The sequence below is a fragment of the Ruegeria sp. HKCCA5763 genome (assembly GCF_013034545.1).
Lineage (GTDB): Bacteria > Pseudomonadota > Alphaproteobacteria > Rhodobacterales > Rhodobacteraceae > Ruegeria.
In genome coordinates, this window is the sequence record NZ_WQGF01000001.1 from 113,897 (window position 1) to 568,168 (window position 454,272).

Here is a 454,272-nt window from a genome sequence, read left to right on the forward strand (position 1 = left end):
TTACCGCCACATATCCCCGCATAAACTTCATCTCGATACCTCTGTTTTCATAATTTGGCCTCCGTGCGCGAAAACGCCGTGATGACCGATTGCAGGACTGGCGTTAGCAAACCTGCCATGAGGTTCACACCTTTTGGAGTGTCGATCAGGTCGTTCCGCACTTCGATCATGACATTTGGAAGACCGCGTTTGATCGCATGTTCCCGCAAGGTGTGCGTGACGCCATCGGTGGCCGAATAAGGTTGGTTAAGCGCAACGCTCAGCCCTGATCCTTGCGCCTGTTGCAGCATGATCTGGGCTGCCCGATCATCTTCATCATGTAAAATGCCCAGCTCCACCGTCCTTTTTTGTCCCTTGTAGACTGGCGTGAAGCTGTGGATCGTGATGACAACCGGTAGTTCATGTCTTGCGTCCAGTGTTGAAGACAACAGCTGTCGGAACGGTTCGTACACCTCGTGAAGCCGTTGGGCGCGCTGGGCCGCGGTCAGGTTTATATTGCCGGGGACTGAGAACACTTCGCTGAGGCACGGCATGGAATCTTCGCGTTCCGGTGGGCGATTGCAGTCATAGACAAGGCGACTGACGCGCGAATACACCAACGGTGCATCCAGCGCCCCCATCAGCTCAATCGATAGCTCCATCGCACCGATATCCCATGCGACATGCGACCGGGCCGCATCGTCATCCAGACCCAAATTCTGCAAAGCCGCAGGTATGAAGCGACTGGCATGTTCGCACACCAACACTGCAGGCGCGCGGCCCCGTGCATTCAGCACACGGGCTGCCGGGGCTTCGGCAGATTGCAGCAGGGATGACTCGGTTTCTTGTCGCATAGGTAGCATTTGTTACAGCAACTTCGTACCTGTCAAGAAAATTACTGTAGACAAAACTACAGGCAGGAATATTCTGTAACAAATTTAAAAATCGAGGGTGTCGATGGCCGCCGTTGTAAAGCTGGTCAAACAGCGGATTCAGGACGAATTGGACGATTTGACCCGATCAGAACGTCAGTTGGCGTCTGTCCTATTGCAGGACTATCCGATGGCAGGGCTGCAATCGATCACCAAGCTGGCGGCTGCGGCTCAGGTCTCGACGCCAACTGTTATTCGCATGGCCCGCAAGCTTGGGTTCGATGGGTTTCCGGACCTGCAGGATGCCCTGCGCGAAGAAGTGGCAGCGCAGATCAAGAAACCGATCTCGAAACGAGATGCCTGGGTTGTCGATGACGATGCCGAACACCCGACAACGCGCTTTGCGCAGGCCGTCTGGACAAACATGCGCCACACGCTGGAGCGTCTGGACAAAGAGATGTTCGACACCGTCGCCCAGCTATTGGCTGAAACGGACCGGCATCTTTATGTGGTGGGTGGCCGCATCACCCGATCCAACGCGGATTATCTGTTCAATCACATGCAGATCATCCGGCCCAACGTAACTATGCTGGGCAATTCAGCGAATGTCTGGCCGCAATACCTTTTGGACATGGATGCGTCCTCGGTCCTGGTGATCTTCGACATTCGGCGATACGAAGCGCATTTGGAGAAACTTGCGCAAGTTGCTTCAAGCCGGGGCGTAACGGTTGTTTTGTTTACGGACCAGTGGGGTTCACCAATCGGTAAGACCGCCAACTACACATTCCACGCCTTGGTCGAGGCTCCCTCGAGCTGGGATTCGACGATAGCACTGCAACTGATTTCCGAGACTCTGATTGCCGAAGTACAGGAAGCACGGTGGGAGGAAAGCAAAGAGCGGATCGAAGAACTGGAGCAGTTTTTTTCTTCGACACGAATATTCCGCAACCAGGATTGAAGGGGCGAATACGACGGGGCGCTGTGGTTCTAAAACTGAGGCGCAAAATTTGCGACTTCCTGCTTGACGCGCCCGGGTGCATGACTTAACCAACGCAAACCATTTGCGGGTATAGCTTAATGGTAAAGCCCCTGCCTTCCAAGCAGGCTATGTCGGTTCGATTCCGTCTACCCGCTCCAAGATCCCAACCTTTTCTGCGTCAAATGGCCCTTTCGGGGTGCTGATCCTTGTTGTCATGCTTGACCAAAAGGGCGGCTGAGGCCAAGAAAGCGGTCACTTCCTAGAGTTCAATCCATAAGGGCCCGACATGGCAAGACAAACCGCCAGTAAACCAGCGCCAGCCGCTGCACCCGGTGCCAGTGAAGAGCGGGCCCGCTCAAAGAAAATTGGGGTGCTGGCCTCGCTCTGGCCATTCATGAAGCCCTATAAGTTTTTGATGATTGGCGCGACATTGGCGTTGATTCTGACCGCAAGCATGACGCTGACTCTGCCACTGGCGGTTCGGCGCGTGATCGACAACTTTCGCATCCAGGACGGCGAGCTGCTGGATTGGTATTTTCTGGCCGCGTTGGGCATTGCCGCTGTTTTGGCCGTGGGCACCGGCATCCGATACGCGCTGGTCACGCGCTTGGGCGAACGCGTTGTCGCCGATATTCGCAAGGCCGTGTTCGATCGCGTGATCGCGATGAGCCCGGAATTCTATGAACGCATCATGACGGGTGAGGTGCTCAGCCGGATCACAACGGACACGACCCTGATTCAGTCGGTTCTTGGGTCCTCGGTGTCGATCGCGTTGCGTAACATGTTGATGTTTTTCGGCGGGCTGGTGCTGATGCTGCTGACCTCGGCCAAATTGACGGGTTTGGTTCTGTTATTGATCCCGATTGTCATTGTTCCGATATTGGTTTTGGGTCGCCGTCTGCGTGTGATCAGCCGCGAGAATCAGGATTGGATTGCAGCCTCGTCCGGAAACGCAGGTGAAGCTCTGGGCGCTGTTCAGACGGTGCAGGCCTTTACCCACGAACAGGAAAGCCGCAAGCAATTCGGAGAGATGACCGAAACCTCGTATGTGGTCTCGCTGCGCCGCATTCAAACCCGTGCGGTACTGACGGTAATTGTGATCTTTCTGGTCTTTTCGGGCATCGTCGGCGTCTTGTGGATGGGTGCAAATGATGTGCGCAACGGCGTGATGACCGAAGGCGTGCTGGTGCAGTTCGTGATCTATTCGGTCATTATGGCCGGCTCGGTCGCGGCCCTGTCCGAAATCTGGAGCGAACTTCAACGCGCTGCCGGGGCAACAGAGCGTCTGGTCGAACTTCTCAATGCGCAAGACACCGTGACCGATCCTGCCAAGCCCATGATCCTGCCCAAGGATGTTCAAGGTGAAATCCGCTTCGAAGATGTCAGCTTCTGTTATCCGTCGCGTCCCGACACCGTTGCGCTGGATCATCTTTCGCTTCAGGTCAATCCGGGTGAAACGGTTGCCTTTGTCGGACCTTCCGGCGCGGGCAAGACGACAGTCATTCAGTTGATCCAGCGGTTCTATGACCCCAATTCGGGCCGGGTCACGTTGGATGGCCACGACCTGAGAGAACTGGATCGGGCAGATTTCCGTACGCATATGGCTCTGGTTCCTCAGGACCCTGTGATCTTTGCTGCCTCGGCCCGTGAAAACATCCGCTTCGGGCGTCTAGATGCAACCGATGCCGAAGTTGAAGCCGCGGCCCGTGCCGCTGCCGCGCATGACTTTATCGCTGCCTTGCCGGAAGGGTATGACAGCTTTGTTGGCGAACGCGGCGTGATGCTGTCAGGCGGTCAGAAGCAGCGTATCGCCATTGCGCGGGCCATTCTGCGCGACGCGCCGGTTCTGTTGCTGGACGAGGCAACTTCGGCTCTGGATGCGGAAAGCGAACGCGCGGTACAGGGCGCGGTGGACCAGATGCGGGCCGGACGCACAACCCTGATCGTTGCACACCGCTTGGCAACTGTGAAGAAAGCCGACCGCATTGTTGTGCTGGAAGAAGGCCGTATCGTGGCGCAAGGCAGCCATGACGATCTGGTTTCTCAGGACGGGCTCTATGCGCGTCTGGCCCGGTTGCAATTCACCGACGGTGTCGCCGCGGAATAAGGGTGACGCACGGGCATTTCCCTTTCCGCCGTAGCGTCATTCTACATTTTACTCACTGTCACAGCTAAGCCCTCGCTTGCGCGGGCTCGTTTTTGATCCCATCTTGGAGGCGAACAACAAGCCTGCGCAAAATGCGGGAGAAAATAACGGGAGGAACCACATGGCCTTTGTGGGATTGGAAGACAAAACGCGCATGGAACAGGAAATGCCGTGGGAGGATCGGGATCTGCCCGTCACCTTCCATCAGCTCTTGTCGCGCACGGCAGAGAAGTTTCCCAACCACAATGCCATCAGTTTTCAACTGTTGTCGGGACCAACCGACAAAGCCGAGACCCTGACCTGGTCACAATTGCAGGACAAGGTTAATCAGGCTGCGAACCTCTTCCGTTCACTGGGTGTGGGCGAAAAAGATGTGGTGGCCTATGTGCTGCCCAACTGTAACGAGACGCTGATCACCATGATGGGCGGCGCGGTAGCCGGGATCGTGAACCCAATCAATCCGCTGCTTGAGCCGGAACAGATTGCGGCCATCCTGCGCGAGACCGGCGCCAAGGTTGTGGTGACGCTGAAGTCTTTCCCAAAAACGGATGTGGCCCAGAAAGTGGAGGAAGCGGTCCGCCACGCGCCCAAGGTCAGCACCATTCTGGAAATCGACCTGAACCGCTATCTGACACCGCCCAAGTCCTGGTTGGTACCTTTCCTGCGCCCCAAGATGGGTGACAGGGAAAAACTCGCCCATGCGAATTACAAGAACTTTAATAAAGAGTTGGTCAAACAGCCGACGACGCTGACATTTGAAGACAGCAAGGAAGACCGTGTTGCGTGCTATTTCCATACGGGCGGCACGACCGGCATGCCAAAAGTGGCGCAACACAAGTATTCTGGTCTCGTCTATAACGGCTGGCTGGGACATACGCTGCTGTTTGACGAAAACGACGTCATCATGTGCCCGTTGCCCATGTTCCACGTCTTTGCTGTCCACGTGATTATGATGGCGGCCGTGTCCTCGGGCGCGCATGTGATCTTCCCCACACCAGCCGGGTATCGCGGAGACGGCGTTTTCGACAACTTCTGGAAGCTGATCGAACGCTGGAAGGTGTCTTTCATTATCACTGTACCCACTGCCATCTCGGCCAAAATGCAGCGCCCGGTTGATGCCGATATCTCAAGCGTGAAGACAGCTTTCTCTGGCTCGGCCCCGCTGCCGGTTGAGTTGTTCCGTCGCTTTGAAGAAGCCACGGGTGTGAAGATCGTCGAAGGCTATGGCCTGACCGAGGCCACGTGCCTGGTGTCGTGTAACCCTGTGGATGGTGAAAAAAAGATCGGATCGATCGGTATTCCGTTCCCCTATACGGATGTGAAAATCCTGCAAAGCGGGCCGGAGGGACCGGTCGAATGCGATACCGATCAAATCGGAGAAATCTGTATCTCGAACCCGGGTGTCTATGCGGGCAACACCTATACCGAGGCCGATAAGAACGTAGATCTCTATTATTATGACAAATACCTGCGTACGGGTGATTTGGGACGGTTTGACGAAGACGGATACCTTTGGATCACAGGCCGCGCCAAGGATCTGATCATTCGCGGTGGCCATAACATTGACCCAGCCGAAATCGAAGAAGCGCTATTGGGCCATGACGCAGTCGCGTTTGCCGGCGCTATTGGCCAGCCCGACGCGCATTCCGGTGAAGTGCCATGTGCGTTTGTCGAACTGGTCGAAGGCGCCTCGGTCACGGAAAAAGAGCTGATGGATTACTGCAAGGTTCATGTGCATGAACGTGCGGCGCAGCCCAAGCATATGACCATTCTGGACGAATTGCCCAAAACTGCGGTTGGTAAGGTCTTTAAGCCCGATCTGCGTAAACAGGCTATCACACGTATCTATAATGGTGCGCTTGAGACAGCTGAGGTATCGGCGCGTGTTGTTTCGGTGATCGATGATAAAAAGCGTGGCCTTGTCGCGCAGCTTGACGCGAATGGATCTTCGGAAGACGATGTCTCGAAAGTGCTGGGCGCATATACCCAGCCGTGGGAGTGGTCTGAGTAAGCCGGAGGGACAATGGATTATGAACGCCTGATTGACGAGGAAACCTGGGCGTTCATACGTCGCACGGCTGAAAGCTATCCTGATGATGCGGTTGATCTTTCAATCGAAGATCAGCGCCGCGTCTATGACACCATGTGTCAGGATTTCCGCCAACCGCGACCTGTCGGGGTGGAAACACAGGATCTGACAGCCGATGGAGTTCCTGTCCGCATCTACACCGCTGGTCAGCCCACCCGATCCGTCGTTTATTTCCATGGCGGTGGATTTGTGTTGGGTGGGCTGGACAGCCACGATGACGTCTGCGCTGAACTTTGCGCGCAAACAGGGTATCGTGTGGTCGCAGTTGACTACAGGCTGTGCCCTGAACATGTGCACCCCGCGCAGTTCGATGATTGTTGGACAGCAGTGATCTGGGCAGCGCGTGAATATGGTGACCCGTTGATCTTGGCGGGTGACAGTGCCGGAGGAAACCTTGCCGCTGCGGTGTCCCATCACGCGCGGGGCCGATTGGACGGCATTTTGGGCCAAGTGCTGATTTTTCCCCTGCTTGGTGGGGACCGAACCAATGGCTCCTACCTGGAACACGCCCACGCCCCGTTGCTGACTTTGGACGATATAAAGTTCTATGAATCCGTCCGATACGCCGGGGATCAGCCCGAAGGTGACCCAACCTATTTACCTTTGCAGGACAGTGATTTTTCGAACCTGCCGCCCACAGTAGTGGTGACTGCAGATTGCGATCCGCTACGGGATGATGGGCCGAACTACTGCGAGAAGATAGCGGCGACAGGAGGTAAGGCCCATTGGATCAATGAGCCCGGCCTGGTTCATGGCTATTTGCGCGCTCGTACCTCGGTGAAACGCGCAGCAGAAAGCTTTGAGCGTATCTCGGTCGCTATCGAAGCGCTGGGGCAGGGGATCTGGTCTTACTACTAAGTCCTTTACCGCCTAAAAAGCGGATGAACGTTATCGCAAGAAAACTTCGCCCTTCATCGTTTCTGCGACGGGCGCGCCCATGCGATGCAGGATCGTGGGGGCCAACTGCAATTGGTCGATTATAGTATCTGCGTCGGGGCCGTCCGCGTTGCCGAAGTAATACAGCGCCGTTTCCTGCTGCAGCGGTCCTCGCCCACCGTGATGACCGCGTTCATCCTGACCGTGATCAGCGGTCACGATAACTTCGTAGCCCAGTTGCCGCCAACGGGGAATGAAGGGCGCCAGCATCTCGTCCGCGACAAAGCATGCGTGGTCCATTTCCTCGCAATCGTGGAAGAACCGGTGACCCATGCTGTCCAACGTGCAGGCGTGCAGGATGCCATAATCCAGCCCGAAGCGCAGGCAGAGATTCGTGAGGGTTCCGTACAGATCGACATCGGACGGTGTCATCTGATTGTCTTTGCCATAGCCGGTCATGGTGTGGAAACGACCGTGGTTGATGGTCTGGCTTTCGGGTTCGTCATATTCGATGTCACGGACATAGTCGAAGGGGTGGCGGTTGAAAAACTGCGACCAATAGCTGTGGGTGACCGCTCCGGTTACACCGCCGCCTTCGCGGACCTGGCTGAACACATCCTTGTGGCTCAGCCGAAAAACATTGCCGTTGCCGGTGCAGCCATGTTCCTGCGGTGTCACACCTGTATGGATCGATGCATAGCAGCTGGCCGAAGTAGAGGGCAGCACTGCGCGCAGCTTCCAAACCCGCGCGTCGCCGCTGTCGACCCAGCCTTCCAGATTGCCAAACAGGCGGCGAAAATTACGGTAGGGGACGCCGTCCAGAATGATGAGCAGAAGTTTGCGGTCCATGCCCGAGCCTTTCAGTAATTTCTTCAGCCGAGCCTAGGAGATTCGCGGCTCAAAACACGACTGTTCACGCCCCCAATAGCAAAATCCCGACACCTGTCATTGGACAAAGCGCCGGGATTTTCAGATTTCATGGAACTGTCACAAGCGTGGATCAGTTCCCCGCGCTCTCCATCTTGCGATGGGCGACAACCTCTTCCAGCCAGCCCAGATGCATTTCGGGCACGGAACTGAGCAAAAGGTCGGTATAGTCGTCGAATGGCGGGCTGAGCACCTGCGATTTTGGACCGTACCGCACAACTCGTCCCTGATACATCACCGCAATACTGTCGCTGATTGCACGGACAGTTGCCAGATCGTGGGTGATGAACAGATAGGCCACATTCTCGATCTTCTGCAGGTCTAGAAGCAGCTTGAGAATACCATCCGCCACAAGTGGGTCGAGCGCCGATGTCACCTCATCACAGATGATCATCTTGGGTTTCGCAGCCAGGGATCGCGCGATGCAAACACGCTGTTTCTGACCACCAGACAGCTCGGCCGGATATCGGTCGATGAACTTTTCGCCCAGTTCGATTTCATCCAGCAATTCGATGATCCGCTTGCGCTTTTCCGCTCCGCGCATGTTGAAGTAGAACTCCAGCGGGCGGCCAATGATTGTACCAACCGTCTGACGCGGGTTCATCGCCACGTCGGCCATCTGATAGATCATCTGCAATTCGCGCAGGTCTTCGCGGGTTCGGCCTTTGAGGTCCGACGAGAGCTTGCGCCCGGCAAAGGTAATCTCTCCTTCGCGCGGTGGCAGCAGGCCAGTGATCACGCGCGCCAGCGTGGACTTGCCCGAGCCAGACTCGCCGACAACAGCCAATGTCTGCCCCGGATGAAGCTCGACATTGACGTTGTGCAACACGTCGAAATTCAGGCCCTTATAACGCGCAGTGATCCCATCAACGCTGAGCACGGGGTCCGCCGTTGGCTGTTTCTCTTCATGCTCGATCGAGCGTACCGAGACCAAAGCTTGCGTATACTCTTCCTGCGGATTGTTGATGATCTGATCCGTGTTCCCGTATTCAACGGTATTGCCCATTTTCAGGACCATGATGTCGTCGCTCACTTGCGCCACAACCGCAAGGTCGTGGGTGATATACAGCGCGGCAACACCAGTGTCGGCAATGGCCTCTTTAATCGCCATCAACACGTCGATCTGGGTGGTCACGTCCAGCGCGGTGGTTGGTTCGTCGAACACCACCAGATCAGGTTCGGGACACAGCGCCAGCGCCGTCATGCAGCGCTGCAACTGACCCCCAGAGACCTGGTGCGGGTAACGATCGCCGATATTGTCCGGATCGGGCAGACCCAGCTTGGCGAACAGCTCACGCGCGCGACTTTCGGCTTCTTTGCGGCTGAACTTTTTCTGTTCAACCGCAGCCTCGACCACCTGATCCATGATTTTTTTGGCAGGGTTAAAGGACGCAGCAGCGGACTGAGACACGTAAGTCACCTCGCCCCCGCGCAGCTTGCGAATATCCCGATGTGAAGTTTTTAGAATATCGCGCCCGTTGACCCAAACCTCTCCGCCTGTGATCTTCACGCCACCCCGGCCATAGGCCATGGACGCTAGACCGATCGTGGATTTACCGGCCCCGGATTCACCGATCAGACCGAGCACCTTACCAGGTGCCAGGTCGAAGCTGACCCCATGGACAATCTCAATGTCATGGGGTTTTTCACCCGGTGGGTAGACGGTTGCGCCGATTTTGAGGTCGCGGACCTTGAGAAGTGGATCACTCATCCCCGGCCTCCTTTCAGTGATGTGGTTCGGTTCAAGACCCAGTCGGCCACAAGGTTGACCGAAATCGCCAGCGTCGCGATGGCAACGGCGGGCAACAAGGCGGCGGGAATGCCATACACGATGCCTTCCTTGTTCTCCTTCACGATGCCACCCCAGTCAGCCTCGGGCGGTTGTACACCAAGACCCAGGAAGGACAGGGTTGAGACGAAAAGTACGGCAAAGATGAAACGCAAGCCCATCTCGGCAACCAGCGGTGAAAGCGCGTTGGGCAGGATTTCCCGGAAGATGATCCAACCGTTTTTCTCGCCCCGAAGACGGGCGGCTTCGACATAATCCATGACTGTAATGTCGACAGCGACAGCACGGGCCAGACGATAGACCCGCGTCGAGTCCAACAAGCCCATAACGACGATCAAAATCGGAACTGTCACAGGCATCACCGACAGTACCACAAGGGCAAAGATCAAGGTCGGTATCGACATGATCAGATCGACAAAGCGCGACAGCACCTGGTCGACCCAGCCCCCCATCACAGCCGCAAAGAAGCCCAGGACCGAGCCGGTCACGAAGGACAGGATGGTCGCAGCCGTTGCGATGAAGATTGTCGTGCGACCGCCATAGATCATGCGGCTAAGCAGATCGCGACCGATATTGTCGGTGCCCAGCCAGAAGTTTGACTCGGTGAAACCTGCGGGAGCGATCCCAAGCATGATCTCGATCTTTGAGGGTTCCCATACATCGCCGACCACTTGGGCCATGCCGTAGGGGGCGATGAGCGGCGCGAACAGCGCCATGAGAAAGTAGAGGGCCGTCAGGAACAACCCGATCAGTGCGGAAATAGGGATGTTCTTCATTTCGGGTGCCTCAGACGCGGGTTGGCCAGGATCGAGACGATGTCCGCGACCATATTGAGGCCGATGTAGACGGCCGCGAAGATCAGACCACAGGCCTGCACCACCGGAACATCACGTTTCGCAACATGATCGACCAGGTATTGGCCCATTCCAGGGTAGACAAAGACCACCTCGATCACCACGACACCGACCACAAGATAGGCCAGATTCAGCATCACGACGTTTACGATCGGGGCGATGGCGTTCGGGAAGGCATGGCGTGCAATCACCTGAAACCCGGTCAGGCCTTTAAGCTCGGCGGTTTCGATATAAGCCGATTGCATGACGTTCAAAATCGCCGCACGGGTCATACGCATCATATGCGCCAAAACCACGAGCGTCAGAACCATTACGGGCAGGGCGATAGCCTGAAGCTTTTGCAAAAGGCTCATATGGTCACCAATCATTGCGACCGATGGGAACCAGCCCAGTTTTACCGCGATGAAATACATAAGCAGGTAGCCGATCAGGAATTCCGGGATCGAGATTGAGGCCAGTGTCACTGCCGAAATCAGCTTGTCAGGCCACCGGTCCTTATAGCGTACGGCAATCAGGCCCAACATGATGGCCAGAGGCACCGAAATGATCGCAGCCCAGAAGGCCAGAAAAAGGGTGTTCGACATCCGCTGTCCGATGCTTTCAGCAATGTCACGGCCGTTGGTCAAAGCGGTCCCCAGATCGCCTTGCAGGGCCCCAAACAGCCAGTCGAAATAGCGGGTGAGCGGCGGATCATTCAGCCCGAGCTCTTCACGAAGGTTGGCCAGCGACTCCGGCGTAGCGGATTGCCCCAGGATCGATTGTGCCACATCGCCGGGCAAAATCATTGTCCCTGCAAAAATCAGTGCTGACGCCGCGATAAGGAGAAGGGTACTCAGCGCAAGGCGCTGAGCAACCAGTATTATGATGGGATGCATTGACCTGGAACCTTAGGCTTTCCAGGTGAATTTCGACGCGTACCAATACATCATGGCGCCGTTCGGGTCAGGAACATATCCTTGGACTTCGTTGCTGACTGCGTCAATGAAGTCGTTGAACATTGGCAGGATCAGGCCGCCTTCGTCACGCACCATCATGCCCATTTTCGAGTAGATTTCCTTGCGCTTCGCGTCATCCAGTTCGCTGCGTGCCGCCAGCAGCATTTCGTCAAACTCGGGGCGCTTGAAGCGTGTGTCGTTCCAGTCAGCAGTTGACAGATACGCGGTCGCGTACATCTGATCCTGAACCGGGCGCCCGCTCCAGTACGACGCGCAGAATGGTTGCACATTCCAGACTTCGGACCAGTACCCGTCATTTGGTTCGCGTTTGACCTCCAAAGGAATCCCCGCAGCCTGTGCCGTTTGCTGGAACAATGCGGCTGCGTCCACGGCACCGGGGAAGGCTCCATCGGCCGTGCGAAGGATGATCGGTGAGCCGTCATGCCCGGATTTCTTGTAATGCTCAGCAGCTTTTGCTGGGTCGTACTCACGCTGCGGAATACTATCGTCAAACAGCGGATAGGCAGCGTTGATTGGCATGTCGTTGCCGATACCGCCATACCCGCGCAGGATTTTATCAACCATTTCCTCGCGGTTGATGGCATATTTCAATGCCAACCTCAGTTCGTTTGCATCAAATGGTGCAGTATCCACATGCATGATGAACACGTAGTGGCCCCGCCCCGAGACATTCTGAACCGACAGATTTGGCGCCCGGTCCAGCAGTTGGGCAATCTTGGGCTCAACCCGGTTGATGATGTCTACCTGACCTGACTGAAGTGCGGCGGTCCGGGCTGTTGCATCGTTCAGCGTGATTACTTCGACACTGTCGTAATGGGCAAAAGCGTCGCCGCCCCAGTAATTCGGATTGCGGACAAACTGCATACGCACGCCTGGCTCGTCGCTCTCCAGAACATAAGGTCCGGTGCCGACGGCCGAGTTCGGATCATCAAAGCCACCGTCTGGCTGGATTTTCAAGTGATAGTCGGCAAGCAAGTAGGGTAGATCGGCATTGCCGATTTCCATTGTGACTTCAAAGGTGTCCCCGTCGACCCGCATCGATTCAATGCCCTGCACGATACCTAGTGCACCAGACTGAGAATCTTCATTTGTGTGGCGCTCCATCGTGCGCATGATGTCTTCTGGGGTGACTGTTTTACCATTGGAGAATTCGATACCCTGTCGGACTTTGAAGCGCCAAGTCTTTGCATCCGCAGACCCTTCCCAGCTTTCGGCAACCAACCCTTCAAGTTCGCCCTTGCCATTTACTTCGACCAGCGTCTCGCCCCACTGCTGGCCACCAGCAATCGGAACATCGGACGACCACAACGCCGGATCCTGCGTATTTGTGCTTTCGCCCCCTTGAACGCCCATTTTGAAGGTTCCACCCTTCACTGGACCCGCCGCACGAGCGGCGTCGGCAAACATAGTGCTGGCCATGGCAGCCGAAACACCCAATGCAGCTGCTTTCCCCATGAATTCGCGGCGGGTCATTTTCCCTGCTGTGACCTGACCGGCCATATGTGTGATTTGTTCGTTCATTTAATCTTCTCCCTATTGAGTGGTATTAGCCCTTTTCGGACTTTTTATTGACGCTTGAGTCAACGTTGGCTTATTTCTGCTAGTCGGGCAAGGATATTTCGTGCCGATATCAAAAACGATCGTCTGCACATGGACGACACGAAGGGATGTCACGAACGCAGTGTCCGTGATCTGTCTAAAAGAAAACTGGCAATTTTTGATATTTCCAGACGCTTGTGGATCACAATGTGGGCAAGGCGTCTAATTACCCTCGTATTGCGACGACCAGATCCATGACGTTGGTCCCGGTTGGTCCGGTCGTCAGCAACGCGTCAACTTTGTCCAGAAACGATCCACTGTCAGCATTTTGAAGATAGGTTTCGGCCCCATCGGCCCAGGTGGTGCCGCAAACGATTCCTCCGGCTTCCTTTGTCGGGCCGTCGGTTCCATCCGTGCCGCCAACAACAATTGCCAGGCCAGACTGCCCCGAGATTTCTTTGGCCAAAGCAAGCGCCAGTGCCTGATTACGACCCCCACGACCGGGTTTTTCCGGCAGGACTACAGTTGGTTCACCGCCAAAGATCATAACGCCTTTGTCCATGCCGCGCAGCATTGGCCCCAGTTTCGCGGCGACTTGCAAATAGTCGTCATGCAGGGCCTCTTCATTTGCAAAAACCGCAAGGCCCGCCACATCCGCAGCCGTGGCCGCCGCATTCCGCGCATGGGCATTGGAAGCCACGATCTGCGTGGTGGCGGTAAAGGTGTAGTTGTCCGGCAACGCGCCGATGCCCGAGCCAATGATATTCAGATCATCCCCTGGCACATCGGAAATCGCCAGCACAGTGGCACGCGCGCCTTTGAAATGAGACAGCAATCCGCCGCCTTTGATACGAGACAGCTTGCGCCGCTCGGCGTTCATGGCGCGGATGTCCAAACCTTCCGACAGCAGCTTGCGATTCAACGCCTCAAGATCACCCAAAGATGTTCCTGGCAACAGATCCTCGGCCAATGAGGATGCCCCGCCCGAAACCAGCAACAGGACATGTGACCCGGGGTGCATCTGCTCCATCGCCAAGCGCAGCGCCCGCCCACCGGCAAGGCTGCGGTCGTCTGGCACCGGGTGCGAAGCTTCGATTACCTCGACCGCGTCTGGCAGGTCGCGGCCGTGATCGTCCTTGGTCACGACAAGCGTGGGGACCGAGCCAAATTGCGCCAGCGCTGCACGCGCCATCGCAGCCGCGGGTTTGCCGACGGCCAGTATCCGGTCCGGTTTGGGAACACCAGGCAGTGCGGCTTTGGTGGCGGTATATCCGTCAACCGCATCAACCCCGGCCTGCCAAAAATCTACCGCTTGTTTTGATATGTCCATCAGTTCTCGATCCAGATCGTGACAGGGCCGTCATTCACAAGTTCAACCGCCATGTCAGCCCCAAACTGTCCGGTTTCCACCGCAACGCCCTGTGCGCCAAGGTGAGCTGCAAATTCCTTGTACAGGTGCTCGCCCTGATCCGGTGGTGCTGCGTTTGAAAACCCTGGCCGGTTGCCGCTTGTTGTATCGGCGGCCAGCGTGAACTGGCTGATCACCAACGCTGATCCGCCAACATCCAGCAACGAGCGGTTCATTTTACCCGAGTCATCCTTGAAGATACGCAGTTTCGCGGCTTTTTCTGCAAGCTTTCTGGCCTGCATCTCATCATCGCCCTGCATTGCGCAAACAAGAATCATGAGGCCCGGCCCTGACGAACCTATGGCTGCGTCATCAACCGACACTTTGGCGTATGACACCCTCTGCAATACTGCGCGCACTCAGGTTACTCCCTTTAGATGACAAAACTGCCTGAGCGACCGTTTAACCGCGCCACTCCACAAAGTCACTTGGCTCGGCGCGATCTGTTCGAAAGTTATTTGCCGGATGATCCGGATCGGCAAAGCCAAACGAAATTGCGCAGAGGATCAGGCGATCCTCAGGGATTTGAAAATACCGATGCAGAAAGGGGCCGTAAGTGGCCAGGGCCGCTTGGGGGATTGTCGCCACACCCAGTGCCTGCGCGGCCAGCGTGAAGGCCGTGACAAAACCACCGCAATCCATCGCGCCATAGGGTCCAAGTTCTGCCGGACTTGATAGGATGGCGCAGTGTGGCGCGCCGAACAGGGAAAAGTTCTGCATCATCTGCTGCGCCGACCCGGCGCGATCCCCGCGTTCCACTCCAACAGCTTCGTAAAGCGCCCAGCCACAGGCGCGGCGGCGGTCTTGGTACACGCCAGAATAAGATGTTGGAAACGGAAGATCGGGAGCGGGCGTTCCGCTGACAGCCTCGTTTTGCATCGCTTCACGGAAAGTATCCGTTTCGTCTGCGCTGGTGATTGCCAACTGCCAGGGTTGCGCATTGCACCAGCTGGGAACGCGAGATGCGCTGGCGACGATCTGCTCGATCTGCGCGCGGGGGACAGGATCAGGCAGAAACGCCCGGCAGGAATGGCGGTCTCTCAGAAGGGTATTCAGTTCAGCAAACGACACAACAGGCTCATCCCTTTGTTTTCCGAACTGAACATGGCCGCGCTTCGTCGGATGCACAAGCCTGTCTGCAGGTCTGCCTATTGCCCGGTGGCCGCCAAATAGCCGACACCCGCAGCCAGCAGCAATCCCAGCACAACAGCGATGGTTATCTTGATGGCTGACCACGGGCGTTCGCCCTGAACCCGCCCGGTTCTGCCATTGACCACAAACCGATACGTCTGGCCGCGGTATTTGTAAGCGGCCATCCAAACCGGCAGCAGGATATGCTTGAACGTGACATCGCGCACGTCTGTATCGACCGCATGAATGCGCTGCCGGTCGCCGCCGATGTCAAAACGAACATCCCGCTCGATCACGCGTGCCATATGCGCGCGCGCTTCGACGTACCCTTCCCGCAGTTCAACGCTGTAGGCTTCAGCCCGGAAGCCTGCGAGGTATTCGGGCTGATAGGGCTCCAGCGCGGGCAGATCCCAGGGTTCCAACGCGTCGGTGTAGCTTTTGGGAAGCGACTTCGATGCCAACACCAGCACGTCGTCAAAAAACCGCGCGACGCGGCCGGACTTGGGGGTCCAGCGTACCTTTGGCACTTGTTGCTGAACCCGCTTGCCGTCTCGCATCACGGTGCGGGTTTCATAATAGACAGTACCGCGTTCGCCGCGATACGAAGACTTGGTGTCGGCATCGAAAGTCCAGTAAGGCACGTAAATGCCCTGCATCTTGCGCCCTTTGCGGGCATATTCCTTCAACCCGTTTGGTGCGAACCATAGTCGCCCCAACCAATCGCCCATCGCCTTGTGGGCTGATCGTTCGTCGAACGCAAAAGGCAATACGCCCTTTGGTTTGATATGCCGGTTGATCCCGGTATCTGTCACGACCGGCGTGGCACAGAACGGGCATTCGGCGGCATGGGTGTTTGGGTCAAACTCTACCTGCGCGGCACAGTTTGGGCACGACAGAACGCGGGTTTCCTCGATCTCGCTGTCCGGCAGGCGGTCAGCGATGGCGGCGTCAAAGTCCAGCTCTCGCAGACTTGCACCGCCCCACGGTCCGGCACTGATCGGCTCGGAATGTCCACAATGATCGCAGGTTAAGGTACCATCACCCGGATTGAACCGGTAGTCCGCGCCGCATTGGTCACAGGGGAAACGATGTTCTGCAATATCAGGAGCAGTGACGTGTGTCATGATTTACCCGGTGGTCACGATGAATATGAAAGAAGACCGTGTTTGTTCACGTCCCGGGCGGCGGCGGAGGCAAGATCGTGAACAACTGCGCCAGTTCCTGCACGTCGCCTGCCTTTTTCCAGCCGTCCTGTCCCGCAGTCCAGACATATGTGTCACGTGTCAGTTCGCCTTCGCTGGCCATGCGCCCCATCTTGGCTTTGGAAAACGGCCCGCTTGTCTGACCATCCACAGCGATATGCCACACATGCTCGACAGGTGGCGGAGGAGGCGGTGCCGCGTGTGCTGCCGCTTGCGGGGCAGCGGGGGCGGGCGATCCCCAAGGGCCGCTCGGCTGGCCCGCTGCCATGTTCGACATCTGATGCGCCATTGCCATCCCCATACCCATGCCAAGACCGGCGCCCATGCCACCGCCTTGACCCGGATTACTGGCCGCGGCCGTCATCGCCTCTGCTGCCGAATATTGAGTGAACTTGCCCAGATCGCCCGCCAAACCCATCGAAGTCCGCTTATCCAGAGCTGCCTCAACCGCCGGGGGCAGCGAGATGTTCTCGATGTAAAACTCCGGCATTTCCAGCCCATAGCTGTCCAAGACTGGTGAAACTTCGGCAGCGATCAGCTTGCCCAGATCGGCGGTGTTTGCGGCCATGTCCAGAACAGGAATGCCTGAGCCCGAGATGACGCGGCTGAACTCCTGTACGATGATATTGCGCACCTGGAAACTGATTTCGTCCATGGTGAATTCGCCATCTGTTCCGACGATTTCCACGAGGAACTTCGCGGGGTCCTTAACACGCACCGTGTAGGTGCCATAGGCGCGGATACGGGTTGGCCCGAACTCGGGATCGCGCAGCATGATGGGGTTCTTGGTGCCCCATTTCAGGTCGTTGAACCGAGTTGTGTTGACGAAATAGATCTCGGACTTGAACGGCGACTGAAAACCGTGATCCCAATGCTGAAGGGTGGTCATGATCGGCATGTTGTTGGTCTCAAGCATATAGAGACCCGGCGTGAATACGTCGGCCAATTGCCCTTCATGCACAAATACTGCTGCCTGACCTTCGCGCACGGTCAGTTTGGCACCGTACTTGATTTCGTGCCCTTCACGCTCAAACCGCCAGACCATCGTGTCACGGGTGTCATCCACCCAATGAATGACATCAATGAATTCTCCGGTCAGAAAATCAAAAATTCCCATTTGGGTTCTCCTGTCCTTGGGGTCAGAGCGGCTGCCCCATCAATTCACGCGCAATAATACGTACGACAGGGCGTGCTTCATCCACGCCCACACCGGGCTGCAATCGCTGGTCATACAGCATCGTCAGCAGTTTCTCGTCATGGCTGGTCAGCAATGCAAACTCATCATCATCGTTAAAAATCGAAGGCCGCGCCGCCGGGCTGTCATTGGACAGGCCAAGCCCCTGGGCGATTTCCTCGTGAATGCAGCTACGGCGCACCAGGTCCGTCAGTTCAGCGCGGATCAATGCAACCGCGCGCACATATTTGTAGGGCGACGCCTTGGTCGCAGACGCAAAGACCAGACAGTCGAAATTGGCGCGTGGGTTGGCGACCAGATCCAGCGAAGCCTGGCTGATATTCGGGATCAATTGCTTCAGGCGGGACGCGACATAGGCGCTGTCGTCCTTGCCTGCGAAAAAGACATGGAAATTGGCGTTTCGCGATACAACCGATATCGGGTGCTGGGTCAATCCGGCCAGACGACCCGCAAACACCCGAACCTGTTCCGCATCCTGTGTTCGTGTTTCGGGCAAAACCGAGGGGCCAAACTCGGTCTGGATACGAACGGGCCCCGACCAACGGCTCAGCTGCCCGTCCGTCTGGCGTGAACCAATCGAAACACTCTGCGTCGGATATTCGCTGTAGAACGCGATTGCTTCGAAATTCCGGGCCAAATCGTCCGCATCATAAGGCGTGTCCGGTCCGCCGCCGTCTGTACGCAACAGCCCCCGAACCAGAAGGTCACGTTCAACGCGCTGGTAAAACCGCGCCAGATCCTGACTGGCTGCCGAGGGTGGTACATACGCATTCGCCGCCGTCGGTGCGGGTTCCGGGCGAGGCTGCGGCGCAACAGTAGATGTAAGGGTTTCATCGCAATTGGCCAACGCCAAAACCGAAGTCACACCCAACGCAAGTTTCAGAGAATTGAAGTGCCGCACACCGATCCTGCCTTTAGCCGGGAACTGCAGTGCCGGCATTGTCACCAACACCGTCCTGGCGCGCTTTGGCAGAGGCCAAAGTGTCGCGTAGTTCGGCTTCCATCTTTTGCAGTTCAACTTCGGCCGCAGCGCGTTTGGCCTTGCCTTCATCTGCAATTGCAAGACTTTCGTTGATGGTCCCGATCAGGTCAGCATTGGCCTGCTTGACGGCTTCAATGTCGAACACGCCGCGCTCCATTTCCTCGCGGATCATCTTGTTGGATTCGCGAAGATTCGCCGCGTTCGAGGTCAGCAGTTCGTTTGTCAGATCGTTGGCGTCACGCACGGCGGCGGCAGCTTCGGCGCTGCGCTGGATGGTGACAGCTTGCGCCAGCTGGGTTTCCCACAGAGGAACTGTGTTGACCAGGGTCGAGTTGATCTTGGTCACCAGCGACTTGTCGTTTTCCTGTACCAAACGGATCGATGGCAGCGACTGCATCGTAACCTGGCGGGTCAGTTTCAGATCATGAACACGGCGTTCCAGATCGTCCCGTGCGGCGCGCATGTCGCGCAGCTCTTGCGCTTTCATGACCTGTTGATCTTCGGGCGCGGCCTCTACCTCGGCCTCTTTTTCCGGAATGTCGTGGCTGTCCAGTTCGGTCAGCTTTTCCTCGCCTGCAGCGATGTAAAGCGCCAGTTCGTCGTAGAAGTCCAACGTCTTTTCATACAGCAGATCAAGCGATTTGATGTCTTTCAGCAGGGTATGCTCATGGCCCAGAAGAACGTCGGTGATACGGTCGATCTGGCCCTGAACTTCTTCGTACTGAGCGGTGAATTTGGCAAAAGGCGCGGCCTTGCCCAGCAGTTTTTCCCACCAGCTGCGTTCGCGGCGCACGTCCAGTTCACTGACCGAGAAGCCACGGATCGTGGTGACGATATTGCGCAGGCTGTCTCCGGCGGGGCCCACATCCTTGTTGCGCACATCCGCCAGCATCGCCTGACTGATTTCCTGCAACTCGGCCTGTGCAGATGACCCAAAAGACACGATCGAGTTGGTATTGCCAATGTCGATTTCATCCATCCGCTTGCGGATTTCTGCACTGACGGGTTCGTCGGCGTCTTCCAGCGACACAACCTCGGCCTGCGGTTCAGGCAAGGCAACGGCGGTGACTTCCTGCACCAGAGTTTCAGCCTGAACTGCCTTGTTCTTGATCTCATCGGACATGGGTATGTTCCTCGCTCAGATAATGGCCGGTCAGTCCAACCGGACGCCTTCGCGCTGCAGTCTTTCGCGCAACACGTCAATTTCAACCGTCAGATCACTGCGGTCATCCAATAGCATTTTGCGCGTACGCGCGGCGAAATTCTGTTCCAGATCGTCCAGCAAAGCAGAGTAATCCGCAAGCGCCTGCGCATCGCGGGTTCGGGCGTAGACGTCCGCAAACTTGACGGTCGCGTCCCGTGCGCCCTGCAAATACACGGTCAGGTACTTTCTGGCACCGGCCAGATCGCGGGGGTCTTCTTCGACTGTGCGGAACAAGTCCCGCGCAGTGTCCTGAAACCGTTCGACGCGGGCTTCGACCCTGCGGTCACCCGCGCGTTTGATGGCGTCCGTCATCTCAGACAGATGTTTCTCGGCATCGTCGACGACGCGGGCCACGCGATCCTGCTGAAAGGTGTCGATCCCTTCCATGCCCTTATCCTTCATCGGATCAATGCCGAATGAGACCGAGTGCAAAACGGTAGCCGCCACTCCAAAAAGCACCGGGGCCAACAAGCTGGCTTGTGCCGCAGTTTCTGCATCCAGAAACTCGGTCCTGTATGTGGCTAGCCCTGCACCCAGGCCCGTTAGAATGCTGGCAAATATCTTGCGCGGAAAAGCAGGCCGTCGGGCGGTCTTTCGGGCGTTATACGCGGCTTCGGCCCGCAAACCTTCGCGCAGCAGGAACGCGGCAGCTGTCAGGATACCAGCTGCGATCAGACCGATGGTCATGCCGATCGCGCCATCGTTCAGCGACAAAAACACCAAAGGAATGGCCGGAAGAAACAGAAGATTGGCACGGGCACCAGCGGGCTCGACCCGTGCACCGTCAAACTGTCCACGTGGCACAGGTGTATCGTCTGAGGTATCGCCCTGCGGGCTGTACTTGCCGCCAAACCGCTTTGCCATGGACTACAGCCCCCCGAGCAGGCCGGTGCAGACACCAAGCAATAGCAGCAACAAAACAGCGTAGGCGAGTTTTTGCACTCCGCTTCCGGACATCACGCCCCCCAAACAGCACCATTCCCTGAAAATTTAGGGGATGCGCGGGCTTAGCGCTAGGGGGAAGGTTGACGAACCTGCATCACTTGCGAGGTTTCTTGCCGATCGGTGCCCGTTTTCTTTGCGGTCGCGCCGGGCGCTTGGGTGCAGCATCTGGTTTCGCGTCTGCGTCCAGCCCAAGTTGTTCACGCATCACTCGGCGACGCACCTCTTCCACTTCACCCTGTTTCAGATCGCCCAACTGGAACGGACCGTAAGACACGCGCAAAAGGCGGTTTACTGTGAACCCGATATCTTCCATCGCACGGCGGATTTCGCGGTTCTTGCCTTCCCGAAGGCCAATGGTCAGCCAGGCATTAGCCCCTTGCTGGCGGTCAAGTGTAACGGTCATCGGCTGAAACCGCTCTCCTTCGATCACCAGCCCTTTGCGCAGTGGCTCGAAATCTTCATCTTTCGGTCGGCCATTCACCCGCACGCGATATTTGCGCAGCCAACCGGTCGAGGGCAGTTCAAGCTTGCGCTTGATCCCGCCATCATTGGTCAGCAACAGCAAGCCTTCGGAGTTCAGGTCCAGTCGCCCGACGCTCATCACCCGTGGCATGTCTTCGGGTAGCTTGTCGAAAATCGTTTCGCGGCCTTTTTCGTCGCGCGTGGTTGTCACCAATCCCGCAGGCTTGTGATACAGCCACAGGCGCGAGGGTTCCGGTTCCGAGACGGGCTTGCCATCAACAACGATCTTGTCTTTTGCCGTGACGTTCAGGGCAGGGCTGTTGATGGTCTTGCCATTCACGGCCACACGACCTGCTTCGATCATGCGCTCAGCCTCACGCCGCGATGCGATGCCAGCACGGGCCAGGACTTTGGCGATCCGGTCGCCGGGAGGAGGGGTCTTGTTCATGTCAGGCCCATAACCCATCCGGCGCGCTTGCGAAAGGCAGGTTTCTGATGCAGTCAGGGGCATGGTGTTCAAATCGCATATGGAGCAAGCCCTGGCCGAGGCGCGCGCAGCAGCAGATCGCGGCGAGGTGCCCGTGGGGGCAGTTCTGGTTGGTCCAGACGGAAAGGTCGTGGCTGCGGCTGGGAACCGGACGCGCGAGTTGAATGATCCAACGGCCCATGCAGAAATCTTGGCTCTGCGCGAGGCCTGTGCAAAGGCGGGGTCTGAGCGGCTGCCAGAACATGATCTATACGTGACGCTGGAACCCTGTGCGATGTGCGCCGCGGCCTTGGCGGCCGCGCGCATCCGGCGAATCTACTACGGCGCGGCTGACCCCAAGTCGGGCGGAGTGGCCCACGGCGCGCGCGTGTTTTCGCACCCGCAGGCGCATCATGTGCCCGAAGTCTATGACGGGATCGCCAGTGAAGACGCAGCGGCGCTTTTGAAAGACTTCTTTGCATCCCGCCGCAAGGACGTGCCGGACTGAAGCCCAGCCTACAGTTTGATGGGCTGCATCACCTCTGGCTCGATCACATCGACACCCGGAAGCTCGTCGACCAGCACCTGTGCAGACTGTTCGAGGATCGGGAAGGTCTTGTAGTGGCACGGAATAACCGTCTTGAAATTGAAGTATCGCTTGGCGGCATAGGCGGTGGCCTTCATGTCCATGGTAAAATGCCCGCCAGCTGAAAGGATCCCGATATCGGGTTTGTAGTAATCCCCCATCCAATCCATGTCAGCCATGATGTCTGTGTCGCCGGAGGCATAGAGCATTTTTTCCTCAGCAGCGATCATAAAGCCGACCTCACTACCGCCGGTGCGCAAACCGTCGGGCGTTGAAAAGGTAGAACTATGAGAGGCCGGGACCATTGTCACCATGACCCCGTTCAGGTTGACTGTGCCGCCCTTGTTGAAGCCTATCGTTTCTATTCCTTCGGCTTCGCTCCAATACCCCATCAGGTCATATTGCCCGACAACGGGGATTTTCAGATGTTTGGCCAGGGGCAGTACATCAGCCACATGATCAAAATGTGTATGAGTCAGAAGGATATGAGTCGCACCGTCCAGCGCGGCATCGTGCTGATCTTCGGGCAAGACCGGATTGCCGGTCAGCCAGGGATCGATCAATAGAACCTGCCCCTGCGTTTCAATGCGAAAACTGCCATGTCCCAGCCAAACAATATTCATTCCCAATTTCCTCCCAAATGGTGTCTTGGCAGTAGCCTAGCATCGGCTATGTAAAATTCCATGGACTGGATTCGAGAAATTGATGGCTATTGTGAACGTTTGTCACCGGAGTATTGGGCCGAGCCAATCAATGCGATTACAAACGCCGCCTTTCTGATTTCTGCTTGGCTTATGGGGCGGCGGGTGCGCAATCAGGACATGCCGCTGGCCATGATTCTGGTCGCGCTTTTGGCGATGATCGGAATCGGCAGCTATCTGTTTCACACGCATGCGCAGGCCTGGGCAGCGTTGGCAGATATAGTGCCGATCCTTCTGTTCATTCTGGTCTATATCTTTGCAGTGAACAGGGACATCTGGCGGATGTCTTCGCCGTTCGCGCTTGGGGGAACAATGCTCTTTTTTCCCTATGCTGCCGCGACCGTTCCACTGTTTCAGCTTTTTCCAGGGCTCGGCGGATCGGCGGCCTATGCGCCGGTCCCGTTGTTGATTCTGATCTATGCGATCCTGTTGCGGGGCCGTGATCCAATCCTGGCCAAAGGGTTGGCAATCGGAGCGTTGATCTTGATCCTGTCGATCACGTTCCGCGCACTTGATTTGCCGGTTTGCGGGCACTGGCCACTGGGTACGCATTTCATGTGGCACATCCTGAACGCCATCATGCTGGGCTGGATGATCGAAGTATATCGCGCGGCCCTGATACGGGGCCGCTTTTCAGCAGGTCTTAAAGCCTGAGAGCCGGGCGGGGCGATCCCTTTTAACTATCCTCTAATCAAGGAGTATCAGCCCCCGTATTTAGGTCGGTCCTGACTCAATCCTGAAAGGCGGCGGCCAGATGGTCGGGCAGGTCGAACTCAGCCAAAACCCGCGCACGGCCGTCGGATGACATCTTACGGGCAGTCTTTTCAACGATGCTCTGGATTTTCTCAGCCGAGCGTTTTGCGGCAAAGGGTTGGAAATACCATTTCAGGAACACAAAGCAGATTACATCTTCCAGCGCCTGCACCTCTTCATCGCGCTTGATGCCTTGCTTGCGCAACATGCGTCCTGCGGCCTCGACCTGTTCAGCGTCATAACCTTCACGCGTCATCAAACCCATGACCACCTCGGCGTGGTGCACAGCCTGCGCCTTGCGCCAGGCCAGATAACCTGCGCGGCCTTCTGGGTATTCGCTGCGGGCGAGTTTCCACCTCTCTACATGTTGGCCACGCGCCGCAATCCGTAAGGCGTCAGAGGCGTTCGGAAACAAACGGTCCAGCTCGGCGGTCATGCGTTCGCCGTAAAGCTGCGCTTCGGGCCGGCCGTCGTCGAGGTTGGGGTCATGTGCATTGGCTGCATCGATTGCGTCCAGAACCGCTTGTTTTTGCGCGCTCATTTCTAGCTCCATTGGCTTAGCTGCGCCACGAGAGTCCCGCGGCCGTTTTGGTCGTGTCGCTCATGCTAACGGCTCGCCATGGGAGATGCATCCTCGAAAATGCAAAGGGCCGGGTCAGAGAGGGGAAATCTGACCCGGCCGAGACCTGCGCTTTATTTGGCAGGTTTAACCTGATCCTGTGTGACGGGTTCCGCGACGGGGGACGGGAAGGTCAACGTGCGTGTCAGGTTGCTTGTGTCGATACCCAAAGCCATGGCCGGTGCGGCCAAAAACGTGGCGGACAAGACTGCGGCTGTGATCAGGGATTTCATTTTGTTTCTCCGGTTTGCGTTGTGTCGCATAATTCAAAATGAACAGAATAGTTTAGTTTTCAAGGTCGAAAATGAACTAAACAGTTTACTTATTTGTATATCCCTCATTCAGTTTTGAATGGCAGGTGAAAGACCGGGAATTTGAAACTCTGACCTGCCCGTGGCGCAGCGGTCTTGCGACTGCCGCAACAGACGGGTAAACGCCCCATAACGTAGATGAGGGAAGCCGATGTCGATTGACCAAAGCACCGCCGCCAAAGTGGCCAAACTGGCCCGGATCAAGGTCGAGGATGACGCGCTGCCGGCGCTGGCATCCGAATTCAACACCATCCTGGGTTTCATCGAGCAACTGAACGAAGTGGATGTCGAAGGGGTCGAGCCGATGGTTTCGGTCACGCCGATGCGCCTTAAGCGCCGTCAGGACGAAGTGACTGATGGCAACCAGCAAGACAAGGTTCTGGCCAATGCCCCCGACGCGCGCGAAGGGTTCTTCGCAGTCCCCAAAGTGGTGGAGTAAGACATGAGCGATCTGAACAAACTGGGCCTGGCCGAGGCCCGCGACGCGCTGCGCAAAGGTGACGTAACCTCGGTCGAGCTGACCGAATCCTGTCTGAAGGCCATTGATGAGGCCGACGCGCTGAACGCTTTTGTCCATAAGACGCCCGAAATCGCGCTGGAGCGTGCCAAAGCAGCGGACCAGCGGATCAAGGGTGGCGATGCGCCGTCCATCTGCGGCCTGCCGATTGGTATCAAGGATCTGTTCTGCACCAAGGGCGTGCCGTCACAAGCCGCGTCGGGTATTCTTGAAGGCTTCAAGCCTGAATACGAATCTACCGTGTCGCAGCAATTGGCTGATGCTGGTGCGGTGATGCTGGGTAAGCTGAACATGGACGAATTCGCCATGGGCTCGTCCAACGAAACCTCTGTCTATGGCAATGCGGTCAGCCCGTGGCGCCGTGGCAATGATGATGCACAACTGACACCCGGTGGTTCGTCGGGCGGGTCAGCCTCTGCCGTTGCGGCAGATCTGTGTCTGGCCGCGACCGGCACCGACACGGGCGGTTCGATCCGCCAGCCTGCCGCGTTTGTGGGCATCACGGGTATCAAACCCACCTATGGCCGTTGTTCGCGCTGGGGCATCGTTGCGTTTGCATCCTCGCTGGATCAGGCAGGTCCGATGACCAAAGATGTGCGCGATGCGGCCATCATGCTTGAGGCGATGTGCGGACATGATCCCAAGGATTCCACCAGCGCCGAGTTGGCCGTGCCGAATTTCGAGGCGATGCTGACTGGCGATATCAAAGGAAAGAAGATCGGTATCCCCAAGGAATACCGCATGGACGGCATGCCGACCGAGATTGAAAAGCTCTGGGCCGAAGGGGCTGAGATGCTGAAAGCTGCTGGGGCCGAGATCGTCGATATCTCGCTGCCGCACACCAAATACGCACTGCCTGCGTATTATGTGATTGCCCCGGCCGAGGCGTCCTCGAACCTGGCCCGCTATGACGGTGTTCGCTATGGTCACCGCGCGCAGCTGGCACAGGGCGACGGCATCACCGAGATGTACGAAAAAACCCGCGCCGAAGGTTTCGGTCACGAGGTGCAGCGTCGTGTGATGGTCGGTACCTATGTGTTGTCGGCAGGTTTCTACGATGCTTACTACAACCGTGCGCGTCGCGTACGCACCCTGATCAAAAAGGACTTCGAGGATGTATTCGCCGCAGGCGTTGATGCCATCCTGACCCCGGCAACCCCCTCGGCGGCCTTTGGCCTGGGAGAAATGACCGAGGCGGATCCCGTTCAAATGTATTTGAACGACGTCTTTACAGTGACCGTGAACCTGGCCGGTTTGCCCGGTATTTCAGTGCCTGCAGGGCTCGACAAACAAGGTCTTCCGTTGGGTCTGCAGCTGATCGGACGCCCGTGGGAAGAGGGTGATCTGCTCAACACCGCCTATGCGCTGGAAAACGCGGTTGGTTTTGTGGCCAAGCCCGGGAAATGGTGGTAAGCCTCGGGCATCTAAAGCACGAGATACGGAGCCAAGTGATGCGCGTTTTGCTTTTGGTCCCCGCCCTGACACTGGCTGCGGCCTGTACGGATGTCGCGCCGCTGACCAGCACTGGGTTCAATACGCCCGAATACCAGGCACAGCGCGAGGCGCAGTTGGCTGGGCAAGGCGCAGCAGGCAACCCGCTGCTGGCTCCTGTCGATGTGTCCCAGCAGCCGCTGGGCGCGCCCGGTTCGGCAGGCTTCGCAACCGGTGAAAACGCTGATATTGCCAATCAGGCCGCTGCAGCCTTGGCCAGCACGTCAGGGCAGGGCTCTGGCGTTGTGCCTGCGGCACCAGCGTCAAACAACAGCGCAATTTCCGACGAGCAGGACTTTGCGGCGGTGTCCGAACGGCGCAGCATCGAATCCGACGCCGCGCGGATCGAGCAAAACCGCCAGACCTACGAAGTTGTGGCCCCGACCGCCGTGCCAGAGCGCAGCGCAAGCGGTCAGCCCAACATCGTACAATACGCCCTTAGCACCTCGAACCCGGTCGGTACGCAGCTCTACAGCCGCGCAGGCTTTAACCTGCAGGCAAAAGCTCAAAGGAACTGCGCGCAATTCCCATCCCCCGATCAGGCACAGATCGAGTTCCTGTCAAATGGCGGGCCACAGCGTGATCGCAAAGGGCTGGATCCCGACGGGGACGGCTACGCCTGCGGTTGGGACCCAAGCCCGTTCCGCAGTGCCGTCAACAACTGAACTCTCACCCATTTGGCACCCGTCGCCTAACTTCGGCGAACGCCGAGACGGTCTAACGCCGTCTTTGATCGTGATTCATTACACAGCCATGGGCAGCGCGCAGGCAGCTCTGGAGCGTCTCTGTGACCCGAAGGCCGAGGTTTCAGCCCATTACCTGATCGGCAATGATGGAACGCTTTGGCAGATGGTGCGCGAAGAGCACCGCGCGTGGCACGCCGGGGCAGGGGAGTGGGATGGCAAGGACGACATAAATTCGCGATCGATCGGGATCGAATTGGACAACACAGGATCACATCCCTTTTCCGAACCACAAATGACGACGCTCGAAGCCCTGCTGCCTCGGATTATCAAAAATTGGTCGATCACTGCATCGGGTGTGATCGGCCATTCCGACATGGCTCCGGGCCGCAAATCAGACCCCGGTCCACATTTTGATTGGCAACGGCTAGAGCGGCAAGCTTTGGCAAAGCCACGCGGTCCAGACATCGCGTCAGCCTCACCAAGTCCGGGGGAATTCCGCGCCGCCGCGCGACGGGCAGGTTTCACTGCCCCGGTGGATGATGTTGAACTATTGGCGGCAGTTCGGCTGCGATTTCGCCCCTGGGCAAGTGGCTCGCTTGAAACCGCGGATATGAAGGTGCTCGCCCCGCCGGACACAGTAACCTGATCCGCTCTTCATCTGGCTAAAAATACCTCGGGGTTGAATTGGCCATAGGCCAAGAAGGGGCTGGCCCCTTTGCCCGCTTTCCACTCTTGACGTCGCAGGGCGCAAAGCCTACCCATCCCCGGCGCGGAGGGCCGGATGGCCGCTGGGGTCGCAAGGCCCGAGAGGAAAGTCCGGACTCCACAAGACAACGGTGCCGGGTAACGCCCGGGCGGGGCAACCCGACGGAAAGCGCCACAGAAATCAGACCGCCACACGTGTGTGGTAAGGGTGAAACGGTGGGGTAAGAGCCCACCGCGCCACTGGCAACAGGGGCGGCACGGCAAGCCCCACCGGGAGCAATGCCAAATAGGGTCCCCGCGCGGGATGGTCGGCGTCTGCCGATACCACCGCTAAGCGCGTCTTGGCCGAGAGGGACCGGGTTGGCAGCTTGAGCCGCGCAGCAATGCACGGCCTAGAGGAATGGTCATCGAAGGGGGCAACCCTGGAACAAGATCCGGCTTACAGGCCCTCCGCGCGTATTCCTTTACCCTCCGGGCGGTGTGTACGCTCCGGTCAGCCTGGCCGCTTTTTCAGTAATTGAAACAAACTCGTCAGCTGTCCAGGCGCGGACCGTTTCGACATTTGTCACCGCACCCGACGCCGCAACAGCCATGCCTACGGCCACAGCGTCGGTTCCGTCGGGGGCTTCGCTGATCACAACAACGTCGTTGCCGCCCGTTGTCATGTAAAAAGACAACAGCCTGCCGCCGACTTTCTCGAGCAAGGTTTTTACTGGGCCGGTGCGGTTCTCGGGCTTCTGCAACATGCCTTTGACGCCAGCTTGCGAGTAAGATGCATAAGTAATGAAAATTGGCATTGAAACCTCCGTGTTGTGACAATCAATTGGGGCCATTGCATCGGCTGGCCCCAGGGGCCGATTGGTGTCAGCTGCCGCTAAGAAACGTGGAAGTGATCAACCAAACACCTGCGCCAATCAGCGCCACACCCGAGACCGGAACCAGCCAGCGGGCAGTGGGCAGCAATTTTTCAAGCGCCACATAAGCGGCGATCCCGGCGATCCAGTAGAGGTTCATGATACCGCCGACGAACAGAAGCAGCATCAGCGCCCAGCAGCATCCCAAGCAATAGGTTCCGTGCAGGCCGCCTGTTCTGAACGCCCCCAAAAGACCGGGATGGTTGTGGTCAGCCAAAAATCGGGCAGGGCTTTGGCAATGACGCAGACACGCGGTCTTCAATTCTGAAAACTGGTAGATGCCTGAGGCCAGCAGAACGGTCCCCGCAAAAATGCAGGATCGGATTGTCATCATCGGTCCGTCAGACAGGCCGATGAGTTCTAAACCCCATTGCAAAGCGGTAGCGGCAAGACTGAAAGCCCCCCACGCCACGAGATAGCCCGACAGAAAGCTTAGGCCGTAAGTCGCGGTGCGCTCTTTGTCTGGACCAACGCGTTTGAGCGCGGTGAACAAAAGCACTGCAGGGGCAGCGCTTGGGGTCATCATCGCGATCATCATGACCCACCACATGAGAAAGATCAGCAGGGCATAACCGGTGCTCCAAGGCGTGGCAGAGCCCATGGTCATGGGCTCACCTATCGGGCCAGCCATCCGCGTCATCTCGATTGCGGACATGTTCATCCCAACCCCGGCGACCGTGTACCATGCGGCACACAGAATGATCAGAAAAACACTGCTCAAAACGATCACAGTGTCCTGCCGCAACAGCCGCTCAACTGCCCCGGCTTGGCCTGACGATTTCTGCTTGGTCATGAGACATCCAAAGCTATGCGCCCAATACGCCGTGACCCGAGATGTTCAGATGTGCCAGGTGGGCATGGGTGGCATCTAAAGTCAGGCTGATCTCGCTGCCGGTGGTTTTTGCCGTGCCCGAGGCAGCCTCGGCGTGGCGGTACTCAAATCCGTTTGGCAATTGGATCGATGCCCGATGGGGCGCCCCAGAGACGATGTGGGGTATCGGGTTGACCTCGACGTCGAAAACACCGGTGACTTTTGCATATCCAGTGCGATCTTCCCGGCTCCAGTCCAGTTCGATCGGTACGAATAAGGTTTCATGCTTGGTCGGAGCCATCGCGCTGAAGACGTACCAGAACGTGGCCATTTCGTCGGTGTCTTCTCCGGTCATGATCGCCTGCAACGCGGCCCGCTGACCGGCTGAGGCGCTTTCATCAATGATCAGTTGCATCTGACCGTTGCCTTCATGAATCGGGCCTGGCCAATGATAAACACCTGCCGCCCGAAGGCCGCCCAGATCGGTGTCACCATAGTGGCCGCTATGGATGTCAAAGACCACAACCGCTTCGCAATTGCCATGAGACGGCAGAACGCTGAACTGGCAAGGACAGCCGAAGTTGCAATTGCAATTGGCCAGTTCCTCGGCCTGGATAACCCATTCTGTCATGATAGCCCCCCAAGAAAAGTCGCATTAAAGAACTCTGCTCAACACAGGCCGGTCCTGTTGATGCTGCCTCGGCTATGAGCCTGAATTCGGCTTCTTGGATGCGAGACCGTATCACGAATCCGTGATATGGACAAACTTGATGGCGGTTTAGTCGTGCATTTTAGGCTTTATCGCAGGCCTTAGTCGCGTTGGGGTTGAACACTGTATTCGTCACTACATTCAAATGTTAGATTTGAGGTGCAGTTTTTTGATCCGGGAGGTTGGTTATGAGCTTTATGAAAACGCTGGCGTCTGTGGCCATTGGGTTTGCTGCGGCCAAGGGTATGGACAAGTATCAGAAGATGGGCGGCATGGCGGGCTTGCAAGACATGATGCAGGGCTCTGGTGGAGGATTTGGCATGGACCAGCTGGGCAAAATGGCCGAGCAGTTTGGCTTGCCCGGGGGGGCAGCGGGACTTCAGGACATGATGGGCAAGATGGGACTTGGTGGCAGTGCCGCCGGAGCCGCCGGTTTGGGCGGCTTGTTGAACGCCATGCAAGGGGCTGCCAAAACCGCCAACCAGCAGGCCGGTGATATGATGGAAACGGTGTTCAGCGGCACACCTGCAGGCGCAGCGATGGAAGCACAAGCCAAACTGATGCTGCGCGCCATGATTCAGGCGGCCAAGGCAGATGGCGAGCTGGATGATCACGAAAAAGAAATCATTCTGGGTGAATTGGGCGACGACATCAGCGACGAGGAACGGGCGTTTGTACAAGAGCAGTTGAACGCACCGATTGATGTCATGGGATTGGCGGCTGATTCTGGCGCGCCGCTGAGAGCGCAGATTTACGCAACGTCTTTGGCGGCTATTCGTCTGGATAACGCGCGTGAAGCGTCATACCTGCGGCAATTGTCCACTGCGCTGGGTCTTTCAGACGCGGAACGGGACCAGATTCACACCTTTATGGGCGCACCAACTCTGCCGGACTAACGCCGAGTGGGATTCCTGTGACTGCATCGGCCGATTGGCCTTGACATAGACGGTGCAGCGCGTAAAAGCGCACGCTCATAGGAATTCAACCGAAAGGCCCCTGCCTTTTCGGACGCAGGAGACAACCATGGCGAAGCCGACGACAATCAAGATCCGCCTGAACTCGACCGCGGGCACGGGCCACTTCTACGTGACCAAGAAAAACGCGCGTACCATGACCGAGAAAATGACCATTCGTAAATACGATCCGGTCGTTCGCAAGCATGTCGAGTACAAGGAAGGCAAGATCAAGTAATCTGCCGTTCCACGTGGACATTTTTTAAAAGGGCTCTGTCAGGCAGAGCCCTTTTTCTATTCTGCATCGCCGTCTTCTGCTGAGTAGATTGGACCAGATCGATCTGGGTCCGTTGCAGAGGCGCATCAGCGCGTGATGCAATCGCATCGGCTGCGGCTTGCTTTTTTAGGCGACCTGCAAGTACGCTTCAGCAAACCGCCACAAAATGTTGAGCGCCATGAAAAAAATCTTGTTGTCCACAATCGCCGTCCTGACCCTAGCGGCTTGTGAAGATCCGTTTAACCGCGAAGGTGTCGGATTTACCGGAATCGATGGGGAGCCACGCACGATCTCCGATGTACCGGGCGCCGTTGCCTTTCTTCCAGATGCGACCAACGTGCCTGCAGAGCTGGCGAAACTTCCAACTGTAACGCTGCGGGTCGATGAGACCGACCCATCCAAAGTCGCGTCAGTGGCAATCGACAACGGTGGGCAGACGCCAAATACAGCTGTTCAGCTAGAGGGCAGCGACACAGACCTGTTCCTCAGTACAGTCAATGTCAACGGCACTTTGTTCGGCGTTTTGCGTACATCTACGAACAGCGTAAAAGTCGATAACTCGATAGGGGTCGGCTTTGCGGAAGAGACTGAACGATTCACCGGATGCCTTCCCTCTGGCAATGTATTCCGCAAAGGAACTTCCGAGCGGAGTTCAGGTTTCGCCGTTCCGCTGAACTGTAGCTGATCACGTTTCGACTCGACTAATAAAACCCCGCCGGTCCGGCGGGGTTTTTCGTTTTCTTGCGACCCGAAGTTGTTTGTTGAAGCAAAGAAAAGGGCCGGTGAAAACCGGCCCTGTAATCATTGTCTTTTCGCAGCTGTTATTCCTGTTGGCCCATGAACATGAGCAGGAACTGGAACATGTTCAGGAACGAGATGTACAAGCTCAGCGCGCCGTCAAAGGCCGCCTTGTCCAGCCACTCCTGGTCGCCATGCGCAGCATGTGCGACGTAGGTGTTCTTGATGTCCTGCGTGTAGAACGCGGTCAGACCAGCAAAAATCAGGATGCCGATGGCGGAAATAGCCAGCATCATGACGCCAGACTGCAGGAACAAGTTGATGATCATTGCAACCAGCAGACCGATCACACCCATCATCAGGAAGGTGCCCATACCGCTGAGGTTACGCTTCGTGGTGTAACCGTAAAGGCTGAGGCCGGCAAAGGCGATTGCAGTCACCAGGAAGGTCTGCGCAATCGAGTAGGGCGTGAAGACCATGAAGATCGAGCTCATGGATACGCCCATGACCGCTGCGAAGGCGAAGAAGCCCAGCTGTACGGTTGCGGCCGAGCCACGACGCATCAAAGCGCCCCAGCCAAAGAAGATGAAGGCCAGAGGGGCGAACATTACAACCCACTTTAGTGGCGACAGGAACAGCGCACCACCGAGGCTGGTTAGATATCGATCAGCGCCGATCTGTGCTACGGCATTGGACGGATCGCTGGTTACTGCCAGACCTGCAATCGCCCAGGCCGCCAGTGCTGTAATCAGCATGCCTACGGACATTGTGCCGTAGACTTTGTTCATGTGGGCGCGCAGGCCCTCGTCAATCTCGGCGGCGCGCGCGCCGGATACCGTCCGGATCGTGTCGAATTGTGCCATCAAAGGGTCTCCCTTGTCGAATATCTTAGTCGCCCCGAGAGTGCGGGGCGGTTTCCCAGTAAATATCGGCAACTAGAGGCTATGTTTCAAGAGATTCCGGATGAAAACCGACTAAAACACGCAACAAATTTGGCGACGGGAGATGAAACACCACCCATCGCCTTCAAAATATGAGTTTTGAAGTTATCTTTTCCAAAAATCAGGTGCGTCCCAGAAGAACCGGCGCGCCTCAGCAGAGGCTTCAGCGCGGGTCACTCCGATATCCTCAAGCGCGGCATCGTCCAGGTGCGCCAGAGCGCGGCGTTGCCGGGTCAGTTCGATTGCCTGAAAGATTCCCACCATCAGGGACCGGTTGGCTGGCTTGCAAGTCGTGTGAAGTGCAACTTGGGTCATGGTCTTTGTCCTTTCCTGGTTTCGCGATGCTTTTTGTTTTCAACATCAATTTCCTTGATAGATATGGATGCATGTGTCATATTTTCAAAACGAATATTTTTGATGTCATCCATAAGGAATCGTGAAGATGCGAAATCTGGACATTACGACCCTGCGATCCTTCGTGGCCGTTGCAGATCAGGGCGGTGTGACACGTGCTGCCGGATTTCTGCACCTGACCCAATCTGCCGTATCCATGCAATTGAAGCGTTTGGAAGAGCTTTTAGGTCTGGAGTTGTTGGATCGAAGCGGCCGTACCATTGCGTTGACTGCATCCGGCGAGCAGCTGCTGGCTTACGCCCGCCGAATGATTGCCCTGAATGATGAGGTGATCGGTCGTCTGACGGATCAAGCTTTTGAAGGCGAGGTTGTTCTCGGTGTGCCCCATGACATTGTCTATCCTGCGATCCCAAGGGTCTTGCAGCGGTTCAACGTAGATTTTCCACGCGTGCGCGTGCAATTGGTGTCATCGTATTCGCTGCAGCTGAAAGATATGTACAAGCGTGGTGAATGCGATTTGATCCTGACAACTGAACCATCTGCGGCTGAGGCGGCAGAGACAATAGCAGAGCTTCCTTTACGCTGGATTGGTGCGCCGGGTGGGTCTGCGTGGCGCAAACAACCGCTGCCGCTGGCACTTGGGCGTAGGTGCCTGTTCCGGCCACAGGTGATTTCGGCATTGGATGCGGCGGGAATTCCTTGGGAGCTGTCAGTTGAAACCGAAAATGACCGGACGATCGAAGCCACGGTCAGTGCTGACCTTGCAGTTAACGCCATGTTAGACGGAACCGAAGCTTCGCATCTCGAGCAAATCGATTCCGGTGGCGCGCTGCCTGATCTGCCAGCCCACATGATCAACCTTTATGGCGGCGAGCCAGGCAGGGGCGCAGTTGTTGAGGCGCTGGCGCAGCTAGTGCGCCAGAATTTTCGGATGCTTGGAAGCACCCCATTGCGTGCGGTCGCGGGGTAAACGCGATCAGGGCGTGATTACAATCTTGCCCGTCGACTTCCGCTCTTTGAGCAGTTGCATCCCCTGCGCGACGTCCTCAAGTTGCAGTGTATGGCTGATATGCGGCTTTATGCGCCCTTCTGCGTGCCACCGGAAAAGGGTTTCGAAGCTGTTGCGTACGGCCTCGGGGCGGAATTTTAAGTATCCGCCGATGTAAAAACCGATGACGGTCAGGTTCTTGACCAACAAGTGGTTTGCAGGGATTTGCGGCACCTCGCCCCCCGCGAAGCCAATTGGAAGCAAGCGGCCTTCGGGGTTGGTGGCACGAAACGCAGCTTTGAACACGTCGCCGCCGATGGCATCATAGACGACATCCGCGCCGCCCAGTGCTTTGACCCGCTCTCTCAGGTCTTCTGAGGCGTCGATCAGATGATCGGCCCCTGCGGCCTGGGCCACGGCAAGTTTGTCTTCGCCCCGCGCCTGCGCGATAACTGTCGCGCCCATGAGCTTGCCGATCTCGACTGCAGTCAAGCCAACGCCGCCCGCAGCGCCAGTCACTAAAAGTGTCTCGCCCGGTTGCAATCTCGCTCGATGATCCAGCGCCATGTGACTGGTGCCATAGGCGATCTGGATTGCGGCGGCCTCTTCAAAGCTAATGCAATCAGGCAATGGGATCGCGCGTTCGGCATCAAACACGCCGTATTCAGCCAACCCGTCCTGTCCGGAGTAGACCGCAATTCGATCGCCCGGTTTCAAACCCGACACGTCGGGCCCGATTTCATCCACAACGCCCGCGATTTCCATGCCCAGGGTAAAAGGGGCTGGGGGCGTGTCCTGATAAGTGCCTTTTTGCATCAGCAGGTCGGCGAAGTTCAGACCGCACGCCTTGATCGCAACCCGCACTTGACCCTTCGTTGGTGTTGGTACTTCAAGATCGCACAGCTCAGCCGGTACTCCGGTAGATTGAACGCTATAGGCCCGCATTTGTCCCCTCGCAATTTTGGGTCATAGGCACGCGTGAGGTGGCGAAAGTCAATTGGTTTGGTACATCAGAGGCAACGCGAAACCAGCAGGTTTCTTGCAACCAAGGCAACCGGGCACGTAGGGCGCAACGCAATACAACCACAACCCTTCAAAAAGGGGTATGACTCAACCGTCTTGAAAAAAATTCAAAAACCGGCATTATAAACGCCTAGTGCTGTTTAGGGGGGCGGCACAGTCCGTATTAGGGGTGCATTAAGGGGAACCCTCTAATTTTGCGATAGCGGACGTCGCGACCTCCAACGCAGATGTTTGTGTAGTATAGGAGAATACCAATGACTCATCACGTCGATGTCCATGTGGGCAAGCGCGTTCGGCATCGCCGCTGGCTGATTGGCATGACCCAACAGCAGTTGGCGCAGCAAGTTGGTATCAAGTTTCAGCAAATTCAAAAATATGAAACCGGAGCCAACCGAATCAGCGCTTCTCGCCTGTGGGATATTGCCGAGGCATTGGAAGTGCCGGTCAGCTTTTTCTTTGAAGGTTTGGAAGAAACCCAGAAAAGCGAATCGGACAAAAAATCCGTTCCTGCCGACCTGATGGGCGACAAGGAAGCATTGGATCTGGTGCGTTCATACTATGCGATTCCGGAAAATCAGCGTCGCCGTCTGTTCGAGTTGGCGCGAGTTCTCAGCGACGTCGCCTGAGTGACTTGACTTTGTTGGACATTGCTCGCACCTGTGAGCGATGCAACCAACGATCCAAAGCGACATCGAAATTGCCGAAGAAATGGCCGAAGCAGCACGTTCGGCCATTCTTCCGTTTTTTCGTCAAACAAATCTTGAAACGTCAAACAAGCTTACCGACGGGTTTGACCCTGTAACGGTGGCTGACCGCGCCGCCGAGCAAGCGATGCGAGAGGTTCTGTCCCGGCAGCGCCCAGAAGACGGTATTCTGGGCGAAGAGTTTGGTGCGCATAAAGGCTCCAGTGGCCGCACTTGGGTATTGGACCCTATCGATGGGACCCGCGGCTTTATCAGCGGAACGCCAACCTGGGGTGTTCTGATTGCGCTGAGCGATCACGATGGGCCATTTATGGGGGTCATCGATCAACCCTATATCGGAGAGCGTTTCATAGGATCGCCATCCGGCGCTCATTTGACCGGGCCTTTGGGCACCAGTAAAATGCAAACGCGCGATACCAGAACACTGGATCAGGCTACTTTGTTCACCACATTTCCCGAGGTCGGCACCTCAAAAGACCGGGCCGGGTTTCAGGCCGTATCCGAGCAGGTGCAACTAACGCGGTATGGAATGGATTGTTACGCCTATGCGCTTCTGGCCGCAGGACAGGCGGATCTGGTGATTGAGGCTGGCCTGAACTCTTACGACATTCAAGCACCTATCGCTGTAATTCAAGCGGCAGGGGGGATCGTGACAGATTGGCAAGGTGGCCCAGCGCATGATGGTGGTCGTGCCTTGGCTGCCGCGAACGCAGAGCTTCACGCCGCAGCCCTTGAGATACTGCGCCGATTCTGAACACTGTTGCCGCGCACACGAATGGCGGTTAAACCGTAAATAGCCGGTTCTTGAGCCCGTTTTCCGCCGGCCAACGCACTCCTTGCATGAAACGGGCAGATGCAGGAGAGCGATATGACCGAAATCCTACTCAAGAACGCTGACCTTATCCTGACGATGGACGACACCCGGCGGGAATTGTCTGGGGCTGACATTCTGATCCGCGAGGGGCAGATTGCCCAGATCGGGAAGGGCTTGCAGGCGCAGGGCGAAGTTCACGATGCCTCGGGCTGTCTGGTGACACCCGGTCTGGTGAACACCCATCACCACCTTTACCAAACCCTGACCCGTGCCGTTCCGGGCGGTCAGGATGCGTTGCTGTTTGGGTGGCTGCAAACGCTTTACCCGATCTGGGCAAGGTTCGGACCGGATGAGATGTTCACCTCTGCCCAGATTGGCTTGGCTGAACTGGCGCTTTCGGGCTGTACGCTCAGCTCCGATCACCTTTATCTCTACCCCAACGGCGCGCGGCTCGAAGACACGATTTCTGCTGCGTCCGAGCTGGGGATGCGGTTCCACCCAACGCGTGGCGCGATGAGCATCGGCGAGAGCGATGGTGGACTGCCGCCGGACAGCCTTGTTGAACAGGAAGCCGCCATTCTGGACGATATGATCCGGGTTGTTGACGCGTTTCATGACCCGTTAGAAGGGTCGATGTGCCGCGTTGGCCTTGCCCCGTGTTCGCCGTTCTCTGTCAGCCGTGAGCTGATGCGCGATGCAGCTTTGCTGGCGCGAGACAAAGGTGTGATGCTTCATACGCATTTGGCTGAAAATGATGAGGACATTGCTTATTCGCAGGCGCAGTTCGGGTGCCGCCCCGGTCAGTATGCCGAAGATTTAGGCTGGACCGGCCCCGATGTCTGGCACGCCCATTGTGTCAAACTGGATGGGGCCGAAATTGATCTGTTCTCGCGCACCAAAACAGGTGTGGCCCACTGCCCCTGTTCGAATTGCCGCCTTGGATCTGGCATCGCGCCAGTTCGGGCGATGCGTGACGCAGGCGTCAAGGTTGGTCTTGGCGCGGACGGCTCGGCCAGCAATGACAATGGCAACCTGATGTTGGAAGCGCGGCAGGCGATGCTGCTGCAGCGAGTGGCCAGCGGCGCAGACGCCATGTCGGCGCGAGAAGCGTTGGAGATCGCGACACGTGGCGGGGCTGATGTGCTGGGCCGCACCGATTGCGGCCGGCTTATGCCCGGTAAACGTGCGGATATCGCAGTGTGGGACACACGTTGCATCGAAAGCGCAGGCAGTTGGGATCCTGCAGCGTTGCTGTTGGCGGGGCCAATGACCGTGAAACATCTGTTTGTTGAAGGCCGTCAGATTGTGCGGGATGGGCATATCACTACGATTGATCTGCCCCGTGTGATCGAGCGTCAGAATGCGCTTGCGCGGGCGTTGCAGGCTTAAGCAGCCTGTTGCCCGCCGATCCAAACCTCGGCCACGGCCCGATCATCACCCATCATGATGGTCGGGAAGACTGCCTCCCACACATCGTTTGCATGGGCCTCGCGCTGGGCAATGGCTGGGGTCGAGGCGAGGTCGAGCACAACCAGATCCGCCTCCATCCCCGGTGCGACATTGCCGATGCAGTCATCCATGCGCAGGCTCCGCGCGGACCCGACGGTGCCCAGCCACAGCAATTGCGCCGGATGCAGCGGGCGGCCACGCAGTTGGCCGATTTCATAGGCTGCCGCCATTGTGCGCAGCATCGAGAAACTGGACCCGCCGCCTGTATCCGTGGCCAGACCGACGCGGTGGCCATCATGGATTAGCCCATTCATGTCAAACAGACCCGAACCGATGAAGGTGTTCGAAGTGGGGCAGTGGATCAGTGAGGCATCAACTTCGCGCAGCCGATCCCGCTCCCGGTCCTCCAGATGGATGACGTGTCCATAAAGACCGTTCTGGCCCAACAGACCGAACTTTTCGTAGGTATCAAGATAATCCCGCGCGTCGGGGAACAGGGATTGAACCCATTCGATTTCATCCGTTTGCTCGCTCAGATGGGTTTGCATCAGGCAATGTGGATGTTCGGCCCACAGCGCGCCCATCGCTTCCAGCTGTTCCGGGGTTGAGGTCGGCGAAAAGCGCGGGGTGATGGCATAGGACAGCCGGTCGATACGATGCCACTTTTCCAGCAGGGCTGCTGATTGATCGTAAGCAGTCTGCGCTGTGTCTCGCAGACCTTCGGGCGCATTGCGGTCCATGCATGTCTTGCCCGCCACCACCCGCTGCCCACGCTGCTGCGCTGCGGTAAAGAACGCATCCACACTTTCGGGGTGGATTGTGCAAAAGCTGCACATCGTAGTGGTGCCATGTGCGGTGGTCAGGTCCAGGTAACGATTGGCGATCTCGGTTGCATAGTCCGGATCGCCAAACTTCATCTCTTCCGGGAAGGTGTAGGTGTTCAGCCAGTCAATCAGCCGCTTCCCCCAACTGGCGATCATAGCCGTCTGGGGGTAATGCACATGCGGGTCAACAAACCCTGCCATGATCAGATGGTTGCCATGGTCCTTGGTGGCTGCATCGGGGTGAGCCTGCGTCAACGTATCGGCGGTGCCAACATCGGCGATGCGCCCGTCTTCGATCACAACCGCTTCGTGCAGTCGTGTGGCGTCGGTCGGCTCTCCTTCAAAAGGTGAACCTGTGAAACTCAGAACGCGCCCCTTCAAAAGCGTCTTTTGCGCCATTTGCCCTGTTCTCCACCTCATTTGAACCGCACATCAGCATAGGCGGACGAAAGAAGTGGGTAAATTGGCGCATTGTCATTGTTTTCCTGTAGCTGCTTCTTCTATTTAGGGGCCAATCGCCGAGACAAGGGGGCAGCGCATGACGACAGGCAGTGACGAAGCCGGACACGATCTGCCCCGGGACGAGGACGCCTATGCGCTGGACCCCAAGGTTGTGGCGGGAATCCTCTATGCGGTGGATATCGACGACCGCGACAAGCTGATTGAGCTGATGGAGCCGCTGCACGCGGCGGACATCGCGGACCTTCTTGAGCAGATCAACCCGTTTGACCGGTCCCGCCTGATCCGCCTGTATGACAAGGAATTTGACGGCGACATCCTGTCCGAACTGGATGAATCGGTCCGCGAAGAGGTGATATCGGTCCTGAACCCGGATGTTCTGGCTGAAGCCGTGCGCGAGATGGAAAGCGACGATGTCGTCGACCTGCTTGAGGACCTTGAGGAGCCTCAGCAGGAAACCATCCTGGATGCGCTGGAGGATTCCGAACGGATCGCCGCCGAACAGGCGCTGTCCTACCCTGAAAATTCGGCCGGCCGTCTCATGCAGCGCGAGGTCGTCATGGCGCCCGAGCATTGGACCGTCGGGCAAACGATTGATTTCATGCGCGCCAATGATGATCTGCCCGAGCAGTTTTATCACGTGGTGCTGGTCGATCCGCGCCTGAAGCCAGTGGCACAGGTGACTTTGGGTAAGCTGATGGCGACGCGGCGCGAAGTACCGCTAACCGATCTGGCGGAAGAAGAATTTCACATCATCCCCGTCGATCAGGACGAAGAAGACGTGGCGTATGCCTTCAACCAGTACCATCTGATCTCGTCACCGGTGGTGGATTCTGATGGTCGTCTGGTTGGTGTTATCACCATCGACGACGCAATGGTTGTTTTGGATGAGGAACACGAAGAAGACATCCTGCGCCTCGCTGGCGTGAGCGACGAAAGCTCCATTTCCGACAGTGTGGCGGCGACAAGCCGACGGCGGCTGCCTTGGTTGGCGGTGAACCTATGTACGGCGATCTGTGCTTCGCTGGTGATTTCACAGTTTGAGGCCGCGATTGATCAACTGGTCGCGCTGGCCATCCTGATGCCCATTGTCGCGTCAATGGGTGGTAACGCGGGCACACAATCGCTGACGGTGGCCGTACGTGCTCTGGCGACGCGAGACCTGACCAATGCAAACGTAATGCGTGTTATCCGGCGCGAATTGTTGGTCGGCATGCTCAACGGGCTATGCTTTGCCATCGTGTTGGGTACCGTGGGGATGTTGTGGTTTGACTCTCCGCTATTGGGTGTCGTGATCGGCTCTGCCTTGGTCGTGAACATGATCATCGCCGGGTTCGCGGGTACGGTAGTACCTGTCGTGCTGGACCGTTTGGGTGTTGACCCGGCGCTGGCGTCCGGAACCTTTGTGACAACCACAACGGATGTCATGGGGTTCTTCATCTTTCTTGGCCTTGCCAGCGTGGTGCTCTTGTGACCGATCTGACCGAAATCAAGGCCGCAGCCCGCAAAGCGGCCTTTGCCCGCCGCAAGGCTGCATTTGATACGCGTTTGCCCGGTGCGGCCGGACGGCTATCCGAGGTTCTGGCGGGGCACCGGGGCGTACCCATGTCAGGCTATATGCCGATCCGGACCGAGATCGACCCTCTGCCCGCGATGGCCGAGGCATCGGCTTACGGGCCGGTTGGCGTGCCGGTCATTCAGGCCGCTGGTCAACCTTTGAAATTCTCTCGCTGGACGCCCGAAGGTGTACTAAAAGATGGCCCGTTCGGAGCCAAAGTGCCCGAGGTGGATGACTATTTCGACCCCGAGATTCTGATCGTGCCGCTGGTCGCGTTTGATGCAAATGGTGGTCGGCTGGGCTATGGCGGCGGGTTCTATGACCGCACGCTGGAAGGTTTGCGCGCCAAGCGCCCGACGCTGGCCATCGGTTTTGCCTTTGATGCGCAGGAAACAGAGGGCCTGCCGTTGGAGCCAACAGACCAACCGTTGGATATGGTCATCACGGAAAGCCGGGTGCTGACCTTCTAGCTGTTATTGCTCGAAATGGCTGCGCAAGTAATCCCAGGCATCAATTTCGGTGCCGTCTGTCAGAATGCAGACACCAAAAACGCTGCCGTCTTCGTTTTTCCGAAGTTGATAAGTCCCGTCGTTTTCGATGCAAAATGTTGCTGCGGGGTTGGGCATGGAGGTTTTGGTGCCTTCGGCAACGGCAGCCGAAGCAAACAAGACGCTGGCCGTCAGTAAAACTAAAGATTTCACGAAGAATTCCTTCTATTTTCAAACGCTCTTCAAAAATATTGCCACAGGTGAATGTGAATTCAACCCTCAACTCTGCGGCAAATTTCATGCTTCCGCCTTGTTATTGCCCTGCACAGCCCCTACGACCCGGATCATGAGGATTTTGTTTCTTGGTGACGTCATGGGGCGCGCGGGCCGCGCCGCCGTTCAGCAGCACTTGCCGCGCCTGCGCGATGAATGGCGGCTGGATTTTGTTGTGGTCAACGGCGAAAACGCGTCGAACGGTATGGGCCTGAGCGGCGATCACGCCAAGCTGCTTCTGGATGCGGGTGCGGATTGCCTGACGCTGGGTGATCATGCCTTCGATCAGAAGGACATGTTGCAATATATCGAGAAAGAGCAGCGCATCGTGCGCCCGGTGAACTTTGCCAAAGGCGCACCGGGGCGGGGGCATCGGCTGTTCAATGCACCGGGTGGGCGCAAGGTTCTGGTCGCGCAGGTGCTTGGGCAGGTTTTCATGAAACGGCCCTTTGACGATCCGTTCTCGGCCATCGAACCGATCCTGAAGTCGCATCCTCGCGGGGGGCAGGCGCAAGCCATCATCGTGGACATGCATTGCGAGGCGACGTCCGAGAAAATGGCGATGGGCCATTATTGCGATAAACGTGCCAGCCTCGTTGTAGGAACGCACACTCATGTGCCGACCGCAGATTCTCAGATATTGCCGGGTGGTACAGGCTATCTGACAGATGCAGGCATGTGCGGAGACTACGACTCGGTCATCGGGATGGACAAGCAGGAACCGATGCGCCGCTTCATCACCGGTATGCCCAAGGCGAGGTTCACCCCTGCAAATGGTGAAGCAACGCTAAGCGGCGTTTTCGTGGAAACCGATGATCGCGACGGGCGGGCAAAATCTGTGCATATGGTGCGCGTCGGGGGGCGTTTGGAACAAGCTGGGCCTGAATAACAAACGTCAGGCTTGCTCTGCCGTGCGCAATGCGTGAAACTGCATGTCATCAGGCGCTTGGGCCCGGGTTCGGACAGAATACCACGAATGAATTTCCTTTCACTGACAGACACGGGCAGCGCAATTCTGGCGTTGCTTATCGTTGCGGGCATGTTCGTCATGTTCCTGCGCGAGGTTTATCCGACCGAGGTTGTGGCCATCGGAGGCGTCTCGCTGATGCTTGTTACGGGCATTCTGCCCTATCAAAGCGCGTTGGCGGTTTTGTCCAATCCCGCGCCTTGGACGATCGCAGCAATGTTCATCATCATGGGGGCCCTGGTGCGAACGGGGGCATTGGATTCGTTCACCTCAACCGCGCAGAAACAGGCTCAGGTCAACCCGCGCATCGCGATTGGGCTGCTCATGGCGTTTGTCGTTCTGGCCTCGGCTGTGGTGTCGAATACCCCGGTGGTTGTGGTCATGATCCCGGTCTTTGTACAAATTGCGCGAACCTTGAATGTGCCCGCGTCCAAGTTGCTGATTCCTTTGAGTTATGCGGCCATTCTGGGCGGCACGCTGACATTGATTGGCACATCGACCAACCTGCTGGTTGATGGTGTTGCGCGCGCTCAGGGGATGACACCCTTTACAATCTTCGAGGTCACGCCGCTGGGGATCGTCCTTGTGATCTACGGGATGATTTATTTGCGCTTCATCGCGCCCAAGCTTTTGCCCGAGCGTGACAGTATGGCGTCATTGCTCAGCGACCGGTCGAAGATGAAGTTCTTTACCGAAGCCGTCATTCCACCCGACAGCAACCTGATCGGGCGCGAAGTGACCGGTGTTCAATTGTTCAAACGACCCGGAGTCCGTCTGATCGACGTGGTTCGCGGGGATGAATCACTGCGGCGCAATCTGAAAGGCGTTGAGCTGAGGGTTGGCGACCGTGTGGTTTTACGGACCGAGATGACCGAGTTGTTGAGTTTGCAAAGCAACAAGGAACTCAAGCGTGTGGATCAGGTTTCTGCCGTTGAAACCAAGACGGTCGAAGTGCTGATCACACCCGGATGCCGCATGGTAGGGCGGACCTTGGGAATGCTGCGTCTGCGGCGGCGATATGGTGTCTATGTCTTGGCGGTTCACCGTCGCAACCAGAATATCGGTCGCCAACTTGACGATCTTGTGGTCCGTGTGGGTGACACGTTGCTGCTGGAAGGTGCGCCCGCCGACATACAACGGCTTGCGGCTGAAATGGATATGGTGGACGTCACCCAACCGTCGGCGCGCGCTTTCCGACGCAGCCATGCGCCCATTGCAATAGGCGCACTGATTGGGATTGTTGCGCTTGCTGCGCTGGGCATCGCACCGATCCTGCTGCTTTCGATTGTGGCGGTGGCAGTAGTCTTGGTTACCCGCTGTATCGATGCGGATGAGGCATTTTCCTTTGTCGAAGGTCGGCTATTGGCTTTGATATTTGCGATGCTCGCCATTGGCGCAGCATTGGACAGTTCTGGCGCCGTGTCGTTGATTGTCGAGGCTGTTGCGCCTGGGCTTAGCGCTTTGCCGCCCTTCCTGATCATCTGGGCGGTCTATCTGCTGACCTCTGTCCTGACTGAACTGGTCTCGAACAACGCTGTTGCTGTTGTTGTTACGCCAATCGCCATTGGTTTGGCACAGGCCGTGGGAATGGACCCGCGTCCGCTTGTGGTCGCGGTCATGGTGGCGGCTTCGGCCTCGTTTGCAACGCCGATTGGCTATCAGACGAATATGATGGTCTATGGCCCCGGAGGTTACCGGTTTACCGATTTCATGAAGGTGGGCATCCCGCTGAACTTGACAGTTGGGTTGCTGGCGTCGCTGCTGATCCCGTTGATCTGGCCCCTTTAGGATCGGCTTAGAATTGCCACCTGTTTCAGGAAGCCCTTGTAAACGTGCAAAGACACACGATCTTTTTGAAATGTGATTTGTAAAAGGGGATTTGCCATGCTGACGACCGGAAAAGCCATATTGGCAGGTGCAGTGTTTGCCGCCATGATCAGTAGTGTCGCGATGGCGGGCACGGTTGAAGGTACCGCGACGTATCGAGAGCGTATCGCCCTTCCGCCCAATGCAACCCTGTTTGTCGAACTTCAGGATATTTCGCTGGCCGATGCGCCAGCCGTGACACTTGCAGCGCAACGATATGCACTGACAGGTGTGCCTGCGAAGTTTGAACTGACCTATGATGACGCGTTGATTGAGGACGGGCACAGCTATGCTGTGCGTGCCACGGTCACGACGGGGCAAAGGCTGCTATTCACCACGGACACGGTTTATCCGGTCCTGACAAATGAAGCGGGGAACTCGGCTGACTTGTTGCTGGTCCAAGCCCAAAGTCAGGGAAGTGTGACGATTGAGAACACCGAATGGGTTGCCGCAACCCTGAATGGCGCGCCTCTTGAGACGGAAAAACGCCCAGAGCTGAGTTTTGGGCAAGGCGGGTCCTTTGGTGGCAGCGGCGGCTGTAACCGGTTCAGCGGTCAGGCCGAGATTTCAGGCAACCGGCTCACATTTCCCGACAACATGGCCGCAACCCTCATGGCTTGTCCGCCCGAGTTGGATGAAGTTGAGCGCGCCTTCCTCAAGACGATGCAAAGCGTCACGTCCTTTGCGATGGAAGGCGACGCGCTGGCTCTTCTGAACGGCGACGGAGAGCCGGTGATCAAGCTGGTCCGCAAATAAAGCAGAGGGGCCATCAGGCGACAGCCCTAGACCGCCCTGCGTTGCGCCCCGAAAATATGCAACCGCCCAAGAACGTACCCTCGAGCGCGTTGTAGCCGTGGTAGCCTCCACCGCCGAACCCGGCGACTTCGCCAGCGGCGAACAGGCCAGGCACCACATTTCCATCGCCTCCGATCATCTGGCTGTCCAGGTTGGTTTGCAACCCGCCCAACGTTTTACGCGTCAGAACGTGCAGCTTGACTGCGATCAGCGGGCCGTTGGCCGGATCGAGGAACTTATGCGGTTTTGCTGTGCGGATCAGCTTGTCGCCGCGATAGTTTCGGGCGGCCAGAATCGCCATCATCTGGGCGTCTTTTGAGAATGGATTGTCGACCTGCGAGTCGCGCGCTTCGATCTGCCCGCGCAAGTGCGCCTCGTCAATCAGCCCACCGCCCAGATGGTTCATCCCGTTGACCAGTTCGGTCAACGTGTTGGCGACGACGAAATCCTCGCCATGTTCTTTGAACGCTTCCACCGGTGCGGTTGCTTTGGAGCCTGACAGGATGCGCTGACGGATGACCTCTTTCCAACTGCCGGAGGTAAAGTCCGGGTTCTGTTCAGACCCGGATAGGGCGAATTCCTTCTTGATGACCTTTTGGGTCAGAACAAACCAGCTGTATTCGTATCCTGTTTTCAGGATTTCCTTCAGCGTCCCCAGCGTATCGAACCCCGGCAGGCAGGGCGGTTCCAGACGGTTTCCTTTGGCGTCGAACCACATAGAGCTGGGGCCGGGCAGAATGCGTATGCCATGGGCAGGCCAGATCGGATCCCAGTTGCGGACGCCTTCGGTGTAATGCCACATGCGGTCGCCGTTGATCACATGTCCGCCGGCTTTTTCGCTGATCGCGATCATGCGGCCATCGACATGAAAGGGCACGCCAGCCACCATGTCTTTTGGAGGTTCGCCCAGACGATCCTTGGGCCAGTTCTGCCGAACCATTTCAAAGTTGCCGCCAATACCACCCGAGGTAACGATGACCGACGGCGCATAGGCCTCGAACTCTCCCACTTCGTCCCGGTTGGTCTTTCCGCCACGTTGGGCGGTGTCGTTGGCCAAAACCTCGCCTGATACGCCTTTGGCCGTGCCGTTCTGCATGATGATATGGCTGACTTGATGGCGGAACTTCAGCTGGATCAGACCGGCGCTGGCATGTTCGCGGACCCGACGGATGAAATGCTCCAGAACGCCGGGGCCAGTGCCCCAAGTGATGTGAAAACGCGGAACAGAGTTGCCATGCCCGTTCGCATAGGATCCACCGCGTTCTGCCCAACCTACGACCGGAAACCAGCGCAAACCCATCTGATGCAACCAGGGGCGCATTTCACCAGCCGCAAACTCGACATAACTCTCGGCCCATTTGCGGGGCCAAGCGTCTTCCGCGCGGTCGAACTGTGCGCTGCCCATCCAGTCACGAAGGGCAAGCTCTTGGCTGTCGTGTATGCCCATCCGCCGTTGTTCCGGAGTGTCGACCATGAACAAACCGCCGAGGCTCCAGAACGCCTGACCACCCAGAAAGCTCTCGGGCTCCTGATCGACAATGATGACCTTTTTGCCCCGGTCGCCCAGTTCAGCTGCGGCGGCCAGTCCGGCTAGGCCTGCGCCGACGACAATCGCATCTGCTGTGTTCTTGGTCATGAACTGTCCTTTCAGCGTCGTCGAAACCAAACGAGGAACGGCAGCACGACGGCATACATCGTGATCCCGTAGACTGCGGACGGCAGGGCCAGAGGGCTAAATCCGCTCTCTGTGCCTGTGATTAGGGCCGCCAGTGTAATGCCCAGTGTCGAGTTCTGGATGCCAGTGTCAATTGATATGCTTTTACACTCGGCCCATGACAGATTTGCAGCACGTGCGATCCCCAGCCCGATAAGCAAAAGGGCCATGTTAAGCGAGATCAGACCGGTGCCCATGATGCCCAGGTTATCAATGAAAATCTGCCAGTTTCCAGCCAGGGCGGCCACGACAATCAATACAAACAAAACGGTTGCGAGCGTCGAAAGTCCGCCCTCGATGCGGTTTGCAAACCCGGTTGCAAACCTGCGAACTCCGACCCCAATGGCAACGGGAAGGGTTGTGATCAGAAACATGGCAATGGCCAGACCGCTGATCGACACATCAGGTGCGTTTTCCCCCATGAAATAGGTGATGGACCACGCGGCCAGAAAGGGCACTGTCAGGATTGACAAGATGCTGATCACCGCAGTCAGGCTGACGGAAAGCGCCACGTCACCCTTGGCCAGCTTGGTCAGTATGTTGCTGGTCACACCGCCCGGGCAAAAGCTGAGCAGCATGAAGCCAACTGCGATTTCAGGGGGCAGTCCAAACAGTGTGACGGTGAAGAACGCAGCAATGGGCAGAAGTACGACCTGACATACCGCACCAATTGCAAAAGGATATTTCCGGTTCAGCACACGCCGGAAATCCGCGATCTCTAGCCCGATGCCTAGGGACAGCATTATGGTGGCAAGCGAGATCGGCAGGCCGACATTGATGAGCAAATCCAAGAACAACTCCTCCCAAAGTCGTTTCGGATCAGCCTATGCGAGCATGAAAGGCGCAGGCAACCGCGCCGTTAGGTCACTTGTAGCGTTCGACGAAGCGGCGCAGGATTTCGCCGGGTTGGGTGACGTCTGCGGCGTTGCAGATGTCGATCAGGCGCTGGGCGTCTTCGGGCGGGAAATAGCCGTGATGTTTGTAGATGTTGATGCGCTGCTCAAAGTCTCTTGCATCCGCTTCGGGGTGAAACTGTGTGGCATAGACGTTCTGACCAAAGCGGATCATCTGAAACGGGCAGGGGTCTGAGGCAACAAGATGTACGCAGCCTTCGGGCAAAGCCTGAACAGCTTCTTTGTGGCCAACGAAGGCGTCGAACTCCAGGTTCAGCCCGGCTGTCAGTGGATCATTGGCACCATCGTCCGTCAGGCGGCAGGCTGACGGTCCGACCGGTTCGCCATAGCGGGCTTTGCTGACTTCACCGCCCAGATGTGCGGCCAGAACGCCCAAACCATAGCAGCAGCCCATGAAGGGGTGATCCTGCGCCGTGATCTGCGGCATGAGCCCCATGACCGCACCTTCGATCTTTGCATCCAGTTCAGATTTCGTCGCGGGATCATCGCTGACACAGCCGGGACCACCGCCAACGATGACACCTGCATAGTCTGTTACATCCAAACTTTCAGGCAGGTCCTCACAATCCAGCCGGATACGGTGGGTTTGCTCGGGCGCAAGGCCAGTCTTGTCCAGAATCGAAGCATATTCGGCGTCGGATGCATCCGTTTCCGGGCGCAGTTGCAGGATCAAAAAGCGTTTCATATGCTGCCTTTACCCGTCAAAGCGGCCAGAAGACAAGGATGGCAGGTATGGAAACCGCGATGATCAGCACCTCAAGCGGCAGACCCATGCGCCAGTAATCGCCGAATCGATAGCCTCCGGGGCCCAGAACCAGCGTATTGTTCTTGTGTCCAATTGGCGTGAGGAACGCGGCCGAGGCAGCTACCGCAACCGTCATCAGGAATGGGTCGGGTGAAACCTCGAGCGTGCGGGCCATTTGGATACCAACAGGGGCGGCGACAATGGCGGTGGCAGTGTTGTTCAGCACATCCGACAATGTCATGGTCACGATCATCAACACAGTCAGGATCGCCCAAGCGGGCAGACCATCGGTCAGTTGGATCAGCGCATTTGCAATGAGTTCAGTCCCGCCAGAGGTCTCCAAAGCACTGCCAAGTGGGATCATCGACCCCAGAAGGACAACCACCGGCCATTCGATGTGATTATAGATGTCGGCAATTGGCATGATCTTGGTCAGCACATAAGCGATGACAACCAGACCCAAAGCTATCGGCAGGTAGATCAACCCAATACTTGCGGCCAAAACGGCGGCAGCAAACAGGCCGATGGCCAGCCACGCTTTATCGTTTGCGGTAACATTCAGGCCGCGTCCGGCAAGGGGCAGGCAACCCAGCCACTCCGTCACATCCGCAGCGCGGTCGCGCGGGCAAAGCAGCAGCAGGATATCGCCGGGTTCCACCTCGGTTTTGCGAACCTGTTGGGTGATTTGTCGCCCCTGACGTGAGATGCCCATCAGCACTGTACTCTGCCGCCAGGCCAGTCCAAGACCCTGTGCGGTGCGCCCGGTGATGCGGGCGCTTTCCGGCACAACCACCTCGATGACTTCAAGCCCGTCGCCCTCAGCCGTCAGTAACTCCTGCCGTCGCGTGTCCGAAAAGTCGAGATTCAGCGCGGCGCGAAATTCGTCCAACGCCTCGGGTCGGGCCTCCAAAACCAGTGCGTCGCCTTCCTTCAGCGTGGCATGGGCGGATCGGCCATAACGCCTCTTGCCATCGCGGATCAGACCAATGATGGCGACATCAGATTTTTCAGCTGCCTCATAGAGCTCACTCACGCGTTTTCCGATATGGATCGAACCCGGCGGGATGGTTAGTTCGGCGATATACTCGGCCAGTGCTTCTGAGGTTTCAGTTTGCGGCCCGCGGTTAGGGATCAGACGCCAGCCGACCAGAGCGACAAAGGCAAGACCCGCAATTGCGGCTATCCCGCCCACGGGCGCAAAATCAAACATGTGAAACGGCTCGCCCAGCGTCTCGGCCCGGATCGACGCGATGATGATGTTCGGAGGGGTGCCGATCAGGGTCGCCATCCCCCCCAGAATGGTTGCAAAGCTCAGCGGCATCAGTGACAGACCCACAGACCGCCCGGCTTTGCGTGCGGTCTGGATGTCCACCGGCATAAGCAAAGCCAGCGCAGCCACGTTGTTCATGAAGGCAGATAAGACCGCGCCGATCCCGCCCATCAGGGCAATATGCGCGCCCAGCCCCCGTGAGGCATCGACCAAAGTGCGGGTAATCATGAAAACCGCCCCCGAACGGACCAGCCCGGCCGAGACGACCAGCACAAGTGCCACGATGATGGTGGCCGGGTGGCCGAACCCTGCAAAAGCGTTATCCACCGGGACAACGCCTAGAACAACGCCGATCATCAGCGCGGCAAAGGCCACAAGGTCGTATCGAAACCGACCCCAAAGCAACATTCCAAAGACTGTGATGAAAAGCGCAAAAAGAATGATCTGATCTGTTGTCATGCCGTCACCATACAAGCCAGTGGTACTGTCGCAAGCCGCTCTCTTGATCCTGCCCCCCGCAAACGTCTATATGAGCGCCGAACACGCAATCACGATGACGAGGACGCATTATGGCAGGCCACTCCAAATGGGCCAACATCCAGCACCGCAAGGGACGTCAGGACGCCGCGCGGTCCAAACTCTTTTCCAAGCTGTCGAAAGAGATCACCGTCGCTGCCAAGATGGGCGACCCTGATCCCGACAAGAACCCGCGCCTGCGTCTGGCCGTAAAAGAAGCCAAGTCGAACTCGGTCCCGAAGGACGTGATCGACCGCGCAATCAAGAAATCGGTCGCCGGTGAAGGCGACGATTATGAAGAAATCCGCTACGAGGGTTACGGCCCGAACGGTGTCGCGGTGATCGTCGAGACCATGACCGACAACCGTAACCGCACCGCCTCGACCGTGCGTTCGACCTTTTCCAAGAATGGCGGCAATCTGGGCGAGACGGGCTCGGTCGGGTTTATGTTCGACCGTAAGGGCGAGGTTGTCTATCAGGCGGATGCCGGCGATGCGGATACGATTTTCGAAGCCGCGATCGAGGCCGGGGCCGAGGATGTCGAAAGCTCGGAGGATGGTCACATCATCTGGTGCGCCGATACCGACCTGAACGATGTATCGAGCGCGCTGGAAGAAGCGTTGGGTGAATCGGAATCGACCAAGCTGGTATGGAAGCCCACCACCACGACCGAGCTGGGGCTGGAAGATATGCAAAAGCTGATGAAGCTGGTGGATGCGCTGGAAGACGATGACGACGTGCAACGCGTTACGACCAATTTCGAAGCCACTGACGAAGTGATGGCGCAGCTCTGAAAAAGCGCAAGATGCGGTTTGGAAACCCGGCCAACCTGGTCGGGTTTTTTCGTTTCCGGGCGATTTCCAATGGTTGTTGGCGGAATCCGCGGATGCGCTTAGGTTGGGCGGGTATTGATCTATGGAAAGATGCGACCGCAAGACCCATGACGCCCGAGACACCCGATGCTGCCAAACGCAATGTGCCTGTTCTGACTGGGCAGAGTATTATTTCTCAGGTTGCGTGGACCCTTGGCAGCCCATCGGTGGTATTGCCGTTTCTGGCGGTGTCTTTTGAGCTGCCAATGTTCGTGGCGGGTGCTTTGGTTTCGGTCCGGATGGTCGGCAGCATGATATCTGACTTCTTTCTGGCGCAATCCGTAGCGGCAAAATCTCAGAAGAAGCGGGCCATTGCCCTGACCGAAGCTGTTATCGGCGCTTGCCTGGTGACGGCCATGGCCGCCGCCGCGACCGGGATCGTTCCGCTGATTGCTGTGATCTTCGTTTCGGTTTTCTTTGTGATCGGCTTGGTGGACGAGGTCCAGAACCTCATGTTCACCGACCTGCTAGGCGATCATCTCCATTCACGCTCGCGCATGGTGATGCAATATTTGCAGCTTGGGGGTGGCGGCCTGTGTGCCATTGGCCTTGCTCTGCTAGTGCATCAGATCACCAAGGAAAACCCACCGTTTTCAAGACATTCCACCATGATCGGCGTGTCTGTTGCATTCTTTATGTTTTCGGGGCTTCTGATGTTGGCAATGACCGAGAACGCAGGCACTGCTGAACCGGCAAAGAAAGCTGAAACCAAACCAAAACTGTCATTTAGGGCCAATGTTCAGGGTATTCTGAGCATGTTCGAATTCCCTTGGTTTCGGCGCTTCATGATCATGCGTATGCCGTTGGTGGCGGTCACGCTCTCTGTTCCGTTCTTCGCGTTGATCGCGGCAGAGGCGCATCACAGTTCGGCACAAGGTCTGACTGCGATGATCGTGTCTTCTGCTTCAGGGTACCTTGTTTCGGGGCCATTATGGCAATTCGTGAACATGAAGTCCCATCGCGCTGTTATGATGGTTGGAACCTTGATGGTGGCTGCCACCGGAAGCGTCCTTTTGGCGTTCCACTTCTTGGGCATCGATCACGATGTGCATCTGCATGCCATCGCTTTGTTTGTTGTCACCGTGGCGGTGACGGGGATCAGCAGTGCACGCAAGCTGTATTTTCTGGATATCGCTCCCAAAGATCTGCGCGTGCAGGGGACGGCTGCGGTCAAATCTATTACTCGTTTGTCAGCTGTGCTTCTTTCGGCGGCCCTGGCCGCAGTGGCCCATATGCATGAGGTCGCATTGGCGGTCGCCTTCATTGTCGCCGCCAGCCTGGTGTCCTGCGTCACATGCTATCGAATGATGGAGCCTGTCCGGGAAGACGTATCCCAGCCGCAGGAGTAAAGCGCTTGTTCTCAAAAAAACGAAGAGATCTCGTTCAGGGGTTTCTTCAACTTTGCCACGGCTGGCACCGTGGCGGTTTCCGAAGGATGTCCCACTGCAATGATCATCGTCGGTTTCTCTGACGCGGGCCGGTCCAGCGCGTCGTTCAAAAACCGCATCGGGTTCGGGGTATGGGTCAAAGTGCTGAGACCGGCATGGTGCAGTGCAGCCAGCAAAAAGCCGGTGGCAATGTTCACGCTTTCCGGCACGTAGTAGTTCTTGTATCGCGTCCCATCTTCGAATTGTCCCCAGCGCTGGGCGAACACCACGAGCAGCCAGGGTGCAAAAGTCAGATTCTCTTTGACTGCGTTGGTGCCGATGGGCTCAAGCGCTTTGATCCACTCGTCGCCCGCGCCGCCCGCATAGAACCGGCGTTCTTCCTCTTCGGCCTCTTCGCGGATGCGTTGCTTCAGGTCAGGGGCGGAGATCGCAGCAAAGTGCCACGGTTGGTGATTGGCGCCAGAAGGCGCAGTGCCCGCTGTGCGCAAACACGTTTCGATTACAGAGCGGTCCACGGGGCGGGGGCTGAAATCCCGCACCGTATGGCGCTGGCGCATCTTGTCGTAGAACTGTTGTGCGGCACCTTGCATGTCCGCGTCGCTGATCTCGGATCGGTCCGGCAGGGGAATGGGATTATAGCTGAGGGCATCGCGTGAGAACATCGGTTCCTCCGAAACTGTGGTGTGCGATCAGTTCGCGCTGGGCGGTAACAGGACCTGCTTGGCGGCACGTCGAACGGCATGTGTAAGCGGTTTGAGGGCGGGTGCAAGTACGCGACCGACCTGCCAGTTGAGGGCAACATCCAGCGGAGCATTAGCGAGGAGGGGTTGCAACCGCCCGTCTTCCAAGGCGTCTTTGGAAAGGACTGCTGGGTTCATGCCCCATCCCAGACCGGCAATCGCGGCATCCACGAACCCGTTCGAGGACGGCAGGAAATGAAACGGCGGCGAAAGGTTAGGCGCGGCATATTGCGAAAGCCATGCCTTCTGCAGACTGTCCTTTTGGTTGAAAACCAGGCATGGCGCTTTGCCGAGCGTGCCCTCGTTAACACCATCCTTGAACCACGTTTCGATGAAGGCAGGGCTGGCTGTGGGCAGGTATCGCAGGACACCCAGCGGCGTCACATCACACCCTGTAACAGGACGCCCGCCTACTGTGACGGCGGCGCTGACCTCGCCGCGTTTCAACCACTCGGCCGAATGGTCCTGATCGTCGATGACAAGATCAAACAGCATATCGGGTACTTGCGCCATTACATCGATAAACCAAGTGGCCAGTACATCAGCAGGCACAGCAATGCGAACCCGCGCCGATACAGGATCCTGTTCCAAAGCCAGCTCACGGACCAATTGCGCCTCAAGCAGTCCAACATCCTCGGCATATCGGGCAATGCGCAGCCCTGCGGGTGTTCCGGTGCAAGGTGTACCCCGGCGGATCAGCGCCGCACCAACACGATCCTCCAGCGCCTTAATGCGCTGGGAAATTGCCGAAGGCGTGACAGCCAATTCCATGGCTGCGGCCTCAAAGCTGCCAAGCCGCAGAATGGTTGACAATGCGGAAAGTTGATTGGGGTCTAGCAACATTAGTTTTGCTTAATTCGGAATAGAATCTTTAATTTGATAGATTCCCCGATGGGGCTTAGTCAACGCTGCCAAAGCGCAGGAGGTTCCATGCCCACATCCACGATCGCCGGTTTTGCACTGGGTTTCAGCCTGATCCTCGCGATCGGTGCGCAAAACGCCTTTATTCTGCGGCAGGGGTTGCGGCGCGAGCATGTATTTGTTCTGTGCCTGACCTGCGCGATATCTGATGCGCTGCTGATCGGGGCAGGTGTCGCGGGATTTGGTACGCTCGCGCAGGCGGTGCCGTGGTTCGAAACCGTGATGCGTTATGGCGGGGCCGCGTTCCTAACTTGGTATGGGCTGCGCAGCTTGCATTCGGCATGGCGGGGCGGCGCGGTGATGGAGATTGGCAATGGCCAGCGCACCAGCCTGAAGGCCGCGTTGCTTACGGTACTCGCGTTCACCTGGCTGAATCCGCATGTCTATTTGGACACAGTGGTCTTGATCGGTTCAATCTCGGCGCAGTATGACGACCGTCTGGGGTTTGCGCTGGGCGCGATGACCTCCAGCTTTGTGTTCTTCTTCTCGCTTGGATACGGCGCGGGTATTTTGTCGCCTGTTTTTACGAGACCCCGGGCGTGGCAAGTACTGGATGCCGGAATTGGCGTCGTCATGCTGGGTATCGCACTGAAACTTGTTGTCATGTGAAGGGTTGTTCCTGGCTCGGTTTCGGTGTTCAACCTAGGCCATGACCTCACACACCGTTTCGTCCCGTCCTCTTGCAGGCATGTTCTGGATGTTTGCCGCCGGGCTGTCTTTTGTTGTAATGACAGCTTTGGTGAAGTCGCTGGGCACGACCATCAACCCGATTCAGGCTGCGTTCCTGCGATACGCCCTGGGCTTGGCGTTCCTTCTTCCGGCACTGCGGTCGATCATGGCGACCAAACTGACACCCCGGCTGTTGACCCTGTTCGGGGTGCGCGGGGTGGTTCATGCGGTTGCTGTTATGCTGTGGTTCTTTGCCATGACACAGATCCCCTTGGCAGAAGTCACGGCCATGAATTACATGACGCCCGTTTACGTGACTTTGGGCGCGGCCCTGTTTTTGGGGGAAAAGCTGGCCTTTCGGCGGATCGCGGCAATTCTTGTTGCTTTGGTTGGTGTGCTGATCATCTTGCGGCCCGGGTTTCGAGAGGTGTCAGCGGGCCATCTGGCTATGCTGGGGACGGCGCTGACACTGGGCGGTTCTTATTTGCTGGCAAAACTGTTGGTGCGGGATGTGCCACCTTCGGTCGTCGTGGCGCATTTGTCGATTTGGGTGACGCTTGCGCTGATCCCATTTGCTGTGGCCGTCTGGACGCAACCCAGCTTGCGCGATCTCGGGGTTCTGTTTCTGGTGGCCTGTTTTGCCACCGCCGGTCATTATTTCATGACGCTGGCCTTGCAGGCTGCACCTGTGGCCGTCACGCAGCCGATCACGTTTCTTCAACTCATCTGGGCCACATTGCTGGGCGCAGTCGTGTTCCATGAAAGCGTTGATATCTGGGTCGTCGCCGGAGGCACATTGATCCTGTGCGCCGTCAGCTTCATCTCATGGCGCGAAGCAGTCCTGAATCGTCGAGACTTGACGCCCCCGAGTATTGCTCCGAAGCTGTGATACCGGCACCATCGAGACCTTCATTGATTGACGAGTCAATAAAAAACTCCTAGTTTGGAGTCATAACGCCTGTTCAGGGGGTCATGATGCCAAAAGTTGGAATGGAGCCAATCCGCCGCGATGCTATTGTCCGCGCGACAATTGCCGAGCTGGGTGTGCAGAAATCCCTTGATGTTACAGTTAGCCAAATTGCGAAACGGGCAGGTATGTCCAGCGCGCTGGCGCATCATTATTTCGGCGGCAAGGATCAGATTTTTCTGGCGGCGATGCGTCAGATCCTTTCGGATTTCGGTGATGAGGCGCGGGCCAAACTGAAGGCATCTGCTCCGGAAGGCCGGGCGCAGGCGATCATTGAGGCGTGTTTCGCCCCCTCGTGTTTCACACCTGACGTGATCGCTGCGTGGATGACCTTCTATGTTCTGGCGCAAACCAATGATGATGCACTGCGCTTGTGGCAGATCTATCAGGCACGCATCCGTTCAAACCTGATCCACGCTTTGCGCGCCAGGATGCAGGACCCGGTTGAAGCTGCTGAAAACATGATTGCTCTTATTGACGGGTTGTACATCCGCGCGGCGCTCAGCGCGCCGGAAGAACCGCAACTGGCCGTGTCACACGCGAAACGCGTGCTCAACACTCTGCTCGAGGCTGAAAAATGACAAAACCGAACGTTCTGATCCTGATGGTGGATCAGCTGAACGGAACCCTCTTTCCCGACGGTCCCGCAGACTGGCTTCATGCCCCGAACTTGAAGAAGTTGGCCGAACGTTCGACCCGGTTTGCAAACGCATACACGGCGTCGCCGCTCTGCGCGCCGGGGCGGGCCAGCTTTATGTCCGGTCAATTGCCTTCGCGCACAGGCGTCTATGACAACGCAGCTGAGTTCCGCAGCGACATCCCCACTTACGCACACCATTTGCGCCGGGCCGGGTACTATACCTGCTTGTCTGGCAAGATGCATTTTGTCGGTCCTGATCAGATGCACGGGTTCGAAGATCGTCTGACCACCGACATCTATCCGGCCGATTTTGGCTGGACCCCGGATTATCGAAAACCGGGCGAGCGGATCGACTGGTGGTACCACAATATGGGTTCTGTCACCGGTGCGGGTGTGGCCGAGATATCAAACCAGATGGAGTATGACGACGAGGTTGCCTATAACGCCAAGGCCAAGCTCTATGATCTGGCGCGCGGTAAGGATAATCGTCCGTGGTGCGTGACCGTCAGCTTCACGCATCCCCACGATCCATACGTCGCCCGTCGCAAGTACTGGGACTTGTACGAGGATTGTGAGCATCTTCTGCCTGAGGTCGCTGATATCGGCTACGACAATCAGGATCCGCACGCCAAGCGGATCTTCGACGCCAATGACTGGCGTAGTTTTGACATCACCGAAGAAGACATCCGCAAATCCCGCCGCGCCTATTTTGCCAATATCTCCTATCTGGATGACAAGATCGGTGAGATCCTCGAAGTGCTGGAAACCACCCGGCAAGAGGCGATCATTCTCTTCGTCTCGGATCACGGCGATATGCTGGGCGAACGTGGCTTGTGGTTCAAAATGAACTTCTACGAAGGTTCAGCGCGTGTGCCGCTGATGATTTCATCCCCTGATCTGCCTGCCGGGCGGATTGACACTCCGGTGTCTACTATCGACATAACGCCAACCCTTGGGGCATTGGCAGGGGTCGATATGGATGAAATTGCACCGTGGACGGATGGTGAAAACCTAGTGCCTCTTGCGCAGGGGGGCGAGCGCACCGCGCCGGTAGCGATGGAATACGCGGCAGAGGCATCTTATGCGCCGCTGGTCTCGTTGCGCTATGGCAAGTGGAAATACAACCGCTGCGCGTTGGACCCTGATCAGTTGTTTGATCTTGAGGCTGACCCTCACGAAATGACCAATCTGGCAGACAGCCCCGAACATGCAGGTACGCTACAAACCTTGCGCGCAAAATCCGAAGCCTGCTGGGATCTGGATCGTTTTGACGCCGAAGTCCGAGCCAGCCAGGCAAGGCGCTGGGTCGTCTATGAGGCGCTGCGCCAGGGTGGATATTACCCGTGGGATTACCAGCCGCTGCAAAGAGCATCGGAACGCTACATGCGCAATCACATGGATCTGAACGTCGTCGAGGAAAACGCCCGCTTCCCGCGCGGCGAATAACCTCGTCATCTTTTCGAAAATACTCCCGCCGGAGGCATCCAGCCTTCTCGGCGGGGCAGGAGTTATGGAAATGGAAGCAGATTTTGTCATCGTTGGCGCCGGCTCTGCCGGATGCGCAATGGCATATCGTCTGAGCGAGGCAGGGGCCTCGGTTCTGGTGATCGAACATGGCGGCACCGATGCAGGGCCGTTCATCCAGATGCCAGCGGCGCTGAGCTATCCGATGAACATGTCGCGCTATGACTGGGGCTATCAATCCGAGCCTGAGCCGCACCTGAACAATCGCCGTCTGGCCTGTCCGCGCGGCAAGGTGATAGGCGGTTCGTCCTCGATCAATGGAATGGTTTATGTGCGCGGCCATGCGCGCGATTTCGACACCTGGGCCGAGATGGGTGCAGACGGGTGGTCCTATGCTGACGTACTGCCCTATTACAAGAGAATGGAAAGCTGGCATGATGGCGGCCATGGCGGGGATCCGTCGTGGCGCGGTACAGATGGCCCGCTGCATGTTTCGCGCGGTCCACGTGAAAACCCCCTGTTTAAGGCGTTTGTCGACGCGGGCCAGCAGGCCGGATACGAGGTCACGGGCGACTATAACGGCGAAAAGCAGGAAGGTTTTGGCCCGATGGAGCAGACCGTCTGGAAAGGACGGCGTTGGTCCGCAGCAAATGCCTATCTGAGACCTGCACTAAAACGCGAAAATTGCGATATCGTTCGGGGCCTTGCTTCCAAAGTCGTGATGGAAAACGGTCGCGCCACAGGGGTGGAATTGATCCGTGGCGGCAAGAAAGAGGTCATTAAGGCTCGGCGTGAAGTTGTTCTGGCATCGTCGTCGATCAACTCGCCCAAGCTGTTGATGTTGTCCGGAATCGGCCCGGCAGCGCATCTGGCTGACCATGGAATCTATATTGTGGCGGATCGTCCGGGGGTTGGCGCAAACCTGCAGGATCATCTGGAACTTTATATCCAACAAGCCTCTTTGCAGCCGATTACATTGTACAAACACTGGAACCTATTCAGTAAAGGTCTGATCGGTACGCAATGGCTGTTTACCAAGACGGGTTTGGGGGCGTCGAACCAGTTCGAAAGTGCAGCCTTTATCCGATCGAAACCTGGTGTTGAGTACCCTGACATTCAGTATCATTTCCTGCCCATGGCAGTGCGCTATGACGGGCAGGCAGCAGCGGAAGGCCACGGATTCCAGGCGCATGTCGGTCCGATGCGGTCTCCGTCGCGTGGATCTGTTACGCTGCGATCTGCTGAAGCTGCGGATGCGCCAGTCATAAAGTTCAATTACATGAGCCACGAAAAGGATTGGGAAGATTTCCGGACCTGTATCCGTTTAACGCGCGAAATCTTTGGTCAGGACGCGTTCAAACCCTATGCCGGCAAGGAAATCCAACCGGGCGCTTCTGTGCAATCAGACGAAGAACTGAACGGCTTTATCGCGGAACATGCGGAAAGCGCCTATCATCCTTGCGGTACCTGCCGAATGGGGCGAGCGGATGACAAAAACGCAGTGGTCGATCCCGAAGGACGCGTCATCGGTGTGGATGGGCTGCGTGTTGCGGACAGCTCGATCTTTCCTCAGATCACAAACGGCAATCTCAACGCACCGTCAATCATGGTGGGTGAGAAAGTGTCGGATTCCCTGTTGGGCAAAGACCCGTTGCCCAAAGCCAATGACCGGCCTTGGATCCACCCGAACTGGGCAACGGCACAGCGTTAACCTTTTGACATGCCCCCGCTTGAATACGCGTGATTTCAGGCGCATATCGGGGACATGTTAAGAATTTGTTTAGCTTTTGTTCTCTTTCTGCCATCTGTCGCGTTGGCCGCAGAACGATTTATGGGGCAGATTCACGTGATCGACGCCGATACATGGGGTGTGGGCGGAGTCCGGGTTCGGTTGCATGGCATTGATGCCCCCGAGATAGATCAATCCTGTCATGACACCGAAGGTTCTCGCTGGCCATGTGGTGCGTGGGTTACGCAGGTCGTTCGGCAGAGGTATCAGGGTAAAACAGCGACTTGTGTGCCATTGGACCGGGATCGCTATGGCCGGGTTGTCGCAAAATGCACGTCGGGTGGGCAGGATGCAGCAGATCAACTGGTGCGGCAGGGCCTAGCCTTTGCCTGCCTCAAATATTCCAGTGCCTACGCCAGCGTTGAGAGGGACGCAAAAAGCCGAAAATTGGGGCTTCATCAGCAGTATATTCAAGTGCCTTGGGTGCACAGGGCGGCGGGAAAGTCACGATCGACAGTGAGTTGTCGGATCAAAGGGAATATCTCTGCGAAAGGGGACCGAATTTTTCACGTACCGGGCCAAAATTTTTATGCCAAAACTGAGATTGATATGTCCAGGGGCGAACACTGGTTTTGTTCTGCCGCTGAGGCTCGCGCTGCGGGATGGCGCGCGTCTCAGCGATGAAATTTGCGTCAAATTGATCCGCGTCAAAGCGAGCGCCGCCGGACGCATCTACGACTCATTTGCAACAACTAATTATGGAGCGAACAGGTATGTCCCACACCCCGCATGAACTGGCAGAAGAGTTCCCGGACAAAGTAGAACTGATGAGCCAGCTCAAACAGTCGGACGCGCATTTTGCCCGGCTTGCTGATGAGTATCACGAAATCAATCGCGTGGTGCATCGGGCAGAAACCAATGTTGAACCGATGGAGGAATTGGCCGAAGTGGATTTGCGCAAGAAGCGGGCAGCGTTGAAAGACGAAATCTGGGCGATCTTGTCCAAAGCCTAAGCCAAAAGGCGGGGGCTCTGCTCCCGTCGCGGCCTTGGCCGCGATTCCCCCGAGGTATTTCTGGCCAGATGAAGATCAGGTGACTTCGTAGGGCAGAGTGCCGCGTAAATCGGTGTCGATGCTGAGGCGACGTTCCAGGGGCGGGACCGAGCGCTGGTGGCAGGTTTGCCGTTCGCAGATGCGGCAAGATATGCCAATCGGTTCGTAAGAACTGGCATTGTTGATATCGAGGTTGTCGGCGTAGACAAGCGCCGGAGCATGCCGAACCTCGCACCCCAAGGCAATCGCATAGCGCCGGACAGGCGCGCCGAATGACCCGCCGGATTTCGATACATCTCGCGCAAGCGAAATATAGCGAACTCCATCTGGCGTTTCCGCCAATTGCCGAAGAAAATGCCCTGGTGTTTCAAAGGCCCGATGCACGTTCCACAAGGGGCATGCGCCGCCAAATCGCGCGAATTGAAGACGGGTGGCCGAGTGCCGCTTGGTGATCGTGCCAGCCTGATCCACGCGAACGAAAAAGAATGGGATACCTTTTGCTCCGGGGCGTTGTAGCGTCGATAGCCGATGGGCAATCTGTTCGATCGAAGCGCCAAATCGATTGCTCAGCAGTTCCAGATCGTGGCGCTCCTCTTGCGCGGCGGTCAGGAAGGTCGAATAAGGCATCAAAGACGCGCCGGCGAAATAGTTGGCCAGTCCAATCTTTGCAATTGACCGGGCCTCTTCGCTTTGAAACTTTGCAAAATCCAACGTTGCTTCCAGCAGCTTGTCCTGGCTGATCAAAGCAACTTGTAACAGCAATTGAAACACTTGGGTTTGCGGAGCAGCGCGCGAGGACAGGCGGAGAATCTTGCTTTCAGAATCGTATCTGCGCAGGGGGTCCATGTCTGAAAAAACGACCTGAATACCGCGTTCTGAAAGGCTGTTCAGGGCGGCCTGCCGAATCCCACCGGGCCCGTCTGCCCGGTTGGAAAACAATTCTGCTGCCCTGTCCACGGCGTCGATATAGTTGTCGCAATAATGAAAGAAATCCCGCACCTCTTCCCACGGGCTGGCCTGAATGCGGGCATCTTCCCGACCCAGTGCTTCGTCCAGTGAGGCCAGGCGCTCGTGAGTTTGGCGGTAGGTTTTGTGTAATTCGATGAATGCGCGGGCCAAAGCGGGGGCGTTCGAGGCGGTCAGGCGCAAATCGGCCAGCGGAGGTTGAATGTCGGCAAACACCGGGTCGGCCAATGCCTCGCGCATGTCGGAGACAAGGCGTTCGCTATCGCCTGTGCTGAGTTCGGTCACGTCCATGCCGAATTCTTGTGCCAGAGCCAAAACAACCGTTGTTGAAATCGGTCTGTTGTTGTTCTCCATTTGATTGGCGTACGGGAGGGACACGCCGAGCTTGTTCGCAAACTCCTTCTGGGTGAGGTTAAGTCGTTGTCTTATCTCACGAAGTTTCGCCCCGGCGTATAGTCTTTTCATCGTCATATCGTCTCTCCTCGGGACACTTCGGGGTCACATATGTCACATCGGGACACATTGTGTCACTCCTGCGATCTGAGTGTATTTCTCGGTCAATCAAAAAATAGCCAAGAGAAGCTTTGTGCATCAGAAATCTGATACAGTTTATGCGGATACTTCCACCCCAAGTGCTTACAGCAGTTTCGTAATCTAGTTTTTCCCGCAAGCTCAATGCAGACGTCTAACGTCAATACTCAGGAGTGGGATCTCACTTTTTCTTAGGACAGGGTAGCAAGTTCGCGAGGTCACGTTTTGCTTGCCGCCTGCATTTTCCTTAAAAATTTCTCGGAACTCTAAAAGTGCTGCGGCCGAGGATTCTGAGTATACCCATTCAGACAACAGTAAACTTTCGGCCATCAAGCCGTTTGAATAGAGAATGAAATGCCCATCCAACAAGATATGATAGTAGTCGACACTATCTATTTCTCGGTCAACTGTTACACCTTGTCGTCCAACGAGGAATTTTGCTGGCAGCAGCACACTATTAGTTCCAAAAAGTAACTCGTATTCTGGTTTCTGAAGGCAAATTCTATGTTGAGGTGACAACTTCAAGCTGCGGAGAGGTGTGTTTCGTCCAAGGCTGCTTGGTGAGAAAATTATGGGTCTGAGGTGATCTAGTTCTGGTCTCCCAAAAACAACTTTTGCGTGACCAACCCAAAGGACGGGTTTTGTGCCATCGTTTGTGCATATCATCTGTCCGGGCTTTAGATCTTCAACTGGTATTGGACCGTCAATTGTTTCTATCAACGTTCCTTTTCCAAAGCATGGGGGGGGCAAAGGCACTAAACCGTTTGGAGGATCTGTGGGATCCGGACCGGTGTTCCAAGGCGGACCGTCGACGTACGTCGGACCATCTCCCGGGGCATAAGTTCCATCGCCCGGGTTGATAGGTATCCCATCCCCGGGGCCACCGATTAGATCGAAGTCGCTGTCTTTTCCCCATCCCACTGCGTCGACGGGGTTTCCGCTGCTGTCAGCGAGCACAATCGCGTCCCTTTGGCCGGAAGGCGAATTCAAAGGTCCGAGAACTTGCCTATAATAAATAAAGCCGTCGTCAGGTTGGGCAACATAGGGCATATCCGTCGCAACTGGTTCTAACCCGACGAGGCCAGAGCCGTTGCCAGACTGTTGGTACTCTCCAATAAAAAAGCCACTTACGTCTTCTGCTGGGAGAGCGCGGATGAAGACCTCACCAGTATTGGTGTTTACGGAGTAAATCTCTGCCATATTGGCAAAACTTTAGTTAGTTTTGCAGTGACATCAAGGTTTTTGATATATTGTTATGTGAATGTTCTGGCATACCGCCCTCTTTTGAGTGCGTTCCTATTGAGGCTACGTGTAATGGCCCCCAATCCTGCAAGAATTGCAATATCGGTGTGACACATCTATTTGAAATCCTTGCGATTCAGAGGGTAGCAAGTTTCTATGGTTTTACTTCCATGGGTGACGCTTTGATGCCCACTAATACTATCGATATCGTAACTCTTTAAGGTAAGTGGATTAGAAGGATGTTTTTGTTTTCCATCTGGTTCAGGTAAGGCAAGGAAACACCCAGCTTGGCTGCGAATTCCCGCTGGGTCAGGGTCAGTCGTGTGCGCATCTCGCGCAGCTTTGCACCCGCATAGAGTTTTTGAGTCGCCATTGAGGGCCTTTGCAAGTTTTCTAAAATCGAAGTCTAACTTTGCAAACCTATCCATGCAAGCTGTCAGAGCCCCAATTGCCGTTCGCGTCGGATGACGGCCGCTATGGCGCAAATGGCCAGCAGGGCGGTTGTCAACATCAACCACAGCAACGGCATTGCGCCGGTTTCGTGGGTCAGCAATGCGCCTGCCAGTGCGCTGAGTCCCGCACCACCGCCCAACATGATAGCACCACTCAGACCCGACGCGGTCGCCGCCAGATGTGGGCGAACAGATAGGGCGCCCGATGTTGCATTGGGAATAACCATGCCGTTGCCCACACCTACAAAGGTCATAAGTCCAAAAAAACTGAGTGCCGTACCGCTACCTGCCAGAAAAAGCAGGGCTGACAGCGCGACGCCGAAGGCGTTCAACAGGCTGCCCCAAAGCACCATGCGATTGACACCAATCCGTACGGAGTATCGCCCGCTGATGAAGTTCCCCGCAAAATATCCGACGGCCGGCGCGCCAAAATAGATACCGACCTGAGCAGCGCTCAACCCAAATAATTCCGTTCCGATGAACGGAGCGCCGCCCAGATAGGCAAAGAAGGCCCCTGACGAGAAGGCGCAGGCCAGTGAATACCCCCAGAAGCGGGGTGAGGTTAGCAACTCGGGGTATTCTTTGAATTGCTGTACGAGCGATTTCCCGCTTTTCGCTGCAGTTTCGCCGAAATCCGTGAATGTAAGGAACAAGGTTAAAGTGCCGATGGCAAATGGCAGCCAGAAATTGGCCTTCCAGCCGAGCGTCTCTTCCAGAATGCCGCCTATGGCAGGGCCGATCATGGGGACCACAGCCATACCCATGGTCACATACCCGATCATCGACGCAGCCTGATCCTGATCGTACATGTCGCGTACTGCGGCGCGGCTGAGTACCATACCCACCACCACAACCGCCTGGCACATCCTGAAAACCAGAAAGATCTCGGCATTGGGCGCGTAAATGCATCCCAGGGTCGCCAGTAGGAACAGCGCAAGACCCCAAAGCAGAACGGGTCTGCGACCTGCCTTGTCAGCGAGCGGTCCGATCACAATTTGCAGAATGGCGTTAATCAGCAGGTACAAAGCAATCGATAGCTGCATAACCTTGTAATCGGTTTCGAAATACAGCGCCATGTTGGGCAGGCTTGGCAGGAAAAGGTTCATGCTCAGGGCGGACAAGCCCGAAAGCAAGACAAGCGTTGCCAATGTAGGTGGTGTGCGCGGCACGGCGCCAGAGCTGAACTGCATGGTTCACATGTATAGCCACGGATTTTCGGAATGCCAGTCGTTGCCAAAAATCAATGCGATACTTAGCTAATTTGCAGTTATCCATATTGGTATTGCTAGTGTTTTGCAAATTTGCGGAAAAGGTCTTTGGTTGAGCAAGTCGAGCGGGTAGTGTCGCGCCAAATTTAATAGGGGATACTCGTCATGAAAGACATCCTTTCTGAGTTGGAAGACCGCCGCGGCAACGCACGACTGGGCGGTGGGCAGAGACGGATCGATGCCCAACATTCACGTGGCAAGTTGACGGCGCGAGAGCGGATCGAGTTATTGCTGGATGAAGGCAGTTTTGAAGAATTCGATATGTTCGTCAGCCATCGCTGCACAGAATTTGGGATGGAAAACCAAAAGCCTGCAGGTGACGGGGTTGTCACCGGCTGGGGCACGATCAATGGTCGTATGGTCTATGTGTTCAGTCAGGATTTCACCGTCTTTGGTGGATCGCTTTCGGAAACCCACGCACAGAAGATTTGCAAGATCATGGATATGGCGGTGCAGAATGGAGCACCTATCATCGGGATCAACGACTCGGGTGGGGCGCGAATCCAGGAAGGCGTTGCCTCGCTGGCAGGGTATGCCGAAGTGTTCCAGCGCAATATCACGGCGTCCGGCGTCGTTCCGCAGATCAGCGTAATCATGGGCCCCTGCGCCGGTGGCGCGGTTTACAGCCCGGCGATGACCGACTTTATCTTCATGGTCAAAGATTCGTCTTACATGTTTGTGACCGGTCCCGACGTGGTCAAAACTGTCACCAACGAGGTCGTGACGGCCGAAGAACTGGGTGGTGCATCGACACATACCAAGAAGTCTTCGGTTGCGGATGCGGCGTTTGAGAACGATGTCGAGGCTTTGGCAGAAGTCCGTCGACTGGTGGATTTCCTACCTCTAAACAATCGCGAGAAGCCCCCGGTCCGCCCCTTCTTTGACGAGCCTGGCCGGCTTGAGCCGTCGCTGGACACGCTTGTTCCTGACAATCCCAACACGCCCTACGACATGAAGGAGCTCATTACCAAGATTGCGGATGAGGGCGACTTTTACGAAATCCAAGAAGACTTTGCCAAAAACATCATCACCGGCTTTATCCGTCTAGAGGGTCAGACCGTTGGGGTCGTTGCCAACCAGCCGATGGTATTGGCGGGATGTCTAGACATTGACAGCTCGCGCAAGGCGGCGCGCTTTGTGCGTTTCTGCGATTGTTTTGAAATCCCGATCCTGACCTTTGTGGATGTTCCGGGCTTCCTGCCGGGCACCCAGCAGGAATATAGCGGTGTGATCAAACATGGCGCGAAGCTGCTTTATGCCTATGGCGAGGCGACAGTGCCCAAAGTGACCGTGATCACGCGAAAAGCCTATGGCGGTGCATATGTGGTTATGGCGTCCAAGCACCTGCGCGGTGATTTCAACTATGCTTGGCCTACAGCCGAGATCGCTGTGATGGGTGCAAAAGGCGCAACTGAAATCATCCACCGTGCTGACCTCGGGGATGCGGAAAAGACAGCACAGCACGTCGCGGATTACGAAGATCGGTTTGCGAATCCCTTTGTTGCGGCCGAGCGCGGCTTTGTCGATGAGGTGATCATGCCTCAATCGACCCGCCGCCGCGTGTCCCGGGCATTTGCCAGTCTGCGAGGTAAGCAGCTGAAGAACCCTTGGAAAAAGCATGACAATATCCCGCTTTGATCAATCCGGGGCAGCGCAGCCTGCCCTGGTGTTCCTTCACGCCGTCCGGCTGAAGTTTGGGCGAATATTGCCCAAAATTGAGGCGGAATTGACAAGAATCGGCAAATAGTTGAATGATCCGACCCGTTAGACATAGATCAGCGCAGTTCAAAAGCACTGCGCGCGCGATCCCGGAAGGAGGAGCTTGCCCTTGGCGAGTCCGGGGTCGCGCCATTTGTCTGATGTTCAGTGCGCTCTGTTCTCCGGGTCTTGCTCAATCAGATGCGCCGTTGCCGGTACCCTCGGGCCAACCTGTGCATTTGGATGACGTTCTGCTTGATAACAATCCGGGCGAGTTGTGGGTGCGCTTTCGTTTCATTGCGCCAAGGATCGGCGGGACGGTAGGGCGGATCACTTATGATGTGGCGTCCAAGGATATGGAGCACTTGTGCCAAATTCTGGCGGTTCCCTATGTGGCGGAACATGAGCTGCAGCCTGCGCGGGTTGTCATTTCGTTGTCGGACAGACCGCTGGAATTTGGCGATGTCGCCCCGGACGCGACGCAATTTTTTGAAGCCTACCGGCTGGAGCAGTCCCGGTGTATCTGGGAGGGGCTTTGATCATGAACTTTTCCCGTCATGAAGTCAGAGCATCTCAGACCAACGGTGCGGCTTTGGAGGTGCGCAACATGATTCCATCCCTTTTCGGGCATGATTTGTCCTTGTCTGTACGTGTTAAGCCGGGGGTGCTGACATGTTGAAGCATCGTGGCTTCCCCGGTCGCCTGACCGGTACGGATTTTCAGTTCACCATTCGTCGCGCCAATCCAAAAGGTGTGACGCCTCTGACCCGTCGGGAACGGTTTCGCGATCGCAGGCCTGCTGACAAGCGCGCAGATACCGCGTTCATGGAAGCGCTTTGGGTTCATTTCGGTGATCAGCCGTTCGAACGGGGCAACCTGGATGCAGGTCGCCTGAGCTGGTTGTTCGGGCGCGAGGTGGTTCCTGCAGAGGATCCGTTTGATCCGGCCAGTTATGATGCACTTTTGGTCATTGATGTGGATGCGGCTCGCGCATCCTTTCCTGATGTCATCGACGAGTTGGGCTGATTTTGACATTGGCTACCGCATATCAGAGAGCCGAACCCGGTGTTGCGGCGATCCTGCCCAAAGCCGGGCAGGATCTATGTGCGGTGTCAGAAGTTCAGCTGAGCGGCAAGCTGAACGCGATTGCCATCAAAGGTACGGCCGGTGGACGCGTCGTTCCGCTCACCATAGATGTACTCGGCGCTGAGGGTCAGATTGTCGGTCGCCTTGTAGAACGCGTTGACGTGGATCGTTTCCAGCTCGGTGAAGGACAATGTGCCGGTCGAGGTGGGAAGGTCATAATCTTCGCGACCATATGCAATGCCGACATTCCACTTCGGACTCAGGTCTTGTCTGAACTCGATAGTGTAGCCGTCAACATCATTCGCCTGACCTCCGACAATCGCATCTCCAATGCCGACGAGGTATGGGCCAAGGGCCTCACCCGTTACATAGTTGACCTGGAACAGCCCGCCTTGCCACGGGCGTACCGAGGCAGAGGCAGTAAAGCCTGTTTGGTCAACTTCAACACTGCCGGAATTGGCTTTGCCGTAAAGCACCGCACCGCGTGCGATGTAGGTGCCGTCGTTGTATTCCGCCGAGGCCGTGAGGACCGGATCGTCAGAGTTCGAACCGCTGACATTTTCTTCGACCGAAACGGCAAACTGAGCATTGCTTCCAAGCTGTCCAGTGTAACGCAGCTGCGGAACACGGGCGAAGGCGACGCCGACCGGGCCGTTGAATTCGACCGAGGTAGGATAGGAATCAAGCGGTTGGAAGTTGGTCCAGTACTGACCGATCAGGTACTGGTCCCCGATCGTGATGTTTGCGTGACGCACACGCAGCTCAGCGGTACCACCCGAGCCAAACAAGTCAAGTTCCAACTGCCCGCCGATGTCTCCGATTCCGCTTGGCGTGGAGGTGCGCAATCCGATCCGCGATTGGCGCACCGTGGCGCCAAAGGTGCCATCAGTCGCGGCAGAAGGTTCACCGATAACATTCACGAAGGCAGTGTCGCCCTGATCGAATTCGAAGTCATAGAAGAAATCGGCCTTGACGTAACCGTAAACGTCCAAAGTGGTGTTACCGATCCGAAAATCTCCGTCGGCGGTGCTGTTATTCGCGGATTCCAGCGCCTCGACCCTCGCGCGCAGTGCGTCGAGCTCGGCTTGGGTCTGGGCTTCCTGAGCATAAGCAAGGGTGCTGGTCACACTGAGTGCAGAGGCAGCAAGCAGGAGTGCCTTCAGTCTTGTAGTCGTCATGTGGGTATTTCCTTGTGTGCGAGTGTGCAAACCCAACGTTTCACGCGTTCAGTAGCGACGGAAATCACAAGGGTGAGACGAAAAACTATAATTTTCTCAAGGAATTGTGTGGCTGAAGCTAAGAAAAATCACGACTGGGTGAACCGATCTGTCAATCATATGAATCCAAATACGATTTTGCTTATCAAAAAAGTGTCATGCCGTGATGCCGCGTGTGTAAAGCTTCTGTGCGAGGAGCTGGTTTGTAACAGAAATGTGACGGGCAAGATGGCTTCGCTATCCGTGGGTCGTAAAAGAGGTTTCGGCGCAAACTTGCGCGAGGTCTCGCTGCATGGGCAGATTCCAGCCGAGACAACGCGCAGAAACAATGCTGTGTTTTCTGGTGAGATTGTGGCGTGCAAGGTGAACGAGCCGTGCGGCTCTACTTTGCCTGCGCCGCACGTGCACCTACTATTCCGTACCCCTTCCTCACGCGGGCAGGCTTGTGTTCCCCACAAAGACCTGTCCGCGTTTTTCTTTTTGCGAGAACGCGGCGAACAAAGGCAAAAACCTGCACAAATTCTGCCTGTACACTCTTTGATATTGAATAACAGTCTGCGTTTCGCGCATCTGACGCCCAACAAACCAAGAAACCAAAAAGGGCAGATATCATGCGAATCTCACGGCTCATCTTTGTTGCGACGATCTGCGCGGGCTTGGCTGCGTGCGGCGACACCACAGGCGAACAGGCTATCCTGGGTGGTGGGGCCGGCGCTGTCGGCGCAGCCGTCCTCAATGCCGACCCGCTTTTCGGCGCGGCCGTCGGCGCAGCGGGCAACGTGCTTTACTGCAAAACGCAGAACACCTGTAACTAACGCATCATTTTGGGGGCGCCTTTCGTCCCGTCCGTCATCGCGCATCACGCCGTCGCGGGGATCGTTCCCTGCGGCGGCGTTTTGCGTTTCCAGAACACCAAGCCAAAGGACGTTCCATGTTCAATAAGATCCTGATCGCCAACCGGGGCGAGATCGCCTGCCGGGTTATCAAAACCGCCCGCAAAATGGGTATCGGCACAGTTGCCATTTATTCGGACGCGGACAAGAACGCGCTTCATGTGTCGATGGCAGATGAAGCCGTGCACATTGGGCCGCCGCCAGCCAATCAGTCTTACATCGTGATCGACAAGGTCATGGACGCTATCCGCCAAAGCGGTGCACAGGCCGTTCACCCTGGTTATGGCTTCCTGTCGGAAAATGCCAAATTCGCCGAAGCGCTGGAAGCCGAAGGCGTGGCCTTTGTCGGCCCCCCGAAAGGCGCGATCGAAGCGATGGGCGACAAGATCACCTCGAAGAAAATTGCTCAGGACGCAAATGTTTCGACGGTTCCAGGCTACATGGGCTTGATCGAAGATGCGGATGAGGCGGTCAAAATCTCCAACGAAATCGGTTATCCGGTCATGATCAAGGCCAGCGCCGGGGGCGGTGGTAAAGGCATGCGGATCGCGTGGAACGACGAAGAAGCGCGCGAGGGCTTCCAGTCGTCCAAGAACGAGGCCGCGAACTCGTTCGGGGATGACCGGATTTTTATCGAGAAATTCGTCACCCAGCCGCGCCACATCGAAATTCAGGTTTTGTGTGACAGCCACGGAAACGGGATCTATCTGGGCGAGCGCGAATGCTCGATCCAGCGCCGGAATCAGAAAGTGGTGGAAGAGGCACCGTCGCCTTTCCTCGATGAAGCGACCCGCAAAGCTATGGGCGAACAGGCCGTGGCATTGGCCAAGGCCGTGGGTTATTCCAGCGCGGGCACGGTGGAATTCATCGTCGATGGGGAAAAGAACTTTTACTTCCTGGAAATGAACACCCGCCTGCAGGTGGAACACCCGGTCACCGAGTTGATCACCGGCGTTGATCTGGTGGAACAGATGATCCGCGTGGCCGCTGGTGAGCCATTGTCGATCACGCAAGACGACGTGACGCTGACTGGCTGGGCGATTGAAAACCGTTTGTATGCGGAAGATCCCTATCGCAACTTCCTGCCGTCGATTGGCCGTCTGACCCGTTATCGCCCACCGCAAGAGGTTGCGGCTGGTCCGATGCTGGTCAACGGCAAATGGCAGGGCGACGCGCACGAAGGTGAAGCGGCAGTGCGCAACGATACCGGCGTCTACGAGGGCGGCGAGATCAGCATGTATTACGACCCGATGATTGCAAAACTCTGCACCTGGGCACCGACCCGCGAAGCCGCGATTGAGGCGATGCGCGTTGCCCTGGACAGTTTCGAGGTTGAAGGCATTGGTCACAACTTGCCGTTCCTGTCTGCAGTGATGGACCACCCGAAGTTCATCAGTGGTGACATGACCACGGCTTTCATTGCCGAAGAATATCCCGATGGGTTCGAGGGCGTATCCTTGCCCGAAGATGACCTGCGCCGGATCGCTGCATCCTGCGCGGCCATGCACCGTGTGGCCGAAATCCGCCGCACCCGCGTGTCGGGTCGGATGGACAATCATGAACGCAAGGTTGGCAAACGCTGGGTTGTATCGCTGGAAGGTCACGAATTGCCGGTTCAGGTGAACGCAGACAAAGAAGGTGCGACCGTCAAGTTCGAAGATGGCTCGACCCTGCGTGTGGCCTCGGATTGGACGCCGGGCGATCAGCTGGCCGTATTAGATGTCGATGGCAGCCCGTTGGTTCTGAAGGTGGGCAAGGTTTCGGGCGGGTTCCGCATTCGCAACCGGGGGGCCGATTTAAAGGTTCTGGTGCGCCGTCCGCGTCAGGCAGAGCTGGCCAAACTGATGCCAGAAAAACTGCCGCCGGATACCTCGAAAATGCTGCTGTGCCCGATGCCAGGCCTGGTCGTGAAGATCGACGTGGAAGTCGGGCAAGAGGTACAGGAAGGTCAGGCGTTGTGCACGATTGAGGCGATGAAGATGGAGAACATCCTGCGCGCCGAGAAGAAGGGCACTGTTGCCAAGATCAATGCTGGTCCCGGCGACAGCCTTGCCGTAGACGAAGTGATCATCGAGTTCGAATGATCATGAAGACGCTTTCGACACATCTTCCAAAGGCTCCGGCGTGCCACGCCGGAGGCCGTGGAGGTGTCGAAAGTGTTCAGCCACCCTCGCGCCGTTCGCGGATTTCGCGCTCACGCAGGGGTGTCTTGTCGATTGATCGGCCGATCTCGCGAACGCTCCAAGGGGAGGGTTTGCGTAGTTTCACCACGCCGTCTTTGTCGACAAACACCATCTGGAACCCGCGCGGGCGCAGTTGCGCCCTGATCGGGGATTTCGCTGACGGGTCGGTATCAGTCAAGACCACGACGTCCCGGTCACGCATGGCCTGTTCGCCATCCAATAGCATGTCGATCTGTTGTTGGAATCGCGGGTCGGCTGGCGTGTCTGCAAAGACAACGATAGGGCGGTTGACCCATAGAAAATCGCTGAGTTCGCTGTCGCCTGCCGGGCGAACAAAGCTGTCATCTGAGGGCGCCGTGCCGTCCGCCGCCCAAGCGGCCAGCGGGATTAGTGCCGAGAAAACAAAGGCAAGCGTGCGAGTCATGTGGCCTCCTGTTCTTTCGAATATAGCCCCTGTCTCCGCGATTGCGACTGACGATTTACGCAGAACACTCAAAATTTTGCGCTTGCGCCTCGACGCAATGATCAAGCGCATGACCTAAATGCGGACGTTTTGCGACGGCCGCCACCCGAATTGACGAGAGGAAATCGAAATGACCGACACGAAGGACTGGAAAGCGCTGGCCGAGAAAGAGCTGCGCGGACGTCCGTTGGACGATCTGACCAAGGAAACGCTGGAAGGCATCGCCGTCAAACCACTTTATACGCAAGAAGATACAGCGGATCTGCCGCATATGGGCTCGCTGCCGGGCTTTGGCCCGTTTACGCGCGGGGTGAAGGCGACGATGTATGCCGGTCGTCCGTGGACGATCCGCCAGTATGCGGGCTTTTCGACGGCCGAGGAATCAAACGCCTTTTACCGCCGTAACCTGGCAGCAGGTCAGCAGGGTGTCTCGGTCGCTTTCGATCTTGCCACGCACCGTGGTTATGACAGTGATCACCCGCGTGTTGTCGGCGATGTGGGCAAGGCCGGTGTGGCCATCGACAGCGTGGAAGACATGAAGATCCTGTTCGATGGTATTCCGCTGGATAAGGTCTCGGTCTCGATGACCATGAACGGTGCGGTGGTTCCGATCCTGGCCAGTTTCATCGTTGCGGGGGAAGAGCAGGGCCATGACAAATCGGTGCTGTCCGGCACTATTCAGAACGACATTCTGAAAGAGTTCATGGTGCGCAACACCTATATCTATCCGCCCGAGCCGTCGATGCGGATCATTTCGGACATCATCGAATACACCTCGAACGAGATGCCGAAATTCAATTCAATTTCGATCTCGGGCTATCACATGCAAGAGGCCGGGGCGAACCTGGTGCAGGAATTGGCCTATACGTTGGCGGACGGACGCGAATACGTGCGCGCCGCGACCGAGGCCGGGATGGACGTGGACAAGTTTGCAGGCCGTCTGTCCTTCTTCTTTGCCATCGGCATGAACTTCTTCATGGAGATCGCCAAACTGCGCGCGGCGCGGACCCTATGGCATCGCGTGATGACCGAATTCGGTGCAAAATCCGAGCGGTCAAAGATGCTGCGTACCCATTGCCAGACCTCGGGCGTGTCGTTGCAGGAGCAAGATCCCTATAACAACGTGATCCGCACAGCCTATGAAGCGATGAGCGCGGTTTTGGGTGGCACCCAGTCGCTGCACACCAATGCGTTGGACGAGGCGATTGCACTGCCAACTGACTTCTCAGCGCGCATTGCTCGGAATACCCAGCTGGTGTTGCAGGAGGAGACCGGCGTGACCGACGTGGTCGATCCCTTGGCGGGCTCCTACTATGTCGAAAACCTGACCAATGAACTGGTCGAGAAAGCCTGGGCGCTGATGGAAGAGGTCGAAGAAATGGGCGGTATGACCAAGGCCGTCGCCTCGGGTATGCCCAAGCTGAGGATCGAGGAAAGCGCCGCTCGTCGTCAGGCCATGATCGACCGGGGCGACGAGGTGATCGTTGGCGTCAACAAATACCGCAAGGAGCAGGAAGATCCGATCGACATTCTGGATGTCGACAACGTTGCGGTGCGCGAAGCACAGGTCGCGCGACTGGAACGTATCCGCGCAACCCGCGATGAGGCCGCGTGTCAGGCTGCGCTGGACGCGCTGACCAAGACCGCTCAAGAGGGTGGAAACTTGCTGGCCGCCGCGGTTGAGGCCGCCCGCGCCCGCGCATCCGTAGGAGAGATCAGCATGGCAATGGAAAAAGAGTTCGGTCGCCACCGCGCTGAAGTGAAAACCCTGGCCGGTGTGTATGGGGCGGCTTACGAAGGTGACGAGGGCTTTGCCGCGATCCAGAAGTCCATTGAAGAGTTTGCCGAAGCTGAAGGGCGACGCCCCCGTTTGCTGGTGGTCAAGATGGGGCAGGATGGTCACGACCGGGGTGCCAAGGTCATTGCGACCGCATTTGCGGACATTGGGTTTGACGTCGACGTTGGGCCTTTGTTCCAGACACCGGCCGAGGCCGCGCAGGACGCCGTGGACAATGACGTGCATGTGGTCGGGATTTCCTCGCAAGCCGCAGGGCATAAGACGCTGGCCCCGCAGTTGGTCGAAGAGCTCAAGAAAGCCGGAGCCGAGGATATTATCGTCATCTGCGGCGGCGTGATCCCGCAGCAGGATTATCAGTTCCTGTACGATCATGGGGTGAAAGCGATCTTTGGCCCAGGCACCAATATCCCCGAAGCTGCACAGGACATCCTGCGTCTGATCAGTGAAGCGCGCAGCTAAACGGCGATCAAGATTTTCGTCGAAATATCTTGTGATCCCGCGCCAATGGCGGAAACATGCGGCCAGACCTGACCGGGTCTGGTCGAATTGTCTTTAGGAGGCGCGCATGTTGCTCGATCATCTGGCCGTTGCAGGCGAAACGCTGGAAGAAGCCTCCGCACATGTCGAACAGGCTTTGGGCGTTGCGTTGCAGGCGGGCGGCAAGCACGAGAAATTTGGTACCTATAATCGACTGCTGGGGCTCAAGGATGGTCTGTATCTTGAGGCGATTTCCATCGATCCTGACGCCCCCCAACCAGAACGAACCCGCTGGTTCGATCTAGACCGGTTTACGGGCAAACCCCGCTTGAGCAACTGGATTTGTCGCGTGCCAGACATCGAAGCCTCGCTGTCGGTGTTTCCCGATGGTGTCGGGACACCGATTGATCTGACTCGTGGTGCCCTGAGTTGGCGTATGGCCGTGCCGCCGACCGGCCGACTTCCGTTTGACAACCTTTTTCCCGCGTTGATCCAGTGGCAGGGCGATCTGCACCCGGCGCAGATGTTGCAGGACAGCGGTTGCCGCCTGCGCAGGCTGGTCGTGTTCCATCCGGATGCGCTGACACTGGCCACACATCTTGGCGCGTTGGACTGGGTGGTATTCGATACGGGACCAGCTGCCTTGCGGGCCGAGGTTGAAACCCCGCACGGTCTGCGCATGTTGGAATGAAGGTTCGCCCGGCACGGCCAGCAGATGCGCTTGCGATTGCCGAGATCGCCAATCAGATCATTCGCGAGACGCTGGTCACGTTCACCACCGATACTCGCAGCGCTGAAAGCATCGCCGAAGATATCCGCGCCCGAGGTCCCGGGTTTCTGGTTGCAGAAATTGAAGGCCGCGTGGTCGGATTTGCGACCTTTGGGCCTTTCCGCTCGGGCCCGGGTTATGCGCATAGTTGCGAACACTCCATCCAATTGGCGCCTGAAGCGCGCGGCCAAGGCGTGGGCCGCGCCCTGATGGTCGCACTGGAGAAAGCTGCGCGAGCCAAGGGGGTCCACGTCTTGGTTGCTGGTATCTCATCCGCAAACCCGTCTGCTGTTGCATTCCACGCAGCGTTGGGGTTCGAACAGGTCGGGGTTATGCCTCAAATCGGTTACAAATGGGGGCAGTGGCTGGATCTTGTGCTGATGCAGAAAATTCTTTCCCCGGATTGATCTATCGCACCTGACAGTCCCGAATTGTGGCGCTAGGGTACGCCCATGTCGATTTGGACTCGCATATCAGACGCTCTTAGCGCACTTGCACAGGGCGAAAGCCTGACCGCTGTTTTTGAAAAGCTTCGCTCACCGCCTGAACGCTCGGTGGCGTTTACGATTGCCGTCATTGCGCTTGGCGCAAAAATGGCTAAGGCAGACGGGCAGGTGACGCGGGACGAGGTCACAGCCTTCCGCGACGTGTTCCAGATCGCACGCGAGGATGAGGAGGGCGCGGCGCGGGTTTTCAACATGGCGCGCACGGATGTGGCCGGGTATCAGGATTATGCCCGCAAGATCGCCCGGATGTTTTCCGAAGACAGCACCACACTGTGCGACCTGATGGAAGGGCTGTTTCACATTGCGATGGCCGACGGGTTCTATCATCCCAATGAGAATGAGTTTTTAGAAGAGGTCAGCCGCATCTTTGGTCAAACAGATGCGCAGTTTTTGGCCTTGCGTGCGCGGTTTGTGCCGGACGCACCCAACGACCCATATGTGGTTCTGGGAGTATCCCGGGATATGCCCGTGGCCGAGATCCGCAAGGTCTGGCGTCAGCTGGTGCGCGAGACACACCCGGACGCCATGATGGCACGCGGGGTCCCCGAAGAAGCGATCCGGTTGGCTGAAAAGAAGATGATCGACATTAATCGCGCCTGGGACGAGATCAACGGCGCGGCGGCCTGAGGGGATGCGGTTGGCGACCTATAATATCGAATGGTTCGCCAATCTTTTCGACAAGAATGACGCCCTTATTGTCGATGACAGCTGGTCCGGCAGGCACGATGTCACCAAAGCGCAGCAAGTTGAGGCAATTGCCAAGGTTCTAACCGCGATGGATGCCGATGCAGTGCTGATTGTCGAGGCACCGAACACCGGCAAACGACAAAATACAGTGCGTGCTTTGCAAGGCTTTGCCGAGGCATTCGAACTGCGCACCGCCGATGCGGTGATGGGCTTTGCCAATGACACACATCAGGAATTGGCACTGCTGTTTGACAGAACTGTTCTGAGCGCACGTCACGATCCAAAAGGGGGCATTGAAGACGGGTCGGCTCCTCGGTTCGACGGTGAATTCAGAATTGATCTGGATGTTGACGCGACCGAAGACATTGTTGAGTTTTCCAAACCGCCAATGGAACTGGCGCTGACGACTAAGGCAGGCAATGAAGTCAGGCTTATTGGAGCACATCTGAAATCAAAGGCGCCGCATGGGGCAGAGTCCAGGGACGAAGCGATCCGAATCTCGATTGCCAATCGTCGCAAGCAGCTAGCGCAGGCAGTTTGGTTGGCCCGAAGGGTTGAGACGCATTTAGAACAGGACGAGTCTGTCATTTTGCTGGGGGATCTGAATGACGGGCCGGGGCTGGATGAATTTGAACACCTCTTTGGGCATTCATCTGTTGAGATTTTGCTGCAGTCCGGGCTGTATGATCCGCACGCGGTCAGGGCACATGAATTTCGGCCAGGTTCGATCCCGTCCACTGCGCGCTTTGCGCGCCCCGAAGAGGGCCGATTTCTGGAGGCGCTTCTGGATTACATCATGATTTCCCAAGATTTGCGTGCCTTTGATCCCGTCTGGCGTATTTGGCACCCATTTCGGGATACTGTTTGTTGGTCTGAACCCGAAATGCGGCAAGCGCTGTTGACAGCTTCGGATCATTTTCCGGTCACTCTGGATATTGACCTGTGATCTTTGCAGCCTCTGCCCAAAGGTTTATATCAAGGCTATGAAACGGATTGTTCTGATCAGCATCGTGTTGGCATCATTTGCAATGCCAGCTTCGGCCCAAGAAGACACTGGAAAATCCCTGATGGAGCAGGGAGCCGAGTTATTTTTCGAAGGGCTGCGCAAGGAAATGGAACCGGCGCTGGATGACTTGCTTGGATTGGCGGATGAGTTCGGCCCAGCCATGCAGTCGTTCTTGCAAGAGATGGGCCCGGCGCTGGCGGAACTGGCAGCTCAGGTCAAGGATTGGAGCGCCTATGAGGCACCCGAGATCCTGCCCAATGGCGACATCATCATCCGCAAAAAGCCGGTTGAAGACCTGCCTGAACATGAAAACAAGGACGAAGAGAACCCCGAGGGCACAACTGATATCTGAGTTTGCCTCAGCCCTTGATGATCACCTGCGTTTCAGATTTCAGGGCGCTTGCCAGCGAGTTCAGGCGTGCCTCGGCCACTTCGCTGAACAAAGGTGCCGCAGCCTCGGGTAAATACAGTTCTAACTCGCGCTTTTTCGGATAGAATTTCAGGCGCCCCATATTGGCTTCGTTGTGCATCCAGAGCATTGCGCCAAATCGCATGGCTTTTCCCAGAATTTCGGCCTGCTTCTGGTCTTTCTCGTCTAGCAACTCATACAGGGGCGTAAACCGGTTGCCTTCGCGTTTGTTCTTGTAACGATGTTGCAGGGCCAACCCGATAAAGACACGCTCGGAATGTTTCAAACCCCCAAGATTGGCGCGAGTGACATTGTCAAAGCAAACCTCGGCCCGATAATCGGGATGAGCGCGCCAACTGACATCGTGCAGCAGGCACGCGGCCTGAATCAGGCGTACGCGGCTGGGCGGGGCAGATTTGAACAGCGGCATGACAAAGTCATACAAGTTGCGGCCAAAACCAGGCAGACGCGCATCCTTTGCTTCGGAAAAGCGGCTGGCTTCGATCAGGGGGTCGCGGTCCCGCAGTTCCTGCGGCATCTGTTCATACAGCAACCCTTCGCGGATGCCATAGCTCGAAATCGCGATATCCTTGGGTTTGAAGGTTCGGATCAGCCGGGCCAGAACATCCATTGCATAAGGAATCAGCGACATACGAGAGCTTGAGACCCCAGCCTCGCCACGCAGTTTTTCGTAGTCGCTTTTTTCTATGAACTTGATGGTATCGCGCACTTGTTTGGTGGTCATTCGGTATTCGTGCAGCACGTTCAGTGGATAACCCCGCCGCAGCATGTCCAGTCGCGCAAAAGCTCGCCAACTGCCTCCGACCAGAAACAGGCGATCTCGCTGCGGACCCATCTGATCGCGCAGCTCTTCCATTGTTGACTTGATATGCGCCTTTCGGGCTCGTCGCCCGCCTTTGATGTCGCGCAGCTTCAGAGGGCCTAGGGCTGAGGTCACACGGCGACCGACCTGACCATCGCCGATTTCGGCCAATTCCATCGACGAGCCGCCAATGTCGCAGATCAGGCCGTACGCACCGGGCCAGCCTAGCAACACGCCTTGTGCCGACAGACGTGCCTCTTCCGCGCCGTCGATTACGGCCACAAGCAACCCGGTTTCTGCTTCGACCTGTGCGCAGAAATCCGGGCCGTCTTCGGCCTCACGCACCGCAGCCGTGGCCACCACATGCAGCCCGGGCAGATCCAGATCCATCGCCAGATGCTGGAATCGCCGCAGCGCCGCCAGTGCACGGTCACGCCCGCGTGGGTTTAACCGGCCCGTCTCGGACAGGCCCGCGCCCAGTTCGCACATCACCTTTTCGTTGTAAAAATAAGCCGGCGACCGGGCTGCGCCGTCGAAGATCACCATCCGAACCGAGTTCGATCCCACATCGACCACTCCGACCCGCGACAGGGCACGTGTGCCAGGGTCGTCGAACAAAGGTTTTCCGAAAGGTCCCCAGTCCGGGATGTCGGTTTCGACGGTCTGATCCATGTGTCTTCCAGATAGTGCAGTCAGAGGATGCGAAATTGGAGCTTGCGGGTCAATCACCCGTGTCGACCTCGTCCGGGCTTGTGTTCAAAACCCGAACGGCCAAGGCACGTGTGATGTCACGCTTTTCCGCTAATGCCAGATGGTCGAGTTGCGCAACAACGTTTGCAGCGGTTTCAAACCGTCGATCCATATGTTTCACGAGATAAGCGATGACTTCGGGGCCAGGATTCAACTGACGATCCACAAACAGTTTGGCCAGCACCGCGCCCAGAAGCGCGTCGTCGGGCGGGTCCAATGCGACGTGATGGGCCCCTTCAACGCGGCTTTGAAGATCCGCTAGGGGCAGTTCCCAAAATTTCGGTGCAAGCCTGCCGGTCATTAACAAGGCATGCCCTTCGGCCAGCACCAGATTGTGCAGGTGAAACAGTGTTTTCTGCTGTTCCAAATCCCCGGCGACCATGGGTACATCTTCGACGGCGATCGGTCCTCGCGCCAGATCAGGTACGTCGTCATAGCGCAGGTCTGCTGCCTGAATGATCTGTCCACCGGTTTCAGCGGCCCAGACATGCGCCAGATGAGTTTTGCCCGCGCCCGCCGGTCCGCTGAGTACCAGCTTGTTTCCGGGCCAAGATGTTGCCGAAATCATCGCAACCGCCAGAGCATTGGAAGGCGAGACAAAGAAATCCTCACGCCCAAGCGCAGTTTTGGCGGGCAGGTCAAAGCTGAGTTGTCGGGCCATTTACTCGGTTTCCTGATCCTGACTTTCAAGACCGGTGTAAAGTCTGCTGTCCAGATACAGCGAAGTTGCAAACCGCGCCAGCACGCCAAGCGCTGCTGCGACGGGGACTGCGATCAGCATACCGACAAAGCCAAACAATGCGCCAAAGACCGAAAGCGCCAGCAGCAGCCAGACCGGGTGTAACCCTACAGAGTTGCCGACCAATTTGGGTGTCAGGAAATTCCCTTCGGTGACCTGGCCAATGGCAAAGATGCCCGCAATCAAACCGATATGTGCCCAATCGCCCCAGAACTGAAACAGCGCGAGCCCAATGGCCAGCGTTCCACCAATCAAGGCGCCCAGATAAGGAATGAACGTGACCAACCCTGCGATGAATCCGACAATCAAGCCAAATTGCAGACCTGCCAGCATCAAGGCGACCGCGTAATATGTGCCAAGGATAAGGCAAACGGTACCCATCCCGCGCACGAAAGAGGCCAAAACGGCGTCAATCTCGACCGCCAACCGCTTGATGGTGGGGGCGTGGTCGCGTGGCAAAAGCTCTCCGATGCGAGCGATCATGCGGTCCCAGTCCAGCAGCATATAGACCGCGACAACCGGTACGATGACCAGCAGAACCACAATGTTGATTGCGGACCCCAGAGAGGTCAGCACTGTCTGCAGAACATCCCCTGTCTTGGACTTCAACGTATCGCCAAAAGATACCAACATCTGGTGCGTGCTTGATTCCCGATCCAAAAGGGACGGAAACTGTCTTTCGATAAAGCCGCGCAACTCTTTGAACAGAGCCGGCAAGACATCAACCAGGTCCAATAGCTGTGTGATCAAGGCGGGTACGACCATCAGGATTGCCAACACGAACCCCAATACGCCCACAACCGTGATGATAGCTGTGGCCGCCATGCGCGAAAGGCCAAGCCGCTCAAGCCTATCCGCGACAGGATCAAGGAAGTAGGCAATGGCCCCGCCGATCACAAACGGCAGCAGGACGTCTCCCAAGGCCCAGAGGATCAACGCAAAAACCGCAGCGGCGAAGCCCCAGTATCTTAGTTGATCCTTAACCGGCAATGCCATCGCGATCCCCTTTTGGCAGGTCATTGACGGTGTTCTTGGCGTATCAAGCCCCGTGATGCAAGCGCTTCATGTGGCCTGAAATTGCGGCGGTTAGTCCTGTAGCGTCCCCAGTTCCGGCGTGTCCTCGTCTGCGGCTTCATCAGGCCAATTGGTACGCCAGATTTCTGCAGACCAATGTCCGCAATGGACAGCAGGTCGGTCGAAACCAGGTAGCGTGGGCAGCAACGGCTGGACAATAACATCGTGGCGGGGGACGGCGAAGTAAGGGAAAGAGTATCGCTCTTTGCCTGACCGGTTTACCACCCGATGTGGTGTGGATTTCAATCGCCCGCCTGACCATAGCTCTAGCATATCGCCAATGTTGACCACAAAGCCGCCGGGTGGGCAATCCGGTGTGATCCATCCACCGTCACGCGTTTGAACCTCAAGTCCACCCACCGGATCAGGGGCGATGATGGTCAGTGCGTCCGTGTCTTTGTGCGGATGGATACCATAGCCCGTTTCATCGTCTGCCTGCGGCGGGTAGTGCAGAAGGGTCATGTTGGTCATAGGGTTCTGAAACGCACTGCGCAGAGCGTCGGGCTTCAAACCCAGACCGTTTTCTAATGCGCCGAGCAACAGATCGGTAACGCGATCCAGTTGGGCCCAATAGTCCAGAATGGTCGCCTTGGCACTTGGCACCTCATCCGGCCAGAGGTTTGGTCCGTACAGAGCACAATCCGCACGTATCGGCGCGTCTTCTGCAACCTCGTGGTGCAGCTTGTACCCTTCATATTTGTCGGCCTTGCCCGAGCCATCGTTGGGAGTGAAGAACCCCATGGGAATATAGCCGCGATAGTTTTCGCGGGTGATGGCCTGATCCCATTTGCGCGACTCATCGATGGCAAAGATGTCTCGGGTCGTTCGTCTGACTTGATCAACGGTTTCCCGAGTCACGCCTGTCCCGGTGATGGACAGGAACCCGATCCCGGTACAAGCCTCAAGGATGTGTTGCACCGTTGCTTCGTATGCATCGGTTTTCGGTTCGGTCAGAGGCGAGATGTCGATTGTTGGAATGCTGTCCATCAGTGAATCCTGACCCCTTGGCGTTCCAGTTCCGTATGGACAGGTGCCAAATTCAACTGGTCCAGGTCCTGATTGCTTTTGAGTGAAAGTGCGGCCGCAATGCCTGCACCCTGACCCATGACGGCGCAACAGGCCATGTTGCGCGTGGCGGCATGAGCCACTCGGTCCGCGCCATGCGACCGGCCCGCGACCAGCAGGCCCTTGACCCCTTTGGGCAACATCGAGCGATAGGGAACCTGCATGTACCGCCCCGTGGTGGGCAGGATCAAAATGCCATAGCCGTCTATGAATTCGGGATAAATGCCAATGGTATCTTCAAACCGACCCTGATGGCGGGCGTCGTTTTCTGTCATGTTGTACAGGGCATCGATCTTGCGGGTGTCGCGGATGCCAATAGTCATTCCGAAGTTCCGAAGCCGCGCGTTTTCGCATCCGGGCATGAACCTTCGTAGGGCATCGATGGCTAACATCGACTGTCGGCGGCCTTCGATCTCACCGCGTGTCAGGCTGTCAGGGTCGGTCCCGTCGATCTCGGCCAGATGGATGAGGTTCATATACGTCAGCTCACCCGTGTCATGCATTGCGCCCCAGGTGCCCGCGATGGTGTTGAGATGCGGGGGGATCAGACCTTGATCAATCGCCTGCTGGAACGGTTTGTGAACAAAGGGCGAGAACATGTCGTCCTCTTTGCCGCTGGTCTCAATATTCCACTCACCGCCGCCGCCCCAGTCCTTATAGGTTTGCGGGTCGGCTTTCACGCCCTCCATGAAGGCGCGCTTGTCGACACCGGCCAGATGGAACATGACCGAGGCGGCCATCATGTCTTCGCGTGGGGTCTTGTGGGTCGGTGCGCCTGCGCGGTGCGCCACATCTGCGTCGCCGGTGGCGTCGATTACCACTTTGGCCAGGATCGCCTCGCGCCCCGCCTTGGATTCGGTGATGATGCCGGTGATCCGGTCGCCATCCATGATGGGGGCGACGAACTGGCGATGAAGCATTGGGTGCACGCCTGCCTCTTCGACCAGCTTGTCGGCCACCAGTTTGAACCCTTCGCTGTCCAGTTCATAACTGAGCGACTGGCTTTCAGGCACCGCCGCGCCCATGTCCTTGGCGCGGGTTTCGAATTCCATCCCGATTCCGCCAGCCTCAATGGTTTGCTCATGGCGATACCATGCGAAACCCTCGACACCCACAGCAGTGATGTTGCCGCCCATGCAACCAAAGCGGTCGACCAGAGATACTTCGGCCCCGGCCCGCGCCGCCGCAAGTGCTGCGGCCAGCCCTGCGGGACCAGAGCCAACAACCAACACGTCGGTCTGATGGATGACAGGGATTTGGCGGGCGGGTTCCTGAATTGTTTGCATCGGCGCCTCGTGGAATTAGCAGTTCCGTTACAATTGAAATTCTCAATTGGCGGGTCAATCAAAAAACCGACTGACGCGAAGTCGCAAAAACGCCAATGTCCGATTGCCCCCGGCGGGGCTTTGGAATAATCACCTGTGCAGTCGATTTCTTACCTTTGAAGGTCCACCTATGCGCCTGAGCCGTTACTTTCTGCCCGTTCTCAAGGAAAACCCGTCTGAGGCTCAGATTGTCAGCCACCGGCTGATGCTACGTGCCGGGATGATCAAGCAGGCTGCGGCCGGGATTTATTCGTGGTTGCCGATGGGTTTCAAAGTGCTGCGCAAGCTGGAAAACATCGTGCACGAAGAACAGGCGCGCGCGGGCCATATCGCGATACAGATGCCGGTTTTGCAATCGGCCGATCTGTGGCGCGAATCCGGTCGCTATGACGATTACGGTCAGGAAATGCTGCGGATGAAGGACCGGCATGACCGGGACATGTTGTTTACGCCCACGGCGGAAGAACTGGTGACAGATATTTTCCGCGGTCACGTAAGCAGCTACAAAGATCTGCCGCTGACGCTGTATCAAATCCAGTGGAAGTTCCGCGATGAAATCCGCCCGCGTTTTGGCGTGATGCGGGGCCGCGAGTTCTATATGAAAGACGGCTACAATTTTGACCTGACCAAGGAAGATGCGCTGCACGCATATAACCGCCATCTGGTCAGCTATCTGCGCACTTACGAACGCATGGGTCTGCAGGCGATCCCGATGCGCGCCGATTCAGGCCCCATTGGTGGCGATGACACGCATGAATTCCTTGTGCTGGCTGATACCGGTGAATCCGAGGTCTTCTATGACAGTGCCGTCACCGACCTGACATTCGGCGACCGCGAGATCGACTATGACAGCCGTGAACAGTGCCAGGCCATACTGGAAGAGTTCACTTCGAAATACGCGCGTACCGACGAAACGCATGACGCTGCGCTGTTTAACCAGATCCCCGAGGAGCGCCGTCGCGTTGCACGTGGTATTGAGGTCGGGCAGATTTTCTATTTCGGCACCAAATACTCCGAACCTCTGGGCGCGACCGTACAGGGCCCTGATGGCAAACCGGTTCCGGTACACATGGGCAGCCACGGTATCGGCGTCAGCCGCTTGGTAGGTGCGATCATCGAAGCAAGCCATGACGATAAGGGCATCATTTGGCCCGAGGGAGTAACGCCGTTCCACTGCGGTATCGTGAATCTGAAACAGGGTGATGAACAAGCAGATGCGGCCTGTGACAAGATATATTCGGCGCTGACCGCTTTGGGTCTGGAGCCGTTGTATGATGATCGAAAAGAACGGGCTGGGGGCAAGTTTGCAACCATGGACCTTATCGGTCTGCCTTGGCGCATCACCGTGGGTCCACGTGGTCTGAAGAATGGTGTGGTTGAACTGACTTGCCGCCGCACTGGTGAAAGCGAAGAGCTAAGCCCCGAAGCGGCTGTCACCAAAGTTGCAGAAATCTATCAGCAGATCGCCTGATCGCGATCATCGGATGCTGCGCTGACAGTCACGGCGAGTACATCAGATCTGGCCGCTAACTGAGGCCAAAGCAAAGCGACCGGCCCGGGACTTAATTTTGGTCTGGTGTCGGACGCTCTGCCAGAACGTCGCCATCGGCGTCGTCGCCTCGAGCGACAACAATGGGACGACCCAGACGGCTGACCAGTTCACGAAACTCGAGGCCCAGAAACCGTAGCCCACAAACGCGTGCGTCGGTTGTTCGATCCGTGATGCACAAACGGCCCTGGCGAAACACCAGTCGATATCCTTTTTCTTTTAGGATGTCTGCCAAATTGCTCCAGCTTGCCGCGCTGACAAAGATCGGCCGAATGGCCGCGCGCAGCAGTGCTGCTGTTTCACAATCCAGTTCTGTTGATGCCCTGCGAGTCGGAATTGAGCCCGCGCCATTGGTAGAAATTTGAAAATTCATTGAGCGACCCCCGCTCGTTAAATGTGTTCCCCCGTAGTTAGGGTGACAAAGTTTCCAAAAATAATCAAAATGAGTAATAAAATTTCGCCATCATTGTTGCCTTTTCGATTCACAGACTCACGAAGCGCGATGATTAACTTCATAACTGAAACAATCCGGTCGTGTCTGTGAAGGTCTTCACAACTCATGGTATAACGCTACGTTTCGAAGTCATCCATTTTGCGGCGACGTATCTGTGGTGAACCGAATCAATGCGGCTCATTCGGGCCGAGGTATGGGGTCTTTGCGACTACCGGCTTGACCATCGGGAGAAATGCCGAAACTGTCGCCGCAAACAAGAAACACCCCGGAGCAGGCATGGCCAAGACACCCCCGCCCTTTGCCCCTTTTGAATGGAAGATCGCTTGGCGTTACCTTCGGGCCCGCAGGGCTGAAGGTGGTGTCAGTGTGATGACGTGGATATCTCTGATCGGTATCACGCTTGCAGTGTTCGCACTGATTGCGACGTTGGCGGTTCGGTCGGGCTTCCGTGCGGAATTTGTGGGCACAATTCTGGGTGCCAACGCACATGTGACAGTCTATTCGTCCGGGGAAATTGATGATCAGGGTCGGGTCGACCGAACGATAGCCGATTACGAAGATCGCGCAGCCCGGATCGCACAGGTCGCCGGAGTTGAACGGGCTGCGCCTTTGGTCAAAGGGCAGGTGTTGATCACCAATCGCGACCGCAGCAGTGGGGTTGAGGTGTTTGGCATCCGACCCGACGATCTGTTCGATTTGCCGGGTATCGCCCAGGCAGAGCAGGCCGCAGGCGATCTGACAGAGTTTCAAACAGGTGAAGATGTCATCGCCATTGGATCCGGTGTTGCGCGCAGTATCGGAGCCACCGTGGGGGATGTCGTCAAGCTGACCTCGCCAAATGGGGTCAAGACCGCCTTTGGCACTTCACCGCGTGTAAACGCGTATCGCGTTGTCTATGTGTTTTCAGCTGGTCGCTACGACATCGACCGCACCCGCGTGTATATGCCGTTTTCGCAAGCTCAGAGTTTCTTCAACCGTGAAGGTGTTGCGGATGAGATCGAAGTGATGGTGCAGCAGCCGGAAAGTCTGGGTCCAATTCTGATTTCGATCATTGAGGCCTCGGGCGAACGCAGTCAGATATGGACATGGCAGGATGCGTCCGGCGGCTTTCTTCGCGCGCTGGAAGTTGAAGACAACGTGATGTTCATCATCCTTTCGATACTGGTTCTGATTGCCGCGATGAATATCGTTTCGGGCCTGATCATGCTGGTCAAAAACAAGGGTCGAGACATCGGCATCCTGCGGACCATCGGCCTGAGCGAAGGATCCGTTCTGAGGATCTTTTTCATCTGCGGTGCATTCACCGGCCTGATAGGCACGGCGATGGGTGTTATTCTGGGATGCCTTTTCGCAATCTACATCGATCCGATCTTTTCTTTTGTGAATTACGTGATGGGCGGTGGTGTCTGGGACCCGTCGATCCGCGGAATTTACGCTTTACCGGCCGAGTTGCACCTGAGTGACGTGCTCAAGGCCATCGGCTTGTCGCTTGGCCTGTCTTTCATTGTCACCTTTTTCCCAGCCCGTCGTGCGGCACGGCTGAACCCGGTCGAGGCGTTGCGTTATGAGTGATTTCACATTGCGTCTGAGCGGGCTGACCAAAACCTACCTAAAGGGCACACCGGGCGAGGTGCAGGTACTGCGTGGGGTCGATCTGGACTTACGCGCGGGGGAGGCCGTTGCGATGGTTGCTCCGTCAGGTGCGGGCAAATCAACGCTTCTTCACATCGCAGGCCTGTTGGATAGGCCCGATGAAGGCTCGGTCGAGATTGCCGGTCAGAGCGTGACCGGCAAGGGTGATCGTACCAGAACTGCACTACGTCGGCGGGACGTCGGGTTCGTGTATCAGTTTCACCACCTTCTGCCCGAATTCACAGCTTTGGAAAACGTCACCCTGCCACAACTGGCGAATGGCGTTTCTGAAAAAGCTGCGCAGGCACGGGCTATGGACCTTCTGGATCGGGTTGGCGTCGCCCCACGTGCCAGCCACCGCCCTGCGGCGTTGTCGGGCGGGGAACAACAGCGTGTGGCCTTTTGCCGGGCGCTGGCCAACGCACCGCGTGTTTTGTTGGCGGATGAGCCGACCGGCAATCTGGACCCGGAAACCTCGGATCAGGTTTTTGACGCGCTGATGGCACTGGTGCGCGACGAAGGGCTTTCGGCCTTGATTGCGACCCACAACCTGGATCTGGCGGCTCGTATGGACCGAATGGTCAAGCTTGAGGGCGGGGTGCTCAGGCCAGTTGCGTGATTGCAACGCCTATGGCCATTACGGCGATTCCGCCGGCTCGTATCCATGTCAGTGGCGTGATCTGAGCGCCAAATAGGCCGAAATGGTCAATCGCCGCTGTGCTGATCAATTGCCCCAGCAATACAAAGAAAACCGCGTTACCGACACCGAAGTGCGGGGCCACGTGGGTGATCGACAGAACATAGAACGAGATCAGAACACCGGCCAGCAACAAGTGTTTCGGGGTCGCAGCCACCTTGGAAAGCGCTTCGAGACCCGGAAATAGAAGCATCACTAAGGCCGACGCGATAAAGGCGATCGCAAACAGGATCACGGCGGCGGTGGTTGGGGAGCCAATCAGCTTGCCTAGGGCCGCGTTCAACGCCGCAAGAATAGGGACGCCGATCCCGGCTGCCAGCATAATCGCTGCGTATTGTGTCATGGCCCGTGCCCTCCGCCTGCGTTGATCTGGATCATTGCGCCAAGACATCCGCCGGGCAACCCTTCAATTGTCAATCTTGACAGGAGGATAGGATGTTCAAGGCAACCCTTGGTGCGCTGGTATTGTCGGTTTCAGTCATATCGTCTCAGGCCGCTTTGGCGCAGGACGCCAAGATCGGACAAGAACTTTACATGCACTATTGTGCAACCTGTCATGGGATTGATGCGACCGGGCAGGGGCCTATGGCCAGTGTGTTGGTCGTGCAGCCGACTGATTTGACCGATTTATCCGGCCAGGATGGTCTTTTCCCAACCGCCCGCGTAGTTGGCCGGATCGATGGACGGGACCCTTTGGTCAGCCACGGCAGCCCGATGCCGGTGTATGGCCCGTATTTTGATGGGCAGGACACATCGATGAAAACGCCGCAGGGACAGCCGATCCTGACAAGCCAGCCTATTGTGGATCTGGTGGCCTATCTGGAAACGCTTCAGGACTGACTGCAAATCCCGTCTACTTCGGCTTCGCTCCACGGCAAAAGAACCGCTCGTTCACGCCCTTTTTCCGGCAACGGAGACAGGTCGAAATGTGCGCCCAACATAGTGTGGAGCCTTGCTGTGCGTTCGGCCTGAGGGTCCAGCGCACGGCAGCAAACGTATTCTTCGACGATCGCGCCCTGCTGTTCGAAGCCGTAGGACAAAAAGTCAGGCGAGGTGTCCAGATCGAACAGATACGGATCCCGCCGCCCGCCATGCTCCGCCGCGGCCCGTAAAGGGTGATAGCCGGTGGTTGCGCGATTTTGCCATTGCCAGACATGGGTCAGTTCATGGGCCAGCAGCATCGCGGCAATCAGGTTCATCTGATCGGGGAAGTCGGTCATATAATCTTCCAGATACCAGTCGCGCGCAAAGTAGACCTTGTTGAAAAGGGCGACGGCAGCTGGTTTGCCTGTCACAAGCCCAGCTTCGACCGGCGGCAGAATAAGCTCGCGGCAAGCCTGACGTGGGCGTTCCTCTCGGAAATACGTCACCGGGGCGACCGGAGCCCCTTCGACCAGACGCACACTATCCAGGTTCAGTGTTTCTCCTTGGATGCTTTCTGCAAACACGCGCTCTGGCTCTGTCAGCGGACGACCGCAAGACGATAGAAACAAGAGAGAAACTAGAAATACGCGCAGAACCATACGTAGAATCCTAGTCTGCCGCGCCGGTTCCGCAAACCGTTTTCACAGGCTCATGGCCAGCACCCGGCTGATTTCGGTCAAGGACCGCCCGGATTGGTCCATCCATGTATTAAAAGCTTTCTGGACGGCCAACATCGCTTTCTTGGACGTGGCAGGTTTGTCGATCACGCCTTCGGCGATCAGCCGGGCGGTAACGTCCTGGGACAGAATAAAACTGTCACGTCCTATGAAACGCATCGCGTATTGCGCAGACGCACCGCCCAGTCGCGACCCGCGCTTGGCCAGCAGTGCCAGCAAGTTGATGTAATCTGCCGAGGGCCAGCCACCCAGTACTTTGCCCGCACCGCCTTCTTCGCGCAGTTCCATCAGAAACGCGGCATTGTCACGAACGGCTGCGATCTTGGTGCCGTTGCGAACGATTCGTTTGTCTTGCAGCAACGCATCGAATTTTTCGTCATCCATAAACGCGCATCGACCCACGTCGAACCCGTCAAATGCCACCTCGAAACCATCCCATTTGTTCTCGATGACCTTCCAGTTGAACCCGGCCTGAAAAACACATTTGGTTAACATGGCAAGCCAACGATCTTCGGGTATTGCTGCCAGTTCCTCAGGACTTTTGGGTTTGTGCAGCATGGCCTGCAAGGCATCCTGCCCGCCGTGCCGTGATGCTGAGATGTCGAAGATTTCGTCAAAGGTGCGCATTTGTTCAACCTCAAGTTTATGCTGAAAATGTTTATCTTTTGTTCCGGTTTTGCAATGGGGAATCAGTTCTTGCGCGTTGAATCGGTGGATAACGGGCTTTGACCTTGACGATGAAAAAACGGGCTTTTGCAAAGTATTTCTCGACAAACGGTCGAAATTTGGTTTTGATTGACTCGTCAGTCAATGTCCCGTGTGAAAAACAGGGGCATGGGACAGGTCGGGTTGAGCGCCGCAAGTGCGCTTAAGTGGAGCGAAAAAGAAAGAGTAGGGCGAAAGACTTTGCTTTTCACAATCGCCACACTTTCCTTTTCCGACAAAGTTTGTGCATGTTGCGACATGATGGTGTCGTCAAACAAGAGACCCGGCAGGAAGGTCCTAACCGGGTTCAGGAAAACAATTAAGACTGGGAGAAAGTCCATGAAGAAACTGAGTGTAAGCCTAATGGCTCTGAGCGTTGCAGGTGCGGCGCAGGCGGCGGACATGGGCGCTGTGGATGAGCCGATCAAACTGGCGATCAATGAATGGACCGGTCAGCATGTGACAACGCATGTGGCGGGTGAGATGCTCAAGGCAGCTGGGTACAACGTTGAATACGTGACCGCAGGCATGATGAACCAGTTCCAGGCGCTGGCCGATGGCGACATCGACGCGACACTGGAAATCTGGTCGTCCAACGTGTCAGACGAATATGCCAAGAAGATCGACGAAGGCACCGTGGTTGAAATCGGTGATTTGGGCTTGGATGCCAAAGAGGGCATTGCGTACCCGGCACACGTGGCGGATCTGTGCCCGGGCCTGCCCGCGTGGGAGGCACTGAAGGATTGTGCGCAGGTTTTCGCAACCGCTGAAACTCTGCCCGGTGGCCGTCTTGTCGACTATCCGGCCGATTGGGGCACACCCGGCGCAGACCGCATGACCGGCCTGGAACTGCCTTTTAAAGCCGTGCCTGCGGGGTCCGAGGGTGCCCTGATCGCCGAGCTGCGCGCCTCGACCGAGCGTAAATCACCGCTGCTGATCACCTTCTGGCAGCCGCATTGGGCGATGTCGGCCTACGACGTTCAGTTCGTCGACCTGCCTGCGGGAGAAGAGGCGTGCTTTAATGATCCGGCCTGGGGCCCGAATCCCAATGCAGTGAATGACTGCGATTTCTCGCCGTCTCGCATCTTCAAGGCCAGCTGGAGCGGTATGGAAGACAAGTGGCCCGCCGCTTATGAAATCCTGTCAAACTATCAACTGGCGGTCGAGGACCAGCAACCGATGATGGGTGCGATCGACGTTGATGGCGGTCAGGTCGAAGAAGTTGTTGCTGCGTGGATGGCCGAAAACGAAGGCAAGTGGCGTCCGGTTGTTGACGCAGCGACGCAGTGAGCACGTAAGTGACTGACGCGACTATGCCAGCCATTGCCTGCCAGAACCTCTGGCAGGTCTTTGGCCCCGGCGCTGAAAAGGCCCTGACCGACGCGCTGTCTCGGTCAGGGAATGACGCTGATAAGGCCGCCTCTGATCTGCGGGAAAACGGATTCATCCCGGCGGTGCAGGATGCCAATTTCGAGGTCAAAGAAGGCGAACTGTTCGTCATCATGGGCCTGTCAGGCTCGGGTAAATCCACGTTGATCCGTTGTATCTCGCAACTGTTGCCCGGCACGGGAGGCGAGATTCGGGTCGACGGCGCAAATGTCATTGGAGCCTCAAAGAAGGCCTTGACCGAGTTGCGCCGCAAAAAGCTGGGTATGGTGTTCCAGCACTTTGGCCTGTTCCCGCACATGACCGTTGCCGAAAACGTCGCTTATCCGCTGCGCGTGCAGGGCGTGAGCAAAAAGGAACGTCTGGCAAGGGCGCAGGAAGTCATCTCACTCGTCGGTCTGGAAGGGCGCGAAGACAGCTTTCCTCGCCAGCTTTCAGGTGGTCAGCGTCAGCGAGTAGGCATCGCGCGGTCCTTGGCCGTGAACCCCGATATCTGGTTTCTGGACGAGCCGTTTTCGGCCCTCGACCCGTTGATCCGTCGCCAACTGCAGGACGAATTTCTGCGCATTCAGGCGACATTGAAGAAGTCTATCGTCTTCATCACCCACGATATTCAAGAGGCGCTGAAACTCGCTGACCGCATCGCGATCATGCGCGACGGCAAGATCGTTCAGATCGGTACCCCAACTGATATCGTGCTGCGACCGGTTGATGATTATGTGCGCGAGTTTTCCAAGGACGTTGCCAAGGGTCAGCACGCCAAGGTCGCTTCAGTCATGCGGAGCGAGGCGGAATGTGGCCCGGACGATCCCGGCCTGACCACTTCGATGACGCTGGACGCGGCCCTTGCACATTGTATGGAACTGTACGAGCCCGTGCCGGTGCGGGATGCCAGCGGCAATGTCGTCGGCACGGTTCATCCCTCGGATCTGGCCGCCGCATTGCAGGTGGACGAAGCATGACCGCTGTCACTGATCTTCCGACGCAACACAGCGCGCACCTGACGGCGGGTGCGAAGGCTGCTTTGATCACGGTCATCGTCGGTGCGGTTTGCCTTGCGTTTGAGGGCATCGCCCCGTGGCTGGTCAAATGGCCTGCCGCGTGGGAACTGCCTGCAACCCAATGGGTTGGGGCATTTCTTGACTGGTTTCTCAACCTGATCAAACCGGCGATGCGGCTGTTCTCGGACATGATGACCTATCCAATGAACTGGGCGAATTTCGTGTTAGGCAATACGCCATGGCCCATTCTGATCGGGATTGTGACCGCGCTGGGCTGGTATCTGGGCGGAATGCCCATGGCCGCGTTGGGTTTTCTGGGGCTCAGTTTTGTACTGGCGTCGGGCTATTGGGCTGAGAGTATGAATACGCTGGCCCTTGTTGCCGTGTCGGTCCCGGTGGCACTTATTTTAGGGGGTGGTATCGGCATCCTTGCCAATGAAGTGCCGAAGGTTAAAACCTTTGTTCAAGCCGTTCTGGATGTGATGCAGACGGTGCCGACCTTTGCGTATCTGACACCGCTTTTGCTGCTGTTCGGCTTTGGGCCTGTTGTTGGCCTGATCGCCTCAGCCATCTATGCCGCGCCGCCTATGGCGCGCAATGTGATGCTGGGGTTGGAGCGGGTCGAGCCCGAGATCAAAGAAGCCGCCATCATGTCTGGTGGCACTCGGTTCCAGCAATTGTTTCAGGTCGAAATCCCTGCTGCCACAACGCAGATCATGGTCGGTGTGAACCAATGTCTGATGGCCGCCTTGTCGATGGTCATCATTGCCGCCGTTATCGGAGGTTTCAACGATATCGGCTGGGAGGTTCTGCTGACCATGCGCAAGGCGCAGTTCGGTGAATCGCTGATGGCTGGTCTGGTCATCGTGGTCTTTGCCGTGGTGATCGACCGGATGAGCGGCACGCTGGCAACCGAGCGCAAGCGCTATGACAGCCGCGTTGTCTGGGCCATGCTAGGCTTTGCTATTATCTTCACGGCCGCCTTCTGGGCGTGGCTGCCGAACCCGTCCGAACTGACCCTTCTGGACCCCATGGCCGAAGCCGTAGACAGCGGCCTGACGGCGTTTACGCAAAACAATGGCCCCTGGCTGGATGCGCTGAAGAACAATTCGCTGTTCTATGTGCTGCTGCCTTTGCGGATCGGGCTGGATCAGGCAGTTCTGCCTTTCACATGGGGCTTTCAGTGGACGGCGGGCATGAGCTACGGCCTGTTCGCCGTTGGTGCTGTGATTGCGCTGCTGATGGCGTGGCGTGGGCGGCTGACGGGCGGCCTGATCGTTTTGATCCTGATTGGTATGCTAGAAACCGGCATCGCGAACCTGCCATGGCCTTTTGTCTTGACCGGAGCAGCTGCTCTGGGCTGGGTTGCGGGCGGTTGGCGTCTCGCTGCGCTATGCGTGGGTCTGCTGTGCACCATTCTTGTTTCAGGTCTTTGGGAAAGGGCGCTTCTGTCGCTCTACCTCAGCGGTGCAGCAGTGTTTTCCTGCGCAGTCGTCGGCGGTCTGATCGGCCTTGCCAGCGCTGTTTGGGAGCCGGTTTGGAAAGTGGTTCGCCCGATCTGCGATATGCTGCAGACGATTCCATTGTTTGTGTTCCTGATCCCCGTGCTGATGGTGTTCCAGATCGGTGAGTTCTCGGCCTTTCTCGCAATCTGTGCCTACGCCATCGTCCCCATGATCCGCTATACGCGGCATGGGCTGGTCAACACGCCAGAGGAAATGATGGAGGCCGCTGTCTCCAGCGGTGCGACCGAGTGGCAGATCATGCGGGATGTGCGTGCACCTTATGCTGCACCGACCATACTTCTGGGGCTGAACCAAACCATCCTTTATGCCTTTGCGATGCTGGTCATCGCGGCGTTGATCGGGACCACCGGCTTGGGTCAGTCGATCTATCTGGCGCTGGGTCAGGCGGATGTCGGGCTGGGAATTTCGGCCGGGGCCGCGATGGCGATTCTGGCACTGATCGCAGACCGCATCGTGCAGGGCTTTGCCGAAGAACGCCGCGCGGCACTTGGCTTATAACACAGGGCAGGGGCGGCATGTCTGCCCCTGCGCAAAACTTGATTTCGGACAAGGAAGTCGCCGCCATCCTGATCTAGACCGATCCCAATACGTTCGGAGATCACCATGACCGGTTGGGTTCTATTTCTCGCAGCGCTTGTCACGTTCCTTCTCAGCCACGCAATTCCCGTGCGGCCGGCGGTGCGCAGGTGGCTAACCGGAACGCTGGGGCATCGCGGGTATTTTGCAGGGTATTCGATCCTGTCGCTGGCTGTGTTGGTCTGGCTGATCATTGCAGCCTCAAACGCACCTTATGTGGAGGTCATTCCACCGTTTCCAGTATTGCGCTGGGTGCCAGTACTGATCATGCCGGTCGTCTGTTGGCTGGCCCTTGCGGGGCTGGCCATTCAAAATCCGTTCTCGTTTGGCGGGCTAGGCAACCGGGCCTTTGACCCAGAGCAGCCCGGTATCCTGCGCACCACCCGCCACCCGGTCCTTGCCGCGTTGATGTTGTGGGCATTGGCACACTTGCTGGCCAATGGCAGCCTGTCGCACGTCATCCTGTTTGGCCTGTTTGCCGGTTTCGCAGCCATGGGCATGTCTTTGATCGACCGTCGCAAACTTAGCGAAATGGGGATTGAATGGGTCCGGTTGTCTCGAAAAACCGCGCGCTTTTCACTCCGTGCGCCGCGCCCTTGGCCACGTCCCTGGGTATGGATGACCGCACTTGCCGCCTATGCGGTTCTTCTTCACCTGCACGCTCCTGTGATCGGTCTGTCTCCGTTTCCGTAGCTGGGGGAGTGGTCGGATACACCTGAGCGTGCTATTTGAAATGTCGAAATGAAAAACAAGAGGTCCAAGATGAATCTGGCCTATGTCACCACCACCGATCGCGGCGCCACTGATCGCCTGTTAAGCGCTGTTGCAGAACACCTGCTGGCTTCGGGCGCGAAACTGGCGGGCGTTGTTCAGACCAACACCGAATGCGCGGACAGCAGCAAATGCGATATGGATGTGCGCGTGCTGCCAGAGGGTGAGACCATCCGCATTTCGCAATCTCTAGGAACACAGTCGCGCGGTTGCCGCCTGGACCCCGCAGCACTGGAACAGGCGGTTGGGTATGTGACTGCTTCGCTTGAAAAGGCACCCCAGTTGCTGATCATCAACAAATTCGGCAAGCACGAATCGGATGGCCGAGGATTCCGCCCTGTGATCGGCGAAGCATTGGCGATGGACATCCCGGTGCTGGTCGGCGTGAACGGGTTGAACGAAGAAAAGTTTCAGGCGTTCGCGGACGGCGCTGCGGAAGCCCTCCCGGCGGACCTAGATGCAATCGAGGCGTGGTTCAACAAGGTTTCAGAACTGCGCACGGCGGCAGAGTAAGGTAGTAAACCCCTAAAAACAGGGTAAAAAAGGCGCCGAAGCGCATTCAGCGCCTTTTTTCGATATTGCAGGGGCTTCAGCCCGCAAAAAACCAGACAGACTTGGACTGCGTCTTACAGGCGGTGATGCTGTCGCGGCTTCAATACCCCTCTGGAAACGAAAATGATCAAGGGCACCGGGAAGTGCTTCGCAACAGTGTAATCAGATCAAACGGTTGGTTCTTAAACCTTGGTTTTTTTCAACCGCGCACAACGCCAACCAACCCGATCACAGCGTGCCAAAAACACACTCTGCACATCTTCACGCTCAGTTGGAAAGATGGTGGGCGACCCTGGAATCGAACCAGGCGTGCGTCTCCGCGAGGGAGTTACAGTCCCCTGCCACACCTTGCGGCCTGTCGCCCACTGTCAGGCGTTGCACCTGACGTGGAGGCGTGATTACTAGCGCACCAAAGGAGCGTCAACAGGAAAATTTCGCTTTGGCGCAGGAAACCGAATTCTCGGCCCGGAGGCCCATAAAATGAAGAAACCCAAATGGGTCGTCGAAAAGGAACAGGCGCGCAAAGCCGCTGCGGCCGAAACCGTCTGGCTGTTCGGCTTGCATGCGGTGCGGGATGCTTTGATGAACCCAAATCGTCAGAAATTGCGCCTGATCGTGACACGTAACGCCCGTGACAAGCTGGCGGAAGCCATTGAATTTGCTGGGATTGAAGCCGAGATGGTTGATCCACGCAAGTTCACCGCGCCTATTGATGCTGGTTCGGTTCACCAGGGTGCTGCGCTTGAGGTCAAGCCGTTGGATTGGGGCGGTCTGGCCGAAAACTGTATTGGACGGGAAAACCCAAGAGTCATTCTGCTGGACCGAGTGACTGATCCACATAACGTTGGGGCGATTCTGCGCTCAGCCGAAGTTTTGGGGGCCAGCGCTGTGATAGGTACGCGGCATCACTCTGCACCTGAAACAGGGGCGCTGGCCAAAACCGCCAGCGGTGCGCTGGAACGCCAACCATATTTGCGGGTGCGCAACCTTGCAGACGCGATCATCGAGCTTCAGGGCATGGGGTTTCTGGTTCTTGGACTGGACGGCGAAGCCGATATGACGATCGAAGGTGCGTTGGTCGAGGGGCATGATCGCCCCGTGGCGCTTGTGCTTGGTGCCGAAGGCCCGGGCTTGCGGCAGAAGACCAAAGAAACCGTCGATCAGTTGGTGAAAATTGACGCAGCAGGCGGGTTTGGGTCACTGAATGTCTCAAACGCGGCGGCAATCGCCTTATATGCATCTCGTTCCTGAGCAAAGGAGAGCGCCATTTCCGGTCCATCCAAAATCGCCACCTGCTGTTATTGCGGCACTCGTGCGGCCCTGGTCCTGAAGGGAAAAGAGCGGCATGAGCTTAGCTGTTCAAGCTGCGGTGCTCCGCTACATGATCTCAAGATGATTCCAAAGCGTAAGGCCGTGAAAGAAAAACAGGCGCGACCTGCCGTGTCTCATATGGTGCATTCAAGGGCAAAACGTAAAAAGAAGAAAAAGAGCGTGTTCTCACGTGTGTTTGACGAAGCCTGGGACGTGATTGAGGATATTTTCGACTAGGCGCCCTTGCGTTGAAACTCGATCACATCCTTGTCAACGGGGCTTCCGTTACCGCCGAAAACTTGCATGTTGATACCTCAAGACTCCAGATTCTGACGTGGCGATGCTGATCCAACGTTCCATCCTTGGCGCGCTAAGCGCTGTATTCCTTTCTTCTGCCGTTTCCGCGCAGGACAATCCCGTCTATTTCGCCACCGAAGGTGTGGCGATGGCCGGGTATGATCCCGTGACCTACTTCGAAGGCGCGACGCCCGTTATGGGTGCCCCGGAAAACGCTGTGATGTGGAAAGGGGCAAAATGGCATTTTTCATCTGCGGAAAACCGAGAGCGCTTTGAAAGCAACCCCCGGGCCTTTGCTCCGCAGTTTGGCGGGTATTGTTCTTACGCGATGGCCAAAGGGGTTCTGAAAAGCACCGATCCCAATGCGTGGCAGGTGGTCGATGGCCGCCTGTATCTGACGCACTCAAAGCAGATTGAGATGATGTGGCAGCAGGATAGGGCGGAATTCATTGAAATGGCAGAAGAAAACTGGCCGGTGATCTTGTACCACAACTAGGCAAGAATCAGCTAATTGTGAAAAGTCATCACAAAAATGCGCGCCCCCTCTTTTTTTTCACCAACTCATGCCTAAATGTCACAGTGACCGCGGAACGGAACTGCCGCGGGTCATTTCACTGTCCCTCGTTCCAACAACTGGCGCCCAAGCTGTCTTGGGCGCTTTTTTCTTTTGATAACCCTGTTAAGGATAGGGCATGTCAAATTATCCCGATCAGCACCTCAAAACCATTCTGCAACGCACCAAGACGGTTGCCGTTGTAGGAGTGTCGTTGAACCCTGTGCGACCCAGTTTCTACGTGGCGCGCTATCTAACCTTGAAGGGATTTGATGTGATCCCGGTCAATCCAGGCCATGCAGGCAAAGACCTATTCGGTCAGACAGTGCGAGGTAGTCTTTCGGACATAACCGAGCCCGTGGATATGGTGGATATTTTTCGGCGGTCCGAAGCTGTGCCGCCTATCGTTGACGAAGCTCTGGACGTTTTTCCCTCTCTCAGCACGATTTGGATGCAGATCGGGGTTGAACATGCCGAAGCGGAGGCAAAGGCCGAAGCACGGGGCGTTGACGTAGTGATGAACCGCTGTCCCAAGATCGAGTATCAGCGCCTGTTTGGCGAGCTGCGCATGGGCGGATTTTCGACCGGAATCATCTCGTCCAAACTTTAGGGCGTTGCTGGCTGATAGGGTTTCAGCCGGGCCACCTGTTCCTGTCGCCGCTTCTCTAGCACCACGTCGCGCGGCACCCATTCGTAACGGGTGTCCTCGACCAGCGGAGACCAGAACAACACCCCGCCATAGCGCCACGGGTCCAGTACGACACCGTCATACAACGATTCCCCCTTGCGGCTGATGATCGCTGTGGAGTGGTCGATTCTCAGCGGATTATCGGCATTGGCTATGGCGCGATGCATCTCAAGCGTTTGGAAATTTTCCTGCTTCAGACGACGCTCAATGTCCTCGGCCCAGTGCCAGCAGAGCCCGCGTGGGCGCACGCCTTTGTTGACCTTTGCGTTGTGGATCAATGGCGGGTCAGTGATCTGGTATTCATCGACCAGCTGTGCGGTGTAGGCGTAGGCAACCTGCGCCGCTCGTTGGGCTTCTTCGGGATCTATGTCAGGGCCCAAACTTTGAATTTCAGTTGCCAGGCGTTGAACCTGGTCCCCGGTCGAGGGCGGTGGCGCAGAGCAGCCCGCGACGATGGCAAGCGTTGCCACAAGCATCAAAACTCGGATCATGTCGCGCCCTCGGCTGCCAATCTGACGTCCAAGTATAGCGGTCCAAACAGCGACGCGGAACCCAGGTTTTACCTCTTAGGGCGGGAAGCCTTTTCCGCGATACCGCTGACGCCCTGACGACGTGCCAGTTCGGTCAGGACATCATCCAGTGCCACGTTCCGCGAGACCAGCATGACCAGAAGGTGATACAGAACATCAGCCGCCTCAGAGGTCAGCCTGGTTTTGTCATCCTTGACGGCCTCGATGATCGCCTCAACAGCTTCTTCGCCAAACTTCTCTGCACATTTCTCGGGACCTTTGGCCAGCAGCTTGGCTGTCCAACTGGAGTCCGGGTCTGCGTCTTTGCGGGCCTCAATCGTGAAGGCCAGATCGTGCAGGATGCTCATGTTAGCCTCATCGGAATGCCCGCAGCGGCCATGTGTTCCTTGGCTTCGCGGATGGTGTATTCGCCGAAATGAAAGATCGAGGCCGCCAGCACGGCGCTTGCGCCGCCTTTGGTGACACCTTCCACCAGATGGTCCAGATTGCCGACACCTCCGCTGGCGATCACCGGTACATTCACCGCGTCGGAAATGGCGCGGGTCAGGGGCAAGTTGAACCCGGCTTTTGTGCCGTCACGATCCATCGAGGTCAGAAGGATTTCTCCGGCCCCTTTGGCAACAACTGTTTTGGCAAAATCGACCGCATCAATACCGGTAGGCTTTCGCCCACCATGGGTGAAAATTTCCCACTTTCCGGGGCTGACGGTCTTGGCGTCTATGGCGCAAACGATGCATTGACTGCCAAACTGGTCAGCCGATTCCGCGATCACGTTCGGGTTGGCGACGGCGGCCGAGTTGAAACTGACCTTGTCCGCCCCAGCCAGCAGCAGGGCGCGCACATCTTCCTTGGTGCGTACACCGCCACCCACTGTCAGTGGGACAAAGCACTGCTCAGCCGTGCGCTGCACCACATCAAACATCGTTCCGCGGTTTTCGTGGGTCGCATGGATGTCCAGAAAACATATCTCGTCAGCGCCGGCGGCGTCATAGGCCTTGGCCGATTCCACCGGGTCGCCCGCGTCGCGCAGGCCAACGAAATTCACGCCTTTGACCACGCGGCCATCGGCGACATCAAGACAGGGAATGATCCGGGTTTTCAGCATCTGGGTGTCCTTCGTTGCCGGACCTTTACCGGCAAAGCACCGCTGATGCCAGACTTGTGATTGTGATCCATCGTGAAGCCATGGAAATTAGGGGTGAAATTCATGAAAAGGATTATCGAGATGAAACATCTTCTTCTGGCTTCAATTCTAACATTCGGGGGCGCACTATCCGCCATGGCTGACGACATCATCAAAGTTCAAACAAGTAAATCCGTGGCTGAGGCGCTGGATGCGTTGGAAGAAGCAGTTGGCAATGCCGGGGCCACCGTGTTTGCGCGAATCGACCATGCGGCCGGAGCGGAAAAGGTCGGTACGCCCATTCCTGCCAATCAGGTGCTGATTTTCGGTAACCCTGCGCTGGGCACGCCAGCCATGCAGATCGACCCGCGTGCTGGGTTGTTCCTGCCGCTCAAGGTGCAAGCCTATGAGGACGCCAGCGGTCAGGTCTGGCTGGCCTATGAAGACCCCAAGGAAACGATGGATGAGCTGGATGAGGTCGAAAAGTCACCCGTCATCGAAAAGATGCGCGGCGCTTTGGCGAAACTGACTGCCGCTGCCGCGCAGTAGCTCAGTTAAGGGCGCGAATGGCCTCGGCCAGGTCAATCGCGCCATCATACAGCGCCCGACCCGAGATCGCGCCGTCCAGTTCGACACCACAGTCGCGCAGGGCGATCAGGTCTTCCAAAGAGCTGACGCCACCCGACGCAATCACGGGGATAGAAACCGCCTGAGCGAGGGCTGCTGTCGCCTCGATGTTCGGGCCCTGCATCGCGCCATCACGGTTGATGTCAGTATAGATGATTGCGGCCACGCCTGCGTCTTCGAAACTGCGGGCCAGATCGGTGACCTGCACGTCAGTCTCTTCGGCCCAGCCTTTAGTCGCCACCATACCGTTGCGCGCATCAATGCCCACAGCGACTTTGCCGGGAAAAGCTTTCGCCGCTTCGCGCACCAGATCAGGGTTTTCGACCGCAACTGTGCCCAAAATGACCCGCGCCAATCCCTTGCCGATCCATGTTTCGATCGTGGCCATGTCGCGGATACCGCCACCCAACTGAGCGGGCACGTCGCAGGCTTTCAGTATCGCCTCGACCGGGGCGGCGTTAACCGGTTCACCCGCAAACGCGCCGTTCAGATCGACCAGATGAAGCCACTCGCATCCCGCCTCGACAAAGGCGCGGGCCTGTGCGGCAGGGTCTTCATTGAACACGGTGGCCTTGTCCATTTCACCGCGCAGCAGGCGTACGGCATTGCCGTCTTTGAGGTCGATGGCGGGGTAGAGGATCATGTCGGGCGGCCCTATATCTTTGTTACACGCGCGGGATATCGCACAGGCAGGGCAGGGGATGCAACGCGACGCTGGGTCATTCTTGCCCGTCGGTCCTTGGCGGGTCAGACTGCCCTCAAAACAGGGAGAAAATCATGAAGAAATTTACGTTTGCAGCGGGTTTGTCGCTTCTTGCGACCAGTGCTTTGGCAGCAGATCCTGTTGACGGGCTATGGAAGACTGCGCCGGGTGACACGGGTGGTTACCTGCATGTCACGATTTCCGAATGCGGGAGCGCGATTTGCGGCACAATCGACAGCGCCTTTGATGCGGATGGGAACCAGCAGCTGGAATACGAAAATCTGGGTAAACAGATCATCTGGGACATGGTGCCCGAAGGTAGCGGCAGCTATGACAGCGGCAAGATCTGGGCCCCGGACCGCGACAAGACCTACAATTCGAAAATGTCGCTGGACGGGCAGAACAAGCTGACCGTCAAGGGTTGTGTGGCGGGTGGTTTGATCTGTCGCGGCCAAACCTGGACGCGCGTCCAGTAACCCTCAGGGGTTCCAGGTCAGGAAGTTGCCCAGCATACGCAGCCCAACGTCCTGACTTTTCTCGGGGTGGAACTGCATCCCAACCATCGTGTCGCGGCCAATCACGGCCGTGACCTCTTGCCCATAATCAACGTAAGCCAGCCGCTGTGCTGGGTCGCTCACACGAAAATGGTAGGAGTGGACGAAATACGTGTGATCACCGGATTTCACCCCATCGAACACTGGATGATCGCTTTCCAGGACCAGATCATTCCAGCCCATATGGGGGACTTTTAGGGCTGCATCCGAAGGCTCAATTCGGACAACATCACCTGCAACCCAGCCCAAACCATCGGTTTCGCTGTATTCATGGCCCTTGGTGGCCATCAGTTGCATCCCAACGCAGATGCCCAGAAACGGTCGTCCCTTTTGCTCGACTGCCTCGACCATCGCATCATAGATGCCTCTGTGTCCCCGCAGCTCGGCGGCACAGGCCGGAAAGGCCCCATCACCCGGCAACACCAAACGATCCGCACGCGCCACGACGTCTGCGTCCGAGGTCACAACAACCTCACCGGCATCCAATTCACGCGCCATGCGCTGAAAAGCCTTCTCGGCCGAGTGCAGATTGCCCGACTCATAATCAATGATCGCAGTCAACATGATACGGACCTGTTCTTCTTCTTGTTCCAAATACGGCGGGGTGAATTGGCCAAAGGCCAAGAGGGGCGGCGCCCCTTACCACCGCCTACAAAGCACCCTTGGTCGATGGAATCGCATCCGCCTTGCGTGGATCGGTTTCGACTGCATCACGCAAAGCGCGCGCGACAGCTTTGAAAGCCGCCTCGGCAATGTGATGGCTGTTGAAGCCGTGCAACTGGTCGATGTGCAGGGTGATGCCGCCATGTGTGCTGAGCGCCTGAAAAAACTCTCGCACAAGCTCTGTGTCGAACGTGCCGATCTTCTGCGTGGGCAAGTCTACATTCCAGATCAGGAACGGACGGCCCGACAAGTCCAGCGCGCAGCGCACTTGTGCGTCGTCCATAGGCAGATGACATTCGCCATAACGGCGGATGCCTTTCTTATCGCCCAGAGCCTGCGTCAGTGCCTGACCCAGCGCGATGCCGGTATCTTCGACCGTGTGATGGTCGTCGATGTGATAATCACCCTTGGCACTGATCGTCATGTCGATCAGCGAGTGGCGCGCCAGCTGATCCAGCATGTGGTCAAAGAAGCCAACACCGGTCTGGTTGTCATAGGTGCCGGTGCCATCCAGATTGACCTGAACCGTGATCTCGGTCTCGGCGGTCTTGCGGCTGATCGAAGCGCTGCGCATGGGCGAATTCCTTTTGCTACAGGCGCGCTTATAGACGGGGTTGGGCTGCCTTATCCAGACCATAGGTGGCATTCAGGCCAAACTGTTGCAGGGGATTGCACCCGGCTGTGCCCCGTGTCAGCTTGCAAGCAACACGAACCGATAGGGTCACACCATGTCCACCTGCGTTTTCATCCAGATCCGCTGCAAACCCGGCACCACTTATAAGGTGGCCGAAGAAATCGCCCTGCGCGAAATTCATTCCGAACTGTATTCCACCAGCGGCGAATATGACCTGCTTCTGAAGCTCTATATCCCCGAGACCGAGGATGTGGGCCACTTTATCAACGAACACTTGCTAGTGATCCCCAACATCGAACGATCCTTGACGACCATGACATTCAAAGCGTTCTAGCCCAGCTCGAACGTTGTCACGCCAAAGATTCGATCCAGATCGATGTCGGGTTGATGGTCGGAATACATCCGGGCGGTTTCAAACACTTTGTCCAGTCCAAGCGCGTCGGCCAAAGCGAAAGCTGATGCGTTGGGCTGTGGCATGTCCACAAAAACCTCATGCTCGTTATGGTCTTCGGGAATCGCCGTCAGCAGAGCTGCTAACAGTGCCCTTGCAATGTCGGTATTGTCTGCAAACAGCGGACCAACCTTGTATCCGGTGAGGCAAGGGCGCAGCGTTGCGTAGCCTTGGATTCTGCCATTGTCGGAATAGACCTTTGATACGTGATTGTAAGCGCTGAGCCAGCTTTCAAGGAACAGATCGCGTGCAGCGGGAAACATGTCGCGGTCATAGGCTTTCAATTCATCTGACGCACTGCTCAGATCCGCTACGCAATCATTCGAAGATGTACCCAGCTTCGCCAGCATCCGCGTTTTTGTTCCGGCAAATCGGTAGTTGTTATACGCGAAGGTAAAGCCGGATTTGCGATAATTTTCCTGCTGCTCGACAACGCCATCCAGACCCATGTTACGACTGCCGCAATGAGCAAGCGCATGTTGCGCTATCTCAAGCCCATGACCATGGTGCCGGAACTCGGGTTTAACGATGTAAAAGCCCAGAAACGCGAAATCGGCGTTGTAATTCACCGCCGAGACCGAGGAAATCATCTCTCCATCCAGAAATCCGCCCAGAAACCCGTCCGGGTCCGTTGGGCGAAAGCACTCGGCGTCGTGTACGCCGGGGTTCCATCCTTCGCGACCGGCCCAATCTACAGCGTGCTGGACTTCGGCAGCAGTGAGTGGGCGAATGATATAATCAGACATCGGGTAATCCTGCATTGCGTAATGCGACCAGAATGGCGCAACGCGCTGCAAAGAACCAGCATGTTCGGATCGGTTGGTATCTGGAGCGGGCGAGGCGATTCGAACGCCCGACCCTAACCTTGGCAAGGTTATGCTCTACCCCTGAGCTACGCCCGCATCAGATACATATGTGGTCCAAAGACCTCTCAATGGAGCGGGCGAGGCGATTCGAACGCCCGACCCTAACCTTGGCAAGGTTATGCTCTACCCCTGAGCTACGCCCGCGCCGTTGAGTGAGGAGGGATGTATAAATTCCCACGCGAGGCTGCAAGCGGAAAAACGCAAAAAAGAGGAAAAATCTTTCGACGGAAATCCGAGCCCAGCTCGTTGAAAATCTAGAGCGTGAAAAAATAAGAGGGGCTGAAGAATGAAAATGGCACGTATAGCTGATATGAAAATGGCGCTGTTGGCCGCGCTGATCATATTGACCACGATGCTATGCGCACGGGTTGAGGACAAGGTGGTCGAGGTCGACCCAGTCCTGATGCGCGCGCCACTGGTCGAAACGCTGGTGTTGGCGGGATAAACCCCGCCTACAGTCAGAGGGCCAGGACCAGATTCGCGATCGCGGTTACCAATATTGCTGTGAACGTCAGCCCCATTCCAAGCTGTCGCAGAATGACGATCTGCGGCGTTCTGCCAAAACCGTATGCGTGCAACAGACGCCCGGCCAACAGCATCAGGCCCAACACGTGTAACGTCAGGCTACCTGCGCCTTGCAACTCTACCATTGCGATCAGCAAAAGGCTGATGGGTGCGTATTCGGCGCAATTGGAATGCGTGCGTATCGCCTTGATCATAAGTTTGCTGCCGCCATCTCCGACCGAGATTTTGTCGCTACGGCGCTGTAGAATCACTTTGACGCTGAGCGCTACGTACAGGATTGCGATCAGGGCCGCGTAGATCGGTGTGATTGCAAGCATGGTCTGTCTCCGTTCCAGCATTGAAAAGGGCCGCACGGTTTCCCGCACGGCCCTTTGAACTTTAGCTGGTTCGACGGCTTATTCCAGTTCGACGAGCAGGTCTTTTGCGTCGATCTGGCCGCCTGGTTGCACGTGAACGGCTTTGACGTTTGCGTCGCGTTCGGCGTGGATGCCGGTTTCCATTTTCATCGCCTCGATGGTCAACAGCATGTCGCCTTCCTTGACCTCTTGTCCCGCAGTTACGGCAACCGTTGCCACGACCCCCGGCATTGGCGCGCCGACGTGATCGGGGTTGCCGGTTTCAGCCTTGGGCCGCGCCTGGGTGCTTGATGTGACCATCCGGTTCGGTACCCGGATGACACGGGGTTGGCCGTTCAGTTCAAAGAACACGCGGACTTCGCCGTTTTCATCGGTCTCGCCTATCGCCTGACAGCGGATCTCCAGCGTCTTGCCGGGGTCGATCTCAGCCGTGATCTCTTCGCCCGGCTCCATGCCGTAGAAGAAGGTGCGTGTAGGCAGAGTTCGGACAGGGCCATAGATCCGATGACGTCCCATGTAGTCCAGGAACACCTTGGGATACATCAGATAGCCGTTCAGGTCCTCGTCATCGACGTCTTTGCCTTCCAGCTGCTTGGACAGTTCGGCGCGGGTGGCTTCCAGATCAACCGCAGGCACGTCCTTGCCGGGGCGTTCTGTGTTGGGGGCTTCGTCCTTCAGCACCTTCTTGATGATGGTGTCGGGGAACCCACCCGGAGGCTGACCCAGATTGCCGCGCATCATGTCCACGACCGAGTCGGGGAAGGCGACGTCAGTTGCCGGGTCCTCGACCTGTTCGCGGGTCATGTTTTGGCTGACCATCATCAGCGCCATGTCGCCAACAACCTTGGATGAGGGTGTCACCTTTACGATGTCACCGAACATCTGGTTTACGTCGGCATACATCTGGGCGACCTCGTGCCAGCGCTCTTCCAGACCCAGGCTACGCGCCTGCGCCTTGAGGTTGGTGAACTGACCCCCGGGCATCTCGTGCAGATAGACCTCGGACGCCGGGGCCTGCAGGCTGGATTCGAAGGCCGCATACTGACCGCGAACCGCTTCGAAGTAGTCGCTGATCTCGCGGATTGCCTTGATGTCCAACCCGGTGTCGCGGTCGGTGTGGCGCAGGGCCTCGACCACGGTGCCCAGCGTTGCCTGTGACGTGTTGCCCGAGAAGCTGTCCATCGCGCAGTCCACGGCGTCCACACCCGCATCGGACGCGGCCAGAATGGTCGCGCTGGCGATACCGGCGGTGTCATGGGTGTGGAAATGGATCGGCAGGCCGACCTCTTCTTTCAGCGCGCGGATCAGGATCTTGGCCGAGGCCGGTTTCAACAGACCCGCCATGTCTTTCAGGCCAAGGATATGCGCACCTGCGTCGCGCAGCTCTTTCGCCATGCCGACATAATACTTCAGGTCGTACTTGGCCCGATCCGGGTCAAGGATGTCGCCCGTGTAGCAAACCGTGCCTTCGCAGATCTTGCCGTTCTCGACGACAGCGTCCATCGCCACACGCATGTTCTCAACCCAGTTCAGCGAGTCGAACACGCGGAAGACATCAATGTTCTTGGACGCCTGGCGTACGAATTCCTGCACCACGTTGTCGGGGTAGTTGGTGTAGCCGACCCCGTTTGCTCCACGCAGCAGCATCTGGGTCATCAGGTTCGGCATCGCTTCGCGCAGGTCGCGCAAACGCTGCCACGGGCATTCCTGCAGGAACCGATAGGCGACGTCGAACGTTGCGCCGCCCCAACATTCTACACTGAACAACTGCGGCAGGTTGGCCGCATAAGTCGGAGCAACCTTGATCATGTCGATCGACCGCATCCGGGTCGCCAGCAGTGACTGATGCCCGTCGCGCATGGTGGTGTCGGTGATCAGCAGTTGACGCTGCGCCTTCATCCAATAGGCCACGGCCTGCGGGCCCTTTTGCTCCAGCAGGTTGCGGGTGCCCATTTGTGGTTCGGCCTTTTGCGCGGGGGGTTTGGCCTCTTTCAAGTCGGCGCGCGGTTCGGGGCGATCCTTGGTCTCGGGGTGCCCGTTCACCGTAATGTCCGCGATATAGGTCAGAACCTTGGTGCCCCGGTCGCGGCGGCGCTTGAACGCGAACAGATCGGGTGTCGTGTCGATGAACTTGGTGGTGTATTCGTTCGACAGGAAGGTCGGGTGTTTCAGCAGGTTGATGACAAAGTCGATATTTGTGCTGACACCGCGAATGCGGAATTCACGCAGGGCGCGGTCCATGCGGGCAATCGCGGCCTCAGGCGTCGGGGCCTTGGCCGTCACCTTGGTCAGCAGCGAGTCGTAATACCGCGTGATCACCCCGCCCGCATAGGCGGTGCCGCCATCCAGACGAATGCCCATGCCGGTGGCTGAGCGATAGGCGGTGATGCGGCCATAGTCGGGGATGAAGTTGTTCTGTGGGTCTTCGGTCGTAATCCGGGTCTGCAGCGCATGGCCGTTCAGATGCACATCCGCCTGGCTGGCAGCGCCGGTGGCTTCGGCCAGGGTCTTGCCTTCAGCGATCAGAATCTGTGCTTGAACGATGTCGATACCGGTGACTTCCTCGGTGACAGTGTGTTCCACCTGCACGCGCGGGTTCACTTCGATGAAGTAGAACTTGCCGGTTTCCATATCCATCAGGAACTCGACAGTGCCCGCGCACTCATAGTTCACATGGGCGCAGATCTTGCGCCCCAGTTCACAGATCTCAGCGCGCTGCTCTTCGGACAGGTATGGGGCAGGGGCGCGTTCGACCACCTTCTGGTTGCGGCGCTGGACCGAGCAGTCACGCTCATAAAGGTGATAAATCTCACCATGCTTGTCGCCCAGTATCTGAACCTCGACGTGGCGGGCGCGGGTGATCATCTTTTCCAGATAGCCCTCACCATTGCCAAAGGCGGCTTCGGCCTCGCGACGGCCTTCCAGCACCTTTTCTTCCAATTCGTCCTCGGACTCGATCGGGCGCATACCCCGACCACCACCGCCCCAGCTGGCCTTGAGCATCAGCGGATAACCGATCTCGGCGGCGTCGGCCCGGATCGCGTCCATGTCATCACCCAACACTTCGGTTGCGGGGATGACCGGAACGCCAGCCTCAATCGCCACACGCCGCGCACTGGCTTTGTCTCCCAGGGCGCGCATGGTTTCGGCTTTGGGGCCAATAAAGGTGATCCCGTTCTGCACACAGGCATCCACGAAATCCGGGTTCTCGGACAGCAGGCCATAGCCCGGATGGATCGCGTCCGCGCCACACTCCTTGGCCACGCGGATAATCTCGTCAATGCTCAGATATGCAGCAACCGGGCCCATGCCTTCGCCAATGCGATAGGCCTCATCGGCCTTGAAACGATGCAGGCCAAGCTTGTCCTCTTCGGCAAAGACAGCAACAGTGCGTTTGCCCATCTCGTTCGCTGCGCGCATGACGCGAATGGCAATCTCGCCGCGGTTGGCGATCAGGATCTTGGTGAAGTCTGTCATATTAAGTCCCGGTCTTTATGTGTTTGGGCGTGTTATTGGGCGAACAATACGCGCAGGTATATCCGTTCTTCTGGGTAGAACCGGCATGTTACCGCTCGCAAACGCCCTTTGGCCGCTGTAGCCTTATACGCATGCCGCGCTGCAGCATCAAATTATTAACATCATCTCTCAATTTGAGACAGTGCCGCCAGACCCATCTGACCCATATTTGCGTGCAGATCCTGTCTCAGAACATCGATGACATGCGCGGGGCCGCAAGGGCCAAGTGCCGCCAACCCGTACAAAAAAGCGCGCCCAAGCATGACAAAATCGGCGCCTAGGGAAAGCGCGCGCAGTACATCCAGGCCACTTTCGATACCGCTGTCAAATATTAGCGGTAAATTGGTGGCGTCGCGAATAGCTGGAAGAGCTTCAATGCTGGCCGGGGCTGCGTCAAATTGGCGACCTCCGTGATTCGAGACCCACAGGGCGTCCACACCCACCCGTTCCAGTCTGTCAGAATCTTCGGGACGCAAGATGCCTTTGACCACAAAGCCTCCGTCCCAATGATCGCGCAGCCACGATACATAGTCCAACCCCGGTGATGTCCTCAACAGGTACCCAATATGGGCCGTCGGCGGCAGATCGCCCGGATCTTCGATATACTTGTCCAGAGTGCGCATATGCGGCACGCCATTGCGCAGCATACCCATGGCCCAAGCGGGCTTTGTCGCAATCTGTGCCAGCAAACGCGGCGTCAGCTTTGGTGGCTGCCTCAGGCCCGAGCGGGTTTGTCGTTCCCTGCGTGAGGCTACTGGGACATCCACAGTCAGCACAAGGGTTCGAAACCCGGCCTGATGCGCCCGACCCAACATATCCTTGCGAATGTCTGGGTCGCGCGGCGGGTAAAGCTGAAACCAGGCGTTTGGTCCCAGGTGTGGTGCCAGGTCCTCAGGGCTTTGGCTGGCCACGGTGGACAGCGCATATGGAATCCCTTCCTCCGCGGCTGCCTGAGCCAACAGGCGCTCCGCGTCGGGCCAGACCAACCCGGACATCCCGATCGGCGCTATTCCAAATGGCAAAGGGTAATCACGGCCCAGTAAGGTCCTCGATGTATCAAATTCCAGTTCGCCGTGCAGGATCGAGGGCGAAAGGCGGACGTCATCCAGCGCCTTTCGATTTCGTGTCAGAGTCGTTTCCGCCCCCGTACCGCTTTCGACATATTCCCATACGAAATGCGGCAGGCGGCGGCGCGCGTGACGTTTCAAATCCGGTATACCGGGAAAGGTGCTGTGCAGGTCCATGCGGATTGATCCGACCCGAAGCGTGATTCGGCAAGGGTATTAGGCCGCGTCCGGGTGGGTCTGTTTGCCTTTGGCGAGGGGTCGCTTGACCTGATTCTGGGTTTCGCTGGCTACCTCAACCTGGTTGCGCCCTTTGTCCTTGGCCGCATAAAGCGCATCGTCGGCCGCGCGCATCAGATCCTGTGGCATGGTTCCGTGCTTCGGGTAATGCGCCACCCCGACCGAGATGGTGATGCGGGGCAAGGCCTTTTCGCCATAGCGGACGGTGACGGCTTCGACTGCCTGTCTCAGCTGCTCTGCGCGGGTCACAGCGTCTTCGGGGGTGTTGTCGGGTAGGATCAACATAAATTCTTCACCGCCGATGCGGCAGGCCACCTCGTCGCGGTCGCAGCCCTGTTCCAGCGCGGCCCCAACCGCACGCAAGACCATGTCACCTGCGTCGTGCCCATGCGTGTCGTTGAACTTTTTGAAATGATCCACGTCCACGGCGATCAGACTCAGCGCCGCTCCGGTCTTTTGGCTGCGGCTGATCGACTTGCGTAGCGTTTCCGTCAAGTGACGACGATTGAATAGGCCAGTCAGAGGGTCGCGTACCGATTGGTCATGCAATTGATCGCGCATTCTGACGTTGGCAATGGCCATGCTGATCTGCTCGGCGCACAGCTGCGCGAGTTTACGACTTTTGTGAAAACATGCGTCACGCCCGGCAAGCGCCCTAAGATGCAGCAGGCCGACGGTTTCGCCATGCGCGAGGATGGGAAAACAGAAATAGGGTCGCCCATCATGCGGTTCGGCGTGTTCACAGACAAAGTCGATCTCGGATGCGCCGAATTCATAGGTGCGTCCACGCCGCAATCCCCAGCAGCCTTCGGGGTGAATATGCGACTTGTGCGTGCCGCCATTCCAGCTGGCGCAACCGTCCAGAACATCGCGAGAGTTGGAATAGACATAAACGCTGCCCTCTGCCTCGGGCAGGATGTGGGTCATGAAGCGTGACACCATATCGAACAGCTCATCCAGCGATCGACTGGATTGCAGCCATTCATTCAACTCACCCAGCAAGCGTACTTCGCGGGCCAAGCGCAGCTGTTCGTCCATCAATTCCCGCTCTTTCACGGCTCGTTTGCGAAGGTCGCGCACTTGACGCAGGTTGGTGCGGTGGACAATCAGGATCACAGTTGTCAGGGCCAGCAACGCCACTCCGCTGAGGATAGCCAGAGACAAGCGCACCCGAGTGATGAACAGATTCCTTAGGTCCGTGATGTCCGAATAGAATTCGATTGCCCCCAGAAACGTCGCATCTTTGATAATCGGTGTATAGACCTCGGCGACATGACGGCTGTTCAGCCCCTTATTCCCGCGGGGATCGGGGTCAAAGGAGTCAATTTCCGTGATAGGTTTCTCTTCGTGTTTGTAATAAAGGCCGCCGGCGGCAACGACAGACTTAAAGTAAGGTTTTGTGTTCACCGAGCCAACGTCACTGCTGCGGGTCGACCAAAATACGTTGCCTGATGCATCGAACAGTTTGAACCGGTAGATGTCCGAGGTTTCTGGCAACAGATTCAGAAAATCCTGGTCATGCGGGCTGAGCGAATGATCGCGGAATGTCGCCTCCAGACTGCTTAAATTGCTTTCGACCTGACGGCTCAGCCGCACGGCGCTTTTGCGCAGGTCTGCTTCCAGCATGCGATCCACCACCGGTGCCGGGACCGCGTAGATGCCCCAACCGGCTGCTACCGTCAGAACGACCAGCATCAGGCCCGCACCCACCATTTTCAAACGCGATGATCCTGTCGTCGGATTCGTCTGTTCCATCTTTCCCGCTCCCACAGCAATGGGATCAGCATCCGGCCCTGAGTTTGACAGTGGGTTAACTTTTGAGCGGCGATAGTCGTTTCTTTGTTTCGAATTAATGCAAAAAGAAGTGTTAAAAGCCTGTGAACAAGCCGTGAACAAACTCTTTCCCTCCGGGCTGATCCAGCGTAGTTTGGATCCATGAGCAGTTTTGACGAAATGGACGCCTTCGAGGGCGCATCGCTGTCGGCGCGGGCAATGGCCGTGCGCCCTTCGCCCTATCTGGATGAGCTGAACCCGGCGCAACGGGAGGCGGTCGAACATCTGGATGGCCCGGTTCTGATGTTGGCTGGGGCAGGGACGGGCAAAACCAAGGCTCTGACGGCCCGGATCGCGCACTTGCTTAACACGGCACGGGCCCGTCCGAATGAGATTCTTTCGGTGACGTTTACCAACAAAGCCGCGCGTGAGATGAAAGAGCGTGTCGGTCGCTTGCTGGGCCAGCCTGCCGAAGGGATGCCGTGGTTGGGCACGTTCCACTCGATCTGTGTCAAGCTGCTGCGCCGTCACGCGGAATTGGTCGATCTGAAATCGAACTTCACGATCCTGGACAGCGATGATCAAAAGCGACTGCTGAAACAGCTTACTCAGGCGGCGAACATAGATGACAAGCGTTGGCCTGCGCGCTTGCTGGCCAGTATCATCGACGATTGGAAAAACCGCGCGCTGACACCGGACAAGGTGCCTTCTGCCGATGCCGGGGCCTACAACAACAAGGGCATCGAGCTTTACGCTCAATACCAGACGCGCCTGCGAGAGTTGAATGCGGTAGATTTCGGTGACCTGCTGCTGCACATGGTCACGATCTTCCAAACCCATCCGGACGTGTTGGAGCAATACCAGCGCTGGTTCCGCTACATTCTGGTGGACGAGTATCAGGACACCAACATTGCTCAATATTTGTGGCTGCGACTGCTGGCCGGTGGGCACAAAAATATATGTTGTGTGGGGGACGACGATCAGTCGATTTACGGCTGGCGCGGGGCCGAAGTGGGCAACATCTTGCGGTTCGAAAAGGATTTCCCGGGCGCTTATGTGGTGCGGCTGGAGCAGAACTACCGCTCGACCCCGCATATTCTAGCAGCTGCATCGAACGTCATTCGAGGCAACGAAAACCGGCTGGGCAAAGAGCTCTGGACCGACGCCGAAGACGGCCACAAGGTCAACCTGATCGGCCATTGGGATGCTGAAGAGGAAGCGCGCTGGATTTGCGAAGAGATCGACGCAATGCAAACTGGCACGCGCGGTATGAGGCCTTTCGAGCTTGAAGAAATCGCGATAATGGTCCGAGCCACCCATCAAATGAAAGTGCTTGAGGATAGGTTTCTGAAAATCGGCATGCCCTACAGAGTTATTGGTGGCGTGCCTTTCTACCGCAGATTGGAAATAAGAGATGCTATTGCTTACTTCCGAGTCGTGGTTAGTCCTGACAATGATTTGGCATTTGAGCGAATCGTAAACACACCGAAACGTAGTTTAGGGGAGAAGGCTCAGCAAACTATCCAACGCATCGCTCGGGAAGAAAGTAAATCTCTGGTCGAAAGCGCACGTATCGCGGTTGACAGAAGTTTGATCAAGGGGAAAGGCGCTGCATCTTTGCGGGAACTAGTTGAAGGACTTGCGCGCTGGAATGCTTTGACGCGTGGTCCGACGATTGAAATTGACGATGACTCCGTGATTGATGACGCAACCGGACCGGTCCGATATGGCACCCCTGAGTTGTCACACGTCGAGTTGGCTCAGATCATTCTTGACGAAAGTGGTTACACAGAAAGCTTCCTAAAACCTCTTTCCGATGAAGAACTGACGATGGACCCGAGGCCGCCACGTAAGCCCCGCGATCACGAGGCTGCCGGGCGATTGGAAAATCTTAAGGAGTTGGTCAACCACTTGGGTGAGTTTGAAAACCTGCAAGGGTTTCTGGAGCATGTCAGTCTAGTAATGGATAACGAGCAGGACGGTGACGAGCCCAAGGTCTCCATAATGACCCTTCATGCATCCAAGGGTTCGGAATATCCTGCCGTTTTTCTTTCTGGGTGGGAAGAGGGACTTTTCCCATCACAGCGTTCAATGGACGAAGCTGGGTTGAAGGGGCTCGAGGAAGAACGACGCCTAGCTTATGTCGGTATCACTCGAGCGGAGGAAGTCTGCACAATTTCGTTTGCTTCAAATAGGTTGATATTCTCGGGTGACTTCAAAGGTTGGCAATCGATGATGCCTTCGCGTTTCATCGACGAATTGCCGGAAGAGCATGTAGAGGTTCTGACTCCTCCCGGCCTCTATGGCGGCGGGCACCAGACAGCGGGAATCGAATCCCGCGCAGCCGAAGCCAATGTCTATAACTCACCGGGCTGGAAACGGATGCAAGCGCGGCAGGGGCAATATGGCATGTCACAACCCCGCGAAAGTCGGAACACGGTGATCGACGCCACCGCCCTGGCCAGCTTCACGCTGGGTGAGCGCGTTTTCCACCAGAAATTCGGCTATGGCGCGGTCATCGGTATCGAGGGCGATAAGGTCGAGGTCGATTTCGATAAGGCGGGCACCAAGAAAGTGGTGTCACGATTCCTGACCAACAAAGATGACGTTCCGTTCTAAGGCATCATAATCCTTCAACAAGAACCAGATTGGTCGATGCCGTGGCCTGTCGGATCGTTGCCAGTGCGATGTAGTCGGGGTCATCTTTCCAGGCTTTCGCTGCGGCAAGGTCCGGAAACTCCATCAGCACAATTCCACCTTCCGGCCAATCGCCTTCGATACGTTCGACCGGTTTGGAAGAAACGGTGAGCAAACGGCCGCCGTGACGATCAAAGATCGGCATGAACCCCGCCAGATAATCCTGATACCCATCCGGGTCGTGGATGTCGATCTGCGCGATGAAATAGGCGGCCATGGCGTCCTCCGGATCAGAAATCAGAGGGCCATCTTACACCAGTGTCAGAAAAACAAAAAACGGCGGTTCCCAGGGAGGAGGAGGGAACCGCCGTCTTGTCAACATCAGAGCAGGGAGGAGGAGAGCCCTGATGTATACGAACCCGGGTTTGAGCCCGGTATGGGGAAGACGCGGCGACGTCAGGGAGGAGGACGACCTCGCCGCGCGCTTTCAACATCAAGGCAGGGAGGAGGAGAGCCTCGATGTATCACGTTCCGGCATCTTGAGGCCGGTATAGGGTGCGGCAACGTCAGGGAGGAGGAAAGACGTTGCCGCTGATTACAGACCCTAATGGGAGGAGGAAGGGCCTGATCTCGGTATCTCTGGTGCGCTTAACGCGCGGTGTTGTCTTCTGCCGCCTGCATTGCGACCCGGCGGATAATCGAACGGTGCAGGCCCAGGTCGGCCAGTTCGCGGTTCGACAGGCTGGACAGTTCATTCACAGTCTGACGGTACATGCGATAGCGTGCAAAGCGGGTCTTGGCGGTTTCGACCAGTGTGCTCAATCCGAACGCCGGTGCGCTCTTGGGGGCTGTATGTGTGCTTGCGATTGCCATTTTCATCATCCGTCTGTCTTGCGTTACCGATGTCATTCGGCGTTTGCTTGAGCCTGAAGATAGGCAAATGCTGCAATTGCACAATGGGTCACTTCATCAATGCTGCTATGCAGCAAATGCATAGATTGGTTTGGTTTTTCCCGACACAGAGATATACACCTTTAAAATATAGGTTTTACCATGGGGTGCCTTTGAAGGCCTGAAAAAGGCGCTGCTGTGGCCTGCCTTTGAATTGAGCGCATTCGGCGCGAATTTGTGCGACTTATATCGTGGACAGCCAGTGCCTGACGTTTCGGTGGATCCCTGGAATGACATTTAGCGAGGTGGCGTCGTCTTGATGATTCCGGGTTTCTGGGGTGGAGCGGGACCCAAGCCCCGCTTCCTTGCTTGAGCTGGGTCAGCTTACGGGAATTTATGGGCGGTTCTGGTTTGAGCGGGGAATCGCGGCCTAAATCTCTAGTTTTTTTGAGTTACGATTCGATGTGACGACTGTCCGCAGCGAGCCAAAAAATCCAGCCTAAGCGAAAACTTCAGAAAAAACGGGAAAACGTGGGAAATTTTTTCCATCGAGCATTTGTCTATATATTGATGTTCAAATTTAAAATTTTCTATTTGTAGTGCCTTGGTGGCGAATCTTCCACATTTGGTCATGTCGAAGCCGTGTTTCATGCAACACGGTTGGAAAAATTCCTGTTGATTTCCATGAATTCCCATGGCATCCCTTGTACATCCGATGAGGACGAGGCAGCAGGGGCACCAAACGACCCCGAACCAAAAATACTAATCAGGTTTCATACAGGCATCTCGCTTTCATCAACCAAGAGATCCGGCGCGCGGGCGAGCAGACATCCCCCCAGGTGGCGCGTGCAGCTGGACATCCCGCAAAGCGGGTCAATGCGGCGGGTTGATCAGTGGCAGCAGATCAACTCGCCGTTTTTCATCGGGGGGAACGTGAATTTTGAGGTGGGGCGCAAGCGAAAGGGACAGTCGTCTTGGCGCGCAGGTTTAGAGGTGAAAGCCACCATAAGGTGGACACGAAGGGCAGGGTCTCGATCCCGGCCTCGTTTCGCCGTGTGCTTGAAGCGTCCGATCCCAACTGGCAGCCCGGTGACAATCCAGAGCTTGTGATCGTCTACGGCGACCACCGCCGCAAATACCTTGAATGTTATACGATGCAGGCGATTGACGAGGTTGACGCCAAAATCGACGCTCTGCCACGTGGGTCGATGGAGCGTAAGATGCTGCAACGCATGTTCCACGGTCAGTCCTTCCCGACAAACGTGGATGAAACCGGACGTCTGGTCTTGCCTGCCAAGCTGCGCAACAAGATTGACCTTGAGAATGAGGCCTTCTTTATCGCCGCGGGTGACACCTTCCAGATCTGGAAGCCCGAAACCTACAATGTTGAAGAACTGGCCAAGGCTGAAGAGTGGATGGACGATCTGCCCGACGATTTCGACCCGATGGTCTACCTCGATGGCATCGGGGACGCGTGACGGCATGTCCGGCGCTGTCCCTCCCTCCGATAAACCCCATATCCCTGTTCTGCTGCGCCCACTGCTGGCCGCAGTGTCTCCGGTATCGGGTGTTTGGCTGGATGGCACCTTTGGGGCAGGCGGATATACGCGCGGGTTGCTGGATGCAGGGGCAGACAAGGTGATTGGCGTCGACCGTGATCCGCTGGCCTTTGAAATGGCCGCTGATTGGGCAGGAGAGTATGGCGACCGGTTGGTGATGCAGCCCGGTGTGTTCTCGCGGATGGACGAATACGCGCAGGATCTGGATGGTGTGGTGCTGGATCTTGGTGTGTCTTCGATGCAGCTGGATCAGGCCGAGCGTGGGTTTTCTTTCATGAAAGACGGCCCCTTGGACATGCGCATGAGTCAGGAAGGCGAAAGCGCCGCCGATCTGGTGAATGAGGCGACCGAGGCGCAATTGGCGGATATTCTGTTCCATTTCGGTGAGGAACGCGCGAGCCGTCGGATCGCCAAGGCCATCGTGAAGGCGCGAAGCGAAGAACCAATCACTACGACCCTGCGTTTGGCCGAGATCATCGAGTCCTGCCTGCCGCGCCCCAAGCCCGGGCAATCGCACCCGGCGACACGCAGCTTTCAAGGGCTGCGGATCGCGGTCAATGCCGAATATGAAGAGCTGTTTCAGGGATTGATGGCCGCGGAAAGGGCATTAAAGCCTGGCGGGCAACTGGCCGTTGTGACCTTCCATTCCATAGAGGATCGGATGGTCAAGCGGTTCTTTCAATCCCGCGCGGGTAAGACAGGGCGTGCGAACCGTTACGCGCCTGAAATCGAGCAGGATCAGCCGCAATTCACGCTGAAGACCCGTAAGGCCGTAGGCCCGGATGAGCTGGAATTGCAGGAAAACCCGCGTGCGCGCTCGGCCAAACTGCGCGTGGCAATCCGAACTGAGGCACCGGCAGGGGAAATTGAGGCCCGCGCCATAGGGATGCCGCAACTGGGGGGAAGGGCAAAATGAAGAGTATTTTGTATGTGTTGACCGCTCTGTCCGTTTTTGGATTGGCGCTGTGGGCCTATCAGGAAAACTACCGCACCCAACAGGTGGTTAAAGAAACGCAGAAACTCCAGCGCGAGATTGGCATGGCGCAGGTACGGCTGGCCGTTTTGAACGCGGAATGGGCCTATCTGAACCGCCCTGACCGACTGCGCGAATTGGCAGATTTGAACTTTGAGCGTCTGGGACTGTTGCCGCTGCGGGCGGAGCAGTTTGGGCGTGCCGATCAGATTGCCTATGCCGAAGACCCCGATCTGCCCATCGTTGATCCGATTGAGTTGCAGGCCATCACTGACATTAAGGCGTTGGGCGAGGTGCAGATTCCATGACACGCACGCCTCTGCGCCCCCTGGCCCGAATTCTTGATGCTCGCGCCCGAGGTGAAAATCCAAAGGCGATTGAACGGGAAAACATCCGCAAACGCCACGAGGATATGAAAGACCGCGCCCGCGCCCGCGCCGAAGGGCGCCTGTTGGTGCTGGGCTTCTTCTTCTTCTGCGCTTTCTCGGTTGTTGGTGCCCGCATGGGTATGCTGGCCACGTCCGAGGCGCAGGAGCCAGTAGCAAGTGCGCCGGGTGCGACCATTGCCATGCAGCGCGCCAATATCGTTGACCGCGAAGGGCGCATCCTGGCAACAAATCTGGACACCTATTCGGTATACGCGCAGCCGCCCCTGATGATCGATCCGATCGCCGCCGCAGATCAGTTGGTGGCAATCTTCCCGGATCTGGACAAAGAGCGTCTGGTCAAGGACTTCACCGGCAAGCGTAAGTTCCTGTGGATCAAAAAACGCATCTCACCCGAACAGAAGCAAGCCGTGCACGACATCGGCGATCCGGGGATTCTTTTTGGCCCACGTGAAATGCGCCTTTATCCCAACGGCAAGCTTGCCGCGCATATTCTGGGCGGGTCCGGCTTTGGTCGTGAGGGCGTCAGTGCCGCCGAAGTAATTGGTGTTGCAGGTGTCGAGAAACAGTTCGACGACTATCTGCGTGACCCGGCCAACGGCAACAAGCCGCTGCAATTGTCGCTGGACCTGACCATCCAGGCGGCTGTGGAACAGGTGCTCTATGGCGGTATGAAGATCATGAACGCCAAGGGGGCCTCGGCCGTTCTGATGAACGCACACACGGGTGAGGTTGTCTCAGCCGCGTCGCTGCCCTCGTTTGATCCAAATGACCGCCCGCGCCCGCCGACCTCGGGGTTTGATCCATCAGACAGCCCACTGTTCAACCGCTATGTACAAGGTGTCTATGAACTGGGCTCGGTCTTCAAGATTTTCACTGCAGCGCAGGCCGTGCAACTGGGGCTTGTGAATTCCAATACCATCATCGACACGTCGGGCCCTATGAAGATCGGTCGTTTTCCGATCGGAGAGTTCAACGGCAAGAATTACGGCAAGATCAGCGTTGCGGACGTGATCGTACACAGCTCGAACCGGGGTACGGGCCGTTTGGCGTTGCAGATCGGTGCGCAGCGACAGCAGGATTTCCTGAACACGTTGGGCATGTTCGATCCAACACCGTTTGAAATTGTCGAGGCCAAAGGTGGCGTACCGCTCAAGCCCAAAAAATGGGGTGAACTGAGCACTGTAACCATTTCCTACGGTCATGGTCTGTCGACCAGCCCGATGCATCTGGCGGCCGGTTATGCGGCCATTGCCAATGGCGGGCATTATGTCAGCCCGACCATTCTGCGGAAAAACGGCCCGCAATACGGCCCTCGGGTCATGTCGGAAAACACCGCAAGCCAGGCCCAGAAAATGTTGCGTAAAGTGGTGACAGACGGCACCGCCAGCTTTGCTGAGGTCAAAGGCTATGACGTGGCTGGCAAAACCGGCACAGCGGACAAGCCAAAGCCGCGTGGCGGGTATTACGATGACAAAGTCATAGCGACCTTCGCGACGATCTTTCCGGCCTATGATCCGAAATACGTTCTGATCGTCACATTGGACGAACCTTCGATCCTGGCATATGGCGAAAAGCGCCGCACTGCGGGCTGGACCGCCGTGCCTGTTGCCGCCGAACTTATTGGTCGCGTCGCACCCTTGCTGGGCCTGCGTCCTCGGCTTGAGCCTGAGGCGGGCGCTGCTATAACGCTGACCTCAAACTAGGCTGTCCGGCAAGAGGTGGGTCATGGGCACAAGGACAAAGAAACTCAACCAACTGGCCCTGACCGCGCGCGGGGGCGCAAACCCCGACATCACAGGTTTGGCTGTTGACAGCCGTGAAGTGAAAGACGGCTTCCTGTTCGCGGCCCTTCCCGGCACGCGGGTGCATGGAGGGGAGTTCACCCAATACGCCCTTCGAATGGGAGCATCCGCGATCCTGACAGATGCCGAAGGGGCCCAGATCGCCGAAGCCGAGCTTTCTGAATCAGGCGCGGCACTTATTGTGGTCGAAGACCCGCGTCAGGCGCTGGCCGGTGCAGCCGCGTTGTGGTTTGGAGCACAACCGCAGACCATCGTCGCCGTCACCGGTACCAACGGCAAAACATCTGTTGCCACCTTTGTGCGCCAGATCTGGACTGAGCTGGGCCACGCCGCTGTCAACCTCGGTACGACCGGGGTCGAGGGTGCATGGACCGCACCGCTGGCCCACACCACCCCTGAACCAATCACCCTGCATCGCTGTCTGGCAGAGGCAGCTGAAAATGATGTGACCCATGCCGCGATGGAAGCATCGTCCCATGGCCTGGAGCAACGCCGCCTGGATGGCGTGCACCTGACAGCCGCAGGGTTTTCAAACTTCACTCAGGACCATCTGGACTATCACGAAACCTTCGAGGCGTATTTTGCCGCCAAGGCTGGGCTGTTCGACCGCGTGTTGCCGCAAGACGGTACAGCGGTGATCAATCTGAGTGACCCTAAGGGCGCGCAGGTCCAGCGGATCGCAAAGTCGCGAGGCCAATCGGTGCTGACCGTTGGTCTTGGCGATGCCGATTTATGCCTGATCAATCAGCGGTTTGACGCCACAGGACAGGACCTGCGCTTTTCCTGGCAAGGCCGAACCTTCCAGACGCGTCTGAATCTGATCGGCGGGTTTCAGGCTGAAAATATCTTGCTGGCCTGCGGGTTGGTCATCGCCGCCGGCGACAGCCCTGAGCGGGTCTTTGAAACTCTGCCATATCTGACGACCGTACGGGGGCGGATGCAACTGGCAGCTACGCGCGACAACGGTGCAACGGTTTTTGTGGATTACGCGCATACGCCCGATGCTGTGGCCACGGCCCTCAAGGCGCTGCGCCCGCATGTTATGGGGCGTCTGATCGCCATCGTTGGGGCAGGCGGGGACCGTGATGCGACCAAGCGCCCTCTGATGGGTAAGGCGGCTGCGAACCATGCTGATGTCGTGTTTGTAACAGATGACAACCCACGCAACGAAGACCCGGCCACCATCCGTGCAGCCGTCATGGAAGGTGCGCTTGAGGCCACAGGTCAGGCCAGTGTGACCGAGGTCGGCGACCGTGCCGAGGCTATTCTGCGCGGCATCAATGCGCTTCAACAGGGCGATGCGCTGCTGATCGCAGGCAAGGGCCACGAAACCGGACAAATCGTAGGGGATCAGGTTCTGCCTTTTGATGACGTTGAACAGGCCAGTATTTCTGTGGCCGCGCTTGACGGGAGGGTTGCATGACACTCTGGACAGCATCCGAGGCCGTTGAAGCGACAGGCGGTCAGGTCACGCGTGACTGGATCGCAAATGGTGTATCGATCGACACTCGCACCCTTCAGCCCGGCGATCTGTTCGTGGCGCTTAAAGCCGCGCGGGACGGTCATGATTTTGTCGCGCAGGCGTTGGAAAAAGGCGCCGGGGCTGCGCTGGTTTCTCACATTCCCGAAGGTGTCCCCGAAGGGGCACCGTTGCTGGTCGTTGACGACGTGCAGGCAGGTCTCGAAGCCTTGGGGCAGGCGGCCCGTGCGCGAACGGATGCGCGCATAGTTGGTGTCACGGGCAGCGTCGGCAAGACCTCGACCAAAGAAATGCTGGCGAAAATTCTTGAAGCCCAAGGCAAGACCCATGCCAGCGTGGCCAGCTACAACAACCATTGGGGTGTACCGCTGACTTTGGCGCGGATGCCGCGCGATACTGAGTATGCCGTGATTGAGATCGGCATGAACCACCCGGGCGAGATTGCTCCTCTGGCCAAACAGGCCCGTCCGCACGTGGCGTTGGTCACGACTGTCGCGGCGGTGCATCTGGAAGCTTTTGCTTCGGTCGCAGGCATCGCCCATGAAAAAGCGGCGATCTTCGAAGGGTTGGAGCCCGGCGGGGCTGCGATTGTCAATGCAGACATCGAGCACGCAGAAATTCTGCGTCAAAGTGCCCAGGACCGCGGGGCGGGGATCGTCGATTTTGGCCGCAAGGCTTCGGATTATCGTTTGATCGATGTGCAGCAAGCGTCCAACGCCGTGAACGCTCAGGCCACTGTTGGTGATCAACTCATCCGCTTTGAGGTCAACTCTGCCGGCACCCATTTTGCCATGAACGCGCTTGGGGCTCTGGCGGCCTGCGTGGAACTGGGTGTCGATCTGGATCAGGCGATCGCGGGACTGCGAGCGTGGTCGCCGGTCAAGGGGCGCGGCGTACGCGAAAACTTGCCGTTGTCTGGTGGTGGCCAAATCGAACTATTGGACGACAGCTACAACGCCAATCCGACCTCGATGGAGGCCGCGCTGGACGTGTTGGCTGCCACGCAAGGTACCCGCCGCATCGCGTTTTTGGGCGACATGAAGGAACTGGGCTCGCAGGAAGTGGCGATGCACGCCGAAATGGCGAATGTTGCAGCCATGGGGAAAGTAAATCAGGTGCATTGCATCGGCCCGTTGATGCAGGCCATGCACAAGGCGCTACCCGATGACAAGCGCGGGCTCTGGTTCGAAACCAGTGCTGAGATGGCCGAACACTTGCCCTCATTGATCTGCGATGGCGACACGGTGTTGGCAAAGGGTTCTCTCAGCATGGCGCTGGCTACGATTGTTGACGGTCTGCGCAAAATGGGGCAAGGGAGCGCGCTTGATGGGTGATCGCGCCCAGACGTCGCGTGTGAGAAAGGTATTGTCATGCTGTATTGGTTGACCGCCCTGTCGGACGGAGGGGATTTCTGGAACCTCTTCCGCTATATCACCTTCCGCGCGGGCGGTGCTTTTATGACGGCGCTGATCTTTGGGTTCCTGTTCGGAAAACCCCTGATCAATGTTCTGCGCAAGCGACAGGGCAAAGGTCAACCGATCCGCGATGACGGCCCCGAGGGACATTTTTCCAAGGCAGGCACGCCCACCATGGGTGGGTTGCTGATTGTAGGTGCCCTTGTGACGTCGACCTTGATCTGGGCGCGGTGGGACAATCCCTATGTCTGGATGGTGTTGTTTGTGACTTTGGCCTATGCGGCCATCGGGTTCGCGGATGACTACGCCAAGGTGTCGAAGCAGAACACCAAGGGTGTTTCGGGCAAGATGCGTCTGGCGCTGGGCATTATCATTGCGGTTCTGGCCTCGCTCTGGGCATCTTTGCACCATCCCGAGGCGTTGCAGAACCAGCTGGCGGTGCCGGTATTTAAGGACACTCTGGTCAATTTGGGCCTGTTCTATATTCCGTTCGCGGTCGTTGTGATCGTGGGGGCTGCCAATGCAGTAAACCTGACTGACGGTCTGGACGGGTTGGCGATCATGCCCGCAATGATTGCCGCCACGACCCTTGGAATCATTGCCTATGCGGTCGGACGTGTGGACTTTACCGAGTATCTGGACGTGCACTACGTGCCCGGAACCGGTGAGATATTGATCTTTACGGCTGCTTTGTTCGGCGGCGGTTTGGGCTTTTTGTGGTACAACGCACCGCCTGCGGCGGTCTTCATGGGTGACACCGGTTCATTGGCACTGGGTGGTGCACTGGGTGCGATTGCCGTCGCCACCAAGCACGAGCTTGTTCTGGCCGTGGTTGGCGGTCTGTTCGTGGTCGAGGCGTTGAGCGTCATCATTCAGGTCCTCTACTTCAAACGCACCGGCAAGCGGGTTTTCCTCATGGCCCCAATCCATCACCACTATGAGAAAAAAGGCTGGGCTGAACCGACCATCGTCATCCGTTTCTGGATCATCTCGCTGATCCTGGCGATGATCGGACTGGCAACGCTGAAGGTACGGTGAGCAAACGTCGCATTGTGCTGTCAGGCTGTTCAGGAGGCGGTAAATCCACCCTCCTGCAAGAGATGGCGCGGCGCGGCTATGCGACTGTCATAGAACCCGGCCGCCGAGTCGTAATCGCGGAACAGCAGGTCGGTGGAACCGCCTTGCCCTGGTCAAATACCGAAGCGTTTTGCCGGAAAGTCATCGAGACGGCTTTCAACGACATGACCCAAGCCCCGGACGGTTTGGTTCTATTCGACCGATCGGCGCTGGACGCCTTGATCTGGTTTGAGCGTACTGACACTGATCTGGACAAAGCCTTGAAAGATCGGATTGTCCGGCTTGACTATGACCGTCAGATTTTTCTGTTCCCGCCATGGCCTGAAATCTATGTGAAAGACAGTCAGCGTCAGCACGATCTTGTTGACGCTCTTGCGGAATATGAGGGTTTGTGCGACCGCTTGCCCAAACTTGGTTTCAAGACCACCCTTGTTCCAAAGCGACCTGTCGAAGAACGGGCGGATTGGCTTGAGGCACAGCTAGACGAAGGAAGTAAGACATGATCCCGGTCAAAGGCTTTTCAGGGCAAAAAGTTGCAGTTCTGGGGCTGGGCCGGTCGGGCTTGGCGACAGCACGCGCCTTGCGTGCTGGCAAGGCCGAGCCTGTGTGCTGGGACGACAACCCGGCAGCTCGTGAAACTGCCGAAGGCGAGGGGTTCACCTGCGTCGATCTGCGCAAACACGGCGCGTTTGATGGCGTTGCGTCGCTGATCGTCTCACCGGGCATTCCGCATCTTTATCCTGAACCGAACCCGGTCGTTTCCGCGGCTTTGGACGCTGGCGTGCCGGTGGACAACGACATCGGCCTGTTCTTCCGTTCCTTCGCGGGGTCGGAATGGAACAACTACGACACGCCGCCGCGCGTGATTGCAGTGACGGGCTCGAACGGGAAGTCCACCACGGCGGCGTTGATCCACCACATCCTGACCGAGGCCGGGCGTGAGGCACAGTTGGCAGGCAATATCGGACGCGGGGTTCTGGATATCGATCCGGGTGGTGACGGTTCGGTTGTTGTGCTGGAACTCAGCAGCTATCAGACCGAGTTGGCCCGTGCGTTGACTCCCGACGTTGCTGTGTTCACCAACCTTTCGCCCGATCATCTGGACCGCCACGGCGGCATGGGCGGCTATTTCGCGGCCAAACGACGCCTGTTTGCCGAAGGCGGGCCAGACCGCGCAATCATTGGCATTGATGAGATCGAAGGTGCGTTTCTGGCCGTGCAACTGGCCGAAAGGCCAACGGATGACCGGGTGATCCGTATCTCGGTTGCGCGCAAACTGACAGGTCCGGGGTGGCAGGTGTTTGCTCGCAAAGGTTTCTTGTCGGAATACCGCAAGGGGCGTCAGGCAGGTTCCATCGACCTGCGCGCGATCAAAGGTCTGCCCGGTGCGCATAACCATCAAAACGCCTGCGCGGCCTACGCCGCCTGCCGGTCGCTGGGACTTGCCCCGCGCGTGATCGAGGATGCGCTGCAGTCCTATCCGGGCCTGCCGCACCGCAGCCAGATCATTGCCGAAGCGGGTGGGGTTACTTACGTCAACGATTCGAAGGCGACCAATATCGACAGTGCCTTGAAGGCGTTGAGCGCGTTCAAGAATATCCGCTGGATTTGCGGTGGACTTGAGAAAGAGGGCGGTATCGCAGCTCTGAACACGGCAGCGGATCAGGTGCGCAAAGCTTACGTGATCGGTCGCGAAGCGGCTGGTTTTGCGATGCAACTGGAAGCGGACGCCCTGGTTTGTACCACGATGGAGGCCGCCGTAGCGCAAGCTATCGAAGACGCGGAAGAGGGTGACACGGTGTTGTTGGCACCGGCGGCTGCCAGTTTCGATCAATATGACAATTTCGAGCGACGCGGCGATGACTTTACCGAACAAGTGCGTAAGCGGCTGACGTAAGGCGACGCTCTGCCGGTTGATCTGGACTTTTCCCAATCAGATTGACACTTTGTGGGAAGTAAGGTTGCGTCACCTTCAGTTCACAAAGAGGTAGCGGATATGTCTGCACGCAAAATTTTCTTCGCTCTTCCTGTCGTTGCGCTGGCCGGAGCCTGCGCCAATAGCGGGGCGAACTATGTCCCGATCATCGACGGGGCGGTAGGGCCTAATTATCAGTCCGATCTGGCCAATTGTCAGGCGCTGGCGCGATCTCAGCCGACGCTCGACAGCAACACTGCAGGCGCCGCTGCCATCGGCGCGGCCGGTGCTGCGGCAACCACTGCAATCATTGACAACAGCGCCAGTGATCTGGGTCGGGCAGCAGCAGCCGGTGCGCTGATCGGTGCTGGTGCAAGCGCGATCAACAACACTCAGAATCAGGAAGTGATCGTGCGAAACTGTATGCGCGGGCGCGGGTATAACGTCGTCGGTTAATCCTTGGCGGCAATGGCAACACCAGCGGCATGGCCTGACGACCATGCCCACTGGAAATTGTAGCCACCCAACCAGCCGGTGACATCCACCGCTTCGCCAATCGCGTAGAGGCCAGGGACATCCTTGGCCTCCATGGTTTTAGAAGACAAATCTTCGGTATCGATCCCGCCCAGCGTGACTTCGGCCGTGCGATACCCTTCGGTTCCCGATGGCACCAGCAACCACTCGGATAAGGCTGTGGTCAGCTCAGAAAGTTTCGCATCTGACTGATCCGCAAGGTTCCCGGACATCTGAATAACCTTGCTCAGATAGTCTACCAACCGGGCCGGCAGATGGCGCGCCAGTTCGGTTGTCAAAGCCTTTCGCCCACCGCTCTGACGCTGTGTCCGCAACAGATCGAACAGCGGCAAATCGGGGATAAGGTTTACCCGGATCGCCTCACCCTCGGACCAGTAGGATGACAACTGCAACACCGACGGCCCGCTAAGCCCGCGATGCGTGAACAGCAGCGCCTCGTCAAAGCTGGTGCGGTCGTTCGACAGCCGAGCGGGCAGGGAAACACCGGACAAGTCTTTGAATCGACCATCCGAGAAGGTGAACGGTACCAGCGCGGCGCGCGTGTCGGTCACGCGCAAGCCGAATTGCCCGGCGATGTCATAGGCCAACCCGGTCGCGCCCATTTTCGGGATCGACTTGCCGCCGGTGGCCAGCACCAGATTGGCGCAGGTCAGGTGCTGACGCTGCCCGTCGCGTTCGACCTCCAGTGCAAACCCGCTTTCGGTCTTGCTCAGATCGCGCAGAGACGTTTGCACCCACAGCTCTGCTCCTGCATCGCGTATCTCGTCCAGCAGCACCTGTATGATCTGCTTCGATGACCCATCACAAAACAGCTGCCCCAGTGTTTTCTCGTGCCACGCGATGCCGTGCCGACCGACCAAATCGATGAAATCCCACTGGGTATAGCGCGCCAGTGCGGATTTGCAGAAATGCGGGTTCTGCGACAGAAAGTTACCCGGTCCTGCATACATGTTGGTGAAGTTGCAGCGCCCGCCGCCCGAAATGCGGATCTTTTCGCCCGCTGCCTTGGCGTGATCGATCACCAATACGCGCCCGCCGCAATGGGCTGCGCACATCATACCGGCCGCACCGGCCCCAAGGATGATCGTATCGAAGGTCATGGGCGGGGGATGGCGTTGTTTGGATAGGATAGCAAGTGGCGGAACAATCAATCGCTAAATTATTCTTAAGCTCCATCGTCTTTCCACTCTTGCCTGTGCGTGCCAACAGCTCATCAAATCGTGTTCCTTCTGGTTCTCTATTTCACGATTGGGCGCAGCCCAGGACCACGGAACCATTATTTGCTGCACAGATTTTCAAAGCTGCTCTTCATCCTACTAGCCCAAACGCCAAAATCCCTGTAGACTCTCAAACAGATCCCGAAAACGGGACGTGAACGAGGCAGAGAGTGGCGGTATCTCATGACTGAGATGGTGTATGGCGCGGTCCAGGACCAGCGCGGAGAACCGATTCTACCGAAGTGGTGGCGTACAATTGATCGCTGGACGATGTCCTGCGTTCTGATCCTTTTTACCATTGGGTTGCTGCTGGGCTTGGCCTCATCGCCGCCGCTGGCCGGACGCAACGGGTTCGATCCTTTCCATTATGTCGAACGTCAGGCCATCTTCGGCGGATTGGCGCTGATTGCGATGCTGCTGACATCGATGATGTCACCGACCTTGGTGCGGCGTCTGGCCGTTCTTGGGTTTTTGGTGTCATTTGTGGCGCTGGTTTTTCTGCCGGTCTTCGGAACCGATTTTGGCAAAGGTGCTGTCCGCTGGTATTCGTTGGGCTTTGCCTCTCTGCAACCGTCCGAATTCTTGAAGCCCGGTTTCATTGTCGTGGCCGCATGGTTGCTGGCGGCCTCGCAAGAGATCAATGGCCCTCCGGGGCGTATCTGGTCCTTTGCGCTGTGCATGTCGATCGTAGGGATGTTGGTGATGCAGCCCGATTTCGGTCAGGCCTGCCTGATCCTGTTCGGCTGGGGCGTGATGTATTTCGTGGCCGGTGCCCCGATGCTTTTACTGGTCGGAATGGCTGGCGCGGTGGTGTTGGCAGGTATGTTTGCCTATTCAAATTCCGAACACTTTGCCCGCCGCATCGATGGCTTTCTGAACCAAGAGGTCGATCCGACCACCCAGCTGGGCTATGCCACCAACGCCATTCGCGAAGGCGGGTTGTTCGGCGTTGGTGTCGGGGAAGGGCAGGTGAAATGGTCGCTTCCCGATGCCCATACCGATTTCATCATTGCTGTCGCGGCTGAGGAATACGGCTTGATCCTGGTGCTGATTATCATCGCGCTCTATGCGCTGATTGTCGTGCGGTCGCTGCTGCGGCTAATGCGTGAACGGGACATGTTCATTCGCCTGGCAGGCACCGGATTGGCCTGTATGTTTGGCGTTCAGGCGATGATCAACATGGGCGTCGCCGTGCGCCTGTTGCCCGCCAAGGGCATGACGTTGCCTTTTGTCAGCTATGGCGGTTCGTCGCTGATTGCGGGCGGTATTGCCATCGGGATGTTGTTGGCTTTCACCCGAACCCGTCCGCAGGGCGAGCTTGGCGATATTCTGCGCGGACGAGGATAATGGGGAACCCTTACTTGTTGATTGCGGCTGGCGGAACCGGGGGCCACATGTTCCCCGCTCAGGCCCTGGCCGAGGCATTGCTGCACAAGGGCTGGCGCGTGCGCCTGTCCACCGATGCACGCGGTGCGCGCTATACCGGCGCCTTCCCGGATGCGACCGAGATTACCGAGGTGTCCTCGGCCACCTTTGCGCGCGGCGGTTTAGCAGCCAAGGCGCTGGTCGGCCCCAAGATCGTGGGCGGCGTGACCAGCATGGCGTTTCAGATGATGCGCAATAAGCCCGACGTGGTTGTCGGGTTTGGTGGCTATCCGTCGATCCCGGCGCTGGGCGCGGCAACGCTGCTGAAAATCCCGCGCATGATCCATGAACAGAACGGTGTGTTGGGCCGTGTGAACAAGCTGTTCGCCACTCGCGTTGCACAGGTTGCATGCGGTGTCTGGCCAACCGATCTGCCCCAGGGCGCACAGGGCGTCCACACCGGCAATCCGGTACGCGCCGCCGTTCTGGACCGCGCCGCCGCGGGATACATTCCACCCGGCGATTATCCGATGTCGATTTTGGTCATGGGCGGCTCACAAGGCGCGCGTATCCTGAGCGATGTGGTGCCCGAGGCCCTTGCCGCCTTGCCTGAAAACATCCGTAACCACATCCGCGTTTCACATCAGGCCCGGGATGAGGACAGCGCGCGTGTGACGGCGTTCTACAATGATTATGGCATCCGCGCCGAAGTTCAGACCTTTTTTGCAGACGTGCCCCGTCGCATGTCGGACGCCCAATTGGTCATTTCGCGTTCGGGTGCATCCAGCGTGGCCGATATCTCGGTTATTGGGCGACCCTCGATCCTGGTCCCGTTTGCCGCCGCTGCCGGAGACCACCAAACCGCCAATGCGCGTGGCTTGGTGCAGGCGGGCGGTGCGATCATGATCCCTGAAAATGCGCTTGACGTTCGCGCCTTGACGCAGCAAATCACCACGGTTCTGACCAACCCCGAAGCCGCACAGAAAATGGCCCATGCCGCCCTTTCGACCGGTGCCCCCGACGCGACCGAGCGTCTGGTGCAACTTGTCGAACAACTGGCGCAGAAGGAGACCGCATGAATCCTGCAACCAAACTGCCGCAAGACGTAGGACCGATCCACTTTGTCGGGATCGGAGGGATCGGGATGTCCGGGATCGCCGAGGTGCTTTTGAATCTGGGGTATCGGGTGCAGGGCTCGGACCTGAAGGCATCGAAGATCACTGATCGGCTGGCGGGTTTGGGGGCTGAAATCTTCGTCGGGCAGCGGGCTGAAAACCTTGAAAACGCTGCGGTTGTGGTTGTTTCGACTGCAATCAAACCCGGCAATCCGGAATTGGATGAGGCACGCGCACAAGGGCTGCCCGTTGTCCGGCGTGCTGACATGCTGGCCGAGTTGATGCGCTTGCGCTCGAACATCGCAATTGCGGGCACACATGGCAAGACCACCACGACCACGATGATGGCTGAGCTAATGGTGGCGGGTGACTTCGACCCGACCGTGATCAATGGCGGCATCATCCACGCCTATGGTTCGAATGCGCGCATGGGGCAGGGCGAATGGATGGTGGTTGAGGCGGATGAATCCGATGGCTCGTTCAATCGTCTGCCCGCGACCATCGCCATCGTTACCAATATCGACCCCGAGCATATGGAGCATTGGGGGGATTTCGACAAATTGCGTGATGGCTTTCACGAATTCGTCTCGAACCTGCCTTTCTATGGTCTGGCCGTTTGCTGCACGGATCATGCCGAGGTGCAGGCTTTGGTCGGGCGCATCACGGATCGCCGTGTGCGCACCTATGGCTTCAATGCTCAGGCAGACGTGCGGGCCGAGAATCTGACCTACAAAAGCGGCGTTGCGCATTTCGACATTCACCTGCAATACGAAGACAAAGTGATCGAAGGTTGCACCCTGCCGATGCCTGGCGACCATAACGTCTCGAACGCATTGTCCGCTGTGGCTGTTGCCCGCCATCTGGGTATGAAAGCGACTGAGATTCGCGACGCGCTTGCCAATTTTGGCGGCGTCAACCGCCGCTTCACCAAGGTCGGAGAAGTCGACGGTGTCACCATAATCGACGATTACGGCCATCACCCGGTCGAAATCGCTGCTGTCCTCAAGGCTGCGCGCCAAGCGACTGAAGGCCGCGTCATCGCTGTACACCAACCTCACCGCTACTCACGTCTGTCCAACCTGTTCGACGACTTCTGCACCTGCTTCAACGATGCGGATGTCGTGGCCATCGCCGAGGTTTTTGCCGCCGGTGAAGATCCGATTGAAGGGGCCAGCCGCGATGATCTGGTGCAGGGGCTGATCCGCCACGGCCACCGCCATGCCCGCGCGCTTTTTGACGAAAACGATTTGGAACGTCTGGTGCGCGAGCAGGCCCGCCCCGGCGACATGGTCGTCTGCCTTGGGGCAGGGACAATCAGTGCCTGGGCTAACGGGCTTCCAGAGCGGTTGCAGAGGAAACAAGCTGTTTGACATCTCAGCGTGTTAATGCGCAACCATAAGGTGTGTTGACGTAGTTGTTTCTATCGCCTGCCCTCGGAGGGGGAAATGGATTATTCCGTGATCATGGCTGCCTTATGGGTGATCTGCGCCACCGTTGTGGCGATGCTGCCGATGCGCCTGCAATTTCCGCCGGGGATCCTTTTGCTGATCTGTGCGCCGGGTTTGATCATATGGTTGGGCTATGTTCATGGTTGGGTTTGGTCGGTTTTGGCGTTGGGTGGGTTCGCTTCAATGTTTCGTAATCCGATCCGGTATTACTGGCGCAAATGGGTGCGTGGTGAGGTGATGGAATGAGTCTTTCTCTTGCCCTCGCGGCCCTCTGGGGGCTTACCGCCAATATTCTGGCAATGCTGCCCAGCAAGGACAACCATTGGACCCGCGCCTATTATCTAATCGCAGTGGGCATCCCCATTTTGGGTTTTGTCACATATGAAAACGGCCCCTGGATCGGGTTGCTTTTTCTTGTTGCAGGCATGTCGATGCTGCGCTGGCCGGTGATTTACCTCACCCGTTGGACAAAGGCGAAAATGCAGGGCATGAAGGCGGCCAACAAGTAACGGCCATTTTCAGGAGGCCCCATGGTCGACATCGCCACTTTTGCCTACTTACCGCTTATCTCGCTGGTCCTGGGCGCGGTTGCCGGATTCGTTGCCGGGCTCTGGATTGGGATGAAAGGGTTGCTCTGGCTCATCGGTCTGACTTCAGCTGTTGCGTTGGTCCTGATCGTGATGTTGGCAGGCGTCGGAACAGGTGAAGAAGAACAGGCATTCGGCCCGTTCATCTGGCTGACCGGCTCGGTTCTGCCCTTCCTTCTTGCTGTTATCGTAGGGGGTGTCGGCGGGCGTGGGCTGGCGGCAAAGTCGAACGCATGAGTGGTCTGCCCGAAGTTCGGGGCCGTCTGACCCCGGCACGCCCGCTGAACGACCTGACCTGGCTGCGTGTCGGCGGTCCGGCGGACCACCTGTTTCAACCCGCCGACCTCGAAGACCTGCAAGCGTTTTTGCGCGATCTTCCGTCAGATGTGCCAGTCTTCCCAATGGGAGTCGGTTCGAACTTGATCGTGCGGGATGGTGGCTTGCGCGCGGTGGTGATCCGTTTGGGGCGGGGGTTCAACGGTATCGAAGTCGCCGGCACCACTGTGATCGCCGGGGCTGCAGCGCTGGATGCTCATGTAGCACGAAAGGCGGCGGATGCTGGGGTTGACCTGACGTTTTTGCGAACCATTCCTGGTTCAATCGGCGGGGCTGTGCGGATGAACGCAGGGTGCTATGGCAGTTATACGGCGGATGTTTTGCGCAAAGCCACAATCGTCACGCGGCAAGGCCAGGTGCAGCACCTGACACCCGAAGACTTGAACTTTCGCTATCGTCAGTCCGATTTGCCCGAAGGCGCAGTTCTGGTTTCGGCGACGTTCCAAGGGCCTTCTGGCGACCCCGCAGAGCTTCACGCCCGCATGGAAGCGCAGCTTAAGAAGCGCGATGAAACTCAGCCGACCAAAGATCGCAGCGCCGGGTCGACTTTCCGCAACCCGGCAGGGTTTTCTTCGACAGGGCAAGCGGATGATGTGCATGACCTCAAGGCGTGGAAAGTGATCGATGACGCCGGAATGCGTGGCGCGACGCTGGGGGGTGCACAGATGAGCCCCAAGCACTCGAATTTCCTGATCAATACCGGTGCGGCCACCGCTGCTGACCTTGAAGGGTTGGGCGAAGAGGTGCGAAAAAAGGTTTACGAAACAAGCGGCATCACGCTAGAGTGGGAAATCATGCGGGTCGGTGATCCGCTGAAAGAATAAAGCCCCAACCGTCAGACCAATAACAGGCTAATTCAGGCGACGGATCAAAGGCATAAACGCAGTACGGACCACCACATAAGGTCCGGGGACATTGAGGCGCACGTTGGGAATGTCGAGCAGGACAAACCCCAAAGTGGCGGTACTGATGGGTGGACCCTCGGCGGAACGCGAGGTGTCTCTCAGCTCTGGGCGCGAATGCGCAGCCGCCCTTGTGGGAGAAGGCTTTGAAGTGGTCGAACTGGACGCAGGTCCCGACCTTTATGCGCGCCTTTTGGATATTAAGCCGGATGTGGTTTTCAACGCCCTGCATGGCCGCTGGGGTGAAGATGGCTGTGTGCAGGGCCTGCTGGAATGGATGCGGATTCCGTACACGCATTCCGGCGTTCTGGCCTCGGCCCTTGCGATGGACAAACAACGCAGCAAAGAGATTTACCAGTCCGAAGGCCTGCCTGTTGTGCCCAGCGTGATCGCACCCAAGGTCGAGGTGATTGAGGTTCACGTGATGGAGCCGCCTTACGTTGCCAAGCCCAACAACGAAGGCTCCAGTGTTGGTATCTATATCGTCCATGAAGACGCAAATGGTCCGCCGCAGCTGGACGAGGCGATGCCCGACCATGTGATGATCGAGAAATATGTGCCAGGGCGCGAGTTGACGGTAACGGTGATGGGCGACCGCGCCCTGACCGTGACCGAGATCATGACCGACGATGGCTGGTACGACTATGACGCCAAGTACAAGCCGGGCGGATCGTGGCACGTGCTACCTGCTGACATCCCGCAGGACATCTTTGACCGCTGCATGGATCACGCTCTGCGCGCGCATGATGTTTTGGGTTGCAAGGGCGTCAGCCGTACGGATTTTCGCTGGGATGATAGCAAGGGACCGGACGGGCTGTTTCTGTTGGAAACCAACACCCAGCCTGGCATGACGCCAACCTCGCTGGCCCCCGAACAGGCCGCCCATCTAGGCATGACATTCGGCCAGCTTTGTGCCTGGATGGTGGAGGACGCCTCATGCGACCGTTGACCGCCAGCCGTTCGCTGGAAATCCATCGCAGTAAACCCCTTGCGGGGCCTGATGCTGATTTCGCATCGGCTGACACCGAAACACATGAAGCAGAGCCGCTTTTGCGGCTGCGTGGGGCGCGGGTGTTTTGCCGCACCGCGCGCCGCAGCGATCCTGCACCGTCGCGCCTGAGCTACCGACTTCAGCGCTGGATGCTTACGCCGGGCATTCGCATGGGCGTCAAGGTAGGTCTGCCAATCTGCGCCGCGGCAGCAGCTGTTGGGCTTTACTTCGCCTCGGAAGATCGGCGCGAGGCTGTCACTGCCTTTGTCGCTGACATTCGAACTTCTATTCAGGAACGCCCCGAGTTCATGGTCAACCTGATGGCCATTGATGGAGCGGGCACCAGTTTGTCCGAGGATATTCGCGAGGTCGTACCTTTGGATTTCCCGATCAGTTCCTGGGATCTGGATGTCGAACACATGCGCGACACGATTACCGGATTGGACCCGGTGAAATCCGCAACCGTGCGTATCCGACCGGGCGGCATTTTGCAGGTGGATGTGGTCGAACGACAACCCGTGATCGTTTGGCGCACCCGTGATGGGCTGGAGCTGCTTGATGAGACCGGCGCTCATGTCAAGGAAACGCCATCGCGCAAGGACCATATCGGTCTTCCGCTGATCGCGGGCAAGGGCGCTGATGTCCATGTGGCGGAAGCGCTTGAGCTTTTCCAAACCTCGCGCAGTCTGGGCAATCGCGTGCGCGGGCTTGTGCGCGTGGGCGAGCGGCGCTGGGATCTGGTTCTGGACCGCGGCCAGCGCATCATGCTGCCGACCGACCGGCCGGTGCGTGCGCTGGAACGCGTGCTGGCTGTCAACGAAGTGCAGGACCTTCTGGAGCGCGACGTGGCCGTGGTCGATATGCGCCTTGGCCAGCGTCCGACCATACGAATGAGCAAAGCCGCCAGCGAAGACTGGTGGAATACAAAAGTGAACGTGAGTAACGGGCAGTAACGACCATGATGACCGATCTTTATCAGTCCCAACGCGCCATGCGTCAGATGCGGCGGCAGGCATTGCAACGCGGTGTCATCGCAATTCTGGATGTAGGCAGCTCCAAGATTGCTTGCCTTGTTTTACGTTTTGATGGCACGGGTCGGCTGAGTGAAGACAACACTATCGGCTCGATGGCCGGTCAAACCGGGTTCCGCGTCATTGGCGCGGCGACCACGCGCTCTCGCGGTGTGCAATTCGGTGAAGTCACCGCCATGCAGGAAACTGAACGCGCCATCCGTACCGCACTGCAGGCAGCGCAGAAGATGGCGGATATTCGTGTCGATCACGTCATTGCGTGTTTCTCGGGGGCCAACCCACGGTCTTACGGGTTGGACGCGCAGGTAGACCTTGACGGTCAGCTTGTGACCGAAGCCGAGGTCGGCCGCGTTTTGAATGCCTGTGACGTGCCCGATTACGGCGAGGGGCGCGAGGTGCTGCACGCGCAACCGGTGAACTTTGCGCTGGACAACCGTTCAGGCCTGATTGATCCGCGTGGGCAACTGGGCCAGAGCCTTGCGGTCGATATGCACATGCTGACCGTCGACGCGATAGCGATCCAGAACATTGTGCGTTGTATCAAGCGCTGTGATTTGGAGCTGGCGGGTATTGCCAACTCAGCCTATGTCTCGGGCATCTCGGCATTGGTTGAGGATGAGCAGGAACTGGGCGCGGCTTGTATCGACATGGGCGGTGGTACAACCAGCGTGTCGATCTTCATGAAGAAGCACATGATCTACGCGGATTGCGTCGGTATGGGTGGAGATCATGTAACCAGCGATATCTCGATGGGTCTGGGCGTTCCAGCAGCCGTGGCTGAACGGATCAAGACCTTTAATGGGGGCGTGCATGCAACCGGGGCCGATGACCGTGATATGATTGATATCGGTGGCGATACGGGCGACTGGGAACATGACCGTCGCACTGTCAGCCGGGCCGAACTGATCGGTATCATGCGCCCGCGCGTCGAAGAGATTCTGGAAGAGGTCCGCGTTCGACTAGACGCCGCCGGGTTCGATCATATGCCAAGCCAACAGATTGTTCTGACCGGGGGCGGTAGCCAGATCATGGGGCTGGACGGGCTTGCCACCCGCATTCTTGGGCAGCGCGTGCGCCTGGGACGGCCGTTGCGTGTGCATGGCTTGCCGCAATCAGCGACAGGCCCTGCTTTCTCTTCTGCCGTGGGTCTCAGCCTGTTTGCGGCCCATCCTCAGGATGAATGGTGGGATTTCGAGATCCCAGTCGACACCTATGCCGCGCGCCCGTTCAAACGCGCAGTGCGGTGGTTCCGTGACAACTGGTAAGCACTTGCGAAGGGCCGCGCTGTGCGCTGCCCTGCTGCCCGGTGGGGTCATGGCCCAAAGCATCATCACACCGGACGCGTTTCTGGACGCTGCAGTCGGCAAAACGCTTACATTCTACGAGATTCGCAGCGGCGATCTTGTCGGGACCGAGCAATTTCTGAACCGCCGCGTCTCGGTCTGGCGTGAAGAAGGGCAGGGCTGTGTCTATGGACAGATTACCACGCCACACGGTCAAATCTGTTTTCTCTATGACAACGACCCGGATGGGATTCCTGTGTGTTGGTGGCCCTTTTTGCACGAAGGTCGCCTGATGGTCAGGCTCGCCTCGTTCGCTGACGGAGAAATCCAAGAGGTGGGCAGCATCACGGAAAGCAGCCTGAACTGTCCAAATGCCCCGACCAGTTGAAAAATCCGGTTGCGGTGCGCTGATTTATCCCTCAAGATATCCACAGGGCCCGTCAGAGGTCTCGCGGCAGGACCTGAGCAGTTTTCCGCAGTGTAATTGATGGCTAGTCAGAGCGTGAAGGGGGAATAAACCTTCGCGGCCTGCTGGGTGTCTTGTGATGGTCGCCAACGTTTCCGCTATATCTGGCACAGCCTGCGAAATGCCGCCGGTTGATGCCTTATTTCCTCCATATTTTGTGGCAAAACGCGATTTTTGACGTGACCTTTTCGCATCATCCGGCTAGAATCGACAAAGGATAGGTAAGAAAAACACCGCTTTGGCGGGACATAAATACAGGCGGACAGAGCATGACATTGAATCTTTCGATGCCCGGGCACGACGAACTGAAGCCTCGGATTACAGTATTTGGCGTTGGCGGCGCAGGCGGGAACGCCGTAAATAACATGATTGAGAAACAGCTGGACGGTGTCGACTTTGTGGTCGCCAACACCGACGCGCAAGCGCTGCAGCAAAGCCAATCGTCGGCACGCGTACAATTGGGCGTAAAGGTCACCGAAGGTCTGGGGGCAGGGGCTCGACCGACTGTAGGGGCCGCAGCCGCCGAAGAAAGCATCGAACAAATCGTCGATCATCTGGCGGGCGCGCATATGTGCTTTATCACCGCCGGCATGGGCGGGGGCACTGGCACCGGCGCCGCACCGATCATCGCACAAGCCGCCCGAGAGCTGGGCGTGCTGACGGTGGGTGTTGTCACCAAACCCTTCCAGTTCGAAGGGGCGAAGCGGATGCGTCAGGCCGAAGACGGTGTTGAAGCGCTGCAGCAGGTTGTCGACACGCTGATCATTATCCCCAACCAGAACCTGTTTCGCCTGGCCAATGAGAAAACCACCTTTACCGAGGCTTTCTCGATGGCAGACGACGTACTGTATCAAGGTGTTAAGGGCGTGACGGACCTGATGGTTCGTCCCGGCCTAATCAACCTCGATTTTGCCGATGTTCGCGCCGTGATGGACGAAATGGGCAAGGCGATGATGGGAACCGGCGAGGCAACCGGCGAAGATCGTGCGGTTCAAGCGGCAGAAAAAGCCATTGCAAACCCGCTGCTGGACGAAATCAGCCTCAAAGGTGCAAAGGGCGTGCTGATCAACATTACCGGCAGCCACGACCTGACCCTCTTCGAACTGGACGAAGCGGCCAACCGCATTCGCGAAGAGGTGGACCCCGAAGCGAACATCATCGTCGGGTCGACTTTGGACACTGCGATGGAAGGTGGAATGCGCGTATCGGTTGTTGCCACCGGCATCGACGCCAGCGAAAAGTCCGCAGATGTCCCGGTTGCGCGCCGCTCTATGTCCGAGCCGCTGACCCGCACCGTTTCGGCGGAAGAGCACGTTCAGGAAGAAGCGCCTGTTGCAGCCGAAGTAGCGGACGCCGCACCTCAGATGGAAGAAACCCGCGAACCTTCGCTGTTCGAGGCCGCAGAAGAGCCTGCGCAACCTCAGTTCCAACCGCGTGACGAACGTGAGGAGGACGACTTGCCGCCGCCAGCCTACCAGCCGCGCGTCGCTGAGTTCGAGCCGCAGCCCGAACATGTCGAACCCGCACCCGAAAGCTTTGTCGCCCCGCGTGGCCATGCCGCTGGTACTCCGTCGCCCGAGGCGCTGCAGCGTCTACAGGCGGCTGTACAAAAGGTTCCATCCGCACCGCAGCGTCCGGCTGCACCGCGTCAGCCCGAGGCTGTTTCGCAGCCTGAAACTGAAGAACGCTCGCGTTTTGGCTTCAATCGCCTGATCGACCGAATGACTGGCCATGCCTCGGATACACCGGCGCAAGCAGCGCGTCAGCAGCCCGTTATGCGTCAGTCCGAAGCCACCGCACCGGCCCAGGATGAGGCCGACCCGGAACAGGATCGCATTGAAATTCCTGCCTTCCTGCGCCGTCAAGCCAACTGATCGCGGTAACAAAATCCACTCACAGGGCCGCTTCTTAGCGGCCCTTTATCGTTTAAAAATAGTGGTTTACGAATATGTAAGCAGGGTTTTGCCGATCTGTTACATACATGTTTCATTCGGTTGCAAAGAGTGAGTTGAGCCTTCACGCAGGCTTCCTTAACTGAGTGTCCAACACAGCCCTCGCAGGCTGGACACTGCTCACTGAGGCCCATTTTGCAACATACGCTCAAATCTCCGGTCACGTTCAAAGGCGTTGGACTGCATGGCGGCCAACCTGCAACCATGGTTCTCAAACCTGCTGCGGCGGGGCATGGAATTTGGTTCAAGCGGACGGATATTCATCTGGGCGATGCAATGATCCCTGCAATCTACCATGCAGTCGAGCGTTCCCCGCTTTGCACTCGCCTTGTGAATGACTCAGGCGTATCAGTCTCGACTATCGAACATATCATGGCCGCATTGGCCGGATGTGGTGTTCATAACGCGTTGATCGAGATTGACGGTCCCGAAGTGCCGATTATGGACGGGTCTTCGATCGACTTCGTGCGCGGCATCATGGCAAAAGGCGTGCGCCGTCAGGCCAGCCCGGTTCTGGCCTATGAAGTTCTAAAGCCCGTGACCGCGTCGCGCGAAGGCGCGGATGCCAGTATCGTTCCCGCCGACGGTTTGATCATCGATTTCCACATCGATTTTGAAGACACCGCTATCGGCAGCCAGACCAAAACGCTGGATATGCGCAACGGTTCTTTTGCACGCGAACTCAGCGATTGCCGTACATTCTGCCGTCGAACCGATGTTGAAGCCATGCGTGCCAACGGGCTGGCCTTGGGCGGTACGCTGGACAACGCTGTTGTCGTTCAGGGGAACGAGGTTCTGACGCCGGGTGGCTTCCGCCGCGCCGACGAAGCTGTGCGTCACAAGATGCTGGATGCTCTGGGCGATCTCTATCTGGCAGGTGGTCCGATTCTGGGCCACTTCACCGGTAACAAGTCAGGCCATTCCTTGACCAACACCTTGTTGCGCAACCTGTTCGAAACGCCGGGTGCGGTGCGTCCGGTGCTGTGTACACCGCAGCAGGCCGCGCGTTTGCCAGGGCAAGGGTTGATCGTAAACGAAATTCCCGAAGTCGCCTAGACTGATCAACTCTGACGACATTTGCGCCAGATGTTGTATAAGGCGTTTTGCACCGGAATTTTCTGTGCTAGACCATGGCTCAATTCGGGGCGATCCCCATTAAGTAAGACGACAAGGATGGGCGGTATGGTTGGCAGCAAAGCGGCAGTCAGATTCGCAGGCGCGATTCTTCTGACAGCAGTTTTGGCGGCGTGTGGCAACGGGGGCGGCCTTTTCGGCAACAGGGGCGCTGACCGGAGCCAGAACCTTGAAGGGTTCACGCCGGAACAGATCTACACCCGTGGTGAATACGAACTGTCGCAGAATCGCTCGGACGATGCGGCATGGTATTTTTCGGAAGTTGAACGCCTGTATCCTTATTCCGATTGGGCCAAACGCGCGCTGATAATGCAGGCGTTTTCCTTCCATACGGATAAGAACTATGAAGAAAGCCGGGCCGCTGCGCAGCGATATATCGACTTCTACCCCACGGATGAAGATGCAGCCTACGCGCAATACCTGCTGGCGCTCAGCTATTATGACCAAATCGATGAGGTTGGCCGCGATCAGGGTTTGACGTTCCAGGCGCTGCAATCCTTGCGCACTGTGATCGAGGTTTATCCTGACAGCGAATACGCCACATCGGCCGTTCTGAAGTTTGACCTTGCCTTCGACCATCTGGCAGGCAAAGAAATGGAGATCGGACGCTATTACCTGCGTCAGGATCATTACATCGCGGCAATCAACCGATTCCGTGTGGTCGTTGAAGACTTCCAGACCACCTCTCACACTGCCGAAGCACTCTATCGTCTAGTCGAAGCCTACCTGTCCCTTGGTCTGTTGGACGAAGCGCAGACGGCTGGTGCCATTCTTGGATACAACTACCAGTCTTCGGAATGGTATGACGACGCATATAAGCTGCTGACGTCTCGCGGTCTCGATCTCAAGAGCCGTGGTAACAACTGGCTCAGCACGATCTATCGTCAAACCATCAAGGGTGAGTGGTTGTAATCGCCATGGCTTCTGGCGTGGGATGTTAAAGACCCGATGCTGCGCGCCCTAGATATCCGCGACATGCTGATCATTGACCGGTTGGAACTGACATTCCAGCCGGGCCTGAATGCATTGACGGGGGAAACCGGGGCGGGCAAGTCGATCCTTCTGGACTCGTTGGGTTTCGTGTTGGGCTGGCGCGGACGGGCCGAATTGGTGCGGCAGGGTGCGGCACAGGGCGAGGTCGTCGCCGAGTTTGAACTATCCGCCGACCATCCCGCTCATGCGATTCTGGCCGAAGCTGGTTTGCCGGGCGGCGAAGACCTGATCTTGCGCCGGGTAAACACTGCTGAAGGGCGCAAGACAGCTTGGGTCAATGATCGGCGATGTTCAGGCGAAGTACTGCGCGCATTGTCCGAAACCCTGATCGAATTGCACGGCCAGCATGACGATCGTGGGTTGCTGAATCCGCGCGGCCATCGGGCGATGCTGGACGACTTCGCAGGGGTTTCGGTTCAACTGGCCAAAGTGCGTGCGGCCTGGACCGAGATGTCACGCACACGCAAGGCACTAGCCGAAACCGAGGCCGCACTGGCCGCTGTCCGCAGCGAAGAAGAATTCCTCCGCCATGCCGTGGCCGAATTGGACCAGCTTGATCCGCAACCGGGCGAGGACGCCGAACTGGATGCCCGTCGACGGATGATGCAAGGGGCCGAGCGTATCCGTGATGATGTCGCCCGCGCCTTTGAATTGCTGTCCAGCGATGGGGCCGAAGGGGCGATGTCCGACGCTATCCGCTGGCTGGAGGGCGTTTCCGACAACGCGGGTGGTCAATTGGAGAATCCGATTGCGGCACTGGGGCGGGCAATGATCGAACTGGGCGAGGCTCAGGATGGTGTGAATGCCTGCCTTCAGGCGCTGGATTTCAACCCGGCGGAACTGGAGCGGGCTGAAGAACGCCTGTTCGCCATCCGCGCACAGGCGCGAAAGCATGATGTATCGCCGGATGATCTTGGAACATTTGCCGACACTTTGCGCGACCGGTTGAATCGGCTGGAGGCGGGTGACGCCGATCTGGCGGACAAACGTGTAGCCGTGAACGCGGCGCAGGACGCTTATGACACCGCCGCTGCCGAGCTGAGCGCAGCCCGCAAGGCGGCTGCCGGGCGGCTTGATGCTGCCGTCATGACTGAGCTGGCCCCGCTCAAGATGGAACGCGCCGTGTTCCAAACCGAGCTCACTTTGGCAGAGCCGGGCCCCGAAGGAACTGACGCAGTGGCGTTCACTGTGGCCACCAATCCCGGCGCTCCGGCCGGTCCTTTGAACAAGATTGCATCGGGCGGTGAACTCAGCCGCTTTTTGCTGGCGCTCAAGGTTTGTCTAACTGGCGATGACAGCGCGCGCACGATGATCTTTGACGAGATTGACAGGGGTGTTGGCGGCGCCACAGCCGATGCGGTCGGGCGCAGGCTGGCGTCCTTGGCGCAGGGCGGGCAGGTGCTGGTTGTCACCCATTCCCCCCAGGTCGCCGCCCGTGCCGCGCATCATTGGCGCGTGCAGAAACAGGTGACAGAGGGACAAACACTATCCACTGTTATTCCCTTGGCCGAACCGGACCGAGTGGATGAGATCGCGCGCATGGTGGCAGGCGATACAATCACCGAGGAAGCCCGCGCCGCTGCCCGGGCTTTGCTGCAGGCTTAACACGCCTATGGCGCGAAACGGTGCTCACACTGTCGCTATCTCACTTTTATATGGACGCTCCGTGGCTTACTAAGGGTTAAGAGATGATCCCCGAGGGCCAATGACCCAATCGACCCGCACCGTTCTGCGCAACCAGTTCAATCAGGCTCTGGCCGCGATCAAGGATGCGTGGCGGGTGATGCTGCGCCGGGGGCCAAGCCAGATCCAGTTTTGGTTCATCGCACTGGCCATCGGTATCGCGGCAGGGTTCATGGCGCTTGGCTTCCGTAAAGCCATCCGGGCTTTGCAGGCTTACCTCTATGACACCGATGACATTCTGCTGCTGCACAGTCATGCCGAGAAACTTCCGTGGTTCATGGTTCTGATTATTCCCATCATCGGTGGTCTGGTTGTGGGTGTTATCCTGAACCGGTTCACCAATGACGGGCGTGTAAGGTCGGTGGCCGATGTGATCGAAGGCTCTGCGGTCACCGACGGACGGGTCGAGGTCAAGGCGGGCATCGCCTCGTTCTTCGCGTCGCTGATCACGCTCAGCTCGGGCGGATCAACGGGCCGCGAAGGTCCGGTGGTGCATATGGCCGGGGTGATTTCCACATGGGTCAGCAATCGCATCCACGCCGATGGGATCACGGGTCGCGACCTGTTGGGCTGTGCCGTTGCCGCCGCTGTTTCAGCCAGCTTTAACGCCCCCATCGCCGGTGCTTTGTTCGCGCTTGAGGTTGTGTTGCGCCATTTCGCCGTGCACGCGTTTGCTCCGATCGTCATCGCCTCGGTCGCGGGGACTGTGATCAACCGGTTGGAATATGGCGATGTTACAGAGTTCACTCTGGATACGCCGGGGTCGCTGCAATTTTATGTCGAGCTTCCGGCTTTCCTGATCCTGGGCCTTATCTGCGGCTTTGTCGCATTGTTGCTGATGCGGTCGATCTTTTTTGCCGAGGATATCGGCGGCCATATTCAGAACCGTCTTTCCATTCCCGGTTGGCTGCGCCCAGCAGTATCTGGTGCGATGCTGGGTCTTTTGGCGATTTGGTTTCCGCACATCATCGGCGTGGGGTACGAAACCACGATCCGCGCGCTGACTGGTGATTTGGTTCTGACCACCGCGATCCTGTTCGCCGTCCTGAAAACGGTGGCCGTCGCGATCACGATGGGTGGTCGTATGGGTGGGGGCGTGTTCTCACCTTCGTTGATGATTGGGGCGCTGACCGGGCTGGCTTTTGGTCTGATTGCCACCGGGTTGCTGCCGGATGTGTCCGGTACACACACGCTTTATGCCTTTGCGGGAATGGGGGCCGTGGCCGCGGCGGTATTGGGCGCGCCGATCTCGACCACCTTGATCGTCTTTGAACTGACCGGGGACTGGCAGATTGGTCTTGCAGTTATGGTAACTGTGTCCATGTCCACGGCATTGGCCTCGCGTCTGGTGGACCGGTCTTTCTTCCTTACACAGTTAGAGCGCCGTGATGTCCACCTTGCCGCCGGACCGCAGGCGTATCTTTTGGCAATGTTACGCGCCGGGGTCGTGATGCGCCCCATCGGCGACACGCGCTCGATCACCAAGGAAGAGGCCCAAGGGCTGATTGAACAAGGCTTGTGCGTTCAGGCAAGCGCGACGCTGGAAGCCGCAATGCCTTACTTCGATCGCGACGACATCCCCTGCATTCCAGTCATTGTTCTGGAGGACGATGGCACTGAAACACCCGTCGGGGCGCTGTATCACGTTGACGCGCTCAAGGCGTATAACAGAGCGCTTGCCGCCACGGCCGCCGAGGAGCACTCCTAGGCGTTACCCACCATAAATACTGGCAGCATCGCCTAGGTAGTTGTCCCATGCAAACCAGTACGAGATATGACCTGCAACACGAGCCAGGCGCGTGCCATCTGGTCCGATCAACGCGTCTTCAGTCACGGTCCAACTTTGTCCTGCGCTATCCTGCAAACCGCTTTGTGTAGCTTTGAATGAATGGCTTTTTCGCTCATAGGCGCGCACGCTGCGTTCCTTTGGATCTCCGATCAGAACCAGCGGCGTTTGGGCGATGGCGTCGTTGATCACCGGTTTGCTCTTGAACGCACTCAGCGGCCAGGCCCGCGCTGCCCCGAACTGACGGACGGCAAAAATGTAGTCCTTTTGCCGATGTCTGGACTGGTCCACCACAGCCGGGAACATCAACTCGCTTGAGGCGAAGTAGTCTCGATAGACAACGCCCGACCCATAGTTGCGCCGATGCCCGGTGTTCAGCGACAGCACGCGCGTTTTAGGGTGCGAGGTCTTCCAGCTGTCCCACGTAGTGATCACAACCGGGCGCTGTTTCAATGTGATCCCGCTATTTACCAAGGAACCCACAACAGGTTTGCCGGTATATTGGTTCCACAGCGAATGTGTCTCGCGGTCAAACATCAGCTTGTTCGACCGATAGAGGAACCCTGACGAACCGAAAATGAACGGCTTTCGCCATCCCGCCACTTGCGTTTCCAAAAGAATGCCGGACCCGCAGAGCGTGCAATATGCCAGCGCTACGGGTACGCCACCGATCACTTCGTTAAACATCTCGTGCCAGCCCATGATCCGCAACGGATAGGCGCGTTCATCTCCGTTGATGGCCACGCCAAACACAAGATCGTCGCCCTTCAGATAACCGGCATTCGATGGCGAGATCAGGGTAGGGTTGTCCAAAGATGGGATGCCATCCTTATGCACCCCGCCCCATGCGATTTCTTCCAACCGAATCTTCATCCGGTCGCGTTGCAGGTATTCTGGCTGTAGGAACACATCGAAATTCGGATCGATCCGCAGCAGAACCTCGCGTTTGAATGGGATCAGCGAAGGGTGGGGGACAATCTGCGGGTTTCGTTCTTGCCACAGCATCCACTCGAACCAGTCATTCCCATATCGCTGCCCGGTCAGGGCCTCTATCACCTCGACAATCTCGTCCCGTCGTCGATCTGCATAGCGCATCGCGGTCAACAACCCAGGAACAACGTCCAGTTGGCCGCGATCCCTGAGGTAAGCCATCTGCGCCTCAAACGAGGTGCGGCGCCCATCTAGTGTGCTGCGCAATGCCTCAAGCACAGGATCCTCTTGCGCCCACACTGCAATGGGGGCGAACGCACCAGCCCCGATCATCCCTGCAAAACTGCGACGTGAAATCGACATGAAAGCCTCCGGCGATATCCGGTGGCCAGTGTGCCCGTTCTGCAGCTCACATGCATTCCACAGATGTGTGAGGTGGATCCAGTTGCAAGCCTCCTGGCTAAGTTCAAGCTGGTACCATCTTCTTTGATTGATGAGTTTTTTCATATTAAGCCACCGGGCAAATTGGCTTTAGTGCAACAACAGGTGCTGTTTTGTATTTAGCCAAATAGCCGTCAGGCTTTGGGGCCAACGTGTCATTCGCTGCTCAGTTAGATTGATTTTCGTTGACGCGGAGAATGCGGACAAGCGAGGTTTAAGGAGCAGTTCGGATCATCTGAGTGTGAGAATTCATGCGCGTACTCATCTTTGTTCTTCTTCCCATTCTGTTTGTTGGGTTGATTGCGTTTTTGATTCTTGGATTGAAACCACCCAGTAGCATTAGGCTTGCGGCCGGAGTTAACGGAGGGGGCTATTGGCAGATTGGGCAACTATACAAAGCAGAACTTGCACGCGACGACATTCAAATCGATTTGGTTGAGACCGCAGGTTCTGTAGAAAACATCGAAAAACTTGTTTCCGGTGAAGTCGACGTCGCGTTTGTTCAAGGTGGTCTGGATCTTCCTCAGGAAAGCGGCTTGCAATCATTGGGTGCCATTTTTCTTGAACCAATGGTGGTGTTTCAAGGAAAACCCGGCCCAATTGGCGGCAATGCAGGGGAATGGGACGGCATCCGACTTGCAGCAGGCACAGAGGGGTCCGGAACCCGTGCGGCTGCGATCGCCCTGATAGAAGCGGCGGGGCATAAAGATACCGGCATCACGCTAGTGGATGCAGGTGGCTTGGATGCCATCGATGCGCTCTACACCGGCAAAGCCGATGCCGCATTGTTTGTCGCGCCTCTTGATGCGCCTTATCTCATGGACGCGATTTTTGACCCCAATATAGAATTCGTCCCTATGACTTTAGTCGATGCGCTTGCACTGAAGCTAGAAGGGGCAAGTTCGGTGACCGTGCCTGCCGGGTCGATCACCCTTGACCCGCCAAGACCCCCAGAAGACGTAAAGATTTTGGCATTGAGAGCGTCAATGATTGGCGGCCTTGATCTGCATCCGGCAGTTGCAGATCGTTTGGTTGCTGCTGCAAAGATCATCCATGGTCAACCCGGCATTCTGCAAGGTGCAAGCGAATACCCAAAAACCGAGTCTCCGCCCGCTCCGTTAAACAAAGTTGCTGAAGAATTGATAAATACCGGCCCAAATTTTTTGCATGCCGTTTTACCCTATTGGATTGCTGCTCAGTTTGGCCGTGTTCTTCTATTACTATTGCCCTTGCTTTTCCTTGCACCGCTTTTGCGGATCGTTCCATCTGGATATGTGTGGTTTCAGAAACGTCGTGTCTGGCGGTTTTATCAGCGGATTGCAGCGCTGGAAGAAGAATTGGCACAAGCCCGGACGCAAAGCGATTTAGACGCGGTGGCGAAAAGTATCGAGGAACTGGATGCAAACATTGCCAATCTCAACTTGCCGCTTGCTTACCGTCAAGGTGCGTATGACGCGCGACTGCATATAGGCTTAATTCGACAAGAGATCACGCGCCGCAGCGCTGCTGAACAAGAATCCGATCCGGTCGCGCGAAGCGAAAGCCCTTGATCGTTTGATTTGTCGCACAGGTTCAGATTTCTCGGCGTTAACAAAGGATTCTGAAAGTATCGTCGGTTGATTTTGCGTGATATAGTCTGCTTTCCGGATGCCAGAATCTGTTCAGAGTCAGCTAGTCTCCCGCCGAAGTCATCCCTAAAGCCAGCATTCGACCGCTGGCACCTCGCAACGCTCAGCGGGCTCTTCTAAATCTGTTCAACCTTCACGGAATCGACCGGATAAAACGCCAAATGGCCCTTGATTTCGGCCACGTCCGGGATCGGGTCCTCATAGCTCCAGACCGCGTTTTCAGTCACAGATGACTTGTTGACGATTGAGAAATGCGTCGCGTCGCCCTTGAGGGGGCAATGGGTCACCTTGTCGGTCTTATCCAAGAACGCCATCGCGATATCGCCACGCGGGAAGTAAATCACCGGATCCTTGTCGCCTTCGTGCAGTTCCAGAGCGTTATTCGTCTCGCCCAGAATCGCACCGCCCGAGCGGACGCTCCATTTGCCCGGTGCTTTTTGGATCGTGATCTTAGTCATTCCTATTCCTTCCCTCGTCGTATTTGGGCCTCTCCTCTGCCCGTTCTACGTAACAGTCCTGTGTCAAACCGGTGCTGTTGCGGCATCCAACCACAGTTGCGCGTCATGTCCCAGCCTTGGGCGGATCTTTTCCGCCACGTCGCGGTGATAGGCATTCAGCCAGTCGCGCTCATCAGGCGTCAACATATCCACCAGGATCAACCTGCGGTCAATCGGCACAAAGGTCAGGGTGCGCCAGTTCAGCATTGCGCGCTCTGCGTCGCTGCCGGGCAGGGCTGGTGCCTCTTCTACCACGACAAGGTTTTCAATGCGGATGCCAAAGGCACCTTCGCGATAGTATCCGGGCTCGTTCGATAGGATCATACCGGGCTTGAGCGGTACATGGCTTACTTTTGAAAGGCGTTGGGGTCCCTCGTGGACACTCAGATACGCACCAACCCCATGGCCAACCCCATGATTGAAGTCTTGACCCGCAGTCCATAGCGGTGTGCGGGCCACGCATTCTATGTCCCGGCCCGCAAGACCGGCGGGCCAGCGCAGCATCGACATGGCGATCATGCCTTTCAGCACACGTGTGAAACAGATTTTCTCGTCTGCGCCGACGTTACCGATGGCAATGGTTCGCGTGATATCGGTGGTGCCGTCAAGATATTGCCCGCCGCTGTCCAACACCAGAATATGACCGTTTTCCAAACGGCTATCAGTTTCTTCGGTCACACGGTAATGCATGATCGCACCGTTCGGCCCGGTCCCTGCGATGGTGTCGAACGAGATATCCTGAAGCGCATTGTCCTTGCGCCGGTTCTCTTCCAGACGCGTGACCACTTGCGTTTCAGTCACGCTGCCAAGGGTCTGTCCGTCCAACCAGCACAAGGTCTCAATCACAGCCACTGCATCGCGCAAATGCGCCTCGGCGCTGCCAGCGATTTCGGCAGGGTTTTTGCAAGCCTTGGGCAGGGCGCAAGGATCGCCAACCTCTGTCATGGCGTCGCCCAACGCATCCGCCACGATCTGAGGCAGCGTGGCGTCATCCACCTGCACCGGTCCTTTCAATGCCGCTACAGCATTCAGGAAGGTGCGCGGGTCATGGATAGCGACGTTTGATCCCAGGTGATCGCGAACCTCCGCCAGCTTTTCCTCTGCCATGAACAGATCAACCCTGCCAACTGCGTGCAGCACAGCAAACCCATGGGCCACGGGGTTATAGGCAATGTCCGACCCGCGAATGTTCAGCAGCCACATGATCGAGTCTGGCAGAGTGGTCACTGACGCTAGGCTCCCGTCCCGATGCAACCCCGCGGCCAGACGAGAAATCTTGCTGTCGGCCGATTCCCCGGCGAACTCAATCGGATGCAACTTGACAGGGTTCATCGGCGGGGTGGGCTGATCTGCCCAGATCCGGTCCACAAGGTTGTCACACCGTACCAGTTCGATACCTGTGCCGTCTAATTCGCGCATCGTGCTAGAAATCTGCCCTACCGCGTGCAGCCAGGGGTCAAACCCAACTTTGCCGCCATCTGGCAGTTGCTCTTTCAACCAAGTGCTCAGACTGATCTCGGGCCAGGGCACCGGCGTGAAATCCTCGGCCACTTGCGCCTTGACCTGTGTACGATACCGACCGTCAATAAACACTCCCGCGACATCGCGCAGGGCGACGCAAAAACCGGCCGAGCCCGTAAAGCCTGTCAACCAAGCCAAACGTTCATCATGTGGCGCTACGTACTCCCCCTGATGTGCGTCCGCGCGCGGGATAAGAAACCCGTCCAAACCTGTCTGTGCGATCTCATCCCGCAGAGCTGCAAGTCGCGGAGGGCCCTGTTCCGGGCGAGCAGTCACTTGAAAGGATTGGAACATGAAGGGCCTCATTCGCTGCGTTTCCGGCAGACCCTGAGGGGCAATTGGAAAAATGTCCAGATCAGCGTCCCGGTACCTGATGGCCCATTGGCGCTTCATCTTTTGGAAAAACACGCCCGCCGGAGGCAAAGCCAGCCTCAGCTGGCCTTTCGCATCCCCATCACACGCGCCCGTGCACGCGGATCACTGTCGAACAGGGCCGCCAGTTGTTCGGTCATCGCACCTGCCAACTGCTCCACATCGGTGATTGTCACGGCGCGGTCATAATAGCGGGTCACGTCATGACCGATCCCGATTGCCAACAGCTCGACCATCTTGCGCTTTTCGACCATGGCGATCACGTCGCGCAGATGCTTTTCAAGATAGTTGGCCGGATTCACGCTCAGCGTGGAATCATCGACCGGAGCACCATCCGAAATGACCATAAGGATCTTGCGCGCCTCGCGCCGCGCCAGCATCCTACGATGCGCCCATTCCAAGGCCTCACCATCGATGTTTTCCTTCAGAAGCCCCTCTTTCATCATCAGGCCCAGATTTGGTCGTGCGCGCCGCCAGGGCGCATCCGCGCCCTTGTAGATGATGTGTCGAAGGTCATTCAGGCGTCCGGGTTGCTGCGGTCGACCATCGTTCAACCACGCTTCACGCGCCTGACCACCTTTCCACGCCCGCGTGGTAAAGCCCAGAATCTCGACTTTTACGTTGCAGCGCTCCAGCGTCCGCGCCAGTACATCCGCGCAGATTGCCGCTATGGAAATAGGACGCCCGCGCATTGATCCCGAGTTGTCCAACAGCAGCGTCACCACGGTGTCACGGAATTCGGTATCTTTCTCGACCTTGAAACTCAGCGGCGTGGTCGGGTTCGCCACAACACGCGCCAGGCGACCGGCATCCAGAATGCCTTCTTCGCGGTCGAACTCCCAAGATCGGTTCTGTTGTGCCTGAAGGCGGCGCTGCAGTTTGTTAGCCAGACGTGAAACCGCCCCTTTCAAAGGTTCGAGCTGCTGATCCAGATAGGCCCGCAACCGTTCCAATTCCGCTGGTTCTGCCAGATCCTCGGCTGCGATCTCTTCATCATGAGTGTCCAGATATACGCGGTAATCCGGGTCAGCTTCAGATGCAGGAGGCGGTGCAGGCGGCTCCAGCGGCGCTTCCCCTTCAGGCATCTCCGCCTCATCGCCCAACTCATCCTCGGCCATCTCGTCCATCGAGACCTGAGCCTGAGATTGATCCTGCTGCTCTTCCTGGCTTTGCTCAGGGGTCGCATCGGCGTCCTGCTCGTCCTGGTCATCCTGACCGGTACTGTCGGGATCGGGCTGTTCCTCGGCGTCTTCCTCGGCCTGATCTTCCTGTTCTTCATCCAGCTCATCGGGGTCATCCCCAAGCTGATCGCCATAGCCCAGATCCTTGATCACCTGACGGGCAAATTTGGCAAACTCGGCTTGGTCCGAAAGAATCTCGTCCAGATTCTCCAACGTGCCTCCGGCCTGTTCCTCGATGAAACCGCGCCAAAGGTTCATGATGTTCTCGGCCGCAGGCGGCAGATCGCGCCCGGTGGCCAAGTGCCGGATCAGATAGCCTGCTGCCACAGCCAGAGGTGCATCGGCAGGCTGCTTGCATTGGTCATAGCCGCGCCGGATCGCCTCATGTCCGATCTTGACGTCAATATTGCTGGCGGTGCCGGGCATATCCCGTGCGCCCATCGCTTCGCAGCGGGCGGTCTCCATCGCCTCATAGAGGTTACGCGCCATATCCCCCGGAGGCGCATAGCGCGCATGAGTGGCATCGTCGTGATATTTGCGCTGCAAGGCCAGAGCGTCGGCTGTGCCGCGTGCCAGAAGCACCTCTTCGCGCGTCATCCGGCGCGAAACCTGAGGCAAACGCATCGCCTCGCCGGACATGCCCGAAGGATCAACCGTATAGGTTACGGACAGCTCGGGGTCATCGGCCATGACCTTGGTTGCCTCGGCCAAAGCCTTCTTGAACGGATCAGCAGGGTTGTCGTTCTTCTGTGCCATGTCCCCAAGCCTTTCACATTGCAGATCCGATTTCTACCGACAGAGAAACCGGATCCGCCTTCATCTGGCTAAAAATACCTCCGCCGGAGGCATTGCGCCCGTTAACGGGCGAACTCCAGCGGATTACCCCAAGCTTACGCTTGCCGCGCTTTCCGGCAGCTCTTCGTCGAAGCAGCGCTGATAGAACTCGGCTACGGTCTGACGCTCCAGCTCGTCACACTTGTTCAGGAAGGACAGGCGGAAAGCATAGCCGACATCGCGGAAAATCTCGGCGTTCTGTGCCCAGTTGATTACCGTACGGGGGCTCATGACGGTCGACAGATCGCCATTCATAAACGCAGTCCGGGTCAGGTCGGCCACAGTGACCATCTGACTAACGGTTTTGCGACCTTCAGCCGTGTTATAGTGCGGCGCTTTTGACAGCACGATCATCGTTTCGGCATCGTGGCTGAGGTAGTTCAGTGTCGAGACCAGTGACCAACGGTCCATCTGGGCTTGGTTGATCTGCTGTGTGCCGTGATAGAGGCCCGTAGTATCGCCCAGACCAACGGTGTTGGCGGTGGCAAACAGGCGGAAGTTCGGGTTTGGCGTGATGATCTCGTTCTGGTCCAGCAAGGTCAGTTTGCCGTCATGCTCCAGAACACGCTGGATCACGAACATCACGTCTGCGCGACCCGCATCATATTCGTCGAATACGATGGCGACGGGATTACGCAGCGCCCAGGGCAGGATACCTTCATGGAACTCAGTCACCTGCTTGCCGTCACGCAGCTTGATTGCGTCTTTGCCGATTAGGTCGATCCGGCTGATATGGCTATCCAGGTTCACACGAACAGCAGGCCAGTTCAAACGCGCTGCAACCTGTTCGATATGGGTCGATTTGCCAGTGCCGTGATAGCCCTGGATCATTACACGACGGTTGTGGGAAAAGCCCGCCAAGATCGCCAAGGTCGTTTCAGGATCAAACTTATAGGTAGGGTCGATGGCCGGGACGCGGTCTGTGGCCTCGGCAAAGCCTTTGACCTTCATTTCCGTATCAATGCCGAATACGTCGCGGACCGAGATATCTTCGGTGGGTTTCGCGTTTACGTCGATCGATCCGTCAGCCATTCGTCTTGTCCTTATCCTGTGGCCCGTCTTGCTGGGTCTGAACCCGTGTGTGGTGCAACATATTGCGGGCAAGGGCAAGGGAAAGAGGCAGCGCGGAAACGCTGAGGGGATGTTTCTTTGAAACTGGCCTTATCGGCATAGCGCGCCGAGGCTCGTGACTTACGGCTCAAACCAAAAAAAGGGACGTTTTACCTTTGAGGCGCGCAGCCGTAAAGCCACCAAACATATCAACATTGCAATAATAAAATATAATGGGTTAAATCGACGATATGTTGATGCATAATCGGCTCTCGGTGTTGGCTAACGGAAAAAAGCTCCAATGGCGCTAACAATTCTAGGCCCCTCTTCGATCGCAATCCCCACTGGGTCGTCTTCGGTTATGCAACAATACACCGCGACCAAGGCCGGAGCTTCATGGAATGTTGTTGTTACGGGGACAGGGGGATTGAACCCTTCAGATTATTCTGTTTCGATTTCGTCGAGCGGGGTTTTAACTGTTGACCTCACCCCCGGTGTCGTCATTCCTCCCAACACGCAGCTGACCGTCGAAATATTCGCGTCTACGGGTCCTGGTAATGGGAATAACGACTCTCTTATAGCGACCGTGCGCTTCCGGCTGGAACTGTGCCGTGTTTCGTGAAGGGCACTATGATAGCGACCGAATAAGGGTATTGCGCTGTCGAGGAACTGTCAGTTGGGGATAAAGTGCGCCTTTCCAGTGGTGATCTGCTGCCCATTGAGTGGATTGGAGAAAAGACCCTGAGCGCGGAGGATTTGAGGCGCAACCCTCAATTGCACCCCGTTTGTATCCAAAAGGGAGCGTTGGGAGAAGGCATTCCTCACCGCGATTTGTACGTATCTCCGCAACACAGAATTGTTCTGGAAGGATGGCGCGCAGAACTTCTGTACGGAGAGCCTAGAGTCTTTGCCGCAGAAATCCATCTGGTGAACGACAAAACCATTCGTCAGGTTCATTTCAATGAGCCAGTCACGTACTACCACATTGCTTGCTGTCGCCACGCAATACTGATGTCCAACGGTTTGCCAACTGAAAGTTTATTTCTGGGTGATATAGCGCTGAAATCCTTCCACCGCGAAGACGTAAAAGAGTTGCTAACGCTATTTTCGGAATTAAGTGATCGCTCGACAGTGCCCTCACAAACTCGCCTGAGTTGCTTGAAGCGTTGGGAAGCACTTGTAATAATAAGTTAAGCTTGCGGAGAAAGCCCTGCCATTTACTGATCTACACCGCGGTCAAGCAAGTTAGTGCAAAGTTTGCTTCTCTAGATCGACTACCATCAATTTGAAATGAGGGCGCCACATAAAGTACGTCACAGCACCGCGCGCAAACTTTAGCTTTGAAACGACGGTCACCTACTCATAGCGAAAACCAAAGCTCATCGTTACGAAAGCCGCCTTTCACGAGGCGATCCGCTTTCAAAACATCCGGAAACTCGTCCACCCAATCCCGAAACCGGTCATTTGTGATAATGCGTGCCTTGCTGTCCCGCGACGCTTGTAAAATCAAAGGATCCGCCGGCGTTCCTTTGGGTGCGATCATGACCTGCTTGGTACGCAGACCCAAAGCGCGGCTCAGCGCCCGGTCGTTCATGTATTCGCCGTCGAGCTTATAGCCGACATTTGCATCGAATACGACACCCGGTTTGAACCCGGCCGTCTTCAGCGCCGACAGCACCAGCCGCAATGTGCCCAGATCCGGCTTACCCTCTTTCCAATGGATCACGTTGGACCCGTCCACGATGATCCATGTGTTTGCTTTGCGCCACCTGAGCCACGCGCGCAGCCCCCAAATCAGGCTGATGACAATGAATAGCAGGCTCAGTTCTCGGGCGAACGCGAATTCAGGCGGAAGAAACGGGGCCGCGAAATAAACGCCCAGCGAAAAAAGCAAAAGGAGGTATGGCATACGCACAGCGGCTGCTCCGTTAATACCCGTGTTCAAACTCCACCACTATTGCGGGAATTGAACAAGGTTTCCAGTGAGCTTGATCGCAATCGGGCCGGGCAGTGTACACACAAAGCCACAGCTGTCGGGTCGCAGATTTATTTGAAGTTCCGGCTGTCCTTGATCTGGTCCCAGGCCCAGACGACCTCTTGCAGCTGTTCTTCTTGCGAGCGATCACCGCCATTCATGTCCGGGTGCAAAACCTTGATCAACTTCTTGTAGGCCTTGCGCACCTCTGCCTTGGACCAGCTGTCATTGGCTTCCAGAATCTCGATTGCACGGCGTTCGGTGGGGGGCAGGCGCCGGCCACCACCACCCGAAGTGCGGCCTTTGTTCTGCGTGCTGTTGGCGCCCAGCACCTGATGCGGGTCCTCAATGCCCAGACGGGCCCAGGCACGGGCCTCGGGGTCGCCCATCGGCTTGGTCTCACGTTCCCAGACTTTGTCCTTTGATCGCTGCGCGTTCAGTTCGGCCTCGGTGGTACCGTCGAAGAAGTTCCACTTTTGGTTATATTCGCGCACATGCTGCTGGCAGAACCAGAAGAAATCATCCAGCACATCCGGTGCCTTGGGTGCGCGGAACTTGCCCGGCTCGTTGCAGCCCTCATGATCACAGATCCGGACTGACGTCTCGGACGCGCCTGACATGCCCCGGCGCCCGCGCGGGTTCTTTTTCTTGGCGCTGGAAACGGACATATCAAATCCGAAGGGGTCTGACTTCGCCATGCTCTCAATCCTCACGAACGCATCTTTTCGACTCGGAGGCAGCAGTTTAATCTAAGCAGCGGAAAGTAGAAGAGGGGGGCGGTAAAATTTTTACCGCTGAGCGAAAAAATGAGCGTGACTGACGAGATCCGAACCTGCCTGCAAGCTGCCTTTGACCCGCGCGAGCTTGAGGTGATCGACGACAGCGAAAGCCATCGCGGCCACGCGGGCTATCAGGATGGTGGTGAAAGCCACTTCAACGTCCGCATCCGCGCCGCCGCTTTTGAAGGCCAATCCCGCGTCGCCCGTCACCGCGCAGTGCACAAGGCGTTGGGTGACATTGTGCCACGCATCCACGCGCTGGCGTTGGATATCGATACTTGAACGCGCAGAACGTCAGTCTGCGCTCATCTGAGCCGAGGGCGTTGATGCCGAAATCGCATATTCTTCTTCGGTCATGTCGTCCTCGATGCCTTCGAACAAAGGGGTCGACAAATAACGCTCGCCAGTGTCCGGCAGCATGACCAGAAAAACGGATCCTTCTGGCGCGGATTCGGCCATCTTCATTGCGACGGCAAAGGTCGACCCGCCCGAGATTCCGGTAAAAATACCTTCTTCCGAGGCAAGTCGGCGTGACCACGCGATCCCTTCGGGTCCGGGCACAGGGGTCAGTTCGTCGTAATATTCGTTGTCTATGGCTTCCTGCAGGACCCAGGGAATGAAGTCCGGCGTCCATCCCTGAATCGGGTGCGGTTCGAAATTCGGGTGGCTCTCGGTCGGCTGATGATCCTCGTTGCGGGTGTTGGTGTACCCCGATGACACAATTGCGGCGTTGGCTGGTTCGGTCAGGATGATCTTTGTCTCCGGCCGTTCTTTCCGCAGGACGCGAGATACACCGGAAACCGTACCGCCGGTTCCGTATCCGGTCACCCAGTAGTCCAGTCGCTGCCCTTCGAAATCTGCAAGAACTTCCCGCGCGGTCGTGTTCTCATGGATATCGGCATTGGCAGAGGTTTCGAACTGGCTGGCCAGAAACCACCCGTTTTCCTCGGCCAGTTCCTTGGCCTTGGTGTACATGCCAAACCCTTTCTGCGCCTTGGGGGTCAGAACGACCTTGGCCCCCAGAAAGCGCATCAGCTTGCGCCGCTCGACCGAGAAACTTTCTGCCATCGTTACAACCAGCGGATAGCCCTTGGCCGCGCAAACCATGGCAAGGCCGATGCCGGTATTGCCCGAGGTTGCCTCGACAACTGTCTGACCCGGTTTCAATCGCCCGTCGCGTTCCGCTGCTTCGATGATATTCAGCGCCAGCCTGTCCTTGACCGAACCGGCGGGATTGAACGCTTCGAACTTCACATAGACGGTAACATGTTCTGGCACGATCCGATTGACCCGGATGCAAGGCGTGTCGCCTACTGTATCGAGAATGCTGTCATACAGGCGTGCCCGCCCTTGCGTTTGCCGAATAGCCATTTTGATGTCCCTCCCGGTTATTCAGTTAACATGCCATAGATTTTCGGGGGGGCGCATCCCTTTTTCAAATGGCGTTTACCGCTTGTGTTCAAGTCGCTGCCATTTTTTGGTACTTCCGTTCTTTTTCGGGCGAGAATACGCGTTGAAAAGCGTCTGTCCCGATCATTCGCGATCGAAGCGGGCTGGATCCATCAAGGGATAAATCTAGACGCTGGTTGCGAAAAAAAATCCTTATTGAAGGGGTGGTAAATTTAAAAGACTTAGAGGTTTCTCAATATAGCAGGCAGTCAAGGGTCCTGATAAAGACACCAATCCCTGCTACAAAGATTAGGTTTTTGAGATTTCACCGGCCTCGGGTGTTTCATCAGACCGTTTCAAAGACAAGGGCGGTTCATCCGCTTCCGCCGCAATCGGTTTCGGCGCTTGAACCTCGTCAGGGCCCGGTACTGGCTGGGCCAACGGGGTGCTGTCCATATCTAGCGCTGTGCCGATTTCAGGTGCGTCAACTTCTTCTTCCACCACGCGCCGGAACACCAGCACGTTGCGCCAGTTTGTGGTCGATCCGGTCAGGCCCGCGCGTTCCTCGCTGGGCAGCAATTCGGCGCGTTGGTATTCCCAGCCGTCCTGACCCATTTGGTTCAGGACCTGTTCAACCGAGACCGCAAAGCGACCCTCAGCCGTTTTGACGCCCTTGGCTTTGACACCTTTTTGTGGGGCGGGGATCACCTTGTATTCGTAGCGCTGCATCAACTGTTCCTAAACACCTGTTCGCGATAAACTAACACGCTGATCCCCGAGGGAAAGAGCCGTTGCCCAACCGGCGGATTTCAGCCCTGATGATTGCCACCAGTCTGTGCTGCCTTCGTCACAACCGACAGGCACAGTTCGGTCGCCAGCGCCATGTCCTGCACCGAAATCCATTCCATCGGCCCGTGAATACACTGCATCCCAGTGAACAGATTGGGGCAGGGGGTGCCGAACTCGGTCAGGCGCGACCCGTCGGTGCCGCCACGGATCGGGACGGACAGAGGTTCGATCCCCAACTCGCGACAGGCATCCCGGGCCAGATCGACTGGCGTCATGTCGTTTTCCAGCCAATAGCGCATATTGCGATACTGATGGCTGATCTCGCAGGTGATGGTCGCGCGTGGTTCGGTGGCCTGTACGGCGGCACACACCTGACGCACGATGTTGCGCTGGGCTTCCAGTGCGTCCAGCTCGAAATCACGCAGGATCAGTTTGATCTCCATCTCGGAAGAGCCGCCATTCATGTCGGTGACATGGATGAACCCTTCGCGCCCATCGGTGGTTTCCGGGGTCATGGTGGCCTGAGGCAGCGTTTGAACGATCTTTGCAGCCAGATGTGCAGCGTTCACCATTTTGTCTTTCGCTAAACCGGGATGGATCGAAACGCCTTCGATCTTGATCACCGCACGGTCGGCTGAGAAGCTTTCATATTCGATCTCACCCACTTCCTGACCGTCCAGAGTATAGGCGAAATCCGCGCCCAGATCCTTGGGCAGCTGTTCGGTTACACCGCGCCCGATCTCTTCATCCGGGGTAAAGGCGATGCGGATCGGTCCGTGCGGAATATCCGGGTTTTCGATCAGGTGCCGCGCCATGGTCATCAGGATCGACACGCCCGCCTTGTCATCCGCACCCAGCAGGGTCGTGCCTGAAGCGGTGATCAGGTCATGCCCAATTTTCTCGGCCAGATAGGGGTTTTCTTCCGGCGACAGAACCAGATCAGGATCGTTGGGGAATGAGATGTCACCGCCATTGTATCCCTTGATGACACGCGGCTTGACGCCTGTGGCGTTGAACTGTGGGGCCGTATCCACATGCGCCAAAAAGCCCACTGTCGGCCCCTGAGCGTTTCCGGGAATGGTTGCAACCACCACGCTATCGCCTGTGATCTCGATATCCTGCGCGCCGATCTGGGCCAGCTCGTCGCGCAACAGGTTCAGCATGTCGAACTGGATTTGCGTGCTTGGGGTTGTAGGGGAAGTCTCGTCACTCTGACTGTCAATGGCCGCGTATCGCACCAGCCGGTCTTCGAGTTCCTGATCAAATCTGTTCTGCATGATACCTAACCTCTCTGGAGGCGAAGAAAGAGCGCGAACAGGGGGAAGTCAAGCCGATGGCTTGCCCCCCCCAGTCTTAAGATTTCGTGAGAATACGATGTGTACAAATCCACGCGTTGCCGCTGGCAGACCTGTACACATAAAACGGGTTACGACCCAAGCTTTTTGCTGACCAGTTCGTTCACGGCCTTCGGGTTCGCCTTGCCTCCCGTCGCCTTCATGACCTGACCGACAAACCAGCCCGCCAGCTTCGGGTTCACTTTGGCCTTTTCAACCTGCGCCGGGTTGGCGGCAATGATTTCATCCAGAGCAGCTTCGATGGCGCCGGTATCGGTCACCTGCTTCATGCCGCGGTCTTCGACGATCTGCGCCGGATCACCGCCTTCGGTATAGACGATCTCGAAAAGGTCCTTGGCGATCTTGCCCGAAATGGCATCCGACGAAATCAGATCGATGATCCCACCCAACTGCGCCGGAGAAACCGGCGAGTCGGTGATGTCGTGGTCTTCTTTTTTCAACCGGCCGAACAGTTCGTTGATGACCCAGTTCGCAGCCAGTTTCCCGTTACGGCCCTTGGCGACCTCTTCGAAATACGCAGCCGATTCCACTTCGGCGGTCAGAACCGATGCGTCATAGTCGGTCAGGCCGAATTCGCTGATAAAACGTGCCTTCTTCTCGTCGGGCAGTTCGGGCAGCTTCGCGGCGATGTCGTCGACCCACGCTTGTTCGATTTCCAGCGGCAGCAGATCAGGGTCGGGGAAGTAACGATAATCGTGCGCCTCTTCCTTGGACCGCATCGAGCGGGTCTCGCCCTTGTCCGGGTCATACAGGCGGGTTTCCTGTTCGACCTCACCGCCCCCTTCGACGATGGCGATCTGGCGGCGGGCTTCGACCTCGATCGCTTGCTGGATAAAGCGCATCGAGTTCATGTTCTTGATCTCACACCGCGTGCCAAGATGCGAGAAATCCTGCGTTTCCTGATACTTCTCATAGGCACCCGGCAAACAGATCGATACGTTCACGTCGGCGCGCAGGTTGCCGTTCTGCATGTTGCCATCGCAGGTGCCCAAGTAACGCATGATCTGGCGCAGTTTGGCGATATAGGCGGCGGCCTCTTCCGGCCCGCGAATATCGGGGCGGCTGACAATCTCCATCAGGCAAACGCCGGTCCGGTTCAGGTCAACAAAGGACATATGCGGGTCCATGTCGTGGATTGATTTGCCCGCGTCCTGCTCCATGTGGATGCGTTCGATGCGAACCATGCGCGCGGTGCCGTCACCCATCTCAACCAGCACTTCGCCTTCGCCCACGATGGGGTGGTACAGCTGCGAAATCTGATAGCCCTGCGGTAGGTCGGGGTAGAAATAGTTCTTGCGGTCGAACGCCGATTTCAAGTTGATGTCCGCCTTCAGGCCCAGCCCGGTGCGCACAGCCTGTTCAACGCAATATTCGTTGATCACAGGCAGCATTCCCGGCATCGCCGCGTCGACGAAGGCCACGTTCGAGTTCGGTTCGGCCCCGAATTGGGTCGACGCACCAGAAAACAGCTTGGCATTGGACGAGACCTGAGCGTGCACCTCCATCCCGATCACCAGTTCCCAGTCGTGCTTGGCCCCGGCAATGGTCTTGGGTTTGGGCATTTCGTATGTCAGATCGAGCATGGCGCGCCTCATTTCCGCAGAAGTCTAAGCCTGCGTATTAGGCCCGGCAGGGCCTAGGGGCAAGGGGGAATCCTGACGCGTTCAGTTCTGGGAAAACTGTAGGCCCGTTGGTGTGAAGGTCACATCCATACCGCTACGCAATTCGTCCCGGAACAGATCCGAGATTGCCCGCAATGCATCCCGCTGACCCCGCGCGGCAAACCGCTCGGGCGAGTTGATGCGGACAGAGTTGTTGAACCCTGCGGTCGCGTGGGCCCAGATCATGGGATGCAACTCGGTCAAGTGGTCGCGGATCAACCAGTTGGCGGTCTCGCGCATCTGTGCGCGGAACTGGTCGGCTTGTTCGTTCAGTCCTCGTCCGTTCTGGATGGTGATTGCACAATAGGCCGAGAGCATATTGATCATTTGCTGGTCGGGCCGCAGTCGCACGATGTCGCGCAAACCGTCCAGGAAATACTCGGTATCGACACGCGCACAGGCTTCTTCATCCAATGCAATGGCGTCGAATTGGACCCAAGTGTAGCCGCCAGCACCCCATACGCCCTGGGTCCGAGCCGCAGTGCGCATCGCTTGCAATTCCAGCTCTTCGTAGCTTCCGAACCACCGGGGCAACAGATGGCTGCCCATGGCACGCATGTGCCGTTGGTTGCGCGGATCCAGTGTGATCAGACGCTCGTATTCGTCTGACACACGCGCATTGGATCTGCGCTGACCGGCCAAAAGCGCGCAGCTTGCCGCAGCAATCAGCGGGCTGTCCGGGGCATCAGCCCGGCATTTGGGCAAGATCGACGCGGCCCGGTCGAAATGCGCCGCACAGCGCGATCGGTGCAACGGCGGCAGTGCCGCGTCCGAGGCGGTTCCGCGCCACGCCCAGGCCAGATCGATATGGGCAAGGGCCACGACAGTAGCGATCATCGGATCATCGGGAAAGTCTGCCATTTCGCCTTCAAGCTCAGATATACCTCCCAACAGGTCATAGTCCGAAATGGCCTTTCCATCCGTCAGCGCATGTTCCGCAGCCAGCACCACATCCGATCTGGCCCCAAATGCCAGAAGGTCGGCAATCGGCATTCCGTCCGACACCGCAGCACGATCCTGATCCGCCGCGCGCATCTCCTTGGAAAGATCTTCCCAACGATCTTGTCTGGCAAGGTGACGGCCGTGCTCGATTGTGGAATGTCCGATCAGGTTTTCATCACCTATTCGCGCAACAGGAATGTTGAGTTGCCCTTGATCCGGCAAAGCAGCAGCCAAAGCAGACTGCGTTGCGCACAAATCTGGTGCGGTTGGGGCAGATGAGGCTGATTTCTGGGCAAACAATGCCCTAAACGACCGAAACATGGCAAAACTCGAAAACTGTAAAAACACTGAACTGCTTATAAATCTGGCGAGATATTGGGCTCAGATCAAGTTAAATGCTTAACAGTTTTCGACTTTAGTGTCCAATCCGGCGATCAAGGGACCAGTGTTTCAGAAAACAGTGAAATGATGGCGCTCTACGCGAAAACCGGCCTGTGTCAGAACGGGTTCCAGTTCTCGGTGCGGCGGGAGCGACTCGTCCGGTAAACGGATTCGCTTGCCCGATTCCAAGACGATCGAGACACGCACGGAAAAGTCCCAGCGGGTGTCAAAACGAAAGAAATCAATGTCGTTCAGCATGATTTCACCCTGGCGCTTGCCAGTGAACCAGCGAATGGCGGTCTGGTCGATCTGAACGCCTGCGCGCGTGTTTTGAACCACGTCCCAAACTGCGGGCAGGGTGGCCAGTGCCAGCAGCCAGACGATCCACCACGCTGCGTCAAACAGCAGGACCAGAGTCATCAAACCTGCATAAACGCTGGCCAGGATGACCAAAGTGCGTGTGCTCCGGTTCTGCCGGGCAAAAGAGTAGTCAGTCATGCGCCAAGGATGCGCGACACCATTTCGCTGGTGTCACGCGACAGGTTTGGGGTTTCGGCAACGCGAGAAAGCTGCGCGCGCATTAACTCCTGTCGATCTGCATCATATCGTTTCCACGTTTGAAATGCAGAACACATCCGCGCAGTGGTTTGTGGGTTCACCGGGTCCAGCCGGATCAGCCAATCGGCTAGCAGGGCATAGCCTGCACCGTCAGGCTGATGGAAACCGGCGTGGTTCATGGCCAGTGCGCCCATTACTGCGCGGAAGCGATTGGGGTTCTTCCAGTTGAAGTCAGCGTGCTGCGTCAGAGATTGTGCCACACCGGGTGTTGCCTCAGGCCCGGCCATTGCCACTTGAAGGCCAAACCATTTGTCCATGACAAGACGGTCATGCTGCCACTGGCTGTAGAACGCGGCCAATTCGGCCTCACCTTTGCGTGCGCGCAGCAGGCAGGACAAGGCGGTCAGTTGCAGGGTCATGTTATCTGCATTGCCATACGCCTCAGCCGCCATTGCTCCGCCATCCAGTCGGGTGGTCAGCGCCAGCGCGGCGCTGCCAAGAGCGCGTTTGCCGGATTGCGCAGCGTCCGGCGCATAGGGGCCATCCACCAAGGCTTCGCTGTGTAGCCGGGGCAACAGATCCTGTACATGCTGGGCTGTTGCCTGCCGCAGCGTCTCAATTGCCGTCCAGATCATCATCGGATCGGGGGTATGGCCGCGTTCAAAAAGGCTTGCCGCCAGTTCCGATTGCGTCGGTAGCCCCAGCATCAAGGCCCGGTACGCTGGATCCAAATCCCCGTCGCGCAGTACAGCCAGCAACCCATCAATGTAATCGGCATCTGGTGCGGCATCATCCAGGATCATTCGCAGCAAAGTATCTTGCGCCAAAGACCGCCCAGCCTGCCAGCGGTTAAACGGATCTGTATCGTGAGCCAGCAGAAAAGCGCGCTCGGCGTTGCTGACATCATGCTCAAGAATAACCGGCGCTGAGAAATCACGCAGGATCGACGGTGTGGGTTTCGCGGCGAGCTCGGTGAATTGAAAGCTTTGCTCAGCTTCAGTCAGTTCCAACACTTCGGTTGGGCGGACCTCATCCCCATTGGCCCCCAACAGGCCCACGGAAACTGGGATCACCTGAGGCTGCTTTTCAATTTGCCCCGGCGTCGGCTCGGTGCGCTGTTTCAACGTCAGGGTATAAATGCCGTCCGCCCAGTTTTCTGAAACGGTGACGCGTGGCGTACCCGATTGGCTGTACCAGCGCTGGAATTGAGTCAGATCGCGGCCGGTGGTGTCTTCAAAGACCTTGATCCAGTCCTCGATGGTGCAGGCTTGGCCGTCATGGCAGTCAAAGTACAGGTCCAGCGCTTTGGCATAGGCGTCATCCCCGACCAAGCGTTTCAGCATTCCGATTACTTCGGCACCTTTCTCATAGACGGTCGCGGTGTAGAAGTTGTTGATCTCCTGAAAGCTCTCGGGGCGAACCGGGTGTGACAGGGGGCCGTTGTCTTCGGGGAACTGGCGCGCGCGCAGGTCTATGGCGTCGTGGATGCGTTTCACCGGTGCCGAGCGCATATCGGATGTGAACTGCGCATCGCGAAATACCGTCAGTCCTTCTTTCAGACACAGCTGAAACCAGTCGCGGCAGGTGATGCGGTTGCCGGTCCAGTTGTGAAAATATTCATGTGCGATAATTGCTTCGATGCGTTCGAAATTCGCATCGGTCGAGGTTTCGGGGCTGGCCAGAACAGCCGACGAGTTAAAGATGTTCAGCCCCTTGTTTTCCATTGCGCCCATGTTGAAATCGTCCACGGCGACAATGTTGAATACGTCTAGATCGTATTCGCGGCCATAGACGTCCTCGTCCCATTTCATCGATTTTTTCAAGGCTTCCATGCCAAAGGCGCATTTGCCTTCATCGCCGGGACGAACCCACAGGTTCAATTCCACGTCGCGGCCCGACTTGGTGGTGAATTGGCCGGGGTGGGCGATCAGGTCTCCTGCGACCAGTGCAAACAGATAGGCCGGCTTGGGCCATGGGTCGGTCCATTCGGCCCAGCCTTCACCCTTGCCCGACGGGTTGCCGTTGGACAACAATACCGGAAGGTCGCCGTTGATACGCACGGTAAAGGTGGACATGACGTCCGGGCGGTCGGGGTAATAGGTGATTTTGCGAAACCCCTCTGCCTCGCATTGCGTGCAGTACATGCCGTTCGACATGTAAAGCCCTTCCAGCGCGGTGTTATTGCCGGGATCGATCTCGACTTCGGCCTCCCAGATGAAGGGTTCATCCGGTATGTCGACTGTCAGGCCCTTGTCTGTCACATCCGGCGTGACTTCAGCGCCGTTGATCGAGGCGCTGATCAGCGCGAGGTCTTCCCCGTGCAGAAAGAAGGTCCGCTCCGTGGCATCGGGGTTTGGGCGGAAAGCGATGCGGGATGTGACTCGGGTGGCGTGGTCTGCAAGGTCAAAAGTCAGGTGCACGCTGTCCACCAGATAGCCAAACGGCGTGTAGTCTTTCAGGTAAATTGTTGTGGGTGCAGCGTCGCGCATCTGGGGCCTCGTATCCGTACGGGTTTGGCGCGACGTTAGGGGCTTCGGTCAGGGGCTGCAACTGGCCCGCTTCATTCGCTTGGTGATTTTCAAGCAGCCTCCGGGAAAACCAAACATTGCAAACCGCGCGTCAAAAGTTGCCCATCGGAAATTTTCCGCCTAAATGCATCAAAGCATACAGTGGCACACAATTGTGGGAGAGCGGTAACATGACTGGCAGACAGACTCTGAGCGGGCTGCAGATCGATCCGATATTGGCAGAGTTTATAGAGACGCAGGCGCTTCCAGGTACGGATGTGTCTCCTCAGCAGTTCTGGGCAGGTCTGGCACGGATGGTGAATGAGCTTGGGCCGAAGAACCGCGACCTTCTGGCGAAACGGTCCGAGATTCAAAGCCGTGTCGATGGCTGGCATATGGCCCGCAGGGGGCAGGAAATCGACCCGGCCGAATATCAGGCTTTCCTGAAAGAGATCGGTTATCTGGTTCCAGAAAAGGATCGCTTCCAGATCGAAACGGAAAATGTCGACCCCGAGATCGCCCTGACCCCAGGACCGCAGCTTGTGGTGCCGATCACAAATGCCCGTTTTGCCTTGAATGCTGCCAATGCCCGTTGGGGCAGTCTGTACGACGCGCTTTATGGAACCGACGCTATGGGTGATTTGCCGACAGGAGGTAGCTATGACGCCGCGCGTGGCGCGCGTGTGATCGCGTGGGCCAAAGCCTTTCTGGACGATGTTGTGCCGTTGGCATCTGGGTCTTGGGCGGATGTGTCCAGCCTGACTGTAAAGGACAAAGGGATTGTGCCGGCCCTGGCCAACCCCGCGCAATTTGCCGGATTCGGTGGTGCGGCGGACACGCCGGAATTCGTACTGCTGAAAAACAATGGTCTGCACATTCAGATCATGATTGACCCTTCAAGCACCATTGGTGCAACCGACCCCGCCGGAATCGCAGACGTCCGGCTTGAATCAGCGTTGTCGACGATCATGGACTGCGAGGACTCGGTCGCCTGTGTCGATGCCGCCGACAAGGTGGTGGCCTATGGCAATTGGCTGGGTCTGATGAAAGGCGACCTGACCGAAGAGGTGACAAAAGGCGGCACCACGTTCACCCGCAAGCTGGCTGACGACCTGAGCTTCACTACATCGTCAGGCGGTCAGGCCACGCTGAAAGGCCGGTCGCTGATGCTGGTGCGTAATGTAGGCCACCTGATGACCAACCCGGCTGTGCTGGACGCAGAGGGGCGCGAGATCGGTGAAGGGCTGATGGATGCACTGTGCACCACTTTGATCGCCATGCACGATCTGAAGCGCGAAGGCGGTAACTCGGTCGAAGGTTCGGTCTACGTCGTAAAGCCCAAGATGCACGGGCCCAAGGAAGTTGCGTTCTCGGTCGAGATTTTCGACATGGTCGAAGACATTCTTGGCTTGCCCCGCAACACCGTGAAGCTGGGCATCATGGATGAGGAACGGCGCACCTCGGCCAACCTCAAAGAATGTATTCGGGCGGCGAAGTCGCGCGTGGCGTTCATCAACACCGGTTTTTTGGACCGGACCGGGGATGAAATCCACACGTCAATGGAAGCCGGCCCAATGCTGCCCAAAGGCGATATTAAAAATACGCCCTGGATTGCCTCATACGAAGATCGCAACGTCGATATCGGCTTGGCCTGCGGCTTGAAAGGCAAAGCGCAGATTGGCAAGGGCATGTGGGCGATGCCGGATCGCATGGGCGACATGCTAGACGCCAAGATCGGGCACCCGATGTCTGGCGCGACCTGCGCCTGGGTGCCTTCGCCAACCGCCGCGACGCTGCACGCGACGCATTATCACAAGGTTGATGTGCTTGCGTGCCAGGATGAACTGGCTGCCGGAGGTGCGCGCGGTACGCTGGATGACCTGCTGACCATTCCACTGCTGGATGGTCGGAATTTAGGCGACGATGAAATCACTCGTGAGGTCGAAAACAACGCTCAGGGCATTCTCGGCTATGTGGTGCGCTGGGTCGATCAGGGCGTGGGCTGCTCCAAGGTGCCGGACATCAACGACATCGGTCTCATGGAAGACCGCGCAACCTGCCGGATTTCGTCTCAGGCGCTGGCCAATTGGCTGCACCATGGCATCGTGGACGAAGCACAGGTAATGGCCGCGCTGCAGAAGATGGCGGCCGTCGTGGATCGTCAGAACGACAGCGACCCCAGCTATACGCCTATGGCGCCAAGCTTTGACGGCATCGCCTTTCAGGCAGCCTGCGATCTGGTGTTCAAGGGGCGGGTGCAGCCTTCGGGCTATACCGAGCCGGTTCTGCACGCCCGTCGTCTGGAGTTGAAGGCAAGCCGGGCGTAAACGGTTTGGGTCGGGGCAAGGGGTAGTATCTACCCCTTGTTTTCCAAAGAAGGTTTTATCCAAATGAAAGGGATCAGAGATGGCTATTTCTTTGCGCAAAGCGCGCACCATCATTCGTAAGGCTCTTGAGAAGGGGCGCGAGATGGAGTTGAAACCTCTGTCTGTCGTGGTTCTCGATGCGGGCGGTCATGTCATCGCCTTCGAACGCGAAGACGGTGCCGCCCCGGGTCGTTTCGCGATTGCGCATGGCAAGGCCTATGGCTCGGTCATGTTGGGCATGGCCGGGACTGCGCAGATGCAGCGCGCCGAGGCGCAGGCCTATTTCATGGCTGCAGTGAATGGCGTCTATGGCGGGCAGGTCGTCCCGGTTCCAGGTGGTGTTCTGTTGCGCGACCGGAAAGGCGCTGTGATCGGGGCTGTCGGAGTCACAGGTGACACCTCGGACAATGATGCAGTGGCTGCAATGGCGGGAATTGAGGCAGCTGGCTTGATCGGCGAAATTTAACGCTTCGAGAGCTTCATCCGCGGAATCACCAATTTACAGAAAAATTTCCCAAAATTTAGCCATTATTGGGAATTTAGTTTTGCCTATTGGGTGAGTTTCAGGATCTCGTTGTGCATTGTCGAACACGTCCCTGCGCTGTCATGCAGGGCGTGTATTCTTGCACGTCTGAGAGGCTGCCGCTAGCTTCCATGTTAAGCAATGGAACAACAAGGAAAGCGGAATGTCTCGTCCTGTCGTCGGTATCATCGGCAACTCGTATCTCATGAATGACCAATACCCGACACATGCGGGTGGGACGATGAATTCGGACGCGGTTGCCAATGTGTCGGGATGTCTGCCGCTGCTGATCCCTGCGGACCCGCGCTATGTGACGGTCGATGAGTTGCTGGAGGTCTGCGACGGCTTTCTGCTGACCGGCGGTCGCCCTAATGTGCATCCGGAAGAATACGGTGAACCTGAAACCGAAGCGCATGGAGAGTTCGACCGGGCACGCGACGCCATCACTCTGCCGCTGGTTCGCGCTTGTGTGGAACGTGGACAACCGTTTCTGGGCATCTGCCGCGGGTTTCAAGAGGTCAATGTGGCGATGGGTGGAACGCTGTATCCCGAGATCCGGGACTTGCCGGGGCGCATGAACCACCGGATGCCGCCCGACGGTACGCTAGAAGAGAAATTTGCGCTGCGGCATGTTGTAAAACTGGATGAAGGCGGCGTGTTCCATGACCTGTTTGGTGCGACCGAGGTCATGACCAACACGCTACACGGGCAGGGCATCAAGACCATTGGCGAGCGCGTCGTCATTGACGGTCACGCGCCCGACGGCACGCCCGAGGCGATCTATATCAAGGACGCGCCTGGCTTTACGCTGTCCGTTCAGTGGCACCCCGAATGGGATGCCATAAACGACCCGGTGTCGCGCCCTCTGTTCGAGGCTTTTGGTGCAGCAGTGCAAGCCTGGTCCAAGGGTGCGCAGGTGTTCCAGAAAACCGCGTAGTTTTACGCTGGCGCGCCGAGGGGGCGGCGAGCCGACGTTTTCTGATCAAACCAGCAGGTTGAACTGATTGATCAGCGGCAGGCTGCGGGCGCGTTCTCCGGTCAGATCAAACAGGGCATTTCCGAGCGCGGGCATCGAGGGGGGCGTGCCGGGCTCTCCTGCGCCACCCATGTGGCGGTTGGTTTCGAGAACGCGCACCTCGACCTGCGGGGCCGTGTGCATGCGAATGGCGTCATAGTCAGGGAAATTGAACTGTTCCGCTTCGCCATCTGCAAAGGTGATTTCGCCATAGCACGCGGCGGACAGGCCATAGATCATGCCGCCGAACATCTGCGCCTTGACGTTGTCAGGATCCAGCGCAAGCCCCATGTCGCAGGCGATCCACGCCTTGTTGATGCGGATGGTGCCGTCTTCGTCGACGACCTCGATCACTTGTGCCACGGGTGTGCCAAAGCTGTAGGCAAAGGCGACACCCCGGCCTACGCCATCAGGCGTTTTGCCGGTCCAGCCCGACATCTCTTTCACGGCTTCAAGACACCCGGCAGAGGGGGCGTGTTCGGACTTCATCAACTCAAGTCGAAACTCCAGCGGGTCGCGCCCTGCGGCATGGGCCATTTCATCCATGAATGTCTCATGGAAAAAGCCATTGTGGCTGTTACCGACCGAGCGCCAGAAGCCCACCGGGACGGCCAGATCCGCGATATGACCACTCATGCGATAGTTTGGCACTGCGTAGGGTTGGTTAAAGAATCCTTCGACCAGCACCTTGTCGGGGCCGCCACCGGGGAAGCCGGTGTAGCGTTCAACCGCCTGCTGGGTTGGGGATTGCGAAGCAACCTTGCCGTCGATTATAACGGCTTTGCCGTCGTGCACTGCACCACGCATCCGAGCGATTGCGCCGGGGCGGTAATAATCATGGCGCATGTCTTCTTCGCGGCTCCAGGTCGTCTGAACCGGCGTGCCGGGCATGGCCATGGCAACCTTGGTGGCGATCTCGCCAAAATCCAACTCGCCCCGGCGGCCAAATCCGCCCCCCAGATAGGTGGTGTGAATCTGCACCGCGTCCGTGTCCAAATTGGCGGTGTTCGCGACACGGAACTGAATCAGGGTCGGGGCCTGATTGCCGCACCACAGCTCCACTGCATTTCCGGTATACAGTGCGGTGGCATTCATCGGCTCCATCGTGGCGTGGGCCAGATAGGGCACTTGGTATTCGGCGGTGATTTCCGTCGCGCCCTCGGGCGTCACGCTGACATCGCCGTCGTCGCGCATGGTCGAATTCGGCGCGTCGTCAAACGCCTCGGCTATCTTGGCAAAGATACCGTCGGTTTCCGGTGGATAGGGCGCGTCGCCCCAGTCAACGTCGATGGCCTCAACCGCTTGGTTTGCCAACCAGGTGTTGTTGGCGATCACGGCCACACCTGTACCCAGATCGACAATCTTCTCGACCCCTGGCATGGATTGGGCGGCACCGTCATCAAAGCCATTCATCGCGCCGCCCAATTTGGGGTTCATGCGTACGGCCGCGAATTTCATGCCCGGCAGGCGGACATCAACGCCGAACTCGGCCGTGCCGGTCACCTTGCCAACCATGTCCAGACGCGGTTGGGTCCGGCCCAGATAGCGCCACTCGGACGGATCGCGCAAAGGCACTTCGACCGGTTCCAATCCAGCTGCATCCTCGGCAAGCTCGGAATAGGCAATCTTGTCGCCGTTGGGCGCAATAACGTGGCCCGAGGCTGTTTGCAGCTCTAAAGGATCAACGCCTAACCGATCTGCGGCTGCGCGTTTCAGCGTTTCGCGCGCCGAAGCACCAGCTTGCCGCATCCGCTCGAACCCGTCTTTCATCGAGGTCGAACCACCAGTGACCTGCAGGCTCAGCGTCTTGCCCAAAACGCCCAGTGCTTCACCCAAATTGTGCTGGAAATTCGAGATGTCATAACCCTTGTTGGGCAGTCCTTCGCCCACCAGGGCGGAGTTGTAATAGGCCGCTGCCGCCGGGCCATGCAGAACGGTGATCTGATCCAGGTCGACGTCCAGTTCCTCGGCAATCAGCGCGGCCCAAGTGGTTTTCACGCCCTGACCCATTTCAGCGCGGGGGGCGAACAGGGTGACGCCATTTTGATCGATCAATACGAACGGGTTCAGCGCGGCCTGACCTTCACCGGGTTTTAGCGGATTGGCGGCTGGGCGGGTGACGTAATATGCGCCAAAGGCCACACCGCCAACAATTGCAGCAGAGCCGATCAGGAACGTGCGACGGAGGATTTTGCCAACTTTACCCATAGCTTATGCCTCCTTCAGCTTGGACGCTGCGTCGTGGATTGCGGCCCGGATGCGGGGGTAAGTGCCACAGCGGCAAAGGTTGCCCTGCATTGCTTCATCGATGTCTGCATCGGTAGGTGCCGGGTTTTCTGCCAGCAAGGCAGTGGCCTGCATGATCTGTCCAGACTGGCAATATCCGCATTGCGCAACCTGATGATCGACCCAAGCTTGCTGGATGGCGGCTAGGGTGTCTGGTGCTCCGATGCCTTCAATTGTGGTCACGTCACCCCAAACATCCGACAACGCGACCTGACAGGACCGCACGGCCTCGCCGTCGATATGAACGGTGCATGCTCCGCAGGCGGCAACGCCGCAGCCGAATTTAGTGCCGGTCAATCCGACCTCATCCCGCAGAACCCAGAGCAGGGGGACGTCATCAGGCAGGTCTACCTGATGTTGCTTTCCATTGATCTTAAGGGCCGTCGCCATGGCGCACCTCTTCTTGCTGTGGCTGGTTTCTGACATATTTAGCGAAAAGTGTCATGCTGTCAATTGACAATTTCAACAAAAAATGTCAGTGCTTCGGTTATGAAAGACACGAATGACGATTCACGGCAAAAGGCGATCCTGAACTCGGCGTTTCAAGCCTTTTCCACCTACGGGTATCGTAAGACTTCGATGGACGATATTGCGCGTGGGGCGGGGATGTCGCGGCCAGCGGTCTATCTGCACTACAAGAACAAAGAGGCGATCGTCAGCAAGCTGACCGAATTGTACTACGCCGAAAAAAGCGTTGCGGTCGCCGAAGCACTGGCGACGCAAGGGTCGGTGCCCGAGGTTTTGACGCGTGCGGTGCAGGCGCAGACGGACGGGATGGCTGAAATCCTGGCCTCTCCACACGGGCTCGAGATGCTGGACAACACCAAATCCCTGTCTTCTGAAATCATCGCTGCGGGTGAGGCTAAACTGGCAGGGCTTTATGCGGATTGGCTGACGCAACAGGAACAGGCGGGACGGGTTCGCCTTCAGACGGACGCGGCAGAGACCGGTCGGACGATCACCGCCACGCTCAAGGGGCTAAAGCTGATCGGCGCCGGGGCCGAAGTCTATGAACAGCAGGTGGCGCAGGTTGCCGCCCTTTTCGGTGCTGGGCTTGAGGTCAGGTAACGCGCTGGCGGATCTTATATTCCGGCGCGTCCCACAACTTGTTCTGCATCACATCGGCCATAATCTCGGTTGCTCGGATTACGTCGGCCTCGTCGATGTAAAGCGGCGTAAAACCAAAGCGCATGATATCTGGCGCACGGAAATCGCCAATTACACCCCGTGCGATCAGGGCCTGCATCGCAGCGTAGCCTTCTGTGAAGCGGAATGAGACCTGGCTGCCACGCACCTCTGGCGTTCTTGGGCTGGCCAGTTGCAGTTCGGGGCAGGCGGCTTCGACGCGGGTTATGAAGAGCTCAGTCAATTCAATGGACTTTGCTCGGACATCTGCCATTTCGGCCATGTCCCAGATGTCCATGGCCGCGGCTAAAGCCGTCATTTGGATCACGGGTGGCGTGCCCACGCGCATCCGTTCGATCCCGCTGCCGGGGCGATAATCCAGATCAAACGCAAAGGGGGCTTCGTGCCCCAGCCAACCAGACAGGGCCGGACGCACCGTTTCAGCCAGTCGAGGTGCGACATAGATAAAGGCCGGTGCGCCAGGGCCGCCGTTGAGGTATTTATATGTGCAGCCTACAGCAAAGTCGGCATTGCAACCTTCCAGATCAACGGGAATTGCACCGGCGGAATGCGCAAGATCCCAGACCGTTATCACGCCGTTTGCATGTGCAAGTTCGGTCAGCGCTTTCATGTCATGCATCCGGCCCGAGCGGTAATCGACTTCGGTCAGCATCAAAACCGCAACCTCTTCTGTGATTGCTTCTGCCACATCCTCTGGGTCTACAATGCGCAGCTCATAGTCTTCGCCCAGCGAGCGTAGCAGGCCATCCGCCATGTACAGGTCTGACGGGAAGTTGCCGTTATCTGACAGCACAACCTTTCGGGACGGGTTGAGCTCAAGCGCGGAGGCCACTGCCTGATACACCTTGATTGACAGGGTGTCGCCGGTGACGACGCTGCCTTGTTCGGCACCGATCAAGCGGCCGATGCGATCGCCCAGCCCAGTGGGTAGCCCCATCCAGCCCGCCTTGTTCCACCCGGTGATCAACATCTGACCCCATTCATCTGTCAGCATATCCTGCACGCGCGAGGTCGCTGATTTAGGCAGGGGGCCCAGAGAGTTGCCATCCAGATAGATCACACCCTCGGGCAGGTCGAACATGGCTTTGGTTGCTGCGAAATCGGTCATGAAAGCTCGTTTTTTGTGTTTATCTGTCGCTGTTTACCCACCGGCGTATCTGATCCGCAGCAGCCTGTCCACTGATGCGACATCGTGGGTTTTGCTATTCTGACCTGAAAACGGTAGGACAGCGCCCAGAAACGACACGTATCCTTACGTGGCGTCACCCGCGAAGGACAGACTATGCGCTGGATCGATGTTCCCCCTGTGTGGCTTGCGGGCTTTGTCCTGCTGGCTTGGCTACAGGGCCGATACATGGGGCTTGGCCTGTCGTTGGACGGTGGGCTGACCGACCTAATCAGCGGTGTCTTGATCGGCGGCGGCGTTCTTCTTGCGGTTCTTGCGGTTTTTGAGTTTCGCCGGCATCAGACCACTGTGATTCCACATGAAACGCCCAGTGCCATGGTACAGTCGGGCATTTACAGGCGCAGCCGCAATCCGATCTATCTGGGTGACGTTCTGATCCTAACCGGTCTGATCCTTCGGTTTGATGCAATCTTCTCGCTGGTGCTGGTGCCCATCTTTGTCTGGGTACTGGAGCGTCGGTTCATTGTGCCAGAAGAGGACCGGTTGCGCCGCACCTTCCGCGCGGATTTCGCCCGATATGAACGCAAAACGCGTCGCTGGGTTTAGGAGTGGGCACCTCCATGACACTACGTAACGGATGCTGCGCTTGCGAAATAAAGTTGCGCAAGATACATCTTTTCTTAACGAATCATACCCGAGGACCTGCTCGGCCTTAGAAATAGGGGGATTGCCAGTGAAAATAGGCACACCGAAGGAAATATTGGATGGCGAGAACCGGGTCGCGATGACGCCGGACTCCGCTGTGCAGTTGCAGAAACTGGGCTATGACTGCGCCATCGAGAAAGGCGCGGGTGCCGCTGCCGGGTTCTCGGATGCGGCTTATGAGGCGGTCGGTGTCGAGGTCGTCAAAACCGCCGCGTCTTTGTGGAAGAACTCGGACATCGTCGCAAAGGTTCGCATCCCAACCGAGACCGAGATGAAGCGTCTGACCAAAGGCAAGACGCTGATTTCATTCTTCAACCCAGCCGGGAACGAAGAGGGGATGGAGCTGGCCAAATCCAAAGGTGCCAACGTCATCGCGATGGAGATGGTTCCGCGTATCTCGCGCGCGCAGAAGATGGATGCGCTGTCTTCGATGGCCAATATCGCGGGCTACCGCGCGGTGATCGAGGCAGGCAACAACTTTGGACGTTTCTTCACCGGTCAGGTAACGGCTGCCGGTAAAGTGCCGCCTGCCAAGGTTTTGATCGTGGGCGCGGGCGTGGCGGGTCTGGCGGCCATCGGGACCTCGACCTCACTTGGCGCGATCACCTATGCGTTCGACGTGCGCCCCGAAGTGGCCGAACAGGTCGAATCCATGGGGGCTGAATTCGTCTATCTGGACTTCGAGGAAGAACAGCAGGACGGTGCGGCGACCGGTGGTTATGCCTCAGTTCAATCAGAGGAATTCCGCAACGCGCAGCTTGCCAAGTTCCGTGAGCTTGCGCCGGAAATGGACATCGTCATCACCACCGCCTTGATCCCGAACCGCCCGGCGCCGAAGCTGTGGCTGGAGGATATGGTTAAGGCGATGAAGCCGGGTTCGGTCATCGTTGACCTAGCAGCCGAGCGTGGCGGCAACGTCGAAGGCACCGTGCCGGACGAGAAGGTCGTGACCGACAATGGCGTGACCATCATCGGTTATACCGACTTCCCCAGCCGGATGGCAGCGCAGTCTTCGTCTCTGTACGCCACCAACATCCGCCACATGATGACCGACCTGACGCCAGAGAAGGACGGTCAGATCAATCACGACATGGAAGATGACGTGATCCGCGGCGCGACCGTGACCCATGAGGGTGAGATCACCTTCCCGCCGCCACCGCCCAAGGTACAGGCGATTGCGGCGCAGAAGAAACCGGAAGTCAAAGAACTGACCCCGGAAGAGAAAAAAGCGCAAGAGATCGCGGCCTTCAAGGCGCAGACCAAACAGCAGTTCACCCTGCTGGGTGTTGGCGGCGCACTGATGCTGCTGGTGGGGCTGGTGGCCCCGGCCAGCTTCATGCAGCACTTTATCGTGTTTGTGTTGGCCGTATTTGTAGGTTTCCAGGTGATCTGGGGCGTAGCACACAGCTTGCACACTCCGCTGATGGCGATCACAAACGCAATCTCGTCGATTATCATCGTCGGAGCCTTGATGCAGATCGGGTCGGGGTCGTTCCTGGTCATCCTGCTGGCGGCGCTGTCTGTCTTCATGGCCGGGATCAACATCTTCGGCGGCTTCCTCGTAACCCGGCGCATGCTCGCCATGTTCCAGAAATCTTAAGGAGGCCGGGTAGATGATTGGCTTCACTACTGCCGCTTACGTTGTTGCGGCTGTTCTGTTCATCCTGTCGCTGGGTGGTCTGTCGAACCAAGAAAGCGCTAAGCGCGCGGTCTGGTACGGCATCGTCGGTATGGCGCTGGCGGTCTTTGCCACTCTGGTTGGCCCTGGTTCTGGCCTGTGGCTGCTGTCGATCCTGCTGATCATTGGCGGCGGTCTGATCGGTCAATACGTAGCGCAGCGCGTCCAGATGACCGAAATGCCCCAACTGGTGGCAGCAATGCACTCGCTGGTTGGTCTGGCAGCGGTCTTTGTGGGCTTCAATGCGCATTTTGAAATCGGCAACGTGGCGCAGGTAATGGCCATCGTTGACAGCGCCAAAGATGCGGACCTGTCCGATCTGGGGGCATTCGCAAAGCTGATTGCCAAGAAAACCCCGGCGGAACTTGCAATCCTGCACGTGGAACTGTTCCTGGGTATCTTCATCGGTGCGATCACCTTTACCGGCTCGGTTGTAGCCTATGGCAAACTGGCGGGTAAGGTAACGTCGGCGGCGACCAAACTGCCCGGCGGTCATGCATTGAACGCGGCGGCTGCGGGTCTCTCGCTGATCTGCCTGTTCTGGTATACCAGCACCGGTGGCTTCCTCCCGCTGTTTTTGATGACCCTGGCGGCGCTGTTCATCGGCTATCACCTGATCATGGGCATCGGCGGGGCCGACATGCCGGTGGTTGTTTCAATGCTGAACAGCTATTCGGGCTGGGCGGCTGCCGCGATCGGCTTCAGCCTGGGCAACGACCTTCTGATCGTCGTCGGTGCGCTGGTGGGCTCGTCCGGTGCGATCCTGTCTTACATCATGTGTAAGGCGATGAACCGGCATTTCGTCAGCGTGATCTTGGGCGGCTTTGGCGGCAGCTCGGGCCCGCAGATGGAGGTCGAAGGCGAGCAGGTGGCTATCGAGGCTGATGGTGTGGCTGCGGCTTTGAACGATGCGGACAGCGTTATCATCATCCCGGGTTACGGTATGGCCGTGGCGCAGGCGCAGCAGTCAGTCAGCGAGTTGGTCCGTAAGCTGCGTGCCAAGGGCAAGAATGTGCGCTTTGCAATCCACCCTGTTGCGGGTCGTCTGCCGGGCCATATGAACGTGCTGTTGGCTGAGGCGAAGGTGCCGTATGACATCGTTCTGGAAATGGACGAGATCAACGAGGACTTCCCTGAAACGGATGTGGCCATCGTCATCGGTTCGAACGACATCGTGAACCCGGCCGCACAAGAAGATCCAAACAGCCCCATTGCTGGCATGCCGGTTCTGGAATGCTGGAAGGCCAAGCAGGTGTTTGTGTCGAAACGTGGTCAGGGCACCGGGTATTCGGGCATCGAAAACCCGCTGTTCTTCAAAGAGAACACCCGCATGTTCTACGGTGACGCAAAACAGTCGCTCGACAAGCTGCTGCCCATGATCGACTGATCAAAAGGCTTAATCCAATTGCAAAGGGCGCCTTTGGGCGCCCTTTTCTTTTTTGTATTGCAGGAGGCTTTGCCTCCTGACCTCCAAGGTATTTTTAGCCAGATGAAGCAGCGGATTGTGATAAAATGGCTTGGTCAGGAGGTTTGTGATGCAGAAGGTGAATGGCATAGGGGGCGTGTTCTTTCGGGCACGCGATCCAGAAGCTTTGAGTGCGTGGTACGCGGAACACCTGGGCGTCGATCATTACAATCCCGTGCCTTGGAAACAACGCGAAGGCTATACTGTCTTTGCTCCGTTTGCGCAGGACACCGAGTATTTCGGGCGGGAAGATCAGCAATGGATGATCAACTTCCGTGTCGATGATCTGGCGGCCATGACTCGGCAACTGGAGGCGGCTGGAATCGCCGTTGAAACGCATCCGGATTGGGACAGCAAGGTTGGGAAATTCGCACGCATCCACGATCCCGAGGGCAACCCGATCGAGCTGTGGCAACCAAATCAATGAGATAGCCGGCTTGTATACCTTTGTATCCCTGTAAGTATATGAAACAAAAAGAGAATTGAAGAAAGTCATATGTATCGTATAGTGCGCGTGACGAGGCGGAGCCCTGAATGACACCGATAGACGACCATCCCCTTCGATATGCGTTGGCCAATGAATTGCATGCGCGACCGTTTCCTGTCGCTTCGATGCCGTGTACGGTGGCCTTTCTGGCGATCAAAAAACCGGAGGCTGCCGTCGCCCGTGATCGGCGCGAGGATTTGGCCCATTTGATCAATCTTCTGGATCGCCATGGCGCGCAGCACCCTCAGCCTGATGCCACGCATTACGCCGGACAGATCGGTCGACATTGGCTGAAATGGGAGCAACACACAGAGTTTGTCACCTACACGGCAATCGCTCAGAACGTGAGCGACCGTGCGTTCAATCCGGCCGATTTCGAAGTCTTTCCACCCGATTGGCTGATGGCCAGTCCGGGCCAAAGGGTCACATCTGCGATGGTTCGTGTCGTAGAGCGCGAAAGTGACGATGTGATTAAGTCCAAATTGCTGGATTGGTTCGAGCCTGAAAGCCTGGCCGTGGCCAGGGTGTTGGACGATGCCGCTGTTTGCGCCAGCGATTTTCGCATCGATCCGGCAGGTCACATGCGTTTTGCTTTGTTTGTGGCTGAAGGTACCGGTCGGCGCCGTACGGGACGAATTGTCCAACGCCTCTGCGAAATTGAGACCTACAAGGCGATGTCCATGTTGGGCTTCGCGCGTGTCAAGCAGTTGATGCCGCGTATCGGAGAGTTGGATGGACAGTTGACACAATTGCTGGGACAGATGACCGATAACTCGGCTCAGCCTGACGCGCTGCTGCAGGATCTTTTGTCGACGTCGATTGAACTCGAAACACTGTCCGCCCGGTGTTCGTTCAGGTTCGGAGCCACGGGTGCTTACGAAGCTATTGTCAATCAGCGGATCGAAGTGTTGCGAGAAGAGCGGTTCCAGGGCGGTCAGAACTTTGCCGATTTTATGATGCGGCGCTATGATCCTGCGATCCGGACAGTTAAGTCCACCGAACGCCGCCTTCAGGCATTGTCCGACAGGGCCATCCGAGCTGGCGAGTTGTTGCGGACCAGGGTGGATGTGGAACGCAGTGCGCAGAACCAAGCGTTGTTGGAAAGCATGGACCGTCGGGCGGATCTGGCGTTACGGCTGCAACACACTGTCGAAGGCCTGTCCGTTGTTGCAATCAGCTACTACGCGGTTTCTTTGGTAAGCTATCTTTTGTATCCGCTAACGGCGTCGGGGATCAGCAAGGGTATGCTGACGGCGGCGGTAACGGTCCCGGTGGTGGCCGGAGTCTGGTTCGCAATTCGACGGATCCGCAAGCGGCTTGGTTGAGCGTCAATTGCCAAATTCGGCCGGACCTGTAGAACAGGGGACGTTTGGCGAGCGACGCGAGGGTTTTTGGTGATTACCATAATTGCAGCATGGCGAGCGGTTGCCGCCATGTTTATCCTGAATGGGGCACTGTTCGGAATATGGGCCTCACGCATCCCTGCTGTGCGCGACAGGTTGGGTCTGTCGCATGAGGAACTGGGTTATGGGCTGCTGTTCATGGCGGCTGGTGCTGTTTGTTCTTTCCCCATCACCGGGCGGCTCACGGATCGGTTCGGGGCTGTTGCCATTACCCGTGTCATTGCGGTGCTTTATACTCTGTCGCTAATCCTGCTAGCCATGGCCGGTGGATTTTGGGGGTTGGCGGTCTTCCTGTTCATCTTTGGTGCCTTCCACGGCTCTATGGACGTGGCAATGAACGCTTGGGCGGCTGAGGTTGAACAGACCTTTGACAAACCTGTAATGTCCTCTTTCCATGCGATGTGGAGTCTGGGCGCGGGCCTTGGCGCGCTGAGCGGATATGTTGCTGTTCAGATGGGGCTGAGTGTTCTTGCGCACTTCCTGCTGGCGGGAGGACTCGTCGTGGCCTTTGCGCTCGCCTCTTCCTGGGTGCGTTGGACTTCAAAACGTTCAGAGCGCGGGCAGGGATCCGTGTTTGCTCTGCCGTCCGGTATATTGGTTTTGGTTGGGTTTACCGCATTGTGCGGGGCCCTGGGGGAAGGCGCTGTCGCGGATTGGAGCGCGATCTATTTGCGCGACATCACAGATGCGACCGAAAGCGTTGCGGCCTTGGGTTACGCCGTTTTCTCAGTGACAATGGTGGCCTTTCGCCTGGCGGGCGCAGTTGTCATTACTCGCTTCGGCCCGGTTGCCACGGCGCGATTTGGCGGGTTGTGCGCTGCAGTTGGCGTGTTTGCCGTGGTATCAGCAGTGACACCTCTGCCCGCATTGGCCGGTTTTGCACTGATGGGTGTAGGCTATGCCGTGATTATGCCGCTGGCGTTCAGCCGGGCTGCAAGTGACCCGGAAGTGCCGCCGGGGCAGGCCATCGCCAGTGTTGCCACTTTGGGATATGGGGGGCTGTTGATCGGACCGCCATTGATCGGGTTTTTGGCCGAACTGTTTGGCTTGCGTTTGGCGTTTTCAGTGTTGCTGCCGCTGGCGGCCCTGATCATAGTTTTGGCCGGCGCGCTCAGGCGCGCCGACTGAGTTTGCTTAACGTCCGCGAATTCGCGGATCCAGCGCGTCGCGTAGGCCATCGCCCAGGTAATTCACGCTGAGCACGGTCAACGAGATTGCCAGTCCGGGCCAGAACACACGCTCAGGGTACTGCTGCAGATAGTCTACCCCGTCGAACAGTAGGCGGCCCCAGGTTGGAAAGTCGGGCGGGAAGCCCAATCCAAGGAAGGACAGCGCGCTTTCGGTAATGATCGCCGTGGCAATCCCAAGCGTCGCAGACACCATGATCGGTGACAGCACGTTCGGCAGGATATGCCGCGTGATGATTTGGCTGTTGCTGGTGCCGATAGAGCGCGCCGCCAGAACGAATTCTCGTTCCTTGATGGCCAGTACATCCCCCCGCACGATCCGGGCGGTCGGCATCCACGAGGTGATGCCGATGGCGCAGACGATCAGGATGAAGATGCCGCGCTCCAGTCCGAAGGCAGCCGATAAAGGCTCCCGGAACAGCAGCATCATGACCAGCAGCAAGGGCAGCAGGGGCAGGGCCAGAAACAGATCGGTCAGGCGCATCAGCGGGCCGTCGAGCCGCCTGAAGAACCCTGCGAGAACCCCAATGAAGGAGCCTAGGAAAAGGGCCAGCAACATCGCGGTGATGCCCACCGAGACCGAGGTCTGCCCGCCTGACATCATGCGCGCCAGAATATCCCGGCCCAACTGGTCGGTTCCAAACGGATGTGCCCAGCTTGGTCCCTGATTGCGCGAACGGATGTCTATCTGCGTTGGATCAATGCTCCACAGGTACGGTCCCAGATAGACGCCTGCAACGATGAAGAGGAACAGGATCGCACCAACCATCGCGCCCTTGTGGGTCTTGAACTGATCCCACACATCGCGCCATTGGCTGCGCGGAGGGGTTGCCAGTTCCTCCATAGCGCCTGCGCCCGGCACGGCGGTCGAGGCGGCTGCCAGTCCTTCATCCGGGATCAGCGTGTCTGATTTGTCGGTATCAGTCATAGCGAATCCTCGGGTCCAGAATGCCGTAAAGAACATCGGCGATCAGGTTGAACAGCACGATCAGCACGGCGAAGATGAAGGTCAGGGTTTGCACCATCGGCAGGTCGTTGGCCTGAATTGCGCCGATCAGCAATTGGCCGATGCCGTTCACTTTGAACACCTGCTCGGTGATGATGGCGCCGCCGAATATGGCCGGAATACCCAGCGCAATCACGGTAACCACGGGGATCATCGAGTTGCGCAGGACGTGGACCATAACCACGGTGTATTCGCTAAGCCCCTTGGCGCGGGCGGTGCGGACGTAATCCTGATTGAGGTTGTCCAGCATCGAGGCGCGCATGAACCGGCTGAGCTGTGCGGTAATCTGCAAGGCCAGAACCATGACCGGCATGATCATCTGCTTCAGCTGTACGACAAAGCTGTCCCAGCTGTTGACCACATGAGTTGTGTCATAGATCGACGGGAACCAACCCAGCTGGACCGAGAAGATCACGATCACCAGAACGCCCGAGAAGAAGGGCGGGACCGAGAAACCAACCATCGACACGAATGTGCCCATCTGATCGAACCACGAATACTGGCGGTAGGCCGAATAGATGCCGATGGGCAGAGCGATCAGGATGGCGACCACATAGGCGGTGCCGACAACCCACAGGGTCTGGGGGATACGCTGAACGACGATGTCCATGACCGGCGAGCGGGTCTGCCACGAAATCACACGCAGGTCACCTTCGGAAAAGGTGGTGCCAAACATGTGGTCGATCAGAACCTGCGGTTCGATCCAGAAGAATTGCACGATCCATTTCCAGAACCGGATATGCATCGGCTGGCCAAGGCCAAGCGCCTCGCGCATCTTCTCTTTGACTTCAGGCGGAACGGTGAGCGGGACCTGCGCCATCGGATCGCCAGGGGCAAGCTCGAGCAGCAGGAAAATGACGAGGCTGATGAACAGCAGCGTGGGTACGGCCAGCACCAGTCGTCTGATTGTGAAATTGAGCATTAAGAGGCGCCTTTATATGCGTCTTCTTGTTGGGGTGGTGTGCAAATGACCGCGCCCAGATAACGACCGGGGCGCGGCTTTGCAAGATCAGTGCTTAGGAGCCGGTTTTGCGGTACCAGTCCGCAATGTTCCACAGCTCGCTGTCCCAAACGTTCAGGACAACGCCACCCAAGGTGTTCGCGTGCGCCGACAGACGACCACGGTGAACCAGCGGGATCATACCGCCATTCTGAACCATGATGTCATTCAGCTGTTTCGCGATCTCGGCGCGAGCTTCCAGACCAGCGGTCTCGGCCAGTTTGGCGTGCAACGCGTCAAACTCTTCGTTGCAGAAGCGGGAGATGTTTTCACCCTGCCACTGGCTTTCCGGCTTCGGTGCTTTGTCGCACAGGCCGTTGCCAAGATAGGACTGCGGGTCGGTGCCGTTGAAGGTGTTGGCGTACATCTCAACGTCAGCATAGAACTTCTGGAAGGTGTCAGGCGAACCCGGGTCACCACCAAAGAAGACCGACGCGTTGATGTTGCGCAGCTCGGTTTCGATGCCGATTTGGCTCCACCATTCTTTAATCAGCGCCTGGAAGTCCTGACGGACAGCGTTGGTCGAGGTTTGGTAAACCACTTTCAGCGGAACGCCGTCTTTCTCGCGAATGCCGTCGCCGTTGGTGTCAACGATTCCGGCCTCGTCCAGCAGCGCATTTGCACCTGCGATGTCCTGCGTGTCACAGGTCATCGAAGTCGAGTTGAAGGCCGCAGGGGCGGGAACCCAGTTACAGGTCACCTTACCGGCCTGACCATATCCGATCTCAACCAGCAGCGGACGGTCGATGGCCATGGACATGGCTTTGTAGACCGCCGGATCTTGCAGGAACGGGTGCGGATGAGCAGCCGTTGAACGCTCGCCTTCCGGCAGGTCGGGCGATGGGTTGGTCTGGTTCAGCATGATACGCTCGACCAGCGGGCCAAAGCCTGCAACCGGGGTACCTTTGCCGCCTTCCTGCATCTGCGCGATCACTTCGGGCGCCAGCTGAAGGTTCCAAGCATAGTCGAATTCACCCGTTTCCATGACAGCACGACCCGCGGCCGTTGCATCGCCACCGCCCTTGAAGGTCACGCTCGCAAAGGCAGGTTTTGCCGGGTCACGATAATTGTCGTTGGCTGCGAAAGTGATGACGTCGTTCGGTTTGAACTCGGTTACAACAAACGGGCCGGTTCCGATCGGGTTAAAGTTCTGGTCGGTGCATTCGGGGGCTTTCGCGCCAAGGCAGTCCGCGAACTGAGCGGCCTGAATGATCGGGCTTTCACCACCCACGAACGGGCCATAGGGGAAGGGGGTCGGCTTGTCGAATGTGACTTTGACGGTCAGGTCATCCACCGCCTCGACCGAGGTGACGCCCTCGAACTTGGTGACCTGCGCGCAGCCGCCTTCGGGATGCATGCAGTAGTCAGCAGTGAATTTCACGTCAGCCGAGGTGAATGGAGAACCGTCCGACCAAGTGATTCCGGGCGCGATCTTCCATGTGATCGATGTCAGGTCTTCGCTGACGCCACCATTTTCCACGGTCGGGATTTCCGATGCCAGATAAGGCACCATGTTGCCGTCTTGGTCGTAACGCGCGAGCGGCTCAATCACCAATGAGGCTGATTCCACATCTTTCGTACCACCGGATAGAAACGGGTTCAGGATCGACGGCGCTTGCCAATAAATGATGCTGACATTGCCGTCCGATCCGCGCTCGGCAAAGGCCATCGGAGCCATTGCCGTGCTCGCAATCGCACCAAGCAAAAGGGTTTTGATTTTCATAATTTACTCCCGAATTGGACACGTTTGTGTCTCGATTTTTTCCGCAATGCCTGCGGACTTGGCGTTGCTGCCTTGGGACAAGGTTTTGATCGGTAACGATAATAGCGCTAACGTTTTGCAGCGCGCGCTCTCCCCAAAGCAGTTACGTGGGGTATCGAAACAGAACTTAAGAAAAATGCAAGTGGTGCCGTCGCGAAAATGTGTATTGCGTTTGACTTTTCCCGGTAGCCCGCCGTAGCGTTCGGCACTCAGAACAAAAATGACAACGTCAGGGGAGCGTGCGCGTGCTGGATCAGCCTATTGCACAGATCAAAAAACTGCGGGTGGAATTTCAGACCAAGGATGGCCCTGTCGTCGGCGTCGAGGACGTCTCGTTCGAGGTCAATCCGGGCGAAACCGTTTGTATCGTTGGCGAATCGGGCTCTGGAAAGTCGGTATCATCGCTGTCTCTGATGCGGTTGGTTGAATTCGGCGGGGGCGAGATTGCAGGCGGCCAGCTGCTGTTTGATCGGCGTGATGGCGAAGAGATGGACCTGTCCAAAGCCGACCAGGATCTGATGAAACAGATTCGCGGAAACGAGATCGGGATGATCTTTCAGGAGCCGATGACCGCCCTGAACCCCGTTTTCACTGTCGGTCGCCAGTTGACTGAAGGGTTGCGAATCCACAAGGACATGTCGAAATCCCAGGCCGAAGAACGGGCCTTGGAACTGTTGCGCCAGGTACGGATCCCTGAACCCGAGCGCCGTTTGCAGCAGTATCCGCACGAGCTGTCGGGAGGTATGCGTCAGCGTGTTGTCATTGCGATGGCCATGGCGTGCGAACCGCGTCTGTTGATCGCGGATGAACCAACGACGGCCTTGGACGTGACCATTCAGGCCGAGATTTTGGCTTTGATGGACCGTCTCAAGCGGGAAACCGGCACAGCAGTGATGTTCATCACCCATGACATGGCAGTCGTTGCCCAGATGGCCGACCGAGTGGTGGTCATGTTCCGCGGCAACAAGGTCGAAGAGGGCACTGTTAAAGAGATTTTCGAAAACCCGCAGCATGACTATACCAAGGCCCTTCTGGCCGCGGTCCCAAAGCTGGGTGAGATGCGCGGGAAATCCGCGCCTGAACCTATGAAACTGTTGGGTGTGGAAGGACAAAACATTGCCCCCATCCCCGGCACGGAAGATGTACTGCTGACCGTCAAGAACCTGACAACGCGTTTTCCGGTCAAGGGTGGGTTGTTGCGGCGCACGATTTCGAACGTCCATGCAGTTGAGGACGTCTCATTCACGCTGAACAAAGGTCAGACACTCAGCCTTGTGGGCGAATCCGGTTGTGGCAAGTCCTCGGCTGGGCGCTCGATCCTACGGCTGGTTGAGCCGATGGCGGGCGAGGTCAATCTGGATGGTGTCGATATCATGAAGCTTGACCCTGCCGGTCTGCGCAAGGCGCGGTTGGACATGCAGATGATCTTTCAGGATCCCTTCGCGTCGCTGAACCCGCAAATGCAGTTGGTGGATCAGGTGGCTGAACCAATGCGCAACTATGGGGTTGCATCTGGATCAGAACTGCAAGACCGCGTCGCACAGCTGTTCGACAAGGTGCAGCTGCCCCGCAGTTTCATGCGTCGTTTCCCGCATGAAATGTCAGGCGGTCAGCGTCAGCGGATCGCCATTGCACGGGCTCTTGCCCTGAACCCAAAGCTGATTATTGCGGATGAAGCCGTTTCGGCCCTCGACGTGTCGGTGCAGGCACAGGTACTGAACCTAATGATGGAACTGCAATCCGAGCTGGGCCTGTCCTATTTGTTCATCAGTCACGATATGGCTGTGGTTGAACGGGTCAGCCACTATGTTGGGGTCATGTATCTGGGCCGCATTGTCGAGCTTGGCCCGCGCGCTCGGGTCTTCGAGAACCCGCAACACGCCTATACGCAGGCGCTGATGAAGGCGGTTCCAATTGCGGATCCGAACAAGCGGAAGTCCGAAAAAGATCTGAACTTCAAACCGATTCCGTCTCCTATTCATCCGGTTGGCCACAAGCCTGAACCTTCGCATTATCAAGAGGTTGAGCCGGGTCACTTCATCCTAACGACGGATAGCGGATATTAATACCAATGGCAAAACGCCTGACGCCGCTTGAGATCATGACCAAGCTGATCTCTTTCCCGACCGTAAGCCGTGAAACCAATCTGCCGCTGGTGGATTGGGTTGAGGAATATCTTCAAAGCCACGGAATCGAACCGCATCGTTGGCCCGACCCGGATCAACCGCACAAGGCCGCGATCTTCGCGCATGTTGGTCCATTCGAAGAAGACGCGGTGGTTTTATCTGGTCACACCGATGTTGTGCCAGTGGATGGGCAACCGTGGGATACGGACCCTTTCACCGTGATCGAGAAAGACGGTAAGTATTTCGGCCGGGGCACCTGCGACATGAAGGGCTTCGATGCGCTAGCCATTTGGGTCCTTGTCGAGGCACATCACGCTGGGGTCAAGCGGCCATTGCAGCTTGCGCTCAGCTTTGATGAAGAGGTCGGCTGCACTGGTGCGCCGCCCATGATCGAAGCGATGCAGGAAGTTCTGCCCAAAGGATCCGCCGTGATCGTGGGTGAACCATCCATGATGCAGGCCGTGACGGGGCACAAAGGTGGTTTCGGCTTTGACACCCACATCACGGGATTCGAAGTTCATAGCTCGATCATGCACACAGGCGTCAACGCGATCATGGAGGCCGCGCCTCTGATCGATTGGGCGAACCAACAGAATGCTAAGAACATGGCTGCAGAACCCACCCCGGTTGCCGCGGTGTTTGATCCGCCGTGGACAACATGTCATGTCGGGATGATCGAAGGTGGCACAGCCCACAACATTACGGCCAAGGATTGCCGGTTTATGATGGATTTCCGAACCGTGCCGGATGAATCCAAGGCGCAATGGCAGGATGCGTATTTTCAACAGGTCCGCGCGATTGAGGCCAGGATGCAAGCAGTGCACCCGGACGCCCGTATTGAGCTGTCTGAAAACTTCTCGATTCCAGGGCTTGTGCCTGAACAGGACGGTGAGGCAGAAACTCTGGTGCGTGCCTTGACCGGCGACAATGCCAGCCATGTTGTCAGCTACGGAACCGAGGCGGGCCAGTTTCAGGAAGCTGGTTATTCGGCAGTTATTTGTGGCCCCGGCGATATTGCGCAGGCGCATCAGCCGAACGAGTTCATCTCGGTTGCGCAGTTCGAAGCCGGTCACAAATTCATGCAGCGCTTGGTTGAAAAGCTGAGCACTTGATCAGACGTAAAGCGGCGACGGCAGCCGAGAGGGAGATCTTAAGATGCCCGTTAAAAACAGACTTGCGGAAATGCATGGCGAGATTACCAAGTGGCGCCGACACCTGCACGCCCATCCCGAGCTGATGTATGACGTCCACGAAACTGCAGCATTTGTTGCGGACCGCCTGAAAGAGTTTGGCGTTGACGAAATTACACCCGGCATCGGCAAAACCGGTGTTGTAGGGGTGATCAAGGGGCGTTCGGACACACATGGGCGCGTCATCGGATTGCGGGCTGACATGGATGCGCTCCCGATTGAAGAGGCAACGGGGCTGGAGTATGCCTCAACTGTTTCGGGCAAGATGCATGCTTGCGGGCACGACGGGCATACGTCAATGCTGCTGGGGGCGGCGCAATATCTGGCCGAGACGCGCAATTTCGACGGCACCGTGGTTCTGATCTTTCAGCCAGCCGAAGAAGGCGGTGCAGGTGGATTGGCCATGTGTCAGGACGGGCTGATGGACCGCTGGGGTATTCAGGAAGTTTACGGAATGCACAACATGCCCGGTCTTCCTGTGGGTGAGTTTGCCATTCGGCCCGGTGCGCTGCTGGCCTCATCCGATGAGTTCAAAATTACCGTAACTGGCAAAGGCGGGCACGCTGCCGCACCTCATGACGCTGTGGATACGACGCTTGTGGCTTCACATATCGTTGTTGCCTTGCAATCCGTGGTCTCGCGCACGGTTGACCCGATCAAACGCGTTGTGTTGACAGTTGGAACCTTTGAAACGGACAGTGTAGCGTCAAACGTGATTGCGCATACCGTGCGTCTACAGGGAACCGTCCGGACGCTGGATCCTGAATACCGCGCAATCGCGGAAGAGCGGGTGCGCCGGATTGCCGTGGATACGGCGTCGGCCTTTGGAGCCAAGGCCGAGGTCGATTGGAAGCCGGGATACCCTGTGACAGTGAACTCTGAGGCCGAAACAACATACGCGGCCGAAGCGGCGGCGGCTGTCGCGGGCAAAATCAATGACGGAACGGACCCGATCATGCCGTCCGAAGATTTCGCCTATATGCTTGAAGAACGGCCAGGAGCCTACATCTTTATCGGGAACGGGGACACGGCCATGTGCCATCACCCCGAGTATAATTTTGATGACGACGCAATTCCCGCCGGCTGCAGTTGGTTTGCCGAGCTTGTGGAACGACGATTGCCCGTCGCTTAAATCTGGGAGAATGACATGCCGATCAAAAACCGCCTTGCAGAGATGCACGATGAAATCACAGGTTGGCGGCGTGACATTCACCAACATCCGGAAATTCTGTATGACACCCACCGCACCAGCGCGTTGGTCGCCGAAAAGCTGAAGGAATTCGGCTGCGACGAGGTTGTAACCGGCATCGGCCGTACCGGAGTGGTCGGCGTTATTCGCGGCAAAAGCGACACGCAGGGCCGCGTGATCGGGCTGCGCGCGGACATGGATGCCCTGCCGATGCAAGAACAAACCGGGCTGGAATATGCCTCGAATACCCCGGGCGCGATGCATGCCTGCGGCCACGATGGGCATACTGCTATGGTCTTGGGGGCAGCGAAATACCTGTCTGAGACGCGCAATTTTGATGGAACGGCGGTCGTAATCTTCCAGCCTGCCGAGGAAGGCGGTAATGGGGCTGAAGCCATGTGTAAGGACGGTCTGATGGACCGGTTCGGCATTCAAGAAGTCTATGCGATGCACAACGTGCCTGGTGTTCCAACCGGGCAGTTTGCCATTCGTTCTGGCCCGTTGCTGGCTGCGGCGGACGAGTTTGACATCCACCTCGAGGGGCGCGGTGGTCACGCGGCAAAACCGCATGAGACAGTTGATACCACTGTGATGTTGTCGCAATTGATCGTGGCGTTGCAAACGATTGTGTCGCGCAACGCGGACCCGATCCTGCAAGCCGTGCTGTCTGTTACTTCGGTCGAGACGTCGTCAAAAGCGTTCAACGTGATTCCGCAATCGGCACAGATACGCGGCACGGTCCGGACACATTCCAATGAGATGCGGGACCTGATCGAACAGCGCCTGAAAGAGGTCGCGAAGGGGATCGCCGCGACATTCGGCGGATCTGTGAATGTCGAGTATACGCGCGGTGTACCCGTGACGATCAATGCTGAAACACAGACCGGATATGCCGAGGAAGCCGCCGTTTCGGTGGGAGGCAGCTGTATCGAAGCGCCGATGGTGATGGGCGGTGAGGATTTCTCGTTCATGCTTGAAGAACGACCCGGAGCCTTCATTGTGCTGGGCAACGGTGACAGCGCCGGGTTGCACCACCCCGAATACAACTTCAACGACGAGATTATCCCAATCGGATGCTCGTGGTTTGCAGAAATGGTCGAGCGCCGGATGCCGGCTGCTTGAATTAGGAGAGAGAAGATATGCCAGTTAAAAACCGCTTTGCCGAATTGCAGGATGAGATCACAGCATGGCGACGGGATCTACACGAGAATCCGGAAATCCTGTTTGAAACCCACCGCACCAGCGCAGTTGTGGCCGAAAAGTTGAAAGAGTTCGGTTGTGATGACGTCGTCACAGGAATTGGACGCACAGGTGTTGTGGGCGTAATCAAGGGGAAGTCGGACAGCAAAGGCAAAGTGATTGGCTTGCGCGCGGATATGGATGCGCTGCCGATCCACGAGGCGACCGGGCTGGATTATGCCTCAAAGACGCCGGGGGCCATGCATGCCTGTGGCCACGATGGACATACAGCGATGTTGCTGGGCGCGGCGAAATACCTGTCTGAAACCCGTAATTTCGATGGCACTGTTGTTGTGATTTTCCAGCCTGCCGAAGAAGGCGGCGGCGGCGGTCGTGAGATGTGCGAAGACGGCATGATGGATCGCTGGAACATTCAGGAAGTCTATGGAATGCATAACTGGCCGGGGCAGCCTGTCGGCAAGTTTGCGATCCGTCCGGGCTCGTTCTTTGCTGCGACCGACCAGTTCGACATCACCTTTGAAGGACGTGGTGGTCACGCGGCCAAGCCACATGAGACGGTCGATACGACCGTCCTGGCCGCGCAGGCGGTTTTGGCGCTGCAAACTATTTCCTCGCGCAATGCGGACCCGATTGATCAGGTGGTTGTGTCTGTGACGTCGTTTGAAACCTCGTCAAAAGCCTTCAACGTGATTCCGCAGACGGTGCAGATCAAAGGAACCGTGCGGACGATGAGCAAGGATATGCGCGATCTGGCAGAAAAGCGGATCAACGAGATTTGCAGCGGAGTTGCGGCGACCTTCGGAGGCACCGCAGACGTGACCTATATCCGTGGTTATCCGGTAATGGTGAACAGCGACGAACAGACGGAGTTTGCCGCAGATGTCGCCCGTTCGGTTTCCGGGGATTGCGACGATGCGCCTTTGGTCATGGGGGGCGAGGATTTTGCGTTCATGCTGGAAGAACGTCCTGGCGCATATATCCTGGTGGGTAATGGCGACACGGCCATGGTTCATCACCCGGAATACAATTTCAACGACGAAGCCATTCCGGCTGGATGCAGCTGGTGGGCTGAGATTGTTGAACAAAGAATGCCGGCGGCTTGATGGAGGCGGTGGGGGCTCTGCCCCCACCCCCCCCCGAGGTATTTCTAGCCAGATGAAGAAGCATCCTGTGTGTACAGATTAAGCTCTGAACACAAGGTATTGATGACCGATTCCAAAGCATCTGACTGCGTGTTTACACAAGATTGTGCAGCTTCCTGTGCAACTTGCAGAGCGTTTTGATCTGACAACCAGTGCGCCACGATCTTGGAAAGGTCAGTGGAGTTTTGAACTTCGACAGCGCCACCGGTTGCGATCAGCGGGGAAAATGTTTCGCCAAAGTTGAAATACCCCGGACCAGTGATCACGGCGGCCCCGGCCTGAGCTGGTTCAAAGGGATTGTGACCTCCGATTTCTTTTAGCGAACCGCCAAGAAACACAATGGGACAAAGCGCGTACCAAGTTCCGGTCTCTCCCAATGTATCTGCCACATAGATCTGGGTGTTTTCCCCGATCGTTTCGTTATTGGAGCGGAAAGATGCCGTCATCCCAGCGTCATGTATCAGCGTGGCGATACCACCTCGGCGTTCGGGGTGGCGCGGTATCAAGAGTAAGAGCAGGTCGGGCCACCGCTCGAGCAAGGTCTTGTGTGCGGCGAGAACGATTTCTTCTTCGCCTTCGTGGGTCGAGCTTGCGATCCAGACGGGGCGGTTCGCGATCTGTGCTTGGATGTCTTGCAAAGTGGCTTGATCCACGGGCAACGGATCAGACATTGCTTTGAGGTTGGTGCCCGGTAGTACGCGGTCCGGCGCCGCGCCAATGTCGACCAGATTGGTTGCCGTTTTGTCATTCTGGGTCAGGAACAGGCGGAATCTGGACAAGATGAAGCGTGCTGTGTCCGGGCGTTTTTCCCAGCCTTTTATGGATTTTTCAGACAATCTTGCGTTCAAGAGCGCCAACGGGATGTTCCGCTGATGGCTTTCCACGATCAGGCGAGGCCAGATTTCGCTTTCGACAAATACGCCCGCATCTGGACTCCAATGATCGAGGAAGCGTTTCACCGGACCTGCAGTATCCAGCGGCGGATATTGATGACGTGTTCGTGGAGGCAGGCGTTTGGCAATCAGGGCAGCTGATGTGGGTGTGCCAGAGGTGATGAGGAACGCGGCATCCGGCAGACTTTCTGCCAGCCGATTGATCAAGCTGAGAACTGAAAGGCTTTCGCCAACGCTGGCGGCGTGAAACCAGATCAGGCGACCGCTGGGTCGGGGAAGGCTGGCGTAGCCAAGTCTTTCCCTCTGACGGTTTTCGGGTACATCTGCGGCGCGCAGCTTCTTGCGCACGGTAAGCCAAGCCAAGGGTTGGGCCATAGCAGTGAAGCCGCAGTACAACCGGTACAGCAGCGTCGGGCGGTCGTCTGCGCCGGGCATGTCAGCCGCCTGTGTGGCTCATGTGGCGGGTCATCTGGCCATCAACAGCCTGACGGGAATAGTCGAAATCGTGACCTTTGGGCTTTAGGTTGATCGCGGCGCGGATCGCGTCTTCCAGAGATGTTTCGCTGTCCGGGTGATCGCGCAGCGGGGCGCGCAGATCAGCCATATCTTCCTGTCCCAGGCACATATAAAGCTCACCGGTGCAGGTCAGGCGCACGCGGTTGCAGCTTTCGCAAAAGTTATGAGACAGCGGTGTGATGAACCCGATCTTTTGGCCTGTTTCCTCAAGGCGCACATAGCGGGCGGGGCCACCGGTGCGTTCGGCCAGATCGGTGACGGTATAGTGGTTTTCGTATTCCTTACGCACGTCCTTGAGCGACCAATATTGATCCAGACGGTCTTCGTTGCCGATGTCGCCCATGGGCATGACCTCGATCCAGGTCAGGTCCATGTCGCGTTCGGCGCACCACTCGGTGATTTTTGGCAGTTCGGGTTCGTTGAAACCTTTCAACGCGACCGCGTTGATCTTGATCCGCAAGCCTGCTTTTTGCGCGGCGTCGATACCGTTCAGGACTTGTTTCAAGCGACCCCAGCGCGTGACTTTGGCGAATTTGTCATCGTCCAACGTATCCAGAGAGACATTCACCCGCCGCACACCTGCGGCATAGAGGTCCTCTGAGAAGCGATGCAATTGCGAACCGTTTGTGGTCAGTGTGAGTTCTTTCAGCGCGCCGCTGTCCAAGTGACGGGTCATTGCGTTGAAAAAGGTCATGATATTGCGGCGGACCAAGGGCTCTCCGCCCGTGATGCGCAGTTTCTCCACACCCATCTTCACAAAGGTCGAACACATCCGATCCAGCTCTTCCAGCGTTAGCAGGTCTTTCTTGGGCAGAAAGGTCATGTTCTCGGACATGCAATACACGCAGCGAAAATCGCAGCGGTCCGTGACTGAAACGCGGAGATATGTGATGGCGCGGGCAAACGGGTCGATAAGCGGAGCTGTCATGGCGTAATAGGTAAAGCCGGAACCGGGTCCCGACAAGGGGGAACTGTGCTTTGCGCTGGTACAGATGCGCGCAGGGCTGTAGGATTTGGGCATGAAGAAAATGCTTTTGTTACTGTGCGTGCTGGGCGCTGGCTGCGACGCGGTCCGGTCCACGACCGACCGCGTTTTCGGAAGAGACGATGCGCCTGCGCAGACCGTTACCGAAACGGGGTCCACGACATCGGTTTCAGAAGAAGTGTTGGAGCCCGAGCCTGTATCTGCGCGCCCCACCTGGGCCGGGGCAAAAACCAGTATCGCCGGGCTGGGTGATCCAACCACGCCCGGGCGATGGATGCAGACACCTTTGGTCAAAAGCGAGGTAACGGCGCGCGTTGTGGTGCCAAGAACCGGGGCGCAGGCCTATATCACCTTGGTTCCGATTCCTGGCCCGGCAAGTGGCGGCAGCCGTTTGTCGCTGGATGCCATGCGGGCCTTGCTGGTGCCGCTGGATGAACTGGTCGAGGTCGAGGTCTACGCCAACTGATCCCTAAGGTATTTGCCAGCTTCACGGCGGGCAAATGGCTTCATCGCGTTGCCGTATTCTTCCAGAAATGCAATCACGCGATCTGGGTCATGTTTGGACAGCTCACGCAGCCACCAAGCTATGGACTTCTGAATGAACCAGTCGCGATCCGGGACATATCCGGCAGCCCAGCTTAGAATACGGTCGCGGCGCAGTATGTCTTCGGGCTTGGGGTGGTTCTGCTTGGTCCAAGGCAGGGTCGCAACCATCGCCGCGCGGCGGGTCCACATGTGGTTGGATTGGGTCCAGCCTTCAACCTCTTCCAACCGTTCGGGGCTGGCCGTCAGGCGCTTTTGCATCGCCACGCTGGCATGATCGGCAATGGCCCAGGCGTCGAAATCCGGCAACCAACTTTGCAGCAAGGCCCAAACTTCTTGGTCGGGGCGGATACGGGCTTGGGTCAGCAGTTTGGCCGCTGCAATCCGGCCTTCGTGAATATTGGTTTGCCACAGTGCGCCAGCGAGTTCGACGCGTTTGAATACGTCCAGCTCTTGCCGCCACGCTTTGGTCAAGTCGTTGAGCACTGGGTTTCCAACGCCCAGATATGGGCGGTCGGTCTTGTGATAGGCCGCCATCTGCTGGGCGCGTTCGGGGTCGGCATGGGCCTGCAGCGCGGCCAGCGCTTCGTCCATTGTCATTGTTCCAGCTTATGGAGCAGATGCGCGTGCACTGTAGGCCATTCCGCGGCAACGATCGAATATACTGCCGTGTCGCGCAGCGTGCCGTTGGACATCACCATATGGGCCCGAAGGATGCCATCCAGCTGCGCGCCGAGCCGCTCTATGGCCCGTCGCGACTGAAAGTTCATCCGATGGGTTCGGAACTCGACCGCATTGCAAGAAAGATCCTCGAAGGCGTGGCGCAGCATCAAGAACTTCGCTTCGGTGTTCAGCGGGGTGCGCTGGACAGCGCGCCCGATCCAGGTCGACCCGATTTCGACACGCCGGTTGACCTCATCCGTGTTCATGAAGGTGGTCATGCCCACCGGAGTGCCGTCGGGGGTCATCACGGTAAAGGGCTGCATGTCGTGCAACCCGATGCGGCGGGTAATTTCAGCCTCCATCCCTTCGACAGTAGGAATAGAGGTATACCAAAGTTGTCCCAAATCTGCCGCCGAAGCCTTCAGCGCTTCGGCATGTGCAATATTCAGCGGCTCCAGCCGAACGTGATCTCCGGCAAGGGTGACAGGGGCAGGCCAGGTCATTCCACTGTGACCGACTTGGCCAGATTGCGAGGTTGATCCACGTCTGTGCCTTTGGCAACGGCCGTGTGATAGGCAAGCAGTTGCGCGGGAACGGAATACAGAATAGGCGCAAGGCTGCTGTGAACGTGGGGCATTCGGATGGTGCTCCAAACACCGTCACCAGCTTCCGTTATACCGTCATCATCTGACACCAGGATCACTTTGCCTTTTCGGGCCATCACTTCCTGCATGTTCGACACGGTCTTGTCGAAGACAGTGTCACGCGGGGCCATGACCACCACGGGCATATGTTTGTCGATCAGGGCAATGGGCCCATGTTTCAGCTCACCCGATGCATAACCTTCGGCGTGGATATAGCTGATTTCCTTGAGCTTCAGCGCGCCTTCCATTGCAAGCGGATACATCAGGCCACGGCCCAGAAACAGCACATCGCGGGCTTCAGACAACCTTTGGGCGGCTTTACGGATCGCCCGGTTCTGATCCAGCGCCGCGTTCAAAATAGTCGGTAATCCACGCAGTGCCGCAGCATGATCGGCGATTTCTTCATCGGTCAACGTGCCCCGGTCAGCAGCAGCCTTGAGTGCCAGCATCAGCAGTACACTGAGCTGACAGGTAAAGGCCTTTGTCGAGGCAACGCCGATTTCAACACCTGCATGAATCGGCAGGGCAATATCGCTTTCGCGGGCAATCGAGCTTTCCGGCACGTTTACAACCGAAACAATCTTGTCAGCTTTACCTTCGCAATAGCGCAATGCGGCCAGCGTATCGGCGGTTTCTCCTGACTGGCTGACGAACAGCGCCAGGGTGCGCCCGGTGATCGGAGGCTCGCGGTAACGGAACTCGCTGGCGATATCGACCTCGACCGGCATCTTGGCCAGTTGTTCGAACCAGTATTTCGCGGTCAGACAGGCGTAGAAAGCCGTGCCGCAGGCCACCATGGTCAGACGGTCCAGCTTGGTGAAATCCAGCTCGGTGTCCGGCAGCACAACGCGGTCACCGCCGGTGGGCAAGTAAGATCGGATAGCCTCGGCCACGACGATTGGCTGTTCGGCAATTTCCTTGGCCATGAAGTGCTTGTGCTCGCCCTTGTCAGCGCGTGCGTGATCCAGCTTGATCTTGCGCTTTTCACGGTTGGCTAGCTCACCGGCCTCATTGCGGATTTCCAAAGAGGTGCGGGTCAGAACGGCGCGGTCTCCTTCTTCAAGATACGTGATCTGATTGGTCAATGGCGCTAAGGCAATGGCGTCAGACCCGACATACATCTCACCATCCCCGTGGCCGATGGCCAGCGGCGACCCCTTGCGGGCAGCAACGATCAGGTCGTCCTCTCCGTCGAACAAAAACGCCAACGCAAAAGCGCCTTCGAGTTGATCGATCGTTTTGAATGCGGCTTCAACCGGCGACATGCCCGAGTTGAGGTGATGCTCGGTCATCAAGGCAACGGTTTCGGTATCCGTTTCGGTCTGAAAATCGACGCCATGCTGGGCCAGTTCGGCCCTTAGGTCGCGGTAGTTTTCGACGATGCCGTTATGAACCACGGCCACAGGGCCTGCTTTGTGCGGATGCGCGTTGTTGACCGAGGGCGCGCCGTGTGTGGCCCAACGGGTATGACCGATACCGGACTTTCCGGGCAGCGGCTCGTGCACTAACAGGTCGCTGAGGTTGACCAGCTTGCCGACCGCGCGCCTGCGGCCCAGCGCGCCATCATTCACAGTAGCAATTCCGGCGCTGTCATAGCCGCGATATTCCAGCCGTTTCAGGGCCTCTACCAGAATAGGGGCCGCCTCGTGCTGCCCCAAAACACCTACAATTCCACACATATCTCAGGCCTCTTTATCGCGGCGAGCCTTCTTCGCCTTTAACATATCAAACAATTTACGCGCATATCCGGGCTTGTTTTCCTGCTTGGCGCGAGCCACAGCCAACGCGTCAGGTTCCACATTCTTGGTCACGACAGTGCCCGTTGCTGTCATTCCGCCGTCGCCTACGGTTACGGGGGCGACAAGCATGGTGTTCGACCCGATAAACACGTTCTCACCAATGGTGGTCTTGTGCTTCATCACGCCGTCATAGTTGCAGGTGATTGTTCCTGCGCCGATATTTGTTGCAGCACCCACGGTCGCATCGCCGATATAGCTGAGGTGGTTGACCTTGGCACCTTCGGCGATTTCAGCGTTCTTGATTTCGACGAAGTTTCCAACCCGCGTGTTTTCGGCCAACTCGGCGCCGGGGCGCAAACGGGCATAGGGCCCAATGATCGCGCCGCGACTGACATGGCACCCTTCCAGATGCGAAAACGCCCGGATCGTCGCGCCGCTTTCAACCGTGACGCCGGGACCAAACACCACATTGGGTTCGATCACTGTATCGCGCCCGATCACAGTGTCAGCGGCCAGATACACCGTCTCAGGGGCCATCAAGGTGACACCCATGTCTAAAAGCTCAGCACGTGCGCGGGCCTGGTACACGGCATCCGCGGCGGCAAGATCCGTGCGCGAGTTCACCCCCAGTGTCTGGGACTCGTCACAGGCGACGGCGGTCACGTCCAAACCACGGTTGCGGGCAATTTCCACCACGTCAGTTAGGTAGTATTCATCGGAAGCGTTGTCGTTTCCGACAGCATCGATCAGCGAAAACAATAGTTTTGCGCTACAGGCAAGAAGTCCGGAATTACAGAAGGTTACAGCACGATCTTCATCAGTGGCGTCCTTGAATTCGACGATGCGCTCTAGGCTGTCGCCCTTCATAACCAACCGGCCATAACGTGCTGGGTCGGCGGCTTCGAACCCCAGAATGACCAGATCGTTTGTCGACCGTGCCTCGATCATCCGTTCCAGCGTGTCGGGTTGCAGAAACGGGGTGTCGCCATAAAGGACGACAACATCGCCATTGAACCCCTCTAGCGCTTGTCGGGCCTGCGCGACTGCGTGGGCAGTGCCCTGCTGTTCTTCCTGAACTGCGATCTGCGCCTCTTCGTCTTCGCCCTGTGCCGCCTTAGCCACAGCTTCCGACCCGTGGCCGGTGACGATCACGGTGCGGTCGGGCGACAGAACGGACCCGGCGCGCATCGCGTGGACAAGCATCGGCACTTGGGCGATGGGGTGCAGGACTTTGGGAATATCCGAATTCATCCTGGTGCCTTTTCCGGCGGCAAGGATGACAAGGGCAATGCTCATGAAATCGTTTTCTCTTTGTGTTTTGTTGCCGACCGTTTTATCCGCTGAGGGCAAAGGCGCAAGCCGTTCGGCCATCAAACAAGATTGCCGATTGAAACAGGACACGGCGAAAACCTGCCGAATAAGGAGGCGATATGCGCACCGTCATATTCGATTTGGACGGCACATTGGCGGACACGTCAGGCGATTTGCTGGCCGCAGCGAACCATTGTTTTCGCGAAATGGGGCACGGCGATGTGCTGGTCCATGGACAGGATGCTGGTATAGCGCTGCGCGGTGGCCGCATGATGTTGACCCACGGTTTAAAACGCGTGGGTGCCTTTGATGAGAATACGGTCCACGCCTATTACCCGGTTCTGCTTGAAGCCTATGCGCAGGACATCGACACCCACACCAGTTTTTATCCCGGCGCGTTGCAAGCGGTCGAGATGCTGAGCAAGGCGGGGTACGGTGTTGGCATTTGCACCAACAAACCTGAACATCTGGCCGAATTGTTGCTGAACCGCATGGGTGTACGAGACCGCTTTGCCTCATTGGTCGGTGCCGACACGCTGCCGGTGCGCAAACCTGATCCGGCGCCACTCCGCGAAGCTGCGCGTCGCGCCGGGGGCGACCCTGATTGGTGCGTGCTGATCGGAGACTCGGATACAGACCGCAACACCGCCAAAGCCGCAGGGGTTCCATCTGTTTTGGTGACATTCGGACCGTCAGGGGATGACATGGCGGCATTGGAACCCGAAGCCCTGTTGCACCACTTCGACGATTTGCCGGACCTCGTGCCCGATCTGATAGGTGCGGCAGCCTGAAACCTTGACCGGACTCACTCGGAGCCCCAGAAAAAGACCATGACCGAAACATTTACTGGCAATTTCACGCAGCAGGAACCCCTTCCCGAGGACGCGATAGAGGCGGCTCTGGCCGTTCTGCGCCACGGGCGTCTGCATCGCTATAACGTGGCGGCGGGCGAATTGGGGGAAACGGCTCTGCTGGAGCAGGAATTTGCGGCGCAGATGGGGGCGAAATACTGTCTGGCTGTGTCATCTGGCGGATATGCTCTGGCCACCGCCCTTCGCGCGGTTGGAGTTCAGCCCGGTGATCCTGTCCTGACCAACGCCTTCACGTTGGCCCCGGTGCCGGGGTCGATTGCTTCGGTTGGGGGGCGGGCCATCTTTGTGGGCGTGACCGAGAATCTTACCATCGATTTGGATGATCTTGAGCGCAAACTGGATCAGGCGCGCGTGCTCATGCTCAGCCATATGCGGGGCCACCTGTGCGACATGGACCGACTGATGCAGATGTGCGATGCCGCCGGGGTGATCGTGATCGAAGACTGCGCGCATACTATGGGTGCAGCCTGGCGGGGCCAGTTGTCAGGGCGGCAGGGCGTGATCGGCTGTTATTCGTGCCAGACTTACAAGCACGTGAATTCGGGCGAGGGCGGTTTGCTTGTCACCGATGACGAGGAGTTGGCGGCCAAAGCCACAATGCTGTCGGGATCCTACATGCTGTATGAGCGCCATCTGGCCGCACCGGGGCCCGAGGTGTTCGAGCGGATCAAATACACGACGCCGAATGTCTCTGGCCGGATGGACAATTTGCGTGCTGCAATTCTTCGCCCGCAATTGCGCGATCTGGACCGTCAGGTGGAGCGTTGGAATGAGCGCTATCGCGAGATCGAAACCGGTTTGCGCGGAACGCCGGGCCTGACCATAGTTGAGCGGCCCGAGGAGGAAACCTATGTCGGATCTTCGATCCAGTTTCTGCTGCTGGACTGGTCGTCCGAGGGGGTTGCCGACGTGATCAGCCGTTGTGCGGCGCGAGGGGTCGAGTTGAAATGGTTCGGAGGGGCCGAGCCAACCGGGTTCACATCACGCTATGACAGTTGGCGTTATTTCGACAGTGAGCGTATGCCAGAAAGCGATCGTGTTCTGGCTGGCGTCATGGACATGCGTGTACCCCTGACGTTTTCACTGGAAGATTGCCAGATGATTGCGCGGATAATCCGGACCGAGGTGGGCGCGGTCTATCTGTCGTAACCATGCGGAGTGCGCCTGCGGCGCACGCTCAATCTTTTGCAACGCCGCCCTTGTTGGGCGGCGTTTTGCTTTGGGGTGCTCACAAAGATTGACCGGGCACGAATTCGCTGATACTGATTTATTGAACACTTGTTCATTAACGCGGAGGGAGGACGCAGATGTTCATGGCCACGATGAAGTTCGATCTGGGTGAGGATGTGAATGCCCTGCGCGAAATGGTGCATCGCTGGGCGCAGGAACGGGTCAAGCCCATGGCGGCTGAGATTGACCTGAACAACGCTTTTCCGAATGAGTTGTGGAAAGAGATGGGCGAACTTGGCCTTTTGGGCGTCACCGTGCCCGAAGAATATGGCGGTGCAGGTATGTCCTATCTGGCGCATACGATCGCGGTCGAAGAAGTCGCGCGTGCCTCGGCATCGGTTTCCCTGTCATACGGGGCGCATTCGAACCTCTGCGTGAACCAGATCAAGCTGAACGGCAGTGAGGAGCAGAAGCAGAAATACCTGCCGCGCCTGATCTCGGGTGAGCATGTCGGCGCGCTGGCCATGTCGGAACCGTCAGCTGGATCGGACGTTGTGTCGATGAAGTTGCGGGCGGAGAAGCGGAACGATCATTACCGTTTGAATGGCAATAAATACTGGATCACCAACGGACCGGACGCGGATACACTGGTGGTCTATGCGAAGACAGATCCGGATGCCGGGTCAAAGGGGATCACGGCCTTTCTGATCGAGAAAGAAATGAAAGGGTTCTCGACCTCACCTCATTTCGACAAGCTGGGGATGCGCGGGTCGAACACGGCTGAACTAATCTTTGAAGACGTCGAGGTTCCATTCGAGAACGTGTTGGGCGAAGAGGGGCGTGGCGTGGCCGTGCTCATGTCGGGGCTGGACTATGAACGTGTGGTTCTAGCCGGGATCGGCACCGGCATCATGGCCGCCTGTCTGGACGAAGTGATGCCCTATCTGGCCGAGCGCAAACAGTTCGGCAAACCCATCGGAAGCTTCCAGCTGATGCAGGGCAAGATCGCCGACATGTACACGGCGATGAACTCGGCTCGGGCTTATGTTTATGAGGTCGCCAAGGCCTGTGATCGGGGCGACGTGACGCGTCAGGACGCGGCGGCGTGCTGTCTGTATGCCTCTGAACAGGCGATGGTGCAGGCGCATCAGGCGGTTCAGGCGCTGGGCGGGGCCGGGTTCTTGTCGGATTCGCCGGTCAGCCGGATTTTCCGGGATGCCAAGCTGATGGAGATCGGCGCTGGCACTAGCGAGATTCGCCGGATGCTGATCGGCCGTGAAATGATGAGCGAAATGCTCTGAGAAAAGACGCCCCGCAGACGAGGTCACTGCGGGGCGCTTTTGAGATGGGATTAGAATTTATGGACGTAGGAAATGCCGACCAGGAACGGATTGATTTCTGCGGTGCCGATATTGGTACCGTTCAGCGATACGTCCGAGTCGATGTCGAACCAGCGTACGTTCAAACGGACTGCGCCGTTATCGCTGACCATGTAGTCCAAACCGGCCTGCAGCGATACACCGAAGGAGTCATCGACCTTGAGATTGCCCAAAGCGGTCTGTTCATCGAAGAAGATGGTATAGTTCAGACCGGCACCCACATAGGGTTTCCAAGCGCTGTTGGTCGGGAAGTGGTAGTTCAACGACAGTGTGGGCGGCAGGTGCTTGACTGTGGCCGCATCAACACCGCCAAGGGCGATGGTGTGTTTGAACGGAGTTGCAGCCAGCAGTTCGATGCCCAGGTTGTCACGGATGAAATATTCAGCGGTGAAGATCGGGCGTGTATCTGCGTCAATCGTCGCAGGTGCGCCAGCAATCGTGCCGTTGTCGGATTTCGGGTCCAAATAACCCACACCGACGCCGACGGTCCAGTCACCTTGCGATTGAGCAAACGCAGGGGCGGCCATCGCAACCAGCGCGGTGGACAGGGTCAATGCGGCGAGTTTCTTGGTCATATTCTTGCCTTTGGTTCTGTTGATGGGACTGGAGTCGCAGACTGGCGTCCGGGTCGCCCTGATCTGCATCAAATTCCGGTGACTGCGGGACCGCATGAAATCTGGTTAAGTGTAAGAGAAACAAGGGAGTTTCACGGTGCTAAACGCTGAGCGCATACCGGGTTTGCGCCCAGGGGGTGGCTGGGACGTGCTTGAGCGATTGAACATGGCACAGCAATGCTTGCGCCATACCGAAGATCAGGTGGCGTTGATTGATTTGACCGGTGCGGATGCACGCCAAGTCACCTGCGGACAGCTGGCTAATATGTCGGATGATCTGTCCCGCGCCCTGCTGCGCCGTGTGCAGCCCGGAGACCGCGTCGGCGTGCTGCTGGGCCAGTCCGCCTGGTGCGCCGCAGCCCATCTGGCCATCTGGAAGATCGGAGCGATCTCTGTCCCGCTGTTTAAATTGTTCAAGCAGGATGCCCTGAGGTCGCGGGTCGGAGATGCAGGCGCCAAAATTGTGCTGACCGATGCCGAAGGGGCTGCACTGCTGGGCGATTTGGCCGAAGCTCTGATTGCATCAGAAATTGGTGAGGCTGGCGCACCCGTTCCATTCGCCGACACCGGTCCCGAGGACCCAGCGGTGCTGATCTATACCTCAGGTACCACAGGAAGCCCAAAGGGCGCGCTGCATGGGCATCGTGTGCTGACCGGGCATTTGCCGGGTGTCTCGATCAGTCATAACCATTTGCGTGAGGGCGATTGCCTGTGGACACCGGCGGATTGGGCATGGATCGGCGGTTTGTTCGATGTGCTAATGCCGGGCCTGGCGCTTGGTATTCCCGTGGTCGCGGCGCGGCTTGAGAAATTCACGCCCGAAGCCTGCGCCGATATTGTCGCGCGCGGCGGAGTGCGCAACGTGTTCTTCCCACCCACGGCCTTGCGAATGCTGAAAGCGGCAGATCAGAGTATTCCCGGCCTGCGCTCGGTCGCGTCCGGGGGCGAGCCCTTGGGGGTCGAGATGCTGGCCTGGGGGCAAAAAGCGTTTGGTCTGACGATCAACGAGTTCTACGGCCAGACCGAATGCAATATGGTGGTGTCCTCTTGCGCCGAGGATTTCCCAGTGCAGCCCGGTTGTATCGGCAAACCCGTGCCGGGGCATGACGTGGCGGTGATCGACGAAGACGGCAATCCGACGACCGAGGAAGGCGACGTGGCGATCCGGCGCGGGTCCGCCTCGATGCTGCTGGAATATTGGAAACGGCCCGAGGCGACGGCTGAGAAATTCCGGGGCGATTGGTTGATCACCGGAGATCGAGGCGTTTGGGAGGGTGAGTTCCTGCGCTTTGTTGGTCGCGACGACGACGTGATTACCTCAGCCGGATACCGCATCGGCCCTGCCGAGATCGAGGATTGCCTGCTGACCCATCCCGCGGTGGCGACAGTAGGTGTGGTCGGCAAGCCCGACCCGCTGCGGACCGAGATCGTCAAGGCGTATGTGGTGCTGAAACCGGGGGCTCAGGCTGCAGAGCGTGAGTTGCAGGATTGGGTCAAAGACCGTTTGGCGCATTACTCTTATCCGCGCGAAGTGGCGTTTCTGGAGGAATTGCCGATGACGGTGACGGGGAAGGTGATCCGGAAAGAGTTGAAGGCTCGGGCGGCGGGGGAGACCGACAATGAATAAGATTTTGCGGCGTCTGTCAGGGTTAAAGTACCCCAAATATGGGGTGCCGCAGCCCTTAAGTGTTTTGAACACTAGGGTTGGCAGTGAGGAGTACGAGCCAGCTGTAAGGTGTGGCAACTGCGAAGCTTGGCTGCGCGTTAAGTCCAAGAATGGGGTTTTTCATTTCTTACTATTGTTTTTTCTGATGACGCTGCCTTTGCCTTTCTTGGCACTGGATGAGATTAGTATCAATTTGAACAACCCTGAAGGGCTGTTCAATTGGCCCCTCTCGTCTTCTGCAAAGAGCGTAACCTTCTACATAATTTACTTCGCAGTGGTGGTCTTGCCCATAAGTAATCGGGCATTGAAGGTGGATATCTAAAAATGAAACTCACATCAAAAGCCATGCCCGCCTCCGAGGGTTTCAAAGCAAACCGCGCCGCTCATCTCGACGCGCTGGCCCAAATCTCAGCTGCTGCCGAAGCGGCCCGGATGGGCGGGGGCGAGAAATCCCGCGCGCGGCATGAATCACGGGGCAAAATGCTGCCGCGGCGCAGGGTCGCGAACCTGTTGGACGCGGGCTCTCCGTTTCTGGAAATCGGCGCGACGGCGGCGCATGGGATGTATGGCGATGCCGCACCTTGTGCCGGGGTGATTGCCGGGATCGGTCGTGTGCAGGGCCGGGAGGTTATGGTGGTCTGCAACGACGCTACCGTAAAGGGCGGCACATATTACCCGCTGTCAGTCAAGAAACATCTGCGCGCTCAGGAGATTGCCGAGGAAAACCATCTGCCCTGCATCTATCTGGTCGATAGCGGCGGTGCGAACCTGCCCAATCAGGATGAGGTTTTTCCCGACCGCGACCATTTTGGCCGCATCTTTTATAATCAGGCGCGGATGAGCGCCAAAGGCATTGCTCAGATCGCGGTGGTAATGGGGTCGTGTACGGCGGGCGGGGCTTATGTGCCCGCGATGTCTGATGTGACGATCATCGTGAAAGAGCAGGGCACCATTTTTTTGGCCGGACCACCTCTGGTTAAGGCCGCGACGGGCGAGGTCGTCAGTGCCGAGGAATTGGGTGGGGGAGACGTCCACACCCGCTTGTCCGGCGTGGCGGATTATCTGGCCGAGGATGACGCCCACGCGCTTGCGTTGGCCCGGCGCGCGGTTGGGTCGTTGGGCGGTGCCGAACTTAAGCGTGGCCTACAGTTTGAAACGTCGGAGGAACCTGCGTACGACCCTGAGGAAATTCTTGGCGTCGTCCCTGCTGATCTGCGCACGCCCTATGATATCCGCGAGGTGATTGCACGTTTGGTCGATGGCTCTCGGTTCGATGAGTTCAAACCGCGCTTTGGCGACACGCTGGTAACTGGATTTGCCCATGTCAAAGGGTGTCCGGTCGGGATCATTGCCAACAACGGCGTTTTGTTTTCTGAGGCCGCCCAGAAGGGCGCGCACTTTGTCGAGTTGTGTTCGCAGCGCAAGACGCCGCTTGTGTTCCTGCAGAACATCACAGGCTTCATGGTGGGGCGGAAATACGAAAACGAAGGTATCGCCCGGCACGGGGCCAAGATGGTGACTGCGGTGGCGACGACCTCGGTGCCGAAGGTCACGATGCTGGTGGGCGGCTCGTTCGGGGCCGGGAACTATGGCATGGCTGGTCGGGCCTATCAGCCAAGGTTCTTGTGGACATGGCCAAACTCGCGCATTTCGGTGATGGGCGGTGAGCAGGCGGCGGGCGTTCTGGCCACCGTCAAACGTGACGGGATCGAACGGCAGGGCGGCACTTGGTCGGCTGAGGAAGAGGCCGAGTTTAAACGCCCAACGCTGGAGATGTTCGAAGAGCAGTCCCACCCGCTCTATGCCTCGGCGAGGCTATGGGATGACGGCATCATCGATCCGCGCAAGTCGCGCGACGTTCTGGCCCTGTCGCTGAGCGCGGCGCTGAATGCACCGATTGAGGAGACACGTTTCGGCGTGTTCAGGATGTGAGATGAGCGTTTGTGTGAATGATGTCGCGGCGCGCTATCCAGGCGCGCAAACCTTCAAGTTTGGAGACAATGCTGAATTGAGCGCTGAGCTGTTGTCTCTGGTGCGAACGGGTCGGAAAACGGCGACTTGCGGAGCTTCGCGTGACTATCCCGAAGACAGCCCGGCGAAGCCTGTCGTGGGGCGGCGTGATATCGCACTGGAATGGGATGATCGCCCGGCATTGGTGATCGAAACGGTCGACGTGGCGATCTGTCGGTATTGCGACGTGACCGAAGATTTTGCGTTGGCCGAAGGCGAAAATGAGACCCTTGAAGGGTGGCGTGAGCACCACCGCCAGTATTTTGAGCGCAATGGCGGGTTTGATCCCAAGATGGAATTGCTCTGCGAACGGTTCCGCCTCATCGAAGATCTAGCGGCTGAGGAGTAAACTATGTTCAACAAAATCCTGATTGCCAACCGGGGTGAGATAGCCTGCCGCGTTATGGAAACCGCTCAGAAGATAGGCGTGTCCTGCGTTGCGGTGTATTCGGACGCGGACGCCTCGGCTAAGCATGTGCAGATGGCGGATCAAGCTGTTCATATCGGTGGTGCGGCCCCTGCCGAGAGTTATCTGAAGGGCGATGTGATCATTCAGGCCGCGTTGGATACTGGTGCGCAGGCGATCCATCCCGGCTATGGGTTTCTGTCCGAAAACCCTGATTTCGTGGATGCGGTTGAGGCTGCGGGGTTGGTTTTCATTGGCCCGTCGGCTGAGGCGATCCGCAAGATGGGCCTGAAAGATGCCGCCAAGGTTCTTATGGAGCAGGCCGGAGTTCCGGTGGTCCCAGGCTATCACGGTGACAATCAGGATGCCGAGCATCTGGCGGGCGCAGCGGATACCATAGGCTATCCGGTTCTTATCAAGGCCGTGGCAGGCGGTGGCGGCAAGGGCATGCGGCTTGTCGAACGGCCCGAGGATTTTGCCGCAGCGCTGGACAGCGCCCGCGGTGAGGCCAAGACCGCGTTCGGCAATGATGCGGTGCTGGTCGAGAAGTTCGTCGCCAAGCCGCGCCATATTGAGGTGCAGGTTTTTGGCGATGGCACCCATGCGGTGCATTTGTTCGAACGCGATTGCTCTTTGCAGCGGCGACATCAGAAGGTGATCGAAGAGGCTCCGGCCCCCGGCATGACGCCTGAGATGCGCGCGGCTATGGGGCAGGCTGGCGTGCGTGCCGCCGAGGCGATTGGCTACAAAGGCGCGGGCACGGTTGAGTTCATTGTGGACGCCTCGGACGGGCTGCGCCCAGACAGGTTCTGGTTCATGGAGATGAACACACGCTTGCAGGTGGAACACCCTGTGACCGAAGCGATCACCGGTGTCGATCTTGTCGAATGGCAATTGCGTGTCGCGGCGGGTGAAAGCTTGCCGAAGCAGCAGGAAGACCTGTATATTCAAGGGCATGCCTTCGAGGCACGGCTTTATGCGGAAGATGTTCCGAAAGGGTTCCTGCCTGCGACGGGTACGCTGACGCATCTGGATTTCCCTGCCAATTGCCGCGCCGACAGTGGCGTGCGGGCAGGGGATACGATCAGCCCATGGTATGACCCGATGATTGCCAAAGTGGTTGTGCACGGGCCGACCCGCTCTGTCGCACTTGAGACGTTGCACCGGGTTTTACAAACAACCAAAGTGGCGGGCACCGTAACAAACCTGGCTTTCCTGGGGGCGTTGACCCGTCATGCGGGGTTTGCCTCGGGCGATGTGGATACGGGTCTGATCGGGCGGGACCTTGAGACATTGGTTCAGGAAGCAGAACCTTCGGTCGTGGCAGTCGTTGCAGCAGCGATGACAGCCTTGGACGTGGTGAATGTCGCGCCTGAAACCGGGTTCTCTCTTTGGGCTCCGTTGCATCGCGCCGTGCAACTCTCCGCTGAGGGCGAAACCTTGGATCTGGATGTGCAAGTCGACGGGCCGGATCGACAGATTTGGCAAATGGGAGAGGATCGCGTCTTGGCCGAGCGGACCTCGGATCGCTGGACACTGAACGGTGCGCCGATGCCAGACGTTTCTGTAAGTGGGTCGACCCTGACCGTGTTTAAGGATTATGGCCGCAGCTTTGATCTGATCGACCCGCTTGATCGGGATGCCAGTGCTACGGGCGATACCAATGTGATCGAGGCGCCGATGCCAGGTCTGGTCAAAGCGGTCTTTGCGACAGCGGGTCAGGCCGTGCAAGAGGGTGATCGCTTGGCCATTCTTGAGGCGATGAAGATGGAGCATTCCCTGCTGGCGGCGCGCGATGGCGTTGTGGCCGAGGTGCTGGTCGAAGATGGTGCTCAAGTCGAAGCCGGGGCAGCCTTGGTGCGGTTGGAGGAAGAGTGATCTGTACCCGCGTCGCCACACGTGGCACGGTCAGATCATCCGTTTTGAAAACAAAAAGCAGCCAGAAGGGGCACAGACATGGGTGATCAGGTCGAGATTTATGAAGTTGGGCCGCGCGATGGGCTGCAGAACGAAAAGCGTGAGATACCTGTTGCCGACAAAGTGGCACTGATCGACTGCCTCAGCCGTGCCGGGTTCCGTCGGATTGAAGTCGCAAGTTTTGTGTCACCAAAATGGGTGCCGCAGATGGCCGGGTCAGCACAAGTTCTGGCCGGGATCAACCGCGCGGATGGTGTCCGCTACGCGGCGCTAACGCCCAATATGCGTGGGTATGAGGATGCGCTGGCGGCCAAGGCAGACGAGATTGCCGTGTTTGCCTCGGCGTCCGAGGGGTTTTCCAAGGCCAATGTCAACGCGTCAATCGCGGAATCGATTGAGCGGTTCGTTCCGATTCTGGAAGCAGCGCGCCATATCGACCTGCCGGTACGCGGTTATGTCTCATGTGTGACCGATTGCCCGTATGACGGCCCAACCCCGCCCGAGAAAGTGGCCGAGGTTGCAGACCGGTTGTTTGCGCTGGGCTGCTACGAGGTCTCGTTAGGTGATACGATCGGGCAGGGAACGCCAGACAAGGTCGCACATATGCTTTTGGCGGTGCGCGAAAGGGTTCCCGTGACGCGGCTGGCGGGGCATTTCCACGACACCAATGGACGCGCAATTGACAATATCGATGCGGCGCTGGCGCTGGGCGTGCGTGTGTTCGACGCAGCCGTAGGCGGGTTGGGCGGTTGCCCCTATGCGCCGGGGGCCGAAGGCAATGTGGCCACTGAAGCCGTCGCCGAGCATTTGCAACGACTAGGATATGAAACGGGGCTGGACCTCGATGTGATTGAAGAAGCCGCGCGGATGGCAAAGGCACTAAGGGGCTGAAATGTTTGAAACACTCGCGATCTCGACCGATTCACGAGGGATAGCCACTCTGACCCTGAGCCGGGCAGAAAAGCACAACGCTTTGTCTGGTCAGATGATCACCGAGCTGACCCAGGCCGCAGAGCAATTGGGGCAGGACGATACCGTTCGGGTCGTTGTTCTGGCCGCAGCCGGAAAGAGCTTTTGCGCAGGTGGCGATCTGGGTTGGATGCAGGATCAGATGGCGGCGGATAAAGCGACCCGTTTCACCGAGGCCCGCAAGCTGGCTGAGATGCTGCAAGCTTTGAACACACTGCACAAGCCTTTGATCGGCGCGCTACAGGGTAACGCCTTTGGCGGCGGTGTTGGGATGGCTGCTGTCTGCGACATCGCAATAGGGGTGGACAGCCTCAAGATGGGTCTGACTGAAACCCGGCTGGGCCTGATCCCTGCCACCATCGGGCCTTACGTCATCGCCCGTATGGGCGAAGCGCGTGCGCGCAGAGTGTTTATGTCGGCCCGATTGTTCGATGCTGCAGAAGCTGTTGAGCTGGGCTTGCTGGCAAAGACGGTGTCCGCGGAACAGCTTGCGGATGCGATAGAGGACGAAATTCGCCCCTATCTGTCATGCGCGCCCGGCGCGGTTGCCTCGGCCAAAGAGCTGATCAGAACTCTGGGCCCGCGCATTGATGACGCTGTGATAGACCAGACCATTGGGGAACTGGTTGAACGCTGGGAAACGGAAGAGGCGCGTGAAGGAATTGCGGCGTTCTTCGAAAAACGAAAACCTGCATGGAATAAGTAGGTTTAACAAAGAACCGCTTGGCCTTGGCAAGAAACCCCACTGCGATTCTATGCCGCGCTGTCAAGCGCATGTTTGATGTCGTGGGGCACTGTGTTCGGTTGACCCCCTGACCCCGCAGGGATAGAGAATGTCCAGTCAACACGCCAATTGACGGCGCACCCTTTTGGGATATGCGCAGGAAAGGAGCTATTCGTGGAAGACCTGCTGCGGGAGTACCTCCCGATTCTGGTGTTTCTGGCCGTTGCCGTTGGCCTTGGGATCGTCCTGATTCTGGCTGCTGTGGTTCTGGCCGTCCGCAATCCAGACCCCGAAAAGGTCAGCGCATATGAATGTGGTTTCAATGCCTTCGACGATGCGCGGATGAAATTCGATGTCCGGTTCTATCTGGTGTCGATTCTTTTCATCATCTTCGATCTTGAAATCGCCTTCCTGTTCCCTTGGGCCGTCGGCTTCAAGGACATCAGCGATGTCGGATTTTGGTCGATGATGGTGTTCCTTGGTGTTCTGACCATCGGCTTTGCCTATGAGTGGAAGAAGGGGGCCTTGGAATGGGAGTGATGACGGGTGCAAACATTGCTGGCGTCGACAAAGAAGTCGCCACCCAGGCCCTGAACGCTGAGCTGCAGGATAAGGGCTTCTTGCTGACCTCGACCGAGGACATCATCAACTGGGCGCGCACCGGGTCGCTGCATTGGATGACCTTTGGTCTGGCCTGCTGCGCGGTTGAAATGATGCATACCTCGATGCCCCGTTATGATGCGGAACGGTTTGGTATCGCGCCGCGTGCGTCCCCACGCCAGTCAGACGTGATGATCGTGGCAGGCACGCTGACCAACAAGATGGCCCCGGCGCTTCGTAAAGTTTACGACCAGATGCCCGAGCCGCGTTATGTGATCTCGATGGGATCCTGCGCCAATGGCGGTGGCTATTATCACTACTCTTACTCGGTCGTACGTGGCTGTGACCGGGTTGTGCCTGTAGACATTTACGTGCCGGGCTGCCCTCCGACCGCTGAGGCGTTGCTGTATGGTCTGATGCAACTGCAACGCAAAATCCGCCGTACCGGCACCATCGTCCGCTGAGGAGAGAGTTGATGAGCGAAGCACTCAAAGAACTCGGCGCACAGCTGGAGCTGAAGCGGGCCGATTGCGTCTTGTCCTGGGATGTCACCCATGGAGAGCTGAATGTCGATGTGGCGCCGTCAAACCTGGTTGAATTTATCGAATTTCTGAAAAGCGACCGGTCTTGCCAGTTTTCAACCCTGGTGGACATCACCGGTGTCGATTATCCCGAACGCGCCAAGCGGTTCGATGTGGTCTATCACTTCCTGTCGATGTACCAGAATCAACGCATCCGCCTGCGGGTTTCGATCCGCGAGGAGGACATGGTGCCCTCGATCGTCGATGTTCACCCCTCGGCCAATTGGTTCGAGCGCGAGGTGTTCGACATGTTTGGCATCCTGTTCTCGGGTCACCCGGATCTGCGGCGTATCCTTACAGACTATGGTTTCCGCGGCTATCCGCTGCGCAAGGACTTTCCGACCACCGGATATACCGAGGTTCGCTATGACGAGGCGCAAAAACGCGTGGTCTACGAACCCGTCAGTCTGGTGCAGGAATACCGACAATTCGATTTTATGTCCCCATGGGAAGGTGCGAACTACATCCTGCCGGGGGATGAGAAGCAAGAGACGTAACAAAAAACGTCTCAACCCGAAGGAAGGCAACAAGGCTGCAATGATTGGAGCGACGCTGACATGATGGGTGAATTGATCGCATTGGGCGTAATGGGTGCCCTATTGGCAGCCGCGGCAGAAAAAGCGGCTGATGCCGAAAAGGTCCGGGTGCGGGCCGAGGCGAAAAAGAAGAAACGAGGGCGTTGATGGACGGCTCAAGATACGATGACGGCAGCACGGACGCGCTGAGCGGAGAACAGAAGATCCGCAACTTCAACATCAACTTCGGCCCGCAACACCCTGCGGCGCACGGGGTTCTGCGTCTGGTTCTCGAGCTCGACGGCGAGATCGTCGAGCGATGCGATCCGCATATCGGCCTGCTGCACCGTGGCACCGAAAAGCTGATGGAAAGTCGGACATATCTGCAGAACCTGCCGTATTTCGACCGTCTGGATTATGTGGCGCCGATGAACCAGGAACATGCCTGGTGTTTGGCCATCGAAAAGCTGACCGGTGTCGAAGTACCGCGTCGGGGTTCGCTGATCCGGGTTTTGTATTCCGAAATCGGGCGCATCCTGAATCACCTGCTGAATGTGACCACGCAGGCAATGGATGTAGGTGCTCTGACCCCGCCGCTCTGGGGCTTTGAAGAGCGCGAAAAGCTGATGGTGTTCTATGAGCGCGCCTGTGGAGCCCGCCTGCACGCCGCCTATTTCCGCCCTGGCGGTGTCCATCAGGACCTGCCGCCGGAACTGCTGGACGATATCGAGGCGTGGAGCCACGAGTTCCCCGCCGTTCTGGACGACATTGACGGATTGCTGACCGAAAACCGCATCTTCAAACAGCGCAACGCTGATATTGGCGTTGTGACCGAGGATGACATCCAGAAATACGGCTTCTCGGGCGTGATGGTCCGTGGGTCCGGTCTGGCTTGGGACTTGCGCCGTGCGCAGCCCTACGAATGCTATAACGAATTCGAATTCCAGATCCCCGTCGGTAAAAATGGCGACTGCTATGACCGTTATCTCTGCCGCATGGAAGAGATGCGCCAGTCGCTGTTGATCATCCGTCAGGCTATCGCCAAGATTCGTGAATGCCCGGGTGACGTTCTGGCCCGTGGCAAGATCACCCCGCCGAAACGGTCAGACATGAAGACCTCGATGGAGAGCCTGATCCATCACTTCAAACTGTATACCGAAGGCTTCCATGTCCCCGCAGGCGAGGTCTATGCCGCGGTCGAGGCCCCCAAGGGCGAATTCGGCGTCTATCTGGTCGCCGACGGCACCAATAAGCCTTACAGGGCCAAGCTGCGCGCGCCGGGCTTCCTGCACCTGCAAGCCATGGACCACGTTGCCGGAGGTCACCAATTAGCTGACGTCGCCGCCATCATCGGCACCATGGATGTAGTGTTTGGGGAGATTGATCGCTAATGGATTGGCTTACAAATAATGCCGAAGAAATCAGGTTAATCTCAACTGTTCTCGGTATCGTAGCGGCACTTTTTGGGTTCTATAAGTTCTACCTGCAAAGGGTTGAACAATCCCAGAAATTAGATGCGGAACGGCGTCAGCAGACGGTAAGCAGTTGGCGCAAGGCAAAACTCCAAGAGATTATGACTCAATCGGATAATTTACTTTCGATAGGTCAACTCACCGAAAAGCTTAAAGCATCAGCATTTGATGTAGAATTCGATATTGAGAAAGATGACTTGAAAGAACAGACTGTGCGCTTGCTGGTCTTGGAACTGGTCCGAGATGGTATTCTGGTCCAATTCCTAAAGGATATCTATGGACTCAAATTGCTACCGTACAATCCAGCCGCGCAGTTGACTGCAGATCAAGTCAAGGGAAACCAGGCTTTGCGCGCAGCGTTTGCGAAAATAGTTGACTTTCCGGGCAGATATGACAGTGCCCGATTGTTCGACGAAGTCGGCGTGGAGGCGGGGTTGTCCAAAGCGGACTTTTTGCTGGCGATAAGCGACTTTGAGAGAATGAATCTAGCTAGCAAAAATGCTGAGGGTTTTTGGTCACCCAATTCAAGCTCTTCGGTACCGAATTAGTGCATAGCGAAGTTACAGAGAGAACATGAGATAGCCGAGATGCTCCGTCGCCTCCATTCAGATCAACCCGAAAGCTTCGCTTTTACCGCTGCCAACCAGCAATGGGCCGAAGCTCAGATCACCAAATACCCCGAAGGCCGTCAGGCCAGCGCGGTCATCCCGCTGCTTTGGCGCGCGCAAGAGCAGGAGGGCTGGCTAAGCCGTCCGGCGATTGAATCTGTTGCCGACATGCTGGGCATGGCCTATATCCGCGTGCTCGAGGTCGCTTCGTTCTATTTCATGTTCCAACTGCAACCGGTTGGGTCTGTTGCACATATTCAGGTCTGCGGCACGACCTCCTGCATGATATGCGGGGCCGAGGATCTGATTGCGGTGTGCAAGGAAAAGATCGCAGCCAAGCCGCATGAGCTGTCTGCCGATGGCAAGTTGAGTTGGGAAGAAGTCGAATGCCTCGGCTCCTGCACCAACGCTCCGATGGCCCAGATCGGCAAGGATTACTACGAAGACCTGACGGCTGAGAGTTTTGGCAGGATCATCGACGATCTGGTCGCTGGCAAGGTGCCGACGCCTGGACCGCAGAATGGGCGCTATGCGGCTGAGCCGTTGAAGGGGCTGAGCAGCTTGTCGGAATATGAAGCTGGAAAGCCGGAACACAACGCAAGCGTTGAGCTGGCGACGGATCTGGGCGACACGATCAAGCGCATCGACGGAACCGAAGTGCCGATCCTGACACCGTGGTTGGGCAAGGATGGCAAGCAGGCCGGCGCGTCGGCGGCTGCCATACCTCCAAAGGCGCCGGAAACACCTAAGCCTGCAGCAAAGCAAGCGGCTGAAGCGAAAGCAAAGGCCGCAGAAGACGTCAAAGAAGCTCAACCCGAGACGCTGACGGCAGCACGGGACGGGAAGCCAGATAATTTGAAGATGCTGAAAGGCGTTGGTCCCAAGCTGGAAGAAACGCTGAATGAGCTGGGTTTCTATCACTACGACCAGATCGCATCCTGGACACCCGAACATGTGGCCTGGGTTGATGCACGCCTGAAGTTCAAGGGCCGGATCGAACGCGACGGCTGGATCGAACAGGCGGCCAAGCTTGCGGCGGGTGAAGAAACCGAATTCGCCAAACGTGCCAAGGAAGACGGCACCTACGAAGACTAAGCGGATGCCCACCCGGGGCATCAGGGAAAGATGGACAAAGATAAGGAACAGGCCATAGCCCGCAAGGGTCGACACATCGGAGTGGTCATCGCCGTGACCATGCTGATCTGGCTTGCCATGAACCTGTTCATCGGCCCCGCGCTGGGTTTGACCACCCGGCACGCTCTGCTGTTTGATCTCGCTGCTTTGGCGGGTTTCATCTATGCGGGCATCAACATTTTTCAACTCTGGCGCATGCGTCAGGACAGCTGAAGGTAACACGCGATGCTGAAGGATCAGGACCGGATCTTTACCAACATCTACGGGATGCATGAGCGCACGCTGAAAGGCGCGCAGGCCCGCGGGCATTGGGACGGCACTGCTGGCCTGATCGAAAAGGGCCGTGATTGGATCATTCAGACGATGAAAGACTCGGGTTTGCGCGGTCGCGGCGGTGCGGGCTTTCCGACGGGCCTGAAATGGTCGTTCATGCCCAAGGAAAGCGACGGTCGTCCGGCTTATCTGGTGGTGAACGCGGATGAATCCGAGCCCGGCACCTGCAAAGACCGCGAAATCATGCGCCATGACCCGCATACGCTGATCGAAGGCTGTCTGATCGCGTCTTTCGCTATGAACGCGCATACTTGCTACATCTACCTGCGCGGCGAATACATCCGCGAGCGCGAGGCGCTACAGGCCGCGATTGATGAGGCTTATGACGCCGGTCTGCTGGGTAAAAACGCGGCGGGTTCAGGCTGGGATTTCGATCTGTTCCTGCATCACGGTGCGGGCGCCTATATCTGCGGTGAGGAAACCGCGCTGATCGAAAGCCTTGAGGGCAAAAAGGGCATGCCGCGGATGAAACCTCCGTTCCCGGCAGGGGCTGGCCTCTATGGCTGCCCGACCACGGTGAACAACGTGGAATCGATTGCCGTCGTGCCGACCATCCTGCGCCGAGGTGCGGACTGGTTCGCAGGCTTTGGCCGTCAGAACAACGCGGGCACAAAGCTGTTTGCGATCTCGGGCCATGTGAACAACCCTTGCGTCGTGGAAGAGGCGATGTCGATTTCCTTCGAGGACCTGATCGAAACTCATTGCGGTGGCATTCGCGGTGGGTGGGACAACGTGTTGGCGGTTATCCCGGGTGGCTCGTCTGTTCCGTGCGTGCGCGGTGAAAACATGCGCGACGCGATCATGGATTTTGACTACCTGCGCAATGATCTGGGCTCGGGCCTTGGTACGGCTGCGGTGATCGTGATGGACAAGTCGACGGACATCATCAAGGCGATCTGGCGGCTGTCGAAATTCTACAAGCACGAAAGCTGCGGTCAGTGCACGCCATGCCGGGAAGGCACCGGCTGGATGATGCGCGTTATGGATCGTCTGGTGCGCGGCGAGGCCGAGTTGGAAGAGATCGACATGCTGTTTGATGTGACCAAACAGGTCGAAGGCCATACCATCTGTGCTTTGGGTGACGCGGCCGCCTGGCCGATCCAGGGCCTGATCCGCAACTTCCGGGAAGAGATCGAGGACCGCATCAAGGCCCAGAAATCGGGCCGCATGGGTGCGATGGCAGCGGAGTAAACCGAATGGAAGCCTTTGCTGAATATTCACACGCCATAGCATCCGTTGTGTTCTTCACATTGGTCGTTTTGTTTCTGGCCCCGTTTTCCGCGTTGGCCAAGCAGGGCAAGGGCTTGGCACCTGGTGCCACGCCCGAGCAGGATTATGGCGATCAAGCCTATCGTCTGAACCGGGCCTATCTGAACGGGACCGAAACGCTCCCGGCGTTTCTAACCGTTGTTGTGGCGGCAATTTTGCTGGGGGTCAGCCCATTCTGGGTCAACCTTCTGGCGTCGGTCGCATTGGTTGCACGGCTACTTATGCTGGTGGTGCATCTCAGAGGGATCGGCAAGCCGAACAGCGGTCTGCGCTCCGTGCTGTATGTGCTGGGCTGGGCCTGCATGTTTGTGATCGGGCTTATGGCATTGGTGGCGGCGTTTTGATGGCGACATGGCGGAACAAAAAACAATGAGGGAATGTATGAAGGCCCCTAAAACTCTTGTTGTTGTGCTGGCTTTGGCAAGTGTGTCTGCCTGCGGTCTGATCAGACCGTCAGAGGACCGTATTCTGTTCGATGGCAAGGCGTTTCGGACCAAAGCCAAAGCGGTCGACAAAAAGAATTCACCTGCTGAGTTTACTGTTGTCGTCAAAGGTGTATCGGCGTCATTGGACGGTGCGCGCGAAGCTGGACGGCACGAGGGCACAAAGTTCTGCGTCCAGAATTTCGGATCGTCGCGGATCAATTGGAAAGTGGGGCCAGACACAGAACCGCAGCAGCTTACCATTGCCGACGACCAACTCACATTTGCAGGAACTTGCCAACGGCCATGATGACCGGTGTTTTTGCATATCGTGACGTGTCGCGCATGGCGTTATTACCTAGCAGACGCACATACCTTCGTCTTGGACAGTCCAAGACGAAAGGAAAACCCATGTCATTTGCAAAAACAATCGCTCTGGCCGCTTTGATGGCTTTCCCTGCCGCAGCAGATGCAAAGCCGCCCTTGAGGGAAGTCAAAGAGATCGACAACGAACTCTACTACATCGCCATCGCAAACGAGATTTCGGAATACTGCCCTTCGATCAGCGGGCGGCGACTGAAGGCGATCAGCGTGATGTGGGGGCTGCGGTCCAAGGCAAACGAATTGGGGTATTCGGATACGGAAATCCGGTCTTACGTGGAATCGGATGCGGAAAAAGACCGGATGCGCGCCAAGGGCGAGGCGTATCTGGCCTCAAATGGCGTGACGTATGAAAACCCCACCACATTCTGCACCCTGGGGCAGAAGGAAATCCAAAGAAACAGCGCCATTGGCGTTTATTTGAGGGCGAACTAGACCATGTCTGACCTCCGCAAGATCAATATCGACGGGCAGGAAATCGAAGTCGATGGCGCGATGACCCTGATCCAGGCTTGTGAGCAAGCCGGGGTAGAAGTGCCGCGCTTCTGTTATCACGAACGTTTGTCGATCGCCGGGAACTGCCGGATGTGTCTGGTCGAGGTTGTTGGCGGCCCACCGAAGCCTGCGGCCTCGTGCGCGATGCAGGTTCGGGACCTGCGTCCCGGGCCAGAAGGGCAGCCGCCTGTGGTCAAGACCAACTCGCCTATGGTCAAAAAGGCCCGCGAAGGGGTGATGGAGTTCCTGCTGATCAACCACCCGCTGGATTGCCCGATTTGCGATCAGGGCGGTGAGTGCGACCTGCAGGATCAGGCGATGGCTTATGGCGTCTCGGGTTCACGCTTCAAAGAGGCGAAGCGCGCGGTCGATGATCTGGATCTTGGTCCGCTGGTTGGCACGGCGATGACCCGTTGCATCAGCTGCACCCGCTGCGTGCGTTTCACGACCGAGGTCGCTGGGATCGCTCAGATGGGTCAGACCGGGCGGGGTGAGGATGCCGAGATCACCTCGTACTTGAATCAGACTCTGGATTCGAACCTGCAGGGCAATATCATCGATCTGTGCCCGGTCGGGGCGCTGACGTCGAAACCCTACGCCTTTACTGCCCGCCCATGGGAGTTGACCAAGACAGAAAGCATCGACGTTATGGATGCCCTTGGATCGAACATCCGCGTAGATACTAAAGGGCGCGAAGTGATGCGCTTTTTGCCACGCAACCATGATGGCGTGAATGAAGAGTGGATCAGCGACAAGACCCGCTTCGTCTGGGATGGCTTGCGCCGCCAGCGATTGGATCGGCCGTATATCCGAGAGAACGGCAAGTTGCGCCCGGCTACATGGCCCGAGGCGCTGACCAAAGCTGCTGAGGCACTGAAAGGGGCTGAAAAGCTTGCGGGGATCGTAGGTGATCTGACCTCGGTCGAAGCAACCTTTGCCCTGAAGCAGATGATCGAAGGGCAGGGCGGTGTTGTCGAATGCCGCACCGATGGGGCCAAGTTGCCTGCGGGCAATCGGGGTGCCTATGCCGGCACTGCTGCAATCGAAGATATCGATACGGCGGAACGTATTCTGTTGATCGGTACCAACCCGCGTGATGAAGCCCCTGTTCTGAACGCGCGAATCCGCAAAGCCTGGACGCACGGGGCCGAGGTGGCTCTGGTCGGTCCGGCAGTCGATCTGACCTATGACTATCATCACATGGGCGATGATCGTGCGGCCTTGCAGAAGGTCGTCGACATGGGGGGCAATGAGGCCATCAAAGGTAAGCCTTCGCTGGTCATCGTAGGGCAAGGCGCGTTGCAAGAGGCAGATGGCGAGGCCGTTCTGGCGGCGGCGCAAATCATTGCAACCAATACAGAAAGCGGGTTGATCGTACTGCATACGGCGGCCTCACGCGTGGGCGCGATGGATGTAGATGCAACCAACGAAGGTGGCATGGATCCAATCAGCGCAGCGGACGTAATCTATAACCTCGGCGCGGATGAGGTCGAGATCGGTGAAGGTGCGTTTGTCATATATCAAGGCAGCCATGGGGACCGGGGTGCGCACCGCGCCGATGTGATCCTGCCGGGCGCGGCTTATACCGAGGAAAACGGTCTGTTCGTGAACACCGAAGGTCGCCCGCAACTGGCCATGCGCGCTGGTTTTGCACCGGGCGGCGCCAAAGAAAACTGGGCGATTCTGCGTGCGCTTTCGGCCGAGCTGGGTGCAACACTACCCTTCGACACGCTGGCGCAATTGCGGACCCTGCTGATCGAGGCCGTGCCACATCTGGCGCAGATCGATGAGGTCATCGAAAACGAAGTCCAGCCGCTCGACACAGCGCCGCTGGGTCAGGCCACGTTCCGCAACGCGGTCAAGGATTTCTACCTGACCAACCCGATTGCCCGTGCGTCTCAACTTATGGCCGAGCTTTCGGCACAGGCCCAGGCGCGTCAGGCCGAAAAGATCGCGGCGGAATGAACCAGAACCGTTTCATATCGCTTGCAAAAGCGGCTGCCGGGTGGCAGTTCGCCGCGCTGGATTTGTGTGTGAAACTTAAGATTAAGGGTAGCGCAGAAGCAGCAGATGCTGTTTACACCAACGCGCCGACCCAGTCGCTCTTTGCGCAGGCATCTGGCCTTTGCATCGCGGGCGGAAAACGGAATACCCACGGTGTGAGGACCAATGGCTGAATTCTTTAACACCCCAGGCGGAATAGCCATCATCATTCTAGCGCAAGTGCTTGCCGTTGTAGCGTTCGTGATGATCTCGCTTTTGTTCCTTGTTTACGGCGACCGCAAGATCTGGGCCGCTGTCCAGATGCGCCGAGGTCCGAACGTTGTAGGCGCTTACGGCCTGCTGCAATCGGTGGCCGACGCGCTGAAATACGTGGTGAAAGAGGTTGTCATCCCTGCTGGGGCAGACCGGACCGTCTTTATCCTTGCGCCGCTGACCAGCTTTGTTCTGGCGATGATCGCCTGGGCTGTAATTCCATTCAACGATGGCTGGGTGCTGTCGGATATCAACGTTGCCATTCTCTATGTTTTCGCTGTGTCTTCTTTGGAAGTTTATGGCGTGATTATGGGTGGTTGGGCGTCGAACTCAAAGTACCCGTTCCTTGGCTCGCTGCGCTCTGCCGCGCAGATGATTTCTTACGAAGTCTCTATCGGCCTGATCATCATCGGTGTGATCATCTCGACCGGGTCGATGAACTTTGGCGACATCGTCCGCGCGCAGGACGGCTCGTTTGGATTCTTCAGCTGGTATTGGCTGCCGCACTTCCCGATGGTGTTCCTGTTCTTCATCTCGGCATTGGCAGAAACCAACCGCCCGCCGTTTGACCTGCCCGAGGCGGAATCGGAACTGGTAGCCGGTTATCAGGTCGAATACTCGGCCACGCCATTCCTGCTGTTCATGGCCGGAGAATACATCGCAATCTTCCTGATGTGCGCCCTGACCACGCTGCTGTTCTTTGGCGGCTGGCTGTCGCCGATCCCGGGACTGCCGGATGGTGTGCTGTGGATGGTCGCCAAGATGGCGTTCTTCTTCTTCATCTTCGCGATGGTGAAGGCGATCACGCCTCGATACCGCTATGACCAGCTGATGCGCTTGGGCTGGAAAGTGTTCCTGCCGTTCTCGCTGGCTTGGGTGGTTTTCGTTGCTTTTGCTGCAAAATTCGACTGGTTCTGGGGCGCGTTTGCCCGTTGGAGCGTAGGAGGCTGACATGACGCAAATCGACTACACGCGCGCTGCCAAGTATTTCCTGCTACAGGACTTCTGGGTCGGTATGAAATTGGGGCTGAAGTATTTCTTCGCCCCGAAAGCCACCGTGAACTACCCGCATGAAAAGGGCCCTCTCAGCCCGCGCTTCCGTGGCGAACACGCCCTGCGCCGTTATCCCAACGGTGAAGAACGCTGTATCGCTTGCAAACTGTGCGAAGCGGTTTGTCCGGCGCAGGCCATCACCATCGACGCCGAACCGCGCGAGGACGGCAGCCGCCGCACCACGCGCTATGACATCGACATGACCAAATGCATTTATTGCGGTTTCTGCCAAGAGGCCTGCCCGGTCGATGCCATCGTCGAAGGCCCGAATTTCGAATTCGCCACCGAGACCCGTGAAGAGCTGTTCTACGACAAGGAAAAACTGCTGGATAACGGCGAACGCTGGGAAGCCGAGATCGCCCGCAACTTGGAACTGGACGCACCGTACCGATGAGTGACAGCCCGAAAAATCCGTTCGAGCTGATGATGAAGCAGGCTCAGGACATGGCCAAGGCGATGAACCCGGCGATGGAGAATTTCTCGCCCAAGGGGTTTGAGGCGCTGTGGCCGACCATGCCCAAAGAGGTCATGGAGATGATGTTCGGTAACACCGTCAACAAGGACGGGCTGGATGCCAAAACCCGCCTGCTGCTGACGCTGGCCGGGCTGACCTGTCAGGGCGCGCAAGCGGATAGTGCCGTGCGCCAAACTGTGCGCCACGCGCTGGAAGCGGGTGCCAAGAAACAAGAGATCGTGGAAACGATCGGTCAGATGTCGGTCTTTGCCGGCATCCCGGCCATGACCCGTGCGCTGGATCTGGCGCAAGAGGCCATGGGCGACAACGAGGATGAGGATCAATGACCGTCTTTGCCTTCTATCTGTTTGCCATCAGCGCCATCACCGGCGGACTGTTCACGGTGATCAGCCGCCAGCCAGTGCACTCGGTGCTGTGGCTGATCCTGTCCTTCCTGTCGGCGGCGGGGCTGTTCGTGCTGCTGGGGGCCGAGTTCGTGGCTATGCTGCTGATCATCGTCTATGTTGGCGCGGTTGCGGTTCTTTTCCTGTTCGTGGTGATGATGCTGGACGTTGACTTTGCCGAGCTCAAGGCCGAGATGGCGCGCTATATGCCGCTGGCCTTGCTGATCGGTCTGGTCATCCTGATGCAGTTCGTCATGGCCTTTGGCGCATGGGACAGCGCGCAGGGTGCTGCGGCCAATCTGGCCCAGCCGGTTCCAGCAGACCGCCATAACACCGAGGCGCTCGGCGTCATCCTTTACGATCAATACTTCCTTCTGTTCCAACTGGCGGGCCTGATCCTGCTGGTGGCGATGATCGGTGCTATCGTGCTGACCCTGCGCCACCGTCAGGACATCAAGCGTCAGGACATCGTCGGCCAGATGATGCGCGACCCGGCCAAGGCGATGGAGTTGAAGGACGTGAAACCGGGGCAGGGACTTTGAGACGATGATCGGACTTGAACACTATCTTACGGTCGCGGCGACGCTGTTCGTCATCGGCATCTTCGGTCTCTTCCTGAACCGCAAGAACGTCATCATCCTGCTGATGAGCATCGAACTGATGCTGTTGGCGGTGAATATCAACCTCGTGGCGTTTTCCAGTTTCCTCGGCGATCTGGTTGGGCAGGTGTTTACGCTGTTCGTGCTGACCGTTGCGGCAGCCGAGGCGGCGATTGGTCTGGCCATTCTGGTCTGCTTCTTCCGCAACCGTGGCACCATCGCGGTTGAAGACGTCAATATGATGAAGGGCTAAGAGAACTATGGAAACCACCATCCTCTTTGCCCCGCTCGTGGGCGCGCTGATCTGCGGCTTTGGCTGGAAGTTCATTGGCGAGAAAGCCGCCATGTGGACGTCCACGGGTCTGCTGTTTCTGGCCTGTCTGCTGTCGTGGATCGTTTTCTTCACATTTGATGGGGTGACCCAGCAGATCGAGATCATGCGCTGGATCGAAAGCGGCTCGCTGTCGACAAGCTGGGCTATTCGACTGGACCGTCTGACTGCGATCATGCTGATCGTGGTGACGACCGTTTCGGCGCTCGTGCATCTCTATTCCTTCGGGTACATGGATCATGATCCGCAGTGGCGTGAGGGCGAAAGCTATAAACCGCGTTTCTTTGCGTATTTGTCCTTCTTCACCTTCGCCATGCTGATGCTGGTGACAGCGGACAACCTGGTGCAGATGTTCTTTGGCTGGGAAGGCGTGGGTGTCGCTTCGTACCTGTTGATCGGCTTCTACTATCGCAAATCTTCGGCCAATGCGGCGGCGATGAAAGCGTTCATCGTGAACCGTGTGGGTGACTTCGGATTTGCGCTTGGGATCTTCGCAATCTTCTTCCTGACCGACAGCATCAATTTCTCGGACATCTTTGCATCCGCCCCGGCGCTGGCCGAAGAAAAGCTGCACTTCCTGTGGGGTGAGTGGACTGCGATTGAAGTCATCTGTGTGCTGCTGTTCATCGGCGCCATGGGTAAATCGGCTCAGTTGATCCTGCACACCTGGTTGCCGGACGCGATGGAAGGCCCGACTCCTGTGTCTGCCCTGATCCACGCCGCGACCATGGTGACGGCGGGTGTCTTCCTGGTCTGCCGCATGTCGCCGCTGATGGAGTTTGCTCCGGGCGCAACCGGCTTCATCACGGTACTGGGCGCGTCCACCGCGTTCTTTGCGGCCACCGTGGGTCTGGTGCAAACCGACATCAAGCGCGTGATTGCGTATTCGACCTGTTCTCAGCTTGGATACATGTTCGTGGCTGCAGGCGTGGGCATGTACTCGGCGGCGATGTTCCACCTGTTCACACACGCCTTCTTCAAAGCTTTGTTGTTCCTTGGCGCCGGGTCAGTGATCCATGCGATGCATCACGAGCAGGAGATGACTGAATACGGCGGTCTGCGTAAGAAAATCCCCTATACCTTCTGGGCGATGATGATCGGCACGCTGGCCATCACCGGCGTTGGTATTCCGCTGACCACATTTGGCTTTGCCGGGTTCCTGTCCAAGGACGCCATCATCGAGAGCGCTTATGCGGGCGGCTCGGGCTATGGCTTCTGGTTGCTGGTTGTGGCGGCTGCGTTCACCTCGTTCTACAGCTGGCGTTTGATCTTCCTGACCTTCTACGGTGAGCCGCGTGGCGACGAACATACGCATGATCACGCGCATGAAAGCCCGATGGTCATGCTGGTGCCGCTGGGCGTTCTGTCACTGGGCGCGGTTTTTGCCGGGATGATCTGGTACGGCAACTTCTTTGGCCACGCCGACAAGGTTGGTAAGTTCTACGGCATCCCTGTTGCTGAAGCGTCAGAACACGCAGAGGCCGGCGATCACGGCAAAGCCGAAGAGCATGACGATGCCGCACATTCGGATGACGGTCATGCGGATGATGGTCATGGCGCTGAATCACATGCGGATGAGGGCCTTGCAGACGACGGCCACGGTGACAAAGCTGCTCATGGTGGTGATCACCACTATGCCTTTGTCGGCGAACCGGGCGAGGGCGCGCTGTATATGGCACCGGACAACCACGTGTTGGACGATGCGCACGCCGCTCCGAAATGGGTTAAGGTCTCGCCCTTTGTCGCGATGGTGCTGGGCTTTATCGTGGCCTATTGGTTCTACATCGTGAACACGACGCTGCCCGCGCGGTTGGCCGACAACCAGCGCCCTCTGTACCTGTTCCTCAAGAACAAGTGGTATTTTGACGAGATCTACAACGTGATCTTTGTCAAACCCACCATCGCCCTTGGTCGCTTCCTGTGGAAACGCGGCGATGGAAATACAATTGATGGCTTCCTGAACGGAGTAGCAATGGGCGTTGTTCCCTTCTTTACCCGCCTCGCAGGCAAGGCGCAGACCGGGTACATCTTTACCTATGCCTTCTGGATGGTGCTGGGCATCGCAGCCCTTGTGACCTGGATGTCTATCGGCGGAGGGGCCAACTAATGGACAATATCCTCTCTATCGTTACGTTCATCCCGGCGATTGCAGCAGGTATTCTGGCGCTGTTCCTGCATGGGGATGACGCTGCGGCCCAACGCAATGCCAAGTGGATCGCGCTGTTGGCGACGACCGTGACCTTCCTGGTATCGATTGGCATCTACACCGGCTTTGATCCCTCGAACCCCGGCTTCCAAATGGTGGAAGAGGGTGAGTGGCTGATGGGTCTGAAATACAAGATGGGTGTGGATGGCATCAGCGTTCTGTTCGTGCTGCTAACCACCTTCATCATGCCATTCACCATTCTGGCCAGCTGGAATGTAACCGACCGCGTCAAGGAATACATGGTCGCCTTCCTGCTGCTGGAAACCCTGATGCTGGGCGTGTTCATGGCGCTGGATCTGGTGCTGTTCTACCTGTTCTTCGAGGCTGGCCTGATCCCGATGTTCCTGATCATCGGCATTTGGGGCGGTAAGGACCGTATCTACGCCAGCTTCAAGTTCTTCCTCTACACCTTCCTTGGCTCGGTGCTGATGCTGGTGGCGATGGTTGCAATGTATGCAGATGCGGGCACCACGGATATTGAGGCGCTGATGAGCCACCAATTCTCATCGGAAAGCTTCAGCGTGCTGGGCATCTATGTTGTCGGTGGTATGCAGACGCTTATGTTCCTGGCCTTCTTTGCGTCGTTTGCGGTGAAGATGCCGATGTGGCCGGTGCACACCTGGTTGCCGGATGCGCACGTTCAGGCCCCAACTGCAGGGTCGGTCGTTCTGGCGGCGATCCTGTTGAAAATGGGTGGCTATGGCTTCTTGCGATTCAGCCTGCCGATGTTCCCTGTGGGTTCCGCGGTGATGACCGATCTGGTGCTTTGGATGTCTGCGATTGCGGTTGTTTACACTTCGCTGGTGGCACTGGTGCAAGAGGACATGAAGAAGCTGATCGCTTACTCGTCGGTCGCGCATATGGGCTTTGTGACTATGGGCATCTTTGCGGCAAACCAGCAGGGCATCGACGGCGCGATCTTCCAGATGCTGAGCCACGGGTTTATCTCGGCCGCGTTGTTCCTGTGTGTCGGCGTGATCTACGACCGGATGCATACTCGGGATATCGAGGCTTATGGCGGTCTGGTCATTCGGATGCCTGCCTACGCGCTGGTCTTCATGCTCTTCACCATGGCCAATGTCGGTCTGCCGGGCACATCCGGGTTCATCGGTGAATTCCTGACTCTGATGGGGGCCTTCCAGGTCAACACTTGGGTAACGGCTGTGGCCGCGACCGGTGTGATCTTTTCGGCCGGTTATGCGCTGTGGCTGTACCGTCGCGTGGTCTTTGGCGATCTGATCAAGGAAAGCCTGAAGGCAATGACCGACATGAGCTCACGCGAACGTCTGATCTTTGCCCCACTGATTGTGATGACCATCCTTTTGGGCGTCTACCCGTCGCTGGTAACGGATGTGATCGGGCAATCCACTGCCGCACTGATTTCGAACTATGACACGGCTCTGGCCGCGGCTGAGGCTGCGAACCAGACGGCCGCTTCGCACTAAGGGAGCTTTGGAGACATGATCCAGGCTGATCTGACAATTATCCTGCCGGAAATCATTCTGGCGCTTTATGCGATGGCGGCGCTGCTGGGGGCTGTCTACACGACGAAAGACGGCATGGCACCTCTGCTGGTCTGGACCACGGCCGGTTTGATGGCCCTTCTGGCGATTTGGATTGCCACCCAGGGTGAAGGCACCAATGTGGCGTTCAACGGTATGTTCGTCGATGATGGGTTCGCCCGCTTTGCAAAAGTTGCCATTCTGCTTTCGGCAGGTGCCGTACTGGTCATGAGCCAGGAATACATGGCGCGCCGCGATCTGCTGCGTTTTGAGTATCCGCTGCTGGTCGCACTTGCCGCCGTTGGCATGATGATGATGGTCAGCGCGGGTGATCTGATGTCGCTTTATATGGGGCTCGAGCTGCAATCGCTGTCGCTCTATGTCGTGGCAGCACTGCGTCGCGACAGCGCCAAGTCGACCGAAGCGGGTCTGAAGTATTTCGTGCTGGGTGCGCTCAGCTCGGGCTTGCTGCTTTATGGTGCGTCGCTGGTTTATGGCTTTACCGGAACCACGCTCTTCTCGGGCATCATCACGACCGTTCAGGCCGGAGACGTTTCGATTGGCCTGCTATTTGGTCTGATCTTCCTGATCTCAGGACTCGCCTTCAAAGTCTCGGCCGTGCCGTTCCACATGTGGACACCGGACGTGTACGAAGGCTCTCCAACGCCAATTACAGCCTTTTTTGCGACCGCGCCGAAAGTGGCCGCCATGGCCCTTTTTGCCCGGCTGATGCATGACGCGTTCGGAGGCATTGTGAAAGACTGGCAGCAGGTGATCGTGCTGCTTTCGGTACTGTCGATGTTGCTGGGTGCTGTCGCCGCGATTGGCCAGCGCGACATCAAACGTCTGATGGCATTCTCGTCAATTGCCCACATGGGCTATGCTTTGATCGGTCTTGCTGCAGGTACCGAGTTGGGCATCAAAGCGATGCTAATGTATCTGGCCATATACGTGACCATGAACATCGGAACCTTTGCCTTCATCCTGATGATGGAACGTGACGGAAAACCGATAACCGATATTGATGCCTTGCGCCAGTATTCCAAGCGCGATCCGGGCAAAGCCCTTGCCGTTTTGATCCTGATGTTCTCGCTGGCCGGTGTGCCGCCGATGCTGGGCTTTTTTGCCAAGTTTGGGGTTTGGCAAGCGGGTGTAAGCGCAGGGTTGACCGGCCTTGTGATCGTCTCGGCCATCGCGTCCGTCATTGGTGCGTTCTACTACCTGCGGATCGTGTTCTATATGTATTTCGGGGCTGAAAACGAAGAGCCAATCGAGACCCGATCGACGCCCGTTCTGTGGGTGGCTTTGATGGGATCTGCGGCGTTGATGCTGGTCGGCATCTTCTATCAGTTCGGTGTCGAGGGCGCAGCAGCAGCTGCTGCGGCGACGCTTGTCAACTGAACGTCTTGAACATTCGAAAGGAGGGGCTCGGTCACGTGACCGAGCCTTTTTGATATGAGTAAATGGCCCCAAGGCTACGGTCTGCACGAGGTGCAGGAAGTCGATAGCACCCTGAACGAGGCGGCGCGGATCGCACCCAATGCCCGTGGTCCTGTCTGGATCATGGCGCATCATCAGACAGCAGCCCGCGGGCGGCGTGGACGGGCCTGGGCTAATCCTATGGGCAATCTGGCCGCGACGTTGCTGATGCGTCCGCAAGGCGCGCCGGAACAGGCGGCATTGCGCAGTTTTGTGGCCGCGCTGGCCCTGTTCGATGCCTGTGTCGCCGTAACCGGAAGAACGGCCGGGCTGTCGCTGAAGTGGCCCAATGATGTCCTGCTGAATGGCGGTAAGCTTGCCGGTATCTTGCTGGAAAGCACCGGGCAGGGGCACGGTGTGGCGCATCTGGCGATCGGTATCGGGGTAAACCTGGCCAATGCACCGGATGCGGATGCGGTCGAACCTGGTGCGATGCGGCCTGTTTCACTGCTGTCAGAAACCGGGACGCACGTCTCGCCAGAGGATTTTCTGACCGAGCTTGCAGGCGCCTTTGCCACTTACGAAACCCAATTTACCACTTATGGGTTCGAACCGATCCGTACTGCTTGGTTGGCCCGCGCGGCCCGGTTGGGAGAGGTTATCACCGCACGTACCGGAACGTCAGAGACGGTAGGAACATTCGAAACAGTGGACGCAAGCGGCAACCTTGTCTTAAACACCGCCAAGGGCCGCGTGAGCATTCCCGCGGCAGACGTGTATTTCTGAAAGGGGCGTTAAATGCTTCTGGCCATTGATTGCGGCAACACCAACACCGTTTTCTCGATCTGGGACGGCGAGAAGTTTCTGTGCACCCTGCGCACGTCGACCCACCATGCGCGTACGGCGGATGCATATTTCACATGGTATTCGACGCTGGTGAAACACTATGGCATTGAGGCGGTCATAACGGATGTCATCATCGCCTCGACTGTGCCGCGAGTGGTGTTCAATCTGCGCATTTTTGCGGATCGCTTCTTTGGGTGCCGCCCGCTGGTGGTTGGCAAGCCTGACTGTCTGTTACCTGTGCCCCCTCGTGTGGATGAGGGAACCGTACCCGGGCCTGACCGGCTGGCCAATGCAGTGGGCGCGTTTGACCGGCACGGCGGAAACGTGGTCGTGGTGGATTTTGGCACTGCAACGAACTTTGATGTGGTTGCAGCCGATGGGGCCTATGTCGGGGGAATTATTGCGCCCGGTGTGAACCTGAGCCTTGAAGCTCTGCATCAAGGGGCGGCCGCGCTTCCGCATATCGACATTACCCGACCGGATAAAGTGATCGGGACGAATACGGTTGGATGTATCCAATCTGGCGTGTATTGGGGCTATTCCGGCCTGATCGAAGGCCTGATCGCCCGGATCAAAAACGAATACGGAATGCCAATGAAAGTTGTCGGAACAGGAGGGCTAGCCCCTTTGTTCGATCAGGCCGACGTAGGGTTCGACGCAATCGAAGATGATCTGACGATGCACGGATTGACCGTGATCCATCGCTATAACAAGGAAAATAGCTCCGCATGAGCAGTGAAAGATTGATCTACCTGCCGCTGGGTGGCGCGGGTGAAATTGGCATGAATGCCTATGTGTACGGCTATGGTAAACCGGGACAGGAGCGCCTGATCCTTGTTGATCTGGGCGTCACCTTTCCGGACATGGACACAACGCCCGGTGTTGACCTGATTTATGCAGATATTTCTTGGTTGAAAGAGCGTGCGGATCAGCTGGACGGCGTCTTTATCACTCACGCGCATGAGGACCATGTTGGCGCGGTGGCCCATTGCTATGAAGCCTTGGGCACCCCGATTTATGCCCGCGCGTTCACGGCCAACATTGCACGCCGCAAGATGGAAGAACACGCGCACCCAACCGAGGCAGTAACAACCGTATCCGCTTGGCCCGAACATGTCTCGGTTGGTCCTTTCACGGTTGGGTTCCTGCCTGTTTCGCACTCGATCCCTGAAAGCGCGGCGTTAGTCATCGACACGCCTGCAGGACGAGTGGTGCATTCCGGTGACTTCAAGCTGGACGAGAATCCGGTCGTGGGCGAGGCTTTCGACCCAGACCTTTGGACCGAAGTGGCCAAACCCGGTGTCAAAGCCCTGATCTGCGACAGTACAAACGTGTTCTCGGCCCATCCCGGCCGTTCGGAATCCGAAGTTGGGCCGGAAATCACCAAACTGGTCGAAAACGCCGAAGGCATGGTCGTGGCGACCACGTTTGCCTCAAACGTTGCGCGGGTCAAAACACTGGCCGAAGCGGGTCAGCGGGCAGGGCGGTCGGTTGTTCTGTTGGGCCGCGCAATGCGCCGGATGATCGAGGCCGCAACCGAAACTGGCATCCTGTCGGATTTCCCAAAGGTGATCAGCGCGGAAGAGGCGTTGGATCTTCCACGCCAGAATCTGATGCTGATCGTGACCGGAAGCCAGGGTGAACGCCGTGCCGCCAGCGCTCAACTGGCCCGCGGCAAGTACCGGGGTCTGGAACTGGCCGAGGGCGACCTGTTTCTGTTTTCTTCTAAAACCATTCCGGGCAATGAGCGGGGCGTGATCTTCATCATGAACCAGCTCAGCGAAAAGGGCGTGGATGTCGTCGATGACAGTTCGGGTCTCTATCACGTGTCAGGCCATGCCAACCGGCCTGATCTTGAGAAGGTCCATGCGCTGATCGATCCGCAAGTCGTGATCCCGATGCACGGTGAACACCGTCATCTGCGCGAACACGTCAAACTGGCCGAGAATGGTGGCAGAAGTGGTGTGCTGGCGGTGAATGGCGCCATGCTGGATCTCAGTGGCAATGCCCCGGCTGTTGTCGACTATGTCGAAACCGGGCGCACATATCTGGACGGGTCGGTCAAGGTCGGCGCGTTGGACGGCGTGGTGCGGGATCGTATCCGCATGGCATTGAACGGCCATGTCACGGTCACCGTGGTTTTGGACGAGGAAGACGAACCGCTGGGTGAACCTTGGTGCGATACCATGGGCCTGCCCGAGATCGGAACTTCGCGCGCGGCTTTGGTGGAGGTTCTGGAGGAGGACCTGAATCAATTCCTGATGCGGGCTGCGGCCAAAACCCTGCGCGACGACGACAAACTGGAAGACGAGATGCGCCGGATCGTTCGGCAGACCGCGAAAGCGGAAATCGGTAAGAAGCCCGAAGTGACGGTGGTTGTCAGCCGGATGCGGTGACCCGGTACCGTCAGTCGTGTTCCGGCATCGGGTAACCCCTGAGGCGCAGGAACAGGTTGGCTTCTTCGTCATTCTTGTAAAACGGAACGGACACTGGAGGCTCGGGGGATGTAACCCGGGCCGCTACTTCGGCAAGAACAACCTCGGTTATGAAGGGCAGGTCCAAATCTCGCGCGCGGTCCAGTTGCACCCATTGCAGGTGCGACAGCTCGTCTGAGGCGCGACTGAAATCGTCCAGATCACCTTGCAAGGCTTCCGCGTCGACCAAAAAGAACCGTGCGTCAAACCGGCGAGGGCGACCGGGTGGTGTCACCGCGCGGAAAACGAACTGCAATGCAGCTGCAGATGGCACGTATCCCATGTCGGAAAAGCTTTGCCAGTCGTCAGGTGCGTGCCCCGGCCATGCGCCCGGCTGGCCCAGAACAAGGCCCGTTTCCTCCCAGAGCTCGCGAATGGCAGCGGCGGCCAGCGCGTGTTGCAATCCGGACTCGGCCTGTTCAGCCAAACGGTCACGGCACAGATCGGGCAGCTTGGTCGCCAGGGGCACTGCTGAATCCGCCGGATCAACGGCACCGCCAGGGAACACAAACTTGTTCGGCATGAACACGGCTTTGGACCCGCGTTGCCCCATAAGGATCGACGGATTGGTCCATCTGTCCCGCAAAACGATGACAGTTGCGGCGTCACGGATGGCGGTCTTGTCTGCTGTCATGTCTACGCCACCCGGCCCGGCAGGTTCAATTCGATGTTCCGAAACCGTGCATACGGCGGGCCCACTGATACGCGACAACGGCGCCTTTCAAACGGGGCAGCAGGTACAGCGACAGAGCAACGCAACCGATTGAGAAACCGATGGCCATGGTCCAGGGGTCTGGCCGCCAATGGACGTAGGACACGTGCAGGGCAGGCGCCAGCAGGTGACCAACAAGTAGAATCGTCAGATAGGCTGGCCCGTCATCGGCGCGGTGATGAAACAGCTCCTGCCCGCATTTCGCGCAGTTGTCATTGACCTTGAGATAGCTGTGCAACAGCTTGCCCTCACCACAGTTGGGGCACTTGCACCGAAACCCTTTAACAAGGGCGGGCCATGTTTCACGCTCTGTCTCGGTCGCGGTGTTGATCGTCTGATCCGTCATAATATAACTCGCGCATTAATCTTTGCCGGATAATGCGCCTGAACGGGCGGATTTGAAAGGGGGGTGCGTCGCTTTGCAACGCCCGATACCCAATGCGCAGAAATCGCTTCTGAATTCACTTTCAAAAAAATGCATTTTTCTGCGACGGAATTTTCGATGCCCCGCGTTTGAATTGGTATGAGCAGCGGCACTGGGGCCGCTTCAACACGGGAAAAACGAAATGAAAAACGCGACATTCATCACGGCTATTGTTTTGTCCGCAGTTGCTGTCACAGGCACATCGGTTCTGGCTGCCGGAAAAGGCGGACGCGAGCCTGTGTCCTTTCAGGAACTCGACGCCGATGGCGACGGTCAGGTGACACAGCAAGAGATGGAGGCCCACCGCACCGCGCGTTTCACGCAAGCGGATACCGACGGTGATGGCCAGCTGAGCCTTGACGAGATGCAAGCTGCTGCACAGAAAAAGGCAAGTGACCGCGTCGCCAAGATGTTCGAAAAAAATGATGCGAACAAAGACGGGTTTCTCAGCCAGGACGAGTTGCCGAAACCCCGCCGGGCTGACAAGATGTTTGATCGGATGGACGCTGATAACAGCGGCGGGATCTCGGAACAGGAATTTGCCGATGCCAAAGACAAGATGGGACGGCACCACAAGAAAAAGCATCAAAACTCGGACGCAGACGATAGCTGATGCAGGATGGAGGATCTGACCTCCTACCCACAAGACGCCCGCGGTGCGATGTGCAGCGCGGGCACCCTCAGCGACGATGAGTTGCTGGGGCGCTTCGCCGATGGCAATGCCGAAGCCGCACGGGTTCTTACTGACCGTCTGGGGCCACGGTGTTACTCGGTCGCGTTACGAATGTTGGGCAATCGGGCCGAGGCGGAAGATGTGACGCAAGAGGCGATGATGCGGCTGTGGCAAATGGCACCGGATTGGGTGTCGGGCCAGGCTAAAGTCTCGACCTGGCTGTACCGGGTGACTTTGAATCTGTGCGTGGACATACGGCGCAAGAAGACACCGGACAGGCTGTCGGACGTTCCTGAGCCTGAAGATGGTGAAGCCAGCGTAGTTGACCGGATGCAGGATGAGGCGCGCAAGGATGCGTTGCAGATCGCTTTGGCCGAGTTGCCCGAACGGCAGCGGCAAGCGGTGGTGTTGCGCCATATTGAAGAGTTGCCCAACCCCGAAATTGCCGGGATCATGGGCATTTCCGTGGAAGCGGTTGAAAGCCTGACGGCGCGGGGCAAACGCAGTCTGGCCGCTATTCTGGCGGGACGGCGCGAAGAACTGGGGTATGACAATGGCGGATGACGATCTGGAACTGGATCATTTGTTTGCACAAGCGCGGCGACAACGGCCGGCTTTGCCAGACGATCTGGCCGTGCGCATCCAAACGGATGCAGAGGCGGTGCGCTTGGGCCGCATGAAACCCGCGCCACATCCGGGGCCTGCGTTGTGGGACAGGCTGGTGCGCAATCTGGGTGGCTGGCAGGGGTTGAGTGGCCTTGTTGCGGCCAGCGCGGCCGGTGTCTGGATCGGGTTTTCCGCGCCTGCCTTTTTGCCCGATCCCGCCGACCTGCTGACAACGCAAGAGACGGTCTTTTTTGTGGCCGACCTAGGATATGACACGAGTTTTCTGGAGACCACGGAATGAACGCTGATCCCAAACCCAAACGCCGATGGGTGCCTGTTGTCCTGGTTGTGTCTCTGGCTCTGAACCTGTTGATCGTTGGCGTCGCTGTAGGAACTGTGTTGCGCCTGAAAGGGGGGGATCACGCCAAGGTGCCGCCGGGATTTGGCCCGGCCTTGTACCGGGCGTTGCCAAAAGACGACCGCAAGGCGATGCGGAGTGAATTGGGGGACTTGCACAAGAAAGGTTCTAAGGGCCGCACGCAGGGTTTTGAGGCGATGAGCCAGGCATTGCGCGCCGTGCCTTTTGACCCGAATGCCGTCGAAACTCTGCTGCAACAGCAGGCGCAGGCCACGGCCAACCTGCAAGGGGCACTGCAAGCGCAATGGCTGATCCGCGTCACCGCCATGAGCGATGAGGAAAGGCAGGCCTATGCAGATCGATTGCAAGATGTCGTCAAGCGTGGCCCGCATAAACACAAGAAAAAGGACTGACCGGCGTCAGGCTGCGCTTTGCCGGATGCTCACCTGATTGCGTCCGGCTTTTTTCGCCGAATACAACGCTTTGTCAGCGGATTGAATCAGGGTCTCTACATGCGGAGTGAGGCTGTCCCGACCAGGGAACGCGTCCGGAGACATTTTTAGCCCGATACTGACTGTCACGTTGACCTCTGGTCCCTGTTCAGAAAGTTGAAACGGCGCGCTACAGATACTGCCGCAGAGAGTTTCAGCGAGCCGCACCGCTTGTTTGGGTGACACATCCGGCACTCCAATCATGAACTCCTCTCCACCTATGCGGGCGACAAACCCCCTTGGACCAAGAGCGCTACGCAAGCGCTCTGCGGCCTGCGTAAGAACGTGATCCCCGCTGGCGTGACCGTGGTCGTCATTAATCGTCTTGAAGTGATCGAGGTCAGCCAGCATGACCGCAAAGCCGCGTTTGGTTCGAGCGGATTCACGTGCGATCTGGTCCAGCGCGCGCATGGCAAACCGGCGATTGTGCAGCCCCGTCAGCGGGTCGACCCAGGAATCGGCAAGCCCCTTTTTTAGCGATATTCGCATGTGGTCCAGACGGGCCTTGCGCGCGATCTGGTTGTCCAATCGAAGCTGGATTTCCTGCGCACAGAACCCACCCAGGCACACGGCATCCGCACCCCGATCCAAGGCTTCGGATGCCTGAACAGCGTCGTTGTCTTTTAGCACTCCGATCAAGACGGTATTACGCGTGACACCCCGCGATCTGAGATCAGCCAGAATATTCAGATCGGAGGGATGCGGGCCCAGTTCGACCACGATAGCATCTGGGACAGCTCCGGACAGGAAGCCTTGAAGGTTCGACTGCAAGTGCCAGGACAATGTGTGTTGGCGCTGATCGCTCAACGCCTTTTGCCACAGCACGCCAGTTTGCACGGCGTGTGTCAGAACACTCACCTTTGCGGATTTGGGCGGGCGGATAATCGCTGGTGCGGGCTCACCGAACCCAATGGGTTGCGCGGCATTGCCGACCTGCAGGTCCTGTCTGATTGCATGTGCGCGCAGCAAGCTTCGGATACGCGCCAGCAGCAAGGCATCCTTGAAGGGATGGGTCAATACATCGTCCAGCCCATCTTTCAGGGCACGCAACCGTGCGTCCCTGTCGTTTTGCGCGGCAATTGCAACAACCGGCACATCCTCCAGCCCGGGAACTGTTGCTATGACCTTTTTGACATCCGCAGCCGTTCCGTCCGGCAAGGTCTGCGCTGTCAGTACCAGATCAGGTTGCGTTCGACGCACAAGCGACAGCAATCCATCTATTTTTTCCCCCTGTACCACGTGGTACCAAGCCGCAGTCAGTTGAACTTTCAACATGATGCGATTGGTTGATACCCCGTCGAGGACAAGGATGGTTCCCTGCACAGACATAGTCGTTCACCGTTGATTGCATGCGTGAACAAAGTGTTTATGAGTCTGGTTAATAAACCCTTTCCATGACTGGATCTGAGCACAGTTTATGCCAATATCATCTGATTCCGCGGAAACACTCGCCCTGACGGCTCTGGGCTGGCTGGTTGGAAATGACGAGCTTTTGCCGGTGTTTCTGGGTTCGACGGGTGCATCAATCGAAGATGTGCGCGATCGCGCCGGGGACCCGGATTTTCTGGCGTCGGTAATGGACTTTCTAGTGCTTGACGATTCGTGGGTCATGGCGTTTTGTGACGCCAATGCGATCGCCTATGATCTGCCTGCCCAGGCAAGAGCGGTTTTATCCGGCGGCGCTGACATTCATTGGACCTGAAATCCTCTTCCGCTGGAGCACCTGATGCCGATAGATGCAATCGTCTTCGATAAAGATGGTACGCTGTTTGATTTTGCCAACACATGGGGTGGCTTTGGCCGCAGTTTACTGCTGCGCTTGACAGATGGTGACAAAGAACGAGCCGCCGGGCTTGGGCGCCTTATCGGTTATGATCTTGAGCAAGAGCGATATGCCGAAGACAGTATCGTGATCGCCGCGACTGTCGAAGAAATCGCCGATGTGTTGGCTGCACATGTGGATACCATGACCGTTCAAGAGATCGTGGATGTGATGAATGCCGAAGCCGCCGCAGCCCCTCAGTCCCCGGCTGTTCCGCTGGTCCCGTTTCTAGAGGGCTTGCATAAGGCAGGGCTGAAGCTGGGGGTTGCAACCAATGACAGTGAACATCCTGCGATGCAGCATCTGGAATCGGCAGGGATCAGCGAACATTTCGATTTCATAGCTGGATATGACAGCGGCCATGGATTTAAGCCGGGGCCCGGACAGCTATTGGCCTTTGCTGCGCATGTCGGCGTTGACCCTTCGCGGGTTGCGATGGTGGGGGACAGCCTCCATGACCTACAAGCCGGGCGTGCCGCGGGGATGACAACCATAGGGGTTTTGACAGGTCTGGCCGAGGCAGAAGTGCTGGCCCCAATGGCAGATGTGGTCTTGCCGGACATTGGACATATACCCGAATGGCTAGCGAAAAACCAATTGGGTTAAGTTGGCAATCGACCATCCGAGATAAAAAACCGACATTTCCTGTCGCAGACGGAGCGGCGAGAATCGTGTCTCATGGGCTTGCTTGTTTAACGCAGGAACGGAGGCAACGATGGGCGAGACACCAACACGCAAGCGTCGCGGCGGAGGACGCGCAGGGGCTGCCGCACGCAGAGGAAGTGCGGTGATTGACCAGATGCCTTGGAATCCGCCGGTCAATATCGACCGTCCGACAGAACCGTTGGACCAGGCCGGGATCGAAGCGATCCATGAAGGGGCCATGCGTATCCTTGAAGAGATCGGGATCGAATTTTACAACGAAGAGGCAATAGGCATCCTGCGTAAGGCGGGTTGCACCATCGAAGGTGACAATGTGCGCATGGGGCGCGACTTTGTCATGGAGATGATTGCGAAAGCCCCGAGTCAATTTTCCATCACGCCACGTAATCCGGATCGCAAGATCGAGATCGGTGGAAAGAACATGCTGTTCGGCAATGTCTCGTCGCCGCCGAATTATTGGGACATGGAAATCGGAAAGAAGGTGCCCGGAAACCGCGAGATGTGCCGGAATCTTCTGAAACTGACGCAGTACTTCAACTGCATCCATTTCGCGGGTGGATACCCGGTTGAACCAGTCGATATCCACGCCAGCATACGGCATCTGGACGTGCTTTATGACAAGCTGACGCTGACCGACAAAGCCATGCATGCCTATTCTTTGGGTAAGGAACGTGTCGAGGACGTGATGGAAATGGTGCGCATCGCTGGCGGCCTGAGCCACGAAGAGTTCGAGGCCACCCCGCGCGTGTACACCAACATCAACTCGACTTCGCCGCTAAAGCATGATCATCCGATGATCGATGGCTGCCTTCGGCTGGCACGGCGCGGGCAGGCGATTGTGGTGACACCCTTTACTCTGGCCGGGGCGATGGCACCGGTGACAATGGCAGGTGCTGTGGCCCAGTCATTGGCCGAAGCGCTGTGTGCGATCGCCTTGTTCCAATATGTGCGCCCGGGGATTCCCTGCGTCATCGGAACTTTTACGTCGAATGTGGATATGAAATCCGGCGCGCCGGCTTTTGGAACACCAGAGTACATGCGCTCGACCCAGATGACCGGACAGATGGCGCGCTTCTATGGCTTGCCGATGCGGTCTTCGGGCGTTTGTGCCGCAAACGTGCCCGATGGACAGTCTATTTGGGAAACCTCGAACTCGCTTTGGGCGTCCGTTCAATCGGGCACCAATATGGTCTATCATGCGGCTGGATGGCTGGAAGGCGGCCTGATAGCAAGCCCGGAAAAGTTCATCATGGATTGTGAAATCCTGCAACAAATTCAACGCTATATGAACCCAGAATTGACGGCTACCGGTCCCGACGAGATCGCGCTTGATGCGATCCGCGCAGTTGGCAATGACGGTCATTTCTTCGGCATTCAGCACACGCAGGACCGTTATACCACTGCATTCTATCAACCCTTTCTGAGTGATTGGAAAAACTATGAAGGGTGGGAGGTCGCTGGCGGCATCTGGACGGCTGAACGCGCCCATCACATGTTCAAGGAGATCATCTCGAGCTTTGAGGCACCGCCGATGGATGAAGCCATTCGCGAGGAATTGGCTGCCTTTGTTGAGCGTCGCAAAGCTGAGGGCGGCGCGCCGACAGATTTCTGATCAGGCAGCAAGTGTCGAAGTGATACCCGATTGAATTCGCTACAACTTAGGGTGGATTTTGGCTATTTGTTAAGACTTTTCAGCCCAGAGTGCAGGGAACACCAAATTGGGGTTTCCAATGCATGGTCTGATCAATCGGGCGATACAGTCTTTTGTCTGCGCAACCTATGGGCAACCCTATTGGGTGCGCGTGGCCGAGGCTGCGCAGCTTGGATTTGTCGAATTCGAAGCCATGCTTGTCTATGACGATGACGTAACGGCTAGAGTATTGGACGCGCTCAGCGGTGAACTGAACCGACCTAGGGCGGAAATTCTTGAGGATGTGGGGACTTACCTTGTGTCCCACCCGAATATGGAAGGGTTGCGCCGTCTGCTTAGATTTGGTGGCGTCAGTTATGTGGAGTTTCTTCATTCCCTTGACGATCTGGCTGACTGGGTGCGGTTGGCAGTGTCCGATTTGACCCTACCGGCCCTAGAATTGAGAGAGCTTTCGACAACAGAATACCAACTGTTTTGCTTCCCGGGTTTGTCTGGTTATTCCAGCGTGATGGTCGGTGTTCTGCGTGCCATGGCCGACGACTACGGAGCGTTGGTTATGTTGTCTCATGAGGGACAACAGCAAGACAGCGAAGTCATTTCCATAATGCTGGTTGAAAGCGCTTTTGCAGAAGGGCGGCATTTTGATTTGGGGGCTCGGACCGGATGACAGATCCTCGCGAGCTTGTCAGTCTGCTGGAAACGCTTTGCCCGATGTTTCTGTTGGTGGACCAAAACGGGTGTATTCAACAAGCCGGTCCAACCCTGCAAAAACTGAGACCAGACTTGCAGCTTGTGGGCCAAGGGTTTCTGGACGTTTTTGAACTGATCCGACCCAGAACAGTCACAACCATTCCGGCATTGATGTCGATGGCCAGGGCGAAACTGCACCTGAAATTCCATGATGAGCCCCGAACTGCACTCAAGGGGTTGGTCGCCCCATTGCCGCATTCTGGTGGCGCTGTCATCAACCTGTCATTCGGAATTTCAATTCTGGATGCGGTGCGGGACTACGCGCTGACAAGTGCGGATTTCTCAGGTACCGACCTTGCGATTGAATTACTTTATCTGGTCGAGGCCAAATCTGCCGCAATGGAGGCGTCGAGGTCGCTAAACCTGAGGCTTCAAGGCGCCATGCTGGCGGCTGAAGAGCAGGCTTACACCGACACACTAACCGGATTAAAAAACCGTAGGGCCATGGATCACGTGCTGGCACATATGATCTCTGCAAATTCGGCTTTTGCTCTGATGCATCTGGATCTTGATTTCTTCAAATCCGTAAATGACAGGCTGGGCCATGCGGCAGGTGATTTCGTCTTACAGCAAGCGGCCCGCATCATGCTTGAAGAAACGCGCGATGACGATACGGTTGCCCGTGTCGGAGGAGACGAATTTGTTATCGTTTTCAAAGGCCTGACGCGGGAAGACACGTTGGAGGCAATTGCAGGCCGCCTCATCCAGCGTTTGAACGAACCGATGCTTTTTCAAAACCAGAAATGCAGTGTGTCGGCCAGTATTGGCACAGCTTTGTCCACTCAGTTCCAAGTGCTTAAAGCGGCGGATATTCTGCATGCCGCTGATTTAGCGTTGTACCAAGCGAAACGCGACGGTCGGTCCTGTCATCGTTTGTATTCGACACTGACCAACGCGCGACCCTGAGCGTTAGACTGACGCGAACGCCTCAGTCACCTTCTTTGCAATTTGGTGCTGGATGGGTGCAAGCTCCCCGACGACGGGCATAACGGTTCCGTTAAACTTGGCGCGCGCCAGCTCATCGGGGACGTCCTCTAGGACATGCCCGCCGGTACAGGCGAAGAACGGCAGGCAAATCGCCTGATCTGACGCATCGTGTGCTGCCTCGGCAATCGAGGGCGGTTCTTCGACAAAACCAACGCGGATGGATTGGAAGGCAACTTGCGTGCCAAGCTGTCTTGCAAATTCGTTGGCCACCGCCGAAGGGTTGCGGCTGCGGCCTGACCCGTGCGCCGCGATCACCAGGTCAGTTGTCGAAGCTTTCCAATTCCGTTCCCGCAGTTTTGCATGCAACGCCTGCGCAGTAAGCGTGGGCAGATCGGGATCAATGCCCAAAGGGTCAAGAATTCGCGCGGCGTGGTCCCCGACCCGTTTCGGCAAGGCACTGGTCACAAACCAACCCTTTGCCATGAAAAGCGGATAGATCACTGTGTTTTCGGGTAGGCCGTCCAGTTGCGCCTCTAGCGCGCCGGGTTTAGCAAGTGTTGCCGAATGCACGGTCACAGAGCTTGTCAACGCGTCGACCTTGGCTGCAAAAGCAGCCAGTGCCGCTTCTGCCGGGTCCGGTTCGGAAGGCTGGCCATGGGCGACAATAATGGCGTGTGACATTCGGTACTCCCGCTGTTTTCTGCGATAAGTGTTACGGCACGACCTGAAGTCAACACCACAGTTAACCCAGAAGGGTCAGCCAAAGCCAGACGGTCAGAATGGACGTCGCTGTTCCGATCAGGACGGATGAAGCGGCAACACGTTTGGCGCGGCCATACATATTGGCAAAGATATAGGCGTTAAAGCCCGGCGCCATTGCAGCATTCAACACACCCGATCGGAACAGATCCTGTGGCAGGCCGGTAGATGCTCCGAATAACCACACTAGGCTGGGGTGGACCATCAGCGAGATGCAGCAAACGAAACCAATGGTACGCAGATCGCCTTCCGGTTTGTATTTGACCAAGACCCCGCCCAAAGCAAACAACGCGCCCGGTAAAGCCGCGCGGGTGACAAGCCCAAGGGCTTCGTCGACCACCGCAGGGATGACCAAACCTGTCAGGTTGACCAGGAAACCAAGCGCAATTCCCAGGATCAATGCGTTCTTGAACATTGCGGACAGAACCGAGCGTGCCATATGTACACCGCCGTTGCCGCGATTGCGCACGACCTCCATCACCGTGATCCCAACGCCGTAACAAAACGGGGAATGGAAGGCGATAATCGCGTAGTTGCCTGTCAGGTTCTCGGGGCCATAGGCGCGCTCGGTAATCGGCAGGCCCAGCAGGACCGAGTTGGAGAACAAGCAACAAAAGCCAATGGCGACGCAGTCTTCCCAGTCTCGGCCAAAAATGATCCGTGCTCCAAAGAGGCCCACGGTGAAGCACAACGCTGCAGCGGAATAGAAACTCGCCAGCAGCCGGGGGTCGAAACTGGCGCTAAGGTCCAGGTGTGCGATGGCCAGAAAAAGCAGGCAGGGGATAGCAAAGCCTTGGGTGAATTTCATCAACCCATCGACATGCTCTTGTTTGAAATAGCCTGTCCGAGTTGCCGTGTACCCGGCACCGATCACCAGAAAGACCGGAAGAATGACATCGATCAGGCTCTGAAGCATATGGCCCCCATGCGGCGCGCGTATTGCGGTATTGCGATGGCGCGGGGCAGGGGTCTACTGCGCCTGATGGATCACCATCCCATCAAAAGCGGGGGTGATGTAGTCCGGAGTTTCAGCGTCAACCGTGGCATAGTCGAGGTCGATATGCATGTTGGTTAACACCGCGCGTTTCGGTTGCAGCTTGTCGATCCAACCCAGTGTCTTTTCCAGATGCGCGTGGGTAGGGTGCGGGGAGCGGCGTAGGGCGTCGATGATCAGGCAGTCCAACCCTTCCATCTCGGGCCAGGCGTCGTCGTAAATCTCGGCGACATCCGGCAGATAGGCAAGCTGGCCGATGCGGAAGCCAAGAGAGTCGATCGAACCGTGGTTCACTTTGAACGGGCGCAGTGAAATGGGTCCTCCGGGGCCGTCGATGTCGAACGGGCCATCAATAGATTTGAGGTCCAGGATCGGAGGATAAGGGGATCCTTCAGGCTGAATGAAGGCGTATCCGAAACGGCCCAGCAACGCGTTCTGTGTGTCACCGTCTGCCCAGACCGGCACGCGCGTTTTCATGTTGAACACGATCATGCGCAGGTCGTCGATTCCATGCACATGGTCCGCGTGGGAATGGGTATAGACCACACCGTCTAACCGCCCGGTGCCCGTGTCCAGTAACTGGCTGCGCATATCCGGCGTGGTATCGACCAGAACCGAAGTCGTTCCATCCGGCCCGTCGCGTTCAATCAGCAACGAACAGCGACGGCGTACGTTCTTCGGATTCTCGGGGTCACAATCACCCCATTGTCCGCCCAGCCGTGGAACGCCGCCCGAGGAACCGCAGCCCAGAATAGTAAAGCGCGTCCCGGTCATGCAGCGGCCTTATACAGCGCGGCCTTGGTGAACAAGCGGTCAAAATTGGCCTGTGTCTGAGCTGCAAAAGCGGCATAGTCCATGCCGAAAACCTCAGCCCCTTTCCGGGCAGTGTGGGCGGTGTAGGCGGGTTCGTTACCTTTGCCGCGATAGGGTGGGGGGGCCAGATAGGGCGCGTCTGTTTCCACCAGAATGCGGTCTACCGGTGCAGTTGCGAAAATATCGCGCAACTCCTGGCTTTTGGGGAAGGCGGTGATGCCGGACATGGACAGGTAAAAGCCCAGATCCAGCGCGGCCTTGGCCAATTCGGCAGAAGAAGAGAAGCAGTGCATAACGCAGGAATAGGGTGCGTTGCGATACTCCTCTGCCAGAATTCGGGCCATGTCATCATCCGCTGCGCGGGCGTGAATGATCAGGGGCAGGCCAGTGCGCTGGGCCGCTTCGATATGGATGCGCAAGGATTGTTTCTGCACTTCCGCACTGTCAGCGGTATAGTGGTAGTCCAGACCAGACTCTCCAATACCGACGAATTTCGGATGCTGGGCCAAGGCAACCAGTTCGTCGACCGACGCTATCGGCTCATCCGCCGCACTCATCGGGTGCGTGCCTGCGGCATAGAAGACGGGCGCAAAGGCCTCGGCAATCGCGCGTACGCTGGGTTCGTTGCGTAGCTTGGTACAAATCGTGACCATACGGGTCACGCCAGCCTCGGCTGCGCGCGTGATGATCTCGTCCAACTGGCCGTCGAAATCCGGGAGGTCCAGATGGCAGTGGCTGTCGGTAATCTGGGGGGTGTCGCTCATCTGTTCTGACCGGCGGTTTCCTGTATCTTGAACACCGTATCTAGGACCAGAGCGGCAGGGTCAAGGTTCACCGCCTGACCATGCCGTGCGCGTGCTGTGATTGTCGCGGCGACTTCTGCCCAGCGGCGGGCTTGATCGGGGGAAGCCGAAAGACGCATCAGCGTTTCACCTTCGTTTGGGGCCGCTTCGGGTACGGGTGGTGTGCCGGTCGCCCCAGTTAGGGCCAGCCGTGACAAGGCGACGTCGATTAGCGTTAGCAACAACTCGAAACGATCAGCGGCACCGCGTTGTGCTGCGGCTTCGGCCAACGCCAGTGCGCGTTGCCGGTCCATACGGGGCAGGGTACCCAGAATGGCGACCAGCTCGGCATAAATGTCCAGACCGCCAAGATTGATTAACCGCACAGCATCCCCAACTGATCCTGCCGCAAGTGCGGCCAGGTGTTCAGTCTGGGCGGGAACTTCTGTTCCGGTTTGCGACAGGGCGGTTTGCATGTCCTGCGGACTCAGTGGGCCAAGGCGCAGCGTGCGGCAGCGCGACCGGATGGTTGGCAGCAGGCGCGAAGGTTGGTGCGATACGAGCAAAAGTGTGGTGCGCGCAGGCGGCTCTTCCAGCATCTTCAACAGCGCGTTGGCAGCACTGACGTTCATTTCATCCGCAGAGTCGACGATGACCACGCGGCGGCCTCCATCGGCAGAAGACAGACCAAAGAATTTTCCTAGCTTGCGGATATCATCCACGACAATCTCGCCGCGTAATCGCCCCTGCTCGTTGAGTGACCGGGTGATAGTGGCCAGCCCGGGCTCAGCCCCGGACTGTATTCGGTGCGCCACGGGGTGATCGGGATCAATGCCGAGCGTTTCGGGCGGAGGAGGTGCTCCGAACAAGCCGCCGTCATCTGCCGGGGGTGTGGCCAGCAAAAATCGCGCGATCCGCCACGCCAGCGTTGCTTTGCCGACGCCGCGCGGCCCGGTCAGTAACCAACCGTGATGCAGCCTGTCGGAATTGTAGGCCGTCAGAAACGCCTGTTCGGCTGCGTCCTGGCCAAAAAGCCGCGCGGTTTCGCGCGGATGCGGTGCACCCGGCACCTGATCCGGGGAAGGGGTGTCGTCACTCATCGTTTACCGCAAAGCTGCTTGAACGATATCTGTCACATCCTGCGCAACGCTGTCCATGTCTCTGTTGCCATCCACTATGCGAAACCGGCCCGAGAATTCGTCAGCCAGCGCCAGAAAGCCAGCGCGCATTTTCTTTTGCAGATCGGGGCCGAAATCTTCAAACCGCTCTTCGGTGCCTTGCCTGCCTTTTGCGCGTGACAAGCCCGTTTCGGGGTCCATATCAATCAGCAAAGTCATGTCCGGTTCCCGGCCGATCATCAGGTTGTGCAACTGATCCACCAGACCGCGCAGGTTGCCACGTGACAAGCCCTGATACATGCGCGTGCTGTCTGCGAAACGGTCGCAAATCACCACTTTACCTGCCGCAAGGGCGGGTTCGATGGTGCGCTCCAGATGGTCGCGGCGGGCTGCGGTGAACAACAGCAACTCTGTCTCGGCCGACCACCGATCCGGGTCGCCTTCCAAAACAAGCCGGCGAATTTCCTCGGCCCCCGGAGAGCCGCCGGGTTCGCGCGTCAACACGACTTCATGGCCCTGCAGGCGTAATTGATCCGCCAGCATCCGCGCTTGGGTCGACTTGCCTGATCCGTCAATGCCTTCGAAGGTCAGAAATAACCCCGTTTTCGTCACATCGACTCCAGCGGGTTGTTGATCACGTCTTTCAATACGATGCCGCCAACCGTCAACATCCGCACGACAAAGCCACCGACGGCCACGTCCTCGGCTGCCACCAGTGGGCGCCGGATCTCGGGCAGTCCTTCGGGCTTGATCACCAGTTCAGCCAGTTGCTGTCCTTTTTGGACTGGCGCGTTGATTGGGCCGTCATACACAACTTCGGCCTCGACATTTTGGGTGCCCAGAACCGGGAAGAGCACGTTCAGATCACCTTCGGCCACAAGCCCGACGGTCTTTTTCTCACCCATCCACAGTTGGGCTTCGGCTATCGGCGTTTCCGCGTTGGCAACTGTCCTCTCGACAAAATTTCGAAACGACCAGTTAACCACGGCCTCAGCCTCCTCTGCACGCTGGCCGGTGGTGTCGAGGCCGGTTAGCACGAAGATAACGCGCCGATCACCCTGTTTGGCAGAACCGACAAGGCCATAGCCGGCCTCTTGCGTGTGGCCGGTTTTCAAACCATCCGCGCCGATATCCAGCTTCAGCAGCGGGTTGCGATTGCGGGCATTTGACGGCGCGCGGCCGTCGAATTCAAAAACTTCCTCGGCGAAAAGAGGGTAATATTCGGGGAAGTCCGAAATCAAGCGATCCGCAAGAACGGCCAGATCATGCACTGACATCATATGACCGGCGGCAGGCCAGCCGTTTGAGTTGGCAAAATTGGAATTGTTCATGCCCATCTGCTGCGCGCGTTGGGTCATGTACCGCGCAAACCCGGCCTCGGTTCCGTCGGGGCTAAGTGCTTCGGCGATAACGACGCAGGCATCGTTGCCCGACAAAACGATGATGCCGCGCAGCAGGTCTTCGACCGTGACCCGATCCTGAGTGTTCAGGAACATGGTCGAGCCGCCATAGCTCATCGCGTGTTCAGACACAGGCAGGGTTTCGTTTAGCGTCAAGCGCCCGTCCCGCAGGGCTTCAAACGCCACATAGAGCGTCATCAGCTTAGACATCGACGCGGGCGGCAGGGGCTGGTCGGCGTCTTTTGACAGAAGAACAGTGCCGGTGGTCTGATCAATCACATAAGCCGCGCGGGCTGTAGTATCAAAAGCGTGTGCGGGCAGGCCCATGAGGGCAATCCCCATGGCCAGAACGGATGTGCGCATCGAGGCTAACATGCTGCGTCTCCCTGTTTCAGTCGGATACGGTGAACGCGTCTTTGAAGCCAAGGTCTTTTACGTCCTTCTGAATGGCTTTGCGTTCGGCCCGGGTTGCGGCAGGTCCAACCAGCACCCGCCAGACGGTGTTATTTGCTGTTTTCAGTTCCCGAACAACTGCGGACATGCCGTTCCTGCGCACTTTTTGAGCAGCGGAGTTCGCGTTCTCCTCGACGCTGAAGGTTCCGATCTGAACAAATGGTTTGCTCAGTTGTGTAGTCGCGGTTGTGGCGGCTGCCGCTGCTGCTGGGGTCGCTTCGGCCGCATCAATTGCGGCGGCAGCGCCATCGATCGGATCCAGCGGTGTTTCAGTTATCGCGGCTGGATCTTTCTTTTGCCACCATTTCCGCTTGGCGGGTTTCTCTGCCGGGGCTTCGACCGGCGCATCCGACAAGGCCGGAGAGGTCACAGACACTGCAGCTTCGGCTGAAATTTCTGCGCCATCCGTGGCTGCATCTGCCGCTGCCACAGCGGTTCCCGCAGCGGCTGCGGCTGGTGCTTTCTTCTGCCACCATTTCCGTTTGGCAGGTTTCTCAGCCGGGGTTTCTGTCTGTTCACTCGCTGATGTTGAAGCCTCAGCGGAGTCGCTGGTGGTATCTGCGTCTGCTGCGGCGTCACCTTCTGTGCCGGCGGCACTCGCGACAACAGCCGTTGTACCTGCCGCGGCCACAGCGGTTTCTTTCTTCTGCCACCACTTGCGTTTAGCAGGCTTTTCAGGATCACCTGTGCTTTGGCCATCGGTTGCCGTATCGGCCGAGGCTGTGACGGTTTCTTCTGCGGAATCTTCGGCCTGTGGGGTCTCGTCAGCTGGGGGTTCTTCTATCTTTTCACGACGCAAAGCCACAACACTAAGTTTTGTGGGGGCACCGGCCAACAATCCAAGCTGTTCAGCTGCCGCGGACGAAACCTGAAGCGCCGGGCCAGGCAAGTTGCGTTCGCGACGGAACAGGGCTCCAGTTACCGATTTGTTGTTGGCCGTGTTTTTGATCACCACGCGCTCGGGTTGGGTCACGTCTGGATGCGCAACCCAAATCCCACCCAGCGAGGGCCGCCCGTCCCAAAGCCCTGCTTCGGTCACACCGAACACGTTGGGCGCTTCGACATCGCGTTGCGACTCACTGGTCGTTTGGGGAAAAAGCTCGATTTTGCCCTCATTCTCGTCGGGCTTTTCCGCTGTTTCCGCGGTTCCCAAGGCCTCTTCACATCCGGCCAAAATCGTTAAAGATAACGCTAGAAACGCCAGCCTCTTGGGCCCCGGGCGTGTCTCGATCGCTCGCTTCATCTGCTTATCCCTTGCCTGAAGGGGTTTCGTTTTCCGAACCCCGCTGCCGATCTGCTGGTTCTGGATGCCAGCCTGTTGCGGTCTTTCACGTCAATCATAACGTGGCTGAAGGGTCATGGAAAGACCGCTGAAAAGTCTTCGGCAAGATTTCCCGTTTTCGACTTGCCTCTGATCAAACTTGGCCTTAGACCCTGCCTTCAACGGGGAGGTGGCAGAGTGGTCGAATGCGGCGGTCTTGAAAACCGTTGGGCGTGAGAGCGTCCCCAGGGTTCGAATCCCTGTCTCCCCGCCACTCATACCTGTCTCACTTCAGTTGTGTTTTCTGATCCGGAATTGTACCGCAATTCCCGCGAGTGTCTTGCCAGAAAAACTTGTCTTGGGACAGAACAGGTGCCTTTCGCAGCCTTCGCGCATGATTGAGCAATCGCTATTCAAGTAATTCAAAACCAGTCCAGAGCTTTTAAGGGTGATAATCTGGCTCCGGTATTGACCAGGTATTTCGGTTTGTTCGAAGAGGCTTAATGCTGCCTCGATGAACTGTCAGAGACCGGGTGGCATTCCTCCGACAACATGGATTAGACAGCAAGCGGAGCTATTCCACCTGCGAATGAAGCCAAAATTGGTGCAACGATTGCCAGCCCTGTGCGCAAGATCTCACCCACACCTTCTTTCAACCCGTGCGCGGTTTTCCAGTCTTCGATATCAAAGCTCTGTTTGTTCATTTCACCTTTGCTTACCATGAGGCTAAGGTTTTTAATCCTGCTATCCAAAATCAGTGCGACCGGAAGGTAGAAACTCAGCATAAGCAGACAAAAATAAGTTCCGGTAAATAGCGCCGATGCTGTGATGAGCGAGTTGTACGCGGCTTTTTCAGTTTCGGAGATCAAAGGCAGAGGCCAATACATCCAGCTCGACGCAAAGAACATTCCAAAGGTCAGAACCAGACTGGACAAGTATAGCTGCTGCCGCATCTGGTGAAGGCTTCTGGCTAGTTCTGCAGCTGTTTCTTCAACACTTTCGTGATCACTGCTCGCCAGGCACAGGATCATACCAACTATCAGTGAACCGACCGCAAGTCCGGCGAGCGCGTTGATGATATCCAACACCCGCATAAACATTGTAAAAACAGGTATCTCTCCGCACGTGCCCAAAAGCCATTGATCGTCAGGTTCTAAACACCCTGGCAGCGTTCCAAGTGACAGCGCCGTTTCGAAGACAGCTTTCCCGACCTGGTGGTAAATTCGAGGTGTGGCCGAAGTCAAATATTGTTCGATTGTTGGAACCACCGCTAGGGTGAATATGGCAAGTACCGTGGCAATCGCAGTAATTCTTGTTTGTTGCGCCATTGGTCTTGCCAAGTTGCGGACAAGCAGAGCCACTGCCAACACGGCAAGAGACGCAAAAAACCAAGACGCCGCAAGAAACCGAAATCGGCCAACGGCTTCCAGCCACGTAACTTCATCATTCAGTATTTCGAGCGGCACGTTCAAATCAGTTGCAATCAGATGATGGTGGATCAGCTCATGCAAGCCGAAAATCAAAACCGGCACCAATGCTATTGAAAAATAACGCAGTTCTACACGACTGTTAGACAAGTCCGACCTCTTGCGTTGCTGAAAGTAAAAAAGGAAACCATAGCACATATTGCTGCTGTCGGCACCGATCTCGGACTCAATTACCTGAGGGACCTTTGTTTCAGAGGCTAAAGGGAAACTTTTTTGCTCGCTTTTCAGCTCGAATTATTTGATTGGCGGTCTTGCCGGAGGAACTTGGATTGAGGCGGGCAGGGTGTCCGCAACCATTTCAATCGGAAAGGATCGTTCTGCAGCCGAGACACTTTCAAGCTGACTCGTGTCCCGCGATCACTTAGTGGCGCGGTCTTCGTGCGACCAAAAATTCAGCCGTTTTGCCCTAATTGAGCCTAGTTCGCGTTCGTCTGGCAGCACCCACGTGACAGCTCCGTCGATAAGCTCATTGATCCTTGTCAAGATTGGCGGGGTCAACGCGTGTTACAGTGTGTGCCAAAGCAATGAGGTGGATATGGAAGACTTAGTTGAAATCGGAAGATCATTCGTTCAGGCCATGCGTGAGCGCAGGGGCCTTGCAAGTGTTGATGAAATGTATGCCGAAAATGCACAGTCGATAGAGGCAGTTGTGCCTCCTGTTCGACAATTTCGCGTTACAAAGGGCCGGGAAGGCATCAAGGGAAAAAGAGAAGATTGGTTGGCATCGCACGAAATACAAGAACTCGACGTGGATGGTCCTTACGTCCACCCACCCAACCGTTTTGGAGTGCGGTTCAGGGCTGAAGTGGTTCAGAAGGCCACGGGTGAGCATATAACCTTGCGTGAGATAGCGGTGTATTCAGTGGCAGAAGGCAAGATCGTTCTCGAAGAGTTCTTCATGATGCCGAAGTAAGAAGAACGATCGGCAATATTGCCTCTGTGTTGATTGAAATAGCGCGTTCAACCCCTGAGCGTTGTGAAGCCTAGTACGGAGGCCAAGGATGCAACACAGAACTTCGACGTATTATCTGGGAGTTAATACGGACGATGAGCGCATTTTGGAATGTGCCGAAGCAGCACGTATCCAGAACGGTCATTTGACGTGTATTTTGGTTGCCGCTTTACCCAACCTACCTTACCTAAAGTATGGCTCAAACAGGTTCGTTGAGGCCGGCCTTCCTTCAAACTGGTTGGATCTTCTGAAGGCTAAAAACGTAGCCTTAAAGTCTCGAGCTGCTGAGGTTGAAGCGCTTCTGGAGCGACAAGGTGTGTCGGCAAAAGTAATCGCCTTTATCGGATCTGGATTAGAGTTACAGCACCTTGTGGCACAGCAAGCCAATAGTTCGGATATCGCTTTTCTAGACGCCGAATTGAGAAAAGACCCCGACTTGTTTCATAGGATTGCGTGCGGAGTACTGTTCTACTCACCAATCGCCTTGATGGTAAATGGGGATCCGTTTGTCCGGCGCGACTGCATTTTTCTGGCATGGAATGATGGCTTGCCTGCCTCTAGGGCTGCGCATTTAGCTTTACCCTTTCTTCGGGTAACCAGCAAAGTTGTGATTGGGTGTTTTGATTTGCCGCCGCCTGATGACGTAGAAGGACAAGTGCGCGGAACTGACATTGCTGGATGGCTCAGCCATCATGGTTGCAACGTGACCGTGTCGCAGTTCCCGCGTGGCGGGAATTCAATCGAACACTGCATTCAAACGCGCGCGCGCGAAATGGGGGCCGACCTGGTTGTGATGGGCGCTTATGGGCATTCCTATATGCGTGAATCAATTTTTGGAGGAACGACGCAAGCAATGTTAGAGCAGACTGGCATACCAGTGCTTTTCGGACACTGAAAATACAAGCCGACGACTGAAATTTAGCTGGGCACCATAGCTTGCAGTCTTTTTTTGTGAAATGCGGGGCAGTTGATGTTCTTTAAGACTTAACCTGCGATTGGTGCTGGTCTGCCTGGCCTTTTTCACTCAGGAAATCCAACACAATTGACGTGAGTTCCTCCCAATCAGTGAATTCCCGCGCCCCATCTCGTGGATCGATTTTCCGCCCCAGCAAAACAACGTGTCGGAGGATTTCTCTCTCAAAGTACCCATAGTTTTCGGGCCTCACCGCACCCGCAATCAAAGCGGTAGCGTCAGGTTGGAAACCTGTTCGCAACAGCATTTCGGTAAGATAGTCGCGCGCTTCTTCACGACCCGAAGCAAATGCTGCTTTCAGACCAACGGACAGCACAAGAGATTTTCGTTTCTCTAAGGTATCCCTGTGTGAGGAGATAAAAGCCTCGAATGACTCGGGGTGCCGTCGCTCGTGGACAGGAGCCAGAAGAATGACCTTGACCACATCACCCAGTGACACGCGGTCGGACATTTTGTCGGTATTGACCAGATTTGTGTTGAAACCGGCTTCCTTGGCAATTTTACCGACGAACCGCGCGATCTTTGCGGTCTGACCTTCGACTGTAGCGAAGGCTATGAGTACGGTCATTCCGATCCTCCCATAAATCGGCCTGAATAGATCCTAGAATATGAATGAATGGTGCGTGTTTGCCCTTGATCTCAATCAAAAGCGTTTTCCGGATCAATGAGGTGGTGTTGTGGCACATTTTTTCTGCGCTCAGTACGGCGTGAACAAAGACGCTTTGTGATGGCTTAGTTCAGCCACTCAACGCTAAATGGTCTGCTTTGCTATCGCAGAGAAAAGGCCAAAACAGCGAAGCAAATTAAAGTATTGATGACCCAGAAAGCCAATCTTAATCGTCGCCGCGCAGTTTGGTTTCTGAACCGATCAATCATAGTCGAACCTTTCGGACAGAATCCGCTCTGACGAAGCTCCTCGGGCGATCAGGTGTTCTTCGACACTGTCCATCATTGCAGTTGGGCCGCAGAGCACAAACAGCCAGTTCTCAAAATGCTCCGCGGACAAGTTGCGGTCCAAAAGAGGACCGTCGATCAAACCTGTTTCTCCTTGCCAATCCTTTGGGGGTTCGGAAAGAACAAACACCGCGTCCTCTTTGGACAGCTCCTGGCGATAAACAATCTGTTCCTCGGCCCGGTTGCCATAGATGAGCTTTAGATCGTGTTGTGTTCCGTTAAGCCTGACTTGACGCAGAATGCTCAGCATCGGTGCTATCCCGACACCACCTGCGATCAGAACGACGCCTTTCTCAGGCTTGTTTTTAATCGACAAGTTTCCGTGAGGGGCGTCCAGATATGCGTGGGTCTGCAAAGTGATCTGTCCGAGATTGCGTGTGAAATCCCCAAGCTCTTTTATGACAAATGAAACTTCGGGGCCGTCGGCTGGTGCTGAACTGATTGAAAATGGGTTCTCGTTTAACGAGAAAGCACTGTGGCCGACGTTGAGCCAGGCAAACTGACCTGCTTCGAAGGTTATTCCTTTGTGACCATCGGGCTTGAGGCGCAATTCCCATTGCCTCGGTGTCAGTCGAGACACAGAAGTGACGCGCCACGGTTTTTTCCTCTGACGCAAAGGGCGAACGAGATAGACATATAAAAGAGTTCCCACCGCAACACTGCTCAGTGCCAGCCAGAAATAGGTCAGTGACGGATGTCCGCCGTAGCGTCCGGCATACACCGTATGGTGCAAAAGCAAGCAGGCCAGCACTAAGGCGCCCAGCCCGTGCAAGAAGCGCCATGTCTCGTACTTGTATTCAAGGGATTTGCGCGCAATCGCCGAGACGACCAGTATGAACAGCACGAAGTAAGCCCCGATACCCGATGCAAGGGTGGAAAGGTCGGTTGTAATCGTCAGTTGATGCGTCACGTCCCATGGGCGGTGTCCACCAGTGGGTGTACCCTGATAAAGAAGCGGATGTATCAACGCAAAGCCCAATGCGGTGCGCGCCATCAGTTGATGCACTCGCATTGTCACATCCATACCCAAACTGGAAGAAATGAATCTAAACCTTCCAGACAACAGGAATTCCACCAGGATTATTGAAAAAGCAATCATTCCAAGTCCGGAAGCAAGCTCTTGATGAAAGGACCGCGGGGACCAGCCCAAAAAACCAGAAATACCCAATGGGGCTAGGATCAGCAAAACGTAGACCAGTACCAAGAACGGCCATTTCATACGGATTTGCTCCGCGGTTCTATAAGTGGGCAACTCGAACTCATTAAATTCAAACGGTAGGCGGACCTGTGAATCCGATCAAGACTTCTGAAATTATTCGTTCCTGTGGGGCGACGGGGCTGTCTGTTGGCGGGTTGTTCTTCATTCATCAAGCCCGGTAGGTGCGCTCAATGCCAAGAGTGATTGCTTGCACAAGATCAAGGTCTGAGACGGTGTTCGCTGCCGCAGTGTTGTGCGCGAAATCGAACCAAGGAGAGACGGCGCAGAGGGTTGGCCATCGGTAAATTCTCTTTGAGTTGCGGTCCGGAAGCAAGGACTGGAATGAACTTGGTCAGAGATTGCAAGAGTCTAATTAGATTGGAAAAATTTATTGCGCGAGCGGTACGATGAGTTTCGTGCTGAGGCGTGTTAGAATGCGTACACGCGTCAAGAGAGGTGGTCGAAATGCGCAAGCCGGGCGAGAATGGTGTCGCGCCCTCGAGTACTGTTGACAGAAGGGAAGTGCGGGCTTTCTTAGAGAGCCTCACTGGACCATCGCGTGGTAACGTAAACTGGCTTGCTGACAATGCTCTGACCGTATCTGTTGGTGAAGGCAGAGCGTTAAGCGTTCGCCCCAAAGACGACCTGCCCCCGCATGATAACGATATCGCCACCCTTCAATGGGCAGATGACGGATATGCGATAACCGTGTCAGCGGGACGAAATGTGTGGGTGAACGGGCAAGAAATCTCTTCAACGCTGCTTGTTCATGGCGACATGATCGAGTTCGGCGAAAAAGGTCCGATGTCTCGGTACAGGTTGTGCAATCACTCGTATCCTGTTCGCCATTCGGTTGAAGATATCCTCAGTGATGCATACGCCTATACTCGTACTAGCCGGCGACCGTTCGCCAAGAAAATGTCTGGCGCGTTGCGCGACAGCGGGCGTCGGCTTGTGTCCCAGACCACATTTCTGTTCAGGATCACAGTCGTAGCTGCGCTGCTTGTGATCTTAGGCTTTGGGTTCCTGCTTTACCAAAACGACAGACGCTTGGCGGACAGCATCGAACAGGAATCCCGTAAGATCGAAGCGGTTGCAATTATGCTTGCACAGACTCGGGAAGACGCACTCACGCCCAAGGATTTGGCCTCGTTGCGAGAAGCATTCGAAAGCCAAGTTTTGTCGGCTGAGCAGCGATTAGGGACGTTGGAACACAGAGCAGGAGCGCCAACCCGAGTGATCGCAGCTTCGACTCGATCCGTCGCTTTTATTCAGGGCGCTTATGGGTTGCGGCACTTGGAAAGCGGGAAGCTTTTGCGGCATGTATTGGGGCCGAACGGAGAAAAGCTGAAAACCCCTTTAGGCCAGCCTTTGATTGAACCGGGTGCGATGGGCGAACCCGCTGAATTTCAGTTCACCGGCACCGGCTTTCTGTTGGAAGGGGTTCCGTTAATGGCCACCAATCGTCATGTCGCTTTACCTTGGACTTCGGGAGACAGAGAGCAAACTCTGAAAGACGCGGGCCTTAGGGCAGAAATGTTGAGGTTGTTGGCCTATCTGCCGGATCAAGCTGAACCAATAGACGCTCAATTGGAAAGGTTCAGTGAAATGGCAGACTTGGCGATATTGGCAGTTGATCCAGGTAAGGTACACGGCTTGGGGATGCCGTTGGCAGATGCCGCTCCGCAGGCCGGAGAAGAACTGTACTTGCTGGGATACCCAACAGGTTTAAAGGCTTTGATCGCCCAAGCGGGGCCGGGCTTTTTGGAAACGCTTGAGAAAGATGGAACCCTGAATTTCTGGTCCATAGCGTCTCAGCTGTCTGCGCAAAGCAAAATCCAACCCCTCGCCAGCCGGGGGATCGTTGCGCGGACCAGCTCGGGTGCCATCGTCTATGATGCTGAAACCACAACCGGCGGAAGCGGAGGGCCTGCGCTCAATCGGCGAGGAGAGGTCGTTGCCATCAACGCCGCGATCCTGCCTGAGTTTGGGGGTTCGAATATTGGTGTTCCAGTGGCACATCTCGAAGCTTTGCTGAGAGAGGTCGAAAGCCAGTAATCACTCGCTCGTTTGGAAGCGAGAGCTTTGAACAAAGAACACTGTCACCAGCGGAACGATCACTGAGATCAACGCGACTGAGATCAGCAAGTATCCAAGCTGACTGTAGTCTGCGGTAGAGGTGACAGCGCCAGTTTCTGGATTTGTGACAGCGCGAGTGACGATAAATTTTTGGTTGAGGTATTTGGTGCTGAGACTGCTTGCCGACAATGCCATGTTGGTAAACGATGCCATCACCGCAAAGAAGGTCGCCTTTAACTGAACGGGAGCATTGCGCGCGATCCAAGCCAACATCGGGACCATGGCGATCTGTCCGAGTGGAGACTCAACTGCGGTGTCGAGAATGGCAATAAATCTTGCGTCTACAATTCCGCCGGTTCGCTCCGCTGTCCATTCATGAATGCCGTAGTAGAGAGCAAGGTTAGGCAGGGCGAGTATGCCTGCGGCGATTGTCAGCAATATCACTACATGCGCAATCGAGCGGTTGGCCATGAAGGGGCGCAAAACGATTAATCCGAGCAAAGCCAGCAGTGACGTTAACAAAGCCAAGATTGCAAGGAACTGTTCATCGAACCCCAGTTCATCGATTTCGAACCAAGTCAGACCAGGCCCAGGGAGAGGCACAGCGCGAAACACAAAAATGATTGTGGCCGTTCCAATCAGAGCCTTGGCCTGAGCCGGTTCCAACTCTTTCAGCAGACGCGACATGAGGTACAGGATCACCGTCAGGGAAACGGCAAAGACTGTTTCTTGCGCAAATTCGAAGTCCGCGGTTCCCAGTACAATGCTGAGAACAACGAATGCGAGGCCGCCGAGTAATATGGACCACTTGACTTCGGTGGCGTCCTCTGGCGCGTGTGTCGGGTGGCCCCGCCGGATGCGCTGCCGCTGTATCAAGCTGTGAAGAACAACGCCGCTCACGGACAATACCGGGATTGCCAGCGCTATCAGGTAAACCTGGCTATAAAGCGCAAGGCGCTCGGATTTTTGAAGGTTTTCTGTTCCAGAGAAAATCCAGATGTTCACAGCCGCAACCGCCGCAAACCCGGAAATGATCGCGACTCTGCCCAGAGTTTGCATTGTTGTGTGCTGTGCACGGGTTTCTTCAGGCGTAAACGGTTGGCCGTGCTGGTCAACCTTTGGAACCGCCTCGACCGTCATGGCGTCAGCAACGACATCCTGAATGGCATAGCCCGAGGGTGCCAACAGCAGCGCAACAACATACCAGTCTTCCAGCGGCATCGTGGAGGCCATCTGCGCGGGTGCTACCACGAGCCGGTACATGATGAGCAACGATAACGCGATGAGGGACGCGCCAAACAGGATCAGCAGGGATTTCCAGCGCCAAAACAGGTCCACGACATGACCAAGCGGCATTTTAAGAATCCACGGGATACCCGCCCAAAACGCGAGCCCTGCAACGAATGAGGCGGACAAGTTGAGATAGTCTTTCAGAAAAAAGGCTCCGACGACCGAGGTCAGCCCTGATACACCCGCCGCGAAGTAGACCATCAAAGGCGGCAGATAGGACCATTGCAGTTGCTGAGCCAGATCCACGAAGGTTCTGTGCCACCAGACTGAAAGGCGCAATCCTATGGACGGTCGACTGGTAGTCATATGGCTAGAGAAACCCTGCTCCGAAGAGCATTGTGCTTGTGATGACTCCAAGGATGGGCACGAAAAGTGGAACTTTGAAGTGCTCTTTAGTATCGCTTGGCTTCATCTTCAGCAGGATCAGCGCGATGTTGACAAGCACAAAGACGCCCAGAACGATCTGAGACGTGCGTTCAGCCAGAATACCTATCGGCAACGTTTGGGTTAGCAAAACGATGATCGCCACGACCAGCAAAGTAGCGACAACCGGTGTCTGCGTTGCTTGAGGTACTGTTGCCAGGACTTTCGGCAGGTGATCCCTGTCAGCAAGCCCGTAGATCACCCGTGATGACATGATCATCTGGATTAGTACCCCATTGACCGTCGCCACAATCGCGACTGCAGAAAAGCCTTGTTTGATCACCTCAGGCGCATTTGAAAACACAAGCGCAAGTGGTGCCGAGGACATTGAAAGAACATCAATTGGAACAACAAGCAGAACTGTCATTGAGGTCCCAAGATACAACACGGTCGCCAGAACCAGCGTTAGCAAAATAGCCTTTGGGATGGTGTGTACCGGGTCTTTAACCTCTTCTGCGACATTGGCCATGTCTTCAAAGCCAACAAAGGCAAAGAAGGCGAGAAGCGATGCTGCAAAAATGCCTCTCCACGCGTCAAGTTCAAGCGGGGGAAGCATTGAACTGATCCTGTATCCTTGCGGATCCTGAATGGTCATGCCCCAGCCAATCACAAAGAGAAGACCTGCGATTTCGATGATCGTAATGATTGCTGCAACGAGAACCGACTCCGTTATTCCCCAAAGTGCAATAGCGCCCATGATCAATACTACGCTGATGGTCAGTAAAGGGATGGCTAAGCCGGTCAATGCGTGCAGATAGGATGCTGCGCCAATTGCAACGGCCGAAGCGGAGATAACGCCCGAGGCTGCCACCGCAAGTCCAACGAAAACCGCCATCCAGTTTTTCTGGAACCCCGCCTCAACATAGGCTGCTTCACCAGCACTCACAGGAAATCGTGTTGCGAGTTCTGCATAAGAAAGCGCGGTAAGTGATACGACGAGCGCGGCTACAACGAATGACAACGCCGCGAAAGGTCCGGCAATGTCTGCTGTTGCACCGACTAAAACGTAAATGCCAGCTCCTACCGTTACGCCAAGGCCATAAAGCGTTAGCAATGGGGTCGTAAGGGCCCGTTTAAGTTTCTGTTCTTTGGGATCAACAGAGTTCATAGGCGCTTTTCACCGACTGGTCTGTTTGTCTGTTGCCAATAATGCCATTCTCCTTACGGTTAGCGATTTGCGGCTCACCTTGTCCCCGCAGTTGAATCCATCGAATTCGATTTGTCTCAACGTTCGGGCGAATTGGGCGCCAATAAAATTCGGGGCTCGCCATCACTTTTGCCGAGCCCCGTGGGTGGAACTTCCACTCCTCCAAAATTCCGTTCGCCTCTTTGTTTGGTTTGGGGACAGGTCGGCGAACGTAGACTACGCTAAAACATTCTTATTTCACTATGTGAATCTTGTTGCTGCTTTGATCTATATCAACCAACGCGTCACATCGGGTCTGCAAGGCTGAAAGTGGGCCGCAGTCTGTTGCTCGCGGCCCCGAGGGTACAGCGAACGTGCCCGTCGTACATTGGCTAAGCAAGGCAAGTTGTTTGTGATGTTCTGGAATCTATTACCAGCATTTGGCGGCATCGGTCTCTTCCTGGTTGGAATGCTGTTGATGACGGACGGGTTGAAGGCATTGGCTGGTGCGCGGCTGCGCGATGTTCTGAGCAAGTTCACGTCCACGCCTCTTACGGGTGCGGTGACCGGCGCTGTCACGACAGCTGCAATACAGTCGTCCAGTGCAACCACTGTCGCGGCCGTGGGCTTTGTCGCGTCTGGTTTGCTCACGTTCCCGCAAGCGCTTGGGATCATCTTTGGAGCCAATATCGGAACGACCATGACAGGTTGGCTGGTCGCGCTTTTGGGGTTCAAGCTGGACCTTGGGCAAGCGATGTTGCCTGTTGTTTTTGTTGGCGCATTGTTCGCGCTTTCGGGCAGGAAAGCGGTTTCTAACTTTGGGCTGGCGTTAGCCGGGTTCAGCTTGGTTTTCATAGGAATCGAACAACTCAAGTCCGGCCTGGACGCATTTCGTGGCGTAGTTACGCCTGCTGATTTTCCACCAGATACACTTCTAGGCAGGCTGAAGCTTGTCTTGATTGGTGTCCTGATCACGATGGTGACGCAGTCTTCGAGCGCCGGTGTCGCCACGGCCTTGGCGGCACTGAGCGCTGGTGCTGTGAGCTTCCCTCAAGCGGCGGCGTTGGTCATTGGAATGGATGTGGGTACGACGTTTACGGCCGTTCTGGCTACTTTGGGCGGGGGCACGATGGCCCGCCGAACCGGTTCTGCCCATGTGATCTACAACGTGATGACAGGAGTAATGGCGTTTTTTTTGCTGGGGCCATTTACTTCGGTCTTTGTAAGCGGGGCGGGGGCCCAAAACTCTTTGACCGCGCTTGTGGCATTCCACAGTTTCTTCAACGCCTTGGGGGTGGTTTTGATCCTGCCGTTCGCCAAGCCGTTTGCCAGATTTGTCGAGGCGCTTATACCCGATCGAGGAGCTGAGCTAACAAAATCTTTAGATCCGCTCGTGCTAGGGTTGCCGGAGATAGCGGTGGATGCGGCAAAAGCCTCAGTCGATCAAATTGTGCTGGCCGAAGTGGCGCACCTTAGGTCGTGTATGGGTGTGCGGCTGCCAGGCGAAACCGACTACGGGCGGGACAGCATTGAGACGGCCTTGGCCGAAGCGCGCGCGTATCTAGACAAGATAGAGCTTTCCCGCGAGTCCGATGTCGAGATTTCCAGGATCAAAGGTATGTACCACATACTCGATCATCTGGATCGGTTGCTTTACCGATGTAGCCAAGTTGACAGGATCAGCGAGTTACCAAAAGACCGGCGTTTGAAACGGCTTGCTTTGGTGGTGATTGCGGCAACTGACAGTTACTTGAAAATCGATGACCAAGAGGAATGTGAAAACACGCTGAACCGTGTTCGCCGCTTTCTGCGACGACAGAGGAAACTTCGCAGAGACTTGCTCATTTCCGACGCTGCGACCGACAGTTTGCCGGACGAGGTGGTCTGGGCTCGGTTGGATTCTCTGAGATGGATGCATCGAGTGTCTTATCATCTTTGGCGAATTCGCTGGCATTTGAATGCACTGGAAGGAGCCTCCTTTGGAGGCAAGCGTGGCGAGGTCCATGCCGAGGCTGCGAAGTCGGAGGTCGACGCAGATTAAATCAGGCATGTGCTCCAACGCTATAAAGCTGAAACACCAGCGTTCGTCTTGGCGCATACAACATGAGCGAGGTCAAAGAAGTTTCTTAAGTATGCCATTTAATGGGACCATCATCGGAAGCAGTGAATTGGAGGAGCAAATGCAGTTATTTCACGGGGTATTATTGACGCTGTTCGTCACCGGCTCTGCACTGGCGCAGGACGTAAGCGTGAGCGACGGAAGCGATTTGTACCGGACCTATTGCTGGCAATGCCACGGTTTCGAAGCGACTGGCGATGGGCCGATGGCCGAAATGCTGGCTATTCAAACACCTGACCTCACCAAGTTGGCGGCCGAAAACGGCGGCGTGTTTCCGATAGTTCGCATAGCTCAGCAGATTGACGGTCGCTCGCAATTGCTTGCGCATGGGGGCGAAATGCCAATCTTCGGCGCGGTTTTTGAGACGGACCAACAGATTGCTGTCGCTTTGCCTAATGGCCAACCTATGATGGTGGGTCTGCCGCTGGCGAATTTGCTCGTCTTTCTTGAATCGGTTCAGGCGGAATAGGCTCCGAACGAGCGTGCAGCTACTTGGTATCCGCGGTGCGTCTGATCGACATAAGCGTCAGTGGCGGCCCAAACACTTCAAATGCCACCGTACTGGCCAAGGTAAAGGCCATTATGGATGCCGCCCAATTTGGAAACTGTTCCCCGGCGACCAAAGCCATCCCCACTGCAACCCCTGCCTGCGGCAGTAAAGCGGGGCCACACCAGTAAGCCTGACGGCGTGGTAAGCCTCCTAGTCTTGCGCCACAAAAGCCGCCCACAAGTCGTGCAATGGTTCGTAAAAGCAAGAAAAGGGCTCCGGCCCAGCCCATCAAGCCAAAAGCCTCAATATCCAATGAGGCTCCGGCCAGCAGGAAGAACAGGATCATGAATGGCCATTGAATGTGCTCGATTTCGTGAAAGGCTCGGTCATGGTGGCGGGCAAGGTTCCCGATCACGGCTCCGGCGACCATGCCTGTTACAAGGAACGAAACTTCCAGCCAGAGCGAAAGACCCGCTGTCAGAAAGACGATCCCCACCGCTTCGGCCTGCATTGGTTCACCTGGCTTTAATCGACCGGTCAGGTAAGCGGACGGAATGCCCAACACGCCGCCCAGAACAATTGCGCCCCCGAAATCCCAGATCGCTGTGGTCGTGACGGTGGCCCAACCGTCCGAATGACCGGCCAGAACCAAGGCGATGCTGAAAACGATCAGACCCCAAGCATCATCAATTGCGACAACGCCCTTTAAGGTCTCGGTGAAATTGTTGGATACCCCAGACTGTCTAATCACGTCTGTCATGGCAGCCGGAGCCGTAGCTGTAGCAATTGCCGCCAATACGAACGCCAACCCGAAAGGTACGCCAATTGCGGTCAGTCCAACCGACACAATAATGAGGGTGGCAACCACGATCGAAATGGAAATTGCCAGAATGGCCCGGCCATGTCGAACAAGGTTCTCGCGGGTCAAGGACCCTCCAAGAAGAAACGCAACCATGGTCAAAGCCACGATGGATACCTCATCGAACCACATTGCAACGTCAAGCGGGATCAACCCCATTCCGGCGTTCCCGGCGATCATGCCGAGGAAAAGTAAGGTCGTAACCCGAGGAAGATGCGTGGCCCGACCAAGCTGATCAGCCACCAATCCGGCAAGGAAAAGGACGCCAAGAGTAATCAGAAAACCCGCAATGTTCATTTGAAACCAAGCGTTAAGTTCTTGCTTGATCTACTTTAACTCCAATCCTGCCATCTAGGAACCGATGTCGAAAGGTTAGGAGTGTTCTCTCGCGGCGTAAGCCAAGAAGCATGAAAACAAGGAATATTGATCTGTATTAAGGCGAAAGCTCGCTGCAGGTGGGACAATGGGTCATCAGGGAATGAGGAGGAATTTTCGATGTCGACAAAGAAATCTAACCCTAGCCACCCGGCTTCACTAATGGACGTATTCAAGCAAATGCAGCCGCCCGTTTCTGGCAATCCAGCTTTCGGTGCCCAGATCGAACAGTTTTGGGACGCGCAAGAAAAAATGTTAGAAGAAACAGAAGCCTTTGCGCAGCATTGGTTCGAACGGCGTCACGAGGCGGTCCGGACGGCCCTGCAAGCTGCACGTAAAGTATCTTCCGCCAACCCGTCTGAACCGACGAAAGCCCTTCAGAGCATGACGGAATGGCAACGCCATTCGGTTGAGCGGTTGGTTGCTGATGCTCAGGAATGGTTCGAAACTGTGGCCCGTTGTGCCGCATATGTCGCGGAAACCGAAGCTGAAGCTGTCGAGAAAACCGTTGATGATGTTGCGACCGCAACGAAGAGTGCTGGCAAATCATCGAAGTCTGAACCTGTGTAGGTTTCCTGCTGTCGCAAATTTCAGGCTGACGTCGATGGAGCTGTAGATAGGAGACCAAATGTATAAGAACATCCTGATCCCGGTTGCTCTGGACCAAGAGCACGACACGCGCGCGTCCTTTGAGGCGGCGCGCCAATTGGCCGATGAGGACGCTGTTTTCACTGTGATACACGCCCAGGAACCAATCCCGGCCTATGTAGGGTCTCAGATTCCAAGTGAGGTGCTTGCGAACACGCGGCATGAAATCTTGGACAACCTACATCAGACGGCCTCTGAGATTCCAGGAGCGAAGACGCGACTTATCTCGGGTCAAGCAGGTAGAGCGATCGTTGATTTCGCGAACGAGAACGATGTGGATTGCATTGTTTTGGCATCGCACAAGCCCGGTTTCGAGGACATATTCCTCGGATCAACCGCAAACAGGGTTGTGCATCATGCGAAATGTTCGGTTCACGTAATTCGCTGATCCAGAGTGGGTTGGGTCACGTCGAAAGAACTTAACTAATGGCGAGCGAGAGGCTGTCGTAGCTTGCGCGTATAAAAAGCTAATCGCCAATCAAGTTTTTGTAACCCGCTCCGAGAAAGTCCGTTTTGCAGTGATGCAGTACGGTCTGTTCCCATTGTCGCTTCGAAAAGAAGAAGGTTTGTTGTACGAGCGTGCGGTCTAAGTCAGCCATGGGAATGCACGATGCAGGTGAATTCGCTTGATCGTACTACTGTTTCGCGGTGACACAATCCTGGCAAGGTGTGAAAAAGCACTTAGTTGAAGGGACTTACGCTGGTAAAATTGGTCTGAGAGCGCTTTTCACAGTTTGGCCAGACTAGATTGTACCGGGAATTCCTGTTTGCTAACGTCAAGCACGCGCTGGGGAGGGCGTGGACACCCGAATGTTGGACTACTCGCACAATGTGTGGCTCGTGGCAGCGTCTCTGGCCGTGGCGCTGATGGCTGGGTTTACTGGCCTCTATCTGACTCATGGGGCGTCTCGCCTGGACACGCAGCGGCGCAAACTTGTGGTCGCTCTGGCAGCAGTTATTCTGGGCGGCGGTATATGGTCGATGCACTTTGTTGCCATGCTGGGCCTGCAACTGCCGATCCTGTTCTATTATGATGCCTTGATCACTCTGATTTCCGCGCTGGTCGCAATCCTAATGGTTGGGCTGGCGCTGTTGTTGCTGCATTTTCGCCCACGCACGCCACAGACGATGATTGGATCAGGGATGATCGTTGGGCTGGGGATTGTGTTGATGCACTATATTGGCATGGCCGGAATGCAGCTGTGTCGTCCTGTATATAATGTTCTGGATGTATTCGTGGCGACACTGGCTTCGGTGATCCTGTCCGTGGCGGCCATCTGGGTCGCTTATGGAAACCGCACACAGCGCAACATATTGCTTGGGACAGTGTGCTTTGGGCTGGCTGTATTTACCATGCATTTCGTAGCAACCGGTCTGACCGACTTTGTCGCAAGCGACAGCGTCGGTGGTGCAGGGCCTGCGTTGGACAATCAGGTTCTGGCGATGGGCGTGACCGTTTCGGTGTTTCTGATATGCGGGGCGTTTCTGTTGACAGGCATCTCGTTTATTGAGCCCACGGAAACACCCAAGCCCGAACCCGCCTCGGAACCGGCCGCATTTCGCGCCGGTGTTCCGTTCGAGCGAGAAGGTCAGACTTTTTTTACAGAACCTGCAAAAATCGCAGCCATCAGGGCCGAAGGGCATTATTCTGTTCTCTATATGGGTGCCGAAAAACTGTTTTGCCCTTGGTCGATAACCGAGGCCGAAACGCGACTAAAGCCAGATGGTTTTTTACGCGCTCATCGCAGTTATCTGGTGAACCCCAAACACGTCTCAGGCTTTGAGCGTCACAAGGACAACGGCACATGTTATTTCGACGGTGTCGACGCCCTGACCAAAGTCCCGGTAAGCCGTTCCCGTCTGACGGATATTCGCGAGGCGCTCGGTCTCTGATCGCAGTTCGTGCAGCTTATTCGCATTTCGTGAAACAAGCCGCGCGCTCTGTTGTTCGCTGCTGGAACGGCTGGCTGCATAGCTCTCTCCTTTCCCCAGGTCCCCCAAGGCATATCGCTCGGACCCAGGGAGGAAAAACATGATACCAGCCGGTTTTGAGTATCACCGGCCAGGCGACATCGCCTCGGCCATTGGCATTTTGCAGGAGCACGGAGATGAGGCGCGCGTGATCGCGGGCGGGCACAGCCTGATCCCGATGATGAAGCTGCGCATGGCCGAGATGGGCCATCTTGTCGATTTGCAGGCTATCGACGAACTCAAAGGGGTCAAGATCGGTTCCGACACGGTGTCCTTGGGGGCGATGGTGACGCAGCACGAGATGATTACGCATGACGGTCTGGCCTCGGCAATCCCTTTGATCCGCGAAGCTGCTTTGCAGATCGCCGATCCTCAGGTGCGGTACATGGGCACCGTTGGTGGCAACGTGGCCAATGGGGATCCTGGCAATGACATGCCGGGTTTGATGCAATGCCTGAATGCCACGTTCGAACTGTCGGGGCCTGACGGCAACCGCAGCGTAGCCGCCCGTGATTTTTATGAGGCCGCATATTTCACTGCGCGCGAAGATGAAGAGATCCTGACCCGGATTTCAATACCTGTTCCCGCTGCCGGCGTTGGGCAAGCCTATGAAAAGCAAAAGCGCAAGATTGGCGACTATGCGACGGCCGCTGCCGCGGTGATGTTTGGGCAGGGAACCGCTTCGGTTGCAATGACCAATCTGGCCGACACACCCATTTGGTCCGCAGACGCGAGCACCGCTCTCGCAGGTGGTGACGTCGAGGGCTGCGTTGCCGCTATGCTAGATGCGATCGATCCCGTCGCCGATAATCGAGGACCCGTTGAATTCAAGAAACACGTGGCCGCCGTAATGCTGCGCCGCGCCATCGACCGTGCGCAAAGCCGCGCAGGGTGAGGAGAGAAAGCAATGTCGAAAATGCACGTCAAACTCACCGTGAACGGCAAAGAGGTCGAAGGTCTGGCCGAACCGCGCACGTTGTTGATCCATTTCCTGCGGGAAGATCTGAAAATTACCGGCCCTCATATCGGTTGCGAGACCAGCCATTGTGGGGCCTGCACCGTTGATATCGATGGCAAATCCGTCAAGTCCTGCACCACCTTTGTGGCCCAGGTGAACGGGTCAGATATTACCACCGTTGAAGGGCTGACCAATGATGATGGCAGCTTGGGCGTCTTACAAGAGATGTTCCGCGAACATCACGGGTTGCAATGCGGCTTCTGCACGCCGGGCATGATCACCCGCGCGCATCGTCTGTTGCAGGAAAACCCTAATCCGACCGAGGAAGAAATCCGTTTTGGCATGGCCGGAAACCTGTGCCGCTGCACCGGATATCAGAACATCGTCAAGGCGATCTCAGCTTCGGCTGACATGCTGAACGCTCAGAAGGAGGCCGCGGAATGAACGACCAGACTCTGACCCCCGAAGAACGCGCCGCCAACCTCAAAGGTATGGGCTGCGCCCGCAAACGCGTCGAGGACGTGCGCTTTACCCAAGGCAAGGGCAACTATGTAGATGATATCAAGCTTGACGGCATGCTGTTCGGTGACTTTGTGCGCTCCCCCTACGCACATGCCCGCGTTGTCAGCGTGAACAAAGAGGCAGCCTTGGCGGTACCCGGCGTTGTCGCCGTACTAACAGCTGAGGATCTTGCACCTCTGGGTTTACACTGGATGCCGACGCTGGCAGGTGACAAGCAGATGGTACTGGCCGATGGCAAAGTGCTGTTCCAGGGCCAGGAAGTTGCTTATGTCGTCGCCGAAGACCGCTACATCGCCGCAGATGCAGCCGAACTGGTCGAGGTCGAATACGAGGAACTGCCCGTTCTGACCGACCCGTTCGAGGCGCTGAAATCCGACGTTGTCCTGCGCGAAGATCTTGAAGGCCAGACAGAAGGCGCGCACGGACCGCGTAAGCATCACAACCATATCTTCACCTGGGAGCAGGGCGACAAAGACGCAACCGAGGCTATTTTGGCCGAGGCTGATGTCGTGGCCGAGGAGATGGTCTATTATCACCGCACGCACCCTTGCCCGCTGGAAACCTGCGGCTGTGTGGCCTCGATGGACAAGGTGACCGGCAAGCTGACGCTTTACGGTACGTTCCAGGCACCCCATGCGATCCGGACGGTTGTGTCGCTGATCTCGGGTCTGGCCGAACACAATATCCGCGTGATCAGTCCTGATATCGGCGGCGGATTCGGCAACAAGGTCGGCGCCTATGCGGGTTACGTCTGCTCGGTCGTGGCGTCCATTGTCACCGGTAAGCCGGTGAAGTGGATCGAGGACCGGATGGAGAACCTGATGTCCACCGCCTTTGCCCGCGACTACTGGATGCAGGGCAAAATCGCAGCCACCAAGGATGGTAAGATCACCGGGCTGTGGTGTCATACAACCGCCGATCACGGTGGGTTTGATGCCTGTGCCGACCCGACCAAGTTTCCAGCTGGATTCATGAATATTTGCACCGGTTCCTATGACATCCCCACCGCGTATCTTGCTGTCGATGGTGTCTATACCAACAAAGCTCCGGGAGGCGTGGCCTATCGCTGTTCGTTCCGTGTGACCGAGGCTGCTTATTTCATCGAGCGCATGATCGAGGTTCTGGCCATCAAGCTGAACATGGATGCGGCCGAGCTGCGTCGGATCAACTTTATCAAGGCCGATCAGTTCCCGTATCAGTCGGCGCTGGGCTGGGAGTATGACTCGGGCGATTATCACACCGCTTGGGACAAGGCGTTGAAGGCCGTAGACTATGACGGTCTGCGGGCCGAACAGGCGCAGCGGGTCGAGGACTTCAAAGCTGGCAAGACCCGTAAGCTGCTGGGGATTGGCCTGACACATTTCACCGAGATTGTCGGGGCCGGGCCGGTCAAGAATTGCGATATTCTTGGGCTGGGTATGTTTGATAGTTGCGAAATCCGCATACATCCAACGGGTTCAGCCATCGCGCGGCTCGGGACGATCAGTCAGGGTCAAGGCCATGCCACGACTTTTGCCCAGATCATCGCCAGCGAGATCGGCCTGCCCGCCGACGATATCACGCTGGAGGAAGGCGACACGGACACCGCGCCTTATGGTCTTGGGACCTATGGCTCTCGGTCCACGCCTGTGGCTGGGGCGGCGACGGCTATGGCCGCGCGCAAGATCCGCGCGAAGGCGCAGATGATTGCTGCCTATCTGCTTGAGGTGCATGATGACGACGTCGAATGGGATGTGGACCGGTTCGCTGTCAAAGGCGCGCCCGAGCGGTTCAAGACCATGAAAGAAATCGCCTTCGCCGCCTATAATCAGGCCATCCCGGGGTTGGAGCCGGGGCTGGAAGCCGTCAGCTACTACGACCCGCCGAATATGACCTATCCGTTCGGGGCCTATATCTGCGTTATGGAAATTGACGTGGATACCGGCGAATGGGAAGTGCGGAAGTTCTATGCGCTGGACGATTGCGGCACGCGGATCAACCCGATGATCATCGACGGGCAGGTCCATGGTGGTGTAACCGAAGCGCTGGCGATCGCGATGGGCCAGGAAATTGCCTATGATGAGATGGGCAATGTAAAGACAGGCACCCTGATGGACTTCTTCCTGCCAACCGCCTGGGAGACACCGAACTATATCACCGACTATACGGTGACACCGTCCCCGCACCATCCGATTGGTGCAAAAGGAGTGGGTGAAAGCCCGAACGTGGGCGGCGTTCCTTGCTTCTCGAACGCGGTGCATGATGCGTTCCGGCCCTTTGGGTTGGTGCAAAGCCACATGCCGCACGACCACTGGCGGATCTGGAAGATCGCCAATGGTCTTGGGATGCATGGGTGAAATGGTCCGGACCGGCTGGCGCCGGCCCGACCAAAGCGAGGGGGCTCTGCCCCCTCGGACCCCCGAGGTATTTTTGGCCAGATGAAGATTGGATCCTGGTTTTGACTTTGACTGACGTTCAGAACGGATTGGCCGCACAGGGCTATGTTGCCGATGATCGTTTGGCCATGGCCCTGCATCTTGCGCAGACGCTGGGTCGTCCGTTGCTGCTTGAGGGGCCTGCGGGTGTCGGCAAGACCGAGGTTGCCAAGGCTCTTGCGGCTCAACGTGAGACGCGATTGATCCGGTTGCAGTGTTACGAAGGGCTGGACGCCAGTCACGCCATTTATGAGTGGAACTACCAACGTCAGCTTTTGGCCATTCGTGCAAGCGAGGCTGGCGGAGGCACCAGCGAGGCGCAACTGTTCACCGATGATTACTTGCTGAAGCGTCCATTGCTGGAGGCAATCAGCGAAGAAGATCCGCCGGTTCTGCTGATCGACGAAATCGACCGGGCCGATGAAGAGTTTGAAGCCTACTTGCTTGAAATTCTGTCAGACTTTCAGATCACCATCCCCGAACTCGGCACCCTGAAGGCGCGTTCGCGCCCGATTGTAATCCTGACGGCCAACGGGACACGAGATCTGTCCGACGCGCTGCGGCGTCGCTGTCTTTACAGTTTCCTCGACTACCCATCGCGAGAAACTGAAATGGCGATCCTGAATGCGCGCATGCCTGACGTCGAAGGGCGGCTTGCGCGTCAGATCATCGGGGTCGTGCAGGCTTTGCGGAAGGAAGACTTAGAAAAGACACCCGGCATCGCCGAGATGCTGGACTGGGCAGCCGCGCTATCAGGATTGGGTGTCAACGACATGGCGCAGTCTAAGGAAGAGGTTCAGGCAACCCTTGTGTGTCTTCTGAAAACTGCCGCTGACTACGATGCCGCGCCGCCCGAAGTCATGGATCGCCTGATCGGGAAAGTCGCCTGATGCAAGTCACTCGGTTTCCCTCCCGCGCATCTGGTTTGTCGGATCGCATGTCCGGTTTCATCGCACATTTGCGCATGAACGGGATGCGTGTGGGATCTGCTGAGACAGGAGACGCGCTGGCTGCTCTGGCAGCAGTTGACGCAACGGATGTCAGACAGGCTCAGCGGGCGCTTTGTGTATTGCTGGCAGGCGACGCTGACGATTGGCGTCGCTTCGAGGACTTGTTCGATGCCTACTGGTTAAATACAGGCAAGCACCGAACTGGAACTGCCCACACGGCTCATGTGCGGGTTCAATCCACAAAGCCGATGATTTGGCAGCAGCAAAGCCAAGACGCTCGGGAGGCGGAAACCGGCACGGATCAGGCGCAAGAACCTGATCCTGGCGACGGGGAGGCCTTGGGGAGAGACGGGAGGCTGATCGCAACCCGTACGGCTAACCTGTCGCGTCGGGATTTGCGTGAGCTGATGGATGAAGACGCGTTGAAGCAAGCGGAACAGGCGGCAACCGCCATCGCGCGAGCCATCCGGGACCGTCGCTCGCGCAGACGCAAACTTGCGATGCGCGGCCCGGCTTTGGATATGCGCCGTATTCAACGCGCCAGCCTTGCGAGGGGTGGTGAGCCGATTGATCTTTACCGTCGTGCTCGCCCGCCACGCCCTATGCGGATCGTGGCTTTGTGTGACGTTAGCGGTTCGATGACAGTTTATTCGCGAGTTTTCCTTGCCTTTCTCAAGGGGTTGATTGGCAGCGGAGCCGAAGCGGATGCGTATTTATTTCATACGCATTTGATGCGGGTGACGGATGTACTGCGCGATCACGACACGCTGCGCGCGGCTGGCCGATTGTCGCTGATGGCCGAAGGGTTTGGCGGCGGTACTGACATCTCGGGTAGCCTTGAAAAATTTTTGAATGGATACGGTGCCCGTGCCCTGAACGGGCGGACGGTGGTATTGATCCTTTCGGATGGTTATTGCAGCTCGTCGCCTGCGGCTTTGGGGCATATATTGGCGCGGGTCCGACGCAAGGCACGGCGGGTGGTTTGGCTGAATCCGCTTAAAGGATGGAAAGATTACCAGCCCATTGCCGCTGCCATGAAGGCCGCAGAGCCGTATCTGGACGCGCATCTTCCTGCCAACACGCTTGAAGCACTGGCGGCACTAGAACCTGAATTCCGAAAACTGTGAAAGGATAAAACCATGGCAGGTTTCGACATCTTCGACACGATTGAACAGCTGCGCCAGCAGGGGGACGCTTTTTGCGTGGCAACTGTCCTTCGCACCGCCGACGCGACCTCGGCCAAGGCGGGCGGCAAGGCAGTAGTCACGCGAGACGGTCGGATATTGGGACATCTGGGTGGAGCCTGTGTGCAGCGCGTTGTACGGGCATCAGCTCAGGAAGCACTTACAGGTGGCTTTCCGAAAATGATCCGCGTGAAACCCTCGGACAAGGTGGTGGCAATGACAGACCCGGACGGCGTGGAAACCTTCAAGAGCGGTTGCCCTTCGGGTGGAACGGTCGACTTGCTGATTGAGCCGTATCAGCATGCGCCGCGTTTGATCATCTTTGGAGAGTCCCCGATTGCCCATGCCCTCGCAGAGCACGCAGCGCTTATCGGATTGCGTGTTTGCTTGCCCGAAGGTTCTGAGAGTGAAGTGGATTTTACCAGTTTCGATCCGAAAAACTTAAGCGCTTTGGGTGTTGAGCCACGCGATTTCGCAGTGGTCGCTTCGCAGGGAAAAGGTGATGGCGCCGCATTGAAAGCCGCGCTCGAGACACCGGCGCGCCGTGTGTCAATGGTTGCGAGCCACCGAAAGGCTGAGGTGTTGTGCGACAGGTTGGAAGCGCAAGGTTTGAGTTCTGCACAAACCAAGCGGCTCAAGTCGCCTGCCGGTTTGGACATCCATGCGATCGACCCACACGAAATTGCCCTGTCGATCCTTGCTGAAATTATCCTTTGGCGGAACTCAGATAAATCCGAGGAGACTTCGCATGAAGAAAAAATGGCTTAACTGGTTGGCGTCCTTCCGGGCTGCAAAACCGGATTCGACCCCGGAAGAAGCGACCGAGGTGGCACTTCGTGTTTTCCCAAGATGTTGTTGAGAAAAGGATCCTCAGATGGAGCTAAATGACGAAATTCGCATCTCTGCGCCCCGAGACGTAGTGTACCGCGCGCTGAATGACCCGGATGTCCTGCGCGAATGCATTCCTGGGTGCGAAGAGCTTATCCAGCATTCACCTGAGCATCTTGAGGCCAAAGTTGTGCTGAAAATCGGCCCCGTTAAGGCGCGATTCAATGGCGAGGTTACGCTGGACAATTCAGAAGCGCCTGATGCGTTCTCGTTGAGTGGAGAAGGGAAGGGAGGAGCCGCGGGTTTCGCAAATGGTGGCGCTGATGTCTCTCTTGTGGCTGATGGGGAAGAAACAGTGCTGTCTTATACCGCCAAGGTCGCAATTGGCGGTAAAATTGCACAACTGGGCAGCAGGTTGATCTCAGGAACTGCCAAAAAACTCTCGGTCAAGTTTTTTGACAGGTTTGGGGAAGTTGTTGCCGATCAATACGTTGGCTAAGCGCAGCGGCCAAACTTAACGAACGTGCTTTGCGTTGCGGCGGTCCTTTCGACTTCCGCAACGCAGTGCGACTTGCGGGTTTAGGGTGAGACGCATTCATTTATAGGGTGAATCTGCTTAAATTTTAGGCCGCCGGGCGTGCATTCGGTTAATATTTGATCGGATGACGCGAAACTAGGCATTCTGCGACGGTGCAAATTGGCGTTTCGGCGCGTCAGCAAGGAAACAGATGGCACCAACAGGTCTTCCAAAGGTGCCTTATTACTCAAGCTGCTGTTATAAAACCCGCGCAAAGTGCGAACCCACCACGCGCCGCTGGTTCAGTTAACCTAAGCACCAAGCTGCTGGGCGCTAAGAGTGTATTAGACAGGTTTCACCATTCCGGGTCCTTCAAGTGCTTGTTCCCAAGAACCACAACGCCGCATTTGGAGGCGGTTCTTCTCAACACGGCCGGTGGAGTGACCGGGGGCGATAGATTTCGGTTTTCAGGCAAAGCTGCAGAAGGCACTACGCTGACGCTGACAACGCAGGCTTGCGAACGTGTCTACAAAGCGCAGCCTGAAGAAATCGGCCAGATTACCAACCACCTGACAGTTCAGTCTGGCGCTCGTGTGAATTGGTTGCCGCAAGAGACGATCCTGTTCAACGATAGCGCGTTGGAGCGTCGGCTGAAGATTGATTTAGCTCCTGAAGCTGAGTTGTTGATGGTCGAGCCGCTGGTCTTCGGGCGCGCGGCGATGGGAGAGCGGCTCAGCAAAATCCGTCTCAGTGATCGGATCGAGATGCACCGCCAAAAAGGTCCGGTTTTTCTGGATGCGATACGGTTTTCAGGCGACTTGAACGCTCATCTGTCCAAGCCGCATATCGCAAACGGCGCTGGGGCAATGGCGTTGATCGTATTTGCCTCGAAGGCTGTGGAAGCTCATTTGGGTCCGGTTCGCGACATGCTGCCGGATACGGCAGGGGCGACACTTATAAAAAACGAACTGCTGATTGTTCGCGCCCTGGCTGAAAACAGCTTTGCCTTGCGCCGTACCTTGATGCCGGTTTTGCGGCAACTGAACAAAGGCACATTACCCCGATGCTGGATGCTCTGACATGAACCTGACCCCACGTGAAAAAGAAAAGCTGTTGGTCGCCATGGCCGCGGAAGTTGCCCGCAAGAGACTGGCCCGCGGCGTTAAGCTGAACCACCCCGAAGCCATCGCCCTGATTACGGACGCCGTGGTCGAAGGTGCGCGCGATGGTCGATCGGTCGCTGACATGATGCAAGCCGGGGCTGAAGTCATCAGCCGGGAACACTGTATGGAAGGCGTGCCAGAGATGATCCACGAAGTACAAGTCGAGGCAACGTTTCCCGATGGAACCAAGCTTGTCACCGTCCACAATCCCATTCGATAGTAAAAAAGGAACGCGTTATGATCCGCATGCTCTTTCCCGCCCTTGTTCTTTCTGGCCCGGCAATAGCCCACACTGGCACGCATATTCACGCACACCCAACCGACTATGCCACGTTGGGCGCTGGGCTGGCTTTGATTGCTTTTGCTCTCATCGCGCTGCTGACCAAGCTGACCAAATGATTCCGGGTGAGGTCATTCCGGCCGACGGCTCACTGACGCTGAACGCCGGGCGCAGCAGTCGCCTTGTTATGGTCGCCAATACAGGTGACAGGCCAGTACAGGTCGGCAGCCATTACCACTTTGCCGAGGCGAACGCTGCCCTGGATTTTGATCGCCATGCAGCTTTGGGGATGCGGCTGGATATTCCTGCGGGGACGGCCGTTCGATTTGAACCGGGTCAGGCCCGCGAAGTGATGCTGGTTCCTTATGACGGGCGGCGGCACATTTATGGTTTTAACATGCACATCATGGGGGCTTTGAAAGATGCCGGGCAAGATCAGCCGGAGTGATTATGCCGCCATGTTCGGCCCAACTGTGGGTGATAAGGTTAGGTTGGCCGACACCGATCTTATTATCGAGGTGGAAAGAGATCTGATTGTGGATCGCGCGACAGCCGCGCGGTTCAGCAAAACGGGTCACCGCGAAGACGTCTATGGCGAAGAAGTCAAGTTTGGCGGCGGTAAAGTAATCCGCGACGGGATGGGGCAATCTCAGGTCACGCGTGCTCAGGGGGCTGTTGATACGGTGATCACCAACGCTCTGGTCGTTGATCATTCCGGTATCTACAAGGCAGATGTGGGGCTGAAGGACGGGCGGATCGCCAAAATCGGCAAAGCAGGGAACCCCGATACGCAGCCGGGTGTAGACATCATTATCGGCCCGGGGACCGAGGCCATCGCAGGCGAGGGGCGCATCCTGACGGCAGGCGGGTTTGATAGTCATATTCATTTCATTTGCCCCCAGCAGATCGAAGATGCGCTGCATTCCGGCCTGACGACCATGCTTGGTGGTGGCACCGGTCCTGCACATGGCACTCTGGCGACCACCTGCACGCCGGGGCCCTGGCATATCGGCCGGATGTTGCAAGCGGCGGATGCCTTTCCCATGAACCTGGCCTTCGCGGGGAAGGGCAACGCCTCACTGCCAGCGGCGCTGGAGGAACAGGTCAAGGCAGGCGCTTGCGCGATGAAACTGCACGAGGACTGGGGAACAACCCCTGCCGCCATCGACTGCTGCCTTTCGGTTGCGGATGCGATGGACGTGCAGGTGATGATCCATACCGACACGCTGAACGAATCTGGTTTTGTAGAAAATACCGTGGCTGCCATGAAAGGCCGAACGATCCATGCCTTCCATACCGAAGGTGCAGGTGGCGGCCACGCCCCAGACATCATCAAGATCTGCGGCGAGAACCATGTTCTGCCATCCTCGACCAACCCAACACGCCCCTTCACCGTCAATACGGTTGAAGAGCACCTGGACATGCTGATGGTATGCCATCACCTTGACAAATCCATTCCCGAAGACGTGGCCTTTGCCGAAAGCCGTATCCGGCGAGAGACCATCGCGGCCGAGGATATCCTGCACGATATGGGCGCCTTCTCGATCATCGCGTCTGACAGTCAGGCAATGGGCCGCGTGGGCGAGGTGCTGATCCGTACGTGGCAAACCGCCGATAAAATGAAGAAACAACGCGGGCGTCTGAGCGAGGAAACCGGAGACAACGACAATCTTCGTGTTCGGCGTTACATTGCAAAGTACACTATCAACCCGGCCATTGCGCATGGACTGAGCCACGAAATCGGCAGCATCGAAGAAGGCAAGCGTGCCGATCTGGTCCTGTGGAACCCAGCCTTTTTCGGAGTGAAGCCCGAGATAGTTTTGCTGGGTGGTACCATTGCTTGCGCTCAAATGGGTGATCCCAACGCTTCGATCCCTACACCGCAACCTGTTTATAGCCGCCCGATGTTTGGCGCCTATGGGAGATCGGTTGAACATTCCGCGATCACATTTGTCTCGCAGGCCGCGCAGGAGGATCGGATCGGTGATACACTGGGATTAGCCAAGCAAACCGTGGCTGTACGGAACACACGGGAGATCGGCAAACAGGACCTTCTGCTGAACAGTGCGACACCTCATGTCGAGGTTGATCCGGAAACCTACGAGGTGCGGGCAGACGGCGAATTATTGACCTGCCAACCCGCTGAAGTGCTGCCAATGGCGCAACGCTATTTTTTGTTTTGACTAAGAATTGTGCTGCGTTGCAGCGCGCGCAACGGAGCCATGAGCAAACATGCACTACTCAATGAGGCCGATATGACAAATATTCAAACCCAAGGGAGGACCAACGATTACGAGGGTCCAAATGGCAGACTCAGCAACTCAGACGCACGCACGGATTTCGCTGCGTGGCTTGATCGCATCCATCGGGTCATCAATCTTTTCAGTTCTAATGAGCTTGGCCGAAGCGCAATCGCGCGTGCGGCAAGTCAACTACTTGCAATCGCTCAGCGACGAAGAACTGAAAAAGCGCGGCCTTACGCGCGAACGGATTGTGCATCAGGTATTTGCGGATTCTATCTGGCTCTGACTGTTTCCGGTGCTGAGGAGGGGATCGCATGACTGCCCTTCTGTGTACCGCGCGTCAGTATTCGGGTCACACGCACAGCGACCCGGCGGACAGCTTGTACCTGACCTATGATGATCGGTTCCTGCGTCGCAAGGTTCTGACATGCGAAAGTGGCGAGCAGATATTGATCGATCTGGCGCAGACAACGTCGTTAGATCACGGAGGCGCGCTGATCCTCGATGACGGGCGCGAGGTGGAAATCCGGGCAGCGCCGGAAGCTTTGCTTCAGGTGACAGCCCCGGACCTGACGCGCATCGCCTGGCACATTGGCAATCGTCATACACCGTGCCAAATCGAGAAAGACCGCCTGTTCATACAGGTCGACCATGTCATCAATGACATGCTTTTGAAAATCGGGGCTACGGTGCAGGAAGTGCACCAACCGTTCACACCCGAAGGTGGCGCTTATGGTCACGGTCGGACTCATGGCCACACCCACTGACACCGATATCCTGACCTTGGCCCAATGGCTGTCCCCTGCGTACCCTGTCGGGGGTTTTGCCTATTCTCATGGCCTGGAGGCAGCGATTGACGAAGGGTGTGTCACGTGCTCACAGGACGCCGAAGAATGGATTTCGGATGTGCTGGAGCACGGCTCGGGGTGGAATGACGCGTTGTTTGTTGTCGCGGCATACAGGGCGCGGACACAAGGTGAACTGGTCAACATCGATGCGACCGCACGGGCCTTCTGCGCGTCATCCGAACGGCTTATGGAGACCGATTTGTTGGGGCAGGCGTTTGGAAATGTGACGCGAGATGTCTGGAAGTTGGATCTACGCCAACTTACGTACCCGGTCAGTGTAGGGCAAGCTGCCTGTCGGCAGAATCTCCCCGTGTCTTTAACGACCAAGATGTTTCTGCAAGCATTCGCCAGCAATCTTGTAGCTTGCGCAACGCGCCTAGTTCCTTTGGGCCAAACTGACGCGCAGCGATTGATCCGCACCCTTACACCATTGTGTGAGAAGATCGCTAGCAGGGCACAAAAGGCTGGCTTGGATCAACTGAGCTCAACAGCGTTTCTGACGGACATCGCATCCATGAAGCACGAAACACAATATTCGAGGATATTCCGAACATGACGAATATGAACGGCCCACTTCGCGTCGGCATTGGCGGCCCGGTAGGAGCTGGAAAAACCACGTTGACCGCTGCACTGTCCGAAGCTCTTCGAGATGTCTGTTCAGTGGGCGTCATAACCAATGATATTTACACACAAGAGGATGCCGAAGCGCTTATGCGTATGCAAGTCCTGCCCAGGGACCGGATCATTGGCGTGGAAACCGGAGGCTGCCCGCACACTGCAATTCGCGAAGACGCCTCGATCAATCTGGCCGCTGTCGCTGAAATGCAGGCGCGTCATCCTGATCTGGACGTTGTGCTGATTGAAAGTGGTGGTGACAATCTGTCCGCGACGTTCAGCCCCGAACTTGCTGACCTTACAATCTATGTAATTGATGTGGCTGCTGGCGAGGAAATACCTAGAAAAGGTGGGCCAGCGATCACCAAGTCGGACATCCTGGTAATCAACAAAACCGATCTGGCACCTCATGTCGGTGCGTCGTTGGAGGTTATGGAACGAGACGCGCAAAAGATGCGCAAAGGAAGACCTTTTCTGTTCTCGTCACTTCGCAATCGAAAAGGGGTTGGCGCAATTGTGGATTTGTTGGAGCAGACAGGAGGTCTGAGAGTGTCAGGGGCCAGTTAGCTGCGTAACAGACGATGCTAAAAGGCCCACCTAATCATCTAATCTGGTAGTAGAATGACAGTTTTCGACTGACGCCGCCAGGTGGGCGCGGGAACGGCGCGGCGGTGCGAACCTGTTGCTTTGCGGCGCGCTCTATATCGGGTGAGCCAGAGCTTTCGACAATATCGACCCACGCCAAAGTGCCATCGGGACTGATTTCAAAAAACACGCGCGCATATCCGCGCGCTGCGACATAGACAATCGGGGCCCGGTTTAAATGAACCAGAACCTCACCGGCATAATTCGTTGAATCCGAGTTTCCTGGGCCGCGCCCACCAGATCGATTGCTGCTTCTGCTTTGTCGAAAGACGTCCACACCTTCTCTTTTGAAGGCAGAGAGCGGCGATTCAATCGTCTGCTCTGGAAAGCGCAGATTGTCAAAATTGTTGAAACGCTCCAATGTTCTTGGTTGGGCGGGTTGCGCGTCGCGGTTGGGCGGCCGTGGTCGAAGCGACGAAACCAGCGCTTGTTCGGTTTCGTCTGCTTCCGCTTCGGGGATGGGCAGATCTGCCTCCTCATCCAACGGTTCCTGGGTTGCTTGGGGTGTTACAGGTTCGACGGTTTCACCGTTTTCCGGGTCGATTGGAGATAGCTCTGCCGGCAAAGCGGCAAGCTGTTCTTCTGATACCGGATCTTCGACCGAAGACGGTTCAACCGGAGATGCTGTTTGATCTGGGGGCGCTTCTGGCGTTTCAGTCACGGTGTCAGACCCTGCGGTTTGCGCAGCTTCACCGGTATCATCCGGGCCCTGTTCCACAGGTTCGGTGACCGCTTCTTCCGGTGCTCTGGGCTGAATGATTGCGGAGTCTCCGGTATCGGGCGCGTAGGTCTGTTTTGGGTCGGGCGACGCGACACGGGCGTCGCTTGTGGGGGCTTCGGCCTCTCTGGGCTCAATTGGCGGTTCTTCCAGAGGGGGTGGTGTCTCTGCCGGTTCGGGTTCGACAGGTTCAAGCCGGGCATCTGCAAACTCTTCAAAACTGTTGCTCAGTTGGACAGTATCTGTACGGCTTTCACCTGCGGCTTGGTTTGACAGGTTTGGCACGGTCAGGCTCAGGCCCGCGAGATGCATCAACAGCGATACCGAGATCGCGAGAATCGCGACAAAGATAGACCGCCTGATCATTCGAGGGCCTGTTCTGTCACAAGAAAAACCGACGGAGCGCCTAACCGGCGCAGGGTGGTGGTGATTTCCATCAATCGGGGCGCAGACGCATTTCTGTCTGGCACGATGCGCACCGGCCCGGATTCTCGATCGGCCATGAAAGCTTCGGCGTCTGTTGGCCTGCCGCGAAAGCTCAACGTTCCGTCCTGATGAAGAACAAGCGCATCGGGTGGTTCACGGCCTTCAAGATCTTCAGTGTTCACCAATTCCAGGTCCGGATCCAATGGAGGAGCTATTGTGCCGGCGATCAGAAAAAAGATTAGAATAAGAAAGACAACATTGATCAGCGGGATGGTTGAATCGCGGTTTCGGCTGGTTCGGATGTGGCGGATCATTCTTTTACTCCAACACTCTAACCATGAGACCTTCGCGCCCGCGCAGGCGAACAAGAAGGTCCACAAGGCGTTGTGCGGACGTATCCGGATCAAGGCTGATAAAAACCTGACCGGACTGAATCTGACTGTCCAAGTCGTCAAGCGACGTAACTTGGCCATTCAGCGCGACCCGCTCGGCGCCGAGCTGCACAAAAAAGCGTTCGATTGTCGTTGTTTCGTTTGCTGCGCCCTGGGTTGCACTGCTGAGTTCAATCTCGCTGAACCTCGAGAAAGTCGAGGACAGCATGAAGAACAGCAAAAGCAGAAAGATCACGTCGATCAGGGGCGTCATCGACATCCGCCGCCGGACAAATGGTGCCGTGTTACGCATGTTCTGGTGCAGCCGAAACCCGTGCGGTACCTGCTGCGCTATTGATCGAGGGCCCGGGCACCAGAACCGTGCGCAGGGCTTTGTCCGCAAACACACGCTCGCGCGCTGTGCGGCTTTCGAGCCAAGACAAGACCATGGAGGTTGGCATTGCAACGGCCAGCCCCACCGCAGTGGTTATCAAGGCGACCCAGATGCCGCCAGCCAGAACCGAAGGATCCACTGACGACCCTGCGGCCTGCAGGCTCTGAAACGCGCTGATCATACCAAGAACGGTGCCAAATAGTCCCAGTAAGGGTGCAAGCTGCGCCACAGTGTCCAACAGGCGAAAACCGCGCTCAAGCCCGGCAAGCACAAGGCCGGTTTCGGCATCCAGTCTGTCATCGGCTCCGGCTACGCCCGCTGCATCCATCGCCGCGCCGACAATAGGGGCCAGATAACTTTTGCTACCGGCCAGCTTTGCTCGGGCGGCGTGTTGGTCGCCAGCGTCCCATGCGGCAAGTGCTTCGGACAGCACTTTATGTCTCCCGACACCACAGGCCGCAAATTGCCAGAGTTTGTAAAGAGTGACAGCCAGCGTCAGCACGGACATCGCGATCAGGATCGCCACGACCGGCCCGCCAAGTGCGAAAATCTCACGAAGTGCGGTTAAAGGACTCATCCCAAAAGCTCCATGGCTACTCGACTGCTCAGCGACAGGGTCTTTCCGCATACCTGGCTTTCAGCGCCATCGACCAGGCAAGAGTTCGTTCCGTTTATCAAGACCTGCCCAACTTCGGCGCAAGTTCGGTTTGGTAAATCAAACTGGCGTACTCGAGGCCTGTCCGCCGGCAAGTCACGGAAATCGAACAGGGACAAGGTCACAACACCACCTTCGGCATCAAAAACAACGGTTTCAAATACCGCGCCATCAATCGTAAGCCCGGTTTCATTCTTGGCCAAAAAGGTTAGCCTGCATGATCCGGTGACATCCTGGACCGCATTCAGTTCTACGAAGAGTTTGCCATCATGTTTGGTGTCAGATTGCGCTAGCGCGGTAGACGACAGGCTGGCGCAAAACGCTGCCGCTGCTAAAATGCGACTGGAAAACATAAACTTACTCCGTTTTGCTGCGCTCGTTTCAGGGGCGGCACGATCAGTTGACCTATTTGTTTGTCGACCCAGTCATTCGTCAAGTAAAGCCTAACCAAGGGTCGTGGGGTAAAAGGATCGTCAGCGCAAGTTGATGAGTGCTTTCACAAGCTAAGAGATACGGGGCGCAAACAGAATTTCAACTGTGCACGGCAACACCGATCCTGGCCATTTCTGCGCCTCGGAAAAAGTAAGACTTTATCGTGCTTGGCAACCAAGAAAGGCCCATCCACTTGCCGTGTCAGAGGTGCGGGAAACGATGGTTTGATAGTGACTTGAACATTAAACTTGCTAAACGCGCATGAAATGGCGCATATTTGTCTATATTTTTTGCACATAAAATAACAAAAAATTATGCTTTTGCAGGGGCGATCATCGAGCACAGTGCGATTTGCACACATCAGGACCCAAAGGGGGAAGGGGCTCGGTTTTGTCGTGGTTAAAGATTGTATTGGTTCTTTGCCTTGTTGTTACCATGCCGTTGCAAGCTGTTGCCAACATTGGAAAAGTTATCAGCGCCAAGCAGGGCGCCCAGCTTGTTCGTGAAGGAAAAGCGCAGCCTGTTGTTTCTGGTATGGATGTCGAGTCCGGAGATGCGATCACCACAGATCAAACGGGTTTGATCCAGATAGTCTTTGTGGATGACACTAAGATCGCAATTGGTCCCAACGCCCGCATGGTGCTGGATGTGAGCCTGTTGCGCGGCAATCGCAAAGCCAAAAGCTTTGCAGTTCAGGCGCTGGGCGGCAGCTTTCGGTTCATTTCCGGTAAAAGCCGAAAGCGCGCTTATTCAATCACGACACCTTCGGCGACAATGGCAGTGCGCGGAACAACCTTCGACATGTGGGTCGTTTCCGAACAGCAAAGCGCAATGCTTGTGCTTGAGGGGACGGTCAGAATGTGTGGGGTTCAGGGCACCTGCAGATCTTCGGGGCGTCAGTGCAGCATGTACGCAACAAGCGGAAGCGGAGCCGTCGGGCGCCCTGCAAGTCAGGCGCAATACGAACAGGCTTTGCAAAGCGGCTTTCCCTTCATTCAATCTCAGGAAGGTCTGTTGCCCCCGTTACAGGTCAGAGTTGAAGGTTGCGCCGGAGAAGCCGCGCCCATACGTCGTGTCAAGCCAAACAGGGCAGAGCCTCGCGACGCGCCCCCGCAACGGCGGGAAAGAACGGACACCGTAGACGCGACTCCTGCGTCAAGCCCGTCAACTTCGGGACAGAGTGAGCCCGAAAGACCAGAGCCGCAACAAGAGGAACCGGAAAGAGAGGAACCGGAACAAGAAGAGCCTGAAAGAGAGGAACCAGAGCGGGAAGAACCAGAAAGAGAAGAAATCGATCATGAGGAGCCAGAGCGGGAAGAACCAGAAAGAGAAGAAATCGATCATGAGGAGCCAGAGCGCGTAGAACCGGATCACGAAACGACCGATAGAACGGCATCTGAAGAAGGGTTCTCAACAAACGTTTTTGATTGACGGCGCGTTTTTCCTCTTTCCCGGAGGATGGTGTGAGCGAAAAGACACGTAAAACCAAGAATGGGCGATGGGCCTTTCGTCTTGTTGGGCTGGTCCTGATCCTCTTTGGCTGTTTCATCCGTGCAGTGGATCCTTACCCGGTTCGAATGACTCGCCTGGTTTATTTCGATGTGCTTCAAAGGTTGTCTCCGCGAGAATTCAATCCGGATCTTCCCATACGCGTCGTGGATATCGATGAAGATGCGTTGGCCAATTGGGGACAGTGGCCCTGGCCGCGCACTCTGGTCGCTCAAATGGTGAAGAATCTGGGCGACTACGGTGCAGCAGCCATCGCTTTCGATATGCTTTTCGCCGAGCCTGACAGGTATTCACCATCACGCCTTCTGAACGATCCATCGCTTAAGGGTATTTTGACGGTGGAGCACCATGCCCAGAAGCTGGACAACGATGTGTTGCTTGGGATGGAAATAGCATATTGGCCAGTTGTTCTGGGTGCCGCTGCGCGTCTATCGCAGGAAGGTAAAACCATCACGCCCAAAGCAGGAATTGTCGAATTTGGGGAAAACCCTGCAGAGGGTTTGATTTCGGTTCCTCATTGGACGCCAATCGCGCCTCCGCTGGACCGAACTGCGGCAGGAATTGGTGGCGTCAATGTCTCACCCATTGGTGGAACTGGTATCGTGCGCCGCGTGCCGGTTCTTTGGGACGGGCCGGACGGGCCCATGCCAGGTCTGGCAATCGAATCTCTGAGGGTTGCACTGGGGGAAACCACCATTTTTGCCGAAGGCGCGTCAGACGAAGCAGGCATCATGCTGGCTGTTGAAGTCGGGGGCTACCGGATGCCAACAACCGAGAACGGTGAACTTTGGCTGAAATACCGGCGTGACACACCTGACCTTTATATTTCGGCTAACGATGTCATGGCAGGTTCCTCCGATCCGTCTTTGCGGGCCGAAATCGAGGGCCGCATAATACTCGTGGGCACATCTGCTGCCGGTCTGTTTGATATTCATCAAACGGCGCTTGGCGAAAGTGTCCCAGGTGTTTCAATTCATGCGCAGATGATCGAGCAAGTTTTGACCCAAGAGATGCTGAGCCGGTCTGATGTAACGGCGGCGCAGGAGTTGCTTGCCTTTGCCCTTTTGGGACTTGTCGTTATTGCTGTCATGTCCATTTTTGGTGCTGTTGCCTCCTTTATTGCTGGTGGCATTGCCGCGGCTGCCGTTCTGACGATCAGTTGGCTGGTCTTTCAGAATCAGTCTGTGTTGTTTGACGCGACCTTCCCATTAATCGGGGGTATGGTGAATTTTGGTCTGTTGGCAGGCTACTTGTTCATTTCGACCGAACGCGAAAAGCGTGAGATTCGAAAGGTGTTTTCGCACTACGTTGCCCCTGAAATTCTCGATGAAATGGAAAGTACGGGCCACCAATTGCAGCTGGGAGGAGAGACCCAGGAAATCACCGTTATGTTCTCGGATATTCGGGGTTTTACGTCTCTGTCCGAAACAGCATCCGCCACTGAGCTCGTCTCCGTTCTGAACGCGCTGTTTTCCAAAATTGGGGATCAGGTCCTGCGCGAGCGCGGAACGATCGACAAATTTATTGGTGACGCGATCATGGCCTTCTGGAACGCGCCAATCCCTGTTGCAGACCATCCGTGCCGTGCAGCATTCGCGGCGCTCAAGATGCGAAGCGCGTTAGAAGAATTCAATGAGTCCAGCATTATGCGAAACAGGCAACCCATTGCTTTGGCAACAGGAATTGCCACAGGACAGGCGTGCGTTGGGAACATCGGATCAGAAAAGCGCTTCAATTATACTGTTATCGGCGACGTCGTGAATGTCTCAGCAAGGCTTGAACAAAGTTGCCGTGCGGTTGACTATGATATTGTCGTATCAAACGGGGTTTCCCGCGCGGGGCAAGCGGATCTGGCATTGTTGGAGGCAGGGCGTGTTGATCTGAAAGGTAAAGCCAACCCCGAACCTGTGTTTGTTCTGGTGGGGGATCAATCGGTCCTGAAGGCGCGGGCGTTCCAGGATCTTACTTCTCTGCACAGCGAATTGATTTCAGCGATAAAAAGCCGACACCCTCAGGGCAGGATCGAAGAACTGTGCCGGCGCTGCGAAGATCTGGCTGAAGACATCGAGCCAGGTCTCCGCCGGTTTTACCGTGCGCTTCTTGGCAGAACGGCTGATTTCAGATCGGACATGCCATCGGGTCAACTCATGTTCACCAGGTACAACCAGCGGGTAGGGGCCGAGTAGACCGCGATGCGATCTTGGTTTCGTTCCCTCACAGACAGTCGTGACTCAATAGAACAGACCTAGCGGGCTAACGTTAAAGCATCCTTGCGCGTTGCGTCTCTTCGGTGACGTGGCCGGTATTGCGAACTGAAAGTCCATGCCGTGCTGAATTTCGCACAATAGGGTGTCTCTTTTCTTGAAATTGGCGTAATACGTTAGCGCAAACTATTTTGCCGCAAGTAAGTAGTGACCCGGCGCAGGCCCGCCTGCGTCACGAAGCTCTACGGTAGGCAAGAAGGGGGGAGAACAGGTGTATCTTGGTCTGGATCTGGGGACGTCCGGTCTCCGTGGTATTGTCGTTGATGAAGGCGGCCATGTGCTGGCCGAGGCCGATGCAAGTGTTGAAACCTCAACACCTCGTTCCGGGTGGTCCGAGCAGGTGCCGGGTGAGTGGATTGAGGCCTGCCAAAAAGTGGTTACCCAATTGCGAAAGGCAAATGCCGCGGCTTTTTCCGCTGTGCGTGCTGTTGGTTTAAGTGGGCACATGCACGGTGCCACACTGATCGACAAAGATGGAAACGCATTACGGCCATGCATTTTGTGGAACGACACGCGATCCGCGCTTGAGGCTGCTGATCTGGACGGTGCCGCGAGGATGCGTGCGATCACGGGTAATATCGTGTTCCCGGGTTTCACCGCGCCTAAACTGGAATGGGTGCGCAGGCATGAGCCCGAGGTCTTCGAAAAAGTCTTCAAAGTACTGTTGCCAAAAGATTATCTTCGTTTGTGGCTGACGGGCGAGTATATCAGCGACGTGTCAGACAGCGCCGGAACCGCGTGGCTGGATGTTGGCAGTCGCGAATGGTCCGACACAGCGCTTGAGCAAGGTCACATGCACCGCGATCAGATGCCAGAACTGGTTGAGGGCAACGCTGTCGGAGGGCAGTTGCGGCCCGAGATATTGCAGAACTGGGGATTGGCCGGGCCTGTAATTGTTGCAGGCGGCGCAGGCGACAATGCAGCAGCAGCCTGCGGTATTGGCAGCATTAACGAGGGGACGGGTTTTCTGTCATTGGGTACCTCTGGTGTGCTGCTGGTGGCCAAAGAAAGTTATGCACCCGCGCCGGAAACAGCGGTTCATTGCTTTTGTCACGCCGTGCCTGAGCGTTGGATTCAGATGGGCGTCATTCTGTCTGCCACAAACAGCTTGAACTGGCTGTCTCGAAACTTGGGACAGCCCGTTGGGGCGTTGGCGTCGGCGCTACCGGATCAGATCAATGGGCCGTCTGGTACGACCTTTTTGCCTTATTTGTCAGGGGAACGGACGCCGCATAACGACAGCGCCATCCGAGGCGCATTCCTTGGACTGGATATCGCCACGGATCCGAAGGCTCTGACGCAATCCGTGATGGAAGGTGTTGCCTTTGCCATGCGTGATTGCCTTGAGGCGCTCAAGGCCACGGGAACCACGCCAGAAAGCCTGACCGTTGTGGGCGGCGGAGCGCGATCTCGGTTCTGGCTAAAGACACTGGCGACTGTCCTTAATACACGTCTTGTTCTGCCCAAGGGGAGTGAGTTTGGTGCCGCGACCGGCGCAGCGCGTCTGGCGGCCTGCGCATTACGGGGGGCAGACCCGGCGGGCGTCATGACCCCTCCGGAAACGGCTGAAGTCATTGTGCCAAGGACCGAGCTATGCGACGGGTATGAGAATGCCTATCAGCTTTATCGCCAATACTATGCGGCGTTGGCACCGCTTTCCGCGTCTTGATGGCGGGGCAACGCTCAGCAACCATAGAACGGGTTGTGCTGGAAGACGGTGACATGTCCGCCTCATTGCTCAGCTATGGTGCGATCACCCAAGGGTGGTGGTTGGGGCAAACGCCACTGATACTGGGCTATGACACACCGCAGGACTATCTGACGGACCCATATTACCTGGGTGCAATCGTCGGGCGCTTGGCCAACCGTGTCAGTGGGGCGCAGTTCGATTTTCTGGGTGAAGCCATCAGAGTTACGGCGAACGAAGGCAAAAACGCGCTACACGGCGGTCGGGATGGTCTGTCCCATCAGTATTGGAGTGTCGAGAAAACTGCTCTAAATCAGGCGGTTTTGTCGATAACTTCACCTGATGGTGAGGGCGGGTTTCCTGCGGAAGTCCAGTTCGTGATAAAGGTGGAGCTGGCTTATCCGTGTCTGATCTATACGATCACGGCGCATCCGGATCGGCCCACGCCGATCAGCATCGCGCAGCACAATTATTACTCACTTGGTTGCCCGCAGGGCATTCTCGATTGCCGTCTCAAACTACATGCCAAAACCCTTCTTGAATTGAACGCAAACGCCATACCCACCGGCCGCATTCTAAAAGCCGATGCAGAAAGCCTGGATTTCACGCGCGGTCGCGTAATCGGTCAAGAAGCTGGCTTTCTTGACCACTATTTTGTGTTTGAAGATGGACGGGACGTGACCATGCCTGTTGCAGAAGTCGAAACGCCATCGGGTTTAAAGATGAAGGTTTATTCAGATCAACCGGGCGCACAGGTCTATGCAGCAGCACATTTGTCTGATCCTTTCAGACCCGGGGCGGCGCTTTGTATTGAGCCCGCCGGATACACCGACGCGGTGAACAATCCGGCCTTTCCTTCTGTGATCTACACGCCGGAAAAACCCTATCGTCAGAAGCTTAAGCTTGAGATTGTCGAGGATTGAACATGAAAGCTCGGATTTCGGCAGTTTCAATAGGCTTTTGGCTGATGGCATCAGCACTTCAGGCGCAGGACCTTGGACCCGTTCCGAAATTTCTTGAGCCGGACCTGGAACGTGTCGAACTGGGACAGTTGTTGTTTTACGACCCCATTCTTTCGGGGAACAAGAATATCAGTTGCGCGACTTGCCATCATCCGAAACTGGGCACGTCTGATGGGCTTTCACTTGGAATCGGAGAAGGCGGTGTGGGGCTTGGGGCCGAGCGTAAGATCACTCAGGACAACTCTCCCGAACAGCGGATTCCGCGAAACTCGCCGGGCCTGTGGAATCTTGGTGCGTTGGAATTCACAACTTTTTTTCATGATGGTCGGCTGGAGGCTGATCCGTCACAACCTAATGGCATCAGAACGCCATTGGGGACGGATATGCGGCGCGGCTTTCAATCGGCTCTGGCTGCGCAAGCGATGTTCCCGGTGCTTTCACCTGACGAGATGGCGGGTCACTATTCTGAAAACGAGGTGAGCAAGGCGGTACGGCTTGGCTTGTTGACCCAGGAGGGCGGGGCCTGGGACCTGATCGCGGCGCGGGTGGCGGGGATACCGGAGTATTCGCAGCGGTTTGAGGACGTCGCGCCCGGGGAAGAGATCACCTTTACCGCCATCGCCAATGTCATCGCGGATTTCATCGCTTTTGAATGGCGGGCAGATAACAGCCTTTTTGACCGCGCGATGCGGGGTGAAGAAACTCTGCCCGCGACAGCGCAATTGGGTATGACCCTGTTTTACGGTGAGGCCGGGTGCAGCAGTTGTCATAGCGGATGGTTCCAGACGGATCACAGTTTCCATTCCATCGCCATGCCCCAGATCGGCCCCGGAAAAGCGGCCAGGTTCGAAAACCACGTGCGCGATGACGGGCGGTTGCGCGTCACAGGGGATGCAAGGGATGCGTTTGCTTTTCGCACGCCCTCATTGCGGAACGTGACACTGACCGCGCCCTATGGGCACAGTGGCGCGTATGCTGAGCTTGAAGATGTGGTGCGTCACCATTTGGATCCTGTGGCAGCCTTGCGCAATTATTCGGTCGAGAAAGCCGAACTGCCCGAATTTGATGGCGCGCTGGATGCCCAGGCTATGCAAGACCCCACGCATGTGGAGGCAATTGCCGCCTCAAACACATTGGCCCCAATGAGCCTGAGCGATGATGACATCAACGCCATCCTGAGTTTCCTTGGCACTCTGGAGGACCCGGCAGTTCGGTTGGGGGTGCCCAAGACGGTTCCAAGCGGTTTGCCCGTTGACCAATAGTCAGCGGTCAGCGGTCAGCGGCTAAGGCGTATCACCTGATTGGGGTTGGCGGTCCGCCAATCACTTGCTTTGCCATCGGGCCAGATCACCCTGATCTGTAAGCTTTCCGCATCGCCCAGACCAAAGTGGTGAAATCCAGCAATGCCACTGGCATGACCGCCGCCAACTGTGACTTCCCGGGTCTGCACTCCGGCGTCCGTTTTGACCTCGATAAAACTGCCGATGGCCAAGCGGTTGGGTTGTGCTTGACCCACATCCACCATCAACCAGTTGCCATTTTGCGGCTTGTTCTGAAAAACCTCCAGTGATGAACCGCGATTGACGACCACCATGTCCAGCCAGCCATCCCCGTTCAGATCGGCCAAGGCCCCGCCGCGGGACTTTGCCATAGAAGCCACGCCCGCTTGTTCTGCTGTTTCGACAAATTGCCCATTGCCGTTTTGTATCAGTAGGTTGTTTGGATCGGTTTGTGCAGCGTCTGGCATCTGTTCGACATTGCCCTTAGCGACAAAAATATCGTCCCGCCCGTCATTATTAACGTCACCGAATTGGGCGTGCCAGCCGGTTGAAGGACGACCATCACCACCTGTGTGTGGCCTGTGTGCTGTCGTCCCCCGATCATAGGTCGCGTCACGCCATGTCGGCCCCTTAGTCGACGGATCGAATGTCTGGAATTTTTGATCCCCCATCGAGGTCAGGTAGACGTCTGGAAACCCGTCGCCGGTCAAATCTCGCGAGGCGATGCCCATGCCCCAGATCGAATACGGCAGCCATCCGTCTGCGTGCTCATAAAGGCGTGGGGTGTTCTCCATCGCCCAAAGTTGCTCTTGCCCGTTGCGCACATAGTAGTGACGGTCGTTGCTGACACGCAGATCCGCACGCCCCGACCGCGCCCAGTCGGAAAACAGTACCGAGAGGGAACAGTGCCCGGGTTCCAGATGTACGGGAACGCCATATGAGCTGCCATCCGGTCGATACAGCAAAGTCGGCCCGCATGTCTCAAATGGTCCATCGGGGTTGTTGCGGTCAACGTAGGTGCCAAACGCCAGCGTGGGCAGCGCTTGCCCGCTTTCCCAAGTGGCAGAGAAACCCGTGGTCCAATGATCCTCAGAAGTGAAGTTCAGCGAGTTGAAAAGGTCGAACGCGCAATCCGGCCCGCCGCGCAGCAACAGATCTGAACCCACGCGCAGAACTGCCAGGTCAAGCAACCCGTCGCCATCTACATCCACCGGATATGCGCCGGTCACACCAGTCAGGGACAAAGCGCTGGGCGTGTCTGCCCGAAACTGAATGTCTTCCTCGGATACGTTCACAAAAAACTGCGCTGGGTTTGAACCTCCGGCAGCAAAAAGTTCGGGGCGGTCGTCGCCATTACAGTCGAAAACAGCGACCCCACCGCCCACAAAATGTTCCCACCCGCCGTCATAGATATGGGGTTGAACGTCAACGCCAAAAAACTGCGGGGAAGGCGCATCCGCCGCAACGGTTGTTGCTGTGGTCAGCAGGAAAGCCAAACTAGTTCGCATGTGCCGCCAATTCCCTGACTTTCAGAATCGAGACCTGTTCGATTCCATAAGCAGCCGCCCCCTTTGCCCACATTGAATCCCCCCAGTGATTCACTTTGATCGCGGGCAGGGGTGCGTCAACGCTGACGACACCGTTTCTGATACGCGTCATTACGTCTTCCGAGTGCAGATATTCAAAACTGCCCCTTGTGCCGGACAGGATAATGCATTCCGGATCGAACAAATTGATCAGGTTCGAAACCCCCATTCCAAACATTTGACCGGCCCGGGACAGTACGGAAATCGACCGAGCATCGCCGGCATTTGCGGCCGTAAGAATATCTGTAAGTGTGCGAGGATCCGTGGCCTGGCTGGCAATCGTCGCTTCGCGGATCAACGCGTATTCTCCGACATAGGCTTCCAGACATCCGCGCTGTCCGCACTGGCACAGCGCGCCGTCCAGTTGAACCTTCAAATGCCCGAACTCCGCGCCGCATCCGCGCTCGCCGCGATAAAGTTTGCCATCAACGACGATACCCAAACCGATGCCGTGTTCGATGGTCACAACCAGAAATGTTTTCAGCCCTTTTCCCAGCCCAAACAATTGCTCGGCCTTGGCCACCAGATTGGCGTCATTTTCGATAAAGGCGGGGCAGGGCAGCGCCTTGGACAAGAGCGGGCTCAGGTCTACGTTGCGTTCTGTCAAAGAAGACGACCAATGTACAAAGTTCTTTTCTGCGTCGATCAACCCCGCAATGCCGATACAGACGCCGGACAGATCAGACAGCGACCGGTTCGCAGTGCCACAGGCAAGGTCAAGGGCAGTGCGGATCGTTTGTGTGAAGATTTCGGGTGCCATACGCGCCTCATCCAATGGATGGGTATAAGAGGCGATTTCGGTACCTTCGAAATCCACCAAGATGACCGAGATCTGATGCCGCGCGACCTTTACACCCGCAATCATGTGACAACCGCCGTGCAGTTTCAAAAGCACACGTGGCCTGCCACGACGTGTGGATTTTGACTGCGACTCCCCTTCAATTTCCTGGATAAGACCGGCGGACAGCAGGTCTGCTGTGGCAGATGTGATTGTTGCAGGACTGGTTTCAAGCGCCGTGGCGATGTCAATTCGCGAGATGGCTTCGGTTGCGCGAATCTGCTCCAGCACCCGCAATCGGGTGATGTTTCTTTGGTCCGTGGCGTTTGAAGAAGCTTTGCTTTTCAGCATCTTGCCCTCGCGAATCTAATCCCTGTTTCAACCTAGGCGGTTTTTTCTGTTACCGATAGCATAAATATTTTACCGACTGAAATAAATATGCTACTCAGAATTATCGGGGCCACGAATCATGAAGCGATGGCTCAATGAAACCGGGAGGAAATCATGAAAAGAATTCTCAGCGCTTCCGCTGTGGCGGTGTTGATGGGTACGGCCGCTTTTGCCGAACCTGTTGTGGGCGTCAGCTGGTCGAATTTCCAGGAAGAGCGTTGGAAGACCGACGAGGCCGCGATCAAAGCCGCGCTCGAGGCGGGTGGAGCCGAATACATTTCGTCGGATGCGCAATCGTCCTCGGCCAAGCAGTTGTCGGACATTGAAAGTCTGATTGCTCAGGGCGTTGATGCACTGATCATTCTGGCACAAGACTCTCAGGCCATTGGTCCGGCGGTTCAGGCAGCCGCTGACGAGGGCATTCCAGTTATCGCGTATGACCGCCTGATCGAAGATGACCGGGCGTTTTATCTGACCTTTGACAACGTAGAAGTTGGCCGGATGCAAGCGCGCGCTGTATTCGACGCGATGCCCAAGGGTAATTACGTGATGATCAAGGGTTCGCCCACCGACCCGAACGCGGATTTCCTGCGTGGTGGTCAGCAAGAGATCATCCAGGGCGCCGTTGATAGTGGTGACATCGTGATTGTGGGTGAGGCTTATACCGACGGCTGGCTGCCTGCGAACGCGCAGCGCAACATGGAGCAGATCCTGACAGCGAACGAAAACAACGTTGATGCCGTGGTCGCCTCGAATGACGGTACTGCTGGTGGCGTTGTTGCTGCTCTGACCGCGCAAGGCATGGACGGTATTCCGGTCTCGGGCCAGGATGGTGACCACGCGGCGCTGAACCGTGTTGCCAAGGGCACGCAGACCGTCTCGGTTTGGAAAGACGCACGTGAGCTGGGCAAAGCTGCCGGTGAAATCGCGGTTGCGTTGAGCAGCGGAACAAGCCCTGCGGATGTCGAAGGCGCGATCAGCTGGACCTCGCCCGGTGGCACCGAGATGAACTCGGTCTTCCTGGCGCCTGTGCCGATCACCAAGGACAACCTGACCGTTGTGGTCGACGCGGGCTGGATCCCGCTGGAAGACCTTTGCCAGGGCGTCGAAAACGGCCCTGCGCCCTGTAACTAAACCAAGTTCCAAATCACAACGTCTCTGGCCCGCAAGGGTGGGCCAGAGATCATAGCTGAACATGAAAGATCGGATATGACCGAAACTTCGTCTCAGCCGGTACCCCAAAAAGCAAAGGCCAACCTGTTCCAGCAGCTGGAACTGGATATGCGGCTATTGGGCATGATCGGCGCCTTCATCATCCTGTGCATCGGCTTCAACATCGTTACGGATGGCCGTTTTCTGACACCCAGAAACCTGTTCAACCTGTCGATCCAGACCGTTTCGGTTGCGATCATGGCTTGTGGCATGGTGTTCATTATCGTCATGCGCCATATTGACCTGTCGGTTGGGGCGCTTCTGGCGACCACATCTGCGGTCATGGCGATGACTCAGACCGAGCTATTGCCCAACGTATTGGGAATGGGTTTGAACCACCCGGCGACCTGGGCGATCACTTTGGTCGTGGGTCTTGTGGTGGGCACATTGATCGGCGCCTTCCATGGTTGGATGGTGGGCTACCTGACCATTCCGGCCTTTATCGTGACGCTTGGCGGTTTTCTGGTCTGGCGCAACGTTGCCTGGTACATGACCGATGGCCAGACAATCGGCCCGCTGGACAGCAACTTCCTGATGTTCGGGGGGACAAACGGCACGTTGGGAACTACCGTCAGCCTTTTGTTCGGCCTTGCCGCCACTGCTATTGCGATCTGGGCGTTGTGGAGCGGCCGCCGGTCCAAAGCCGCCCACGGGTTCCCTGTGAAACCTGTTTGGGCTGAGACAACTCTGGCTGGAATCATTGGCATCGCCATCATGGGCTATGTCCTGATCGTCAACAGCTATGCAATCCCGACCCGCCGTCTGGAACGGATGTTCGAAGCGCGGGGTGAGACCTTGCCCGAGGGGCTGATTGTTGGCTACGGCATTCCGATCTCGGTTCTGATCCTGATCCTGGTGGCCGTGACATTGACCGTTGTAGCCCGCAAAACCCGCTTTGGCCGTTACATCTTTGCCACTGGCGGCAACCCGGATGCGGCAGAGTTGTCCGGTATCAACACGCGCATGATGACCGTCAAAATCTTTGCTCTGATGGGATTCTTGTGTGCGTTGTCAGCGGTTGTGGCTTCGGCCCGTCTGGCCAACCACTCGAACGATATTGGCACGCTGGATGAACTGCGCGTGATTGCTGCTGCGGTGATCGGTGGAACCGCTCTGTCGGGTGGTATTGGTACGATCTACGGCGCAATCCTTGGTGCTTTGATCATGCAGGCGCTGCAATCGGGCATGGCCATGGTCGGCGTGGATGCGCCGTTCCAGAACATCGTCGTCGGCACTGTCCTGGTTTTGGCTGTCTATATCGACATCGTCTATCGCAAACGTCTGGGGGCGAAATGATGCAAGCTCAAGAAACACAGAACCAAGCTTCGGGCCGTGGTTCCGGCCAGCCTCCGCTTGTGGAAATGCGCGATATCTCGATTTCTTTCGGGGGCATCAAGGCGGTAGACCACGTCTCAGTTGATCTGTACCCGGGCGAAGTTGTGGGCCTACTGGGGCACAATGGGGCCGGTAAGTCCACTCTGATCAAGGTGCTTTCGGGCGCCTATCAGATGGACCATGGTGAAATCCTGATTGATGGCAAGAAGGTTGAGATCAACAACCCGCGTGACGCGCGCGCCAACAATATCGAGACGATCTATCAGACGCTGGCGCTGGCAGACAATCTGGATGCAAGCTCGAACCTGTTTTTGGGGCGCGAGATGGTCACCCCCTTTGGTCTGGTCAACGATGCTGCGATGGAGGCTGAATGCCGCAAGATCATGGCGCAGCTGAACCCGAATTTTCAGAAGTTCAACGATCCTGTTTCGGCCCTGTCGGGTGGTCAGCGGCAATCAGTGGCCATTGCGCGCGCGGTGTATTTCAACGCACGCATCCTGATCATGGACGAGCCTACGGCCGCGCTGGGTCCGCATGAAACGCAAATGGTGGCGGACCTGATCCAACAGCTAAAGGCGCAAGGCATCGGGATTTTCCTGATTGACCACGATGTGCATGCGGTGATGGAGCTGTGCGACCGAGCCTCGGTCATGAAGAACGGGCAATTGGTTGGTACCGTGGACATCCCTGATGTCACTGATGACGACCTGTTGTCGATGATTATTCTGGGCAAGAAGCCCGGCGAAAAGACGGAATGAGGTAAACGAGATGATGAGCGGTTTCTTTCAAGGGATCGAGCAGGTCCAATTCGAGGGCGAGGGCAGTAAGAACCCGCTCGCATTCCGTCACTACAACCCGGACGAGATCGTCATGGGCAAACGCATGGAGGATCACTTGCGTTTTGCCGTGGCGTGGTGGCACTCGTTCGCGTGGGAAGGGGGGGATCCGTTTGGAGGCCCCACTTTCGAGCGCCCCTGGCACCCGCAGGACGACATGGGGCGGGCCAAGATGAAGGCCGATGTGGCCTTTGAGATGTTTCAGATCCTGGGGCAGCCTTACTTGTGCTGGCATGATGCGGACATTCGCCCCGAGCAGGGGAACTTCGCGGACAATCTGCGCACGTTGAACGAGATCACCGACTATATCGGTGAAAAGATGCAGGTGTCAGGCACCAAGCTGCTGTGGGGCACGGCTAATATGTTCAGTCATCGCCGCTGGATGGGCGGTGCCAGCACCAACCCTGATCCCGATGTCTATGCTTTTGCTGCGGCCACGGTGAAATCCTGCCTGGACGCCACCCACAAGCTGGGCGGCGAGAACTATGTGCTTTGGGGCGGACGCGAAGGGTATGAGACTCTGCTCAACACTGACATGAAGACCGAGCTGGATCATATGGGCCGGTTCCTGAACATGGTGGTCGAGTACAAGCACAAGATCGGGTTCAAAGGCGCGATCCTTGTTGAGCCCAAACCGCAGGAACCGTCAAAGCACCAGTATGATTTTGACGCGGCCACCTGCATCGGTTTCTTGCGTAAGTATGGGCTTGAGGATGAGGTCAAACTGAACCTTGAACAGGGGCACGCGATCCTTGCGGGGCATAGCTTTGAGCACGAGATCGCCGTGGCCGCAGCCGAAGGGATGCTGGGGTCCATCGATATGAACCGGAACGACTATCAATCGGGTTGGGACACGGATCAGTTCCCTAACAACACGCCCGAAGTCGCGCTGGCCTATTACCACATCCTGAAAGCGGGCGGGTTCACCACAGGTGGCACCAATTTCGACGCCAAGCTGCGCAGACAATCCATCGACGCCGAAGATCTGATTGCCGCGCATGTGGGCGGGATGGACATCTGCGCCCGGGGCCTGAAAGCAGCGGCTGCAATGCTTGAAGATGGCGGTTTGGAGCAGGCGCTGGCTGACCGCTACGCAGGCTGGAAGACGCCCGAGGCGCAGGCGATGCTGGCTTCGGGCCTGGACGAGATTTCCGAGCGGGTTCTGGCCGAGGGGATCAATCCGCAGCCGAGATCAGGGCGTCAAGAAATACTGGAAAACTACGTCAACAGATTTGTCTGAGGGCCAGGGTCCGGGAGAGGGCGGTTGGTTCCGCCCTTTACGGATCAGTCGTCCTGAACGACCTGCTGATGGACTTCGATCACATTGCCTTCGGGGTCGTGAAAGAACACCTGATGCCACTCTTTCGCAAATGTAGTCCCATAGTCTGAATAGGGGATGCCGCGTTCGTCCAGCAGCTTCAGGAAGGCGGGTAGATCATCGGTGCGAAAGGCGATGTGGCCGCGCTCGACTGGGTTGATCACCCGCCCGTTCTTGAAGGCCACGTCAAAGGCGCGCTGGGCCAAATGCATCTGCATGTTGCCTTCGGTCGCAAAGCGGATTTTGCCGTCATAGCCGCTGTGTTTGTCAGCTTCGGTGCGCGGGAAATTATCCTGCGGGATATCATCCAGCCCCAGCACGTTAGTGTAAAAATCATGCATACGATCAACATCATCAGCCACGAAGTTGATGTGGTGGAATTCCAGTTTCATGCTCTGCCTCACCTCGGACAATTGGTGTTTCGGCAGTTCTAACACGTCCTCATGGGGCTGTAGATGGCAAAACGGGATAGCGGGTTGTGTCGGGTGTTCATCCGCGACCATAAAGATCGGAACGAAACCGTTGACCCGTGGCGGTGATCTGTGATGCTGGCGGGATAACACACCGACCACCACAGGTTAGAATGTCCAACCAATCTCAAACCGAAGCCGTATTCCTGAGCGGCAATCTGATGCGGCATGTCACCCGCATGTCGTTGACGACAAGCATCGGGCTGATGGCAATTTTTGCAGTCGACTTTGTGGACATGGTCTTCATTTCGATGCTGGGCAACGACGCGTTGGCTGCGGCGGTGGGTTACGCTGGAACGCTTTTGTTTTTCACCAACGCGATCAATATCGGCTTGTCGATTTCTGCCGGGGCGCTGGTTGCACGGGAACTTGGGGCGGGGCGGGCCGAACAGGCAAGGCATTATGCGTCCAGTGTGGCGGTGCTGGGTTTGATCGTCGGGTTGGTCGTACCCGTTCTGGTCTTGTTGAACCTTAGCCATCTGTTGTCATTGCTTGGCGCAGAAGGTGAGGTTCTTAGGCTGGCAATGCGCTATGTCTCGATCATCCTGCCGACAATGTGCGTCATGTCGATTGCCATGGCGGCCATGGCCGTGCTGCGCGCTCGTGGCGATGCACGACGGTCGATGATGGCAACGATCTATGGCGGAGTGGTGAATGCCGTTCTGGACCCGATCCTGATCTTTGCTGTGGGGCTGGGGCTGGATGGGGCCGCGATTGCCTCGGTTCTGGCGCGGCTGTGCATGCTGGCGGCGGCGCTGTGGCCCGCGTTGCGGGTTCATCAGGGCTTTGCACGCCCGTCTTTGAAGCAGGTGGCACAGGACTTGCGCCCTGTGCGGGCCATCGCGATTCCTGCCGTTCTGACAAATGTAGCTACGCCCATTGGGAATGCCATCGTTGTGCGGGAAATTGCGCAATACGGAACGGACGCGGTGGCGGGTATGGCCGTCATAGGTCGTCTGCTTCCAGTGGCCTTTTCGGTCATCTTTGCCTTGTCGGGGGCAATAGGGCCAATCATCGGGCAGAATTTCGGAGCTGAGAAATTCGATCGGGTGCGTACGGCCTTTCTGGCCGGAATCAAATTCACGGGGCTTTATGTTCTGGGTATGGCTGCGATTCTGTTTCTCTTGCGGGCGCCGATTGCGGATTTGTTTGCGGCCGAAGGTGAAACTCGGGTTCTCATTTATTTGTTCTGCGGACCTCTGGCGCTGGCATCGTTTTTCAACGGTGTGATTTTTGTTTCGAATGCCAGCTTTAACAATCTTGGGCATCCAGTCTATTCAACTTGGATCAATTGGGGGCGTCACACGGTAGGAACCTGGGTTTTCGCAACCATCGGATCAAATCTCGCGGGGGCGTCCGGTGTTCTGTTGGGACAAGCTTTTGGCGGCGTCATTTTCGCCTTAATCAGCTGGGTCATGGTTGAGCGCGTGGTTGGCCGACTAAGACGTTTGCTCGCGCCCGAACCATTTGTGGATCAGGGCCGGATTCATTCCCTGTTTGGGCGCCGCGGCTGGTAACGCATCGCATCAGTTGCCCTGATTGCGTGCCTCAAGACGTTCCAGATTGACCACGGTCGACAGCATAAGACGGTCATGGCTCCAGTCTTGTGTTTGCTGGATCGAAGCCGCCCCAAGCGCCAGAAGGGTGGCGAACGTCAGTGACATGCCAAGAAACACCGCTGGCAAAGGCGTCTCGGCGGGCTGTGCATCGGTCAATGCAATCACGCGCTGACGCAGTACGCGTTTGGCTTTTCCACCGGTCACAAAGGCAACGTTTAAGACGCGTGGATTTCTCGTTGAAAGAGTGCGCGCGCAATAGTCCAGAAGACACGTGGTATATTCGCGCGCATCGATCCTATTGCGCGCAACAACGGATTGGTCACATGCCAGTTCACGCAAGCGGCCGAATTGGTACTTGAGCATCAGGTATGCCGGGTTCCAGAACAGCAGAGGGCGCAGAAGCTCAAAGCCGAGTTCCCATTCCACATCGCCCGCGCGAATGTGCTGAAACTCATGGGCCAGCGCAAAGCGCAATTCGCGCGGTGTGTCCAGAAGATGGCTGGGCAGAACGACATGACGGCGGCGCAGCCCGCGCACCGCGAACGGCACGGTAATGCGATCCGAAAGGCGGATATCCACCTTTGCTGATTGCCGCCAAAGGAAGCTGGACCTGACCGTTTGGCGGATCATCACGGCGTCCCGTAAAGCTCGAATGGCATATACAGCCGCAGCGACAGCGAACAGGGCGGCGAGTGAGATGAAAACGGGCTGCTGTCCTGACAAAGCAAGATCGACCCATCTTTCACGTGTATTCAGCAGGGCCTCGAACTGCACGGCAGGCATGGCGATATCACCGCGCAGATAAGCGGCAACCGCTATGTCGCCAAGGGCGACGGCGCTCCCCGGCCATGCGTGAGCGGCCAAAGACGACACACCCAACGCTAGAAAAGGGCTGATCAGAATACAAATGCACAGAACCTTGAGTGCGCGCAGCTGTGCGACATAGCCATGGCGCAGAGTCGTGCGGGTCAGGGCGACGCGTGCCATCAACCAGATGGCCGCCGACAATGCCAGCACTATGTTGAGTTCGATATATGCGTCGAGAACCGGTCTAACCGCTGTCATTTTGCAGTCTCCTCTCTACCAGCGCTCGAATGTCCTCCAGGTCGGCTTCGCTCAGTCCGGCATCATCGACGAGCCGTGCCACCAGTGTGGCTGGGGTGTCGTCGAACAGAGTGCGGGACAGGTTTTGCAGCGAACGGGCCTGATATCTGTCCTTTTCCAAAAGCGGCGTATAGATCAGGGTTTTTCCTGACTTGCGGCTTTCCACAAAACCCTTTTCATCCAGAATACGCAGGATCGTGGCACCAGACGTATAGGCCAGATTGCGTTCTGAGGGCAGGCGGTCCAGGACATCGCGCACCGAGCCTTCCCCGAGAGCCCAGAGCTCGTTCATGAACTCCAGTTCGACCTCGGTCAGCAGATTAGTCGTCTTTTTCTTTCGCATCGATCTCGGTGTCGTCATGGTTCGTATGCCTGACAGACAAGCATCCTTTCGCTGTTTCGCAAAGCTTAAACTTTCCAGAAGACGAAGATACCCCAGCCGATCGACAGGAAAAGTGGCGTCCAGACAGGTTGTCCGACAATTCCCAGCCAGGCGAGGAAGATATAGGCCGAGCCGAGAAGCGTGATGAACAGCCTGTCGCCCAATGTGGTCGTCAATCCCAGCACGCCACGCCGTTCGATCCCATCGCGGTACTTGAACCCTTCGAGCAAGCCAATCAGGGCGATTGCCGAAAAGATACCGACGAACAGGGCCAGAGTTGCTGGCGTCCATGCCATCCAGAAATCGGGCCAAAGGGGATCGGTCCAGGAAAACCCCTTTTCTTCTTGCTGGCCGACATTGCCCCAACCCGCTTGCTGAGCGACAGCCATGGTGGGCAGGAAGGGGAGGGTGAATAGTAGTTTACGCATATCGAACCTCACACTCGGCCCATCGCGAAACCGCGCGCGATGTAGTTGCGGACAAACCAGATGACGATGGCACCGGGTATGATGGTCAGCGTCCCGGCGGCAGCCAGTAGGCCCAGCTCATACCCCGCGCTTGATGCGGTGCGGGTCATCACGGCGGCGATGGGTTTGGCTTCGACTGCAGTCAGGGTTTTCGCCAGCAGCATTTCCACCCATGAGAACATGAAGCAGAAGAAGGCTGCGACGCCGACGCCCGCTTTGATGTTGGGCAGGAAGATCGTCACGAAAAAGCGCGGGAAGGAATAGCCATCGACATAGGCCGTCTCATCCAGTTCTTTCGGGATGCCGCGCATGAAGCCTTCCAGAATCCACACTGCCAATGGCACGTTGAACAATGTGTGTGCCAGTGCAACCGCCAGATGGGTGTCGAACAAGCCGATGGAGGAATAGAGCTGGAAGAACGGCAGAGCGAACACCGCCGCCGGTGCCATTCGGTTGGTCAGCAGCCAGAAGAACAATTGCTTGTCCCCCAGGAACCGATAGCGAGAGAACGCATAAGCCGCAGGTAGTGCCACACAGACCGAAAGCACCGTGTTGATCGTCACATAGAGGATCGAGTTGATATAGCCCCAATACCACGTCGGATCGGTGAAGATGGTGATGTAATTCTCCAGCGTAAAGGTCTGAGGAAATAGGGAAAAGCCCGACAGAATCTCGTTCGTGGTCTTGAAGGACATCGCCACCAGCCAATAGATCGGCAGCATCAGGAACGCGATATAGAGGATCGGGATCAGGGACCGCTTTTTCATTCCGCGTCATCCTTTGTCATCAGTGTGTAGAAGACCCAAGAGACCAGCAGCGTGATGGCGAAATAGATCAGGCTCATCGCGGCCGCCGGGCCTAGGTCGAACTGACCCAGCGCGATCTTAACAAGGTCGATCGACAGCAAGGTGGTTGAGTTGCCGGGGCCACCGCCGGTCAGGACGAAGGGCTCGGTATAGATGTTGAAACTGTCCATAAAGCGCAGCAGAACGGCGATGGTTAGGACGGTCTTCATCTTGGGCAATTGAATATAGCGGAACACGGACCATGGGCTGGCACCGTCGATCTTGGCTGCCTGATAATAGGCGTCCGGGATTGACACGAGGCCCGCGTAGCACAGCAGCACGACCAGCGAGGTCCAGTGCCAGACATCCATGACAATCACAGTGATCCAGGCCGAGATCGGCTGTTGCGTCATGTCATAGTTGATGCCCAAAACATCATTCAAGAAGTATCCCAGCAGGCCGATCTTGGGCAGGGTAAAGATGTTCCACATCGAGCCGACCACGTTCCATGGGATCAACATGGGCAGCGCCATCAGGACCAGACAGACCGGCACCCAGAACCCTTTGCGGGGCATGGACAGCGCCACGATGATGCCCAGTGGAACCTCAATGATCAGGATCAGGAAGGTGAACAGGAATTGCCGACCGAGGGCCGCTTGGAACCGGTCCGACCGTAGGATTTGTTCAAACCAGCCAAGCCCTTCCCAGAAGAACTGGTTGTTGCCGAAGGTTTCCTGCACCGAGTAATTGACCACCGTCATCATTGGCACCAGCGCGTTGAACGCGACCAGCGCCAGCACTGGCAGGACAAAGAACCAGGCCTTTTGGTTTTCCGTTCTCATTGCGCCCGCTCCTGAGTTGCGATCCAGCCGTCACGGTAGACGCGGGATTGTTCTGGTTTGAATTGCAGAAAGACATGCGAGCCTGGGTTGGGCGCGTTGTGTTCCGCCACCGCCTTTACCGGCGTGTCTCCAACCATGGCGCTGACCACATAGTGGCGACCGATGTCCGCAACTTTGGTCACATGCGCAGGGACGCCTGTTTCGCCAAAGCTGATGTATTCCGGGCGAATACCCAGATCGGTGCGGCCACCTTCGCCCAAGGTGGGACCTTCCAACATGACCTCGTGTCCTTCGAACACCGCGCGGTCACCCTTGGCCTCGCAGGGCAGAACATTCATGCCCGGTGAGCCGATGAAATGGCCGACGAATGTGTGTTGGGGCCGCTCGAACAGCTCGACCGGGGTGCCAATCTGCACGACCTCGCCCTCTTGCATCACGACCACTTCGTCCGCGAAAGTCAGCGCTTCGGTTTGGTCGTGGGTCACGTAAATCATGGTGGCCTTGACGCGTTGGTGCAGCTCTTTCAGCTTGGACCGTAGTTTCCATTTCAGATGCGGGTCAATCACGGTCAGCGGTTCATCAAACATCACCGCGTTCACGTCATCACGGACCAGACCGCGCCCCATCGAGATCTTCTGCTTGTTGTCTGGGCTGAGGCCGCTGGCGCGGGTATTCAGCATATCCGTGACGTCCAGCATCTCGGCAATCTCATCGACGCGGCGCTTGATCGTCGCTGCATCTACGCCCCGATTTTTGAGCGGAAAGGCCAGGTTTTCGCCCACGGTCATCGTGTCGTAGATCACCGGGAACTGGAACACCTGTGCGATGTTGCGCTGATCGGGGGGCAGGGCGGTGACGTCCTGGTCATCAAACAGGATCCGACCTTCCGAGGGGGTAAGAAGGCCGGATATGATGTTCAGCAGCGTGGACTTGCCGCAGCCCGACGGCCCGAGCAGAGCGTATGCCCCACCATCGCGCCAGGTCACATCAATTTCTTTCAGCGCATAATCCTCGGGGCCTTTCGGCGCGGGCATGTAGCTGTGTCGCAGGTTTGAAAGCTTGATCTGTGCCATGTCAGGCCACCCTCTTGCCGTCTTGGCTGAAATACCGGCAATGGGCCGGATTCAGGTAGAAATTGTGATCCTCACCAACCTGATAAGGGTGCACGCCAGCGGCCAGAGAGACCCAGTCATCCGATCCGTGCCGAAAATGCGCACTGGAATCCGAGCCGGACAGTTCTGTCACGATGACGCGGCCTGTCAGTTCGACGTCCGCGTCAGACGTACGGAATGGCGTCACTCTGTGCGGGCGCACGGCAACCATGTAATCGCCGTCAGCCATGTCAGAAACAGCCCAGCCTCCGCCGCCCGCCAGTTGCGCCTGAGCGCCCGAAACTGTGATGCTGGCCACGTTTATCGGCGGGTCAGAAAAGACGCGCGCGGCGGCGATGTTTTCAGGGTTGCGGTAAATGTCTGCGGTCGGTCCGAATTGAGTCACGCGACCATCTTCCATCAAGGCCGTGTAGCCGCCCAGCAAAAGAGCCTCTTCGGGTTCCGAGGTGGCGTAAACCACCACTGCGCCGCGTCCAGCGAACAGGTCCGGCAACTGTTCGCGCAGTTCCTCGCGCAGTTTGTAATCCAGGTTCGCCAGCGGTTCATCCAGGAAGACCGCACGACTTTCTTTCGCGATGGCCCGAGCCAGCGCAGTACGTTGCTGTTGGCCTCCCGACAGCTCATGCGGGCGGCGGTGTAACATGGGGCGTAATTGAAGCAGATCGGCGGCCTCTTCCACGCGGCCCTCGATTTCGGACTTTACCATGCCAGCTACGCGCAAGGGCGAGGCGATGTTGTCAAAAACGGTCATGTGGGGGTAGTTCACGAAGAATTGGTGCACCAGGCTGATCTGTCGCTTTTGCGTGTTCAGCCGAGTCACGTCCTGCCCATCCATAAGGACCTTGCCCGAGGCGATCGGGTCCAGCCCGGCCATCATCTTGATCAGAGAGGTTTTGCCCGATCCGGTCGCTCCCAACAGAACGTTGAAGTGACCTGTATGAAGCTTCAGGTTTGTGGGCTTGATATGGATGACGTTGCCGACCCTTTTGGTCGCGTCTTGAAGTTCGATCATGTCCGTGAGTTCCGGTCCTTCAGTGCATCGCACTGGCCTTGGGATGGGGATGCCGCATACGGCATCCCCGATTGCTTTGGCTTACTGAGACTGCCAGCGCTGAACCAGCTCGTCATAGTTGACGGTCTGGCCCTGTGGCTTTTCGTTCTCAAGCTTGGCTTTGGGCGAACCTGCTTTTTCCAACCAGAAGGACGCATCCTGCGGTTCATTCAAGCGGGGGCCACAGCCACCGTAGACACCGGCGCTTTCATCCGCGGCCTGCATACGGGCCATGGTGATGTCCATCTCTTCGGCCAGACGGTCCATCGCCTCTTGCGGGGTAAAGGCACCTGAGTTCACGTCACCAATCTGCTGCCACCAAATCTGGGCCAGTTTCGGATAGTCCGGAACGTTGATGCCGGTCGGCGACCACGCCACACGGTCAGGCGAGCGATAGAACTCGACCAAACCACCCAGTTTGGGTGCGCGTTCGGTGAACGACTCGTGGTTGACCGAGCTGTCGCGGATGAAGGTCAGACCCACATGGGACTTCTTCACGTCAACAGTCTTGGACGTCACGAACTGAGCGTACAGCCACGCAGCCTGAGCACGATCCGAGGGGGTCGATTTCAGGAAGGTCCACGAACCCACGTCTTGGTATCCAACCTTCTGGCCTTCTTCCCAATAGGGGCCATGCGGGCTGGGCGCCATCCGCCACAGCGGTGTGCCTTCGTCATCCACGGTGTTGTTGCCTTCGGACTTCGGCTTCACCATGTCAGCAGTAAAGGCGGTATACCAGAAGATCTGCTGCGCCACGTTGCCTTGGCTGAGCGCAGGCAGCGACTGGTAGAAGTCATAAGACGCCGCACCCGGAGGCGCGTAGGCCCGCAACCACTCATCCCATTTTCGGATCGCATAGACCGCAGCCGGACCGTTTGCTGCACCACCGCGCGATACGGATGCGCCAACAGGGTTACAGGTGCCCGCTTCCATGCGGATGCCCCATTCATCGACCGGAACACCGTTCGGCTCGCCCACGTCACCGGCACCAGCCATCGACAGCCAGGCGTCAGTCATACGCCAGCCAAGGTCAGGCGCGCGCTTGCCATAGTCCATGTGGCCATAGATCGTGACGCCGTCGACTTCCTTCACGTCATTGGTGAAGAATTCGGCGATATCCTCATAGGCTGACCAGTTGACCGGAACACCCAGATCATAGCCGTACTTTTCTTTGAACGCGGCCTTGTTGGCTTCGTCATCGAACCAGTCCTTGCGGAACCAGTAAAGGTTCGCAAACTGCTGATCGGGCAACTGATACAGCTTGCCGTCGGGACCGGTGGTGAACTGAATGCCCATGAAGTCATCCAGGTCCAGCGTCGGCGAGGTTGTCGCCGCCCAATCGCCGCCCATCATGTCGGTCAGCGGATAGGCCAGTTGCAGACGCGAATGCGTACCGATCAGGTCACTGTCGTTGACATAGCCGTCATACAGGTTCCGGCCCGTCTGCATCTGAGTCTGAACAGCCTGAACCACTTCACCTTCACCCAGGATTTGGTGGTTGACCTTGATGCCGGTGATTTCTTCGAACGCCTTGGTCAGAACCTCGGATTCGTAAGAATGGGTCGGGATGCCCTCGGACAGGACATTGATTTCCATGCCAGCATAGGGTTGTGCAGCTTCGATGAACCACTGCATCTCTGCCATCTGTTCGTCTTTCGACAAGGTCGATGGCTGGAATTCGTCGTCGATCCAACGTTGTGCTGCGGCTTCGTCGGCCCAAACGGGACCGTGCCCCGCAATGACGGCAGCCGCCGCCACTGCGGAAAGTAGATGTCTCCGCATCTGTCTCCTCCCAAAGATTATGGTTTCCGGCGGTAACCGGATGCCGGACAGCATCAGCGATTTTTTGCGTACCTGTCAAACTAAATTTTTAGTAATTGACGCCCGGGCATCTTTGGATGGGTGATGTTGAACTCATTTGCTAATTTGTGAATTCGTTGTAAGCTAATGCCGTTATTGCAAAAAATTGCCGGTGAACAACGCCGCGAGTTTAACAGAAAACAACTTGGATCAGCGAGGGTAGATGATGTCCCGAAGCTTGTTGAAATACACCCGAGTTCTGGAAATTGTAGGCGACACGATCAAAGTTCGGGTGCCGGTTGAGGGCGAAGGAAACCCTGCTGTTCGATACAACGACCTCGCCGTCATTGAAACTGTAGATGGCCGAAAAACATTGGCCCAGGCGATCTTCATCGACCGGGATGTTGTGACGCTTCAGGTGTTTTCCGGCACCAAGGGGATTTCGACCGAGGCGACGGCGACCTTTCTTGGTCACCCGATGCAGACACCGTATTCGGCCAATATTCTGGGGCGGGTCTTTGATGGCGCAGGGGTGCCGATAGACGGTGGGCCAGATCTGTCTTCCGAGCCCCGAATCGACATTGGCGGACCGACCGTAAACCCGGCTGAGCGCGCCGTTCCCAACAAAATGATCCGCACCGACGTGCCAATGATCGACGTGTTCAACACATTGGTCGAAAGTCAGAAAATCCCGATTTTTTCAGTTTCGGGTGAGCCATTCAACGCGTTCCTCAGCCGAATCGGCATTCAGGCAGATGCGGACATTGTCGTTTTCGGCGGCTTGGGGCTGATCTTTGACGATTACCACACATTCCGAACTTCGTTCGAGGATGCTGGCGTGTTCTCACGCACTGTGATGTTCGTCAATCAGGCAATGGACCCTTTGGTCGAACGACTGTTGGTCCCTGACATGGCTCTGGCGGTGGCTGAGAAATTTGCGGTGGAAGAGGGCAAGCGCGTTCTCGTTCTGCTGACCGATATGACAGCTTATGCCGACGCGATGAAAGAAGTGGGGATCAGTCAGGAACGCGTGCCGTCCCAGCGGGGCTATATGGGCGATCTCTATTCGCAGCTCGCACGCCGGTACGAAAAGGCGTGCGATTACGCCAAGGGTGGATCGGTCACGGTTCTGACTGTGACAACGATGCCCGGTAATGACGTAACCCACCCGGTCCCCGATAACACCGGCTACATCACTGAAGGCCAGTTCTATCTCCACTCTGGCGTGATTGATCCGTTCGGCAGCCTGTCGCGCCTCAAGCAGAACGTAATCGGCAAGACCACGCGCGAAGATCACGGCCAGATCATGAACACGATGATCCGTTTCTATTCAGAAAGCCGCGATGCCGCGCAAAAGCAGGCGATGGCGTTTGATCTTTCCGACTATGACCATCAATTGCTGAAGTTTGGAGGATTGTTCCGTGCACGGTTCATGAACATCAACGTTTCCATCCCTCTGGAGGAGGCGCTGGACCTGGGCTGGAAGACACTAGCAGAGTGTTTTGCGCCAGAACAATTGTTGATGAAACAGACCCTGATCGACAAGTATTTCCCAAAGGATGCCAATGGCGCGGTTGCAGCTGAATAAATCGTCACTGGCCCGCCAGCAGACGCAGCTGAAAAGCTACGAGCGGTTCCTGCCGTCGCTGGACCTGAAGCGCCAGCAGTTGATGGCCGAACGAGTGAAAGCGCGTGAGGACGTCAAACGCCTTGAGCAAGAGGTGGCGGCCCTAGCGCAGCAGGTGGGTGAAAAGCTTCCCATGCTGGCCCAGCAGGGTATCGATCTGGACGGTCTGGTTGAGCTTAAGTACTACAAGGTCAAAGAGGTCAACGTGGTTGGCGTCAAAATGCCTGACCTTGACCGGATCGAAGTTGTCGTGCGTCCTTATTCCGTGCTTGCCAAACCCCATTGGGTTGATGCCGCCGCGCAGTTGCTACATGACATGATCGAAGCGCGCCTGCGGGTCAAAATCGCCGAGGAGCGCGTGCGCATTTTCGACAAGGCGGTGGCCACGATTACGCAGCGGGTCAACCTGTTCGAAAAGGTTCTGATCCCCCGTGCCAAGGCCAACATCAAGAAGATCCGCATCTATCTGAGTGACGAACAAATGCAGGCGGTCGTGCAGTCAAAAATCTCTAAACGCAAACACGCGCGAGAGGTTTTGACATGAGCGTCGCACGTTTGAAGAAGATGTCTCTGATCGGGCCGGCAGCCCAAAAATCGGACACGCTTGAGGCGCTGCAAGACCTTGGCTGTATGCATGTTCTACCGCTTGTTCCCCCGCCGAATGAACCTGAAAAGATCAGCGAACGTGGTGCAAGAGAAGCGTATAAAGCGTTGCGTTTCCTTGCAGAAGTTCCCGAGCCACGGCGCCAGATCCAGCGAAACCCCGGTTTTGACATGGACGGTTTCGTGAATGAGGTGACTGACCTCATGCAGCGCACTCGGGATACGATGGACCGGCGGGATTTTCTGGCGCATCGTATCGCTCAGGTGCGGCCCTGGGGTGATCTGGACTTCCCGCCAACGGATGTTTTGGCAGGCAATCGGCTGTGGTTCTATCAGTTGCCACTGAAACACCGTGAAGCTCTGTCAGAGGTCAAATTGCCCTGGGCGATTTTGGAAGAAGACCACCGATTTCTTTACGCGGTCCTGATCTCTCCCGACGAGCCCGACGATGACATTCTTCCGATCCCGCGCACGCATGTGGGTTCGTTGCCCATTCACGAGCTTGAGGCGCAACTGGAGGAGGCCGAAATCGCGCTTGAGGCCTTAGAGGCAGAGCGCGTGGCGCAAACCCGCTATCTGACCTTGATGCGCCGGAACCTGTCCGTTGCAGAAAGCGCCGCCGAACTGGCTCATGCAAAGCAGAAAGTACGCGATGAAGAGGCAGTTTTTGCTGTGCAGGGCTGGGTCCCCAAAGACCGTATGGACGCTGTATTGGAATTGGCGAAAGCAAAAGATGCGGCAGTTCTGATCGAAGAACCGGGGCCGGAAGATACCCCGCCCACATTATTGGAACAGCCTGAAAAACGTAGTTCTGCGGTGGACTTGGCGCTGTTTTATCAAGTACCCGGCTATAAGGATTGGGACCCCAGCGTGATCGTCGCAGCCTCGTTCGCGTTCTTCTTCGCAATGATCGTGGCAGATGCTGGATACGGGGTCGTAATCCTGCTGGGCCTTTTGCTGTTCTGGAAGCGTATGGGCGCGACTGCGGGTCAGCGATCGTGGCGTCTTTATGGGCTGACCGTTTCTGGGGCTACAATCCTCTACGGCATCTTGGTCGGCAGTTACTTTGGGGTTTCTCCATCTGCAGGTTCGATCTGGGCAAAGCTCAAGGTGCTGGATTTGAACAATTTCGGCGCAATGATGATGGTGTCGATTGTGGTTGGTGTCTTGCATCTGGTTCTGGCCAACGCATTAGCGGCCCATGCCGCGTGGGGGCAACGCAAGGCGATTGCCAATCTGGGTTGGATTGCTGCCTTGATCGGCGGGTTTGTACTGTGGCTTAGCTATATGAACGGCAAATCGCCTGTGCCGGGGTCGGCGATCCTGATCCTCGGCGTTGCGGCGATTGTCTTGTTTTCCAGTGAGCGGATGATCCAGAAGCCGACAGACTGGATCTGGCGTCTGATCGAGGGCTTGCAAAGCCTAGCAGGGGCGATGGGCGCGTTTGGCGATGTCCTTAGCTATATGCGCCTGTTTGCGCTTGGTCTGGCTTCGGCGTCGCTGGCGATCACGTTCAACGATCTGGCCGTTTCCGTCATGCAGGCGCTGAAAGGGCCGGGCATTCTGTTTGGGCTGCTGATCCTGATCATCGGTCACGTTTTGAACTTCGCGCTCGCCATGATGAGCGGCGTCGTCCACGGCTTACGTCTCAATTACATCGAATTCTTTAAATGGGGTCTGCCGGATGAAGGCATCGTGTTTCGTCCGTTTGCCCGCAAGGAGGTTCAGGAATGAATGAGCTTGTTCTTACACTGGGTTGGCTGGGCATCTATGCGCCTATGGCGTTGGGGGCTGCGGCAAGCGCCATTGGCTGTTCGATTGCGGGGATGGCCAGTATCGGAGCCATGACAGAAACCGAAGGCGGCTACGGGCGTTTCGTCGGCGTTTCGGCCTTTCCGTCCACGATGGTGATCTATGGGATTGTCATCATGTTCACCCTGAACCGCGCCGTGACACCGGAAAACGCAGGCGGATTGTTCGGCATTGGCATTCTGTCGGGCATTGCACTGATGTATTGCGGCATCTGGCAAGGTCGAGCCTGTGCGGCAGCAATCAACGCCACCAAGGAAAAGCCCGAAATTTTTGGCCTCGCGCTCGCACCGGCTGCGATTATCGAAGGCTTTGGTGTTTTTGCCTTTGTGTTCGCCTTGGTCATTAGTGCGGGGATCAGCTGATGGCACAGACCGGAGCAATTTCACATGGCGTTGATGCCCTGATCGACAAGCTGCGCAACGATGGGGTTGCCGCAGGTCAGGCCGAAGCCGAGAAGCTGCGCGAAGACGCCAAGGCCGAGGCCGCGCGCATTCTGGCGGATGCAAAACGCGAAGCCGATGAGTTTAAGAAGAAAGCCCGCACAGAATCTGACAACTACCGTGCAGCGGGTGAAGAAGCGTTGAACACCGCGATGCGGGACGCCGTGTTGACCATGAAGGCCGGTCTGACGGATCGCTTCAAAGAAGACGTTGAACGCCTTGTGACCAAAGAGATGTCCGATCCTGAGCTTCTTAGGCAAATGATACTGGAGGTTGTCGGTCGGGCCAGTGAGGGAGCCAATCTGGACGGCAAGGTTCAGGTCATTTTGCCTACCAAGGTCGCCACGCAGGAAGACATCAAGCAAAACGCGGATGACATTCAATCTGGTCAGCTGACGAAGTATGTTCTTGGACTGACGGCGAAGATGCTGCGCGAGAATGTCGAACTGCATGTGGCAGACGACACCCAAGAAGGCATCCGCGTTCGGGCAGAGGACGAGGGAGTCGTTCTGGACCTGACAGACAAGGCGGTGGCTTCATTGCTAATGGAGCATTTGCAGCCGAGATTCCGTGCCGTTCTGGAAGGGGTCATCCGCTGAGATGTCAGAGCAGGACGCCTATATCGCATTGATGTGCAGTCTTCCGGGATCGGAGCGCTTGTTTGTTGCCAAACAGCCTCCGCTTTCGCGCATCAGGCTCGACCGTCGGTTGACGGCTCTGACAGCGGATGATGCCAAGGTCTTGAATGTTCTTGAGCACACGCTGAGCTGGAGCGCCTATGACATGGATGTCACTGACGTTCAGGCAATCCAGCGCTGTAAACAGGCGTTGATGGACATCCCACAGCCCACCTTACGCAAGCTCTTTATGGAGCGCGTGGAACTCCGCTCGGTTGTTGCAGCACTGCGCCTTAGAAAACGCGGAGAACCCGCGCCTTCAGGCTCGTTCGGCGTCGGACGATGGAGCCGCCACATTCCAGCCTACTGGACCGATCCTACATTTGGGCTGGATACGCCCATGCCGTGGCTGAAAGAGGCGCACCAATTGCTCGAAGACGAAGATCCGCTTGGACTGGAACGTCTGCTTTTGTCGATCAGCCACAAGCAACTCAAACGACATGCAGCCCGCCACATGTTCGATTTTGAGGCGGTCGCGATTTATGTTCTGATCTGGAATATTTTCGACCGCTGGGCGCAAAGCAGCGCCACCGAGGCGGCCAAGCGATTTGAGAAACTGGCGCAACAGGCCATGGCCGATGTCGCCGATATCGATTTTGAGGGAGCAAGCGCATGACAGCCCCAACCTCAGCTAAGCAAACCTCGACTGCACGGGTCGTCTCGGTTCAGGAAGGGCTTGTGCAAATACAAGCCAACCCGGACGCGACCGGTCAGCCAGGCCAATTGGTCAAAAACGAGGTGGTGTTCATCTTGCCATCGCGCCCCAGTCCCGGTGGGCGTCAGGAACGTCTGAAAGCCGAAGTGCTGCGAGTGCGTGGCGATACCGCAGACGTACAGGTCTATGAAAGTACCGACGGCGTGGCTGTTGGCGATCCGGTTGAGCAATCGGGTCAGTTGCTGTCGGTTGAGCTGGGGCCGGGACTATTGGGGCAGGTGTTTGACGGGTTGCAATCGCCTCTGCCCAAAGTGGCCGCCGAATTTGGCACCTTCCTGCCACGCGGTGCAGATGTGGCGCCCTTGGATGAGCTGGCGAAATGGTCCTTTACGCCTTCGGTCAAGGTTGGCGACGCAGTAACTGCTGGGGACAGTATCGGGACAGTGCCCGAGGGACACTTTAGCCACAAGATCTTGCTGCCATTCAATTGGTCCGGTACATACAAGGTGGTCTGGGTACAAAAGGGCGCGGCCACGATCCATGACATTGTCGCGCGCCTTGAAGACGAAAACGGGGGCGAGCATACTCTGACCTTGTCGCAGAAATGGCCGGTTCGACGGCCATTGCCGGAAAACATCCTGAAACGCACCTTGTCCGAGCGCCTGTATCCGACCGAGCCTGTTCTGACTTCACAACGTTTGATCGACACGTTCTTCCCGATTGCCCGCGGCGGAACCGCCTGTATTCCCGGACCGTTCGGGGCAGGCAAGACCGTATTGCAGAACCTGATCGCGCGGAACGCAAAGGTCGATATCGTGATAGTTGTAGCCTGCGGTGAACGTGCGGGTGAGGTGGTGGAAACCATCGAGGAATTCCCGAAGATGACCGATCCGACCACGGGGGGTAGCCTGATGGATCGGACAATTATCATCTGTAATACGTCCTCGATGCCGGTTGCCGCGCGCGAGGCTTCGATCTTCACTGGCATTACGTTGGGCGAATATTACCGGCAGATGGGCTATGACGTATTGCTGATCGCCGACAGCACAAGCCGCTGGGCGCAAGCCATGCGTGAAACCTCGGGCAAGCTTGAGGAAATTCCAGGCGAAGAAGGGTTCCCCGCCTATCTGGAAAGCTCCATCAAAGGGTTGTACGAGCGGGCAGGGGCCCTGAAAACCAACGACGGTGATCTGGGCAGTCTGACGCTGATCGGAACGGTTTCACCTGCGGGCGGTAATTTTGACGAGCCTGTCACGCAATCCACCCTGTCGACGGTCAAGTGCTTCCTCGGCCTGTCGTCCGAGCGTGCCTATAAACGCTTTTATCCGGCGGTTGACCCGATGCTCAGCTGGTCTCGGTACACAGATCAGTTGTCGGATTGGTACGACAAGAATGCCGAACCCGGCTGGACGGGTAAAGTGCGCGACCTGATCGCTCTGATCGAAAAGGGCGAACAGGTTGACCAGATGATGCAGGTCACGGGGGAAGAGGGTGTCACGATCGACGACTTTGTAACACAGCAAAAAGCGCTGTTTGTTGACATGGTCTACTTGCAGCAAGACGCCTTCGACAAGGTCGATGCGACCGTTCCGCTGGAGCGGCAGAAAATGACGTTCAAGCTTATCTATGATGTCACGCAATCCAAAGCGGCCTTCTCGGACAAAGCCGAAGTACGGCAAGTGTTTACGCAGCTGACCGGGTTGATAAAGAACTTCCATTATGCGGCGGAAAACACGCCAGAATACAAATCGATTTGGACCCAGATCAAAGATCTATGCCGCGAAAAATTCGGAACTTAGGGAAGGAAATGGTAGCCCGTAGGGGAATCGAACCCCTCTTTCCAGGTTGAAAACCTGGCGTCCTAACCGATAGACGAACGGGCCATTTGGTAGTGGCGCAAGCACAAGTGGTAGCCCGTAGGGGAATCGAACCCCTCTTTCCAGGTTGAAAACCTGGCGTCCTAACCGATAGACGAACGGGCCACGCTGGCTTGTGGAGGGCCTTTTACGGTTTCACCGTGACCCCCGCAAGCGGAAAAATGCAGGGATGTGAAAGTTTTTTGGGCCACTGTCGCAGAGCGCTAATTTGCCTCTGCTGCATCCTCCAGCCTGAGTTGCACCGATTGGCGCCCGCCCCATGTATTCAACTCAAGCCGTCCCGCGAAATGGAAACGCGCGCCACCATGATTTGACAGCTTCTCGCCCATGGGTCCGTCAAAGGCGCCAAAGGCAATTGCGTCGAGCCCACCGCCCATGCCATCGGCCAGCGACAGTTTCAGATGTGTTTCCCCGACTCGTTTAGCAAAGCGCACCTGAAGGTCCGGCAAAGCATAGCGTGGGGCAGGGGCGCTGGCGCCAAATGGTCCCGCCTTTTCAACCTGTTCTATCAGATCAACCGTCGCCGCGCCGGGCATGAGTGCGCCGTCCAGTTTCAGGTCAGCCGGGCCGCTCTGACCGGCCCCTTGTTTGGCCAGCAACTCGCTCAGACGCTCCATGGCAGGTTCAAGCTTGTCGCGCATCACCGTCAGACCCGCCGCCATCTTGTGGCCGCCGCCCTTGACCAACAGACCTTCAGCGGCGAGACGCTGGATTGAGGCCCCCAGATCAACGCCCGAAACTGACCGACCCGAGCCTTTGCCTTCATCCCCATCAAAGCCAATCACGATGGCCGGGCGGTTGGCGGTTTCCTTCAGGCGCGATGCTACGATCCCCACCACGCCGGGGTGCCAGCCTTCGCCCGCCGCCCACACCAAGGGCGCGTCCAGGCCACGATCCTCGGCCTGTTCCATGGCTGCCGCGCGAACAGCGTTCTCAATATCACGACGTTCTGTGTTCAACGCATCCAAACGCTCTGACAAAGCTTGCGCTTCGTGCGGGGACTCTGTGCTTAGCAATCGCGCGCCCAGATCAGCTTGACCGATCCGTCCGCCTGCGTTCACACGAGGGCCCAGCAGAAATCCAAGATGATAGCTGTTCGGCGCGGTATCCATGCGCGAGACATCGGACAGGGCCACAAGACCGGGGCGCCGCCGCTGCGCCATCACTTTCAAGCCCTGCCGAACCAAAGCGCGATTGGCATCGATCAAAGGTGCGACGTCGGCCACGGTAGCCAGCGCCACCAGATCCAGCATCGACATCAGGTCCGGCCCCTTCGCTCCTGCTTCGCGCAATTGTCGTCCGGCTTCGACCAGCATCAAGAACACCACACCTGCTGCGCAAAGATACCCCAGATCGCCGCTTTCGTCCTGGCGGTTCGGATTCACGACAGCGACGCAATCGGGCAGGGTTTCGCCCCCAAGGTGGTGATCCAGAACGATCACGTCGGCCCCCTTGGCCGCTGCGATCGGGTCATGGCTGAGTGTTCCGCAGTCAACGCAAATGATCAGATCATGCGCTTCCGCTAAATCCCGCATGGCAGGTGCATTGGGGCCATATCCTTCGTCGATGCGGTCTGGCACATACAGCGTCGCCTGCAAACCCATATGGCGCAGCCAGACCATCAGCAGCGCGGCAGAGCTGCCGCCGTCGACATCGTAATCGGCAAACACAGCGATTTTCTGACGATGTCTAACCGCGTTAAGAAAGCGTGTCGCTGCAACCTCCATGTCTTTCATCGCACGCGGGTCGGGCAGCAATTCCTTGAGCTTTGGGTCAAGGAAACCGCGAGCCTCCATCACCGGCACACCGCGTCGGGCCAGAACCTGGCACACCGCGCGTGGCAGATCAGTCTGCTGTGCCATCATTTCTGAGGCGCGCTCGACTTCGGCGCTGGGGCCAACCCAGCGTCGCCCCGTCAATGATTGTTCGACTCCTAGAAAACTCATCGCTCGCCTCTTATGCGCCAAGGCCGGACCCTTGCGGACCCGGCCTTTTCATTTTTTCAGAAATACTCTCGCCAAAGGCAATGGCGCAAGCCGTCACGCCTTGTCGTGCGGCCAGGTGGGCGTGCGATAGGACATGCGGCGCACCGACCCTGTTTTGGACCGCATCAGCAGGGTTGTGGTTTCAACCCAGCCCGGTTCACGTTTGATGCGCGGCAGCAGTGAACCACCTGTAACACCGGTTGCGGCAAAGATCACATCTGCGGTCACCATCTCATCGCGCGCATAAACGCGATCCAGATCCGTGATGCCTGCTTTGGCGGCGCGCCCACGTTCGTCATCGTTGCGGAACAAGAGGCGACCAAAGATTTGACCGCCCATGCATTTCAGCGCGGCGGCAGCCAGAACACCCTCGGGCGCACCACCTTGACCCATATACATGTCGATTCCGGTCACTTCGCTTTCGGCACAGTGCATGACGCCAGCCACATCACCATCGGTGATCAGGCGGATCGAGGCACCGGTCTCGCGCACTTCGGCGATCATGGCTTCATGACGGGGACGTTCCAGAATGCAAACGGTGATGTCGGCCGGTTTGCAGCCCTTGGCCTTTGCCAATGCTTCGACGCGCTCGCGCGGGGACATGTCCAGGTTAACGACGCCCTCAGGCAGGCCGGGACCAACGGCCAGCTTGTCCATATAAACGTCCGGCGCGTGCAGCATCGATCCACGCGGACCCATGGCGATCACGGTCAGCGCGTTGGGCATGTCCTTAGCGGTCAGCGTTGTGCCTTCCAGCGGGTCCAGCGCGATGTCCACACCGGGGCCGGTGCCGGTGCCAACTTCTTCGCCGATATACAGCATGGGCGCTTCATCGCGCTCACCTTCACCGATCACCACGACACCGGCAATGTCCAGCAGGTTCAGCTGTTCGCGCATGGCGTTTACGGCTGCCTGATCGGCAGCTTTCTCATCGCCGCGCCCGACAAGCGAGGCTGAGGCCAGTGCAGCCTGTTCCGCCACCCTTGCCAGCCCCAGAGACAGCAGGCGGTCGTTGAAATCAGTCTTGGCAGCACTCATTGTTCATTATCCCTTGGTCAGTAAAGCCGTTTCTTTCGGCATAGCTTGCGTTTCATGCGGGCTGCAAGATCAAACCTTTTCAATCCGCAGCGCAACAGGCTCACCTGCCACTACATCCGTATTGCGGAAACCGTCCAGCGCCACGTTCAGTGCGGCGCGGGTAGTTTTGTGCGTAACGATTAGAACGGGGGCTGTGCTTTCCGCGTGCGCGTACTGGCGCATCCGGTCGATCGAAACGCCCGCGTCGCCCAGAATAGCCGCAACTTTTGCCAGAGCACCGGGTTTGTCTAACAGGCCAAGCCGCAGGTAATACGGCGCAGGCAGGCCAGTGACCGCGGGCTTGGCAACCTCGAGCGATGTAGCAGGGCGGCCGAAGGTCGAAATCTGCATCCCGCGCGCCAGATCACAAACATCGCCCATCACCGCGCTGGCGGTGGGGCCTTCGCCTGCACCGGGACCGCGCAAAACGATCTGCTCGACCGAGTCGCCTTCGATCACCACCATATTGGTGCCACCCTCCAGCTGACCCAGCGGAGAGTCGCTGGGTACGAGGCAAGGTTGCATACGTTGCTCTAGCCCGCGTGCGGTGCGCTGCGCGACACCCAGCAATTTGATGCGGAAACCCATGTCGTCGGCCTGATCGATATCATCGAGGCTGATGTGCTGAATGCCTTCAATCTCGATGCCATCGAAATTCGGCTTGGTGCCAAAGGCAATCGAGGCCAGAAGCGCCAGTTTATGTGCAGCGTCGATGCCGCCCACGTCCAGATTGGGGTCGGCCTCAAGATAGCCAAGCTCGGCGCATTCATCGAACAGGGCGTTATACCCCTGACGCTGTGATTGCATTCGGGTCAGGATGTAGTTGCAGGTGCCGTTCATCACGCCCATAACACGCGTGATTTCATTCCCGGCCAAACCTTCCGTTAGGGATTTGATTACCGGGATACCACCAGCAACAGCAGCCTCGAAGCGGATGACACGACCCGCAGCTTCTGCCTGTTCTGCCAGTTCTTGTCCGTGGATGGCAAGCAATGCCTTGTTGGCAGTGACAACATCCTTGCCCGAGGTCAAAGCGGCCTCGACCGACGCCTTGGCGGGTCCGTTTTCGCCGCCCATCAACTCGACAAAAACATCGATATCGTCGCGTTTTGCCAGTGCCACCGGATCGGTTTCCCAGGCATAATCCGACAGGTTTACGCCACGATCCTTGTTGGGATCTCGTGCTGACACGGCCACGATCTCAATCGAGCGGCCCGTACGCGCTTTCAGCAAGTCGGCATGGCGGCGGACAATCTTTACGACACCGACGCCGACCGTTCCCAAGCCCGCAATTCCCAGCCGCAGTGCCTGTGTCATGTCGTATGTCCCTTTCCGCCGGATTCTAACTGTATTCGGACGTTTGTCCGATCAGCGCTGCATTAGCGGGTTCGGGCCAAGGGTGCAATCCGTCACCGGGCGAATGTGGAGGTGAAATGCTGTGCGTTAGTTGGTTTGTGCGTTTTGCAGCGCTTGGGCCTTTTGGGCGAGCGCTTCGCTTCGCTGCGTTAGGTCTTCTTCGACCGTGGCAGCTTGGCTGACCGGATCAATGGCAGGTCCCAGTGTTTCTTGCAGAGGAACAAGGCGCGGGTAGGGAGCTTTTTTCACCGAGGCCGGTTCACTGCCTTCCAACTCGGGGAAATCTGCGCAGCCGGCGCAAAGAAGGATAAACGACAGTATAGGCAGCAGTTTCATAGGGTGCGCTTTTTTGTTTTGTGTGCCGTATTGTGATGCACCTTTTGGGGCTGTCGATCAAGCGGGGTTCTATCTGAACAATTGTTCAGATATCGTAGGTACATGGCACGAACTCAAGGCTCTCACTCGGACATAACCGGCCCGCGCATTCGCAAGGCTGCTCTGAACTTGTTTGCACGACACGGCTATGCCGCCGTTTCGATGCGGCAGATCGCGAAAGAAGTCGGAGTGCAGGCTGGGGCGTTGTACAATTACACGCCGGACAAGCAAAGCTTGTTGTACCGATTGATGCGTGAACACATGCAGGAGTTGTTGTCTGCATTTAGCGAATTGCAGGGCGGCGAAGACGCTCCACAAGCATTGCGCCAGTTCGTCGGGTTTCACATTCGCTTCCACCTGCAACGCCCTGATGAGGTCTTCATAGCCTATATGGAGTTGCGAAATCTCTCGCCAGAAAACTTCGCCGAAATAGAAGACCTTCGTCGACAGTACGAAAACGCGCTGGAAAACATCCTTCACGCGGGGCAGCAGGCCGGTCAGTTTGCAATTCCAGACACTAAGATTGCGACGCTTGCCGTGATTGCCATGTTGAACGGTGTGATGACCTGGTATCGATCCGGTGGCCGATTGTCGCTGGATGAGGTCGAACAGATCTATTGGAACATGGTGCACAAGGCAGTGACGGCCTGACAACGTCAAGCCGCCAATAGGTCAGTGCGCGGGGCGAATGAACGTCCCGTTTCGCAGCTCCCGAAACGCTTGTTCCAGTTCGGCCCGTGTGTTCATCACAATTGGACCGTGCCACGCGACTGGTTCATCAATCGGAGCGCCAGAGATCAACAAAAACCGAACACCTTCCTGGCCTGCCTGAACGGTGATTTCATCCCCGGTGCCAAAGCGGACAAGGGTCCGGTCGCCAGACATATCGCGGATGTTGACCTCTTGCCCGGCGACCTCTTTTTCCAACAGCACGCCTGTTGGCTGCGAAGCGTCGGCAAAGGCGGCCTGACCCTGGAACACATACGCGAAGGCTCGGCGATAGGTGTCGATCCGAAAGGTCTTTTTCACACCTGCGGGGATCGAGATGTCCAGGTATTGCGGGTCTGCCGCGATACCATCCACCGGCCCGGTCTTACCCCAGAAGTCTCCAACAATCACACGAACAGTTGTGCCGTCGTCATCGATGATTTCGGGAATGTCTTTGCTTTGAACATCCTGATAGCGAGGGGCGGTCATCTTCTGATCCGAGGGCAGGTTGCCCCACAATTGAAATCCGTGCATCTGCCCCGAGGTGTTTCCGTGCGGCATTTCCTGATGCAGTATACCTGACCCGGCCGTCATCCATTGCACGTCGCCCGCACCCAAGGTGCCGGTGTTGCCCAATGAATCGGAATGCTCGACCGATCCGGCCAGAACATAGGTGATTGTCTCGATCCCGCGATGCGGATGCCAGGGAAACCCGGCCTGATAGTCCTGCGGCCTTTCGTTTCGAAAGTCGTCAAACAGAAGAAAAGGGTCCAGTTCCGACGGGTCTTGAAACCCGAACGCACGATGCAGTTTCACTCCGGCCCCTTCCATCGTGGGAATGGCCTGACGCGTTTCCAATGTAGGTCTGAGCGACATGATAAACTCCGGTTCGTTTGAGCAGCATGTAATCTCTGCGCCTGTGCAGTCAATTTGCGCGAACAAACCGAACCTGTGCGAATTTGCAACTTAACCAACCCCCTGTTGTTTCCCATTCAAAGAAGCTAAATCGAGGGGAACAAATTGGGAGATATTGATGCAGGACGACGTGTTGGCAACGATTCAGGCATCCTCGCCCAGACGCTGGGCCGGGGTAGGGATGCTGACAACGGTCGGGGCGCTGGTGACGTATGTTGCCTTGGCGTCGCCGCCCGAGCCGATGTGGCAAGTGTTTTTGTTTGCTGTGGGTGGCGCATCCCTATGGCTGGCCTACCGCGTCTGGCATGCGACACAGGATTGCATAGAACTGACTCAATCCGAACTACGCACGGGCTCGGGTCAGATCATCGCAAGAATCGAAGATATTGAGACTGTCGATAGAGGTGTTTTTGCCTTCAAACCGTCAAATGGCTTTCTGGTTCGCATGCGCCACAAGATGTCATACAAATGGGCACCAGGGCTTTGGTGGAGGCTTGGTCGTAGGGTGGGCGTGGGCGGCATGACAGCTGCCGCCGAGGCCAAGTTCATGTCAGAGGCTTTAAACGTTATTATCGCAGACAAAGGGCGTCTTCGCTAAATTGCACGCCACTTCGTTTGTGAATCTCGGCCTGGTAAAGATGAAGTTTTCAAAGGTAATTCCAGTGGCGAAGTCCCAGCCGGGTCTAAATGTCGGAATATACTCGTTTGATGTCTCGACCAGAATGAGCGTGTCCTGATTGGTCATCGGCGGCAGACGGGTTTCGATTTCGTCGATGTTGTTGTTGTCCCACGATTGCTCAAAACCGCGTACAGTGGACCACCGCACATAGTGACGGTCATCGTCTTCGTCGAATAAGATAAGCGACACCCGCATTTTCATCTCAGACCGATTATTGATCATCTTGCCCGCCAAATCGTGAAGCGAGTCGAAATATGTATCGGTTACGGCTTGAGTTTCACGTGAGATTAAATCGCTGATTGTATAAGCGGCCTTAAGATTCGACGCGCTTTGACGAAACCCTTCGAACGCTGTGAAGGTGAACGTGATCGTCCACAACATAAGCGGGAAGATCATAAGCGCTTCAACGGAAAGAATACCGCTTTCATCGTTCTTGAAGCCTTTGGTGCGGTTTTTTAAATTACTGAGTGTAGACATGATCTTACAGCGGCTCCTGTACAAATGCTGTCGTCGCGGTGACTGCGTAATGGCCAGTGTCATCGGGAACAACTTTTGCAATTGCGGACGCCTCCAGAATTGGATCGATACGCAAGCAGGCCCGCAAGATCATCAACTCGTTGGATTGCCCACTTTTAAAGTCCAGCACGGGTTTTGGATCTTCCGAGCTGTCAGTGCATGGAACTTTGTCCGAAAGAACGATACCTGTGAACGCATCTTGTTGGATCATCTGCAGTCGCAGGTTCCCAACACAGTCCGTGATGCCAGATACGTCACAAATCCTTGTCTTGATGTCGTCGTGGTTCCAGTTGGTACCAGTGCCCAAACGAATGTCCCTCACGATAAGGTCAACTCCGCGTTCCAACGCCGCGTGACGCATCGTGATTAACGACAGTTCGGCACCCGCGACAAGAAATGCCAAGAAAAACGGAACAAGCATGACAAACTCGATCGTCGCGCTCCCCGTCTCGGACCTACGAAACGGCCCGAGTTTCGACAGCATTCTGCGGATCATTGGGTCAGCCTCAATTTATGGATGGAAGAGGCGATGGATTCGAATGCTTTTTCAAGGTCGAGTCCACTAACATCATAGACGTGGCTGTCCGAGCTTGCGCAGTCTTTGAGCGTTCTGAAGCCCGCACGCGGTGCTTCAAATGCGATGCCATAGACAATAATACCTTGGTCTTTCGCTGCACCACACACATGTTTCGTGTGCTGGTTTTTCGCCGAAGTCTCTACTTTCGAGTAGGCTTTGGAGTACCATTCCGCCCAACCGCTGGATTGCCAGTAGTAATTGTATCTGGCGTTCCAGGCCAATGAGACACGGTTAAACAGCTCGGGATAGGTCAGGCGAACCGCCGTTCCGGTTTCCTTGTTCAATTCCGTCTCAGGCTCGGGGTTTCCGAAGGGATGATCCGCCCAAGCGTTTTGCTGGGGCCAGAAATAGTTCGGTCGGCCCTCGGAGTGATACACGGTATACTCACCAGCATCGGAATTGTACCAAACGTCTGACATACCTTCGCGCAGCGAAGGATTGAGCATGTATTGGTCTGTGTTCTGACCGTCCGTCATTACGATGATAATTTTAAGAACGTTCGAGTCGTAATCAGTGGGACGTACCGAAAACTTGCTAGGAACAATTGTTGACGGTGCATATGCAGGGTCTTGTTCCGTCGAAAGTTGCTGCACAATTGGCCGAGTGCTGGGGTCCAAAAGGGCAGTTCCCCACTTCACTCCGATATCAATCGATGTGTTTCCACCCGGTGTGAGCGATGCGATTTGCCCAAGGAGCTTATCCATATTGTCGGTCACAGGAGTGATTGCGCTGCCTGCGCGAACTGGGCAAACGGGCAGGGCGATTGAACCTTCGGAATAGGTGAAAGGATCGAAATGAGCCGTGCGTTCCAACCTGTCACCTACGTGCAGGTCGGCATCGCTGTACTGTTCCGGAATAAAGTTCACGCAATGCGAATAGCTATGCTCCTGCGTAACGTCGGTAAACTTGTCCAGAATTGACGCGCCAGCGTTGACCTGCGTTGCGTATGGTACGATTGAGATAGAAATCTCGCCATTGCCGGATTTGTCGAGCATAAGCTTGACAAACTCGGACGCTGCCTGCTGCAGAACCTTGATCTTGGATTCCCCAGGTGTCGCAGATGCTCGAGACATGGATCCGGAAATATCAAGGACCAGAGAAATTTCCACTGCACCAATCGATTCTTCGGCCGCGCTGGTGGCCCTCATCCCTAGTTCGGTTACTTGTCCGTAACGCAGGTATCGAGTCTCCATGACCGCTTCAGCAGACGCTGTTACCGATCTGGAACCAAACCCTTCGACCACTGTGGTAACGGCATTGAGGTTGCCCAGTCCAGCTTTGTCCATATACGCGTCTACAACGTCTTTGGCAGGAAGTTGCTGGTCAAGGTCAGCCGCGGCCAGGACAGCACGGTCCAAAGTGGATTGCAGGCTCGCGCGGTCGCGTTCATACTTCATGAATTCCATCGACATGCCTGTGACCGCAAGCATGAGAACCATCATAAACAAAACAAAGATAGTGAATGTACCATCTTCTTCTTTGGCAAACTTGCGAATTTCGGAAGCGCGACGCTTGAGTGTCGAACCGTTATTCTGAAGCGAGTATTTAATCATTTTGATGACTCCGCTCCGCACATGGAGTTCGTGCGATATGAAAAGAGATTTGGGTTAAATTTAATTTTCAATCATGGCGTGAATTGGGCGAAAAAGGCTTGGTTTTGGCCTTTTTACGCGTATTTCGGGTATAAAACTGTGCGCCGTTACCGTTCTGTCGATGAAATGAAAACAATTCATTAACTGTTGAGGCGATTGCCCGACTCACCTCGTTTGGTGACGTATTTGTTAACGAAATGATGAAAAAAAGTGCATTGTTTGATTGCAGCCTGACGCAACTGGTGCGACAAAACGTCATGACGTTACGTCTGGTATCGATACGGAGGAATGTATGACCGGCATCAAAGAACCCAGCTTTCGTGAGAGTGTTGATCTGATGTTCAACAGGGCAGCGTCACTAATGGACCTGCCGCCAGGGCTGGAACAAAAGATCCGGGTGTGCAACGCAACGTATACGGTTCGCTTCGGGGTGCGTCTGCGGGGTGAAATCCACACGTTTACTGGCTATCGCTCAGTCCACTCTGAACATATGGAGCCGGTCAAAGGTGGTATTCGTTACGCCACTGCCGTTAACCAGGACGAAGTTGAGGCGCTCGCTGCGCTGATGACCTACAAGTGCGCGCTTGTCGAAACGCCGTTTGGTGGATCGAAAGGCGGGTTGTGCATCGATCCGCGCCAGTATGAAGAGCATGAGTTGGAACAAATCACGCGGCGCTTTGCTTATGAACTTGCGAAGCGTGACCTGATCAACCCGTCGCAAAACGTACCGGCCCCTGACATGGGCACGGGCGAACGTGAAATGGCGTGGATGGCTGATCAATACGCGCGCATGAATACGACTGATATCAATGCGCGGGCCTGTGTGACCGGCAAGCCGCTGAATGCAGGCGGTATAGCCGGGCGGGTCGAGGCAACCGGGCGCGGCATTCAATACGCGCTGCGCGAGTTTTTCCGTCATCCCGAAGACATCGCCAAGGCGGGGCTGGAAGGCAGCCTGGACGGTAAGCGCGTTGTTGTGCAGGGGCTTGGCAACGTGGGTTACCACGCGGCGAAGTTCCTCAGCGAAGAAGATGGCTCTCGCATCGTGGGGATCATCGAATGGGATGGCGCGCTGTACAACCCCGACGGTATCGACGTAGAGGCGGTTCGGCAGTGGATCGTCAAACATGGCGGCGTCAAGGACTACCCTGATGCGACCCACTCGGCCGAAGGTGCAAGTGTGTTGGAAGCGGATTGCGACATTCTGGTCCCGGCGGCCTTGGAGGGGGTGATCAACCTGTCCAATGCCGAGCGGATCAAAGCACCGCTGATCATCGAAGCGGCGAACGGTCCAGTGACGGCGGGTGCGGATGAAATCCTGCGAAAAAAGGGCACGGTGATCATCCCGGACATGTATGCCAACGCTGGTGGTGTGACGGTCTCGTACTTCGAATGGGTCAAAAACCTCAGCCATATCCGCTTTGGCCGGATGCAGCGACGCCAGGAAGAAGCGCGCCATGAACTGATCGTCAGTGAATTGGAGCGTTTGGACCGTTATCTGGGCGAGGCCTGGTCGATGTCTCCGGATTTCAAAGCCAAATACCTTAAAGGTGCGGATGAGTTGGAACTTGTCCGGTCGGGCCTGGATGACACTATGCGCATTGCCTATCAATCCATGCGCGAGGTCTGGCACAGCCGTGATGATGTCGAGGATCTTCGGACCGCGGCCTATATCGTCGCAATTGACCGTGTGGCCAGCAGCTATCGGGCCAAGGGGCTATGATCACGGCCGGAGGGGGAGGGCGTTCCACCCCCTCCGCAACGCAAAACCCTGAACACGTTTTCCAAATGGTAATGGCGGGTCTGTCTATGGGCGGGTAAGCTGCGGTCAAACCAATGATTCCGGGAGACCTCAATGTTGCGTATCGCTATCGCTGCCGTTGTGCTTGCCACACCCTTGGCTGCAGCTGAAACCAAGGAACAAAGCTGCAAGTATCAGGCCGACGTCGTTGCCGCGATCCAGCAGGCGCGTCTGGACAGGGTGAAGGAGCGCGACGTTCCGAAGGCTGTGGCTGACAGTGGCCCGACCTGGCCCGAGAATTACAATGCCGCAATCCCACTGATTACGCCTTGGGTCTACGAACAGAAGATGCGAGACGTGCGCAAGAAAGATTTGGGCGCGGCCTGGTTGGAGCTGTGTTTGCAGCAGTAATCCACATTCCCGCATTTCCTTGTGGATAAGCCCACGCCATCCCCTTGGCGTGGGTTTTCATTTCTGGCAGGTTTGATCTATGTCTTTGCCCCCCGGATTTCTGGATGAGTTGCGCACCCGGCTAAGCCTGTCTCAGGTCGTCGGACGCAAAGTCATGTGGGATCAGCGCAAATCTAATCAGGGCAAGGGTGATATGTGGGCTCCGTGCCCGTTTCACCATGAAAAGACTGCTTCGTTCCATGTCGATGACCAGAAGGGCTTTTATTACTGCTTCGGCTGTCACGCCAAAGGTGACGCGATCAGTTTTGTGAAGGAGACCGAGAATGTCTCGTTTATCGAAGCAGTCGAGATACTAGCGCGTGAGGCTGGGATGCCCATGCCCGCACGCGATCCCAAAGCGCAGGAAAAGCTGGACCGCCGGTCGCAACTGGCCGATGTGATGGAGCAGGCGGTGCAGTTCTTCCGCCTGCAGCTCAAAACCGGTGCAGGGGCGACTGCACGCGATTACCTTGCGGGCCGAGGGCTGGATGCCCAGGCGCTGGATCGGTGGGAGATCGGATTTGCCCCGGACGGCTGGCAGGCGCTGTGGGATCATTTGCGCGGTAAGAATGTGGCTGAGGATCTGATCCTTGGGGCGGGGCTGGCCAAGCCGTCGAACAAGGGTAAGAAGCCCTACGACACGTTCCGTAACCGGATCATGTTCCCCATCCGCGATGCGCGTGGACGCTGTATCGCGTTTGGCGGTCGGGCGATGGATCCAAATGACAACGCCAAGTATCTGAACTCTCCCGAGACCGAGTTATTCGACAAAGGGCGCAGTCTCTATAACCATGGTCCTGCGCGGCAGGCGTCCGGCAAGGGGCAGCCGCTGATCGTGGCTGAAGGGTATATGGACGTAATCGCGCTGGCCGAGGCGGGTTTTGGAGCATCAGTTGCCCCTTTGGGCACAGCCATCACCGAGCATCAGCTACAATTGCTCTGGCGTGTTTCCAATGAACCGATCATCGCGCTTGACGGTGACACGGCGGGTCTGCGTGCGGCGATGCGCGCCGTCGATCTGGCCTTGCCGTTGCTCGAGGCAGGAAAATCTCTGCGCTTTGCTTTGATGCCAGAAGGCAAAGACCCCGATGATCTTTTGCGGGCAGAAGGGCCGGGGGCCGTGCAATCGGTGTTGGAAAGCGCCATTCCGATGGTCAAACTGCTGTGGCAGCGCGAAACCGAAGGTAAGATTTTTGACAGCCCCGAGCGCAAGGCGGCACTGGATAAATCCCTGCGGGAAAAGCTCAAGCTGATCCGTGACCCGTCGATCCGATCGCATTACGGGCAAGAGATCAAGGATTTGCGCTGGCAACTTTTCCGTCCCCAGCGCCAACCACAGAACCGACAGTGGCAACCGCGTGGTAAGTGGCAACCGCCGCAATCGGCAACGCCGGGTGCGCGGGCGTCTTTCCTGGCATCGTCCGAGACCGCTGATATTCAACTGCGCGAGGCGGCCATTCTCGCCATTTCTATCCTCAACCCACAGGTCGTTGTCCAGTTCGAGCACCAGCTTGAAGACATGGAATGTCTCAACCCCGAATACGCTGCCCTGCGGGACGCCATTCTGCGCCACGCGATTGATGATCCGGATCATCTGAAAGACCACATTGTGGATTCTTTAGGTCACCAGCCCCTTGAAAACCTGCTGGCCCTTCGCCATGTCGCAGTGATCCCCTGTGTGTACAAACCGGGCGATGTTGAAAAGGCCGAGATGACACTGGCCGAGGAACTCGCAAAGATCAAAGCGCTCCGGGGGTTGGATGCTGAGATAGCCGAAGCGGCGGAGGAATTGTCTGATCTGGCCGATGAGGCGCTGACATATCGGCTGGCGCAAGCCGCTGAAGAGCGCAACCGAACAAGCCGCAGCCAGAACGAAGACAGGGCCGTTTTCGACATTGCCGACAATGGAGCGCGAATCAACCGCGACGAGAAAGACGCGTTCGAGGCAATCATGTCCGGTATCAATTTCGAGCGGAAACGCCGGTAAACTGGTGTTTTCATAAGGCACTGGAAAAGAAAAACGGGTAAACGGGTGGCCGAATCACTTCTAAGCGCTAATGATTCGGTTCAAACGAATCACCCATCCCTGCAGGAGCATTGAATGGCCGCCAAAGACACGACCGAAGATCGCAAATCCGAAGAGCAGGAACAGGAAATCTCGCTGGACATGAGCCAGGCCCAGGTCAAGAAGATGATCGCCGAGGCCCGCGAGAAAGGTTACATCACCTACGACCAGCTCAACCAGGTTCTGCCACCGGATCAGGTCAGCTCGGAACAGATCGAAGACGTAATGTCGATGCTGTCCGAGATGGGCATCAACATCATCGAAGATGAAGAGGCAGAAGAGGAAGAGAACAAGGGCTCGACCGAACTGACCACCACCGAAAGCAACCGTGAGGTTGCGTTGGCCGGGGCCGCCACCGAAAAACTGGATCGGACCGACGATCCCGTTCGCATGTATTTGCGCGAAATGGGATCGGTTGAACTGCTGAGCCGTGAAGGCGAGATTGCCATCGCTAAACGGATCGAAGCCGGCCGCAACACCATGATCGCTGGATTGTGCGAAAGTCCGTTGACGTTCCAGGCGATCACAATCTGGCATGACGAATTGCTGTCCGAAGACATTCTTCTACGCGACGTCATCGATCTGGAAACCACCTTTGGCAACCAGATGGACGAAGACGGCGATGTGGAAGAGCCTGTGGTCGACACGTCCGCTGTGCAGGCGGCCAAGCCTGCGAAAGATACCGGCCCCGAGCTGGATGCTGACGGCAACCCGCTGAACAATGACGACGATGACGACGACGATGATCAGGCCAACATGTCGCTGGCCGCGATGGAAGCGGCGTTGAAGGATCAGGTTCTGACCACGCTCGAACGCATTTCGACCGATTTCTCGATGTTGTCGGAAATGCAGGACAGCCGGATTTCAGCCACCCTGAACGAGGACGGCTCGTTTAGTAAAAAGGACGAAGAAACCTATCAGAAGCTGCGTGCCGAAATCGTTGAACTGGTGAATGGTCTTCACCTGCACAACAACCGGATCGAAGCGCTGATCGACCAGCTCTACGGTATCAACCGTCGAATCATGTCTCTGGACAGCGCGATGGTAAAATTGGCGGATCAGGCACGCATCAACCGTCGTGAGTTCATCGAAGCGTACCGGGGCCGCGAACTGGACCCGAACTGGCTGGCAGAGATGGCTGAAAAGCCGGGCCGTGGCTGGCAAATGTTCATCGAACGCTCGACCGCCAAGGTTGAAGAACTGCGCAACGACATGGCGCAGGTCGGTCAGTATGTTGGTCTCGATATCTCGGAATTCCGCCGCATCGTGCAGCAGGTTCAAAAGGGTGAGAAAGAAGCCCGTCAGGCCAAGAAAGAAATGGTCGAAGCCAACCTGCGTTTGGTGATCTCGATCGCCAAAAAGTACACGAACCGTGGCCTGCAATTCCTTGATCTTATTCAGGAAGGCAACATTGGCCTGATGAAAGCGGTGGACAAGTTCGAATACCGTCGCGGCTACAAGTTCTCGACCTATGCGACTTGGTGGATCCGTCAGGCGATCACGCGGTCTATCGCGGATCAGGCGCGGACGATCCGTATCCCGGTTCACATGATCGAAACGATCAATAAGCTGGTCCGCACGGGACGCCAGATGCTGCACGAAATCGGTCGCGAGCCGACGCCGGAAGAGTTGGCCGAAAAGCTGCAGATGCCGCTTGAGAAGGTTCGCAAGGTGATGAAGATCGCCAAGGAACCGATCTCATTGGAAACTCCGATTGGCGACGAGGAAGACAGCCAGTTGGGCGATTTCATCGAGGACAAGAATGCTGTGCTGCCGCTGGACAGCGCCATTCAAGAAAACCTCAAGGAAACCACGACACGGGTTCTGGCCTCGCTTACGCCGCGTGAGGAACGCGTTCTGCGGATGCGTTTTGGCATCGGTATGAACACCGATCACACCTTGGAAGAAGTGGGTCAGCAATTCAGCGTGACCCGCGAACGGATTCGTCAGATCGAGGCGAAGGCGCTGCGCAAGTTGAAGCACCCCAGCCGATCTCGAAAACTGCGGTCTTTCCTGGATCAGTAAGTCCAAAGGCGCCTCGTCCGAGGCGCCTTTTTTATTCGGTCTTCACGATGGCCTGTTCTCTTATCACATTGGCGGGAAATCACACGGGATGGGCGGCGTCCCTGTCTATATCTGTTTTGTCCACTCACGGGACGGGGCCGGGGCGAGGCTTTCGGGCTTATGACCCCCGGTCTCACCGCTGAAGGGGATGTTCGACGCGGGTCTTGAAAGCGCTTGGTGGTTGGCCAGTCCAGCGTTTAAAGGCGGTCGAGAAGGCGGCCTGATCTGCGTACCCGAGTGAAAATGAAATCTCTGACAGAGTCATCCGGTTGGTCAGGAAGGTCTGGGCAAGATCACACCTGAGGTCGTCCACGATGTCGCGATAGCTTGTGCCTTCTTCTTTCAGGCGACGGCCAAAGGTTCTAAGGCTCATTCCAAGGTTCGAAGCTATGACCTCGGCCTGTGGGATAGTGCCGGGCAGGGATCGGGTGATTAGCCCTTCGGTCCGAGCACGGATCGAGTGTTCGGGTTTCTTGCGTTCCGCCAGTAGGCGCTCTGCGTATTCCAAAAGATGCTCGCGCAGTTTGGGATCATACGTCGGAACCGGCAGATCCAGTGCCGAAAGGGGCAAAACAATCTCAATTTTTTCCGATCCAAAGACCACCGGAAAACCTGCAAGTTTTTCAAAGCTTTTGATATGATCCCCAACCTCATGCTGAAACCTTATCTCAATCGGGTTCAGGTTGATCTGAGTCAGGTTCCGCATTCTTGCGAGGGCGGCGAAGATCAGAAATTCGGTGCGCCGGTGATAACGGGCAAAACCCGCATCTTTCCAATCGGCTTCCAAAGTAGCGAAATTCCCGGCGATACGCAGACTAAGCGCGATGGCCGGGTCGATGATGCCGTGAAAGCGTGAAAGGTTCTCCATCACCTGTTTCAGGTCGCGTGAATACTTGCTGATGTAAGCCGTCACGGTCGAGGCGGATGTGACCTCAAGCCCGGTACGGGCCGCAAAGGTAATGTCTTTGGTCGCGTCACATGCGAAGCGGACGAACAGGGCCTCTGTCTGAATACTGCAGGTTTCAACCGGTGGGGCGACATCCTGCGGCCTGAGGCCGGTTCGCTTCAGGACAGCCTTAGACAACTCTCCGTTTCCACTGTGACGATCCAGCGCCTGAATAATGAAATGTAGACGGCCAACATCCACGTCCATCGCGCAACAATACCTTACGATTACAAAACAATAGACAGCATATCATAGAATTTCGAATGACACTTGGGATTTTGACGGTCGCGACATCATGTGATGGCAGAAACGCAAAAGAAACTGGCCAGATCGAACATGGGTTTTGCGGTGTGAACACCCAGATAAGCTGTGTTGCCGGGTCAGCACCTTTAGGGGATGAGGTCAGAGCCTTCGGAGAAATCACCACTCTCTGCTCAGCGCTCCCCGGCACGCCCCCCCTTCGCAGATGTCGCATTGTTCTGGAACAACAGATTTGACACCCTGTGGGAAAGGCGATGTCACGGATGTCAACGATATGCGGGAAAGTGCAGTAAGTTCAAAACTCTACGATCAAAACTTGATTGTGTTTGATGGCCATTGCGTGCTGTGTTCGGGTTTCTTCAGATTCATGCTCAGACATGATCGGTCGCGGTGCTTTCTGTTCGCAACTGCCCAATCCCCGCTTGGGCAGAAGCTCTATCAGGAGTTGGACCTGCCCACGCAAGATTTTGAAACCAACTTGGTGATCGTGGATGGAGTGGTCTATCAGCATCTGGATGCGTTTGCCGCAGCTATGCGTCAACTTCCCGGAATGTGGCGGCTGTTGTCACTGTGCCGTTTCTTGCCCAATGCGCTCAAAAACCCTGCGTATCGTCTGATCGCGCGAAACAGGTATAAACTGTTCGGAAAATCCAGCACTTGTCTGGTACCGGGGCCTGATATTTGGGCGCGATTTGTGAGCGATGGTTATTGATGGTGAATGACCCGTTCTTGCAGGCATTGGGATCGGTCGAGTATTTACCCGCTGCGGTTCTTCGCCTGCACAGCACAGAAGGATTGTATTCCGGCCAATGTGATATCGAGCCAGGCAGAGGTGTGTTGGCGGCGGTTGCCACCTATCTGGCCGGATTTCCCCCTAGTGGAAAAGATGTTGCGGTCTCGGTTTCGATCCGCGACCGGGGCAAAGCAGTGTCCTGGGAGCGCGACTTTGGCGGGCATCGCACCACTTCGCACCTGACATACGATGAAAACCGGAAATGCGTTCGTGAAGACTTTGGTGCGATTTCGATTTGGTTGCGACCCGCTTGGCAGAACGATGCACTGCACATCGAAATTCATCGCTTGACCATCTTTGGTATTTTGATGCCCGCCTTTGCGTTGCCGCGCTCTCGCACGCGAGAATGGCAGGATGCACAAGGGCGATTCCGGTTTGATGTCTCAGCCCGGGCACCGGGTTTTGGATTGCTGATCCGGTATCGCGGGTGGCTCACGCCGGATCACACAATGCAGGGGGCTGGCTGAATTGGTCGTGAGGGGCACTGTGCAATGCAAGAAGCTGGACTAACCTATCTGGGACACACAATCAGGGAAGATTAACGATGAAAAAGTTATACACATTTGCCGCGTTGGCGACCGTTGCCTTTAGTGTTCCCATGGCCGCCGATGCTGCGCGGAACGGGTATCGTACTGAGCCGATCAACGCCACGGATTTCGAAGTTATACCGCGTGGGGATCAGCGCACAGAAGGCTATTGGTGTGCGGCTGCGGATTATGCGCGCCGGACCTTGGGGTTGGGTTGGCAAGACAGGATCTACGTGTTGCGCGGATACGGGCCCAGTGTCACCACCGGTCGCAGAACGGCAGTTCAGTTTTCGATCAAGCAACCTGAGACCGCCGAGGTGCAACCCAGCAGCTTTATTTCGTTCGGGTTTCAACCCGGCAACAGTGAATCTGTACAAGGTGCAAACTCACGGTGTAACTATCGGCCGTTCTTCAACGACTGATAAACCCACAGGATCGTCACGATGCAGACTGAATTCGTTGTGCACACCCAAGGTCCGGGGCTTTACGAATTCACGTCTGACATCCGGGAATGGGTGGATCAGTGGTCTGCCGATGGCGTTCTGACGCTGTTCGTTCGCCATACTTCGTGTTCCCTGCTGATCCAAGAAAACGCCGACCCCGAGGTTCAAACCGACCTTCAGGCGTTTTTCGAACGACTTGTGCCTGCGTCCGACCATCCGGCAATGTCTTACCTGCGGCACACATATGAAGGACCAGATGACATGCCTGCGCATATCAAGGCTGCACTTATGCCTGTGTCGTTGACGATCCCTGTGTCTCAAGGGCGGATGGTTCTTGGAACCTGGCAGGGGATTTACCTGTTTGAACACCGCACTGCACCTCATCAAAGACGTGTCGCCGCGCATCTGGCCTGACCCTTTATCTAGCGGTTGAAAATTCCGACTACCCAAATCCTAGCGGCTGCCCTATAGTTGTGGATAAGTAAGCCGCAGCGCTTACAAAAAGAGGCCGAACAAGGGACGAGGAGACGGCGGATGCGCTGCCCGTTTTGCGGAAATATCGACACTCAGGTAAAAGACTCACGCCCGGCAGAGGACCACGTGGCTATCCGCCGACGCCGGTTTTGCCCGGCCTGTGGAGGGCGGTTCACAACGTACGAGCGTGTGCAACTGCGAGATCTGGTGGTCATTAAAACCAACGGCAAGCGCGAGGATTTCGACCGCGACAAGCTGGAGCGTTCGATCCGCATCTCGATGCAGAAACGGCCTGTTGATCCGGAACGGATCGATCAGATGATCTCGGGCATCGTGCGTCGGCTGGAAAGCATGGGCGACACTGATATTCCGTCAAACAAGATCGGTGAGATCGTCATGGAAGCTCTGGCGCGGATCGATACCGTCGCCTATGTTCGCTTTGCGAGTGTGTATAAGAATTTCCAGGCGGCCGATGATTTCGAGGAGTTTGTCCACGAACTGCGCCCGCCGCAGCCTCCGACGGACGAGTGAACGAAACAGATAAGCGATTTATGGCGCTGGCCCTGTCATTGGGGCGGCGCGGCCAAGGGACGTGCTGGCCGAACCCAGCTGTGGGCTGTGTCATCGTGCGCGATGGCCGGATCATCGGGCGCGGTTGGACCCAACCGGGGGGGCGTCCGCATGCCGAGACCGAGGCGTTGGCCCAAGCCGGACAGGCCGCGCGTGGCGCTACCGTCTATGTAACATTAGAACCCTGCGCGCATCACGGCAAAACGCCGCCCTGCGCCGAAGCTTTGATTGCAGCCGGCGTCGCCCGCGTTGTGGCCGCCGTGGAAGACAGCGACCCGAGGGTGGCAGGGCAGGGCTTTGCCATGTTGCGCGAGGCTGGAATCGAGGTCGAAACGGGCGTTCTGGCAGAACAGGCGGAGCAGGATCTGGAAGGTTTTTTCTTAAAGACCGAACAGGGACGGCCGTTTGTGACCCTCAAACTGGCCAGCAGTTTTGATGGTCGGATCGCTACCTCAACCGGACACAGTCAATGGATCACCGGACCTAAGGCGCGGCGTGTCGTGCACGCGATGCGCGCCCGCCACGATGCGGTGATGGTAGGGGCAGGGACGGCGCGTGCCGATGATCCCTCGCTGACAGTGCGAGACCTGGGTGTCGCGCATCAGCCGGTGCGCGTGGTGGTGTCGCGTCACATGGACATCTCTTTGATGGGGCAGTTGGCACGCACTTCAGCGAAAACACCGGTATGGCTCTGTCATGCCCATCATCCTGATCCAGAGCGTGCACGCGCTTGGGAGGGTCTTGGCGCAAAACTTATCCCGTGCGCCTTGAAAGATCATCATATTGACGCGCTGGATCTGCTTCAGCAATTGGGGCAGGCCGGCCTGACAAGCGTATTCTGCGAAGGCGGGGCGGCTCTTGCGGCTTCGCTTTTGGCCGAGGATCTGGTGGACGAACTGGTGGGCTTCACCGCTGGGGTGACCATCGGAGCCGACGGGCTTTCGGCCGTTGGATCTCTGGAACTTAAGACACTGGACGAAGCACCAAGGTTCGAGCTGATTGAAACGCAGGTTGTGGGCGGGGATATCCTGCACTGCTGGCGCAAACCCTCGCTGTAGGATTAACGCCACAAATGCGCGTGGGTCGCAAACGCGCCCTGAAGTTTCGACAGCACTCGATTTACCGGCCCAGTGGGCACAGAATTCCCTTGGGCAAGACGCTCTACCGCCACTTCCACCGGACAGGGCTGGCCTGTGACGGGATCGAAGTAGCGGGGATAGTCGATCAGGGTTGCATGTACCAACCCCGTCAACGACGGTCTCGCACCGCGCCGAACTGGAACCGCCCCTAGATCGGTGGTCAGGCCCCAACCGGCATAGAACGGTGCGCCGAGGGTTGTAACCTTTACCCCGCGCAACAAAGCCTCGAACCCCAGAAGCGATGTCATTGTCCAGACTTCTTGGACATGGGGCAGAAGCGAGGCGGGATCTGTGTCAGCGACGACTATGTCGGCCAACGTCGCGGCGTCGATCCTGCCTTCGCGCAGCCCGGCTTCAACATCGGGGTGCGGCTTGTAGATCAGGATTGCGTTTGGATTGGCGTTGCGGGCAGCTTTCAGCAGATCCAAATTGCTGCGCACCGTGCTGGTGCCCAGCAGGACCGAGGCATCATCCTCAACCTGTCCCGGCACTAAAATACGATGCCCTTCGGGCAGGGCGGAGGCGGGCTGGCCCATATTGTATTTGCTCAATCCCTCTGCCAACAACCGCTGTATCAGGCGCTCGGCCCGCAATTCCTGATCCGGGCGTAGAGTTTCACGTCGACTGATCAGGTCTTCTAACTGGCTAGGTTTTGTCGGATCGTAGTAAATGCCGATTTCATCCGTCACCAACGAGAGTGGAGGGACAAGTTCTGCCCCCAAGCCACGCGACCTCAGAAACCCGTCTTCGACCCGCACCGCACCATCGGTGTCGCGTGCCTGATTGGCCCAGACCATATGTGGGCGCTCTGCAGTTTCGGGCTGTGCCGCTGTAAATCGCAGCTTTGCGTGCTGCCCGAATATCTGCTGCAGATGCTTGCGTTTCCACAGCCGCATACCAGAGGCGGTCCATCCGTTCCGGTCCTGCCGCCACGCGCGGGTTTGCGCTTCGAGCGTGTCCAGCACTGTTTCAAGTTCGCATAGTTTATCCCGAAAAGGATCGTACCATGTGGGGTACAGCAGCATAGCTGCAGCGAAAAGCTGCGCGCGGGTCAGGTTGCGTTGGCGGCGCGCAATTGGGTTCTCATCCTGTGTCAGGCCCCAGCCAGCGTAGAATGGCTGACCGAACACACGTGGTTTGTGCCCGGCCAGAACAGCCTCGAACCCCAGTTGTGAGGACACAGTGTAAACGGCAACAGCACCTTCCAGCAGGGGCCAGGGGCTGATCGGTGCGTTGAACAGCGAGATCCGATCTGAAAGGTCCTGATCGGTGAAATGCCCTTGGCGATGACCCGCCTGCGTTTCCGGGTGTGTCTTGATCAGTATCTGTGCGCCAGGGTTTTCTTCTTGCGCGACAAACAGCATTTCAAGAAAACGAGCCCGGTCCGCGCCGCTGGCTGTAACCGCAGCGTCGCCCACCGTTTGATCGACGACCAGAACATATCCGGGGTCCGGAGGGGTCAAGGCCAGATCAAAGGCGGAATATTTGCTGAGATGCAGTTCTTTGATCCGTTCGATTGCAGCGCGCGCGCGATTCAGCAGGGCGGTGTCGTCCAACGGCTCATTGATCAGAGTCTTTTCAAGGTCCGATGGGGCTGACGCGTCGAAATGCAGCCCCGAGCGATCTATGAATAAGCCCAGGGGGCTCTCTCCCTCGCGTCCCGGGTGCAACGATCTGAGGAATGCATCTTCGATCCGTACAACCGGCGCGTCGTGTTTTTCGGCGACCGTTAGGCCGCGATGTGCAGTTGGGCTGTCGCCCCAAACCCCTACGCAATCACCGCTTTTGGGAATGCCCAAACGAACGTCAAAGCCAGCAAGGGACAAGATCCGCTTCAGGCGCTTTTGCGTCAAAAAGCCACCATTATAGACAAACAGCCGGGTACGGCTGTCCCCGGCTGAGCTGTCCTCGTCGGGGATCATGCATCAGTTACCAGTGAGCGTGGCAACGTTGGCAATAGGTGTCAGGCCGCCCGCGATAAGTGAGATGGATTTGCTCCACTGTGCGTATGGCGCTTCGGTCACGTAGATTGTGTCGTCGTCGCGGATCACGAAATCCCGCGCGATGAACAGGCCGTTGGGTGCTGTCAGATTCAGCAGATAAATCATGCGTTGGTCGCCCTTCAGGTCCGCACGGCCGGTGATGCTGCGAGCCACGCTCTCGCGTTCTTTGCGCAGGATGAAGATACCTGTCGGATCCGAGGATAGCGTCAGCAATCCACCTACTTGGGCAAGTGCTTCAAGGGCAGAAAGGTCCTGGCTTTCAAAGGCCACGCGGGACTGGCCGCCTGTAGCGCCAAGCGCGATATAGGACCGGCTGTCTTCTTCCACCAGGATGCGATCGCCACCGCGAAGGGCCACATCAAGCTTGGGATTCCGATACAGGTCTTCGTACCAGACAGTGCCCCTTTGTCCGCCACGGATCAGTGTCACCAATGCAATGTCAGACGCCACCGAGACGCCCCCCGCCTGAGACAACATGCCCAACAAAGAGCGGGTCGGCCGTTGGATCGCGTATATGCCCGGTGCGTTTACTGTGCCGGTCAACGATACAGTGGACCCGTCGCCTGCAGCGCGCCGCACTTCGACCTGTGGATCCGGTGTCTGTTCCTGCAATTTGTTTGTGATCAGAACGCGCAATTGTTCCGGTGTGTTTCCGGCAGCCCGTAAGCGACCTGCATAGGGAACAAAGATGAAGCCTTCGCTATCAACCTGCACCTCTTCCAGCGCCGTTGCCGCGCCAGTTTCGGTGGTCAAAAGGCCGTCATCAACGTTTTCCCAAATGGTCAGGCTCAGCACATCACCGGGGCGAACCGTATCAGCGGTCAAGGTCTGGGCACTGCTGAACGAAGGGGAAAAGCCGAATTGTGGGATCGCGGATGTGGCACGTGTCACTCGATCATCGACCTCGACAACAAACGCGTTGCCACCATTCTGCACAGCACCTGCCAGGATTTCGGTTTTGTTCGGTCCGGATTTCGGAAGCTGGCACGCGGCCATCAGGCCGATTGCGGCCACAAGGGAAACCCCCCGCATCCAACGCATAGGAGAGATCTTCACTGCCGGTGTCCTCAGTCTTTTTGTACTTGTGCGCAGCCTATCCGGTCAGACGCTCAACTTCCAGTCACAGCACGCCCTTGTCCTTCAACGATTTTCAACTGTGGCGTCCGCGCCGCGCTCTTGTTGAGGATCACCTGATATGGATCATTCGCACTCAGCATCATGTCTACAGCACGCCGCAGAACCTGCCGTCGACCACGACGGGAATAGAAACCGCCTGGCACCTGACTGGTTTCCAGAAGGAACTGTCGATAACACCGATATGCCTCGCTGTCGGGATGTTCAGGCGCTGCAAAAAAGGCAGCAATAGGCTGCTGAGACACGAATTCGGGTTTGTCGTAAACGGACCGCCCGAAAATCCGCAGTGGAATACCACGCCAAAGAACCTGCTGCCCGGCTGTTGAGTTCACGGTCACGGCTGAATTCGCCTCATCCAGAAGCTTGGCCAGTTTTCCGCCGGGGACATAGTGAACCCTTTCTTGAATACCGTGCCTTCTAGCGCATGCCATTGCGTGGCGGCGCAATGGTTCGCGGTGGTTTTCCAAAGGATGCTCCTTGATGACCAGCCTGTGATGTGAAGGCGCGCCCTGCGCAAAGCCCTCGATCACCTGATCCAGAAATTCGCACATGCCAGAATAGTTGGAATGTGCCCGGACCGAGCTGTCATGTCCCAATTGCAGCAGGACCAGGTGGTACGGATGACCACGCCACCTGACACGGGCTGTCGCAATACTGCGGCGAAGTCTGTGAAAAGGCATCAAAATCAGTCGCTTGAAGTAAAGCCTGAACTCAGTTGACACAGGCAGTTCCCGATGTCGCCGGAAGTTGCGATATCGCCCGTTCATGAACATGACGAACCAGTGGTAAAGGGCGCCATAGAAAATGTGCTGCCGCATGTCCCCCCAATGTGATGGTGGCGGGGGTGTTTTGTAGTCCGCGTCTTCCAATGCTAGCCGCATCTGATTTGTGCCCAGCGACATGAGGTGCGAGTTCCCGTTTGATCCGTTCCGCTCATACGTCACCCACCAAGGACGCAGATAGCCTTCCTCAAACACATGAACGATTGCCCCGTGCGCCCTGGCAACATGAACCGCTTGCGCGTGAACTGGCCGTGTATCCCCATAGAGGACTATGTCCGTGATGCCCTTTTCCGCGATGATCCCGGCAAGCGTTTCAGGCCAGGTCTCGGCTGCGTCGAGGAATGGAACATAGCTTGCCTTATCGGCCCAGAACGCTTGGTCACCAGCGTTGAACCCGACGCGCCAGACCTGAGCCCCAGTGGAACGCAGCATTTTTCCCAATGCGGAAAAAAACGGCCCATGTGGTCCCTGAAGAAATAGGAATACGCGATCTTTTGGATCTAAGGGCGTATGCTGCATTTGGACTGCTCGTTTGGCTTTATTGTCGAAACTATGCCCGTTTGGGCAAGGCGCGGCAAGGCAGGGCTTGCTCGCGCGGTCTGATAGGCTTACCTCGGCGGTGAGACTAAGACAGCGTAGAGACTGAGGGTTAACGGAATGTTTACAGGGATCGTTACCGACATGGGCACCGTCACCGAACTGGAGCAGAAGGGAGACCTGCGCGCCCGTATCAAAACAGCCTATGATACGTCCGGTATTGATATCGGGGCTTCAATTGCCAGTGATGGCGTTTGCTTGACAGTGATCGCACTGGGGGATGATTGGTATGATGTTCAGATCAGCGCTGAAACCGTGTCGAAAACCAACCTGGATACGTGGACTGTTGGCAAACGCGTCAATCTTGAACGTGCGCTAAAGGTTGGCGACGAATTGGGTGGCCATATCGTATCCGGTCACGTGGATGGCGTGGCCGAGGTGGTTGCCGTCGAAGACGAAGGCGACAGCACCCGTGTGACTCTGCGCGCGCCCAAAGACTTGGCGCGGTTTATCGCCCCAAAGGGGTCAGTGGCACTGAACGGAACCTCTCTGACGGTCAACGATGTGAAAGACTGCGATTTTGGTATCAACTTCATTCCGCACACCAAAGAGGTGACCACCTGGGGCGACGTTCGTGTTGGCGATCGTGTCAACCTTGAGATCGATACGCTGGCCCGTTACGTCGCGCGTTTGGCCGAGATGTCCTGATACGTCGCGTCGCGCCCGATCTGCGCCGTTTGCAGGCTGGCCTTTGGGGCCTGAGTGGTCTATTCCGCCGTGCAAACATGCCATCTGAAAGGCTGCCCCATGAGCTTTGAAACCCCCGGTCCGGTTGAGGCCCAGCTGCGCGATGCGATCAGCCCGATCGAAGACATCATCGAAGAAGCGCGCGCAGGCCGGATGTATATCCTCGTCGACCACGAAGATCGTGAGAACGAAGGTGATCTGGTCATTGCCGCTGAATTCGCCGATGCCGAGGCAATCAACTTCATGGCGACCCATGGGCGCGGCCTGATCTGTCTACCGATGACAGCGGAACGCGTGGATGCGCTGGGGCTGCCGATGATGGCCGTCAACAACTCGTCCCGGCACGAGACGGCCTTCACCGTATCGATTGAAGCGCGCGAAGGTGTCAGTACCGGAATTTCCGCTGCTGATCGTGCGCTGACCGTGGCTACCGCGATCAATGAGCAGAACACAATGGCGCACATCGCGACGCCTGGCCATATCTTCCCATTGCGGGCCAAGCGGGGTGGGGTGCTGGTGCGTGCGGGCCATACAGAGGCTGCCGTTGATATCTCGCGTCTGGCAGGGTTGAACCCGTCCGGGGTGATCTGCGAGATCATGAAGCCCGACGGCACCATGGCGCGTCTGCCTGATCTGGTTGAATTCGCTCAAGAGCACGACATGAAAATCGGCACGATCAGTGATCTGATCAGCTATCGCTCGCGCAATGACAATCTGGTGGTGGAAACTTCGCGTCAGACCGTCACGTCAGAATATGGCGGCGATTGGGAAATGCGGATATTCACCGATCAGACCCACGGCATCGAACACGTGGTCATGATAAAGGGCGACATCTCGACGCCTGAGCCGGTTTTGACCCGCACGCACGCGCTGCACGAAGCGCCGGATATCCTGGGTCTCGGGCCGAAATCTTCGCGCGAATTGCCGCGTGCGATGGAAAAGATCGCCGAAGAGGGGCGCGGTGTCGTCTGCCTGTTCCGGCAACCACGCAACTCACTTTACGCTATTGACGATGATGGCCCGCGAACCATCAAGCAGACCGGGCTGGGCGCGCAGATCCTGTCCAAAATGGGTATTCAGGACCTGGTGCTGCTGACCGACTCGCCTGAAACCGTGTATCTGGGGCTCGACGCCTTTGGTTTGTCCATCGTGGGCACCCGCTCGATTTTGAAGGAAGACTGATCATGGCTGAACAAGACAAGCATGGCATCCTGCCGACACCCAGTTTCGACAAGCCGGTGAAGCTGTTGATTGTGGCGGCCCCGTTCTATCGCGCGATTGCCGACAATCTGATCGCCGGTGCCAAGGCCGAGATCGATGCCGCAGGCGGCACCTGCGAGGTTGTTGAAGTTCCGGGCGCGCTGGAGATCCCCACCGCCATCGCCATGGCCGACCGTCAGTGCAATTTCGACGGCTATGTCGCCCTGGGCTGCGTCATTCGTGGTGAGACCACGCATTATGAGACCGTCTGCAACGACTCGAGCCGCGCCATCCAGCTGATGGGTCTGCAGGGCCTGTGTATCGGCAACGGTATTCTGACGGTCGAGAATGATGAACAGGCCGAAGTCCGGGCTAACCCCGAAAAGATGAATAAAGGTGGCGGGGCGGCCGCTGCGGCCTTGCATCTGATCGCACTCAGCCGTAAGTGGGGCTCTTCCAAAAAGGGCGTTGGCTTCAAGCCGCCGTCCGAGTCCATCCTTGTGGCGGGCGACAACAACGGACCCACGACAGCATGACCCAGACAGACGCGCCGAAACCGGCCAACCAGAAACGCCTGATGAAATCCGCCGCCCGGCTTTATGCTGTGCAGGCGCTGTTCCAGATGGAGCAGTCGGGTCAGACAACTGAACAGGTTGTTAACGAGTTTCTGGATCACCGTTTTGGCGCCGTCTATGAGGGCGAAGAAATGCTGGATGGCGATATCAGCGTGTTCCGATCGCTGGTCGACAACGCGGTGAACTATCAGGCGCCGATCGATCAGATGACCGACCGCGCTCTGGTCGCAAAATGGCCGATCTCGCGCATCGATCCGACCCTGCGGGCGCTGTTCCGCGCGGCTGGGGCAGAGCTGACCCAAAGCGACACGCCACCCAAAGTGGTCATCACCGAGTTCGTTGACGTTGCGCGCGCTTTCTTCCCCGAAGGCAAAGAGCCCAAATTCGTCAACGCCGTGTTGGACCACATGGCACGCGAGGCTCAGCCCGAGGCGTTCTGACGCCTTTACCGTCGCCCTCCAAGCGCTAGACTTCTGATATCAGCGCAAGGAGAGATGCGATGCCGAAACTGATCCGTCTGTATATCACTCAAGTCGCTTGGGGTTTTGTTATCTCGGCAGTGTTTGTCGGGGTTCTATTGGCGTTGAACGTGGCGAACTTGCGCAACCTGATCACGGGCTCGGAAATCGGTCTGATCGCGCTGATCATGATCTGGTTCATGAACGGTATCGTCTTTGCCGGGGTACAATTCGCCTACAAGATCATGAGCATGGCCGAAAAGCCCGGTGGTCCACGGCGTGGATCGCCTGTCGTGCATAGCTTCAAGCCTGCACTTGCCAAGCAGGAAGCCCGCGCAGAGCGCTGAAATTCAGGGGAAATTGCGGCGGGACCACCAGTCAACCGTGCGGTGTGATTCCCGAGGACCTGTATGTACAGGTGGGCGCCAGGTAATCAGGCCAGGACCTGAACAGAGCCAGCCCCCTCGGAATTGCTTAAGGCCACCAGAATGCTACCTGTCACAAGAAGGGCAGAACCCGCCACGCGTTTAACTAGGGTGTCTGGCGGGTTCGCACAAGGGGTCAGGCATCAACAGTTTCGTGCAAAGCCACGCGCATCTTGCCAAAGTGTTCGTCCCACCCTTTGTCCAAGGCCAGGATCAGTCCGAAGGCATCAGTACCCTGCGGCAAGCCTTCGTGCCGCAGATCAAGACGCGTTCCACCTGCCACAGGCTCCAAGGTCCATTTCACGGTGCTTACAGCATCGCCCATGGGTTTCACTGTGAACGTGTATTCAAGATACTTGGGAGGTTTAGCGACGCGAACTTCGCCCCAGATCAGCAAGTCTCCACTTGTGGTGCCAAACATCTCAAGCTTTTGACCTTCGACCAACGGCCGTTCCGGTTTGTGAAACCATTCTGCCAAATGGTCAGGGTCCGTAAGATAAGCCCATACGGTTTCCGGTTCGGCCCTGAGGAATATTGATTTCTTCAATACAGAATCGGTCATTTTGATTTTCTTTCAACAGCTTCCTTGAGAGAGTTGAGGCGGTCGTCCCAGAACTGGTCAAAATAGCTGAGCCAATCCAGAACAGGGGCCATCCCCAGTGGTTCAAGTCGATTAATGCGTTCCCGACCGCGCACTTCGACCGAGATCAAGCCACCGTCAGAAAGAACAGTCAGGTGTTTCTTGACCGCAGCTCGGGTCATGTCGAACCGGTCGGTCAATTGCCCGATTGTCATGTCCTGAACTGCAAGCAGTTGCACGATGTCCCGGCGGGTTGGATCAGCCAGCGCACGAAACGCGTTTTGAGTTTGGTTTTCCATAAGCACCCTCAAATGAGATACCATTTGGTATCATATTAATGCAGTACCAAAAGGTATCATGTCAAGTCTGAAGGGGTGCTTTACTTTTGTTCACTAATTGTTCACATTTGAAGAATGGTGTTGGATTTGCAGCCTGGACAGAAACTGGCGCGGGGTGTCGCGCGACACCTTGCGACGCATGGTTTTGTATCTGTTGAGGAATTTGTCCCGGCACGTGGTTTGCGGGTCGATGTGATGGGGTTGGGGCCCAAGGGTGAGCTTTGGGTGATCGAATGCAAATCCAGCCGGGCCGATTATCAGTCAGATTCGAAATGGCAGGGCTATTTGGAGTGGTGTGATCGGTTTTTCTGGGCTGTCGACACTGATTTTCCGGTCGATCTTTTGCCCGCGGAAACCGGTTTGATCATCGCCGACGCATATGACGCAGAAATTGTGCGCATGTCTCCTGAGGACAAACTGGCCCCGGCACGGCGGAAGAAGATGATCCAGAAGTTTGCAACAGATGCGGCACGTCGTCTGCACGCGTTGCGCGATCCGCGGCTTTAGCGTCAGCCTTTGACGGCCAGAGCGGCTTGGACAGCCGCGCGGATTTCATCGGCAATTTCTTCGGCTTCTTCCGGGTCGAAATCCATCGGAATTTCCACCCCGTCAGCTTCGATGAACAGGCGCACCATACCCTGATCGGTTGGGCCGATTTGCAGATTCGCCTGAATGTCGCGTTCGGTATTGATGCCCATCTGTGCCTCCGAGACTGAGCATTCCTGCTAGCGCGCACGGGGTTGAGAATCAAGTCACCTTTGCGGTCAGATAAATCATGGATGATGTTACACTCAGAACCTTTCAACCTGACGACGCCGCCTGGCTGGTCGAACAGCACGGTAGGCTCTATGCGCGTGATGAAGGGTTTGACGACAGTTTCGCGCCTTTGGTGGCACGTATCCTTGACGAGTTCATCGCATCCCACGATCCCACCCGCGAAAGAGGCTGGATTGCAGAGCAGGGCAGGCAACGGCTGGGCAGCATTTTTTGTGTAGGTCTGGATCAGCACACGGCAAAACTGCGCTTGTTTCTGCTTGTCCCCGAGGCACGCGGTCATGGGGTGGGCAAGCGGCTGCTGAAAGCCTGCACAGGCTTTGCAAGGAACGCAGGATATCAGGAAATGGTTCTGTGGACCCACGAAAGCCACAGGGCGGCATGTTCGCTTTACAAGGCGTTTGGGTGGGAACTGACAGACAGCAAACCGGTGCATTCCTTTGGGGTCGATCTTGTCGAACAAAGCTGGAAATTTCGGCTTTAATCCTCTTGCATTCCCCCGGCGCGTTCGGTAAATCGCCCCTCACGAGTGCCGCCTTAGCTCAGTTGGTTAGAGCGCTGGATTGTGGATCCAGAGGTCCCCTGTTCAAGCCAGGGAGGCGGTACCAATTTTATATTTAAATTTCATTATTTTACGTGGTTAGGCCACTTGAGTATCGTAGGGACGTTCACCTAAAGGCAACTCCAAGGCAACTACGCTACACGAAATGATTGGATTTCTAGCCGCACTTCTTGCGGCGCTATAGACCAAGGGTTACCAAACTCTCCCGATGCGATGTGTCATGCGCCGACGATCACTATGCCACCGGAAGGGACCGAACGCACAAAATTGGTGGGTCAATCCTAAGTTATCGCGCGCAAGCGATTGACCTGTGCATACAAACCCAAACCTCCAACTTAGACAGCAGCTATGTGATGGTTGGACACTACTCGTCGTCATCGGGTTTTGAATCGATCACCTTTTGCTGAGCCAATCTTTCTGGCAGGCGGTGGCTGATATCTTTGAGCCGCTGTCTCGGATTGATGCTCATACCGACAGTTCCGCTGTGGGTGTGTGTGATGCTAACGCCATCAGCGCGTCCAAATGCTCGGTCCTGAGCTAGGGCTAACAGGGCGATTTGTTCTTTGCCAGAGAGTTTTCCCGATACAAATTCACCGTTCCCATCTATGCGATTGAAAAGCTCGTCCATCGACAAAAGGTCGCTCATGCGTTTCACCGCGACCTCGCCGTTCGACTGGATCAACTTTCTTGTCTCGGGGTCCAGCTTGGGTCGCCCGCCGGGATTGCCAGAATGACCTGGCTTGAAGAGAGGTGTTGGCATATTTGACTCCTCTGTTCTCAGAAGGTGAAGGTGCAACGTGGCAAGTATTTATTTTATATATCGTAATTCGGCATGAATTGCGAATACTTGTGCCTTACACGGCATAGCTGGGCGGTAGTTATGTTCGAAGCACGGTAACAGCGGACTATTATCGCCAGCGACTGTTATCGTGCAGAGCGTTCACTAAATGAAGAAAGTTCGACTGTCTGCTGCCGAAAGACCGCTTAGCGGCGCTTAGCCGTCATCAGACAAAAACGGTCGAATGACCTCGTTGAGCCCTAAGCAGCCTCTTTTTGAGACCGTCTCGAATGGTGCTTATGGATCGCCATACGTGAATCTGATGATGCACAAAAAGCCTATTCAGCTACGACTGGTGCGATTTCATCCCGTTCATCGACTCGTCTTCGAACCATCTCAGCAATCAAAATGCCAGCCGGCGCCGATCCCCAAATGCAAATCTGGATCGCGAGGGCTTCGATGTCGCGAAACAGCGGATCGATGACAAAAAGTAGAACACGAAACAACCAGAATGATCCCCACATCGAACCAACAAAGCGCCACATCCAGATACGGTGCTGGGCTGTATCCTGTCGTCTTATTGCCAGTATTCCCATAACAGCGGTGGCATAGACGAAGATAGACATTGAGAAAAAGCCCCATGTCGACAGGGCCCCGCCGTACTCTCCAACAGGACCGTGTTGGGCCGCGAGTATCGCAGCGCAACCAACACCAACTGTCAGTATCCCAAAGCTGATGCGCCCGAGGATCGCGTGGTTCGCCCCCCGACCACCGGGAAAGAACATTTGTACGTGCATCAGCACAAAAACAATGGAATTGCAGACGACATGCCCAAGCAGCAGAGCCGATCTCAGCTCTGGTCCATTCGCAAAACGATCATAAAAGGCAACGCCCCACGCAGGATGGTTTGTGAATGTGTTGCCCCAGACAGAGCAGGAATTGTCTGGGCACGTGGAGACGGCAGCGGCACTCACCGGATCGCTCAGTCCCAAATTGATCAACACGTCATAGATACCGACAAAGTTAGCTATGGAGGCCGCGGGGCCGTAAATGACGTATCCGGCGTTCAAGTACAGCATCAGCAGAATGCCAAAGAGAAGTACGGGCACGAACTTTCTCTTCATGACCGCATGAACAGCCAGACCCGCCCATATTGCCAGACCGACGAAGACCGATATCACACCCAACGGAACCGCCATTTTGCCCTCCCCGAACAATACGATCGTTTAAGAGGCTCGCACAATGGGCGTCCGCGGTGCAATAAATTTTGCGATCGGAAACTCGCGCAGCGAGGACGAGCGCGTTTTACGATCCTCCCACAATGCGCGTCTCGAACAGGAAATCCTTGAGCTTTTGCTCAACAAGAGGTCCGGACGTCGTGTTTGCATCATTCAGTTTCACCGTCACGCAAAGCCCGCGTGGCCCTCCAGCCTCCACCTGCACATCGGCATCAGACACCTGAAGTTCGTCACGAAGCAGATTTTTCACGACCAGCTTTGCAGCATCGCATCGCAGGCTGGGTTTGAAAATCTTGCCCACGGACGTCAGGGGAATCTCATCAACAATTTCAATGATTTTGGGCCATGCCGGTCTTTCGTCGATGGTCTGCCGAGCATGTTCCATGAGTTCCTCGACCGTAACATCATCCGGTGTGTGGACCTGAACAAAGCACATGGGCAGTTCTCCGGCATAAGGATCAGGCATCCCGACCGCAGCGGCCAACGCGACAGCGGGATGGGTGCTCATCGCGTTTTCGATCATGGCCGGATCTATATTATGACCGCTTCTAATAATGAGGTCTTTCGAACGGCCAGCAACGTACAGGCAGCCATCAGCGTCTTTGTATCCCAAGTCGCCCGAGTTTAGGACACCCTCGTCGAATACCCCAGTGTTGAAGCTCGGCTCGCTGTATCCTGGAGACAAGTGGGAGCCTGTAATTGCAATTACACCAATTTCGCCGACCTCGCATTCCTCTCCCAGACGGCCATCGCTTTCCAGCTTCAGAACGTCGACACTTGTGTATGGCAACGCCCAACCCACTGAGCCCGCAGTGCCAGAACCACCCAGTGGGTCGATACTGATCAGTCCGGACGCTTCTGTCATGCCAAGAATTTCGAACAAAGTGCAGCCCGTGACCTCCTTGAAGCGTTGCCCGACGGCGGGTGGAAGCAGTGATGCGCCGGTTGCACCCGCCCGCACGCCCGAGACGTCATTATCACCAATCGGTGTCTGCAGGATCGCCCCAATCGCGGTTGGAACACCTCCGACAATCGTGACTTTGTGATCTGCGACAAGCCGCCAGAAGCTTTCGACCACCGATGGATTACGCAAACCCGCGGGCGTCATCACAAGCAGCTCTACGCCTGCCATGAAACAGCTGAGCCCGCCCACAATCGTGCCGGCGACGTGGAAAAGCGGGAACGTGGCCGTAAAAACATCATCCGAACGAAAACCACACATAGCTGCGCCCCCGAAAGCTGCAACCAATTGACTGCGATGCGTGTGTGCAACAAGCTTTGGAACGCCCGTTGTACCCCCGGTGTGAAAATAGGCCGCCAGATCAGAACCGCTCCGGGCCTTCCCAAATGCCAGGTGATCCTGTGGTTGGTCAGACAATGCCTCGGTGAGGTCAATCACCCCGGCTTCAGCAGGCGTACCCGGGGGAGAAACGCGTACCAGCACGAGGTCCGGGATTTGCTCCCTCAATGCCAAAGCTTTCTGCCAGATGTCGAGTTGTGGGTGTGGGCCAAGAGTAACGAGGATTTTCGCCCCCGACGCTTTGATAAGCTCTGCTATGCTCTCAGGCTGCAAAAGAAAGTTTATGGGCACAGCGTAACCAGCCGTTTCTGCGCCCCAAAGCGTGACGTGTGTTTCAACCAAAGCGGGCAACATATACGCCACGCCCGGTGCCTCCCCTCCAATCTCGGCAAAAAGATTTGCTGCGCGCCGGATCTGCCCAAGTAGCTGGCCGTAGGTGACACGACGAGGCTGCTCATCTGGTGCTCCGGTCATCAACATCGTCAGTGCAACAGCATCGGGATCACGCTCAGCACTGTTTTCAAAGACCTCCAAGATGCTTTGCTCGGGCAACCGTTCGTCGAGCGTCATCTCGGCTTCGAACTCAGCTATGTCGTCGCGCGTCCTGATCGGACGTGTGCCCAGATTAGCCATGGGGTTTCCTTCAACTCTACTAAGGTTGTTTCCGAGCTTTGGCCGAAGAACAGGATTTTGCAACTCCGATGTACGTGCTGAGATCCACATGCTGATCGAGTAGGCTGCGGAATCCAGCCATTTACGAATTTCCGGTGTGTCCCGCAATGCAGACGGTCAACTGAATCGAGCGAATGACCGCACCGAGCCCAAAGCGACCCTGAGAAATAACGCATATCATCGCCCGAGGTGAAAGTAGTTAGCGCGCTTCAGGTTGGGTCTTGGCAGAATATCGAAAGGCGGGAACGTCTTACATGTCTACCATTCGATCATAAGTCTACGCTATTGTAACCCATTTAGGCCTCTAAGCTTGGATCGGATCACCTGGCAACCCTATAGCCTCTCTAATCGGTTCAGGCAGATGAAGGTTTTGTGCCAGGATATCCGCTTTTTCAGACAGCGCTTTAGCACGTTCTGCAGCAGTTTCCGCTTTGGACTGCATTCCCGACTTCTTGAGTATCCACGCCTTAACTAACCAGAAGTGTCTGCAGTAGGGACGCATTTCAGTTGCGTCTGAAATAGCTTCGATCGCGAGTTGCTTATCACCTGCCATCATGTGGGCAATGGAAAGGGGATAAAGCCGGTATGGCAGAAACGGATCCTCTTTGGAACGACTCACAGCCCCCACCAAACTGTTCCGTGCAGCTTCCCAGTTACCGGCAATAACTTCGGTGTAACCGCTTGCCTCCATGCCCAACACGTAGCTAGGGTTCAGACGGAAAATTCTATCAATGTCCTTCCTCGCACCATGCAGATCACGCGCGAGGCGCGCACGCACCTGTGCCCTCGTGTACCAGCAATAGTCGGAGCGAGGAGCTGCCTGTACAGCCTTGTTCGAAGACTCGATGATCCGCGTGCGCAGATCAGGGTCAGGCTCGCGATAGCATGCTTCCAAGGGGTACAGTTTGGCTTCACACCACATCGCAAGCCCGGATCCGTTCTCGGGATCAAGTCGAAGCGCGCGCTCAAGCAATTTACCCGCATGATTATAGTCCTCGATGGTGGCACGATAAAACAGCATTGCCGCTCGGGATCTCAACTCACTTGGACTCAGTTGATCGTCTGGAATGTCGCTCAGTCGGTCACCGTCAAATGCGTTGATCTGCAGAAGTAAATCGTTTGAGAGCTGTTCTGCAGCCCGATCGCTTAATTCAAACAAATCCTCTGAACTTCCGTTTAAGAAGCGCGACCAAGTTACCTGTCCATCTCCCAAGCGGGTAAGGCTGGACGAGATCCTTGCTTCGGTCTCCCGGCAGCGCAACCTGCACCTCAGGCTTTAAGTTGCTTTGGTCTCGGATGTTGAATCTGTTGCAATTACACGCACACCAGTGCGACGCGAAAGACTGTGAACCAATTGCTCCTGCAGGTCAGCACAAACCTCAAGCGTCTCTCTCGTTTCGGGAGCACTTGTGACCGGCTCGACTGCAATAGAAGGCAACTCGGTATGTTCTATTTCACGCTGCGTGGCGGGCCGCCATTGAAACCCATTCACAGGAAGAGCAAGGTTCTTTAAATCGAACGTACCAGCATCGCTGAAACCCGCTGAGAACTTTTTGTCCAACTGCCGCCTAAGGTCTTCGGAGATCATCACACCACCGGGTGGTGCTTCGGTTTGCAGGCGTGCGGTGATGTCTATACCGGCGCCATAAATGTCGGCCTCGTCTTGAACGATCTCCCCGAGATGAGCTGCCATCCTAAGCCTGATTTTCTCATGGTCGACCAATGAAAGTTGCACAAATTGAGCGGTTTCGATTGCCGCTGACACTGAAGGAAAGGCAATTATCCATCCATCACCCATACGCTTCAGTATCTCGCCGCCTCTTCGTACGGCCTCTGGTTCCAGTAGTTTATCCCGAAGTTCGCGGATCAGCCCGATTGCGAGTGACTGATCCGCCTCCATTGCGGACGTATAGCCGACCAGGTCGGCCATCAAGATCACGGCAAGGCGAGCTCTCATAAAGCAAGGTTAAAACAACGCTCGGGCATTGTCATCTTTTGAAAACCTGCGATGCGATCTCGGGGCATCTTCAAAGCAATGCAGTGAATGGCGGCTTCGTCTGCAGAGCAGACACAGACATTCTGTGACACTTAGTCTGGTTTCGTTCCTTACTGGGCATCCAAGAAAACTAATCAAAAGAGAGTATCTTACCCCATAGTGCCACCCCGCTGAAACACAGCCGCTTGGTGTTCGCCCAAAACTTTCAACCGCTTATCATCTCTCATTGATTGGATAGTTTGATCTGAATTGACCGCAGAGCACGCGAAAGCTGAGTTTAGCCTTGTGAATTTTGTCGAAAGGTTTGCTTGAAATTCTTAGATTGTTCCAGTGCTGGAGCAAATTGATCGCCAGGTGTTCAGCTTAACTGCGCCAACACATCTTCCGCGGCCCTTAATCCTTCTAGGTGGGCTCCGCTGACCGAGCATTGTTGGTTAGGATGTGTCGCTTCACCGGCGAAGTGCACCCGCTCAGCATGAGACTGTCGTAAGACAGCGCGTTTGTCGTGGCCTCCTGGTCTGGCTCCAGCGTAAGAACCACGCACATAAGGTTCATTTCGCCAAGCGGTGGCGTGGCCTTTGATGAAGGCTTTTCTGACTGTCGTGCCGAAGAAGCCAACCAGTGTTTCGAGCGCATGTTCTATGGCGCTTTCAGATCCCGCATCCTGCAAATCTTTGGAAAAGCTGCCAGAACTTTCAAAGCTAGTTAAACCGGTGTTTGAGATGTCGCAAAGAAAACCACCTCCACGGGCTACCCCTTTGGCGTCGGGTTCTAAGTGGTATGTCAGCCAAGTATCCGGTTGCACTGGCAAAGCTCCGGGGCGGAAAAGGAGGCCAGCGTGATTGTAGTCTCCCATAGTGATGAGCTCGAGCGCTGAGCGTCGGTCGGATTCTAGCGGGGGATCAAAGTGGATGATGTCTTCGGCTAAGACGCCGACGGAAACTGTAACAACTACGGTTCGAGCTTTGATCTTGCCAGTGGCCGTAGTTATCTGCACGCCTTCAGTGAGAGATTTTATTTCTGTGACCGGAGTGGCCAATTTAATTGGCAGCCCCTTTGCGGTGCATGCAATGAGGTGTCCGAAGCCTTCGCGGCAAAACCAATCGTCTCCGCCCTCCCAGGCACTGATGTCTCGCAGAGATGTATCCGGCAAATCTCTGGCAATTGACAACGCGAATGTCATCGCTGCCGTAAATGACCAATGCCCTTTGTTATGCCAAATGTCTGCCAAGGACCGGTCTGTTGGAATTCCGGTACTTGCTTCAATTTCTGCATCGATGCGCGCCGCTTCTTTTATCGCGCTATGAATTTCGTCGACCTCGTCCCACAGAACAGCGTCATCCTCCAAGCCATACGTCACCGCGTTGTCCGGGGCCGCATAGAGATCAAGACCAAGTGCTAGACCCGGAGCTTTCAGAGCGTTTGCATGTTCGGTGTGCATCCAATGCGCTCCCACGTCGAACGGGACGCCAAAGATTTCCGTGTCCGTGTGCGCGCGCCCCCCGACGCGGTTGGATGCCTCGATGCAGACTACTGAGAGTCCCGCCGATTCGAGAGCACGAGTAGCTGCAATTCCTGCTGCTCCGGCACCAACGACAACGACGTCAAAGTCATAAACTTTCAATGTTTTCGCTCCAACACTTTAAGTGGCCTGTGAGACAATGTTCGGAGTAGGTTTTTGGCTTTCTCAGCATCGTGAGAATTTACAAGGATCTGAATTGTCTAAGGATTTGTTCATTTGCGCGCGAGAAGTCATTCGTTAGTTCTTGAGCATAGATTGCAAACGAATTCTGGAATTGAAACGCCCTCGTATCTAGCCAGATCGAGCGGATCCTCCGTGTCAAACTTGCTGCATCTTCGGTAGATTTCCAGCATCTCGGCAGAAAGCTTTCCGTTCTTAAAGAAATACATCGCAGCTGCATATCTTGTGGCACCAGAACCAGGCGTTCCGACAGTCGTTGCCAGGAACTGCCTTTGAGCTTCTGCTTCCTCCACTTTGAATATACCTTTCGTCACGATTTCGGCTCAGCTGACATCGCATCATTCAACGCGGCGACTTCATCTTCTCCAGGTGCTGATTCAGAGTTGTAGATTGGAAGAATTTTCCTGAGATGGTCATGATGGGAGCGTACGCCGTACTCGAGATCAGAAAGATAGAAGCCCTCGAACGCCTCTGAAGCCATGGCTTCGTTGGACCATATCGTGAGCTGAATATCTTCTTCCACTGTCTCTCGATCAATCCGAGCGGCAAGGTAGCGTGCCGCTCTTTGTTGGCGGTCTTCGTTCGAGTTTCGGTATGTCGCGCTCCGTAGAATGGATTTATCCGTCGTGATCGGAAACTCTTGATAAAAGAGGGTCGTCTCAGGTGTGACGGCTATTACCGCATTTGGAAAAATGCCGTAGTAAAGCCAAGTTTTGTGCAAGTGTTCCGGCAGGTGAGGCTGTGGTCTAGTGAATTTCTTGTAGTTGCGAACAGCCCACCTGCGGCCCTTCGTCGGAGTGAATCTTCCATCGGAGCGTGAGACGCCGTCGACATATGGTTCGTCTGAATAGGTCGAACCATATAAATCCTGAAGGGCAGGGTGCGCGAGCGGGACATGATACCCTTCGTTGTCGACATCTCTGATCGATTTCCAGTTTACAGGAGTCTCCTCGGTCCAGATTCCGTCCGTCGGGACATGTTCGGCCATTTTGTAGGCAGAGACTTCCTGTTCAATCGGGGCTAGCAGTTCGGCTACTGATGGCTGGGGTCCAGGTTTGAAACGGACAAAGACAAAACCCTGCCAGATTTCCATTTCAATCTCTTTCAGGCCAAACTCGTGCTTGTCTAGATCGGGGAACGACTCCGGACGGGCGGCGCCGCGTAACGTTCCATCAAGATTGTAAACCCAGCCGTGAAATGGGCAAACTAGAGCGTTTGCACATTTTCCTTGCTCTTTCGAGACCAGCCGAGAGCCGCGGTGACGACAAACGTTTAGAAACGCGCGGATGTCCGAGTTGCTGTCCTTCAAGATCAGGGCGCGTTCACCGCACATGTCAAAACACAGAAAATTACCGGGTTCCGGAACATCCGAAACGTGGCACGCGATTTGCCAATGCGTTTTGAAAAGTTCGCTCTTCTCGAGTTCAAGAAGGGCGTTGCTGTGATAGCACCAGCCGGGCAACCCGCGACGGTCCCAATTGGCGGGAATTTCTGTGTTTCTGGCTTCGTCGCGCATCGGAGCAACCCGCATAGTTTTGGTTTGGTCAGTTAGGGTCTCAGGTGGGGACAGTGTCCAAGATTGAAAATTTTGCCTTGCTGGATCCGCCACTCTTCGACTGAGTGTAGGTGTCGCTTAAATTGAGTTGCTCGTCAACTTTTTCTGACTGAATGATCATTCAAAAATGTGCTGCTAGTCACGCCCGTGAGGTTTCCTTGGTCGATGGTTTTCGATTTACCTGCTCAAATCAGATACAAAACCAGTGATATGTAGCGATATGATCAAAATTCATTCAGCCAAGCTTGACAGTGCAGAATTCAGCGGACTACCGTTCTGAATGACCAGTCAGATAAAAATATAGCGACTTGGGAGAATGGGGTGCTTGGTGATCGCGCCCGCAACGCAGGCGCGATCATTCGAGAAGACAGACTAGCAAATAAGGCAAGACAAATTCAGCCACCACTCAGGGAGAGGAAGCGAAGTTATGAACTCAATCAGGAAAATCGCCGGAATTACAGTTATAGCGGCAACTACTACTGCAGTTTCGGGATCGGCTTACGCGCAAGAGCGTGTGTTGAAGGTTACGAATTGGGGAGAGTACATCGCTGAAGACACAATCGAGAACTTCGAAAAAGAATACGGTATTAAGGTTATTTATGATCCGTATGACTCTGCCGAAGCAATTGATGCGAAGCTACTAGCGGGAAACAGCGGATATGATGTGGTTAGTCATGCCGGCAGTGATACGGCTCGATTGATAAAAGCGGGTATTGTTGCGCCGCTGGATATGTCGAAGCTGGACAATATCAAGCACATCGACCCCGCAATCATGGAGCAGTTGTCAAGTGAATGGGATCCAGGCAACCAACACTTCATTCCATATATGTGGGGAACGCACGGCGTCACGTACAACGAAGAATTGGTGAAAGAGACGTATCCAGATGCCCCCATAGGATCGATGGATATGGTTTTCGATCCTGTTCACATGAAAGAGTTGTCCAAGTGCGGCGTTTCATTCCTGGATTCCCCAGGCGACATCATTCCGATGGCTTTGGCGCATATGGGCCTGGATGCGAACTCCACAAACAAGGAAGACTATGAGAAGGTTGGAGAGATGCTGGCGGAAATCAGGCCATACATCAAAACCTTCGATAACTATGCTTATCAACGGATGCCCCAGAAAGAGTTCTGTGTCTCAACCACATGGGGCCCTGATGGTCTCCTTGCCATGTCTGGCGCAGTTGAAGCCGACACTGGTGTCGTGCTAGACTTCTTCCTGCCCGAAGGTGATCGTACAGCGCAGCTTTGGATAGATGGATGGCTGATCCCTGAAGACGCCGCGAACAAAGAAGACGCACATCTTTTCCTGAACTATATGATGCGCCCCGAGGTTGCGGCTAATGATAGTAACTTCACATGGTACGCGACCGCCAACCTGACTGCCAAGCCGATGGTCGATGAGGCTGTAACTTCCAGCCCAGCCGCGTTCCCAACATCGGATCAGGTTGCCAAGATGTACACGACCGCCGTTCTTCCTCCCAAGGTCGAGCGCTTGCAGACACGTACCTGGACTGACTTTAAGGCCGGAAACTAAATCCACCCATACTGGCAAATTCAGTAGCGGACCTGACCGGTTCGCTACTGAATCCCCGGATCCCGACTGGCAGACTAAGAGGCCCAAATTGACTGTTTCCACGGCTGTCAGCCCAGAACCACGGCTTGATCAAAAAGAGCAGCAACCTTTGGTCAAAATCAGAGGCGTAACCAAGAAATATGGTGCAGTGACCGCTGTCGACAATGTTGATCTGGATATCTACAAAGGAGAGTTATTCTGCCTTTTAGGCGGATCTGGATGTGGAAAGTCGACACTGCTTCGAATGCTTGCTGGGTTTGAGGAATTGAACAGTGGCACAATCACTATCGACGGAGTCGATATGGCCGATGTGCCAGCCTACGAACGTCCGACCAATATGATGTTCCAAAGCTATGCGCTGTTTCCGCATATGACCGTCGAAAAAAACGTGGCTTTCGGGTTGGAGCAAGACCATGTCCCCAAGCTAGACATTGCGGACAGAGTTCACGACATCCTCAAGCTTGTTGAGTTGGAAGATTTCAAAAAGAGAAAACCTAAACAATTGTCCGGTGGGCAACGCCAGCGTGTTGCCTTGGCGCGGGCCCTAGTCAAACGTCCAAAGCTGCTGCTCTTGGATGAACCTTTGGCTGCTTTGGACAAAAAACTGCGCAAGCAAACGCAGTTTGAGCTTGCCAACATTCAGGACAAGGTCGGCGTCACGTTCATCGTCGTGACTCACGATCAGGAAGAAGCAATGACCCTGTCTTCGCGAATGGCGGTTATGGACGCGGGTCGCTTCAAACAGATTGGAACTCCGACAGAGATCTACGAGTTTCCAGAATCCCGCTTTGTGGCTGACTTTATCGGATCAGCAAATATTTTTGAGGGCAGGGTGACCGAGGATGGGGCCGACCATGTTCGGGTCGAAACCGAGTTCTGCGAAGTTTATATTGATCACGGTCATTCTGTTAAGGCTGGCAGCAAGATTTGGGTTGCGCTGAGGCCCGAGAAAATTCGACTTGAGAAATCTGATGCAATTGCTGAGGGCGCGAACCAGACAGCGGCCGTTATCGACGATGTTGGGTATTTGGGAGAGACATCGATCTACAAGGTAAGGCTTCCCAATGGCGAAATCTTCGACGTCACTCAGCCCAACCAGTCACGTCCGACGCATGCTGCGCAGCGATTAACCTGGGAAGACAAGGTGAATATCAGCTGGGATCCGTCTAGCGCCATGTTGCTCCACTCATGACGGATTTCACCGAGGATATGTTCGAACCGCCGCAGGTTGAACGACAACCCATGATCCGTTTAGTGATGCGGCGTATCCAGAACAGATGGCGTCAGATCGTCACTGTCATACCGTTCTTCTGGTTACTTGTATTCTTTCTGGCACCGTTCTTCATTGTCGCAAAGATAAGCTTAGCTGAGCTGGCGATTGCGAGCCCGCCATTCACAAGTTTAATTGAGTGGACAGGTGACGGGATCATGACAATCCGCCTAGTCTTCGACAATTTTGTCTACATCTGGGAAGACAGCCTGTACTTTGACACTTACGTAAATTCACTCAAGATTTCAGTAACGTGTACGTTCTTGTGCCTCTTGTTTGGCTACCCTATTGCCTATGCAATTGTACGATCGGGGCCGGTCGCGAAGCCGCTCTTGTTGTTTGCAATCATTCTTCCGTTTTGGACGTCTTTCTTGTTGCGGGTCTATTCGTGGATGGGCCTGCTTGCGGATCAAGGCACGATCAACAACCTTCTGATAGCGCTGGGGGTGATCGATGAGCCGATCCGCATGCTTTACACGGAATTCGCCGTCTATATCGGGATCGTCTATACCTATATGCCGTTCATGATCCTGCCGCTGTACGCGAATATGGAGAAGCTGGACAACAGCCTAAACGAGGCAGCCGCCGACCTTGGTTCCAAACCAACGAACACTTTCTTCAAAATCACATTACCTCTGACGATGCCTGGAATTGTCGCTGGTTCACTGCTGGTCTTCATCCCTGCGACCGGCGAATACGTTATCCCCGATCTGTTAGGTGGCGGCAACGTGCAGATGATTGGGCGGGTTCTCTACAATGAGTTCTCTAGAAACAGCGACTGGCCAGTGGCCGCCGCAGTTGCGATTGTTTTGCTGTTCATACTGGTGCTGCCAATCATGGTTTTCCAGCACTACCAAGGGAAAGCAGCGGAGGAGCAATAGATGTACGCCAAACGCTCCCGTTTCTTAACCATCATGCTGACCTTGGGACTGGCATTCTTTTACATCCCAATGATCCTGTTGGTTGTTTACTCATTCAACTACTCCAAGCTGGTACCAGTTTGGGGTGGATGGTCGTTACGCTGGTACAAGGAGCTTTTTCAATCTGCCGAAGTTTGGAGTGCTGTTTCACTCAGTCTTCAGATTGCCATTGTGAACGCTACATTTGCCACAGCGCTTGGCACCTTGGCAGGTCTTGCTATGGTGCGCTTTGGCCGGTTTAAGGGGCGGACTTTGTTCGGAGGGATGTTGGTCGCGCCCTTGGTGATGCCTGAAGTGATAACCGGATTGTCTTTGCTGGTTTTCTTCATCTCTCTGAACCAGGTGATCGGATGGCCTGCAGAGCGTGGTTTTGCGACGATTACAATCGCGCATATTACCTTTTCTATGGCCTATGTGGCGGTGACAATTCAGGCACGCTTAACCGGTGTGGGGCAAACACTGGAAGAAGCGGCCGCCGATCTTGGCGCAAAACCGTTCAAAGTTCTGACGGCTATAACGATCCCACAGCTGACGCCGGCACTAATTTCGGGATGGTTGCTGGCATTCACGCTGTCTCTCGATGATTTGGTTATAGCAAGTTTTGTTACTGGCCCTGGCGCAAATACCTTGCCAATTTTGATCTTTTCACGCATTCGACTGGGCCTCAGGCCGGACATCAACGCGCTAGCAACCATCATGATTCTTGTGATTGCTATTTGCGTTGCCATCGCAGCAATAATTATGTTCCGACAACAGAGAGCGGATTTGCTGGACAGGCAAATGGCCGAAAGAGAGGAGAGTTAAATTGGAGACGCATGAGCTTCAGAAAAAACGACGCACCGAACCTCCTGAAGTTCGTCGCTTGCAGTTGATAATGGCGGCCATCGACTCGATCTCTAAGCGTGGGTTTTCTGACACGACGCTCAAACATGTGACCGAAACTGCCAATCTGTCTCATGGCGTTGTGAACTATCACTTCGACAGCAAGGAAGCACTGTATGACGCTGCGTTGGGTTTCCTTGCAAAAGAGCATTATGAGAATTGGCTAAAGTCTTACGACGATGCGGAACCTACAGCCGCACATCGGCTGGCAGCCATCATTCGAGCGGATTTTGACAAAAGTATCTGCACCCACAAGCGCTTGGCTGTCTGGTTTGCTTTCTGGGGGCAGGCAAAGTACCGGCCTAATTATCTGAAGATCCATAATAAATATGACAACGAAAGATATGATCGAATTTTGCGCCTGTGCGGTGAATTGATTACCGAAGGTAGTTACGACGATCTCGATCCGGAAAAAACAGCCCGTGCTGTAGAGGCGATGTCTGATGGGGCGTGGCTAAGCTTGATGTTGTATCCCAAAGTGGCTGATCGTCGGGAATTCAGGGATGTTTGCATGCTTTCGCTGTCGCGGTTTTTCCCAAAACACTTCCCGGTCTGAGGAAAAGCAACGAACGGCCGCTTCAACACTTTATCTTTTGCATGCCGGGGTCATAAAGCGGTTTGAGCGAGGCGGTTGCATCATACTTCTCGTCTGCAATTTCGATCTGCCAATGCCCCGTAGCGACTATGTCCGCGGTCAACGGTTCGTCAATCTCGGCAAAACCAATGCCGACAGCAGCGCCGAGCGTGTGTCCATATCCGCCAACTTGAATATATCCGACTTCATTGCCGTTTAGATAAATCATCTCATTGCCGTACATGAGAGGCTCTGGGACTTTTAGTAGGAACTGCAACATCCGGTTGTTGGGCGTGCCTTTCGCATTGATCGCGGCGAGTGCTTCCCTGCCGATGAAGCCACCAGGTTTGTCCAATTTGACGGCAAAACCAAGCCCGGCCTCAATTGGGTTGTCCGTGTTGTCCACGTCAATTCCGAAATCACGATAAGCCTTCTCTAGCCGTAGGGAGTTGAGAGTTTGCATTCCAGCATTGCGAACACCCAGATCTCGACCTGCTTCCATAATCAGATCGTAGGTCTGCACGGCCTGAGTGGCGGGTACGTGAAGCTCCCAGCCGAGTTCTCCAATAAACGTCACGCGATAGGCCATGACTACGGCATATCCGATGTCGATTTCACGCGCCGTCATGAAGGGAAAACCTTCGTCCGACAAATCGGCTCCGGATATTCTGCACAGTAGTTCGCGCGACTTGGGGCCGTGAACGTTGATTTGGCAGCGCCCTGCGGTGATGTCGGTTATAACTACGTTCTCGTCGTCCAAGATGTGCCGTCGCATGCGCATCTCGGTATGACCCGCCGAGTTTTCTCCTACGATGACCCAGTATCTCTGATCGGATAGCCGGGTAACTGTAAGGTCAGCCTCAAAACCACCCCGTTCATTTACCCAGGCTGTGTAGACGACACGACCGGGTTCAACATCAACGTCATTGCAAGAAAGGCGAGAGAGTAGGGCGCAGGCACCCGGTCCTTCGACGCTGAAACACGCCATTGATGTCATGTCCATTACGATGACATCCTCGCGTGCTGTCCGGTGTTCTTCAGCGTGCCATTCAAACCAATTTTGGCGATACCAACTATAGTTCTCGACCTTGGCCTCTTCGGGCGTCGGAGCAAACCAATCAGGTTGTTCCCAACCATTTCCTTCGGCGAAAAATGCTCCGGCCGCTTTGAGACGGTCATAGAGCACTGAACGCTTAACGTTTCTGGCCGTTTTGTAGTTCTCATTGTGGTAGTGCTGTCCAAAGAGCTTTCCCAGCAACTCAGGTGTTCTGTCGCGTCGAAAGGCCGGTGTCGCCATTTCACGGGAAAAGCGATTGACGTTGATGCCGGTAACATCGATGGGCGGCAAGCCGTCCACCATCCAATGGGCCAAAACCATTCCCGTACCCGCGCCATTCAGGATGCCAAGTGAGTTCATCCCACATGCAACCCAGAGATTGCGCAGTTCAGGCGTCGGGCCAACAAGCGGCGCAAGATCAGGCGTAAAGCTCTCAGGACCGCAGAATAGTTTTTTGACACCGTAGTTCATGGTGTCAGGCACGCGCGAATAGGCTTTCTCCAGGTCGGGCCCAACACGTTCCCAGTCTGGTTCAATCTCTCCGAATTGCCATTCATCCGGGATACTATCGAGCTTCCAAGCCGCAGCGCAGGGCTCAAAAAGCCCTAACATCATCCCGCCGACTTCTTCACGGTAATAAGTGAAGGTGGAAGGGTCTTCGAGAACGGGTAGATCGCGAGGTAGGCCCGGGATACTTTCCGTTATCAGGTAGTAGTGTTCAGCCGCCTGGAGCGGTAGATTTACACCGTGTTTTGCACCAAGTTGGCGAGACCACATGCCACCGCAGATCACAACGTTTTCGGCTGTTATGGTATGACCGTTCGCGGTGCGGACTCCTGTCGCGGTGCCGTTCCTGGCTAAAATCTCTTCAACCCGCACACCTTCGAAGAAACGTGCGCCTCTGTTTTTGGCTCCCTTGGTCAGAGACATTGTCACGTCCACCGGGTTGGCCCGACCATCCTCCGGAATGAGGAATGCTCCAACGACGTCTGATAGGTCCCCTATAGGGAACATATCCTGCGCTTCCTTCACTGAGACTTCGTGGTTGTTTATCCCAAAACGCCGCATGAAGGCGGCGACGCGGCGCATCTCATGCAGGCGTTCTTCATTGGTTGCAATCTGCAGATATCCAACGTCGCGGAAACCTGTGGATATACCGGTTTCCTTCTCTAGGTTCGCATAAAGGTCTCGACCGTGCGTGTAGATAGCGCACTCAGCTTCGGATTTAAGGAGGCCAGCTACGATCAGGCCGGCGGCATGCCAAGTGGTCCCTGATGTCAGTTGTCCCTGTTCCAGAACGACAACATCGGTATGGCCGAGCTTAGTCAAGTGATAGGCCGTGTTCGCGCCGATCGACCCCCCACCAATAATCACGGTTTGGGCATGCGTCGGTAGGGTGTCAGCCATTGCGAGAAAATCCTTTTAGGCGTTCTTATCTCCGAATACCAGTCAAATTACTTGATGTCTACTGACTGAATGATCATTCAATTATAGCTGAATCTTCGACCTGCGATTTCGCGATAAAGCTTGTCTGAGATGAGAGAAAAGGTTTCACTACAGTGACTGACTGACAATCAGATGCGGGGGAATCCTATGTCAGACGAAATCCTATATGACCAACAGGCAATTAGCTTTCTGGAGGAGCTTTGGGGGGAGGGATTTCTTTCACCGGGAGGCCCTGAAGAAGTTGCTCGTGTTGTTGAAGGGGTTGATCTGAAAGATAAGCATATCCTTGATATAGGATGCGGATCTGGGGCGATCGCAGTGTTGATGGCAAGGGAGTTCAGCGCCGCTAGAGTTACGGGGATTGATGTAGAAGCCCCGGTTTGCGCGACTGCGAAAGAGCGAGTTAGGCAGGCGGATCTGGAGGGAAAGGTCGAAATCATACAGGTCACTCCAGGTCCAATGCCATTCGAAGATGGTACTTTTGACGTTGTGTTTTCGAAGGACTCGATCATCCACATCCCCGACAAGGTAACGATGGCTGCGGAAGCTTATCGTGTGCTCAAACCAGGCGGTCATTTCGCTGCTTCTGACTGGCTGACCAATCATGATGGTGAGATGTCACCGGAAATGGCGCACTACGTAAAGATGGAAGCCTTGGAGTTTCAGATGGCGTCGCCCTCTAAGTACCGCGCTGCTATGGAGCTGGCTGGCTTTGAAGACGTAGAGTTAGTCAACCGCAACGCTTGGTATGCTCAGGTATCAGCTACTGAGCTGGAGGAATTGACCGGGCCAAACCGAGTCGACTGGGAAGCTCGTCATGGTGCGGAGTTTATTGAACATCAGATCGAGATCTGGGACGCTATGCAGCCAGTGTTGAAAACCGGAGAGCATTGCCCGCATCACATCCGTGGTCGGAAACCTGCCTGATCTGACTGGAACTTTGAATGGGCGCGATGACCGTTATGCGTCGTAGTCCTTGCTGACCTGCGCCATACCAGCTTCCATGATGTCGAACATTTCGTCTATCTGCGACAGAGTTATGATCAGAGGGGGCGAGAACACGGCCATGTTTCCAAATGGTCGCAAGAGGAGTCCCATCTCCTCGCACGCATCGTCCAGTTTCTGTCCAAACTTCACATGCGCTTCATAACTCTCGACGTTCAGTTCAGGGCGACATTCTATGCACCCGAGGAGCCCGTGACCGCGCACATCCCCAACTATCGGAAACTTTTCCTTTATTTGATTTAGGCGGTCCTGGAAATGCGGTGTGACGCGTTGAACGTGTCCTAGAATGTCCTCGCGCTCCATGATTTCAATATTTTTAATGGCAGCCGCGCAGCTCACAGGGTGCCCGGAGCATGTGTAGCCGTTGTAGAAAACATCGTCGCCCGGTGCGTCTGAAATGCGTTTCATTACTGCGTCCGAGATTACGCAGGCACCTAGCGGCAGATAGCCCGAGGTTAAACCTTTTGCGCAAGTGATAATGTCAGGGACGATGCCAAAGACCTCTTCTGAGGCGAACCAATGACCCAGCCTTCCAAATCCGGTTACGACTTCATCCGAAATGTAAAGAATGTCGTTTGCCCGGCAAATTTCGAGCGTGCGCTTATGATAACCCGGAGGTGGAACGATCACGCCACCGGAACACAGGATCGGTTCAGCGATAAAGGCGGCAACACGGTCGGCACCTACCTCAGCAATCAGGCTCTCAAGGTCAGCAACTTTGGCGTCGCACCAGGCATCAACACTCATGCCTTCTGGCCGGTGGTAGGGATTCACGTCTGGAAGGAAACGCACCAGATCCTGAGCTTTCTCAAAGCTCGTTTCGAAACGTTCTTTCCCAGTGACAGTCGCGGCGAGAAAGGTAGATCCATGGTAGCCTTTCTCCCGGCTGATCACGATCCTCTTCTCCGGTCGGCCAAGCCGTTTGTTCATGAAAAGTGCGGTCCGCAGTGCGGTGTCAACGGCCGTAGACCCACCGGTCGTGAAGTGCACCGTGTTCAGATCGCCTGGTGTACGTTCGGCGATCATTCGCGCCAAAACGGCCGCGGGTTCGGTCGTAAACGACCACGGCGACGCGTAGGGCATCTTCATAACCTGTTGAGAAATGGTATCGGCCATCTCTTGACGCCCATATCCAATCTGTGTGCACCACATTCCGCCAGGGCCATCAATATATCGCTTCCCGGCAGCATCCCAAAGGTAGATACCATCCGCTGTATTTACCCGCATGTACTCGTCGGACCCAAAGCCGTCGGTTCCGGCCCAAGGATGTAGGTGATGGTCGCGATCCCAAGCGACAAGGTCGCCGTCGGTTGGTGTATTACCTAGGGTGTTCACGTCTGCTTCTCCTTTAGGTACGAGCCGGTGGCGTAGCACGCGCGCGGGGCGGTGCGAAAAAGGCTTTGGTGACAGGTGTGAGGCGCGCCATCCTGGTGCGCCATTTGCCTTCTTGCAGAGTGTAAATCTCGGCCTTCCAGCCGGATGACCGACCAGCATCCGGCATACGGACATGGGCCAACGCAATGTTGCGCTTGGCGGTCGGCGACCATATTCCGGACGTTATGTGTCCAATTTCTTTTTTGCGTCGGTTGTAGATCAATGACCCTTCTGAGGGCTTGAAACCTTCAACATCGAAACGCATGAGGAGGCTTTTTGGAGCCTCTCGCTTGGACAGCAGCTCTCGCCGGCCATTGAAATGACCTTTGTTGAAGTCGACTAGCCGGCCCAGACCAAGTTCGAATGGTGTTTGGCCTCGGTGCAACCGTTCGGTAGCATGAACCGGTTGAAAATCCACACCTGCGGTCAGAAAACCGGCTTCGATGCGGGCCAAGTTTACAGCTTCGTATCCAATGGCGCGCAGTCCCTGATGTTCGCCACCTTTCCAAATTCTGTCCCAAAGCGCTTCTGCCTTGCCCCAGTCGCACCAGAGCTCGTAACCTAAATCACCGGTAAAACCCGTCCGCGAGATCATGAGACTGTGGTCAATTTGGGCGAGATCGAATGGCTTCAGCTTGCTGACATCTAAACCAGCGGCTTCCAAAACTGCGTAAGAGGTCGGCCCTTGCAGCGAAAGTCCAGCAACACTGTGAGTTTCGTCAACGACTGAAACGTCAAACCCCCATGCAGCATCTAGCAACCAAGTCAGCATTTGTTCCTGACAGCAAAGGCGCCAATCGTTGTCGCCAAGATGGAAAAGAGTTCCGTCATCGATGACCATACCCTCTTCATCACACCAGACTGCGTACCCCACGCGACCAACGCTGATTTTTCGGACGTCCCGAGTCACGAGGCGATTGAGCATCGCGGTCGTGTCTGGCCCGGTCAATCGGTATTTGTGCATTGGCGAGATGTCGAACAAGGATGCCTGATTTCGCAGCGCGAAGTACTCAAACTCGACACTGTCCAGCAGACCTGGGGCAGCATAGCCGGCCCAATCGTACCAATTTTGTGCGCGATTTTGCTCTTCGAGTTTTTTGTGAAACGGCCCGGGTATCAAACCGAGTTTTGGATCGGTAAAGATGCTCATGGCTGAGCCTCTAGTGTCGCCAGCGCCGCATTGCGACCAGCGAGACCCATGACATCACCACCGGGGTGCGTTGCTGCACCGCATTGGAACAGCCCTTTCGGCCCCATGGAGTATCTGGACATCCCGTTCGCGGGCCGAAGTGTCAGGAGCTGGTCCAAAGACATTTCTGCATGGTGCCAGTGCCCGCCGGGCGCTCCGGTTGCGCTTTCGATTTGATCCGGTGTTATAACCTGTCTACCTGCAATTTGATCACCCAAGCCGGGCAGGGCGCGGCTAAGAGTTTCAACTGTAATTTGCGCCAGCTGTTCCTTTGCAGTCTCGGTCCAGCCGCCTTCAAGGTCAGATGGCGCATATTGCACAATGGTTGACAGCCAGCTTGCCCCGTCGGCTGTCTGCACTTTGAAGGCTTCAATCACAGGTGCTTTGGACATTTGACGATACTTGGCCGGATTGAACGCAGCTTCGACGTATTCCACAGAGGGAGCATAGATAAGACGTTCTTGAGCCAACTCGTCGCTCAGGCCGGGTAGGGCGGAGCCATCCCTTAGCCGTAGATTGACCTTTGCCGTTGTTCCACGCGCCCGTATATTTCGCACTCGCCGCATCGTTTCGATGTCAAAGGCAGATGGGCCGGTCATTCGGCTTGTTAGTTTTGGGGCAAGGTTGCTGAGCACAATGGGTGCCGCAATGGTTCGTCCATCAGTGGCTTCCACTCCAGAGACTGCATCGTTATCCAACAGAATGCGGGATACTTCAGTGTCCGGCATAAGCAGGCAACCTGCCTTTTGTGCAGCTTCCACCATCAAGTCGGTTAACGCGCACATCCCGCCTGCTGGTTGAGTGATGGTCCCTCCGTGACCGAAACGATAGATCAAATTGAACACCGTGCCCGGAGATCTTGGACCGGTGGCTGTCCCCCAGATTGCATCAGCAGCAAGCATTCCAGCCACCGGTCCTCCCGAAAGGTCATCTATGACAATGTCTTGGACATTGGATAAGACAATCTGCAGGAAACGCCGCATTTCAGATTTACCCAGCTTTTTCAGGCCTATGCCCAGTTTTGCCAGGCGCAAAAACTCGTTGAGTCCACCCCTGGAAAGGATGGCCTTTTGACCCCCAGGAGGTGGAGCCTCGGCGAGTTGGCGCAAAAGGTCTCCATACGTAATTAACTGGCGTGTCAGAACGGACCAGGCATCTGATTCCGGATGTTTCGTCCCGTCGCTCCAGTACACGCCGTCGTTCTTGAAGACGATGTGCCGCCCATCCTCAGACAGAGAGACTGTGGAGACGGGTTTACCGGACAGGACAGGGTGTTGAGTATCTATGCCGACATCACCCAAGGCCCGCGAGCTCAGGTTGTAAAGCGAGTGGGCGAGAGTCGGGCCGCCGTCCACAGAATAAGACGCCATGCCGCCGAACCTGTCGGATTTCTCGATTATACAGACATTCTTGCCGCGTCTACTAAGTAGTGTTCCGGCAATCAGGCCGTTTACACCGCCGCCAATAACAATCGCATCAAATTGGCTCATGCGGCATACCCCTTCATTCGGCCATGTCGTGTTTCTTTCCTGAGAATAGCCCGGGCAGCGTTTGCACCTGGGGCTCCCATAACCCCACCGCCGGGATGAGCGGACGACCCGCACAAATAAAGCCCCTTGATTGGTAAATTGTACTGCGACCAACCCGGGACGGGCCGATTGAAGAAAAGCTGATCAAAAGTTAGTTCGCCTTGGAAAATGTTGCCCTCTGTTAGACCGACCTCGCGCTCGATTTCCAATGGTGAACGCACTTCCATATGAACGACGCGCTCGCGAATATCGGGACAGGCCACAGACATCTGGTCGAGTACAGTTTCTGCCATCGCGCTGCGCTGCTTTTCATCCCAATTCTCTGCGGATCTAACGCCGTCGACTTCTAGATCATAAGGAGCATATTGGACGAAAACCGTCATCATGTGGGCACCTGTTGGCGCCATAGTCGGATCAATCTGGCTGGGGATGAGCATGTCGATATAAGGCTTTTCCGACCAGCGCCCGACTTTCCAATCATCATAGGCCTTTTCAAGTTCAAGGAGGCTCTGCGACACATGCAAATCACCCCTGAGAAAGCTGGTGTGCTCGGGTGCTGCAGGGAAATTTGGAAAGCGGTCAAGAGCGATGTTGAGTTTAGCCGAAGACCCACGGATTTTGAAGTTTCGCACCGCCTTGGTGAAGTCATCCGGTAACTCGGCCGCGTCAATATGGTGCAGAACAGTGCGTTTGATATCCATATTGGAGGCAACGACAGGGGCATAAAAAACCTTGCCGTCTTCAAGAGCCACGCCTTCAACGCGGCCGTCTTTACTGAGGATTTTCTCAACCCCCGAACCCGTATGGATCGTACCCCCGTGCTCTTTGAATGAGGCAGCAATCGCATTCGAGATCGCGCCCATCCCGCCGCGCGCGAAACCCCAAGCACCGATGCCGCCATCAATGTCCCCCATGTAGTGATGAAGAAGTACGTAGGCCGTCCCGGGCGAGTACACTCCGAGGCCGGTTCCGATAATACCTGAACCTGCCAAATGGGCTTTAATCAGGTCGTTTTCGAAGTGTTCATCTAGAAAGTCACCAATGGACATTGTCCAGAATTTCAGCGTTTCACCAAGCTCCCGATTACCCAGCCCATGTGCTTTTTTTACGAGGTATGCCAGTTCGCCGAGATCGCGCGGATGGAGAGAAGCGGGGTCCGGTGCGTCCCGAAGTAAAAACGGACGGATAAAACGGCATTGCCGCATGATGGCTTGCGAATAGCGGCGATAGGCGTCGGCATCATTTTCAGAATGACGTTCCATCTCACGCTTCAGAGCGTTGTGGTCGGAATAGTAGGCGAAGTAATCCCCATCGCGCGTGAAGCTCGCGCCGCCTTCATACGGAATAACCTGAAGACCGTATTTTGGTAGCTCGAGGTCCCTAGCAATCTCGCGCCGCAGGAGGGAACAAACGTATGAGCAGTTCGAGTATGTCCAACCCTCGTGTAACGACCGGCTGACTGCCGCGCCACCGATCCAGTCGTTCTTTTCGACCACCAAAACACGCATGCCAGCGCGCGCCAAATAGGCGGCGGCGGTTAATCCGTTGTGACCAGCGCCAGCCACAATCACATCGTATCTGTTATCAACCGTCAAATTGTTCCATCCCTTTCTCTTCCGTTTACAGATCGGGTGCGCGTTCGTAAAGTTTATTTGAGCGCTCAAATAAATTTCAAGCTATTGACGCATCTTTTTTGCGCGCTGTAGATGGCTGCATTCGTAGGAGGAGCGACAATTGGTCGAAGCTGAGCGGAAACGTCCTCGCAAAGAGCGGAAGGAGAACGCAGATCGTCGTCGCCGGCAGCTGCTGGACGCGGCTTGCCGCTCTATATTGACCCATGGACTAGCAAAAACGACGCTTGCAACGGTCGCGTCTGAGGCTGGGCTTTCTCAGGGTGTCGCGGCGTTTTACTTCAAGTCAAAACTAGGTCTTCTGACAGAAACTTTGCGCGACCTTTACCAGCGTTACGAAAAGCACTGGACAGCTTCTTTAGAGCTAGCAGGGGACAAGCCGGCCGAAAAGATAAGGGCTTTGATAAAAGCTGACTTCCACCCGGAAGCCTGTGGTCCCGATGTCTTGCCCCTTTGGTATGCATTTTGGGGCGAGCTTCGATTTCAACTGCAGTATGACGAAGTTGCCGAGCATTTTGAGACACGTCGAAGAGAGACTTTGAGATTGATCTGGAATGAACTGCTCTCAGCAGACGACGCTATTTCAGCAGATCAAATGGCTGAATGGATGGAGACATTGACGGATGGCTATTGGCAACGATTGCATCTCGCTCCGGAAGGCCTGAGCCGAAAGCAGGCGGAGCAAGCTGCCTGGGGATGCCTTGTTCGATTGGTTCCAGAATTACTTGGAGATACGGCTTAGTCAATTTCGACTGAAAGGCCCCACAATATGACGCGAGTGCGGATATCGAAGCGGCCTCGGCCATCCTGGGGCGCCATTATAAAAGAGGCGCGTTACCTTGCGCGGCTTGCTCTCCCGATCGTCATTTCTCTTGCTGCTGCTGCTTTGATTGGTGTCGTTGACACAGTGATGGTGGCCCCGTTGGGAACGCTTCCTTTGGCGGCGGTCTCAATTACGGCCTCGGTGCTGATTATTTTCTATTCAGCGCTCTACGGCTTTGTGTCCGCAATTGGGGTGCGCATGGCAGAAGCTTTTGGGAAAACGAGTGACCAAGGGCTGGCAGCAGCGACAAGCGCCGGGATTTTTGTTGCCCTGGTCGTGGGGTCAGTTGGCGCTGTTGCAATGATCTGCCTTAAGCCTGCTCTTTCTTGGATTGGGCAGCCGCCTGAAGTGGTCAGTCTAATAGGTGGGTACTGGATCGCGATGTGCCTACTTTTGGTGCCCTTTACGGTTTTCTATACTCTGAAGGCTCTTTTTGACGCCATGGACCGTCCGTGGATTGGAGTTGGTCTTGCGTTTCTTGCGGTCGGTTTCAACATCCCTTCAAACTATGTTTTGATCCATGGAGTTGGTGGCTGGCCGGGTCTGGGTCTCCTCGGCGCCGGGATGGCAAGTCTGTTGTCTCAGATAGTGCCGTTGATCATGGCGCTCGTGATTTTGCGAGTGTGGAAAAGAAAGAGAGGTTTCTTGAGGGCCAAGATTTTCGACTGGTCCGAGGTCAAAGCGCAGATCAAAGAAGGCTTCATTATATCCGTTGGTTATCTGGGGGAGGGGGCCGCTTACGCAGTTGCCGGCCTTATGCTTGGTTGGTTCAGCGCCGCCGCGCTCGCCGCGCATCAAATCGTTTCCGCGGTCAGTGACGTCATTTACATGGTGCCGTTAGGCGTTTCGATTGCGATTTCGATACGCGTAGCTCAGGCAATTGGTGCCGATGAAAGAGAAAGGTTAAAGCCGATTGTGTTGGCTTCGTTGTTGGTGGTCGTTGGTTGGATGGCCGTTGTCGTGACTGGTATTTTGTTTGGCCGTGCCCCTTTGGCAAACAGCCTGTCAGATGACCCAGAGGTCGTTTCTCTCGCGATATCGATGTTCCTTGTGATTGCGGCAATGCAGGTTGCAGATGGTGTGCAAGGAACGATGCTAGGCGCTTTCCGGGGCATGATGGACAATCACGTTCCTGTTGCTATTACCCTGATTGCCTATTGGTTTTTTGCATTGCCGCTTGGATATGCGCTGGGCTTTTGGCTTGGGTTCGGCCCCAATGGAGTTTGGATTGGGTACGGCTCAGGTCTCTCTTTGGCCGCTATCGCGTTGACCTTTCGCTTCTTCTCTAAAAACCGGTAGTCGGCGCTGTTTGCCAGCTCACTAAAGGCCCAACTTGTCTAAGAGTTTAAGGCGTAGGATTTCTGCTTCGACAAGAGTTTCTTTCGCGAATGAGAAGGGCAGTGGTTTGAGGAGAGTAACCGGAAATTCCAGCTCGTCCGCTTTGGTTCCTGTTGCCCATTTGGCAAGGACACGCCCCATTGCCGTGGCGATGGCTACGCCGCGCCCATTGTATCCCAGACCTGTCATAACCCCCGGAGTGATCTCATGCAGGTGTGGATAATGATCTTTTGTCAAAGCGACAAAGCCACCCCATTCGTATTCCCACTGAACTCTGGACAATTGGGGGAAAAGTTCGACAGAAATGCGTTTCAACCGCTCAATTTGTTTGAGAGTGGACTTGTCGTTGTAGGTGCCGCGACCTCCCATCAGAAAGCGACCGTCGGCATCTTGCCTGAAATAGAGAAGTAGGCGTCGTGCGTCTGACAAAGCGTTGCCTTCTGGCAGAATTGACTGGCGGACATTGTCGGACAGGGGCGACGTGGCTACCTGAACCGAGCGAACGGGTAAAACTGATTTAGCCAACCGCGGATGCAGATCTCCAGAATAGGCGTTCGTGCAGATCAGCACTTTTTCTGAGATGACAGCTCCTTTGGGAGTTTCGACGCGAAAGCGGCCGGCTTCGGATTTAATCTGATTGGCAGGCGTTTCGCCGAAGATTTGCACGCCATTGCGGCGACCTGCTTCAGCCAGTCCAAGTGCATAATTCAGCGGGTGCAAAACACCACCGCGGCGATCCAGAACACCACCAAGGTAGGTTTCGGTCCCGGTAAGACGTTTCATTTCGCTTTGATCAAGCTGTCTCATGCCCCCGCCGTATTTGTCCCAATCCTCGGCTAGCTTGTGCAATTCCCTGAGTGTTTTGTGGGTATGAGCGGCGCGCAGCCAGCCAGGGCGCTTTGCATCGCACTCAATGTCGTACCGGTCCACTAAGTCAAACACAAGGTCGCCAGCGTCACCGGCCATTTGGATCATTCTGGTTCCCCTGAAATCTCCAAACTTTGCTTTGATGCCCGTCGGCCCGTCTTTTAGGCCCACGTTGACTTGGCCGCCATTGCGTCCCGACGCTCCCCATCCTGGGTGCTGCGCATCGACCAGAATAACGTTGACGCCTTGCTCGGCTAAATGAATCGCTGCCGAAAGCCCGGTGAACCCTGCTCCAATCACAGTCACGTCCGATTTCTGTTCGCCAACGAGTTGGGGGTACTCGGTCGGATAAGCTGCAGTTGCTGACCACAGACTGTTCGCGATGACGGGGTTTTCGTTGCGGATCATCTATGGGCCTCGCGCTTGCCTTGCGGGGGGAATTGCATAAGTTTGGCTGACGATGCTTTGCCGTAAGGTTTGTGACGAATGCCAAGACTGTTGAACCAATTTGATTTGAAGCCAACCGTCGAATTCGACGCCTTCGAGCAAGCTTGGAGCGCGTTTGTCGAACATTTGGTCACGACAGGTCTAGCCACGAACGGGACGCCTTTGTGTATACGCAACCCCACAAGTGGCTACGATACCGACGAGCAGCGTGATCATTCGCTTATGGCAGTTATCGAGTTTAGGGATCAATTGCAGGCCGATGCAGCGTGGGTGGCCATTGAGGATCGCATTGAGCCTCTGGGGGCTTTGCATCGCAGGGTTATTTCTATGGTACACGACCCGCTTTTCACGTTTTGGTCGGAACTTTAGTTCGACGGTTGCGAACATGGGGATTGTTTTCACATCATTTTCCCTTCATCATTGAATGATCATTCAATCAATGACATATAACCTTTAGATGTCAAATCCTCACTGGCTGGATGAAAATGGCTGTTGGGGGAAGGCAAAACCGATGAACTGCTTTAGTTGATGGGATGCATTCGGGTGAGACAATCGCCAATCGAAAAAACAAACCCTGAGGGGCGACGACGTACCGAGTCCAAAGAGGTGAGGCGTCAGCAACTCATCGACGCTACAATCGACTCGATTGCTCAGAACGGAATTGGCGGAACGACCATGTCCACCGTGACCGAGATTGCAGGTCTGTCGCTCGGCATCGTCAACTTCCACTTCAAAAGCAAACAAAAATTGCTCGAAGAAACGCTGCTGTTTCTCGCCAACGAACACCACGAACAGTGGTTGGAAGCCTTCGATAGCGCAGGCTTGTCAGCGCCAGAAAAGCTGTTGGCTATCGTCGATGCGCATTTTCACCCCCAAATTTGCACTCCAAAGAAACTAGCCGTTTGGTTTGCGTTTTTTGGAGAGGCAGGGCGGCGCAAAGTCTACCGCAATCTTATCAATGACATCGACCAGGAGCGGTACAATATCGCGCTGCGCCTGTGTTCCGAAATTTCTGAGGACGGTGGATACGACGATATCCCGCCAACGCAAGTCGCCAACATACTCGAGGCTCTTTACGACGGAATCTGGCTAGAGCTTTTGACTTACCCCGAGAATTTTCAACGTTCTGTTGCCCGGGATCACATCACCGCCTTCCTTTCCAAGGTCTACCCGGATCACTTTCGAATGCCCGTGTTCAACAACGGTGATTGAAACAGAACGGCTCTCAAACCGGAAACTTCAAAAAAAATCATCCAGCGAATGACGCAGCTAACTAAGGCTAAAAATATGGGTAGGGACTCTCGCTACGACATCCTTTTCGAACCAGTCCAAATCGGGCCGGTTACTGCGCCAAATCGGTTTTATCAGGTACCACACTGTACCGGTATGGGCTGGCAATACCCGCGCACACTTGCCGCGATGCGCAAAGTGAAGGCGCAAGGCGGATGGGGCGTCATATGCACGGAATACAACTCTATCCATCCATCATCTGACGACCTGCCGCACCCTTATGCGTCGCTTTGGGATGACAGTGATGTTCGGGCGCATGCGCTTATGACCGATGCGGTTCACGAATACGGTAGCCTTGCAGGGGCTGAGCTTTGGTACGGAGGCGCCAACTCGAACAACTTGTTTTCCCGCTTGCCGAGCATGGATGTAGACAGTCGCCCCAATGCGAAAGGGCACCCTTTTCAGACACGCGCAATGGACAAGCAGGACATCCGGGATTTACGCCGCTGGCATCGAAAGGCCGCTATAAGGGCACGAGACGCGGGTTTTGACGTTGTCTATGTTTACGCAACGCACGGATACCTGATCTCGAACTTTCTACATCCGCGCGTGAACACGCGCAGCGACGAATATGGTGGCAGCTTAGAAAACAGGGTGCGACTTACTCGGGAGTTAATTCAGGAAACCAAAGACGCCGTTGGCGACCGGTGCGCTGTGGCCGTTCGGTTCTCGGCAGACGAAGAGATCGGCGAGGATGGCCAGCCAATCTATGGTGAGCGACGAGAGATGTTTGAGATGCTCTCTGACCTGCCGGATTTGTGGGATATCAACATCGCAGATTACTCTGTCGAGATGGGTGTGTCCCGTTTTACCAAAGAGGCCGCACTTGAACCTTACATGCATTGGGTCAAATCCGTGACGGACAAGCCCGTCGTGACCGTTGGTCGTTTCACGTCGCCGGATACCATGGTCTCGCAAGTCAGGCGGGGGATTACGGATTTCATTGGGGCTGCGCGCCCGTCGATTGCTGATCCATACCTTCCCAAAAAGATTGAGGAAGGGCGCTTGTCCTCGATCCGCGAGTGTATCGGATGCAATGTTTGTTACGCCAGTGACTCGATAGGGGTACCTATTCGATGCACTCAGAACCCAACAATGGGGGAGGAGTGGCGCAAAGGATGGCACCCTGAAATCATTCGTGAGAAACCCTCAGATGCACGCGTTCTGATCGTAGGGGCAGGCGCTGCTGGACTGGAAGCAGCACGGGCACTTGGCGTGCGTGGGTATGATGTTCAATTGGCAGAAGCTACTCGTGAGTTGGGTGGCAGGGTCTCTCGCGAAGCGGCTCTGCCTGGAATGAGCGAGTACATTCGCGTCAAAGATTATCGCGAGCAGCAATTGATCGAGATGCCCAACGTTGAAATCTACCGTGAAAGCCCGCTGACAGTTGACGATATCTTGGCTGTTGATGCTGACCACGTTGCGATCGCAACCGGCGCGACCTGGCGGAAGGATTATTTTGACGAAGAACGTTTTGTCCCGGTCGCAGAAGGAGCCGTCCTAAGTCGCGTTTTCACCCCCGATGACATCATGGATGGAAAGCTTCCCGATGGACCGACGCTCGTTTTCGATGGGGACGGCTACTACATGGCCAGCGTTATCGCTGAGAAAATACGGGCTCAGGGAAATGCCGTCACGCTGGTTACACCATCTGACAGTGTTTCTGACTGGGCCGAAAAAACGTCCGAACGTTGGCGCATCCGAACGCATCTGCTTCGATTGGGGGTTGAGGTCCTGCCGTCAAAGTCGCTCAAGCATTTCGATGGCGAAATCTCAGAGTTGGAGTGCACCTATGGTGGGCCAAGTGTGACCGTTCCGGTTGCCAATATTGTTATGGTTACTGCTCGGAAGCCAAATGATGGCCTCTACAGCGGATTGCTAGGGCGGATGAGTTTTGAGGACTTGAAGTTTAGCCTTCGTCGTATTGGTGATTGTGACGCTCCGGCGATAATTGCGGCAGCGGTTTATTCAGGCCATCGATACGCCCAGGAGTTGGGCGAGGCGGTGGATAAGGACATTCCACTTTTACATGACCGAGTGGATGTCGGGCATTAGCTCATTTGACTGTATTACGCGATCTCGATTGAACGCATAAAAAAACAAGGAGAAACCATCCATGCCAGAAGGCTTAACTATCCGTCCGCTCGAATTGCGAGACAACGAACAGTGGCGCCGACTGTGGACAGCATACTTGGATTTCTACGAGACCTCTGTCCCAGAAGAAGTCTATGAGGTTTCCTTCAATAGACTGTTGTCAACGGATGCAGGCGAATACAATTGTCTGATCGCTGAGTTGGACGGAAAACCGGTTGGATTAGCGCACTATCTCTACCATAGGTTCATGTGGTCGGTGGAGGATACGTGTTATCTTATGGATCTTTTCACTGATCCAAAGGTCAGGGGAAAAGGCGTTGGTCGAGCTCTGATCGACTCTGTCTTCCAGATCGCCAAGCAGGACGGTGTTCCAACCACCTACTGGACAACTCAAGAATTCAACTACGCAGGTCGAGTTCTGTACGACAAGGTGGCTAAAAAAACGCCATTTATTGTCTATGAAAAAGACGAATAACTTGTGCCGTCTTGCCGAAAAAAACATCTTGTTGCGGGGAGGGGTTTAGTAGCCTTCTTCCATGCAAAATCGATCCCAGAAAAATAATTCAAAACCAGCCGTGGGGCTACTTGATTGGCGGTGATGCTGTATGTTCAGTTCCCATTGTCGCCCCGAGTAGTGAAGATTTTTTTGCACGTTGAAGGATCGACGTAAGCAAGGAAATCGTCCTGTATTGGCGGCACCGCTGCGACGCCATGCTCGCGTCAGAGGTTCGAACAAATACTGTTCGATAATTGCGGATGTCTTGTCAGTAGTATTTGGTCTAACGCGGAGTTCGATGGCCTGCTTGCAACACGACATTGTCGGTTGCTACGGCTGTTGAAGCCCTGTCTCGCGCGTGCTGTATTGGAAAACGGTCGATGGGTAGAGATGGATGCTTTGTTTTTTGATTTCCAGTAGCCGCAAACCGGCGAAAACCGAGCGAACCGACCCTAATTGGGAAGGAATAGATTTTCACCTGCATCTCAGGCCTGACCAACGGATCCACTGTGATATTAGGAGAGCACATGTCCGCTTTTGACCAAACCGCAACCTCCTTTACCAAAGCCTCGGATTTGCTGGTCGCAGCGCTAAAGGCTGAAGGTGTTGAGTATGTTTTCGCTGTCCCGGGCGAGGAAAACCTTGACGTGCTGGAGTCTTTGAGAAGGTCCAAAATTGAACTTGTTCTTACTCGCCACGAACAAGGAGCGGCATTCATGGCGGCGACTTATGGGCGTTTGACGGGTAAAGCTGGGGTATGCATGGCGACACTTGGGCCTGGTGCCACGAACTTTGCGACGCCTGCAGCTTACGCGCATCTGGGTGGGATGCCGTTGGTCATGATCACGGGCCAAAAGCCGATCAAGAAATCGAAACAGGGCCAGTTTCAAATCATTGATGTGGTGGGTTTGTTCGACCCGATTTGCAAGATGTCCAAGCAGATTGTTCACGGCAACACCATCCCATCGTTAATCCGCGAAGCGTTTCGTGTCGCGCAAGAGGAGCGTCCTGGCGCCGTTCTATTGGAACTTCCCGAGGATATAGCGGCCGAAGATACCACCGATCCGGTCCTGCAACCCCATCCGCGCTACTACGCCGTGGCTGGTGACACGGTGCTGAATGAGGCGGCCGAGATGATCCGCTCGGCTGAAATGCCTTTGCTTTTGTTGGGGGCGGGAGCCAACCGAAAGCATGCTCGCAGCGCACTTAGTAAGTTTGTGAATGACACGCAGATTCCTTTCTTTGACACTCAGATGGGTAAAGGCGTGGTCGACGAGCGGTCTGATCTGTTTTTGGGAACGGCAGCCTTATCCGATGGGGACTATCTGCACTGCGCGATCGAACGCGCTGATCTGATTATCAATGTGGGTCACGACGTCGTGGAAAAACCGCCATTCTTCATGAAAGAAGGCGGGACCAAGGTGATCCATGTGAACTACAAGGCCGCGCAAGTTGACCAGGTTTATTTCCCGCAGGTCGAGGTTGTCGGCGATCTTGCGCAATCCATCGAACGACTGGGGAAAAAGCTTGGTGGCCCACTGGATTTTGACCGCAGCTACTTTGAGCGGGTCAAACAGGAAACCGATGTGCACATCTCCGAAGGCGCAGATGATCCGCGGTTCCCGGTAATCCCACAGCGATTTGTGGCTGACACGCGTAAGGTCATGCGCGACAGCGATATCATTGCGTTGGACAACGGCATTTATAAAATTTGGTATGCCCGCAATTATCAGGCTTACCAACCTAATACCGTTTTACTGGATAATGCACTGGCCACAATGGGAGCCGGCCTACCCTCAGCTATGATGGCAGCCAAGCTCTATCCTGACCGTCGTGTGATGGCGATTTGTGGAGACGGCGGATTTATGATGAATAGTCAGGAGGTTGAAACGGCCGTTCGCCAAGGCCTCAGTCTGGTTGTGACCATTCTGAACGACAGCTCGTATGGGATGATCCGGTGGAAGCAATCTCACGCCGGGTTTGAAGATTGGGGGCTGGAGTTTAACAACCCTGATTTTGTGCAATATGCCAGAAGCTATGGCGCGACCGGCCACCGGGTGGAGCGAACCGAGGATCTGGTACCCACCTTTGAGCAAGCGTTCGCAGTAGGTGGCGTACACCTGATCGATCTTCCTGTTGATTACAGTGAAAACCAACGCGTACTGATTGACGAACTGGCCGAAAAGGTCTGTTTGATCTGATCCGTTTTTCGAAGTTTGGTCGAAGCGATTGGGCTGGAGTCGGGCAGAGCGTGAAAACACCAGGTCGACGCGGTTTGTGTGTCGTAAGCACCTCCTACTTGAGTTGCGGGAATGAGTTTGAACCTAGAACACTCGTGCATTTGCTGACTTATTGGGCAATCGGAAGGGTGAAGTGAATGCGTTGCTGGCGAGTGGTCGCCACACCACGCATTCAGCCCGCGTATTTGTCCCCATAGTGGTCGTTCATGACTTTTCAGCGAACGTCCGCATCTAGCTCAAAACGGATACGGATGAGCGACCAGCCTGCCGCTGTCTGAAGTTTTGTATTCGGGAAAAATCGAAAAAAGGATCGTGGGCGGTGTTCGGAAGGCAGCCGTAGCGTTTCTTAGAAAATCGAAAAATTTTTGGGGAAGGGGTGACGGGCTGTGGCGGTGCCAAGCTCCACTCGCCCCCGTGTTTTTGTCGGGATGGGGGGGTATTTTCGGGGTTATGCCCGGCCTGACAAAACCCACCCCGACGCCTACCTTTCGATCGACGAAGCCTCATTGAATGCTGGTACCAAGTCTATCTCTTTGTGTATCTCGATCGCCATTGGTTTGTGGTTTCGCGGGAATGCGCCGTTTGCCTGCGTCGCTCACGACGGTTCTTGACACGGCCCCAAACTGCGCGCGGCGCGTCCACGGGCGCGCGCGATACCGAAAGGCTGCAGAACAAAGAAAACTTCAGGTTTCTCACACGGGGAAATGCGTGTGTGTTTTAGTACGTTCATTTCCCCGTAAGAGAATTCAATACTTTTCTGACTTTTCTGCCTTTGTTGTTTTCTAATCGCGCACAGCGCCCCTGAGAAAATTGGCTAACGCTCTTTTTTGGCTCGGCAAATCACCGATAATCACCTGTCGGTCAGTGTTGGATGCAGAAACCTCCAATTCGAATGCACCACAGGCACGAAGTTGGTTCCAGAAGGCCTTTCCATATGGAATGTCGTATCGCTCATTGCCGTGACCGCGCGCACATTCCTCGTAAACCTCGCGAACATTCTGCCTAGAAACCGTGAATGTGCGCCCCTCCCAGCCCGTTTCGATTGGGTCAACTTCGCTGTTTGCTTCCGAGAACGATGCCAGCACCAATTCTTTGGGTAGCTCGCCGTCTTCGACGCTGCTGGCCCACCACCGCTGCGGCCCCGTGAGTGACCTAGCGCGCTGTTCCACGGTCGCTTCCGTGATCACACGCTCTGCCATTGGGTTGAATCCGGAAACGTCGCGGTCGAGCATTTTTTGCAGAAAGTGCGCTGCGCCGTCGCCGCGAATGTGGTCGTGCAGAGCCTTGAAGTATTCCGTGTCGTCTTTCCGATGGTCCGAGACCTCGCAGACCACCACGCGGCGATCGTCCACATCGATTTGGGGGATCATTGATCAACATGTATGTCAGTATGCCTGACAATGCCACAATATGTAGAGACTGCCGTGAATAAATGCTGAATAAAGCAGAGAAATTTCTTACATAAGTTATTGAAAATAAAATAAAAAATGACGAGAGCTTGTCGCTTGTGGATCCAGAGGTCCCCTGTTCAAGCCAGGGAGGCGGTACCACTTCTCTCAAAACAGGTTTGTTTTTCACGCGACTGCACGCGTTGCGCCATTCGAATGGCTTTGAAAGTTGATGCGATGCGCGCGCTGAAGATCAGCGCGCGAGGTTCAGTTTGAAACGCATCTTGGTTTGCCTGGCAGCTGGAAGATGTCGGTTCAAGCGCTTGTTGATCACGCCAAACCCCCAGACGATTACCAGTGTCAGCAAGATGAAATAGAAGGCCAGGATCGGATAGGGAACGAATGGATTAAACGTCTTGTCGGCAAAGTAGCTGGCGTAATACAGCGCGTCTCCGCGTTGTTGCCAGGCTGGGAAGGCCGAGAAGAAAACAAGGGTCGTTGCGTGGAACAGAAAGATCGCCTCGTTCGTGTAAGCCGGCCATGCCAGGCGCAGCATGGTGGGCCAGACGATCCGGCGGAAGCGAGCCCAACCTGTCATGCCATAAGCATCAGCAGCCTCGATATCGCCTTTGGGAATGGATCTGAGCGCACCATAGAAAATCTCGCCCGAATAGGCAGCGGTGTTCAGGAACAGCACGATCAGCGCCCCCAACCAGGCTGAGGTGAAGGCATCAAACATCGGGTAGGATTTCTTCAGCGATAGTAAGAAGAAATAGGCAAAGAAGAACTGGATAAACAAGGGCGAACCGCGGAACAGGAAGATGAACCATTCCGAAGGTTTGCGTAGCCACTTGTTTGTCGAGGCTTTGCCGACGGCCAGGGCGGTGGCCAGAAAGAACCCGGTGGCCAGTGCCATGATCCCGAAATACACATTCCAGATCATACCTGACCCGATCAGTGTAAACTGCTCGCACAGGGTGAAATCGTTCTTGGGCAGCAGACGCTCGCCAATGCCAAGAGAACGGAGGCCATAGTCCTGAATGGTCTGCAAGCAGCTCATGCCGTGGTCTCCTTGCGTAGCAGTTCACCGCCCGAGGTGGCCTGTCCGTGCGACAGCTTGCGCATCAGTTTTTCCAATCCAATCTCGGATACGCGGGTCATACCCAGATAGAAGATGAGCAGGAACAGGAAGTACCACATCCGCCAGTCTCCGTGCGGGTACTGGGTGAATCTGGAGGTTTTGGTGCCACCAAGCTCGCGCGCCCAATAGACGATATCCTCGATCCCCAGCAGGAACAGAAGCGGCGTCGCCTTGATCAGAACCATCCATAGGTTCGACAGGCCGGGCAGGGCGTAGACCCACATTTGTGGTACCAGGATGCGCCAGAAGGTCTGGCGACGGGTCATGCCATAAGCTTCGGCTGTTTCCAGCTGTGCGTGCGGTACCGCCCGCATGCCGCCGAACAGAACGTTTGCGGCGAAGGCTCCGAAAACGATTGAGAAAGTGATGATGGCCAGAAAGAACCCATAGGTTTCGTGCACCCATTCCGGCGCAGTCCCCAATGGCAGCTTGGCCGCCTGACACACGATGAAATCATTTCCCTGACGGATCGGGTCGGTCCATTCGGGGCACAGGATTTTATGCCGCGTCCATTCGAACGCCTGATCCAGGGCAATAACAAAAAACAGGAAGAATGCGATGTCGGGGACGCCGCGCACAATGGCGATGTACCCTTTTCCCAGCCAGCTTAGTGGTGGGAAATGAGAACGGGCTGCCATTGCGCCCATAAAGCCAAACGCCAACGCAACAGGCGCGGTCACGGCCAGCAATCCCAATACCTTCAGGAAAGACAGGTAGAAGGACCAGTGGACACCGTTGGTCAGGTAACAAGAAAACCAACGGAATGTTCCGAGCGTGTCTGGATCAGCGCAGTAGGAAAACATGTAGCGTCTTTCGAACGTCGTGCCCGCGTTGCTGTCGGGCGAGGTTCGGCGCGACTGGCACGCCGAACCGCTTGATACGGATTAGTTTGTAACGACCGAACCGTCAGCGTTGTAAGTTGGAACGCCTTCGCCGAACCACTTGACGATCAGTTCGTTCAGCGAACCGTCTGCTTTCATCGACGTGATCGCTTCGTCGAACTTGCCACGCAGTTCGCCATCCGATTCACGGATGCCTAGGCCAATACCGCCGCCCAGCGGGACATCATCGCCTACGAAAACCAGCTCACCGCCCGATTCTTCGACGATCGGCACCAGAAAGTCCTTGTCAGCAAAGACCGCATCGGCTTCACCGTTACGCACGGCTGCGATCGTTTCTTCCGGGGTTGCGAATTCAACCAACGTCGCGCCGGATTCGGCTACGTGACCGGCCTGAATAGTTGCGGTTTGCGCGGCGACGATACCGCCGGCAACATCAACGCCTTCCGCTGCACCGACATAGGCCGAAGCCGCAGGCGGGAAGTAGTTCTGGGTGAAATCGATGACCTCGTCACGTTCGTCGGTGATCGACATGCCGGCGATGATAGTGTCGTAGTTGCCCGACACCAGGTTTGGAATGATCGAATCCCAATCGTTCTTAACCCACTCACACTCCAGGTTTGCGCGTTTGCACAGCTCGTCGCCAACCTCACGCTCGAAACCGTCGATCTCACCGGCGTCGTTGATGAAGTTATACGGAGGGTAGGCGCCCTCGGTGCCCATGCGGACGGTGTCGGCCATGGCGATACCGGCAGTCAGCGCCAGTGCTGCGGTGGACAGAATCAGTTTTTTCATTGGTTACTCCCCAGTTTGGTTCTGTATTTGAAGTTAAGCCGCCTGAGTGGCGGAGAGAAAGCCCCGAAGCCGTTCGGATTCGGGTGACGTAAAGATATCTTCGGGCGTGCCTTCTTCCTCGATCAGACCTTGGTGCAGAAACACCACGTGGCTTGAGATGTCGGCAGCCATTTTCATGTCATGGGTCACGATGATCATGGTACGCCCTTCGGCGGCCAGATCCTTGATCACCTTGATGACCTCTTGTTCAAGCTCGGGGTCCAGTGCCGAGGTCGGTTCGTCAAACAGCAGCGCTTCGGGTTCCATACACAGACCACGCGCAATGGCGGCACGCTGTTGCTGACCGCCGGACAACTGGGCGGGGTAGACGTCGCATTTATCTCCGATGCCGACCTTTTCCAGATATTTGCGCGCACTGTCTTCCACTTCGGCCCGGTCACGGCCCAGAACGGTCACGGGGGCCTCCATCACGTTTTGCAGGATGGTCATATGCGCCCACAGATTAAACTGCTGAAAAACCATCGACAGGTTTGTGCGAATGCGCATGACTTGTTTGGGGTCGGCAGGGCGACGCGCATGGCCTTCACCGGACCATTTGACAGGTTCGCCCTTGAACAGAATCTCTCCCTGCTGGCTGTCTTCCAAAAGGTTGCAGCAGCGCAGGAGCGTTGATTTTCCCGATCCCGATGAGCCGATCAGCGAAACTACGTCGCCACGATGAGCTGTAATATCCACCCCCTTCAACACCTCGAGATTACCGAAGCTTTTGTGAAGGTTTTTGATTTCGATGACGGGAGCGGTTTCTGTCACGGGCAGTCCAGTGGTTGGTGGTGTTGGTGCGGTACTAGGACCGAAAAAATAGGTCAATGCAATGCGCAAATGACAGAATCAAGACCTCAAACGCCCAAAATGACTAAATGCGTTCGACAATTTGGTCAGCTGTTCGAAAGTAAGGCGTTTGGGGTCGGAGGGTTGGGAACAGCCAGGTAATCCGAAGCCTGAATGTCCACTAGGCCCCTCAGGGACAGTTGTTGCCGATCCGTGTCCTCTAGACCTTCAATGGCTGCGCGCACGGCAAGCGCGATTTGCGCAGCGTTTTGCCCTTGTGCGGTAATGTAGGGCAAAGTTGGGGTTGGCACGGTCCTCGTCACCTCTTGCAGGCGGTCATTCTGGTCGGTGTATTCCTGCAGCAGATGCCATGTCAGCGCATCCAAAGCTGCAAAGTCTGCTTTCCCCTCGGCCACGGCTTGCGCAGAAAGCGCGTGCCCGCCCGTCTCCAAAACTGCGGCGGGGCGCAGGTTCAACTGTGCCAAATGCGTGATTGGGGCCGCCCAACCGGACTGAGACACAGCCTCGTTATAGGCAAAGGTACCTTGTGTCAGATCTGTGAGGTCGCGGGTATCATCCCGACGTTTGACAAAAACCGAGTTGTAATGGCCAGCCGGGCAATCTGGCAGGCCATAATCTGGCGTTCCAACCAATTGCACATGACCATGCAGTCGGGTCCGGTACGGCATTCCGCATGTCTGAGCCAGAATCAGATTCGGATCTTGCCAGACCCCCCACATGTCCTGATCTCTGGTCAGGTGATCTGGGCCATAACCCAGATGATTGCGGATCAAGGTCCAGAACCGGTCATTGGCAGCTTGAAGCGCAGGCATGTCATACATGCCAAGCATTGCGATCACGATTTTGCAGCCCTTTGGCGCGCCAAGGCCGAATCCACGTCGCTTACACCCAACAGGCTGACCACGAGACGCAGCAGAGAGTCTTCTTCGCCAGTGCGATGACCGTCAGCAAGCGCTACGGACCACAGGGCCTGGACCACGGCCAGCCGGTCCTCATAGGCGACAGCCTCTTTGATGGCACGGGTAAAGCGGACCGTGTCGGGGGCTTCGGCCTCCAAATCCTCGGCCTGCGCGCGCAGTGCGGCGCTTTCGAACGGAGACAAGCCATAGCGTTCCGCAGAAATACGGTCGATGCGCGCCATCTCGGAATCGGAATAGTCGTTGTCGGAACGGGCCAGACGCACCAGCAAGGCGGTCAATGCAAGGCGGGCGTCGTCGTCAACAAGCGGGTCGGGTTGAGGCTGCGTGAGCCTGGAAAGAAAGTCGCTGAACATGGGCTAGATATAGCGAGCGCCTAACTCACATCCAAGCGGCTTTGTACGCGTTCGCGTGCGGCCTTGCTGTCATTAAAGCTCAAACCCATGGCGACACGGGCTTCTTCGACGATCTTCATCTCGCCTTCATCTGTGCTGCCATCGGCCAAAACAACTTCCCACAAAGCATCGAGCGCGGCCAGACGCTCTTTCAGGTCCGTCGTCTCCCGGATCAGCTTACCAAAAGTGTCGGTTTCGGGCGCAGCGGCATGAAGCTTTTCGCAAGTTGCCCGAACTTTTGCCGCCTCGATCGCATTATGCTGGTAAAGACGGGCTAAAATCTTGTCGATCAGGCTGATCTCTTCCAGTTTGTAATCCCGATCCGCCTGCGCCACACGCACCATGAGCGCGCCCAGGGCAAGCTCGGCATCCGGGTCGGGCAGGTGTTCATGTTGAGGCGGCCTGAGCGCCTGAAAGAATTTTTTCAACATAAAGTCAGGTTATTCCATATTTTGTGGTCCGCCAAGCGAAGACTACCTGCCATAGGTCAGAATGGTCACAAGATTGCCGATTGATCGCGTGTCCCTCAGAGCCGGTATCCACAGCTTGCAGTGTTCAACCGTAAGGTGAAGAAAACTACTTCGGAAGGCAATACTACCGAATTGGGCGCGGTTAGCCCTGATAGTTCAAAGCGGCCTGCGCCTGCTCGGTCAGCCACGTGATCATCTGACGGTAGGGCACCGGCCCATAGCTGACACGCGCCACGCCCAATTCGGCCAGTTTGGACGTTTCAGGTGTGCCGGGCAGGGCAATGATATTGACGGGCAGGTTGGTCGCCTCGCAAAGCTGGCCAATCATTGTTTCGTCTTTCAGGCCCGGCGCGAAAAATCCACTGGCGCCCGCCGTTTCATAGGCCGCGGCCCGCGCAATGGCATCCTGCAGCATAGCCTGGTCATGCGTGTCAGCCGGTGTCTTGAGGAAGAGATCGGTGCGCGCGTTGACATACGCGGGGATGCCTGCACTTTCACAGGCTTTGCGCATGGCTTCAACACGCTTGGCCTGAACCGCCATGTCATAAAGGCCCTCGCCACCGATGACCTGATCTTCGAAGTTGAACCCGACTACGCCGCATTCCAGCGCACGTTTCACGTTTTCCGCGACCCCCTGCAAAGTTTCCGCATAGGCTCCTTCAAAGTCCAGCGTCACCGGCAGATCGACGGCTGAGACAATGCGGCGGGCATTATCCAAAGCAGCCTCAAGGGGGATGTTCTGCCCGTCACTGAACCCTTGAGCCATGGCAACCGGTGCGCTTCCGGTCGCAATGGCCTGTGCGCCCGCATCCCGAACTGAGCCTGCGCTGCCTGCGTCCCAGATGTTGAAAAGGATGACCGGATCGCCTTTTTTGTGAAGGCTGGTGAAGGTTTTAGCGTCCTGGATCTGATCGGTCATCGGAACTCTCCTGTTGTGGTCTGTGCAACAGTTAGTCAGTTGAAGAGGACTGGAATAGAGTTTTTTCCATCCCACACGTCACTTTGAAGTGACGACACAGGCGCTGTGCAGATCCGTCAAATACCTGTGCCGTCTGATAGGTTGGTCAAAACCGTTAGGCTTGCTCTGACGCGCCAGATACGAATTTCGCGCTGAAATTCGCCTCACCCAAACGCTTCAGCAGGTTCAATTGAGTGTCCAACCAGTCTTTGTGACCTTCTTCTTCCAGAAGGATACGTTCGAACAGAGTACGCGAGCCGACATCCCCGACCTCGGCAGCCTGCAGCGCGGCTTTGGTGTAGAAATCAACGGCCTCGGTTTCATCCTTCAGATCCGCAGCGAACATCTCTTCCAAAGAACCCGCGGCCGCCGGAGTTTTCTGAAACTCAAGTTCAGGAACGCCACCAAGGAACAGAATTCGCTCGATGAAGGCGTCAGAATGCCCAATCTCCTCTTGCATCTCACCGCGCATCTTTTCGGCGAGAATGTCGAGGCCCCAATCTTCTAGCACATGGGCGTGCAGCTGATACTGATGCGCCGCTGTCAGTTCCATATGCAGTGCTTGTTGGAGGTTGGTGATGGTTGTTGCGTTGCTCATCGGAAATCTCCTGAATCTCTGAACTGTATCCAAGGCACGAAGCAGAAACTTCGCATCCTCATACAGTTAAGAGGTCAGCCCCCACAAAACAACGTGGGGGTGACAGACCGACACAGCGGGGGATTACACCAGACGCGAGGTGTCTTTTGCAGCGCGCACAAAATCGCGGAACAGCGGGTGCGGGTCAAAAGGCTTGGACTTCAGTTCCGGGTGGTACTGAACGCCGATGAACCAAGGGTGGTCCGACCATTCCACGATTTCGGGCAAACGACCGTCCGGCGACATGCCTGAAAAGTTCAAACCGGCTTTCTCAAGTTGTTCGCGATACTTGATGTCGACCTCATAGCGGTGACGGTGGCGTTCCTCGATCTGGGTGCTGCCATAGACACCGGCAACCTTGGATCCTTCGGCGAGAACCGCGTTATAAGCGCCCAAGCGCATGGTGCCGCCTTTGTCGTCGCCGACCTTGCGTTCAACCTTGTGGTTGCCCTGCACCCATTCTTTCAGGTGGTAAACAACTGGCTCGAAACGTTTTTTTCCGGCCTCGTGGTCGAACTCCTCTGAACCCGCCTCGGTGATGCCAGCAGCATTCCGTGCCGCTTCGATCACCGCCATCTGCATGCCCAAACAAATGCCCAGATAGGGGACCTTGTGTTCGCGCGCATACTGAGCAGCCTTGATCTTGCCTTCGGTGCCGCGTTCGCCAAATCCGCCGGGTACGAGGATCGCGTGGAAGCCTTCCAGATGCGGTGCTGCGTCTTCTGTGTCGAATACCTCGGCATCGACCCACTCGATTTTCACCTTGACCCGGTTGGCCATGCCACCATGGGTCAGAGCCTCAGCAATCGACTTATAGGCATCCTCGAGCTGAGTGTATTTGCCGACGATGGCAACTTTGACTTCGCCTTCGGCATTGTGGATGCGGTCACTAACGTCTTCCCATTTAGCCAGATCGGGTTTCGGGGCAGGGCTGATCTGGAACGCGTCCAGAACCGCCTGATCCAGACCTTCCCGGTGATAGGCCAGCGGTGCATCATAGATGGTGCTCAGGTCTTGCGCCGCAATCACGCTGTCAGGGCGGACGTTACAGAACAGCGCCAGTTTCTCGCGTTCCTTGGTCGGGATCGGGCCTTCAGAGCGGCAGACCAGAATATCGGGTGCCAGACCAATCGAGCGCAGCTCTTTCACCGAGTGCTGAGTCGGCTTGGTTTTCAACTCACCAGACGCTTTGATGTAGGGAAGCAGTGTGAGGTGCATAAAGATACACTGGCCGCGCGGCTTGTCCTGGCTGAACTGACGGATGGCTTCAAAAAAGGGCAGGCCCTCGATGTCGCCGACGGTGCCGCCGATCTCACACAGCATGAAATCGACTTCATCTTCGCCAATTGCGATGAAATCTTTGATCTCATTGGTGACGTGCGGGATCACCTGAATTGTTTTGCCCAGGTAATCGCCACGGCGCTCTTTCTCGAGCACATTCGAATAAATGCGCCCCGAGCTTACCGAGTCGGTTTTCCGCGCTGCTACGCCGGTGAAACGTTCATAATGTCCAAGGTCCAGATCGGTTTCGGCACCATCGTCGGTGACAAAAACCTCGCCATGCTCAAACGGGGACATCGTGCCTGGGTCGACGTTCAGATAGGGGTCAAGCTTGCGCAGGCGAACGGAGTACCCTCGCGCCTGCAACAGCGATCCCAAAGCCGCCGAAGCCAGTCCTTTGCCCAAGGACGAAACCACACCACCAGTGATGAAAATAAAACGCGCCATAGTTTTTCGGCTGCTCCCGTGAGACGTCAAAATCAGCTGCCCGACGGTTCCGAAAAACCGCTGCATCACGGGACTTCACGTATAAAGGATTCGCGTCAAAAGCGCAAGAGAACCGCAAGATGCTGTTGCAGTCCTCTTTTAGGTTTCTAGGTTTTGTGGATCAGTCCGCTTGCGGGATCAGTGGCGCGTTGTCGCCCTGTGCCGGTGGCAGAAGATCATCTGCCGACGGAATCGCCGGAGTGCTTTCTTCGGTGGAAGCCGGGGCCGGAACGCCCAGACGATCAATCACTGAGCTGCCCGAGGATTTCTGTGCAGCCAGAATGGTCAGTGTGATCGAGGTCACGATAAAGCAAGCGGCCAGAATCCAGGTCAGCTTGCCCAGCGCGGTTGCCGCTGCGCGGCCCGTCATGGCGCCACCACCACCGCCACCCATACCAAGGCCACCGCCTTCGGACCGCTGCATCAGAACAACGGCAATCAGGCCCAAGGCCAACAGAAGGTGGATGATGAGAACGACGTTTTCCATGGTGGTCCTGTACAGCGTGGCGTGTATCGCGTGGTACTTATGCAAGTTTGTCCGCGGGGGCAAGTCAGGAGTTGGCATCACGACGTGTGATATACCATATCACGGCAAAGGGACTGGACAGAACGCTGATGAGTGACGCAGGCTGCGGCCCATGCCACATGACGATCACGACCACCCGCACGCCCTGTTACCGCCGGAACCCGCACTGCGCGTCAAAGCGCTTGAAACGATTCTGACCCGTAAAGGGCTGATTGATCCGGCGGCTCTGGATGAGATTATCGACACCTATCAAAACAAGATCGGCCCGCAGAACGGCGCGCGGGTTGTTGCCAAAGCGTGGAGCGACCCGGCTTTCAAGGCGGCCCTGCTGGAAGATGCCACACCTGTTGTGGCGGATCTTGGCTATTACGGTCGACAGGGCGAACACATGGTTGTTGTCGAGAACACGCCAGCCCAACACAACATGGTCGTCTGTACCTTGTGCAGCTGTTACCCATGGCCGTTATTGGGTATCCCGCCCGGCTGGTACAAGTCGGATGCCTACCGCGCCCGCGCCGTGCGCGAACCGCGCAAGGTGCTGGCCGAATTCGACGTCACCTTGCCCAAAGGTACATCAGTGCGGGTCTGGGATTCGACCGCTGAGATTCGCTACCTCGTCCTGCCCATGCGCCCCGAAGGCACAGATGGGATGAGTGAAGACGAACTTGCCTCGCTGGTGACACGTGACAGCATGATCGGTACCGGCTTTCCCAGGGTGGCCTCATGACCCGCGTGCACGACATGGGTGGCCGTTTCGGGGATGGGCCGATAAATCCCGAAGCAGAGGATGCACCTGTCTTTGCCGAGGACTGGCACGCGCGAGCCTTGGCGGTGACGCTTGCCTCTGGGTTTCTGGGGCAATGGAACATCGATGTGTCCCGCCATGCGCGCGAACGCCTCTCACCCAAGGATTACACGCGGTTTTCGTATTATGAGAAGTGGATCTCGGGCCTGGCCGATCTATTGGTAGAGAACGGAGTGTTGACCCATGAAGATCTGCGGGGTGGCGGGAACGACGAACCGCACCCGCTGGCAGAAAAGATGCTGAAAGCAGAGGCCGTGTCCGCAGCATTGGCCAAAGGTGGTCCCGCAGACAGACCCTCCAATGTCGCTGTGCGCTATTCAATTGGACAAGAGGTTGTCACGACTCGGCCCGCAGCAAATCGCCTTGTGGACGGTGGCCACACACGGTTGCCGATCTATGCGTCCGGCGCCAAGGGGCGCATCCTTCGCCTGCACGGCACACATGTTCTGCCCGATTCCAATGCGCATGGATTAGGCGAAGCGCCTGAACCGATCTATGCGGTGGCGTTCCCGGCATCCGAACTTTGGGTCAGTCCGGAGCATCCCGACGACGAAGTGGTGCTGGATCTCTGGCAAAGCTATTTGGAGCCCACATGAACAACTGTGTCACCCATACGGCCCCAGAGCCCGTTTTTGACCAACCCTGGCACGCGCAAGTCTTTGCCGTCACAGTCGCGCTGAACGAGGCGGGCCGTTTCGCGTGGTCCGACTGGGCGGCCCGTTTCGCGGACACATTAAAGCGAAATGGAATAGCCCGGGACCTGGATGGTGGCGACGATTATTTCCAGGCGTGGTTGGAAACCCTTGAGGATTTGCTTGCCGATCAGGGCGCCGCGCCACCACAGGATGTAAAAGCGCTGCACCGGGCTTGGGAGGACGCGTACTTGACAACGCCGCATGGGCAACCTGTGCATCTACGCTGACAAAAATTGGGGGCTCTGCCCCCGCCGCCCGTTCCGGGCGACTCCCCCGAGGTATTTTGAGCAGATGAAGCAGGGGATCCGTTCTTCATCTGGCCAAAAATACCTCCGCCGGAGGCATCGCGCGCCCGCGCGATTATCATCTGCGGCGAAATATCGGTTTCCCTGCCGTCTGAGCCCCGCTATACGAGCCGGGTTTGATTACTCAGCACGAAAAGGACCGGATATGGCCAACGTGGTTGTTGTCGGCGCTCAATGGGGCGACGAAGGAAAAGGCAAGATTGTCGACTGGCTCAGCGAACGGGCGGACGTGATCACGCGTTTTCAGGGCGGGCATAATGCCGGCCATACGCTGGTGATCGATGGCGAAGTCTACAAGCTGCACGCGCTGCCCTCGGGCGTTGTGCGCGGCGGCAAGCTGAGCGTGATCGGCAATGGTGTCGTGTTGGACCCCTGGCATCTGGTCAAGGAAATCGCGACCATCCGCGCACAGGGTGTGGAGATTACTCCTGAGACACTGATGATTGCTGAGAACACTCCGTTGATTCTGCCGATCCACGGAGAGTTGGACCGTGCGCGTGAAGAAGCGGCCAGCAAGGGCACAAAGATAGGGACCACTGGGCGCGGAATTGGGCCCGCCTACGAAGACAAGGTCGGGCGTCGTTCCGTACGCGTCGCCGATCTGGCGGACGAAGCAACCCTTGAAGCCCGCGTGGATCGTGCCTTGCAGCATCATGACCCGTTGCGCAAAGGTCTGGGGATCGAGCCGGTTGATCGTGATGCACTGATCACTCAGTTGAAAGAGATCGCGCAGGAGATTTTGCCTTTTGCGGCTCCGGTTTGGAAAGTGCTGAATGAAAAGCGTAAAGCTGGCAAGCGCATCTTATTCGAAGGGGCGCAAGGTGCCCTTCTGGACATCGATTTCGGCACTTATCCTTTCGTGACCTCGTCCAACGTGATCGCGGGTCAGGCCGCTACGGGCGTTGGGATTGGGCCGGGTTCGATTGATTTCGTGTTGGGTATTGTAAAAGCATACACCACACGGGTCGGCGAAGGACCGTTCCCGACCGAGCTGGAAGATGCGGATGGTCAGCGCCTTGGTGAGCGCGGCCATGAGTTCGGAACGACGACAGGCCGCAAACGCCGCTGTGGCTGGTTTGACGCTTGCTTGGTAAAACAAACTTGCGCGACCAGCGGAGTAAACGGCATCTCGTTGACCAAGTTGGATGTTCTGGACGGGTTTGAAACACTGAAAATCTGTACCGGGTATGATCTGGACGGCGAACGTTTGGATTACCTCCCAACTGCGGCTGACCAGCAGGCGCGCTGCACCCCGATTTACGAAGAAATGCCGGGCTGGAGCGAGTCGACGGAAGGCGCGCGCAGTTGGGCTGATCTGCCCGCCAATGCGATCAAGTACGTACGACGGGTCGAAGAGCTGATAGAATGCCCCGTAGCGCTTTTGTCCACCAGCCCGGAGCGGGACGACACCATTCTGGTGACCGACCCGTTTGCAGACTGATGGCCGAAGAAAACAAACCAGGCCTGAGTTATAAGGCGCGCCGCCGGTGGTCGTTGGTAATCCTTGTAATTGGTCTGCCACTCTACATTGTGGCTGTGGTGACAGTTGTGAACTGGCTGGATCGCCCCCCGATTTGGGTGGAGCTTTTGGTCTACGTCGTCCTGGGCGTTCTTTGGGCTTTGCCGTTCAAGTTCATCTTTCGCGGTGTCGGGAAAGAAGACCCCGATCAGTCCTGAGCCACTTGAGATGTCGGCGCTTGGTTTGGCCAGCTGAGCACTGCGCGTGCAAACGCGCGGTACTCACTTGTAAATTCCTTGGCCATGCTGAACGGTGTAGGCCAAGGGGTCGTCAGCGTCGCCTCGACCTGACCTGGTACAAGAGTTAGCTCTGCGTCGTGTTTCGCGGCCAGGCGTCTCATTTTTTGGTTGGTCGCAAGGCAAAGCATGTGAACTTCCCTGATCCCTCGGTTCTGAGCGATTGTAATCAGACGTGACAACAAGGCATCGCCAATCCCCTGATCTTGCCAGGCTTTCTCGACGGTAAATGCGGCCTCGGCGACGTGGTGCCTATGATCAGGTATCAAACGCAATTCGCCCACGCCTCGAAGGCACGAATCTGGGAAGGCTCCGAATATGAATGCTGCATCTGCAAGAATGCCGGAGAGATAGTTTTGCAGCCCCTGCGACGGAACATGTGTGCCAAAGCGCGAATATAGTGCCTCATCATCCAAGCTGTTGAAATGGCTTTCTATCAAGGCCTGGTCGTATTTTCGAAGTCGTCGAATCATGATGTCTTGCATAGCAATACCTCTGTCTGAAACGGGTGTCATGACGAGATTTCTGCCGTGAGATTACACCAGAATTCTGCGACGCAGCATAAATTTTTAAGCATTTCCACTAACAGGAGTTTTTTCCGCCGCGCTTTGCCAAGACTGCAACAAAAAAGGGCCGGGAATTACCCGACCCTTTGTCTTTTGATGTTGTTGCAGTTAGCCGACTGCGCGCTCGTCATCTGGGCGGAAACCGATCAGATTGGAGGCCGCGAACCGGCCACCACCAGCCTTTTCGATTTTCCCATCGCGCAGCAGTTGGCCAAACGACCGCAGGCTTTCTTCGCGATTGAACTCGTCCTGCTTCAAAGAGCGGACTTTGTTCATCAGTTGCGGGCGCGAGAACTGTTCCTGGCCTTCGATGAAGGAAAGATAAGCTGCTGCTGCTTCCAACAGATCGGGCAGTGATTGTGCGCCTTGATCCTGTGCAAACTGCGCAAAGCCGCTTTCTTCCGATCCGGTATCTTCTAGATCCGAAGTGACGCGACGAGGCATGACAGGACCAGTTGGTTCGCTTTGATCGTCCACGCGCTGTTCGGCAACCAGTTTCAGCGGGGCCGGAGCGTCTGCTTCAGGGCGCGCGCTTGTAACCTTCACTTGGGGGCGGCGGGGGCTGACAACGGATTCCAGATCGCCGCGATACTCGGCGTCCTTCGAATGTGTAGCGGCTTCGTCGTCAAGCTCTGCTTCTGTCGCGGCAACCGCTGTGCGCAGGTGCGAATAAGTTTCACGCGCGTCGCTGCTTGAAGGATCTTCCATGTGCTCGCCGGTTTTGGCCATTAAGCGAAGGACATCCTGTTCGGGATCAACATCATCAGTCAGTTTTTGGCTCGAGCGTTCAGAAAACTCAGATTCGATCTCGGAAATCTCGCTCAGCAGGTTCTCTTCATCTTCTGCGGTCAGCAACCCATGCGTCTGAGTGTCCTGATCATCCTGGGCAGTTTCGACCGTCACATCCTCGACGTTAAGGATGTTTGGAACGTCCTCTTCTTCGAGTTCTTCCTCGATATCTTCTTCCAGCTCCGCAAAGAGGGGTTCGGCAGGAAGTTTCGCCGCTTCGGGAGCGTCTTCAAGGTCATCGGCTTGCACGTGCTCGGGGGTCATGGGCACATGCATTTCTTCGGTTTCCGCAGTTTGCTCTTCTGATTCAACAGTTGGGAGTTCTGCTGCTTCAGCTTCTTCCGTCTCGTCAGACGTTGTTGGCGCTTCGGCTGAAAGGTCATCTGTCTCTTCTGCGTCAGCCTCATCGATAACAGGCTGCTGCGGCTCCTCAGGCATTGGCGCCGCAGGTTCGGCAAAATCTTCTGCTTTCAATGCACCAGCTTCAAAAGCTGCGGCTACTGCGTCCACAGGGGGGGTGGAACTTGCCAGCAGAGATGTGTCTTCGTCTTCGGAATATGCTGAAGGAGGAACATCCGAATGAGAGACAACTGCGCGAATGCGCTGCAGCTTGGCCGAGATGCTGTCAGCCGCTGGAGCAGGGGGTTCTCCGACTGGTTCCGCATCGGCAAGTCCGGCTGGGGCCGGATTGGGTGGCTCGTGAGTGGGGGTGTGTGCCATGGTCATCGCGCCGGCTTGCGGGGCTAGCTCCTGACGGGGGGTCTCAGGTGTCTGTGTGGCGCGCAAAAGAAGTCCGGATTCGTTCTGGCTGGCTTCCACCCGTTGGGACGCATCGCGTCTGGCAATGCGTGTCAGCATCTCGGCATCAGGTTGAGGGGGTTCAGAGCCGAAATAGCGGTCATCTGCTGCAAGATCGCGAAAATACTCGGCGATGGCTTTCATCGTCTCAAAGGAATCGTCAAATCCTTCCAAAGTGCAGGAGAAGGTTCCATAAGAAACGGTCAATACCTTGTTATTCTGTACCATCAGACGCACGTCCTTTACAAACTACGAGAGCCAGCTTACCCGGAATCGGGAGCACACACTGGCTCGGAACTTTCTGCATGAACCTATCATTTTGTGGTCTTAATGTGTCCAAATCCGGGAAAAATGGCCAATCTTAATAAAAACGAGATCATTGTACGCTCGATTGATCCAATTGGTCTGTTCGGAGGGGGATTTGTCGGTGCCGAGGACCTGAATCTGGTGCTGAATCGCGTCAAATCGGTTGTGGCCGCTGATGGTGGTGCAAAGGTTTTGACAGAATCAGGTCATATCCCGGATGCCGTTATCGGCGATTTCGATTCGCTGAGCGCGTCGACACAGGCAAAAATACCGACCGAGCGTCTATTCCCGATCCGCGAGCAGGATAGTACGGACTTCGATAAAGCGTTGCGCAGCACGCAATGTCCGCTGATTTTGGGTGCGGGGTTTCTGGGGGGGCGGCTGGATCATCAATTGACCGTATTGAATACCCTGGTCAGGCGACAAGATCAGGCGTGTATTCTGTTGGGCGAACATGAAGTGGTTTTTCACGCACCGCCACACATCCGTCTGCCAGTTGATCCCGGCGACGTGGTTTCGCTGTTTCCTTTGCGCCCGGTTACAGGGCGCAGCACCGGGTTGGAATGGCCAATCGACGGGTTGAAATTCGATCCAGCAGGTCAAGTGGGCACATCGAACCGCGCGCTGGCAGAGGTCGAGTTGCATATGGACGCGCCGGGACTATTGATCATGATCCCGCGTTCTGCGTTGGATCCACTTATGCAGGTGTTTCTGTCGGAGCAGACCGGGCAGTGGCCCGCTCGCGAAGAATGACATAGAGCCCGGCAGCGATTGTTATCGTAATGCCAAGCGCGGCAAGCCCGTCAGGCAGGTCGCTGAAGATGACCCAGCCGATTAGGGTTGCAACAGGGATTTCCAGGTACTGCATCGGTGCCAGCGTGGCTGAGGGCGCATAACGCAACGACCAGGTCATCAGCAGGTGTGCAACGGTTCCCAAGACCCCGATCGCAATCAACAGCCAGTACATGTCCGGGGCAGGCAGGGTCACAGAAATCTCCCACACATCCAGATGCGTTCCGATCACCAGAACCGGGGCCAGTACCAGAGTCGCAAGAACACCTGATACCGCCTGTAACGACACAGGGTCTGTCTCTTTGGCGATTTGCCGTGTGACCAGCATAAACAGAGCAAACACAACAGCGACGATAAGGGGCAGCAGTGCAGGCGCGCCAACCTCGGCAAAGCTGGGTTGGATGACTAGAAGCGTGCCGATGAAACCTACGATGCAGGCGATCAGACGGCGTGCGCCAACCTCTTCACCCAGAACAAACTTGCCCAACAACAACATGATAAACGGCATAACAAAGGCGATTGCGATGGCATCCGCCAGAGGCAGGAACTGCAACGCGCTGAACATTGCGGTGATGCCAATGATGTGCAGAAACGTGCGGATTATCGTCAGTCGCAGGATGCGGCCACGCATCCGCCAAGGTCTGCCGGTCAGTGCAACCAGAGGGATCAGGATCAGGGCCTGAACTGCAAAGCGGACCGTTACCAGCAACCCCAGTGGGGTGGTCTCGCCCAACAGTTTGGCCATCGAGTCGCCCAATGGGGCAAGCAGGCAAAAGCCAAGCATTAAGACAATGCCAAAAACGGGACGATCCTGAGTCATGTCCGCGACGCTAGCCGTTTCACGGTACAGTGGAAAGGCTGGATGTTAGTCTTTCGGCAAGGGCTGAACCTTTGTGTAATCTGGCCCAATGCACGTGGGTAAACCGTCATCAAGGTGCAGCCAGCTCAGCTTTTCTTCGTGGGAAACATGCAGCGTGGGCTGCAGGTCATCAGGCACCTCTAATGTCGCCACGTACAGATGCAGCACATCCGACATCTTGGCCGAACGGAACGAGATCGGTGTACCGCAATGCGGGCAAAAGCTGCGCTCAACTCCGGGTGAGGAGTTAAAGCGCTTGGGTTCTTCCCCGGTCCAGCGCCATTGGCCGTCGCGGACGGCGAAGTAGGTGGTCATCGGGGCGGCGCATTGGCGACGGCAACTGTCGCAGTGACATGTCACGCAAGACAATGGCGAAGAGTCGACTTCGTATTTGATTGCGCCGCACAGGCAATGTCCACGCATTACGACCCCCACATTATTTTGCGATCAGCAGTTTGGCACGTTCACCGCCAATCCACCAAGCGAGGTTTCCTTATACTTCTCGTGCATGTCATGACCCGTCTGGCGCATGGTCTCGATTACCGAATCCAATGGCACGAAATGTTCGCCATCCCCACGCAGGGATAATGACGCGGCGGACACTGCCTTGATGGCTCCCAATCCGTTGCGTTCGATACAAGGCACCTGAACCAGACCCGCAACGGGATCGCATGTCATGCCCAGGTGATGTTCCAGAGCAATCTCGGCGGCGTTCTCTACCTGTTCAGGTGTTCCGCCCATCACGGCACAGAGCCCAGCAGCGGCCATGGCAGACGCGCTGCCGACCTCGGCCTGACATCCTGCTTCAGCGCCTGAGATCGAGGCATTGAATTTGACCAGCCCGCCTATCGCAGCAGCGGTCAGCAGGAAATCTTCGATATGGCTTTCCGAAGCGCCAGGCACGTGATCCAGATAATAGCGCAGCACCGCAGGTAGAACGCCGGCCGCGCCGTTGGTAGGGGCCGTTACAACCTGCCCACCGGCAGCGTTCTCTTCGTTGACCGCCATCGCGTAGACGCTCATCCAGTCGTTGATTGTGTGTGGGGCGGTCAGGTTCATACCACGTTCAGCCATTAGAGCATCATAAATGCCCTTGGCGCGACGACGTACTTTCAACCCACCCGGAAGGATACCGTCTGTGGCTAATCCCCGTTCGATGCAGGCGTTCATGACCTCCCAAAGACGGGCGGAGCCTCTGGCAAAGCTGTCGGCGCAACCCCGCGCGATTTCATTTTCACGCTTCATGTCAGCAATACTCTTGCCGCTGGATTTTGCCATCTCCAGCATCTCGGCCGCGGATTTGAAAGGGAACGGCACCGGAGCGCCTTCGTCGGTTGCTTTGCCCTCGGCCAGTTCTTCTTCGGTCAGGACAAATCCGCCGCCGATGGAATAGAACACCTGTCGCAGGATCACGTCACCCTGTGCGTCCGTTGCCATCAGAATCATGCCATTGGCGTGCCCGGGCAGGGTGTTGTCATAGTCGAAAACCAGATCGGCTTTGGGGTCAAACTGTAGGGTTGGCAACCCTTCAGGGGTGACCGTATGCGTGCTGGCAATATCTGCCAAAGCAGCCTCGGCTTTGTTGTTGTCATAGGTGTCCGGTACAAAACCGGCCAAACCCAGGATTGTCGCCCGGTCGGTCGCGTGGCCGACACCGGTAAAGGCCAACGAGCCGTGCAGCGACCCTTTAAGACCGGAAAATTCAAACGGCGAGGCACGCATCATATCAAGGAAGCGCGCAGCAGCCACCATGGGTCCCATGGTGTGGGAGGAGGACGGGCCGATGCCCACTTTGAACATATCGAAGACAGAGAGAAACATATCAGATAGCTGAGCCTTCTGGAGGGGTTGGGTGAACAGGGGAGGTGAACGGGTTGGCCCCAAGACCTTCGGCCAAAATGGCCGAGCGGGTCGCCGGGCGTGTTTCAAGCTTCATTAACAGCGTTTGCAGGCAAGGCGTGTCTGTCAGTTGATACCAGCTTCGGTCTGTCATAGCAGGGTAAAGCGCCATCCAGCGCATCATGCACGCGACATAGTAGGTCAGAACGGAAGGGTGATCTGCACAGAACCAACCCGGCGCGCTTTTGGCCATTGCGTCCAGCAATTGAAGGTGACGTCTCAGGCGAGGATGTGTAGCGGCCCGCAATTTGTCGGCCTGCCGTGGGTCGATGTATTTCTCGGCATAAAACACGATACGCAGATCGGCGTGAAGCGTGTTGGACGCAAAGAACAACCACTTCAGAAAGCCTGCGCGTTCCGGGTCATCTTTTGCAGGGGCCAGCTGGCCATGTTGTTCGGATAGCCAAAGCAGGATGGCCGCTGTTTCAAAGATTGGCCCTTGCAGCGTTTCCAACACTGGGATTTGACCGTTGGGATTGAGTGCCCGAAAGGCTGTACTGTCCTGCGCATTCTGGCGCCGATCCACCAGGACCGTGTCAAAAGGCGCACCTATCTCTTCTAGCACCAGGCGGATTACCAGCGAGGCGTTATCAGGGGTATAGTGCAGGCGGTAGGGCTTCGACATGGCGGCAACTTATAGCTCAAAGATGGTCTTGTAAGACATGATTGCGACGTTTCCGATAGGAAACGCGTAGTACTTTGGTATCTTTGAGTTCGCTGGGTCACAAATTGGGGTCGCAGTCACCCGAGGCTTTCCCTATAACTTCGGCAGGCCAACTTTGGAAAGCTGCCATGACCGGAGATCTATCGCCCATCGACACTGCAAAATACGTGGCCGCGTGCCGTGCGGCCGAGATGGTCGAAGACGGAATGCGTGTGGGCCTGGGAACGGGATCTACAGCCGCTTGGTTGGTACGCCGCTTGGGTGAGCGCGTACGAGGCGAAGGCTTGCAGATCAAGGGCGTGCCCACGTCGACCCGAACGGCCCAGCTTGCACGTGAGGTTGGAATCGAGGTCATTTCCCTGGATCAGGCCGGATGGTTGGACTTGACCATTGACGGCGCAGATGAGTTTGACGCGGACCTGAACTTGATCAAAGGCGGCGGTGGTGCACATCTTCAGGAAAAGATTGTCGCCACGGCCAGCGATCAGATGGTCGTCATCGCAGACGCCGGAAAAGAAGTTGAAACACTGGGCGCTTTCCCGCTGCCGGTCGAGGTGGTTCCCTTTGGCTGGCAAACCACGCGGACGCTGATCGAAGAAGCGCTGGACACAATGGATGTTCTGGGGACCACCTCTGCGCTGCGCATGAACGGTCAGGCCCCTTTTGTAACCGATGAAGGAAACCACATTCTGGATCTGCACCTGCAACGCATCGGCAATCCGCGCCAGATGGCGCTGATCCTGAATCAGGTGCCGGGTGTGGTGGAAAATGGTCTGTTCGTCGATATCTGCGACAAGGTCGTTCTGGGCCACGGAGATGGCAGGGTCGAACTGCGGGACATCAATGCAGGTACCATCCAACTGGACCAGTTGTTGAGCGGATCCCGCGATAACCTGTTTTCCGATGTTTCGGACTAAGTTTGATGCTCTTATCTCCGACAAGCGCCCGTGAATGTTTGAATTTTCTGTGCCCAGGGGTTGGCGCCAGGGTTTTTGCGCCCAGATATCCAGAGGATTTTGCAAGTTGAACGAAGGAAACCGGCATGAGCTTTGACTATGATCTTTTTGTCATCGGCGGAGGCTCGGGGGGGGTCCGTGCTGCGCGTGTGGCGGCGGGTGAAACCGGTGCCAAAGTCGCGCTCGCCGAAGAAGACCGCTATGGCGGCACCTGCGTGATCCGGGGCTGTGTGCCCAAGAAGCTGATGGTCTTTGCCAGCGAATACTCGGGCATGGTGGGTGATGCACAAGCTTATGGCTGGGACATTCAACCCGGTGCATTCAACTGGAATACCTTCCACGGCAAGTTGGTGACGGAACTGGATCGGCTGGAAGGTATCTATCGTAACATCCTGAAAAACAACGGAGTGGAAAGCTTTGATCAGCGCGCTCGTCTTGTGGATGCGCACACAGTCGAATTGACTGATGGTACCCAAAAAACCGCTAAGCATATTCTGATCGCCACGGGTGGCCGTCCGGTCGTGCCTGATTTCCCGGGATCAGACCTGGCGATCACCTCGAACGAGATTTTCCACCTGGACAAGTTGCCTGAAAGCATCCTGATCGTCGGCGGTGGCTATATCGCCAGCGAGTTTGCCGGGATCATGAATGGGCTGGGCGTCAAGACAACACAGTTTTATCGCGGCGCGCAAATCCTGCGCGGCTTTGATGAAGAAGCGCGCGGTCTGATCTGTGAAGAGATGCGCCAGAACGGAATAGACGTGCGACTGGGAACCAACGTGCTGGAAATGACCAAAGACGGGGACCAGATCCGCGTCAAGGCAACCGATGGCACCGAGGATCGTTTTGACGTCGTTATGTACGCCACGGGCCGTACGCCAAATGCCGATAACCTTGGGCTGGAAGACCTGGGCGTTGAACGCGGTCGCAAGGGTGAGATTGTCGTAAATGAATACAGCCAGACCGCAGTGCCTTCGATTTACGCTATTGGTGACGTCACGGATCGGGTGAATCTGACACCGGTTGCGATCCGCGAGGGAATGGCTTTTGTAGAGACCGTCTTCAAAGGTAACCCGACACCTGTGGATCACGAACTGATCCCGACAGCGATCTTTACGCAGCCGGAATTCGGAACTGTTGGTCTGAGCGAAGAAGAGGCCGCGGCGCAAGAACCGATCGAAGTCTATGCCACGTCGTTTAAGCCGATGCAGAAATCGTTCGCGGGCGGAACGCAGCGGGTTCTGATGAAGATTCTGGTCAGTCAGGCCACACGCAAGGTTCTTGGCTGCCATATTGTCGCCCCCGGTGCTGGTGAGATGATCCAGCTTGCCGGAATCGCCGTAAAGATGGGGGCGACCAAAGAAGATTTTGACCGTACTGTCGCCGTGCATCCGGTGATGGCCGAAGAACTGGTGACAATGCGGCAACCTGTGCGCACGGCTTGATTTGCAACCGCGCGCACACAAGTTACAAAGGACGCCGTGATCACACGGTCAAACACAAGGGAACATGTACATATGGCGGGCAACAGCGGTGGCCCCTGGGGGGGCGGAGGCTCTTCCGGTGGCGGAGGAAATCGGGGAAATAACGGGGACGGGCGTCGCCCGCCCGAAGGCGATGGCCCGCAGATTCCCGAGATCGATGAGCTGATGAAGAAGGGCCAAGAGCAACTGCGCGTTCTGATGGGCGGTCGCGGCGGTTCGGGCAAAGGTGGCAGTGGCGGTCAAGGCGGCGGTGGTCCGGCCTTTACCAAGGGCACGATTGCAATTGGCGTTCTGGTCGCTGCAGGTCTTTGGGGTCTGGCGAGTTTCTACACCGTTAAACCGGAAGAACAGTCAGTTGAGTTGTTCCTGGGTGAATTCTCGGCCGTCGGCAATCCGGGCCTGAACTTCGCGCCCTGGCCGTTTGTCACCGCCGAGGTCATCCCGGTGACACGCGAACAGAACGAAGACATGGGCGGTGCCCGTGGCAGTGATGACGGCCTGATGTTGACCGGTGACGAAAACGTCGTCGATATCGATTATCAAGTGGTCTGGAACATCAATGATCCTGCCAAATTCCTGTTCAATCTGCGCGATCCACGCCAAACCATCCGCGCTGTGTCGGAATCTGCGATGCGTGAGATTATCGCGCAGAGCGAACTGGCGCCGATTCTGAACCGGGATCGTGGTATTATTGCCGACCGCCTGCAGGAACTGATTCAGGCAACGATGGACAGCTACGACTCGGGCGTGAACATCGTTCGTGTGAACTTTGACAAGGCTGACCCGCCGCAAGACGTGATTGCTGCCTTCCGTGATGTTCAGGCCGCTGCTCAGGAACGTGACCGCTTGCAGAATGTTGCGGACGCCTACGCGAACCGTGTGCTCGCCGAAGCCCGTGGTGAGGCTGCTCAGGTTCTGGAAGAGGCCGAAGCGTATCGTGCCCAGCAGATCAACAGCGCACAGGGTGAGGCCAGCCGTTTCAGCGCGGTTCTGGAAGAATACTCTAAAGCGCCAGATGTGACCCGCAAGCGCCTGTATCTGGAACGGATGGAGCAGGTTCTGGGTGACGTGGACAAAATCATTCTGGATGAGAACTCTACTGGTCAGGGGCAGGGGGTTGTACCCTATCTGCCGCTCAATGAGCTTCGCCGCAATTCCGGACAGGAGAGCAACTGATGCGTAAAACGACATTTATCCTGCCGGTCGTCTTTCTCGCGATTGTTGGCGTTTTATCTTCGATTTTCATCGTGGATGAACGCGAGCGGGCACTGGTTCTGCAATTTGGCCGGGTTGTCACGGTCAAGGAAGAGCCTGGTCTGGCGTTCAAAATCCCGTTGATCCAGGAAGTGGTGCGTTACGACGACCGCATCCTTTCTATCGATGTGCAGCCGCTTGAAGTAACACCTCTGGATGATCGGCGTTTGGTGGTTGACGCTTTTGCCCGCTACCGGATTTCAGATCTGGAGCAGTTCCGTCAAGCCGTTGGTGTTGGTGGCATTCCGGTTGCCGAAGATCGTCTGGACCGCATTTTGCGTGCTGAAACCCGCGAAGTTCTGGGTTCGGTATCCTCGCGCGACATCCTCAGTTCGGACCGTGCGGCGCTTATGCTGCGCATCCGTAACAGCGCCATCGCCGAGGCGCGAGCGCTGGGCGTCAACGTGATCGACGTGCGCCTGAAGGCGACTGATCTGCCGCAAGCCAACCTTGAGGCAACCTTCGACCGGATGAAGGCGGAACGGGAACGTGAAGCAACCGACGAACGCGCCCGCGGTAACGAAGCGGCGCAACGTGTTCGCGCCCAAGCCGACCGGACCGTGGTTGAACTGGTCTCGGACGCTAATCGTGAAGCCGAAATCATTCGCGGTGAGGCGGACGCTGAGCGTAACGCGATCTTTGCCGAAGCCTTTGGCAAAGACCCGGAATTCTTCGAGTTCTACCGCTCGCTGTCCGCCTATGAGCGTGCGCTGGGTGGCAGCAACAGCTCGATGGTGCTGAGCCCGGACTCCGAGTTCTTCAACTACTTGAAATCGCCCACAGGGCAGGCGACCCAGTAATGGGTATGATCCTTCTGGCTTTCGGGCTGGTGCTGATTGTCGAGGGGCTGGCCTATGCGCTGGCCCCTTCGCTTATCGAGCGTATGCTCGAAGCGTTCCGGTCAATACCTGAACAGGCGCGCCGTTTGATGGGGCTGCTATGCGTCATCAGCGGGTTGATCCTGCTTTGGGGCGCGCATCAACTGGGTTTTTGAGGCCAGAGCTTCACTTGGCGGTGATTTCCCCGCGATCCCGAGTTGCTAGCCCGACCAAACTGACTACATTGGTTGACAAGACAGACCGTGTACTGGCGGTTCTGGCAAGAATGTCAACAAGGAGAGCTCAAGTGCAGGCGAAAGCGCGCAGTGTATCCGTCCGGTGGGACGAAGTGAGTGTTTGGATGCGGCTGATGTGGCTGGCCTTTGCCGGTTCGCTGCTTTTGCTGGCGCAAACTGTTGCCGCACAGGCAAGGGGCGAAAGCCTTGCACCGTTGGCCGAAAAGATCAGCCCTGCGGTGGTGAATATTACCACGAGCACACTGATCGAAAACCAAACAGGGCCTCAAGGTATCGTGCCCGAAGGTTCCCCGTTCGAGGATTTCTTTCGCGAGTTTCAGGATAGAAACGGCGACGACGACAACGACGCTCCGCGCCGCAGCAATGCCCTGGGTTCGGGTTTCGTGATCTCGGAAGACGGGTTTATTGTTACCAACAACCATGTCATTGCCGAGGCCGATGAAATCCTTGTGGAATTCTTCCCGGGTGACGGTCAGCCCAGGAAAGAGCTGGTAGCCAAAGTCATCGGAACTGATGAGAAAACCGATATCGCTTTGCTCAAGGTCGAGGCGTCCGGCCCGTTGAAATATGTAACCTTCGGGGACAGCGATGTCGCGCGTGTGGGTGATTGGGTGATCGCCATGGGCAACCCGTTGGGGCAGGGCTTTTCCGTCTCGGCTGGTATCGTATCGGCCCGTAACCGGGAACTCAGCGGGTCTTATGACGACTACATTCAAACTGATGCCGCAATCAACAGAGGCAACTCGGGCGGTCCGCTTTTCAACATGGATGGTGAAGTGATAGGCGTGAACACTGCGATCCTGTCACCAAACGGTGGCTCAATCGGAATCGGTTTTTCGATGGCCTCGAACGTTGTTGTCAAAGTTGTCGATCAGTTGCGTGAGTTTGGCGAAACGCGCCGTGGGTGGTTGGGTGTGCGTATTCAGGACGTAACACCGGACATGGCCGAAGCCATGGGGCTTGAGAAGCCCGGAGGCGCCTTGATCAGCGATGTACCGGAAGGCCCGGCGAAAGAGGCGGGGCTGAAGGCCGGCGACGTGATCACCAGTTTTGATGGTGTCGAGGTCGAGGATACACGCGGTCTGGTTCGTCAGGTAGGCGAAACCGAAGTCGGAAAGGCCGTGCGCGTGATCGTGCACCGTGATGGCGGTACCCAGACTGTGCTGGTTACGTTGGGTCGTCGTGAAGACGCAGAACGTTCCGAAACCGGCGAACCGGAAGCTGAGGAGGCCCCGGTTGATGAGAATGCGGATATTCTGGGTCTTACCATCTCACCATTGACGGATACGTTGCGCGAAGATCTGGGCCTGGATGCGGATGCCGAAGGCCTGGTGATTTCTGACGTCGATCAGGCGTCCGAGGCTTATGCCAAGGGGTTGCGGGCTGGTGATCTGATCACCGAGGCAGGGCAGCAAAAAGTGGAAACCATCGGAGATCTGGAGCAGCGGATGGAAGAATCGCGCGAAGCTGGCAGAAAGTCTTTGCTGCTATTGGTGCGCAGGGGCGGGGATCCACGGTTTGTGGCGCTGAGCCTGGAGGAATAAGAGCAAGAGGCCGGGATAAAATTCCGGCCTTTTTCGTTGTTCGCCCGGTATTGTGGGCAGGAGCACCAGCAACAAAAAAATGAGCCATACGCAATAGTTGCGTATGGCTCAGATACAGGGAGAGGTCAGTGGACAGATATCGGGGATGATTCTCTGACCTCCTACGGTAACAACTTCACCCTAGGTCATGTTGGAACGTGGGTCTGTGAACAAGATCACACCGACTCAGATCAGGTCGGATTCGGCTAACTCACGTAATGCTGCAAAGTCCTGAATCAGCAATCCGCCGCGGGACGCTTCCACGACATTGTCACGTTTCCATCCAGAGATTGTTTTGGACACCGCTTCTCGCGTCGCCCCGACAAACTCGGCCAGTTCGCTTTGCGACAGAGTAATGCGTTCGGACGGGTTGTCCTGCAAACCAGACAGTTGCAGCAGCCTTCGCGCCAGTCGAATGGGCATGGGCAAAAAGACCTGCTCGTTCAACTGAGACCCCATGTACCGCATCCGCAATCCGGCCAGCCGGATTAAATCCTCTGCGAGATCAGGATGTCGCCGGATCTGTTTCAAGACGTCATTGCGGCGCACACGCAGAACACGCGAGGCTTCGGCCGCAGCAATGGTTGCTGTGCGCGGGCCATTGTCGAACAGGGCGATCTCGCCAAAAACTTCACCGGGGCGCATAAGAGTCAGGGTCAGCTTGCGCCCGCTCATGGCCAGAAAAGACACTTCAAGCGTGCCGTCCAATATTGCGTAGAGCGCGTCGCCCTCGTCGCCTTGTTCAAAAAGTGTGTCGCCTTGGGCCAGGGAAATTTCGGTCGCTTGAGCCGAAAGCATTTCTCTGAGCCCGTCGGAGGCTTCGGAAAGGAAGCCGCTGTTGGGGAAGGCCGTCATGTATGCACCGATCTTGGGCGAGGTGAGTGAGTGGGTAGTCACTCAATTTCACATAGCTCGGCTCATTATCCAAGAATTTTGTTTGTTTTGGCGGACCTGGCTGATGTGACGGGAGCTATTTCTGTTCCGGGTCCTCCATATAGTGCTGCAACATGCTGAATTGCAGCATCAGAAAAGCCATTAGGGCAATGGGAAAGCCAAAGGTCTCGATCTTGACCCACATGTCGGTAGACATCGTGCGCCAGACAAGTTCGTTTGCGGCGGCCAAAACAGCAAAACAGCCACACAGTCGGCGGGTCAGAATCATCCAGCCTTCCTGCTTCATTGGAAGCAGTTCTTCCAAAACATAGGCGAGATAAGATTTCTTTTGCAACAGGCCGACGCCCAGGATCAGGGCAAACAGGCCGTAGACCAGCGTGGTCTTCATCTTGAAGAACCGCTCGTCATTGAACCAAGCGGTGAGGCCACCGAAGAAAAGCACCATGAATGCGGTGAATATTTGCATCCGGCTGAGTTTGCCGGTCAGGTACCACAGGATTGCCATGGCGCCCAGCATCAGGGGGACAAAGATGATCGTTGCAACGATAAAGCCGGAATACTCGACGCCACCAATCAGAAAACTATCATCGCGCAGGCGCAGGTAGATGAAGAAGAAGGCCAATGGGGGGCCAAGCTCGAGCACCTGTTTGAGAAACGGGTTGATGTCTTTTTTGCCTGTCATCTGTATATCCTGCTGTTTACCCGCCCATTTCAACTATTACGGCACCAAGTGCAATCAATGCCATCAGGGCAATACGCCGGGGGCCGACGGTCTCCTTTAACACAAGCCAGCCGATCAATGCCGCAAAGACGGTTGAGGTCTCGCGGAGAACCGCGGCCTCGCCCACTTTATCCAACCGGGTGGCCAACATGATTGCTCCGAAAGACAACGGAGCGATCAGGCCTCCGGCCAGCCCGCGCAACATCAGGGGGCCGACAGCTGGGCGGTCAATCATGGCGCGCCATCTGAGAAAGGCATAGATGGGCATGGCTGCGCCATCAATCATGAAAAACCAGGCCAGAAAGGTGAACGGGTCGGCGGTGGCGCGAATGCCGTAGGCGTCATACGTGGTGTAAAGCGCCACAAAGAGGCCGGTGATGATCGCCAAGACCAGCGCGATACCCAGCGTGTCGCGGTTGGTTTCCAGAAATCGGAAGTTGTATGCGGCCAACCCGAATATGCCGGCAAGCAGGGTTGCCACGCCCAGCCACTGCACTGTCGTGAACGTCTCGCCGAACAACAGATATGCGCCGATGACGGTGAACAATGGCCCGGTTCCGCGCACGACCGGATAGACAACCGTGTAGGAGCCTTTGGTATACGCCATGGCCTGAAGTGTCTTGTAGGCGATATGAATCAGCCAGACGAGCGCGAAGATCGGCCACATATGCGGTTCGGGCCAAGGCACCACAAAGAAGGCAAAAGGCGCGGCCATTAGGCAGTAACTGGCATCAATGGCCCCACGAGAAAGCCACGGATCATGACGCCCCTTTTGCAGGGCTCCAAACACGGCATGAAGGAAAGCCGCCATCAGGGCTAGTCCAAGCGCAAGCTGGTGGCCTGCTTCGGTCCCTTCCAGTGAGATCAGCCAGTTACTCAAAGATGCCAACCTTTTGCTGGGCGGTGAGGCTGGGGGTTTTCCACCCCCAGACCCCCGAAGGTATTTTTAGCCAGATGAAGGGGCGGATCAGCCTTTGTCGAGACCGGTCAGGGCGGCGGCGAATTCTTCGGGGTCGAAGGGGGCGAGATCGTCGATCTGTTCGCCCACACCAATGGCGTGGATGGGCAGGCCGAATTTGTCCGCCAAAGCGACGAGTACGCCGCCTTTGGCGGTGCCATCCAATTTGGTCATGACCAATCCCGAAACGTCAGCCAGCTTGCGGAAAGTCTCCACCTGGCTCAGGGCGTTCTGTCCTGTTGTGGCGTCGAGGACCAGCAGGGTGTTGTGCGGCGCTGTGTCATCGACCTTGCGGATGACGCGGACAATCTTGGCCAGCTCTTCCATCAGGTCAGCACGGTTTTGCAAACGGCCTGCTGTGTCGATCATCAGCAGATCGGCACCTTCGGCCTGTGCGCGGGTCAGGGCATCGAACGCCAGACTGGCGGGGTCCGAGCCTTCTGGCGCGGTCAGCACAGGAACCCCGGCCCGATCGCCCCAGACTTGCAGTTGTTCAACGGCCGCGGCGCGGAAGGTGTCACCGGCGGCGATGACAACTTTCTTGCCCGCTTCTTTGAACTGGCTGGCCAGTTTGCCGATGGTCGTGGTCTTGCCCGAGCCGTTGACGCCGACCACCAGCACCACTTGCGGGCGTTTGGGATAGATCGGCAGGGGCTTGGCTACCGGCTCCATCACGCGGGCCACCTCTTGTGCCAGCAATTGCTTGATTTCACGTGTTGAAAGTTTGCGGCCAAAGCGGCCCTCGGCCATGTTCGAGGTGACGCGCAAGGCCGTGTCGACACCCATGTCAGAGGCGATCAGCAGCTCTTCGAGTTGCTCCAGCATGTCGTCATCGAGTGTGCGGCGTATTTCCGTTGTGGTGCCACCGCGATTGAACAGGCGGTTCAGGATGCCTTTGGATTCCGGTATCTCGGGTGGAGGCGCGACCGGCGTGGGATCGGCAGGGATTGGGGCGGGCGGCTCAACAGGTTGTGGCACCGGCGCGGGTTCCGGAACCACGGGGACCGGTTGCGGTTCGGGCTTTGGTTCGGGGATCACCGGGTCAGGCGCGGTCGTTTCCTCGCCGCCATCTTCGACGATGGCTTCCAGCCCCTCTTCCAGGCGAGAGGAGGATTTGAACAGCTTATCCTTTAGCTTTGAGAAAAACGCCATGTAGTGTCTCCGCAGGTGTTCCCTTCACCTAATGCGGATTTGCGGCAGTTGCAAAGGGTCACGCGAATGCAAGGACAAAACCAAGCTGTGCGCCCCAATAAAGGGGCCAGACCAAATAGGGCGTTGCCTTGAGGGCCGGATGGCTTGGTGGCAGCAGGAACTTTTCAGTCGCAAGGACCAGATCGGACGCGATGAAGGCGATGGCGGCGGGAAAAGCCCACCGCAAAGCGCCCGTGTCCGGCAGTGCCAGAACAGTGATACCCATCCCAAGGATGATGGGGATATAGGCCAGAACAGGCCCTTTCAGATCACCGGCGCGGGGTGCAAGTGTCGTGGCCATGATGATGCCCAGAATGACGAGAGACCATACCGTTGCGGGCGCGTTCCAGATTAGGCCAGCGTTACTGGTCGGGTAGGTCATGAACAGCGTGATGTAAGCCAGATGTCCGCCGGCAAAGGCGGCAATGCCCGACATAAACGTGGCATCCGTTTCGCGCGATAACAGTGCGTCGCCCGTTGCGCATAAGATGAGCGCCAAAACCAGCAACCAGGGTCCGCCATTCAAAAAGGCGATCATGGTCAAGGCAGCCACGGAAGCGGTTTTCAATACCGTGCGCAAGGCTGAGGCCGGGCGCGCTGTCAGCGGCAAATAGCCAAGGGCACAGCCGAGAGCGATCCAAAAGAGTACGTTGGTCATGGGTCCCCCGACAGTTTCCAAACGACTTCATCCGAGGTGAATATTGAAATCAAGCGCTTACGTTGAGTTAAGGGAACTGTGATGAACCCAGAGGCAAAGGGTGAATGGCACAGCTTAAGCGCTTCTGGCAGAATATACTTATGCTTAGATACTGGATGATTCTCGCTGGCTTTGCTGCGCAATCCGTTGCGGCCCAGACCCCGTTGTCTGGACCGGAATTCGATAGCTACACGCAGGGCAAAACTCTGTTCTACGGGTTCGAGGGGCAGGTATACGGGGTTGAACGGTATCTGCCGAACCGGCGTGTGATCTGGTCATTTCTGGATGGCAATTGCAAGGAAGGTGTCTGGTATCAAAGGGATGAGCAGATCTGCTTTGTCTACGAAGACAGGCTCGACCCTCAATGCTGGGTTTTTACGCAATCTGGCGGCGGTCTGGTTGCGCAGTTTGAAGGCAACCCGGAGGCGACGGAGTTATATGAGGCCGAAGAACTTGGCGAGGAAATGGTGTGCTATGGGCCTGAGGTTGGTGTGTGATCGGGGCACGCGCAGGTCTTCATAACTGATCATCACGTGGTTCTGATAGGCAGACCTTTCCGCCAGTGTCTCATAATACCGGCGCAGGTTTGGGAGTGCTGCGCGGGATATGTCGATATCGTAATAGCGATACAGGACGTGCCCCAGCTGAATGTCGGCCAAGGTCAGGTCGGTGCCGCACAGGAACGCGTGTTGGGACAGTTGGGCGTCTGCAAGTGTCAGCTTGTTTTCCAAAGTGGTCACAGCTTGTTCGATTGCCTGCTGGTCCTGTTCCGCCTTTGGGATTCGGGTAACCTGCCAAAACACGGGCACGGTGAATGCCATCGCGACGTTAATCTTGGCCCATTCTGCCCATTTGTCGACTTTGGATTGTTGCCCCGGATCGCGGGGCCAAAACCTTTGAGTCCCATATGAATTGGCTAGGTAGCGGAGAATTGCACCGGTTTCCCAGAGGGGCGGACGGTCGCCATCGCGTATGACAGGGATGGTTCTGTTTGGGTTCAATTGATGGAATTCATCAGTGTCCAGTCCTCCGAACCTGTGTCCCAGATCGTGGCGGCGGTAATCCAACCCCAACTCACCGATACACCACATCAGGGCCTGAACATTCGATGACGTTTTGCGGCCCCAGATGGTCAGCATGGCTTAAAACAGTGATCCCTGATCCGGGGCGTCCGGTTTGGGTTTCTTGGGCGTCGGTTTTGCGGCTGAGCCAGTGCTCAGAACGCCATCTGCGAACTCGATGTCAAGCGCCGCATGTGTGGCCGCCTGGGCTTTGGTGGTGATCACGTCACCGTCCGCACGGACGACCGCATATCCCCGTTCCAACGTGGCTTTGTAACTGAGCGTTTCCCGCAGGCGGTCGGTGGCCTCAAGTTGTTGCTGAAGGCGTTCCAGCCGCGTGGTCTGAGCGGTGTTCATTCGATCGTTAAGCCGGGCAAGGCTCTGCCGCTGCTGGTCGATCTCGCGCTGAATCGGGCGCAGAGACAGGCGTGACGACAGGTTGCGCAGTGACTCCTGACGCGTTGTTACCAAACCGCGTAGGGTCGAGGGGCGTAGGTGGGCCGACAGTTCGACGACTTGCAGACGGCGGTTTTGAACGCCATGGGTCAAGGCGGGTGTCAGGCGATCTGCAATCAAATCAAGGCGCTGGCGTGGGGTGTTCAACAGGGTTTCCGGACGCGGCAAGGCGCGGGACAGATCGTGCAGCCTTTGCGTTCGGCGTTGAACTGCATCCGTTGCCGCACGGGACAACCGCGCACCTTGCTCTCCGGTCCATGCAAGCAACTCCATGCGGACGGGCACCGCAAGCTCTGCTGCGGCAGTGGGCGTGGGCGCGCGACGATCCGAGACAAAGTCGATCAGCGTTGTATCGGTTTCATGCCCGACGGCTGAAATCAGCGGTATGTCCGAGGCAGCTGCGGCGCGGGCGACGACCTCTTCGTTAAAGCCCCAGAGGTCCTCGATAGACCCGCCGCCGCGGGCGACGATGATCAGGTCGGGCCGGGGCAAAGCTCCGCCAGGCGTCAATTGGTTGAACCCTTCAATAGCTCGGGCGACTTCTGGTGCGCAATTCGCCCCTTGGACGGCCACGGGCCAGATTAGCACCTTACGCGGGAACCGGTCCCTGAGGCGATGAAGAATGTCACGGATCACAGCACCCGAAGGCGATGTCACCACACCGATGATATTCGGCAGATAGGGCAACGGCTTCTTTCGCTCGGGCGCAAACAAACCCTCGGCTTCAAGCTGTTTCTTGCGTTTCTCCAGCAAGGCCATCAATGCGCCTTGTCCGGCGACGGATACCTCATCGACATTCAGATTGTATTTCGATTGCGCGCCAAATGCGGTCAGGCGCCCGGTGACGACAACCTCCAACCCTTCTTCCGGCACAACAGACAGGCCGGAAATCTGCCCTTTCCAAGTTGTACAGGCCAGAACGTTCCGGTCATCTTTGATGTCATAGTACAAATGCCCGGAACGCGCTTTGAATACGCGCCCGACCTCACCCCGCACTCGGATTCGCCCGAAAGAGCCTTCGAGCGTCCGTTTCACCTCTCCCGAGATCTCGGAAACGGTGTATTCGGGGGTATTTTGGCCCGGAATCGGGTCATCAAGCAGATCGGACATTTCAGCGCCTTGTTTCAAATGCCGGGCCAGCTTAGAACGCCGCGCAGGCAAGGCCAAGCAGATCGGAGAGCATTCATGAACATCCTCATTCTCGGTAGCGGCGGGCGCGAACACAGTCTCGCCTGGGCGGTGTTGCAAAACCCAAAATGCGACCGTCTGATCGTTGCTCCGGGCAATGCCGGAATCGCTCAGATCGCGGACTGTGCAGCGCTGGATACTGAAAACGGCGGGGCTGTTGTCAGCTTCGCCGAAGAAAACGCGATTGACTTTGTGATTGTCGGACCCGAGGCACCTTTGGCTGCCGGGGTGGCTGATCGCTTGCGCGAGGCCGGAGTTCTGGTTTTTGGTCCCTCCGCCGAGGCGGCGAAGCTGGAAGCGTCGAAAAGCTTTACGAAGGAAATCTGCGACGCGGCCAACGCGCCCACCGCAGCTTATGCCCGGTTCACCGAAGCCGAACCTGCCAAGGCCTATATCCGCGAACAAGGCGCGCCGATTGTGGTGAAGGCTGACGGTCTGGCCGCAGGCAAGGGCGTGATTGTTGCGATGGATGAACAAACCGCACTGGACGCTATTGACGACATGTTCGGCGGCGCTTTTGGCGGTGCTGGTGCGGAAGTTGTCATCGAAGAGTTCATGGAAGGCGAAGAAGCCTCGCTTTTTGTTCTTTGCGATGGCGAGAACATTCTCTCTGCCGGGACGGCTCAGGACCACAAGCGTGTTGGCGAAGGCGATACCGGGCTGAACACGGGTGGCATGGGCGCGTATTCTCCGGCACCGGTGCTGAGTGCTGAGGTCGAAGCGCGCGCAATGGAAGAGATTGTGCGCCCGACCATGGCAGAAATGAAGCGTCGCGGCACGCCGTTTCAGGGAGTCCTTTACGCTGGGTTGATGATCAAGGACGGACAACCACGCCTGGTGGAATACAATGTGCGTTTTGGCGATCCCGAGTGTCAGGTGCTGATGATGCGCCTTGGTGCGCAGGCGATGGATTTGATGCATGCCGCAGCCGAAGGGCGGCTGGGCGATATGCGGGTGAACTGGGCAGATGATCACGCGATGACGGTTGTGATGGCGGCCAAAGGCTATCCGGGGTCTTATGAAAAGGGTTCGGTCATCATGGGGCTGGATGCTTTGCCCGAAGACAGCAGCAACATGGTGTTCCATGCCGGTACCAAGGCTGTTGAGGGTCAGGTGCAGGCCGCCGGTGGGCGAGTGTTGAACGTGACTGCGCGCGGTGACACGCTGCAAGAGGCGCGGGAACGGGCGTACAAGATGGTTGATGGTGTGAATTGGCCCGAAGGGTTTTACCGACGCGATATAGGGTGGCGTGCATTGGATAAGTGATCGGGCAGGGGGCTTTGCCCCCTCGGCCTGCGGCCTCACCCCCAAGGTATTTTTAGCCAGATGAAGAGGCGGATCAGCAGTTCAAGGCCTGTGCGAGGCTGTTGGGGCCTTTGAAAGGGCCGAGATCGATTTTGGTCCAGTCATTGTCATAGGAAACGCTCATGATCCGTGACCAGTCGGCGCTGGCCACGATCAGTTCTGGGCGTTCGCCGCAGGTGCGCAGGCCGCCCGAGATGAAATCCTCACCGATCTTGTGGTTGGTCAGACCGGGTATCGAAGCGATCTGGGTCAGGGCGTTGTCTTTGTAGCGCCAGATGCGCAGTGTTTTGGCAAGGTGCGGACGGTCGATATAGGCGATTTCGATATTGCCGTCTCCGTCCAAATCGGCTGCTCCGATTGGGGCGAGCCAGCGGAAGCGGGTGCCGATATGAGGTGTGGAGGCGATTTTTGCGCCGCTTGCGTTGTAAATGGCCAGCTGCGCGCCTTGTTGATCCTGAGATTCAACGACAATCGCTTCGAAAGTTCCGTCTGCATCAATATCGATAAGTCGTGGTGTGAGATCTTCGAAGACGCGATCTTGCGGCAGGCGAACGATTACGGTTTTTGGGTTTGAGCCGGTGTTTTGAACACGAAGTTCCAATGCACCATATTCAACAGTGTCGCCCAAGACCCCGTGCGCGTAGCGTGTGGTCGGTTCTGTGAATTTGGCCGCTTTGATTTGATCGGCAGCTGTCGCGGTGCCTAAGGTCGATCCCCAAAGGCACAGAGATGTCAGTGCGCCGCGTGTCCGACGCCACCAAAGGCGACGGGAGGGACGCGGCGCTTTGGAATGCATCAGATCTGTTTTTCCGGCATTTGCACGATCAGACCGTCCAGCGCGTCGGTGACCTTGATCTGGCAGGTCAGGCGCGAGCGGGCCGGGTCGGGCTCGTAGGCAAAGTCCAGCATGTCTTCTTCCATGTCATCCTTGCCCGGTATTTTTTCGACCCAGTCGGGGTGGACATAGACGTGGCAGGTCGAGCAGGCGCAGGCGCCGCCGCAATCGGCCTCGATGCCGGGAATGTTGTTGTCACGGGCCCCTTCCATGACGGTCAGTCCGTTGGCGACCTCGACAGTGTGTTCGGTACCGCCGTGCTCGACATAGGTGATCTTTGCCATTGCGTGCGTCTTCCTTTTGCGATGTTCGAATTCTTCCTTAGTCAAGGCATTTAGGTCTTTCCAGCCTCATTTGCGACTCCTGAGGCCGTGTCTGGACTTTCTTGGTGTTTGTTCTATTTTTGTTCTCATGCTTGTTGCCCCTGTTCATTCTGTGGTTTCCAGTCGGAACTGGCCACGCCCGCCATCTTGTTTGCCGTCAAATCAGTTGACAGCACCGCCCGAGGGCGCGCGCGTGGCCGTGGCCGGGCTGGTGATCCTGCGGCAGAGGCCGGGGACGGCAAAGGGGGTGATCTTTCTGACGCTTGAGGATGAGACCGGGATCGTGAATGTGGTGGTGTGGCGCAAAATCTACGAACAATTTCGCCGCGCGGTGATTTCAGGTCGCTTGCTTAAGGTGACGGGCCGGATGCAGCGGGCGCATTCGGTGACTCATGTAATCGCGGAAGAGATCGAAGATATCTCGGGCATGTTGGATATGCTGGTGCAGGGGGAAGGGCATTAAAGCAATCTGTGTATAGTACGGCCTCTGGACAGGGCGCTTTGCCGGTCATAGCTCGGATAGGATCGAAGCAGGAAAGAGGGCGCGATGGCAAACGGACATTTTCTGTGGACGGACCTGTCCACCTACGACATGCGCGCTGCCAGAGCGGACTATGCCAGAATATTCAATTGGGCATTTGGTGAAGAAGACACTTATGACTTTGCCACTATCGGCGGGCAGGAGGTGGCGGCCGTTTTCCGAATGCCTGATCGTTTGGCGAAAATGAACATGCCGTCTTTTTGGATGTCCTATGTGCACGTCGATGATCTGGACGAAAAGGTCGAACAAGCCCGGACACATCAGGGTGCCATCATCGAAGTGGAGCCTCAAACCTTTGGCGACGCCGCGCGTATCGCGCTGGTTCGGGATCCATCCGGTGCCGGGTTCACGATGTATGAGGGTCCAGACATACAGGCCGGAGCACCGGGTGCTGGTAAGGTCATAAGCCGTTTTCACCACGTTCCTGATATCAAACTGATCGCGCCGTTTTATGCGGACCTGTTTGGGTGGCGCTTTGAGAAAAGCTCGGCAAGCCCATGGCCGCGCTATGATATACGCCATCCTGAAGGAACCTTGGTTGCTGAGGCCGAAGAGGTGCCCGAGGCCATCCGCGGAAAATTTCGCTACTGGATGCCCTGTTTTGGCGTCAAGTCGGTGGACGATTCCATTCGGCAGATCAAAGTCCGGGATGGGCATCACCATAATGACTTGCCAGAAGGTCGTGCATTGGTTTCAGATCGGCAAGGGGCTCATTTCATGATCCAGAATGTAGGTCAGGATACTATTGCGGTCAGTGAAAGCCCACGTGCGGCGGCCCGAAGCACAACTGATGGTTTGGCTTGGAAGTCCCTGCTTGCGTTGGTTTGTGTCTGGCTTGCTGTGATTATGGATTTGCAGGTGTTTTGGGGCGTGCTGTTTCTGATCTGGACTTGGCTGGCGCTGAAATCAGGGCGTGCTGATTTTGTCGAGCCAATTGACCGTTCGAATCGACCGTTTATGTTTTGGCTGATCACGGGAACATGGATGGTTCTGAGTACCTGGGTGATACTCGCCTCGGTTTTCGGCGGCGGATGATCATGTTCACGCGGCGTGTACGCTAAAGGTAAATTTGATCTGGTTTCAGCAGGTTGGCACCTAAGCACAAAACTGCGCTTGGGTTTGCCCAAACGTGGTGTCTAATTCCAAAGCGCATAAGAGGCGTCTTTCCGCCAATCTGGTGCGTGTTGGTCGACTCTGTGTCACAGGGCAGGTAATTGCGTGTGTTGTTACGCCTCAGCCTGTGTCCGAGATCAGGTTTGATCGTGCAGCACTCAACGTCTTGTCTGAGCCACTCGAGATGCCCAACGTAAAACAACATGGATCGTTCGAAAAAGCCGTCGTTCTGAATGACAACCTGATTTCTGACCGTATTGCCGAACTCTCAGAGCTTGTGCGGTCCAAGGGGTGCATTCACGCCGCCAGAATGATCGAAGAAGCTCGGAACGTCTATGCGTTCGAGAAAAAGCACCTTGAAGCCGCTGAGGCATACCGATCAAAATTTTGGGACCTGCAATCGCTGTCGTTGGAAGAACCGGAAAAACAGCAGCACAAGATTCCGAATTTTCGATCAAGGCGTTCTGGAGTACCGAACGATTTCTTGTCCGATTTTGCAAAACGACCCGTCGACCAGGTCCAGGAAAAAGCAGTAGGGCGGCCAGCCCTGGTCCTGACATCCCGGATGCGCGTGGACGGAAGAAATTTCACAGCACTGCGCAGTGGGAATCGTGGCAGCAAGCCATTGGGATTCCTTGTAGAACCTGAGTTCAAGTTTCGCTGACTGACCGTAGTGCGGGCAAAGCTATCAGGGCAGGTGATCGCGCTCTGAACCCAAGAGGCACAAATATGCGCTAGGATCGCCCCAAGGCATGCAGTGACCCTAGGGGTTGTTTTTGCGCAGAACCTCCTCACCAACTCGAACTACGTCAAGCAAAAAGCCATCAATATCATCGCGTCTCGTTCGATGGTTGTTGAAGGCACAGCGAAGCCCGTGCCTGCCTTGGACAGTTGTGTCAGAGGCTACGGCAAGGCCGCGTTCCTGAAGCCGGAGCATAATCTCTGTGTTGAGAGCCTTCGCTGCACTCTCATCCGCCGCCACATATCTGAAGCACACGATGTTGAGGTCTACCGGAGCAACAAGTTCCAGCGTTGGATGAGCTTCTATCTGGTGTGCCATATAGCGTGCATGGGCGATGTCTTGTGAAATGAGGCGGCCAAACTTTGCGGTACCATGTTCCCGCAGCGCCATCCAAATCTTTAGAGCTCGGAAACCACGGCTAAGCTCTAGCCCGTAATCGGCAAGGAATTTTCCTGCGATCATCCCGCGTTCCTGCAATTGAAGATAGGCACCATGCATTTCGAAGGTCGCGAAATGAGCCTCGGCATCTTTGATCAAAACGGCTCCAGCCTCGAAAGGTGCGTGCAGCCATTTGTGAGGGTCGATTGCAACCGAGCCGGCCCGCTCCATCCCTTTCACAAGATGCGCGTGGTCGGGTGCAAGACGTAATACGCCGCCGATGCATCCATCCACGTGAAACCAAAGCCGCTCTCGATCACAAAGATCCGCAAGTGCGGTCAGGTCATCTATGGCTCCGGTGTTCGTGGTGCCCGCCGTCCCGATCACGCAAGCTGGCTGCAACCCCTTCGCACGGTCTTCAGAGATTGCGGCCTCGAGCGCGTCGAGTTGAATCCTCTGGCGGTCGTCGCTTTGTATCTCGACCAGCGCTTTTGAGCCAAGGCCGAGGGTTTCCAACGCCTTTTGGTGGCAGCTATGGACCTGATCGGATGCGTAAAACCGCAGCGGCTTTTCCAAAGCAGAAACACCTTCTTCGCGCACATCAAAACCGGCGGCCAGGTTACGGATGACCGTGTGCGCGATCAGGTTTGCCATTGACCCGCCGCTGGTCAGGGTTCCACTGGCGCTTTCAGGAAAGCCAGCGATTTCCTTTAACCAATCGACAACCTGCTGTTCTACCTGTGCCGCGCCTGTGTTCCCGCCCCCTAGGTTGCTTCCTTCTACGGCGGCAAGGAAATCACCCAATGCCCCGGTGAAGTTGCTTGCTCCCATGTACCACCCCCAAAAGCGGGGGTGAATATTACCCATCGGATAAGCACGTACGAATTCCCTATAGTCGCCATAGACCTGTTCCAATGTGCATGGGTCTTCCGGCAAAGCCTGTTTCAGATGCGCGCGGACATCATCGGGCATAGGTTGCCAAACCGGGCGTTCTCGCACCTGCTCTAGGTGGTCAATTGCTTCATCTATTATGACGTGCGCTAGGGCCCGTGCGGCGTTCCAGTCATCTGGATCAAGTGTTTCTTCTTTGATGTTTCGCATTTGCCGCCACCTCCCTCGTCCGAGGAAGAGTGCGTTAGAACCACTTTCAGGGCAACAACTCCGTGGTCTTGGCATTCAGCAAAAACGGTTTGCGTCCGCTCGCCCGCCGCTTGGTGCTTGATTAGGAATATGTGCTTGGTGCAGAGCGTGATTTGCAGAAGTGGCAAATCCTCAAATCTCGGTGTAGGCCTCGTAAGGGCTCAACACTCGCCATAGATCCTTATCACCGCTTGAACAGAACACCTTGCGATTGCTTGTCCCTGTGATCGCCGCGCAGGTCTGCATACAACGCGCGACCGGCCTGAACGCCGGGACGGGCACCTACGGTTTCAAGCCAGCGGGCGAAATGGGGTGTGTCGTCGATCTTGTGCTGTTGCCCTTCCCACAGACTGGCCCAACCCCAGATCGACATATCCGCGATGGAATAGAAATCGCCTGCAACATATTCATTGTCCGCCAGCCGACGATCCAGCACACCGTACAGCCTGGCGACCTCGGCGCGATAACGGTCCTTTGCATAGGGCAGGTCCTGTGGTGGGTCCAGTTGAGGGGCGTATTTTAGAAAGTGATGCGCCTGACCGGCCATTGGTCCGACGCCGCCCATCTGCCACATGAGCCATTCTTCGACCGCGATCTGGTCCCGCTCGGTCTTGCCATAGAAGCGCTTGGTCTTGCGGGCCAGGTACATCAGGATCGCACCGCTTTCGAACACGGAAACGGGCGCACCGTCAGGGCCATCGGGATCGACGACAGCAGGCATCCGGTTGTTGGGGGCGATTTTCAGAAACTCCGGGTCGAACTGATCGCCTTTGCCGATATTGATCAGGTGAGTCTTGTAGGGCAGCTCCATCTCTTCCAGGGCGATGGACACTTTCCAGCCGTTTGGCGTGGGCCAGAAATACAGATCGATCATGGTCTCTCCTCAGGTTGAAAAGATCATGAGGGTTTCTGCGCAATCGGCAAGAGGGCTTGCGGCAGGCGAAGCGCAAAAAGCTGTGACTTCGGGCGATACCATCGCAGGGAAGGCCCGTCGGACCTTTGATTACAGATCTGTGACGACGGGCTTGTCGGGGTTGACGACTCTGCATGTGCGGCGTAAGGCCAACATCACAGACCACGTGGCGATTTGTTACCGGATTGCGGGCCACGCTAAACAACACCGCTAAAAGGTCAGGATGAAAGACCCCTTTCGCTTGGCCGCGTCTGGGGTTTTTTGTTTGCCTCTGCCAGAGGCTGAAAGGAATGAGATGAGCGAGAACTGGAACAAACGCACCCAAGCCGTCCATGGCGGCATCCGTCGTAGTCAGTACAACGAGGTGAGCGAGGCGATTTTCCTGACGCAGGGCTTCGTTTACGAAAACGCAGAACAGGCCGAGGCCCGTTTTCTGGAATGTGGCCCCGACGAGTTCATCTATGCGCGCTATGGCAACCCAACCGTGTCGATGTTCGAACAACGCATCGCGGCGCTGGAAGGGGCCGAGGACGCCTTTGCGACGGCGTCGGGCATGGCGGCTGTCAACGGTGCGTTGACCTCGATGCTGAAGGCTGGTGACCATATCGTGTCCGCCAAGGCGCTGTTTGGATCCTGTCTGTATATCGTCGAAAACATCCTGACCCGCTTTGGCGTCGACGTGACTTTTGTTGACGGTACTGACCTGGAGCAGTGGAAAGCGGCGATCCGCCCGGACACCAAGGCTGTCTTTTTTGAATCCATGTCGAACCCGACGCTGGAAGTGATCGACATCGCGTCGGTTGCGGAACTGGCTCATGCCGTTGGCGCCCTTGTCGTGGTGGATAACGTTTTTTCGACACCGGTCTTTTCGCGTGCGATCGAACAGGGTGCCGATGTCGTCGTTTATTCAGCAACCAAGCACATTGACGGTCAGGGCCGCGCGCTGGGCGGTGTGATCATCAGTACACGGGATTTCATCCGCGGCACGGTCGAGCCATACCTGAAGCATACCGGCGGTGCGCTGAGCCCGTTTAATGCTTGGGTTATGCTTAAGGGCCTGGAAACCATGGCGCTGCGCGTAAATGCACAGGCCGACAGCGCGCAAAAGATTGCTGAAGCGCTTGAAGGGCACCCGGCGCTGGAGCGTACCCTCTATCCCGGTCTGAAAACTCATGCGCAGAACGCGCTGGTGCAATCGCAGCTTGGCGGCAAGGGCGGCACAGTTCTGTCGCTGGACATCAAAGGCGGCAAAGACGCTGCCTTTGCGTTTCTGAATGCGATGACGATCCCGGTGATTTCCAACAATCTGGGCGACGCCAAATCCATCGCAACGCACCCGGCGACGACGACACACCAACGCCTGAGCGACGCGCAGAAAGTTGAGTTGGGCATTTCGTCAGGACTCATTCGTTTTTCCGTTGGTTTGGAAGACGCAGATGACCTGCTGGCTGATATTCAGCAGGCTTTGGAAGTCTCGCAGAAATAACCAGTTCCAGCGCGCACCTTTATCGTCGGGGCATTACCTGACGTCCGAGTGCCGCTTGAAAACCTCTTCGGACGGGGTGCTGTCCTGCCGATAGAACCAATAAAGGGCGCAAACCGTTGCAAATTGACGGTTTCGCGCCACTTTTTTCGATCCGGACTGCTAATGGCAACGTATCGGGATAGACTGGAAAACGAACCTCAGTCGTATATAGTCCGACGATCACTCGAGGAACTGCAGCCGATGAACGTTCACCCGCGCGACATTGATGAAACACCAGACCGTGAAAAAGCCGCCGAAGCCCTGAATGTGCTGCGGCAGTGGGCGAAAATGGCGTCTGTGTCTGAAATCAGTCAGTTGGACCCGGCCATCGCGCGTCTGGTGCCGGGGGTGGCCGCTGTAAATTATCCTTCGCTCTCACGCGAGTACCCAGAGGATTTTGCAGTAGATGCAGCTTACAGGTCGTCATTGCCGGACTTGCAGAATGGCCCGTCTAGCCTGATCCGTGGGGCGAAACAGCAAATCCAGCATGTGGGCATCTCGAATTTCCGCCTTCCGATCCGGTTTCACCGGAAACAGGGTGATGACCTGACGCTTGAGACGTCGATCACAGGTACTGTTAGTCTGGAGGCCGAGAAAAAGGGCATCAACATGTCCCGGATCATGCGGTCGTTTTACAAACATGCAGAACGTACATTCAGCTTCGAGGTGATGGAAGCGGCGCTCGACGACTACATGACCGATCTGGACAGCTTTGATGCCCGCATTCAGATGCGGTTTTCTTACCCGGATAAAGTAAAGAGCCTGCGCTCGGGTTTGGAAGGCTATCAGTATTACGACATAGCCTTGGAACTGGTCGAACAGAACGGCGTGCGTCAAAAGATCATGCATCTGGACTATGTCTATTCCTCAACTTGTCCGTGCTCTCTGGAACTGAGCGAACATGCGCGGTCGATGCGCGGACAGCTTGCAACCCCGCATTCTCAGCGCTCTGTCGCGCGAATTTCAGTGGTTGTGGATTGCGACGCGGATTGTTTGTGGTTCGAAGACCTCATCGCGCTGTGCCGCAGAGCGGTTCCTACCGAGACACAGGTCATGGTCAAACGCGAAGACGAGCAGGCGTTTGCCGAGCTGAACGCCGCCAACCCGATCTTTGTCGAAGATGCTGCGCGCCTGTTCTGCGCCGAATTGTTAGCTGATCACCACGTGGGCGATTTCCGTATCGTGGCTAGCCACCAAGAGAGCCTGCACAGCCATGACGCTGTGTCGATTCTGACCGAAGGCCCAACCTTTGAGGCGCCCAGTCTGGACCCGAGATTGTTCACAACCCTGTTTCATGTTGGGTGAGTTCCCCGCTGTAAGCGGTTAGAATTTAATCAGGGATTACGTCGATCAGCGTTCTTTCGCCGCAATGCAGCAAAAATGCTGCAAATGCGCATTTTTTGCCTGTATGTTCGAAGGGAATGCAGCAGACGCATGCCTGCCTTCGGGAAGGTGTGCGTCCCCGAAAGGACACCGAGACGTGACACGCCTTGGACTGCAAGACCCCAACCGCCGCGCGGCGTGTCTGCGTAGGCAGGGTGCCTTACACCAAAAACTCGGGCTGCATCGGTTTTACAGGAGAAACATGTAATGAATCCGATTACCCATTCACTGGAGCTTCAGGCTGCGGCATTGCGAGTTGCAGGCTATGCAATGGCCAACCAGATGAAGATCATGCAGATCATGGCTCGGTCTGCGTTCGAGTTGCCAATGGCACCCGTGCATACCATACACGCGGCTGCATCTGCCCCGGCACCGGTCACTGAGAAACCAGCTAAAAAGGCGGCGGTCAAAGCAAAACCAGCCGGAGCACGTGCGCTCAAAGCAGCGTCCAAGAAGACGACGAGCGCGAAAAAACCTGTGAAGAAGAGTGTTGTGGTGGCACCTAAACCCAAAACGGTTGAGTTTTCAGCGAAACCACGTGCTGCTGCCACAATTAAGGTTGAACCTGCCGCCAAAGCCAAGCCTGCACCTGCGCCAAAACCGGCACCTCAGCCGAAAGCAGCAGCAAAGCCGGTTGCCACCGCCACGAAGCCCGTTAAACCCGCTGCCCGAAAGGCGGCACCTGCAACGTCTTCTGTCGCCAAAACCGCTCCGGCAAAAGAAACCTCAGTCCAATCTGCAGCACCTGCGAGCAAGACACCTGCAGTTGAGCCCAAAAAGACGACCCCGCTTGAAAAAGCCGTTTCGACACAGGCGAAACCTGCATCGCGTACGCGCAAAGCCGCCGCGTTGAAACCCGCGCCTTCTGCGGCTCAAACGAAACCGGCACCAGCGGCTGAGCAACCTAAACCGCAGACGCGCAGAACTCGGGCTCCATCCAAACCTCCGGCGATGCCTGGGACAGAGACGAAATCCGACACTTAACTCGGATCATCTGCTTGACACGGTCGGGTTGGCGCGCCAACGCTGCGCGTCATGATGGATCTTCGCCCGGTCGGATATGTGATTGGCTTGCTGGTCGCCATTCTTGGGGCGACCATGCTGTTTCCTATGCTTGCCGACATGATCGAAGGGCGTGGCGAATGGCATGTGTTCTTGGAAAGCGCGATCATCACGATGCTGACCGGATCAGTTCTGGCGATGAGCTGTTCCAACGGCGTGGGCGAGGGGCTCACGATCCGGCAGACTTTTTTGCTGACGACCGGCGTCTGGGTTGCGCTGCCGGTATTTGGTGCGATCCCGTTCCTTTTTGGTGAAACCGAGCTGCGCTTTGTCGATGCCTATTTCGAGGCTATGTCGGGGCTAACAACAACAGGCTCAACGGTCATAAGCGGGCTTGATTCGCTGCCGCAGGGGCTTTTGCTGTGGCGTGGTATTCTGCAATGGCTAGGCGGCATCGGCATCATCGTGGTTGCGATGGTGTTCCTGCCGGAATTGCGGGTTGGTGGTATGCAAATCTTCCGTTCGGAAGGGTTTGAAACCATGGGAAAAATCCTTCCACGTGCGCAAGAGATCGCTGGCCAGATTTCCCTGATCTATGTGTTTCTGACCGTGGTGTGTGGGTTGGTTTATGCCGCGCTTGGGATGAGTTTTTTCGACGCCACGGTCCACTCGATGACAACGATTGCGACGGGTGGGTTTGCTAACTATGACGCCTCATTCGCGACATTTGCGGGTCCGGTGGAATATGCGGCAGCGGTGTTCATGATTTTGGCAGCGCTGCCCTTCGTGCGGTATGTACAGCTTGCCAATGGTCACACCTCTTCCTTGTGGGAAGACAGCCAGATCCGCGCCTTCTTGGCGACTGTTCTGGTGCTAGTCATTATCATGACCGTCTTTCTGACATCGGTCTTTCCGCATCATTGGGAACAGGCGTTTCGCGAATCTCTTTTCAACATCACCTCGATCATCTCGGGCACCGGATATGCCAGCGTCGATTACATGGGGTGGGGCAGTTTTCCCGTCATGTTATTTTTCTTGATTGGGCTCATCGGGGGCTGCGCCGGCTCCACGGCATGTTCAATCAAGATCTTCCGTTACCAACTGCTACTTGCATCAATCAAAACTCAGATCAAAAGGATCAGGTCCCCGCACGGGGTGTTTGTACCGCTTTATGACGGACGGCCCGTGGGGCGCGATGTCTTGACCTCGGTGATGAGTTTTTTCATGTTTTTCGTTCTGTCGATGGGAGTGTTATCCTGGGCCTTGGCCCTGACCGGGCTTGATTTCATCACTTCAGTATCCGGAGCAGCGACCGCTTTGGCCAATGTCGGCCCCGGTCTGGGCAGTCAGATCGGACCGTCAGGCAATTTCGGGGGCCTCAACGACACGGCCAAATGGCTGCTGACAATCGGAATGTTGGTCGGGCGTCTCGAACTCTTGGCCGTTTACGCGATCTTCACCGTTCAATTCTGGAGAAACTGATGCAAAGACCCCTTGGCGCGCAAATCTCGCATATGCTCAAGGATCGTGGCGTGGATTTGATTTTCGGTATTCCTGGCGTCCACAATCAGGAAATGTATCGCGGCATCGAAGAAGCTGGTATCACTCATGTTCTGGCCCGGCACGAGCAAGGCGCTGGGTTCATGGCTGATGGCTACGCGCGAGCAACCGGTAAGCCGGGTGTCGCCTATGTCATCACCGGGCCCGGTCTGTGCAACATCATTACACCAATCGGTCAGGCCTACAGCGATTCCGTTCCGATGCTGGTGCTGTCATCGTGCCTTGATGAAACGCACGCAGCGCGGGGGCAGTTGCATCAAATGAAAGATCAACGAGCAGCAGCCGGAACAGTTTCTGATTGGTCCGCACAGGCCGACTCCGCGACCGCTGCATATGGGTTGGTGGAACGCGCTTTTGAGGAATTCGAGCTGTCACGTCCACGTCCCAAACATATTCAGGTGCCAATCGCGCAGTTGGAGGCGGATGCCGAACCTGCACCGTTCCCCAACCAGCCTGCGTTGCGCACCAAGGCTTTGCCGCCAGACGTTTCGTCCGTTGTCTCGATGCTGAATCAGTCGCGCAGGCCCTTGTTCATCTTGGGTGGGGGCTGCAAGTCCAACGATTGGCGGCAGATTTTGACGCAGCTGGGGGCTGCGTGCTTTACCACCTATGCCGGGCGCGGGTTGGTCGGGGCGAACTATCCGTTGGACTTCGGATCCATGCTGCCACGTCCTGGAAGCGCCGAGGTCATTGCCTCGGCTGATCTGGTAATTGTCGTTGGGGCGGAGCTTGGAGAAGTCGATTTATGGCGGAATGAGTTGGGGCATAAAGCACCGCTGATCCGTGTGGATCTGGATCCGGAGGTTTTGTCTGATCACCACCGCGCCGCCATCAAGCTGCAAGCGGACAGCCAGAGTTTTGCCCGTGCGTTGTGGCAGGCCACCGAGGACAAGAAGCCTGCGCGCGGCTGGTCGGCCGAGGAAGTGGCCGAGGCTCGTGCACGCTGGCGCGCCGAGGTGGACGCGGAACGGCCCGGAATCGTGCCGATCGCGGATGCTTTGCGCGAAGCTATGCCGGCCGACTCGATGATCTATTCAGATATGACCCAGTTCGCCTATGTCGCGAAAGAAGTTTGGGATATGGCTTATCCTCATCATTGGCATCATCCAACGGGGTATGGCACCCTTGGTTATGGGTTGCCTGCCGGGATCGGTGGGGCCGTGGCCAGACGCGGAAAGCCAACGGCAGTTATCGCGGGGGACTATGGTTTCCATTACACGATGCAGGAACTGGGCGTTGCGGTTGAGCTGGGTTTATCTCTGCCGATCATCTTGTGGGACAATGGCAAGCTGAAAGAGATTGAAGACAGCATGGTGCGCAGTCAGATCGCACCCAATGCAGTCGTGGCCCGAAACCCGGATTTCTGCAAATTGGCTGAGGCTTTCGGAGCCTTGTCGGCGGCACCGTCGACATTGGCAGAAATGCAGAGCGCCACCCGCGCCGCCTTCGACGCACCGGTCCCGACGCTTATCCATGTGACGCCAGATATTCTGTGAAAAAGCGCCGCGCGGGTGCGCGGCGCTTGGAAACTTGCTGGTGGCTGCGGTTTATTCCCAGCAGTGCACCAGAACCGTCATGCCTGTTGCGCGACGGCTCAATTCATTGGGCGAAATCTGTGTGGTTTCTTCGCTGGACAGACCGGACACGCCAGCCTGAGTTAGGATTTCTGTCAGCCTCTCGTTCGTGGCCGCCAGACTGACCGAAGCCGGCAGGCTGCGCCCTTCGGATGGTGTGGGCAGCAGCATCCCGACCACATTGCCGCTGTCATTGAAGATCGGGCCGCCTGCATCACCGGGCTGCGCGTTCAAGGCCAGGCGTTTAACACCTGTCTCACCATTCAGGCCACGCACATCGGCGACTTGCCCATATGTCAGAGTCGGGGCACCCAAAGCCCCTTGATAGGAGAAGCCCGAAACCGCGACGTCGGATTGAAGACGCGGCAGGGCAGCGCTGAAAGCGGCCACGCTCATCGGCGCCAGCGCCTTGGTTGGACGCAAAACCGCAACGCCAATGTCGTTATCGGCCTTGGCAAGCTGCACCTCCTGATCCCCGTCCAGAGTGATCCGCGTGCAATTCTCGACGGCTTCCGAAACTGTCAGAACGGTTCCCTTTTCATCCGCAAAGAAACCGGAACGGGAAAGGCGCGGTTTACGGATTTGCAGGCCGGACATCAGATCAATGCTTTGTGCGGCGTCTGCACCTGCAGCAGCGTCGAGCACCTTGTCTGTGGTGGTAAAACTGGAGGCCATAGCCGAAAGAACCCGCAGGCGGCGCGCCTCGTCCCCTTCGGGCCAGACCAAAGTGAAGCCTTTGATCTGGCCGTCTGTCAGGCGCGCTTGCGTAAAGGACACAACGCCATTGCCGCGCCCTTCAAGGGTAAAGCGGTCTCCTCTCAACTCGCGCTGGCCGTTAAGCGGAACGATTTCCAGCGATTGCATGACCTCATACAAGGCGCGCAGCGTGCGCTTGTCGCCGTCCTGACTGATCAAGAGTATCTTTGCGTTCAGGTCAGATGCGCTGTTGAAGTGGGAAAAGGGGGCTTCATAGCGATCAAAGCGGACAGCATCCAAAGGCAGGTCCATCGTGATCCCAGCCGCGTCATCCTTGTATTGGGCCATCCCAACACTTGTCAGTGGCGCATTATAGTCGTCTATCAAGGCTTTGCGCTGTGCAGTTGTCAGCACACCGGTTGCCTCGTACCCATTGAAACGTTGCCAATCGCCCATTGAACGGCGCGTTCCCTGACCGAAGGCCCCGTCGATGGTCGAGTTGTAAAACCCTTCTGCCTGCAACGCAGTTTGCAGATCCTTGCGCTCTTGCGCGGTCAGCAAACGTTCGGATTGCAGGGCCTGAGCGCGGGTTTCATCCGCGTCCTGAGTGGGTGCGATTGTCAGGGTGTCTTCGGCCTGAGCAATAGGCGCGACGGGTGCCGCTATGGTGCCGCGATTCAGTACGTTTGCGCCGACGGGCCAAAATTGCTGCCCCAGTCCGCTGGAAAAGGCGATGAAGCTGTCACGGGGGATTTGACCCTCGGATCGATAGACCCTCAGCACCTGTTGGGCATCCGGCCGCGCATAGGGGCCGATCACGACCGCATACCATCCGCTGTTCAGTCTGAAGCCGTTCACATCCGGCAAGGCGCGGGCGTAAGCCTGCGCGCGTTCCTGAGCCTCTTGCAGCGTCGGCTGCGCTTCGATCTGAACCCATACGCCAGGGTCTTGCTGCGCGGAAGCGGCGCGCAGGCCGACCACAAGAAATAATAGAAATGCTTTAAATACGCGTGTCATTGTCTGCCTGTGTTCTGCAATGTTTGTGCTTTGGCGCAGAATACGCGATTTCAGGTGCCAATTGCCATGCCGCGAATACGGGGAATTTGCGGTGTGGCCGCGCAGATACAGCCAAGCACCAAAGCCCCGTTGACGCCCCTTGGCCCCTTGCATAGGAAGGGCCAAACCGACCGGAACCGGGCGCAAGGATGCCCAGAGGGAATGCTATGACCGAACCGAACAGCGCACCGCGTTCATTTCAGGAGATTATCCTGCGGCTTCAGACCTATTGGGCCTCTAAGGGCTGCGCAATTCTGCAGCCCTATGACATGGAGGTCGGGGCAGGGACGTTCCATCCCGCGACCACTCTGCGGGCGCTGGGGTCCAAGGCCTGGGCCGCGGCCTATGTTCAGCCGTCGCGCCGTCCGACCGACGGGCGTTACGGCGAAAACCCCAACCGGTTGCAGCATTATTATCAGTATCAGGTTCTGATCAAACCCAGCCCGCCCGATCTGCAGGAGCTTTACCTGGGCAGCCTCGGGGCCATCGGCATCGACATGGACCTGCATGACATCCGGTTTGTCGAGGATGACTGGGAAAGCCCCACCTTGGGTGCCTGGGGATTGGGTTGGGAAGTCTGGTGTGATGGAATGGAAGTCAGCCAGTTCACCTATTTCCAACAGGTCGGCGGGCATGATTGTGCGCCTGTCTCGGGCGAGCTGACCTATGGTCTGGAACGTCTGGCCATGTATGTGCTGGGTGTCGACCATGTGATGGACATGCCGTTCAATGATCCGCAGTCCCCCAGCCCGTTGACATACGGTGACATCTTCAAGCAAACCGAAGAGGAATACGCCCGCTGGAACTTTGACGTGGCCGACACCGAAGTTCTGCTGCGTCATTTCGAAGAGGCCGAGGCCGAATGCGCCGCCATTCTGTCACAAGAGCATGATGATCCAAAAACCGGTAAGCGCATCATCATGGCGCACCCGGCCTATGATCAATGCATCAAGGCCAGCCATATCTTTAACCTGCTGGACGCGCGGGGCGTGATTTCGGTGACGGAACGACAGGCCTACATCGGCCGTGTACGAGCACTGGCGAAACGATGCGCGGATGCGTTCGTTCAGACCGAGGCGGCTGGGTTCCAAGCCTGATGGGCCAATCAGGCCAGCCCCGGCAACAACGCTTTCAGGCCGTCAGCGATCATACTGATCGCGATTGCCGACAAGATCATGCCCATGAAGCGGCTCATGATCACGCGCGCGTTGCCAGAAAGGCGTTCAGCCAGCCATGCCGCATTCCAGAACGTGATCAGCAAAAGGGCGACGACGCCAAGGAATACACCTGCAAAAACAATTGCTTCAACAGGTTTTTTCACGTGATGTGCGTACAGGATCAAGGTCGTGATGGTTCCGGGGCCAACAAGAATGGGAAAGGCCAAAGGGTAGAAGGCGACGGTTTCAGCCGCCGGATATTCTTCTTTCTCGTCATCGGTTCCATGGTGCGAGCTGCTTTCGTTGCCGTTCAACATGTTCAAACCGATCATCAAGACGACCAGACCACCCGCGACTCTCAAATGGTCAACCGTTATTCCGAACAAGCCCAGCGCCTGACTGCCGACAGCTGCAAACGCCCCGCCAAGGATCAGGCAATAGAGGGACGTCTTAACCGCAACCTTGCGCTGATCGGATGCCGACAGATTCTGCGTCACGCTCAGAAAGACGGGCAGGTTCGTCACTGGGTTCATAATGGCAAAAAGTGCGCCGAAAAATCCAACGGCAAGAGTGGATTCCATAAGGTTCGCCTCGGTTCGTTCTGTTCTGCGGAGAAACGTGGCCTATTTCTGAAACACTTGGAAGTACCTGCATAAGGGGAAGCATCGAAAGATGACTGGAAAAATTCTGGCAATCATCCTGCTCATGTCTGCGGCTGTTGCAGGCGCTGGCATGTATTACCTTCAGGTCTACGGGTATTACTATGAAGTTGAGCCCATTCCGGGTGAGGATGTGTTTCTGTCGATCGACGCGGCCCAGCCCTCGGTGGCTATTTCGTATACATCCTTTCAGGCCATCGACGCAGACAGCTCTCCTATCCGGTATCGCGCCTGTTTTGAAACCGATGCTGCGCTGGAAGAGTTGCGGGCCACCTACCTGACAGCGGATGAGGCAAAGCCGCTGACGGCTCCGGGTTGGTTTGACTGTTACGATGCAGTGGCCCTGGCTGATGACTTGAAATCAGGCAAGGCGCAGGCGTTCATTGGTCAGAAAAACGTGCATTACGGTGTGGATCGCATCGTGGCTGTTACCCAAGAAGGCAAAGGCTTTGTTTGGCACGTTTTGAACAATTGTGGCGAAAAGGCCTATGACGGCACCGTCGTCGGAGAAGAGTGTCCTGAGCGTCCTGACAGCTGAATAACCTTGCTGGGCTGGTCCTGAAACCCGCCGCTTTTGCAAATATGACCGGTGTGACACGGCGATATGACCCATCTCCTATTGCCTTTATCGTGCTCCCCCTTGTATCCGCCTTCTTTGTGGATATCGCTAATGCCATCGTCATTCAGACGATCGTCAATTTCTAAGGACCGACAATGCCTGACCTGCTGATCGAACTGTTTTCCGAGGAGATCCCCGCGCGCATGCAGACCCGCGCCGGTGAGGACCTGAAAAAGCGGATCACCGATGGTTTGGTTGAGGGTGGTTTGACCTATGCTGGGGCCGCTGCCTTGACCACGCCGCGTCGCCTGACGCTGGCGGTCGAAGGCCTGCTGGCGGAAAGCCCAACGATCCGCGAGGAACGCAAAGGCCCTAAAGTTGGCGCGCCGGACAAAGCTATCGAAGGGTTCCTGCGTGGCGCTGGCCTGACCCGCGATCAGTTGGAAGAGCGCGACACGCCCAAAGGTGCAGTTTACTTTGCGACCATCGAAAAGGCGGGTCGCCCGGCGGCTGACATTGTGGCTGAGGTGCTGGAAACCACCATCCGCAACTTCCCCTGGCCCAAATCCATGCGGTGGGGCAATGGCCCTTTGCGTTGGGTCCGTCCGTTACATTCGATCCTGTGCATCCTGAATGATGAGGCAGGCGCGCAGGTCGTGCCGCTTGAGGTTGAGGGCATCACATCTGGGGACACAACCGCAGGCCACCGCTTCATGGCGCCGAACCGGTTTTCGGTATCGTCGTTTGACGATTACGCCGCCCAATTGAAACGCGCCTTTGTCGTGCTGTCGCCCGACGAACGGGCCGAGCATATCTGGAACGACGCCCAGAACATGGCTTTTGCCGCCGGACTGGAGGTGGTCGAAGACAGGGGCCTGCTGGCAGAGGTCGCCGGGCTGGTTGAATGGCCGGTGGTGCTGATGGGGCAGATCGACGACGAATTCCTCGACCTGCCGCCTGAGGTGCTGCAAACCTCGATGAAGGAACACCAGAAGTTCTTTTCCGTGAAGAACCCTAAAACGGGTCGGATCGAACGGTTCATCACGGTTGCAAACCGCGAAACCGCCGACAATGGCGCGACCATTCTGGCAGGGAACCAGAAGGTGCTGTCGGCCCGTTTGGCGGATGCGAAATTCTTCTGGGAGAACGACCTGCGTGTCGCCAAATCGGACATCGCCCAATGGACCCGTGCGCTTGAGAATGTAACCTTCCACAACAAGCTGGGCACACAGGCCGAACGGATCGACCGTATCGCCGCGCTAGCCCGCGAACTGGCCCCGGTGACCGGTGCGGATACCGATCAGGCCGAGAAAGCCGCGCGTCTGGCCAAGGCCGATCTGAGTTCTGAGATGGTCTATGAATTCCCTGAGCTTCAGGGGCTTATGGGACGCTATTACATCGAAGCCGCAGGCGAAGACGCCGCCGTGGCCGCCGTGGCGCAGGAACACTACTCGCCGCTGGGTCCATCGGACGACGTACCGACTGCACCGCCGTCGGTGACCGTGGCGCTGGCCGACAAGCTGGACACGTTGACTGGGTTCTGGGCGATAGATGAGAAGCCGACCGGCTCGAAAGACCCGTTTGCGCTGCGCCGTGCGGCGTTGGGGATTATTCGGTTGGTGCTGGATAACAATTTGCGACTTCACTTGGACAGATACTTTGACAGTCAATTGGTGCGGGCGGAAAGCGCCTCAAACAATGCATTGAGGTCTGAAAGCATCAATGATCTGTTGGACGAAATTGCAGAGCATGGCGTATTTGGCGCGGCTTTCCAGACGTTTAAAGAGAAACTGGGAGAGCTGCCCAATAGCGATTTCCTGAGCCTGGAAAAGAAAATACCTGACACGTCAGACGACCTCCTCTCCTTCTTCCACGATCGCCTCAAAGTCTTCCTCCGCGACGAGGGCATCCGTCACGACATCATCGACGCCTGTATCGCGATGGATGGCAATGACGACCTCAACCTGTTGGTCAAACGCGCCTGTGCTCTGAACGCGGTGATCGCGACCGAGGACGGCGAAAACCTCGTGCAGGGCTTTAAGCGCGCCAACAACATTCTGACGCAGGCCGAAGAGAAGGACGGGGTCGAATACTCCTATGGTGCGGATGTGAAATTTGCCGAGACAGACAGCGAAAAGGCGCTGTTCGCGGCGTTGGATCAGGCGCAGGCGCAGATCGAACCGGCGTTGAAGGCCGAGGATTTCCCGACCGCAATGGCCGCCATGGCTGCGCTGCGCGGACCGGTAGATGCATTTTTTGAGGATGTACAAGTCAACACCGACAATGACATTGTCCGGCGTAACCGTCTGAACCTACTTAGCCAGATCCGCCAGGTCTGTTCCAGCGTGGCTGATCTGACCCGGATTGAGGGCTAAATAACTGGGCGCGCTGCAAATGCGCGCCCACAACACCCTTGCGCGAAAGGCGCAACCGCTTATGCTGCACGCAAACCAAAAGGTGCTGCAGTGCAGAATAATCCGCATACTACGCTCATAACGTCCGACGCTCCTGTCATGGCGAACACTCATGGCGGGCGGGCCAAGTGTTTGCAACGGCTGGTCCGCCTCGACCTACCGGTGCCGCGCACGGTTGCCCTGTCTTTTGAGTCCGTACATCAAATCGCCGAAGGCGAAATTCCGGATCTGGCCGCGATCCTGGAACAGTTTGACCCGACGACGTTGCTATGCGTTCGGCCCAGTTCCGAAGACCCGGATTGGGGCGGGCCCGGTGCGGTTCTGAACATCGGAATGAACGATGCGTGCTATGTGGACCTTTCCGAAACCATGGGGGCCGAGGCTGCAGCGGCGCTGTATCTGAGATTTGTGCAAAGCTATGCAATCCACGTGGCGCGTCTGGACCCCGATCTGTTCGATGACATCGAATTGGACGGGAGTGAAGGTCTGAGCCAGTCGTTGCGGGCCTATGAAGACGAAACCGATGAAGCCTTTCCACAGGATCGCGGAGAGCAATTGATCGGTGTTCTGCGGTCGATGGCGCGCGCATGGGATGGAACCTCGGCGCGCTTGTTGCGGCAGGCCAAAGGGGCTCCGGCGGATGCCGGGCTTGGGCTGGTCATTCAAGAGATGATCCCCGGTGTAGGGCAAGGGGAATGTGGTTCCGGTGTCTTGCAACTGGTCGATTCCACAACCGGGATGCCGCAGATCACCGGACGCTACCTGAGCCAGAGTCAGGGTCGGGATGCTCTGGGCGAAGACGTTGCCGCGCTGTTCTTGGAGAAAGACCCGCGCGGACCATCGCTTGAGGAAGTGGCGCCAAAGGCTTTTGCAGAACTCAAGGAACAAGCCGCTTTGATGCGCGAAAAGCTGCGCGAAGAGATGCAGGTTGAGTTCGTCATTCAAAATGGTGACGTACACATTCTGGACGGCGTGAGGGTGCAGCGCAGCGCCCGTGCGGCCATGCGGATCGCAGTGCGACTGGCCGAGGATGGCATAATCCCGCAGCAAGAGGCGGTCATGCGTGTGGACCCTCATGCGCTGAACGAATTACTGCACCGTCAGGTGCACCCTGACGCCAAGCGCGACGTGCTGACGACGGCCATCGGGGCCAGTCCCGGTGCGTCGACCGGCAAGATCGTGTTCACCTCGGCTGAGGCGCAGGCCAGTGCCGCGCGTGGTGAAGCTTGTGTTCTGGTGCGCCGCGAGACCTCGCCCGAGGATGTACGCGGGATGCATGCGGCCGTGGCTGTGTTGACGGAAAAAGGCGGGATGACCAGCCACGCGGCAGTGATCGGGCGCGGCCTTGGTTTGCCCTGTATCGTCGGCGCGTCCGACATGCGGTTTCAAACAAAGAAAAAGATGCTGACCGCTCAGGATGGGCGTGTCTTCAAGACCGGCGATGTTCTGACCATCGATGGCAGCTCGGGCCAGGTTCTGGCAGGGCAGCCTGCGATGCTCGAGGCGGCGCTGGACGATTGTTTTCAGACGCTTATGGCCTGGGCCGATGCAGAGCGTGACATTGATATTCGCGCCAATGCTGACACGCCTGCGGATGCGCAAACAGCCCGGAATTTCGAGGCACAGGGGATCGGCCTGTGCAGGACCGAGCATATGTTCTTTGATCCTGGTCGTCTGATCGTGATGCGCGAAATGATTTTTGCACAAACCTCGTCCGGTCGGGCGGCAGTACTGGAACGCCTGCTGCCAATGCAACGCGAAGATTTCGTGCAACTTTTCCGGATCATGGAAGGTAAGCCTGTCTGCATTCGACTGTTCGACCCTCCGTTGCACGAGTTTTTGCCCACCACCCGCAGCGGGCAAAGGGAACTGGCCGAAGCGCTTGACTTACCAGTCTCGGATGTTGAGCGGCGGGTTGCGGCCATGAGCGAGTACAACCCGATGCTGGGCCTGCGTGGCGTCCGACTGGGTGTGACCGTTCCCGAAATCTATGACATGCAGGCGCGCGCAATATTTGAAGCCACGCTGGAGGCCCGCCAGAACGGTGCCGCGGTCGTGCCCGAGGTGATGATCCCACTGGTTTCGGCAAAGCGCGAGGTTGAGTTGGTCAAATCCCGCATCGACTCGGTCGCGGCGGCTGTTGCGTCGGAACAGGGGCAGGAGTTCGACTATCGGCTGGGCGTAATGGTCGAAACCCCACGCGCCTGTTTGCGCGCGGAAGAGATCGCCCCACAAACGGCATTTATGAGTTTTGGTACAAACGACCTGACGCAGATGACCTATGGCCTGTCGCGGGACGATGCCGGTCGATTCATGTCGGCCTATGTGCAACAGGGTGTCTTTGGTGAAGACCCGTTTCATGTCCTTGACCCCGATGGGGTGGGGGAATTGTTGAAACTGGGGGCGGAAAGAGGGCGCGCTGCAAAACCTGACGTGACCCTGTCTGTGTGCGGCGAACATGGCGGAAACCCCGAATCAATCGCCATTTGCCGGGATTTGGGGTTTGACTACGTGTCGTGCTCTCCGTTCCGGGTTCCGGTGGCTCGGCTGGCTGCCGCTCAACTGGCGATTTCGTCCAGACTTGGGGGTTGACAGGACCAGGTATCCCAAGGATTAGTGGGGTACATGGTCACTCGTGGGCGAAGTAATTCTTCGCGACGGGCGATTTTCCACTTGCTTTTTTCAAAAGGCTGGACCTTTGCGTCTGGTTGCGTTAGATGCCTCGTCGCGCCCGCCGGGGGAGGGTATGGCGCGTGAAGTGCCTGTGCGAGGTTATCTGATGCTACGTTATATACTGGCTGCTGCCACATTGGCGGCAACCGTGCTGCCAAGTGCGTCCTTCGCCGAGAGGGAAGCAACCGAAACCGCAAAGCAAGAGCTTGTGGCCCGTAACGAATTGCCTGGCCAACGGTTTCGCGATTATTTCCAGCTGTTCCAGCCGCGTAAAGCCGCTGAGCCTGTTGAAGTGACCTATTCCAAGGATTGGCTTGATCAGCAACCTAAAGCAGCTGGTGACGACAACTGGAAGTGCCTTTCCGAGGCGTTGTATTTTGAAGCGCGTGGTGAAAGCGTCCGCGGTCAGTTCGCTGTGGCTGAAGTGATCCTGAACCGTGTCAAAAGCGGTCGTTTCCCGGATTCGTTGTGCGGTGTCATCCGCCAAGGCACAGGGAAAAAATACCAGTGCCAATTCACATACACGTGCGATGGCCGCAAAGAGGTCATCCACGAACAGAAAGCCTATGAGCGCGTGTCGAAAGTGGCCCGTGCGGCGATTGATGGCGTCGCAAAAGAACTGACCGAAGGGGCAACCCATTACCACACCACTGCAGTTCGTCCATCGTGGTCACGTGTCTACAAACAGACCGCGCGGATTGGTGTGCATATCTTCTATCGCCACAACTACCGGACAGCGAGCAACTGATTGACGCACCCGCGCTGGAAGCTTGGTGGCGCGATGCAAGTTGCAGTCTATATTACGGGCCAGGAGGCCCGTAATGCTATTTACTCGAAGGCACATACTTAAAACTGCGGCGGCAGCGTCTCTGTTGCCGTTTGCGGCCCGGGCCGGATATCTGATGCTCGAGGCGCGCGAGGCGCAGCAGCGCGTTGCGCCCGACGGGTTTCCTGACACCACAGTTTGGAGCTTCGATGGCACTGTTCCGGGAACCACCATAAGGGTCGGGCAGGGCGCGCGCGTTCAGCGCCAACTGTTGAACGCGCTACCCCAGCCGACTTCGGTCCATTGGCACGGAATCCGCATAGACAATTCGATGGATGGTGTGCCGGGCCTAACGCAGGATGTGGTCGAAACGGGCCGTTCATTTGATTACGACTTTGTCGTTCCTGATGCGGGTACGTATTGGTATCACGCGCACAACAGGTCAATGGAACAGGTTGCACGGGGCCTTTACGGGCCGCTGATCGTCGAGGAGGCACAAACGCCAGATGTCGATCAGGACCTGATACTGATGCTGGATGATTGGCGGTTAGACCCGGAAACGGCTCAGATAACAGACGATTTCGGCAACGGCCATGACCTGAGCCACGCAGGTCGGCTTGGCAATATCGTCACCGTAAACGGATCGTTTGATCCAGCGTTTTCTGTGCAAAGACATCAACGGCTTCGATTGCGCTTGATCAATGCCTCTAACGCCAGGATCTATGATCTGGATATTGATGGTCTGTCCGGGTGGATCGTTGCTTTGGACGGTATGCCGCTGGAAACTCCGTTGGAACTGTCAGGATCGTTTCCACTGGCGCCTGCACAGCGTGCGGATCTGATTGTCGACGTTGTCACCGAAGGTGATACAGCAAGTCTCGTTAGTGTGGAAAGGGACGGTGCCTTTGGTCTGGCGCGTTTCGACGTTACAGGCGATGCAGCAAAGGCGCAAAGGCAGAGCGTGTCAGCATTGCCGCCTAACCCTTTGCCGGAAATAAAAAATATTGAAGACGCGCCTTTGCACAGAATGGTTTTGCAAGGCGGCGCGATGCGATGGTTGGAAGGCGCCAGACTTGGTGAAACTGAATTGTCGGGGCAAGAGTTGGCGCAGCTTGGCCGGTTCTGGGCGCTAAATGGCCGTGCTGAACGCCCTAAGGATCCGTTTCTGGATGCAGAAATCGGCAGTCTGCACCGTGTTGAATTCGTAAATGAAACGGCATTTCCGCACGCGATGCATTTGCATGGTCATCACTTCAGGCTGATTCTGGGTGATGGGTCGTTTGGCCCCTGGAGGGACACTGTTTTGGTTGGACGAGGGCAGACTCGTCAGATCGCTTTGGTCGCGGACAATCCGGGGGACTGGCTGTTGCATTGCCATATGCTAGGACACGCCGCATCCGGTATGATGAGCTGGTTTCGGGTCACCTGACGCCGCAATCGGCGGTTGGAATGGCGTTTGTATAAGTGCTATAGGCCCCGGCAACGCCTATAGTAGGCATACTTTGCAACGAGCCCAAAAAGGCCTGACCTATGAGTTCTGAAATCCGCCTGGCATTCGCACACCCGTCCGAGAGATCCGAGGCAACCTCAACCCGGGGGCCGCTGGATCGGATTTCGCTGCGCGATCACATCGTCGAAGTTGAGATCGGTGCTTTTCAGGCTGAGCGAGGAACCACCCAAAGGATTTGTTTTAATATCGTGGTCGAGGTGCGCCCGCTGGCCGCCGAAATTGACGACGACGTGGACCGCATCCTGTCCTATGATCGCGTCACCGAAGCAATTGCATTTGAGTTGGCCGCAGAAAGATTGAACCTGCTTGAGACGCTGGCCGAGCGTGTGGCCGAACGCATCTTGCTCGAACACCAAGCCGTAAGGGTTTTTGTTCGCATCGAAAAGCTGGATCGTGGTCCGGGTGCGTTGGGGGTCGAAATCGTGCGCGGAAAGGACTCGGTTCATCACGACGTGGTCGAGGAAGAACGCCCGCATCCGCGCCTTGTGTACCTGTCGAACGAAGCCATTTCCTCGGACAACCTGACCGGTTGGATTGACCAGTTGGAAAACCGTCAGCGTCCATTGATCCTTTGCGTTGGGGCGTCGGATTTGGCTGCGCCCCAAACTGGCCACGCGATGACGCAGCGCCGTATTGATTTGCTGGCCATTGAGCAGAATGCTTGGGTTCTGGCGGCACGAGATCACCGTTGTGTTGTGGTTTCGACCCGGACGGAACTGGATTGGGCGATGAAGAACGGCCAGATTTGCGTCTGGGCCCCTTCAAAGATCGTTTTGGACGCTGTGGATGGCCCGTCTGCCGCACCATCGGATGCTGTAGCCCTTGCTGCCTGGTTCGCTGCGACCTTTGAAGCCAGCGAAATGCTGGTGATCGGCGGGGCATTGCCGAAAGAACCCAAAACGCCTTTGCGCGCCGTTGCCGTGGATCAGGCCCTGCTGTGAGTGTTTACTACAGGCCACTGGTTCAAAATGGCCCGGCCCGCCCTGCAGGTGCCGTTCCGCTGGCAGGGCAATCGCTCTGGTTTACCCATGTTGAAGCTCTGCGGCGCGGGGGGGACCGTGAGATTGTTGCGGTATCAGAGGTTCCTTCAGACCATCTGGACCGTTTGACCCAGGCGCGGGCAGACATTGCAGGTCTGGACATGCAGGTGCCGCATATCATGGGCATTCTGAATGCCACGCCAGACAGTTTTTCGGATGGCGGCGTCCACAGCTCGGCGGAAGCCGCCCGTATGGCCGCTGCTGGAATGGTTACGCAAGGGGCGACCATTCTGGATATCGGTGGGGAATCCACGCGCCCAGGTGCAGATTTTGTTCCCGCCGAACAAGAGATTGCCCGCACCCGCCCTGTGATCGAAGCGATACGGTCAGAAACGGACGCTCTGATCTCGATCGATACGCGCAAGGCCAGTGTGGCCAAAGCTGCCTGCGATGCCGGGGCCGGACTGGTGAACGATGTCTCAGGCTTTACCTTTGACGCTGATCTGGCACCGTTTTGTGCGGCGCAGGGCGCACCTGTTTGTGTCATGCATATGCAGGGCGACCCGGCCACGATGCAGGACAATCCGCACTACGACAATGTACTGCTGGATGTGTATGACTTTCTGGAGAACCAGATTGCTCTGCTAAAGGACTTTGGCCTCAGCCGCGATCAGATCATTGTTGATCCAGGGATTGGCTTCGGCAAGACCGAAGACCACAATCTGACCTTGCTGCGGAATCTCAGCCTGTTTCACGGTTTGGGCTGCCCGATCCTGCTGGGCGTGTCACGCAAAGGTTTCATTGGTTCGATTGGGCAAGAGCCGTGCAAGACGGCGCGTGCACCGGGATCAATTGCGGTGGCTTTGGCAGGATTGTCTCAGGGCGTGCAAATCATTCGCGTGCACGACGTGGCCGAGACCTCTCAGGCCTTGCGCCTGTGGGCTGCTGTCCGGTAATCCGGTCTCAAGACAAATCACGGAGTGACACGTATGCGCAAGCTGTTCGGAACTGACGGGGTGCGGGGCACCGCCAACACGCATCCGATGACGGCGGAAATGGCCTTGCGCATCGGGGCTGCGGTTGGGCGTTACTTTCGCCGCGACGCGACAGGTGTGCACCGGGTTGTCATCGGTAAAGATACACGTCTGTCCGGTTACATGCTGGAAAACGCGCTGACGGCGGGTCTGACCTCGACGGGTATGAACGTGCTGCTTCTGGGGCCCGTACCAACGCCTGCTGTTGGGCTCATGACGCGGTCCATGCGCGCTGACTTGGGGGTTATGATCTCGGCCAGCCATAATCCGGCAGAAGACAATGGCATCAAGTTCTTTGGGCCCGATGGCTATAAGCTGTCCGATCAGGCAGAGATCGAGATCGAAAAACTGATCGACGAAGGCGTCCGGCCCGCGCAGGCGCAGAATATCGGCAGGGCGCGTCGTGTAGATGATGCGCGGTTCCGCTATGGCGAGCGTGTTAAGTCGTCCTTGCCCCGTGACGTGAGTTTGGATGGTCTGAAAGTGGTCATCGATTGCGCAAACGGTGCGGCCCACCGCACTGCGCCCGAGGTCCTGTGGGAGCTCGGCGCTGATGTCATTCCAGTTGGTGTTGCGCCCAACGGCAAGAACATCAACCTCAATTGCGGATCGACAAAGCCGCAACTGGCCGCAGAAACGGTTGTGGCCCATGGGGCAGATGTCGGCATCTGTCTGGATGGCGATGCAGACCGGGTTGTTGTGGTTGATGAAACCGGTCAAGTGGCCGATGGCGATCAGCTAATGGCATTGCTGGCGACGGCATGGAAGAAATCGGACCAGCTGAAGGGCGATGCCCTGGTGGCGACGGTGATGTCCAATCTGGGCCTCGAACGCCACTTGACAGGGCAGGGGCTGCGTCTGGAGCGCACGGCCGTTGGCGACCGCTATGTGGTTGAGCGGATGCGGGAAGGCGGGTTCAACCTTGGCGGTGAACAATCCGGCCATATCGTGATGAGCGATTATGCCACCACCGGTGACGGACTTATGGCCGGTCTGCATTTTCTGGCGGAAATGGTTCTATCGGGGCGTAAGGCGTCGGATCTGTCGAAACAGTTCGAAACGGTGCCGCAGTTGCTGAAAAACGTGCGCTATGCAAGCGGTCAAACCCCGCTGGAGGTTCAGAGCGTCCAGGCTGCCATTGCCGATGCCGAAGCGCGTTTGAACGGGCAGGGCCGGTTGCTGATCCGCAAATCCGGGACCGAGCCTCTGATCCGGGTCATGGCCGAGTGCGAAGACGACAGGCTGCTGACACAAGTTGTCGATAGCATCGTGGCCGAGGTCGAAGCTGCTACGGGTTAACGTCCGAGCAAAACCTTGCGCAGGCTGAACCATTGGCTGATCGCCATGCCGGTCAGGATCAGACCCAAGGCAATGTAAAAGCGCAGGGGCAGGGCCTCGGACAGGATCCATGCGCCGAACACCATCGACCAGATCGGCACTTGATAGTTCACCAATGTTAGGAAGACCGATCCGGCGCTGCGGGTGATCGACACGCGCAAGAGGGTGGCAAAAGCGGTTGGGACCAATCCCAACACAATCAAAGCGATCGTCGGGCGTGGCCCTTGCCACGTTGGCAGACCTTCGGTGACCAGCATTATGGGCAGAAGAAGCATAGCTCCTACAACCAGCGTCAGGGCAGCCAAAACCAAAGGGTCGACAGGTGGACAGCGTCGGGTCAGCACAGATGAGCTTGCGTAACACAGGGCTGCCGTGATGCAGGCCAGCTGCGCGAGGGGCTCTGCCCCTTGGCCCAATTGTGCAAGGCCGGGGCCGATCAGCACCAATGCGCCTGAAAACCCAAGGCACACCCCCAGAAAACGGCGCAGATTCAGGGGTTCATCCGAGAAGAAGTGGGCCAGCGGCAGCACCATCAGCGGAACAGCTGCCATAGACAGCCCTGCAAAGGCGGATGGTACAAACTGCTGCCCCCAACTCAGCAGCATGAAAGGCACGGCCGTGGACAGGACACCGATAAGCACAATCGAAGTGCTAAGAGCGGGTGTCAGAACCGGCAGTTTGCGACCGGTCACCCACATCAAAAGCAGCAGGGTCACAGCGCCCAGAGTTGTCCGAGAGGTCGCGACCGTGATCGGGCCGTAGCCTTCAAGCGCCATGGCCACGACCATGAAGGTCGCGCCCCAGATCAGGCCCAGCGTGAAGACACCGCTCCAATCCTGTTTTGTTGGCTGTTGCACCATCGGTTTTCCTGTCGGGGCTGCGTGAAACTGAAAAAAGGTTAATCTGACCGGGTGTTTATGTGCTGCGCCGCTTTTTTGTGCAAACGAAAAAGGGCGACCACCGGGGCCGCCCTTGTGCTGACAGAGGTCAGGCTTAGTTCTTTTCTTTGTCGACCATTTTGCCGGCCGAAATCCACGGCATCATGCCGCGCAGCTTGGCACCGGTTTCTTCAATTTGATGCTCGTCATTCGCGCGGCGCGACGCTTTGATGGTCGGCTGGCCCACGGCGTTTTCCAGCATGAAGTCGCGAACGAATTTACCCTGCTGGATGTCGTTCAGAACCTCTTTCATACGCGCTTTGGTTTCGTCGTATTTCAGGATGCGCGGGCCGGTCACATACTGACCGTATTCGGCTGTGTTCGAGATCGAATAATCCATGTTGGCGATGCCGCCTTCGTAGATCAGGTCAACGATCAGCTTCACTTCGTGCAGACACTCGAAATAGGCCATTTCTGGCGCGTAACCGGCCTCGACCAGCGTTTCAAAGCCGCAGCGGATCAGTTCGACCAGACCGCCGCACAGAACGGCTTGTTCACCGAACAGGTCGGTTTCGCATTCTTCGCGGAAGTTGGTTTCGATGATGCCCGAGCGACCGCCACCAATGGCCGAGCAGTAGGACAGGCCGATTTCCAGCGCTTTGCCTGTCGCGTCATTGTCAACGGCGACCAGGCAGGGCACGCCGCCGCCTTTGGTGTATTCGCCACGTACGGTGTGGCCGGGGCCTTTGGGGGCCATCATGATGACGTCGACGCCTTCTTTCGGCTCGATCAGGCCGAAGTGGACGTTCAGGCCGTGAGCGAACGCGATCGCAGCACCCGGCTTGATGTTGTCGTGGACGTATTTCTTGTAGGTTTCAGCCTGCAACTCGTCGGGCATGGTGAACATGATGACGTCGCACCAGGCCGCCGCTTCGGCGATGCCCATGACTTCCAGACCTTCCGCTTCGGCTTTCTTGGCCGAAGGCGAACCTTCGCGCAGGGCGATGACCAGATTCTTGGCACCCGAGTCACGCAGGTTCAGCGCGTGGGCGTGACCCTGCGAGCCATAGCCCAGGATGGCCACTTTTTTGTCTTTGATCAGGTTGATATCGCAATCGCGATCGTAATAGACGCGCATTTCGCCGGTCCTTTCTGGTTAGATTGCGGCGGTTTTACATGCCTGATCGCGTATTGGCGATAGTGTTGAGCTTGAGTTTTTGTGAAAAAGGTGAAGAATAATTCTTCAAAACTATAAAATGTGAAAAAATCATGCTTGATGACATTGATCGTCGCATCTTGCGTCATTTTCAGGCTACCCCAAGCCTGACCACTGCGGAGCTGGCCGATCTGTGCCGGATCAGCGCTGGGGTCTGTTGGCGGCGGATTGAAAAGATGCAGGCGGCCGGGATCATACAAGGACAAGAGGCCATGATTGACTGGGTTGCCATGGGCTATGCGGTCGAAGTTTCGCTTCGCGTTACTCTGGACAAGACACAGGCGCGTGCCTTTGACGATTTCACCGAAGCGGCGAGAAATGTGCCGGAGGTGGTCGAGATCCAGACCTTTCTGGGTCGGGTGGACGTGCGACTGTCGGTCATCGCGAAGGATATGAACCATTACCAACTACTGTATCGCGACCGTATCCTGACCTTGCCCCATATCGCCGATATCGAGGCGCTGATGCACATCGCGCGGGTCAAAAGCGATGAGGTGTTACCTGTATGATCGAGTTGGATGAGATTGATCGACGCTTGCTGCGTGTTCTGCAACAGGACGCGACACAGAGTGCCGGTGCCTTGGGTCGCAGGTTTGGATTGTCGCAACCGGCCACCTGGCGCCGAATCCGGCGACTGGAGGAAGCAGGAGTTATCAAGGGGCGGCGCTTGCGTCTGAACGCCGACGCGTTGGGTTTCGGGGTGACGGTGTTTCTGGGTATCAAACTTGGCCGCAAAGGGCAGATCAATCTTGAGGACTTCGAGCGCGCGGTGAGTGCCATCCCCGAGGTCCAGACAGTCGAGCACGTGTTGGGCCTATATGACTATCGCCTGCGCGTTGTTGCGCGGGACTTGTCTGACTTTGAGCGCGTATTACGACGTCGAATCATGACGTTGCCCGGTGCAGGGGATGTTGAAGCAAACGTTTTGCTCAGCGAAGAACGCTTGCCTGGGCCCCTTGGCTGAAACGCCTCAGTATTTGGTGCGGATACAGTAGCCGGGATGATGTGTCATCCGGGCAAAGGTCAGCGGCTTGTCCTCTTTCCAGGTGGTGCGCTCCATCTGAATCATCGATGTGCCGGTCGTCGTCCCCATGAACTCTGCCAGTTTTGCATCGGCAGAAATGGCGCAGAATGCAACTTCAGCTTCGGTGAACGGCGCGGCATTCAGTAACCATTCATGTGGGCCCTGTGCGCACAGGTCGGCATCTTCCACTTCTGGAACTGCATCGATATTGATCCAGCGTTCTTCCAATTGAAACGGTCGGTTGTCCGCGTAGTGCATACAGGTGACATGCAACACGCGCTTGTCACGAGAAATATCTATTTGTGAAGACAGCCAGCGAGGGCTTTCCACCACGTTCCGCTCGACCAGAGCATACCGATAGGTTGCGTTCTGGCTTTCGATCGTCTGTCGTGCGAGTGAGAATTCAAGCTTGGCGTGTTTGCTGGGTTCTTTCTTGACCCGCGTTCCGCGTTTACGCTTGCGTTCGACGAACCCCTGATCGGCCAATTCCCTCAGGGCGCGGTTCACTGTGGCACGCGCGCAATTAAATTCGTCTGCCAACTGTGTTTCCGTTGGCAAAAGAGACCCTTGTGGCCAGACACGGCTTTCAATACGTCGTTTAACTTCGTCTCGAACGGACTGGAAGCTGATCCGCTTTTGTATAGTCACGGGTAGAATTATCCCTTCAAGTATAAAGTGTGTGCATCTGTTCAGAAGCAATTAGAAGTGTAAAGGGGAAGGTGACACTAGTTGGCGTCAAATGTGGTGGTGTTGGCGAGATTTGGCGCAGATTTGTACAAATCTGTGTGACATGCCGTAACGTCACTTTTTGTCGCGAAAGTACTTTACGGGCAAAGGCAAAACGATCAGGTTCTCGGAAGAGTTTTGGAAAGGATCAAGAATGCCTGCGTTGTTGGACACCGTTGACCCGAACGGACTTCAAGAGTTTTCGGTGGTATTCACCGATCGTTCGCTGAACCATATGTCCCAGAAGTTCCAGCAGGTCATGCGGGACATCTCGGACATGTTGAAGGGGGTATACAACGCAGACGGCGTTGCGGTCATTCCCGGCGGCGGTACCTATGCCATGGAAGCCGTCGCCCGTCAGTTTGCGCGGGGGACGGATGTTTTGGTGGTTCGGAACGGGTGGTTCTCGTACCGATGGAGTCAAATCATTGAAAGCGCGGCCCTGACGCAGAGTGCCACGGTTATGAAGGCGCGTCAGACAGGCAATTCCAGCCCGTCGCCGTTTGCGCCCGCACCCATTGACGAAGTTGTCGAAGCCATTCGGTCACAAAAGCCGGGTGTTGTCTTTGCCCCGCATGTCGAAACATCGGCAGGAGTCATTTTGCCGGATGATTACGTGGCCGCGCTGGCTAATGCGGCGCATGAGGTCGGAGCATTGATGGTACTGGATTGCATCGCATCCGGTTGCGCCTGGGTGGACATGAAGGCGACAGGTGTCGATGTTCTGATTTCTGCCCCGCAAAAAGGGTGGAGCGCATCGCCTTGTGCTGGCCTTGTCATGTTGTCCGAGCGGGGCGAAGCCCGGTTGCAAGAGACCAACTCCGACAGCTTTGCGGTTGATCTGAAAAAGTGGCGTCAGATTATGCAGGCGTATGAAAACGGTGGTCATGCCTATCATGCAACCATGCCCACGGACGCATTGTTGGCTTTCCGCGATACCATGGCTGAGACCAAAGACTATGGGTTCGAAAAGTTGCGCGCGGCGCAATGGGCGTTGGGAGATGGTGTGCGGGCAATGCTGAAGGACAAGGGCATCGTTTCAGTAGCTGCTGACGGTTTTGGCGCGCCCGGCGTTGTGGTCAGCTACACTTCGGACCCCGACATTCAGAGCGGCAAGAAATTTGCAGCGCTGGGGATGCAGATTGCTGCTGGCGTGCCCCTGCAATGTGATGAACCCGAGGGGTTCAGCACCTTCCGCCTGGGTCTGTTCGGGCTCGACAAGCTTTATGATGTGGACGCAACCATTGCGCGCTTGAAACGGGTGCTGGATCAGGTTCTGTAAACGAACCGGGCCTTAGCGGACGCCAAGGCCCATCTGCATCAGTGTCTTGCGTACGGGCGGCAGAGAATAGAGCGCGCTCAGCCCCATGGCCCGTGCGTCACGCAACGGACGCGCCTCGATCATCGAGGCGCGGTTCAACAGGTCGATGCCCCTGACGCGCATTTCGACCTCGGTATGGCGGGCCTTGTGGTATGCATCCAGCATCTGAGCATCGCCCAATCCTTCGGGACGGGCCTGTGCCAAATCCAGCAGACAGCGCAGATCACCCAAAGACATGTTCAACCCCTGAGCGCCAATCGGCGGCACCACATGCGCCGCTTCGGCCATAAGGGCAATGCGTTCGCCAGCCAGCCGCTCAGCAGACTGGCTGATAATAGGCCAGATCGTCCGGCGCGACGCCAACTTCAAGGGGCCAAACAACCCGCAGGATCGTTCGGTCATTGCGGCCTCAAATGCTTCAGGCTCGAGGTTCAGAAGGTCGATTGCCTTCGGACCACGCTCCATCCAGACAATGGCTGAGGACGGCTGCCCTTGCCAATCGGGTAAGGGGACTAGCGTGAACGGCCCGCCCGATCTGTGAATCTCGGTTGAAACGTTTTCATGCGGAATGGGGTGGGTGACGGCAAAAGCCAGCGCTTTCTGGCCATACCGTGTTGTGTGAACCGATATCCCGGCGGCATCGCGCATGGGCGAATTGCGGCCATCGGCGGCCAGCACCAGGTTACACCGAACGCGGCTGCCATCGCTCAGCCCAACGCGGGCTTCGGCGGTGCGGGTGAATAGGCTGGTCGTACCTGTGCCGGGGCGGAAATCGACATTGGGAAGTTCTGCCAGTCGCGCCACCATTTCCCGGCGCAGCAGCCAGTTGGGCAAGTTCCAACCAAAGGGTTGATCAGAAATGTCGGCGGCATTGAAATCGCGCACAACGCGCGGTTCGGGCACGTCACCGCCTGCGTCTACGATACGCATGATTTGCAAAGGCGCTGCATGAGCGTCCAGACGCGCCCAAAGCCCGCACTGTTCGAGCAATCCGTGCGCGGGCTGCAGAAAGGCAGTGGTGCGCAGGTCCGATCCGTCCACATCCCGCTCAGTGATCGGAGGGGTCGGGTCCACGCAGGTCACGTCAAAGCCTGCTGTTCCGAAAACCGCTGCTGCGGTCAAGCCGGCGATGCCGCCGCCGGAAATCAGGATGTCACAACTGTCAGTCATGGCGCCTCTCATCGGTTTGGGCAGAACCTAGTTCGGTTCGACCCCAAGCGCCAAGTGACATCCTGTCCCGTGCCTCAGCCCCGAGAAATAAGGACGAGAATCAAAAACATCACCGGCACCATCATCAGGGCAGGAATGAAGAGACCGGGCAGGCCGAACAACATGATGGAACAGCCCCACATGCTGAAAATCGCACCGGCGGTGTAATACAGATCTTCGGCCTTGCCATTGACCGCATCGCGGGCCAGCCATCCGAATACAGGGATTGCAAAGAAAAGGCGCTGCCAAATCGGCAGGCGGCCGGTCATCTCGATCGCGGTCATTGAGGTCTCCATCTGTTCGTCGCTGACGTGCATATAGGGACGAGGATGCAGGTGCAGAATGTGCGGATCGTCGCAGTGTGACAGCCTATCGCAGGCGAGCCAGAAACGCGGTCAAATCGTCCGTGTGATGGTGGATGTGATCTGCGTCATGCGGGTCAGGCGCCACGTGCACTGTGCGCATTCCCATCTCGTGCGGAGCCGCCAGATTGCGCGGATCATCCTCGAACATGGCGGCTTTTTCAGCTTGGATACCATCCTGGGCAAAGATGGCCTCAAAGGCTGCTTTTTCGGGCTTGGGCCGATAGCCTGCATGTTCAACGCCATAGATTGCATCGAACAACCCGGAAAGGCCGCGCGCGTTCAGCACGCGTTCAGCGTAAGGGGCGCTGCCATTGGTGTAGACAATGCGCCGCCCAGGCAGGGCGCGTATGTGATCGGCCAGGTCTTCATCTGGGTCCATATGGCTCATGTCCACCTGATGGACTGCGTGCAGATACGGGTCGGGGTCCAGATCATGTTCGGCCATCAAACCGGCCAGCGTGGTGCCGTATTCGCGCCAGTAATGCGCCCGCAAACGGTCCGCCTCGGCTTGATCCACACCTATGGCCCGCATGACATAATCCGTCATCAGCACCTCGATCTGATCGAACAGACGCATGTATGGCGGGTACAGGGTGTTGTCCAGATCGAACACCCACTGTGTGACATGAGAAAAAGCCGGTTTGACCATAAGCAGGGTGTAGGGCGCGGGCGCGGTGTTTTCAATGCTCTACTTGATCGTTCCCCCTTTGGACGGATAGACATGTCCGAACGAGGAGATAATGAACCCCATGAGCCAGACCCGATCCCCAACCAAGGATGCCTATAGCCTGATACTCGAAGCTATCGACGTGGGTGTCTACAAACCCGGTGATCGTCTGGTGGAAAGCGAGCTGGCCGAACGGTTCGGAGTGTCACGCACGCCGATCCGCGAAGCGTTGCAACGGCTCGAGACACAGTCACTGTTGGAACGGGACGGTCGGTCGCTGATCGTGGCGTCGCTGGATCACAACCAGATGGCCGAGCTTTACATCGTACGTCGGGAACTGGAGGGGTTGGCTGCAAGCCTTGCGGCCAAACATGCGACCGAAGAAGAGATCAAGGTTCTGCAGGAGATGGTCGTCGAAGATGACAAGCTGATTGATGACCCGTCGGCATTGTCGCGTGCAAACCGGCGCTTCCACGAACAGATCCATCTGGCGTCTCATAATCGCTATCTGGTGCAGCAACTTGATCTTGTGCATCGCACAATGGCGTTGATGGCAACCACCTCTCTGGCGGTGCAGGGGCGTGGTGAAATCGCCCAAAGTGAGCATAAGGGCATTGTCGAAGCCATTGCCGCAAGGGATGAAGAGGCAGCGGCTCGAGCGCTGAAGGATCATATCTCGATCGCGTTCATGATGCGCCTGAAACAGGACGCAAGCCTGCGCGACAAATAAGTATCAGGCCAGCGGCTGATCTTCGCTGGCTTGCCCATGTTGGGTTTTGTCCCAGAAGAATGGATTCGTTGCCAGCTCCCACAGAGCTTTGTAGGCTGCAACCACGCCCAAGGGGTAGTACAAAGCCATGGTGGGAAACCAGGGCAACAAAAAACGCCGCTCTCGTGCCGAAACGGCAAGACAGCCAACGCAGATATTCAACGCCTCAGTCGTCAAAAACAACAGCACCAGCGCCGTAGTCAGATTCTGTGGCAAAACGGGTGCCAGCGGATTGGAAAGCCCCAACGTTGAGAGCCAGAATACCCACAGAACAGGGGCCAGCAAAAACTGACCCAGCGTGCCTAGGAAAAACGCCTGAAGCCCCAAAAACTGCGCGGCGCCCAGATCGCGCAATAGTCTTTTTGCTGAGCGCATGTGCACAAGATACGTCACCATAAAGCCCTTGAGCCAGCGTGAGCGCTGTTTCACCCAAGGCCAGGCGCGAAAATTTGCCTCTTCATAAGTTGTAGTGTCCACCAGTTCGGTTCGGTATCCGGCCCGGCACAGCCGAACGCCAAGGTCAGCATCTTCGGTCACGTTGTGTGCATCCCAGCCTCCCAATTCCAACAGCTTGTCTCGACGGAAGAAAAACGTTGTCCCACCCAACGGGACGACAAGCCCCAAGCGCGCAATTCCGGGCAGAATGATGCGAAACCAGCTGTTGTATTCGATGGTGAAGCAGCGTGAACGCCAATTTGTGCGTGGGTTGTAGTAATCCAGACTGCCCTGAAGACACACGACCTCGGGCGGAGCCTGGGAAAAATGCGCGACGACCCGTTCGATCTGATCCGGCTGCGGTGCGTCTTCGGCGTCCCAGACACCCACATAGTCGCCGCGGCAAAAGTCCAAGGCATAGTTCATGGCGCGCGGCTTGGTGGTCAGCCCGTCCAATTCTGGCACCTCGACAATCCGCATCCAGCTGGGCAGGTCAATCTTCGCCAAAGTTGCGCGCGTGACCTCATCTTTTTCTTCCAGCACCAAGATAACGTCCAAGAGCGCCTTGGGGTAGGTCAGGCGTTTGAGCCGTTGGACAAGCGCATTCGCAATCTCGCGTTCTTTGTAAAGGGGAACCATGATCGAAACGCAGGGTTGTCGCAGGGTGACAGCTGCATCAGACGCTTCTGGCTTCTGACGAAAGCTGTGGCGCAAATAGGCAAAAGTACCGGCAAGGCGAAGAACAGCAAAGAGAATTAAAGTTCCCACAGCCGCGGCAAGCAGGGTCGCCAACACAAACCACGGGAAAGCAAAAAACAACGCAATAATTCCAAGCGCTGAAACAGACGGTACGATGC

The 454,272-nt window shown here is 56.7% G+C and carries 443 protein-coding genes, 8 tRNA genes, 1 other RNA gene, 4 pseudogenes and 1 riboswitch (2 of these 457 only partly in view); of the genes and pseudogenes, 261 read left to right on the forward strand and 195 right to left on the reverse strand.

Going from position 1 to position 454,272, the window contains the following annotated elements; all coding sequences use genetic code 11:
* A protein-coding gene (locus GOV89_RS00560; protein WP_171237193.1) for a TRAP transporter small permease subunit crosses the window boundary here: on the reverse strand, positions 1-31 show its 5' end (the start). 491 nt of this gene lie to the left of the window's left edge; 31 of the gene's 522 nt are visible here — the first part of the coding sequence; the start codon lies at positions 29-31; its stop codon lies beyond the left edge, outside the window.
* 16 nt (positions 32-47) lie between these two features.
* Entirely contained in the window at positions 48-833 is a 786-nt protein-coding gene (locus tag GOV89_RS00565) for an N-formylglutamate amidohydrolase (RefSeq protein ID WP_254451485.1), read from the reverse strand.
* A 103-nt stretch (positions 834-936) separates the two neighbouring features.
* Between GOV89_RS00565 and GOV89_RS00570 the strand changes: the two genes are divergently transcribed.
* The 5 genes from GOV89_RS00570 to GOV89_RS00590 all read left to right on the forward strand — a co-directional run bounded on the left by GOV89_RS00570 (position 937) and on the right by GOV89_RS00590 (position 6,923).
* The gene (locus GOV89_RS00570; protein ID WP_171175586.1) at positions 937-1,809 is read left to right on the forward strand and encodes a MurR/RpiR family transcriptional regulator; all 873 of its coding nucleotides are present in this window, start codon (positions 937-939) and stop codon (positions 1,807-1,809) included.
* A 105-nt stretch (positions 1,810-1,914) separates the two neighbouring features.
* A tRNA-Gly gene (locus GOV89_RS00575) sits at positions 1,915-1,988 on the forward strand.
* Between the two features lie 128 nt (positions 1,989-2,116).
* On the forward strand, positions 2,117-3,937 hold the full coding sequence (locus tag GOV89_RS00580) for an ABC transporter transmembrane domain-containing protein (protein ID WP_171175584.1): 1,821 nt from the start codon (positions 2,117-2,119) through the stop codon (positions 3,935-3,937).
* Between the two features lie 160 nt (positions 3,938-4,097).
* Positions 4,098-5,987, forward strand: coding sequence for an acyl-CoA synthetase (locus GOV89_RS00585; RefSeq protein WP_171175576.1), 1,890 nt, complete (start codon positions 4,098-4,100; stop codon positions 5,985-5,987).
* 12 nt (positions 5,988-5,999) lie between these two features.
* Complete coding sequence (locus GOV89_RS00590; RefSeq protein ID WP_171237195.1) at positions 6,000-6,923, forward strand: alpha/beta hydrolase; 924 nt, start codon at positions 6,000-6,002, stop codon at positions 6,921-6,923.
* A gap of 30 nt (positions 6,924-6,953) precedes the next feature.
* On the opposite strand, the gene GOV89_RS00595 is transcribed toward GOV89_RS00590, so the two are convergent.
* From GOV89_RS00595 to GOV89_RS00660, 16 genes and pseudogenes are all read right to left on the reverse strand, one after another.
* Entirely contained in the window at positions 6,954-7,790 is an 837-nt protein-coding gene (locus GOV89_RS00595) for an alkaline phosphatase family protein (protein WP_171175571.1), read from the reverse strand.
* A gap of 151 nt (positions 7,791-7,941) precedes the next feature.
* Positions 7,942-9,579: an ABC transporter ATP-binding protein gene (locus GOV89_RS00600; protein ID WP_171175561.1), complete on the reverse strand. Its 1,638-nt coding sequence runs from the start codon at positions 9,577-9,579 to the stop codon at positions 7,942-7,944.
* A complete protein-coding gene (locus GOV89_RS00605) occupies positions 9,576-10,433 on the reverse strand; it encodes an ABC transporter permease (protein WP_171175559.1) in 858 nt (285 codons plus the stop codon). Before GOV89_RS00605 ends, GOV89_RS00600 begins: the two co-directional genes overlap by 4 nt.
* On the reverse strand, positions 10,430-11,035 hold the full coding sequence (locus tag GOV89_RS23015) for an ABC transporter permease (protein WP_371732306.1): 606 nt from the start codon (positions 11,033-11,035) through the stop codon (positions 10,430-10,432). The genes GOV89_RS00605 and GOV89_RS23015 overlap by 4 nt, the downstream gene beginning before the upstream one ends.
* The gene (locus GOV89_RS23020) at positions 11,023-11,124 is read right to left on the reverse strand and encodes a hypothetical protein (RefSeq protein ID WP_371732307.1); all 102 of its coding nucleotides are present in this window, start codon (positions 11,122-11,124) and stop codon (positions 11,023-11,025) included. Before GOV89_RS23020 ends, GOV89_RS23015 begins: the two co-directional genes overlap by 13 nt.
* A 37-nt stretch (positions 11,125-11,161) precedes the next feature.
* Positions 11,162-11,386: pseudogene (locus tag GOV89_RS23025) on the reverse strand (ABC transporter permease); the annotation flags it as partial.
* A 12-nt stretch (positions 11,387-11,398) separates the two neighbouring features.
* The gene (locus GOV89_RS00615; RefSeq protein ID WP_171175554.1) at positions 11,399-12,988 is read right to left on the reverse strand and encodes an ABC transporter substrate-binding protein; all 1,590 of its coding nucleotides are present in this window, start codon (positions 12,986-12,988) and stop codon (positions 11,399-11,401) included.
* Positions 12,989-13,232: 244 nt separating this feature from the next.
* Positions 13,233-14,336 carry a DUF4147 domain-containing protein gene (locus GOV89_RS00620; protein WP_171237196.1) on the reverse strand — a complete coding sequence of 368 codons (1,104 nt, stop codon included), beginning with the start codon at positions 14,334-14,336 and terminating at the stop codon, positions 13,233-13,235.
* Positions 14,336-14,773 (reverse strand): D-aminoacyl-tRNA deacylase, encoded by a 438-nt coding sequence (gene dtd / locus GOV89_RS00625; RefSeq protein ID WP_171175550.1) that lies wholly within the window; start codon positions 14,771-14,773, stop codon positions 14,336-14,338. The genes GOV89_RS00620 and dtd overlap by 1 nt, the downstream gene beginning before the upstream one ends.
* Positions 14,774-14,816: 43 nt before the next feature.
* Positions 14,817-15,485: a nitroreductase gene (locus GOV89_RS00630; RefSeq protein WP_171175548.1), complete on the reverse strand. Its 669-nt coding sequence runs from the start codon at positions 15,483-15,485 to the stop codon at positions 14,817-14,819.
* Positions 15,486-15,562: 77 nt separating this feature from the next.
* The gene (locus tag GOV89_RS00635; RefSeq protein WP_171175546.1) at positions 15,563-16,669 is read right to left on the reverse strand and encodes a TFIIB-type zinc finger domain-containing protein; all 1,107 of its coding nucleotides are present in this window, start codon (positions 16,667-16,669) and stop codon (positions 15,563-15,565) included.
* A gap of 46 nt (positions 16,670-16,715) precedes the next feature.
* Positions 16,716-17,864, reverse strand: coding sequence for an SPFH domain-containing protein (locus GOV89_RS00640; protein ID WP_171175544.1), 1,149 nt, complete (start codon positions 17,862-17,864; stop codon positions 16,716-16,718).
* A 22-nt stretch (positions 17,865-17,886) separates the two neighbouring features.
* Entirely contained in the window at positions 17,887-18,882 is a 996-nt protein-coding gene (locus GOV89_RS00645) for a DUF2927 domain-containing protein (RefSeq protein ID WP_171237571.1), read from the reverse strand.
* Positions 18,857-20,047: a toxic anion resistance protein gene (locus GOV89_RS00650; protein WP_171237197.1), complete on the reverse strand. Its 1,191-nt coding sequence runs from the start codon at positions 20,045-20,047 to the stop codon at positions 18,857-18,859. Before GOV89_RS00650 ends, GOV89_RS00645 begins: the two co-directional genes overlap by 26 nt.
* Positions 20,048-20,077: 30 nt before the next feature.
* Positions 20,078-20,992 (reverse strand): 5-bromo-4-chloroindolyl phosphate hydrolysis family protein, encoded by a 915-nt coding sequence (locus GOV89_RS00655; protein WP_171175538.1) that lies wholly within the window; start codon positions 20,990-20,992, stop codon positions 20,078-20,080.
* A gap of 175 nt (positions 20,993-21,167) precedes the next feature.
* The gene (locus GOV89_RS00660) at positions 21,168-21,983 is read right to left on the reverse strand and encodes a pseudouridine synthase (protein WP_245223222.1); all 816 of its coding nucleotides are present in this window, start codon (positions 21,981-21,983) and stop codon (positions 21,168-21,170) included.
* A 61-nt stretch (positions 21,984-22,044) separates the two neighbouring features.
* On the opposite strand from GOV89_RS00660, the gene GOV89_RS00665 reads away from it, so the two are divergent.
* Positions 22,045-22,509 carry a nucleoside deaminase gene (locus GOV89_RS00665; RefSeq protein ID WP_171175534.1) on the forward strand — a complete coding sequence of 155 codons (465 nt, stop codon included), beginning with the start codon at positions 22,045-22,047 and terminating at the stop codon, positions 22,507-22,509.
* Positions 22,510-22,517: 8 nt separating this feature from the next.
* Here GOV89_RS00665 and GOV89_RS00670 read toward each other — a convergent pair whose 3' ends face one another.
* The gene (locus tag GOV89_RS00670) at positions 22,518-23,210 is read right to left on the reverse strand and encodes a metal-dependent hydrolase (RefSeq protein WP_171237199.1); all 693 of its coding nucleotides are present in this window, start codon (positions 23,208-23,210) and stop codon (positions 22,518-22,520) included.
* A gap of 60 nt (positions 23,211-23,270) precedes the next feature.
* On the opposite strand from GOV89_RS00670, the gene GOV89_RS00675 reads away from it, so the two are divergent.
* Positions 23,271-23,942, forward strand: a complete 672-nt coding sequence (locus GOV89_RS00675) for a ceramidase domain-containing protein (protein ID WP_171175530.1) — start codon at positions 23,271-23,273, stop codon at positions 23,940-23,942.
* A gap of 76 nt (positions 23,943-24,018) precedes the next feature.
* On the opposite strand, the gene GOV89_RS00680 is transcribed toward GOV89_RS00675, so the two are convergent.
* Together GOV89_RS00680 and GOV89_RS00685 are read right to left on the reverse strand one after the other, a co-directional pair.
* The gene (locus GOV89_RS00680; RefSeq protein ID WP_171175528.1) at positions 24,019-24,582 is read right to left on the reverse strand and encodes a DUF4202 domain-containing protein; all 564 of its coding nucleotides are present in this window, start codon (positions 24,580-24,582) and stop codon (positions 24,019-24,021) included.
* Between the two features lie 152 nt (positions 24,583-24,734).
* A complete protein-coding gene (locus GOV89_RS00685; protein ID WP_171092527.1) occupies positions 24,735-24,893 on the reverse strand; it encodes a hypothetical protein in 159 nt (52 codons plus the stop codon).
* A 229-nt stretch (positions 24,894-25,122) separates the two neighbouring features.
* Between GOV89_RS00685 and gatC the strand changes: the two genes are divergently transcribed.
* The 5 genes from gatC (at position 25,123) to rnpB (ending at position 28,828) form a co-directional block, all read left to right on the forward strand.
* The gene (gatC, locus tag GOV89_RS00690; RefSeq protein WP_171092525.1) at positions 25,123-25,410 is read left to right on the forward strand and encodes an Asp-tRNA(Asn)/Glu-tRNA(Gln) amidotransferase subunit GatC; all 288 of its coding nucleotides are present in this window, start codon (positions 25,123-25,125) and stop codon (positions 25,408-25,410) included.
* A 3-nt stretch (positions 25,411-25,413) separates the two neighbouring features.
* The gene (gene gatA, locus GOV89_RS00695) at positions 25,414-26,901 is read left to right on the forward strand and encodes an Asp-tRNA(Asn)/Glu-tRNA(Gln) amidotransferase subunit GatA (RefSeq protein WP_171237200.1); all 1,488 of its coding nucleotides are present in this window, start codon (positions 25,414-25,416) and stop codon (positions 26,899-26,901) included.
* 38 nt (positions 26,902-26,939) lie between these two features.
* Positions 26,940-27,644, forward strand: coding sequence for a hypothetical protein (locus GOV89_RS00700; RefSeq protein WP_171175525.1), 705 nt, complete (start codon positions 26,940-26,942; stop codon positions 27,642-27,644).
* Positions 27,628-28,311 carry an N-acetylmuramoyl-L-alanine amidase gene (locus tag GOV89_RS00705; protein ID WP_371810592.1) on the forward strand — a complete coding sequence of 228 codons (684 nt, stop codon included), beginning with the start codon at positions 27,628-27,630 and terminating at the stop codon, positions 28,309-28,311. The genes GOV89_RS00700 and GOV89_RS00705 overlap by 17 nt, the downstream gene beginning before the upstream one ends.
* 123 nt (positions 28,312-28,434) lie before the next feature.
* Positions 28,435-28,828, forward strand: an RNA gene (gene rnpB / locus GOV89_RS00710) — RNase P RNA component class A.
* 6 nt (positions 28,829-28,834) lie between these two features.
* On the opposite strand, the gene GOV89_RS00715 is transcribed toward rnpB, so the two are convergent.
* The 3 genes from GOV89_RS00715 to GOV89_RS00725 form a co-directional block, all read right to left on the reverse strand.
* Entirely contained in the window at positions 28,835-29,167 is a 333-nt protein-coding gene (locus tag GOV89_RS00715) for a GYD domain-containing protein (RefSeq protein ID WP_171175521.1), read from the reverse strand.
* A 67-nt stretch (positions 29,168-29,234) separates the two neighbouring features.
* Positions 29,235-30,077, reverse strand: coding sequence for a DUF2182 domain-containing protein (locus GOV89_RS00720; protein ID WP_171175519.1), 843 nt, complete (start codon positions 30,075-30,077; stop codon positions 29,235-29,237).
* A gap of 13 nt (positions 30,078-30,090) precedes the next feature.
* On the reverse strand, positions 30,091-30,726 hold the full coding sequence (locus tag GOV89_RS00725; protein WP_171175517.1) for a DUF1326 domain-containing protein: 636 nt from the start codon (positions 30,724-30,726) through the stop codon (positions 30,091-30,093).
* A gap of 266 nt (positions 30,727-30,992) precedes the next feature.
* Here GOV89_RS00725 and GOV89_RS00730 point away from each other — a divergent pair, with 266 nt between their 5' ends.
* The 3 genes from GOV89_RS00730 (at position 30,993) to GOV89_RS00740 (ending at position 32,719) form a co-directional block, all read left to right on the forward strand.
* Positions 30,993-31,700 (forward strand): DUF533 domain-containing protein, encoded by a 708-nt coding sequence (locus GOV89_RS00730; protein WP_171175515.1) that lies wholly within the window; start codon positions 30,993-30,995, stop codon positions 31,698-31,700.
* Between the two features lie 127 nt (positions 31,701-31,827).
* The gene (gene rpmG, locus GOV89_RS00735) at positions 31,828-31,995 is read left to right on the forward strand and encodes a 50S ribosomal protein L33 (protein WP_037309480.1); all 168 of its coding nucleotides are present in this window, start codon (positions 31,828-31,830) and stop codon (positions 31,993-31,995) included.
* 217 nt (positions 31,996-32,212) lie between these two features.
* Positions 32,213-32,719, forward strand: a complete 507-nt coding sequence (locus GOV89_RS00740) for a hypothetical protein (RefSeq protein ID WP_171175513.1) — start codon at positions 32,213-32,215, stop codon at positions 32,717-32,719.
* Positions 32,720-32,855: 136 nt separating this feature from the next.
* On the opposite strand, the gene GOV89_RS00745 is transcribed toward GOV89_RS00740, so the two are convergent.
* A complete protein-coding gene (locus tag GOV89_RS00745; protein WP_171175511.1) occupies positions 32,856-33,635 on the reverse strand; it encodes a Bax inhibitor-1/YccA family protein in 780 nt (259 codons plus the stop codon).
* A gap of 183 nt (positions 33,636-33,818) precedes the next feature.
* Positions 33,819-34,028 carry a DUF1127 domain-containing protein gene (locus GOV89_RS00750; protein WP_171175509.1) on the reverse strand — a complete coding sequence of 70 codons (210 nt, stop codon included), beginning with the start codon at positions 34,026-34,028 and terminating at the stop codon, positions 33,819-33,821.
* A 127-nt stretch (positions 34,029-34,155) separates the two neighbouring features.
* On the opposite strand from GOV89_RS00750, the gene GOV89_RS00755 reads away from it, so the two are divergent.
* Positions 34,156-35,037, forward strand: coding sequence for a LysR family transcriptional regulator (locus GOV89_RS00755; protein WP_171175507.1), 882 nt, complete (start codon positions 34,156-34,158; stop codon positions 35,035-35,037).
* Positions 35,038-35,043: 6 nt separating this feature from the next.
* Here GOV89_RS00755 and GOV89_RS00760 read toward each other — a convergent pair whose 3' ends face one another.
* Entirely contained in the window at positions 35,044-36,000 is a 957-nt protein-coding gene (locus GOV89_RS00760) for an NADPH:quinone oxidoreductase family protein (RefSeq protein WP_171175506.1), read from the reverse strand.
* Positions 36,001-36,332: 332 nt separating this feature from the next.
* On the opposite strand from GOV89_RS00760, the gene GOV89_RS00765 reads away from it, so the two are divergent.
* The 3 genes from GOV89_RS00765 to GOV89_RS00775 all read left to right on the forward strand — a co-directional run bounded on the left by GOV89_RS00765 (position 36,333) and on the right by GOV89_RS00775 (position 38,985).
* A complete protein-coding gene (locus GOV89_RS00765) occupies positions 36,333-36,704 on the forward strand; it encodes a helix-turn-helix domain-containing protein (protein WP_171175504.1) in 372 nt (123 codons plus the stop codon).
* A 40-nt stretch (positions 36,705-36,744) separates the two neighbouring features.
* Positions 36,745-37,536, forward strand: a complete 792-nt coding sequence (hisN, locus tag GOV89_RS00770) for a histidinol-phosphatase (protein ID WP_171237202.1) — start codon at positions 36,745-36,747, stop codon at positions 37,534-37,536.
* Between the two features lie 114 nt (positions 37,537-37,650).
* Entirely contained in the window at positions 37,651-38,985 is a 1,335-nt protein-coding gene (locus GOV89_RS00775) for an 8-oxoguanine deaminase (RefSeq protein ID WP_171237203.1), read from the forward strand.
* Here the strand turns inward: GOV89_RS00775 and guaD are convergent.
* Entirely contained in the window at positions 38,982-40,268 is a 1,287-nt protein-coding gene (gene guaD / locus GOV89_RS00780) for a guanine deaminase (protein WP_171175497.1), read from the reverse strand. The two genes, GOV89_RS00775 and guaD, sit on opposite strands and share 4 nt — an antisense overlap.
* 139 nt (positions 40,269-40,407) lie before the next feature.
* On the opposite strand from guaD, the gene mgtE reads away from it, so the two are divergent.
* Both mgtE and GOV89_RS00790 read left to right on the forward strand, forming a co-directional pair.
* Positions 40,408-41,802, forward strand: a complete 1,395-nt coding sequence (gene mgtE, locus GOV89_RS00785; protein ID WP_171175495.1) for a magnesium transporter — start codon at positions 40,408-40,410, stop codon at positions 41,800-41,802.
* Positions 41,799-42,356, forward strand: a complete 558-nt coding sequence (locus GOV89_RS00790) for a 5-formyltetrahydrofolate cyclo-ligase (RefSeq protein WP_171175493.1) — start codon at positions 41,799-41,801, stop codon at positions 42,354-42,356. Before mgtE ends, GOV89_RS00790 begins: the two co-directional genes overlap by 4 nt.
* Positions 42,357-42,359: 3 nt before the next feature.
* Here the strand turns inward: GOV89_RS00790 and GOV89_RS00795 are convergent, their stop codons facing one another.
* Positions 42,360-42,587 (reverse strand): DUF333 domain-containing protein, encoded by a 228-nt coding sequence (locus tag GOV89_RS00795; protein ID WP_171175491.1) that lies wholly within the window; start codon positions 42,585-42,587, stop codon positions 42,360-42,362.
* A 133-nt stretch (positions 42,588-42,720) separates the two neighbouring features.
* Here GOV89_RS00795 and GOV89_RS00800 point away from each other — a divergent pair, with 133 nt between their 5' ends.
* The 3 genes from GOV89_RS00800 (at position 42,721) to GOV89_RS00810 (ending at position 46,236) form a co-directional block, all read left to right on the forward strand.
* Positions 42,721-43,536, forward strand: a complete 816-nt coding sequence (locus GOV89_RS00800) for a TIGR00282 family metallophosphoesterase (RefSeq protein WP_171235466.1) — start codon at positions 42,721-42,723, stop codon at positions 43,534-43,536.
* A gap of 87 nt (positions 43,537-43,623) precedes the next feature.
* On the forward strand, positions 43,624-45,402 hold the full coding sequence (locus tag GOV89_RS00805; protein ID WP_171175487.1) for an SLC13 family permease: 1,779 nt from the start codon (positions 43,624-43,626) through the stop codon (positions 45,400-45,402).
* A gap of 96 nt (positions 45,403-45,498) precedes the next feature.
* Positions 45,499-46,236 carry a YbaY family lipoprotein gene (locus tag GOV89_RS00810; RefSeq protein WP_171237204.1) on the forward strand — a complete coding sequence of 246 codons (738 nt, stop codon included), beginning with the start codon at positions 45,499-45,501 and terminating at the stop codon, positions 46,234-46,236.
* A 13-nt stretch (positions 46,237-46,249) separates the two neighbouring features.
* Here the strand turns inward: GOV89_RS00810 and GOV89_RS00815 are convergent, their stop codons facing one another.
* The 4 genes from GOV89_RS00815 to GOV89_RS00830 all read right to left on the reverse strand — a co-directional run bounded on the left by GOV89_RS00815 (position 46,250) and on the right by GOV89_RS00830 (position 51,377).
* Positions 46,250-47,911 (reverse strand): FAD-binding dehydrogenase, encoded by a 1,662-nt coding sequence (locus tag GOV89_RS00815; protein WP_171237205.1) that lies wholly within the window; start codon positions 47,909-47,911, stop codon positions 46,250-46,252.
* An 11-nt stretch (positions 47,912-47,922) separates the two neighbouring features.
* Complete coding sequence (locus GOV89_RS00820) at positions 47,923-48,780, reverse strand: bile acid:sodium symporter family protein (protein ID WP_171237206.1); 858 nt, start codon at positions 48,778-48,780, stop codon at positions 47,923-47,925.
* Between the two features lie 73 nt (positions 48,781-48,853).
* Positions 48,854-49,588 carry a glutamine amidotransferase gene (locus tag GOV89_RS00825; protein WP_171175479.1) on the reverse strand — a complete coding sequence of 245 codons (735 nt, stop codon included), beginning with the start codon at positions 49,586-49,588 and terminating at the stop codon, positions 48,854-48,856.
* 16 nt (positions 49,589-49,604) lie between these two features.
* Positions 49,605-51,377 (reverse strand): SLC13 family permease, encoded by a 1,773-nt coding sequence (locus GOV89_RS00830; protein WP_171237207.1) that lies wholly within the window; start codon positions 51,375-51,377, stop codon positions 49,605-49,607.
* Between the two features lie 110 nt (positions 51,378-51,487).
* Here GOV89_RS00830 and GOV89_RS00835 point away from each other — a divergent pair, with 110 nt between their 5' ends.
* Both GOV89_RS00835 and GOV89_RS00840 read left to right on the forward strand, forming a co-directional pair.
* Positions 51,488-52,228: a YebC/PmpR family DNA-binding transcriptional regulator gene (locus tag GOV89_RS00835; protein ID WP_171175476.1), complete on the forward strand. Its 741-nt coding sequence runs from the start codon at positions 51,488-51,490 to the stop codon at positions 52,226-52,228.
* A 92-nt stretch (positions 52,229-52,320) separates the two neighbouring features.
* On the forward strand, positions 52,321-53,655 hold the full coding sequence (locus GOV89_RS00840; RefSeq protein ID WP_254451487.1) for an MFS transporter: 1,335 nt from the start codon (positions 52,321-52,323) through the stop codon (positions 53,653-53,655).
* Between the two features lie 11 nt (positions 53,656-53,666).
* Here the strand turns inward: GOV89_RS00840 and GOV89_RS00845 are convergent, their stop codons facing one another.
* Together GOV89_RS00845 and GOV89_RS00850 are read right to left on the reverse strand one after the other, a co-directional pair.
* Complete coding sequence (locus GOV89_RS00845) at positions 53,667-54,356, reverse strand: nitroreductase family protein (RefSeq protein WP_171237208.1); 690 nt, start codon at positions 54,354-54,356, stop codon at positions 53,667-53,669.
* Positions 54,357-54,383: 27 nt separating this feature from the next.
* Positions 54,384-55,277: a LysR family transcriptional regulator ArgP gene (locus GOV89_RS00850; protein WP_171235473.1), complete on the reverse strand. Its 894-nt coding sequence runs from the start codon at positions 55,275-55,277 to the stop codon at positions 54,384-54,386.
* Positions 55,278-55,364: 87 nt separating this feature from the next.
* On the opposite strand from GOV89_RS00850, the gene GOV89_RS00855 reads away from it, so the two are divergent.
* From GOV89_RS00855 to GOV89_RS00885, 7 genes are all read left to right on the forward strand, one after another.
* A complete protein-coding gene (locus tag GOV89_RS00855) occupies positions 55,365-55,964 on the forward strand; it encodes a LysE/ArgO family amino acid transporter (RefSeq protein WP_171175467.1) in 600 nt (199 codons plus the stop codon).
* A 40-nt stretch (positions 55,965-56,004) separates the two neighbouring features.
* Positions 56,005-56,913: a DMT family transporter gene (locus GOV89_RS00860; RefSeq protein ID WP_171175465.1), complete on the forward strand. Its 909-nt coding sequence runs from the start codon at positions 56,005-56,007 to the stop codon at positions 56,911-56,913.
* Between the two features lie 86 nt (positions 56,914-56,999).
* Complete coding sequence (gene betI / locus GOV89_RS00865) at positions 57,000-57,572, forward strand: transcriptional regulator BetI (protein ID WP_171175463.1); 573 nt, start codon at positions 57,000-57,002, stop codon at positions 57,570-57,572.
* Positions 57,569-59,077, forward strand: coding sequence for a choline-sulfatase (betC, locus tag GOV89_RS00870; protein ID WP_171237209.1), 1,509 nt, complete (start codon positions 57,569-57,571; stop codon positions 59,075-59,077). The genes betI and betC overlap by 4 nt, the downstream gene beginning before the upstream one ends.
* A gap of 70 nt (positions 59,078-59,147) precedes the next feature.
* Positions 59,148-60,806 (forward strand): choline dehydrogenase, encoded by a 1,659-nt coding sequence (betA, locus tag GOV89_RS00875; RefSeq protein WP_171237210.1) that lies wholly within the window; start codon positions 59,148-59,150, stop codon positions 60,804-60,806.
* Positions 60,807-60,926: 120 nt separating this feature from the next.
* A complete protein-coding gene (locus tag GOV89_RS00880) occupies positions 60,927-61,508 on the forward strand; it encodes a thermonuclease family protein (protein WP_245223225.1) in 582 nt (193 codons plus the stop codon).
* Positions 61,509-61,597: 89 nt separating this feature from the next.
* Entirely contained in the window at positions 61,598-61,837 is a 240-nt protein-coding gene (locus tag GOV89_RS00885) for a YdcH family protein (RefSeq protein WP_171175447.1), read from the forward strand.
* A gap of 75 nt (positions 61,838-61,912) precedes the next feature.
* Here GOV89_RS00885 and GOV89_RS00890 read toward each other — a convergent pair whose 3' ends face one another.
* The 4 genes and pseudogenes from GOV89_RS00890 to GOV89_RS00905 form a co-directional block, all read right to left on the reverse strand.
* Entirely contained in the window at positions 61,913-63,313 is a 1,401-nt protein-coding gene (locus GOV89_RS00890; protein WP_171237211.1) for a short-chain fatty acyl-CoA regulator family protein, read from the reverse strand.
* A 201-nt stretch (positions 63,314-63,514) separates the two neighbouring features.
* On the reverse strand, positions 63,515-64,573 hold the full coding sequence (locus GOV89_RS00895; RefSeq protein ID WP_171237212.1) for a Hint domain-containing protein: 1,059 nt from the start codon (positions 64,571-64,573) through the stop codon (positions 63,515-63,517).
* Between the two features lie 283 nt (positions 64,574-64,856).
* Positions 64,857-64,988, reverse strand: a pseudogene (locus tag GOV89_RS00900) (helix-turn-helix domain-containing protein); the annotation flags it as partial.
* A gap of 63 nt (positions 64,989-65,051) precedes the next feature.
* A complete protein-coding gene (locus GOV89_RS00905; RefSeq protein ID WP_171175443.1) occupies positions 65,052-66,257 on the reverse strand; it encodes a multidrug effflux MFS transporter in 1,206 nt (401 codons plus the stop codon).
* 183 nt (positions 66,258-66,440) lie between these two features.
* Between GOV89_RS00905 and GOV89_RS00910 the strand changes: the two genes are divergently transcribed.
* The 3 genes from GOV89_RS00910 to GOV89_RS00920 all read left to right on the forward strand — a co-directional run bounded on the left by GOV89_RS00910 (position 66,441) and on the right by GOV89_RS00920 (position 69,059).
* The gene (locus tag GOV89_RS00910; RefSeq protein WP_171237214.1) at positions 66,441-67,973 is read left to right on the forward strand and encodes an acyl-CoA carboxylase subunit beta; all 1,533 of its coding nucleotides are present in this window, start codon (positions 66,441-66,443) and stop codon (positions 67,971-67,973) included.
* Between the two features lie 269 nt (positions 67,974-68,242).
* The gene (locus GOV89_RS00915; RefSeq protein WP_253284444.1) at positions 68,243-68,572 is read left to right on the forward strand and encodes a DUF6497 family protein; all 330 of its coding nucleotides are present in this window, start codon (positions 68,243-68,245) and stop codon (positions 68,570-68,572) included.
* Positions 68,573-68,705: 133 nt separating this feature from the next.
* Positions 68,706-69,059: a hypothetical protein gene (locus GOV89_RS00920; protein ID WP_171175437.1), complete on the forward strand. Its 354-nt coding sequence runs from the start codon at positions 68,706-68,708 to the stop codon at positions 69,057-69,059.
* Between the two features lie 86 nt (positions 69,060-69,145).
* Here the strand turns inward: GOV89_RS00920 and GOV89_RS00925 are convergent, their stop codons facing one another.
* Entirely contained in the window at positions 69,146-70,297 is a 1,152-nt protein-coding gene (locus tag GOV89_RS00925; RefSeq protein ID WP_171175435.1) for a DcaP family trimeric outer membrane transporter, read from the reverse strand.
* Between the two features lie 650 nt (positions 70,298-70,947).
* Between GOV89_RS00925 and GOV89_RS00930 the strand changes: the two genes are divergently transcribed.
* Both GOV89_RS00930 and GOV89_RS00935 read left to right on the forward strand, forming a co-directional pair.
* The gene (locus GOV89_RS00930; protein WP_171175434.1) at positions 70,948-71,151 is read left to right on the forward strand and encodes a hypothetical protein; all 204 of its coding nucleotides are present in this window, start codon (positions 70,948-70,950) and stop codon (positions 71,149-71,151) included.
* 116 nt (positions 71,152-71,267) lie between these two features.
* On the forward strand, positions 71,268-73,313 hold the full coding sequence (locus tag GOV89_RS00935) for an acetyl/propionyl/methylcrotonyl-CoA carboxylase subunit alpha (protein WP_171237216.1): 2,046 nt from the start codon (positions 71,268-71,270) through the stop codon (positions 73,311-73,313).
* A gap of 76 nt (positions 73,314-73,389) precedes the next feature.
* Here GOV89_RS00935 and GOV89_RS00940 read toward each other — a convergent pair whose 3' ends face one another.
* Positions 73,390-73,836, reverse strand: a complete 447-nt coding sequence (locus GOV89_RS00940) for a DUF4174 domain-containing protein (RefSeq protein ID WP_171175430.1) — start codon at positions 73,834-73,836, stop codon at positions 73,390-73,392.
* A 169-nt stretch (positions 73,837-74,005) separates the two neighbouring features.
* Between GOV89_RS00940 and scpA the strand changes: the two genes are divergently transcribed.
* The 6 genes from scpA (at position 74,006) to GOV89_RS00970 (ending at position 79,470) form a co-directional block, all read left to right on the forward strand.
* Complete coding sequence (gene scpA / locus GOV89_RS00945; RefSeq protein WP_171237217.1) at positions 74,006-76,132, forward strand: methylmalonyl-CoA mutase; 2,127 nt, start codon at positions 74,006-74,008, stop codon at positions 76,130-76,132.
* Positions 76,133-76,238: 106 nt separating this feature from the next.
* On the forward strand, positions 76,239-76,841 hold the full coding sequence (locus GOV89_RS00950) for a VOC family protein (protein ID WP_171237218.1): 603 nt from the start codon (positions 76,239-76,241) through the stop codon (positions 76,839-76,841).
* Positions 76,838-77,326 (forward strand): GNAT family N-acetyltransferase, encoded by a 489-nt coding sequence (locus tag GOV89_RS00955; protein ID WP_171237219.1) that lies wholly within the window; start codon positions 76,838-76,840, stop codon positions 77,324-77,326. The genes GOV89_RS00950 and GOV89_RS00955 overlap by 4 nt, the downstream gene beginning before the upstream one ends.
* A gap of 45 nt (positions 77,327-77,371) precedes the next feature.
* Entirely contained in the window at positions 77,372-78,052 is a 681-nt protein-coding gene (locus GOV89_RS00960) for a molecular chaperone DjiA (RefSeq protein ID WP_171175422.1), read from the forward strand.
* 4 nt (positions 78,053-78,056) lie between these two features.
* Positions 78,057-79,058, forward strand: a complete 1,002-nt coding sequence (locus tag GOV89_RS00965) for an endonuclease/exonuclease/phosphatase family protein (protein ID WP_171237220.1) — start codon at positions 78,057-78,059, stop codon at positions 79,056-79,058.
* 37 nt (positions 79,059-79,095) lie between these two features.
* Positions 79,096-79,470, forward strand: a complete 375-nt coding sequence (locus GOV89_RS00970) for a hypothetical protein (RefSeq protein ID WP_171175418.1) — start codon at positions 79,096-79,098, stop codon at positions 79,468-79,470.
* Positions 79,471-79,477: 7 nt separating this feature from the next.
* On the opposite strand, the gene GOV89_RS00975 is transcribed toward GOV89_RS00970, so the two are convergent.
* From GOV89_RS00975 to GOV89_RS00995, 5 genes are all read right to left on the reverse strand, one after another.
* The gene (locus GOV89_RS00975) at positions 79,478-81,022 is read right to left on the reverse strand and encodes a Ppx/GppA family phosphatase (RefSeq protein WP_171237221.1); all 1,545 of its coding nucleotides are present in this window, start codon (positions 81,020-81,022) and stop codon (positions 79,478-79,480) included.
* 49 nt (positions 81,023-81,071) lie between these two features.
* Positions 81,072-81,761, reverse strand: a complete 690-nt coding sequence (locus tag GOV89_RS00980; protein ID WP_171237222.1) for a DnaA ATPase domain-containing protein — start codon at positions 81,759-81,761, stop codon at positions 81,072-81,074.
* Positions 81,762-82,835, reverse strand: a complete 1,074-nt coding sequence (locus GOV89_RS00985) for an AI-2E family transporter (protein WP_171176236.1) — start codon at positions 82,833-82,835, stop codon at positions 81,762-81,764.
* Between the two features lie 90 nt (positions 82,836-82,925).
* Positions 82,926-83,900 carry an isopenicillin N synthase family oxygenase gene (locus tag GOV89_RS00990; RefSeq protein ID WP_171237223.1) on the reverse strand — a complete coding sequence of 325 codons (975 nt, stop codon included), beginning with the start codon at positions 83,898-83,900 and terminating at the stop codon, positions 82,926-82,928.
* Positions 83,900-85,264, reverse strand: a complete 1,365-nt coding sequence (locus GOV89_RS00995; RefSeq protein WP_171175412.1) for an FAD-dependent oxidoreductase — start codon at positions 85,262-85,264, stop codon at positions 83,900-83,902. The genes GOV89_RS00990 and GOV89_RS00995 overlap by 1 nt, the downstream gene beginning before the upstream one ends.
* Before the next feature lie 169 nt (positions 85,265-85,433).
* Here GOV89_RS00995 and proS point away from each other — a divergent pair, with 169 nt between their 5' ends.
* Positions 85,434-86,774 (forward strand): proline--tRNA ligase, encoded by a 1,341-nt coding sequence (proS, locus tag GOV89_RS01000; protein WP_171235493.1) that lies wholly within the window; start codon positions 85,434-85,436, stop codon positions 86,772-86,774.
* 91 nt (positions 86,775-86,865) lie between these two features.
* Here proS and GOV89_RS01005 read toward each other — a convergent pair whose 3' ends face one another.
* Positions 86,866-87,225 carry a hypothetical protein gene (locus GOV89_RS01005; protein WP_171175409.1) on the reverse strand — a complete coding sequence of 120 codons (360 nt, stop codon included), beginning with the start codon at positions 87,223-87,225 and terminating at the stop codon, positions 86,866-86,868.
* A 357-nt stretch (positions 87,226-87,582) separates the two neighbouring features.
* Here GOV89_RS01005 and GOV89_RS01010 point away from each other — a divergent pair, with 357 nt between their 5' ends.
* The gene (locus GOV89_RS01010; RefSeq protein ID WP_171237224.1) at positions 87,583-88,878 is read left to right on the forward strand and encodes a lipoprotein-releasing ABC transporter permease subunit; all 1,296 of its coding nucleotides are present in this window, start codon (positions 87,583-87,585) and stop codon (positions 88,876-88,878) included.
* On the forward strand, positions 88,871-89,557 hold the full coding sequence (locus GOV89_RS01015) for an ABC transporter ATP-binding protein (RefSeq protein ID WP_171237225.1): 687 nt from the start codon (positions 88,871-88,873) through the stop codon (positions 89,555-89,557). Before GOV89_RS01010 ends, GOV89_RS01015 begins: the two co-directional genes overlap by 8 nt.
* On the opposite strand, the gene GOV89_RS01020 is transcribed toward GOV89_RS01015, so the two are convergent.
* Positions 89,541-89,978, reverse strand: coding sequence for a DMT family transporter (locus GOV89_RS01020; protein ID WP_171175403.1), 438 nt, complete (start codon positions 89,976-89,978; stop codon positions 89,541-89,543). The two genes, GOV89_RS01015 and GOV89_RS01020, sit on opposite strands and share 17 nt — an antisense overlap.
* A gap of 92 nt (positions 89,979-90,070) precedes the next feature.
* Between GOV89_RS01020 and GOV89_RS01025 the strand changes: the two genes are divergently transcribed.
* On the forward strand, positions 90,071-90,475 hold the full coding sequence (locus GOV89_RS01025; RefSeq protein ID WP_171237226.1) for a cytochrome c: 405 nt from the start codon (positions 90,071-90,073) through the stop codon (positions 90,473-90,475).
* Here the strand turns inward: GOV89_RS01025 and GOV89_RS01030 are convergent.
* Together GOV89_RS01030 and GOV89_RS01035 are read right to left on the reverse strand one after the other, a co-directional pair.
* The gene (locus GOV89_RS01030) at positions 90,466-91,158 is read right to left on the reverse strand and encodes a hypothetical protein (RefSeq protein ID WP_171237227.1); all 693 of its coding nucleotides are present in this window, start codon (positions 91,156-91,158) and stop codon (positions 90,466-90,468) included. The genes GOV89_RS01025 and GOV89_RS01030 overlap by 10 nt on opposite strands.
* Positions 91,159-91,200: 42 nt before the next feature.
* On the reverse strand, positions 91,201-91,863 hold the full coding sequence (locus GOV89_RS01035) for a DNA-3-methyladenine glycosylase I (RefSeq protein ID WP_171237228.1): 663 nt from the start codon (positions 91,861-91,863) through the stop codon (positions 91,201-91,203).
* A gap of 417 nt (positions 91,864-92,280) precedes the next feature.
* Between GOV89_RS01035 and GOV89_RS01040 the strand changes: the two genes are divergently transcribed.
* From GOV89_RS01040 to GOV89_RS01060, 5 genes are all read left to right on the forward strand, one after another.
* Positions 92,281-93,231: an ABC transporter substrate-binding protein gene (locus tag GOV89_RS01040; RefSeq protein ID WP_171237229.1), complete on the forward strand. Its 951-nt coding sequence runs from the start codon at positions 92,281-92,283 to the stop codon at positions 93,229-93,231.
* An 8-nt stretch (positions 93,232-93,239) separates the two neighbouring features.
* Positions 93,240-94,289, forward strand: a complete 1,050-nt coding sequence (locus GOV89_RS01045) for a betaine/proline/choline family ABC transporter ATP-binding protein (RefSeq protein ID WP_171235499.1) — start codon at positions 93,240-93,242, stop codon at positions 94,287-94,289.
* A complete protein-coding gene (locus GOV89_RS01050; protein WP_171237230.1) occupies positions 94,286-96,352 on the forward strand; it encodes a proline/glycine betaine ABC transporter permease in 2,067 nt (688 codons plus the stop codon). Before GOV89_RS01045 ends, GOV89_RS01050 begins: the two co-directional genes overlap by 4 nt.
* 105 nt (positions 96,353-96,457) lie before the next feature.
* Complete coding sequence (locus GOV89_RS01055) at positions 96,458-97,123, forward strand: NnrU family protein (RefSeq protein ID WP_171237231.1); 666 nt, start codon at positions 96,458-96,460, stop codon at positions 97,121-97,123.
* 69 nt (positions 97,124-97,192) lie between these two features.
* The gene (locus tag GOV89_RS01060) at positions 97,193-97,714 is read left to right on the forward strand and encodes a DUF2478 domain-containing protein (protein WP_171235502.1); all 522 of its coding nucleotides are present in this window, start codon (positions 97,193-97,195) and stop codon (positions 97,712-97,714) included.
* 319 nt (positions 97,715-98,033) lie between these two features.
* Here the strand turns inward: GOV89_RS01060 and GOV89_RS01065 are convergent.
* A tRNA-Tyr gene (locus tag GOV89_RS01065) sits at positions 98,034-98,117 on the reverse strand.
* Positions 98,118-98,233: 116 nt separating this feature from the next.
* Here GOV89_RS01065 and rlmB point away from each other — a divergent pair.
* From rlmB to GOV89_RS01085, 4 genes are all read left to right on the forward strand, one after another.
* Positions 98,234-99,004 (forward strand): 23S rRNA (guanosine(2251)-2'-O)-methyltransferase RlmB, encoded by a 771-nt coding sequence (gene rlmB / locus GOV89_RS01070; RefSeq protein ID WP_171175384.1) that lies wholly within the window; start codon positions 98,234-98,236, stop codon positions 99,002-99,004.
* A 15-nt stretch (positions 99,005-99,019) separates the two neighbouring features.
* Positions 99,020-99,301 (forward strand): hypothetical protein, encoded by a 282-nt coding sequence (locus GOV89_RS01075; RefSeq protein ID WP_171176233.1) that lies wholly within the window; start codon positions 99,020-99,022, stop codon positions 99,299-99,301.
* A 103-nt stretch (positions 99,302-99,404) separates the two neighbouring features.
* Positions 99,405-99,857 carry a YHS domain-containing (seleno)protein gene (locus GOV89_RS01080; RefSeq protein WP_174836676.1) on the forward strand — a complete coding sequence of 151 codons (453 nt, stop codon included), beginning with the start codon at positions 99,405-99,407 and terminating at the stop codon, positions 99,855-99,857.
* Positions 99,858-100,053: 196 nt separating this feature from the next.
* The gene (locus GOV89_RS01085; protein WP_171175380.1) at positions 100,054-100,524 is read left to right on the forward strand and encodes a CoA-binding protein; all 471 of its coding nucleotides are present in this window, start codon (positions 100,054-100,056) and stop codon (positions 100,522-100,524) included.
* Here GOV89_RS01085 and GOV89_RS01090 read toward each other — a convergent pair.
* The 3 genes from GOV89_RS01090 to hisF all read right to left on the reverse strand — a co-directional run bounded on the left by GOV89_RS01090 (position 100,521) and on the right by hisF (position 102,237).
* A complete protein-coding gene (locus tag GOV89_RS01090; RefSeq protein ID WP_171175378.1) occupies positions 100,521-101,093 on the reverse strand; it encodes a hypothetical protein in 573 nt (190 codons plus the stop codon). The genes GOV89_RS01085 and GOV89_RS01090 overlap by 4 nt on opposite strands.
* A gap of 68 nt (positions 101,094-101,161) precedes the next feature.
* On the reverse strand, positions 101,162-101,479 hold the full coding sequence (locus GOV89_RS01095; RefSeq protein WP_171237232.1) for a phosphoribosyl-ATP diphosphatase: 318 nt from the start codon (positions 101,477-101,479) through the stop codon (positions 101,162-101,164).
* A complete protein-coding gene (hisF, locus tag GOV89_RS01100; RefSeq protein ID WP_171237233.1) occupies positions 101,476-102,237 on the reverse strand; it encodes an imidazole glycerol phosphate synthase subunit HisF in 762 nt (253 codons plus the stop codon). Before hisF ends, GOV89_RS01095 begins: the two co-directional genes overlap by 4 nt.
* A gap of 120 nt (positions 102,238-102,357) precedes the next feature.
* Here hisF and GOV89_RS01105 point away from each other — a divergent pair, with 120 nt between their 5' ends.
* A complete protein-coding gene (locus tag GOV89_RS01105) occupies positions 102,358-102,804 on the forward strand; it encodes a DUF302 domain-containing protein (RefSeq protein WP_253284445.1) in 447 nt (148 codons plus the stop codon).
* Position 102,805: 1 nt separating this feature from the next.
* On the opposite strand, the gene hisA is transcribed toward GOV89_RS01105, so the two are convergent.
* Positions 102,806-103,525: a 1-(5-phosphoribosyl)-5-[(5-phosphoribosylamino)methylideneamino]imidazole-4-carboxamide isomerase gene (hisA, locus tag GOV89_RS01110; protein ID WP_171175372.1), complete on the reverse strand. Its 720-nt coding sequence runs from the start codon at positions 103,523-103,525 to the stop codon at positions 102,806-102,808.
* Between the two features lie 134 nt (positions 103,526-103,659).
* On the opposite strand from hisA, the gene GOV89_RS01115 reads away from it, so the two are divergent.
* On the forward strand, positions 103,660-104,061 hold the full coding sequence (locus GOV89_RS01115) for a DUF2147 domain-containing protein (RefSeq protein WP_171175370.1): 402 nt from the start codon (positions 103,660-103,662) through the stop codon (positions 104,059-104,061).
* 3 nt (positions 104,062-104,064) lie between these two features.
* Here the strand turns inward: GOV89_RS01115 and hisH are convergent, their stop codons facing one another.
* Positions 104,065-104,703, reverse strand: a complete 639-nt coding sequence (gene hisH, locus GOV89_RS01120; RefSeq protein WP_171175368.1) for an imidazole glycerol phosphate synthase subunit HisH — start codon at positions 104,701-104,703, stop codon at positions 104,065-104,067.
* 85 nt (positions 104,704-104,788) lie between these two features.
* Entirely contained in the window at positions 104,789-105,376 is a 588-nt protein-coding gene (gene hisB / locus GOV89_RS01125) for an imidazoleglycerol-phosphate dehydratase HisB (RefSeq protein ID WP_171175366.1), read from the reverse strand.
* Positions 105,377-105,530: 154 nt separating this feature from the next.
* Between hisB and GOV89_RS01130 the strand changes: the two genes are divergently transcribed.
* On the forward strand, positions 105,531-105,770 hold the full coding sequence (locus tag GOV89_RS01130) for an Lrp/AsnC family transcriptional regulator (protein WP_050602861.1): 240 nt from the start codon (positions 105,531-105,533) through the stop codon (positions 105,768-105,770).
* Here GOV89_RS01130 and GOV89_RS01135 read toward each other — a convergent pair.
* The 3 genes from GOV89_RS01135 to GOV89_RS01145 form a co-directional block, all read right to left on the reverse strand.
* Entirely contained in the window at positions 105,767-106,633 is an 867-nt protein-coding gene (locus tag GOV89_RS01135; RefSeq protein ID WP_216601737.1) for a GNAT family N-acetyltransferase, read from the reverse strand. The genes GOV89_RS01130 and GOV89_RS01135 overlap by 4 nt on opposite strands.
* Positions 106,634-106,714: 81 nt before the next feature.
* Positions 106,715-106,789: transfer RNA gene (locus tag GOV89_RS01140), tRNA-Gly, on the reverse strand.
* Between the two features lie 33 nt (positions 106,790-106,822).
* A tRNA-Gly gene (locus GOV89_RS01145) sits at positions 106,823-106,897 on the reverse strand.
* 148 nt (positions 106,898-107,045) lie between these two features.
* On the opposite strand from GOV89_RS01145, the gene GOV89_RS01150 reads away from it, so the two are divergent.
* Positions 107,046-107,198, forward strand: coding sequence for a hypothetical protein (locus tag GOV89_RS01150; RefSeq protein ID WP_171175362.1), 153 nt, complete (start codon positions 107,046-107,048; stop codon positions 107,196-107,198).
* A gap of 13 nt (positions 107,199-107,211) precedes the next feature.
* Here GOV89_RS01150 and GOV89_RS01155 read toward each other — a convergent pair whose 3' ends face one another.
* From GOV89_RS01155 to GOV89_RS01170, 4 genes are all read right to left on the reverse strand, one after another.
* Positions 107,212-107,595, reverse strand: a complete 384-nt coding sequence (locus GOV89_RS01155; protein WP_171237235.1) for an MAPEG family protein — start codon at positions 107,593-107,595, stop codon at positions 107,212-107,214.
* Positions 107,596-107,673: 78 nt separating this feature from the next.
* Positions 107,674-111,111 carry a pyruvate carboxylase gene (locus GOV89_RS01160; RefSeq protein WP_171237236.1) on the reverse strand — a complete coding sequence of 1,146 codons (3,438 nt, stop codon included), beginning with the start codon at positions 111,109-111,111 and terminating at the stop codon, positions 107,674-107,676.
* Positions 111,112-111,272: 161 nt separating this feature from the next.
* Positions 111,273-112,394 carry an alpha-hydroxy acid oxidase gene (locus tag GOV89_RS01165; protein WP_171237237.1) on the reverse strand — a complete coding sequence of 374 codons (1,122 nt, stop codon included), beginning with the start codon at positions 112,392-112,394 and terminating at the stop codon, positions 111,273-111,275.
* A 39-nt stretch (positions 112,395-112,433) separates the two neighbouring features.
* Complete coding sequence (locus tag GOV89_RS01170; protein WP_171237238.1) at positions 112,434-114,209, reverse strand: diguanylate cyclase; 1,776 nt, start codon at positions 114,207-114,209, stop codon at positions 112,434-112,436.
* A 180-nt stretch (positions 114,210-114,389) separates the two neighbouring features.
* Between GOV89_RS01170 and GOV89_RS01175 the strand changes: the two genes are divergently transcribed.
* Positions 114,390-116,846 carry an ATP-dependent helicase gene (locus GOV89_RS01175; protein ID WP_171237239.1) on the forward strand — a complete coding sequence of 819 codons (2,457 nt, stop codon included), beginning with the start codon at positions 114,390-114,392 and terminating at the stop codon, positions 116,844-116,846.
* A gap of 4 nt (positions 116,847-116,850) precedes the next feature.
* Here the strand turns inward: GOV89_RS01175 and GOV89_RS01180 are convergent, their stop codons facing one another.
* Together GOV89_RS01180 and GOV89_RS01185 are read right to left on the reverse strand one after the other, a co-directional pair.
* Positions 116,851-117,141 (reverse strand): DUF1330 domain-containing protein, encoded by a 291-nt coding sequence (locus GOV89_RS01180; protein ID WP_171175344.1) that lies wholly within the window; start codon positions 117,139-117,141, stop codon positions 116,851-116,853.
* A gap of 371 nt (positions 117,142-117,512) precedes the next feature.
* Positions 117,513-117,737, reverse strand: coding sequence for a DUF1127 domain-containing protein (locus GOV89_RS01185; protein WP_171175342.1), 225 nt, complete (start codon positions 117,735-117,737; stop codon positions 117,513-117,515).
* Between the two features lie 992 nt (positions 117,738-118,729).
* Here GOV89_RS01185 and mraZ point away from each other — a divergent pair.
* From mraZ to GOV89_RS01235, 10 genes are all read left to right on the forward strand, one after another.
* The gene (mraZ, locus tag GOV89_RS01190) at positions 118,730-119,233 is read left to right on the forward strand and encodes a division/cell wall cluster transcriptional repressor MraZ (protein ID WP_171175340.1); all 504 of its coding nucleotides are present in this window, start codon (positions 118,730-118,732) and stop codon (positions 119,231-119,233) included.
* A gap of 4 nt (positions 119,234-119,237) precedes the next feature.
* Positions 119,238-120,230, forward strand: a complete 993-nt coding sequence (gene rsmH / locus GOV89_RS01195; RefSeq protein WP_171176228.1) for a 16S rRNA (cytosine(1402)-N(4))-methyltransferase RsmH — start codon at positions 119,238-119,240, stop codon at positions 120,228-120,230.
* Complete coding sequence (locus tag GOV89_RS01200; protein WP_171175337.1) at positions 120,227-120,595, forward strand: cell division protein FtsL; 369 nt, start codon at positions 120,227-120,229, stop codon at positions 120,593-120,595. The genes rsmH and GOV89_RS01200 overlap by 4 nt, the downstream gene beginning before the upstream one ends.
* Entirely contained in the window at positions 120,592-122,379 is a 1,788-nt protein-coding gene (locus GOV89_RS01205; RefSeq protein WP_171175334.1) for a penicillin-binding protein 2, read from the forward strand. Before GOV89_RS01200 ends, GOV89_RS01205 begins: the two co-directional genes overlap by 4 nt.
* Positions 122,380-122,401: 22 nt before the next feature.
* Complete coding sequence (locus GOV89_RS01210) at positions 122,402-123,901, forward strand: UDP-N-acetylmuramoyl-L-alanyl-D-glutamate--2,6-diaminopimelate ligase (RefSeq protein ID WP_171237240.1); 1,500 nt, start codon at positions 122,402-122,404, stop codon at positions 123,899-123,901.
* A complete protein-coding gene (gene murF, locus GOV89_RS01215; RefSeq protein ID WP_171237241.1) occupies positions 123,898-125,292 on the forward strand; it encodes a UDP-N-acetylmuramoyl-tripeptide--D-alanyl-D-alanine ligase in 1,395 nt (464 codons plus the stop codon). The genes GOV89_RS01210 and murF overlap by 4 nt, the downstream gene beginning before the upstream one ends.
* Before the next feature lie 36 nt (positions 125,293-125,328).
* The gene (gene mraY, locus GOV89_RS01220) at positions 125,329-126,411 is read left to right on the forward strand and encodes a phospho-N-acetylmuramoyl-pentapeptide-transferase (RefSeq protein ID WP_171175328.1); all 1,083 of its coding nucleotides are present in this window, start codon (positions 125,329-125,331) and stop codon (positions 126,409-126,411) included.
* A complete protein-coding gene (locus tag GOV89_RS01225) occupies positions 126,408-126,953 on the forward strand; it encodes an AAA family ATPase (RefSeq protein ID WP_171237242.1) in 546 nt (181 codons plus the stop codon). The genes mraY and GOV89_RS01225 overlap by 4 nt, the downstream gene beginning before the upstream one ends.
* A complete protein-coding gene (gene murD, locus GOV89_RS01230) occupies positions 126,950-128,347 on the forward strand; it encodes a UDP-N-acetylmuramoyl-L-alanine--D-glutamate ligase (RefSeq protein WP_171237243.1) in 1,398 nt (465 codons plus the stop codon). Before GOV89_RS01225 ends, murD begins: the two co-directional genes overlap by 4 nt.
* Before the next feature lie 99 nt (positions 128,348-128,446).
* Positions 128,447-128,821, forward strand: coding sequence for a glycine zipper family protein (locus GOV89_RS01235; protein ID WP_171092324.1), 375 nt, complete (start codon positions 128,447-128,449; stop codon positions 128,819-128,821).
* Here the strand turns inward: GOV89_RS01235 and GOV89_RS01240 are convergent.
* Complete coding sequence (locus GOV89_RS01240; protein ID WP_171237244.1) at positions 128,818-129,999, reverse strand: NAD(P)/FAD-dependent oxidoreductase; 1,182 nt, start codon at positions 129,997-129,999, stop codon at positions 128,818-128,820. The two genes, GOV89_RS01235 and GOV89_RS01240, sit on opposite strands and share 4 nt — an antisense overlap.
* A gap of 300 nt (positions 130,000-130,299) precedes the next feature.
* Between GOV89_RS01240 and ftsW the strand changes: the two genes are divergently transcribed.
* The 16 genes from ftsW to GOV89_RS01320 all read left to right on the forward strand — a co-directional run bounded on the left by ftsW (position 130,300) and on the right by GOV89_RS01320 (position 147,110).
* Complete coding sequence (ftsW, locus tag GOV89_RS01245) at positions 130,300-131,463, forward strand: putative lipid II flippase FtsW (RefSeq protein ID WP_171175320.1); 1,164 nt, start codon at positions 130,300-130,302, stop codon at positions 131,461-131,463.
* On the forward strand, positions 131,463-132,560 hold the full coding sequence (locus GOV89_RS01250) for a UDP-N-acetylglucosamine--N-acetylmuramyl-(pentapeptide) pyrophosphoryl-undecaprenol N-acetylglucosamine transferase (RefSeq protein WP_171237245.1): 1,098 nt from the start codon (positions 131,463-131,465) through the stop codon (positions 132,558-132,560). The genes ftsW and GOV89_RS01250 overlap by 1 nt, the downstream gene beginning before the upstream one ends.
* On the forward strand, positions 132,557-133,966 hold the full coding sequence (murC, locus tag GOV89_RS01255; RefSeq protein WP_171237246.1) for a UDP-N-acetylmuramate--L-alanine ligase: 1,410 nt from the start codon (positions 132,557-132,559) through the stop codon (positions 133,964-133,966). Before GOV89_RS01250 ends, murC begins: the two co-directional genes overlap by 4 nt.
* 75 nt (positions 133,967-134,041) lie before the next feature.
* Positions 134,042-134,290 carry a DUF2484 family protein gene (locus GOV89_RS01260; protein ID WP_171175314.1) on the forward strand — a complete coding sequence of 83 codons (249 nt, stop codon included), beginning with the start codon at positions 134,042-134,044 and terminating at the stop codon, positions 134,288-134,290.
* Positions 134,287-134,553 (forward strand): DUF2484 family protein, encoded by a 267-nt coding sequence (locus GOV89_RS01265; protein ID WP_171237247.1) that lies wholly within the window; start codon positions 134,287-134,289, stop codon positions 134,551-134,553. Before GOV89_RS01260 ends, GOV89_RS01265 begins: the two co-directional genes overlap by 4 nt.
* 21 nt (positions 134,554-134,574) lie before the next feature.
* Positions 134,575-134,868 (forward strand): hypothetical protein, encoded by a 294-nt coding sequence (locus GOV89_RS01270; protein WP_171237248.1) that lies wholly within the window; start codon positions 134,575-134,577, stop codon positions 134,866-134,868.
* Entirely contained in the window at positions 134,865-135,791 is a 927-nt protein-coding gene (murB, locus tag GOV89_RS01275) for a UDP-N-acetylmuramate dehydrogenase (RefSeq protein WP_171175303.1), read from the forward strand. Before GOV89_RS01270 ends, murB begins: the two co-directional genes overlap by 4 nt.
* A 109-nt stretch (positions 135,792-135,900) precedes the next feature.
* Positions 135,901-136,818 (forward strand): D-alanine--D-alanine ligase, encoded by a 918-nt coding sequence (locus GOV89_RS01280; protein ID WP_171175301.1) that lies wholly within the window; start codon positions 135,901-135,903, stop codon positions 136,816-136,818.
* Positions 136,806-137,813 carry a cell division protein FtsQ/DivIB gene (locus tag GOV89_RS01285; protein ID WP_171237249.1) on the forward strand — a complete coding sequence of 336 codons (1,008 nt, stop codon included), beginning with the start codon at positions 136,806-136,808 and terminating at the stop codon, positions 137,811-137,813. The genes GOV89_RS01280 and GOV89_RS01285 overlap by 13 nt, the downstream gene beginning before the upstream one ends.
* An 8-nt stretch (positions 137,814-137,821) precedes the next feature.
* Complete coding sequence (gene ftsA, locus GOV89_RS01290; protein WP_171237574.1) at positions 137,822-139,156, forward strand: cell division protein FtsA; 1,335 nt, start codon at positions 137,822-137,824, stop codon at positions 139,154-139,156.
* Entirely contained in the window at positions 139,143-139,562 is a 420-nt protein-coding gene (locus GOV89_RS01295) for a hypothetical protein (RefSeq protein ID WP_171235530.1), read from the forward strand. The genes ftsA and GOV89_RS01295 overlap by 14 nt, the downstream gene beginning before the upstream one ends.
* Positions 139,563-139,909: 347 nt before the next feature.
* Positions 139,910-141,514, forward strand: a complete 1,605-nt coding sequence (gene ftsZ, locus GOV89_RS01300; RefSeq protein WP_171175296.1) for a cell division protein FtsZ — start codon at positions 139,910-139,912, stop codon at positions 141,512-141,514.
* Between the two features lie 213 nt (positions 141,515-141,727).
* Complete coding sequence (gene lpxC / locus GOV89_RS01305) at positions 141,728-142,648, forward strand: UDP-3-O-acyl-N-acetylglucosamine deacetylase (protein ID WP_171235532.1); 921 nt, start codon at positions 141,728-141,730, stop codon at positions 142,646-142,648.
* A gap of 126 nt (positions 142,649-142,774) precedes the next feature.
* Positions 142,775-143,638 carry an outer membrane protein assembly factor BamD gene (locus GOV89_RS01310; protein ID WP_171175292.1) on the forward strand — a complete coding sequence of 288 codons (864 nt, stop codon included), beginning with the start codon at positions 142,775-142,777 and terminating at the stop codon, positions 143,636-143,638.
* Positions 143,639-143,674: 36 nt separating this feature from the next.
* Positions 143,675-145,324: a DNA repair protein RecN gene (recN, locus tag GOV89_RS01315; RefSeq protein WP_171237250.1), complete on the forward strand. Its 1,650-nt coding sequence runs from the start codon at positions 143,675-143,677 to the stop codon at positions 145,322-145,324.
* A gap of 100 nt (positions 145,325-145,424) precedes the next feature.
* Positions 145,425-147,110: a chloride channel protein gene (locus tag GOV89_RS01320; protein WP_171237251.1), complete on the forward strand. Its 1,686-nt coding sequence runs from the start codon at positions 145,425-145,427 to the stop codon at positions 147,108-147,110.
* A gap of 3 nt (positions 147,111-147,113) precedes the next feature.
* Here GOV89_RS01320 and GOV89_RS01325 read toward each other — a convergent pair whose 3' ends face one another.
* The gene (locus GOV89_RS01325) at positions 147,114-148,481 is read right to left on the reverse strand and encodes a DUF3179 domain-containing protein (protein ID WP_171237252.1); all 1,368 of its coding nucleotides are present in this window, start codon (positions 148,479-148,481) and stop codon (positions 147,114-147,116) included.
* Positions 148,482-148,867: 386 nt separating this feature from the next.
* Between GOV89_RS01325 and GOV89_RS01330 the strand changes: the two genes are divergently transcribed.
* Positions 148,868-150,109: a TAXI family TRAP transporter solute-binding subunit gene (locus tag GOV89_RS01330; protein ID WP_171237253.1), complete on the forward strand. Its 1,242-nt coding sequence runs from the start codon at positions 148,868-148,870 to the stop codon at positions 150,107-150,109.
* A 194-nt stretch (positions 150,110-150,303) separates the two neighbouring features.
* On the opposite strand, the gene GOV89_RS01335 is transcribed toward GOV89_RS01330, so the two are convergent.
* The 4 genes from GOV89_RS01335 to cobS all read right to left on the reverse strand — a co-directional run bounded on the left by GOV89_RS01335 (position 150,304) and on the right by cobS (position 155,624).
* Positions 150,304-150,645, reverse strand: coding sequence for a DUF427 domain-containing protein (locus GOV89_RS01335; RefSeq protein ID WP_171175282.1), 342 nt, complete (start codon positions 150,643-150,645; stop codon positions 150,304-150,306).
* A gap of 63 nt (positions 150,646-150,708) precedes the next feature.
* The gene (locus GOV89_RS01340; RefSeq protein ID WP_171237254.1) at positions 150,709-152,499 is read right to left on the reverse strand and encodes an aminopeptidase P family protein; all 1,791 of its coding nucleotides are present in this window, start codon (positions 152,497-152,499) and stop codon (positions 150,709-150,711) included.
* A 137-nt stretch (positions 152,500-152,636) separates the two neighbouring features.
* On the reverse strand, positions 152,637-154,514 hold the full coding sequence (gene cobT / locus GOV89_RS01345; RefSeq protein WP_171237255.1) for a cobaltochelatase subunit CobT: 1,878 nt from the start codon (positions 154,512-154,514) through the stop codon (positions 152,637-152,639).
* A 123-nt stretch (positions 154,515-154,637) separates the two neighbouring features.
* Positions 154,638-155,624 (reverse strand): cobaltochelatase subunit CobS, encoded by a 987-nt coding sequence (gene cobS / locus GOV89_RS01350; RefSeq protein ID WP_171175278.1) that lies wholly within the window; start codon positions 155,622-155,624, stop codon positions 154,638-154,640.
* A gap of 678 nt (positions 155,625-156,302) precedes the next feature.
* Here cobS and GOV89_RS01355 point away from each other — a divergent pair.
* Positions 156,303-156,836, forward strand: a pseudogene (locus GOV89_RS01355) (Hint domain-containing protein); the annotation flags it as partial.
* A 166-nt stretch (positions 156,837-157,002) separates the two neighbouring features.
* Here GOV89_RS01355 and GOV89_RS01360 read toward each other — a convergent pair.
* Positions 157,003-157,551, reverse strand: coding sequence for a hypothetical protein (locus GOV89_RS01360; protein ID WP_171175275.1), 549 nt, complete (start codon positions 157,549-157,551; stop codon positions 157,003-157,005).
* A 137-nt stretch (positions 157,552-157,688) separates the two neighbouring features.
* Positions 157,689-158,315, reverse strand: a complete 627-nt coding sequence (locus GOV89_RS01365) for a J domain-containing protein (RefSeq protein WP_171175272.1) — start codon at positions 158,313-158,315, stop codon at positions 157,689-157,691.
* A gap of 108 nt (positions 158,316-158,423) precedes the next feature.
* On the opposite strand from GOV89_RS01365, the gene GOV89_RS01370 reads away from it, so the two are divergent.
* On the forward strand, positions 158,424-158,678 hold the full coding sequence (locus GOV89_RS01370) for a BolA family transcriptional regulator (RefSeq protein WP_171237257.1): 255 nt from the start codon (positions 158,424-158,426) through the stop codon (positions 158,676-158,678).
* 12 nt (positions 158,679-158,690) lie between these two features.
* On the opposite strand, the gene GOV89_RS01375 is transcribed toward GOV89_RS01370, so the two are convergent.
* The 7 genes from GOV89_RS01375 to pepN form a co-directional block, all read right to left on the reverse strand.
* Positions 158,691-159,767, reverse strand: coding sequence for a PLP-dependent cysteine synthase family protein (locus tag GOV89_RS01375; RefSeq protein ID WP_171175263.1), 1,077 nt, complete (start codon positions 159,765-159,767; stop codon positions 158,691-158,693).
* Positions 159,768-160,094: 327 nt separating this feature from the next.
* On the reverse strand, positions 160,095-160,514 hold the full coding sequence (locus tag GOV89_RS01380) for a DUF4177 domain-containing protein (protein ID WP_171235540.1): 420 nt from the start codon (positions 160,512-160,514) through the stop codon (positions 160,095-160,097).
* Between the two features lie 80 nt (positions 160,515-160,594).
* Positions 160,595-161,851, reverse strand: coding sequence for a peptidase T (gene pepT, locus GOV89_RS01385; RefSeq protein ID WP_171237258.1), 1,257 nt, complete (start codon positions 161,849-161,851; stop codon positions 160,595-160,597).
* Between the two features lie 149 nt (positions 161,852-162,000).
* A complete protein-coding gene (gene gatB, locus GOV89_RS01390; protein ID WP_171175256.1) occupies positions 162,001-163,512 on the reverse strand; it encodes an Asp-tRNA(Asn)/Glu-tRNA(Gln) amidotransferase subunit GatB in 1,512 nt (503 codons plus the stop codon).
* 81 nt (positions 163,513-163,593) lie between these two features.
* A complete protein-coding gene (locus GOV89_RS01395; protein ID WP_171237259.1) occupies positions 163,594-164,853 on the reverse strand; it encodes a hypothetical protein in 1,260 nt (419 codons plus the stop codon).
* A 129-nt stretch (positions 164,854-164,982) separates the two neighbouring features.
* The gene (locus tag GOV89_RS01400; RefSeq protein WP_171175252.1) at positions 164,983-165,411 is read right to left on the reverse strand and encodes a hypothetical protein; all 429 of its coding nucleotides are present in this window, start codon (positions 165,409-165,411) and stop codon (positions 164,983-164,985) included.
* Entirely contained in the window at positions 165,408-167,960 is a 2,553-nt protein-coding gene (gene pepN / locus GOV89_RS01405; protein ID WP_171237260.1) for an aminopeptidase N, read from the reverse strand. Before pepN ends, GOV89_RS01400 begins: the two co-directional genes overlap by 4 nt.
* Before the next feature lie 209 nt (positions 167,961-168,169).
* Here pepN and GOV89_RS01410 point away from each other — a divergent pair, with 209 nt between their 5' ends.
* The 3 genes from GOV89_RS01410 (at position 168,170) to GOV89_RS01420 (ending at position 171,804) form a co-directional block, all read left to right on the forward strand.
* On the forward strand, positions 168,170-170,305 hold the full coding sequence (locus tag GOV89_RS01410; RefSeq protein ID WP_171237261.1) for a malate synthase G: 2,136 nt from the start codon (positions 168,170-168,172) through the stop codon (positions 170,303-170,305).
* A gap of 79 nt (positions 170,306-170,384) precedes the next feature.
* The gene (locus tag GOV89_RS01415; RefSeq protein WP_171237262.1) at positions 170,385-170,810 is read left to right on the forward strand and encodes a heme-binding protein; all 426 of its coding nucleotides are present in this window, start codon (positions 170,385-170,387) and stop codon (positions 170,808-170,810) included.
* 220 nt (positions 170,811-171,030) lie between these two features.
* Positions 171,031-171,804: a gamma-glutamyl-gamma-aminobutyrate hydrolase family protein gene (locus GOV89_RS01420; RefSeq protein WP_171237263.1), complete on the forward strand. Its 774-nt coding sequence runs from the start codon at positions 171,031-171,033 to the stop codon at positions 171,802-171,804.
* 45 nt (positions 171,805-171,849) lie between these two features.
* Here GOV89_RS01420 and GOV89_RS01425 read toward each other — a convergent pair whose 3' ends face one another.
* Both GOV89_RS01425 and GOV89_RS01430 read right to left on the reverse strand, forming a co-directional pair.
* The gene (locus GOV89_RS01425) at positions 171,850-174,090 is read right to left on the reverse strand and encodes a xanthine dehydrogenase family protein molybdopterin-binding subunit (RefSeq protein WP_171237264.1); all 2,241 of its coding nucleotides are present in this window, start codon (positions 174,088-174,090) and stop codon (positions 171,850-171,852) included.
* Between the two features lie 3 nt (positions 174,091-174,093).
* Complete coding sequence (locus GOV89_RS01430; RefSeq protein ID WP_171175239.1) at positions 174,094-174,558, reverse strand: (2Fe-2S)-binding protein; 465 nt, start codon at positions 174,556-174,558, stop codon at positions 174,094-174,096.
* A gap of 99 nt (positions 174,559-174,657) precedes the next feature.
* On the opposite strand from GOV89_RS01430, the gene GOV89_RS01435 reads away from it, so the two are divergent.
* A complete protein-coding gene (locus GOV89_RS01435; protein ID WP_171237265.1) occupies positions 174,658-175,236 on the forward strand; it encodes a TetR/AcrR family transcriptional regulator in 579 nt (192 codons plus the stop codon).
* On the opposite strand, the gene kynU is transcribed toward GOV89_RS01435, so the two are convergent.
* Positions 175,229-176,422 carry a kynureninase gene (kynU, locus tag GOV89_RS01440; RefSeq protein WP_171237266.1) on the reverse strand — a complete coding sequence of 398 codons (1,194 nt, stop codon included), beginning with the start codon at positions 176,420-176,422 and terminating at the stop codon, positions 175,229-175,231. The two genes, GOV89_RS01435 and kynU, sit on opposite strands and share 8 nt — an antisense overlap.
* 174 nt (positions 176,423-176,596) lie before the next feature.
* On the opposite strand from kynU, the gene GOV89_RS01445 reads away from it, so the two are divergent.
* The 6 genes from GOV89_RS01445 (at position 176,597) to GOV89_RS01470 (ending at position 183,306) form a co-directional block, all read left to right on the forward strand.
* Entirely contained in the window at positions 176,597-177,046 is a 450-nt protein-coding gene (locus tag GOV89_RS01445) for an isoprenylcysteine carboxylmethyltransferase family protein (RefSeq protein WP_171175233.1), read from the forward strand.
* 127 nt (positions 177,047-177,173) lie between these two features.
* Positions 177,174-178,745: a Re/Si-specific NAD(P)(+) transhydrogenase subunit alpha gene (locus GOV89_RS01450; protein WP_171175231.1), complete on the forward strand. Its 1,572-nt coding sequence runs from the start codon at positions 177,174-177,176 to the stop codon at positions 178,743-178,745.
* 13 nt (positions 178,746-178,758) lie between these two features.
* A complete protein-coding gene (locus GOV89_RS01455) occupies positions 178,759-180,210 on the forward strand; it encodes an NAD(P)(+) transhydrogenase (Re/Si-specific) subunit beta (RefSeq protein WP_171237267.1) in 1,452 nt (483 codons plus the stop codon).
* A 148-nt stretch (positions 180,211-180,358) separates the two neighbouring features.
* Positions 180,359-180,715, forward strand: coding sequence for a VOC family protein (locus GOV89_RS01460; protein ID WP_171237268.1), 357 nt, complete (start codon positions 180,359-180,361; stop codon positions 180,713-180,715).
* 107 nt (positions 180,716-180,822) lie between these two features.
* A complete protein-coding gene (locus GOV89_RS01465) occupies positions 180,823-182,100 on the forward strand; it encodes a DUF3422 family protein (protein WP_171175225.1) in 1,278 nt (425 codons plus the stop codon).
* 108 nt (positions 182,101-182,208) lie between these two features.
* Positions 182,209-183,306 (forward strand): MFS transporter, encoded by a 1,098-nt coding sequence (locus GOV89_RS01470; protein ID WP_171237269.1) that lies wholly within the window; start codon positions 182,209-182,211, stop codon positions 183,304-183,306.
* Positions 183,307-183,312: 6 nt separating this feature from the next.
* Here GOV89_RS01470 and GOV89_RS01475 read toward each other — a convergent pair whose 3' ends face one another.
* The 3 genes from GOV89_RS01475 to GOV89_RS01485 form a co-directional block, all read right to left on the reverse strand.
* On the reverse strand, positions 183,313-184,293 hold the full coding sequence (locus GOV89_RS01475; RefSeq protein ID WP_171175221.1) for an ABC transporter permease: 981 nt from the start codon (positions 184,291-184,293) through the stop codon (positions 183,313-183,315).
* Positions 184,286-185,293, reverse strand: a complete 1,008-nt coding sequence (locus GOV89_RS01480) for an ABC transporter permease (protein ID WP_170375080.1) — start codon at positions 185,291-185,293, stop codon at positions 184,286-184,288. Before GOV89_RS01480 ends, GOV89_RS01475 begins: the two co-directional genes overlap by 8 nt.
* 94 nt (positions 185,294-185,387) lie before the next feature.
* The gene (locus GOV89_RS01485; RefSeq protein ID WP_171235555.1) at positions 185,388-187,094 is read right to left on the reverse strand and encodes a peptide ABC transporter substrate-binding protein; all 1,707 of its coding nucleotides are present in this window, start codon (positions 187,092-187,094) and stop codon (positions 185,388-185,390) included.
* A 284-nt stretch (positions 187,095-187,378) separates the two neighbouring features.
* Between GOV89_RS01485 and GOV89_RS01490 the strand changes: the two genes are divergently transcribed.
* Genes GOV89_RS01490 through GOV89_RS01510 form a run of 5 tightly spaced genes read left to right on the forward strand, consistent with a single transcriptional unit; the run spans position 187,379 to position 193,941 of the window.
* Complete coding sequence (locus tag GOV89_RS01490; protein ID WP_171237270.1) at positions 187,379-189,199, forward strand: ABC transporter ATP-binding protein; 1,821 nt, start codon at positions 187,379-187,381, stop codon at positions 189,197-189,199.
* Between the two features lie 5 nt (positions 189,200-189,204).
* On the forward strand, positions 189,205-190,371 hold the full coding sequence (gene argE, locus GOV89_RS01495; RefSeq protein WP_171237271.1) for an acetylornithine deacetylase: 1,167 nt from the start codon (positions 189,205-189,207) through the stop codon (positions 190,369-190,371).
* A gap of 43 nt (positions 190,372-190,414) precedes the next feature.
* Entirely contained in the window at positions 190,415-191,581 is a 1,167-nt protein-coding gene (locus GOV89_RS01500) for a M20 aminoacylase family protein (protein WP_171175213.1), read from the forward strand.
* Positions 191,582-191,596: 15 nt separating this feature from the next.
* A complete protein-coding gene (locus GOV89_RS01505; protein ID WP_171175211.1) occupies positions 191,597-192,760 on the forward strand; it encodes a M20 aminoacylase family protein in 1,164 nt (387 codons plus the stop codon).
* A gap of 17 nt (positions 192,761-192,777) precedes the next feature.
* Positions 192,778-193,941 (forward strand): M20 aminoacylase family protein, encoded by a 1,164-nt coding sequence (locus tag GOV89_RS01510; protein WP_171237272.1) that lies wholly within the window; start codon positions 192,778-192,780, stop codon positions 193,939-193,941.
* A gap of 44 nt (positions 193,942-193,985) precedes the next feature.
* Here GOV89_RS01510 and GOV89_RS01515 read toward each other — a convergent pair whose 3' ends face one another.
* Complete coding sequence (locus GOV89_RS01515) at positions 193,986-195,308, reverse strand: 3-deoxy-D-manno-octulosonic acid transferase (RefSeq protein ID WP_171237273.1); 1,323 nt, start codon at positions 195,306-195,308, stop codon at positions 193,986-193,988.
* Position 195,309: 1 nt separating this feature from the next.
* Positions 195,310-196,317 (reverse strand): GTP 3',8-cyclase MoaA, encoded by a 1,008-nt coding sequence (gene moaA, locus GOV89_RS01520; RefSeq protein WP_171237575.1) that lies wholly within the window; start codon positions 196,315-196,317, stop codon positions 195,310-195,312.
* Between the two features lie 91 nt (positions 196,318-196,408).
* On the opposite strand from moaA, the gene GOV89_RS01525 reads away from it, so the two are divergent.
* Positions 196,409-196,840, forward strand: coding sequence for a hypothetical protein (locus GOV89_RS01525; RefSeq protein ID WP_171237274.1), 432 nt, complete (start codon positions 196,409-196,411; stop codon positions 196,838-196,840).
* On the opposite strand, the gene GOV89_RS01530 is transcribed toward GOV89_RS01525, so the two are convergent.
* The 4 genes from GOV89_RS01530 to glmU are packed head-to-tail and all read right to left on the reverse strand — an operon-like array spanning position 196,828 to position 201,259.
* The gene (locus tag GOV89_RS01530) at positions 196,828-197,517 is read right to left on the reverse strand and encodes a DNA alkylation repair protein (protein ID WP_171237275.1); all 690 of its coding nucleotides are present in this window, start codon (positions 197,515-197,517) and stop codon (positions 196,828-196,830) included. The two genes, GOV89_RS01525 and GOV89_RS01530, sit on opposite strands and share 13 nt — an antisense overlap.
* Entirely contained in the window at positions 197,514-198,083 is a 570-nt protein-coding gene (locus GOV89_RS01535) for a GNAT family N-acetyltransferase (protein WP_171237276.1), read from the reverse strand. The genes GOV89_RS01530 and GOV89_RS01535 overlap by 4 nt, the downstream gene beginning before the upstream one ends.
* Entirely contained in the window at positions 198,080-199,903 is a 1,824-nt protein-coding gene (glmS, locus tag GOV89_RS01540) for a glutamine--fructose-6-phosphate transaminase (isomerizing) (RefSeq protein WP_171175200.1), read from the reverse strand. Before glmS ends, GOV89_RS01535 begins: the two co-directional genes overlap by 4 nt.
* 3 nt (positions 199,904-199,906) lie before the next feature.
* Positions 199,907-201,259, reverse strand: coding sequence for a bifunctional UDP-N-acetylglucosamine diphosphorylase/glucosamine-1-phosphate N-acetyltransferase GlmU (gene glmU / locus GOV89_RS01545; protein WP_171237277.1), 1,353 nt, complete (start codon positions 201,257-201,259; stop codon positions 199,907-199,909).
* Between the two features lie 134 nt (positions 201,260-201,393).
* Between glmU and GOV89_RS01550 the strand changes: the two genes are divergently transcribed.
* The 3 genes from GOV89_RS01550 (at position 201,394) to GOV89_RS01560 (ending at position 204,617) form a co-directional block, all read left to right on the forward strand.
* Entirely contained in the window at positions 201,394-202,065 is a 672-nt protein-coding gene (locus GOV89_RS01550; RefSeq protein WP_171237278.1) for an HAD-IA family hydrolase, read from the forward strand.
* Between the two features lie 39 nt (positions 202,066-202,104).
* On the forward strand, positions 202,105-203,295 hold the full coding sequence (locus tag GOV89_RS01555; RefSeq protein ID WP_171175193.1) for a DegT/DnrJ/EryC1/StrS aminotransferase family protein: 1,191 nt from the start codon (positions 202,105-202,107) through the stop codon (positions 203,293-203,295).
* 158 nt (positions 203,296-203,453) lie between these two features.
* On the forward strand, positions 203,454-204,617 hold the full coding sequence (locus GOV89_RS01560; protein WP_171237279.1) for an isovaleryl-CoA dehydrogenase: 1,164 nt from the start codon (positions 203,454-203,456) through the stop codon (positions 204,615-204,617).
* 50 nt (positions 204,618-204,667) lie between these two features.
* Here the strand turns inward: GOV89_RS01560 and GOV89_RS01565 are convergent, their stop codons facing one another.
* The gene (locus tag GOV89_RS01565) at positions 204,668-205,270 is read right to left on the reverse strand and encodes an OmpW family protein (protein ID WP_171237280.1); all 603 of its coding nucleotides are present in this window, start codon (positions 205,268-205,270) and stop codon (positions 204,668-204,670) included.
* A gap of 136 nt (positions 205,271-205,406) precedes the next feature.
* Between GOV89_RS01565 and GOV89_RS01570 the strand changes: the two genes are divergently transcribed.
* From GOV89_RS01570 to GOV89_RS01715, 31 genes are all read left to right on the forward strand, one after another.
* On the forward strand, positions 205,407-206,936 hold the full coding sequence (locus GOV89_RS01570; protein WP_171237281.1) for an AMP-binding protein: 1,530 nt from the start codon (positions 205,407-205,409) through the stop codon (positions 206,934-206,936).
* Positions 206,929-207,297 carry a hypothetical protein gene (locus GOV89_RS01575; RefSeq protein WP_171237282.1) on the forward strand — a complete coding sequence of 123 codons (369 nt, stop codon included), beginning with the start codon at positions 206,929-206,931 and terminating at the stop codon, positions 207,295-207,297. Before GOV89_RS01570 ends, GOV89_RS01575 begins: the two co-directional genes overlap by 8 nt.
* A gap of 2 nt (positions 207,298-207,299) precedes the next feature.
* Positions 207,300-208,907, forward strand: coding sequence for a carboxyl transferase domain-containing protein (locus GOV89_RS01580; protein WP_171237283.1), 1,608 nt, complete (start codon positions 207,300-207,302; stop codon positions 208,905-208,907).
* A gap of 1 nt (position 208,908) precedes the next feature.
* A complete protein-coding gene (locus GOV89_RS01585; protein WP_171237284.1) occupies positions 208,909-209,334 on the forward strand; it encodes an ASCH domain-containing protein in 426 nt (141 codons plus the stop codon).
* Between the two features lie 3 nt (positions 209,335-209,337).
* Positions 209,338-211,269, forward strand: coding sequence for an acetyl/propionyl/methylcrotonyl-CoA carboxylase subunit alpha (locus tag GOV89_RS01590; protein WP_171237285.1), 1,932 nt, complete (start codon positions 209,338-209,340; stop codon positions 211,267-211,269).
* A gap of 78 nt (positions 211,270-211,347) precedes the next feature.
* Positions 211,348-212,199, forward strand: a complete 852-nt coding sequence (locus GOV89_RS01595) for a hydroxymethylglutaryl-CoA lyase (protein WP_171237286.1) — start codon at positions 211,348-211,350, stop codon at positions 212,197-212,199.
* Position 212,200: 1 nt separating this feature from the next.
* A complete protein-coding gene (locus tag GOV89_RS01600; protein ID WP_171237287.1) occupies positions 212,201-212,983 on the forward strand; it encodes a crotonase/enoyl-CoA hydratase family protein in 783 nt (260 codons plus the stop codon).
* 192 nt (positions 212,984-213,175) lie between these two features.
* Positions 213,176-213,541 carry an NADH-quinone oxidoreductase subunit A gene (locus GOV89_RS01605; RefSeq protein ID WP_050602775.1) on the forward strand — a complete coding sequence of 122 codons (366 nt, stop codon included), beginning with the start codon at positions 213,176-213,178 and terminating at the stop codon, positions 213,539-213,541.
* Entirely contained in the window at positions 213,532-214,065 is a 534-nt protein-coding gene (locus tag GOV89_RS01610; protein WP_171175173.1) for an NADH-quinone oxidoreductase subunit B family protein, read from the forward strand. The genes GOV89_RS01605 and GOV89_RS01610 overlap by 10 nt, the downstream gene beginning before the upstream one ends.
* A gap of 11 nt (positions 214,066-214,076) precedes the next feature.
* Complete coding sequence (locus GOV89_RS01615; RefSeq protein ID WP_171175171.1) at positions 214,077-214,679, forward strand: NADH-quinone oxidoreductase subunit C; 603 nt, start codon at positions 214,077-214,079, stop codon at positions 214,677-214,679.
* A gap of 60 nt (positions 214,680-214,739) precedes the next feature.
* Positions 214,740-214,865, forward strand: coding sequence for a hypothetical protein (locus GOV89_RS22965; protein WP_256368491.1), 126 nt, complete (start codon positions 214,740-214,742; stop codon positions 214,863-214,865).
* Entirely contained in the window at positions 214,865-216,088 is a 1,224-nt protein-coding gene (locus GOV89_RS01620; protein WP_171237288.1) for an NADH-quinone oxidoreductase subunit D, read from the forward strand. The genes GOV89_RS22965 and GOV89_RS01620 overlap by 1 nt, the downstream gene beginning before the upstream one ends.
* Positions 216,088-216,717, forward strand: a complete 630-nt coding sequence (locus GOV89_RS01625) for a hypothetical protein (RefSeq protein WP_171175167.1) — start codon at positions 216,088-216,090, stop codon at positions 216,715-216,717. The genes GOV89_RS01620 and GOV89_RS01625 overlap by 1 nt, the downstream gene beginning before the upstream one ends.
* A 39-nt stretch (positions 216,718-216,756) precedes the next feature.
* Positions 216,757-217,872 (forward strand): NADH-quinone oxidoreductase subunit NuoE, encoded by a 1,116-nt coding sequence (gene nuoE / locus GOV89_RS01630; RefSeq protein ID WP_171237289.1) that lies wholly within the window; start codon positions 216,757-216,759, stop codon positions 217,870-217,872.
* A gap of 30 nt (positions 217,873-217,902) precedes the next feature.
* The gene (locus GOV89_RS01635; protein ID WP_171092174.1) at positions 217,903-218,124 is read left to right on the forward strand and encodes a DUF5337 domain-containing protein; all 222 of its coding nucleotides are present in this window, start codon (positions 217,903-217,905) and stop codon (positions 218,122-218,124) included.
* A 12-nt stretch (positions 218,125-218,136) separates the two neighbouring features.
* Positions 218,137-219,435, forward strand: a complete 1,299-nt coding sequence (gene nuoF / locus GOV89_RS01640) for an NADH-quinone oxidoreductase subunit NuoF (protein ID WP_171237290.1) — start codon at positions 218,137-218,139, stop codon at positions 219,433-219,435.
* 5 nt (positions 219,436-219,440) lie between these two features.
* Positions 219,441-219,857, forward strand: coding sequence for an MAPEG family protein (locus GOV89_RS01645; protein ID WP_171092171.1), 417 nt, complete (start codon positions 219,441-219,443; stop codon positions 219,855-219,857).
* Between the two features lie 37 nt (positions 219,858-219,894).
* Positions 219,895-220,245 (forward strand): hypothetical protein, encoded by a 351-nt coding sequence (locus GOV89_RS01650; RefSeq protein WP_171175163.1) that lies wholly within the window; start codon positions 219,895-219,897, stop codon positions 220,243-220,245.
* 101 nt (positions 220,246-220,346) lie between these two features.
* Positions 220,347-220,751, forward strand: a complete 405-nt coding sequence (locus GOV89_RS01655) for a DUF5333 domain-containing protein (protein ID WP_254440652.1) — start codon at positions 220,347-220,349, stop codon at positions 220,749-220,751.
* A 3-nt stretch (positions 220,752-220,754) separates the two neighbouring features.
* Positions 220,755-222,776, forward strand: a complete 2,022-nt coding sequence (nuoG, locus tag GOV89_RS01660; protein ID WP_171237291.1) for an NADH-quinone oxidoreductase subunit NuoG — start codon at positions 220,755-220,757, stop codon at positions 222,774-222,776.
* A gap of 204 nt (positions 222,777-222,980) precedes the next feature.
* Positions 222,981-224,018: an NADH-quinone oxidoreductase subunit NuoH gene (gene nuoH / locus GOV89_RS01665; protein ID WP_171175157.1), complete on the forward strand. Its 1,038-nt coding sequence runs from the start codon at positions 222,981-222,983 to the stop codon at positions 224,016-224,018.
* A gap of 1 nt (position 224,019) precedes the next feature.
* Entirely contained in the window at positions 224,020-224,514 is a 495-nt protein-coding gene (gene nuoI, locus GOV89_RS01670; RefSeq protein ID WP_170343788.1) for an NADH-quinone oxidoreductase subunit NuoI, read from the forward strand.
* Entirely contained in the window at positions 224,511-224,921 is a 411-nt protein-coding gene (locus GOV89_RS01675; RefSeq protein WP_171175155.1) for a carboxymuconolactone decarboxylase family protein, read from the forward strand. The genes nuoI and GOV89_RS01675 overlap by 4 nt, the downstream gene beginning before the upstream one ends.
* The gene (locus GOV89_RS01680; protein ID WP_170615376.1) at positions 224,918-225,520 is read left to right on the forward strand and encodes an NADH-quinone oxidoreductase subunit J; all 603 of its coding nucleotides are present in this window, start codon (positions 224,918-224,920) and stop codon (positions 225,518-225,520) included. The genes GOV89_RS01675 and GOV89_RS01680 overlap by 4 nt, the downstream gene beginning before the upstream one ends.
* Before the next feature lie 4 nt (positions 225,521-225,524).
* On the forward strand, positions 225,525-225,830 hold the full coding sequence (gene nuoK / locus GOV89_RS01685; protein ID WP_005984024.1) for an NADH-quinone oxidoreductase subunit NuoK: 306 nt from the start codon (positions 225,525-225,527) through the stop codon (positions 225,828-225,830).
* A 7-nt stretch (positions 225,831-225,837) separates the two neighbouring features.
* Positions 225,838-228,015, forward strand: a complete 2,178-nt coding sequence (nuoL, locus tag GOV89_RS01690; protein ID WP_171237292.1) for an NADH-quinone oxidoreductase subunit L — start codon at positions 225,838-225,840, stop codon at positions 228,013-228,015.
* On the forward strand, positions 228,015-229,559 hold the full coding sequence (locus GOV89_RS01695; RefSeq protein ID WP_171237293.1) for an NADH-quinone oxidoreductase subunit M: 1,545 nt from the start codon (positions 228,015-228,017) through the stop codon (positions 229,557-229,559). Before nuoL ends, GOV89_RS01695 begins: the two co-directional genes overlap by 1 nt.
* Positions 229,560-229,574: 15 nt before the next feature.
* Positions 229,575-231,017 carry an NADH-quinone oxidoreductase subunit NuoN gene (gene nuoN, locus GOV89_RS01700; protein ID WP_171237294.1) on the forward strand — a complete coding sequence of 481 codons (1,443 nt, stop codon included), beginning with the start codon at positions 229,575-229,577 and terminating at the stop codon, positions 231,015-231,017.
* A gap of 54 nt (positions 231,018-231,071) precedes the next feature.
* Positions 231,072-231,821 carry a biotin--[acetyl-CoA-carboxylase] ligase gene (locus GOV89_RS01705; protein WP_171175147.1) on the forward strand — a complete coding sequence of 250 codons (750 nt, stop codon included), beginning with the start codon at positions 231,072-231,074 and terminating at the stop codon, positions 231,819-231,821.
* Between the two features lie 12 nt (positions 231,822-231,833).
* Positions 231,834-232,613, forward strand: coding sequence for a type III pantothenate kinase (locus GOV89_RS01710; protein WP_171237295.1), 780 nt, complete (start codon positions 231,834-231,836; stop codon positions 232,611-232,613).
* Positions 232,610-234,277, forward strand: coding sequence for a ribonuclease J (locus GOV89_RS01715; protein WP_171237296.1), 1,668 nt, complete (start codon positions 232,610-232,612; stop codon positions 234,275-234,277). The genes GOV89_RS01710 and GOV89_RS01715 overlap by 4 nt, the downstream gene beginning before the upstream one ends.
* Positions 234,278-234,287: 10 nt before the next feature.
* Here the strand turns inward: GOV89_RS01715 and GOV89_RS01720 are convergent, their stop codons facing one another.
* Both GOV89_RS01720 and GOV89_RS01725 read right to left on the reverse strand, forming a co-directional pair.
* Positions 234,288-234,989: an NUDIX hydrolase gene (locus GOV89_RS01720; protein ID WP_171175141.1), complete on the reverse strand. Its 702-nt coding sequence runs from the start codon at positions 234,987-234,989 to the stop codon at positions 234,288-234,290.
* Between the two features lie 25 nt (positions 234,990-235,014).
* On the reverse strand, positions 235,015-235,413 hold the full coding sequence (locus GOV89_RS01725) for a DUF983 domain-containing protein (RefSeq protein ID WP_171237297.1): 399 nt from the start codon (positions 235,411-235,413) through the stop codon (positions 235,015-235,017).
* A 220-nt stretch (positions 235,414-235,633) separates the two neighbouring features.
* On the opposite strand from GOV89_RS01725, the gene GOV89_RS01730 reads away from it, so the two are divergent.
* From GOV89_RS01730 to GOV89_RS01745, 4 genes are read left to right on the forward strand one after another with little or no spacing between them, the layout of a single operon-like run.
* Positions 235,634-236,104 (forward strand): EF-hand domain-containing protein, encoded by a 471-nt coding sequence (locus GOV89_RS01730; protein WP_171175136.1) that lies wholly within the window; start codon positions 235,634-235,636, stop codon positions 236,102-236,104.
* Positions 236,105-236,110: 6 nt separating this feature from the next.
* Complete coding sequence (locus GOV89_RS01735) at positions 236,111-236,728, forward strand: RNA polymerase sigma factor (protein WP_171175134.1); 618 nt, start codon at positions 236,111-236,113, stop codon at positions 236,726-236,728.
* Positions 236,718-237,071: a hypothetical protein gene (locus GOV89_RS01740; RefSeq protein WP_253284447.1), complete on the forward strand. Its 354-nt coding sequence runs from the start codon at positions 236,718-236,720 to the stop codon at positions 237,069-237,071. Before GOV89_RS01735 ends, GOV89_RS01740 begins: the two co-directional genes overlap by 11 nt.
* A complete protein-coding gene (locus GOV89_RS01745; protein ID WP_171237299.1) occupies positions 237,068-237,541 on the forward strand; it encodes a periplasmic heavy metal sensor in 474 nt (157 codons plus the stop codon). The genes GOV89_RS01740 and GOV89_RS01745 overlap by 4 nt, the downstream gene beginning before the upstream one ends.
* Positions 237,542-237,547: 6 nt before the next feature.
* On the opposite strand, the gene GOV89_RS01750 is transcribed toward GOV89_RS01745, so the two are convergent.
* Entirely contained in the window at positions 237,548-238,948 is a 1,401-nt protein-coding gene (locus GOV89_RS01750) for a diguanylate cyclase (protein ID WP_171237300.1), read from the reverse strand.
* 88 nt (positions 238,949-239,036) lie between these two features.
* Between GOV89_RS01750 and GOV89_RS01755 the strand changes: the two genes are divergently transcribed.
* The 5 genes from GOV89_RS01755 to GOV89_RS01775 all read left to right on the forward strand — a co-directional run bounded on the left by GOV89_RS01755 (position 239,037) and on the right by GOV89_RS01775 (position 243,411).
* A complete protein-coding gene (locus GOV89_RS01755; protein ID WP_171175120.1) occupies positions 239,037-239,321 on the forward strand; it encodes a DUF3572 domain-containing protein in 285 nt (94 codons plus the stop codon).
* Between the two features lie 24 nt (positions 239,322-239,345).
* The gene (locus GOV89_RS01760; RefSeq protein WP_171175118.1) at positions 239,346-240,047 is read left to right on the forward strand and encodes an HAD family hydrolase; all 702 of its coding nucleotides are present in this window, start codon (positions 239,346-239,348) and stop codon (positions 240,045-240,047) included.
* Positions 240,048-240,156: 109 nt separating this feature from the next.
* The gene (locus tag GOV89_RS01765; protein ID WP_171175116.1) at positions 240,157-241,716 is read left to right on the forward strand and encodes a trimethylamine methyltransferase family protein; all 1,560 of its coding nucleotides are present in this window, start codon (positions 240,157-240,159) and stop codon (positions 241,714-241,716) included.
* A 118-nt stretch (positions 241,717-241,834) separates the two neighbouring features.
* Complete coding sequence (locus GOV89_RS01770; protein ID WP_171237301.1) at positions 241,835-242,422, forward strand: heme NO-binding domain-containing protein; 588 nt, start codon at positions 241,835-241,837, stop codon at positions 242,420-242,422.
* The gene (locus GOV89_RS01775) at positions 242,419-243,411 is read left to right on the forward strand and encodes a GGDEF domain-containing protein (protein WP_171175111.1); all 993 of its coding nucleotides are present in this window, start codon (positions 242,419-242,421) and stop codon (positions 243,409-243,411) included. Before GOV89_RS01770 ends, GOV89_RS01775 begins: the two co-directional genes overlap by 4 nt.
* A gap of 3 nt (positions 243,412-243,414) precedes the next feature.
* Here the strand turns inward: GOV89_RS01775 and GOV89_RS01780 are convergent, their stop codons facing one another.
* From GOV89_RS01780 to GOV89_RS23030, 8 genes are all read right to left on the reverse strand, one after another.
* Positions 243,415-244,113, reverse strand: coding sequence for a CbiX/SirB N-terminal domain-containing protein (locus GOV89_RS01780; protein WP_171175102.1), 699 nt, complete (start codon positions 244,111-244,113; stop codon positions 243,415-243,417).
* Positions 244,114-244,174: 61 nt separating this feature from the next.
* Positions 244,175-245,107 (reverse strand): AEC family transporter, encoded by a 933-nt coding sequence (locus GOV89_RS01785; protein ID WP_171175100.1) that lies wholly within the window; start codon positions 245,105-245,107, stop codon positions 244,175-244,177.
* 54 nt (positions 245,108-245,161) lie between these two features.
* Positions 245,162-245,959 carry an MBL fold metallo-hydrolase gene (locus tag GOV89_RS01790; RefSeq protein ID WP_171237302.1) on the reverse strand — a complete coding sequence of 266 codons (798 nt, stop codon included), beginning with the start codon at positions 245,957-245,959 and terminating at the stop codon, positions 245,162-245,164.
* Positions 245,956-246,762, reverse strand: coding sequence for a TatD family hydrolase (locus GOV89_RS01795; RefSeq protein WP_171237303.1), 807 nt, complete (start codon positions 246,760-246,762; stop codon positions 245,956-245,958). The genes GOV89_RS01790 and GOV89_RS01795 overlap by 4 nt, the downstream gene beginning before the upstream one ends.
* Positions 246,759-247,880 carry a DNA polymerase III subunit delta' gene (locus tag GOV89_RS01800; protein WP_171237304.1) on the reverse strand — a complete coding sequence of 374 codons (1,122 nt, stop codon included), beginning with the start codon at positions 247,878-247,880 and terminating at the stop codon, positions 246,759-246,761. The genes GOV89_RS01795 and GOV89_RS01800 overlap by 4 nt, the downstream gene beginning before the upstream one ends.
* Before the next feature lie 3 nt (positions 247,881-247,883).
* A complete protein-coding gene (gene tmk, locus GOV89_RS01805; protein ID WP_171175091.1) occupies positions 247,884-248,510 on the reverse strand; it encodes a dTMP kinase in 627 nt (208 codons plus the stop codon).
* On the reverse strand, positions 248,507-249,673 hold the full coding sequence (locus GOV89_RS01810; RefSeq protein ID WP_171092109.1) for a D-alanyl-D-alanine carboxypeptidase family protein: 1,167 nt from the start codon (positions 249,671-249,673) through the stop codon (positions 248,507-248,509). The genes tmk and GOV89_RS01810 overlap by 4 nt, the downstream gene beginning before the upstream one ends.
* A 16-nt stretch (positions 249,674-249,689) precedes the next feature.
* Positions 249,690-250,994, reverse strand: coding sequence for an SPOR domain-containing protein (locus tag GOV89_RS23030; RefSeq protein WP_171237305.1), 1,305 nt, complete (start codon positions 250,992-250,994; stop codon positions 249,690-249,692).
* A gap of 202 nt (positions 250,995-251,196) precedes the next feature.
* On the opposite strand from GOV89_RS23030, the gene GOV89_RS01820 reads away from it, so the two are divergent.
* Positions 251,197-251,286 (forward strand) — tRNA-Ser (locus tag GOV89_RS01820).
* Positions 251,287-251,569: 283 nt separating this feature from the next.
* On the opposite strand, the gene GOV89_RS01825 is transcribed toward GOV89_RS01820, so the two are convergent.
* On the reverse strand, positions 251,570-252,589 hold the full coding sequence (locus tag GOV89_RS01825; RefSeq protein ID WP_171237306.1) for a hypothetical protein: 1,020 nt from the start codon (positions 252,587-252,589) through the stop codon (positions 251,570-251,572).
* 445 nt (positions 252,590-253,034) lie between these two features.
* Here GOV89_RS01825 and GOV89_RS01830 point away from each other — a divergent pair, with 445 nt between their 5' ends.
* Together GOV89_RS01830 and GOV89_RS01835 are read left to right on the forward strand one after the other, a co-directional pair.
* Positions 253,035-253,412 (forward strand): nuclear transport factor 2 family protein, encoded by a 378-nt coding sequence (locus tag GOV89_RS01830; protein ID WP_171175016.1) that lies wholly within the window; start codon positions 253,035-253,037, stop codon positions 253,410-253,412.
* A gap of 88 nt (positions 253,413-253,500) precedes the next feature.
* Positions 253,501-254,346 carry a universal stress protein gene (locus tag GOV89_RS01835; RefSeq protein ID WP_171237307.1) on the forward strand — a complete coding sequence of 282 codons (846 nt, stop codon included), beginning with the start codon at positions 253,501-253,503 and terminating at the stop codon, positions 254,344-254,346.
* Positions 254,347-254,428: 82 nt separating this feature from the next.
* Here GOV89_RS01835 and GOV89_RS01840 read toward each other — a convergent pair whose 3' ends face one another.
* Both GOV89_RS01840 and GOV89_RS01845 read right to left on the reverse strand, forming a co-directional pair.
* Positions 254,429-254,992 (reverse strand): flavodoxin domain-containing protein, encoded by a 564-nt coding sequence (locus GOV89_RS01840; RefSeq protein WP_171237308.1) that lies wholly within the window; start codon positions 254,990-254,992, stop codon positions 254,429-254,431.
* A gap of 300 nt (positions 254,993-255,292) precedes the next feature.
* A complete protein-coding gene (locus GOV89_RS01845; RefSeq protein ID WP_171722215.1) occupies positions 255,293-256,597 on the reverse strand; it encodes a ferredoxin reductase family protein in 1,305 nt (434 codons plus the stop codon).
* A gap of 444 nt (positions 256,598-257,041) precedes the next feature.
* On the opposite strand from GOV89_RS01845, the gene GOV89_RS01850 reads away from it, so the two are divergent.
* Positions 257,042-258,634: a trypsin-like peptidase domain-containing protein gene (locus GOV89_RS01850; protein ID WP_171237310.1), complete on the forward strand. Its 1,593-nt coding sequence runs from the start codon at positions 257,042-257,044 to the stop codon at positions 258,632-258,634.
* On the opposite strand, the gene GOV89_RS01855 is transcribed toward GOV89_RS01850, so the two are convergent.
* Both GOV89_RS01855 and GOV89_RS01860 read right to left on the reverse strand, forming a co-directional pair.
* Entirely contained in the window at positions 258,635-260,251 is a 1,617-nt protein-coding gene (locus GOV89_RS01855; protein WP_171236396.1) for a hypothetical protein, read from the reverse strand.
* Between the two features lie 4 nt (positions 260,252-260,255).
* Positions 260,256-261,476 (reverse strand): APC family permease, encoded by a 1,221-nt coding sequence (locus tag GOV89_RS01860; protein ID WP_171237311.1) that lies wholly within the window; start codon positions 261,474-261,476, stop codon positions 260,256-260,258.
* 433 nt (positions 261,477-261,909) lie between these two features.
* Between GOV89_RS01860 and GOV89_RS01865 the strand changes: the two genes are divergently transcribed.
* Entirely contained in the window at positions 261,910-263,535 is a 1,626-nt protein-coding gene (locus GOV89_RS01865; RefSeq protein ID WP_171174995.1) for a Na/Pi cotransporter family protein, read from the forward strand.
* A 139-nt stretch (positions 263,536-263,674) separates the two neighbouring features.
* Positions 263,675-264,082, forward strand: a complete 408-nt coding sequence (locus tag GOV89_RS01870; RefSeq protein ID WP_253284499.1) for a c-type cytochrome — start codon at positions 263,675-263,677, stop codon at positions 264,080-264,082.
* A gap of 19 nt (positions 264,083-264,101) precedes the next feature.
* Here GOV89_RS01870 and GOV89_RS01875 read toward each other — a convergent pair whose 3' ends face one another.
* Complete coding sequence (locus GOV89_RS01875) at positions 264,102-265,259, reverse strand: cation:proton antiporter (RefSeq protein ID WP_171237312.1); 1,158 nt, start codon at positions 265,257-265,259, stop codon at positions 264,102-264,104.
* A gap of 198 nt (positions 265,260-265,457) precedes the next feature.
* On the opposite strand from GOV89_RS01875, the gene GOV89_RS01880 reads away from it, so the two are divergent.
* From GOV89_RS01880 to ureG, 19 genes are all read left to right on the forward strand, one after another.
* Positions 265,458-265,907 carry a phasin family protein gene (locus tag GOV89_RS01880; protein WP_171236462.1) on the forward strand — a complete coding sequence of 150 codons (450 nt, stop codon included), beginning with the start codon at positions 265,458-265,460 and terminating at the stop codon, positions 265,905-265,907.
* A 58-nt stretch (positions 265,908-265,965) separates the two neighbouring features.
* Positions 265,966-266,373, forward strand: a complete 408-nt coding sequence (locus GOV89_RS01885; protein WP_171236399.1) for a universal stress protein — start codon at positions 265,966-265,968, stop codon at positions 266,371-266,373.
* Positions 266,374-266,795: 422 nt separating this feature from the next.
* Positions 266,796-267,878: an MHYT domain-containing protein gene (locus GOV89_RS01890; protein ID WP_171236400.1), complete on the forward strand. Its 1,083-nt coding sequence runs from the start codon at positions 266,796-266,798 to the stop codon at positions 267,876-267,878.
* A 139-nt stretch (positions 267,879-268,017) separates the two neighbouring features.
* Positions 268,018-268,851, forward strand: coding sequence for a xanthine dehydrogenase family protein subunit M (locus tag GOV89_RS01895; protein ID WP_171174986.1), 834 nt, complete (start codon positions 268,018-268,020; stop codon positions 268,849-268,851).
* 12 nt (positions 268,852-268,863) lie between these two features.
* Positions 268,864-269,358, forward strand: coding sequence for a (2Fe-2S)-binding protein (locus tag GOV89_RS01900; protein ID WP_171237313.1), 495 nt, complete (start codon positions 268,864-268,866; stop codon positions 269,356-269,358).
* Positions 269,355-271,772, forward strand: coding sequence for an aerobic carbon-monoxide dehydrogenase large subunit (locus GOV89_RS01905; protein WP_171174984.1), 2,418 nt, complete (start codon positions 269,355-269,357; stop codon positions 271,770-271,772). The genes GOV89_RS01900 and GOV89_RS01905 overlap by 4 nt, the downstream gene beginning before the upstream one ends.
* A 101-nt stretch (positions 271,773-271,873) precedes the next feature.
* Entirely contained in the window at positions 271,874-272,740 is an 867-nt protein-coding gene (locus GOV89_RS01910; protein ID WP_171174982.1) for a MoxR family ATPase, read from the forward strand.
* On the forward strand, positions 272,740-273,927 hold the full coding sequence (locus GOV89_RS01915) for a VWA domain-containing protein (protein WP_171237314.1): 1,188 nt from the start codon (positions 272,740-272,742) through the stop codon (positions 273,925-273,927). The genes GOV89_RS01910 and GOV89_RS01915 overlap by 1 nt, the downstream gene beginning before the upstream one ends.
* 12 nt (positions 273,928-273,939) lie before the next feature.
* On the forward strand, positions 273,940-274,752 hold the full coding sequence (locus GOV89_RS01920) for an XdhC family protein (protein WP_171174978.1): 813 nt from the start codon (positions 273,940-273,942) through the stop codon (positions 274,750-274,752).
* Between the two features lie 106 nt (positions 274,753-274,858).
* A complete protein-coding gene (locus GOV89_RS01925; RefSeq protein ID WP_171236405.1) occupies positions 274,859-275,311 on the forward strand; it encodes a CoxG family protein in 453 nt (150 codons plus the stop codon).
* A 398-nt stretch (positions 275,312-275,709) separates the two neighbouring features.
* Positions 275,710-276,408, forward strand: a complete 699-nt coding sequence (locus tag GOV89_RS01930) for an urease accessory protein UreD (protein WP_253284497.1) — start codon at positions 275,710-275,712, stop codon at positions 276,406-276,408.
* Between the two features lies 1 nt (position 276,409).
* Positions 276,410-276,712 carry an urease subunit gamma gene (locus tag GOV89_RS01935; protein ID WP_171237315.1) on the forward strand — a complete coding sequence of 101 codons (303 nt, stop codon included), beginning with the start codon at positions 276,410-276,412 and terminating at the stop codon, positions 276,710-276,712.
* A 17-nt stretch (positions 276,713-276,729) separates the two neighbouring features.
* Positions 276,730-276,891 carry a hypothetical protein gene (locus GOV89_RS01940; protein WP_171174974.1) on the forward strand — a complete coding sequence of 54 codons (162 nt, stop codon included), beginning with the start codon at positions 276,730-276,732 and terminating at the stop codon, positions 276,889-276,891.
* Entirely contained in the window at positions 276,888-277,220 is a 333-nt protein-coding gene (locus GOV89_RS01945) for an urease subunit beta (protein WP_171237316.1), read from the forward strand. Before GOV89_RS01940 ends, GOV89_RS01945 begins: the two co-directional genes overlap by 4 nt.
* Positions 277,195-278,955: an urease subunit alpha gene (ureC, locus tag GOV89_RS01950; protein WP_171237317.1), complete on the forward strand. Its 1,761-nt coding sequence runs from the start codon at positions 277,195-277,197 to the stop codon at positions 278,953-278,955. The genes GOV89_RS01945 and ureC overlap by 26 nt, the downstream gene beginning before the upstream one ends.
* Before the next feature lie 121 nt (positions 278,956-279,076).
* Positions 279,077-279,301, forward strand: coding sequence for a DUF1127 domain-containing protein (locus GOV89_RS01955; RefSeq protein WP_171174960.1), 225 nt, complete (start codon positions 279,077-279,079; stop codon positions 279,299-279,301).
* Positions 279,302-279,329: 28 nt separating this feature from the next.
* Positions 279,330-279,782 (forward strand): urease accessory protein UreE, encoded by a 453-nt coding sequence (locus GOV89_RS01960; protein ID WP_171174958.1) that lies wholly within the window; start codon positions 279,330-279,332, stop codon positions 279,780-279,782.
* Positions 279,766-280,419: an urease accessory protein UreF gene (locus GOV89_RS01965; RefSeq protein WP_171237318.1), complete on the forward strand. Its 654-nt coding sequence runs from the start codon at positions 279,766-279,768 to the stop codon at positions 280,417-280,419. The genes GOV89_RS01960 and GOV89_RS01965 overlap by 17 nt, the downstream gene beginning before the upstream one ends.
* Entirely contained in the window at positions 280,416-281,045 is a 630-nt protein-coding gene (ureG, locus tag GOV89_RS01970) for an urease accessory protein UreG (RefSeq protein WP_171174955.1), read from the forward strand. Before GOV89_RS01965 ends, ureG begins: the two co-directional genes overlap by 4 nt.
* A gap of 34 nt (positions 281,046-281,079) precedes the next feature.
* Here ureG and GOV89_RS01975 read toward each other — a convergent pair whose 3' ends face one another.
* Genes GOV89_RS01975 through GOV89_RS01995 form a run of 5 tightly spaced genes read right to left on the reverse strand, consistent with a single transcriptional unit; the run spans position 281,080 to position 284,040 of the window.
* Positions 281,080-282,207 (reverse strand): TonB family protein, encoded by a 1,128-nt coding sequence (locus GOV89_RS01975; protein ID WP_171237319.1) that lies wholly within the window; start codon positions 282,205-282,207, stop codon positions 281,080-281,082.
* A complete protein-coding gene (locus GOV89_RS01980; protein WP_171237320.1) occupies positions 282,204-282,581 on the reverse strand; it encodes a biopolymer transporter ExbD in 378 nt (125 codons plus the stop codon). The genes GOV89_RS01975 and GOV89_RS01980 overlap by 4 nt, the downstream gene beginning before the upstream one ends.
* A 4-nt stretch (positions 282,582-282,585) precedes the next feature.
* Positions 282,586-282,912: a biopolymer transporter ExbD gene (locus tag GOV89_RS01985; RefSeq protein WP_171237321.1), complete on the reverse strand. Its 327-nt coding sequence runs from the start codon at positions 282,910-282,912 to the stop codon at positions 282,586-282,588.
* Positions 282,913-282,943: 31 nt separating this feature from the next.
* Entirely contained in the window at positions 282,944-283,609 is a 666-nt protein-coding gene (locus GOV89_RS01990; RefSeq protein WP_171237322.1) for a MotA/TolQ/ExbB proton channel family protein, read from the reverse strand.
* Positions 283,606-284,040 (reverse strand): hypothetical protein, encoded by a 435-nt coding sequence (locus GOV89_RS01995; RefSeq protein WP_171237323.1) that lies wholly within the window; start codon positions 284,038-284,040, stop codon positions 283,606-283,608. Before GOV89_RS01995 ends, GOV89_RS01990 begins: the two co-directional genes overlap by 4 nt.
* Before the next feature lie 514 nt (positions 284,041-284,554).
* Here GOV89_RS01995 and GOV89_RS22670 point away from each other — a divergent pair.
* The 5 genes from GOV89_RS22670 (at position 284,555) to GOV89_RS02020 (ending at position 291,803) form a co-directional block, all read left to right on the forward strand.
* Positions 284,555-285,550 carry a FecR domain-containing protein gene (locus GOV89_RS22670; RefSeq protein WP_217352128.1) on the forward strand — a complete coding sequence of 332 codons (996 nt, stop codon included), beginning with the start codon at positions 284,555-284,557 and terminating at the stop codon, positions 285,548-285,550.
* A gap of 32 nt (positions 285,551-285,582) precedes the next feature.
* Positions 285,583-287,814: a CHASE2 domain-containing protein gene (locus GOV89_RS02005; protein ID WP_371810098.1), complete on the forward strand. Its 2,232-nt coding sequence runs from the start codon at positions 285,583-285,585 to the stop codon at positions 287,812-287,814.
* A 289-nt stretch (positions 287,815-288,103) separates the two neighbouring features.
* On the forward strand, positions 288,104-289,561 hold the full coding sequence (xylB, locus tag GOV89_RS02010; protein ID WP_171237324.1) for a xylulokinase: 1,458 nt from the start codon (positions 288,104-288,106) through the stop codon (positions 289,559-289,561).
* Positions 289,561-290,502, forward strand: a complete 942-nt coding sequence (locus GOV89_RS02015; protein ID WP_256368493.1) for an aldose epimerase family protein — start codon at positions 289,561-289,563, stop codon at positions 290,500-290,502. Before xylB ends, GOV89_RS02015 begins: the two co-directional genes overlap by 1 nt.
* A 44-nt stretch (positions 290,503-290,546) precedes the next feature.
* Positions 290,547-291,803, forward strand: a complete 1,257-nt coding sequence (locus GOV89_RS02020) for a cytochrome-c peroxidase (protein ID WP_254451488.1) — start codon at positions 290,547-290,549, stop codon at positions 291,801-291,803.
* A 14-nt stretch (positions 291,804-291,817) separates the two neighbouring features.
* Here GOV89_RS02020 and GOV89_RS02025 read toward each other — a convergent pair whose 3' ends face one another.
* Complete coding sequence (locus tag GOV89_RS02025; protein ID WP_171237327.1) at positions 291,818-293,329, reverse strand: CRTAC1 family protein; 1,512 nt, start codon at positions 293,327-293,329, stop codon at positions 291,818-291,820.
* Positions 293,319-294,536, reverse strand: a complete 1,218-nt coding sequence (locus GOV89_RS02030) for an ROK family transcriptional regulator (RefSeq protein ID WP_171174933.1) — start codon at positions 294,534-294,536, stop codon at positions 293,319-293,321. The genes GOV89_RS02025 and GOV89_RS02030 overlap by 11 nt, the downstream gene beginning before the upstream one ends.
* A 192-nt stretch (positions 294,537-294,728) precedes the next feature.
* Between GOV89_RS02030 and xylF the strand changes: the two genes are divergently transcribed.
* The 4 genes from xylF to xylA all read left to right on the forward strand — a co-directional run bounded on the left by xylF (position 294,729) and on the right by xylA (position 299,198).
* Entirely contained in the window at positions 294,729-295,709 is a 981-nt protein-coding gene (gene xylF / locus GOV89_RS02035) for a D-xylose ABC transporter substrate-binding protein (RefSeq protein WP_371732105.1), read from the forward strand.
* A 75-nt stretch (positions 295,710-295,784) separates the two neighbouring features.
* Positions 295,785-297,083 (forward strand): sugar ABC transporter permease, encoded by a 1,299-nt coding sequence (locus tag GOV89_RS02040; protein WP_171237328.1) that lies wholly within the window; start codon positions 295,785-295,787, stop codon positions 297,081-297,083.
* Positions 297,083-297,880, forward strand: a complete 798-nt coding sequence (locus GOV89_RS02045) for an ATP-binding cassette domain-containing protein (RefSeq protein ID WP_171174927.1) — start codon at positions 297,083-297,085, stop codon at positions 297,878-297,880. The genes GOV89_RS02040 and GOV89_RS02045 overlap by 1 nt, the downstream gene beginning before the upstream one ends.
* 13 nt (positions 297,881-297,893) lie before the next feature.
* Positions 297,894-299,198 carry a xylose isomerase gene (xylA, locus tag GOV89_RS02050; RefSeq protein ID WP_216601824.1) on the forward strand — a complete coding sequence of 435 codons (1,305 nt, stop codon included), beginning with the start codon at positions 297,894-297,896 and terminating at the stop codon, positions 299,196-299,198.
* Positions 299,199-299,242: 44 nt separating this feature from the next.
* Here xylA and GOV89_RS02055 read toward each other — a convergent pair whose 3' ends face one another.
* On the reverse strand, positions 299,243-299,668 hold the full coding sequence (locus GOV89_RS02055) for a VOC family protein (protein ID WP_171237330.1): 426 nt from the start codon (positions 299,666-299,668) through the stop codon (positions 299,243-299,245).
* A 191-nt stretch (positions 299,669-299,859) separates the two neighbouring features.
* Here GOV89_RS02055 and GOV89_RS02060 point away from each other — a divergent pair, with 191 nt between their 5' ends.
* A complete protein-coding gene (locus GOV89_RS02060) occupies positions 299,860-301,263 on the forward strand; it encodes an MATE family efflux transporter (RefSeq protein ID WP_254451489.1) in 1,404 nt (467 codons plus the stop codon).
* A 9-nt stretch (positions 301,264-301,272) separates the two neighbouring features.
* Here GOV89_RS02060 and GOV89_RS02065 read toward each other — a convergent pair whose 3' ends face one another.
* From GOV89_RS02065 to GOV89_RS02100, 8 genes are all read right to left on the reverse strand, one after another.
* Complete coding sequence (locus GOV89_RS02065) at positions 301,273-302,370, reverse strand: M56 family metallopeptidase (RefSeq protein WP_171237331.1); 1,098 nt, start codon at positions 302,368-302,370, stop codon at positions 301,273-301,275.
* A complete protein-coding gene (locus GOV89_RS02070; protein ID WP_171174919.1) occupies positions 302,357-302,752 on the reverse strand; it encodes a BlaI/MecI/CopY family transcriptional regulator in 396 nt (131 codons plus the stop codon). Before GOV89_RS02070 ends, GOV89_RS02065 begins: the two co-directional genes overlap by 14 nt.
* Before the next feature lie 65 nt (positions 302,753-302,817).
* The gene (locus GOV89_RS02075; protein WP_171174917.1) at positions 302,818-303,219 is read right to left on the reverse strand and encodes a DUF2160 domain-containing protein; all 402 of its coding nucleotides are present in this window, start codon (positions 303,217-303,219) and stop codon (positions 302,818-302,820) included.
* Between the two features lie 8 nt (positions 303,220-303,227).
* Entirely contained in the window at positions 303,228-304,025 is a 798-nt protein-coding gene (locus tag GOV89_RS02080) for a carbohydrate ABC transporter permease (RefSeq protein WP_171236423.1), read from the reverse strand.
* Complete coding sequence (locus GOV89_RS02085; protein ID WP_171089183.1) at positions 304,022-304,885, reverse strand: carbohydrate ABC transporter permease; 864 nt, start codon at positions 304,883-304,885, stop codon at positions 304,022-304,024. The genes GOV89_RS02080 and GOV89_RS02085 overlap by 4 nt, the downstream gene beginning before the upstream one ends.
* Positions 304,882-305,958: an ABC transporter ATP-binding protein gene (locus tag GOV89_RS02090; RefSeq protein ID WP_171237332.1), complete on the reverse strand. Its 1,077-nt coding sequence runs from the start codon at positions 305,956-305,958 to the stop codon at positions 304,882-304,884. The genes GOV89_RS02085 and GOV89_RS02090 overlap by 4 nt, the downstream gene beginning before the upstream one ends.
* Before the next feature lies 1 nt (position 305,959).
* Positions 305,960-307,009 carry an ABC transporter ATP-binding protein gene (locus GOV89_RS02095; RefSeq protein ID WP_171237333.1) on the reverse strand — a complete coding sequence of 350 codons (1,050 nt, stop codon included), beginning with the start codon at positions 307,007-307,009 and terminating at the stop codon, positions 305,960-305,962.
* 81 nt (positions 307,010-307,090) lie between these two features.
* Positions 307,091-308,830: an ABC transporter substrate-binding protein gene (locus GOV89_RS02100; RefSeq protein ID WP_171237334.1), complete on the reverse strand. Its 1,740-nt coding sequence runs from the start codon at positions 308,828-308,830 to the stop codon at positions 307,091-307,093.
* A 244-nt stretch (positions 308,831-309,074) separates the two neighbouring features.
* On the opposite strand from GOV89_RS02100, the gene GOV89_RS02105 reads away from it, so the two are divergent.
* Genes GOV89_RS02105 through GOV89_RS02135 form a run of 7 tightly spaced genes read left to right on the forward strand, consistent with a single transcriptional unit; the run spans position 309,075 to position 316,461 of the window.
* Positions 309,075-310,436, forward strand: a complete 1,362-nt coding sequence (locus tag GOV89_RS02105; protein WP_171174905.1) for a V-type ATP synthase subunit B — start codon at positions 309,075-309,077, stop codon at positions 310,434-310,436.
* Entirely contained in the window at positions 310,414-311,019 is a 606-nt protein-coding gene (locus GOV89_RS02110; protein ID WP_171237335.1) for a V-type ATP synthase subunit D, read from the forward strand. Before GOV89_RS02105 ends, GOV89_RS02110 begins: the two co-directional genes overlap by 23 nt.
* Complete coding sequence (locus tag GOV89_RS02115) at positions 311,016-312,812, forward strand: V-type ATP synthase subunit I (RefSeq protein WP_171174901.1); 1,797 nt, start codon at positions 311,016-311,018, stop codon at positions 312,810-312,812. Before GOV89_RS02110 ends, GOV89_RS02115 begins: the two co-directional genes overlap by 4 nt.
* Complete coding sequence (locus GOV89_RS02120; protein ID WP_171089197.1) at positions 312,809-313,252, forward strand: ATP synthase subunit C; 444 nt, start codon at positions 312,809-312,811, stop codon at positions 313,250-313,252. Before GOV89_RS02115 ends, GOV89_RS02120 begins: the two co-directional genes overlap by 4 nt.
* The gene (locus GOV89_RS02125; protein WP_171237336.1) at positions 313,252-313,929 is read left to right on the forward strand and encodes a hypothetical protein; all 678 of its coding nucleotides are present in this window, start codon (positions 313,252-313,254) and stop codon (positions 313,927-313,929) included. The genes GOV89_RS02120 and GOV89_RS02125 overlap by 1 nt, the downstream gene beginning before the upstream one ends.
* Positions 313,901-314,623, forward strand: a complete 723-nt coding sequence (locus GOV89_RS02130; protein WP_171237337.1) for a hypothetical protein — start codon at positions 313,901-313,903, stop codon at positions 314,621-314,623. Before GOV89_RS02125 ends, GOV89_RS02130 begins: the two co-directional genes overlap by 29 nt.
* On the forward strand, positions 314,620-316,461 hold the full coding sequence (locus GOV89_RS02135; RefSeq protein WP_171237338.1) for a V-type ATP synthase subunit A: 1,842 nt from the start codon (positions 314,620-314,622) through the stop codon (positions 316,459-316,461). The genes GOV89_RS02130 and GOV89_RS02135 overlap by 4 nt, the downstream gene beginning before the upstream one ends.
* A gap of 9 nt (positions 316,462-316,470) precedes the next feature.
* On the opposite strand, the gene GOV89_RS02140 is transcribed toward GOV89_RS02135, so the two are convergent.
* From GOV89_RS02140 to GOV89_RS02165, 6 genes are all read right to left on the reverse strand, one after another.
* Positions 316,471-316,545 (reverse strand) — tRNA-Glu (locus GOV89_RS02140).
* A 24-nt stretch (positions 316,546-316,569) separates the two neighbouring features.
* Positions 316,570-316,644, reverse strand: a tRNA-Glu gene (locus GOV89_RS02145).
* A 98-nt stretch (positions 316,645-316,742) separates the two neighbouring features.
* Positions 316,743-318,485: a single-stranded-DNA-specific exonuclease RecJ gene (recJ, locus tag GOV89_RS02150; RefSeq protein ID WP_171237339.1), complete on the reverse strand. Its 1,743-nt coding sequence runs from the start codon at positions 318,483-318,485 to the stop codon at positions 316,743-316,745.
* A 93-nt stretch (positions 318,486-318,578) separates the two neighbouring features.
* On the reverse strand, positions 318,579-319,562 hold the full coding sequence (glpX, locus tag GOV89_RS02155; protein ID WP_171174891.1) for a class II fructose-bisphosphatase: 984 nt from the start codon (positions 319,560-319,562) through the stop codon (positions 318,579-318,581).
* A 69-nt stretch (positions 319,563-319,631) separates the two neighbouring features.
* The gene (locus GOV89_RS02160; RefSeq protein WP_171237340.1) at positions 319,632-320,918 is read right to left on the reverse strand and encodes a homoserine dehydrogenase; all 1,287 of its coding nucleotides are present in this window, start codon (positions 320,916-320,918) and stop codon (positions 319,632-319,634) included.
* 126 nt (positions 320,919-321,044) lie between these two features.
* Positions 321,045-321,293 carry a hypothetical protein gene (locus GOV89_RS02165; protein WP_171174887.1) on the reverse strand — a complete coding sequence of 83 codons (249 nt, stop codon included), beginning with the start codon at positions 321,291-321,293 and terminating at the stop codon, positions 321,045-321,047.
* Between the two features lie 102 nt (positions 321,294-321,395).
* Here GOV89_RS02165 and GOV89_RS02170 point away from each other — a divergent pair, with 102 nt between their 5' ends.
* On the forward strand, positions 321,396-321,983 hold the full coding sequence (locus tag GOV89_RS02170) for a TetR/AcrR family transcriptional regulator (protein ID WP_171174885.1): 588 nt from the start codon (positions 321,396-321,398) through the stop codon (positions 321,981-321,983).
* Positions 321,984-322,004: 21 nt separating this feature from the next.
* Here GOV89_RS02170 and GOV89_RS02175 read toward each other — a convergent pair whose 3' ends face one another.
* On the reverse strand, positions 322,005-322,916 hold the full coding sequence (locus GOV89_RS02175; RefSeq protein ID WP_171174883.1) for a pirin family protein: 912 nt from the start codon (positions 322,914-322,916) through the stop codon (positions 322,005-322,007).
* Between the two features lie 157 nt (positions 322,917-323,073).
* Between GOV89_RS02175 and GOV89_RS02180 the strand changes: the two genes are divergently transcribed.
* Complete coding sequence (locus GOV89_RS02180; protein WP_171174881.1) at positions 323,074-323,553, forward strand: hypothetical protein; 480 nt, start codon at positions 323,074-323,076, stop codon at positions 323,551-323,553.
* Here the strand turns inward: GOV89_RS02180 and GOV89_RS02185 are convergent.
* Genes GOV89_RS02185 through GOV89_RS02195 form a run of 3 tightly spaced genes read right to left on the reverse strand, consistent with a single transcriptional unit; the run spans position 323,515 to position 326,280 of the window.
* Positions 323,515-324,111 (reverse strand): TadE/TadG family type IV pilus assembly protein, encoded by a 597-nt coding sequence (locus GOV89_RS02185; RefSeq protein ID WP_171237341.1) that lies wholly within the window; start codon positions 324,109-324,111, stop codon positions 323,515-323,517. The genes GOV89_RS02180 and GOV89_RS02185 overlap by 39 nt on opposite strands.
* Before the next feature lie 4 nt (positions 324,112-324,115).
* On the reverse strand, positions 324,116-324,646 hold the full coding sequence (locus tag GOV89_RS02190) for a TadE/TadG family type IV pilus assembly protein (RefSeq protein ID WP_171174877.1): 531 nt from the start codon (positions 324,644-324,646) through the stop codon (positions 324,116-324,118).
* Positions 324,643-326,280 carry a TadE/TadG family type IV pilus assembly protein gene (locus GOV89_RS02195; RefSeq protein WP_171237342.1) on the reverse strand — a complete coding sequence of 546 codons (1,638 nt, stop codon included), beginning with the start codon at positions 326,278-326,280 and terminating at the stop codon, positions 324,643-324,645. The genes GOV89_RS02190 and GOV89_RS02195 overlap by 4 nt, the downstream gene beginning before the upstream one ends.
* Before the next feature lie 331 nt (positions 326,281-326,611).
* Here GOV89_RS02195 and GOV89_RS02200 point away from each other — a divergent pair, with 331 nt between their 5' ends.
* The 4 genes from GOV89_RS02200 to rpoD all read left to right on the forward strand — a co-directional run bounded on the left by GOV89_RS02200 (position 326,612) and on the right by rpoD (position 332,600).
* Positions 326,612-328,042 (forward strand): Glu/Leu/Phe/Val dehydrogenase, encoded by a 1,431-nt coding sequence (locus GOV89_RS02200; RefSeq protein WP_171174873.1) that lies wholly within the window; start codon positions 326,612-326,614, stop codon positions 328,040-328,042.
* A 132-nt stretch (positions 328,043-328,174) separates the two neighbouring features.
* Positions 328,175-328,471 (forward strand): hypothetical protein, encoded by a 297-nt coding sequence (locus tag GOV89_RS02205; RefSeq protein WP_171174871.1) that lies wholly within the window; start codon positions 328,175-328,177, stop codon positions 328,469-328,471.
* Between the two features lie 79 nt (positions 328,472-328,550).
* Positions 328,551-330,497 (forward strand): DNA primase, encoded by a 1,947-nt coding sequence (gene dnaG, locus GOV89_RS02210; RefSeq protein ID WP_171237343.1) that lies wholly within the window; start codon positions 328,551-328,553, stop codon positions 330,495-330,497.
* A gap of 114 nt (positions 330,498-330,611) precedes the next feature.
* The gene (gene rpoD / locus GOV89_RS02215; protein ID WP_171174868.1) at positions 330,612-332,600 is read left to right on the forward strand and encodes an RNA polymerase sigma factor RpoD; all 1,989 of its coding nucleotides are present in this window, start codon (positions 330,612-330,614) and stop codon (positions 332,598-332,600) included.
* 172 nt (positions 332,601-332,772) lie between these two features.
* On the opposite strand, the gene GOV89_RS02220 is transcribed toward rpoD, so the two are convergent.
* Entirely contained in the window at positions 332,773-333,792 is a 1,020-nt protein-coding gene (locus GOV89_RS02220; RefSeq protein ID WP_171174866.1) for an AraC family transcriptional regulator, read from the reverse strand.
* Positions 333,793-334,120: 328 nt separating this feature from the next.
* On the opposite strand from GOV89_RS02220, the gene GOV89_RS02225 reads away from it, so the two are divergent.
* The 6 genes from GOV89_RS02225 (at position 334,121) to ribD (ending at position 337,711) form a co-directional block, all read left to right on the forward strand.
* Positions 334,121-334,558 (forward strand): thiol-disulfide oxidoreductase DCC family protein, encoded by a 438-nt coding sequence (locus tag GOV89_RS02225; RefSeq protein ID WP_171237344.1) that lies wholly within the window; start codon positions 334,121-334,123, stop codon positions 334,556-334,558.
* A gap of 2 nt (positions 334,559-334,560) precedes the next feature.
* Positions 334,561-335,106: a DUF4166 domain-containing protein gene (locus GOV89_RS02230; protein ID WP_171722204.1), complete on the forward strand. Its 546-nt coding sequence runs from the start codon at positions 334,561-334,563 to the stop codon at positions 335,104-335,106.
* 77 nt (positions 335,107-335,183) lie between these two features.
* Positions 335,184-335,588 carry a hypothetical protein gene (locus GOV89_RS02235; protein WP_171174862.1) on the forward strand — a complete coding sequence of 135 codons (405 nt, stop codon included), beginning with the start codon at positions 335,184-335,186 and terminating at the stop codon, positions 335,586-335,588.
* 21 nt (positions 335,589-335,609) lie between these two features.
* The gene (locus tag GOV89_RS02240) at positions 335,610-336,023 is read left to right on the forward strand and encodes a secondary thiamine-phosphate synthase enzyme YjbQ (RefSeq protein WP_171236439.1); all 414 of its coding nucleotides are present in this window, start codon (positions 335,610-335,612) and stop codon (positions 336,021-336,023) included.
* 120 nt (positions 336,024-336,143) lie between these two features.
* Positions 336,144-336,614, forward strand: coding sequence for a transcriptional regulator NrdR (gene nrdR / locus GOV89_RS02245; protein WP_050602693.1), 471 nt, complete (start codon positions 336,144-336,146; stop codon positions 336,612-336,614).
* Positions 336,611-337,711: a bifunctional diaminohydroxyphosphoribosylaminopyrimidine deaminase/5-amino-6-(5-phosphoribosylamino)uracil reductase RibD gene (gene ribD, locus GOV89_RS02250; protein WP_171237346.1), complete on the forward strand. Its 1,101-nt coding sequence runs from the start codon at positions 336,611-336,613 to the stop codon at positions 337,709-337,711. Before nrdR ends, ribD begins: the two co-directional genes overlap by 4 nt.
* 2 nt (positions 337,712-337,713) lie before the next feature.
* Here the strand turns inward: ribD and GOV89_RS02255 are convergent, their stop codons facing one another.
* The 3 genes from GOV89_RS02255 to GOV89_RS02265 are packed head-to-tail and all read right to left on the reverse strand — an operon-like array spanning position 337,714 to position 342,230.
* Positions 337,714-339,714: a capsular polysaccharide biosynthesis protein gene (locus GOV89_RS02255; protein WP_171237347.1), complete on the reverse strand. Its 2,001-nt coding sequence runs from the start codon at positions 339,712-339,714 to the stop codon at positions 337,714-337,716.
* Between the two features lie 3 nt (positions 339,715-339,717).
* On the reverse strand, positions 339,718-340,851 hold the full coding sequence (locus tag GOV89_RS02260; RefSeq protein ID WP_348540074.1) for a polysaccharide biosynthesis/export family protein: 1,134 nt from the start codon (positions 340,849-340,851) through the stop codon (positions 339,718-339,720).
* Between the two features lie 53 nt (positions 340,852-340,904).
* The gene (locus GOV89_RS02265; protein WP_171237348.1) at positions 340,905-342,230 is read right to left on the reverse strand and encodes a capsule biosynthesis protein; all 1,326 of its coding nucleotides are present in this window, start codon (positions 342,228-342,230) and stop codon (positions 340,905-340,907) included.
* Between the two features lie 138 nt (positions 342,231-342,368).
* On the opposite strand from GOV89_RS02265, the gene GOV89_RS02270 reads away from it, so the two are divergent.
* The 5 genes from GOV89_RS02270 (at position 342,369) to GOV89_RS02290 (ending at position 345,575) form a co-directional block, all read left to right on the forward strand.
* A complete protein-coding gene (locus tag GOV89_RS02270) occupies positions 342,369-342,956 on the forward strand; it encodes a riboflavin synthase (protein ID WP_171174852.1) in 588 nt (195 codons plus the stop codon).
* A gap of 99 nt (positions 342,957-343,055) precedes the next feature.
* Entirely contained in the window at positions 343,056-344,177 is a 1,122-nt protein-coding gene (gene ribB, locus GOV89_RS02275; protein WP_171174850.1) for a 3,4-dihydroxy-2-butanone-4-phosphate synthase, read from the forward strand.
* 2 nt (positions 344,178-344,179) lie between these two features.
* Positions 344,180-344,731 carry a 6,7-dimethyl-8-ribityllumazine synthase gene (locus GOV89_RS02280; protein ID WP_171174848.1) on the forward strand — a complete coding sequence of 184 codons (552 nt, stop codon included), beginning with the start codon at positions 344,180-344,182 and terminating at the stop codon, positions 344,729-344,731.
* Positions 344,728-345,210, forward strand: coding sequence for a transcription antitermination factor NusB (gene nusB, locus GOV89_RS02285; protein ID WP_171174846.1), 483 nt, complete (start codon positions 344,728-344,730; stop codon positions 345,208-345,210). The genes GOV89_RS02280 and nusB overlap by 4 nt, the downstream gene beginning before the upstream one ends.
* A gap of 59 nt (positions 345,211-345,269) precedes the next feature.
* Entirely contained in the window at positions 345,270-345,575 is a 306-nt protein-coding gene (locus GOV89_RS02290) for a hypothetical protein (RefSeq protein WP_171237349.1), read from the forward strand.
* A gap of 214 nt (positions 345,576-345,789) precedes the next feature.
* Here GOV89_RS02290 and GOV89_RS02295 read toward each other — a convergent pair whose 3' ends face one another.
* A complete protein-coding gene (locus tag GOV89_RS02295) occupies positions 345,790-346,215 on the reverse strand; it encodes an SRPBCC domain-containing protein (RefSeq protein ID WP_171174841.1) in 426 nt (141 codons plus the stop codon).
* A complete protein-coding gene (locus GOV89_RS02300) occupies positions 346,212-346,532 on the reverse strand; it encodes a helix-turn-helix transcriptional regulator (protein ID WP_171174839.1) in 321 nt (106 codons plus the stop codon). Before GOV89_RS02300 ends, GOV89_RS02295 begins: the two co-directional genes overlap by 4 nt.
* 114 nt (positions 346,533-346,646) lie before the next feature.
* Here GOV89_RS02300 and GOV89_RS02305 point away from each other — a divergent pair, with 114 nt between their 5' ends.
* Positions 346,647-347,078 (forward strand): MmcB family DNA repair protein, encoded by a 432-nt coding sequence (locus tag GOV89_RS02305; RefSeq protein WP_171174837.1) that lies wholly within the window; start codon positions 346,647-346,649, stop codon positions 347,076-347,078.
* Positions 347,079-347,080: 2 nt separating this feature from the next.
* Here the strand turns inward: GOV89_RS02305 and GOV89_RS02310 are convergent, their stop codons facing one another.
* Positions 347,081-347,269, reverse strand: coding sequence for a DUF6324 family protein (locus GOV89_RS02310; protein WP_171089264.1), 189 nt, complete (start codon positions 347,267-347,269; stop codon positions 347,081-347,083).
* A 77-nt stretch (positions 347,270-347,346) separates the two neighbouring features.
* Here GOV89_RS02310 and GOV89_RS02315 point away from each other — a divergent pair, with 77 nt between their 5' ends.
* Positions 347,347-347,829 carry a GNAT family N-acetyltransferase gene (locus GOV89_RS02315; RefSeq protein ID WP_171174835.1) on the forward strand — a complete coding sequence of 161 codons (483 nt, stop codon included), beginning with the start codon at positions 347,347-347,349 and terminating at the stop codon, positions 347,827-347,829.
* A 47-nt stretch (positions 347,830-347,876) separates the two neighbouring features.
* Positions 347,877-347,953, forward strand: a tRNA-His gene (locus GOV89_RS02320).
* A gap of 318 nt (positions 347,954-348,271) precedes the next feature.
* On the opposite strand, the gene GOV89_RS02325 is transcribed toward GOV89_RS02320, so the two are convergent.
* The 7 genes from GOV89_RS02325 to GOV89_RS02355 form a co-directional block, all read right to left on the reverse strand.
* The gene (locus tag GOV89_RS02325) at positions 348,272-348,667 is read right to left on the reverse strand and encodes a hypothetical protein (protein WP_170482826.1); all 396 of its coding nucleotides are present in this window, start codon (positions 348,665-348,667) and stop codon (positions 348,272-348,274) included.
* 356 nt (positions 348,668-349,023) lie between these two features.
* Complete coding sequence (locus tag GOV89_RS02330; RefSeq protein WP_170482822.1) at positions 349,024-349,884, reverse strand: hypothetical protein; 861 nt, start codon at positions 349,882-349,884, stop codon at positions 349,024-349,026.
* Positions 349,885-349,990: 106 nt separating this feature from the next.
* Positions 349,991-351,856 carry an AMP-binding protein gene (locus GOV89_RS02335; protein WP_171237350.1) on the reverse strand — a complete coding sequence of 622 codons (1,866 nt, stop codon included), beginning with the start codon at positions 351,854-351,856 and terminating at the stop codon, positions 349,991-349,993.
* A 343-nt stretch (positions 351,857-352,199) separates the two neighbouring features.
* Positions 352,200-353,108 carry a M48 family metallopeptidase gene (locus tag GOV89_RS02340; protein WP_171237351.1) on the reverse strand — a complete coding sequence of 303 codons (909 nt, stop codon included), beginning with the start codon at positions 353,106-353,108 and terminating at the stop codon, positions 352,200-352,202.
* Positions 353,109-353,171: 63 nt separating this feature from the next.
* Entirely contained in the window at positions 353,172-353,825 is a 654-nt protein-coding gene (locus GOV89_RS02345; RefSeq protein WP_171237352.1) for an adenylate/guanylate cyclase domain-containing protein, read from the reverse strand.
* 424 nt (positions 353,826-354,249) lie between these two features.
* Positions 354,250-355,515, reverse strand: a complete 1,266-nt coding sequence (locus GOV89_RS02350; protein WP_170562713.1) for an NAD(P)/FAD-dependent oxidoreductase — start codon at positions 355,513-355,515, stop codon at positions 354,250-354,252.
* 388 nt (positions 355,516-355,903) lie between these two features.
* Positions 355,904-357,109 (reverse strand): aromatic ring-hydroxylating dioxygenase subunit alpha, encoded by a 1,206-nt coding sequence (locus GOV89_RS02355; RefSeq protein ID WP_170482810.1) that lies wholly within the window; start codon positions 357,107-357,109, stop codon positions 355,904-355,906.
* A 466-nt stretch (positions 357,110-357,575) separates the two neighbouring features.
* Between GOV89_RS02355 and GOV89_RS02360 the strand changes: the two genes are divergently transcribed.
* The 5 genes from GOV89_RS02360 to GOV89_RS02380 all read left to right on the forward strand — a co-directional run bounded on the left by GOV89_RS02360 (position 357,576) and on the right by GOV89_RS02380 (position 362,352).
* Entirely contained in the window at positions 357,576-358,685 is a 1,110-nt protein-coding gene (locus tag GOV89_RS02360; protein ID WP_170482807.1) for an extracellular solute-binding protein, read from the forward strand.
* Between the two features lie 88 nt (positions 358,686-358,773).
* Positions 358,774-359,916, forward strand: a complete 1,143-nt coding sequence (locus tag GOV89_RS02365) for an ABC transporter ATP-binding protein (RefSeq protein ID WP_170482804.1) — start codon at positions 358,774-358,776, stop codon at positions 359,914-359,916.
* A 50-nt stretch (positions 359,917-359,966) separates the two neighbouring features.
* A complete protein-coding gene (locus GOV89_RS02370; RefSeq protein ID WP_371810599.1) occupies positions 359,967-360,875 on the forward strand; it encodes an ABC transporter permease subunit in 909 nt (302 codons plus the stop codon).
* A complete protein-coding gene (locus GOV89_RS02375) occupies positions 360,876-361,718 on the forward strand; it encodes an ABC transporter permease subunit (RefSeq protein ID WP_170482798.1) in 843 nt (280 codons plus the stop codon).
* Position 361,719: 1 nt separating this feature from the next.
* On the forward strand, positions 361,720-362,352 hold the full coding sequence (locus tag GOV89_RS02380) for a TetR/AcrR family transcriptional regulator (protein ID WP_170482795.1): 633 nt from the start codon (positions 361,720-361,722) through the stop codon (positions 362,350-362,352).
* Positions 362,353-362,374: 22 nt separating this feature from the next.
* Here the strand turns inward: GOV89_RS02380 and GOV89_RS02385 are convergent, their stop codons facing one another.
* A complete protein-coding gene (locus GOV89_RS02385; RefSeq protein ID WP_170482791.1) occupies positions 362,375-364,834 on the reverse strand; it encodes an FAD-dependent oxidoreductase in 2,460 nt (819 codons plus the stop codon).
* Positions 364,835-365,020: 186 nt separating this feature from the next.
* On the opposite strand from GOV89_RS02385, the gene GOV89_RS02390 reads away from it, so the two are divergent.
* Complete coding sequence (locus tag GOV89_RS02390) at positions 365,021-365,800, forward strand: class I SAM-dependent methyltransferase (protein ID WP_170482788.1); 780 nt, start codon at positions 365,021-365,023, stop codon at positions 365,798-365,800.
* 33 nt (positions 365,801-365,833) lie between these two features.
* Here the strand turns inward: GOV89_RS02390 and GOV89_RS02395 are convergent, their stop codons facing one another.
* From GOV89_RS02395 to GOV89_RS02410, 4 genes are read right to left on the reverse strand one after another with little or no spacing between them, the layout of a single operon-like run.
* Positions 365,834-367,213, reverse strand: a complete 1,380-nt coding sequence (locus GOV89_RS02395; RefSeq protein WP_171237353.1) for an aminotransferase — start codon at positions 367,211-367,213, stop codon at positions 365,834-365,836.
* A gap of 13 nt (positions 367,214-367,226) precedes the next feature.
* Entirely contained in the window at positions 367,227-368,402 is a 1,176-nt protein-coding gene (locus GOV89_RS02400; protein ID WP_170482781.1) for an aminomethyltransferase family protein, read from the reverse strand.
* Positions 368,399-369,931 carry an NAD(P)/FAD-dependent oxidoreductase gene (locus tag GOV89_RS02405; RefSeq protein ID WP_170482778.1) on the reverse strand — a complete coding sequence of 511 codons (1,533 nt, stop codon included), beginning with the start codon at positions 369,929-369,931 and terminating at the stop codon, positions 368,399-368,401. The genes GOV89_RS02400 and GOV89_RS02405 overlap by 4 nt, the downstream gene beginning before the upstream one ends.
* Positions 369,928-371,565: an NAD(P)/FAD-dependent oxidoreductase gene (locus GOV89_RS02410; RefSeq protein ID WP_170482774.1), complete on the reverse strand. Its 1,638-nt coding sequence runs from the start codon at positions 371,563-371,565 to the stop codon at positions 369,928-369,930. Before GOV89_RS02410 ends, GOV89_RS02405 begins: the two co-directional genes overlap by 4 nt.
* A 139-nt stretch (positions 371,566-371,704) precedes the next feature.
* Here GOV89_RS02410 and GOV89_RS02415 point away from each other — a divergent pair, with 139 nt between their 5' ends.
* Together GOV89_RS02415 and GOV89_RS02420 are read left to right on the forward strand one after the other, a co-directional pair.
* Positions 371,705-372,343 carry a TetR family transcriptional regulator C-terminal domain-containing protein gene (locus GOV89_RS02415; protein WP_170482771.1) on the forward strand — a complete coding sequence of 213 codons (639 nt, stop codon included), beginning with the start codon at positions 371,705-371,707 and terminating at the stop codon, positions 372,341-372,343.
* A gap of 27 nt (positions 372,344-372,370) precedes the next feature.
* On the forward strand, positions 372,371-373,723 hold the full coding sequence (locus GOV89_RS02420; RefSeq protein WP_171237354.1) for an MATE family efflux transporter: 1,353 nt from the start codon (positions 372,371-372,373) through the stop codon (positions 373,721-373,723).
* Positions 373,724-373,744: 21 nt separating this feature from the next.
* On the opposite strand, the gene GOV89_RS02425 is transcribed toward GOV89_RS02420, so the two are convergent.
* Positions 373,745-375,037, reverse strand: coding sequence for an FAD-binding oxidoreductase (locus GOV89_RS02425; RefSeq protein ID WP_170482764.1), 1,293 nt, complete (start codon positions 375,035-375,037; stop codon positions 373,745-373,747).
* 78 nt (positions 375,038-375,115) lie between these two features.
* On the opposite strand from GOV89_RS02425, the gene GOV89_RS02430 reads away from it, so the two are divergent.
* The 5 genes from GOV89_RS02430 (at position 375,116) to GOV89_RS02450 (ending at position 381,157) form a co-directional block, all read left to right on the forward strand.
* Positions 375,116-375,445 (forward strand): hypothetical protein, encoded by a 330-nt coding sequence (locus GOV89_RS02430; RefSeq protein ID WP_170482760.1) that lies wholly within the window; start codon positions 375,116-375,118, stop codon positions 375,443-375,445.
* Positions 375,446-375,619: 174 nt separating this feature from the next.
* The gene (locus GOV89_RS02435) at positions 375,620-376,288 is read left to right on the forward strand and encodes a TetR family transcriptional regulator C-terminal domain-containing protein (protein WP_371810595.1); all 669 of its coding nucleotides are present in this window, start codon (positions 375,620-375,622) and stop codon (positions 376,286-376,288) included.
* 75 nt (positions 376,289-376,363) lie between these two features.
* On the forward strand, positions 376,364-378,421 hold the full coding sequence (locus GOV89_RS02440) for an FAD-dependent oxidoreductase (RefSeq protein WP_171237355.1): 2,058 nt from the start codon (positions 376,364-376,366) through the stop codon (positions 378,419-378,421).
* 61 nt (positions 378,422-378,482) lie between these two features.
* Positions 378,483-378,935, forward strand: coding sequence for a GNAT family N-acetyltransferase (locus tag GOV89_RS02445; protein ID WP_170482750.1), 453 nt, complete (start codon positions 378,483-378,485; stop codon positions 378,933-378,935).
* A gap of 548 nt (positions 378,936-379,483) precedes the next feature.
* Positions 379,484-381,157: an acetolactate synthase large subunit gene (locus tag GOV89_RS02450; RefSeq protein ID WP_170549177.1), complete on the forward strand. Its 1,674-nt coding sequence runs from the start codon at positions 379,484-379,486 to the stop codon at positions 381,155-381,157.
* A gap of 821 nt (positions 381,158-381,978) precedes the next feature.
* Here the strand turns inward: GOV89_RS02450 and GOV89_RS02455 are convergent.
* The 12 genes from GOV89_RS02455 to secG form a co-directional block, all read right to left on the reverse strand.
* Entirely contained in the window at positions 381,979-382,566 is a 588-nt protein-coding gene (locus GOV89_RS02455) for a hypothetical protein (protein WP_171237356.1), read from the reverse strand.
* 271 nt (positions 382,567-382,837) lie between these two features.
* Positions 382,838-383,644 (reverse strand): ABC transporter permease, encoded by an 807-nt coding sequence (locus GOV89_RS02460; RefSeq protein ID WP_171237357.1) that lies wholly within the window; start codon positions 383,642-383,644, stop codon positions 382,838-382,840.
* On the reverse strand, positions 383,641-384,528 hold the full coding sequence (locus GOV89_RS02465; protein WP_171237358.1) for an ABC transporter permease: 888 nt from the start codon (positions 384,526-384,528) through the stop codon (positions 383,641-383,643). The genes GOV89_RS02460 and GOV89_RS02465 overlap by 4 nt, the downstream gene beginning before the upstream one ends.
* Positions 384,529-384,609: 81 nt before the next feature.
* The gene (locus GOV89_RS02470; RefSeq protein ID WP_171174818.1) at positions 384,610-385,359 is read right to left on the reverse strand and encodes a transporter substrate-binding domain-containing protein; all 750 of its coding nucleotides are present in this window, start codon (positions 385,357-385,359) and stop codon (positions 384,610-384,612) included.
* A 33-nt stretch (positions 385,360-385,392) separates the two neighbouring features.
* Complete coding sequence (locus GOV89_RS02475; protein ID WP_171174816.1) at positions 385,393-386,169, reverse strand: ATP-binding cassette domain-containing protein; 777 nt, start codon at positions 386,167-386,169, stop codon at positions 385,393-385,395.
* A gap of 125 nt (positions 386,170-386,294) precedes the next feature.
* The gene (locus tag GOV89_RS02480) at positions 386,295-387,047 is read right to left on the reverse strand and encodes a PhnD/SsuA/transferrin family substrate-binding protein (RefSeq protein ID WP_171174814.1); all 753 of its coding nucleotides are present in this window, start codon (positions 387,045-387,047) and stop codon (positions 386,295-386,297) included.
* A complete protein-coding gene (locus GOV89_RS02485) occupies positions 387,044-387,481 on the reverse strand; it encodes a TerB family tellurite resistance protein (protein WP_171234005.1) in 438 nt (145 codons plus the stop codon). Before GOV89_RS02485 ends, GOV89_RS02480 begins: the two co-directional genes overlap by 4 nt.
* A gap of 20 nt (positions 387,482-387,501) precedes the next feature.
* Positions 387,502-387,951 carry a TerB family tellurite resistance protein gene (locus tag GOV89_RS02490; RefSeq protein WP_171174809.1) on the reverse strand — a complete coding sequence of 150 codons (450 nt, stop codon included), beginning with the start codon at positions 387,949-387,951 and terminating at the stop codon, positions 387,502-387,504.
* 181 nt (positions 387,952-388,132) lie between these two features.
* Positions 388,133-388,909, reverse strand: a complete 777-nt coding sequence (locus tag GOV89_RS02495) for an isocitrate lyase/phosphoenolpyruvate mutase family protein (RefSeq protein ID WP_171237359.1) — start codon at positions 388,907-388,909, stop codon at positions 388,133-388,135.
* A gap of 154 nt (positions 388,910-389,063) precedes the next feature.
* Positions 389,064-389,546, reverse strand: a complete 483-nt coding sequence (locus GOV89_RS02500; protein ID WP_171174805.1) for a bacterioferritin — start codon at positions 389,544-389,546, stop codon at positions 389,064-389,066.
* Positions 389,547-389,669: 123 nt separating this feature from the next.
* Entirely contained in the window at positions 389,670-391,313 is a 1,644-nt protein-coding gene (locus tag GOV89_RS02505; RefSeq protein WP_171089286.1) for a CTP synthase, read from the reverse strand.
* A gap of 160 nt (positions 391,314-391,473) precedes the next feature.
* Positions 391,474-391,839, reverse strand: a complete 366-nt coding sequence (gene secG, locus GOV89_RS02510; protein ID WP_171174800.1) for a preprotein translocase subunit SecG — start codon at positions 391,837-391,839, stop codon at positions 391,474-391,476.
* A 151-nt stretch (positions 391,840-391,990) separates the two neighbouring features.
* Between secG and nthA the strand changes: the two genes are divergently transcribed.
* The 5 genes from nthA to GOV89_RS02535 all read left to right on the forward strand — a co-directional run bounded on the left by nthA (position 391,991) and on the right by GOV89_RS02535 (position 395,360).
* Positions 391,991-392,605 carry a nitrile hydratase subunit alpha gene (gene nthA / locus GOV89_RS02515; protein WP_171237360.1) on the forward strand — a complete coding sequence of 205 codons (615 nt, stop codon included), beginning with the start codon at positions 391,991-391,993 and terminating at the stop codon, positions 392,603-392,605.
* A complete protein-coding gene (gene nthB, locus GOV89_RS02520) occupies positions 392,602-393,279 on the forward strand; it encodes a nitrile hydratase subunit beta (RefSeq protein WP_171237361.1) in 678 nt (225 codons plus the stop codon). Before nthA ends, nthB begins: the two co-directional genes overlap by 4 nt.
* Complete coding sequence (locus tag GOV89_RS02525) at positions 393,276-393,605, forward strand: nitrile hydratase accessory protein (protein ID WP_171174794.1); 330 nt, start codon at positions 393,276-393,278, stop codon at positions 393,603-393,605. Before nthB ends, GOV89_RS02525 begins: the two co-directional genes overlap by 4 nt.
* Positions 393,606-393,828: 223 nt before the next feature.
* A complete protein-coding gene (locus tag GOV89_RS02530) occupies positions 393,829-395,124 on the forward strand; it encodes an adenylosuccinate synthase (protein WP_171237362.1) in 1,296 nt (431 codons plus the stop codon).
* On the forward strand, positions 395,124-395,360 hold the full coding sequence (locus tag GOV89_RS02535) for a DUF2842 domain-containing protein (RefSeq protein ID WP_171174790.1): 237 nt from the start codon (positions 395,124-395,126) through the stop codon (positions 395,358-395,360). Before GOV89_RS02530 ends, GOV89_RS02535 begins: the two co-directional genes overlap by 1 nt.
* Here GOV89_RS02535 and GOV89_RS02540 read toward each other — a convergent pair.
* Together GOV89_RS02540 and GOV89_RS02545 are read right to left on the reverse strand one after the other, a co-directional pair.
* Positions 395,351-395,923, reverse strand: coding sequence for a GNAT family N-acetyltransferase (locus GOV89_RS02540; RefSeq protein WP_171237363.1), 573 nt, complete (start codon positions 395,921-395,923; stop codon positions 395,351-395,353). The genes GOV89_RS02535 and GOV89_RS02540 overlap by 10 nt on opposite strands.
* Positions 395,924-396,112: 189 nt before the next feature.
* Positions 396,113-397,819 (reverse strand): hypothetical protein, encoded by a 1,707-nt coding sequence (locus GOV89_RS02545; protein ID WP_171237364.1) that lies wholly within the window; start codon positions 397,817-397,819, stop codon positions 396,113-396,115.
* Between the two features lie 123 nt (positions 397,820-397,942).
* Here GOV89_RS02545 and GOV89_RS02550 point away from each other — a divergent pair, with 123 nt between their 5' ends.
* On the forward strand, positions 397,943-398,650 hold the full coding sequence (locus GOV89_RS02550; protein WP_171237365.1) for a thiamine diphosphokinase: 708 nt from the start codon (positions 397,943-397,945) through the stop codon (positions 398,648-398,650).
* Here GOV89_RS02550 and GOV89_RS02555 read toward each other — a convergent pair.
* The 4 genes from GOV89_RS02555 to GOV89_RS02570 are packed head-to-tail and all read right to left on the reverse strand — an operon-like array spanning position 398,595 to position 402,072.
* Positions 398,595-399,509 carry a DMT family transporter gene (locus GOV89_RS02555; RefSeq protein WP_171174782.1) on the reverse strand — a complete coding sequence of 305 codons (915 nt, stop codon included), beginning with the start codon at positions 399,507-399,509 and terminating at the stop codon, positions 398,595-398,597. The two genes, GOV89_RS02550 and GOV89_RS02555, sit on opposite strands and share 56 nt — an antisense overlap.
* Before the next feature lie 45 nt (positions 399,510-399,554).
* On the reverse strand, positions 399,555-399,971 hold the full coding sequence (locus GOV89_RS02560; protein ID WP_171237366.1) for a GFA family protein: 417 nt from the start codon (positions 399,969-399,971) through the stop codon (positions 399,555-399,557).
* 24 nt (positions 399,972-399,995) lie between these two features.
* A complete protein-coding gene (locus tag GOV89_RS02565; RefSeq protein WP_171174778.1) occupies positions 399,996-401,369 on the reverse strand; it encodes an L-serine ammonia-lyase in 1,374 nt (457 codons plus the stop codon).
* A 1-nt stretch (position 401,370) separates the two neighbouring features.
* Complete coding sequence (locus GOV89_RS02570) at positions 401,371-402,072, reverse strand: glutathione S-transferase family protein (protein ID WP_171174776.1); 702 nt, start codon at positions 402,070-402,072, stop codon at positions 401,371-401,373.
* Between the two features lie 167 nt (positions 402,073-402,239).
* Between GOV89_RS02570 and rpiA the strand changes: the two genes are divergently transcribed.
* From rpiA to GOV89_RS02600, 6 genes are all read left to right on the forward strand, one after another.
* A complete protein-coding gene (gene rpiA / locus GOV89_RS02575; RefSeq protein ID WP_171174774.1) occupies positions 402,240-403,028 on the forward strand; it encodes a ribose-5-phosphate isomerase RpiA in 789 nt (262 codons plus the stop codon).
* A 125-nt stretch (positions 403,029-403,153) separates the two neighbouring features.
* Complete coding sequence (gene gor / locus GOV89_RS02580; protein ID WP_171237367.1) at positions 403,154-404,512, forward strand: glutathione-disulfide reductase; 1,359 nt, start codon at positions 403,154-403,156, stop codon at positions 404,510-404,512.
* 72 nt (positions 404,513-404,584) lie between these two features.
* Positions 404,585-405,727, forward strand: a complete 1,143-nt coding sequence (gene hflK, locus GOV89_RS02585; RefSeq protein ID WP_171174770.1) for an FtsH protease activity modulator HflK — start codon at positions 404,585-404,587, stop codon at positions 405,725-405,727.
* Positions 405,727-406,605, forward strand: a complete 879-nt coding sequence (hflC, locus tag GOV89_RS02590; protein ID WP_171174768.1) for a protease modulator HflC — start codon at positions 405,727-405,729, stop codon at positions 406,603-406,605. Before hflK ends, hflC begins: the two co-directional genes overlap by 1 nt.
* The gene (locus tag GOV89_RS02595) at positions 406,605-406,799 is read left to right on the forward strand and encodes a DUF2065 domain-containing protein (protein WP_171174766.1); all 195 of its coding nucleotides are present in this window, start codon (positions 406,605-406,607) and stop codon (positions 406,797-406,799) included. Before hflC ends, GOV89_RS02595 begins: the two co-directional genes overlap by 1 nt.
* 110 nt (positions 406,800-406,909) lie before the next feature.
* The gene (locus tag GOV89_RS02600) at positions 406,910-408,424 is read left to right on the forward strand and encodes a Do family serine endopeptidase (RefSeq protein ID WP_171237368.1); all 1,515 of its coding nucleotides are present in this window, start codon (positions 406,910-406,912) and stop codon (positions 408,422-408,424) included.
* Between the two features lie 225 nt (positions 408,425-408,649).
* On the opposite strand, the gene GOV89_RS02605 is transcribed toward GOV89_RS02600, so the two are convergent.
* The 5 genes from GOV89_RS02605 to GOV89_RS02625 form a co-directional block, all read right to left on the reverse strand.
* Positions 408,650-409,318 carry a Crp/Fnr family transcriptional regulator gene (locus GOV89_RS02605; RefSeq protein ID WP_171176201.1) on the reverse strand — a complete coding sequence of 223 codons (669 nt, stop codon included), beginning with the start codon at positions 409,316-409,318 and terminating at the stop codon, positions 408,650-408,652.
* 115 nt (positions 409,319-409,433) lie between these two features.
* Entirely contained in the window at positions 409,434-410,039 is a 606-nt protein-coding gene (locus GOV89_RS02610) for an inner membrane-spanning protein YciB (RefSeq protein ID WP_171174762.1), read from the reverse strand.
* 16 nt (positions 410,040-410,055) lie between these two features.
* A complete protein-coding gene (locus GOV89_RS02615) occupies positions 410,056-410,958 on the reverse strand; it encodes an EamA family transporter (RefSeq protein ID WP_171234021.1) in 903 nt (300 codons plus the stop codon).
* 87 nt (positions 410,959-411,045) lie between these two features.
* Positions 411,046-412,188 carry a signal recognition particle-docking protein FtsY gene (gene ftsY, locus GOV89_RS02620; RefSeq protein ID WP_171237369.1) on the reverse strand — a complete coding sequence of 381 codons (1,143 nt, stop codon included), beginning with the start codon at positions 412,186-412,188 and terminating at the stop codon, positions 411,046-411,048.
* Between the two features lie 58 nt (positions 412,189-412,246).
* Positions 412,247-412,885: a lysoplasmalogenase gene (locus GOV89_RS02625; RefSeq protein ID WP_171234022.1), complete on the reverse strand. Its 639-nt coding sequence runs from the start codon at positions 412,883-412,885 to the stop codon at positions 412,247-412,249.
* A gap of 140 nt (positions 412,886-413,025) precedes the next feature.
* Here GOV89_RS02625 and GOV89_RS02630 point away from each other — a divergent pair, with 140 nt between their 5' ends.
* Complete coding sequence (locus GOV89_RS02630; protein WP_371810600.1) at positions 413,026-413,421, forward strand: hypothetical protein; 396 nt, start codon at positions 413,026-413,028, stop codon at positions 413,419-413,421.
* Here GOV89_RS02630 and GOV89_RS02635 read toward each other — a convergent pair.
* The gene (locus GOV89_RS02635) at positions 413,359-414,063 is read right to left on the reverse strand and encodes a glutathione S-transferase family protein (RefSeq protein ID WP_171237370.1); all 705 of its coding nucleotides are present in this window, start codon (positions 414,061-414,063) and stop codon (positions 413,359-413,361) included. The two genes, GOV89_RS02630 and GOV89_RS02635, sit on opposite strands and share 63 nt — an antisense overlap.
* A 3-nt stretch (positions 414,064-414,066) precedes the next feature.
* Positions 414,067-415,551 (reverse strand): exodeoxyribonuclease VII large subunit, encoded by a 1,485-nt coding sequence (gene xseA / locus GOV89_RS02640; protein ID WP_171237371.1) that lies wholly within the window; start codon positions 415,549-415,551, stop codon positions 414,067-414,069.
* 75 nt (positions 415,552-415,626) lie between these two features.
* Here xseA and purD point away from each other — a divergent pair, with 75 nt between their 5' ends.
* Entirely contained in the window at positions 415,627-416,895 is a 1,269-nt protein-coding gene (purD, locus tag GOV89_RS02645) for a phosphoribosylamine--glycine ligase (protein WP_171237372.1), read from the forward strand.
* A gap of 73 nt (positions 416,896-416,968) precedes the next feature.
* Here the strand turns inward: purD and GOV89_RS02650 are convergent, their stop codons facing one another.
* Both GOV89_RS02650 and GOV89_RS02655 read right to left on the reverse strand, forming a co-directional pair.
* Complete coding sequence (locus GOV89_RS02650) at positions 416,969-417,730, reverse strand: VCBS repeat-containing protein (RefSeq protein ID WP_245223144.1); 762 nt, start codon at positions 417,728-417,730, stop codon at positions 416,969-416,971.
* On the reverse strand, positions 417,730-418,053 hold the full coding sequence (locus GOV89_RS02655; protein ID WP_171174748.1) for a 2Fe-2S iron-sulfur cluster-binding protein: 324 nt from the start codon (positions 418,051-418,053) through the stop codon (positions 417,730-417,732). The genes GOV89_RS02650 and GOV89_RS02655 overlap by 1 nt, the downstream gene beginning before the upstream one ends.
* 127 nt (positions 418,054-418,180) lie before the next feature.
* Between GOV89_RS02655 and GOV89_RS02660 the strand changes: the two genes are divergently transcribed.
* From GOV89_RS02660 to GOV89_RS02670, 3 genes are all read left to right on the forward strand, one after another.
* Positions 418,181-418,555 (forward strand): OB-fold nucleic acid binding domain-containing protein, encoded by a 375-nt coding sequence (locus GOV89_RS02660; protein ID WP_171174746.1) that lies wholly within the window; start codon positions 418,181-418,183, stop codon positions 418,553-418,555.
* Positions 418,556-418,639: 84 nt separating this feature from the next.
* Positions 418,640-419,668: a VOC family protein gene (locus GOV89_RS02665; RefSeq protein WP_171237373.1), complete on the forward strand. Its 1,029-nt coding sequence runs from the start codon at positions 418,640-418,642 to the stop codon at positions 419,666-419,668.
* A 388-nt stretch (positions 419,669-420,056) separates the two neighbouring features.
* A complete protein-coding gene (locus GOV89_RS02670; RefSeq protein WP_171237374.1) occupies positions 420,057-420,410 on the forward strand; it encodes a hypothetical protein in 354 nt (117 codons plus the stop codon).
* A gap of 99 nt (positions 420,411-420,509) precedes the next feature.
* Here the strand turns inward: GOV89_RS02670 and GOV89_RS02675 are convergent, their stop codons facing one another.
* Both GOV89_RS02675 and GOV89_RS02680 read right to left on the reverse strand, forming a co-directional pair.
* A complete protein-coding gene (locus GOV89_RS02675) occupies positions 420,510-421,967 on the reverse strand; it encodes a pyridoxal-dependent decarboxylase (RefSeq protein ID WP_171237375.1) in 1,458 nt (485 codons plus the stop codon).
* A gap of 223 nt (positions 421,968-422,190) precedes the next feature.
* A complete protein-coding gene (locus tag GOV89_RS02680) occupies positions 422,191-422,880 on the reverse strand; it encodes a glutathione S-transferase N-terminal domain-containing protein (RefSeq protein ID WP_171174738.1) in 690 nt (229 codons plus the stop codon).
* Between the two features lie 195 nt (positions 422,881-423,075).
* Positions 423,076-423,153, forward strand: a riboswitch (SAM riboswitch).
* Positions 423,154-423,214: 61 nt separating this feature from the next.
* Between GOV89_RS02680 and metZ the strand changes: the two genes are divergently transcribed.
* From metZ to GOV89_RS02705, 5 genes are all read left to right on the forward strand, one after another.
* Positions 423,215-424,405: an O-succinylhomoserine sulfhydrylase gene (gene metZ, locus GOV89_RS02685; protein ID WP_171237376.1), complete on the forward strand. Its 1,191-nt coding sequence runs from the start codon at positions 423,215-423,217 to the stop codon at positions 424,403-424,405.
* Between the two features lie 240 nt (positions 424,406-424,645).
* Positions 424,646-425,749 (forward strand): GTP cyclohydrolase FolE2, encoded by a 1,104-nt coding sequence (gene folE2 / locus GOV89_RS02690; RefSeq protein WP_171237377.1) that lies wholly within the window; start codon positions 424,646-424,648, stop codon positions 425,747-425,749.
* 285 nt (positions 425,750-426,034) lie between these two features.
* Positions 426,035-426,811: a hypothetical protein gene (locus GOV89_RS02695; protein WP_171237378.1), complete on the forward strand. Its 777-nt coding sequence runs from the start codon at positions 426,035-426,037 to the stop codon at positions 426,809-426,811.
* Between the two features lie 51 nt (positions 426,812-426,862).
* Positions 426,863-428,311 (forward strand): TrkH family potassium uptake protein, encoded by a 1,449-nt coding sequence (locus tag GOV89_RS02700; RefSeq protein ID WP_171237379.1) that lies wholly within the window; start codon positions 426,863-426,865, stop codon positions 428,309-428,311.
* A complete protein-coding gene (locus tag GOV89_RS02705) occupies positions 428,311-429,885 on the forward strand; it encodes a 5-guanidino-2-oxopentanoate decarboxylase (protein WP_171237380.1) in 1,575 nt (524 codons plus the stop codon). The genes GOV89_RS02700 and GOV89_RS02705 overlap by 1 nt, the downstream gene beginning before the upstream one ends.
* Positions 429,886-429,936: 51 nt before the next feature.
* Here GOV89_RS02705 and GOV89_RS02710 read toward each other — a convergent pair whose 3' ends face one another.
* Positions 429,937-431,676: a serine protease gene (locus GOV89_RS02710; protein WP_171237381.1), complete on the reverse strand. Its 1,740-nt coding sequence runs from the start codon at positions 431,674-431,676 to the stop codon at positions 429,937-429,939.
* A gap of 206 nt (positions 431,677-431,882) precedes the next feature.
* On the opposite strand from GOV89_RS02710, the gene GOV89_RS02715 reads away from it, so the two are divergent.
* On the forward strand, positions 431,883-432,812 hold the full coding sequence (locus tag GOV89_RS02715) for a glycine--tRNA ligase subunit alpha (RefSeq protein WP_171237382.1): 930 nt from the start codon (positions 431,883-431,885) through the stop codon (positions 432,810-432,812).
* A gap of 8 nt (positions 432,813-432,820) precedes the next feature.
* Here the strand turns inward: GOV89_RS02715 and GOV89_RS02720 are convergent, their stop codons facing one another.
* A complete protein-coding gene (locus GOV89_RS02720) occupies positions 432,821-433,453 on the reverse strand; it encodes a MarC family protein (protein ID WP_171237383.1) in 633 nt (210 codons plus the stop codon).
* A gap of 91 nt (positions 433,454-433,544) precedes the next feature.
* Between GOV89_RS02720 and GOV89_RS02725 the strand changes: the two genes are divergently transcribed.
* From GOV89_RS02725 to glmM, 9 genes and pseudogenes are all read left to right on the forward strand, one after another.
* Positions 433,545-434,069 (forward strand): DUF6446 family protein, encoded by a 525-nt coding sequence (locus tag GOV89_RS02725; protein ID WP_171237384.1) that lies wholly within the window; start codon positions 433,545-433,547, stop codon positions 434,067-434,069.
* Between the two features lie 26 nt (positions 434,070-434,095).
* Positions 434,096-434,236: pseudogene (locus tag GOV89_RS22755) on the forward strand (sodium/glutamate symporter); the annotation flags it as partial.
* 9 nt (positions 434,237-434,245) lie between these two features.
* Positions 434,246-436,465, forward strand: a complete 2,220-nt coding sequence (gene glyS, locus GOV89_RS02730) for a glycine--tRNA ligase subunit beta (protein WP_171237385.1) — start codon at positions 434,246-434,248, stop codon at positions 436,463-436,465.
* A gap of 138 nt (positions 436,466-436,603) precedes the next feature.
* Entirely contained in the window at positions 436,604-439,096 is a 2,493-nt protein-coding gene (locus tag GOV89_RS02735; protein ID WP_171174715.1) for a putative PEP-binding protein, read from the forward strand.
* Between the two features lie 187 nt (positions 439,097-439,283).
* Positions 439,284-439,925: a cell wall hydrolase gene (locus GOV89_RS02740; RefSeq protein ID WP_171174713.1), complete on the forward strand. Its 642-nt coding sequence runs from the start codon at positions 439,284-439,286 to the stop codon at positions 439,923-439,925.
* Positions 439,926-439,998: 73 nt separating this feature from the next.
* Positions 439,999-441,372, forward strand: a complete 1,374-nt coding sequence (locus GOV89_RS02745; protein WP_171237386.1) for a multicopper oxidase family protein — start codon at positions 439,999-440,001, stop codon at positions 441,370-441,372.
* A gap of 101 nt (positions 441,373-441,473) precedes the next feature.
* Entirely contained in the window at positions 441,474-442,394 is a 921-nt protein-coding gene (locus GOV89_RS02750) for a dihydroneopterin aldolase (protein ID WP_171237387.1), read from the forward strand.
* Positions 442,391-443,389 (forward strand): dihydropteroate synthase, encoded by a 999-nt coding sequence (gene folP, locus GOV89_RS02755; RefSeq protein WP_171237388.1) that lies wholly within the window; start codon positions 442,391-442,393, stop codon positions 443,387-443,389. The genes GOV89_RS02750 and folP overlap by 4 nt, the downstream gene beginning before the upstream one ends.
* Positions 443,390-443,422: 33 nt before the next feature.
* A complete protein-coding gene (gene glmM / locus GOV89_RS02760) occupies positions 443,423-444,766 on the forward strand; it encodes a phosphoglucosamine mutase (protein WP_171174706.1) in 1,344 nt (447 codons plus the stop codon).
* Here the strand turns inward: glmM and GOV89_RS02765 are convergent.
* Together GOV89_RS02765 and ilvC are read right to left on the reverse strand one after the other, a co-directional pair.
* On the reverse strand, positions 444,763-445,665 hold the full coding sequence (locus GOV89_RS02765) for a DMT family transporter (protein WP_171174703.1): 903 nt from the start codon (positions 445,663-445,665) through the stop codon (positions 444,763-444,765). The genes glmM and GOV89_RS02765 overlap by 4 nt on opposite strands.
* A gap of 133 nt (positions 445,666-445,798) precedes the next feature.
* Positions 445,799-446,821 carry a ketol-acid reductoisomerase gene (ilvC, locus tag GOV89_RS02770; protein ID WP_171174700.1) on the reverse strand — a complete coding sequence of 341 codons (1,023 nt, stop codon included), beginning with the start codon at positions 446,819-446,821 and terminating at the stop codon, positions 445,799-445,801.
* Positions 446,822-446,952: 131 nt separating this feature from the next.
* Between ilvC and GOV89_RS02775 the strand changes: the two genes are divergently transcribed.
* Positions 446,953-447,408 carry an Lrp/AsnC family transcriptional regulator gene (locus GOV89_RS02775; RefSeq protein WP_171234043.1) on the forward strand — a complete coding sequence of 152 codons (456 nt, stop codon included), beginning with the start codon at positions 446,953-446,955 and terminating at the stop codon, positions 447,406-447,408.
* A complete protein-coding gene (locus GOV89_RS02780; RefSeq protein ID WP_171237389.1) occupies positions 447,405-447,863 on the forward strand; it encodes an Lrp/AsnC family transcriptional regulator in 459 nt (152 codons plus the stop codon). The genes GOV89_RS02775 and GOV89_RS02780 overlap by 4 nt, the downstream gene beginning before the upstream one ends.
* A gap of 6 nt (positions 447,864-447,869) precedes the next feature.
* On the opposite strand, the gene GOV89_RS02785 is transcribed toward GOV89_RS02780, so the two are convergent.
* Positions 447,870-448,571, reverse strand: a complete 702-nt coding sequence (locus GOV89_RS02785; RefSeq protein WP_171237390.1) for a GntR family transcriptional regulator — start codon at positions 448,569-448,571, stop codon at positions 447,870-447,872.
* 232 nt (positions 448,572-448,803) lie between these two features.
* On the opposite strand from GOV89_RS02785, the gene GOV89_RS02790 reads away from it, so the two are divergent.
* On the forward strand, positions 448,804-449,931 hold the full coding sequence (locus tag GOV89_RS02790; protein WP_171174693.1) for an aminotransferase class V-fold PLP-dependent enzyme: 1,128 nt from the start codon (positions 448,804-448,806) through the stop codon (positions 449,929-449,931).
* 12 nt (positions 449,932-449,943) lie between these two features.
* On the opposite strand, the gene GOV89_RS02795 is transcribed toward GOV89_RS02790, so the two are convergent.
* The 3 genes from GOV89_RS02795 to GOV89_RS02805 all read right to left on the reverse strand — a co-directional run bounded on the left by GOV89_RS02795 (position 449,944) and on the right by GOV89_RS02805 (position 452,193).
* The gene (locus tag GOV89_RS02795) at positions 449,944-451,140 is read right to left on the reverse strand and encodes a UbiH/UbiF family hydroxylase (protein ID WP_171237391.1); all 1,197 of its coding nucleotides are present in this window, start codon (positions 451,138-451,140) and stop codon (positions 449,944-449,946) included.
* Between the two features lie 74 nt (positions 451,141-451,214).
* Positions 451,215-451,463 (reverse strand): hypothetical protein, encoded by a 249-nt coding sequence (locus GOV89_RS02800; RefSeq protein WP_171091130.1) that lies wholly within the window; start codon positions 451,461-451,463, stop codon positions 451,215-451,217.
* A gap of 85 nt (positions 451,464-451,548) precedes the next feature.
* The gene (locus tag GOV89_RS02805; protein ID WP_171237392.1) at positions 451,549-452,193 is read right to left on the reverse strand and encodes a pyrimidine 5'-nucleotidase; all 645 of its coding nucleotides are present in this window, start codon (positions 452,191-452,193) and stop codon (positions 451,549-451,551) included.
* 100 nt (positions 452,194-452,293) lie between these two features.
* On the opposite strand from GOV89_RS02805, the gene GOV89_RS02810 reads away from it, so the two are divergent.
* Positions 452,294-452,941: a GntR family transcriptional regulator gene (locus GOV89_RS02810; protein WP_171237393.1), complete on the forward strand. Its 648-nt coding sequence runs from the start codon at positions 452,294-452,296 to the stop codon at positions 452,939-452,941.
* Positions 452,942-452,944: 3 nt separating this feature from the next.
* Here the strand turns inward: GOV89_RS02810 and GOV89_RS02815 are convergent, their stop codons facing one another.
* On the reverse strand, positions 452,945-454,272 hold the 3' portion of the coding sequence (locus GOV89_RS02815; RefSeq protein WP_171237394.1) for a glycosyltransferase family 2 protein. Its footprint extends 550 nt past the window's final position; only the last 1,328 of its 1,878 coding nucleotides appear in the window; its start codon lies off the right edge, out of view — the gene reads right to left on this strand; its stop codon occupies positions 452,945-452,947.

Coding starts and splice junctions, on each gene's coding strand:
- GOV89_RS02570 (WP_171174776.1), bottom strand. CDS start 402,072: ATGTCGAAGCCCTACCGCCTGCACTATACCCCTGATAACGCCTCGCTG.
- ureC (WP_171237317.1), top strand. CDS start 277,195: ATGCCGGGCAAGATCAGCCGGAGTGATTATGCCGCCATGTTCGGCCCA.
- GOV89_RS01055 (WP_171237231.1), top strand. CDS start 96,458: ATGACCGGTTGGGTTCTATTTCTCGCAGCGCTTGTCACGTTCCTTCTC.
- GOV89_RS01510 (WP_171237272.1), top strand. CDS start 192,778: ATGCCAGTTAAAAACCGCTTTGCCGAATTGCAGGATGAGATCACAGCA.
- GOV89_RS00840 (WP_254451487.1), top strand. CDS start 52,321: ATGCGCTTAGGTTGGGCGGGTATTGATCTATGGAAAGATGCGACCGCA.
- ftsA (WP_171237574.1), top strand. CDS start 137,822: ATGACCGATCTTTATCAGTCCCAACGCGCCATGCGTCAGATGCGGCGG.
- GOV89_RS01775 (WP_171175111.1), top strand. CDS start 242,419: ATGACAGATCCTCGCGAGCTTGTCAGTCTGCTGGAAACGCTTTGCCCG.
- GOV89_RS01370 (WP_171237257.1), top strand. CDS start 158,424: ATGAGCGTGACTGACGAGATCCGAACCTGCCTGCAAGCTGCCTTTGAC.
- GOV89_RS01705 (WP_171175147.1), top strand. CDS start 231,072: ATGAGTAAATGGCCCCAAGGCTACGGTCTGCACGAGGTGCAGGAAGTC.
- GOV89_RS00680 (WP_171175528.1), bottom strand. CDS start 24,582: ATGAGCGCGCAAAAACAAGCGGTTCTGGACGCAATCGATGCAGCCAAT.
- GOV89_RS01675 (WP_171175155.1), top strand. CDS start 224,511: ATGAGTGACAGCCCGAAAAATCCGTTCGAGCTGATGATGAAGCAGGCT.
- GOV89_RS00890 (WP_171237211.1), bottom strand. CDS start 63,313: ATGACGATGAAAAGACTATACGCCGGGGCGAAACTTCGTGAGATAAGA.
- betA (WP_171237210.1), top strand. CDS start 59,148: ATGGAAGCAGATTTTGTCATCGTTGGCGCCGGCTCTGCCGGATGCGCA.
- GOV89_RS00605 (WP_171175559.1), bottom strand. CDS start 10,433: ATGAAGAACATCCCTATTTCCGCACTGATCGGGTTGTTCCTGACGGCC.
- GOV89_RS01470 (WP_171237269.1), top strand. CDS start 182,209: ATGTTTATCCTGAATGGGGCACTGTTCGGAATATGGGCCTCACGCATC.
- GOV89_RS02235 (WP_171174862.1), top strand. CDS start 335,184: ATGAAAAAGTTATACACATTTGCCGCGTTGGCGACCGTTGCCTTTAGT.
- GOV89_RS00800 (WP_171235466.1), top strand. CDS start 42,721: ATGAGGATTTTGTTTCTTGGTGACGTCATGGGGCGCGCGGGCCGCGCC.
- GOV89_RS02670 (WP_171237374.1), top strand. CDS start 420,057: ATGATCGAAGAAGCTCGGAACGTCTATGCGTTCGAGAAAAAGCACCTT.
- GOV89_RS02375 (WP_170482798.1), top strand. CDS start 360,876: ATGTACGCCAAACGCTCCCGTTTCTTAACCATCATGCTGACCTTGGGA.
- GOV89_RS00960 (WP_171175422.1), top strand. CDS start 77,372: ATGTCGATTTGGACTCGCATATCAGACGCTCTTAGCGCACTTGCACAG.
- argE (WP_171237271.1), top strand. CDS start 189,205: ATGGCAAAACGCCTGACGCCGCTTGAGATCATGACCAAGCTGATCTCT.
- GOV89_RS01105 (WP_253284445.1), top strand. CDS start 102,358: ATGAAACATCTTCTTCTGGCTTCAATTCTAACATTCGGGGGCGCACTA.
- nuoL (WP_171237292.1), top strand. CDS start 225,838: ATGGAAACCACCATCCTCTTTGCCCCGCTCGTGGGCGCGCTGATCTGC.
- GOV89_RS02460 (WP_171237357.1), bottom strand. CDS start 383,644: ATGAGCTGCTTGCAGACCATTCAGGACTATGGCCTCCGTTCTCTTGGC.
- GOV89_RS01650 (WP_171175163.1), top strand. CDS start 219,895: ATGAAGGCCCCTAAAACTCTTGTTGTTGTGCTGGCTTTGGCAAGTGTG.
- GOV89_RS01760 (WP_171175118.1), top strand. CDS start 239,346: ATGCCGATAGATGCAATCGTCTTCGATAAAGATGGTACGCTGTTTGAT.
- GOV89_RS02555 (WP_171174782.1), bottom strand. CDS start 399,509: ATGACTCAGGATCGTCCCGTTTTTGGCATTGTCTTAATGCTTGGCTTT.
- GOV89_RS01270 (WP_171237248.1), top strand. CDS start 134,575: ATGGTCGACATCGCCACTTTTGCCTACTTACCGCTTATCTCGCTGGTC.
- secG (WP_171174800.1), bottom strand. CDS start 391,839: ATGGAAAACGTCGTTCTCATCATCCACCTTCTGTTGGCCTTGGGCCTG.
- GOV89_RS02095 (WP_171237333.1), bottom strand. CDS start 307,009: ATGATCGAACTTCAAGACGCGACCAAAAGGGTCGGCAACGTCATCCAT.
- GOV89_RS01780 (WP_171175102.1), bottom strand. CDS start 244,113: ATGTCACACGCCATTATTGTCGCCCATGGCCAGCCTTCCGAACCGGAC.
- GOV89_RS01095 (WP_171237232.1), bottom strand. CDS start 101,479: ATGAGCATCCTGCACGATCTGGCCTTCACGATTGAGGCCCGCAAAGAC.
- nrdR (WP_050602693.1), top strand. CDS start 336,144: ATGCGCTGCCCGTTTTGCGGAAATATCGACACTCAGGTAAAAGACTCA.
- murD (WP_171237243.1), top strand. CDS start 126,950: ATGATCCCGGTCAAAGGCTTTTCAGGGCAAAAAGTTGCAGTTCTGGGG.
- GOV89_RS02710 (WP_171237381.1), bottom strand. CDS start 431,676: ATGACACGCGTATTTAAAGCATTTCTATTATTTCTTGTGGTCGGCCTG.
- GOV89_RS02560 (WP_171237366.1), bottom strand. CDS start 399,971: ATGCGTGGACATTGCCTGTGCGGCGCAATCAAATACGAAGTCGACTCT.
- GOV89_RS00635 (WP_171175546.1), bottom strand. CDS start 16,669: ATGACACACGTCACTGCTCCTGATATTGCAGAACATCGTTTCCCCTGT.
- GOV89_RS00650 (WP_171237197.1), bottom strand. CDS start 20,047: ATGTCCGATGAGATCAAGAACAAGGCAGTTCAGGCTGAAACTCTGGTG.
- GOV89_RS01375 (WP_171175263.1), bottom strand. CDS start 159,767: ATGGCTATTCGGCAAACGCAAGGGCGGGCACGCCTGTATGACAGCATT.
- GOV89_RS00815 (WP_171237205.1), bottom strand. CDS start 47,911: ATGACCAAGAACACAGCAGATGCGATTGTCGTCGGCGCAGGCCTAGCC.
- GOV89_RS02120 (WP_171089197.1), top strand. CDS start 312,809: ATGAATGAGCTTGTTCTTACACTGGGTTGGCTGGGCATCTATGCGCCT.
- GOV89_RS01840 (WP_171237308.1), bottom strand. CDS start 254,992: ATGACCGTACTCATAGCCTTCGCTACAGTCGAAGGTCAGACCGCAAAG.
- GOV89_RS01980 (WP_171237320.1), bottom strand. CDS start 282,581: ATGATCCGCCACATCCGAACCAGCCGAAACCGCGATTCAACCATCCCG.
- GOV89_RS01590 (WP_171237285.1), top strand. CDS start 209,338: ATGTTCAACAAAATCCTGATTGCCAACCGGGGTGAGATAGCCTGCCGC.
- GOV89_RS02540 (WP_171237363.1), bottom strand. CDS start 395,923: ATGCAAGACATCATGATTCGACGACTTCGAAAATACGACCAGGCCTTG.
- GOV89_RS02020 (WP_254451488.1), top strand. CDS start 290,547: ATGGCATCAGCACTTCAGGCGCAGGACCTTGGACCCGTTCCGAAATTT.
- GOV89_RS02490 (WP_171174809.1), bottom strand. CDS start 387,951: ATGTTGAAAAAATTCTTTCAGGCGCTCAGGCCGCCTCAACATGAACAC.
- GOV89_RS02420 (WP_171237354.1), top strand. CDS start 372,371: ATGACGCGAGTGCGGATATCGAAGCGGCCTCGGCCATCCTGGGGCGCC.
- GOV89_RS00585 (WP_171175576.1), top strand. CDS start 4,098: ATGGCCTTTGTGGGATTGGAAGACAAAACGCGCATGGAACAGGAAATG.
- GOV89_RS00860 (WP_171175465.1), top strand. CDS start 56,005: ATGACCTCACACACCGTTTCGTCCCGTCCTCTTGCAGGCATGTTCTGG.
- GOV89_RS01595 (WP_171237286.1), top strand. CDS start 211,348: ATGGGTGATCAGGTCGAGATTTATGAAGTTGGGCCGCGCGATGGGCTG.
- GOV89_RS01460 (WP_171237268.1), top strand. CDS start 180,359: ATGCAGAAGGTGAATGGCATAGGGGGCGTGTTCTTTCGGGCACGCGAT.
- GOV89_RS00600 (WP_171175561.1), bottom strand. CDS start 9,579: ATGAGTGATCCACTTCTCAAGGTCCGCGACCTCAAAATCGGCGCAACC.
- GOV89_RS01755 (WP_171175120.1), top strand. CDS start 239,037: ATGCCAATATCATCTGATTCCGCGGAAACACTCGCCCTGACGGCTCTG.
- GOV89_RS02530 (WP_171237362.1), top strand. CDS start 393,829: ATGGCCAACGTGGTTGTTGTCGGCGCTCAATGGGGCGACGAAGGAAAA.
- GOV89_RS02070 (WP_171174919.1), bottom strand. CDS start 302,752: ATGCGAAAGAAAAAGACGACTAATCTGCTGACCGAGGTCGAACTGGAG.
- GOV89_RS01035 (WP_171237228.1), bottom strand. CDS start 91,863: ATGCGCACCTTTGACGAAATCTTCGACATCTCAGCATCACGGCACGGC.
- mraY (WP_171175328.1), top strand. CDS start 125,329: ATGCTGTATTGGTTGACCGCCCTGTCGGACGGAGGGGATTTCTGGAAC.
- GOV89_RS01555 (WP_171175193.1), top strand. CDS start 202,105: ATGACCGAAACATTTACTGGCAATTTCACGCAGCAGGAACCCCTTCCC.
- GOV89_RS02745 (WP_171237386.1), top strand. CDS start 439,999: ATGCTATTTACTCGAAGGCACATACTTAAAACTGCGGCGGCAGCGTCT.
- GOV89_RS01090 (WP_171175378.1), bottom strand. CDS start 101,093: ATGATCCGAGTTTTGATGCTTGTGGCAACGCTTGCCATCGTCGCGGGC.
- GOV89_RS01020 (WP_171175403.1), bottom strand. CDS start 89,978: ATGACACAATACGCAGCGATTATGCTGGCAGCCGGGATCGGCGTCCCT.
- GOV89_RS02080 (WP_171236423.1), bottom strand. CDS start 304,025: ATGAAAAAGCGGTCCCTGATCCCGATCCTCTATATCGCGTTCCTGATG.
- GOV89_RS00920 (WP_171175437.1), top strand. CDS start 68,706: ATGTTGAAGCATCGTGGCTTCCCCGGTCGCCTGACCGGTACGGATTTT.
- GOV89_RS02750 (WP_171237387.1), top strand. CDS start 441,474: ATGAGTTCTGAAATCCGCCTGGCATTCGCACACCCGTCCGAGAGATCC.
- GOV89_RS00810 (WP_171237204.1), top strand. CDS start 45,499: ATGCTGACGACCGGAAAAGCCATATTGGCAGGTGCAGTGTTTGCCGCC.
- GOV89_RS00965 (WP_171237220.1), top strand. CDS start 78,057: ATGCGGTTGGCGACCTATAATATCGAATGGTTCGCCAATCTTTTCGAC.
- GOV89_RS01480 (WP_170375080.1), bottom strand. CDS start 185,293: ATGCTCAATTTCACAATCAGACGACTGGTGCTGGCCGTACCCACGCTG.
- GOV89_RS01050 (WP_171237230.1), top strand. CDS start 94,286: ATGACCGCTGTCACTGATCTTCCGACGCAACACAGCGCGCACCTGACG.
- GOV89_RS00655 (WP_171175538.1), bottom strand. CDS start 20,992: ATGGCAAAGCGGTTTGGCGGCAAGTACAGCCCGCAGGGCGATACCTCA.
- GOV89_RS02280 (WP_171174848.1), top strand. CDS start 344,180: ATGGCTGAACAAGACAAGCATGGCATCCTGCCGACACCCAGTTTCGAC.
- GOV89_RS01340 (WP_171237254.1), bottom strand. CDS start 152,499: ATGTTCCAATCCTTTCAAGTGACTGCTCGCCCGGAACAGGGCCCTCCG.
- GOV89_RS02705 (WP_171237380.1), top strand. CDS start 428,311: ATGCAAAGACCCCTTGGCGCGCAAATCTCGCATATGCTCAAGGATCGT.
- GOV89_RS02600 (WP_171237368.1), top strand. CDS start 406,910: ATGTCAACAAGGAGAGCTCAAGTGCAGGCGAAAGCGCGCAGTGTATCC.
- GOV89_RS02300 (WP_171174839.1), bottom strand. CDS start 346,532: ATGGAAAACCAAACTCAAAACGCGTTTCGTGCGCTGGCTGATCCAACC.
- GOV89_RS02255 (WP_171237347.1), bottom strand. CDS start 339,714: ATGATCCCCGACGAGGACAGCTCAGCCGGGGACAGCCGTACCCGGCTG.
- GOV89_RS01625 (WP_171175167.1), top strand. CDS start 216,088: ATGGATTGGCTTACAAATAATGCCGAAGAAATCAGGTTAATCTCAACT.
- GOV89_RS02545 (WP_171237364.1), bottom strand. CDS start 397,819: ATGGTACAGAATAACAAGGTATTGACCGTTTCTTATGGAACCTTCTCC.
- GOV89_RS01475 (WP_171175221.1), bottom strand. CDS start 184,293: ATGACTGATACCGACAAATCAGACACGCTGATCCCGGATGAAGGACTG.
- GOV89_RS00640 (WP_171175544.1), bottom strand. CDS start 17,864: ATGGGAATTTTTGATTTTCTGACCGGAGAATTCATTGATGTCATTCAT.
- gor (WP_171237367.1), top strand. CDS start 403,154: ATGAGCTTTGACTATGATCTTTTTGTCATCGGCGGAGGCTCGGGGGGG.
- GOV89_RS02075 (WP_171174917.1), bottom strand. CDS start 303,219: ATGCGTAAACTACTATTCACCCTCCCCTTCCTGCCCACCATGGCTGTC.
- rlmB (WP_171175384.1), top strand. CDS start 98,234: ATGAAGAAACCCAAATGGGTCGTCGAAAAGGAACAGGCGCGCAAAGCC.
- GOV89_RS00885 (WP_171175447.1), top strand. CDS start 61,598: ATGTCCCACACCCCGCATGAACTGGCAGAAGAGTTCCCGGACAAAGTA.
- GOV89_RS00930 (WP_171175434.1), top strand. CDS start 70,948: ATGCGAATCTCACGGCTCATCTTTGTTGCGACGATCTGCGCGGGCTTG.
- GOV89_RS01080 (WP_174836676.1), top strand. CDS start 99,405: ATGCTGATCCAACGTTCCATCCTTGGCGCGCTAAGCGCTGTATTCCTT.
- pepT (WP_171237258.1), bottom strand. CDS start 161,851: ATGCAGAACAGATTTGATCAGGAACTCGAAGACCGGCTGGTGCGATAC.
- GOV89_RS01015 (WP_171237225.1), top strand. CDS start 88,871: ATGAGTGATTTCACATTGCGTCTGAGCGGGCTGACCAAAACCTACCTA.
- GOV89_RS01415 (WP_171237262.1), top strand. CDS start 170,385: ATGGCTATTTCTTTGCGCAAAGCGCGCACCATCATTCGTAAGGCTCTT.
- GOV89_RS02200 (WP_171174873.1), top strand. CDS start 326,612: ATGACCGGCATCAAAGAACCCAGCTTTCGTGAGAGTGTTGATCTGATG.
- GOV89_RS02165 (WP_171174887.1), bottom strand. CDS start 321,293: ATGAAACTGCTGCCTATACTGTCGTTTATCCTTCTTTGCGCCGGCTGC.
- GOV89_RS01265 (WP_171237247.1), top strand. CDS start 134,287: ATGAGTCTTTCTCTTGCCCTCGCGGCCCTCTGGGGGCTTACCGCCAAT.
- GOV89_RS02675 (WP_171237375.1), bottom strand. CDS start 421,967: ATGCGAAACATCAAAGAAGAAACACTTGATCCAGATGACTGGAACGCC.
- GOV89_RS01785 (WP_171175100.1), bottom strand. CDS start 245,107: ATGCTTCAGAGCCTGATCGATGTCATTCTTCCGGTCTTTCTGGTGATC.
- GOV89_RS02310 (WP_171089264.1), bottom strand. CDS start 347,269: ATGGGCATCAATACCGAACGCGACATTCAGGCGAATCTGCAAATCGGC.
- GOV89_RS00580 (WP_171175584.1), top strand. CDS start 2,117: ATGGCAAGACAAACCGCCAGTAAACCAGCGCCAGCCGCTGCACCCGGT.
- GOV89_RS00615 (WP_171175554.1), bottom strand. CDS start 12,988: ATGAACGAACAAATCACACATATGGCCGGTCAGGTCACAGCAGGGAAA.
- glyS (WP_171237385.1), top strand. CDS start 434,246: ATGCCTGACCTGCTGATCGAACTGTTTTCCGAGGAGATCCCCGCGCGC.
- GOV89_RS01890 (WP_171236400.1), top strand. CDS start 266,796: ATGTTGGACTACTCGCACAATGTGTGGCTCGTGGCAGCGTCTCTGGCC.
- GOV89_RS01025 (WP_171237226.1), top strand. CDS start 90,071: ATGTTCAAGGCAACCCTTGGTGCGCTGGTATTGTCGGTTTCAGTCATA.
- GOV89_RS02160 (WP_171237340.1), bottom strand. CDS start 320,918: ATGACACAGGCACTGCGGCTGGGAATTGCGGGCTTGGGAACGGTCGGC.
- GOV89_RS01210 (WP_171237240.1), top strand. CDS start 122,402: ATGGGCACAAGGACAAAGAAACTCAACCAACTGGCCCTGACCGCGCGC.
- GOV89_RS01420 (WP_171237263.1), top strand. CDS start 171,031: ATGTCTCGTCCTGTCGTCGGTATCATCGGCAACTCGTATCTCATGAAT.
- mgtE (WP_171175495.1), top strand. CDS start 40,408: ATGACGACAGGCAGTGACGAAGCCGGACACGATCTGCCCCGGGACGAG.
- GOV89_RS01735 (WP_171175134.1), top strand. CDS start 236,111: ATGGAGGATCTGACCTCCTACCCACAAGACGCCCGCGGTGCGATGTGC.
- GOV89_RS01900 (WP_171237313.1), top strand. CDS start 268,864: ATGTCGAAAATGCACGTCAAACTCACCGTGAACGGCAAAGAGGTCGAA.
- GOV89_RS01895 (WP_171174986.1), top strand. CDS start 268,018: ATGATACCAGCCGGTTTTGAGTATCACCGGCCAGGCGACATCGCCTCG.
- GOV89_RS01395 (WP_171237259.1), bottom strand. CDS start 164,853: ATGTTTCGGTCGTTTAGGGCATTGTTTGCCCAGAAATCAGCCTCATCT.
- GOV89_RS02085 (WP_171089183.1), bottom strand. CDS start 304,885: ATGAGAACGGAAAACCAAAAGGCCTGGTTCTTTGTCCTGCCAGTGCTG.
- GOV89_RS02470 (WP_171174818.1), bottom strand. CDS start 385,359: ATGAAAAAACTGATTCTGTCCACCGCAGCACTGGCGCTGACTGCCGGT.
- GOV89_RS01960 (WP_171174958.1), top strand. CDS start 279,330: ATGACTGCCCTTCTGTGTACCGCGCGTCAGTATTCGGGTCACACGCAC.
- GOV89_RS02185 (WP_171237341.1), bottom strand. CDS start 324,111: ATGTCTACACTCAGTAATTTAAAAAACCGCACCAAAGGCTTCAAGAAC.
- GOV89_RS01535 (WP_171237276.1), bottom strand. CDS start 198,083: ATGACCTGGCCTGCCCCTGTCACCCTTGCCGGAGATCACGTTCGGCTG.
- GOV89_RS02385 (WP_170482791.1), bottom strand. CDS start 364,834: ATGGCTGACACCCTACCGACGCATGCCCAAACCGTGATTATTGGTGGG.
- GOV89_RS01455 (WP_171237267.1), top strand. CDS start 178,759: ATGATTGGCTTCACTACTGCCGCTTACGTTGTTGCGGCTGTTCTGTTC.
- GOV89_RS02805 (WP_171237392.1), bottom strand. CDS start 452,193: ATGGTCAAACCGGCTTTTTCTCATGTCACACAGTGGGTGTTCGATCTG.
- GOV89_RS00750 (WP_171175509.1), bottom strand. CDS start 34,028: ATGACCCAAGTTGCACTTCACACGACTTGCAAGCCAGCCAACCGGTCC.
- GOV89_RS01150 (WP_171175362.1), top strand. CDS start 107,046: ATGGCACGTATAGCTGATATGAAAATGGCGCTGTTGGCCGCGCTGATC.
- GOV89_RS02605 (WP_171176201.1), bottom strand. CDS start 409,318: ATGACGGCCTTCCCCAACAGCGGCTTCCTTTCCGAAGCCTCCGACGGG.
- hisA (WP_171175372.1), bottom strand. CDS start 103,525: ATGATCCTCTACCCCGCCATCGACCTCAAAGACGGCAATGCCGTACGC.
- hflC (WP_171174768.1), top strand. CDS start 405,727: ATGCGTAAAACGACATTTATCCTGCCGGTCGTCTTTCTCGCGATTGTT.
- GOV89_RS01860 (WP_171237311.1), bottom strand. CDS start 261,476: ATGAACTCTGTTGATCCCAAAGAACAGAAACTTAAACGGGCCCTTACG.
- GOV89_RS01175 (WP_171237239.1), top strand. CDS start 114,390: ATGAGCAGTTTTGACGAAATGGACGCCTTCGAGGGCGCATCGCTGTCG.
- GOV89_RS02725 (WP_171237384.1), top strand. CDS start 433,545: ATGACTGGAAAAATTCTGGCAATCATCCTGCTCATGTCTGCGGCTGTT.
- GOV89_RS02810 (WP_171237393.1), top strand. CDS start 452,294: ATGAGCCAGACCCGATCCCCAACCAAGGATGCCTATAGCCTGATACTC.
- GOV89_RS23015 (WP_371732306.1), bottom strand. CDS start 11,035: ATGTTGGGCCTGATTGCCGTACGCTATAAGGACCGGTGGCCTGACAAG.
- GOV89_RS02240 (WP_171236439.1), top strand. CDS start 335,610: ATGCAGACTGAATTCGTTGTGCACACCCAAGGTCCGGGGCTTTACGAA.
- GOV89_RS01550 (WP_171237278.1), top strand. CDS start 201,394: ATGCGCACCGTCATATTCGATTTGGACGGCACATTGGCGGACACGTCA.
- GOV89_RS00825 (WP_171175479.1), bottom strand. CDS start 49,588: ATGAAACGCTTTTTGATCCTGCAACTGCGCCCGGAAACGGATGCATCC.
- GOV89_RS00950 (WP_171237218.1), top strand. CDS start 76,239: ATGTTGCTCGATCATCTGGCCGTTGCAGGCGAAACGCTGGAAGAAGCC.
- GOV89_RS02345 (WP_171237352.1), bottom strand. CDS start 353,825: ATGGCCGACCTGGTCGGCTATACGTCCGCAATGGAGGCGGATCAGTCA.
- GOV89_RS00590 (WP_171237195.1), top strand. CDS start 6,000: ATGGATTATGAACGCCTGATTGACGAGGAAACCTGGGCGTTCATACGT.
- GOV89_RS02330 (WP_170482822.1), bottom strand. CDS start 349,884: ATGGCGGTTCCGTTGGGTGTGATATCGGTCTTCGTCGGTCTGGCAATA.
- GOV89_RS02660 (WP_171174746.1), top strand. CDS start 418,181: ATGCTTGTTGCCCCTGTTCATTCTGTGGTTTCCAGTCGGAACTGGCCA.
- GOV89_RS00940 (WP_171175430.1), bottom strand. CDS start 73,836: ATGACTCGCACGCTTGCCTTTGTTTTCTCGGCACTAATCCCGCTGGCC.
- GOV89_RS01655 (WP_254440652.1), top strand. CDS start 220,347: ATGTCATTTGCAAAAACAATCGCTCTGGCCGCTTTGATGGCTTTCCCT.
- GOV89_RS02665 (WP_171237373.1), top strand. CDS start 418,640: ATGGCAAACGGACATTTTCTGTGGACGGACCTGTCCACCTACGACATG.
- GOV89_RS01715 (WP_171237296.1), top strand. CDS start 232,610: ATGAGCAGTGAAAGATTGATCTACCTGCCGCTGGGTGGCGCGGGTGAA.
- GOV89_RS01005 (WP_171175409.1), bottom strand. CDS start 87,225: ATGAATTTTCAAATTTCTACCAATGGCGCGGGCTCAATTCCGACTCGC.
- GOV89_RS02700 (WP_171237379.1), top strand. CDS start 426,863: ATGATGGATCTTCGCCCGGTCGGATATGTGATTGGCTTGCTGGTCGCC.
- proS (WP_171235493.1), top strand. CDS start 85,434: ATGCGCCTGAGCCGTTACTTTCTGCCCGTTCTCAAGGAAAACCCGTCT.
- GOV89_RS01285 (WP_171237249.1), top strand. CDS start 136,806: ATGCGACCGTTGACCGCCAGCCGTTCGCTGGAAATCCATCGCAGTAAA.
- GOV89_RS02485 (WP_171234005.1), bottom strand. CDS start 387,481: ATGTTCAGCGACTTTCTTTCCAGGCTCACGCAGCCTCAACCCGACCCG.
- folE2 (WP_171237377.1), top strand. CDS start 424,646: ATGAACGTTCACCCGCGCGACATTGATGAAACACCAGACCGTGAAAAA.
- recN (WP_171237250.1), top strand. CDS start 143,675: ATGCTGCGCGCCCTAGATATCCGCGACATGCTGATCATTGACCGGTTG.
- GOV89_RS02180 (WP_171174881.1), top strand. CDS start 323,074: ATGCAGGACGACGTGTTGGCAACGATTCAGGCATCCTCGCCCAGACGC.
- GOV89_RS00880 (WP_245223225.1), top strand. CDS start 60,927: ATGGGGCAGATTCACGTGATCGACGCCGATACATGGGGTGTGGGCGGA.
- GOV89_RS02465 (WP_171237358.1), bottom strand. CDS start 384,528: ATGTTTTCCTACTGCGCTGATCCAGACACGCTCGGAACATTCCGTTGG.
- GOV89_RS01525 (WP_171237274.1), top strand. CDS start 196,409: ATGAAGAAAATGCTTTTGTTACTGTGCGTGCTGGGCGCTGGCTGCGAC.
- GOV89_RS00830 (WP_171237207.1), bottom strand. CDS start 51,377: ATGACAACAGATCAGATCATTCTTTTTGCGCTTTTCATCACAGTCTTT.
- GOV89_RS01430 (WP_171175239.1), bottom strand. CDS start 174,558: ATGGCGACGGCCCTTAAGATCAATGGAAAGCAACATCAGGTAGACCTG.
- rsmH (WP_171176228.1), top strand. CDS start 119,238: ATGTCCGGCGCTGTCCCTCCCTCCGATAAACCCCATATCCCTGTTCTG.
- GOV89_RS02790 (WP_171174693.1), top strand. CDS start 448,804: ATGCCTGCGTTGTTGGACACCGTTGACCCGAACGGACTTCAAGAGTTT.
- GOV89_RS01740 (WP_253284447.1), top strand. CDS start 236,718: ATGGCGGATGACGATCTGGAACTGGATCATTTGTTTGCACAAGCGCGG.
- GOV89_RS01810 (WP_171092109.1), bottom strand. CDS start 249,673: ATGTTAGCCTCGATGCGCACATCCGTTCTGGCCATGGGGATTGCCCTC.
- GOV89_RS02735 (WP_171174715.1), top strand. CDS start 436,604: ATGGCGAACACTCATGGCGGGCGGGCCAAGTGTTTGCAACGGCTGGTC.
- GOV89_RS01085 (WP_171175380.1), top strand. CDS start 100,054: ATGTCAAATTATCCCGATCAGCACCTCAAAACCATTCTGCAACGCACC.
- GOV89_RS00835 (WP_171175476.1), top strand. CDS start 51,488: ATGGCAGGCCACTCCAAATGGGCCAACATCCAGCACCGCAAGGGACGT.
- nuoK (WP_005984024.1), top strand. CDS start 225,525: ATGATCGGACTTGAACACTATCTTACGGTCGCGGCGACGCTGTTCGTC.
- GOV89_RS01155 (WP_171237235.1), bottom strand. CDS start 107,595: ATGCTTGCAATCACACCGATCTACGCGGCCCTGATCGCAATCCTGTAC.
- GOV89_RS01940 (WP_171174974.1), top strand. CDS start 276,730: ATGATCCGCATGCTCTTTCCCGCCCTTGTTCTTTCTGGCCCGGCAATA.
- GOV89_RS01505 (WP_171175211.1), top strand. CDS start 191,597: ATGCCGATCAAAAACCGCCTTGCAGAGATGCACGATGAAATCACAGGT.
- GOV89_RS00805 (WP_171175487.1), top strand. CDS start 43,624: ATGAATTTCCTTTCACTGACAGACACGGGCAGCGCAATTCTGGCGTTG.
- GOV89_RS02115 (WP_171174901.1), top strand. CDS start 311,016: ATGAGCGTCGCACGTTTGAAGAAGATGTCTCTGATCGGGCCGGCAGCC.
- GOV89_RS01830 (WP_171175016.1), top strand. CDS start 253,035: ATGGAAGACTTAGTTGAAATCGGAAGATCATTCGTTCAGGCCATGCGT.
- GOV89_RS02445 (WP_170482750.1), top strand. CDS start 378,483: ATGCCAGAAGGCTTAACTATCCGTCCGCTCGAATTGCGAGACAACGAA.
- GOV89_RS00975 (WP_171237221.1), bottom strand. CDS start 81,022: ATGGATCAGACCGTCGAAACCGACATCCCGGACTGGGGACCTTTCGGA.
- GOV89_RS01485 (WP_171235555.1), bottom strand. CDS start 187,094: ATGAAAATCAAAACCCTTTTGCTTGGTGCGATTGCGAGCACGGCAATG.
- GOV89_RS01845 (WP_171722215.1), bottom strand. CDS start 256,597: ATGAAATGGCCGTTCTTGGTACTGGTCTACGTTTTGCTGATCCTAGCC.
- GOV89_RS00715 (WP_171175521.1), bottom strand. CDS start 29,167: ATGCCAATTTTCATTACTTATGCATCTTACTCGCAAGCTGGCGTCAAA.
- GOV89_RS01645 (WP_171092171.1), top strand. CDS start 219,441: ATGGAAGCCTTTGCTGAATATTCACACGCCATAGCATCCGTTGTGTTC.
- GOV89_RS00755 (WP_171175507.1), top strand. CDS start 34,156: ATGCGAAATCTGGACATTACGACCCTGCGATCCTTCGTGGCCGTTGCA.
- glmS (WP_171175200.1), bottom strand. CDS start 199,903: ATGTGTGGAATTGTAGGTGTTTTGGGGCAGCACGAGGCGGCCCCTATT.
- GOV89_RS00670 (WP_171237199.1), bottom strand. CDS start 23,210: ATGAATATTGTTTGGCTGGGACATGGCAGTTTTCGCATTGAAACGCAG.
- GOV89_RS01720 (WP_171175141.1), bottom strand. CDS start 234,989: ATGACAGCAGACAAGACCGCCATCCGTGACGCCGCAACTGTCATCGTT.
- moaA (WP_171237575.1), bottom strand. CDS start 196,317: ATGACAGCTCCGCTTATCGACCCGTTTGCCCGCGCCATCACATATCTC.
- GOV89_RS01335 (WP_171175282.1), bottom strand. CDS start 150,645: ATGACTAAGATCACGATCCAAAAAGCACCGGGCAAATGGAGCGTCCGC.
- GOV89_RS01585 (WP_171237284.1), top strand. CDS start 208,909: ATGAGCGTTTGTGTGAATGATGTCGCGGCGCGCTATCCAGGCGCGCAA.
- GOV89_RS00850 (WP_171235473.1), bottom strand. CDS start 55,277: ATGTTGCTAGACCCCAATCAACTTTCCGCATTGTCAACCATTCTGCGG.
- GOV89_RS01600 (WP_171237287.1), top strand. CDS start 212,201: ATGTTTGAAACACTCGCGATCTCGACCGATTCACGAGGGATAGCCACT.
- GOV89_RS02450 (WP_170549177.1), top strand. CDS start 379,484: ATGTCCGCTTTTGACCAAACCGCAACCTCCTTTACCAAAGCCTCGGAT.
- GOV89_RS22965 (WP_256368491.1), top strand. CDS start 214,740: ATGATGGGTGAATTGATCGCATTGGGCGTAATGGGTGCCCTATTGGCA.
- pepN (WP_171237260.1), bottom strand. CDS start 167,960: ATGCGCGACGCTGCACCCACAACAATTTACCTGAAAGACTACACGCCG.
- GOV89_RS02565 (WP_171174778.1), bottom strand. CDS start 401,369: ATGTTTCTCTCTGTCTTCGATATGTTCAAAGTGGGCATCGGCCCGTCC.
- GOV89_RS02500 (WP_171174805.1), bottom strand. CDS start 389,546: ATGAGCAACGCAACAACCATCACCAACCTCCAACAAGCACTGCATATG.
- GOV89_RS01975 (WP_171237319.1), bottom strand. CDS start 282,207: ATGATCAGGCGGTCTATCTTTGTCGCGATTCTCGCGATCTCGGTATCG.
- GOV89_RS00730 (WP_171175515.1), top strand. CDS start 30,993: ATGAGCTTTATGAAAACGCTGGCGTCTGTGGCCATTGGGTTTGCTGCG.
- ribB (WP_171174850.1), top strand. CDS start 343,056: ATGAGCTTTGAAACCCCCGGTCCGGTTGAGGCCCAGCTGCGCGATGCG.
- GOV89_RS01310 (WP_171175292.1), top strand. CDS start 142,775: ATGGTTGGCAGCAAAGCGGCAGTCAGATTCGCAGGCGCGATTCTTCTG.
- GOV89_RS01185 (WP_171175342.1), bottom strand. CDS start 117,737: ATGGCAATCGCAAGCACACATACAGCCCCCAAGAGCGCACCGGCGTTC.
- GOV89_RS02335 (WP_171237350.1), bottom strand. CDS start 351,856: ATGGCTAATCTGGGCACACGTCCGATCAGGACGCGCGACGACATAGCT.
- GOV89_RS02430 (WP_170482760.1), top strand. CDS start 375,116: ATGCCAAGACTGTTGAACCAATTTGATTTGAAGCCAACCGTCGAATTC.
- GOV89_RS01435 (WP_171237265.1), top strand. CDS start 174,658: ATGAAAGACACGAATGACGATTCACGGCAAAAGGCGATCCTGAACTCG.
- GOV89_RS02290 (WP_171237349.1), top strand. CDS start 345,270: ATGCCGAAACTGATCCGTCTGTATATCACTCAAGTCGCTTGGGGTTTT.
- nuoF (WP_171237290.1), top strand. CDS start 218,137: ATGCTGAAGGATCAGGACCGGATCTTTACCAACATCTACGGGATGCAT.
- GOV89_RS02610 (WP_171174762.1), bottom strand. CDS start 410,039: ATGACAGGCAAAAAAGACATCAACCCGTTTCTCAAACAGGTGCTCGAG.
- GOV89_RS00775 (WP_171237203.1), top strand. CDS start 37,651: ATGACCGAAATCCTACTCAAGAACGCTGACCTTATCCTGACGATGGAC.
- GOV89_RS02195 (WP_171237342.1), bottom strand. CDS start 326,280: ATGATTAAATACTCGCTTCAGAATAACGGTTCGACACTCAAGCGTCGC.
- metZ (WP_171237376.1), top strand. CDS start 423,215: ATGAGCGAGAACTGGAACAAACGCACCCAAGCCGTCCATGGCGGCATC.
- GOV89_RS00765 (WP_171175504.1), top strand. CDS start 36,333: ATGACTCATCACGTCGATGTCCATGTGGGCAAGCGCGTTCGGCATCGC.
- GOV89_RS02740 (WP_171174713.1), top strand. CDS start 439,284: ATGCTACGTTATATACTGGCTGCTGCCACATTGGCGGCAACCGTGCTG.
- GOV89_RS01515 (WP_171237273.1), bottom strand. CDS start 195,308: ATGCCCGGCGCAGACGACCGCCCGACGCTGCTGTACCGGTTGTACTGC.
- GOV89_RS01875 (WP_171237312.1), bottom strand. CDS start 265,259: ATGAACATTGCGGGTTTTCTGATTACTCTTGGCGTCCTTTTCCTTGCC.
- GOV89_RS01865 (WP_171174995.1), top strand. CDS start 261,910: ATGTTCTGGAATCTATTACCAGCATTTGGCGGCATCGGTCTCTTCCTG.
- glmU (WP_171237277.1), bottom strand. CDS start 201,259: ATGAGCATTGCCCTTGTCATCCTTGCCGCCGGAAAAGGCACCAGGATG.
- GOV89_RS01530 (WP_171237275.1), bottom strand. CDS start 197,517: ATGACAATGGACGAAGCGCTGGCCGCGCTGCAGGCCCATGCCGACCCC.
- cobT (WP_171237255.1), bottom strand. CDS start 154,514: ATGGCACAGAAGAACGACAACCCTGCTGATCCGTTCAAGAAGGCTTTG.
- GOV89_RS01745 (WP_171237299.1), top strand. CDS start 237,068: ATGAACGCTGATCCCAAACCCAAACGCCGATGGGTGCCTGTTGTCCTG.
- GOV89_RS02495 (WP_171237359.1), bottom strand. CDS start 388,909: ATGACCGATCAGATCCAGGACGCTAAAACCTTCACCAGCCTTCACAAA.
- GOV89_RS01770 (WP_171237301.1), top strand. CDS start 241,835: ATGCATGGTCTGATCAATCGGGCGATACAGTCTTTTGTCTGCGCAACC.
- GOV89_RS02800 (WP_171091130.1), bottom strand. CDS start 451,463: ATGACCGCGATCGAGATGACCGGCCGCCTGCCGATTTGGCAGCGCCTT.
- GOV89_RS00985 (WP_171176236.1), bottom strand. CDS start 82,835: ATGGCATTGCCGGTTAAGGATCAACTAAGATACTGGGGCTTCGCCGCT.
- GOV89_RS02455 (WP_171237356.1), bottom strand. CDS start 382,566: ATGATCCCCCAAATCGATGTGGACGATCGCCGCGTGGTGGTCTGCGAG.
- GOV89_RS02295 (WP_171174841.1), bottom strand. CDS start 346,215: ATGACCGATTCTGTATTGAAGAAATCAATATTCCTCAGGGCCGAACCG.
- GOV89_RS00895 (WP_171237212.1), bottom strand. CDS start 64,573: ATGGCAGAGATTTACTCCGTAAACACCAATACTGGTGAGGTCTTCATC.
- ftsY (WP_171237369.1), bottom strand. CDS start 412,188: ATGGCGTTTTTCTCAAAGCTAAAGGATAAGCTGTTCAAATCCTCCTCT.
- GOV89_RS01695 (WP_171237293.1), top strand. CDS start 228,015: ATGGACAATATCCTCTCTATCGTTACGTTCATCCCGGCGATTGCAGCA.
- hisB (WP_171175366.1), bottom strand. CDS start 105,376: ATGCGCAGCGCTTCGATCAGCCGCAAGACCGCCGAGACCGAGATCACG.
- GOV89_RS01990 (WP_171237322.1), bottom strand. CDS start 283,609: ATGAGTCCTTTAACCGCACTTCGTGAGATTTTCGCACTTGGCGGGCCG.
- GOV89_RS02125 (WP_171237336.1), top strand. CDS start 313,252: ATGGCACAGACCGGAGCAATTTCACATGGCGTTGATGCCCTGATCGAC.
- GOV89_RS01710 (WP_171237295.1), top strand. CDS start 231,834: ATGCTTCTGGCCATTGATTGCGGCAACACCAACACCGTTTTCTCGATC.
- GOV89_RS01260 (WP_171175314.1), top strand. CDS start 134,042: ATGGATTATTCCGTGATCATGGCTGCCTTATGGGTGATCTGCGCCACC.
- GOV89_RS02655 (WP_171174748.1), bottom strand. CDS start 418,053: ATGGCAAAGATCACCTATGTCGAGCACGGCGGTACCGAACACACTGTC.
- GOV89_RS02220 (WP_171174866.1), bottom strand. CDS start 333,792: ATGGACGTGGATGTTGGCCGTCTACATTTCATTATTCAGGCGCTGGAT.
- GOV89_RS00620 (WP_171237196.1), bottom strand. CDS start 14,336: ATGGACATATCAAAACAAGCGGTAGATTTTTGGCAGGCCGGGGTTGAT.
- GOV89_RS01010 (WP_171237224.1), top strand. CDS start 87,583: ATGGCCAAGACACCCCCGCCCTTTGCCCCTTTTGAATGGAAGATCGCT.
- nusB (WP_171174846.1), top strand. CDS start 344,728: ATGACCCAGACAGACGCGCCGAAACCGGCCAACCAGAAACGCCTGATG.
- GOV89_RS01985 (WP_171237321.1), bottom strand. CDS start 282,912: ATGACGCCCCTGATCGACGTGATCTTTCTGCTTTTGCTGTTCTTCATG.
- GOV89_RS01170 (WP_171237238.1), bottom strand. CDS start 114,209: ATGGAACAGACGAATCCGACGACAGGATCATCGCGTTTGAAAATGGTG.
- GOV89_RS02650 (WP_245223144.1), bottom strand. CDS start 417,730: ATGCATTCCAAAGCGCCGCGTCCCTCCCGTCGCCTTTGGTGGCGTCGG.
- GOV89_RS01425 (WP_171237264.1), bottom strand. CDS start 174,090: ATGGGTAAAGTTGGCAAAATCCTCCGTCGCACGTTCCTGATCGGCTCT.
- GOV89_RS00725 (WP_171175517.1), bottom strand. CDS start 30,726: ATGACAGAATGGGTTATCCAGGCCGAGGAACTGGCCAATTGCAATTGC.
- GOV89_RS01365 (WP_171175272.1), bottom strand. CDS start 158,315: ATGGCGAAGTCAGACCCCTTCGGATTTGATATGTCCGTTTCCAGCGCC.
- GOV89_RS00665 (WP_171175534.1), top strand. CDS start 22,045: ATGGTGTTCAAATCGCATATGGAGCAAGCCCTGGCCGAGGCGCGCGCA.
- nuoI (WP_170343788.1), top strand. CDS start 224,020: ATGACGCAAATCGACTACACGCGCGCTGCCAAGTATTTCCTGCTACAG.
- GOV89_RS02225 (WP_171237344.1), top strand. CDS start 334,121: ATGCGGGAAAGTGCAGTAAGTTCAAAACTCTACGATCAAAACTTGATT.
- GOV89_RS02370 (WP_371810599.1), top strand. CDS start 359,967: ATGATCCGTTTAGTGATGCGGCGTATCCAGAACAGATGGCGTCAGATC.
- GOV89_RS02060 (WP_254451489.1), top strand. CDS start 299,860: ATGTCCAACCAATCTCAAACCGAAGCCGTATTCCTGAGCGGCAATCTG.
- GOV89_RS01995 (WP_171237323.1), bottom strand. CDS start 284,040: ATGTTTTCCAGTCGCATTTTAGCAGCGGCAGCGTTTTGCGCCAGCCTG.
- GOV89_RS01580 (WP_171237283.1), top strand. CDS start 207,300: ATGAAACTCACATCAAAAGCCATGCCCGCCTCCGAGGGTTTCAAAGCA.
- ureG (WP_171174955.1), top strand. CDS start 280,416: ATGACGAATATGAACGGCCCACTTCGCGTCGGCATTGGCGGCCCGGTA.
- GOV89_RS02015 (WP_256368493.1), top strand. CDS start 289,561: ATGGCGGGGCAACGCTCAGCAACCATAGAACGGGTTGTGCTGGAAGAC.
- nuoG (WP_171237291.1), top strand. CDS start 220,755: ATGTCTGACCTCCGCAAGATCAATATCGACGGGCAGGAAATCGAAGTC.
- GOV89_RS02505 (WP_171089286.1), bottom strand. CDS start 391,313: ATGGCGCGTTTTATTTTCATCACTGGTGGTGTGGTTTCGTCCTTGGGC.
- GOV89_RS02625 (WP_171234022.1), bottom strand. CDS start 412,885: ATGACCAACGTACTCTTTTGGATCGCTCTCGGCTGTGCCCTTGGCTAT.
- GOV89_RS01360 (WP_171175275.1), bottom strand. CDS start 157,551: ATGCCATACCTCCTTTTGCTTTTTTCGCTGGGCGTTTATTTCGCGGCC.
- GOV89_RS01885 (WP_171236399.1), top strand. CDS start 265,966: ATGTATAAGAACATCCTGATCCCGGTTGCTCTGGACCAAGAGCACGAC.
- GOV89_RS00740 (WP_171175513.1), top strand. CDS start 32,213: ATGAAAAAAATCTTGTTGTCCACAATCGCCGTCCTGACCCTAGCGGCT.
- kynU (WP_171237266.1), bottom strand. CDS start 176,422: ATGACCGATTTCGCAGCAACCAAAGCCATGTTCGACCTGCCCGAGGGT.
- ftsW (WP_171175320.1), top strand. CDS start 130,300: ATGACTGAGATGGTGTATGGCGCGGTCCAGGACCAGCGCGGAGAACCG.
- betI (WP_171175463.1), top strand. CDS start 57,000: ATGCCAAAAGTTGGAATGGAGCCAATCCGCCGCGATGCTATTGTCCGC.
- GOV89_RS00685 (WP_171092527.1), bottom strand. CDS start 24,893: ATGAAATCCCTGATCACAGCCGCAGTCTTGTCCGCCACGTTTTTGGCC.
- GOV89_RS02535 (WP_171174790.1), top strand. CDS start 395,124: ATGGCCGAAGAAAACAAACCAGGCCTGAGTTATAAGGCGCGCCGCCGG.
- GOV89_RS00935 (WP_171237216.1), top strand. CDS start 71,268: ATGTTCAATAAGATCCTGATCGCCAACCGGGGCGAGATCGCCTGCCGG.
- GOV89_RS00700 (WP_171175525.1), top strand. CDS start 26,940: ATGCGCGTTTTGCTTTTGGTCCCCGCCCTGACACTGGCTGCGGCCTGT.
- GOV89_RS02695 (WP_171237378.1), top strand. CDS start 426,035: ATGAATCCGATTACCCATTCACTGGAGCTTCAGGCTGCGGCATTGCGA.
- GOV89_RS02190 (WP_171174877.1), bottom strand. CDS start 324,646: ATGATCCGCAGAATGCTGTCGAAACTCGGGCCGTTTCGTAGGTCCGAG.
- GOV89_RS01160 (WP_171237236.1), bottom strand. CDS start 111,111: ATGACAGACTTCACCAAGATCCTGATCGCCAACCGCGGCGAGATTGCC.
- GOV89_RS00980 (WP_171237222.1), bottom strand. CDS start 81,761: ATGGCCCGACAACTCAGCTTTGACCTGCCCGCCAAAACTGCGCTTGGG.
- GOV89_RS02175 (WP_171174883.1), bottom strand. CDS start 322,916: ATGTCGCTCAGACCTACATTGGAAACGCGTCAGGCCATTCCCACGATG.
- GOV89_RS02595 (WP_171174766.1), top strand. CDS start 406,605: ATGGGTATGATCCTTCTGGCTTTCGGGCTGGTGCTGATTGTCGAGGGG.
- nuoH (WP_171175157.1), top strand. CDS start 222,981: ATGGCTGAATTCTTTAACACCCCAGGCGGAATAGCCATCATCATTCTA.
- GOV89_RS02170 (WP_171174885.1), top strand. CDS start 321,396: ATGGCACGAACTCAAGGCTCTCACTCGGACATAACCGGCCCGCGCATT.
- GOV89_RS01400 (WP_171175252.1), bottom strand. CDS start 165,411: ATGACTGACTACTCTTTTGCCCGGCAGAACCGGAGCACACGCACTTTG.
- rpmG (WP_037309480.1), top strand. CDS start 31,828: ATGGCGAAGCCGACGACAATCAAGATCCGCCTGAACTCGACCGCGGGC.
- rpoD (WP_171174868.1), top strand. CDS start 330,612: ATGGCCGCCAAAGACACGACCGAAGATCGCAAATCCGAAGAGCAGGAA.
- GOV89_RS00745 (WP_171175511.1), bottom strand. CDS start 33,635: ATGGCACAATTCGACACGATCCGGACGGTATCCGGCGCGCGCGCCGCC.
- GOV89_RS01795 (WP_171237303.1), bottom strand. CDS start 246,762: ATGAGCGACACCCCCCAGATTACCGACAGCCACTGCCATCTGGACCTC.
- GOV89_RS02045 (WP_171174927.1), top strand. CDS start 297,083: ATGCAAGCTCAAGAAACACAGAACCAAGCTTCGGGCCGTGGTTCCGGC.
- GOV89_RS02765 (WP_171174703.1), bottom strand. CDS start 445,665: ATGGTGCAACAGCCAACAAAACAGGATTGGAGCGGTGTCTTCACGCTG.
- GOV89_RS01115 (WP_171175370.1), top strand. CDS start 103,660: ATGAAGAAATTTACGTTTGCAGCGGGTTTGTCGCTTCTTGCGACCAGT.
- GOV89_RS02105 (WP_171174905.1), top strand. CDS start 309,075: ATGTCCCGAAGCTTGTTGAAATACACCCGAGTTCTGGAAATTGTAGGC.
- GOV89_RS02795 (WP_171237391.1), bottom strand. CDS start 451,140: ATGACTGACAGTTGTGACATCCTGATTTCCGGCGGCGGCATCGCCGGC.
- GOV89_RS00970 (WP_171175418.1), top strand. CDS start 79,096: ATGAAACGGATTGTTCTGATCAGCATCGTGTTGGCATCATTTGCAATG.
- GOV89_RS02065 (WP_171237331.1), bottom strand. CDS start 302,370: ATGACAGCGGTTAGACCGGTTCTCGACGCATATATCGAACTCAACATA.
- GOV89_RS01920 (WP_171174978.1), top strand. CDS start 273,940: ATGGCAGGTTTCGACATCTTCGACACGATTGAACAGCTGCGCCAGCAG.
- GOV89_RS01410 (WP_171237261.1), top strand. CDS start 168,170: ATGACTGGCAGACAGACTCTGAGCGGGCTGCAGATCGATCCGATATTG.
- GOV89_RS01855 (WP_171236396.1), bottom strand. CDS start 260,251: ATGACTACCAGTCGACCGTCCATAGGATTGCGCCTTTCAGTCTGGTGG.
- GOV89_RS00995 (WP_171175412.1), bottom strand. CDS start 85,264: ATGCAAACAATTCAGGAACCCGCCCGCCAAATCCCTGTCATCCATCAG.
- GOV89_RS01200 (WP_171175337.1), top strand. CDS start 120,227: ATGAAGAGTATTTTGTATGTGTTGACCGCTCTGTCCGTTTTTGGATTG.
- dnaG (WP_171237343.1), top strand. CDS start 328,551: ATGTCTTTGCCCCCCGGATTTCTGGATGAGTTGCGCACCCGGCTAAGC.
- GOV89_RS01610 (WP_171175173.1), top strand. CDS start 213,532: ATGGGAGTGATGACGGGTGCAAACATTGCTGGCGTCGACAAAGAAGTC.
- GOV89_RS02270 (WP_171174852.1), top strand. CDS start 342,369: ATGTTTACAGGGATCGTTACCGACATGGGCACCGTCACCGAACTGGAG.
- GOV89_RS00760 (WP_171175506.1), bottom strand. CDS start 36,000: ATGCGGGCCTATAGCGTTCAATCTACCGGAGTACCGGCTGAGCTGTGC.
- xylF (WP_371732105.1), top strand. CDS start 294,729: ATGGGTACGGCCGCTTTTGCCGAACCTGTTGTGGGCGTCAGCTGGTCG.
- GOV89_RS00905 (WP_171175443.1), bottom strand. CDS start 66,257: ATGCAGTTCAGCTCTGGCGCCGTGCCGCGCACACCACCTACATTGGCA.
- GOV89_RS01165 (WP_171237237.1), bottom strand. CDS start 112,394: ATGGACCTGCACAGCACCTTTCCCGGTATACCGGATTTGAAACGTCAC.
- GOV89_RS02355 (WP_170482810.1), bottom strand. CDS start 357,109: ATGCGCGACGAAGCCAGAAACACAGAAATTCCCGCCAATTGGGACCGT.
- GOV89_RS02360 (WP_170482807.1), top strand. CDS start 357,576: ATGAACTCAATCAGGAAAATCGCCGGAATTACAGTTATAGCGGCAACT.
- GOV89_RS01320 (WP_171237251.1), top strand. CDS start 145,425: ATGACCCAATCGACCCGCACCGTTCTGCGCAACCAGTTCAATCAGGCT.
- GOV89_RS01465 (WP_171175225.1), top strand. CDS start 180,823: ATGACACCGATAGACGACCATCCCCTTCGATATGCGTTGGCCAATGAA.
- GOV89_RS02325 (WP_170482826.1), bottom strand. CDS start 348,667: ATGCCAACACCTCTCTTCAAGCCAGGTCATTCTGGCAATCCCGGCGGG.
- GOV89_RS02440 (WP_171237355.1), top strand. CDS start 376,364: ATGGGTAGGGACTCTCGCTACGACATCCTTTTCGAACCAGTCCAAATC.
- GOV89_RS01725 (WP_171237297.1), bottom strand. CDS start 235,413: ATGACGGATCAGACGATCAACACCGCGACCGAGACAGAGCGTGAAACA.
- GOV89_RS01380 (WP_171235540.1), bottom strand. CDS start 160,514: ATGCAGCGCTACGAATACAAGGTGATCCCCGCCCCACAAAAAGGTGTC.
- GOV89_RS01635 (WP_171092174.1), top strand. CDS start 217,903: ATGGACAAAGATAAGGAACAGGCCATAGCCCGCAAGGGTCGACACATC.
- GOV89_RS01905 (WP_171174984.1), top strand. CDS start 269,355: ATGAACGACCAGACTCTGACCCCCGAAGAACGCGCCGCCAACCTCAAA.
- GOV89_RS00565 (WP_254451485.1), bottom strand. CDS start 833: ATGCGACAAGAAACCGAGTCATCCCTGCTGCAATCTGCCGAAGCCCCG.
- GOV89_RS01730 (WP_171175136.1), top strand. CDS start 235,634: ATGAAAAACGCGACATTCATCACGGCTATTGTTTTGTCCGCAGTTGCT.
- GOV89_RS01560 (WP_171237279.1), top strand. CDS start 203,454: ATGTTCATGGCCACGATGAAGTTCGATCTGGGTGAGGATGTGAATGCC.
- GOV89_RS02205 (WP_171174871.1), top strand. CDS start 328,175: ATGTTGCGTATCGCTATCGCTGCCGTTGTGCTTGCCACACCCTTGGCT.
- GOV89_RS02550 (WP_171237365.1), top strand. CDS start 397,943: ATGGCCAATCTTAATAAAAACGAGATCATTGTACGCTCGATTGATCCA.
- GOV89_RS23030 (WP_171237305.1), bottom strand. CDS start 250,994: ATGAAGCGAGCGATCGAGACACGCCCGGGGCCCAAGAGGCTGGCGTTT.
- GOV89_RS02305 (WP_171174837.1), top strand. CDS start 346,647: ATGGTGTTGGATTTGCAGCCTGGACAGAAACTGGCGCGGGGTGTCGCG.
- scpA (WP_171237217.1), top strand. CDS start 74,006: ATGACCGACACGAAGGACTGGAAAGCGCTGGCCGAGAAAGAGCTGCGC.
- gatC (WP_171092525.1), top strand. CDS start 25,123: ATGTCGATTGACCAAAGCACCGCCGCCAAAGTGGCCAAACTGGCCCGG.
- GOV89_RS01945 (WP_171237316.1), top strand. CDS start 276,888: ATGATTCCGGGTGAGGTCATTCCGGCCGACGGCTCACTGACGCTGAAC.
- GOV89_RS02100 (WP_171237334.1), bottom strand. CDS start 308,830: ATGCGGAGACATCTACTTTCCGCAGTGGCGGCGGCTGCCGTCATTGCG.
- GOV89_RS01565 (WP_171237280.1), bottom strand. CDS start 205,270: ATGACCAAGAAACTCGCCGCATTGACCCTGTCCACCGCGCTGGTTGCG.
- GOV89_RS22670 (WP_217352128.1), top strand. CDS start 284,555: ATGCCGTTGCAAGCTGTTGCCAACATTGGAAAAGTTATCAGCGCCAAG.
- purD (WP_171237372.1), top strand. CDS start 415,627: ATGAACATCCTCATTCTCGGTAGCGGCGGGCGCGAACACAGTCTCGCC.
- GOV89_RS02025 (WP_171237327.1), bottom strand. CDS start 293,329: ATGCGAACTAGTTTGGCTTTCCTGCTGACCACAGCAACAACCGTTGCG.
- GOV89_RS00645 (WP_171237571.1), bottom strand. CDS start 18,882: ATGCCGGCACTGCAGTTCCCGGCTAAAGGCAGGATCGGTGTGCGGCAC.
- GOV89_RS01445 (WP_171175233.1), top strand. CDS start 176,597: ATGCGCTGGATCGATGTTCCCCCTGTGTGGCTTGCGGGCTTTGTCCTG.
- gatB (WP_171175256.1), bottom strand. CDS start 163,512: ATGCTCGATCTGACATACGAAATGCCCAAACCCAAGACCATTGCCGGG.
- GOV89_RS01060 (WP_171235502.1), top strand. CDS start 97,193: ATGAATCTGGCCTATGTCACCACCACCGATCGCGGCGCCACTGATCGC.
- GOV89_RS01835 (WP_171237307.1), top strand. CDS start 253,501: ATGCAACACAGAACTTCGACGTATTATCTGGGAGTTAATACGGACGAT.
- GOV89_RS02055 (WP_171237330.1), bottom strand. CDS start 299,668: ATGAAACTGGAATTCCACCACATCAACTTCGTGGCTGATGATGTTGAT.
- GOV89_RS02315 (WP_171174835.1), top strand. CDS start 347,347: ATGGATGATGTTACACTCAGAACCTTTCAACCTGACGACGCCGCCTGG.
- GOV89_RS00720 (WP_171175519.1), bottom strand. CDS start 30,077: ATGACCAAGCAGAAATCGTCAGGCCAAGCCGGGGCAGTTGAGCGGCTG.
- GOV89_RS00855 (WP_171175467.1), top strand. CDS start 55,365: ATGCCCACATCCACGATCGCCGGTTTTGCACTGGGTTTCAGCCTGATC.
- GOV89_RS01800 (WP_171237304.1), bottom strand. CDS start 247,880: ATGAGTGACGACACCCCTTCCCCGGATCAGGTGCCGGGTGCACCGCAT.
- hflK (WP_171174770.1), top strand. CDS start 404,585: ATGGCGGGCAACAGCGGTGGCCCCTGGGGGGGCGGAGGCTCTTCCGGT.
- GOV89_RS02775 (WP_171234043.1), top strand. CDS start 446,953: ATGCTTGATGACATTGATCGTCGCATCTTGCGTCATTTTCAGGCTACC.
- GOV89_RS01870 (WP_253284499.1), top strand. CDS start 263,675: ATGCAGTTATTTCACGGGGTATTATTGACGCTGTTCGTCACCGGCTCT.
- GOV89_RS01030 (WP_171237227.1), bottom strand. CDS start 91,158: ATGGTTCTGCGCGTATTTCTAGTTTCTCTCTTGTTTCTATCGTCTTGC.
- nthB (WP_171237361.1), top strand. CDS start 392,602: ATGACCCGCGTGCACGACATGGGTGGCCGTTTCGGGGATGGGCCGATA.
- gatA (WP_171237200.1), top strand. CDS start 25,414: ATGAGCGATCTGAACAAACTGGGCCTGGCCGAGGCCCGCGACGCGCTG.
- GOV89_RS01500 (WP_171175213.1), top strand. CDS start 190,415: ATGCCCGTTAAAAACAGACTTGCGGAAATGCATGGCGAGATTACCAAG.
- GOV89_RS02405 (WP_170482778.1), bottom strand. CDS start 369,931: ATGAGCCAATTTGATGCGATTGTTATTGGCGGCGGTGTAAACGGCCTG.
- guaD (WP_171175497.1), bottom strand. CDS start 40,268: ATGGCGCAAAAGACGCTTTTGAAGGGGCGCGTTCTGAGTTTCACAGGT.
- recJ (WP_171237339.1), bottom strand. CDS start 318,485: ATGAGTTTTCTAGGAGTCGAACAATCATTGACGGGGCGACGCTGGGTT.
- GOV89_RS00955 (WP_171237219.1), top strand. CDS start 76,838: ATGAAGGTTCGCCCGGCACGGCCAGCAGATGCGCTTGCGATTGCCGAG.
- GOV89_RS00845 (WP_171237208.1), bottom strand. CDS start 54,356: ATGTTCTCACGCGATGCCCTCAGCTATAATCCCATTCCCCTGCCGGAC.
- GOV89_RS02525 (WP_171174794.1), top strand. CDS start 393,276: ATGAACAACTGTGTCACCCATACGGCCCCAGAGCCCGTTTTTGACCAA.
- GOV89_RS01880 (WP_171236462.1), top strand. CDS start 265,458: ATGTCGACAAAGAAATCTAACCCTAGCCACCCGGCTTCACTAATGGAC.
- hisN (WP_171237202.1), top strand. CDS start 36,745: ATGCAACCAACGATCCAAAGCGACATCGAAATTGCCGAAGAAATGGCC.
- GOV89_RS01130 (WP_050602861.1), top strand. CDS start 105,531: ATGTCCACCTGCGTTTTCATCCAGATCCGCTGCAAACCCGGCACCACT.
- hisF (WP_171237233.1), bottom strand. CDS start 102,237: ATGCTGAAAACCCGGATCATTCCCTGTCTTGATGTCGCCGATGGCCGC.
- GOV89_RS02400 (WP_170482781.1), bottom strand. CDS start 368,402: ATGAGCATCTTTACCGATCCAAAACTCGGTTTGATACCCGGGCCGTTT.
- nuoE (WP_171237289.1), top strand. CDS start 216,757: ATGCTCCGTCGCCTCCATTCAGATCAACCCGAAAGCTTCGCTTTTACC.
- cobS (WP_171175278.1), bottom strand. CDS start 155,624: ATGGCTGACGGATCGATCGACGTAAACGCGAAACCCACCGAAGATATC.
- ftsZ (WP_171175296.1), top strand. CDS start 139,910: ATGACATTGAATCTTTCGATGCCCGGGCACGACGAACTGAAGCCTCGG.
- GOV89_RS01205 (WP_171175334.1), top strand. CDS start 120,592: ATGACACGCACGCCTCTGCGCCCCCTGGCCCGAATTCTTGATGCTCGC.
- GOV89_RS02630 (WP_371810600.1), top strand. CDS start 413,026: ATGCTTAGATACTGGATGATTCTCGCTGGCTTTGCTGCGCAATCCGTT.
- GOV89_RS02715 (WP_171237382.1), top strand. CDS start 431,883: ATGACCGAACCGAACAGCGCACCGCGTTCATTTCAGGAGATTATCCTG.
- GOV89_RS00925 (WP_171175435.1), bottom strand. CDS start 70,297: ATGACGACTACAAGACTGAAGGCACTCCTGCTTGCTGCCTCTGCACTC.
- GOV89_RS00595 (WP_171175571.1), bottom strand. CDS start 7,790: ATGGACCGCAAACTTCTGCTCATCATTCTGGACGGCGTCCCCTACCGT.
- GOV89_RS01790 (WP_171237302.1), bottom strand. CDS start 245,959: ATGACCGGGACGCGCTTTACTATTCTGGGCTGCGGTTCCTCGGGCGGC.
- xylA (WP_216601824.1), top strand. CDS start 297,894: ATGAGCGGTTTCTTTCAAGGGATCGAGCAGGTCCAATTCGAGGGCGAG.
- betC (WP_171237209.1), top strand. CDS start 57,569: ATGACAAAACCGAACGTTCTGATCCTGATGGTGGATCAGCTGAACGGA.
- GOV89_RS01040 (WP_171237229.1), top strand. CDS start 92,281: ATGAAGAAACTGAGTGTAAGCCTAATGGCTCTGAGCGTTGCAGGTGCG.
- GOV89_RS01850 (WP_171237310.1), top strand. CDS start 257,042: ATGCGCAAGCCGGGCGAGAATGGTGTCGCGCCCTCGAGTACTGTTGAC.
- GOV89_RS01180 (WP_171175344.1), bottom strand. CDS start 117,141: ATGGCCGCCTATTTCATCGCGCAGATCGACATCCACGACCCGGATGGG.
- GOV89_RS01935 (WP_171237315.1), top strand. CDS start 276,410: ATGAACCTGACCCCACGTGAAAAAGAAAAGCTGTTGGTCGCCATGGCC.
- GOV89_RS00660 (WP_245223222.1), bottom strand. CDS start 21,983: ATGAACAAGACCCCTCCTCCCGGCGACCGGATCGCCAAAGTCCTGGCC.
- GOV89_RS02780 (WP_171237389.1), top strand. CDS start 447,405: ATGATCGAGTTGGATGAGATTGATCGACGCTTGCTGCGTGTTCTGCAA.
- GOV89_RS01135 (WP_216601737.1), bottom strand. CDS start 106,633: ATGTCTGATTATATCATTCGCCCACTCACTGCTGCCGAAGTCCAGCAC.
- murF (WP_171237241.1), top strand. CDS start 123,898: ATGACACTCTGGACAGCATCCGAGGCCGTTGAAGCGACAGGCGGTCAG.
- GOV89_RS02265 (WP_171237348.1), bottom strand. CDS start 342,230: ATGCAGCATACGCCCTTAGATCCAAAAGATCGCGTATTCCTATTTCTT.
- murC (WP_171237246.1), top strand. CDS start 132,557: ATGAATCCTGCAACCAAACTGCCGCAAGACGTAGGACCGATCCACTTT.
- hisH (WP_171175368.1), bottom strand. CDS start 104,703: ATGTTGACTGCGATCATTGATTATGAGTCGGGCAATCTGCACTCGGCC.
- GOV89_RS01620 (WP_171237288.1), top strand. CDS start 214,865: ATGGACGGCTCAAGATACGATGACGGCAGCACGGACGCGCTGAGCGGA.
- GOV89_RS01280 (WP_171175301.1), top strand. CDS start 135,901: ATGTCGAGCAGGACAAACCCCAAAGTGGCGGTACTGATGGGTGGACCC.
- GOV89_RS01615 (WP_171175171.1), top strand. CDS start 214,077: ATGAGCGAAGCACTCAAAGAACTCGGCGCACAGCTGGAGCTGAAGCGG.
- murB (WP_171175303.1), top strand. CDS start 134,865: ATGAGTGGTCTGCCCGAAGTTCGGGGCCGTCTGACCCCGGCACGCCCG.
- GOV89_RS01680 (WP_170615376.1), top strand. CDS start 224,918: ATGACCGTCTTTGCCTTCTATCTGTTTGCCATCAGCGCCATCACCGGC.
- GOV89_RS02110 (WP_171237335.1), top strand. CDS start 310,414: ATGGCGCGGTTGCAGCTGAATAAATCGTCACTGGCCCGCCAGCAGACG.
- GOV89_RS02135 (WP_171237338.1), top strand. CDS start 314,620: ATGACAGCCCCAACCTCAGCTAAGCAAACCTCGACTGCACGGGTCGTC.
- GOV89_RS01325 (WP_171237252.1), bottom strand. CDS start 148,481: ATGTCGATTTCACGTCGCAGTTTTGCAGGGATGATCGGGGCTGGTGCG.
- GOV89_RS01575 (WP_171237282.1), top strand. CDS start 206,929: ATGAATAAGATTTTGCGGCGTCTGTCAGGGTTAAAGTACCCCAAATAT.
- ilvC (WP_171174700.1), bottom strand. CDS start 446,821: ATGCGCGTCTATTACGATCGCGATTGCGATATCAACCTGATCAAAGAC.
- xseA (WP_171237371.1), bottom strand. CDS start 415,551: ATGTCCGATCTGCTTGATGACCCGATTCCGGGCCAAAATACCCCCGAA.
- GOV89_RS00570 (WP_171175586.1), top strand. CDS start 937: ATGGCCGCCGTTGTAAAGCTGGTCAAACAGCGGATTCAGGACGAATTG.
- GOV89_RS02720 (WP_171237383.1), bottom strand. CDS start 433,453: ATGGAATCCACTCTTGCCGTTGGATTTTTCGGCGCACTTTTTGCCATT.
- GOV89_RS02030 (WP_171174933.1), bottom strand. CDS start 294,536: ATGCTGAAAAGCAAAGCTTCTTCAAACGCCACGGACCAAAGAAACATC.
- GOV89_RS02635 (WP_171237370.1), bottom strand. CDS start 414,063: ATGCTGACCATCTGGGGCCGCAAAACGTCATCGAATGTTCAGGCCCTG.
- GOV89_RS02090 (WP_171237332.1), bottom strand. CDS start 305,958: ATGGCACAGATCAAGCTTTCAAACCTGCGACACAGCTACATGCCCGCG.
- GOV89_RS01765 (WP_171175116.1), top strand. CDS start 240,157: ATGGGCGAGACACCAACACGCAAGCGTCGCGGCGGAGGACGCGCAGGG.
- GOV89_RS01235 (WP_171092324.1), top strand. CDS start 128,447: ATGTCTGCACGCAAAATTTTCTTCGCTCTTCCTGTCGTTGCGCTGGCC.
- GOV89_RS02390 (WP_170482788.1), top strand. CDS start 365,021: ATGTCAGACGAAATCCTATATGACCAACAGGCAATTAGCTTTCTGGAG.
- GOV89_RS01965 (WP_171237318.1), top strand. CDS start 279,766: ATGGCCACACCCACTGACACCGATATCCTGACCTTGGCCCAATGGCTG.
- GOV89_RS01915 (WP_171237314.1), top strand. CDS start 272,740: ATGCAAGTCACTCGGTTTCCCTCCCGCGCATCTGGTTTGTCGGATCGC.
- nuoN (WP_171237294.1), top strand. CDS start 229,575: ATGATCCAGGCTGATCTGACAATTATCCTGCCGGAAATCATTCTGGCG.
- nthA (WP_171237360.1), top strand. CDS start 391,991: ATGCCACATGACGATCACGACCACCCGCACGCCCTGTTACCGCCGGAA.
- GOV89_RS01240 (WP_171237244.1), bottom strand. CDS start 129,999: ATGACCTTCGATACGATCATCCTTGGGGCCGGTGCGGCCGGTATGATG.
- GOV89_RS00675 (WP_171175530.1), top strand. CDS start 23,271: ATGGACTGGATTCGAGAAATTGATGGCTATTGTGAACGTTTGTCACCG.
- GOV89_RS01250 (WP_171237245.1), top strand. CDS start 131,463: ATGGGGAACCCTTACTTGTTGATTGCGGCTGGCGGAACCGGGGGCCAC.
- glpX (WP_171174891.1), bottom strand. CDS start 319,562: ATGAGTGCTGCCAAGACTGATTTCAACGACCGCCTGCTGTCTCTGGGG.
- GOV89_RS02680 (WP_171174738.1), bottom strand. CDS start 422,880: ATGATCGATCTGTATTTCTGGCCCACGCCAAACGGCTGGAAAGTGTCC.
- GOV89_RS00990 (WP_171237223.1), bottom strand. CDS start 83,900: ATGGACAGCATTCCAACAATCGACATCTCGCCTCTGACCGAACCGAAA.
- GOV89_RS01955 (WP_171174960.1), top strand. CDS start 279,077: ATGGCAGACTCAGCAACTCAGACGCACGCACGGATTTCGCTGCGTGGC.
- GOV89_RS02040 (WP_171237328.1), top strand. CDS start 295,785: ATGACCGAAACTTCGTCTCAGCCGGTACCCCAAAAAGCAAAGGCCAAC.
- GOV89_RS00910 (WP_171237214.1), top strand. CDS start 66,441: ATGAAAGACATCCTTTCTGAGTTGGAAGACCGCCGCGGCAACGCACGA.
- GOV89_RS02425 (WP_170482764.1), bottom strand. CDS start 375,037: ATGATCCGCAACGAAAACCCCGTCATCGCGAACAGTCTGTGGTCAGCA.
- glmM (WP_171174706.1), top strand. CDS start 443,423: ATGCGCAAGCTGTTCGGAACTGACGGGGTGCGGGGCACCGCCAACACG.
- GOV89_RS01750 (WP_171237300.1), bottom strand. CDS start 238,948: ATGTCTGTGCAGGGAACCATCCTTGTCCTCGACGGGGTATCAACCAAT.
- GOV89_RS01925 (WP_171236405.1), top strand. CDS start 274,859: ATGGAGCTAAATGACGAAATTCGCATCTCTGCGCCCCGAGACGTAGTG.
- rpiA (WP_171174774.1), top strand. CDS start 402,240: ATGACCGGAGATCTATCGCCCATCGACACTGCAAAATACGTGGCCGCG.